The organism is Fodinicurvata sediminis DSM 21159 (assembly GCF_000420625.1).
Taxonomy (GTDB): domain Bacteria; phylum Pseudomonadota; class Alphaproteobacteria; order Kiloniellales; family DSM-21159; genus Fodinicurvata; species Fodinicurvata sediminis.
This window is the reverse complement of sequence record NZ_ATVH01000014.1, coordinates 1-448,726: the sequence shown is the minus strand read 5'-3', so window position 1 is coordinate 448,726 and position 448,726 is coordinate 1. Positions and strand designations below refer to the sequence as shown.

Below are 448,726 nucleotides of genomic sequence, written 5' to 3'. Positions count from 1 at the left end.
GGGTGGTGCGGATGTGATGCTTCTGGCTTCTGAAGAGAGATGCATTCGGCGGAGGTTGGTGGTAATGTACGAGGGTAACGAGGCGAATATGGCCTACTTTCTTTCGCCCAAGACAAAGCCCAGATAACGATGATGACCCGGTTTGATGCAAATACTGTGATCTCGGCATTCACCGAACAGCAGGTAGAGCGCCTGACGGGGATTAGTGTACATCGTCTTCGCCGTTGGGACCGGACGGGCTTCTTCCGTCCCGGATATGGTGCCGAGAATCGCAGGGCGCCTTACAGCCGCATCTATTCATTTGTTGATGTGGCTGCCCTACGTGTCCTGAGCATGCTGATCACCCAACACAACGTCCCGGTTCGTCACCTTCGGCAAGTTTCGGAAAGACTTGGCAAGCTCGATAATGCGGAATGGACGCGGGTTCAGCTCTATGTGATGAACCGCAAGGTCATATTCGATGACCCCGATCAGGGCCAGCAGCGTGAAGTGGTTAGTGGGCAATACATGCTACCTATTCCCCTGGCGCAGGTTGTGTCCGATACCCGCCGCGACGTGCAGCAGCTGTCGAAGCGCAGCGCGGAGCAGACAGGCAAGATCGAACGGAACCGCTACGTCTCTCACAATGCTCCGACCATAGCGGGTACACGCATTCCCGTTGCAGCAATCAAGGCTTTTGACGAGGACGGCTACTCGGTCAAGCAGATCAAGGCTGAGTTTCCTGGCCTGACCGAAGCGGATATCCGGGCCGCAATCGGTTACTCGGAAGATGCTGCAGCCGCGTGAGCGGGAGCAAGGAAACGCTCCGGTTCTTTCTGGACGAGGGTGTTCCGGATTCGGTCGGCAAGGCCCTTGCCCAAGCCGGTCACACCGTCATCTACTTGCGCGATGCGATCGCAACCGGATCTCCTGATCAGCTTGTTTGTGCCGTGGCGGAAGCGAACGAGGCCATACTTGTGGCCCATGATGGTGATATGAGACAGCTGGCAAAACGCCATGGCGTTAGCGCCAAGCGATATAAGCGCCTGAGTTTGATCAAGCTGTCGTGCCGAGAAACACAGTCGGCAAAACGAATAGAGGGCGCCCTGTCTCTGATTGAGCATGAATGGCATCACAGCAGGGGAGCTAAGGACCGGCGCATCTTTATTGAGATCGGCAAGGAATCCATTAGCACGAAGCGCTAATCAGTCGCCCGGAAAAGGCACCAAGCTCCGCTCCGGCGGGGCTTCTTGCGGTGGTAACATGGTGGTGACACGAAAAGACGACCCGCTTCCAGTCTCTGCCGCTGTTTTGATTTACCTAATATTTTTAGGAGGTTCTTGGTGGAGCCGAGGGGAGTCGAACCCCTGACCTCAGCAGTGCGATTGCTGCGCTCTCCCAACTGAGCTACGGCCCCACACAAGCCGCCGCACGCCTGCATTTGCCGGTGCGTGCAGCGTCGGGAGCGCGGATAATGGTCACGGGCGCGGAGGCTGTCAAGCCTCTGCGTGGCGGCGCCTCAATGGGCCTTCGTGTCCGGGCTGACTCCTTGAAAGACAAGGGAGAAATCCTTGCGGGACCGGCCTGACTATGGCTATAGGTGGGCCGCACCCACAGCCAAGGGGGAGTCCCGGCCGCATGCATGCGCTTTTTTCCATTCTGGACCTGGTCATCAACATCTACATCTGGATCCTGATCGGCTCGGCGGTGCTGAGTTGGCTGGTGGCCTTCAACGTGGTCAACACCAGCAACCGCGTCGTCTACATGATCGGGGATTTCCTCTATCGTGCCACGGAACCGGCGCTGGCGCCGATCCGGCGGATCCTGCCCAACCTGGGCGGCATCGATATTTCGCCGATGATCCTGATTCTGCTGCTGATCTTCCTGCGCAACCTGCTGTTCTACGATATCTATCCCGCCCTGAGCTGAGGGCCGGCCCAGATCATCGGCGGTGCCAGTTCATCGGCAGTGTCGGTGGTGGCGCCGAATGCGACGTTTCCGGGTTGGCTGTCCAGTGCGGGGGCAGGGAAAGTGCCCCGGCACGCTTAGAACGCCTCAGGAATAAGGAAGAGAGCATGACGGACGCCAGCATCATCGACGGGAAAGCCTTCGCCGCCCGCCTGCGTGAACGCGTGGGCGCGGAAACGGCCCGCCTGAAGGACGCGGCCGACCTGACGCCCGGCCTGGCGGTGGTCCTGGTGGGCGAGGACCCGGCCAGCCAGGTCTATGTCCGCAACAAGGGCAAGCAGACCGTCGAGGCCGGCATGGAGTCCTTCGAGCACCGCCTGTCCGCGGAGACCAGCCAGGAGGAGCTGCTGGCGCTGGTGGAGGCCCTGAATGCCGATCCCCGGGTTCACGGCATCCTGGTGCAGCTGCCCCTGCCGGATCAGATCGATTCGGCAGCGGTGCTGGATGCCATCGACCCGGCCAAGGACGTGGATGGCTTCCACGTCATCAATGCCGGACGGCTGGCGACGGGACAGGACGCGCTGGTGCCCTGCACGCCGCTTGGCTGCCTGATGCTGCTGCGCCATCACCTGGGCGATCTTTCGGGTCAGAAGGCCGTGGTGGTGGGTCGCTCCAATATCGTCGGCAAACCCATGGCGCAGCTGCTGCTGGGCGACAGCTGCACGGTCACGATCGCGCATTCACGCACGCGCGACCTGCCGGCCGAATGCCGCAATGCCGATATCCTGGTCGCCGCAGTGGGGCGGCCGAAGATGGTCAAGGGCGACTGGATCAAGCCTGGGGCCACGGTGATCGACGTGGGCATCAACCGCATCGAGGGCGCGGAAGGCAAGACCCCGCTGGTCGGCGACGTGGACTTCGACGAGGCGGTGAAGGTGGCCGGCGCCATCACGCCGGTGCCGGGTGGCATCGGGCCGATGACCATTGCCTGCCTGCTGGCCAACACGCTGACTGCGGCCTGCCGCGCCAAGGGCCTGCCGGATCCCGATCTGAAGCTGTGATCCTTCGAATCTCGGAAAACACCCTGCTCTCGGTTCCGGGCTGCAGTTTCCGTTCGAGGAGGCCGGGCAGCGTCATACGTCCTGGCCGGCGGGCCTTGAAGGCGCGTTAGGGAGAGACTTCCGGCGCCAGGGTCAGGGCAGGTGCGTCGGGAAGTGCCTCCAAAAGGGCCAGCCGTTCCCGGTCCGTGTCCGCTCCGCTCACCTCATGCGTCCAGACACGGAACAGTTTCATGTGGTGAGGGCCGAAGGACGTCACCATGGCCCCATCGGCTGCGTCCTGGCCGCGTACCATCAGGACGCGCCCGATCCGCGGAGTGTTGTGACGGGCGTCGAAGGTGAACCAGCGCCCTTCCAGGAAGACTTCGAACCAGGCAGAGAAATCGCCGGCGCCACTGGGGGGCGCCTCGATATCGCCCAGATAGCCGCTGGCATAGCGGGCGGGGATGTTCATGGCCCGGCAGAGCGCGATTGCGAGATGCGCGAAGTCCCGGCAGACGCCAGTGGCCTCGCGCATGACATCCACGGCGGTCTTTGTCGGGCGCCCGAAGTGATAGCCGAAGGTAATGTGGTTGTGCACCCAGTTGCAGATGGCCTGGACCCGGGCCCAGCCAGGCTGCGTCTGCCCGAACAAGGCCCAGGCGCGTTCGGTCAGTTCATCGGACTCGCAGTAGCGGCTGGCACTCAGATAGCCGAGAACTTCGGAGGGCAGGTCCTGTATGCTGTGTTGCCGGGCGTTCCAGTCGAAAACATCCGGCAGGCCGGAGTTCTCGACGATGCAGTCCGACCAGAGCTTCAGCGGTCCGGGGGGTGCGGTGAGGCGGGTTCGGCGGTTGCCATAGCCGTCGATGTACTCCTGAAGGGACAGGTCGCGGTCGCTGCGCACACGGTCGTCGCCGATCACGCGGCCGTCGTAGTCGGGGTGTGGCGAAAGCGCCAGGATAAGCGGCGTTTCGCTTTTGCACTCAAGGACGAGTTCGTATCCGATGCGGATAAACATGATGACTTTCTATGGCTGGTGACTGGTTTCCGCCGGACGCGGCATTTATGCTGGCCCAGCAAAAGCGTTGTGCAGGTTGCCGGGCTGCAGGTGCGGCGCAGGCATCCAGCGCAGTCATCCTTTGGAGGAACCGCTTGCTTCACCAGACAACTCGGAAGTTCGGCTGGCAATGACCACGCTGCGCATCAATCACCGTACCACATATACCTATGACGGACCCGTGACCTTTGGGGCCCATTACCTGAGAATCCGTCCGCGTGATGGTCATGACATGCGGATTCTGGATTCCTCCCTCAGTGTGACGCCTACGGCCGAGGTCCATTGGGCGTTCGATACCTTCGGAAATTCGGTGGCGCGGCTGACGTTTCATGAGAAGGCGGACAGGCTGGTCATCGCGAGCGACCTGTTACTGCGCCGTTACGGTCTGGACGATCCGGAAGCGCGGATAGAGCGCTACGCCGGTCCCTGGCCCTTTACCTACGAACCCGAGGAGGCCTTCGATCTGTCGCCTCTGCTCCATATTCACAGCCCCCAGGACCAGCCCGTGCTCAAGAGGTGGCTGGCCGAGAAACTGCCCGAACGGCTGGAGGGAAGTTTTCAGGTGCTGGACCTGCTCAGCAGCAGGATCCACGAAAGCTTCACCTATCGCAGGCGGGAGGAAAGCGGTGTGCAGTCGCCTGCGGAAACCCTGGCGATTGGCAGCGGGACCTGCCGGGACTTTGCCTACTTCTTCATGGAGGCGGCCCGTTCTTTGGGGTTCGCGGCACGCTTCGTCACGGGCTATCTCTATGACCCGGCCGAGGCGGAAGAGCAGAACAGCGCCAGCCTGAGTGGCGGAGGTGCGACCCATGCCTGGGCGGATATCTTCGTTCCGGGGGCGGGATGGATCGAGTTCGATCCGACCAACCAGATCATAGCCGGACGCAATCTGGTGCGTGTGGCGAGCACCCGGACACCGGAACAGGCCATGCCGGTCAGCGGCAGCTATCATGATGGAGGCTCCAGCTTCCTCTCCATGGAGGTGGAGGTCTCCGTGGTGCGCTCAGAGGAAGAATAGGCCTTCAGCTGCTGAGTCTCGCCTATGCACCCTGGTTCTCGCCGACGCGCCCTGGGTTCCGAGCCGGGGCCCGATCCGGCTTACTCCATCACGATCTTCGGGGCAGCTTTCTGTGTGCCTTGGAACAGCTTGTCGCGCACCTTGCCGGCGATCTCGGCAAAGGCCTTCGAATGCGGGCTGTCAGGGTTCGAGATCGTGATCGGCCGTCCGCTGTCCGAGGTTTCGCGGATGTCGATGTTGAGCGGAATCTCGCCCAGGAAATCACAGCCCAGGCGCTCGGCCTCGGTCTTGGCGCCGCCGTGGCCGAAGACATGGGATTCATGCCCGCAGTTGGGGCAGACGAACAGGCTCATGTTCTCGATGATGCCAAGCACCGGCACGTCCACCTTGCGGAACATGTTGAGGCCCTTGCGCGCATCCAGCAGCGCGATGTCCTGGGGGGTGGAGACGATGACCGCGCCCGACAGCGGGACCTGCTGGGCCATGGTCAGCTGGGCGTCGCCCGTGCCCGGCGGCATGTCCACCACCAGCACGTCCAGATCGCCCCATTCCACGTCGCGCAGCATCTGCTGCAGGGCCGACTGCACCATGGGGCCGCGCCAGATCATCGGTGCATCCTCGGCCACAAGGAAACCCATGGACATGCAGGAAATGCCATAGTTCTGCATGGGTTTCAGGATCTTGCCGTCCTCGCTCTGCGGCCGGCCCGTGATGCCCAGCATGCGCGGCTGCGAGGGGCCGTAGATGTCGGCATCCAGGATGCCGCACTTCAGGCCCAGTAGGCTGAGCGACAGCACCAGGTTGGTGGCCACGGTGGATTTTCCGACACCGCCCTTGCCGCTGGCCACGGCAATGATGTGCTTCACGCCGGGTGCCAGTTGGCGGGCCTGCTGTCCGCCCTGCTGTCCTGCCGCCTGTTGTTGCGGCGCGCCCTGTCCCTGGCCGGCGGAGGACTGTCCGCCCTCGCCCTGTCCGGCGCCGCGGTGGGCGGTCAGAATGGCGCTTACGGAAAGCACGCCCTTCACCTTCTCGGCCGCCTGTTCGGCTTCCTGGCGCAGGGGTTCCAGTTCGGGACCCCGGGCCGGGTCCACCTCGATGGAGAAGCCGACATTTCCGTCCTTCACGACCAGGCCGCTGATCATGCCACGTTGGACGATGCTTTCTCCGCTGTCGGGATCACGTACCTGTTCCAGGGCTTCGAGAATGTCGTTTTCGCTGGGTCCGCTCATACTGGTCTTTTCCTGTGGCCTGATGGCATGTAGATGGATTTTTCGCCGCAGTAACAAGTTGCGGCTTTCTAACAGTGTATCGCGTGATATATGGTCCGCACGTCCGTTCTTACACAAGGGCGGACCGCATGAATGTAGAGGGAGTGAATGCATATGCCTTGGCAATCGTCCGGCGGTAGCGGTGGCCCTTGGGGCGGCAGCGGCGGCAGTGGCGGCGGCGGCTCATGGGGGCGCGGCGGATCTGGCGGCGGCAACAATTCCGGTGGCGGTGGCGGGCAGCGTCCTCCCGATTTCGAGGATATGATCCGCAAGGGTCAGGAGCGCCTGAAGGGCCTGATGCCGGGTGGATTCGGCGGCGGCAAGATGATTGTCCTGCTTGTAATTGCCGTGATTGTCATCTGGTTGCTGTCCGGCCTGTACCGCGTCCAACCGAACGAGGAAGGCGTGGTCCTGGTCTTCGGGCGTTATACGGAGACGACCGAACCGGGCCTGCACTGGAACTGGCCGGCACCCATCGGCGAGGTGGAAACGCCCTCCGTGGAGAGCATCAACGCCATCGAGATTGGGTTCCGCACGTCAGGAACGTCCGGAGTGGCGCAGGATGATGTTGCCCAGGAAAGCCTGATGCTGACCGGGGACCAGAACATCATCGATATCGATTTCAACGTGCTTTGGCGCGTTTCCGATGCGCGCAACTTTCTCTTCAACATTCGCGAGCCTTTCGAGACGGTGAAGACCGCGGCCGAGAGTGCCATGCGCGATATCATCGGCCAGACCGAGATCCAGCGCGCCCTGACAGAGTCCCGTGGCGATATCGAGGGGCAGACACGTGAACTGCTGCAGTCCATCCTGGACAGCTATGGTTCGGGCATTTTGATCACGCAGATCCAGTTGCAGCAGGTTCAGCCTCCCGAGCCGGTGGCCGATTCCTTCAACGACGTGCAGCGTGCGCTTCAGGACCGGGACCGCTTGCGCAACCAGGCGGAAGCCTATCGCAACGACATCCTGCCGCGGGCCCGCGGTGAGGCGCAGCAGATCATTCAGGAGGCCAACGCCTATCGCGAGAGTGTCGTTGCCGAGGCTGAAGGTGAGGCCAATCGCTTCCTGAGTGTCTACGAGGCCTATGCGGAATCGCCGGAAACGACACGCCAGCGCCTATATCTGGAGACGTTGGAGGAAGTCTACGGCAGCACCCAGAAGATCCTTCTCGATTCCGAAGGGTCCCAGGGCATCGTGCCCTATCTGCCACTTAACGAGTTGAATCGCCGAACGCTGAGCGACAGCCCGCCGGTCCGAACCGACACGCCGTTGCGTTCAACCGGTAGCCAGTCCAACCAGTCCGGCCAGTAAGCGAAGGGAGAGAAGTCATCATGTCACCGCGCTTTCTGCTGCCGCTTGGCATCCTGATCATCATTGCAGGCGTTGCCCTGTTCAGTTCGGCCTATATCGTTCGGGAAACCGACCAGGCGCTCGTCCTGCAGTTCGGTGAACGCAAGGCCCTCAACACGGAACCAGGGCTCTATTTCAAGATCCCCTTTATCCAGAACGTGATCTTCTACGAAAAACGCGTTCTCAACCTGGATCCGCCGACCGAGCGTGTCCTGCTGGCCGATCAGAAGCCCTTGCTGGTGGATTCCTATGCAAGGTTTCGAATTGCCGATGCTTTGCAGTTCTATCAGGCCGTACGCTCGGAACAGGTCGGTGAGGATCGCTTGAGTGTGATCGTGAACTCGGCCATGCGTGCCGTTCTGGGTAACGAAACCCTGGCCAGCATCCTGTCCGAGGAGCGCACACGGATCATGACCCTGATCCAGGAGCAGGTGAATCAGGAAGCTGACAGCCTGGGCATGGAGATCGTCGATGTGCGAATCCGGCGATCCGACCTGCCGGACGAAACCAGTCAGGCGGTCTACAACCGCATGATCTCCGAACGTGAACGTGAAGCGGCGGAGTTCCGCGCTCAAGGTGAGGAGCAGGCCCAGCGCATTCGGGCCACGGCCGATCGTGAGGCCACTGTTATCCGGGCCGAGGCGACCCGGGAGAGCGAAATCCTGCGTGGTCAGGGTGACGCACAGCGGACACGTATCCTCTCTGAAGCCTATGGCCAGGACCGGGCCTTCTTCACCTTCTATCGCTCCATGCAGGCCTATCGTGAAGGCTTGAGCGGCGACAACTCCACACTGGTGCTTTCGCCCGACAACGAGTTCCTGCGCTACTTCAACCAGTCGCTGCAGGACGGCGAGTCGGCACCGGAACCCCAGGACGCCCAGTAATACGGGACGCCCGGTTATGTGGATATTGCGAGTACAGACGGGCGCCGTGAATGGCGCCCGTCGGCTCTCGTGACATGACGGGGGGCGACCTTCTGGTCGGGCTGGGCCTGGTCTTCGTGATCGAGGGCCTTGTATTGGCCCTCTTCCCGAATCTGCCCGAGCGGATACTGGAGCAGATACGTGACCTGCCGCCGGAGGCCCTGCGCTATTCCGGACTGTTCTCTGCCCTCCTGGGGATATTCCTGATCTGGCTTGCGATCTGAGCGTCCGGGCGCGGGATAAAAATTCTTGGGCAGCGGGCTTTCCCCGTACAGTTCCCTGAGGCTAGACTGACTGCGACATGCTTTCCGGTGTGTTGTCTGCCCCTGAAATGCCAAGCGGAACGGAAATATCAGATGTTCGACCTTATCAAGGCCAGCGCCCAGCAGAACTCAAGCAAAGCAGCTATAGCACCAGGCCGGCCGGGCCTTGCGGTGCTGCAGGCCGGAGTGCTGCTGATTATCGGCGTTCTCCTGACCGTGCCCGCCCAGGCACGCTCGGCACCCGATAGTTTCGCCGACCTGGCCGATGAGCTGCTGCCGACGGTGGTCAATATCTCGACCAGTCAGGTGATCGAGGATGACGGCCGCCTCGACAATTTCGAGGAGCTGTTCCGCGAATTCTTCGAAAGACGCGGCAACGGCGGCGAAAGCCCCGATTTCCCGCGTCAGCGCCGGACATCTTCACTGGGGTCAGGCTTCATTATCGATTCCAGCGGTTATATCGTCACCAACAACCATGTGGTTGCCGAGGCCGACGAGATCACCGTGCGCCTGTTCGACAACACCGCGCTCGAGGCGGAAATCGTGGGCACGGACGACAAGACCGACCTGGCCCTGCTGAAGGTGGAGACGGATCGCGACCTGCCGGCAGCCAAATGGGGGGACAGCGATTCCGCGCGTGTCGGTGAGTGGATCCTGGCCATCGGCAACCCCTATGGTCTTGGCGGCTCGGTAACCGCGGGCATCATTTCCGCCCGCCAGCGCGACATCAATGCCGGCCCCTACGATGATTTCCTGCAGACCGATGCCTCGATCAATCGCGGCAATTCGGGTGGTCCGACATTCGACATGGACGGCCGCGTGATCGGCGTGAACACGGCCATCTTTTCCCCCTCCGGCGGCTCCGTCGGCATCGGCTTCGCCATTCCTTCCGCAATGGCGCGCAATGTCATCGATTCCCTGAAAGAGCATGGCGAGGTTCGTCGCGGCTGGCTGGGTGTGCAGATCCAGACGGTGACCGAGGAACTGGCCGAGGGCCTGCGGCTTGACGAAGCAAGAGGCGCGCTGGTGGCTTCTCTTTTCGAGGGCGGCCCGGCTGAACGGGGCGGCATCCAGCAGGGGGACGTGATCCTGGAATTCGATGGCCGTGAGGTCGCGACGATGCGTGAACTGCCGCGCATGGTGGCGGAAACTCGGGTCGGCAGAGATGTCGACGTGGTCGTCTGGCGTCGGGGCGAGGAGCGTACGCTGAGCGTCACCCTGGGCGAGATGGATGACGAAGCCCTGTCCGGTCCGAATTCGGAGGATACGCGTGACCCGCAGCCGGAACCGGAGAGTGGGTCTTTGGATGACCTGGGACTCGAGCTGGGGAGCCTGTCGGAGGAACGCCGGAACGAGTTCGGCCTTGCCAGGGATGTCGAAGGAGTCCTGGTGACGGAACTTGATCCCCTGGGCCTGGCCGCGGAGGCGGGCCTGCAGTTGGGAGACGTCATCGCCGAGGTGGACCAGGAGCCGGTCTCGCGCCCTTCCGAGATCGAGGAGCATGTCGCGGCGGCGCGGCAGGAAGGCTATCGCGTGATCACGCTGCTGATCCTGCGGGGCAACGATTACCTCTGGGTGGCCTTGCCACTGGGTGAGGAGTAACCAGGACCAGGAGCCTGTCCTGCTTGCGTCTTCAGTCCGGCTGTATCTCGGAAGCCTGGTAGCCCTGAAGATAGAGCAGGCCTGTCAGGTCGGCATGATCCAGGCAGGTGTCCATGGCTTCACGCAGCAGAGGCTTGGCGCGCCAGGCGACTCCCAGGCCTGCTGCCGACAGCATTGCCAGGTCATTGGCGCCGTCCCCCACGGCAACTGCGTCCTTGGTGGAGAGGCCCCGTTGCTGCGTGAACTCCTCAAGACTGGCCAGCTTCGCCTCGCGGCCAAGGATGGGGGGCAGGACTTCGCCACTCAGCCGTCCCTCGCGTATCTCGAGACGATTGGCGCGCACCTGGTCAAAGCCGCAGGTCTGGGCGATGGGATCGGCGAAGAAGGTGAAACCGCCCGAAACCAAGGCACAAAAGGCACCCTGGGCCTTCATGCTGGCAACCAAGCTGCGGGCCCCCGAGTTCAGGGTCATGGCCTGCACGGCCTCTTCGAGTACCTCCTGCCTCAGTCCTGCCAGCTTGCGCACACGCTCGCGCAGGGCGCTTTCGAAATCGAGCTCTCCCTGCATGGCGCGTGCGGTGACCGCCGCGATTTCGTCGCGCAGTCCCAGGCTGTCGGCCAGTTCGTCCAGCATCTCTTCGACGATGATGGTGGACTCCATGTCGGCGATCAGCAGCTTCTTGCGGCGGCGCTCGGTCGGGAGCACGGCAATGTCGAACGGCTGTCCGGCGAAGTCCTTACGCAATGCTGCAAGAGCATCCGCTGGGGCCGCATCATGGAAAGGAACCTCCACGGCGATGCCGTCGGCAAGCCAGTTGGGGCTTTCTGTTCTGGCGCCAAGCCGGGCGAGACCTTGACAGGCTGCTTCGCTATCCTGTTCACGCAAGGGCGTTCCGGCCGGATCGGCCAGCAAGATGGATATCCAAGTCATGAGTCAGGACCCTATAGACAGAGCGCCCGTCCGTCACAAGGGCCTTGTTGAGCAGGAGCGCGATCCCTCGGTGAAGGCTGACCTGCCGCCAGCGGTGGTCGTGGCCGGTCCCACGGCCAGTGGCAAGTCGGGCCTGGCCCTGAGACTGGCCGAAGCCTTCAAGGGGACGGTGATCAATGCCGATTCCCTGCAGGTCTATCGGGATATTCCCCTGCTCTCGGCCCAACCCGGAAAAGAAGAGCAAGAACGTGTGCCGCACCGCCTCTATGGTTTTGCGGACGCTGACGCACGCTTCACGGCGGCGCACTGGGCCGCGTTGGCCGAGCAGGAAATGCAGGCGGCGGAGCTGGAAGGACGCCTGCCCATCCTGACGGGCGGGACCGGGCTTTACCTGAAGGCCCTGGAAGAAGGCCTGGCAACGGCACCGGCCGTCGCCCCGGAAACACGGGATTCGGCCCGCCGGCGCCTGGAGGATCTGGGGCGGGAGGCCTTTGTCGAAGAAGTCAGGGAACTGGATCCGGAGACGGCGCGGCGCCTGCACCCAAACGATACCCAGCGCCTGCTTCGTGCCTGGGAAGTGGCACGGGAAACCGGTCGTTCCTTATCCGCCTGGCAGCGAGAAACATCACTGGCGCCTGCGCCCTGGCGCTTTTTCTGGCTGGTGCTGCTGCCGCCGCGCGCGGAACTGGGCCCTGTCTGTGACCAGCGTTTCCTTGAAATGGTGGATGCCGGCGCGCTTGAGGAAGTTCGCCGGTTGATAGCACTGGAGCCGCCAGAGGATGCCACGATCCGCAAGGCAGTGGGTGTCCGGGAACTGGCTGCCCATCTGGATGGCGCGTTGTCCCTGGAGGCCGCGATACAGGCGGCGCAACAGGCCACACGCCGCTATGCCAAGCGCCAGACGACCTGGTTGAGGACTCAGGTTCTCAGACATAAACAGAATGTTCATTTGGAACAGACGAAATTTTCTGAAAGCGCAGAGGGAAGAATCTTTCCAATTATTCGTCAGTTTGTGTTGACCCCCCACGGCTGAGGGTCTAGCTTGCCGAGAGTCGGCGGCGCAGGGGTGCGGCGAGGTCCGGATGGATCGTTTGCGCGCATTCCCGAGAAATGCGCAGCCGGCTTGGTTTTTCGGAGCCGAAATGTTTTTCTCGGCAGAAGGGTGTTGCTAGCTGCGCACGCCGATGGGCGGTTGGCGCAACGCACAACCCGAACGCAGGATGAATGGAAGTGACGACATGAGTACGGAAAGCGCACAGGATACCGAACTGCAGAGTGGCGCCAGATTGCTGATCCAGGCCCTGATCGAGCAGGAGGTCGATGTCGTATTCGGCTATCCCGGTGGTGCCGTCCTGCCCATTTATGACGCGCTTTTCCAGCAGAACAGCATTCGTCATATTCTGGTGCGCCATGAACAGGCGGCCGTGCATGCAGCCGAGGGCTATGCCCGTTCGACGGGCAAGGTAGGCTGCGTCCTGGTGACCTCAGGTCCTGGGGCGACCAATGCCGTGACCGGCCTGACGGACGCCCTGATGGACTCCATTCCCGTGGTCTGCCTGACCGGCCAGGTGCCCACGCACCTGATCGGCAACGATGCTTTCCAGGAAGCCGACACCACGGGCATCACACGGCCCTGTACCAAGCACAATTACCTGGTCAAGGACGTGAACGACCTGGCCCGGCAGGTGCATGAAGGCTTCTATGTTGCGCGCAGCGGCCGGCCCGGCCCGGTCGTGATCGATCTGCCCAAGGACGTTCTGCAAACGGACGGCCGCTATACCCAGCGGGGCGAGGTCAAGCATCGCAGCTATCGCCCGCAGGTGAAGAGCGAGCCCGGGCGCATCCGCGAGGCCGTGAAACTGATTTCCGAGGCGCGCCGCCCGATCGTCTACTATGGCGGCGGGGTCATCAATTCGGGCGAAAAGGCCACGGAGGAGCTGCGCAAGTTCGTCAAGACCACGGGCATGCCGTGTACGAGTACCCTGATGGGATTGGGCGCCTATCCCGGCAGCGATCCCCAATTCCTGGGCATGCTGGGCATGCACGGGACCTACGAGGCCAACCTGGCCATGTACAACTGCGACGTCATGATCAACCTGGGGGCCCGCTTCGATGATCGCGTGACCGGCAAGCTGTCGGAATTCTCGCCCAATTCCCAGAAGATCCACGTGGACATCGATCCCAGTTCCATCAACAAGTCGGTGATGGTGGACCTGCCGATCATCGGCGATGTGGGGGAAGCGCTGGAGGCCATGAACAAGGCCTGGAGCGAGAAGGGCAACAGCCTGGACCAGGACAGCCTGAAGGCCTGGTGGAACCAGATCGAGGAATGGCGTGCGCGCCACTGTCTGGCCTATCGCCAGGATGGTGAGGAGATCAAGCCGCAGCATGCCATCAAGCGGCTGTACGACTTGACCAGCGACAAGGATGTCTACTTCAGCACCGAGGTTGGCCAGCATCAGATGTGGGCCGCCCAGTACATCAAGTTCGAGGCGCCCAATCGCTGGATGACCTCGGGCGGTCTGGGCACCATGGGTTACGGCCTGCCGGCGGCAATGGGTGTGCAGGTCGCGCACCCGGAGTCCCTGGTGATCGATGTGGCGGGCGAAGCCTCGATCCTGATGAACATCCAGGAGATGTCGACGCTGATTCAGCACAAGTTGCCGGTCAAGGTCTTCATCGTGAACAACCAGTGGATGGGCATGGTCCGGCAGTGGCAGGAGTTGCTGCATGGCGGGCGCTACTCGGAAAGCTACACCGACTCCCTGCCGGATTTCGTCAAATTGGCGGAGGCTTTCGGGGCGACCGGTATCCGCTGCACCAAGGCCTCGGAACTGGACGACGCCATTCGCCGCATGGTCGAAACGCCGGGGCCGGTGATTCTGGATTGTTGCGTGACCCAGAACGAGAACTGCTTCCCGATGATTCCCTCTGGCGCGGCGCATTACGAAATGCTCATGGGACCCGATGACCGGGCAGCCAAGCCGATTTCGGAAGAAGGCATGGTGCTGGTCTGAGCCGACATTTCCGGCTGGCAGCAGACGCAAGCAAGAAACAATAAAAGACGGTTTGAAATGGCATATGGTCCCAACCCGCAAGTCGGGGAAGAAATCGCGACGCACACCATTGCTGTGCTGGTGGACAACGAACCGGGTGTGCTCGCCCGCGTCATCGGCCTGTTCTCGGGCCGTGGCTACAACATCGAATCCCTGACGGTGACCGAGGTCGATTCCTCGGAGCATCTCTCGCGCATCACCATTGTCACCAGTGGAACGCAGATGATCCTGGAGCAGATCAAGGCCCAGTTGGGTCGTCTGGTCCCGGTCCACCGGGTGAGCGACCTGACGCGCGAGGGCCCGCATGTGCCGCGCGAGCTGGCGCTTGTGAAGGTGGTGGGAACCGGCGAGAAGCGGGTCGAGGCCTTGCGTATCGCTGACGTCTTTCGAGCCCGGGTGGTGGATTCCAGCCATGACCACTTCATCTTCGAGATCTCAGGCGACAGCGGCAAGTTGAACGCCTTTACCGAATTGATGGGGCCGCTGGGCCTGTCCGATATCAGTCGCACGGGGGTGGTGGCCATCGCGCGCGGCGCAGAAGGCCTGTAATAGAGGGAGCCTGTAGGCGAGGGCCTATGTAAGTGCGGTCCTGTGTCGTTGCGGCTGTCGATGCGGGCGGCTAGAAGGAGCGTTGCGTTTCATGACCGTGCTTTCGGGGGCGGTCCGATCACGGGAGAGCCCAGCCTCAGTGGGCAGAGTGCAGGCCGGTGCACGCGCCAGAGGCTCTTCAAACCATCATCGAGACCGGTGACCGTCCCGGTCGATGTCCGGCTGAACCCGGGCAGGTCACCAGAGAGGGAGAAAGCCAATCATGCGCGTTTACTACGATCGCGACGCCGATGTGAACCTGATCAAGGGCAAGAAGGTCCTGATCGTGGGCTATGGCAGCCAGGGCCATGCCCATGCCATGAACCTGCGGGACAGCGGCGTGAAGGAGGTCCGCATCGGCCTGCGTGCCGGGTCGCGCTCCGCCCCCAAGGCGGAAGCCGCCGACTTCACCGTCATGACTCCGGCCGAAGGTGCCGCCTGGGCCGATGTGGTCATGATCCTGACACCGGACGAACTGCAGGCCGATCTCTACAACGACGAACTGCACGAGAACTTGAAGGAAGGCGCAGCCATTGCCTTCGCCCATGGACTGAACGTTCACTTCAAGCTGATCGAGCCGCGTGCCGATCTGGACGTCTTCATGGTGGCGCCCAAGGGCCCTGGCCATACCGTGCGCAGCGAATACGCCCGTGGTGGCGGCGTGCCCTGCCTTCTGGCCGTCGAGCAGAACTCCAGTGGCAACGCACACGAAATCGGCCTGTCCTATGCCGCGGCCATTGGCGGCGGGCGCGCCGGCGTGATCGAGACCTCCTTCCGCGAGGAATGCGAAACCGACCTGTTCGGTGAACAGGTGGTGCTCTGTGGCGGGCTTTCGGCCCTGATCACCGCGGGTTTCGAAACCCTGGTCGAGGCCGGTTATGCGCCGGAGATGGCCTATTTCGAATGCCTGCACGAGGTGAAGCTGATCGTCGACCTGATGTACGAGGGCGGACTGGCCAATATGCGCTATTCCATCTCGAACACGGCCGAATACGGCGACTATGCCTCGGGTCCGCGCATCATTAACGAAGAGACCCGGGCCGAGATGCGTGAAGTGCTGGAGGATATCCAGTCCGGCGCTTTCACCCGCGACTGGGTGCTGGAGTGCAAGGCGGGGCAGCCCAGCTTCAAGGCGACTCGTCGCCGGCATGCCGAGCATCAGATCGAGGAGGTCGGCGCCAAGCTGCGCGAAATGATGCCCTGGATCTCGGCCAACAAGCTGGTGGACAAGGAAAAGAACTGAAGCTGTCCTGCACAGTGATCGTTTGGGAAAAGCCGGGGCCTGCCCCGGCTTTTCTATTTCCTTCGCCTATTCGACGCCGTCGCGCAGTTCCAGAAGGCGCACCGTCAGGTCATAAAGCCGCAGGCCGTCTGAAATCCGGCTGTCGCTCATTTCAACATGCATCAGGCCCTCGGTCAGGGTGACCTCGGCCCTGCCATCAGGCAGGGCCTCGGCCAGGCGCAGGCTTTCGCTGTAGGGAATGACCGGATCGTCGCGCCCGTGCAGCAGCAGGATTGGGAAGTCGAGTGCGTCAAGGAAGCGTCCTGCCAGGTTCAGGGCGGCAAGTTCGCGCCGCAGTTCCTCGGGAAGCGATGCTATGTGCGCCGTCACCTCGTCCGGGTCATCGTTCTCCAGCAGCGCCAGAACGGCCCGGCCCTCCGGGCCGAGCCTGGAGCGCAATGCGGATATACTGGCAGAGGGGTCAGAAAGCTTGGTTGCTGCCAGTCTGCGCAGTGTTGAAGCATCATCGGTATTGTCCAGGCGTTCCGCATTGGCCTGCAGGAACATCCAGCGCGCCTTGGGGTGGGGCTGACCTTCCTGCCAATCCTGGTTATCCGGTCTGCGAAAGGCGCCGGTGGTGAAGTAGCGCACCACGTTCTCGGTATCGTAATAGCCGCCGATGGCCAGCATGAAGTCCGGCCTGTCTTGTGGCGCTGCCTGGCTGGCCGCGATCAGGGCCGGTCCCGCTGCATAGGAAATGGCCACCAGGCCCAAGGGGCGCGTTTCTGTTTCGGCCGATCCTGAAAGATGCTCAAGAAGCGCGCCCAGGGCGTCTGCGTCCTCTGCCGAGACCTTCAGTTCACGCAGGTTGGTCAACTCGGGCACGATCACCCTGAATTGCGCCTGGGCCAGCAACTCGGCGAATTCCACCAGCCTCGGGTCGTTTCGGCCCTGGGGCGTGACACCGGGCACCAGCAGGAGGTTTGCACGCTCCTGGCCGTCCGTGCGCGTGTAGACATCAACCTCGAAAGTTCCCTGGCTGCTGTCCAGCCGTCCCGACTCCCGGCTGATGGCAGGGGTGTCGTCACGCTGGCTTCCGGAGAAGCTGTCCAGCAGTGCAAGTGCCTCGCCGCCACGCTGGGAGCAAGACGGCAGCAGGACCAGGGCCAGAAGAATAGCCGGGAGCAAGACCCCCCGGTGGCGGTGGAAAGGCGGCAGTGGACTCATGGTCCAGACAGCCTGTCAGGCGAATGTGGCAGAGGGAAGAAGGCGCTTCAGAATTGCGTGATGACCTTGATGCCACGGCCGTCGAATTCATCCATCGACATCAGGGCGGTCGGCGCTTCATCCAGGCTGATTCGCTTTTCGATCAGCTTCTCCGGTGCAAGGCGTCCGCGGCGGATCATTTCCAGCATGATGTCATAGCGGAAGGCCTGCATGCCATGGCTGCCCAGGACTTCCAGTTCGTGGGCTACGATGCGGTCCATGGGTACCGATGGATGCTTCTGATCGCCAAGCGTCAGTCCCACCTGGACATGCCGGCCCCGTCGCCGCAGGCAGGAAATAGAGTTGAACAGTGTTGCGGGGTGACCAAGCGCATCGAGGGAGAGGTGCGCGCCGCCTGCCGTCACCTCCCGGATCGCCTCCGGCACATCCGTGCTGCGGGCAGCGTTGATCGAGGCAACGGCGCCCAGTTCTTCGGCAAGGCGCAGCTTGTCCTCGCTGACATCCACGGCGACGACACTGGCCCCCAGGGCAGAGGCGATCATGACAGCGGACAGGCCGACGCCGCCGCAGGCGTGGACGGCGATCCACTCGCCAGGCTGGGCCCGGCCCTGGTCGACAATGGCGCGAAAGGCGGTGGCAAAGCGGCAGCCCAGGCTGGCGGCCACTTCGAAGCTCATTTCCTGGGGCAGGGGGATGAGGTTGGTGTCGGCATAGTCGATGGCCACGTATTCCGCGAAGGACCCCCAGGCCGTGAAGCCGGGCTGGAACTGGTTTTCGCAAACCTGGTGGTTGCCCGAATGGCATTCGCCGCAGCTGCCGCAACCGCCCACGAAGGGCAGGGTCACGCGTTCCCCGCCACGCCAGCGGGTGACGCGTTCGCCCACGGCGGCCACCGTTCCAGCCAGCTCATGTCCCGGCACATGAGGCAGTCGGACATCCGGGTCGTGTCCCATCCAGCCATGCCAGTCGCTGCGGCAGAGGCCGGTGGCTTCGACCTTGATGACGACACCATCCAGTGCAGGGGCGGGGTCTGGCACAGTCTGCACCTGGGGTGGTTGTGCGAAGTCTTCAAAAAGGACGGCTCTCATGAGGGCTCCCTGCTGATGATGGCGATCTGGCCGGAAATCTATCCTGTCCTGCCGGCAGGCTCCAGCCGCGTGTACAGATTCCCTGTTGTCGCGCAGGCGAATCAGCGTTATGTATATGAACCAGAGCTTTAGGTTAGAGACTGGAACATGTCCGAAGAGCTGCGCACAGAGAATGAACTGCCGAAGTCCGCATCCGCGGATATCGCGGCTGCGCGCGCAATCGATCTGACCGATCTCCGCCTATCCGGCGGCGCTCTCCTCCTTCTCCTTATCAGCCCCTGAACGCCACAGCCGTGAGAACGGCAAGCGGGCAGGGGATAGTCTGACAAATGAAACTTCCGAGGCTAGGGCGCGCAATTTCCGCCAGCCAAGGATTCCAAGGAGAGGGAAATATCCATGAGTTCCGTACAGATCGACGAAAAAGACACCAACCGCGTTATCATCTTCGACACCACTCTGCGTGATGGCGAGCAGTCGCCAGGCTGCTCCATGAACCTGGAGGAAAAGCTGGCCGTCGCCAGCGCGTTGGAGGAAATGGGCGTCGATGTTATCGAAGCCGGTTTCCCGATCGCCTCCATCGGAGACTTCGAAGCAGTCAATGCCATCTCGAAGCAGGTCCGCAATTCCACGATTGCCGGCCTGGCCCGCGCCACGCCCAAGGATATCGATCGCGCCTGGGAAGCCCTGAAGCCGGCCGCGAGCCCGCGGATCCACACCTTCCTGTCCACCAGCCCGTTGCACATGAAGTACAAGCTGCAGATGGAGCCGGAGGACGTCTACAATGCCGTCGTCGAGAGTGTCGGCTATGCCCGCAATCTCTGCGACAATGTGGAATGGTCTCCCGAGGATGGAACGCGCACGGAGCATGACTTCCTGGCGCGTTGTGTCGAGGGTGCCATCAAGGCAGGGGCACGTACCATCAACATCCCCGATACCGTTGGTTATACTGTTCCCGAGGAATTTGCGGAGATGATCCGCATGTTGATGAATCGTGTTCCGAACATCGACCAGGCCGTGCTGTCGGTGCATTGTCACAATGACCTGGGCCTGGCCGTGTCCAATTCGCTGGCGGCCGTGCAGGCCGGGGCGCGGCAGATCGAGTGCACCGTAAATGGCATTGGCGAGCGTGCGGGCAACTGCGCCATGGAAGAGGTCGTCATGGCCTTGCGCACCCGCAATGACGTGATGCCCTATTCCACCGGCATCGACACCACCAAGATCACCAAGGCCTCGCGGCTGGTTTCCACGATCACCGGCTTCTCGGTCCAGCCGAACAAGGCCATCGTCGGGGCCAATGCCTTCGCGCACGAATCCGGCATTCATCAGGACGGCATGCTGAAGAATGCCCAAACCTATGAGATCATGACGCCGGAATCCGTGGGGCTGAACCGCTCCACGCTGGTGATGGGCAAGCACTCCGGCAAGCATGCCTTCAAGTCGAAACTGGCCGAATTGGGCATCGAGTTGGAGGAAAATCAGTTGAAGGACGCCTTCGTGCGCTTCAAGGATCTGGCCGACCACAAGAAGGAAATCTTCGACGAGGATATCATTGCGCTGGTCGATGATGCCGTGGTGCGCCACAACGACCATATCCGTTTCGTCTCGCTGGGCATCCAGTGCGGCACCGAGGGCCCTCAGACAGCGGAGCTGGAGGTCGAGATCGGCGGCGAGAAGCAGAAGGCAAAGGCCGAGGGCAATGGGCCGGTCGATGCGACTTTCGCCGCGATCCGTGAACTGATCCCGCATGAAGCCCAGTTGCAGCTCTATCAGGTTCATGCCGTGACCGGAGGCACCGACGCCCAGGCCGAGGTGACCGTGCGCCTGGAAGAGAACGGCAAGACCGTCAATGGCCAGGGTGCGGACTACGACACCCTGGTGGCCTCGGCCCGTGCCTACATCAATGCACTGAACAAGATGATGGTGAAACGGGAGAAAACGGAACCCACGGCTATGACGGCCTGATCGGCGGTGGTGACAACAATGAGACGGAAGGCGGCCTCCTGCCGGGAGGCCGCCATTTTTTGCACTGCTCCAGGCCTCTCTATTTGCCCATTGCAAAAGCTTTCCTTGAAATCGCGTGGGCGGAACGTTATTCGCTAAGGCGACGTTAACGTTCTTGCGGCATAAGGGTGCCTGTCACACTGCCGCGTCTGTTCAGTCTCGAGGGGACCTCACAAGCCTATGATGTCGCGCATTCTCGGCTTCATGTCTGCCGACATGGCCATTGACCTCGGTACAGCCAATACACTGGTCTACGTCAAGGGCCGCGGCATCGTCCTGAATGAGCCATCCGTTGTTGCCATCGCGGAAATCCGCGGCAAGAAGCAGGTGCTGGCCGTCGGTGACGAAGCCAAGCTGATGCTGGGCCGTACACCTGGTAACATCCAGGCAATCCGCCCGCTTCGTGATGGCGTGATCGCCGATTTCGAAGTGGCGGAGGAAATGATCAAGCATTTCATCCGCAAGGTGCACAATCGGCGATCCTTCACGAGCCCGCAGATTATTGTTTGCGTGCCGTCCGGCTCCACGGCCGTCGAACGCCGTGCCATTCAGGAATCGGCGGAAGCTGCTGGTGCGCGGCGGGTTTTCCTGATCGAGGAGCCCATGGCCGCTGCCATCGGTGCCGGCCTGCCCGTGACAGAGCCCACGGGCTCTATGGTGGTTGATATTGGTGGCGGAACCACTGAGGTGGCCGTGCTGTCGCTGGGCGGGATCGTCTATTCACGCTCCGTGCGTGTCGGAGGCGACAAGATGGACGAAGCCATCATCGCCTTCATCCGTCGCAATCATAATCTGCTTGTGGGCGAGGGCTCGGCCGAACGTATCAAGAAAGAGATCGGCTCGGCCTGTCCGCCCGAGGATGGTGATGGCGGGACGCTGGAGATCAAGGGCCGTGACCTGATGAACGGCGTGCCCAAGGAACTGGTCATCTCAGAGCGCCAAGTGGCGGAGGCCCTGGCCGAGCCGGTGGGGGCCATTGTCGAGGCCGTGAAAGTCGCTCTGGAAGGCACTGCGCCGGAGCTGGCCGCCGATATTGTCGACAAGGGCATTGTCCTGACCGGTGGCGGCTCGATGCTGGGCAACCTGGACTATGTGCTGCGCGTGGCGACGGGGCTGCCGGTGTCTCTCGGCGACGATCCCTTGTCCTGTGTGGCCTTGGGCACCGGGCGTTGTCTGGAGGAGATGAAGACGCTGAAGAACGTCCTCATCACCATGTATTAACGGTCTGCGTTGTTCGGAGTCGCAGGACTCTCGGCGTCGACAATCAGATGTAGCTTTCAATTTGTTTCGTAATCTCTTACGATTCCGGAATACGGGTTAATCCGTAAGGATGGATATGCCATCCACAGGAGGAGGGTCTTGAAGCACAGGACCGGAACAATGTCTCGCATCGCCACGCCTCTCAAGGCTTGGGCGCAGCGTTTCAGTTTCCTCCTGATCATAGGCATGACCTTCGCACTGATGGTCATGGGCAGTACGGACAATCGGCTCGTCGAAACACTGAGGGCCCAGGTGGTGGACATCACCACGCCCGTACTGGAGACCCTGGCCAAACCGGTGAATACAGTCGAGCAACTCGTGACCAACGTCCGCGAAATCGCGGAGTTGCGCCAGATCAATTCTGACCTGCGGGCCGAGAACGAACGCCTGATGGCCTGGCATCATAGAGCCCAGCAGCTGGAAGCCGAGAACGCGGCCCTGCGCAATCTTCTCAATCTGGTGCCCGAACCCGGTACGCGCTTCATCACAGCGCGTGTTGTCGGGGACAGTGGCGGGGCTTTTGTGCGGAGTGTCCTGATCGCGGCAGGCGAAGAGGCCGGTGTCAGCCGGGGACAGGCGGCTCTGGCCGGGCAGGGGCTCGTGGGCAGTGTGGTCGAGGTTGCCGAGAATTCGGCACGAATTCTGCTGCTGACCGACCTGAACAGCCGCATCCCTGTCGCAGTCGGGCCGGGCCGCAAGAGGGCGGTCCTGGCAGGAGACAACTCGCCCGAACCTGCATTGCGCTATGTGGCTCCCGATGAAGAGGTGCATGTCGGCGAACCCATCATGACCTCTGGGGATGGTGGTGTTTTTCCCTCCGGTCTTCCTGTCGGCGTGATCTCGCAGGTGGACGAAACCGGTGCCCGCGTGCGTCTCTACTCTGATTGGCGCGACCCCGAATTCCTGCGTTTGGTGGATTACGAGTTGCCTGGCCTGATTGCGCCGCTGGTCGAAAGTCAGGACCAGGCGGCAGTCAACTGAAACCATGAAACAGACGGGCTTCTGGTATCGCCTCGACAGCGCAGCCCGGGCGATCATTCCTTTCGTGCTGACGTTGCTGTTGGTATTGCTCAGCCTGTTGCCATTCAACACACCGGACTATGCTCCGGTCGTGCCGTCCCTGGCGATGCCCGCAGTCTATTACTGGGCCGTGTTCCGGCCAGATCTGCTGCCCCTCTGGGCCACTTTTCTGATCGGGCTGGTGCAGGATCTCCTGACCGGCGTGCCGCTGGGCACCGGTATCATGATGCTGCTGGTCGTTCATCTGGCCGTCATGGGCCAGAGACGAATATTCACCAACTCCACCTTTCCGATGCTTTGGGTGATCTTCGCGCTCTTTTCCGCGATAGCCTATACTCTGGGGTGGGGGCTGGCTGCCCTGTTGATGCCGATGATGCCATCAGGGGACCCCGTAATGCTGCAGTATGCCCTGACCGTGGCTTCCTATCCCTGCCTGGCCTGGCTGCTGGCACGGGCGCAGCAGCTGTTCTTGAATTGAGTGCATGTTGCTTTACAAGTTTAAGACAGGCATGACAGGCGTCAGGCAATGAGCAGAGCTCGCACCGAGGAACAGAATCGGCAGAAGTCCTTCACGCGCCGCGCCCTGCTTCTGGGCAGCGCGAAGGCCGCCCTGTTGTCTGTTCTGGGCGCACGCCTCTATTACCTGCAAGTGGTCGATGCCGAGCGCTATCGCCTGTTGGCCGAGGACAACCGCATTTCCATGCGCCTCAGCGCACCACGACGGGGACGGATCGTTGACCGCAACGGAATCCCGCTGGCCGTCAACCGGCAGAACTATCAGGTTCATATGGTTGCCGAGCAGGCACAGGACGTGGACCGGACCCTGGACGCGCTGACCCATATCATTCACCTGGATAGGGAAGATCGTGCCCGCGTGAAGCGGGATATTGCCGCGCGCCGCTCCTTCGTTCCGGTGCAGGTGAAGGACAACCTGACCTGGGATCAGGTCAGCCGGATCGCCGTCAACTCGGTGGAGCTGCCGGGTGTCTTTGTGGAAGCCGGGCAGAGTCGCCACTACCCTTACGGACCGACCCTGGCGCATATCGTCGGTTATGTCGGCGCGGTCAGCGAACAGGACCTGACAGGCGATCCCGTTCTGGAACTGCCGGGTTTTCGGATCGGCAAGAATGGCGTCGAGAAGGTTCATGACGAGGAGCTGCGCGGCCGGGCCGGCAACACCCAGGTGGAGGTCAACGCCGTCGGTCGTGTGATGCAGCAGATTTCGCGCGTCGAGGGGCAACCCGGTCACGATGTTGAGCTGACGCTGGACATGGGACTTCAGAACTATGCGCACCAGCGCCTGATCGGCGAGCGCAGTGCCAGCGCAGTCGTGATGGATGCCATTACAGGGGATGTATTGTCCCTCGTTTCGGTGCCCAGTTACGATCCTTCTGCCTTCACGCGCGGGCTGTCTTCCTCGGAATGGCGCAGCCTGATAGAGGACCCCCTCTCGCCCTTGAGCAACAAGGCGATATCCGGTCAATACGCACCAGGCTCGACCTTCAAGATGGTGGTGAGTCTGGCGGCCATGGAGCATCACATAGGGCCTCAGGAGGAGGTTTACTGTCCCGGCTATATGGATCTGGGCAATCACCGTTTCCATTGCTGGCGGCGTGGCGGTCACGGGCGAATGCATATGCGCGATGCGCTCAAGCAGTCCTGTGACGTATATTTCTACGATATTGCCAAGCGTCTGGGGATCGATGCCATTGCTTCCATGGCGCGGCGCATGGGTTTTGGCCAGACCGTGGGCATTGACCTGCCGAGCGAGCGAACAGGCTTGATGCCGACGGAAGACTGGAAGCTGGCCAACATCGGAGAGCGCTGGCAAGGCGGCGAAACCCTGATCCAGGCCATTGGCCAGGGCTACATGCTGGCAACGCCGCTGCAATTGGCCGTGATGACGGCGCGCCTGGTCAATGGCGGAAAGGCCATTCGTCCACATGTCACGCGCCGCATCGTGGGCGTCGAGAACATCACCGAGGAGGTCAAGGAGGAATCGCCGGACCTTGGGCTCATGCCCCTGCAGGTGAAGTCGATCCTGGATGCCATGGATGCTGTCTGTAACGAGCGGCGCGGTACGGCCTACTCGGCTCGTATCCACCTGCCGGGCTGGGAAATGGGGGGGAAGACCGGAACCTCCCAGGTGCGTCGCATCACGGCCTCCGAGCGTGCAGCTGGCATCGTGCGCAACGAGGACCTGCCCTGGCGCCGGCGGGATCACGCCCTCTTCGTCGGATACGCACCCGTCCACAATCCACGCTATGTCTGTTCCGTGGTGGTCGAGCACGGTGGCGGTGGCGGCTCCGTCGCCGCACCCATCGCACGTGACCTGCTGATCGAGACGCAGCGGCGCGATCCCATGGATGCCATGCCGCCTTCGCCCTTGGCCGGTCTGAAGGAATAGCAGAATGACGGGATACAATCTCAGCTTCCGGCGTACGCCGTCCATGTCTCTGTTGCAGAAACTGCTTCAGGTCAACTGGGCCGTGGTCTTGCTGATCTGTGCGCTGGCCGGCGTCGGTGCCGGGATGCTCTATTCGGCAGCAAATGCTAGCATGGAGCCTTGGGCTGAGCGTCATCTCATCCGTTTCGCCGTCCTGTTCGTTCTTCTGATCGCCATTGCCCTGACCGACATTCGCATCTGGTTCAGGTTCGCCTATCCGGCCTATTTCATTACGCTGATTCTTCTGGTCGCCGTGGAATTCAAGGGCACCGTTGGCATGGGGGCCCAGCGCTGGATCGACCTGGGCGTGATCCAGTTGCAGCCTTCCGAGGTCATGAAGGTGACGCTGGTCCTGGCGCTGGCCCGCTACTTCCACAGCCTCTCCCTGGAGGATGTGCGCCGTCCACTCTATCTGCTGTTTCCGCTGTTCCTGGTGCTGGCACCGGCCGGCTTGGTCCTGAAACAGCCGGACCTGGGCACGGCCACCATGCTGGTGCTGGCTGGTGGGGCGCTTTTCCTGCTGGCGGGGGTGCGCTTGTGGAAGTTCCTGCTGGTTGCTGTGGCGACTGGTGCAATCCTGCCGGTGGCATGGAATTCCCTGCACCAGTACCAGAAGAACCGGGTCCTTACCTTTCTGGATCCCTCAAGTGATCCTTTGGGGGCCGGTTATCACATCACGCAGTCGAAGATTGCGCTGGGTTCGGGAGGTGTTTTCGGGCGTGGTTTCCTGGAGGGCACACAGAGCCATCTGAATTTCCTGCCCGAGAAGCAGACTGACTTCATCTTCACCATGCTGGCCGAGGAATTCGGCATGGTGGGTGCCATGGGTCTGATCGGCCTGTATCTCCTGGTGTTCCTCTACGGATTTGCCGTGGCTCTGACCAGCAGTAACCATTTCGGACGCCTGTTGGCCCTGGGACTGACCGTCAACCTGTTCTTCTATGTCTTCATCAACATGGCGATGGTGATGGGTCTGCTGCCTGTGGTCGGCATCCCGCTGCCCCTGGTGTCCTATGGCGGAACGGCAATGTTGACCGCCATGACTTCCTTTGGCCTGATCCTCTGTGTACGCGTACACAAGGACATCAGTATTCCGCGCCGCGGGCTTCAGGGGGAAGTTGTCTAGCCGCCTTTGCCCTGTTTTCAGGTGGACTGTACCAGGGACGGTGGTAAGAAGGCGGTGACGGGCGGCGCATCACCCTTGAATCGTTCCATTTCCACAAGACAGCTCTGCGCACTGCTGCCCTGGGCAAGCCCAGAGGTTCCGCAATCCCGGGTGAGGACATTGGGGTTTCCGTGTTTTTCCAGGCTGCCTGCTTCACCTGGCTGCTCCGGATCATACCATGCTCCTGTGGGCAGGCAGATGACGCCGGGGCGAATCTCGGGTGTGAGCCTGGCGCCGGCCAGGCAGGCGCCGCGATCGTTGAACAGCCTGACCAGGTCACCATCGTCAATTCCGCGGGTGCTGGCATCCTCTGGATTGATCAGCACGGCTTCGCGCCCCTGTATCTTGCAGGCGCGGCTGTGTGACCCCGCATCCAGTTGGCTGTGAAGCCGTGTTCCCGGCTGATGGGTCAGCAGATGCAGCGGGAAGCGTTCCGCGCGCGCGGCGCCCAGCCACTCCGCTCCGGGCATCCAGGCGGGATGCGCCGGACAATCGTCCAGCTGGAAGTCATCTATGCGCTGTGACCAGATCTCTATGCGGCCCGAAGGTGTGGGCAGGGGGTTGGCATCGGGATCCCTGCGGAAGTCCTCGAACAGGATGCGGCGGACACGGCCGGCCTGTTCGTTGCCGAACTGAAGGTGGCCCCGCTCGCGCAAGGTATCGTAGCTGGGTATCTGGTTGGATTGCGTGCGAAAGGTCTCGTAGATCTTTTCCAGCCATGCAGCTTCGTCGCGGCCTTCGCTGAATGTGTCCAAGAATCCCAATCGCTCGGCCAGGCCACAAAAGATGTCGTAATCGTTCCGCGCCGCATTGCGAGGGCTCAGGACCTGTTCCATGACCACCAGGAAGTCGTCCGCCGACGATCCACTCAGGTCGTTACGCTCGAGTGGTGTTGTCGCCGGCAGTACAATGTCCGCATGGCGGGCGGTCGCGGTCCAGAAAGGCTCATTGACGATGACCGTGTCGGGTTTCTGCCATGCTTCCGCCAGGCGGTTGAGATCCTGATGGTGATGGAAGGGATTGCCTCCAGCCCAGTAGATCAGGCGAATGTCCGGATACGCGCGGGTCTGTCCATTGTAGCTGTAGGACTTGCCCGGGTTTTCCAGCATGTCCGCAATGCGGGCTACGGGAATGAAGCTGTCCACGGGGTTGGGCAAGGGGGGCAGGGTCGGCTGCTTGTGCCGTGCCGCGCCGTTTCCCACGGATCCAACCGCGCCGTATCCCAGGGCGAAACCGCCGCCCGGCAAGCCGATCTGGCCCAGCATGGCGGCCAGGACGATCACCATCCAGAAGGTCTGCTCACCGTGCTCGGCCCGTTGCAGGCTCCAGCTGACGTTCAGCATGGTGCGCGAGGTGGCCATCTCGCGGGCAAGCTGGCGCAGATCGTTTGCGGCCAGCCCGCTGATCTCGGCCGCCCAATCGGCGTCCTTGGGCTGCCCGTCCCGTTCACCTTTCAAGTAGGCAAGGAAGGGCACGGTGCCGACGCAATAGCGCTCCAGAAATGCCGGATCATGGAGGTTTTCCGTGACCAGTGTGTGGGCCAGTCCCAGCATGATGGCCGTATCGCTGTTGGGCCGCGGCGCCAGCCACTGTGCCTCGAGCCTATGGTCCAGATCCTGCGCGATGGGCGAAATGTTGACGAAACGGCAGCCATTGCGCCGGGCTTGGTTCAGCAATGCACCTGTGCGGTGTTGTCCCTGTCCGCCATTCTGGACCTGGGCGTTCTTCAAGGGGATGCCGCCAAAGCAGACCATCAGGTCCGTTTCCTCGGCCACGACGTTCAGCGAGGTGGAGGCAAGCTGCACATCCCCATAGCGATATCCGACAACGTGCGGAACGATCACTTCGGCGGCAGCCAGAGAATAGCTGTTGACCGAGCGGCTGTAGCCACCAAAGGCAGACATGAAGCGATGGACCTGACTTTGCGCATGATGAAAGCGACCGGCCGAGGCCCAGCCATAAGAGCCCGCGTAGATGGCCTGGTTGCCGTGTTCCAGGCGCACCCGGGTCAATTCGCCGGCAGCAAGGTCGAGCGCCCTGTCCCAATCGATCTCCACGAAGCTTTCGGCCCCGCGGCGCCCCTGTCCGGGGCCGCCTTCCAGCCAGCCCTTGCGGACAGCGGGGCGCCGCACGCGGGTCGGTCCATCGACGGCATCGAGGGACTGCCCGATGGGAGAGGGGTCTGGGTCGAGGGGCCAGGGATGAACCGAGACTATGCTGTCCGCCTGCGTCTCGATGTCGTAGACACCCCAGTGAGTGGCCGTGCGCCTTGTCTTCTTGTCCGTCATGCCGCTTTCGGTTCCGAAAAATTGGGATTCCTGAGATGAGGGAACCCTTAAAGACCTGTAATTGTCTTAAAAAGAGCACTGTTCCAAGACAGCTTATGTCCACAGGATGCAGCCCGCAACGCATCTGCAGACAAGTCGGCTGCAAACAAACTTCCCATGCTTTCAAGATTGCCCTGCCTGTTTCGGTTTCTCATGCCATTTTTCATATTCGCAATACCCGCCAAGGCCGCTGAGGTCCACTTGGACAATGGCGATCGCATCAGCGGCGAGGTGATCGCGATAGAGGACGACATACTGGTATTGGAAACCGGCTATTCCGGCAGAGTGAGGATCGATACAACCCGGATCGAACGTCTGAGTGACACGGATGAGAACGTTGCCCGGAATTGGGGCCGGCATTGGGAGAAGGAGCACCCGAGCGCGCCCTTACATTCAAGCAAGGATGCAAGTGAAGAGAAGCCGGCTGGCAGAACCGAAAAGCAGGAAGAAGCGGAGTCTCCCTGGAGCGGGACGCTGGAGATCGGCTTTGCCGCAGTGGAGGCAGCGAACACGCGCCAGGAGTATCTCGTGGACGTGGAGAATTCCTGGGCCGTGGATGACGATCGCCTGGACCTGAACGCGGAGCTGCGCCACGAACGTGCCAAGGGAGATACGCTTGTGGACAAGCAGCATATTGGAACAGCCTATAATCGCTACCTGAGCGAACGTTTCTTTATCGCGCCGGGCATTCGGTACCGACGGGACTCCGTTGCGGATCTGGAGCGCCGTATCACAACTGTCATGCAGGCCGGCTATGACGTTTTCGACAGTGAACGGCAGAGCCTGAGCTTTCAGGCGGGTCCCGGATATCTCCGCGAGCGGATCGAGGGCGATGGTGTGTACGAGGACTTCCTTGCAACCTGGGGCGTTGACTATGATCGGCGCTTGTCCAACCTGATCGAAGGCGTGTCCTTTTTCCATGAGCAGAGCGGCGCTACGGGTGTCTATGGAGACACGGGGCGTTTGCTGTTCGATATGGAAACAGGTTTGCGCTACAAGATTTTCGGCGACCTTTACCTGGCCGGGATTATGGAACTCGAGTTGGACAGCGCGCCGCGCGGAAGGGCAGATCAGTTCGAACGCACGCTGAGACTCCGTTTGGGCTATAAGTGGTAAAGTAGGCGTGCAGGTTGCATTTGAGCCCACTCGATCCCTTTCTGACGGATTGCAAAGAACGGTCGTGCCCTGTAATTCAGCAGGATAGGAGCGGCTTCTAGTGAGCCAATGGCAGGATAAGCGGGACAGGATAACAGGACGCATGATCTCAATAGACTGGCGCAAGAGTGCCCTTCTGGGCTTTTTTATTCTGAGTGCGACGCTTCTCGGAGTGAGTCCCGGATTGGCGGACGACGAAGAGAAGGAGGACTGGTACAAGGTCCGCCTGTTCGGCTATGTGGAGCCGATTGTCCTGGTGGAGGGCAATATTCAAATGCAGGCGCGGCTGGATACCGGAGCTGAAACGACTTCTTTGCACGCCACGGATATCGAGACTTTCGAAAAGGATGATGAAGAGTGGGTGCGCTTCACCACGGAGGGCGACGACGGCAAGAACGCCGAGTACGAACGAGAGGTTCTGCACACAGTGAAGATTGTCGGAGAGGAGAACTCGCGTCCGGTCATCATGATGGACGTTTGTCTGGGGAACCTGCAGAAAACTGTGGAAGTCAATCTGAACGATCGCTCCGAGCTGACGTATTCGGCCCTGATCGGGCGTAACTTCATGCAGCCGGGTATCCTCGTGAATGGCAGCGAGAAGAATACAAGCACCCCTGACTGTGACCTTGCGGTGCCCGAGTGAGACGCCTGCATCTCTATTTCCTGGTCTTCCTTCTGGTCATTACAGGGCTGGGGATCTTTGCCTGGAAGTCCCAGGTCCTCGACTTCCCGATCCTGCCTTCACAGCGTGCCGAATCCTGGCGTTTCGAGATCCGGGCCGACCTCGAGCTAGATGGTGAGCCAGCCATCTTCTCGACCTATGTGCCGCAAACCCAGGGGCGTTTTGGGATCACCGACGAGACCTATCTGTCCAGCGGTTTCGGACTGACACGGACCACGGACAATCTGGGGAATGAACTTGCGGTGTGGTCGGTGCGCGACCGCTCAGGTCCCGCAACCTTGATCTATCAGGCCGATATCTACCGCTTCTCCACAGCGATGAGCAGCGAAAATCCGGAAGATCTGAACGCTGTTCTGGAGATTGGGCGGGAGGAAATTGATGCGACCGAGCGCGTCGCCCTGGAACAGTTCGTGGACAGCCTGGAACAAGGCTCGGCCGATACGGAAACCTTTCTCGCGCAGCTAATCAGTCGCTTGAATGCAGAGGATCCCCAGGATTACGAAGTGCTTCTGCTTGGCAACAATGGCCCCTCGCTGTTGCGCAAGTCCGAGGTCGCCCAGAGGGCACTGCGCATGTACAACATCCCCGCACGCGCCGTGCACGGTGTGGAGCTGGGGGATATCGATCGTGAAGCGGAACTCTATCACTGGGTCGAGATCCTGATGGATGGTGAATGGCGCGAGTATTCACTGGAAGGACCCGACACGCCTCTACCTGAAAACCTTTTGCCTCTTTGGCGGGGCGTGACGCCCCAGATGCAGTTGAGTGGTGCCGAGCTCAGCAACCTGACTCTCTCCTTTGCAGAGCAGTCACGTCCGCGCATTTCGCTTGCCAACCTGAACACGGAACTGGAAGACAGCTTCGTTGGAAAACTGACCTTCTACCAGTTGCCTGTGGACACCCAGGCCGTTTATCGCCTGCTAATGCTGGTTCCACTTGGGGCTCTGGTGATCGTCATCCTGCGCCAGGTGGTGGGACTCAAGACATTCGGCACCTTCATGCCGGTGCTGATCGCTCTGGCCTTCCGGGAAACCCAGCTGGTTACAGGACTGCTCATGTTCTCCGGTCTGGTGGCCGTCGGCCTGTTCTTCCGGTTTTACTTCGAACGCCTGAAACTGCTGTTCGTGCCCAGGCTGTCAGCGGTGCTGACCGTGGTGATCCTGATCATGGCGGTGGCCAGTACGGCACTGGAAACCGTGCGGTTGGGCATGGGGCTGTCCATTGCCCTCTTCCCCATTGTCATCCTGGCGATGACCATCGAGCGCATGTCCATTGTCTGGGAGGAGTACGGGCCCTTCGAAAGCATCAAGGAGGGCTTGGGAAGCGGTCTGGCCGCTGTCATCGCCTACTTCGTCATGAACATCTGGGAGGTTGAACATCTGCTGTTCACATTCCCTGAACTTCTGCTGGTGATTCTTGCCCTGATGCTGCTGTTCGGGCGTTACACAGGCTATCGGCTGATCGAGCTTTACCGTTTTCGAAGCCTGATGAAGCGGAAGTCGTCATGATCGGGCTGGCTCGCCGCATGAAGAAGGCTGGCTTGCTGGGCATCAATGCCCGCAATGCTTCCTATCAGATGCTGCTGAACGACCGGCGGCGTTATCCGCTGGTCGACGACAAGGTAAAGACCAAGAGGCTGGCGGAAGAGGCCGGTTTGGCGGTTCCCGAACTCTATGCGCTGGTGGCGGCACACTGGCAGGTGAAGCGGTTCGAGCAGTTGCTTGAAGGCCGCGAGCGGTTTGTCATCAAGCCGGCCCAGGGTTCCCAGGGCAATGGCATAATGGTGATCGATTCCCGGATGCACCACGGCTGGCGCAAGGCCGATGGCACCATGATCACTGATGAGGATCTGCATTATCACCTGGTGAACATCCTTAGCGGAATGTACAGCTTGGCCGGCCAACCGGATGAGGCCATGGTGGAGTATCGGGTGGATTTCGATTCCGTTTTCGACCAGGTGACCTATCAAGGTGTGCCGGACCTGCGCGTCATTGTCTATCGCGGAGTCCCCGCCATGGGGATGTTGCGGCTGCCGACCCGGGCTTCCGACGGCAAGGCAAACCTCCACAAGGGGGGTGTGGGGGTCGGAATCGACCTGACCACCGGCATGACCTGTGGGGGTATGCTCTTTGACAATCCCATCACCCTGCATCCTGATACGGGTCATGCATTGGAGGGGCTCCAGGTTCCCGGCTGGCAGAATATACTGCGTCTCTCGGCGCGCTGTGCAGACCTGACCGGGTTCGGATACTTGGGAGTCGACGTGGTCCTGGACCGCAAGCGGGGACCTCTGATTCTCGAACTCAATGCACGGCCAGGACTGGCAATCCAGATCGCCAATCGAACAGGGCTGGAACTTCCCTTTGCACGGATCGATGCAATGGATCCGGAGGCATGCAGCCTGGAAGATCGCCTGGACATGGCGCGTCAGTTGCAACCCGAAGCGGCTGCGGAGGGCGGATCAGCCTGAGCTCTCGGTGACGATCCGGCTCATTGGAATGTCGAAATCCTGGGGATGGATGGTGTCCAGCTGACCAAGACTGTACCCGATCCCGATCGCGAGCGGCTTGCGCTTGTACTGAGCCAGCGTCCTGTCGTAGTAGCCCCCTCCGTATCCCAGCCTATACCCTTCGTCGTCGTGGCCTACCAGGGGTACCAGCAGGATATCCGGCGAAACCGGATTGCGCTCGGCCGGAATGGGAATGTCCCAGACCCCGCGTCCAAGAGGAGCGCCTGGCTGCCAGCTCCAGAATTCCAATGGTTCGGCTTTCTCTACCACTACAGGAAGGGCCAGGCTTGTGCCGCTGGCCTGGAGCTCTTCCAGCAGGGGGTGAACATTGAATTCACCGCGGAAAGGCCAGTATGCACCCACACAATGGCCAGAGACATCGCCCAGGAGGTCCTTCAGCTGACGATGGATCCGCGCCCCGTATTGCCGCCGTGTCTCACGGTCCAGGGCACTGCGTGCCTCCAAAAGTTCACGGCGTTTACCCTTGCGCCAGGCCTTGAGTTCCTTGTCCTCCATGGAAGGGATCCTTTCGTTCCGACGTTCCTGTTTTGATTGCCAAAGGGTGAGGGCTGCAAACATGGACCACATGCCCGCGAACGCCAGGGACGGCAGGGCAAGCGACAAAATAATACATTAAAGTACTGTTAAAATAATAATTGTCCAGTCATCTCTTGCAGGAAAGATGCGAACATGCCATTTGTCAAACATCCGCAATTCACAACGGCCTGATACAGGCCAGGAGGAAAGCCATGACCCTTCGTCTCGGCGATACAGCGCCCGATTTCACACAGGACTCCACCGAAGGTCCTATCTCGTTCCATGAGTGGGCTGGTGACAGCTGGGTGGTGCTCTTCTCTCACCCCAAGGATTTCACGCCGGTCTGCACAACCGAACTGGGTTATACTGCCAAGCTCGTTCCGGAGTTCGCCAAACGCAACGTCAAGGTGATTGGTCTCAGCGTCGATCCGCTGGACGACCACAAGGCCTGGGCCGGTGACATCCAGGAAACCCAGGGACAAGCCCTGAACTTCCCGCTGCTGGCCGATGCGGACCGCAAGGTGTCAGATCTCTATGACATGATTCATCCGAACGCCAACGACACTCTGACGGTGCGTTCGGTCTTCATCATCGACCCCAACAAGAAGATCCGCCTGACGCTGACCTATCCGGCCTCGACCGGGCGGAACTTCGACGAGATTCTGCGCACGATCGATTCACTGCAGCTGACCGATGGCTACAAGGTCGCCACGCCGGTCAACTGGAAGCATGGCGAGGACGTGATCATCGTTCCGGCGCTCAGCAATGAAGAGGCTGAAAAGCTCTTCCCGCAGGGCTGGGACGAGCAGAAGCCATATCTGCGCGTCACCAAGCAGCCAAACGCCTGAGGTTTGCCGGATTTTTTCCAGGAAAATGCGGGGTCACCTGTCTTAGGCGGCCCCGTTTTTCTTGTGTGACAGGCCCTTACCGGACCCGGTTATTGCTGGGAGGGCGTCAGGAAGGGGCTGGCGGGCCAGTGGGCGTCCCAGTCTTCCCAGGCAAGTGTGGCGCGGGCGCGGCGGCTGTCCTCGGCCATCTGTTCCTTGAGGGCATCCAGGCTGTCGAAGGTCATCTCGCCGCGCAGGTAGTCGATGAGCGCCACGCGCATGTTGCGGCCATAGAGGTCACCCTCGAAGTCGAACAGGAAGACTTCCAGTAGCGGCTCCTGGTAGTTGAACATGGGGCTGAGCCCCAGGTTGGCCACTCCCGGTCGCCAGTGCGGCGTTTCCTGGCCTTCCAGAGTGGCGCGCACGGCATAGACACCGTAGGCCGGGCGCAACATCTCCTTCTTCAATGCGATATTGGCCGTTGGAAAGCCAAGCGTGCGCCCGCGGCGTGCGCCTGGCTGAACACGTCCCTCAATCTCCCAGTAGCGGCCCAGCAACAGGGCGGCACGTGTTGGGCTGCCTTCACGCAGGTATTCGCGCACCAGGCTTGAGGAGAAGACTTCCTGTGGCTTGTCCTGTCCCGTCTTTCCAGGCGCGCCGGCCAGGGTCATGCCAGTCACTCCAAAGCCGTGAGTCCGGCCTTCGCGTTCCAGAAGAGCCAGGTCGCCCCCGCGGCCTTTGCCAAAGCGGAAATTCTCACCAACGAGCACATGACGCGCCTGCAGGCCGCCCGCCAGGACATCGGCAACAAACTCTTCGGCGGTCAGGGATGCGAAGGCCTTGTTGAAGCGCTGAACCACCAGGATATCCACGCCTAGCGCGGAAATCAGCTGTGCCTTCACGCGGAAGGGTGTCAGCAGGAAGGGAGGCTGGTCAGGCTGGAAGTAGCTGCGCGGATGCGGCTCGAAGGTCAGAACCGCCAGCGGTGCACCGAATTCTTCGGCCAGGCGCCGGCCCTTGGCGATCAGGGCCTGATGTCCGCGATGAATGCCGTCGAAGTTGCCGATCACGACCACGGCGCCGCGTGCCTGCTCCGGAGCTGATTTGTAGTGGCGTACGATCAGCATGGGATGGCCAAGCCTTCCACTATCAGTCCGAGTCGGGCTGGAAATGGCCGTATTGGCCATGCAGATAGATCAGGGGTTCGGCATTTCCGGCCCAATGCAGACGTCGGACTTCACCTACGATGATGATGTGATCTCCTCCCTCGTGGACGGCATGGCGTGTACATTCGAACACCGCAAGGCTGCCCGGCAGCAGCGGACAACCACTGTCGCGACCTGTCCGGTAGGTGACGCCGGCCCAGCGATCGGCCAATGGTTTGGCAAAGCGCTGTGACAGTGCGGCCTGCTCCCGGCTCAACAGATTGATGGCAAAATGTTCGGCCTGTTGAAAGACGGGCAGACTCATCGCGCGCAGGGCAAGGCTGAAAAGGACCAGGGGCGGTTCCAGGGAAACGGAGTTGAAGGAATTGACGGTCAGCCCGATGGGCGCCCCTTCCTCTGTGGTCGTGGTGACGATGCAGACACCTGTGGCATAGCTGCCCAATGCAGCCCGCAGGCCAGAAACATTCGTTCCGGCAGCGGCGTGCTCCAGGACATTGCCCTGTGCCTCATCCTTCCATGCGCTTTTCTCCGAGTGGTGTTCGTCCCTGGTTGTGATGGTTCGCTCTCCGTTCCTTGGTAACCCTGAATTTTTCATGACCGGGGCTGATATTGACGATGCCAGCCGCAATGGCAACCGCAAGCGCAAACTTTGTACAGGGATTTCAGCCGTTCGCGGGGGCTTTGGCCGTTCAGGGCAGGGGGCTTCGGGTATCATTTCCAGGACAGGGGTTGCATTGATAAGCATATAAAGATATCTTTATGTCCATCTTCGAAAGGGAGTTTCGTTTGAGATGGACGAGCTGCTGCAAGGTCTGAGAGCGGTGGCGGAGCCAACAAGGCTGCGCATACTGGCGCTTTGTGCGCAGGCTGAGCTGACCGTCAGTGATCTGGTTGAGATCCTGGGGCAAAGCCAGCCGCGGGTCTCGCGTCATCTCAAGCTGCTGGTCGAGGCGCGGCTTCTACAGCGCCATCAGGAAGGCAGCTGGGCCTATTACCGTCTTGCGGAAGGCCATGGGAACGGGGCGCTTGCGCGTCTGGTTGCCGATCTGCTGCCCGAAAGCGATCCGCAGCATGGCCGGGACCTCCTGCGCCTTCAGTCGGTTCAGGAAAGCTGGGCGACCAAGGCGGCCGCTTACTTCCGCCGCAATGCGACCAATTGGTCGCGGTTGCGGGCCTTGCATGCCGATCCGGCTGAGGTGGATGCCGTCCTAAAGAGCGTCTTCGAGAAAGAGCCCGTGGGCGAGCTTCTCGATATCGCGACGGGAACTGGCCATGTCCTGAAGCTTTTGGGGCCGCATGTGAAGAATGCTATCGGGGTCGACCTGTCGCGGGACATGTTGACCGTGGCCCGTGCGGAATTGTTCCGTAGCGGCCTGCGCAATTGTCAGGTCCGTCAGGCCGACATGTTGCAGCTGCCTTTCGAGGACGGGCGTTTCGATGCGGTGACGCTGCACATGGCACTTCACTATGCCGGCCAGCCGGCGGGTGCCGTGGCCGAAACCGCCCGAGTTCTGCGCCCTGGAGGGCGTCTGGTCGTTGTCGACTTTACGCCGCACAATCGCCACGAATTGCGCGAGGAGCATGCGCATCGCTGGCTTGGCTTCGGCGACATGACCATCGAAGGGCTGTTTGCGGAAAATGGCCTGGTCGTCGAATCGCCCATCCGCCTGCGTGGCGGCGAGATAACAGTTTCCGTCTGGCTGGGCCGCCGCCCGGCCAATGATGTCCCTGCCAAGCAGGCAAACGATTCAATAACGAACGGTCAGGAGGCCGTCAGTTCATGACTCTTAAAGTTTCCTTCGAGATCTTCCCGCCTCGTACCGAAAAGTCCGAGGCTTCACTCTATGAAGCGCTGGACCAGTTGGCTCCGCTTGAACCCGAGTTTGTCTCCATGACTTACGGGGCTGGCGGCAGCAGCCGGGATGTGAACAATCGCATTCTCAAAGAGCTGGGCAAGCGCAAGGACTTCGAGACCGCTGCCCACCTGACCTGCGTGGGGCAGTCGAAGGCCGAGATAGACGAGCTCATAGACACCTGGACGGGCTATGGCATCAAGCGCTTTGTCGCGCTGCGTGGTGACATGCCTGAGCCGGGGCAGCCCTACAAGCCGCACCCCGAGGGCTATGAAAATACGGCCGACCTCGTCGAAGTCCTCGCCAAGCGTGGCGCCAAGGACATTTCGGTGGGCTGCTATCCCGAGGTTCACCCGGATTCGCCTTCACAGGAGGCCGATATCGAGCACCTGAAAAGGAAGATCGATGCCGGTGCAACACGCGCGGTCAGTCAGTTCTTCTTCGATGTCGAAGCCTTCCTGAGGTTCCGCGACAAGGCGGAAAAGGCTGGGATCAAGGTTCCGTTGGTTCCAGGCGTCCTGCCTGTCCACGATTATCACAAGATGGTGCGCTTCGCGAATATGTGCGGCGCCATCGTGCCGGACTGGCTGGGGCCGCGTTTCGAGGGATTGGATGACGATCCGGAAACCCGCGGCCAGGTCGGCGCCATCATCGCGGCCGAGCTCTGCAGTGCCCTGCAGGCTGAAGGGGTGGATCGCTTCCACTTCTACACCCTGAACCGTGCACCGCTGACCCATGCGGTTTGCCGGCAACTGGGCATCCAGCCGCGCCTGGAGGAGGAGGCCGCCTGAAATGCGCTGTCTACATGACGCCCTAGACAGACGGGTGCTGCTGACCGATGGCTCCTTGAGCCGCCGGTTGCGTCAGCAGGACCTGGATGTGGAACGGGATCTCTGGGGCGCGGAAAGCTGCCTGGAAATCCTGAACCTGACACGTGCCGGAATGGTGCGTGACCTGCACGAGGCCTATCTGCGTGCCGGGGCGGATGTACTGCGCACCCATACCTTGGCGGCTTCACCGCTTTCGCTGGAGGCGGCCGGCTTGGCCGATCATGCTTTCTACCTGAACCATGCGGCAGCACAGCTGGCATGCGAGTCCGTCGATGCCGTGCCCGGCCGTGGTCGCCGTCGTTTTGTTCTTGGGTTGGTTCGCGACCAGGGCTGGGATACGACGCCGAAGGAAATCGAACAGGCCGTGGCCCTGCAGGTCGAAGGTTTGTTGTCCGGGGGTGTCGATGGCATCGCCCTGGATATCACGCCGGGCATCGGACGCGGGCCAATTTTCCTGAATGGTGCGGCCAGGGCGCGGCAGGCTGTCGGCGCCAGGGCACCCATATTCCTGCAGGGCGGCGTTGACGGGACAGGCTTTTCCGATCACGCTCGCGCGCAGGCTGATGGCGTTATTGTCTATCGCCCAGGCGCGCCCTCCCGAGGCCGCTGGCTGCAGCGAGCCATACGGGAAGAAGGCATCAATCTGCTGGGCGGCGGAGATACTCCCGAGGATACGGAAGAGTTGGACCGCCTGCTGCGCCTGGAAGCGGAAGACAACCTACGCCCCTTGAATGCTGACCTGCGCGCCCGTCTGGGCGCCATTGAGGAAAGCGAACCCCCGTCAAGCCTGATACGGCCGGATCCCATCCTGGCCGAATTGCATTGACTGAGTAACTCCCGAAAGGAGCTGAGTTTAGATGACTACCGGACGTGCGGCCCGAGTGGCCGCTCTGAAGAAAATTTCACATGAACGGATCCTTGTTCTGGATGGGGCCATGGGCACCACAATCCAGGACCAGAAGCTCGAGGATGCGGACTTTATCGGCACCCGCTTTGCAAACCATTCCAAGGATCTGAAGGGCAACAACGATATCCTCAGCCTGACCCGGCCCGAGCTGATCAAGGAGATCTACCTGGGTTATCTGGAGGCAGGTGCGGATATCATCGAGACCAATACTTTCAATGCGAATCCCATAAGTCAGATTGAGTACGACATGTCGGATCTGGCCTATGAGATGAACGCGGAAAGTGCCCGCTTGGCGCGTGAGGCTGCCGACGAGATGACCAAAAAGACACCGGAGAAGCCACGTTTCGTGGCTGGTGTTCTGGGACCAACCTCGCGCACAGCCTCGATTTCACCAGACGTGAACGATCCGGGCGCACGCAACGTCACTTATGACGAGTTGCGTGAGGCCTATTACGAATCCGCCAAGGCCCTGGTCGAAGGCGATGTCGACCTGATTATGGTGGAGACGATCTTCGATACGCTGAATGCGCGTGCGGCCCTCTATGCCGTTGACGAGCTGCTGGAGGATCTGGGCGAGGATGTTCCGATCATGATTTCCGGCACCATCACGGACATGTCGGGGCGTACGCTCTCCGGCCAGACGCCTGAGGCCTTCTGGCACTCGGTGCGCCATGTCCGTCCTTTCAGTGTCGGCCTGAACTGTGCGCTTGGACCGGGTGAGCTGCGTGCGCACATTGCCGAGCTGTCTCGAGTGGCCGATACGCGGATCAGTTCGCACCCCAATGCCGGCCTGCCGAACCAGTTCGGCGAGTACGAGATGACCCCGGAAGAGATGGCCGAGCATATCTCGTCCTGGGCCGATAACGGGTTGCTGAATATCGTCGGCGGCTGCTGCGGCACCCGCTACGAACACATCGAGGCCATTGCCAAGGCCGTTGAGGGCAAGAAGCCCCGCGAGTTTCCGGAATTCGAGCCGTTGATGCGGCTTTCCGGCCTCGAACCCTTTACCCTTCCAAGATAAGGAGGCTGTAAGCGATGACTGAAACAGCCCGTTTCGTAAACATCGGCGAGCGCACCAACGTTGCCGGCTCTGCCAAATTCAAGCGCCTGATTTCCGAAGGCGATTTCGACACGGCCCTGGATGTGGCCCGTGAGCAGGTGGAAAATGGAGCCCAGATCCTGGACGTCAACATGGACGATGCCATGCTGGATGCCGAGGCCTGCATGGTGAAGTTCCTGAACCTGATCGCCTCCGAGCCCGACATCAGCCGTATTCCGATCATGATCGACTCCTCCAAGTGGTCGGTTATCGAGGCTGGCCTGAAATGCGTCCAGGGCAAGCCGGTGGTGAATTCCATCAGTCTCAAGGAGGGTGAGGAACAGTTCCTCGAGCAGGCCCGGAAGCTGAAGCGCTACGGTGCCGCCGTGGTGGTCATGGCTTTCGACAGCAAGGGGCAGGCAGATACCGAGGACCGCAAGTTCGAGATCTGCGAACGTTCCTACAAGATCCTGACCGAACAGATCGGCTATCCGCCCGAAGACATCATCTTCGACCCCAACATCTTCGCGATCGGTACCGGCATCGAGGAGCACGACAACTATGCGGTCGACTTCATCAATGCCACGCGCCGCATTCGCGAGAACCTGCCGCATGCACACATTTCGGGCGGTGTCTCCAACGTCTCCTTCTCGTTCCGTGGCAACGACGCGGTGCGTGAGGCCATGCACTCGGCTTTCCTGTATCACGCCATCAGGGCCGGCATGGACATGGGCATCGTCAACCCGGCGCAGATCACGGTCTACGAGGACATTCCCGAGGAACTGCGCGAAGCCGTCGAGGACGTGATCCTGAACCGCCGCGAGGATGCCACGGAACGTCTTCTGGAGATCAGCGAGAAGTTCAAGAAAGGTGGCAGTCAGAAGAAGGAGGCCGACCTGTCCTGGCGCGAGAGCTCGGTGGGCGATCGCCTGACCCATGCCCTGGTACACGGCATCGCCGACTGGGTCGAGGAAGATACCGAAGAAGCCCGCCAGCAGTTCGACAAACCACTCGAGGTGATCGAGGGGCCGCTGATGGACGGCATGAACGTCGTCGGTGACCTGTTCGGTGAGGGCAAGATGTTCCTGCCGCAGGTGGTCAAGAGTGCCCGCGTCATGAAGAAGGCCGTGGCCTATCTGCTGCCCTATATCGAGGCAGAGAAGGGAGGCCAGCAGGAGGCCAAGGGCAAGATCCTGATGGCCACCGTGAAGGGCGACGTGCATGACATCGGCAAAAACATCGTCGGTGTGGTCCTGCAGTGCAACAACTACGAGGTGATCGACCTGGGCGTGATGGTTCCCAGCGCGAAGATCCTGGAGACGGCCAAGCAGGAGAATGTTGACATAATCGGGCTGTCCGGCCTGATCACGCCGAGCCTGGAGGAAATGAGCTATATCGCGGCCGAGATGGAGCGTCAGGACTTCGATGTACCGCTTCTGATCGGTGGGGCCACCACCAGCCGGGTTCACACCGCGGTCAAGATCAACCCGCATTATAACGGGCCTGTGGTTCACGTTCTCGATGCCTCACGCGCCGTTGGCGTGGCCAGCAAGCTGATGTCCAAGACCTTGAAGGACGACTATGTCGCCGAGATCGAGGAGGAGTACAAGCAGGTCGCCGAAAAGCACGAGAAGAAGGGTGCCGGGCGCAAGCAGGTGGCCATCGAGGACGCTCGCGCCAACAAGCTGCAGCTCGACTGGCAGAACTATACGCCGCCACGTCCGGGCCAGCTTGGGCTCATGACCTTCGAGAACTATGACCTGGAGGAGTTGAGCCAGTACATCGACTGGACGCCTTTCTTCGCCACCTGGGAGCTCTCCGGCCGCTATCCAGCCATCCTGGAGGACGAGAAGGTGGGCGAAACGGCCCGCAACCTCTTCAAGGATGCCCAGGAAATGCTGAAGCGGATCATTGATGAGAAGTGGTTCAGTCCGCGTGCTGTCATCGGTTTCTGGGCGGCCAACTCGGTGGGCGATGACATCGAGCTCTACACCGAAGAGAACCGCGACGAGGTCCTGTCCTACATCCATACCCTGCGCCAGCAAATGGACCGCAGCGGCAAGAACAGGCCTCACCTGGCCCTGGCCGACTACATTGCGCCCAAGGAGAGCGGTGTGGAGGACTACATCGGTGGCTTTGCGGTTACGGCCGGCAAGGAAGTGGAGCAGATTTCCACCGAGCTGAAGAAGAAGAATGACGACTACAACGCCATTCTGGTTCAGGCGCTTGGCGATCGTTTCGCGGAAGCCTTTGCAGAGCGCATGCATCAGCGCGTGCGGAAGGAGTTCTGGGGCTTTGTCCGGGACGAGGACCTGAAGAACGAGGATCTGATTGCCGAGAAGTATCGCGGCATTCGTCCGGCGCCCGGCTATCCGGCCTGTCCGGACCACACCGAGAAGCCGGAGCTCTTCAATCTTCTGCAGGCCACCGAGCGGACCGGGATCGAACTGACCGAAGGCTGCGCCATGACACCGGCCTCCTCGGTCAGCGGATACTACTTCTCGCATCCCGAAGCGGCCTATTTCGGTGTATCGAAGATCGAGGAGGATCAGGTCAGGGACTACGCCAGGCGCAAGGGCATGTCCCTTGAGGACGCCGAGCGCTGGCTGGCACCGAACCTGGCCTATGATCCACTTCAGCGGAAGAAAAAAGAGGCGGCCTGAACCGCCCCTTCCTTCCGACTCCCTCGGAAAACCTTATGCGCCGTTCTTGCGTTCTTCAATGGCTGCGAGAACGGCGCGTTTTTCGTCCGCCGTCAGGATGGGCCAGTCACGAATCTCGTCTATCGTCCGATGACAGCCGATGCACTGCCGGTTCGAGCTGTCCATCTGGCAGATGGCAATGCAGGGCGAGGGAACGCTCGTGTCGAGCACCCCACCGCGTCTTTCCTCTCGCCGCTGGCGTCGCTGTGCCCGGCTTTCACCGGACAACGGGCCGGCTGCTCTATCTTCTGCTGACATCAATGGAGGGTCCTTCAGGCTGTGTCCTGGTCACCGCGCTGGGACCCACGGTCCAGGCGATAGGCCAGGGAAGCTTCCAGGAAATCATCCAGGTCACCATCCAGTACGCCTTGGGCATTGCCCTTCTCGACGCCGGTGCGCAGATCCTTGATCATCTGGTAGGGCTGCAGGACATAGGATCGGATCTGGTGACCCCAGCCAATCTCTGTCTTCACCGCTGACTCTGCTTCGGCGGCTTCCTCGCGCTTGCGGAGCTCGTGTTCGTACAGCCGGGCACGCAGCATGCTCATGGCCGTGGCCCTGTTCTTGTGCTGCGAGCGGTCGTTCTGACACTGCACCACGATGCCCGTGGGAATGTGCGTCATGCGCACGGCAGAGTCCGTCTTGTTGACGTGCTGGCCGCCGGCACCGGACGCACGGTAGGTATCCACCCGCAGGTCCTTGTCAAGGACCTCGATTTCGATGCTGTCATCGATCACGGGATAGACCCAGACAGAGGCGAAAGAGGTATGCCTGCGCGCCTGGCTGTCGAAGGGTGAGATGCGCACCAGGCGGTGCACACCCGTTTCGGTCTTCAGCCAGCCAAAGGCATTGTGACCACGGATGACCATGGTTGCGGACTTGAGCCCGGCTTCTTCGCCTTCGCTTTCCTCGACCCACTCGACCTTGTAGCCCTTGGCTTCGGCCCAGCGGGTGTACATGCGCACCAGAATCTGTGCCCAATCCTGGGCCTCGGTTCCGCCGGCACCGGCGTTCACCTCCAGATAGCAGTCGTTGGCATCGGCTTCGCCGGACAGAAGGCTTTCGACTTCCTTCTTCGCCACCTCGGCCTTGATCTGATCCAACTGATCATGCGCTTCCTGCAAGCTGTCCTCGTCCTCTTCGGACTCGCCCAGTTCGTAGAGGGTCAAGGCATCCTCCAACCTTTGCTCAAGGTTGCGATAGGCCGTGATCTTGTCCTCCAGATTACTGCGCTCGCGCATCAGCTTCTGGGCAGAGTCGGGATCTGCCCATAGCTGGGGATCCTCGGCCAGGGCGTTCAGCTCCTCCAGGCGTTTGAGTGCGTTATCCCAGTCAAAGATGCCTCCTCAGCAGGGTCAACGACTGACGAATCTCGTCGACCACTGCTTGCGTTTCAGCGCGCATGTGCGGGTACTCCCAAAATCTGTTGCGTGTGACTCGCTTGAATCGGCTAGCCTTATAACCGACCTGCCCAGGGCTAGTACAGCCCACCGGTGCTGCCATTGGAGGACGAGGACGAATCGCCGCCACTTACCGAGGAACCGCCAGTCGGTTCCTCGGCCAGTATGCTTCCGTCCGTGGTGATGCGCCGCCGATCCTCAGGGCCGGTGCCTTCCTGGAACGCTTCCCAGATCACCTGACCGCCCTGGCCACGGGCCGCTTCCCCGGTTTCGTGGATGACGCGGACCAGGCGAATGTCCTCGGGAATGCGGAAGGGTATCGGCGGTTCATCCTCCAGGGCATCCATCATGAAATCCCGGAAGATGGGGGCGGCAACCCGGCCACCGGCTTCGCCGCTGCCGAGACTGCGGGGCTGGTCGAAACCGACATAGACGCCCACGGCAAGGTCGGGCGAGAAGCCGACGAACCAAGCGTCCTTGTAATCATTTGTCGTACCGGTTTTTCCTGCAAGCGGTTTGCCTACCTGGGCCACGGTCGTTGCCGTGCCGCGCTGGACCACGCCCTCCAGCATGGAGACGACCTGATATGCACTGCCCGGGCTCACAATCTGTTCGCGGTCATCAGGCAGGCGTGGCGGGGCCTGGCCGTTCCATTCTACGTTCCGGCAAGCCTCGCAGGAGCGGTCGTCGTTCCGGAACAGTGTCTGGCCCAGGCGTCCCTGGACGCGGTCGATGAAGGTGGGTGTGATCTCCTTGCCGCCATTGACGAGCTTGGCATAGGCGGCCGTCAATCGCAGGGCTGTGGTCTCGCCTGCGCCAAGCGCAAGGGACAGGGTTGGCATCACGTCATGCTCGAAGACGCCGAAGCGCTCCGCCGTGTTGGCCACCTTCTCGATACCGACTGTCTGAGCCAGCCGCACGGTCATCAGATTGCGAGACTTCTCGATGCCAATGCGCATGGGCGTCGGTCCATAGAAGCGGTTCGTGTAGTTGCTGGGACGCCATTTGCCGAGCCCGGGGCCCTGGTCTGCCACGAAGGGTGCATCCAGGATTATTGTAGAAGGAGTGAAGCCATTGTTCAGCGCCGTCAGGTAGACGAAGGGCTTGAAGGAGGAGCCCGGTTGCCGCATGGCTTGGGTGGCACGATTGAATTCGCTTTGCGCGAAGGAGAATCCGCCCTGCATGGCAAGCACACGGCCGGTGTGGGGGTTCAAAGCTACCAGCGCTCCATTGACGGCTGGAATCTGGCGCAGGCCATAGTCCTGGACCGACGATTCTTCTTGAGCTTCTGCATTGTCCGCGGCGCTTTCTCCATCAGTTTGCTCGGCTTCCAGCGCTTCGACCAGGATAACGTCCCCAACTTCCAGAACATCGGACGGTGTTGAAGGCTGGGCGCCTACAGCCTGGTTTTCCAGTGCGGGGCGCGCCCAGGTGAGTTCCGACATCGGGATGCGGCCACGCGAGCCGTCCGTCAGGCCGATGCGCGCCTCGGATTCGTCGAGTTCCAGGACGGCGGCCATGTTCCAGGGTTCGGCAGACGGAGGAATGGGCAGTTCGTTCAGACTTTGGGCCCAGCCCTGCTCGCCGAATTCGATCTGACCCAGCGCCCCGCGCCAGCCGTGACGACGATCATAGGAAATCAGACCGTCGCGTAGGGTTTTACGTGCGATCTCCTGCAATTCCGGGTCCAGCGAGGTTCGCACGGACATGCCGCCGTTATAGACCTGATCGTCCCCGAACTGCTTGACCAGTTTACGGCGCACTTCTTCGGAAAAGAAGTCGGCGCGGGTAACCTCGGTTGCGTCGCGGCTGTGGATTTCCAGGTCGGCGGCGCGTGCGGTTTCAGCCTGTTCCTCTGTGATGACCTCGTCTTCCAGCATGCGCCCGAGCACCCAGTTGCGGCGCGCGATGGCCGCTTCCTTCTTGCGAATGGGGTGATAGTTGCTGGGGGCCTTTGGCAAGGCAGCCAGGTAAGCCACTTCATCCAGGGTGAGTTCATCCATGGATTTGTTGAAGTAATTGATCGCCGCCGATGCCACGCCATAGGAACCCATGCCCAGGTAAATCTCGTTCAGGTAAAGCTCGAGAATACGATCCTTGGGAAGGGCGCGTTCCATGCGGATCGACAGGATGGCTTCACGGATCTTGCGTTCGAGACTGACTTCATTGCTCAGAAGGAAGTTCTTCGCCACCTGCTGGGTAATGGTCGAGGCGCCTACGGGGCGCTGGTTGGTGCCCAGGTTCCGCAGATTGGTGATGGCGGCGCGGACAATGGACAGTACGTCAATGCCGGGGTGGCTATAGAAGTTCTGATCCTCGGCTGCGATGAAAGCCTGCTTCATCATGTCCGGCATCGCTTCCATTGGCACAAAGATGCGGTTCTCGATGGCAAGTTCGTCCAGCAGGCGTCCATCCCCGGCATGAACCCGAGTGACAGTCGGTGGCTGATAATCGGCCAGCTGCTCGTAATCCGGCAGGTCCTTGCCGTAATGATGAAACAGGTAGAGCCCGGCACCGGCGGCCACGACAAGGCCAAGCACGAGCGCACCGAAAAGTATGGAGAGAAGTCTTATGAACATACCGACCGTTCAGTTCACTTGCTGGGAAGGACCCTTCGAGGGGCGCCGTAGGCGTTCCACATCCGAGAGATCCCATTCACTTTCAGGATTATGGCATATCCGCGACAGTGTTGCATCGAATCATGAGATGGGCAGGTGACAGGTTTTTCAAATCACACAGGCTGTTCAAGCAATGCACAGGGGTGCTGCGGCCTCCGTGCGGAATGACCAGCGGATAGATTGGTGCTTCAGTTGCGGTTGTAGGCCTGCTGGACATCGAAGTGCCGGTCTATGGCCTGGAACAGGCCGTCGATCAGTCTCTTCCTGTGCGCGGCGGATTGCAGTTGCTGTTCTTCGGCGGGATGCGACATGTACCCGATCTCGAAGAGGACGGAGGGTACCGAAGTCGACTTGAGCACGGCAAAACCCGCGAAGCGATGGGTGTTGCGCAGCAAGTCCACACGCTTTCCCAACTCCTTAACGGTGACATTGGCAAAGCTCTTCGAGCTGTTCATGGCATCACGCCGCGCAAGGCTGATCAGGATCTGCGAGACGTCAGGGTTTTCGTTCGAGAGGTCGACTCCCGCAATCACGTCGGAGCGGTTTTCCTTGGCCGCAAGGGCGGCCGCTTCGGCATCTGAGGCGTTTTCGGACAGGGTGTAGACAGATGCTCCCTTCACCCGGCTTGAGGGGTTGGTGTTGGCGTGCAGCGAGATGAACAGGTCGCCGTTGTGTTTTTCTGCGATGTCCACGCGGCCGCGCAAGGGGATGAAGCGGTCATCGTCGCGGGTCATAACCACGTTGTAACGCCCGGATCCTTTCAGTTTATCCCGCAGGGCACGCGCGTAGGTCAGGACAAGGTCCTTTTCGCGTGTTCCGGAAACGCCGATGGCACCTGGGTCGACACCTCCATGTCCGGCATCCACGACAATGGTTGGCCGCCGGTTCCGGGCCGGCTTTTGCGGAGGCGATGGCATGGCAAGCGACGCTTGCCTGAGGGCATCGTCCGAGCGGTGGACCTTGCGTTGCGCGCGTTTACGAAAGACGGCCGGTTCGATCTCCGCCATGTCGACGACCAGGCGGTGCTGGCGTCCGTCACGCGGGGGAAGGGTCAGAATCTCTGCAACTTCCGCAGGCCGGGACAGGTCCAGAACCACACGACTCGTACCCGGCGTGAAGAGGCCATAGCGAAGGGCCGAAACAAGGCCTGCGGCCTGGGGAGTCGTTTCCTTCCGGTCGGGCCAATCCAGTTCAGGCAGGTCGATGACCAGTCTGTAGGGATCGTCGATGGTGAATATCCGGTACTGGGGGCGTTCACTGAGTTCCAGAACGAAGCGTGTCTTGTCCGGATGAATGCCGATTCGCGCGTCTTCGACAAGAGGCTTGGCGATCGCACTGCCGGCCAGAACCAGACTCGCAAGGAAAGCGAGAAACAGGAGAATTGGCGCCCTGACCGCGCTCGTTCTGTATGTGCGGTTGAAGATCATTGCCTATCTTCCTGAATAACCTTGCTTATCAAGGATAGCTTTCTGCTGGATACAGTGCAATGAAAATAGAAAGTTTTGACAGCTTTGTTGCGCAAAAGCATTGCCGTGACGCTTTTGCACTAATAGGGTAGGAGTTGCCTGAATGTTCGATGCAGGCAGAGCTTCTTCGAACATCTTCCGTGAAGCGGCCCGAAAGCAGGCGCGGCATTTCGATAAGGCGCCGCCAAGGTTCGCCGTTCATAGCGGCAGGTTTAGCAGGATTCGTCCAGGACGGCTCGCAACCCGATGATGGGTTGCCGCCCTTTCAACCGGGAAGTCGGTTACATGCAGAATCGCAGTCATAATTCAGCGCATGGCATGACCGGCAGGAGAGATAGTCTCACCTGGTGGAAATCGCAGTACCATTTCTGGAGCCGTTCGAAATGAAGTCTTACATTCAACTTATTTCCGCGTTGCCGGCAGCGCCACCCCTGATGGGCAAGGCCGCCGCCGGGCGCGAACTGGAGTCACGCTTTTATGGCACAACGCATGCTAATCGATGCCACCCGCCAGGGAGAAACCCGGGTGGTGGTGGTCAATGGCAATCGGGTTGAAGAATTTGACTACGAGACAGCCACCAAACACCAACTCAAGGGCAATATCTATCTTGCCAAGGTAACACGGGTTGAGCCTTCCCTTCAGGCCGCCTTTGTCGAGTATGGCGGAAACCGCCACGGCTTCCTGCCCTTCAGCGAAATCCATCCCGACTATTACCGCATCCCCATCGCCGATCGCGAAAAGCTCCTGGCCGAGGAAGCGGAGCAGCGCGCCCAAGAATCCCAGGGTGACGGGAATGGCGAGGACCAGGAGGACAGAAGCTCGCGTCAGTCCAGTCAGGCCAATGGCCGTGACGATGAGGATGACGAGCCGGGCGGCGACAGTTCCGTCGAGGAAGTTGCCACCGAGAACTCCGTGGACACAGTCGGCGGGGACGAGGACGATGAGGTCGAACGCCGCCGCATCCAGCTGCTGCGCCGCTACAAGATCCAGGAAGTCATCAAGCGCCGCCAGGTGATGCTGGTCCAGGTCACCAAGGAAGAACGTGGCAACAAGGGTGCCGCTCTGACAACTTACCTGTCCCTGGCCGGACGCTACTGCGTGCTTATGCCCAATACCGCCAAGGGCGGGGGGATCAGCCGCAAGATCAGCAATGCCGCCGATCGCAAGCGTCTGAAATCCGTGGTCTCGGAACTGGATATCCCGGACGGGATGGCCGTCATCGTGCGCACGGCCGGCAGCCAGCGCAATAAGACAGAAATTCGCCGTGACTACGAATACCTGCTGCGGTTGTGGGATGATATACGCAACAAGACATTGTCCTCCACGGCGCCCAGCCTGATCCACGAGGAAGCGAATCTGATCAAGCGGGCGATCCGGGATGTCTATACGCGGGACATGGAGAAGATCCTCGTGGAGGGCGAGGAAGGCTACAAGGCCGCCAAGTCCTTCATGAAGATGCTGATGCCCAGTCATGCGCGTCGGGTTGTTCAGCACACTGACCCTACCGCCCCGCTGTTCCACCGTCATCAGGTGGAAGAACAGCTTGAGGCCATGTACAGCCATACGGTCCAGCTCAAGTCCGGCGGGTCGATCGTTATCAATCCCACTGAAGCGCTGGTTTCGATCGACGTGAACTCCGGGCGCTCCACGCGGGAACGGCATATCGAGGAGACAGCGCTCAAGACCAACCTGGAGGCTGCCGATGAGGTGGCGCGCCAGTTGCGTCTTCGCGACCTGGCCGGACTGGTGGTGATCGATTTCATCGACATGGAGGATGGCAAGCATAACCGCGAGGTGGAGCGACGCCTGAAGGAGGCCATGCGCAATGACCGCGCACGGATCCAGTTGGGACGAATCAGTCCTTTTGGCCTTCTGGAGCTCTCGCGACAGCGCCTTCGCCCCAGCCTGTTCGAAACGGTGAACATCGCCTGTCCGGTCTGTCGAGGAACAGGGCACCTGCGTTCGCCTGACGCAGTCAGTTCCACGCTGTTGCGGGCCGTGACCGACGAGGCTGTGCGGCGAGGCGGCGGCAAGGTGGAAGTGCGCCTGCCGGTCGACGTCATGATGATGCTGTTCAATGACAAGCGCGAAGACCTGCGGCGTATCGAAGAACGCTTCGATCTTCAGGTGGTCGTGCAGCCGGACAGCGAGCTTGGTCCCCAGGACTTTTCCCTGCAGCGACTGAACTATGACTCCTCTGCTCCTCCCGGGGAAGCTGCACAGGTTGTGGAGCAGTCCGAAGCAGAAAATGAAGAGACGGAGTCTGCTTCCGAAGACGAGGACCGCGGCAAGCAATCCGATGAAGAGAGCGGCCGCCGCCGCCGTGGCCGTCGCGGAGGCCGCCGTCGCCGTCGTGGGGACGGCGAAGGCGAGGAGACGGAAACCCAGAGCAGCGACGACTCCGAGGACAAGGAGGAGGAAACAGTCACTGCTGAAGCCCGAGGGGGTGAGGACGCTCGAGGGGGTGAGGACGAGGAAACCGAAGAGCAGAAGAGTCGCCGTCGCCGCCGTGGTCGTCGAGGTGGCCGTCGACGCCGCGGCCGTCGAGATGGTGAGGACAACCAGCAGGCGGACTCTCGGGACGGCGAAGGCGCATCTGCCGATAGCGAAAGTGATGATGAAGCGGCACCGCAGCAGCCGTCCGATGAGCCGACTGCCGAAGCGACTGCCGATGCGAGCCCAGAATCCTCGGTAGACGGTTCGCAAAGTGACGAACAGGCTGCGGAAGGTGCTGAAGAAAAGCCGAAGCCCAGGCGCCGTACACGGCGCAGCCGGAAGCCGCAAGCCGAGGCTGCAGCGGCTGAATCGGGCGCTGGAGACAGTACCTCATCTGCCGCTGATGCAGAGGTCGCCACGCCTGCTGATGAAGACACACAGCAGGAAGAGGCCGCACCGGCCAAACCACGTCGAAGCCGTCGCCGGAAAGCTGCGGATGCCACCGAAGAGGCTTCTGCCGAAGGCGAGACAGCTGAGGAAGCTCCGAAAAAGCGTACGCGGCGCAGCCGCAAGAAAAGCGAGCCTGCAGTGGAGGCTGCTGAAGATTCGGCTGTGCCGGCTGCGCCAGCAGAGCAAGCAGAAGGTGAAGCGCAGGATAGCGAAGCTGGCGAGAAGCCGGTGAAGAAACCAGCCCCTCGGCGCAGGACTGCGACACGCAAGTCCACGGCCAAGAAAGTCGAGGAGGAGGCACCCCGCTCTGAGGAAGCCTCAGTGGACGAGTCTGGGACGGACTCCAACGCGGCCGCCTCGAGCAATGGCCAGACTCAGCCTGATACGCAGCAGTCCAGCCAGGAGGCTCAACCGGAAGAGACTTCGAGCGGAAATGGTCATGCTCAGGAAAGCGCTGAGCCTGAGCAAGCCTCCGAAAAACCGGAGGAGGCCGAGCAGCCTCAGCCCAAGAAGCGCCCACGCAAGCGTGGCTGGTGGAATCGCCTCTTGGAGTGATCATGCCGTTACGCTGACGAAAAAGCCCCGGTCGAAGGTCCCGACCGGGGCTTTTTTATGAAAATCTGCAGCCGTGAAACGGCAGTCTGGAAGACCGGAACTGTCTGGCGGTTGCCTTGCGGCCCCTCAATCGTTCGTACGGGCCTTGTCGACCTCGCTTTGTGTCATCCGCTGCGGACTGGGGATGCCGATCAGGTTGTAGCCGCAATCCACATAGTGGATCTCTCCGGTGACGCCGTCAGCCAGATCGGACATCAGGTAGAGGCCAGCGCCGCCAACCTCCTCCAGTTCGACGGAACGATTGAGAGGGGCCTGATCCCGGCTCCAGCCATAGGTGAAGCGCGCATTGGCGATGGCCGAGCCCGCCAGGGTGCGCATCGGTCCGGCCGAAATGGCATTCACGCGGATGTTGTTGGGTCCGAGATCGGTTGCCAAGTAGCGCACACTGGCTTCCAGGGCCGCCTTGGCCACGCCCATAACGTTGTAGTTCGGCGTGACGCGGGTGGCGCCCAGGTAGGTCAGGGTCAGCAATGCCCCGCCAGAGGTCATCATGGCCTGAGCTTCACGCGCGACCTCGGTAAAGGAATAGCAGGAAATCGCCATGGTCTTGGCGAAATTGTCCCGGCTCGTGTCCAGGTAGCGCCCCTTCAGTTCGTCCTTGTCGGAATAGGCGACAGCATGCAGCACGAAGTCCAGGCTGTCCCAGTGCTTGCGAAGCTCAGCAAAGGTATTGGCCACGCCGTCGCTGTCGTCCACGTCGCAAGGCAACAGGATATAGCTTCCCAGTGACTGGGCGAGCGGCTTCACGCGCTTCCCAAAGGCTTCTCCCTGGTAGGTAAAGGCCAGTTCGGCCCCGGCATTGGCAACCTCTCTGGCGATTCCCCAGGCGATCGAATGGTCGTTTGCAACCCCCATTACGAGGCCACGCTTGCCGCTCATCAAGCCCATGTTCATCCAGCCCTTTCTTGTCGTGTTGCAGAGATTGCCGGCGCGCTAGTCCCGAAGGCGCCGCATGGCCAGGGTGCAATTGGTGCCTCCGAAACCGAAGGAATTGGAGAGAACGCAGTTCAATTCGCCGTCCTCGCTCTTGTTCTGAACGATTGGAATGCCTTCGGCCTCCGGATCGGGGTCATCGATGTTGATGGAGGGTGCCAGGAAGCCCTCGTCCATCATCAGCAGCGAATAGATGGCTTCCGTGACGCCAGCTGCGCCTTGAGCGTGCCCGGTCATGGATTTGGTCGAGCTGATGCGGGGCAGGTCGTTGCCAAAAACCTGGCGAATGGACTGTAGCTCCGTACCATCACCAACCGGTGTCGAGGTGCCGTGGGTGTTGATATAGTCAACCCTTTGCCCCTCCAGCGTCTCCAGGGCTTGCCGCATGCACCGCACGGCGCCTTCGCCGGAAGGCGCGACCATGTCGTCCCCGTCCGAGGAGGCACCATAGCCGGCAATTTCGGCATAGATTTTCGCGCCCCGTGCCCTGGCGTGTTCCAGTTCTTCAAGGATCAGCACGCCGCCACCGCCCGAGATGATGAAGCCGTCGCGACCGGTATCATAGGGGCGAGAGGCCTTGTCGGGCGTGTCATTGTAGTGTGAGGACATGGCGCCCATGGCATCGAAGAGCATGGAAAGACTCCAGTGCAGTTCTTCGCCGCCGCCGGCAAACATGACGTCCTGCTTGCCCCACTGGATCATTTCCGCGGCATTGCCGATGCAGTGCGCCGATGTGGAGCATGCTGAAGAGATAGAATAGCTGATGCCCTTGATCTTGAACGAGGTCGAGAGATTGGCCGAGTTCGTCGAGGACATGCAGCGCGGAACCATGTAGGGGCCGATTCGCTTGATCCCCTTGCTTCGCGCGATGTCCGCGGCTTCGACCTGGTTCGAGGTCGAGGGGCCGCCTGAGCCCATGATCAGGCCGGTCCGCTCGTGGCTGACCTCTTTCTCCTCAAGGCCGGCATCGGCAATCGCCTGCTGCATGGCGATGTAGTTGAAAGCCGCACCGTCGCCCATGAAGCGGCGCAGGCGGCGGTCGATGTGATCTTCCAGGTTGATATCGATGGAGCCCTTGACCTGGCTGCGGAAACCCATTTCCGCATAGTCTTCCGCCTTCACGATACCGGAACGTCCCGCACGCAGGGAGTCGACCACTTCATCGCGGTTATTCCCGATGCTCGAGACGATTCCAAGTCCGGTCACGACAACGCGTCGCATGATATCATTCCTTAGTTGGCTGAATGGTGAGATCCGGGCAGTTTGCCACCCTGTACCTCCCGGGAGAAGAGGACAAGGCGCCGCAAGAGCTTGCCGCGTTCCTCGCTATCCCGGCGTCCGTCATTACCCCTGGGACACGCTTTCGGCCTGGAAAAGCCCAACGCGTAGATCCTTTGCCTCGTAAATGGGATTGTCGTCCGCCAGAACGGTGCCGTCGGCAATGCCCATGACGAGCTTGCGCAGGATCACACGCTTGAGGTTGAGCTTGTAGGTAACCTTCTTGATATCGGGCAGCACCTGGCCGGTGAACTTGACTTCGCCCACACCGAGTGCGCGGCCCTTGCCGGGTGCTCCCGTACGGCCCAGGAAAAATCCGACCAATTGCCAAAGCGCGTCCAGTCCCAGACATCCGGGCATGACGGGATCGCCTTCAAAATGGCAGTCGAAGAACCAGAGATCCGGCCTGACATCCAGTTCGGCAATGATCTCGCCCTTGCCATGCTCGCCGCCTTCTTCGCTGATATGCGAAATGCGGTCGAACATCAGCATGGGCGGTAGAGGCAACTGCGCATTGCCGGGGCCAAATAGCTTCCCGTGCCCACAGGCCAGAAGGTCTTCAAAACTATAGCTGTTCTTCTTTTCAGTCACAGGCTCACCTTAGGGAACTTGATGGGGATTGAAAAGCGGTGTTCCGGTATCTTTCTGTGCCGATATTCCGGGAGAGGGAATACCCGACTCAAGCGCTTACGGAAAGCCTCATTGACAGCCTGACATTCGAAATTGCCCATGGTCAACTTCGACTTCTTCCAATTAGCCGGTTAAGCGTTTGAAAAATACCTTTCATATTCCGCTTATTGCGTTATATTACGGGCATGACAACACAGCGACCCTATAGCGGATTGATTGATCGCCTGAAGGAGGCCGGCTTGCGGCCCACGCGGCAGCGGTTGGCCTTGGGCAAGCTTCTGTTCGAGACCGACGGGCAGCCTGTCGAAAGGCATGTGACGGCGGAGCAGCTGCATGCCGAGGCCATGGCCCAGGGTGTCCGTGTTTCGCTGGCAACCATCTACAACACGCTGAACCAGTTCACCGAAGCTGGGCTGCTGCGCGAGGTTGTCGTCGAGCCAGGTCGTTCCTATTTCGATACGAACATAGGCGATCATCACCACTTCTTCTTTGAGGAGAGTGGGAAGCTCGTGGACATTCCGGGCGAGGAGGTCCAGTTGAGTTCGGTGCCGACACCTCCCGAGGGCGCCAAGGTCCAGCGCGTGGATGTCATCATACGCGTTTCCGACGACTAGGTACGCCGGTAGCGAGCTCGATCCAGCAGCTTGCTGAAGCTGGGCCTTGTTCGGTTCTTTCCTTATCTCAGGCATTCCCAAAAATTTTAGAACCTGTCTAAAAATCTTGACAGGTTATTTTTTTTGTTCATAGGATTGGGCACAGAAGCCTGATGCTAGGCATAGGTAAAAAGTCCAGAAAGATTTGGGGAGAGATCAAGATGTCTTTGAAAGGTACGAAGACCGAGCAGAACCTGAAAGATGCCTTCGCCGGCGAGAGCATGGCCAATCGCCGTTACCTCTATTTTGCACAGAAAGCCGACGTCGAGGGCTTCAACGACGTGGCTTCTGTCTTCCGTTCCACGGCCGAGGGTGAAACCGGTCACGCGCATGGTCACCTTGGGTTCCTGGAAGAGGTCGGTGATCCGGCAACCGGTGAGCCGATCGGCGAGACCGAGCTGAACCTGAAGGCGGCTGTTGCTGGTGAAACCCATGAGTACACCGACATGTACCCCGGCATGGCGCGCAGCGCCCGGGAAGAGGGTTTCGACGAGATTGCCGACTGGTTCGAAACGCTGGCCAAGGCCGAGCGTTCCCATGCCGGTCGCTTTCAGAAAGCTCTGGAAACCATGAGCTGAGCAGGCTCGATCAAACGGGGCCCTGGCGAGCAGGGCCCCGTTTTTCGTTCGAGCTGACCTGCACTGGCTTGCGGCGCATGGCGGGATCGGCCGCCGTGCCGCGTGGGCTTGATGCTTCGCTGTTCCGCACAAGCCATTTCCGGAGTGAGATATGCGTGAAGGCAGTCTGGACGCCCCGGTGCGTCATCCCCTCGATTGGAATGACCCGGACTTCTATGACTGGGACAAGATTCACGAAGAAATGGAGCGCGTCTTCGACATTTGTCACGGCTGTCGACGCTGCTTCAATCTTTGCGATTCCTTCCCCAGGCTTTTCGACCTGATCGACGACGCCCCGAGCATGGAGTTGGATACCGTTGACAAGGCCGATTACAAGCAGGTCGTCGATGCCTGTACCCTGTGCGACATGTGCTTCATGGTCAGCTGTCCCTATGTCCCGCCACATGAGTTCGATGTCGATTTTCCTCACCTCATGCTGCGGTATCGGGCGGCCGAGATACACCATGGCAAGAAGGAAGGGCTGGCCGGTGAACTGACGAAGACGGATCGCAACGGCAAGCTGGGCACCGCATTCTCGGGACTGGCGAACTGGGCCAGCGATACCAAGAACGGCCTGACCAGACCGGTCCTGGAGTCCCTGGCCGGGGTAGATCGCAACGCGGCCCTGCCGAAATACTCTTCCAAGACGCTGGAGGCCGAGGCCAGCAACGACAGCCTGTCTGCTAATGACAAGGCCCCGGCGCATGGACGCAAGGCGGTAATCTACGCCACCTGTTTTGCAAACTACAACGAGACCTCCATTGGCCAGGCCGCGCGCCGGGTGCTGGCGCACAACGGTGTCGAAACCGAAGTGGCCTATCCCCAGTGCTGCGGCATGCCGCAGTTCGAGAAGGGCGAAATCGAGACCGTTGCCGAAGGCGCCAAGAAGGTCGCTGAGGAACTGTTGCCTTGGGTCGACAAGGGGCATGACATCATTGCACTGACTCCATCCTGTGCCTTGATGATGAAGTTCGAATGGCCGCTGATCCTGCCGGACAACGAGGATATCGCGCGCTTGGCCCGGGCCACCTATGACGTGACCGAGTACATTGTGGATATCGCGGGCAAGGAAGGCCTGGCTGAAGGGCTTGAACCCCTGGATGGCAGTGTGGCCCTTCATATTGCCTGTCATGCCCGCGCCCAGAACATGGGTAACAAGGCGCGTGAAATGCTGAAGCTGATCCCCGATGCCCAGATCAAGCAGCTGCCGCGTTGTTCCGGGCATGGTGGTTCATGGGGTGTGATGAAGGGCAATTTCGAAACGGCCCTGAAGATCGGTAAACCCGTGGCCAGGGACGTCTACAAGAACGCGCCCAAATATGTGGCCTCTGAATGCCCTCTGGCGGGAACCCATATCCTTCAGGGCATGGAGCGGATCGATGCCCAGACCAAGGAAGATGAGCGCAAACCCGTTCCCGAGATGTCCTATCACCCGATTGAACTCTTTGCTCAGGCTTATGGATTCAAGGCCTGAGCCGCCCTGTCCCCTGTTCAGGTAAACCGAAAGGAGCCCTGAGAAAATGTCCGCTCCGAAGAAAGAGATCACACGCGACGATATCTGGCCGTTGGAGAAATACGAGGCCGAACGCAAGCGTCTGCGCAGCGAACTCGTCAATCGCAAGAAACATCGTCGCTGCGATGTGGGGCCGGTCTGTACCTTCTATTTCGAGAACTACGACACCATGTGGTCGCAGATCCAGGAAATGCTCTATATCGAAAAGGGCGGCGAAGAGCAGATTGCAGATGAACTGAGCGCCTACAATCCCTTGATTCCCAAGGGGCGTGAACTTGTGGCGACCGTCATGTTCGAAATCGACGATCCGGTGCGCCGTGCGGCCTTCCTGTCCAAGCTGGGCGGTGTTGAGGAAACAGCATTCTTCGAGATCAACGGGGACCGCGTCCAGGGACAACCCGAGGAGGACGTGGACCGCACGACCGCTGACGGCAAGGCCTCGTCGGTGCAGTTCATACATTTCTCCTTCACCGATGCCCAGGTTGCGGCTTTCCGTGAAGAAGGCGCCAAGGTGATGCTTGGATTTACCCACGAAGCCTATGCCCACATCACGGTGCTGCCCGAACAGACGCGGGCCGCATTGGCAGCAGACTTTGACTGAGGCTGTCGGCTTCGCCTGATTTGCACAGAAAGAAAAGCACGGGAATGGAAAGCCTGGACGGCGGCCCTGCATTTCCTGGAGGGAATGCCTGAGGGCCGTCAGTCCAGTTCTTCGTTCTCGTAGGCGCCAAAAAAGGCAGTGCGCGGCAGCCAGCCTTCCAGCCCGGAAAAGGCGGCACGACACCAAGTGTCTTCACAGCTCTCCAGATTGCCCAAGGCACCGGGCTCCAGTTCTGCCACGGCTTCCGCGGTGTTCGAGGGGTGCTCATACAGCAGTATGCGGCGTTCGTCCTCGGCCCCTGGCAGGATGCGCAGAGTGCGCTTGCCGCTCAACATGGATTGGTGAACCCAGCCGACTGTCCCCTCCCAGTCGCGAATGCGCCGCCAGGTGGTGAATTCGTCGATGATTTCCACAGGCAGGCCACGGCGACGATAAACCCACTTTATGGGATAGCGTATTCCCGGCCCCTTGCGTAGGTTGATCTCGTTGGATTGAAGGGAGACGAAACGCGGGATGGGCAGGCCAGTGCGCCCTGGACGTTCCACTTCGCTGCGCTCGTTCGTCGTGCCAGTAGCTTCGCCTTCCTGGGCCCGTGGGGCGCCAAGTGCGACAAGAAGCATGAAAAATGCAGCCAGAATGAAGACAGGGATTGTGCGCACGATGGAACAGACCGAAGATTTCGTTCAATCTAGCTAGGCGGGTTCATCGATTCAGGTCAAGTCCCGCAGGCTGGACAAACGGCGTAGGCCCCTGCTAAACGCGCGTAATCGCCTGTCGAGTGGAGGCGTGTCGGGCGGAAAGTCATAAACCAGGCAACGGACGCAATTCCATGAACAAACCCAAGGTCATTGTCACCCGGCGGCTTCCGGACCTGATCGAAACCCGCATGATGGAGCTTTTCGATTGCCAGTTGAACCTGGATGACACCCCCATGGGACAGGCCGAGCTGATCGAGGCTGTGCGCAAGGCCGATGTCCTGGTTCCCACCGTGACGGATCGTATTGACTCCGCTGTTCTCAGCCAGGCGGGCGAACAACTGCAGCTTATCGCTTCGTTTGGCACTGGCGTCGATCACATCGACCTGAAGACGGCCAGGGCACGCGGCATTACCGTGACCAACACGCCAGGTGTCCTGACCGAGGACACCGCCGACATGACCATGGCGCTGATCCTTGCCGTCGCGCGCCGCCTTACGGAAGGCGAGCGCCTGGCCCGCTCGGGCGACTGGACGGGCTGGAGCCCCACCTCGATGCTGGGCCACCGCATCTGGGGCAAGCGCTTGGGCATCATCGGCATGGGCCGGATCGGACAGGCGCTGGCCCGCCGGGCCAAGGGTTTCGGCCTTTCGGTCCACTATCACAATCGGCGCCGGTTGCATGAGGATATCGAGAAGCCGCTGGAGGCAACCTATTGGGAAAGCCTGGACCAGATGCTGGCCCGAATGGACATCGTTTCGGTGAATTGTCCGCATACGCCGGCCACCTATCACCTCCTCTCCGCGCGCCGGCTGAAATTGATGCGGCCGGATTCGATCCTGGTCAATACGAGCCGCGGCGAGGTGATCGACGAAAACGCCTTGGTGCGCATGCTCGGATCGGGTGACCTGTCCGGGGCCGGCCTGGATGTCTTCGAGCATGAGCCGGCCATCAATCCCAAGCTTTTGAAGCTTTCCAATGTCGTGACCCTGCCGCACATGGGCTCGGCCACCATCGAAGGCCGTCATGCCATGGGCGAAAAGGTCATCATCAACATCAAGACCTTTGTCGATGGCCATACACCGCCGGATCGGGTGCTGGAGGCGATGTTCTAGGCTCTGTCCGAAAAAAAAGCGCGGCAACACGCACTTTGGCCCTTGCCGAAACGGAAGCGCGAAGCAGTTCTCTTACGAGGCCCCGATGAAGGAGGCCCGGCAAGACAATCCTCGCAGTATTTTCCAGACACTTTCCATGAAATCGAATATAGAAACTCCCTCACAGCCCTGTGAGTTGACTCTGCTGCTGTACGTTAGCAGCGCGAACAACCTGATGGGTGAAGATCATCTCGTCGACATTCTCCGCACCAGCCGCCGCAACAATCGAAAGCGGGGCATTACGGGGATGCTTCTCTATGTCGAAGGCAACTTCATGCAGGTTCTTGAAGGACCGAAGGCTGAGGTCTCGGCCCTGAAGAAAACGATCGGAAATGACACGCGGCACCACGGCATGACGGAAATCCTGAATCTGCCCGCTGAGAAGCGGCTGTTCGACAACTGGTCGATGGGGTTCAGGAGGCTGGATCGCGAAAACCTGGAGGAAACAGGTGTGACGAGATTTCTTCAGGGAAATCAGCCTGTTCATGCTCAAGATCCGACCGCTTTGCGCATTCTAAAGACCTTCCGCGAAAGCATGCGCTGAATTGCCTAGGTGCGCTCAGTCGCCGCGCCGGGCCCGCGGATGCGCCTGGTCGTAGACCCGGCGCAGGCCTGCGGCGTCCACTGCCGTGTAGCGTTGGGTCGTCGAGAGGGAAGCGTGGCCCAGCAGTTCCTGGATGGTGCGCAGGTCGCCGCCATCGGCCAGCAGGTGGGTGGCAAAGGAGTGACGCAGCGCATGGGGCGTTGCCTTCTCGGGCAGGCCCAGGAGTCCACGCAGCTGCTGCATGCGTCCCTGAATCACCCTGGCGGACAGAGGGCCGCCGCGCACGCCGCGAAACAGCGGTCGGTCCGGCGGCAGGTCATGTGGAGAGCTGTTCATGTAGTCCCGGATGGCTTCCCTGATCACGGGCAGCAGTGGCAGTTGGCGTTGCTTGTTGCCCTTGCCGGTGACCACAAGGCCTTCCTGGCCTGCGTCCGGCAGGTCTGCCGGGGTCAGGGACAATGCCTCGCTGATGCGCAGGCCAGCCCCGTAGAGAAGAAGCAGAACGGCCGTGTCGCGCTTGCCGATCCAGGGGCGTTCGTCGAGTTCGTGAACGGCCTCCATCGCGCTGCGGGCATCCTGTTCGTCGAGTGCCTTGGGTACCTGAAGGGCCAGGCGTGGGCTGCGCAGGGCGGTGATCGCGGGGTTGTCGAAATGTCCGTTTCGGGCCGCCCAACGATAGAAGTTGCGCAGTGTGGACAGCGCCCGGGCAGATGAGCTTTTCTGAAGACCGTCCAGCGTGCGCTTCGTCATCCAGGCTCGAAAATCTGCCGTGTTCAACCCGGCCAGAAGCTTGGTATCCGGCAGCTGTCCGTGATGGGCCCCCAGAAAGGACAGGAACGCGCCCAGATCGCGGTTATAGGCCTGGAGGGTATGAGTGGACATGCGCTTCTCATGGGCCAGCCAGCGCTGCCAGCTCTCGATGAGGTGCAGCAGGTCGCTGTTGGCCTGAAGGCCGGGGACTATTCCGGTATTTCCAGCCATCCGCGTATCAGTCGTTCAAGGCAGAGGCCCAGGAACTGCAGCAGTTCGGTGCCCTGACTGCTGGAGAAGTGATCCGGATCGCGGCTGCCCAGGGCCAGCAGGGCGGGGGGTGTGCTGGCGGATATCGACAGCCTGAGAAGCGCGTCGGACTGGACCAGCTCGCTTGCCGGGCCGAAGAGAGCGGGGTCCCCCGGCTGGTGGTCGCGCAGGACCACCCGGGCGGAGGGCCCGAACAGTGCATTGACGCTGTCGGCGGGCAAGCACTGGATGCGGCCGATGTGCATCTGAGGGACCTTGCCGGTCTCGTTCTCGACACAGAGGCTGGTGGCATCCAGGTCCAACAGCACCATCACCTCGTTGGAAATGGTTTCGATCAGGTGCTCGAAGGACTGTGCCGAGAGCAGGGTGACCACGGCTTCGTGGATCTTGTGCTGCGAGTGAAGATTGCCGCGCAGCGTTGTGACCATCTCGTCGCGCGTACGCCGCAATTCCTCGTTTTCCTGACGCAAGCGCAAGACCATGGCCTGCTGCATGTCGATCACACTGCGCCCGGCGTCCTTCAGGCCAGGCGTGGGCGGAGGGTCCAGGGAATCGAGAATATCCGGATGGCGGGCCAGGAAGTCCGGATGCCGGCGCAGCCAGGCCGCCACCATATCGGCATTGATCGCCGTGCGCGCCACGGCTTCGGAGCCGACGGGCTCCTGCGCCTTGGTTGGTTCCTGCGCGGCGTCTTGCCGTTTGCGTGTCATCTCACTTGCCCAGAATGCTCTGGCCCGTCTTGGCCCAGTCGGCCAGGAAGGCATCGAGCCCCTTGTCGGTCAGCGGATGCTTGAACAGCGAACGCAGAACCGCTGGAGGCAGGGTGGCCACGTCGGCGCCCAGTCGGGCCGACTCGACCACATGCATCGGTGAGCGCACGGAGGCGACCAGGACCTCGGTCTGAAGGTCCGGATAGTTGGCATAGATCTCGACGATCTGGCCGATCAGCTCCATGCCGTCTGTTCCGATGTCGTCCAGCCGCCCCACGAAGGGTGAGATGTAGCTTGCGCCGGCCTTGGCGGCCAACAGGGCCTGGACTGGAGAGAAACAGAGCGTGACGTTGACCTTGGTGCCCTCGTCGGACAGCGCCTTGCAGGTTTTCAGTCCATCAGGAGTCAGCGGGACCTTCACGCAGACATTGTCCGCCAGCTTGGCCAGGTGACGCCCTTCGGCCAGCATGGTTTCGTGGTCGGTCGCGGTGACTTCGGCGGAGACAGGCCCCGGTACGACAGCGCAAATCTGTTTGATGACCTCAAGAAAATCGCCGCCGTTCTTGGCGATCAGCGATGGATTCGTGGTAACGCCGTCGACAAGACCGGTCGCCGCAAGGTCGCGGATCTCGTCCAGATCGGCGGTATCGATGAAAAACTTCATGGTATGCTGTACTCCGGGTTTGCCTTTAGCCTTGCGGGGGGTGATAGAACCTCATGTCTTCTGCGTCCAGCCCTGATCCGGTGCCGCTCTTTCGGGCGACTGCCGGCCAGTGGGGCAGCCACAAGGCCCCTGTTCCTTGGAGTTCAGTCTAGCCCATGCTTTCCTCGCCTGCCAGCCTGAGTACGGATGCGCCGGTCATTGCCGGCGGGACGGTGGTGGCCGTCCTGCTGCCCCTGCCGCTGGATCAACCCTACAGCTATCTGTTGCCTGACGGGCTGTCCGCCCAGCCGGGGGCCATTGTCGAGGTGCCACTGGGCCAACGCCGCTTGCCGGGCGTCATCTGGCAGGAACAGGACCAGGCCGCCGTTTCACGGGACCGGCTGAAGTGCGTGCTGCGCGTTCATGACGTCCCCCCCATGCCATCCGTCCAGCGCCGATTCATTTCCTGGGTGTCCGGCTATACCCTGGCGCCGCTGGGGAATGTCCTGCGCATGGCGCTGTCGGTTCCGGCCGCCCTGGATCCGCCAGCCCCGCAACAGGTCCTGCAGCGCAGTGATCGCCCCCTACCGGATGACCTGCGACTGACCCCGGCCCGCCAAAGGGTTCTGGAGCTGGCAGGTCAGGGCTTCGCACATCCGCCCGGTGTGCTGGCCCGCGAGGCGGGGGTCAGTGCGTCCGTCGTAAAGGGCCTGGAACAGGCCGGACTGCTGCAGGCTGTGTCCAGGCGCCCGCGGCGCAGCTTCGCCCTGCCCGATGGGGCACGTCCCGGCCCCGTCCTGTCCGAGGGGCAGGCCGGCGTGGCCGAGGCGCTTTGCGAGCGTGTGGGGGAGGCTGTCTTTTCGGTAACGCTGCTGGATGGCGTGACCGGCTCGGGCAAGACCGAGGTCTATTTCGAGGCGGTGGCCCGGGCCCTGGCCCAGGGCCGGCAGGTCCTGGTCCTGCAGCCCGAGATCGCCCTCTCCTCGCAGTGGATCGAGCGCTTCGAGCGTCGCTTCGGCGTACAGCCGGCCCAGTGGCACAGCGATCTGACTCCGGCCCAGCGCCGTACGACCTGGCGAGCCGTGGCCGAGGGCGAGGCGCGCGTGCTTGTGGGCGCGCGCTCGGCGCTGTTCCTGCCGTTCCAGGATCTGGGTCTGGTGGTGGTCGACGAAGAGCATGACCCGGCCTACAAGCAGGAGGACGGCGTGATCTACCAGGCCCGGGACATGGCCGTGGTGCGGGGGCAGTTGGGCCAGTTCCCGGTCATTCTGGCCTCGGCCACGCCGTCCCTGGAGAGCGTCCTCAATGTCCAGGCCGGCAAGTATCAGCTGGCGGAACTGCCGGCGCGCCATGGCGGGGCCAGCCTGCCCGAGGTTTCTGTCCTGGACCTGCGCAAGGACCGTCCGGAACGCCTGCCCAGCGGCGGGCAGAGCTGGCTGGCGCCAAGCCTGCGCAAGGCCATTACCGAAACGCTGGAGCAGGGCGAGCAGGCCCTGCTGTTCCTCAATCGGCGCGGCTACGCCCCGCTGACGCTCTGTCGCACCTGTGGCCACCGGATCGAGTGCCCAGACTGCACAGCCTGGCTGGTGGAGCACCGCAAGTGGGGACAGCTGCAATGCCATCACTGCGGCTACCGGGCAGCGTTGCCCAGAACCTGCCCGTCCTGTGACGAAACCGACAGTCTGGTGGCCTGCGGGCCTGGTGTGGAGCGCCTGGACGAGGAAGTCCGCCTGCTGTTTCCCGATGCCCGCCACCTTCTGCTGTCCAGCGATACCCTGCCGGGACCGGCTGCCGCCCAGGACCTGATGCGGCAGATCCAGCAGCGTGACGTGAACCTGATCGTGGGCACCCAGATCGTCGCCAAGGGGCATCACTTTCCCTGGCTGACCCTGGTGGGCGTGGTCGATGCCGACCTGGGCCTGGGCGGGGGCGACCTGCGCGCCGGGGAACGCACCTATCAGCTGTTGCAACAGGTCTCGGGCCGCGCCGGCCGGGCCGAGCGCCCCGGGCGGGTCCTGCTGCAAAGTTACATTCCCGAACACCCCGTTTTACAGGCGCTGCAATCCGGCGACCGGGATGCCTTCCTGGCGCACGAGGCCGACACCCGGGAGCGCGGCTTCCTGCCGCCCTTCTCGCGCATGGCGGCGCTTGTCATCTCCGCGCCATCTGCCGAGCAGGCCGATGCGGCCAGCCGGGCCATGGCCAAAGCCGCACCCCAGGCCGAGGGTCTCGAGGTGCTGGGACCGGCCCCGGCGCCCCTGGCCGTCCTGCGCGGGCGGCATCGCCGGCGCTTCCTGGTCAAGGCCCGGCGTGACCTGGCGCTCCAGCGCTGTCTGGCGGACTGGCGTAACAGGGTCCGCTTGCCGGGGGCGGTGCGCCTGGCCATCGATGTGGATCCCTACAGTTTTCTTTGAGCGCATTGTGACAGGCTCCAGAGATGCGAATCATGATGCACGGCGCGGCAATGCTGTTATTTTGGCCGGGCTTGATTTCAGAGGTGATACAGCCATGGACGACCCGAGTAGGTGTTCCTGCAGGGTAAAGCCGAGAGACAGATCCGGGGCCGGGCCGTTGTCCGGCCGGAACATTGGTTGCTGGCAGAGCAGGCGATGAGGGGCAGGTGATCTGACAGCCGCCTCCCTTCGCGGCGCTCGGCAGCGCGCACACGGGGAGGCGGAAGAATGAGTGAAGACCTGCGTACGGACAGCCCCGTCGAGCTTCTTCTTCGGGATGATCCGGAAACCCTACGGGAATTCCTGGAGACCGCCCATCCTGTTGATGTGGCGTCGTTCCTCGAGGAGGTTTCGGCAAGTACGGCGCGCGAACATCTGCTGTCCCTTCCTCTGGAGCGCCGCACGGAAGTCTTCGGATACCTGACGCCCGGGACCCAGGTCTCCCTGGCGCACCTGCTTGACCGGCGGCATCTGGCTCGGATCGTGACCGAGATGGACGCAGACGACCGGGCCGATCTGTTCAACCGGCTGTCCCCCGAACAACAGGAAGCCTTGCTGCCGGGCCTGGCCCAGGCCGAGCGCGAGGATATCCGCCGTCTGGCCGCGCATGCCGAGGGTACGGCGGGGGCCATCATGACCTCGGATTACGTTGCCCTGCGCCCCGATCTTTCCGTTCGCGAGGCGCTGGATGTCCTGCGCAAGGAGGCCCCTGACAAGGAAACCATCTATCGTGCCTATGTGGTTGACGAACAGCGCTGCCTGCTCGGCTCGGTGCGTTTGCAGGAACTGATACTCGCACGCCCTGAAACCCGGGTTTCCGATGTGATGGAACAGGAAACCCTGGAAGTCGGCGTTGATGACGAGCAGGAGGATGTGGCCCGCAAGATTGCGCGCTATGACGTGATTGCCCTGCCGGTTGTGGATGATACTGGTCGGCTGGTCGGCATTGTCACGCACGACGATGCCCTGGATGCTCTGCAGGAAGAGGCCACCGAGGACTTCCACAGGATCGGCACGGTCGGCAAGCTGACGGAGAGTGTGCGCTCGGCCTCCGTGGGCATGCTCTACCAGAAGCGCATCTTCTGGTTGGCACTTCTGGTCTTCGGTAACCTCTTCTCCGGCGCCGGGATCGCCTATTTCGAGGATACCATTGCAAGCCATGTGGCCCTGGTGTTCTTCCTGCCCTTGCTGATCGGAAGCAGCGGCAACGCCGGATCCCAGGCGGCCACACTGATGGTCCGGGCGATTGCCACGGGCGATGTGGTGATGCGGGACTGGGGGCGCATGTTGGGGCGCGAGTTGATCGTGGCCCTCGCCTTGGGACTGACCATGGCGATTGCCGTTTCGGCCATCGGCTTTATGCGCGGTGGGATGGAAATCGCGATCGTGGTGTCCTTGACCATGGTTCTGGTGGTTCTGATGGGCAGCCTGGTCGGCATGTCACTGCCCTTCCTGCTGGACCGCATGAAGCTGGATCCGGCAACGGCCAGCGCGCCGCTGGTCACCACCATTGCCGATGCCGTCGGCGTCGTCATCTATTTCACCGTGGCGACAATGGTGCTGTTCTAACCTGCGCGCTGGGATCCTGTTCGGCTCCTCGACGGGTACGGGATCAAGAGGACGTCACAGGCGGCCTGACGCAACAGGCTGCGCGCAATGCTGCCCAGCAGGGCCTCCTTGAGCGCAGCCTGTCGCCGCAGACCGACAGCGATCAGGTCGACCCGTCCGTTGCGTGACAGGCTGATCAGCAGCTCTTCGGTGTCTCCCTGCAGGATTTTTAGCCCGGGTCTCCGGCCTTCCGGGGCGGGCAGGTCCCTTATGATGGCTTTCAGTCGGCTGCGTGCATTCTGCAGTCGAATGCGTTGATAGTCCTGAAGCTCTGCCTTGCTGGTTCCGCTCCGGATCAGGGTCTGTTCGAATACGAGGGGCAGGTTGTCCGCATGGACGACCCGGTGCTGGGCCTTTGGACAGATATCCATGCTGCTTTGCAGGATGACCAGCGAAGCCGGGGAGAGGTCCACGGCCGTGATGACACCCTGATAGGGCGCACCTGGCCGCTTTGTGAGCAGTACGGGCTGTTTTGCGTGGCGAGCCACATGATCCGTCGTGGAGCCCAGGAAACGCGCCTTGCTCCAGCCTTGTTCATTGAGCCCTACAACGATGAGGTCCGCTGAAATTTTGTGACTCACTGACAGGATCTGTTCCGCAGCGCGACCGTGGCGGACAAGGTGCGAGACGTCGGGTATTCCCTGTCTCCAGGACTGGGACAGTGACTTCAGGGCCTGCAGGCTGTCCTGTTCCAGTTGATCCTGGATGTCTTGCCGTTCTTCAGGAGGCATTGCATTAAAAAAGGGCGGCATTTCCTCGGGCTGGACATGCAGGATGCACAACGAGGCCCGGTGTGCGCGAGCCATCTGACAGGCACGCTGCAGACTGCATTCGGCCATCACGGACGGCTGGACGGCGACCAGGATCTGTTTCAGTGCTGCCGTGCTCTTCATGCTGTAGGCTTAACCGAGCCATGTGGCCTTCGCCAATGGCTTCGGCGCGGCTGGCCTGACGCCGCGGGGAGCAATGCCGATTGTGCGGATGCCCTTTATTCGTCACAGACCGGGGGCTCAGGTCTCTTGTTGAATAACCGAGGCGCGGGCCCATGTCCCTTGACCGTGGAATTCGAAACAGAAAGGAATCAATAATGACTCTTTCATCAGTTGCCAAGACACCGCTTCTCTTGGTGCTTCTTGCCTTTGGTGCCACTGCAGCGCTTTCTGCCTGCAATACCGTTGAGGGAATGGGGCAGGATACACAGGCTGTTGGCGAGGCCACCAGTGACACCGCCCGCGATGTCGAGGAAGATATGGAAGACTGAGTGCTTCGACAGCACTCTTCCGCCAAAGAGCGGCTGGGGCATTCACAGACGAAAGGCTGCCATCCTGTCGGATGACAGCCTTTCGTCATTCCGGTCCCGTTCCGGCCTATAGGGCAGATAAAGTCAGTTCACCTGGAACAGGAAATAGATGATGCCGATGTTGTCGGCATAGTCCGGGTGGCCCGGCAGATAGGGCTGTGAATCGGTGATCTTCACCTTCTTCCACAGGCCCTTGTCCTCCAGTTCCCGGGTCAGGGTAAGGAAGTCCTGCTCGGCCACCAGGTCATCGCGATGGGTGAACAGCAGATAGCCGCCGGGGCGCGTAACGCGGCAGAATTCCGTCAACAGACCCCTCATGTCCTTGATGTAGGTCAGGACCCCGATGGAGATGGTTGCGTCATAGAGATCGCTTTCCAGGGGCAGGGGATGCTTGTCCAGGTCGATGACCTGGACCGCGTTGTAGATTTCGCGTTTCCTGGCCAGTTCGACGGATTCGGGTGACAGGTCGCTGCCGTCGATGCGCCCGGTGTAACCGGCGTCGCGCAAGGCAAGTCCGCTGAGGCCGGTGCCGCAGCCAGCATCGAATATCGTTGCTTCGGTCGAGATCAGTGGCTTCAGCATCGCCGCCGCCTGCTTCGGCGCCTGGTAGTCCCAGGACTGCAGGGTTTCATCGTAGGACTCCGCCCACTGGTCGTAGTAGGCGCGCAGGTCCTCGCGGTCCATCTTGCGGATATCCTTCAGCCAGGAATGGTCTTCGTTTTCAGACACGGGTCTGATGTCTCCCTTGTTGTTCCTGAGTGCCGGGTTTTTCCCATGCTGTGGCCAGCCTTGCAAGGAAGGGGGCTGCATGACAGCCATTCAGAGGCCTTCACTGCCCTGTTGTGGCAGGCGGTCTGCCAAGGGAATTGCCTGCTCGGCGATCCAGTCGGCAACCTGGCGGGCCGGCCGGCTGGACAGGTTGTGCAGGACCAGGCCATAGCCCCGCCCGGAGCGTGTGAAGGCCTGGCCACAGGTCACCAACCGGCCTTCCTGCAGCAAGGGGTCCACCAGTCCACGCCAGCCCAGCGCGATACCCTTGCCCTCCAGGGCGGCCTGCTGCAGCAGGGGGTAGTTGTTGTAATAGAGCCGGACGTCGGCTTCGAAATCCTCGATTCCCTGCGCCTGAAACCACAGCGGCCAGTCGCACCAGCGCGACTCCTGTTCGTCCAGATGAAGCAGGGGCAATTCGCGCAAGCGTTCAGGCGCGAGCAGGTCATCCGGAACCAGGCCGTGACGCGTGGCAAAGGCGGGCGAACAGACCGGCTGGGCGGCTTCATGGAAAAGGAAGCGCAATGCGGAACCGCTGCGCTCGTGCCGTCCAAAGCGCACCTCCATGTCGGGGCGACGCTGCGGATTCACGCGCGGGTCATCCTCGGCACGAATGATGAAGTCTCGTTCTGGAAAGGCGACTTCCATCGATGGAAGCAAGGGCTCAAGCCACAAGTGTGCAAATCCGAAGGGTGCGGAAATGACAATGGGGGGTCTGGCCTGCCGTCCCGGCTTCATGTCCTCACTGGCCCCGGCAATGCTGTGCAGGGCCTGGGCAACCGTTTCGCAATAGCGTTGCGCCTGTGGCGTCGGCTTCAGTAGGCGCCCACTGCGCTGGAACAGGGGGCTACCCAGGTGCGTTTCCAGACTACGCAAGCGCTGGGATACGGCCGGTTGGCTGGTTCCCAGTTCCCTTGCAGCGGCGGTGATCGTGCCGCAACGGACCACCGCCTCGAAGGCGATGAGCGCATTCATGGGCGGAAGGCGGCGTGCCAGTGAATCCATAAGTCCACCTTATGAATTTCCTCAGCTCTTTCCAGCTTTTTTTCCCGGTTCCTGCGGCTCACCTTCTCTCCACGACAGGCACGCCAAGTGTCCTGCAAGACAAGTTGGAACGAGGAATTTCATGAGATCACCCATGAGCTTTGATGTGGTGGACAACCAGCCTTTCGTGACCCTGGGGCGCGAGCGCTCTCCGTTGCCGGCGCTGTGGCTGCGTGAGCGCAGCCAGGATGCCAGCCTCTGCGATCCGGTCACGGGCCAGCGCCTGTTCAATCCCCACGAGCTGCCCGAGGATCTGGCCGTCGTAACTGCCCGTTTGCAGGACGGGGCATTGCAGGTGACCTACAGCGACGGCTTTGATGACAGCTATGCCCTGGAAAACCTCCAGGATGCCATCGACCAGGACAGCGGCCTGCCCAGGGCGACGACCTGGGGCGCTGTTGATGCAGCCGGCAAGATCTTTGACTGGCAGAAGATAAAAGACGACAGCCTGGAAACCTTGGCCTGTGTCGAGGCCTTCCTGGCCCGTGGGTTCGTGATCCTGGAAAACACGCCGACGGACCGGGAATCCATCCTGAGCGTGGCGGAGCACTTCGGGCAAGTGCGACACACCAACTTCGGGCGCTACTTCGAGGTCTATTCCCGGCCGGGTTCGAATGACCTGGCCTATCGGCCTGTGCCTCTGGCGCCCCACACGGACAATCCCTATCGCAATCCGGTCCCGGGTATCCAGATCCTGCATTGCCTGGCGAACGAGACCACGGGCGGTCATTCGACCCTGGTGGATGGCTTCCGTGTGTGCGAGCAATTGCAGGATGAGGATCCCGAAGGCTTCCAGCTGTTGAAGGAAATCGAGGTGGCATTTCGCTTCAGCGATGGCCAGGCTCATCTGATCGACCGTCATCCCATGATCGAGACAGATCACCTGGGCCGCACGACCGGGATCCATTACAGCCCGCGCCTGGATGAAACGCCGTTGCTGGATCCGACTGTCCTGCGATCGTTTCATCGGGCGCGGCGCCGCCTGGGCATTCTCTTGTCCGATCCCGAGAACGAATTCCGTTTCCTGTTGGAGCAGGGGCAGTTGATGATGTTCGACAACAACCGGGTCCTTCATGGGCGCACCGCCTATGACCCCAACGAGGGACTGCGTCATCTCCAGGGCTGTTACATCGACCGGGACGGTCCGGAAAGTCTCTACCGCGTGCTGTCCACGCGGGACGAATCCGAAGCCGGTGTGCGGGAGGTGGCGTGATGGACCAGGTCAGCTTTACCCGTATGAGCGACGGTACGCGCGCGGATTATCACTTCCTGGACCGTTTGGAACAGGATCACGCAGCCGGGGTGGCCGACCGCATCCTGGCGGCGCTGGCCGGGCTGGAACATTCGCTGGAAGGTTACCAGGTCACGCGCCTGGAACACTCGCTTCAAACGGCGACACGGGCAGAGGCCGATGGGGCCGACAGCGAGATGGTCGTGGCTGCCCTGGTTCACGACCTGGGCGACGACTTGGCTCCGCACAATCACTCGCAGTTTGCCGCCGCCATCCTGCGGCCCTATGTGCGCCAGGAGGTGACCTGGGTGCTGGAGATGCACGGCTTGTTCCAGATGCAGTTCTACGCCGATCGGCTGGGCCTGCCCACGGATCGGCATCTGGCTTTTGCAGACCATCCCTATTTCGAAAGCTGCCAGCGATTCTGCCGTGACTGGGACCAGGAATCCTTCGACCCGCACTATCCCACGAAGCCGCTCTCCCACTTTGCGCCCGTGCTGCGCGAGATCTTTGCGCGGCCGCCCTTCGATCCGGCGATTCTGAAGGAACAAAATAGCTGACGCGACTGTCATATAAGTGGCTTGAAAGAATCTTGCGGAAGTTCATGATCCATCTGTTGCTGTCCCAGCGACCGACGGAGTGATTTCCGCTTCGCCCGTATCGAGTCCAGGAAGGGATGCGTTCAGGATGAACTTTGCGCCGTTTGCGACACGGGATTTCAATGCCCAGCTGAAGCGCAGCCTGGGCAAGACTTATCTGGGTGCTGCGTCGATCGGTGAAGTGATGGCAACAGCCGAGGGCATCCGCGACGCCTCTGTCGACAGCTGGCACCGTGCCTGGCGCAGGCTGGCCAAAAGTCTGGAGACCCGCGCCCTGAGTGCGCGGGCGTCCGGACAGCAGGAAACGGCCCGCCTGCTGTTCCTGCGCGCTGGCGAGGCCTGGCGGCAATCCAGCTTCTATTACCGCACCGATCTGGACTGTGCCGAACTGCAGGAGTCCTGGCCCAGGGTGGCGGACTGTTTCCAGAACTACATGGATCTAAGCCCTTGGTCCGGCCAGGCCATGCAGCTTCCTTTCGAAGTTGGAACACTTCACGCCTATCTGGCGCTTCCGGTAAATGACGGGAGTCCCTGCCGAACCCTGCTGCTGCCCTCGGGCTATGATTCCTGCCTCGAGGAGATGCTGGTCATGGTGGGGCTGCCGGCCCTGGCGCGTGGCTATGCCGTACTGGCCGTGGATGGCCCGGGGCAGGGCAAGACTCTCTATGACCCCGAAACCCGCGCCTTCATGCGCCCCGATTTCGAAACGGTCCTTAAGGCCGTGATCGACCAGGCCCTGCAGGACCCTCGTCTGGACCCCGCAGGCCTGGTGTCCGTGGGTGTGAGCTTCGGTGGCTATCTGGTGCCGCGCGCCGCCGCCGGGGAAAGCCGCTTGGCTGCCCTGGTGGCCGATCCAGGACAGTACGACATCGGTTCGGCCATGTTTGCACGCCTGCCACCCAAGATGATCGAACGCCTGGACGAAGACAGCCAGGAGGCACACGATATCTTCGAAAGCCTTGCCCAGGGCGGGGAAGGTGCCTTTCTGTTCCGGCCGCGCATGGCGGCTCACGGCGTGAAGACGGTTCAGGACTACTGCCGTCATCTGGTTGCCTTTCACAACCGGGAGGCCGCCCCGCGAATCACCTGCCCCAGCCTGATCTGCGACAACGAGCAGGACACCATCTCGACCGGGCAAGGGCAATTGCTGGTCAATGCCATGACGGCGGCGGAGGTGACCTTCCAGCGTTTCACAAAGGTCGAAGGCGCCGGCGGCCATTGCGAAGGCATGGGTCGCGAACTATTCGACGAACGGGTTTTTTCCTGGCTGGACACTGTGCTTGAAGAAGGTCGCCCTGACTCAACCAGACCACACAGGGAAATGGTATAGCCACTGACCCGACCGGGGACCATAAGGCTTTACGTGCAGTTTTTCAGGTCCTTGCACAGGCAAGAAAGCAAAGCTTCATTCGCGAAGCAGCGTGAAGGGAGGGCGACGAGGGCCGAAGATTATGGTTTTCCGGTTCGCCAGAACGAAAAAACAGCCAGCCGAGTCGTCGCCCTGCCGCATCCCTCAGGGCCGGGCCGATCTCAGAATATCAGGGAGGCGAAAGCTCCGAGCGCGATAAAGGAGACAGCCATGAAGAGGACACCCAGCGCCGCCAGTTCACCCGGGGTGTTGATTCGGGTGACATCGGTAACTGCTTCCTGACCGGACTCCAGGTTGAGGGTCTTGTCGATGACTGGCGGGTCCTGGGGCTGGACCTGTGGTGTGTTGTCCATGGTTCGTTCTCCATCCATGCCTTGTACTCGGCCTCGCACGGATGCTGCGCCGCGTTGAAACGGTGTTCGGCCGCCAAGCATGGCGGCTGAGCGAAAACTAAGGGAAAAATCGTTAAGACATCGTATCTTCAGATGGGGAATAAAGCGCCGGAATACAGCTTTCGCAAAGCCGAAAGTCAGGCCAGAATCCACCCCGGATGGAATTCTTGAATCTGTGGCCGGATAGCCACAGATCTCACAATCCCGAGAAGGTCAACTCGGCATGCGTTGATACTGCGGAAGGCCATCGGCAATCGTCAGCCACGGCTGCTTTTCGCTGATCCAGGTATGCGCTTCCGGCTTGAAGACCTCGGGGGTGTCCAGCGAGCCCACGGTAATGCCGATCCAGTCCGACGAAATCCGATGCGAGAACACGGAGGTTCCGCACTCCGGACAGTAGCCGCGCAGCAGGTCGGCAGAGGAGTGGTGGGTTTTGTGCGGTCCGTCCAGATAAACCTGGTCGGCCGGGTACAGGATCCGCGCGTTGAAGGCCGCACCGACGGCTTTCTGGCACTGACGGCAATGACAGATCCTCGCGTTCAATGGCGTGCCCGTCGCGCGGTAGCGCAGACTGCCGCACAGGCACCCTCCGGTAATCTCGTTCGTCATGTGTGGTTCCTCCGTGCGGGCTGTTTAGGGAGTCGGGGGTATAAAAACTGTTTCCGTCGATTTGAATACAAAGCTGTTTGCAGGAAACATCTATAAGGGGAAATGTAAAATTGAATGCAATCTTGTTTGATTGTAAACCTCGTCCTGAATGGCTGCTTCCTTAGGGCAATGGTGGGTTCTTCATTTCAGATGTCTGTAAACCAGAGTTCACAATCTGTTTGACGGCAGGCTTTCTGTGAATCATAGTTCACAGACCTTCGAGGTCCATCAGACGGAATTCTTCCGCAAGTGGCTTGCCGGGCTGAAGGATAAACACGCCAAGGTCCGAGTTTTGACACGCTTGGAGCGGGTCCAGCGTGGCCTTTTGGGGGATGCCAATTTCTTCGAGGGTATTGGTGAATTGCGCATTCCCTATGGCCCAGGCTATCGCCTCTATTTTGTCCAGCGTGGCGAAACCGTCATCTTCCTGTTGAACGGTGGGGACAAGTCCTCGCAAAGAAGGGATATCGAGAAGGCGAAGGACATTGCGCGGAGGCTATGACCATGACACTCAAGACGACTCCCTTCGATGCTGCGGATTACCTCAAGGATAAAGAGGATGTGGCTGCCTATCTGGAAGTGGCCTTCGAAGAGGGGGATCTGCAAGACATTGCCCTTGCTCTTGGCACTGTCGCCCGGGCGCGCGGCATGTCCGAGGTCGCCCGACAGGCGGGCGTGACCCGCGAGGGGCTCTACAAGGCCTTCAGCGAGACCGGGGACCCCAAGCTCAGCACATTGCTGGGTACGCTGCAGGCTCTCGGCCTGAAGCTGTCCGTCAAGCCTGTCGACGAGAACGAGGATGCGGCGCCCTGATCCTCACGAACCGTCGTCGCTGTAGTCGCGGCCCGGGCGGGTCTTGTAGACGGGGAAGTAGAGGCCGAAGCTGAGCGCCGCACCGCGCAGGGCGAGTGCGGTGGTGAAGGCCAGCGCGATGTCCAGCCAGCCGGGTGAGCCCAGCAGGTCGAGGACCACGAAGACCGTGGCGCCGGCGGCGGCCGCGGTGGCATAGATTTCGCGCCGCAGGATCAGTGGAATCTCATTGCAGAGTACGTCGCGGGTCAGGCCCCCGAAGGTAGCGGTGACGGTGCCCAGGATGACGGCCGAGACCGGCGGTGCTCCGGCGGCTAGGGCGATAGCCGCGCCGGTGATGCAGAACATGGCCACGCCCAGGGCGTCGGCCCAGAGTAGCGTGCGAAAGCGCGATTCCACCAGGTGGGCGGTGAAATACACGATCACGGCGATGGCCACACAGGTCAGCGGATAGGCCGGATCGTTGATCCAGAAGACCGGCTGGATGCCCAGCAGAAGGTCCCGCAGCGTGCCGCCGCCGATGCCGGTGACCGTGGCCACTAGGGCAAAGCCGAAGATATCCATCTGTTTGCGCGAGGCCGTCAGTGCGCCCGAGGCGGCGAAGACCGCCACACCCAGAAGATCAAGCCAGTAGAGCGCTTCCTGCATGGTCTTGTCCTTCCGGTTGGTTGCGGCGGACGCGGATCGTGACTCCGGCGCCTAGACGGAGTCCTGTGCCAGTGCGTCGCGGATCAGCTGGCGGCTGTTCTCCAGTCCATAGAGCGCGAAGAACGAGCCGAGACGTGGCCCCTGCTGCTGGCCCAGCAGGATCTCGTAGCAGGCCTTGAACCAGGCGCGCAGCGGCTCGAAAGCATGTTCCTTGCCGACGGCATAGACCTCGTTCTGGATGGTCTCGCCTTCGGCGTCGGCGGGCAGCTGCTCCAGGCGCTGCAGCAGATCCTCCAGCGCCTTGCGCTCCTCGGCATCCGGTGCGCGGTACTGCTTGGTGGGCTGTACGAAGTCGCGGTAATAGGCGATGGCATAGCGCACCAGCCGGTCGAGCAGCGGGTCGTTTTCGGACGTGGCCTTCGGCGCATAGCGCGAGATGAAGCCCCAGATCACCGTCGGATCGTCGCTGTTGCAGGTGCCCACAAGGTTCAGCAGCAGGCTGAAGCTCAGATGCGCGCGCTCGCGCGGCGGCTGGCCGTTGTGGATGTGCCAGACGGGATTCTCCAGCTGGCGCTCAGGCTCCTCCGTCTCGAACTTGGATAGGTGCGAGAGATATTCGTCCACCGCCTTGGGAATGATGTCGAAATAGAGCCGCTTGGCCGTGCGTGGCTTCTGGAACATATAGAGTGCCAGGCTTTCCTGCGGGGCATAGGTCAGCCACTCGTCGATGGTCAGTCCGTTGCCCTTGGATTTGGAGATCTTCTGGGCGTTCTCGTCCAGGAACAGCTCGTAGCTGAAACCCTCGGGCGGGCGATGGCCCAGGATCTTGCAGATGCGGCTGGCCAGCTTCACGGACTCGATCAGATCCTTGCCCGACATCTCGTAGTCGACGCCCAGCGCATACCAGCGCATGCCCCAGTCGGGCTTCCACTGCAGCTTGCAAAGACCGCCGGTCACCGGCTGCTCGACCTTCCGGCCGTCCGTGTCCTCGAAGACAATGGTACCGGCCTCGGCGTCGTGTTCCAGGATGGGCACCTGCAGGACTTCGCCGGTGCTGGGCGAGATGGGCAGGAAGGGGCTGTAGGTCTTCTGCCGCTCTGCGCCCAGGGTGGGCAGCATGACCTTCATGATCTCGTCGTAGTGGCGCAGCACGTTCAACAGTGCGGCGTCGAAGCCGCCGGAGCTGTACCAGTCGGTCGAGGATTGGAACTCGTACTCGAAATCGAAGGAGTCCAGGAAACGCCGCAGGCGCGCGTTGTTGTGATGGCCGAAGCTTTCATATTCCCCGAAGGGATCGGGAATGCGGGTCAGCGGCTTGCCCAGATGCTCGCGCAGCATCTCGGCGTTGGGCACGTTGTCCGGCACCTTGCGCAGGCCGTCCATGTCGTCGGAAAAGCAGAACAGCTTGGTGGGGATGTCGCTCATGCGTTGGAAGGCGCGGCGCACCATGGTGGTGCGCGCCACCTCGCCGAAGGTGCCGATATGCGGCAGGCCCGAGGGGCCATAGCCGGTCTCGAAGAGGACGTAGCCCTTCTCCGGCGGTTTGCCGTCCAGGCGGTCCAGTATCTTCCGTGCTTCCTCGAAGGGCCAGGCCTTGCCCGCAAGAGCCAGATCGCGTTCGCTCGCCATCGCTTGTCCGCCGTTGTGCTGATAAAATCCGTCAATGGGCGGGGAAACTAGGCGCGGGCCCGCAATCCGTCAACGTACGCGGCTGCAGGGCTCCCCTGTCCCTAGCTGGGAGCTTTGAGCCATGCGTCCAAGTTCATTGGCGTAGACAAAAAAAGGCCACCCTGACGGAGACTCCGGGTTTCGCCAGGGTGGTAGGACAGGGGGATAGGATACTTTGCAGGCAGGGCTGTCGCTAGTGCGGCAGCCCTGCCGGTGCAAGCCTTATACCTGAGCGCGGATCTTGTCCTCGCAATTGTCCTGTATATCGTCGGCGAGAGAGGTCGCCGCATCGTCGGCAAGGACGGGCATGTTCCGTTTGATCAATGCGTCGCGCTGGTCATTGGAAAAGCCCTCAAGGTCTGCAATGTCGTTGTTATCTGCCTTCCAGCTTTCGATGCTATTGGTGGCGCAGACCGTTGCATAGGCATTGGTGCGGGCGCTATAGACCTCCTCGGCCATGGTGCCGGAAGTGACAACCCATCCCGCACTGAACTCTATGACGACTGCCGCAAGCACTCCGATAGCCCCTCCAACAAGATAGGGTTTCGCCTGTCCCCAAATTTCCCCTGTATTCATCTTCTGTCTCCTTCTTCAAAAAGCTGAGTTTTTTAGTTTCTTGCCGAAAGCAAGGACGGTGGGCAGGAGACAAAGGAAATAAGCCAATTCTGTGTCATCTGGGTGATGATTCTATCACAATACAGCAATTAAAAGACGTTTTATTACAATTGCTCGATTATAAAGAGATGGCGCGAGCACGCATTACTGAACCGGCCAACCTTGTCCCGCTCGTATCGTCTCTGGTGTCATGCAGGGGCGTCGTTATACTCCAGCGCCATGACAGCCAGCGATCCCGAGTCCGGCCTTTTTCCCGAAGGCAGCCCGCGCATCGATCTGCCCGACCAGCCGCCGCCAGTCCTGCTGGCAGGGGTCACGCGTGTGCTCTGGCTGACCTCGGACGGCGAGGTGGACTGGCTGTCGCCCCAGGAGGCGGCGCGCCGCGTCAAGGACGAGGCGCCGCTGGTCTGCCATGCCCGGGCCGCGGGACGCCGCCTGGGCCTGGATGCCGGCTTTCGTGCCTATGACGTGCTGGAACTCTATGCCTTCACGCGGCCGGCCAGCTTCTGCGCGCCGACGCCGCGCGGCATGGCGCAGGCGCTGGGCCTGCCGCAGCCTGAGACCCTTGAGGATCAGGCCGTCACCCTGCACCGCTGCGCCGATCTGCTGCTGCGCGAACTGGAGGCCCTGTCGCGTGAGGACGCTTCGGCGGCGGGCATCGCCTATACCATGGCGCGGGCCGGCTGGCTGTGGGGCCCCTGGGTGATGCAGGCGCTGGGCCTGCATGACGGCAGCGGCACGCCGCCGCGCCTGGGCCAGGGCTATCGCGTCTGGGAGAAGCTGGGCGAATGGAGCGATCACGCACCGGAGCCCCAGCCGTCGAGCGCGCCGGTGGAGGCCACCGAGGCGCGGGCCCGCCTGGCCGAACTGCTGGGTGAGGAGTCCGAGGAGCGTCCGCAGCAGGCGGACTATGCCTCGGCGGTCTCGACAGCCTTCCAGCCGCGCGCCGACGAGAACGCCCCCAACCTGGTGCTGGCCGAGGCCGGCACTGGTGTGGGCAAGACCCTGGGCTATATCGCCCCGGCCAGCCTCTGGTCCGAGAAGAACGAGGCCCCGGTCTGGCTGTCCACCTTCACGCGCAACCTTCAGCATCAATTGGACGGCGAACTGGACCGCCTCTATCCCCAGGCCGCCGAGAAGCGCCAGCGCGTGGTGGTGCGCAAGGGGCGCGAGAACTACCTCTGCCTGCTGAACTACGCCGAGCGGGTGCCTTCGGTGAACGGTGCGCAGGCCTCGGACCAGGCCATCGCGCTGGGCCTGGTGGCGCGCTGGGCGGCGCGCACGCGCAGCGGCGACATGGTGGGCGGCGACTTTCCCGGCTGGCTGGTCGACCTGTTGGGCCGGGCGCGCACCCTGGGTCTGGCCGACCGCCGCGGCGAATGCATCCATTCGGCCTGCGAGTTCTATCGCAAGTGCTATATCGAGAAGTCGATCCGTCGCGCACGTCGGGCGAACCTGGTGGTGGCCAATCATGCCCTGGTGCTGATCCAGGCGGCCATGGGCGGGGCCGAGGACGGGCAGCTGCCCCTGCGCTATGTCTTCGACGAGGGCCATCACCTCTTCGACGCCGCCGATGCCGCCTTCTCGGCCCACCTGAGCGGGCAGGAGGGACTGGAGCTGCGCCGCTGGCTGCTGGGCGCCGAAAACCGGCGGGGCGGTTCGGCCAGCCGCCTGCGCGGCCTGAAGCGGCGCCTGGAGGAACTGGTGGCCCAGGACGAACAGCTGTCCGATGCCGTCCATGCCATCGTGCGTGCGGCCGTGATCCTGCCGGGCGAGGGCTGGCATGCCCGCCTGAACGATGGACAGCCCCGGGGGCCCTGCGAGGCCTTCCTGCTGCAGGTGCGCCGCCAGGTCCATGCCCGCGCGCCGCGCGCCGCCGAGGGTTACAGCCTGGAATCCGAGGTGCATCCGGCCAACGACGAGCTGCTGACGGCCACTGCCGAACTGGATCGGGCCCTGGAGAAGCTGCTGGCGCCACTGGAGGACCTGAAGCGGCAGTTGGCCCGGCGCCTGGATGCCGAGGCAGCCCAGCTGGACAGCGATACCCGCCGGCGCATCGAGGCGGCCCAGCGTTCCCTGGAACGCCGTGCCATCGTCCAGGTGACGGCCTGGCGTTCCATGCTGTCCGCCCTGGCCGAGGAAACGCCCGAGCAATACGTGGACTGGCTGGCGGTGGACCGTATCGAGGGCCGCGATATCGATGTCGGCCTGCACCGCCACTGGGTGGACCCCACCATCCCCCTGGCACAGACGGTTTTCGAGCCGGCGCACGGTGCGCTGGTCACCTCGGCCACCTTGACCGACCGACCCGGAGAGGGCGAAGGCGACTGGCAGGCGGCCGAGGCGCGGACCGGAGCGGCGCATCTGCTGTCCGCCCCGACACGCGCCCGGGTGCCTTCGCCATTCGACTATGCCGAGCAGACCCGCGTTTTCATCATCACGGACCTGGCGCGCGACAATCCGGACCAGATCGCAGCCGCCGTGCGCGAGCTGTTCCTCGCCTCGGGCGGCGGGGCATTGGGCCTGTTCACCGCCATCAACCGGCTGAAGGCCGTGCACGGGCGCATCGTGCGGCCGCTGGAGGAGGCCGGACTGGAACTGCTGGCCCAGCACCTGGACGGCGTGGATGTCTCGACCCTGATCGAGATGTTCCGGGCCGAGCCGGACTCCTGTCTGCTGGGGACCGATGCCGTGCGCGACGGGGTGGACGTGCCGGGCCGGGCCCTGCGCCTGATCGCCTTCGACCGGGTGCCCTGGCCGCGGCCGGACCTGCGCCACAAGGCCCGGAAGGCGCATTTCGGCAAGCGCCAGTACGACGAGATGCTGACCCGCCTGCGCCTGCGCCAGGCCTTCGGGCGACTGGTACGCCGCGCCGATGACCGGGGCGTCTTCGTGCTGCTGGATTCCCGCATGCCCTCGCGCCTCTATGGCGCCTTCCCCGAGGGCGTCGAGCCCAGGCGGGTGGGCCTGGCCGAGGCCCTGGCGGAGACGCGGGCGTTCCTGGCCCGCTGACTACTGCACGCCCAGCAGGACGAACAGTGCCGAGAGGGTCAGGACCGACAGCACGGTGGAGACCAGGATCACAGAGGTGGCGCGCTGGACATAGACGCCGTACTGCTGGGCCAGGACGAACATCAGCGCACCCGTGGGCAGGGCCGCCTGGATGATCGCGGCCTTGGCGTCCACGCCCTGCATGCCCAGGACCGAATAGGCCAGCCAGGCCGTGACCAGGGGGGCGACCAGCAGTTTCAGCGAGGAGATCCAGACAACCTCGCGCATGCCCTCGGTCAGCGACTTGCCCACCATGAACAGGCCGATGGCAAACAGCGCGGCCGGGGCGGCGGCATTGCCGGTCAGCTCCATAAAGGTGGCGACCGGCTGGGGCAGGGGCAGGCCGCTCCAGGAATAGAGGATGCCGGCCAGAGCCGAGAGAATCAGCGGGTTCTTTGCCAGGCCCAGGCTGACATTGCGGGCGATGACGCGCGGCGCGCTGCCCTGGTGGCGGTCGGTTTCCAGCAGGATGACGCCGATGCCGATGACCACCACCGCGGTGATGACCGTGGTGATGACGGCCGCCAGCACACCCTGTTGCCCGAAGGCAATCTGCAGCAGCGGCACGCCCATGTAGCCGGTGTTGGAGAAGATGGCCGTCAGGCCGTGCATCGAGACCTCGCCGAAGCGCCCGCGGAAGAAGACCAGGGCCACGGCGATGGAGAAGAGGAAGGTGACCAGCAACCCGCCGCCGAACGACAGGATCAGGGGCCAGTTGAAGATCCGCGCCAGCGGCACGTCGGCCATGGAGCCGAAGAACAGCGCCGGCAGGGCCACGTAGTAGACGAAGCCGTTCAGCGCACGGCCAGAGTCCTCGCCCAGAATCCGTGCACGGCCCACCAGGTAACCGGCCAGCATGATTCCGAAGACGGGCAGGACGACGTTGAGAATGGCATTCATGACGGCGCGCACTTTCGTGTCTTGCAGCCGATTTGTCGAGGCTTGAAGCGGGGGGTGCGCCCGGGTTGTGCCGGCGGTACCAAGCTGTTTCGAGGCACCCCTGCGGGATGCACCTCAACATGAGGGGTGCTCTAAATTGTTGATAATAAATAATAAAACCCCTCACGCTGAGGTGGCCCCGTAGGGGCCCTCGAAGCGTCTCGGCACCGGCAGGGGACAGAAGCGCCCGCCCTACTTGTAGGTGGACAGCAGCAGGCTGGTCTCGGTGTGGGCGATGCCTTCCACCAGGCGCAGGCGGTTTAGGGCCTTGTCGAAGGCCTCCAGGTCGCTGCTGTGGAGTTCGGCGACGATGTCCCAGCGGCCGTTGGTGGTGTGCAGGGTGGCGATCTCGGGGAAGCCGCGCAGGGTCTTGAGAACGCGCTCTGCGGCCTTGCCCTGAACCTCGATCATGGTGATGGCCCGCACCGGGGCGGGTTCGGCCTCGGGCTTCAGGCGCACGGTGAAGCCCAGCAGCAGCGCGTCGCGTTTCAGGCGCTCGATGCGGTTCTGCACGGTGCTGCGCGAAACGCCCAGCTCGGCCGCCAGGCTGGAGGCCGGCAGGCGGGCGTCGCTGCGCAGCAGGGCGATCAAGCGTCGGTCGGTGTCGTCGAGGGAAGCGGTCATTACCAATCTGCCAGAAAAATATATCATATCGCCAATTATGCTGACGAAAATGGCACTTCACGCCCTTTATGCCAACTGCTTTCGAGACCAGACTTCCGGGATAGACGCGTTTTCCCCGGAGGCCGTGAATGAGACCTGTGCCCACCTTCCTGATGACCGATCCGACCCATTACGAGGTCAGCTATGCCATCAATCCCTGGATGAAGCCTGAACTCTGGTCGGCCGCCGCGGCAGAGCGGCATGGCCAGGCCGTGAGGTGCTGGAGCGCCCTGCGCAAGGCCCTGGAACAGGCAGGCGCCAAGGTCGAGGTGGTGCCGGGCCAGACCGGCCTGCCGGACATGCTGTTCCCCGCAAACGCTGCCGTGGTCCTGGACGGCCGCGCGCTTCTGGCGCGTTTCCTTCATCCGGAACGCCAGGGGGAGGAGCCGCATTTCCAGGCCCATTTCGAGCAGCTCAGGGACCAGGGCCGGCTGCGTGAGGTGGCCCTGCTGCCCGAGGGCATTTTCCACGAGGGTGCCGGTGACTGCATCTGGGATCCCCTGCGCCGGCACTTCTGGGTCGGCTGGGGCCAGCGCTCGTCTTATGAGTCCGCCGCCGCCCTCGAAGCGCATTTCGGCTTTCCTGTGGTGCCGCTGGAGCTGGTCTCGCCGCGCTATTATCACCTGGATGTCTGTTTCTATCCCTTGCCGGGCGGCGAGGTGGTCTTCCATCCCGGCGCGCTCTCTGATGCTTCGGTAGCGGAGATCCGTCGCCGCGTGCCCGCGGATCTGCGTATAGAGGCCACACGGGAGGAAGCCGATTTGCTGTGCCTCAACGCCGTCAACCTGGGCCGTGACATCATCATGGCCAAGGGCACGGCGCGTCTGAAAGGGGAACTCGAAGCGCGCGGCTATCGCTGCACCGAGCTGGACCTCGATCCCTTTATCCTGTCGGGCGGGGCCGCCTATTGCATGACCCTGCGTCTGGACCGCAGCAGCGTGCACGCGGCGCCAGATGCTGCGCCCCCTGTCCACAGCCTCAGTGAAGCCTGACCCCGCAAGGAGAAACATCATGTCTGCCGCAAGCGAAGAAAGCCGCATCTACAGGGCGCCGGCCGATTACATCGAGGTGGAATCGGCCCTAGGCGCCCATAACTACAAGCCCCTGGACGTGGTCCTGTCACGCGGCGAGGGCGTCTGGGTCTGGGACACCGAGGGCAGGCGCTACCTGGATTGCCTGGCGGCCTATTCCGCGGTGAACCAGGGCCATTGCCATCCGCGCATCCGCGAGGCCCTGGTCGAACAGTCGGCCAGGCTGACCCTGACCTCGCGCGCTTTCCGCAACGACCAATTGGCGCTGTTCTACGAAGAGGTCTGCGAGCTGACCGGTTCGCACAAGGTCCTGCCCATGAACAGCGGGGCCGAGGCCGTGGAGAGCGCGGTCAAGGCGGTGCGCAAGTGGGGCTACGAGGTGCGCGGCGTGCCGAAGGACCAGGCCGAGATCATCGTCTGCTGCAACAACTTCCACGGCCGCACCCTGGGCATCGTCGGCTTCAGCACCGATCCCGACGCGCGCCGCGGCTTCGGACCCTTCGCGCCGGGCTTCAAGGTGGTGCCCTTCGGTGACACCCAGGCGCTGGAGGCGGCCTTTACCCCCAACACCGTGGCCGTGCTGGCCGAGCCGATCCAGGGCGAGGCCGGCGTGATCATCCCGCCGGCTGGCTACCTGACGCGCATGCGCCAGCTCTGCACGCAGCACGGTGCGACTTTGATCCTCGACGAGATCCAGACCGGCCTGGGGCGCACCGGCAAGCTGCTGGCCGAGGCGCACGAAGGCATCGAGGCGGACGTGACCCTGATCGGCAAGGCGCTGTCAGGCGGCTTCTACCCCGTCTCGGCCGTGCTCTCCAATTCCGAGGTCCTGGGCGTCCTGCAACCCGGCGAGCACGGCAGCACCTTCGGCGGCAACCCGCTGGCCTGTGCCGTGGCACGCATGGCCCTGCGCGTGCTGGTGGACGAAGGCATGATCGACAATGCCGCCGAACTGGGCCCCTACTTCGAAAACAGCCTGCGCCAGGCCCTGGGTGACCGCGTGGCCGAAGTGCGCGGGCGCGGTCTGATGATTGCGGTCCAGCTTCATGCCGACGCCGGTGGGGCGCGGCGCTATTGCGAGGCGCTGAAGGACCGCGGACTGCTGTGCAAGGAAACCCACGTGGACACCATCCGCCTGGCGCCGCCCTTGGTGATCACCCGTGAAGAGATCGACTGGGCCGTGGAGCAGATCGCCACGGTTCTGTGATCGCGTCCAGCGGCAGCGCGCCTCCTCAGAAGCGGATCGACAGCTCCAGGCGCCCGGTATGCTCCTGGGCGTTCGCCGAGAGCTGGCCGTCGTAGTCGAGCGAGAGCGTGGTGGTCTCCGACAGCTCCAGGTCCAGGCCGGTCTCCAGGAGGGCAGCATCGCGGTCGATGGGGGCGCCGGAGATCGAGAAGCTTTCGCCGCCGGCAAAGCGCTGCTCCACCGTGGGTGTGACGTCCCCGAAGGCATGGCGCCAGCCAAGCCCGCCGCGCAGGGTGAGGCTGCGCTCGTCCTCGAGCGCGAAGGAAGTCTCGCCGCGCAGCCCCAGCGTGGAGTAGTAGGTGTTGCGCGTGCTGCTTTCCCGGATGAGCGCAGCCGATCCGCCGCTTTCCTCGTAGCCTTCCGTGTCCTGGCGCAGATAGGAGAGACCGGCATAGGGCTCCAGGGCCCCGGCCTCGCTTTCCATGCGGTAACCGAGTTCCGAGAAGAGCTGATAGCTCTGGGCGGAATAGTCGGCGCTCAGGTTCTGGGTATCGCCAGGCAGGTTCACCCGGCGCTGGGCCTCGGTCTCGTGCCAGGTGAAGCCGGCGCCCAGGTTGAGGCCCAGGACACCGGGGCCGCCCACATCGAAGCTGCGCCCGCCATAGACGCCGGCGTGGTAGCTGTCCACGTCGCTGCCGGCCCCGGCGCGGTCGCTGTCGATGTCCGAGCGGCTGTAGCCGGCAAAGCCGCCCAGGGTCCAGCCGTCCAGGTTGGTGTCCAGGCCCATCAGGAAGCCGCCCGTGAGATACTCGTTGCCGGGGGCATTGTCGTCGCCATCGTTCTTGCCCCAGGTCCCGAAGGCCCGGCCCCAGGCACGGCTGTTCAGCGCCTGCTGCGTGCCGGCCTCGGTTTCCCGGTTGCCGCCCCGGGAAGACGTGCTGCCCAGCGTGGCGTACTGGTTGTCGCGCAGACTGGCCCCACCGGGGGAACGGGACAGCTGCGTGCCGCCGAAGACCCGGCCGCGGCTGTGGGCGCGCACGAAGGACCCGATCATCTGTGTCATCTGGCTCATGGCCGTCTGGCTGGAGGCATGGCTGTCGCCCGAGAGCTGCGCCAGGATTTCCTGGAGCTTCTGCGGATCGCCGACGTAGGTGACGATGGCATCATAGAGCGGATTGCCGGGCCCCAGGCTCTCGATGGCTGCGCCTGTGCCCTGTTGGTTGCGGCTCTGGCCGGTTTCGCTGAAGCTGATGTCGTTACGGGTCAGCTCCAGGGCGACTGACTTGCCGCTATAGGACAGCTCCGTGTCCAGGAAGGTGTATTCGGACTCGACCTCGTTGAAGTTTCCCTCAAGTTGATCTGCCGTCAGGATGGTGTAGCTGCTCTTGGGATCATATTCTCCCTTCAGACCGACGTGCTGCACCGTGCCGTCCAGATGGGCCGTGCCGTTAACCTGGACATGGTCGCTGTCGCTGCCGGTGGGGTCGACCTCCACCTCAAAGATCGAGCCCTCTTCGAAGGTCAAGTCGCCGTCGATGGTCAATTCCCCGATGGAATTGCCCGGCGCGAGGGTGGCTTCATTGGTGATTTCTGTGGTCCCCACTTGGCCAGAACCGCCAAGTATGGCGCCGTCTGCCACGGTAAGCGTGCCGCCGAGCTCAGAGGGGTCCTTTGTCGTACCAACGCTCAGCCGGCCGTCGGCCACCGTGGTGGTGCCGGTAAAACCGGATCCATCGCCTATATAAAGCAAGGCGCCATCCCCCTGCTTGCGGAACTGGCCATCACCCGTGAGCTTTCCGGCATACTGGGCGTTGCTGGTCTGATCGAGAATGAAGGTGCCATCCGTGCCGATGACCGTATCCCCTTCAAAGCGCTCGGCTGCACTGCGCAGCTTTCCAATGTCAATCGTCCAATCCAGTGTCGAGGTGCCGGCCAACGTCAGTGTGCCGAAGCCAAACTTGCGCATGGTGCCAGTGCCACCGATATCGCCAGCAAAAGTCCCGTCCCGCGACTGATAAAAAGCAACCTCACCATCGTTGGTAATATCGCCGCTCATGGAGGTCGTATCGCCGATCAGTCCCCCCTCCTCGACGATCGTGTTGCCGTACCCTCCAGTGCCGGCGAGGTGGAGCGTTCCGGCCCCCTGTTTGACGAGATCGCCTGAACCCTCGACATCGCCGCTCACACCGAGCGTGGTCTCCTCGGCCACCTCGAACGTACCGGTGCCGTCCAGCGTCATGGTGCGCGCAGTTCCTATGGTTGCCGTGGTCGCCAGGGTGCCGCCCTTGAAGGTGAGCTCAACGTCGGGATCGCCGAGCTGGGCGTCCGAATTGACCGACAGCGTGCCGTCGATCAGTGTCCAGGGCGTGGCCGCCACTGTCGTGCCCGTCAGGGTCCAGGTACTGCTGCCGGTTTTCTCGAAGTTCGTGAAGCCCTGGAACTGTTCGCCGATGCCGATGGAACCGGTATCGAAACTGCTGTCGGCATAGCCACCGAGAGCAAGTTTCGTGATATTATTGCCATTTGCGACAACGTTGCCTGCAAAGTTATAGCCATCGCGCAGCTCCAAGGTGGAGTCCTTGCCCTGGATCTGGATCGCGTTGGCCCATTTGCTTTCGTCGCCCGACAGACCGCCCGAGATCGTGCCCGCATTGACGACATGGGCGCCATCGCTTGTCACGACCAACCCGACGCCGCCAGCTCCGTCAATGCCGCTAATGCCACCAGTGCCGCCTGCGCCTCCGTTTCCGCCCGTGATGTTTCCGCTGTTGCCGAGACTGTCGCCGGAGAAGGAAAGGCCGGCACCGCCAGAGCCGCCATTGCCGCCAGGAACGCCAGTACCTCCATCGCCCCCAGCGCCCCCAGCGCCCCCTATGATGTTTCTGTAGTTGTCGAGACTGTTGCCGGAGAAGGAAAGACCAACACCCCCTGAGCCGCCATCGCCGCTACGGGCGCCACTGCCGCCGGCCCCTCCGTTTCCGCCGGTAATGTTCCCGCTGTTATCTAAACTATTGCCGGAGAAGGAAAGGCCGACGCCACCAGAGCCGCCATCGCCGCCAGAGCCGTCATCGCTGGCAGAGCTGCCATCGCCGCCATCGCCGCCATCGCCGCCATCGCCGCCCTCAATGGTCTGGCCCGAGTCTGTAGCAGCCTCTCCCCCATCGCTCACAAGCGCACCAAAGCCGCCGGCGCCTCCACCCCCGCCGCCACCGCCGAAATAAGGGGCGGTGCTAGTGTCGGGCCCGCCCTTTACACCATCATCTCCATTATAACCGTTGCTATCCCCGGACGGTAGGCCGGCTCCATCGGAGCCATGATGTCCACCGTCACCGCCGGCCCCTCCATCGCCGTCAATGCCCGATCCGCTGCCGCCATCACCGCCCTCACCGCCACCGGGACCACCGCCGCCGCCACCGCCGCCACCGCGAATATCAGCATCACCGCCGGGGTCCCCGTTCGAGTCATCGAGCGTTCCGCCCATGCCGCCCGCCCCGGCTGAGCCTCCACCACCATCACCGCCTGTGCCGCCGGCGGCCAGGGCGTGCCCGGGCAGGAAGCTTGCCGTCGGCGTCAGCAGCGGCAGTGCGAGCGTCACAAGTACAAGGGCGCTTCCCGAGAACAGGCTCCGCCGCCGGGCCGGTATCGCAGTTCCGCCCACGTTACCCGGGGTGCCCCTTGGCGTTGGAGGGGAACCGGCCGCGGCACTGCGGAGAAGGACTGGCGTGCAGCGCCCCTTTGTGATGATGCCAGCGCAGCCTGCCTCTGCCGGGCGGGTCGCCTTGCGGTGCCATACGATAGTGTTTCCCATATCTGAAGTGCCCCCGTTCTGTGCCTCTTGGCTTGTCGCGTCGTGTTTCCCGCCTTTTGCGAGCCGGCTGTTCAAGGCACAACAGGAATTCTGCGAATCGACATTTATATTCGACGAAACGACAGATTCGGGCTTGGGAAGCGGCCATGTCTTGCCTCCTGGCCGTGTCGGAAATCAATGCGCAGAAGCCGCGATCAGACGCCCAGGCGGTGCCGCAGCTCGCGGCGGTAGGGGCGCGAGACGCTCCAGGGCTGGTCGAGGCCGCGAACGACAAGTTGCCAGCGCTGGCCGTTTGATCCGGCATGGCGGTCGAACTGCTGGACGTGGACCAGGTTGACGAGGCCGGAGCGGTGGATGCGCAGGAAGTGCTCGGGCGGCAGCAGGCCCTGCCAGACGCTGAGCGGGCGGGTGTCCAGGAAGGCGTCCCCGTTGTGCAAGTGGACCCGCGTGTAGTCGCGTGCAGCACGCAGACCGCTGACCTCCAGCAGGGTGACGCCACGCACCCGGCCATGCATGCGCAGATAGACCATGGGGGCAAGCTTGTGGTGTTTCTGAATCGCAGGGAGGGGCGGGCCTTCCGATGGCCGCTGTCCATAGCGGGCCTGGGCAATCAGCTGTGCCGTTTGAGCCAGGGCGCCGGCGACCTGGGGCCCCCAGCGGGTGGGCTGCCGGGTGCTGTCGAAGCCGATGCAGGCCCTGAGGCGGCCTTCGTAGAAGACCGGAACGTTGAGCGTGCTCTTCACCTGCTGCCGGATCAGTTCGGCGCGCAGCTCCCGCACGACGGCGGGGAGGTCCTGCACGGAGTTGATCATGACGGCCTGGCCGGCGACCAGATGGCCATGCAGCCAGGCAATCATGGAGACGGGGATGGATTGCAGGTCCTCGACATGGGAGGAGACGTTCCGGCGGCACCATTCATGGGTGTTGCGGAACAGCAGGCCGCTGTCGTCGTACTCGAGCATCCAGCCGCGATCGGCGCCGACGTCCTCGGCACTCTGCTGGAGTATCCTGCCGATGGCCGTGTCGACCCTGTCGGACAGCAGGGCCAGGGCGCCAGAGAAGACCCAGTCATGGGCAAGCGCGGGGGGCGGGTCCGCTGCTGCGGCGCTGTCCCAGGGAAAGAGTTCAAAGGCGGGTTGACTGGAGGGCACGGGACAGGAGGTGAATGGTGGCTGTGAACGGCGCTCACGCAATCCTAGCGCAGATTGCCTTCAGAGAGAATGCTGAAAGCCCAGGGCAGGTCGGCGTAGGTCCTAGCGGAAGCTGCGCGGGCGCGCGACGGGCCGTTCTGGCTGGGCCCGCGCCTTCTGACGGGCCACCTGGTTCTCGCGATAGAGCAGGTAGATGCCGCTGGCGATCACGATGCCCGCACCCAGCCAGACATGGGCACCGGGGAACTCGCGCCACAGCAGCCAGCCGAGGATCAGGCCCCAGAGCAGGGCCGAGTACTCGAAGGGCGCGACCAGCGAGGCCTGGGCGTTGCGATAGGCGACCGTGATGAAATAGATGGCCGCGCCGCCCAGGATGCCCATTTCCAGCAGCAGCAGCCAGTCGAACAGGCTGGGCATGCGCCAGTCGAAGGGCAGGAAGATGCCCGAGACGATAACGGCCACAAAGGTGCCGTAGACCATGATGGCGGCGTTGCTGTCGGTGCGGCTGAGCTTGCGGCCGATCACCATGATGAAGGCATAGCTGAGCGCCGCCGTGGCGGGCAGCAGCGAGGCCCACTTGAAGACCTCGGTGCCCGGGCGGATGATGATGAGCGCGCCCAGCAGGCCGATCAGGACCGCCGTCCAGCGCCGCGGGCCGACCCGCTCGCCCAGGATGGGCACCGACAGCGCGGCCACGAAGAGCGGCGCCAGGAAGGCGATGGAGACGGCCTCGGCCAGCTGCATGAAACGCAGGCCATAGAAGAAGCTGTAGATCGCCACCAGGATGAAGAGGCCGCGCAGAAGGTGCAGCTTCAGGCGTTTCGTGCGCAGGGCCGGCAGGCCGCCGCCGAACCAGACGATGAAGGCCACGGGGATCAGCGAGAAGAAGTTGCGGAAGAAGACGATCTGGCTGATGGCATAGCCTTCGCCCAGCCACTTGGCGGTGGCGTCCATGACGGTCAGGCAGGCCATGCCGGTCAGCATGGCCGAGATACCGATCAACAGCCGGTTCTCGCCTGCATCTCCGCTGTCGCTGCTGTCCTGGCTCACAGAAAGCCCTCCGTTATCCGTTTCACCGCCCCGGCGTAGCCCCCGCCGAACAGGGCCGTGTGCACCAAGAGGGGATAGAGGTTGTAGAGCTCGCGGCGTTCCTCGAAAAAGCCAGGCTCCAGGGGCTGCAGCTCCTGGTAGCGCTGGAAGAAGCCTTCGCCGAGGCTGCCGAAAAGCGTGGAAAAGGCAAGGTCCATCTCGCGGTCGCCGTAGTAGATCGCCGGGTCGATGAAGCCGGAGATACGGTCCCCGCTGGCCAGGATGTTGCCGCCCCAGAGGTCGCCATGCAGCAGAGAGGGTTTTACGCCCGCCGGAATCAGATCGGGCAGGCGCACGGCCAGGCGATCGATCTGGTGGCGGGTGCCGGCGGGCAGGCGGCCTCGGTCCTTTGCCAGATCGGCCATGTAGAGCAGGCGATGATCGCGGAAGAAGGTGATCCAGTCCGTTTCCTGCGGATTGGGCTGATGCAGCGGACCGATGAGGCTGTCGCGTTCCAGGCCGAAGTCGGGAGCCGTGATGGCGTGCAGTTTGGCGATCAGGTCGGCGGCGTGGCGCTCTGCAGCTGTACTCAATCCACCACCATCCGGCAGCCAGCTCATCAGCAGCAGTTCGCTCTCACAGTGGTGGACTTCCGGCACGGGAAGCGTGCTGTTCTGGGCCAGGTAGCGCAGCATCCAGCCTTCCAGCTCCAGGTCACCGCCGCGGCCGCCGTCGCGTTTGGCCACCAGTTTCTCGCCGTCCTCGAATTCCAGCAGGCTGACCTGGGCGATGCAGCCGCCGCCGAGCGGGCGTTCGTGATGGGGTCTGTCCAGCAGATCAATCATGGCGCGAAGCTTGAAGCCGGGCAGGCCATGCTGTCCAGACCTTTCCCGGCGCTCCTTCACTCTGCTTTCGCTTCAGCTGCGCCTTGGCACTCCATCCTGCTGCAGTTGGTCCAGCATTGCCTCGCAGCCAGCTTCGATCAGGTCCAGAACTTCGTTGAAGCCGCCCAGCGCCCCGTAATAGGGGTCGGGTATATCCTGCCCCGCGTGCGATCCGCCCTGGAAGTCCCGGAACAGATGGATTTCGGCTGTGGCCTGGGGCGGGCAGAGCCGCTCGAGCTGCCGCAGGTGACCACGGTCCATGGCAATGACCCAGTCGAAACGTTCGAAATCCTCGATTGCGATCCGCCGCGCCGTTTGGTCGTCCAAGCTGTATCCGCGTTGAGCGGCCTTGTCGCGTGCCCGCGGATCCGGACTTTCGCCCACATGGTAGCCGTGGGTTCCGGCCGAATCGACAAGGACATGATCGAGGCCGCGTTTGCCGAGTTTCTGTCTCAGGACGCCCTCGGCGGTGGGCGAGCGGCAGATGTTGCCGGTGCACACGAAGAGGATACGCATGATTGACCTTTCCTTCGGCTGAGACCATCCAGGGGGTGTGGTGAGTGCTTCGCTTCGGCTATAGTCCCTATCATCATGAAGCTGAACCCCGAAGGAAAAATCGTTATCCTGACCGGTGCGGGCGTGTCTCGTGAATCCGGTCTCAACACATTCCGTGACGCCGACGGAATCTGGGCACAGGTGCGGATCGAGGATGTGGCCACACCCGAAGCCTTCGCCCGGGACCCGGAAGGCGTTCAGGCCTTCTACAATGCGCGGCGCCAGGGGCTGCGTGCTGCGGAGATACAGCCGAACGCCGCCCATCTTGCGCTTGCCGAACTGGAAAGTGACTGGCCCGGCGAAGTGCTGCTGGTCACGCAGAACATCGACGACCTGCACGAGCGGGCCGGCAGCCGGAACCTGATTCACATGCACGGCGAACTTTTCAAGGCGCGCTGCGAGGACTGCGGCAGCATTCATGAATGGCGTGGCGACCTGGAGGTCACCAGCCCCTGTCCGGCCTGTGGCGACAGTGGCAATTTGCGCCCGCATGTGGTCTGGTTCGGCGAAATGCCCTTCGAGATGGACCGCATTGCAGCCGAACTTGAAAGCTGCGACCTCTTCCTCTCGGTCGGCACCTCGGGCAGCGTCTATCCGGCCGCCGGCTTCGTCCAGGAGGTCCGCATGGCCGGCCGCGGGCATACCGTGGAGCTGAACCTTGAGCCGAGCGAGGGCCGGGACCTGTTTCACGAGCACCATCACGGCCCGGCTTCGGAAGTCGTGCCGGACTATGTGCACAGCCTGCTGGAGGGTGTGGGACGCCGATGAAGCAGCCTGACCGCCTGGGGGACGCGCTGGAACAGGCACGGGCTTGCCGGCTTTGTGCAGATCAGCTTCCCCTGGGCCCCCGACCCGTGGTCCAGGCCAGCACGACGGCGTCCTTGCTGATCGTGGGGCAGGCGCCGGGCACGAAGGTTCACGAAAGCGGACTGCCTTTCAACGACGCTTCCGGCGATCGCCTACGAGACTGGCTGCAGGTGGATCGCGACACCTTCTATGACGCAGAACGGATCGCCATCATGCCCATGGGCCTGTGCTATCCGGGGCGCGATCCGCGTGGGGGTGATCGTCCGCCCATGAAGATCTGTGCCCCCACCTGGCATCCTTTGCTGCGCCCGCTGATGACTTCCGTTGCCTTGACTCTGCTGGTCGGCAGCTATGCCCAGGCCTGGTATCTGGCCGAACGACGTGCCCGCAGCCTGACCGAGACGGTCCGGAACTGGCGCGGTTACCTGCCTGAGTTCCTGCCGCTGCCGCATCCCAGCTGGCGCAATACCGCCTGGCTGAAGCGCAATACCTGGTTTGCGGAAGAGCTTCTGCCGGACCTGCGCGCCCGGGTCCGGCGCTTGCTGGCAATGAGCTAGAAAGGCGGACAGAGGTGGAAAGCTGGGTCACGGATCTTCTGGGCTTTGTGCAAGCCAACCAGCAGTGGGTCGTCCCTGTCCTGTTCGTGATGGCTTTCGGCGAATCCCTTGCCGTGGTCGGCGTTCTACTGCCTTTCACGGCCCTGATCATGGCCTGCGGTGGCCTGATCGGCGCGGGCGCCCTGGATCTCTGGCCGGTGCTGCTCAGCAGCATTCCCGGCGCAATACTGGGTGACAGCGTGTCCTATTGGCTTGGCCGCTGGCTGGGTCTGCGCCTTCTGCATATTCCGCTGTTCAAACGACATCGCCGCATGCTGGCCCGCGGCCGCCTGTTCTTCCGGCATTATGGCATGGCCTCGATCTTCCTCGGCCGCTTCATCGGGCCGCTGCGCGCGAGCGTGCCACTTATGGCCGGAACTTTGCGCATGCCGCAGCCGCGTTTCCAGTTGGCTAATGTGGCCTCGGCGATTCTGTGGGTGCCAGTCCTGCTGGCCCCCGGATTCCTGGCGGCCAAGGGCGCTGTCTGGGCCAGGGCCGATCCGGAGCGCTGGGATCTGGTGGCCTCACTCCTGGTGCTGGCGGTTCTGGTGCTGGTTGCCTGGTATCTACTGCGCTGCTGGCTGAAGGCACGAACCTAGCCGAAAGCAGGTCTCGACTTTGTGGCTGCGGACGGGTTTCCTTATCAGATCATGACACCACATCTCGCCCCGGAAGACCGTCACGACTGGAATGGACCATGACCATGCTTGAGCAATGGTCGATGGTGGGACTGCTGACGGGCTTTGCACTGGCAGCACTGGTGGTGTTGTTCAGCGGCCTGCGCATCACGGCCCTGGCGGACACACTGGCTGACCGAACCGGACTGGGCGAGGCTATCTCGGGTGCCGTTCTGCTGGGCGCCGCGACCTCCTTCAGCGGCACGATCGTATCGATCACGGGTGCGCTCGATGGCCATGCGTCGCTGGCGTATTCCAACAGCATCGGCGGGATCGCCGCGCAAACGGCCTTTCTCGCCATCGCCGACCTGACCTATCGCAAGGCCAATCTGGAACATGCCGCGGCCGAGTTGGCGAATATCTTCCAGGCGGTGGTGCTGATCGTGCTGCTGACCCTGCCGCTGATCGCGCTCAGCCTGAAGGAGGTCACCGTCTTCGCGGTGCACCCTCTGTCCCTGTTGATCCCCGTTGTCTATGTCAGTGCGCTGGTCGCCACGCGTTCGCTGAAAGAGGCGCCCATGTGGAAGCCGGTCTCGACACGACACACCCGCGAGGACACGCCCGAGCGCGAGGACCCCGCCACGCGCCGGAAAAGCAATCTGCGCCTCTTTGCCAGCTTTGCCCTGCTGATGATCCTCATGGGGCTGGGCGGCTGGGTGATTGCCAAGACCGCCGCCGAGGTCACGGACCGCCTTTCACTTTCCCAGTCCCTGGTGGGCGCCCTGGCCACGGCGGTGGTGACCTCGCTGCCGGAACTCGTCACGACCATCGCCGCGGTGCGCCGGGGCGCGCTGCAGCTGGCCGTGGGCGGGATCGTCGGCGGCAACATCTTCGACACGCTCTTCCTGACGGCTGCGGATGTCTCCTACCGGGAGGGGTCGCTCTATCATGCCACGGGCATGGCGGACCAGTTCTGGACCGTCACCGCCATCCTGATGACGGGGGTGCTGCTGGGTGGGCTGATCCTGCGACAGAGAAGTGGGCCGGGACGCATTGGCGTGGAGAGCCTGGCTCTGCTGCTCATCTATGTGGTCGCGATCGGCCTTCAGGCCACGAACAGCTCGGGGTGACGGGTCGGGCCGCCTGGCCGAAACAAAGAACTCTGCTCCGGCCAGGTCTTGTCTGCCGCGCGCTGGACAAATCTCAGCCGCGGTAGGGATCCAGGTTGGTCTTGGCGAAGGGTTCAAGCTGGTTGCAGCGTTCGGTGAGGGCTGCCAGCTTCGGGAAGCGCTTGCCGCCGTCCAGCAGGTCGGCGGCACGTACGGTGGCGAAGTCATAGGCGCAGACGGTGGTGATGTCTGCCTGGGTCATGCGATCGCCGTGAAGCCAGTCACGCGTACCCAGTGCGTCCTCAAGGAAAGCAAAGCCATCGACGACCTGGGAGCCGAGGCGGTCCCCCCAGTCCTTCCAGCGCTTGTCCTCGGGGCGCAGCCCCGTTTCATAGAAATAGGCCACGGCCTTTTCCATGGTGCCCATGGCATAGGCGGTCAGACGCAGAACGTCGCGCCGCTCGTCTCCGCTGCCCGGCACCAAAGCCTTGTCCGGGCCAACCTGCTGGTCGATCCAGTCCAGGATGGCCCAGCTGTCCACCAGGCAGGTCCCGTCGTCGAGTTGCAGGGCCGGAACGCGGCCCAGGCGATTGTATTGCTGGACCTTGTCCATCTCCTGGGCGGCATTGAGCTCCAGTGCCTCGTAGGACATGCCGGCGTGGATCAGCGAGATGGCGCAGCGGCGGGTGAAGGGGGACAGGTTGCGTCCGGCCAGAATCATGATGGTCCTCTCATCGTTTCTCTATTTTATGCTGAGCGCAGACTAGCGGAGCGGAGAGGACTGTCAAAGCCCAATGGAGTTGTGAATCAGGTCGCCGGGCGCAGGCGGTAGAGGGCGTGCAGGGCCGCTGTCAGCAGCAGCAGCGCGCCAGCCTGGTGCGCGGCGCCCAGCCCCACAGGAACCACTGCAAGCAGGGTGACCACCCCCAGCACGAACTGCCCCAATGCAGCCAGGACCAGAAGCATCATCGCGCACCGGCTTGCGGCTGAAAGGGGAAGGCGCAGGGACCACAGAAAGAGCCCCAGGGTGGCCAGTAGAGTCAGACTGGCCAACAGGCGATGATTGAACTGCACCGCGGCAATGTTCTCGAACAGGTTCAGGAGCCAGGGCGAGAGCTGGCCATAACCCTCCGGGACGAGGCGCCCGTCCATCAGAGGGAAGCTGTTGTAGGTCAGCCCGGCATTCAGCCCGGCGACGAAGGCTCCGGAGAAAAGCGTGAGTGTCAGGAGCAGTATCAGGGCAAGCAGGCTGCGCCGCAAATGGTGGAGCACGCCCCGATGACTGGCTTCCCCGGCATTTGGCCAGGCAAGCCGGAAAACGAGCCAGAGAGTGTAGCCATAGATGAAGATGGCCAGGAACAGGTGCAGGGCCAGGCGGTACTGGCTGACCGAAACCCGGTCGGCAAAACCGCTGGCCACCATGTACCAGCCCATCAAGCCCTGCAGCGCGCCCAGCCCAAGCAGGATCAGAAGGTGCGGCTTCAGCCAGGACGGCAAGCGGCCGCGCCACCAGAACCAGGCCAGCGGCAAGGCAAAGACCAGTCCGATGGTCCGGCCCCAGAGGCGGTGGATGTACTCCCACCAGAAGATGGTCTTGAACTCGGCCAGCGACATGCCGGCGTTGATCTGCTGGTACTGCGGGATCGTCTTGTAGAGTGCGAAGAGCCGCTGCCATTCGGCATCGGACAAGGGGGGCAGGGTCCCGGTGAGTGGTGCCCATTCCATGATGGACAGGCCGGACTCCGTCAGACGCGTGATGGCCCCGATCACGGCCATGGCAAAGACCATGAAGGCAGTGACCAGCAGCCAGGCAATCACGGCGCGCCGATGCTCGGGACTCGTGATGGGTATGCCGTCGTTTCGTGTCTTGCCGTAGGAAAGCTGGTTGGCCATGCCTGCTGCCGTGTTGCCTGTAGAGTGGCAGAGAATAGGCCGAGCCCCGCCTTGCGCCAAGACGCTGGGGCGCGACGCTTTGCCGCCGCGCCCGAGAGCCACGAAAAGTCAGTGAAGCGTCAGTTCGCAGTCGGTGTTCATCCAGTCGCTTGCGGAGATGATCTTCTGGTTGGCGACCTTCACGGAATGCAGCTTGCCCTCAAGGTTGCTGGACCAGAAATTCAGGAAGCGGCGCAATTCGGGAAACTTCGGTGCCAGGTCGTACTCCTGCCAGACAAAGGTCTGCAGAAGGCCGGGATGGTCCGGCATGTGATAGAGAATTTCCGCCGTGGTCAGGCGGTAATCGCGAAGCTGAAGCGCGACGGCGTTCATGGCACTCAAGACCTCCGTTCAACTTGGAATCGAGGAAGATTCTGAGTGAGAACTTACAGCGTGCGCAACAAAAAAATGAATTCAGTCAATAAGTTAGCAGCAATCCCCTGTGACTGCTGCCAGAATCAGACCTGACGGAACCGCGCAGCAGCCCCCCGTTCGATGGCGGCTGCTTCCAGTCGCGGGACATCCAGACGGTGGCGCAGCAGTTCCAGCAGGCGCAACTCTTCCTGTGTGGCCGTACCATCGGCCGCGACAACATCACAGGCCAAAGCATAGGCTGTCTCGCACAGGGGTTCGGACAGGGATTGGCGGATCTTCTCGATGGCAAGTTCCAGCCCTTCCTCGTCCCGCAGCATTTCGGCGCATGAACGTGCCGTGCTGGACAGCTGATTGAGGTCGTAGTCGCGGAAAGCGGGCAGGAACTTGATGATTTCGCTCATCATCTCGACTTCCTCGTCGTTCATCTCCTGATCCGCTGCGGATGCCAGGACCATGGCATAGATGAGAGCGCTGTGGTGATCGAGCATGCGACCTGCCTTTCAAGGGTCTTTGAGAAAGCCAAGACTTGGGCCGCCGGAACCGGGAGGTCAAGGTTCCAGATAGGCTGCCCGCAATCTGTCACCGCAGCAGCGTTCAGGCATAGACCGGTTCGAGGGGATAGCTCACTTCCTCGGTGTAAAGCGGCCCCGACTGGGAGAGGAAGCTCGAGAACAGCACGAAGTCCTCGACCCGGAAGGGGCCGATCTTCAGCAGTGCGTTGCGGGACATGAACTGCTGCAGTTTGGGGCCGTTTTCGATTCGCCCGCGCGCCAGGGTGACGTGCGGCTTGAATTTCCGCCGTTCAGGCGGAAGGCCGGCGCGGATGATCGCCTGTTCCACCTTGGCCTGCAGCCGGTTGAGCGGCTCGTTGGCTTCGACTCCGGCCCAGAGCGAGGTGATGCGCGGACCGTCGGTGAAGACGTCCACACCGGACAGGGTCAACTCGAATCCCTTGCCGTTGAGCCCCAGCAGCATGTCGTCGATATCGCGGGCCTGGGCGTTGTCCACTTCGCCGATGAAACGCAGGGTCAGGTGCATGTTCTCTGGAGGAATCCAGCGTGCGCCCGGGACGCCGCTGCAGATTTCGGAAAGCTCTTCGCGAACCTCCTCGGGCAAGGCGAGGGCTGTAAAAAGTCTCATGACCTTCCTCCTGCACCGGCTTGCAACCCTGCCAGCATAGCCCGTAGCAGGGCTGGGCTGGCAAGGGTCTTTATGCAGATCAGGCAGGACCGGACCGGCGCGATCCGCAAGAGTCGTCAATCAGGGGCAGGGGTAGGTGTGCTCGGCGTGGATCTGCTCGATGGACTCCAGCAGCTCCTCGGGCAGGGTGGTCTGTTCGCCCTGGAACGCCAGCTTCAGGTGCTCCATGCGTGTTGCTCCGACAATGGAGGCGGTCACGAAGGCCCGGCTGAAGACATAAGCATGCGCCATGACCGCCGGATCGAGATCCCAGGCACGGGCCAACGCCACATACTTTGCCACCGCGGCATCGGCCTGGGGATTCATGTAGCGCGAATTCTGCGGGAACAGGGTCAGGCGCGCGCCCTCGGGCCGCCGGCCGCCCTGGTACTTCCCGGTCAGAACACCGGCGGCGACGGGGGCATAGGCCAGCAGGCCGCAGTCCTCGCGCAGGGCGACCTCTGCCAGGCCTGTCTCGAAGCTGCGGTTGAGCAGGCTGTAGGGATTCTGGACGGAGGCCACACGCGGGCCCTTGCCGGCTTCGGCCAGCTTCAGGAAGGTCATGGTGCCCCAGGCCGTCTCGTTTGACAGGCCGATATGACGGATCTTGCCGGCCTGCACCTGTTCGTCGAGGGCTTCCAGAGTCTCCTCGATGGGCACGGTCTCCTCGTCGGCCACCGCGTGAAAGCCCAGTTTGCCAAAGCGGTCGGTTGTGCGTTCGGGCCAGTGCAGCTGATAGAGGTCGATGTAGTCGGTCTGCAGACGCTTCAGGCTGTCATCCACGGCCTGACGGATATTCTGGCGGTTGAGCCGGGGCTCTCCATCGCGGATGTAGGGAAAATTGGAACTGCGTCCCACGGCCTTGGTGGCCAGGACCAGCTTGTCGCGGCCGCCGCGGGCGGCCAGCCAGTCGCCGATGATTTCCTCGGTTCGGCCGTAGGTCTCGGCGCGTGTGGCGATGGGGTACATTTCGGCCGTGTCGAAGAAGTTGACGCCGTTCGCCACGGCGTAATCCATCTGTTCGAAGGCCTCCTCGGGACTGTTCTGCTCGCCCCAGGTCATGGTTCCCAGGCAGAGCGCGCTCACGTTCAGGCCGGTCCGGCCGAGCGGGCGGTATTGCATATTGATCTCCGTTCTGTTGCGGATTGCTTGTGTTGTAACGGCCTCTTTCTGAAGAGAGACAGGCCGGAACGCAAGTCAGGCCGAGTAAGTCGGGGCGGTCAGGAAGCGCTTTCGTCCTGGTTTGCTGAAGAGCCGCGTGTTTCCTCGATCAGTTCCTCGACCTTGGGCAGGATGTTCTCGACGATCACGGAGACTCCCTCGGCATTGGGATGAATGCCGTCGTCCTGGTTGAGGTCGCGTTCGGCGGCCACGTCTTTCAGGAAAAAGGGATAGAAGAGCACATCATGCTTCTCGGCCAGGCGCGGGAAGACGGCGTCGAATTCCTCGGTATAGTTCGGTCCCATGTTCCGGGGGGCCATCATCCCGGCCAACAGGATGGGCAGGTCTTCCTGCCGGAAACGGTCAATCAGTTCGGAAAGGTTCTCCTCCATGGCGTCGGGCTCGAGGCCGCGCAGGGCATCGTTAGCTCCCAGCACAAGGATCACCGCGTCTGGGTTGTCGGCCAGCGCCCAGTCGACGCGCGACAGACCGGCGCGCGAGGTGTCGCCGGAATTTCCGGCGTTCAGGACATCTGCCTGATAGCCTTTCTCCTGGAGGGCCGTTTCCAGTTGGTCGGGAAAAGTCTCTCCATCGCTCAGGCCATAGCCGTGGACCAGGGAATCGCCATAGGCCATGAGTTTCAGCCTGTCCTCGGCCAGGGCCGGCATGGCAAACAGGACTGCAATGCTGAGGAAGGCCGTCAAGAAAGTCGTCTTTGTCATGAGATTCCAGAAACTGTGCGCATGCACGCCAATGATTGAATTGCTGTCGATTGAACAGGGGCCATAATTCTGACATCCACAGAGTTAAGCTGCAGGATGGCGCAATCAAGGCACGTCTACGTTGATCCGCTTGCAGGCCAGCCTATATCGAGAGTGGCAGCAAGCTGTTTCCAGCCTTCGGCTGCGCCCGCCATCTCTTTATCTTCCAGGAGCCAGACTTGCCCCGAAACGGTGATGAAACCCCCGCAGACACTGCAATGATCGATCTGAAGGATCTGCACCTTACATACCGTGGTACGGCGACGGAGGTGCATGTCCTGCGCGGAATTACCCTGTCCATCGCGCGCGGCGAGACCGTTTCGCTGGTGGGGCCGTCCGGCTCGGGAAAGACCTCGCTATTGATGGTCTCGGCCGGCCTGGAACGGGCTACGGGAGGTCAGATAGAGGTTGCGGGCCAGGATATCGGCCAGTTGGACGAGGATGGGCTGGCAGAGTTTCGACGGGACCGGATCGGTATCGTCTTCCAGGATTTCCATTTGATTCCCACAATGACCGCGCGTGAAAACGTGGCCATCCCCCTGGAGTTTGCCGGCCGCAACGACGCTTTCGAGCGTGCGGCCGAGGTCCTGGCCGATGTCGGGTTGAGCCACAGGCTCGACCACTACCCCGGCCAACTCTCGGGTGGCGAACAGCAGCGGGTGGCACTGGCCCGTGCCTTTGCCACATCGCCGGACCTGCTTCTGGCCGATGAACCGACCGGCAACCTTGACGGCGAAACGGGCGGCAAGGTGATCGACCTGCTGTTCTCACTGCAGCGAACACACAATACGACCCTGCTGCTGATCACCCATGATCCGGCCCTGGCCGAGCGGTGTGCGCGGCGCATCCGGATTGCCGATGGCGAGATTGTGTCGGACCAGTTGCTGGACGGTCAGTCCGAGCAGGGCAGCAAGATGGCCTCGCGCGCATGACAGCCAATGGCACTTCCAACAGAGCGTCGTCGCTGGCCCTGGCGGCCCGCATGGCCCGGCGCGAGATGCGTGGCGGCCTGAAAGGCTTCCGGATCTTCCTTGCTTGCCTGTTTCTGGGCGTGGCCGCGATTGCTGGCGTCCAGTCGCTTTCCGAAGCCCTGATGACGGGCCTGGAACGCAACGGGCGCAGCCTGATGGGAGGTGAGGTGGAACTGCGCCTGATCCATCGCGCCGCCACCGAGGAAGAGGCGGACTGGCTGCGCGAGAACAGCGCGCGTTTTTCCCATGCCACGGAAATGCGGGCCATGGTCCGCAATGCCGAGAATCCCGACCAGCGTCGACTTACCGAACTCAAGGGTGTCGATTCGGCCTATCCTCTCTATGGAGAACTGCAGACGGAGCCGGCTGGCGCGCCCGAAAGGCTGCTTGCCGCCGAGGATGGCTTGCAGGGAGCGTTGGTGGACCAGGGTGTGCTCGATCGCCTGGAGCTCGAGACCGGTGACGAGATCGCGCTTGGGGAAGGCCGCTTCCAGATTCGCGGGGTGATCACGCGGGAACCCGACAGGACCACACGCGCCTTTACGCTCGGTCCACGTGTCATGGTTTCCCAGGAGGGTCTGGAAGAAAGCGGACTGGCCCAGCCCGGCAGCCTGATCTATCACCACTATCGCCTGGACCTGCCGGAAGGCGAGAATCTGGACAGCTGGAAGGCGCGCCTGAACGCGCAATTTCCCGATGCCGGCTGGCGTATAAGTGACCTCAGGAATGCCGCGCCGGGCCTGGACCGTTTCGTCAATCAGATCACCATCTTCATGACCCTGGTGGGGCTCACCTCCCTGCTGGTCGGAGGGGTCGGCATTGCCAATGCGGTGCGCAGCTTCCTGCAGAGCCGGCGTTCGACCATTGCCACGATGAAATGCCTGGGCGCACCGGCACGCCTGGTCTTCACGACCTACCTGCTGCAGATCCTGACCCTGGCTTTGGCTGGTATTGCGGGCGGCCTGCTGATCGGTGCGATGACGCCGCTGGTCTTCGGTCCCCTGCTGGCCGAGCGGCTGAACTATCCCATAGCAGTGGGCCTCTATCCCTATCCCCTGTTGTTGGCGACGGTCTTCGGTGTCTTGACCACCCTGGTCTTCTCGCTCTGGCCCTTGTCGCAGGCACAGCAGATTCCTGCAGCGGCCCTGTTTCGCGGCCTGGTCTCGCAGGCCCGTGCGCGTCCCTCGCCCCGCGTGGCCCTGACGATCCTGCTGCTGGGGGCGGGTCTGGTGGCGGTGGCTGTGGTCGGGACGGACGGAGGCCGTGTGGCTCTGGGCTTCGTGGGCGGTGCCATTGCAGCATTGCTGGCCTTCCGCATCACAGCGGCCGGCCTGGCCTATGCCGCCCGCAAGCTGCCGCGCATTCGCCGGCCCGGCCTGCGGCTTGCCGTGGCCAATCTGTACCGTCCCGGCGCCGCGACGGGCAGTGTGATCACTTCGCTTGGCCTGGGGTTGACGGTACTGGTGGCCATTGCGTTGATCGAGGGCAACCTGAAGCGCCAAGTGTTGGAGGACATGCCCGAAGAGGCGCCTGGCTTCTATTTCATCGATATCCAGCCGGACCAGATCGACAGTTTCGTTCAGGACGTGCGGAACTTCGAGGGGGTCGAGGAGGTCAATCATGTGCCGATGCTGCGCGGGCGCATTGCCGAGGTGAACGGCCTGTCGCCCGAGGAGATGGAGATACCCGAGGACATACGCTGGGTGTTCCGCGGCGACCGCGGCCTGACCTGGTCGGCCGAGCCACCGGAGAACACCCGTCTGACGGAAGGGGATTGGTGGCCTGCCGATTATGACGGCACCCCCCTGGTCTCGCTGGACAACGAGGTCGGACAGGCTCTGGACCTCGGTCCGGGCGACGAGATGACGATCAATGTGCTGGGTCGGAACATAGAGGTCGAGATCGCCAACCTGCGCGAGGTCGACTGGTCGGACCTGACCATCAACTTCGTCATGGTCTTCTCGCCGGGCATGTTGGAGGCCGCGCCGCAGTCCCAGATCGCGACGGTGCGCCTGGATCCGGATCAGGAGTTGGCCCTGGAGCGTATGGTCACCGACCGCTATCCGAACGTCTCGCCCATACGTGTGAAGGAAGCCCTGGGCAGTGTGGCCGAGATCCTGCGCAATGCGGCCGCGGCCGTCACGGCCACCGGCTCGGTGACGCTGCTGGCCGGTCTGCTGGTGCTGGCCGGAGCGGTGGCTGCCGGACAGCATCGACGAATCTATGATTCCGTTGTCCTGAAGGTCCTGGGCGCAACGCGCCGGGATGTGGCGCGCGCCTATCTGATGGAATTCAGCCTGCTTGGCGTCAGTGCGGCCCTGGTGGCGGTCGTTTTCGGAACGCTGGGCGCCTGGGCTGTCCTGGTCTTCGTGATGAAGGCGGAGTTCCACTTCCTGCCGCTGCAGGCCGTCGTGACCGTGCTGGCAGCGGTGGCCGTGACCCTGATCTTTGGCTTTGCCGGCACCTGGCGTGCCCTGTCGCAGAAGGCGGGACCCCTGTTGCGCAACGATTGAGCAGCTCCACCTCACTTGCCTCTTGAGGCAGCTCTGACGGCATGCTAAATATCGTCAATCGACGATATGCGATTGTGAGCTTTCCATGACGGTCCTGATCCGCTTTCAGCAAGCCTCCAGCTCGGATACGGACGAGGAGGTGGCGAGCCTCGCCAAGGCATTGGCCCATCCGGTGCGCATCCGCATCGTGCGGCTGCTGCTGGACAAGCAATCCTGCATCGGTGGCGATATTGTCGCCGAGGTCGGGCTGGCACAGTCCACGGTTTCCGAGCACCTGCGTATCCTGAAAAGCGCCGGCGTGATTGTCGGGGAGATCGAACGCCCCCGGGTTTGCTATTCCCTGGACCCAAGCCGCCTGTTGCCTCTGGCCAGCCTGCTGGAGCGGATCTTCGAGCAGGACAGCCGGGGTGAACTGGCTGGTCCGGATTGTTACCACCCACCGGAAGCCTGACATTCGCTTCACCAAGATACTCACGGACAAGCCAGGAAAGCCATTTTCATGTCGCGATTCGAACGATACCTCTCTCTTTGGGTTGCGCTCTGCATCGTGACCGGAATTGTTCTGGGCAGCCTTCTGCCGGGGGTTTTCGGCTTCCTGGCCGGCCTCGAGTATGGTTCCGTCAACTTCCTGGTGGCCATCCTGATCTGGTTCATGGTCTATCCCATGATGGTGGCTGTGGATTTTTCCAGCCTGAAGCGGGTCCATGAGCGGCCGAAGGGCCTGATCATCACGCTCGCAGTCAACTGGCTGATCAAGCCCTTCACCATGGCGGCGCTTGGCGTCCTGTTCTTCGAGTATCTCTTTTCGGGGCTGATCGACCCGGCCAATTCCGGGCAGTATATTGCGGGCTTGATCCTGCTGGGGGCAGCGCCCTGTACGGCCATGGTCTTCGTCTGGTCCCAACTGACGCGCGGCGATCCCAACTACACCCTGGTCCAGGTTTCGCTGAACGACGTGATCATGGTCTTTGCCTTTGCGCCGATCGTGGCCCTGCTGCTGGGTGTGACCGACCTGTCCGTACCCTGGGAAACGCTGCTGCTGTCGGTGCTGCTCTATGTCGTCATTCCCCTGATCGCCGGTGCGCTGACCCGGCGGAAGCTGACGCAAAGGGCAGGCGACGGCCCCCAGGGCGAAGCCGAAGTGACGCAATTCACCAGCCGTGTGAAACCCCTGTCAGTGCTGGGACTGCTGGCAACCGTTGTGCTGCTGTTTGGTTTCCAGGGGCCGGTCATCCTCGACCAGCCGCTGCTGATCGCCTTGATTGCTGTGCCTCTGCTGATCCAATCCTATGGGATCTTCGCCTTGGCTTATACGGCTGCTTGGCTGTGGCGCGTGCCCTTCAACGTGGCGGCCCCCTGCGCCCTGATCGGGACCTCGAATTTCTTCGAGCTGGCCGTGGCCGTGGCCATTGGCCTGTTCGGGCTCAATTCGGGTGCAGCGCTGGTGACCGTGGTCGGTGTGCTGGTCGAGGTGCCGGTGATGCTTTCGTTGGTGGCCTTTGCCAATCGCACACGCGGCTGGTTTCCCCAGGATGAAACCGGCGCTCCGGCCCCGGGGGAGCAGCCAGCCAGCCTTCATGCCAGCAAGGCAGATACCCTGAAATAGCTGGGCAGGGGGCGCTAGTCGCGGATTGCGCTCATATTGCAGCAGTACGTCCGTTGGTTCTGTGGCGTGCCTCCTGGTCTGGTCGCGGCCTGTCTCCTCTTGTTCTCCGTCGAGCCAGGAATTCCGAGACGCTGGGCATCGCTGGGTGTATCCAGACTCGATCCGTAGTCATTGTCTTCAGTCGGCAGAATTGAGCCCCGGCTCTGATTTCTGAAACTTGAGGCTATCTAACGGCCTTATGACAATTATTGGCTCTGGGTTATGGAAGGTTCAAAGATTGATTGCAATAAAGCGATGCAACAATGCATGCTGGCAGCATCGTGTAACCTTAGTGCAAGAATAGCTGCCCAGTTTGCTTTTGGCTGGGCTGGATCGGGCCAAGGAACGAGAGGACCGTATCGTCGCGCGAAGAAGATAGTACGCGGCGGATAAAGCAGATTTCAGGCCTGAAGCATAACCAAGAACAGGGGAATGCTGAAATGGACGAACTCGCTAAACGTCTCGGTCTGCGCACCGAGCCAACCATCTTCTTCACATCTGCCGCTGCCATGATCGTCTTCCTGTTGGCCCTGGTCATCATGCCGGAGTCCATTCGGGACGCTTTCACAGCAGGCCGCGAGTGGATTGTCACCAACCTGGGCTGGTTTTTCATCTTCGGGGTGAATGTCTGGCTGTTCTTCCTGCTGTGGGTGGCGATCAGCCGCTACGGCAACATACGTCTGGGTGGAGAGGACGCCAGGCCGGCGTACGGGAACCTGTCCTGGTTCACGATGCTTTTCGCCGGTGGCATCGGCACCGTCCTGATGTTCTGGGGTGTGGCCGAGCCGGTCTTCCACTTCTCCAACCCACCCCAGCCCGATGTGGAGCCGCATTCCGTGGACGCCGCAAGGGACGCCATAGGCTTCTCGCTCTATCATCTGGGGCTGCATACCTGGACCATATTCACGCTGCCGGGCCTGGCTTTCGCCTACTTCATCTACCGCTATAACCTGCCGGTTCGGGTGAGTTCCGTGTTCTATCCCCTGCTGCACGACAGGATCTATGGCCCCATCGGCAAGACCATCGATGTCTTTGCCGTCCTGGGCACCCTGTTCGGTGTTGCCGTGTCGATCGGACTTGGGACGTCCCAGATCAATGCCGGGCTGACGGAACTGATTGGTGTGTCCGACAGTGTGACGACCAAGGTCATCATCATCGCCGTCCTGACCATCGTTGCCGTCAGTTCGATCGTCGCCGGGCTCGACAGCGGCGTGAAACTGCTGTCGAACATCAACATTGGCATGGCAACGGGGCTCATGCTTTTCGTGCTCGTGGCCGGTTCGACGGTGTTCCTGCTGAGGGGGGTCGTGGAGACGCTGGGGATCTACATCTCCAACATTGTGCCCATGGCCTTCTGGAACGATACGCTCGCCCAGTACACGCAGGAGGATGGTCGCTGGGGCTGGCAGGGCAGTTGGACCGTCTTCTACTGGACCTGGACCGTCACCTGGTCGCCCTTCATCGGCATCTTCGTCGCCCGCATCTCCAAGGGACGCCAGATCCGGGAATTCGTCCTGGGCGTGCTCTTTGCGCCCTCGCTCTTTACCCTGGTCTGGTTTGCGATCTTCGGCTGGTCGGCCATGGAGATCGATGGTATCGGCTCGACAGCCCGTGAAGCCATGGGCGATCAGGCCGGACAGCTATCGGCGGCCGTTGCCGAAAGCGTGCCACTGGCCATGTTCGCCTTCTTCGAGCATTTCCCGGCGACAACCCTGATCCAGGGCCTGGCCATCGTCATCGTGGCCATTTTCTTCGCCACCTCTTCGGATTCGGCCTCCCTGGTCGTCGATATGCTCTGTACCGGGGATGCCGATTCTGGACCGGTGCGCCAGCGGGTGTTCTGGGGTGTGGCCGAAGGCGCGGTCGCAGCGATGCTGATCGTGCTGGCGGGTTCGGTCGGACTGGAGGCCTTGCAGCAGGTCATTACGGTCATCGGCCTTCCCATCTTCGTGTTGGTCTTCGCCATGATCTTTGCCCTGGCGCGCGGGCTGATGAGCGAGGATGTATCGCATGTGAAAGTCGGCGCACCCCCGGACGTCGAAAAGCTGTAGCGGGGCTTCGTGTGTCGAGAACACCCTTGCGGGTGATCTCGACACACCCCGACCGCTCTGTTTGCATGGCCGGATAACCAGCGAAACCGGGAAAGGAGGCAAGGCCATGAACGAACCAACGCGCGCGGCGCCGGTGGCCTTCAGAGCCCAGGAGGCCGAGAAGCGCAGCAAACCCTCCAACTATCCCGAACCCTTCTTCAGTCGCATGGCGAAGCGTGAAAAGCGGCCACTGGGCACGCGTTTCGGGCTGAGCAGTTTCGGTGTGAACCTCACCCGACTGGCACCTGGTGGGGAATCGGCCCTGCTGCACCGTCACAGCCGACAGGACGAGTTCGTCTATATCCTGGAAGGCGCGCCGACGCTGATTACCGAGGAGGCGGAGGTCCCATTGTCGCCAGGCATGTGTGCGGGTTTTCCCGCTGGCGGTCAGGCTCATCACCTGGTCAATCGTACGGACCAGGATGCCGTCTTCCTGGAGGTTGGGGATCGCAGCAGCGGTGACGCGGTCAGCTATCCCCAGGACGACCTGCAGGCGGTCCTTGGGACGGACGGGGCCTGGCAATTCACGCACAAGGATGGCCAGCCCTATTGAGCCCTGGGCTTGTCCCCAGCCGTGTCGTTCAGTGTGAGAAGTAGTGCATGCCCCCGTCCACGGGTATGACCGCCCCGGTAATGTACCAGGCCAGCGGTGAGGCCAGGAAGGCCGTCATGTAACCCATGTCCTCAGGCTCGCCAAAGGTGCCGGCCGGTATGTTGCGAGCGATGAACTCCTGGCGGCTTTCCTCGGTGGGGTGCAGCCGGTCCCGGATCTGGGCGCTGTTGATGCGCCCGGGCGCCACGCAGTTCACGGTCACGCCTTTGGCGGCCACATCGCAGGACAATCCCTTGGCCCAGACATGCAGCGCCGCCTTGGCGGCACTTGCCGCATTCAGGCTGCGCGGTTCCATGGTACCGCTGATATTGATGATGCGTCCCCATTGCCGCTTGCGCATGTCGGGCAGCAGGGCCTGTGTCAGTCGGCGGGCGGACGAGAAGTTCAACTCGAAGGCTTCCTCCCAGAAGGTGTCGTCGGCCTGCGTGTCGGTGGGCCGCGAGCTGCCGGCGGTGTTCACCAGGATATCTATGCCGTCCAGGGCGTTCTTCGCCTTTTCGGCTAGGTCTTTCACGGCCTGTGCTTCGGTGATGTCTGCCGTGACAAGGGTCGGTTTCTCCTGCCCGGCGGACACGATCTCCTGGGCCACGCCTTCCAGACGATCCCGATTGGTGGCGGTCATGACGAGGTGCGCGCCCTCTTGGGCCAGAACCTTGGCGATTCCCGCACCAATACCGGAGCTTGCACCTGTAACCAGGGCACGTTTGCCGTTCAATCTCAGATCCATCTCGAGTCCATCCCGTTTTCTTGCTTTGGTGCAGGAAACTATCCCGCCCATGAAGGGTCTTGTCACGGCACACCTGTTTGCGACCCCGCACCTTTGCGAAGCAGGATAGGAGAGGTTGCGAATCCGATCGTTCGAGGACAGCAACAACCTGCGCATCGGCTTTCGCTTCTGAGCGGTTGGGGGTTGAAGTCATATTTTCCCGGCAGAGGCGGGGAATTATGATGAAATTGGGGCAAGTTTGCGCGATCCCTGCACTTTTTGCAGGGCTTACGCTTCCGGATTCGATTGATTTGCATGAAAGAATGCCTCATATCTATTGCAGTCGAACACAGCATTTCGAAAGAGAGGAGTGAGATGGCCCTCGGTCCAGATCGCAATTATATGACCGGCGCGCAGAGCCGGGCGCAAACGGCGGAACAGATTGATGCCGGCCTGCGCCAGTACATGCTGCGCGTCTACAACTACATGTCACTGGGGATCGCCTTCACGGGCGCGATCGCGATGATCGTCGCCATGAACCCGGCCCTGGTTCAGGCCGTGGCATCCTCGTTCTGGCTGTTCTTCATCGGCATCTTGGGTCTCGGCTTCTTTGCGCCGAAGATCATGATGTCCAAGTCCATCGGGGCGGCCCAGGCCTGTTTCTGGGTTTATGCCGCGCTCTGGGGTGCCTTGCTGGGCCCGATGATGGCGGCCTATGCAGCCATTGACCCGATGATGATCGCGCGCGCCTTCTTCATCACGGCCGGTGCCTTCGCGGGGCTAAGCCTCTATGGCTATACCACGAAGCGCAATCTCGGCCCGATCGGCGCGTTCCTGGCGATGGCCACCATCGGCCTGCTGATCGCCCTGCTGGCCAATGCCTTCTTCTTCCAGAGCGGCATGTTCCAGCTTGGCCTGTCGGTCCTGGTGGTCCTGGTCTTCGCCGGCCTGACCGCCTACGAAACCCAGATGATCAAGAACATGTACCAGGAGAACGATGGTGCCGACATCACCATGCGCAAGGCCATTTTCGGAGCCTTCATGCTCTATGGCTCCTTCGTGACCCTGTTCATCTACATCCTCAGCATTCTGGGGATCATGCGCGAATAGCCGCATGGGAACAGCATGAGACGAAAAGGCCCGGATGTTCGCATCCGGGCCTTTTTCGTGAAGCCCTCTTTGCAGACTGATTGAGCTGGGGGTGGCGCTGCAGAGCCGTTAGTCGATCACTTGTGCTTGTGTAGCGGGACCGCGCCTTCGGCAGCAGGCTGTTGCGAGGGCTCGGTACTCTCTTCCTCGGCCAGCGCCACCTTGGCTTCCAGGCGCTTGAAGGACCTGTAAGACAGCGGAATGCTGGCGAGATAGACGACGCTGCCCAGCGTTATGGTCCACCAGGGACGCTCGGCCAGACCGGCGGTGATCAGTCCGACCGCAGCCAGCAGCGGCAGGACGTAGCGGTTGGGGATGCGTTGGCTGCGTACGGCGAAGGTCGGGATGCGCGTGACCATAAGGATACCGATCAGGGCCATCCAGCCGGATACGAACAGCGGATCTCCCGCCAGGTCGTTGCCGATCTCGCGGCTGATCACGAGCGGCAGCAGCACCACTATGGCGCCAGCCGGCGAGGGGATACCGGTGAAGTAGTTGTAGGCATAGCTGGGTTTGTCCTGGTCCGTGTTGTAGCGGGCGAGGCGCAGGGCGACGCAGACAACATAGAACAGGGCCACGACCCAGGCCGCACTGCCCGGACCGTCCAGGGACCAGAAATAGAGGATCATGGCCGGCGCCACGCCGAAGGCGATGACGTCCGACAGGGAGTCCAGTTCGGCGCCGAAATCGCTGGTGGCCCGCAGCAGGCGGGCCATGCGGCCGTCCAGGCCGTCCAGGATGGCGGCCACCAGGATGGCGACGATGGCGGCGTTCCAGCTTCCCTCGTAGGCGAAGCGCACGGCCGTCAGGCCCGAGGAGAGCGCCGCCACGGTCAGGGCATTGGGGACAAGCCGTCCCAGCGATGCGCTCTGGGGGCGGCGCTGTTTGCGGCGGTTCCTGCGGCGATTCAGCATCAAGTACTCTCTCCGGAACGCCCTTCCCGGGCTTCCTGGCTGTAGCTTTCGGGCATCAGGTCGGCCAGGACGCTTTCGCCGGCGATCATGCGCTGTCCCGGACTGACCAGAGGGCCCACGCCCTCGGGCAGGTAGACATCCAGGCGGCTGCCGAAACGGATCATGCCGAAGCGTTCACCCTGGTTCAGGCTATGCCCTTCGCGCAGGTCGCACAAGATGCGCCGTGCGACCAGTCCGGCAATCTGAACCACGACAATGTCGCGTCCGTCCGGCAGTTCGATGCACAGCGCATTGCGTTCGTTCTCGTCACTGGCCTTGTCCAGCGACGCATTGAGGAAACGCCCCTTGTGATAGGCCAGGTGGCGCAGGCGGCCGCTGACAGGATTGCGGTTCACATGCACGTCGAAGACATTCATGAAGATGCTGATGCGTGTGCGCGCTGCCTCGCCCAGACCCAGTTCCGGCGGCGGAGCCGCCTGGACATGGGGCAGCACGATGCCGTCGGCGGGCGAGATCACCAGTCCTGCGCGCTGGGGTGTCACACGTGGCGGGTCACGGAAGAAATAGATGCACCAGGCGGTCAGTAGCCCCCCGGGGATCAGCAGCGGGGCCCACAGCAGTCCCAGCAGCAGGGTGGCGGCGGCAAAACCGGCTATGAAGGGATAGCCCGCCGAATGGATGGGCACCAGGACCGGTTTCAGGATGTCGCGGGGGGATGTCACGTCAGCCCTCTCGATCTGTTGGGCGGTTCATTCAATGGCTCAATCAATCAGCAGGGCCGCCAGCGCCAGCAGCAGCGCCAGGCTGCCAATTGGCAGGGCCCAACCCATGCGGCGGCGGCCGGCCATGCGTTCCGCCGTGTCGCTGTGCAGGCGCAGGCCGTTGTCCGACAGGTCGTGGAGCGTCCGCTCCATGGACAGCAGCGTGTCGGGCAGGCGTTCCAGTGCACCGGCCACGGCCTCGCCGGAATGCTTCAGACGGGCTTTCACCCCGCGGTTTTCCTGCATCCAGCGCACGATCAGCGGTTCGGCCAAGAGCCAGATGTTCAGGGCCGGGTCCAGCCGGCGGCTGACACCCTCGGCCATCAGCATGTTCTTCTGCAGCAGGACCAGCTGTGGCTGGACCGACAGGTTGAAGGTCTCGGTCAGCTTGAAGAGTTGGCCCAGCAGGCGGGCGAAGGAGATGCGGTTGAGCGGACGTCCGAAGATCGGCTCGCAGACGGCGCGCAGGGCCTGGGCGTAGGTGTCCACCGCCTGGTCGGAGGGCAGGTAGCCGGCTTCCATCTGCACCTCGGCCAGGCGTCGGTAATCGCGTGCCAGCGTGGCCAGCAGCATGTCGGCCAGGAAATAGCGGGTCCTGCGGTCCAGGCGTCCCATGATGCCGAAGTCCACCGCGGCAATGGTGCCGCGTTCGGTGACGAACATGTTGCCCGGATGCTGGTCGCCGTGGAAGAAGCCGTCGCGGAAGACCTGGTTGAAAAAGATGGCCGAGGCCTTGCGCAGGACTTCGGTCAGGTCGTGTCCCGCTTCGATCAGGGCCTGCCGGTCGTCCAGCCGGATACCGGTCAGACGAGTCTGGGTCAGTACGCGCTGGGCCGTGCGTTCCCAGTCTATCTCCGGAACCTCGTAGTCGGGATCGTCGGCGAAGTTGTCGGCCAGTTCCGACGCCGCGGCGGCCTCCATGCGGAAGTCCATCTCCAGGCGCACGGTGTTCTCGAACAGCTCCACCACCGCCACGGGGCGGAAGCGCCTGAGTGCCGGCTGGCTGCGCTCGATCATGCGGGCGATCAGGTAGAACAGCCGCAAGTCGCGATCGAAGGCACGCTCGATACCAGGGCGCAGGATCTTCACGGCCACCTCGCGCGCCGCGACTTCAGGTGCCTGTGTCTCCGCCTCGTCGAAGCTGTAAGCCTCGCTTTGCGCGGCGGAGATCTCCTCGTCGCTGGGCCGCGTGGTTGCGAAGTGGACCTGTGCGATCGAGGCGGCGGACACCGGGGTGCGATTGAACTCCTCGAACAGCTCTTCCAGTGGCTGGCCAAGTTCGCTTTCGATCAGGCGGCGCGCCTCCTCGAACGAGAAGGGAGGCAGGCGATCCTGGAGCTCGGCCAGGTCGCCGGCCACGTCCTCACCCACCAGGTCGGCGCGGGTGGCCAGGAACTGCCCCAGTTTGATGAAGCTGGGGCCCAGCTCGCCCAGTGCTCGGGTCAGCTTCTGGCCGTTCCGTCCCTCGGCCTCGCGCCGGCTGAAGCGCCTCAGGGGTTTGATGAGGGCTGGGTAGAGTCCCATGGCATCCGCCACGGCCAGCGCGTCATGGCGCATCAGGACCCGCAGGATATGCAGGAGCCGGAAAGGGAAGGACAGCAACGTGCGCATGAAACCCTTTGTCCTTACAGGCGCCAGGCTGAATGCAGGGCGGCGATCCCGCCCGAGAGGTTGCGGTAGCGAACCTGCTCCAGGCCGTTGGCCGCAATGCGCTGGACCAGATCCTCCTGGGCGGGGAAGCGGCGTATGGACTCCACCAGGTACTGGTAGGAGTCGCGATCTCCCGCCACCATTCCCCCAAGCGCCGGCAGCAGCCGGAAGGAGTAGAGGTCGTAGAGCCGGTCCAGCAGCGGCAGCACCACATGGCTGAACTCCAGGCAGAGGAAGCGCCCGCCGGGTTTCAGCACGCGCCGTGCTTCGGCCAGGGCCTTGTCCATGCGGGTGACATTCCTCAGACCGAAGGCGATGGTATAGGCATCCACGGAGCGGTCCGCCAGGGGTAGGGTCTCGGCATTGCCGCAGATCCAGTCGAGGCCGTGCAGGCGCCCCTGGTCGATGGCGCGGTCGCGGCCCACCGACAGCATGTCCCAGGTCAGGTCACAGACGTGGACCGTGCCCGCTTCGCCGATGCGATCCTGGACCCGGAAGGCGATATCCCCCGTGCCGCCGGCCACATCCAGGACCTGCCAGCCTGGCCGCGGGCGCAACCAGTCGACCATGGCCGCCTTCCACAGACGATGGATGCCCCCCGACATAAGGTCGTTCATCAGGTCGTAGTTGTCGGCCACGTTGCGGAAGACCCCATGAACCAGGGGTGTCTTCTCGCTTTCGCTGACGCTGCGGAACCCGAAATGGGTCTGGTTCGCAGACGGTGTTTCGGAGGATCTTGATGACATGCTGCGGAACATAGCCTTTGTGGTCCTTTTAGGCTACGGTGAGAATTGAACTTTCTGTACATGCAATCCGAGGATCGATGCCCGAGCTTCCCGAGGTGGAAACGGTTCGTCGGGGCCTGCTGAACGCATTGGAAGGCCATCGTCTCGTGCGAGTCATCCAGCGCCGGCCGGACCTGCGTTTTCCGTTTCCCGAGAATTTCGCCGCGCGCCTTGAGGGCCGTACTGTCGAACGGCTGGAGCGGCGCGCCAAGTACCTTCTGGCCCATACCGACGGGGACGAGGTTTTGCTGTGCCATCTGGGCATGTCGGGGCGCATGACCCTGGTCGCCGATCTTGATCTGCCCTTTGCGCCGCACGACCACGTGATCCTCGAGACCGAGACCGGCCTGCAGCTGCGTTTCAACGATGCCCGGCGCTTCGGGATCATGGACCTGGTGCCGGCGGGGGCGCTGGAATCCCATCGGCTGCTGGCCGGCCTGGGGCCTGAGCCGCTGGGTAACAGTTTCAATGGTCCGGCCCTGGCGGCCGCCTTGAAGGGGCGGCGCACACCCATCAAGGCGGCCCTGCTGGACCAGAAGGTGGTGGCCGGCCTGGGCAACATCTATGTCTCCGAGGCCCTCTATGAGGCCGGCATATCGCCCCGTCGCCAGGCCTACAGCGTCCAGGGCCAGCGTGCCGAACGCCTGGCCCGGGCGGTGCGTGCTGTGCTGGAACGGGCCATCCTGGCCGGCGGCAGTTCGCTGCGTGACTATGTCCAGGCCAGTGGCGAGCTGGGTTACTTCCAGCACCAGTGGGGCGTCTATGGCCGGGACGGACAGGCCTGCCGTAAGTGCGCGGAAAGCGGGCAGGGCGCACTTGTCCGCCGGATCGTGCAAGCGGGGCGCTCGACTTTCTACTGTCCGCGGCATCAGCGCTAGACCCATGCTTCGTGCCTTGACAGGAGCGGGCCGTATGGCCTCAATCCCGCAACGCAACATGAAGCCACACTCTTTCAAGCAAGGGAGATAGGCATGCCCGCCTCCGCAACCACGTACGAGAACATCCAGGTCGAAACCGATGGTGCCGTGGGCATCATCCGCCTGAACCGGCCCAAGGCCTACAACGCCCTGAATTCCGCCATGGTCGAGGAGGTGGGCCGGGCACTCCTGGCCTTCGAGGCGGATGACAGCGTGGGCTGCATGATCCTGACCGGCTCCGAGAAGGCCTTCGCCGCCGGCGCCGACATCAAGGAGATGGCGGAGAAGTCCTTTGCCGATGTGCAGCGCGAGGATTTCATCACCGACGACTGGGAAGTCATCACCCGTTGCCGCAAGCCGGTGATCGCGGCCGTGGCCGGTTTCGCGCTGGGCGGCGGCTGCGAGTTCGCCCTGATGTGCGACATGATCATTGCCGCCGACACGGCCCAGTTCGGCCAGCCGGAAGTGCAGATCGGCGTGATTCCCGGTGCCGGCGGCACCCAGCGTCTGACCCGCTCGGTGGGCAAGTCCCTGGCCATGTACATGTGTCTGACGGGCGACAAGATCGATGCGCAGACCGCGCTGCAGGCCGGTCTGGTGGCAAAGGTCGTGCCGGCCGATGACCTGATGGAGGAAACCCTGAAGGTGGCGCGGAAGATCGCCGGCCTGTCCCAGCCTGTCGTGGCCACCGCCAAGGAGGCCGTCAATGTCGCCTATGAAACCACCCTCAGCGAGGGGGTGCGTTTCGAGCGCCGGGCTTTCCACAGCACCTTCGCCCTGGAGGATCGCAGCGAGGGCATGGATGCCTTCACCGAGAAACGCAAGCCGGACTGGAAGAACCGGTAAAGCGGCGCAGTAGTCTGGGAATTTCGTCAGGCTTTTTCTCGCCTTGACGCTCACTGGAGAGGCGTCTATAACCGCGACCTCTCAAGGCACACTCTAGCAGAGACGGGTCCATTCATGGCCAATCACAAGTCCGCTCTCAAGCGGATCCGCAGAAATACACGCCGCGCCCAGATCAACGGGGACCGCATGAGCCGCATCCGCACCTACATCAAGCGTGTGGAAACGGCGATTCATAGCGGTGACAAGCAGGCTGCCGCAGATGCCTTCAAGCAGGCGCAGCCCGAGATTCATCGGGGCGTGACCAAGGGCGTCATTCACCGCAACGCGGCGGCGCGCAAGATTTCCCGCCTGTCTTCGCGTATCAAGCGGATCGACTAAAGCCGCACGGCTGCGCCCTTCGGGGCGCCCTGCAGGAAAAGAGGTGCCCGCAATCTTGCGGGCACTTTTTTGCATGCCTGCTATTCGTGTGTCGCAGGACTGGCTCTTGCGACTGCTGATGGTGCAGATCATACCCAAAATTTTTTTCGCGACTCGGTTACAGGATTCTTTCGGGAATATGACAGCCTTGTCCCCTGCTCCTGAGAGATCGTCTCAGCCGATGGAGAATGTTCTGCAAACGGTCTCGTTGCCTCCCTTCACGTCCATCTGTAGAGTGTCCAATCCATTCACGGGGCACTCAGTAAAGACGGTGCTCCAGAAACTAAATATCAATGTCATGGTAATGAAACTTGGGAGTTCTTTTTGAATCCTAAGTATTGACTTTGATTTTGTTAAGTAAAGTATATCAAAGCCAAACCATCTATGCGCAAGCTGTCCAGGTAGGGGGCGGGAAAGATTTTCGTCAGGTGCCGTAGTAGCGTGTTTGGAGCCTGGTTTTTAAGTTTTGGGGGCGACTGGTCGAAATGACAGTTACGTGGCCGCAGGGAGAAACGAGGTGCAGATGAGCGCAGGTCTGGAGGCGAAGCAGGGGACCCAACGGCTTCAGGAGGAAGCCGTTACAGGCGAAACCGGGCTTGCAGCTGACGATTATTCCGAACAGTGGGCACGCGTGCGCGGGCGCCTTCGGTCCGATGTGGGTGAGGCGGCTTTCAAGAGCTGGTTGAAGCCCCTGACGCTGGTCAGCCTCAAGGACGGCGTGGTGCGCATGTCCGTGCCTTCGCGCTTCATGCGCGATTGGGTCAACAGCAACTATGCCGACCGCCTGCGCGGCCTGTGGATGGAGGAATTCGCCCAGGTTCGTCATGTGGAGATCGTGGTCCAGCCGCCGGCCCGGCCCGAAGCGCCGGAAAAGGCACCGCGTCCTGCGAGCGAGAGTGAAGAGACCTCTTCAGGCGCCAATGGCGCAGGTTCGGATTCGGCGGTGGCCGAGTCCGCAGCGGGGTCCGCCAATGCGGGCGCACAGTCTTCCGAGACTACCCTGCATTCTTCGACCGACGACGAGGCCGAGCGCTGCCGTGACATCTCGGCGCCGCTGGACCCGCGCTTTACCTTCGACAACTTCGTGGTCGGCAAGCCGAACGAACTGGCCTATGCCGCCGCCCAGCGCGTGGCCGAGGCCGATGGCGTGCCCTTCAACCCGCTGTTCCTCTATGGCGGCGTCGGCCTGGGCAAGACCCACCTGATGCATGCGATTGCCTGGCATATCCGCACACGCGCCCCGTCGAAACGCGTGATCTACCTGTCGGCCGAGAAGTTCATGTACCAGTTCGTGCGCGCCCTGCGCACCAAGGACACCATGGCCTTCAAGGAGCAGTTCCGCTCTGTGGACGTGCTGATGATCGACGACGTCCAGTTCATCGGCGGGCGCGAGGCCACGCAGGAGGAATTCTTCCACACCTTCAACACCCTGGTGGACAACAACCGCCAGCTGATCATCTCGGCCGACAAATCGCCGTCGGACCTGGAGGGTGTCGAGGAGCGCATGCGCTCGCGCCTGGGCTGGGGCCTGGTGGCCGACATCCACCCCACCACCTACGAACTGCGCCTGGGCATTCTGCAATCCAAGGCCGAGCAGTTGAACGCGCCCATTCCGCCAAAGGTCCTGGAGTTCCTGGCGCACAAGATCTCGTCCAACGTACGCGAGCTGGAAGGCGCCCTGAACCGCATTGCCGCCCATGCCACCCTGGTGGGGCGGCCGGTCACGCTGGAAACCACCCAGGAACTGCTGCAGGACCTGCTGCGTGCCAGCGATCGGAGGGTCACCATCGAGGAAATCCAGAAGCGCGTGGCCGAGCATTACAATGTGCGCGTGTCCGACATGTCGTCGGCCCGCCGCGCCCGGGCCGTGGCCCGGCCGCGCCAGGTGGCCATGTACCTGGCAAAGCAGATGACGGCCCGTTCGCTGCCCGAGATCGGGCGCAAGTTCGGCGGGCGCGACCACACCACCGTCATGCATGCCGTGCGCAAGGTCGAGGAGCTGAAGGCCACGGACAACGGCTTTGCCGAGGACGTGGACATGCTGCGCCGCATGCTGGAAGGCTGACGGCCCGCACAGGCCACGCCCTCTTTTAAAACCACGTCCTTTGTTTCAGCGCACCAGCCCCAGGCGTTCGTGCCAGGCGGCCAGGCTTTCCTCGGGATAGCCTTCGAAGCACTTGTCATTCTCCCGCACGTCGGGTTCGACCCAGGAGGCCTTGCTGTCGAGCAGCAGGTGCACGCGCTCCGGCGGCACCGGCAGTTCCGTATCGATGGCCGAGGCAAAGGGATGAACCAGTTCCGGCCACTGCGGGTCGTAGACCCAGAGCGTGCTGGCGCAGGTGCCGCAGAAGTGGCGCTCGCCCGGGCTTTCTTGCCCATCGATGCGGGCATGGTAGATGCGTTTGTGCGCGCTGCCCTGGACCTGCAGCGTCTCGGCTAGAGCCCCGATGTTGATGGTATAGCCACCGCCTCCAGCCGTCTTGCGGCAGATCGAGCAATAGCAGCGCTGGTAGGGATAGGGGTGTGGCGACTCCACCTGGAAGGTGACGGAACCGCAGTGACAGGAGCCTTCGAGGTGCATGCTGTTTCTCCCGTTTTGCATGATCTGTTTCACCCTGGACTTGGGAGCGTGCCAAGCAGGGTGCCAATGAACAATAAGACAGGGAAATTCCTTACGGAATCGGTCATCTGTGTTATAGTGCGACCGCATGAGAAGGGGGTCTTTGCACCCTTTTCAGAGATTCTTAACGCAAACGGGCGCCGAGCCAGGTCCTTCCCGGGTGCTTTGTCCGTATTTCCAATGGTTTAGTCATTCAGAGACGCTATGAAGCTGACAATTGAACGCGCAGCCCTCCTTCGCTCGCTGGCCCACGTGCAGTCTGTCGTCGAGCGGCGGAACACCATACCGATCCTCTCCAACGTCCTGATGGAAGCACAGGAGGGCCGCCTGGGCCTGACGGCCACGGACATGGATCTGACCATCGTCGAGCACACGGCCGCCAGCATAGAGGAAGCCGGCGCCACCACGGTCTCGGCCCACACGCTCTATGACATTGTGCGCAAGCTGCCCGACGGTAGCGAGGTCGAGTTGAGCGTGGCCGGCGACGGTGGGCAATTGCGCCTGCGTGCCGGGCGCTCCAACTTCACGTTGTCGACCCTGCCGCGCGAGGACTTTCCGGCCGTCGGACCGACGGACCTGCCCAACGTCTTCACGCTCCAGGGCGGCGAGGCCAAGAGCCTGATCGACCGCACGCGCTTTGCCATCTCCACCGAAGAGACGCGCTATTACCTGAACGGTATCTATGTCCATGCCGCCAGCAGCGGCGACCTTCAGGTCCTGCGCGCCGTGGCCACTGACGGCCATCGTTTGGCCCGCTTCGAGATGCCGCTGCCCGAAGGGGCCTCCGGCATGCCGGGCGTGATCGTGCCGCGCAAGACGGTGAACGAGCTGCGCAAGCTGATTGACGAAGTCGACGACGGTATCGAGGTTGCGCTGTCGGATACCCGCGTGCGCTTCACCTTCGGCAATACCACGCTGACCTCGAAGCTGATTGACGGGACCTTCCCGGATTACGAGCGCGTGATCCCCAGCGGCAATGACAAGACCATGTCGGTGGACTGCAAGGTCTTCGCCTCGGCCGTGGACCGCGTGTCCACCATCTCCACGGAGAAGAGTCGCGCGGTGAAGATGTCCCTGGGGGACGGTTCACTGACGCTGTCGGCCACCAGTCCCGAGGCCGGCAGTGCCGAGGAGGAAGTGGTCATCCAGTATGACGGCCCGCCCATCGAGATCGGCTTCAACTCCAAGTATCTGCTGGACATCGCCCACCAGATCGAGGGCGAGGGCGCCGAGTTCATGCTCGCCGATTCCTCCTCTCCGACGATCGTGCGGGATGTGGCCGACACCAGCGCGCTCTACGTGCTGATGCCGATGCGGGTCTGAGGCATGACACCGGTTCCAGCTATGGCCCCGGTTCTGGCCCCGGTTCTGGCCCCGGTTCTGGCTATGGCGGCGGCGCAACAGCGTCCGTAACGGCTCTTGGATAATGGGAAACCCGGCAATTCACAGTCAGAGCGAACGGCCCGAACGGACAGGCCCCCAACGGACAGGCCCCGGGCAGACAGGCACTGGGCAGACAGGGCAGGGGGCGGCAGGCAGCCAGGCGCTCTGGCTGGAGCGCCTGACGGTTATCGGCTTTCGCAATTTCGCGCAGAGCGAGTTGCGCTGTGATGCGCGTCCTGTGGTCCTGCTGGGAGCAAACGGCAGTGGCAAGACCAACCTGCTGGAAGCCATCTCTCTGCTGGCCCCCGGGCGTGGTCTGCGCCGGGCCCGTCTGGGCGACCTGACGCGCCGGCAGCCGGGCAACAGTCCCGCGCATGACGGGGCCTGGGCCGTGTCGGCGCGGGTCAACACACCGCAGGGGCCACGCGATCTGGGTACCGGGCTGGACCCGGCGAACGAAACGGGACGCGAGCGCCGGTTGCTGAAGCTGGACGGCGAATTCGTCTCCAGCCAGCAGGCGCTGGGCGAGGTCGTCTCGGCCGTCTGGGTGGCGCCGCACATGGACCGGATCTTCCAGGAGTCGCCTTCTTCGCGGCGGCGTTTCCTGGATCGCCTGGTCTATGGGTTCGACCCGGCCCATGCCGGCCGGATCGCGGCCTATGAACATGCCATGCGCGAGCGCGCCCGTCTGCTGCGCGCGCAGCAGGGCGATCCGAACTGGCTTGGCGGGCTGGAGCGCACCATGGCGGAGAAGGCCGTGGCCATTGCCGCGGCGCGCCGTTCGCTGGTCTCGCGGTTGGCGGCGGCCTGCAAGGAAACACACGGGGCCTTTCCGGCCGTGGGCCTGGCGTTGGTGGGCGACGCCGAGAGCTGGATGGATGAATCGCCGGCCGTTCAGGTCGAGGAACGCCTGCTGCAGCGCCTGGCGGACTGCCGCGCGCAGGATGCCGAGACCGGTGGGGCCGCTTGCGGGGCCCATCGAAGTGACTTGGCGGCCAGCGACCTGGAGCGTGACATGCCGGCGGCTTTCTGCTCGACGGGCGAACAGAAGGCGCTTCTGCTCTCGCTGGTCATGGCCCACACGCGGCTGCTGGCGCTGGAACGCGGCGCCGGGCCGTTGCTGCTGCTGGACGAGGTGGCGGCACACCTGGATGCGGGTCTGCGCGCGGCCTTGTACGACAGCATCCTGGACCTGGGGGTCCAGGCCTGGATGAGCGGCACGGACAGTGCCCTCTTTTCGGCACTGGGCCAGGAGGCCCAGCGCTTTCATCTGCGCGAGGGTCTCGTGTTGCGCGAGGCATGAGTCGCGGAGTTATTTCATCAGAGGCAAAGAAGACTTGATCATGGCCACATCCGATGTGAACGAAACCCCCGAGGCCGCCGATCCCAATGGCGATCCCGCCGCCGATCCGAATGGCGACTACGGCGCAGAATCCATCAAGGTTCTGCGCGGACTGGAAGCCGTGCGCAAGCGGCCGGGGATGTACATCGGCGATACCGATGACGGCTCCGGCCTGCATCACATGGTCTACGAGGTGGTGGACAACGCCATCGACGAGGCCCTGGCCGGCTATTGCGACCTGGTGCTGGTGCAGCTGAATGGTGACGGCTCGGTGACGGTCAACGACAACGGCCGTGGCGTGCCGGTGGACATCCACGCCGAGGAAGGCATTTCGGCGGCCGAGGTCATCATGACCCAGCTGCATGCCGGCGGGAAGTTCGACCAGAACTCCTACAAGGTCTCCGGCGGCCTGCACGGTGTCGGCGTTTCGGTGGTGAACGCGCTCAGCGAATGGCTGGAGCTGCGCATCTGGCGCGACGACAAGGAACACTACGTGCGCTTCGAGCACGGCGAGACGGTGGAGCCGCTGACGGTCGTCGGGCCGGCCAACGGCAAGCGCGGAACCCAGATCGACTTCCTGCCCTCGACCCAGACCTTCACCCAGACGGAATACGACTTCGGCGCCCTGGAGCATCGCCTGCGCGAGCTGGCCTTCCTGAACTCGGGTGTGCACATCAAGCTGGTGGACAAGCGCCACCCCGAACCGGTCGAGGTGGACCTGCACTATGACGGCGGGGTCGAGGCCTTTGTCCACTACCTGGACCGCAATCGGCATTCCCTGCTGGAAAAGCCGATCCACATGAGCGTGGAGCGCGAGGCGATCACCGTCGAGCTGGCGATGCAGTGGAACGACAGCTATCACGAAACCACTCTGTGCTTCACCAACAACATCCCCCAGCGTGACGGCGGCACCCACATGGCCGGCCTGCGCGCCGGCTTGACCCGCCAGATCAATGCCTATGCCAACGAGTCGGGCATACTGAAGAAGGAGAAGGTCAGCCTGACCGGCGACGACGCGCGCGAGGGGCTGACCTGCGTGCTGTCGGTGAAGGTGCCCGACCCCAAGTTCTCCAGCCAGACCAAGGACAAGCTGGTCTCGTCCGAAGTGCGTCCGGTGGTCGAGTCCGTGGTCAACGACAAGCTACAGCAGTTCTTCGAGGAGCATCCCAACGAGGCCAAGAAGATCGTCACCAAGGTGGTCGAGGCCGCCTCCGCCCGCGAGGCGGCGCGCAAGGCGCGCGAGCTGACGCGGCGCAAGGGCGTGCTGGACGTGGCCTCGCTGCCCGGCAAGCTGGCCGACTGCCAGGAGCGGGACCCCACCAAGTCCGAACTGTTCATCGTCGAGGGCGATTCCGCCGGTGGTTCGGCCAAGCAGGGCCGCGACCGCAAATTCCAGGCGATCCTGCCCCTGCGCGGCAAGATCCTGAACGTGGAGCGCGCACGCTTCGACAAGATGCTGGGCAGCCAGGAGATCGGCACCCTGATCACAGCCCTGGGCACCGGCATCGGGCCGGAGGAGTTCAACCTGGACAAGCTGCGCTATCACAAGATCGTCATCATGACTGACGCCGACGTGGACGGCAGCCATATCCGAACGCTGTTGCTGACCTTCTTCTTCCGCCAGATGCGCGAACTGGTGGACGGAGGTCACCTCTATATCGCCCAGCCGCCACTCTTTCGCGCCAAGCGCGGGGAGTCCATGACCTACCTGAAGGGCGACCGCGAGATGGAGGAGTACCTGATCCAGAACGCTCTCAATCATACGGCTCTGGTCCTGGCCGACGGCACACAGCTGGCCAGCGAGGACCTGGCTCGCCTGGTGCGCCGCGCGGTCAAGGCGCGTCACCAGATCGAGACCATGGTCTACAAGGTGGGCTCCTATGAAGTGATCGAGCAGGCGGCTATTGCCGGTGCACTCGACCCCGAGATCCTGGACGACGAGGACAAGGCCAACGAGATCGCCGCCACCGTCGCCGAGCGCCTGGACACCCTGGCGCCCGAACACGAGCGCGGCTGGACCGGCGAGAGCGACCGCTTCGGCGGCCTGGTCTTCACCCGTGTGCTGCGCGGCGTGCCGGAAAAGCGCCACCTGGACGCGACCCTGGTGGCCTCCAGCGAAGGGCGGCAGCTGAAGGGCATGCGCGAGGAGCTGTGGGAGGTCTACAAGACCCCCGGCGTGCTGACCGGCAAGGACCAGGAGCAGAAGGTCTATGGCCCGGTTTCCCTGGCCGACGCCGTTCTGGCCTGGGGCAAGAAGGGCGTTTCCGTGGCCCGCTACAAGGGCCTGGGCGAGATGAACCCGAACCAGCTTTGGGAAACCACGCTGGACCCCGAGGTGCGCTCGCTGCTGAAGGTGAAGGTGGCGCACGCCGAGGATGCCGGCCTGATCTTCGAGACGCTGATGGGGGACGAGGTGGAGCCGCGCCGCGACTTCATCCAGACCAATGCCCTGCAGGTCGCCAACCTGGACATCTGAGGCCGCACGGGCTCGGATCGAAGTACGCAAGGGCACAGCCGGACAGCGGATTGCCACGAAGTTGCCTTAAGGCCTTTCTGGCCTTGCCCGGGAATCTGTCTTAAAGAGGATTCATGACGAAACGCGGGACCTCTTCCGAATCGGGCAGGGAAGTGAAGGGCGAGCGCCGGTCGCAGGCGCAGCGCGGCGGCAAGAGTGCCGGTGCGCGCAAGGCGGCGCCGAAGTCCGGCAGCTCCCGGTCCACAGGGGCCAAGGCGGGCGCCAAACAAACCACCCAGGGCGGTGGCCGTGGTACGGGCGGTCGCGGTACGGGCGGCCGACAGGGGGGCGGAGGCCGGCGCGGCAATGGTGGTCGGCGCGGTGGTGGACGCACGGCTGCAGCTTCCGGAAAGCGTCTGGGTTGGCTGAAGCTGGCCGCGACAGCCGTGGGGGTCGCGGCTGTCTGGGGCATCCTGATCCTGGGCGGAATCCTGCTTTATTACGCCTATGACCTGCCTGATGTCAGCCGCATTGCCGATACCGGTCGTCGGCCCAGTGTGCAGGTGGTGGATGTCACCGACCGGCCCCTGGCGGCCTTCGGCGAGGTCTATGGCGAGCCGTTGAGCGTCGCGCAGATGCCGCCGCACTTGCCCCGGGCTGTCCTGGCGATCGAGGACCGCCGCTTCTATGACCACTTTGGCCTGGACCCATTGGGACTTATGCGGGCGGCATATATCAACCTGGTGGAATGGGGCGTCGTCCAGGGCGGTTCCACCATCACCCAGCAGCTGGCCAAGAATGTCTTCCTGTCCCACGAGCGCACCTTCAAGCGCAAGGTGCAGGAATTGCTGCTGTCCTTCTGGCTGGAGCGGCGCCTGTCCAAGGATCAGATCCTGGCGCTCTACATGAACCGGGTCTACTTCGGCGCCGGCACCTATGGCGTGGACGCCGCGGCCCAGCGCTATTTCGACAAGTCGGCGCGCGAGGTCTCGCTGTATGAAGCAGCGATGATCGCCGGCCTGCTGCGCGCGCCGTCGCGTTACAATCCCACCAACAATCCCGAGTTGGCCCACGAGCGCACGGCCCAGGTGCTCAATGCCATGGTGGACGCCGGTTACATCGACCGGGCCACGGCCGATCAGGCGCTGGGGGACGGCAGCTCCGCCGCGCCGGACCTGCGCAAGACCGGACGTTATTTCGCCAGTTGGGCGGCCTCGCAGATCGGCGAGATCGTCGGACCGCTCAGCCAGGACGTGAAGATCTCCACCACGCTGGATCCGGAAATCCAGACCATCGCCGAAGAGGAGGTCGAACGCCTGTTGAAGGCCGAGGGGGAAGACAAGGGCGCGACCCAGGCGGCGGTGGTGGTGTTGTCCCATGACGGTGCGATCCGCGCCATGGTGGGCGGGCGCTCCTGGGACAGCAGCGAGTTCAACCGTGCCGTCCAGGCCCGGCGGCAGCCCGGCTCGGCCTTCAAGCCCTTCGTCTACCTGGCTGCCTTCGAGGATGGCCTGGCGCCGGACAGCCGTGTTCAGGACGCACCAGTGCGCGTGTCGCTGCCCAGCGGCCCCTGGACACCGGGCAACTATGGCGATCGCTATTATGGGGATGTGACACTGCGCGAGGCTTTTGCCCGCTCGCTCAATTCCGTGGCGGTCCAGTTGATCATGGAGGTCGGGGCCGAGTCGGTGGTGGACGCGGCCGAACGCCTGGGCGTCAATTCCAAGCTGAAGCCCAATCCCAGCCTGGCCCTGGGCACTTCCGAGGTCAGCCTGCTGGACATGACGGCGGCCTATGTGCCCTTTGCCAACGGCGGGCGCGGGATCTGGCCCTATGGCGTGCGCAAGGTGACGGGCCGGGGCGGCGCCCTGCTTTATCAGCGCTCGGGCGAGGGGCCGGGGCAGGTGATTGCCGGGCCGGTCCAGGCCGCCATGGTGGATATCTTCCAGGCCTCGGTGGGCTGGGGCACCTCAAAGGGCGCCGATCCGGGACGCCCGGCTGGCGGCAAGACCGGCACCACACAGGATTCGCGCGATGCCTGGTTCGTGGGCTTCACGGCCGAACTGGTGGTCGGTGTCTGGGTCGGCAACGACGACAACACCGTGATGAAAGGGGTGACCGGAGGCGGCCTGCCGGCGCGTCTGTGGAACGCCATCGTCACCCGCTCCCTTGAGGGGGAACCGCCGCGTCCGCTGAAGCGCGCCGCGGAGCCCGTGGTGGCACGCAGCCAGCCCGATCCCGCCCCGGCAAGCAACGCCGGTAGCGATGCGGCCGAGGCCGTGGGCGGCTTCCTGGACAACCTGATCGGCCGTCTGACCGGCAGCACCCCCAGCAGCAATTCCGACCGGGTGCGCGAACGCGACCAGGAACGCTGGGAACAGAACATGCGTCGCTGACGCCAGCCGTTCCCGGCCGCTCTGCCGATTGGCGTTTATCGCTTGATGAGCGGGGGGACGGCCTGCATGTCCGTGTCCCAGGGGAACAGGATCCAGGTGTCCTGGCTGACCTCGGTGATGAAGCTGTCCACCAGCGGCCGGCCCTCGGGCTTGGCATAGATGCTGGCGAAATGCGCCTTGGGCAGGCGGTCACGCACCGCGCGTGCGGTTTTCCCGGTGTCCACCAGGTCGTCTATGATCAGCCAGCCGGCGCCGTCGCCCTGGACATCCTTCAGGACCTTCAGTTCGCCCTGGACCGTCTCGTCATAGCTGGCGATGCAGATCGTGTCGATCAGGCGGATCTCAAGCTCGCGGGCGACGATGGCCGCCGGCACCATGCCGCCGCGGGTGATGGCGACGATGCCCTCGTAGGGGCCGTTGGCCATCAGGCGCCAGGCCAGCGCCCGAGCATCGCGGTGCAGTTCCCACCAGGAAACGGGAAAGGTCTTGGCTGGAATGTCACTGGGGCTCACGCCGTACTCTCCTTGCTTGGCCGCGTTTGAGGCAGGGGCTTATGTCAAGTCGTCCGCCAAGGCAAGGGCCGGCTGTCCAGGGGTGGTTCCGGGCAGGGGCGTTCTAACGCGCCCGTCAGGCCAGCGCGCGCACGTCAAGAGGGTGCCGTCAGCGCACGTAGACGTGCACTTCCCCGTTGCTGACCAGTGGCGAGCTGGTGGCCGAAAGGGACAGGCGCGCGGCCGGCAGGCCCATGGAGGCCAGCGAGCGCATGACGCGTTCACCGTCACGCCGGGTGCGGTTGGTGGCCAGCGCGCTTTCGCCTTCGCTGTTGCCCTGGGGCGCCACGGCCAGCACGTCGAAGCCGGCGTTGGGCCGGCGCTCCAGCACCTGGTTCACGGCGTTGTAGAGTTGAGGCTCGTAGCGTGTGTTCTCGTTCTGGAAGGTAATGATGGCCAGCGGCCGCTCCTGGCCCAGGCGGCTGGATGCACCGCCGGGGGGCGGCGCCGAGGCCTGGCCGTAGATGCGGTTCGACAGGCTGACGCCGGTGGATTGGCCGTTTTCGATGGCCACCGACAGGGCGTTCAGGTTGGACCGCTCGGTCGAGAGATAGGCGGTCTGGCGCTGGATGTCCTCGGTCAGCTCGCTGTCCAGGCGGTCCACCAGGACGGCGGTCTGGTTGGCCGCATCCTCCAGCACCGTCAGGTGGGCGTGGTCTTCGTCCACGGCGCCGGACAGCCCGAAGGTGGAGCGGATGGAGTCCAGCAGGTAGCCGGTCTGGCTAGCGGTGGAGGACACCTCGCTGGACAGGGAATTCATCTGCTGGATGCTCTGGTCCACCTGGGCCAGTTCGCTCTGGGCCTGGTTCCATTGCGAGACCAGGCGCGGATTGCCGGGGGTGGTGCCCACCTGCAGCTTCGCGTTGATGTCGCTTTTCAGCGCATGATAGCTCTGTGCCGATTCGCGCGATTGCTGCCGCTGCGCCTGCAGGGTTTCGTTCTCGCTGCGCAGCTGGTCCTGGATATCGACCAGGTCCTCGCGCAGCGACTGAACGCGCCCGCCCACGTCGGTGCCCGTGGATTGGAAGGACGGCACGCCCTCGGGCTCGAACGTCCCGGTTCCCAGAATCAGGGGGCTCTGGACGCTGCCCCCGCCGGTTTGTGATCCAGGATCGCCGCCTGGCGTCGTGCATCCGGCGATCAGGAACAGCGCGCTGACGGCGCCGATAATGCGACCTTGGAAAAAAGACATGTTTTAATTCAACCCCGAACCCCTGGCATTTTGTTGCCGTCCGTCGCACACGACTGCCTGCCTTCATGCGACCCTAGACAGTGCGGGTGGACGCGCGGACGCCTCCCCGAAAGGTGCGCTGATGGTACTTTAAGGAATCAAGCGGAACAAGACTGATTTCCCCTTTTGAATCCGTGTGCTGCAGGAAAGCGGCCGGCTGTGGCCCTCCGGCGTCACCGACCCCTGGGTTGTGGGGTGCAGGGCAGGGCTGCAAAAAATCTTCAATAAGCGGCTTGTCCGCCCCCCGTCCTTTTGTTAGACACGCGCATCCCGACGACGACAGGCCCGCACGCGGTCGGTCGGGTCTGTCCCCCAGATATCACGCGGACAGCAAGCGCCCGTAGCTCAACTGGATAGAGCACCTGACTACGGATCAGGAGGTTGGGAGTTCGAATCTTCCCGGGCGCGCCATTTTCTTCAGAAAAATCAGTGGATTGAAGGCAGGGACTACCAGTCGATGAACTGGACTGTTTTTGTGTCCCCACCCCTGTGTCTCCATAAGATACTGTTCCGGGTTCACACGCTTGGTGGAGACCGTCGCATGTTCGTGAGAGCTGTGCATCCCGGGATCGTCCTCAAGAATGAGCTGGAGGAACTCGGCCTCACTCCAATGGAGTTTGCGCGCCAGATTGACGTGCCGCCAAGCCACGTTTCCCAGATAATCGCTGGCAAGCATGCGGTTACCAGCGACGCTGCCCTGCGTTTCGGGCAGTGGTTCGGCGATGATCCGCAGTTCTTTCGGGAGCCAATCTAGATGCAATTCGATGATATTCAGCATTCAATCCTATGGCCTACCCCCATTTCGATATGTTTGACCCGATTTAGAGTAGGTTGCGTGTGGTTGCATGCTTAAGGGTTGCAAATCACTTTACGCGTGTGGAAACTAGAGGTGGTACTCACAAAGGAGTTCAGGCGCACTATGCTGCCTTCTCGGATTTTGGTAAAATACGCAACGGATTTGCATTGTCGCGCCCAAATTAAATACAAAAATATAATGTAGAAGTAAAATGGATATTTAGGTGTAATTTGTCTGAAGAATACGCGAAGGTTAATTATCTCCTTAACCGGATATTCTTTTCGGGAAATTTTTCCAGTCGGGCGGTATTCCTTTCCCTAAACAATCGTATGAGGCACGAACTAGCCGAAGCGTTGGGTAAGGACGAGGATGCAGTTGAAAGCTATATTTGTCACACTGTTGGTCGTAAGTTGCAGACGACCGGTGATCCTTATCAGGCAATAATACAACAAGCTAAGAGTTGGTGGCACTCATCTAGCTCAGAGCCCCCTCCTTTCACTGCCGTCCTTTTTTGCCTTTCGCATGCTGCTGCCCATATGGCTGCCGAAGGCCAGTATGCCGCAAACAATTATTATGTACGCCTTGCTCAATTGACTGGAATTGAACGGGGGCGTTTATCTTTTCACGGTAAATCCACGGAAATATTGTGGAGTTACCTAAATAGTTGGCTTATTAAAAATAACTTCGATTTTGGTCGACCGACTGCTCAAGCGATTAATTCTTGGAAATACGTAGGAAAAGCTCTTTCACAAGTTGTTGTGCGTGCGGGTGATAGGGAATTATTCCATGATATGTTCGAGCGGTATGGGTTTTCTGGAACTGAGGAAATCTCAACGGAGGAAATTCGTTACTATCTTGAGCATTGGATGCGAACTAGTTACGCCAATGCCCGGTTGAAGGCTGCGTGGCGAAGAAAGGAACTCCAAGGGCGGGTTTGTGAAGCTGCAATCGCTGAATTGTCTGCCTGGGGGCAAAATGAGAATAGCACTGGTAGCATGCCAACTGATGGTTCGAGAAAGGTCAAACTTTGTTTGGCGGCCCAATTTATCCCCCGCTTTCCTAATGAAGTATTAGATATCCAGTTGGGTAGGCCGGGCGAACTTAATGAGCCCTTGGGGCCACTAAAAGTAGAAGGGAATTCGCAGTACTTCAATTTGTCTAACGATCATTATGGGACATTCTCGACCATAAATCCTAGACCTCTGGGTACAGATGGGAGGATGCTAACACATGGCTTTATTTTCTCAGGCAACAGAGGGGAGTTATTGGAATGGCATCCCCGGCTTGTCATTCCTTTTGCTGAGAGTACGAGAGGACACTACTGGATTGAGGTCTCCCGAGTAGTGCTTGGCCGGCCCCACCTAATTCTTGTGCGTGATATTAAGAGCATGACGAAAAAGGTGGAACAGTATCTCAATGAGGCGGCCCTCGAGATGCCGAGTGTTGCGACTTCCGATGAGTTGCAAGGTGTGCCGACAGGTTGGGTTCTCTATAAGGGTGCCGTTTTTGGGGAAGCACAGTATTCGCCGTCCAAGGACCTGGCGTGTCTCGCCCCACTAGGGGGCGAAGGTACAATGATTGTTAATGGCCACTTGCGTCTTAGTTATGGAATTTTTCATTCAAGTTCAAGGGTGGACATTAGTTTGATTGCTTCGGAAGGACCTACTGAAATAGAGGCATTTTCATTAGAAGGCGCTACCAGAGATGCCTTAATATCTATGGCTAGTAATAATGGAGGGAATTGCGAGCTTACCCTTCCAGCGAATTCAAATGAACCTGGGAGTGTTATTGGCTTTAAAGGGTATAGAAATGGTAAGCTTGTTGCTAGCCAGGAAATACTTTTCCGCGACTCAAGTACTCCTCGCCCTCTCAATCGTTATAGTGATGAACTAGTTTTCTATAATACAATATTAAGCGCAACTAATTCAGAAATAACGAAAAATATTGTAATAATAATCGGCACAATAGTTCATGGCGAATTGCCTCTTCATCAACCGCCAACTACCCTAGAGGAAGGACATCACCTTCCGGAGGGATATTCTGAAACCGGTCAAGCTGCTGAACTTCAAGGTTCTATAGATTTGTATAGTGACAGGGAAACCTGCGTCTCAAGAGGTTACCATTATTGGATTTGCGAACCGCCTAAACCTGGCTTGCCCAAGAAAGCTCCCTTAAAGCAAGAGTGCAAGGATTGCAATCAATCGCTTATAGTTGTTGATCGAGGAAAACGTTCAGCACAATCGAAAGCGGCAGCTAGGGAGGCTCCGCGCTACAGGCCTAAGGCACAGCAGGAATTACAGCCAATTGACCATGACCTGTTACTGGATGCTTTGTGCTTCTTAGGATGTGGGTCATGGGGTGCATTCGAGGCTCTCCTCCCGGAAGGAGGGTATACACCATGGAGGGCGCGCTCATTGGCGCAAGACCTTTTCCTTCTTGGCTTTCTCGATTTGGAGCTAAGGCATGGAACAAACTATGTAAGACGTTGGTCTGTTCCCCCGCTAGCGATCAACTTTATCGATCAGGAAAGAGCTTTCCTGTCAGGATTCCGCAACGCCCAACTAACCGAGGTTATTAGGGGAGCCGTGAAAGAAATAGGGGGCACTCTCAACAAAACAAGAATGGCAGGTAGACCGTCAATGGTTGTTCTTGAGGGTGTTAGATTCGAAGAAGCAACAAAGGTTTTGAGCGATATCCAAGACCCCCTAGGGCGAAATCTATCGATTGTCGATTATCCTGGCTATTCGATTGCTACCGCATGTCTGGCTCTTGGGGGACTTTCGGAGTGCCTTTCACCAGTCTCTATCGGTCACGCAAACAGTTTAGAAGCTTTCAATCCAAAATCCGGGCGCTGGAACACGGTAAAGGATGCACAGTCATCTGGTGCATATCGTTGGAATGATGGGGTTCAGAATTACGCTTATTTGTCTCCGGATGGGAAGATGTGGCGCGGGCCGTATCAGGTCGTCAAGTTGTTAGCTGCAAAGCGGGAGAATATTCGTCTGCACGCTTATGACCGATCGAGTTACAAGGTAAAAGCGACATTGGGGTGTGATGTTCCAGGGCTTTTGGGACGTGCCCTAGTAGCATGTTCCGGCACATTGCCGGAGGCTCGCAATGGCGTGTTAATGTATGAAAATGTTGCCCCATTAGTTGCGGGACAAGTTATGGAAATCCTGTACGGGAAGGCCGGTGATACGCATGTCGCAAGCAAATCCAATTAGTGTATATGAATATATCAGCGAAGGTTACAGGCGCTACTATGACAGCGCCTTCTGGATGCGTGATCCAGCCATCATGGCTGAACGCCGTGAAATCTTGAACTCCCCTGGTGTTATGGCTCAAGAGCCATTGCTTGAGGCCGTGCCTCAGTATCCATCGACTGACTCCCTTGAGGAAGTTTGTAGGGACATTGGCTTAAGCGAGTTTGTAGTTAGCAATCTTGCCAAGGTCGTTTTCGGAGCCGAGGAAGGAATTAAACTCCGCCAGCATCAAGCGCAGGCATTAAAGGCAAGCATTGGCGATAAAGTGTACCAGAATGCTGTGGTCACATCTGGTACCGGTTCAGGAAAAACTGAAAGTTTCTTGCTTCCTCTATTAGCTACGCTCCTACAAGAACGCAGCGGCGGAGTTGGTAGCGGTGAGTTAAACCGTTGGTGGGAAGAAGAATTCAGCTCAAAAGACAAAGAGTGGTACCACTCTAGAGTCCATATGGAAGATACAGTGCCTCCTGCTGTTAGGGCAATGATCCTCTATCCAACAAACGCTCTAGTGGAAGATCAGGTATCGCGCCTCCGTCAAGCTGCTTCAAGGGCGGTGAGTATTTTTGGAAAGCCGCTTTTCTATTTCGGAAGATACACAGGTGCCACTATCGGTTCGACTTACGTACCTCCCCTTACATTGTCTGCCAAGGATCGCAAAAGAATAAATGATGTTGGTTACGAAGTTAAAAAAATAGCAAATGAAGTGGCAGACGTTTGGCGGACCATGGGGGCAGAAGGGAAGGACACCAAAGATATTCTTGAAATTTGCAGCCAATTCCAAGACCCGGAAATTGGTGAGATGCTGACACGCTGGGATATGATTGCCGCGCCACCAGATATTTTAATTACAAATACAAGTATGATGAATATCATGCTTATGCGTGATGTAGAATCTCCGATATTTGAGAAGACACGTGCTTGGCTTGAGTCTGACAGATCTAATACATTCTCAATAGTTGTTGATGAGCTGCACAGTTATCGCGGTACGCAAGGTTCAGAAGTTGCTCTCGTCGTTCGCAATTTGCTCGACCGCTTAGGCTTGGAACCGAGCTCACCCCAACTGCGTTGTATTGCGACTAGTGCGTCTTTGGATGGGGAAGCAGGGCGAGAGTATCTTGAGCAGTTTTTTGGTGTTCCAAAAGAAACGTTTGCCATATTTACAGGGGCACCTAGAGAATTCGACGTTTCCCTACCCATAGATTCTAATGTGATCACCAAACATAAGGACGCATTATTAAATGGAGGGGACGATACAATAAATACGGTGTTATCAGAAATTTCAAACCATTATTCTCCACGGGAGGCTTTGGCGGTAGCTTGTAATATTGCAGGAAAGACCGAGGTCCTTGATCCTACAAATGGCAAGAATTTTGAAATTATAAGGCCTTCCAACCTTGGCTGCCTGAGCCGTATTTTGTTTGGCAGTGAAGATTCCCATACGACTAGGGGCCTTCTTGAAGCATTTTTGCTTGCTGTAAAATACGAGTCCAAGGGGACTTGGGAGCAGCCTAAGCCTACATTCCGATCCCATATGTTTCTTAGGCAGGTCCAAGGTATCTGGGCTTGTTCGAATCCTGATTGTTCAGGGTTAGAAGAGCAGTACCGCTCTTCTAACCGAAAAATTGGCCGGCTTTTCAAGGCCCCAGCAACCAAATGTGAGTGCGGTGGCCAAGTCCTTGAGTTGCTTTATTGTTATGACTGTGGTGAAGCTTTCATGGGGGGGTTTGTGGTCCCGGAAAGTGAGGGGATGCCTTCAGGAAGCATATTTCTAGAAGCAACAAAATCTGGGGAAGGTAGTAGTAAGGTTAGTCAGGTATTCGAACGGACACAAGATGAGTTCCGTTGGTACTGGCCGGGAGGGCAATTACCAGCAGGAACGAGTTCGTGGTCAAGGGAGGCGCCATCCGGAAAGAGGGTGACGATGCACTTCCAGAAGGGCCATTTCGATCCTTTTTCTGGCGCTTTGGCCCCTGGAGATGAAGGGGGTGTGGTCTTCTGTGTTTCTGGTGACCTGCGCGGCTCCGAGAAAGTGGCTGCTTTGCCCGAGATTTGCCCTTGTTGCGAGGGTACTAGGAAATTCTTCAATGATAGGGAAAAGAAAGCTTTCTTCAGTGGCTCTGTACAGACGCCTATTAGAGGGTTGCGCACAGGCCTTAACGTGACGACACAGCTTGTTGCTGACCGTGTCATGCATGCAGCAAGCGATACAGGCGCTGCCGAGAAAATGATTGCCTTCACCGATAGCAGGGATGATGCGGCAGACCTCGCGGCAGGACTTGAGCTCCATCATTTCCGCGATCTCATCCGCCAGCTAATATATATTGGGATTGCTCAGAAGAATATTCCTTCTAGTGCCGAGCTTGAGATGTACGCTGATGTTGATCCGGAAATGGACGCGTCTTTCCGCGAACTCTATGAAGCGGCAGAGAAAAAGACCCCCGGGATATTTAATGCAGTGAAGTTGAATAAGCTCAACGCTGCAAAACGAGCCGATAAGGAACTAATCGCTCAACATGATCAGTCCATTGCAAGCAACGCAATAGGCTGGCCTTCATTACTTGTTAACATGCGGGATGAACTGCTGCGCCTCGGACAGAATCCCGCTGGCACAGAGGCAAGCTATGCCCAAGGTGATGACGGCACGCCATGGTGGCGGTACTTCATGCCTCCAGTGGAAGGGGAATGGATCCCGCTCACCGATGATGTTGCAAGGGAAGAACGTCGGAGGCTTATGGCCCGCTTTGCCGTCCATGTTGCGAATTCGCTCTTCGACAGAGCAGGGCGCGACATGGAGTCAATGGGGATAGCGACAGTCGAGGCGGAGGAAACCCATGGCTCAAGGCTTGGCTTAGGTGACGCAACAGCCAATGGTATCGTTGCGAATATCATTCGCATACTCGGGCATAGCCGCTATCTCATGGGATGGGGGCACTCTCGGACCACCACATCCGTACCAGCGGCGGTCAAGAAGTACATTGAAAAAGTCGCCCCTCTGGTGAACCGGGAAAGTGCAGAGCTAGCACGTACACTAGGTGACTATCTCATCGAGCGGAACATTATTACAGAAAATTGGTTCCTGAAAATCGACAACCATTCAAGCCTGCCGCTTCACATTGTTCCAGCCGGCCAGAGGGATCTATACCGCTGTGACGGTTGTTCCAGGCTCACAATGGTACTTCCAGTTAACGTATGCACAACACCACATTGTCGTAGTAATAGTTTTTCTCGTGCTGGCAATGCTGGCGAAGACTACTATAACTGGGTATCTCGCGAACCTGCCCATAGGCTTTCTGTGGCAGAACTGACAGGGCAAACAAAGCCGATCTCTGAGCAAAGGCGTCGCCAGAGGTTGTTTAAAGCGACCGCATACCTGGAAGGCGAGAATGAACTTACTCATGGATTGGACGCGCTTTCCGTCACAACCACAATGGAAGTGGGAGTCGATATTGGTTCGTTGAAGCTCGTTATGATGGCAAACATGCCACCCCAGCGCTTTAACTACCAACAAAGGGTTGGCCGTGCTGGCCGCGCAGGACAAGCATTTTCCTACGGGGTAACAATTTCACGTGGCGCGGCCCACGATGATTACTATTTCAACAATCCCGAGCGAATGACGGGAGATGTGCCACCTCAGCCCCAACTTGATTTATCAAGACCTGAAATTATACAAAGAGTTATATCTGCTGAGTGTTTAAGACGTGCATTTGCCCATCTGGATTATGGTCCTGAAAGAAACGAAGAAAGTATCCATGGTGTGTTCGGACGTGTCGAGCAATGGAAGGGAGTATTTCGTGATGGGGTTGTTAACTGGCTTTCTTCATCTGATGAAGTTGAGCATGTTGTTAACCGTCTCGCTGCCTACACCAAACTGAACGGGGAAAAAGAAAGCCTTACCAATTACGTAAGAGAAGAGCTTCCCAAACGTATCGACTCCATCGTTGAAGACGGTCGTTTCATACAGGGTGAATTAAGTCACCGGCTTGCGGTTGGAGGGATATTGCCGATGTTCGGTTTTCCGACACAAGTGCGGAGCCTTTTTCAAGATGAGCGTCGCAATAGTGTGGAGGAGGCTATTGTAAGTGACCGCCCCCTTGACCATGCAGTTTGGGCATTTGCGCCAGGCTCAGAAATTCCAAAAGATAAGCGCCTGCATACTGCTTGTGGTTTTGTGTTTAAGCGGGACACCTACAGGGGTGTTGATAATGAGCCTGAACCATTGGGAAAGCCCATGCTCTATAGCCGATGTACGAATCCCGGCTGCTCGACCATAACGCATGGTGGGGATACTACTTGCTCGATTTGTAGGGAACCATCACAACCTTTCCCGCTTTACCAGCCCAGAGGATTCCTCTCGTCCAGCAAGCCACGGGATTATGATGGTCAAAGGCAGCGTGGACCTGCACTTCCCCCGCCCGTACGAGCGTTCCAACAGGAGTATGGAGGTGAGAGCTGCGGCCCTATGAAGCTTGCCTTAGGAGTTGGGCCAGTCGCTATAGTTAATGATAATGGGGGAAGTTTATATGAGTTCTTCCAAGAAAGTCATGATCGTGTTTCGGTTCGTGACCCGAGGTTTTATCGAGATTCAGGGCCTTGGAATAACGCCCCAGCTGCTACACCCTTCGATAAAGGAGCTATAGGTGCTGTTTTTACGACCGATGTGCTGAGTTTTCATATATCAGGCGCCGAAGAAATAGGTAAGCAAGGCGTGCTTGACGTAATCGGCCAACCCTCGGCCCGGCCTGCAATCGCCTCATTTGCCGAGTTCCTGAAGCTTTCATTGGCTACGGCGTTGGATGTTGATCCAGGCGAATTCAGAGTTGGCCGGCAATTTTTCGCTGTAGGAGATTGCAAAACGGAACAAGTTTTCGTCGCGGATGCGTTGGAGAACGGTGCAGGTTATGCTCGCTGGGCTGCACATCCAAAGAATATGAGATCAGCGATAGAGAAGTTTTACGCCTCTGTTGCTCCAAAATGGCAAGACCCTGCACATGCAAAGGATTGTGATCGGTCGTGTCCTGATTGTTTACGAAATTACGGGAATAGGTTTAGCCATGGAATGCTTGATTGGCGGTTGTCCTTGGACATGGCTGATATCGTTCTTGGAAACCCCCTTGATGAATCACGCTGGTTGGACGGAGCGGAAGATTCATCTGTGAGGGCATTCTTGGATTTTTGCCAAAATGCGGGAATGAATGTTTCGCTCCACTACTTCGCTGAGCTTCCGGCACTTATTTCTGGGAATAGGGCTCTAATCTTGGGGCACCCCCTTTGGCATACTGGACCTGGTTTTCTCCAAGAGCGCCAGTTAGAAGCGCGCGATGAGCTGCGACTTGATCAAGGGATAGAGGCAGAGTTTGCGGATGTAAGGGAATTCTCATCGCGAACTGCTGCGTATTTCTTGAGATTACGCTCATGATTGAAATATTGGGTCCCGAGGGAACGGCAGAATTTGAGTCTGCATTAACAGTAAAAGATGCGCTTGTTGGCATCTGGCCTGAAATCGATACTACCTCGACTGATGAGGATCATATTAAGATTGCTGCTGCAGTTAAGCTTTCTGGTCATAAAGTTAGCGACTTAGATGTTGTGGTAGTGGGGTGCTTCCGGAAGCCACGCTATATAGTTCCAACTAGGACGGTTTATGATGCTGAAGGTAATCGAATATTAGGAGCCAAGATCAGAGTCCGCTCGTTCATTGCTTCTATCGAAGTAAAAGATCATCCTGCCGAGGACATAATGATCGAAGCAGGGGGCGTTTCAGTCCGGTATGGCGCTATGTGGAAGAGTGCAACCGAACAAAATGAAGCCCAAAGATATTCACTCTTAGAGCATCTTCGTGATGTAACAGCTGCAAATCCGTGGATATACCGTTGCCTACTGTTGAGGGGGATCGACCAACTGCCGAAAACGCGTGGGCGCATCCAGCCTGCAGCAGGGGCTGTGCCGGCCCATTTTGATGCTACGAGCCTTTTGGTAGCGATGGCTTCTGTCAATGGTATTCGCAAATCAGGGAAAGAATATGTAATTAGTTCGGCCGATGAAGGCGTTATGGATCTCGTACTGAATGATGGGCTCTTCCAACCCCTGATGCCATCACGCCTTGATCGTAAGCGAATGGATAGACTAGCGGCACGTCCAACAGAAGCGAAGAAACTAGGACAACTTCTTGGTGAGCATCGAGTCCATTTGCGGGGGCATGGAGGAACCGGCAAAACCATCTTGCTTTTGCAATCAGCCTATGAGGCATTCTTACAACAAGGAAAGAGATGCTTAGTCCTTACTTATAATACTGCGCTAGCTGCTGATATTCAGCGGACATTGGCCCTTATGACTATTCCCGGTGAAGGTGATGGAGGCGGAATCCGTATCCGGACAGTGATGTCCTTTATGTATGCTTGGCTCAAGAGGCTTGGTGTGATGGAGGAAGGTGAACTGGAACAAGCTGACTACGAGGAGCAATGTCGCGAAGCTCTTAGGTTCCTAAGGGAAGAGGCAATAAGTTCTTCTGATATTGTAGATGCCAAGGCATCTGACTTTCTACAATTTGATTATGACGCCATCCTGATAGACGAAGCTCAAGACTGGCCGCAGGCAGAAGCTGACCTGCTATGTCATCTGTATGGTGGCAGTTCAATATCCCTTGCAGATGGAATTGAGCAATTGGTTCGTGGCGCGCCAACCAATTGGAAATCCTCCGTGTCTGGACAACCAAAGTTAGGACATCGTTATCTCGAGACAGGCCTACGGATGAAATCTAACCTATGCTCTTTTGCCAACATCGTCGCTGAGGAAGCAGGCCTCCAGTGGCGTATTTCGACGAACCGTGATGCTGTTGGCGGGCGTATAATGATCATTATGGGCGATTACAGGGACAAAACGAAGTTACAAAGATCGATATTATCTTCATCTCTTGAGGCCGGGAATATGCCCATTGACCTTCTTCACTGCGTACCGCCCTCGGGGGTTATTGAAGCGAGAGAAGGTCGATACAGTAGGCTTGCGGAATCTTTTAATGCAAGTGGTTGGAATGTTTGGGATGGGGTTGATGTGAGTACAAGGCGTCAATTCCCTCGCTCAGCAGAGGCGATGCGGATTGTGCAGTACGAATCCTGCCGAGGGCTTGAGGGATGGGCAGTTGTGTTGGATGGACTTGATGAATTCTGGGAATTAAAGAAATCTGGAGGCAAGAAGCTGGCAACACAGCAAGAGCTAGTTTCCTCGGATCTTGACTCTTATGCAGAAATCCTCGCTTGGAGAGCTTGCATGATCCCTCTTACAAGGCCAATTGATACATTGGTTATTACACTGAGAGAAAGCTCAAGCACCTTAGCTAAAAGCTTGTTGTCTCTTTCAGCTACGCACTCAGATATGGTTGAAGTTTTAAATTAATAAGAAAGAAGTGCAGGTCTATGCTTCTTAAATATAATATGCAAAAAAATATTATATAGTCCATTAAATTATTTCATTGTAATACAATCCATCTTCTGTATTTGAAAATACATAAGAATCATTTATACTATATGCAGAAGATAAAGCTTTCATTATTGACTGACCTATAGCTTTACCAAGTAAGGGGGGAACTGCATTTCCAACCTGAGTATACTGTGGTACGTCGTCTCTTCGGCTTTTCCCTCCTGTGGTTACTTTTGCCCGGAATTCAAAAGAGTCAGGGAATGATTGGAAACGTGCTAGTTCTCTTACTGTCATGGTTCTGGGTTCGGATGGATGTATATAATCATCTGGCAAGCTGAGAACAGTGTGGCTTGGCGCATCCCATCTTAGTGGTCTCTGGCTATGCTTCTTTGTTGCTAATTCAAATATTAAATCAATTAATTCTTCTTTACCTTTAGCAATTAAAGTTCCATCAGGGGAAATAAGTGGATACTGGGCATTAGATATTTTATTATTGATACGTATAAGTCTATCTGATTTTGAAATCGTATCATTAAGTGGAGTTGTAATAACATCAAGCGGTATTCTATATTTGGATAATACTTGGTATAGTCTAAAACGTTTTTTTACCTTATAAGAATGATCTCTAATTTCATGATTCCTGATCCCTTTTGTGTGTGTTTTATAAAATTCCTCTCCGGGAACATCGACTATTTGATTACGCATTGTAATCGCGTATTCAGGTAAGCAATTACTCGCGAGTTCGTACGCTCCTCCCTGTAGGTCATAGATAGCATCCCGAACGGTAAGGCATGGTTCGTCGGGGGTAGCAGGAAGCGGGGCAAGTGTTGGATGTGCAGGGAAAGCTAACGGGAGTTCTCTACCAATAATAGCACCAGATTGCCATGTTTCTGGAGAAAAACGGGCATTTGCGCGTTTGGCGACATCCTGGCGCAATGCAACAAGCATGATTCTTGGTCGATACTGAGGAACGCCATAATGCATAGCGTTTAAGAGCATGGGTTGGACTATATAACCAAATCCGGTCTTATTGAGAGCAGCAACGAGTTGGTTAAATGTCGCTTCTAACCCGTACTTTTTGAAGCCATGCTGCATGCCCGCTACATTCTCAATTAGCACTGCTTTCGGATTCACGGCAGAGACAAAATCAAGGAATTGCCAGACTAGTTTGTTCCTGACGTCTTGAGGGTCGCGACGTCCTGCAGTTGAAAATCCTTGGCAAGGGGGGCCGCCAGCAACAAGGTCAATATCTTCCCCTCTCAATGAATTCATTAGTTCTTTGCAGGATAAAACTTCTTCAAGAGTACGAACGATAAGCCCTTTATTTGCTTGTTCTAAAATAGATGTTTCAGATGAAGAGAATTTTTCCCAAGTAAAAGTATTATTAATACGTTCTATATGATTATGAAAAAAGGTCTCTGCTGCCATATATGATTTTTCGACAGCCAGCATTTGTTTAAATCCAGAGCTTCTTAGACCGAGGGATAACCCTCCACAACCAGCAAACAGGTCAATATATTTGTATTTTTGACTCACCCCCTGCCTCCTAATTAAATTTTTATATATTTATTTATTTTTTTATAAACTATCTCTGTATTTTTTGTTTCGCACTCCCAAATAATTAATACATTCCATCCCTTATCTTTAAGATTTTCAAATTTTTCTTTGTCTCGTTCTTTGTTTCGCTGAAGCTTTTGGGTCCAATATTCAGTATTTGATGTGGGCATCCTGTCATCGTGACAGCCATCGTGTTGATGCCAAAAACAACCGTGAACGAATATTGCTAATTGGTATTTTGGAAGAACAATGTCGGGTCTTCCTGGGAGATCTTTTCGGTGAAGGCGAAATCTATAACCAGAACTATGAATTATACGTCTAACTAATATTTCAGGCTTAGTGTTTTCTTGCTTGACCCCGCGCATAATTTTGCTGCGCTTTTCTTTGGATACAAAATCCATAAAAAATCCCACTATATTTAGAAGCGTCCTATTCACTTCAGGTTAGTGTTTGGCCCGAAAAGAGTTAAGCTATTTTCAGTCCCTTGTGATTACCCAGTTATGTCAAGCAACTGATGGAGCCGCAAGAAGTGGACTGAAAACACCCGCGCGAAGTATGACCGCAGAGACGTGCAGTATGCAAGTGACGTCACCGATGCCGCATGGGAACTGATCGCCCGAAGCTGCCAGACCTGCGGGCGCTTGGGCGACCGCGTGTAGCCTGCCCTAAGTGAGGTGGTCACCATGAGCTTCTACATACTACGTGGGGGCTGCCTGCGGTGGCCGCCGCCGCGGGATCACCGGTGCAGCACTGTTTCTACGTTTGGCACGATGATAGGATCTGGCAAACCATCAATCATCTTCTAGTCATAGCTGTTCGGGAGGCCGAGAGCCGCAACGCCTGCCCGAGCGTCGGGATCATCGATAGTCAGTCGGTCAAGCTCACCGAAATCGGCAGCATTCGTGGCTTCGACACCGGCAAGAAGTTGAAGAAGTGCCGTAACGTCATATCTTGAACGGTACCGGCGACATGCTGGTCTCCGGTATCGTCCACAGTGCCGCTATCCAGAACCGGGTCGGCGCGCCCGACCTGCTCGCTGGCGCGCACGCCGCCTATTCCTTGACTGCGCCATCTGTTCGCCGATGCCGTCTATGGCGGGGCGAAGCTCAGGGGCGTGCTCGAGCGCCTGAGGCGGTGGATCCTCAAGATCTTACGTCGCAGTGATAGCGCCTCCGGCTTCGAGGTCTTGCTCCGGCGCTGGGTGGTCGAGCGGACCTTGGCTTGACTCAATCGCAATCGTCGCCTCGCCAGAGATTTCGAGAACGCTATCGCCCATGCCGAAACCTGACACTATCTCGCCAGCGTCCAGCTCCTTGTCAGGTGGCTCGCAAGAGCCTGAACTCATGCAAAACATTTCGGGGCAGCCACAAAGGTACTAATTTATAGTACGAATACTAATGAGGAGAGCCAAGAATTTTTGTTATTAAGCCATGCGGGATCAATCTGCTATGGCCGGGCACACCACTAAAATGGGTTCCGTGAAACCAAGGCGGTTCATTTTCCACCTTCTTCTTTAGTGTACCATTATCAAGTAAAATATATATGTGGTTGGTGCATTTCTAACCTTAATTCTGCATTAGGAAAAAGATACAACGAAAGTAAGACCCAACACAACAGGATTACACACAAGCTGTGAGGCTAGTTAGACTCCCAAGTCTCCTAATATCTTCTTCATCACCTTTCCCAACCAACGCCACCGCCATCCCCGCACGTCGCGCCCCCAGGCCATCGGTCGCCGGGTTGTCCCCGATCGCGAGTATGTCCCTGGCGGGCAGCTGCAGGCGGTCCAGGGCGATGCGGTAGAGCAGGGGCTCGGGCTTGCCGATCACCTGGCAGGTCAGCTTGGGCTGGCAGGCGCGCAGGGCGGCCAGCAGGGCGCCGGTCTCGGCCACCGGCAGGCCGTCGGCGCCCGGGTGCGTGCGGTCGGGATTGGTGACGATCAGTTGCGCGCCCTGGGCGAGCTGGCGGATGATCCGGTTGAGGTCGTCATAGGTGAAGCCGGGGTCGCGGGTGAGCACCACGTGGCTGGGGCGGTCGTCGGTCAGGTGCAGGCCGCGTGCCTGGGCATAGCGGTGCAGGGCCGGGGTGCCGTAGAGCGCCACGGCGGCACCGGGCGCGGTCTCGGCCAGGTGGTCCAGGCTGGCGGTGCCGGCCAGGAGGATGCGCTCGGGCGGGATGGCCAGGTCCAGGGCGCGCAGGCGTTCGCTGAGCGTTTCGGGCGTGTCGGTGGAATTGTTGCTGAAGAGATGCAGGCGTTCGCCGGCGTAGTCGACGAAGGCCCGGGCGCCGGGCAGGACGGTCTGTCCGGAGACCAGGCAGCCGTCCAGGTCGCAGAGGAAGGCGCGGTAGCGGTCGAGGTCGATCCGCGCGCCCAGCCTCTGCTCGGGGCCCAGCCTCTGCTCGTGGTGAGGGATATCGGCTTCTCTCACGGATTTCTCGCTCACTGGGCGGCGAGCTCTTCCGGCGCGCGCGCCGCCACGGCTGTCGGATCCTGGAGCGAATAGAGCGGCCCCTCATAGAGGAACGAGCGCTGGTGCACGAGGATTTGGCCGTTCTGGACCCTGACCAGGGCATAGTCGGGCGCCTCGTGGGTGCCGGGGATGTGGTCCGCGCGGTCCAGGTCGAAGGCCACCTGGTGGTTCAGCGAACGCAGGACCTGGAAGGGAATGCCCTGCCAGGTGCCCGAGATGGGCCGGTGCAGGTGACCCATGAAGAGGTGGTCGGGCTTGCGTCCCACGTCTGCGAACACCGCCTGCTGTTCGGGCCCGTTCACCAGCTTGATGCGATCCATGTGCGGCATGCCGCTGTCGAAGGGCGGATGGTGCTGGAACAGCAGGACGGGCCGGTCGGTGGGCGCACTGCGCAGGGCCTGGGCCAGGAAGTCGCGGCGCCGTTCGCAGAGCACGCCGTGGCCGCCCCGGGTTTCCTCGTCCAAAGTGTCCAGCGTGATGACGGTTGCCGCCGGATAGCTGCGCACCAGCTGCAGGAAGCCATCGCGGTCGCGCGGGGCTTCGGGGAAGGCCTCGATGAAGTCGGGCCGGCTGTCGTGATTGCCCAGCAGCAGCAGGACCGGCACCTGCAGGCCCGCCAGCGTTTCGGAGAGGCTGCGATAGGCAGCGGGTTCGCCGAGATGGGCCAGGTCGCCGGTGATGATGACGAAGTCCAGGTCCGGATGGTCCCGGTTGATGCAGTCGATGGCCGCCTGCAGCCGGGCCTGCGGGTCGAGGCCATAGAGGCGCCCGCCCGGCGGGACGAAATGGGTGTCGGTCAGGATCAGGAAGGTGAGAGCGAGAGCCTGGGTCATGGAAGCACTCCTTTAAGGGCATTGCGTGCCCGGAGGGAAGGAGGCGGGGGCGTCCGCCTGGACGCACCCCCGCCGGGTGTTGGATGGATGGATCAGGAGTCTTCCGGCTCGGGAAGCAGCTCGTTCACTTCGTCCACCATCTGCTGCTGCAGGGCCTTCATGTCCTCGGCGTCGCCGACCAGGATGGATTCCATGCGGTCCTCGATGGTCTGGGTGATGGCCAGGCCGTTGTCGCCCGGATAGGCGAACCACTCGGACAGCAGGGGCAGCTGCTTGACCGCCGTTTCCTTGTTCGGATTCTCCTCGTAGAAGTCCACCAGGATCTCTTCGTTGGCGGCCTTGTTGGGCGGAATGTAGCCCGTGGTGCGTGCCACGGCGGCCGCACCCTGGCCGGAGGTGATGAACTTCACGAAGGTCCAGGCGGCCTGGAGCACTTCGGGATCCTCGCTGTCGGAGACGAGCATCGCCGCGTTGCCGCCGGCCGGCAGGGCTTCCGGCGGGCCGTCGATGCCCTGGAAGGGGGCGGTGCGGAAGGTCCAGTCGCCGGTCTTGTTGCTGTCCACGAAGCCGACGGAGGAGGTGGAGGTGAAGTACATGCCGATCTGCCCGGACGAGAAGGACTTGCGGGCATCGGCATTGGAATAGTTCTTCATCTCGCAGCCGTCGAAGATGCTCTTCATGGTCTCGAGGCTCTTCAGGCCGGCCTCGTTGTCGAAGTTGAAGCGGCCGTCCTCGATGGTGGGCTCGCCCTGGCTCCACAGCAGCGACTGCAGGAACCAGTTGCCGGTGATGTTCCAGTACCAGAAGATCGCCTCGTGATCGGTGTTGGCGTTGATCTTCTGGCAGACCTCGACGATGCCGTCCCAGGTCTCGGGTATCTCTTCGACGCCGGCTTCCTTCAGGATGTCCATGTTGTAGTAGCCGATGGGCGTGGAGACCGCGAAGGGCAGGCCGTAGACCTCGCCGTCGAAGGTGGAGAGATCCAGCATGGCTTCGTGATAGCCATCCTTCTGGAAATCCGATTCCTCTTCGATGAAGGGCTCCAGTGACCTGGCGATGCCACGGTCCACCAGGATGGCCTGGCGGTTCAGGCCCTGCAGGGTGACGTCCGGCAGGTCGCCGGAGACGGCCTCGCGCAGGACGGTGTTGGTGCCGTCCTCGTACGCCTCGTAGGTGGTGCGGAAGTTGACCGTGATGTCGGGATGCTCTTCGTTAAAGGCCTCCATGATTTCTTCGAAGGTAGGATCGAAGAGCGAGGAGTAGGCATAGGCGACATCGATCTCGGTCGCCTGGGCGGGAGCCGAAATGCACAGGGCAAGTGCGGCCGTGGACAGTAAGCGTTTCATGGTTCTATCCTTCTTTCCTCAGTGCTGGGCGGGGCGGTTCTCTCGAAGCGTCTGCCGCCCCGTCCGGTGTGTGCCCCTGATGCGGGGCGTGGGGGTCCGGTCCGCCCGGCGGGGCGGCCCGGACCCTGTTCTGCTGTTGCTATTTCATGCCGCTGAGCGTGATTCCCTCGATGAAGCGGCGCTGGGCCAGCAGGAAGGCGACGATCAGCGGGGTGACGATGATCGTGGCCGTGGCCATCATCGGGCCATAGGCGTGGTCGGCCATTTCGCCCTTGAACTCGCGCAGGCCCAGCGGCGGGGTGAAGAGTTCCTGGCTGCTGGTGATGACGATTCGTGGCCAGAAGTAGTCGTTCCAGTGGGCCACCACCGAGAAGATGGCGAAGGCTAGCAGGGCCGGGATGGCGGCCGGCAGCATGACGCGCCAGACGATGGCAAACTCGCTCATGCCGTCCATGCGCGCGGCGTCGATCAGGTCGTCGGGCACCGTCATGAAGAACTGGCGCATCAGGAAGATGCCGAAGGCCGAGATGGTCCAGGGTATGATGAGTGCGGCGTAGCTGTTGGTCAGGCCCGCCTTGGCCAGCCCGATGTAGAGCGGCAGTGCGATGGCATGGACGGGGATCAGCAGGCAGACAATGACCGCACCGAAGATCAGGTTGCGCCCCCGGAACCTGAGCTTGGCCAGCGCATAGGCGCAGGGCAGGGCAACGATCACCTGGATGACGAAGATCGAGACGGTGACGATGACGCCGTTCAGCAGGTAGCGCAGCAGCGGCGCCTCCTCGAAGGCCTGGGTGTAGTTGTGGACGAAGGGCCGCTGCCGGCAGTCCGCTTCCGCGTTGCCCCGGCGCACGCAGGCCTCGTCGACCATCAGTTCCTGCTGGCCGAGGAAGCCGCCCCGGTTGGTCTCGATCTCGTGCGGCGCCTTCAGGGATGTGGAGACCATCAGGTAGAAGGGCAACAGGACCACCACGGCGCCCAGAATCAGGACGACGTGCTTGAGGGTCTCGCCGGTGGAGAAGCGATGGATGGTCATGAGTAGTGCACCTTGCGTTCGACGAGGTGGCGCTGGATGAGGGTCATCAGCAGGACGAAGCCCAGGAAGACCATGGTGACGGCCGCGCCGATGCCGATCAGGTTCTGCTGGATGGCCTTTTCGTAGATGGCGTACATCATGACGTAGGTGCTCTTCGCGGGGCCGCCGCTGGTCAGCGCCTCGACCTGGTCGAAGACCTGGAACGAGCGGATCGAGGTGATGGTGACCAAGAAGACCGTGGTCGGCCCCAGCTTGGGCCAGGTCACGAGGCGGAAGCGCTCCCACCCCGACTTGGCGCCGTCCATCTCGGCGGCGTGGTAGAGTTCGCGCGGGATGCCGGTCAGCCCGGCCAGGTAGAGCACCATGTTGAAGCCGAAGGCTTGCCAGATGCCGATGAAGCAGAGTGTCCAGATGGCGTAGTCGCGGTCGCCCAGCCACAGCGGGAAGCCGTCGGCGCAGCCCTGGCCGTACCAGCTGGCGGCCGGGTCCAGGCCGAGCCAGGCGCCGGTCAGCAGACCGCGCAGCCAGCCGATATCGCACCCGGAGGCCAGGGTTGCGTTGATGATGCCGAGTGTGGGGTGCAGGGCAAATTCCCAGACGATGGCCATGGCCAGCAGGGCCGCCATGACCGGCAGGAAATAGATGGTCTTGTAGACATCGCCGCCGACGCGCAGCGACGAGATCAGCAGCGCGGCGCCGAGCCCCAGCCCCACCGAGGCCGGGACCACCACGAAGACATAGGTCAGCGTGGCCACGAACATAGAGCGGTAGGCCGAGCGCGAGAGCAGGTGCTCGTAGTTCTGTACCCCGACCCAGTCGAAGCCGGAGCGGCCCAGACTGTAGTCGGTAAAGGACAGCGTAGCCGCCAACAGGATGGGCACGATCAGGATCAGCAGCATCAGGACGATGGCCGGCAGGGTGAAGAGAACCCCGGTGCGCGCGCGGCTGGCTTCCGGCGTGTCGCTGCGGGCAGCCGGTCCCGCAAGCCGGGAGATCATGGAATGGGGCTTCAGGATGGCTTCAGACATGGGCGGCCCGCCTTTCCGCGCCCAGGTCGGGTTCGATCCCGGCAGGACGGTCCAACTGGCGCGTTTCCACGGCCTTGCCCTCGGCGTCGAAGGCCAGGGCGCGATCCCGGCGGAAACCCAGATGCACGGATTGGCCCACGGCCAGCTCGGGCAGCAGGGTTGCATCTGCGCGCAGGGTCGTCGGTGCATCGCAGCCCTGCAGGCGCAGCTGGACATAAAGTTCCGGGCCAAGGTTCTCCAGATGCAGGATCTCGCCCGTGAAGTCCGCCGGCGCGGGGGAGAGGTGGAGGCTTTCCGGGCGAACCCCGAGCTGGCTGGCCTGGACTTCGGCTCCGCGCACCGCCAGGCGTGTGGCCGCGCCCAGGCAGGAGATGCTGCCGTCCGCTGTGGTTTCGCAGGGCAGGATGTTGATCTTGGGCGAGCCGATGAACTCAGCCACGCGGATGTCGGCCGGGCGCTCGTAGACCTCGCTGGGGGCGCCGACCTGCAGCAGCTCGCCGTCCAGCATGACGGCGATGCGGTCGGACATGGTCATGGCCTCGACCTGGTCGTGGGTGACATAGATGAAGGTGGCGCCGAGCCAGCGGTGCAGCTGGGCGATCTCGGCGCGCATGTGCACGCGAAGCTTGGCGTCCAGGTTGGACAGCGGCTCGTCCAGCAGGAAGGCCGCCGGTTCGCGCACCAGGGCGCGGCCCACGGCGACGCGCTGGCGCTGGCCGCCCGAAAGCTGCCCGGGCTTGCGGCCCAGCAGGTGGGTGATGTCCAGCATCTCGGCGGCGCGCGCGACCTGTTCGCGGATGGCGCGGCGGTGCCCTTTCGCGCCGGGCATGAAGGAACCGACAACGGGCAGGCGCTGCAGGCCGTTCAGCTGGCGCATGTTCAGCGGTACGGCGATGTTCTCGCCGGCGCTGAGGTGTGGATAGAGCGCATAGGACTGGAAGACCATGGAGAGGTTGCGATCGGCTGCGCGCATCCCGTCCACGCGGCGGTCGCCGATCTCGATCCGGCCGCTGTCCTGGCTTTCCAACCCGGCGATGATGCGCAGCAGGGTGGACTTGCCGCAGCCCGAGGGGCCGACGAGCGAGATGAATTCTCCGTCGGCGATGTCCAGACCCACACCGGTCAGGACCTGCGTATCGCCGAAGGATTTTCGAATATCCTTGAGGTGCACTCGCGCCATGGCGTTCACGATCTCCTTGAAGTTTCGGGGACCCTAAAGCTCAGGCTTGACAGCTCTATTACAGATATAGGTAAAACCTTCAGGCAGAGGTGCCTTTCACTTCACCCGCCGGGATTGCATCCATCATGGCCCTGACATCCGCGCGCATCCGCGCCCTGAATGCCGTTTACGAGACCGGCAGTTTCTCCGCCGCCGCCAAGCGGCTGGAAATCTCGCAGCCTTCGGTGGCCCAGCTGGTGCGTGATCTGGAACGGGATTTTTCGGTGCAGCTGTTCGACCGGCGGGGCAACGGCCTGAACCCCACGGCCCTGTGCCAGCGGCTGTATGCCGTGACCGCCAGCATGCAGGAGCGCGAGAGCGAGGCGACCCGCATCCTGATGCAGCACCGCGAACTGAAGGAGGGGCAGCTGCGCATCGGCCTGGGCAACTCGATGCCGGGCATGACCTATATCGGTGCCTTCCAGCGGGCCTATCCGGGGGTGCAGGTGCAGGTCGAGATGGGCAGCTGGAGTCGCATCCTGAACGCCGTGGTGGACCAGCGCGTGGACGTGGCCATCCTGCCGGACGTGCCCGACGACGGGCGCTTCCGCCGCCAGGTCTGCCTGAACCAGGGAGTCGTGGCCCTGGTGCATCCCAACCACGCGCTGGCGCGTCGCCAGGCGGTGTCCTGCCGCGAGCTGGCCAACCACCACCTGATCTTCCGCAGCGCCGGCTCGTCCACCCAGCGCGTGGTGGACAAGGCCTTCCGCAGTGTCGATCTGGCGCCGCGGCCGACCATGATCCTGGACACACGCGACGGCGTCTTCGAGGCCGTGGCCAACAACCTGGGCATCGGCTTCATGTGGGAGCAGGGCTCCAGCCGCCAGGACCAGATCCGCAAGCTGAACGTCCTGGAAATGGCCGACAAGCGCCCGGAATACGTCTTCGCCCTGCAGAACAGGTCCAGCGTGATGGTCAACCTGTTCTTCGACGTGCTGAAAATCAGTTGAACCCTGGGTGTGCTGTTTGCCGCACCCTATCCCTACAATTGTCACGAAATCCGCTCGGCTGTGGCCCCCGGAGCCTATTGTTCGCGTTCCCTGAGGTCCCATGTGCCACAGGGACTCGTAAGGAGCGGCCGTTCCGCCAGCTGACGGGGTAGGACTCGGCCGCCCCTGAAGACAGATTCGGAGACGAAGCAATGGCACAGTCTCGCAACGACAGCGGCGCGCAAGAGGCCGCTCTCTATCGCATGGTCATGGAGGATCATGTCTGTCCCTTCGGCCTGAAGGCCAAGGACCTGCTGGAGCGCGCAGGCTATTCCGTCGCGGACCACTGGCTCACCACGCGCGAAGAGACGGACGCCTTCCAGGACAAGCATGACGTGGAGACCACGCCCCAGGTCTTCATCGGCGGCGCGCGTGTCGGCGGCTATGACGAACTGCGCGTGCACCTGGGAAAGGACAGCGCAGAGGAAGCGGAAGACGAGACCAGCTATAAGCCGATCATCGCGCTGTTCTCGCTGGGCCTGCTGATGGCGCTGGCCGTCAGTCATGTGGCCCTGGACACCCTCGTTTCGCTGCGCACGCTGGAGCTTTTCATCGCCATCTCCATGTGCCTGCTGGGCCTGCAGAAACTGCAGGACGTGGAGGGCTTCAGCACGATGTTCCTGAACTACGACCTGCTGGCCCAGCGCCAGGTGCGCTACGCCTATTTCTATCCCTTTGCCGAGACCGCAGCCGGCGTCCTGATGATCGCCGGCGTCCTCATCTGGATCGCGGCGCCGCTGGCGCTGTTCATCGGGGCCGTGGGCGCCGCCTCGGTCTTCAAGGCGGTCTATATCGACAAGCGCGAACTCAAATGCGCCTGTGTCGGCGGCAGCAGCAAGGTGCCGCTGGGCTTCATCTCGCTGACCGAGAACCTGATGATGGTCCTGATGGCGCTCTGGATGCCGCTGCGGATGTTCGTGCTGGGGTGAGGCGCGTGCGCTCTGTCAGGTGCCCTGCTTTCCCTCCGCCAGGATCATCTCGGCGGCCTTCTCGGCGATCATCATGGTGGGCGAATTGGTGTTGCCCGAAGTGATGGTCGGCATGGCCGAGGCGTCGACGACGCGCAGACCGCGGACGCCGCGCACCTTCAGCTCCGCGTCGAGGACCGCCGTGGGGTCGCTGTCGGGGCCCATCTTCACGGTGCCCACGGGATGGAAGATGGTGGTGCCGATGTCGCCGGCCGCTTTGGCGAGCTCTTCGTCCGAGGTCAGGTTCGGGCCCGGCTTGATCTCCTGCGGTTGGAACTTGGCCAGGGGCGGGGCCGCCGCCAGTTGCCGGGCCAGGCGCAGGGCCTTCACCGCCACCTGCCGATCCTGTTCGGTGGACAGGTAGTTCGGGCGGATGACCGGCTTGTCCCGAGGGTCGGCGGAGCCGGCATGTATGGACCCGCGGCTGGTCGGGTTCAGGTTGCACACACTGGCCGTGAAGGCTGGAAAGCGGTGCAGGGCGTCACCGAACTTGTCCAGGGACAGGGGCTGGATGTGGAACTCCAGGTCCGGTGTCTCCCGCTCCGGTGACGAGCGGGTGAAGATGCCCAGCTGCGAGGGCGCCATGGTCAGTGGTCCGCGCCGGCGCAGCAGGTAATCCAGGCCCATCAGCGCGCGCTTCCAGGGGCGGTGGTAGTCTTCGTTCAGGGTGCGCACCCCCGTCACGCGGAAGACAGGACGAAGCTGCAGGTGATCCTGCAGGTTCTCGCCCACGCCCGGGGCCGCCTGGACGGTCTCGATGCCCAGCTGGGCCAGGTGCTTGGGATGGCCGATGCCCGAGAGTTCGAGCAGCTGCGGTGAGCAGACGGAGCCGGCAGAGAGCAGCACCTCGCCCGTGGCCTGGGCGGTCCAGCGCTTGCCGCCGCGCAAGAAGGTCACGCCCGTGGCCCGGCGCTCGGCGTCGATCTCGATGCGCTCGACCTGGGCCTCGGTGGCGAGTTGCAGGTTGGGGCGCTTGAGGACGGGTTTCAGGAAGCCACGGGCCGCGCTCCAGCGACGGCCACGCTTCTGGTTGACCTGAAAATAGCTGCTGCCCTCGTTGTTGCCGCTGTTGAAATCCTCGACCCTGGGGATGCCGAGTGTTTCGGCGGCGTCCTGCACGCGGTCCAGGATCTGCCAGCGCATGCGCGGATAGTCCACATGCCACTCGCCGCCCGCGCGGTGGTGGTCGTTCATCGGCCGAACGTGGTCCTCCATCTTCAGGAAAGAGGGCAGGACATCGTCCCAGCCCCAACCGGGCAGGCCCTGCTGACGCCAGCCGTCATAGTCCTGGGCCTGGCCGCGCATGTAGATCATGGCGTTGATGGCCGAACAGCCGCCGATCACCTTGCCGCGCGGGTAAGCCAGGCTGCGCCCGTTGAGCCCGGGGTCCTCCTGGGTGCGGAACATCCAGTCGGCGCGCGGGTTGCCGATGGCGAAGAGGTAGCCCACGGGGATGTGGAACCAGATCCAGTCGTCCTGGCCGCCGGCCTCCAGCAGCAGCACGCGCTTGTCCGGGTCGGCCGAGAGCCGGTTGGCCAGCACGCAGCCGGCCGAGCCGGCGCCGATGATGATGTAGTCGAAGTTGCCGTAGCTTTCGGACTCCTGCTCCACGGCGCTTCCCTCCCGATCTTGTTCGCCTTGTTATGCCTGGTGCCAGGGCGCTGACCGGGGCAGCCTATCACAGCTTCGGGTTGGGGAAATCCATCACGCCATATCCGCAGCCGGCCGGGTGCTCGCATCACCAAATGGGCATCTCCTTTCGGAGACTCGCGTGAGGCGTGTTGCTGGCGTACACTGTATCTTGGGGGAACAGGATGTTCCTCAACCTGGAAGGATCCCCGCCTGCGTGCGGGACTTCCATGCAGGAGCAGTTGTTGATGGGCATAGCAACAGAGCTCTACACGGTCAGAAGCGCACGCGTGCGGCACGTTCACGATTACTGGAACGAGCTGCGCGGGGCGCGTTTTGCGCCCACCCGAGCCGAGATCGACCCTGCGGATCTACGCGACCTGCTGCCCTCGATCCTGATGGTGGATATCGAGCCCGAGCCCTTTCGTGTGCGCTATCGCCTGGTTGGAACCCAGGTGGCCGAGGTCAGCGGCTTCGATTTCACCGGCCGCTATCTGGACGAATTGGGGTTCGTGTCGCTGGAAGGTGAGTTCCAGAGGACCTACCAGCGGGTTTGGCGGGAGCAGGTGCCGGTCTATACGCGGCCCCTCTGGCCCTTCGATTCCGAGTTGCAGACACGCTACGACCTGGGGGTCTTTCCCCTTTCCGATGACGGGCGAACGGTGACGCGAGCCCTGGCCATCGAGGGCTACGAGGAGATCGAGAAGAAACCAAGCATCCAGCAGCGCAACTTCGATTGGCAGCGGCGCCGCACGATCCTCTGATCCCCATCTGCTGTGCGAGCAGCCACGCGGTCGGTCGCTTTGGGTTGGTGGCGCCCTCACAACCTGGGAGGCGAGAAGGATGTTCAAGGACCGTGAAGAGGCGGGCGCACGCCTGGCCGAGGCCTTGCAGGACCTGCAGGGACAAGACGTGGTGGTGCTGGCTCTGCCGCGCGGTGGAGTGCCCGTGGCGGCCGTCATTGCCGAGGCGTTGCAGGCGCCCCTGGGTGTGATGATGGTACGCAAGATCGGCGTACCGGGTCAGCCGGAACTGGCCGTCGCCGCTCTGGTGGATGCCGGGGAGCAAGAGGTCGGAACGTCGTCAGGAAACGAGACTGCTGACCTGCAACTGCTGCGCAACGAGGCGCTGATCCGCCAGCTGGGGATCCCTGAAACACATATCGAGGCGGAAGCCCGGCGCGCGGGTCAGGAGATTGCACGGCGGCGAAGTCTTTACGGCGGCCAGGGCTGGAGCGGCAGCCTGGAAGGACACCAGGTGATCCTGGTGGACGACGGCGTGGCGACCGGCCTGACGGCCATGGCTGCTTTGCAGGCCCTGGGCGCGCGGAAGCCGGCTGGATTGGTGATGGCTGTACCTGTGGCTGCGCCGGATGTGGCTGCCGAGCTGGCACGGCTGGTGGATCGATCGGTAATCCTGGAACAGCCGCAGGACCTGGGTGCGGTCAGCCTGTGGTACCGGCGCTTCGACCAGGTCGATGACGAGACGGTGCGCCGTCTGCTGCAGGACGCCGCCCAGCGCCTGCGTGGTGACAGGGACCCAGGCTGATACGGAAAGCGGGCAGGTCTTAACCTGCGTCAATGCAGCCTTCCGCAGCTCTCCTCTATAACCGCATCAAATGCTGAAGCACGGGCATATGGAAAACACCGTTCGTCGGTTGACTGACCTGTCTCATCAACAGCACCCACCACTCCAACCCAGAGAGGAGACGCCGGGATGAAAAGCCGGACGGATACCGCCTTTTCCTTTCCACCCTATCCCCGAATGCCGGAGCCGCGCGCGTCGGACCTGTCGGACGATGCAACGGTTCCGCAGTTTCGCCAGGCACGTGACCTGATGGAAGCCGGCCTGCCCGATGCGGAAATTGCCGCGCGCCTGGACATTGCCCAGGCGCGGATTTCCGCACTGAGACGTTATTATGGCCTGCACCGCAATTGAAGGATGGACAGGCCGAACCGACACAGACAGCAAGGGATGACAGTCAGATGAAGAAGGACAGCAAGACAGCCGGGAGCGAGACGGAGAATCCCGCCGAGGCGATGGCCGCCATGAACGGCCAGATGACGGAGGCCATGATGAGCGCGACCGACACCTGCCTGAAGAACATGGCCGTTTGGCAGAGAGAAGTGGCCGATTTTACGGCCCGGCGCATGAAGACGAACAGCAAGCTGCTTCGCTCTCTGCCGAGTTGTGCAAACTGGGACGATGTCGTGTCTCTGCAGCAGGGTTGGATGAGAACGGCGGGCGAAGATTACATCGACGAAACCGGGCGGCTTCTGAGCCTGAGCCAGCGCATGATGGACGGCCTTCAAGCTGCGCCTGGCCAGGCTGTGTCCGATACGGGCCAGACGCGCGGCAGCAAGGCTGAAGATCCGGGCAGCAAGACGGCAGGGTAGCCGGACAGGTGGCGCTGGCAGTGCAGTGCCGGACGGCCGGAGGCTGCAGGTTCGCCTACGGCCGTCGCTGCCGTCAGGTCCGCCGGACCAACCAGCGCCGGCCCGCCTTCTCGACCTCCAGGATGACCATCAGCCCAATGCCGCAGGCCATCACCAACAGGCCGTCCTGAAAACGAACGGGCCGGGTGTCGAAGATCACCTGCATGAAGGGGGCATAGGTAAACAGAAGCTGCAGCAGGAAGATGCCGGCCACCGACAGCAGGACCGCGGGCGTTCCCATCAGACCTTTCAGACTGAAGGAGGTGCGGTGCAAGTAGCGGATGGAGAAGAGGTAGAAGATCTCCATCACCACCAGGGTGTTGATGGCAAGGGTGCGTGCTTCCTCGACGGCTGCGCCGCGCTGCATGGCCAATTCGAATATGCCGTAGATTCCCAGCAGGAACAGCAGTGACACGAACAGCACGCGCCAGGCCAGAAAGCCCGACAGGATGGGTTCGGACGCCGGGCGTGGCGGGCGTTTCATGACATCGGGTTCGGTTGGCTCGAAGGCCAACGCCAGGGCCAGCCCGATCGAGCTGACCATGTTGACCCAGAGAATCTGAAGCGGCGTGACCGGCATGGTGGCGCCGGTCAGGATTGCGATCACGATGCCCAGGGATTCCCCGCCATTCACCGGCAACAGAAAGGCGATCGCCTTCTTCAGGTTGTCGTAGACGGTCCGGCCCTCGCGCACGGCATGGGCGATGGAGGCGAAGTTGTCGTCGGCCAGGACCATGGCGGCGGCCTCGCGGGCGGCCTCGGTGCCCTTCTTTCCCATGGCGATGCCGACGTCGGCGCGCTTCAGGGCCGGCGCATCGTTGGCGCCGTCGCCGGTCATGGCAACGATGCGGCCCTGGGCCTGCAACGCCTCGACCAGGCGCAGCTTGTTCTCGGGCGTCGTGCGGGCAAAGACGTCGCTTTCTTCCAGGACCTGCTCAAGCTCCTCTTCCGGCAACTGGTCAAGGTCCCGCCCGGTCACGACCTTCCGGGTATTGGGCAGGCCGAACTGTTCGGCGATCGCCCGTGCGGTGGCCGGATGGTCGCCGGTGATCATCTTGACGCTGATGCCCGCTTCGCGACACTCGGACACGGCCTTCAGGGCTTCGTCGCGCGGCGGATCGATCAGGCCAGCCAGGCCAAGGAAGACCAGGCCCTGTTCCAGATCGCCTTCATCCAGGCTGTCGGTGCCGGTGCTTGGGTTCATGCGGGCCAGCGCGATGACACGTTGGCCGGCCGTGGCCATTTCGTGCGCCCTGTCATGCCACGCCGCTGGGTCGAAGGTTTTCTCTTGTTCTTCCTGCAGCTGGCTGCGGCACATCTCCAGGATGCGTTCGGGCGCGCCTTTCACATAGACCACCGGCTGGCCGTTGTCGGCCCCGTGCAGGGTTGCCATGTAACGCCGGCCCGAATCGAAGGGGATGTAGTCCAGGCGCGGATGGCGGCTGCGTTCCTGCCCATAGTCCAGGCCCGCCTTGGCTGCGGCCACGAGCAGGGCGCCTTCCATGGGGTCGCCGCCGACGTTCCAGCCCTCGTCCGCTTCGTGCAGGTCGGAATCGCTGCACAGCAGGCCGGCGCGCAGGGCTTCCAGGCTGGCGCCGTGATCCGTGGCCTGCACTTCCTGGCCATTGTGATGGAAAGCTCCATCCGGTTCATAACCCGTGCCCGAGATCTCCAGACAGTGGTCCGCCGTTTCCAGCGTGCGCAGGGTCATCTCGTTGCAGGTCAGCGTGCCGGTCTTGTCCGAGCAGATGACGGAAAGTGCGCCCAGGGTCTCGACGGCGGGCAGGTGCCGGATAATGGCATTGCGCCGGGCCATGCGCTGAACGCCGATGGCCAGGGTCACGGTCAGGACTGTAGGCAGGCCTTCGGGAATAGCGGCCACGGTCAGGCTGACCACCGAGATGAAGATGGTGGCCAGCTCGTAGTCCCGGACCAGGAAGCCGAAGGCAAAGACCAGCGCCGAAAGCGAGAGGATCAGGAAGGTTAGCAGGTGAGCAAAATGCGCCATCTGCCGCAGCAGCGGTGTTGTCAGGCTCTGCACTTCGGACAGCATGCGTCCGATGCGCCCGATCTCGCTACGCGCCCCCGTCGCGACGACGACCCCGGTGGCCTGGCCAGTGGTGATCAGCGTGCTGGCGTAGCCCATGGAGCTTCGCTCGGCCAGGGGGCAGTCGGCATCCACGGCTGCGGTTTCCTTGGCAACGGGTGCGGACTCCCCGGTCAGGGCGGCTTCCTGCACCTGCAGGTTCTTCACGTCCAGCAGGCGCAGGTCGGCGGGAATGCGCTCACCGGTTTCCAGAAGGACGATATCACCGGGCACCAGTTCCTCCGCCGCCAGGTTGCGGCGCTGGCCACCGCGGATGACGGCGGCCTTCGGCGCCAGCATGGCGCTGATCGCGCGCAGGGCCTTTTCGGCCTTGTTTTCCTGCAGGAAGCCGATGATGACGTTCAGAAGGACCACCGCCAGGATGACCTGGGTATCCAGCCAGTGTTCCATCAGCGCGGTAATGCCGGCGGCGGCCAGCAGGACATAGATCAGGGTGTTGTTGAACTGGCGCAGCAGGCGTTGGAGCGGGGTGACGCCCGGCTGATTCTCCAACCGATTGGGACCGTGCTTCTCCAGGCGTTCCGCTGCCTCCTGTGGGGGTAGCCCTTGCCTGTCACTATGGAGTTCCTGCAGCACCGTTTGGGCCGGCATCTGGTGCCAGGGGGGGGCAGTTGACTCCGTCGCCCCTGCTGAATGGTTTTTATCCGCCACGCATCAATCCCTTCGGCTGGTGGCTGCAGTGTACAGGCTATGGAACCGGTTGTGGGGGATCACTTTGTCACGGTTCACGCCTGGAGGTGAGCCGTTACCTCGAAAGTCTAATTGAAAAGCAGTGTCCGGCGAACGATCTGTAAACCAATCTGGAGGTCTCGAACATACTTCCATGCTTCGCGGCGTCCATCTGGAGTGGCATCATGACCGTTGTTACCTGGCAAGCCGGATGTTCTTCTTGCCACCTTCGTGACTTCGGACTCTGCCAGGCCGTTCAAGGGCCGCAGGAGATTGCCTGTCTCCAGTCCGTGCGGCAGCCGGCCCGTTTCCATCCATCCGGGCGGACTGTTTTCCTCCAGGGCAGTCGAGGCATCCCTCTCTACAATGTCCTGAGTGGCTGGCTGTTTTCCTATCAACTTCTGCCCGATGGGCGCCGACAGATCCTGCAATTTCTTCTGCCGGGCGATATAGCCGGTCTGGAATGTGAAGACAGCATGGGGATGACCCATGGGCTTGAAACCCTGTGTGAATCTGTTCTTTGCACCATTCCACGCGAGGGCTTTCGGCATCTGATCGACAGCTGTCCTGCCGTGGCGGAGCATGCACGAAAGATATTGGCGCGTGATATGATCCTGCTGTTCGAGCATATGGCAACCCTTGGCCGTCGTACAGCACGTGAACGCGTTGCCTGCCTGCTGCTTGAACTTGTGGTGCGCAGTGGCCGTTCCACATGCCTGACCAACGGGATGAGTCTGCGTATGCCACTGACACAGCCGATCCTGGCAGATGCCCTGGGCCTGACGGCCATACACGTGAACCGGGTCTTGCGCGAACTTCGCGAGCAGAGGGTTATGGAGCTGGCGCACAAGCAGCTAACAATCCTGGATACGGAAAAGTTGACGCGCCTGGCGGGATTGCCCGATGGGATGATGGATCTCTGGACGGGTCAGTCCACAGCCAGTGGCGTGTCACGGACGTCATCGCAAGCGGCTGTGCAAATGCGCAGGCTCTGATCGTGCGTGGCCCGTATTCCGGCCTCTTCCTTAACCTGGAGCAACGAAGCGGCCCGATGGAACGACTATCATGCGGTGTCCATGAAGATTTGGACTGAACCAGAACAGAGGATATGCATGATGTCGATTGGAAGCCTGAGACCTCATCGTCGTTTCGGTGCCGGCCGCGGTGGGCGCCAGGAGCGTGGTTTCGAGCCGCCCGCCTTCTGGCGTGACATGGAACGAATGTTCGAGGATTTCCTGCCTGGAAGCTATTTTTCCGCTTCCGAAGGCGAGTCTTCCCAGCCGCAGGCGCACCTGCCGGCCATGGATGTGCGGGAGGAGGACAATCGCTACGAGATCCTGGCGGATATGCCGGGTGTGAATGCCAAGGACCTGGAGATTTCGCTGAGCAACGGCATGCTTCACATCGTCGGACGGCCGGAAGCGAAGGAGAAGAAGGAAGAGAAGAACGGACAGGTCCTCAGGGTCGAGCGTAGCCAGGGCTGGTTCGAGCGCAGTTTCACGCTGCCCCCCGAAGTGGACGCCGAGAAGATCAAGGCGGACCTGAAGGACGGGGTGCTGCACCTGTCCCTGCCCAAGAGCGAGAAAGCCCGCAAGGAAGCGCGCAAAATCCCCATCAACGCATCCTGATACAGTTGGATTATCATGTCGGACAAGCTCTGGATCGTCGTGGCCGATGGCGCTTCGGCGCGGATTATGCGGCCGCGCCTGCGTGGCGAAGGTTTTGTCGTTCTCCATCGCATGAGCGGGCAGCGGGCACGAAAGCATTCCGCGGAACTTGGAGATCGACGGCCGGGACGCAGCTACGAGAGCGCCTCGGTTCTGCGCCATGCCGTGGAGCCGCGTTCGGATCCGCAGCAGAAGGAAAAGGAACGCTTCGTAAGCCGCCTGGCCGACAGGCTGAACCGAGCAGCAAAGGACAAGGCCTTCGAGGCCCTGACCCTGGTTGCCCCTTCGGGCGTCTCACGGCACCTGCAGGATCAATTCGAAAGCAGCTGTCGCGCGCGTCTGAAGGAGGTGCGGGAGAAAGACCTGGTCTGGGTACCGGACAGCGAACTCTTTCGCCATCTGAACGATCTCAAGGGGTTGCCTCGCAAGAAGCGCCTGGCGCGTCGCCACAGTCCAGGCCAAGCGGTGGAGAGCCTGTAAGCGGGAACTCCCGACAGGCAGGAACCCGCATGTTACTGCAGGCTTTCGAAGAAGGCCTGCAGGTCCTCTTCCTGTTGGCTGTCGAAGAAGAAAGGCGGCAGGCTGGCATGCACCGGCCCGGCGCCCGCCTGGACCGTGGTGAGGTAATCCAGACTCATGCGGCTGTTGCGTGCCATTTCCTCGGCGCTGATCGGCGCATCCTGGGGACGCCCCCAGCTGTCCTCGATCTCATGACAGGAGCCGCAGCGTTGCCGGAAGAGTTCCCGTCCTCGTTCGCCATCACCGTAGACCGATTGGGTCTGTGCCCTGGCCACAGGTGTGTCGACCTGGACCAGCAGGCCGGCACTTACAAAAACAGCAGCCAGGAAGGCGCCGAAAAAGAGGCTATGACGGAACATTGTCTTGCATCCTGTAACCTGCCGTTTCTGCCATTGCGGCACTTTCGGCATGATTCGATCATGATGCACGGCTGTCGTGCCTGTCGAGGGCGCGGAAGAAGTAACCCGGAGGCAGTGGCCCGCTATACCGGTTGGATCAGTGTTTCGGCCAGCAGCTCCTGGAAGATCCGCTGCAGGTCGTTTTCCAGGCGGGACGGCTCGACATCTGGGAAGGCGGTCCGAAAGGTCTCCTGGGCCTCGTCCAGGCTCGTTGGAACGGCCAGCAGGCCCCAGAGACTGGCGCCGATGGGGTTCAGCCGGTGGATCGTGCCCGTGGCGCTATGGCTGAGGAACAGATCACCGTCCAGGCGTTGAGCCTTGACGCCCGCCGCCTGGACATGGGGGTGACCACGCGGGATATCGGGCAGGTGGCCGTCCGGGTCGTCTTTCCGTTCCACCCTGCCGTCCGTAAAGCCTGAGGCGCCGATATTGCCCGTAGACGGCCAGGAAGCGGGGGCGCCCCGGGCGATCTGGCCACTGGCGGCGAGCGCCTGATCCTGACTGAAATGGGCCTGCAGGCAGGCGCTGGCTGCCTCGAGGTTTGCATAGCGGAGATTGTAGGTTGGCAGGCTTTCCGCCAGCTTGCGGCAGCGTTCCAGAACCTCGTCGGTCGAGGCTTCCCGGGCCAGGTACTGGGCCGCCAGGTGGTGCAGGCCCTCGCTTTCCGGAAGTCTTTCCAGATGGCATCCGCCTTCATCCCGGCGGTCGAGCAGTACGATGGCCGCAAGCGGCGCCTGTTCCCCGTAGCGTGCCAGGTTCGACAGTTCGGGCGAGAGGTAGATGTAGTCATCATCGCGTGCACCGCCGTTGCGCATAATGAAGCTCTTCATTTCGCCGCTGATCCCTTCAGGCAGGGGCAGGCGCAGGCGAGGTGCGAAGCCATAGGCCATGCCCTGGTCCTGGGCGTCGAGGGCGATCAGGTCATCCCCGTAGACGCGGACTCCATCCAGCAGTAGCTGTGCCGACAGGGTGCTCTTGCCGGCACGCTGTTCGGCCGGGAAGAGCACCAGGCCCTGTCCGAAGCAGGCGGAGGCTCCATGCAGGCCGAGCAGGCCGGCGTTGTCGACGAGATGGCTTTCGATCAGGTCGACAGCCAGGGAGCAGACCGCGCCCACAAGGGTGTCGGAGAACCAGGGGGTCGCGCGCCAGGACACACCGATGCCGTAGGCGTCATCCAGCTTGTGGATGACCACGGCCGGTTCGTGATCGGTTTCTGGTTGTTCCCGGAACTGCCAGCTCGGGGCTATTTCCCGCAGGGCCAGTGGAATCTCGGGGCAGTCCACGAAAACCACAGGCCGCTGCATGCCATGGAACAGCACTGTCTGCCTGGGCATGCCTTGCTATCCCCTGCCTGGAGGCGTGTCGTCTATATGCTCAGGCCTTGGCTCAGCTGCTGCCGAGCCTGATCCAGACTTCCCAGGGCAGGCGCTCGCGATAGCGGCGGCCATGGGCGTAGCTGCCACGACTGCGGCGGCTGCGGCGATCGCGGGTATAATAGTGTCGGCTGCCGCGGCTGCGATAGCTTCCGCGGCTATAGCGTGAACGGCTGCCGGGTGATGCTTGGGCTGAACTGAGGGTCAGCAGGCTGGGAGCCATGTAGGCAGCGCCGGCTGTCAGCCCCAGCTTTGCGAGCATTTTGCGGCGGCCCTGGTCCGGATTGTCCGTCCCGTCCGTCATTGTCTCTCCCCTTTCTTCTGCCGTTGTTTACATACGACTATGTATTTTTCTCTTCACGGAGCAAGAGCCCGGCGCTGTCAGACTGTCGCTGACACGGATAGGACACAGACTGTGGTCTTCCGGGGGCAAAGCCACTTTCGGGGCGGCAAGAAAAACGCCCGCCCCGAAAATCGAGGCGGGCGAGGGATCAGCAGAGAATGAGAAAGGGTGGGTCCGGACCGGGATGGTTCTGTGCTGCGGTTCAGGCTGCCTTGCGGCGGCTTTCACACGGCTCCAGTTCGCGGCCAAGGAAACGGGCAAGTTCATCCATGCCGGACAGGCCGGCCTTTTCCTCGGCGCGGGCGTTGTAGTTTGTGTTGGTGTTGACGTCGTAGGTGAATATCTCGCCCGCTTCGTTGCGAATGAACTCGATGCCGGAGACCTCGATCCCGTTGGCGGCGATGAAGGCGGCATAGCGCTCCAGGATCGGATCGTGAAAACCCTCGATGATCTGGAACTTCTCTTGGGAAGAGCCGCTGTCGGCTTCGCCTGCAGGGCAGAAGCCGAACGCCTGACTGTCATCATCCTCTGCCGGGATCTCGCAGACATCGGCCGGGCAGAGGTCGAAACCCTTGCTGGTGTCCACGCGGACAGCATAGAAGAACTTCCCACCGATCAATTCACAGCGTGTGATCGCCGGCTCGGCGGCACGGATGTACTGCTGGACCAGCCATGTGCCGTCCAGCGGAGCTTCGGTGGCCGGGTTGTCCAGGATGGCAGCCAGTTCGTCCAGCGAATTGACCAGCTGTACGCCTGCGCCGGTGCCACCGCGGTTGGGCTTCAGGATAAAAGGCGTCTCGCCCAGCCGGCGCGCCGCCTGCAGCGTGGCCTCGCGGCCAACGGCACCCAGGGTGCGCGGGGTACGGATTCCGGCCGCTTCGAGCGCAGCGTACTGGGCCAGCTTGCTGACCTCCAGGTTGAGGGCGCGACTGTTGTTGATTACACGGCGGCCGTGAGCTTCCAGCCAAGGCAGGACGCTGGCCGTGAACTCCGGTGCGAAGCGGTTGCCACGCGTGTGAGCCGAAGCGCTCATGCGGCTGTAGAAGATGCCTTCGGGGGGCGTGCCGGTGGGGTCGAAGCCCTCGGCAGCAAAGCGATCCTCGGCCATGTGCCAGGAGGCGTAAGGCAGATTGCGCGCTTCCAGCGCGGCAATCAGGGGATCGGTCCAGGCATCGTTTTCATGGATCACGTGGATCTTTGACATTTCACTGTTCCATAGTGTGATTACAGGAATAGAATTCCATTCCACGTGAAAATAGAGAAGGCCGGTGCCTGTTTCAAGGAAATAACAATCTTTCGGGAGGAATTTATCGAGAAGGAAGCATATATAACATTGTGGATGTGTTAATTATAACAGGTGTCCTGTTGGGCCCCTCCTTGTAAGCAGGTGTCTTACTGCAGGATGATCTCACCGCGATCGGCGCGGCTGTCTCCCGCCGACAGCAGGTTGATCGCCAGGCTGATATGCTGCTTCGGTACGCCGCGCTCCAGCATTTCCTGACGCAGCGCTTCGGCACGCTCCAGAGCCAGCTCCTTGGCAACCTTCTCACCGCCGGATTCGGGGGAACGTTCCGGGGCATGGGCGGTTATGGACAGCCACTGTCCCGTCTGAAGCGCCAGGGCGGCGAAGGCGTCCAGGCGACTTGCGGTGTCACCGGGAATCTCGGCTTCCCGGCTCTCGAACATGACGGCAAGGCGCACGGGCCGAGGGTTGTCCATCTCGTTGGGGCTGGAGCAGCGCTCATCGAAATCCGGATTCGCGCAATAGCCCCTCAGGTCGACTGGGGTTTCGGACAAGGCCTGGCTGGACAGCAGGAAAAGGGGTAAGAACGCGCAAACAACGGCTAGATTTCGCAGCTTCATGGAAAGGCCTATCTCTTTTCTTATGCCTGTTCGATATTGTGTGATCGGGACAGTCGCCTATTTTGATCGGGTCTGTAAAGGAGAAGCACAGCAATGGACTCTGGGCGCGAAAACGAACCACTCAGGCTTGATACGCGCGGATTGAAATGCCCGCTTCCGGTCCTGAGGGCCCGCAAGGCCATCAAGGATGTGCCGGAAGGCGGCCTGTTGCGCGTGGAATCCACGGACCCGGACTCCCTGCAGGACTTCCGTGCCTACTGCGAAAGTACCGGGCACGAACTGGTCGAGCAGCAGGAAGAGGATGAACTGTTCATCCACCTGATCCGCAAGTCCGCCTGAAGCATTCCATCAATTCATCCGGAAAGGGACAGCACACATGCCCATCGTCAACATGACCCTGATCAAGGGCCGCACCCAGGAAGACCTCGAGAAGATGTACGTCGAGGTCACCGATGCCATCCACCGCACCCTCGGCGCGCCCAAGGAGAACATCCGCATCTGCGTCAATGAGATCGAACCCCAGCACTTCGCGATCGCCGGCAAGCCCAAGACGGGGCCATCGTCGTGAATCGGAGGGTCTGGGAAGCGGATGGTCTGGTCGGCACTGGATAAAATCCCAGTGATTTTTTAACTTCCCTTTTACCTTGTTAGGCACTCCTGTAGTCAGGATTCAAAATCAGAACTCGGCAATTCCTGTGACGCGCCGAGGGAAAGGCTACAGGGGAGCCGCAGCACCGATGAATTTTGTCCAGGGACTTTTCGCCACGACAGTGGTCCTGCTGTCCGTCGGCCAGAGTGCTGCAGCCTATGAAAGCCGCATCGTGAGAGACTCGGACGGCCGTGCGGTTTTCGAAGTGCGCATCTTCGATGACGGCGACGGCGTCTTCCTGGAAGACGATGATGACATTTCCGAAGCTTCCTGGAATTTGACCGATAGCCCGAAGGACGACATTGTCGACCAGAAGGACGAGGTAATCGCGGCCATTAAGCAGTGGGCCGAGATCCTCGATCCGCTGCCCGGACGCCTGCCGGCCGTCATAAACGTAGGCACCTATGACGGCGAGATGAACGCCTTCGGCGACAGTCCGCTGACCGAAGCGGGGGAGGGCCGCCTGCTCACCCGGCTTCAGAGAGTGCTGCAGGGCCGAAATCCGGGCGACAATGATTTCAGCTATGACGGTGTCATGGCCTTTGGCAGTGAAGATGGTACTGGCGATGCTTTTCCCATCCGGCCCGATGGCCCGTCGCCCTTGCCGACTGGTGCCGATGGCTTCCAGCTCTATGGCGTCGTGTTCCATGAGCTGGCGCACGCCCTGGGCGTCATGACCGCGGCCGAGGGCGGCGAAGTCGATGACGGCGTGGAGATCGGAGAGGTGGCTTACTTCCTGGATGAGGGCCTGACCCTTTGGGAAGCGGGCTTGCGCGACAGCAACGGAAATCCGGCGCGTCCTGGGCAGTTCGTCAGATGCGATCTGGATGATTGTTACCAGGGCGGGGAATGGGAGGATGAGGATGCGACCGACCCCTTTGACCTGACCGACGACACCGAACGCGGACGTGACATGGGCTATGTGACGGGCCCGCACATCCGGGAGGTCATGGATGGAAGCCTGCCGGGCGTGCCCGTGCGCCTTGGGGGTCCCTTCAGCAATATCGATGACAACTACATGAGTCACTCCGAGCTCGAACGCAGCCTGATGAGTCACCAGCAATACCGCAACTACAACACCTTCATGGAGGCGGAACTGGCGGCCCTGCAGGACATGGGCTACGAGATTGACCGGCGGAACTTCTTCGGCCGCTCGATTTACGGGTCCGGCCTGGATATCGTGAACCGGAACGGCTATTTCCGGCGCAACGCCAGCGGCACGGCCTACCTGCCCGGACAATACAATCGGGCCACCATGGGACTGGGCCTGCATATCTATGGCAGCAACAACAGGGTGGTGCAGGTGGCCGACCTGCTGACACGCGGGGCCGGCGCCGCCGGTGTGCGGGTGGATGGCGAAGGCAACCGCTTGGTGATCGACTCTGGTACGCGGGTGCATGCCCTCGGCACGAACGGTCGGGGCGTCATGTTCGCCTATGGCAAGGGCCATGAACTGATCCAGCGCGGCGAGGTGGAAGGCCGGGATATTGGCGTCAGTTTTGACTTTGGCGGCAACATGATGGGCGACGACCTCGAAAAGCATGGGTCCTACATCTTCCGTCAAGGCGAGATCAGTTATGATGTAGATGAAGAGCTTTTCCCGGACGAGCTGAAAGGCCCTCTGGTTGAAAGCTATGACCTGACGGGCCGGGTGGCTGGTAAGCGGGCAGCAATCTACATCTCCGACACCGCACTGGTGAAGCAGATCAATGTCATGCGCGGCGCACGTATCCAGGGAGATATTCTCTCGGAGTATGACGAGGCCGACGGTGATGATAACCAACGCCTGACAGTGCTGACCTTTGGCAGGGCCCCCGACAGTCGAGGACAGTCTACCAGTAATGCAGATCCGGATTTCGTCTTTCGGCATGATGGCAATATCCAGGGACAGACCAACCTATCCCTGTCCTTCGAGGGCGGTTATACCTCACTCAACGGCGATCACGAGGTTTATGAGGTCGAGATTGCCGAGGGGGCGAGCCTGGGCGGCAACAGCACCTACAGCCTGCCTAATGATGGCGAATTCCGGAACGCCGGTCTGCTGGCGCCGGGCAATTCCATCGGCATCATCACCATAGAGGGAAACTATGTCCAAACTTCGAGCGGAACCCTAAGACTGGAGTTCAATTCCGCAGGTGAGTCCGACCAGTTGGATGTGACCGGCACGGGCAAACTGGACGGTCAGCTGGTCCTTTCAGCAGCGCCGGATTGGTACGCGTCCGATTGGCAGGCGAATTTTGAGTTTGATGATTTTGTAAAGGTGGGTTCAGTTGAAGAGAATAGTCTGACTGCATCTGCTGAAATCCACTCTCCGACTCTCAGCCTGAGCTTTGATGATACGAGTGGTAAGTTCGATATCAGAATGAGCCGGACGGCCAATGCCTACAGCCAGCATGCTGCCAGCCGGAACGCCCGCCAGGTGGGGCGGGCGCTCGATAACCTCTCCGGCCGGGCCGGCTCGGACCTGCAACCACTCTACCAGGCGCTGGATTTTTCGGCGGCCGACGGCAGTGAGGTGGGGCGGGCCCTGACGCAGCTTTCGCCCGAGGCCTACAGCGCCATGGTGGCTACCTCCCTGGACCGGGAGCAGCGGCTGAGCGACATGGTGGCCGCACAGCCCCTGTCGCTGTCGGCCGCGACCCTGGATAACGGCGCCGTCCAGGGCTTTGCCGTGCCAATGGGCGGCGGCCTCTGGCAGGATGCGGAGGGGGGCGCTGTGGGCCACAGCACGGCGCGCTATGGCGTGCTGTTCGGGGCCCAGCGGCGCGCCCTGGCCGATCCGGACTGGACCTGGGGCGTGCATGGGGCCTTTGTCGGCCAGTCCGTCAGCGTAAAGGCGCCGCAAAGGGCTTCGGGTGACACCAAGACCTTCAGCCTGGGGCTGCAGGCCCACTACCAGCCGGATGAGCGGGCCGGGCCCTACTTTCATGGCCAGCTGCGTGCCGGCCTGGAGTCCGGCCGGTTGGAGCGCCGGATACGGGTGAACGGCTATAGCACCACCAACCGCGGGGACTGGTTGGGCTTTGCCGGTGGTGCGACGGCGGGTGGCGGATATCTCTGGCGCCTGAACGAAACAATGAGTGCCGGACCGGTGGGCTCCCTGAACTACACCCGCCTGTCGCGTCCGGGGCTGCGGGAGGATGGCAAGGACGCCACGCGCCTGGACCTCTCGGCGTTGCACCATGATTCCCTGCGCTCCAGTCTGGGGCTGCGGACCAGCCTGGAGCATGAGCTGGAGGAAGGCGGCCTGTTGAAGGGCAGCCTGCAGGCCACCTGGGATCGGGAGCTGCTGGACACCGAGGCCGTTCAGGAGGCCGCTTTCGATGGCTATGGCGCAGCAGACTTCGACAGCCGCAATGGGGTCACCGACCGCAATGCCCTGAACCTGCGGGCCAGCCTGGAGTACGAGGCCGATGACAGCATGGTGGTCGGCGCGCATCTTTCCAGCCAGTTTCTGCGCGACGGCCATCGCTCGTTGGCCGGCGAATTTTCGCTGCGCTGGATGTTCTGAAGGCGGCCTGTCGCCTATTTCCCGCCGGCCGTGCCATCCCGGCGGGGGTCGGCGCCGCCGGAAAGTCCGTCGCGGGAAAGGACAATGGTCTGCAGGCCCGAGGTGTGAGCGCTGACCTCCACCTCATGACCGAGTCCTTCCAGCTTCTGCTGCCAGTTCTCGGCCTGTGTGTTCGCTTCCAGCCAGGTGGTGCCGTTCATGTTGCTGACGTGCGCCAGGCGGGTGATCTGCTGGGCATCCAGTTCCCAGTCCACAAAGCCCATGATGGCCTGGGCCACATAGGGAATGATGCGCACGCCGCCGGGCGAGCCCACGGCAAGAACCGGGTTTTCTTCCCCATCGAAGACGATGGTCGGCGCCATGGAACTGCGCGGACGCTTGCCGGGCTGGACGCGATTGGCTACGCGGCGTCCCGTCTCGTCCTCCGCTTCAAAGGAGAAGTCCGTCAGTTCGTTGTTCAGCAGGAAGCCGCCGGTCATCAGCTGGGAGCCGAAGGCGGACTCGATGGTGGTGGTCATGGACGCGACATTGCCCTCGGCATCCACGATGGAGATGTGGCTGGTCCCGGGCAGCTCGCGGCTGCCGTCGCGGCCAGGACGCGGCCCTTCATGCCAGGGCGGGTTGCCGGGCTGCGCCGGGGTGTCCATGGCCTTGTCCTGCGAAATCAACTGGGCACGGGCCGTCAGGTAGGCGGGGTCGAGCAGGCCGCGCACCGGAACGTCCACGTAGTCGCTGTCGGCGATGTAGCGGTTGCGGTCGGCAAAGGCCAGCTTGCCGGCCTCGGCAAAGAGGTGCCAGGGCCGGGCCGAAGCGGGGTCCATGCCGGCCAGGTTGAAATGCTCCAGAAGCCCCAGGATCTGTCCAACGGTGAGTGCACCGGACGAGGGCGGGCCCATGCCGCAGACACGGTAGGTGCGGTAGGGGTGACAGACCGGCGGGCGTTCCTTGACTTCGTAGTCCGCAAGGTCCTGCTGGCTCAGCAGGCCGGGGGTGTCGGGCACAGACTGCACGGTCCGGACGATCTCCTCGGCGATGGGACCTGTATAGAAGGCCTTGGCGCTCTCGCGTGCCAGAGCCGAAAGGGTTTCAGCCAGCTGGGGGTTGTCACGTATCTGGCCTTCCTTCAGGGCCGTGCCGCCCGGAAAGAAATAATCACGGGCCGCCGGATAGCTGCGCAGGCGCGCTGCCGTGTCGGCTTCCAGCATGCCCGCCAGGCGCGGGCCCACGGCGAAGCCCTCCCGGGCCTGGTCGATGGCCGGTGCGAAGAGGTCGGCCCAGGGCAGGCGGCCCCAACGCTCGTGCGCAGCCTGCATCAGGGCAGGAATGCCGGGTGTGCCCACGGAGCGGCCGCCGACGACGGCCTCCCAGAACGGCAAGGGCTGTCCTCGCTCGTCAAGAAACAGCGTGCCGTCGGCGGCGGACGGTGCGGTTTCGCGGCCCTCCAGCGTCGTGAGCTCTTCCGTTTCGTTATCGTAATAGACCAGGAAGGCACCGCCGCCCAGGCCCGAGGACTGGGGCTCCACCAGACCCAGCATCATCTGGGTCGCCACCAGGGCATCCAGGGCTGAGCCCCCGTCCTCCAGCATGGCAACACCCGCCTCAACGGCGCGCGGGTCGGCGGCACTGACCATGTAGCTGTCGGTCCGGACCAGCTGTTTGACGCTTTCCCCGGTGGCCACCTCGGGTGCGGGGCGGTCCTGGGCGAGGGCGGGTGCGCCCAGCAGCAGGCCCGCCAGCAGGGGAAGAGCAAGGAGAACGGAGGGTTTCATGAGGAGGCCCTTCGTGGATTACGGTTTCAGGCTGTGCGGCTCATTCATGGATTCCAGCCAGAGCAGCAGGGCGGCATGGTCCAGTTTGGCTGTTTCGGGTTTGGCGGCCAGTTCGGCGAAGCCCTCTCTTGCGCATTCGGTGAAGGGCAGTCTGAGCCCGGCTTCGCGGGCGGCCTGCAGGATGTTGTCCAGATCCTTCAACTGGATGGCCACCGTGCCGCCCGGCTGGAAGTCGTGCTTCAGCATGCGTTCGCCATGGACCTGAAGGATGCGGCTGTCGGCAAAGCCGCCGGCAATGGCCTCGCGCGCGGCCGCCGGGTCGCCGCCGCCTGCCTTGACCAGAAGCAGGGCTTCCGAAACGGCGCCGATGGTGATGCCGACGATCGCCTGGTTGGCCAGCTTGGTGAGCTGACCACAGCCCACCGGGCCCACATGCCTGCCACGCCCCATGGCCGAGAACAGAGGTTCCGCCTGGGCCATGTCCGCGGCTTCGCCGCCCACCATGATGGCCAGTGTCCCGGCCTCGGCGCCGCCCTGGCCGCCGCTGACCGGCGCGTCGAGATATCGTTGCCCGGCCACCTGCAGCTTTGCCGCATGGTCGCGCGCCAGGGACGGCGGGATGGAAGACATGTCGATGAACAGGGTATCGGCAGGAGCGTGTTGGCCAAGTTCGCGCCCCAACAGGATCTCGGTGACCACAGGGCCGTTTTCCAGGATGGCAATGACGGCATCAGCCTTGCGGACGGCCTCTTCGGCGCTGTCGGCGATCGTTGCGCCCTGGCTGGCCAGGGGTTCGGCCTTCTCTTTCGTGCGGTTCCAGGCCGTGACCTCGAAGCCGGCCTCCAGCAGGTGCTGTGCCATTGGAAAGCCCATGATGCCGGTGCCCAGGAACGTGACCTTGCGTATGTCCTTCATGTTGTTCTGCCCTGATTTCTAGTCGGTCGTGTTGTGATTGTCCTCCATAGCACAGGACTACAGACAGAACGACTCATCGCGGAGGCAGTAAGCTGCTGTGATGGGTTGGGCAAACCCTTGTTTTTGCAGGGCCGCATAGGCAGGTTAGGCAGGCAGCAGGGCAATCCGGTCCGCCGGTTCGCGTGTGTTTGGCGCTGATGAAAGCGACAGGCACCCGACGAGCGGACCAGAAGTTCCGTTCTGTTTCGAAGCATTCGGTCCCGACCACAGGAAGCTATCGCATGACACCCAAGGAAATCGCGCGACTGACCAACTACCTGCGCCAGTCCTTCAACAACAATCGCATTACCATCCTGCCTCCCAGCAAGGAGGGGCACCCCATCGAAATGCGGATTGGAGAGGAGTTCATCGGCGTCGTCCATCGCGACGTGGACGAGGGCGAGGTCTCCTATTCCATCCAGATCATGGTCCTGGAGGAAGACCTTCCGGCCGAGGTTTGATGCGCCTTCTTTGCGGCGGCTTGCCGCTGTTTCGACGGGGCGACAGAAGACGAATGGCTGACCTGCTGCGGGAAGGCTTGTCGCTTCCGGCCGCCTCGTGTTTTATCGCGTTTGCGAGCGGTCAAGGGCTGTAGGAAGAGGGCAGGGTTACATGAGCATATGGGGGAAAATCGTGGGCGGAGCGGCCGGCTTCGCCTTTGGTGGGCCGATTGGTGCGCTCCTGGGCGGTCTTGCCGGCCATGCCGTGGATGTCATGAACCAAAGCACCCAGCTCGAGTCTCCGGACCAGGAGGGCCAGGAAGGGCTGCACGGCGACCGCACGAAGAACATTGCCTTCACCATCGGTGTCATCGTCCTGGGCGCCAAGATGGCCAAGTCCGACGGCAAGGTGACCAAGGACGAGGTTTCGGCCTTCAAGGAGGTCTTCCATATCCCGCCCGAGGAAATGAAGAACGTCGGGCGCGTCTTCGACCAGGCCAAGCGGGACGCACGCGGCTACGAGCCCTATGCGCGCCAACTGGGCAAGCTGTTCGCCCGTGAACCGCAGATCCTTGAAGAGCTGCTCAATGGCCTGTTCCACATTGCCCGAGCAGACGGCGATGTGACGCCCGAGGAACTGGATTTCCTGAATGGCGTTGCACGCGAATTCGGCCTGTCGGACAACGACTGGCAACGCATCAAGGCAAGCAATTACGGCCCGGACGCAGCCGACCCCTACAGCATCCTGGGGATTTCGCGTGAGTCCAGCAACGAGGACATCAAGAAGGCCTATCGCCAGCTGGTGCGCGACAACCATCCGGACAAGCTGGTGGCCCAGGGCATGCCGGAAGAGTTCGTCAATGTTGCCAACGACAAGCTGGCGCGCATCAACGAAGCCTACGACAAGATCAGCCGGCAGAGAGGTCTGCGCTGAAGCATGGCTGCGCCTCCCGTACTGACGCTCCAGGAGTCCCGCCTGAGTTATGGCGGCACACCGCTCTTCGAGGGACTCGACCTGACCCTGTCACCAGGGGAGCGGGCCTGCCTCGTTGGCCGCAATGGCAGTGGCAAGTCCACGCTGCTGAAGGTCCTGGCCGGCCTGGTGGAGCCGGACAGCGGCGCGCGCGTGGTCCAGAGCGGTCTGCGCCTGTCCTATCTGCCCCAGGACCCGGATCTTCCGGCCGAACAGATGGTGTCGGATTACATTGCCGAGGGCCTTCCACCGGACGAGGCTGATGTGGGTCGCTACCGGGTCGATGCGATGCTGGATCTCCTGAGTCTGGATGGAGCTGCCAGCCTGGGTTCGCTCTCCGGCGGAGAGTCCCGGCGTGCGGCGCTGGCCCGCATGCTGGTGTCGGAGCCGGATGTCATGCTTCTGGACGAACCGACCAACCATCTGGACCTTCCGACGATCGAGTGGCTGGAGGGAGAGCTTGCCCGCTTTCGCGGCGCTTTCATCGTGATCAGCCATGACCGCGCCTTCCTGGAAAAGGTCTCCAATGCCACCTTCTGGCTGGATCGCGGCCAGGTCCGGCAACTGAACAAGGGCTTTGCCGCCTTCGATGGCTGGGCCGAAGAGGTGGCGCGTGCCGAGGAGCAGGAGCTCTATCGCCTGCGCAAGACCATTGAGCGTGAGGAACACTGGTTGCAGCGGGGTGTGACAGCTCGGCGCAAGCGCAATGTGGGCCGCCTGAAGCGCCTGCAGGAATTGCGCCAGAGCCGCGCAGAAATGATGAAGAACCAGCCCGGCCAGCTGTCCATGGCCGCTGCAGAGGCCGGTACCAGCGGCAAGATCGTCATCGAGGCGGAGAACATATCCAAGAGCTTCGCGCGCCCGGACAGCGAGCAGGTCACCGTGGTCGATGGCTTTTCCACGCGCATACGCCGTGGCGACAGAGTGGGCATCGTTGGACGCAACGGAGCCGGCAAGACCACGCTGATCCGGTTGCTGCTGGGGCGCATGGAACCCGATCAAGGCAGCGTGAAGCTGGGCACGAACCTGGAGATTCAGATCTTTGATCAGCGTCGTGAAAGCCTGGACCCAGAATCCACCCTGTGGGACACGCTGTGCCCCCTGGGGGGCGATTCCGTGATGGTGGGTGGCCGTCAGCGGCATGTGGTTGCCTATCTGCGGGACTTCCTGTTCGACGAACGCCAGGTCAAGCAGCCGGTCAGTTCGCTCAGCGGCGGCGAGAAGAATCGCCTGCTCCTGGCGCGGCTGTTCGCGCAGCCCTCGAACCTGCTGGTGCTGGACGAACCCACGAACGACCTGGATATGGACACACTGGACCTGTTGGTCGAGGTGCTGGACGACTACGAGGGTACGCTTCTGCTGGTCAGCCACGACCGCGACTTCCTGGACCGCCTGACCAGCAGCGTGATCCTGATGGATGGTCGTGGAGGTGCCCAGGAATATCCCGGGGGCTACAGCGATGCCGTGCGCCAGGCTGGCGGTCTGCCCGATGCCAGGACAGGCAAGGACAAGGCGGCCCGCAAGGCGTCTCAGGGTGGGAAGGCCCAGGCTGCCCAGGGCAAGCCCAAGGCCTCAGCGCCGAAGCTGAGCTACAAGGAACAACGCGAGCTGGACAAGCTGCCGGAGCAGATCGCAAAGCTGGAGACGGAGGTCGCAGAGCTGGAAGCTCACCTTGCCGATCCCGACTATTACAGCCGCGATCCGGAGGGTTTTCAGGCAACCACGGACAAGCTGGAGCACCGGCGCAGCAACCTGGAAAAGCAGGAGGAACGCTGGTTGGAGCTGGAAGACAAGCGCGAGCGATTGAAGCAGGGAGGGGATAGCTGAATGCCGCTGCCAATGCCGCCGCGCGACCTTTTCCTCTTCATGATGATCGTGCTGACCTGGGGCTTGAACTTCGTGGCCGTAAAGCTGGGCACGGACCAGTTTCCGCCAATCTTCATGACCTTCCTGCGCTTCATTATCGTCTCGCTGGTCCTGGTGCCCTTCGTGCCCCGGCCCAAGGGAAACTGGCTGAAGCTGCTGGCCCTGTCCTTTACCATGGGAACCCTGCACTTCTCGCTGGTCTTTACCGGGATTTCCGGTGTGGATGCCAGTACGGCGGCCATCGCCGTGCAGATGCAGGTGCCCTTCGCGGCCATACTGGCCTCGATCTTCTTCAAGGATCGCCTGGGCTGGCGGCGGATCCTGGGCATGGTCATCGCTTTTTGCGGAGTTGCGGTCATGGCGGGCGAGCCCAGGCTGGGCGACCAGTACGGTTCGCTCGCACTTGTGCTGGGGGCGGCCATGGCCTTTGCGGTCTCGAGTGTGCAGATGAAGAAGACCCAGGGGATCAGCGGCTGGACCATCACGGCCTGGATCTCCCTGTTGGCCCTGCCTCAGTTGCTGATCGTCACCTGGGTCCTGGAAGATGGACAGATGGCCTCGTTGCAATCCGCGGATCTGACGGGCTGGGGAGCACTGCTGTTCACGGCACTGGGGTCCACCTTGATCGGGCACGGCCTCTGGGCGCGCATGGTCACGCGCTATGACATCAACCAGGCGGCCCCCTTCACCCTGATGGTGCCGGTGGTCGGGGCGGCATCGGGAATCGTATTCCTGCACGAACCCCTGACAATTCCGTTCCTGATTGGCGGTATCCTGACGCTGGCCGGCGTCGGCATCATCATCTTGCGGCGTCCCGGGCTGGGGGCGCCGGTGCGCGAGCGACTGTAATGGTCCTGATCCACGAACATCCTTCCCCCAATCATGACGAGCGCCGGAAGACCGGGGCGCCGGACATGCTGGTCATGCACTACACGGGCATGGAAAGCGGCGCGGCGGCCATGGCGCGCCTGTGTGATCCGGCGGCTCGGGTCAGCGCGCATTATCTGGTCGAGGAGGACGGGCGGGTCCTGCGCCTGGTGCCAGAGCATCGCCGTGCCTGGCATGCAGGCCTTTCGCATTGGGCCGGGGAAGACAACCTGAACGATGCAAGTCTCGGCATCGAGATCGTCAATCCGGGTCATGAATTCGGCTATCGTCCCTTTCCGGCCGTTCAGATGCAGGCGGTGATCGAGCTGTCCGTGGTTCTGCGCAATCGCCATGGGATTCCCCGCCAGCGTGTGGTGGGGCATTCGGATATTGCGCCCCTGCGCAAGGAGGATCCGGGCGAGCTTTTCGACTGGCCGGGGCTGGCCCGCTACGGGGTGGGGCTGTGGAGCGATGAAGGGCCCATCCAGGACAGTCCGAATGAAGAGACGGCTCGTCAGGCGCTGGCAACGATCGGGTATGGCTATCTGGACGAGGATTTCGAGCGGGTACTGCTGGCTTTTCAGAGGCGGTTCCTGCCGGATCATCTGACGGGCCACCTGGATCCCCGTACGTCCGGGCGGCTCTCTGCCATTGCGGCGCTTTACGAGAAGGCAGCCGGTCGGGCAGAGGGTGATTGATTCCTCACTTTCCACCGCTTAAGTCTGCTGCGTCAGGCGGTCGGATAGCCGCCTTCGGACCTTGCGTCCGGGGGAGGAAAGTCCGGGCTCCACGGAAATGCGGTGCCGGGTAACGCCCGGCGGGGGTAACCCCAGGGAAAGTGCCACAGAAAGCAAACCGCCCCGCCATATCAGCGCGGGGCAAGGGTGAAAGGGTGCGGTAAGAGCGCACCGCGCCCCCGGCAACGGGGGCGGCATGGTAAACCCCACCGGGAGCAAGACCGAGTAGGAACGGCAGGTCCCACGAGGACCAGGCGGATTTTCGCGCCGCCGTTCGGGTAGGTCGCGCGAGGCGTCCGGCAACGGGCGTCCCAGATGAATGGCTATCCAGCATCGCCTTGCGGTGCGGACAGAACCCGGCTTACAGGCCGCCTGACCTTACTCATTTACTTCCCGGACGAAATTTTCCCTGTATTCGAGCCAGGCGTGGCCGGGGCTTCCGCTTACTCTTCTAGAAAGAGAACATAAAGAGAACAAATCTTCGCCAAATTTTATTTCTAGCTTGAGTGCGGAGTGCAAGAACAGCTTTCCGGAATGCTCCCAAAGTAGAAATCATTGCTGCCAAAAGCCCCAATATCCGGGGCTTTATCCCATGCGGAATACTTGAGTTCCCATTGACGCCCATGAATTCCCATGCTATCCCATGATATCCCACTAACTGGGCCCGTGTCCCCTGACTATCCCAAGGGAATGAATGGCGGGCGGGCCGTGGTGGACCCGGGCAGGGGGTGCCTGCTGAACGACTTGGACCGCTTGGGGGAAGCCGCAGCGGTGTTCGGGAGACAGGGGTGCAAGCGCAAACACCGTTTCTCGGTACCTTCCGGAACAGGGTCGACCGCAAAGGGCGCGTGTCGGTTCCGGCCCCCTTTCGCCAGGTTCTGGCCGGCGAAAGCTTCCAGGGCGTTGTCTGTTTTCTGTCCCACAAGGTGGAGGCCATTGAAGGCTGCGGTATGGGGTTCATGAGCGAATTGAGTGAGAGCGTCGCCGACATGGACCTGTTCTCTGACAATCACCAGGACCTGGCATCCAGCCTGTTTGCCGATGCGCATCCGTTGGCCTGGGACAGCGGGGGGCGCATCCAGTTGCCGCCGGAGTTGATGGAGGTGGCCGGCATCACGGAAGAGGCTGCCTTTGTCGGCATGGGCAAGACCTTCCGCATCTGGGAGCCGCAAGCCTTCTCTTCCTATCAGGGCGAGCGTCGTGCCCAGGCCCGTCAGAAGGGCCTGTCCCTGCCTCTTCGCCGCGCGAAGGAGGAGTGAACCATGCAGACCAGTGCAGCATATACGACCGGCGGGCATATGCCGGTGATGCTTGCCGAGGTCATGGAGGTGCTCCAGCCGCGCGACGGTGCGATCTATCTCGATGGAACCTTCGGACGTGGCGGTTATGCTCGAGCTATCCTGCAGGCCGCCGATTGTCGCGTCGTGGGACTGGATCGTGATCCGGCGGCCATTCAGGAGGGCGAGCGGCTGTGCGCCGAGTTTCCCGGGCGCCTGCAGTTGATCGAGGGATGCTTCGGCGATATGGATCGACTGCTTCCCGAAGCGCCTGTGGATGGGGTCGCTCTGGACCTGGGTGTGTCATCCCCGCAGTTGGACGAAGCCGGACGCGGCTTCTCCTTCCGTGCCGACGGCCCGCTGGACATGCGCATGGGCGGCGATGGGCCCACTGCCGCCGATGTCGTCAACGAATCTTCCGAAGCAGAGCTGTCCGATATCATATGGCGCCTGGGCGAAGAGCGGCGTGCCAGGGCTGTTGCGCGCGCCATCGTGGCTGCGCGCAAGGAGGCGCCTGTCAAAACGACATTCCGTCTGGCTCAGATTGTGCGCTCGGTGGTCAAGCCTTCCGCAGATGGCATAGATCCGGCAACGCGGACGTTTCAGGCCCTTCGACTGCACGTGAACGACGAACTGGGCGAGCTGGAGCGCGGACTGAGCGCAGCCGAGCGCATTCTGGCCCCGGGTGGCCGCCTGGCGGTGGTGTCTTTCCATTCGCTGGAAGATCGCATCGTCAAACGTTTCCTGCGTGCACACAGCGATGCCGCGCCCCAGGGCTCGCGCCATGCGCCGGCAAAGCCCCGGCCTGAACCCAGCTTTTCGCTCCTTTCACGCAACGCAATCCGTCCGACGCGGGACGAGACGGCACGCAATCCCAGGTCGCGCTCGGCGCGCCTGCGTGCGGCAGAACGCACCCAGGCTCCGGCTCTGGAGGTGCAGTCATGAATCGTCTCTTTTTCGCTTTCATGATGCTGGCCGCCGTGGTGGCGATGGCTGCCCTGTTCCAGGTCAAGCACGAGGTCCAGCAGAAGGAACAAAGGCTGAAAGCGTTGAACGAGCAGATTCTGCGCGATCAGGAGACCATACATATCCTGAAGGCCGAATGGAGCTATCTGAACGATCCCAAGCGCCTTGCGCGCCTGGCGGAACGGCACCTTGACCTCCAGCCCATGGAGACGGCCCAGGTCAGCCAGGTTGCTTACCTGCCGCCGCGTCCCGAGGACTTTGGGTATTCGCAATCGGACAAGGCCGGTCAAAAGCCCTATCCGCGAAGCCGGCCCAGCAGTCCGGAAGATTGGTCGCCGGAGCCCTTGCCGCGGCTTCCGAACAAGCTGCTGCAGCAGGCGGCCGGCCAGGACGGGACGGCAGAGCAGAATGAACCAGACACAGCCTCCGCGCAGGTGCGTGCTGCGTCTGCCTCGGAGCAGACGCGGAACAAGCCGGATCCGAAACCTTCCGTGTCCGGACCGGTCAATCCCGTAACCGGCCGTTCCCTGCCGACCGCAGATGCGGCCGCGAAGCCGACCTTCGTTTCGATGGAGGCTTCGCAATGACCCGCAAGCGCAATGAGCCTGCAAACTTTCGCCCGCTCTCTCCATGCGGCCTGGATGTCGGGCAGCCGAAAACCTGGGTTGTCGAACTGGAAGGCGCGCGCAAGGCAGCCCTGGAAACCGGCCGCACACGCCTGATCGTGTCGGCCCTGGTCTTTGCCATGGCCTTCGTCATGATAGGTTTGCGTCTGGTCGACCTGACCCTGCTGCAAAGCGACGCCTCTGCACAGATTGCCACGGTCGCGCCCGCGAATACCGAATGGCGCAGCGGACGGGCTGATATCGTGGATCGCAACGGAACCGTGCTGGCAACGACACTGCCGACCAATGCCGTCTATGCCAATCCGCGGCAGATCCGCAATCCTGACGAGGTGGCCGGGCGCCTGGCTTCTGTCCTGAAGGGTATTGATGAAGAGCGCCTGAAGGGCGGGCTGGCTTCCGATCGCAGTTTCACCTGGGTGGGGCGCTGCCTGAGCCCGCGGGAAACCGATGCCGTCAACGACCTGGGTATTCCCGGTGTCTATCTGCAGCACGATGAATGCCGCTATTACCCGCACGATGATCTGTTCAGTCACGTGGTTGGCTACAGCGATATCGATGGCCAGGGCATCGCCGGCATGGAAAAGACCTTTGAGGAGAGGCTTCGGGGTGGGACAGCGCCTCTGGAGCTCTCTCTCGACATGCGTCTCCAGCACATAATGGCCGAAGAGTTGCAGGCCGCGATGACGGAATACTCCGGTATCGGGGCAAGCGGCCTCATCATGGATGTGGACACGGGCGAGATCCTGGCGATGGTTTCCCTGCCCACCTTCGATCCGGATCATCCCGGTGCGGCCAGCGATGAAGCGCGCTTCAATCGGGCAACCCTGGGCGTTTACGAAGTGGGGTCCGTTTTCAAGATCTTTAGCGCTGCGGCAGCTCTGGACGCCGGAGCCGTCAGGCTGGATGACGGATACGACGTTTCCAAGCCGATCCGGGTTGCCGGCTATACCATCAACGACTTCAAGCCGAAGGACGGCTGGATGTCGATTCCCGAGATCTTCCTGCATTCCAGTAATATCGGCACCGTTCACATGGCCATGGAGGCCGGTACCAAGGCCATCCAGAACTACTTCGGGAAATTTGGCCTTCTCAAGCGGGGTCCCGTGGAACTTCCCGAGAATGGCAGCCCGCTTGTTCCGGCCAAGTGGCGTGAAATCAATACCATGACGATATCCTACGGCCATGGCCTGGCGGTAACCCCGGTCCAGGTCGTGCGGGCCTTGTCTGCCATGGTGAACGGCGGCGAGTTGCTGTCGCCCACGCTGGTGAAGCGCAAGCCCGGCGAACGTCCCGTTGGCGAGCAGGTGATCTCCGAACAGACCTCGGAACAGATGCGCTGGTTGATGCGCCTGGTGGTGGCCGAGGGCACCGGACGCAATGCCGAGGCGCCGGGCTATATGGTGGGTGGCAAGACAGGTACGGCTGACAAGCTGAAGGCGTCCGGCGGATACGATCGCAACAATCGAATCGCGTCCTTTGCCGGGGCCTTCCCCATGGACGATCCGCAGTACGCGATCTTCGCCATGGTCGATGAGCCTAAGCCAACCGAAAATAGCTATGGCTACGCCACCGCGGGCTGGGTCGTGGCGCCGGCCATCAAGAAAATCGTGCAGCGAATGGGGCCTGTGGTGGGCCTGGAGCCGCGCGCTCTGCCAAGCGAGGTGGGGCCGGATCCCCTCTTCGTGCCCGTTCACCTGAAAGGGCGCAGCGTTGCATCTCAATGAACTATTCGATGAGGAGGTCCTGCGGGGCATGAATCCAGAGACGGTGAACAGGGAGATCAGGGGGCTGACGGCGGATAGCCGGCGTGTCGAGCCTGGCTGGTTGTTTGCCGCAATTCCGGGCGGCCATCACGATGGCCGTGCCTATATTTCGGAAGCCCTGCAGAAAGGGGCCGCAGCGGTTCTGGCACCCACCGACACGGATCGCAGCCTCCTGCCATCAGGGATGCCGTTGATCCTGGATGACAACCCCAGGCGTCGTCTGGCCTTGACGGCGGCCGCGTTCTATCGCCACCAGCCACGCTTCATTGCCGCCGTGACCGGGACAAACGGCAAGACATCCGTTGTCACCTTCGTGCGCCAGATGTGGGAGAACCTGGGACAGAAGGCTGCAAGCCTCGGGACACTGGGCCTGATTCCACCGCGCCCCCAGGCGCCTGCTGCACTGACCACGCCCGATCCCGTGGATCTGATGCGCTGCCTGGCGGATCTGGCCGAGAACGGTTTCGACCACCTGGCCCTGGAAGCTTCCAGCCATGGACTGGACCAGTATCGCCTGGATGGCGTGCGCATCTCGGCGGCCGCCTTCACGAACCTCAGTCGCGATCATCTGGACTACCACGCCTCGATGGAGGCCTATCTGGATGCCAAGGCGCGACTGTTCGCGGAACTCCTGCCCGAGGGCGGGACTGCCGTACTCAATGCCGATATTCCCGAATTCGAGGCTCTCCGCTCGAAAACCGTGGCAAGGGGACTGTCCTCCCTTAACTACGGGCGCGGTGGGCGCGATCTCAGGCTGTTGGAAATGTCGCCGGGGGGCGACGGCCTGACCCTTGACCTGGAAGTGTTTGGACACCGCCATCGCCTTGCCCTTGAAGTGGCGGGTACCTTCCAGGCCATGAACGCGCTCGCCGCGCTCGGCCTTGTTCTGGCCGAAGGCGTGGATCCTCAGGATGCCGTTGGAGCTTTGAGAAAGATCCGGGCTGTCCCGGGGCGGATCGAAGCCGTGGGTGAAACGCCGGCGGGGGGTAAGGTTTTTGTCGACTACGCCCACACCTCCGGGGCCTTGGAGACCGTCCTGCGGGCTCTGCGCCCGCATGCTGCAGGCGGGCTTCATGTCGTGTTCGGCTGCGGTGGTGACCGTGATCGCGGCAAGCGCCCCCTGATGGGGCAGGTCTGTGCCCAGTTGGCAGATGAGGTCATTGTCACGGACGACAATCCGCGTACGGAGGATCCTGCGGCCATTAGAGCCGAAATCCTGGCTGCTGCCCCAAATGCACATGAAATCGGCAATCGCCGTCAGGCAATCTTCGAAGCTGTTGCCGCCTTGAAGGCCGGCGATGTCCTGGTCATCGCCGGGAAGGGGCACGAGTCCGGACAGATTGTCGGTGATCAGGTTCTGCCCTTCGATGACCGGGACGTGGCCCGTGCTGCGATTCGTCATATGGTCGAGGGAGGTCGTTGATGGCGAGCCTCTGGACTGCCGAAGCGGTGCGGGATGCGGTCAATGGTCAGGGCGAAGGTGATTGGAGTGCCAGCGGTGTATCGATCGATACACGCTCGCTTGAACCCGGCGACCTCTTCGTTGCCCTGAGCGGTCCGAACTTCGATGCGCATGACTTCGTGGCAGAAGCCTTTTCCAGAGGGGCTGCGGCAGCGATTGTCAGTCGCCCATTGCCTGCTGAAGGTCCTCTGGTCGTTGTCGATGACACGCTCCAGGCGCTGACAGCCCTGGGTGCAGCAGGACGTGCGCGCGCTTCGGCCAAAATTGTCGCTGTCACGGGGTCCTCGGGGAAGACCAGCACCAAGGAAATGCTGATCGCGGCCCTGTCCGCCCAAGGCAAGACTCACGGCAGCGCGGCCAGTCACAACAATCATTGGGGTGTTCCCCTGTCCCTCGCGCGCCTTCCGCAGGATGCAGCCTATGGCGTGTTTGAAGTGGGAATGAACCACAGTGGTGAGATCCGGCCGTTGTCCAGGCTGATACGCCCGCAGGTGGCGGTGATCACGAACATTGGCATGGCGCACCTGGAGCATCTCGGCTCGCAGGACGCCATCGCAGCGGCCAAGGCAGAGATTTTCGAGGGCCTTGGGACGGACGGCACTGCAGTTCTTCCCAGGGACAGCGAGTATTGGGATTTCTTGACGAAAGCAGCCAGGAAGGCGGGCGTGGAGACGATACGATCCTTCGGTACGGACGAAGCGGCGGACCTGCGTCTGCTGGACTGGGCGGCCAGCGAGCGTGGCGGCGAGGTTCATGTTGCCCTGGAAGGGCGCGAGATGACCTATCACCTGGGTCTGCCCGGACGGCATCAGGCCATGAACAGCCTGGCTGTCCTGAGTGCTGCCCAGGCGCTGGGGGCTGAAATAGATCTTGCCGCGCGCGCTTTCGACCAGCTCCAGGCCATGCCTGGGCGTGGCGCGAGGCAGGAAGTCCGGATGCCGGAAGGCGGCAGCTTCACGCTGCTGGACGAATGCTACAATGCCAACCCCCTGTCCATGGCCGCGGCTCTGGGAGTCCTGGGCGCCACGCAGCCGGCCACCGGTGGCCGCCGGATTGCCGTCCTGGGTGACATGCTGGAACTGGGAAGTGACAGCCAGCGCTTTCACGAAGAGCTGGCCGAGAACGTCACAGCCAATTCCATCGATCTGGTTTTCCTGGCGGGCCCCATGATGTCGCATCTGGCGCACCGGCTCCCCGAAGGCAAGCTGGCCTGCAATGCCGAGACCTCGGCAGATCTGCCTGGACCGCTTCTGCAAGAACTGCGTCCGGGGGACGTTGTCCTGGTCAAGGGCTCGCTGGGCAGCCGCATGCGCGTGATCGTCGAGGCCCTGACCGCGTCCGAGGCTGATGAAGCAAAACAGGCGAACGGGGGCTGACACCATGCTTTACAATCTTCTGGCCCCGCTTGCCGATGAATTCACGCTCTTCAATCTTTTTCGTTACCTGACCTTTCGCACAGGCGGCGCACTGCTGACGGCCCTGTTCATCGCCTTTGTCCTTGGACCCAGCGTTATTCGCTGGTTGAAGGCACGCCAGCGCGACGGACAGCCGATCCGCGAGGATGGCCCCGAAGGTCACCTGCTGACCAAGAAGGGCACGCCGACCATGGGTGGTGTGCTGATCCTTCTGGCGCTCAGCATCTCGACCCTGCTCTGGGCCGATCTCAGCAACCTGTATATCTGGGTCGTCCTCTTCGTAACCGTGGCCTTCGGTCTGATCGGTTTTGCCGACGACTACCTGAAACTCACACGCCGCAATCACCAAGGCCTGCCGGGGCGTTACAAGCTGCTGGGTCAATTTGCCGTGGCTTTCGTGGCAGCCGTGGCGATCATGATGATCGCACGACCTGAACTCGAGACCCATCTGGCCATTCCTTTCGTGAAGGGCGTGCTGCTGGACCTGGGGCTGTTCTTCATCATACTCGGCATGCTGGTCATGGTCGGGGCCTCGAATGCCGTGAACCTGACAGATGGCCTGGATGGCCTGGCGATCGTGCCGGTGATGATCGCGGCCTCCTGCTTTGCTTTCATCGCCTACCTGGTCGGTAACACGGTTTATGCTGACTACCTGCAGATCCAGTACGTTCAGGGCACGGGCGAACTTGCGGTCTTCTGTGGCGCGCTGGTTGGCGGAGGCCTGGGCTTTCTCTGGTATAACGCACCGCCTGCCATGGTCTTCATGGGCGATACCGGGTCTCTGTCCTGTGGCGGCGCCCTGGGCGGTGTGGCCGTCATCACCAAGCACGAACTGGTCCTGGCCATCATTGGCGGCCTCTTCGTACTGGAGACGGTTTCGGTCATCGTGCAGGTGCTGTCCTACAAGCTGACGGGACACCGCGTCTTCCGCATGGCGCCGCTGCACCATCACTTCGAGAAGAAGGGCTGGGCCGAGCCCACCATCGTTATCCGTTTCTGGATCATCGCCGTTATCCTGGCGTTGATCGGCCTGTCATCGCTGAAGCTGAGGTGAGGGCAGGATGATCGAACTCCCATTCATGGAAGGCTGCACGGTGGCGGTTCTGGGACTTGGCAAGTCCGGGCGGACGGCTGCGCGTGCCCTCATGGCCAGTGGGGCGGATGTCTGGGCGTGGGATGACAACGAAGACGCACGCAACCGGGCTGTCGAAGCGGATATACCCCTGGTGGACCTGATGCAGGCCGACTGGAACCAACCCGTCTCTCTGATACTCAGTCCCGGGATACCCTATCATCATCCAGCGCCGCATCCGGTGGTCGCAAAGGCCCAGGCCGCTGGTGTCGAGGTTGTCGGGGACATCGAACTGCTTGGGCGCATCCAGCCGGATGCCAAGTATATCGGCGTGACCGGGACCAACGGCAAGTCGACCACGACGGCCCTGATCGGGCATGTGCTGAACATGGCCCGGCGGCTGGTCTACACCGGCGGGAACCTGGGCATGCCGGCACTGGAATTCGATCCAGTCGATCGCGAAGGGTTCTACGTGCTGGAAATGTCCAGCTATCAGCTGGACCTGACGCTATCCATCACCTTCGACGTGGCTGTGCTGTTGAACATCAGCCCGGACCATCTGGACCGCCATGGTGGGCTGGAGGGCTATATTGCCGCGAAGAAACAGATCTTCCACCGCCAGACCAGCAACCGCACCGCGGTTGTCGGCGTGGATGACCCCATCTGCCGGAAGATCTTCGACGAACTCATGGCAACCGGGAACCAGCGCGTGATACCGGTTTCCGGCAAGGGGCCCGTTGCCGGTGGCGTCTATGCGAGCGACGGTTTCCTGGTCGACGACAGCGAAGGCAAGCAGGTCCCGATCCTGCCCTTGAATGAGTTGGAGCACCTGCCGGGGGAACACAACTGGCAGAATGCCGCCGCGGCCTACGCCGCTTGCCAGGCGGCGGGTGTGGACCCGGCCGTGATCATGGCCTGCATGCGCAGCTTTGCCGGTTTGCCGCACCGCCAGGAATTGGTGGCCGAGATTGATGCGGTGCGCTTCATCAACGATTCAAAGGCCACCAATGCGGAAGCGGCCGGCCGGGCTCTGTCATGCTATGAACGGATCTACTGGATTGCCGGAGGGCGCGCCAAGGAAGGCGGACTTGAAGGTCTGGAAACCTGGTATCCGCGTATCGTCAAGGCCTTCCTGATTGGCGAGGCGGCTGAGGGTTTCGCCAAGGCGCTTGAAGGGAAGCTGTCCTTCGAGAAAAGCGGCACCCTGGAAACGGCGGTCGATCATGCAGCCCAGGCCGCGGCCGGAGACGATGGGGCGGGGGCGGTCGTCCTGTTGTCTCCCGCCTGCGCCTCCTTCGATCAGTTCGACAATTTCGAATCGCGCGGAGACGCCTTCCGCGCGTTGGTCAAGTCCCTGAAGGACACCAAGGCGACGGCCGGGCAGGTGTCATCATGAGCCTGACCTTCAACCGCACGGATACCTCCCTGCTTGGCCGCTGGTGGTGGACGGTCGATCGCTGGACACTGATCGCACTGCTGCTGCTCATGGGGATCGGCTGTGTCCTGATCATAACGGCCTCGCCGTCGGTGGCCAATCGCATCGGGATGGAAACCTTTGGTCTGGTGAAACGCCAGTTGGTCTGGCTGCCGCTGGCGCTTGCCGTGCTTTTCGTTGCCTCGCTCGCCACGCCGCGCTGGGTCAGGCGGCTATCGGTCATTGCCCTGGCGGGCAGTATCCTGCTTCTGATCCTCACTCTTGTGGTCGGCACCGAGATCAAGGGAGCCACGCGTTGGCTCAGCTTCGGTGGACTGTCAATCCAACCGGCGGAGTTCGCCAAGCCCTTCTTCGCCGTGACGCTGGCCTGGATTCTGGCCACCGGCAAGCAGGAAGACTTCCCGGGCATGATGGTGGCCACGGGCCTCTGGCTTCTGGTGTCGAGCCTGTTGGCCCTACAACCCGATGTGGGCCAGACAGCGATCATCACGGGTATCTTCCTGGTACAGCTGTTCCTGGCCGGTCTGCCGATGTTCTGGGTGGCTGGCCTGGGCGTGATGGTGATCTCGGCCTTCCTTGGGGCCTATTTCACCATGCCGCACGTGACCGAGCGGGTGAATGCCTTCCTGGATCCGGAAGCGGGCGATCGCTACCAGATCGGCCGCTCGCTTGAGGCCTTCATGAACGGTGGTCTTTGGGGACGCGGCCCGGGCGAGGGAACCATCAAGCAGTACCTGCCGGACGCCCACGCCGATTTCATCTTCGCCGTTGCGGGTGAGGAGTTGGGACTTTTCGCCTGCCTGATCATCGTCAGCCTGTTTGCCTTCATCGTGCTGCGCGGATTTGCGCGCCTGCTGCACGAGGAAAGCCTGTTCGTCCTGCTGGCGGCCACCGGACTGCTGGTGCAGTTCGGCTTCCAGGCGCTGATCAACATGGGATCGACCCTGCATCTGATGCCCACCAAGGGCATGACGCTGCCTTTCATCTCTTATGGTGGATCGTCACTGGTGGCTCTGGCCCTGGGCATGGGAATGCTTCTGGCCCTGACGCGCCGGCGTGCCGGTGCGGAAAGCGAGGAGCCATGAGCATGCACAAGCAAGGCAAGCTCGTGGTCCTGGCCGCCGGCGGAACCGGCGGGCACATGTTCCCGGCCCGTGCCCTGGCAGAGGAATTGCTGCAGCGCGATTGCCGCGTGGCCCTGGTCACCGACAGCCGGGGAGGCGGGTTTGGCGACTCCCTGCCGCAAGTCGAGACGCATTTCATATCGGCAACCGCCATCCTGGGCGGCGGCCTTTTGCACAAGGCACGGGGCGCCTTGAACCTTGCCCTGGGGTACCTGCAGGCACGGCGTTTACTGCGGCGCCTGAAACCTTCCGCGGCGGTTGGGTTCGGAGGCTATGCCTCGGTCCCGACCATGCTGGCCGCCTCCGCCGTGGGCAGCCGTGTTGTCCTGCACGAGCAGAACCAGGTTGTGGGACGGGCAAACCGCATGCTGGCCCGTCGGGCCGATGCCATTGCCAGTTCCTTTCCGCAGCCTTCCGGGTTGGATCCGAATGCCGAAAATCGTGTGGTCCTGACCGGCAATCCCGTGCGCGCGGATATCGCCGCTGTCGGTGAGCAGGGCTATCGTCTGCCCGCTGAGAAAACGCCCTTCGTTTTGCTGGTCACAGGCGGCAGCCAGGGTGCGCAAGCCTTCAACGAACTGATTCCGGCAGCCGTGGCGCAGTTGCCCCAGGCCTTGCGCGAACAGCTGGAAGTCGTCCAGCAGGTGCGCGGCGATGCGCTGGAAAGCGTTGCCAGTCACTACAAGGAATGCGGGGTGAACTGCACTGTCCAGACCTTCTTCCAGGACATGCCCCAGCGCCTGGCCGCAGCGCACCTGGTTGTCTGTCGCGCTGGCGCTTCGACGGTCACCGAACTGGCGGCCGCCGGTCGGCCGGCCATATACGTGCCCTATCCCTTTGCCGCCGACGATCACCAGACGGGCAATGCGCAGGCCATGGCCGAGGCCGGGGGAGGTTGGCTCATGCCACAGCGTACGCTGACGGCCGAGAACCTGGCGGAGAAACTGAAAGGCCTGATGGAGACTCCCAACTTGCTGGAAGAAGCGGCCCATCGGGCCCGTGATGCTGCCGTCATGGGGGCTGCGGCCCGTTTGGCGGACCTAGTGTGCGACCAACAGGGTGATCAAGACAGGGGGGAAGCCGCATGAGTGCCTTGCCCCTGGATATAGGCGTCCTGCATTTCGTGGGTATCGGTGGAATCGGTATGAGCGGCATAGCCGAAATCCTGTACAACCTTGGCTATCAGGTGCAGGGCAGTGACATTGCCGAGAGCCCGAATGTGCGTCGATTGCGCGAACTGGGCATTCCCGTTCATATCGGCCATGCCGAGGAGAATGTCGACAAGGCGCAGGTGGTTGTCATTTCCTCTGCGGTGAAGTCCGACAATCCCGAGGTTCAGGCTGCCCGCAGCCGGGCGCTGCCGGTCGTCCGCCGTGCCGAGATGCTGGGCGAACTGATGCGGTTGAAGTCCTCCATTGCCGTGGCCGGAACGCACGGGAAAACAACGACCACATCGATGGTGGCCGCCCTCCTGGATGCCGCCGGGCTGGATCCTACAGTGGTGAACGGCGGGATAATCAATGCCTATGGCACCAACGCGCGCCTGGGACAGGGTGACTGGATCGCTGTCGAGGCCGACGAGAGCGACGGGACCTTCGTGAAGCTGCCGGCAACCATCGCGCTGGTGACCAACATCGACCCCGAGCACATGGAGCATTATGGATCGGTCGAGAATCTGCACCGCGCCTTCGAAAGTTTTGTCGAAAACATCCCCTTCTATGGTTTTGCGGTCTGCTGTGTCGATCACCCCGCTGTGCAGTCGCTGATCGCGCGGATCGAGGATCGGCGGGTCGTGACCTATGGTTTCAGCACACAGGCCGACGTGCGCGGAGAAAACCTGCGCCTGTCTCCGAAGGGGTCGTATTTCGATGTGGTGATCGTGGCCCGGGACGGCCAAGAGACGCATCGCATAGCCGATCTGTTCCTGCCCATGATGGGTCAGCACAACGTGCAGAATGCTTTGGCCGTTGTGGCCCTGGCGGTGCAGATGGGAATCGCCGAGGAGCAGCTGCGCAGTGGCTTGTCCGATTTCGGCGGTGTGAAGCGCCGTTTCACCCGCACGGGGGAAGCCGGGGGCATCACGGTCATCGACGACTATGCCCATCACCCCGTTGAGATCAGCGCTGTCCTAAAGGCTGCGCGTCAGGCAACCCATGGCAAGGTCATCGCGGTCATGCAGCCGCATCGCTACAGCCGGCTGAAGGATCTGTTCGAGGATTTCTGCACCTGCTTCAACGAAGCCGACCATGTGGTCGTGGCTGATGTCTACGCGGCCGGCGAAGCTCCATTGGAAGGCGCGGATCGGGATGCACTCGTTGAGGGGCTGCGTGCGCATGGTCATCGGCATGTCACCGCCTTGCCCGGTCAGGAGGTCTTGGCACAGACCCTCAAGGACATCGCCGCGCCTGGTGATCTGGTGGTTTGCATGGGAGCCGGCAGCATCACGAACTGGGCGCAGAGCCTGCCCCAGGAACTGGCCCATGAACTGGAGGAGGCACGATGAGCGAAGCCGCCTTCTCCAACAATCTCCTGCCCCGCCTGCCCGAGGTTCGGGGGCGCTACAGTGAGAATGCCAAGTTGGCCAATGTCACCTGGTTCCGTGTGGGCGGTCCCGCCGAGGTTCTGTTCAAGCCGGCCGATCGTGACGACCTGATCCACTTCCTTCAGGAAAAGCCGGCCGATGTGCCGGTCACGCTGCTGGGCGTCGGCTCGAATCTGCTGGTGCGCGACGGTGGCCTGCCGGGTGTCGTCATCCGTCTGGGGCGGCTTTTTGCAACCATCGAAGCTGAAGACGATCGCCTTGTTTGCGGTGCCGGCGCATTGGACGTGAACATTGCCGAGATGGCCCGGCGCGAGGGCTTGAGTGGCCTGGAGTTCCTCTGTGGCATACCCGGAACACTGGGCGGCGCCCTGCGCATGAATGCCGGCGCCTATCAGAGCGAACTCAAGGATGTCCTGATCGGCGCCGAGGCCCTGACAGCCGAGGGGGAGGTCAAGGCCCTGGACCCCGAGAGCATGGGGCTGTCATATCGCCACGCTGCGGTGCCTGAGGACTGGATCTTCACGGGTGCCGTGCTGCAGGGGCAGGCCGGCGATGCCCTGGAGATCGAGCGCCGAATGGAGGAAATCCGTACGGCACGCGGGGACAGTCAACCGGTGCGCAGCCGTACGGGAGGCAGCACCTTCAAGAATCCGCCGGGCGAGAAGGCCTGGCAGTTGATCGAGCGGGCAGGCTGCCGTGGCTTGACTGTGGGCGGGGCCCAGGTCTCGGAGCAGCACTGCAACTTCCTGATTAACACCGGAACGGCCACGGCCGCGGACCTGGAGAACCTGGGCGAAGAGGTCCGCCGACGTGTGCAAGAGACCACTGGAATCCTGCTGGAATGGGAAATCCGGCGACTTGGCTTGCCAGAGGGGGAGAGCTCATGACGGCGATGAAGATTCTCGTTCTCTATGGCGGCCCCTCGGTCGAGCGGGATGTTTCACTGGTCAGCGGCCAGGCCTGTGCCGATGCCTTGCGCGGCCTGGGTCACGAGGTCGAATTGTTCGACTTCACGGGGGATGTGCCGGCCCTGGTCCAGACCCTGGAGAAACGGCCGTCTGTGGTCTTCAATGCCCTGCACGGACGCTATGGCGAGGATGGCTCTGTACAGGGGCTGCTGGATCTGATGCAGCTTCCCTACACGCATTCGGGACGCCTCGCCTCGGCGCTTGCCATGGACAAGGCGGTTGCCAAGAAAGTCCTGGAATCAGCCGGCCTGCGCTGTCCGGGCGGCTCGGTGATGGCACGGGAAACCGTCCTTGCCGGCGATCCGCTGCCACGTCCCTATGTGGTCAAGCCGGTTTGTGAGGGCTCTTCCATGGGCGTGGTCATCGTCCAGCCGGGCGCCAATGATCTGCCCTTTACCCATGCAGACTGGCCGTTTGGCGAAGAGGTCCTGGTCGAGCCCTATATCCAGGGACGCGAACTCACCGTATCGGTCATGGTGGACCATGCGCTGGCGGTCACTGAGCTGCGGCCCCGACAGGGTTTCTACGACTACACGGCAAAGTATACGGAAGGCAAAACCGAGCACATCCTGCCGGCGCCTGTTTCGAGCCACGTGTACGAGGCCGCCATGGCGCAGGCCGTGGCCGCGCACAAGGCCCTTGGGTGCCGGGGCGTGAGCCGGGCCGATTTCCGCTACGACGATCAGCAGGAAAACGAGACGGATACAGGTCTCTATCTGCTCGAGGTCAACACCCAGCCCGGAATGACGCCGCTGAGCCTGGTTCCGGAACAGGCAGCGCATCTGGGTATTCCCTTCAACGAACTCGTCCAGTGGATGGTGGAGCAGGCATCATGCGACTGAAACGCGGTGCAGAGAAAAAGCGCAAGGAAAGCAAGCGGCGCGCACCGGCCGGTCGGCGGCTGCACGAGCGTCTGCCGCTGAATGGATTTCGCCGATATCTGCCGCGCCTGATCCTGATCGCAGTCCTGGGCGCCGTGGCCGGTTGGCTGTGGCAGTCCGGAAGCCTGCAGCGTACCGCTGAATGGTCGGTTGCCAGCTATTACGCCACCACGGCGGAGTGGGGCCTGGCCGTCAACGAGGTCATGGTCGAAGGGCGCAAGAAGACGGAGCGCAAACTCGTGCTCGAGCAGTTGGAGGTTCGTCGTGGCACTCCGATCCTGGCCTTCAATCCACAGGATGCCCGCCGTCGGCTGGAGGAACTGCCCTGGGTTGAACGCGCCGAGGTCGAACGCCGACTGCCGGATCACATCTTCATCCGTCTGCACGAGCGAGAAGCCATGGCCCTCTGGCAAAAGGAGCGCAAGCTGCAGCTTATCGACAGTCGCGGTGAGGTGATTTCCGGTGTGCGCGCCAAGGGCTACAGCCATTTGCCTCTGGTTGTGGGGCCGGGGGCGGCCAAACACGCCACGGAGATGCTTGGGATTTTGCAGGGAGAACCGGAATTGGCGGCGCAGGTCGAGGCTCTGGTGCGCGTTTCTGAGCGCCGCTGGAACGTGAAACTGGAAAACGGTGTGGAAATACAGCTTCCCGAAACGGATGCCGCGGAAGCCTGGCGCCAGTTGGCACGGGTGGAGCAAGAGCAGGGCCTGTTCAACCGGGATGTCGAGATCGTGGACCTGCGCCTGCCGGACCGATTGATCATTCGCACACTGAGTGGCCAGAGACCGCCTGGACCTCAGCAGGCCAAGGGGACCGATACATGAAGAAGGGGCTGAAGCGCAATCGGCACGGCATCCTGGCTGCCCTGGATGTGGGCAGCAGCAAGATCTGTTGTCTGATCGCCCGGATCGAGGAGGGGCGTGGCGACAAGCCGCGTGGGCTCAAGGTCATCGGGATCGGGCAGCAGGTCAGTCGTGGGGTGAAGGCCGGTGCCGTCGTGGACATGGAAGCGGCCGAGGCTGCAATCCTGAATGCCGTCCATGCAGCCGAACAGATGGCGGGGGAGACCATCGAGCAGGTGGTGGTCAACCTCTCCGGTGGGTACCCGGCCTCGCGCTCCATCGGTGTCGAGGTCTCTATCGACGGCCACGAAGTCGGTGACATGGACTTGCGCCGTGCCCTGGAGCAGGGACACCAGCTGGAGGGTGTACTGGGACAACCCGAAAAGGGCCGCCAGCTCATCCATTCCATTCCCGTGGGCTACACCATCGATGGCAGCCGCGGAATCCGTGACCCGCGCGGCATGTACGGCGAGCGGCTGGGCGTGAACATGCACATCGTCACGGCGGCCAGCGGCCCGGTGCGCAACCTGGCCACCTGCGTTCAGCGCTGTCACCTGGAGCTCGGCAACTTCGTCGTCTCACCCTTTGCATCCGGGCTTTCCAGCCTGGTCGAGGACGAGCGAGAGCTGGGCGTGACCCTGATCGACCTGGGGGCCGGCACAACCTCCATCGCTGTTTTCCTTGAGGGCAACGTCATTCACACGGATGTCGTCCCCGTCGGCGGCCAGCACGTGACCAGCGATATCGCACGCGGCCTGTCCACCAGCCTCAGCCATGCCGAGCGTCTGAAGACGCTGTACGGGCATGCCATCGCCACCTCCGCCGACGAGCAGGAGATGATCGATGTGCCGCAGGTGGGCGAGGAAGACGACAATCATGTGCAACAGGTGCAGCGCTCGTTGCTGGTCGGAATCATGCAGCCGCGCCTTGAAGAAACCTTCGAACTTGTGCGCTCACGGCTGGAGGCCAGCGGGTTTGACAAACTGGGTGGCCGCCGCGTGGTGCTGACAGGTGGTGCCGCGCAGCTGCCCGGCATGGGTGACCTGGCGGCGCTGATCCTGGACAAGCAGGTGCGCGTTGGCCGCCCCATCCATCTGAGCGGCCTTGCGGAATCCACAAGCGGCCCAGCCTACACGACGGCTGCGGGCCTGCTGAACTATGCGCTGGAAGCCGAAATGGCGCCGCGCCCCGATATCAAACCCCAGTCCCCCGAGGCAAACGGCCTGATCGGCCGGGTCGGGAACTGGCTGAAGGAGCACTTCTGATGCGGAACCGGACATCAGCAATGGGATCCGTATCAAAGTCGCCACCGGCAGGTGCGGCCGGTGACTATCAACCTGCTAGATCGAGAAAATGCGGAGGCAGACATGAGTCTTAATCTAAGCGTTCCGGAAACCCAAGAGGTTCTCCGTCCGCGGATCACCGTCATAGGTGTCGGCGGAGCTGGCGGCAACGCCGTCAACAACATGATTCGTTCCAATCTGGAAGGCGTCGAGTTCGTGATCGCGAACACCGACTCCCAGGCCATGCAGCAGTCGCTCTGCGAAGAGCGCATTCAGCTTGGCCGCAACATCACCAGTGGCCTGGGCGCAGGCTCGCGCCCCGATGTAGGTCGCGCTGCGGCCGAGGAGGCCCTGGAAGAGGTGCTGACACACCTTGACGGGGCCAACATGGTCTTCATCACCGCTGGCATGGGCGGTGGAACCGGGACCGGTGCGGCTCCGGTCATTGCCCGCGCGGCGCGTGAGGCCGGACTTCTGACGGTCGGTGTGGTGACCAAGCCCTTCCAGTTCGAGGGCATCCACCGCATGCGCATGGCCGAGCAGGGCATCCAGGAATTGTCCCAGTACGTGGATACCCTGATCATCATTCCGAACCAGAATCTTTTCCGCATCGCCACGGAAAAGACCACCTTCGCCGACGCCTTCAAGATGGCCGACGATGTGCTCTATTCCGGCGTGCGCGGGGTAACCGACCTGATGGTCATGCCAGGCCTGATCAACCTGGACTTCGCCGATATCCGTGCTGTCATGACCGAGATGGGCAAGGCGATGATGGGAACCGGCGAAGCCGAAGGCGACAACCGGGCCATTGCCGCAGCCGAGGCCGCCATCTCGAATCCGCTGCTGGACGATGTGTCCATGTGCGGGGCCCGCGGTGTTCTGATCAACATCACCGGCGGCGAGGACATGACCCTCTTCGAAGCCGACGAGGCCGCCAACCGTATCCGGGACGAGGTCGATCCCGAGGCCAATATCATCTTCGGTTCGACCTTTGATGAAAGCCTGAACGGGCGCATGCGGGTCTCGGTGGTTTCCACCGGCATCGAGATGGAAGCGGCCACGCAGCCGCGTCCGGGCAACCTCAGCCTGGTTTCCGGCCAGGGCAAGCCGGCCGGTGAGACGGCGGCACGCAGCAGTGCGGCCCAGGGTGGACCTGCGGCTTCTGCACGGCCGGCTGCTGCTGGTGTGGCAACGGCTGCTGCCACTGCGACGGCAACTGCCATGGCTCATGACGAACTGGCCGATCAGGAAGCACAGTTGCAGGCTTCGGCTGCGACCGAGATGCAGCAGGAAGACTGGCAAGCTGCGCCGGAAGCCGAATCCGAGTCCCAGGAGGACGAACTTCTGCTGTCCCGTGAACAAGCCGTTGCGGATGAAGCGCACGGAGTTGCATCCGGAGACGAGCAGGTTGCGGCTGCCCGTGTTGAGGAGGACATGGCTCCTTCTGCCGAGGACAGCTTCAGCATGCCGGAGCCGATGCGTCCACGTACACGGCGGCTGCCCGAGGCTGCACCCGGACAACAGGCCGGTGCCTACGAGGCGGCCGAAATGGCGAATGCCAGCAAGCAGGGAAGCCCTGGCGTGCAGGGTCGCACCACAGGCGACGAGCAGGGCGAACCGCCCATGCGCAACAGGGCCTACAGCCTGCTTGACCGCATTACTGGCGGTGGCAAGGGCCGCAAGAGCCGCGGCGAGGAGGAAAACCAAAGCCGTGGCAATGCTCCAGCCCAGCCACGTGTCGAGCCGTCATTGGAACGTGGTCCCTCGCGTCCAGCTGCAGAGGACAATACGGCCCAGCAGCCCACCTTCAGTGGCATGGAGCCCAAGGAGCATGCCTCTTCTTCCAGCAAGGAAGATGAGGAACTCCTGGATATACCGGCGTTTCTGCGCCGTCAGGCCAACTGAGGCCTAGCCAGATCTGTCTCCGCACCCGCCCGCTGTCCTGCCGGACAGCGGGCAGCGGGGGACAATCTACTGGTTCAGGTGGATTATTTGGCGCGGCCCGCTTGAGGTGTAACGGGCTTAATCCTATAGTCTGGCGTCCAATTTCGCTGGAGGCCGATCCGGGTATGAAGCGCCGCGACACAAAATCACTCAAAACCACCCTCGTGCTGCCCTTCGTGGCAGCGTCTGTCTTGCTAGTGGCAGCCTGCTCGTCCTCCTCGGACGAAGAGACGTACGTCGAGCGTCCAGCAGAAGATTTCTACAACATGGGGCTGAACGCCCTGTCCGATAACAACTACGATGCCGCCGTCACCAATTTCGATGAAGTCGAACGACAGCATCCCTATTCCACCTGGGCGCCGCGGGCGCAGCTCATGGCTGCCTATGCGCATTATCGGGCTCAGGATTACGATGATGCCATCCTGGCGCTGGATCGCTTCATCCAGCTCAATCCCGGTCATCCCAACATCGACTATGCCTATTACATGAAGGCGATCTGCTATTACGAGCAGATCTCCGATGTAGAGCGCGATCAGAGCATGACGCGGCAGGCGATGGAGTCGCTGGATACCGTGATCAATCGCTTCCCCGATTCGGCCTATGCCAGGGACGCGGAATTGAAGCGGGACCTGGCTGTGGATCACCTGGCCGGCAAACACATGTCCATCGGTCGCTATTATCTGCGTCGTGGCGAGTATCTGGCCGCGATCAATCGCTTCCAGACCGTGGTCCGAGACTACCAGACCACCTCGCATGTGCCCGAGGCAATGCACCGTCTTGTGGAATCCTATCTGGCCCTGGGTGTCTATGACGAGGCCCAGTCCACCGCAGCGGTGCTGGGCTACAACTATCCGGGCAGTGAATGGTACATCGATTCCTATGCCCTGCTGACCGGAGAGGATCTCCGTCCAGAGCGTCGTGAAGGCTCCTGGATCTCGGGTGTATGGGACTCCGTGTTCTGACGGGCCATGCTCGTTGGTCTTTCAATCCGCAATGTGGTCCTGATCGACCGTCTGGACCTTGTGTTTGAAGAGGGGCTGAGTGTCCTGACCGGTGAGACGGGGGCAGGCAAGTCCATCCTGCTCGATGCGCTGGGCCTGAGTCTGGGCATGCGGGCCGAGTCCGGCCTGGTGCGCCAGGGCAGCGACCAGGCATCGGTGACCGCCAGTTTCGAGATTTCCGGAGAGCATCCTGTCGTTGCCTTGCTGGCGGAACAGGACATGCCCCTGGAGGAGGACACCCTCGTCCTCCGCCGGACGGTCAATCAGGAGGGGCGCAGCCGGGCTTATATCAACGACCAGCCGATTTCCGTTTCGCTACTGCGTTCTGTTGGCGAAGTGATGGTGGAAATCGAAGGCCAATTTGCCCAGCACGGCTTGATGGACGCGGCCACACATCGGGGCCTCCTGGATTCCTATGGAAACCTGGAAAGCCGGGCGCGCCAGGTGTCCGGGTTGTGGCGCCAGTGGCAAGATCTACGCCGGGAGCTGGAGCAGGCGCGCGAAAGCCTGGAGCAGGCCCGGCGCGACGAGGATTTCCTGAGGCATGCGCTGGAAGAGCTCGATGTTCTGGATCCGCAACCCGGAGAGGACGAGAAACTCGGCGAGCAGCGGCAGTTCCTGATGAACGCAGGCAAGCTTTTGGAAGCCCTGAATGGTGCAGCGGCCGAGCTGGAAGGCGAGGGCGGCGGGGCTGAACGCGCATTGGCCAATGCCCAGCGCCAATTGGAGAAGGTGGCCGACAAGGCCGATGGACGTCTGGACAAGGTTCTCGCTGCCCTGGAGCGTGCAGCGGCTGAGCTGGCCGATGCCGAAGCGGAGCTGAGCTCGGCCACGGCCGACCTGGAACTTGAGCCTGAACGGCTCGAGGAGATCGAGTCGCGCTACTTCGCGCTGAAGGACATGGCGCGCAAGCATGGCTGCCAACCGGATGACTTGCCGGACCTGCGGGCGCGCTTTGCCGAGCAGCTGGCCGGAATAGATGGTGGCAACGAACGCCTCGCCGCACTGGACCAGCAGGTGCGCGAGGCCCAGAAAGCCTATCGCGAGGCTGCCACCGCGTTGATGGAACAGAGGGCAGAGGCTGCAAAGGGCCTCTCCGAAGCCGTCAATCGCGAGCTGCCGCCGCTGCGCCTGGAAAAGGCGCAGTTCGTCTGCCAGGTAACGGAACTGCCTGAGGATTCCTGGGGTGCGCAGGGTATGGAGCGCATACAGTTCGAAGTATCGACCAATCCCGGCGCCAAGCCGGGGCCCCTGAACAAGATCGCGTCCGGCGGTGAACTGGCGCGCTTCCTGCTGGCACTCAAGGTGGTGTTGGCGCAGGCTTCAGCGGTCGAAACCCTGATCTTCGATGAGGTCGACAGCGGTGTGGGCGGAGCCACGGCCGATGCCATTGGGGAACGTCTGGCCAGGCTTGCCGAGAGCCGGCAGTTGCTTGTGATCACGCACAGCCCGCAGGTCGCAGCTCGCGGACGCCACCACTTGCGTGTCAGCAAGGAGGGTGATGACAGCAGTGTGCTGACACGCGTCAGCCATCTGGATATGGAAAGTAGGAGAGAAGAGGTGGCGCGTATGCTGTCGGGCGCCCAGGTCACGCAGGAAGCCCGGGCCGCCGCACAGCGACTGATGGGGGAGTGATGGGCGCGGAAAGCAAGGACATTGATGATCTGACGCGCGAGGAAGCCACACGCGAACTTGAGCGCCTGGCGGCGGAGATCGCACGTCATGACCGGCTCTATTACCAGCAGGACGAACCGGAGATAGATGACGCCAGCTATGATGCCCTGCGTCAGCGCAACTCGGACATCGAGGCGCGTTTTCCCGACCTGGTTCGCGAGGATAGCCCTTCCGTTCATGTGGGGGCGGCTCCGGCTTCGGGGTTTGGCAAGATTCGCCACAGTGTGCCGATGCTGTCGCTTGGCAATGTGTTCGAGGAACAGGAGTTGCGGGATTTCGTGGCGCGGGTGCGGCGCTTCCTGGGGCTTGACGAGACTGCGCAGGTGGATTTCGTGGCCGAACCCAAGATCGATGGCCTGTCCATTACCTTACGCTACGAAAAGGGGCAGTTCGTACAGGGAGCGACCCGGGGCGACGGGCGCGAGGGTGAGGACGTTACGGCGAACCTGAGGACGTTGAAGGATATTCCCCGCAAGCTGGCGGCCCCTGTTCCGGATGTGATCGAGGTGCGCGGTGAGGTCTACATGACCAAGTCGGCCTTTGCCGCTTTGAACCAGCGGCAGGAGGAAAAGGGCGGAAAGCTCTTCGCGAATCCGCGCAACGCCGCTGCCGGTTCATTGCGGCAGCTTGATACGAAGATTACAGCCGAGCGTCCCCTGAGGTTCTTTGCCTATTCCTGGGGCGAGTTGAGCGAGGACATCGCCGAGACCCACTGGGCGTTCCTGGAAAGACTGAAGGGCTGGGCTTTCCCGGTGAATCCCCTGGCGCGCCTCTGTTCGAACGCGGACGACCTGATGGACCTTTACCATGAGGTGGAAACCCAGCGTGCGGAACTGGACTATGACATCGATGGGGTCGTCTACAAGGTCAACCGCATCGATCTGCAGCAGCGACTGGGCTATGTAAGCCGGGCACCGCGCTGGGCGGTGGCGCACAAGTTTCCGGCCGAGAAGGCGCAAACGCTTCTCAAGCGGATCGATATTCAGGTGGGCCGAACCGGCGCCCTGACGCCCGTTGCCGTCCTGGAACCGGTGAATGTGGGCGGTGTACTTGTTTCGCGCGCGACCCTGCACAACGAGGATGAAATTCGGCGGAAGGACCTGCGGGTGGGCGATACCGTCGTGCTGCAGCGCGCGGGCGACGTCATTCCGCAGATCCTGGAGTACATACCCGAGAAGCGTCCCGAGGACAGTGAGCCCTATCACTTTCCGGATAATTGCCCGGAGTGCGGAAGCCAGGCGATCCGGGAACTCGATGAAGCGGTTCGTCGCTGTACGGGAGGATTGATCTGTCCCGCCCAGGCCGTGGAACGCCTGCGCCATTTCGTCAGTCGCGATGCCTTCGACATCGAAGGCTTGGGCGAAAAGCAGGTCCGTTTCTTCTGGGAGAAGGGCTGGGTGAAAACACCGGGCGACATCTTCCGGCTGCAACGCGACCATGGAACGGACAGCCTGGAAGCCCTGAGCCGACAGCCCGGATGGGGGCGGCAGTCCGCGGAGAACCTCTTCGAGGCGATCGAGGCGCGGCGGCGGATCGAATTGGACCGGTTCCTGTTCGCCTTAGGAATTCGCCGGATTGGTCAGACCACGGCTCGTTTGCTGGCGCGCAGTTACGGCAGCTGGAAGGCCCTGCAGCAATCGATGGAAACGGCACAGGACCGCGAATCTTCCGCCTATACCGAGCTGCTGGCCATAGACGGCATCGGTGAAGCCGTGGCCGAGGATCTGATCGGTTTCTTTGGTGAAGTCCACAACCGCGAGCTGCTGGAAGACCTGCTGTCAGAGGTCGAGGTCGAAACCTACGAAGCCCCGGAAGGCGTGAATTCGGAACTGGCGGGCAAGACGCTGGTTTTCACGGGAACGCTGGAAAGCATGACCCGCAGTGAAGCCAAGGCACGTGCCGAGGCTCTGGGGGCCAAGGTGGCGGGCTCCGTTTCCTCGAAGACGGATTATGTGGTGGCTGGAGCCGATGCCGGCTCGAAAGCCCGCAAGGCCAAGGATCTGGGGGTCGAGCTGCTCAGTGAAGAGGATTGGCGCCGCCTGGGCGGCCTGGACTGAGCATCGACCAAGGCTGGGGAGATCACAGGCGGGAGAAGCTCGCTTCTGCCGTCCAACCCATCATCTGCAACTGTGATACCTGCGCACGGACTCGCTCCATGATCAAGCAAGGAGACCTTGGGCAATGAGCTCCGCACCGGCGTCTCATTTTGAGGCATTCACGCCAATTGATTGGGCGCTTCTGGCGGCCGTCGCCTTGATGTGGGGCGGGTCCTTTCTCATGATCGACCTGGGACTTGATGCCTTCCATCCCGCCACGGTGGCGTGGCTGCGCCTTACGTTCGGCTGCGCCACACTGGCTTGTTTTCCATCCGCGCGCCGGGCGGTGGCTGCGGTTGAGTGGCGAGGGATCGCCCTACTGGGGTTGGTGTGGATGGCTGGTCCGTTCCTTTTGTTCACGATCGCACAACAATGGATCGCTTCGTCGATGGCGGGGATGATCAATGGTGCAGCACCCCTCTTCACGGCGGCGATCGGCGCGCTATGGTATCGGCGTGTGCCGCGAAGCTGGCAGTTGGCCGGGCTGGTGATCGGCTTTGTGGGAGTCCTGGCCATCTATGGCCCAGCACTTGATGGCGCCAGGGCGAGTGCCTTGGGTGCCGCGCTCATCGTTCTGGCAACCTTCTTTTATGGGATCGCCTTCAACATGACGGCGCAGCTGCAGCAGCGTTCCGGCAGTCTGCCGGTGATTCTGCGTGCCGAGCTTGTGGCAGCGGCAACACTGACACCCTATGGGCTCTATGGCCTTACGCTGTCGCGTTTCGAATGGTCGAGCGCAGTGGCCGTTTTCACGCTTGGTGCGCTCTGTACCGGCTTCGCCTTCGCCGCCTTTACCACACTGGTCGGACGTGTCGGTGCGGCCCGGGGATCGGTGGCGGTCTATTTCATTCCGGTCGTAGCAGTGCTTCTCGGCGTCACCTTTCGCGGTGAGGTGGTGGCTGCAGTCTCTATTGTCGGGATGGTGCTGGTTTTGCTGGGCGCATGGCTCACCAGCCGGCGCCAGAGTCCGGTCAAGAGTGCAGACTGAGCGATACAGACAGGGGCTGCGGTGTAAAAGTGAGCCTGTAGGTGCCGAAGCGTCAGCTGCCGGCGCTTGTCCTGGCTTGACCAGTATTGCGCCGACAGTGTCAGGCCATGAAAAGGCAACCAGAACCCACCGCAATTCAGTTCATGGAATGTCAGTTGCTGTGCTGGCCTAACCTGAAATCTTGCGTGCACCATAGGCCGTCAAGGCAATCGCGAGGCCCGAGAACAGCAGATTGATCCCGACAAAGAGGCCAAGAATCCAAAGTCCGCTACCGGGCAAGCCGCTGACTATCAGCAGGCCCAGGACAATGTCGAGGATCGCACTGAAGAAAATCCAGCCCCAGCTGCCGGTGATCGTCCGGCGATAGTGTGGCACGGAGATCAGCTTGGCGATGCCAATGGCCAGAAGGTAGGCGGCCAGTATCATTGTTAGGGTCATGGCTCCAGCCACAGGGTCCCAAAGCAGGGCGATGCCGGCCAGAAGGAAGATGATCGCGCCCAGAAGGTTCCACCAAAATCCTGGACTTTCTATGCCACTGCGGATTACGGAGACCAGACCGATCAGGCCGCTGCCAAGCAACAACCAGCCAATCATGAGTTCAATTGCAATCGTGGCAAGCCCGGGCGCAACGATGGCAAACGCGCCCAAAAGGATCAGGACAATGCCGTAGATCATGAACCAGGTGCTGTACTTGCGCAGTTTCTCTGTATCCATGGAAAAACCGGCCGGCATGATTATTCCTCCGTATAAGGTGTGAACCCTATATCCTTACGCCAAATTCGTGCGCCTGTCGCGCAGGGATGATCAGATTAGCCGTGTATGGTCTTTATGTCTAAAGCTGCGATTCCACGGGCAAAAAGCCAAGAACGGCCGCCGTTATCCGCCGCCAGATACTGGCTTCGGGGGGGCGCTGCCATGTCTCGACAGTGTCCTGTCGTTTGTCCGTCCAGATGATCTCATCCTCTGTCAGGGTCAGGTAATAGCTGTTCTGGGAATCACACTGCTCGGCAAAGATGTCCTGTACGTCTTCGGCCAGACCTCCATGGCGAAAAAGTACACCCATTTCTGTGTTGAGGGAGACCGACCGCGGGTCGAAATTGAAGGATCCAATGAAACCCGCTTCGCCATCGGCCGTAAAGGCTTTGGTGTGCAGGCGTGCACTGCGGGAGCCGAACAGCGAAATATTGCGCCCGCCCAGCTTGGGGCGCAGTTCATACAGCTTGATCCCGGCTTCCAGCATGGCCTTGCGATAATTGGAATAAGCTCCATAGACAGCTGCGACATCTGTGGCGGCAAGGGAGTTCGTCAGGATAGAGATTTCCACACCTTCCTGGGCCATGCGAGTCAGTCGCTTCAGCCCAGCTTCGCCGGGAATGAAATAGGGCGAGGTGATCTGGAGTTCGCGTTCTGCTGCATCCATCATCGGAAGGATTGCTCGGGACAGCCAGCTTTCATGCCCTCTTCCCGCCGCCTTCTCGGGCGGGTCGGACACCACCGAGACCTCTTGCGACCAATAGAGCCTCTGTCGTCTCGAGAGCATTCGCTCGGCGTTACGTTCCTGGCTGATGCGCTTGAGATAGGGCCGTGCCAATGTGCTCTCGGAAAGTTCATCAAGCTGCGTTCTCAAGTTGTCCAGCGCCCTGGCGGGTGCTGAAGCCAGCGAGGCGATCGGGAGCACCTGTGCGCTGTTCCAGAAACTGTCGAATATGGCTTCTGTTTGCTGGACACCCTGTCCAATCATCAGGAGGTCCATGTCGCGGAAATTGATCCCATCCGAGGCATCGAAATAGGCATCGCCTATATTGCGCCCACCGACAATCGCGAGCCGCCCATCGGCAATCCATGCCTTGTTGTGCATGCGGCGCGTGGTGCTGAAGATTCGCAGCAGCATCTCGAGGCCACGATGAAACGCATTGGTGCGCGCACGACTGGGGTTGAACAGGCGAATCTCGATGTTGGGGTGGCTGTCCATTGCCAGGTAGTTCGCATCATCCCCCCGGGTGTTGATGTCATCGATCAACAGCCGTACGCGTACGTTTCGGTCTGCCGCGGCCAGGATTTCGCGGGCCAGCAGTCCTCCTGTCAGGTCGTCGCGCCAGTAGTAATACTGCATGTCAAGGCTGCGACCGGCCGCCTTTGCCGCATGGACGCGCGCGGCAAAGGCCTGCAGGTTTCCTGGCATCAGCATCAGTCCTGACTGAGCCGGATGGTCTTGCAATCTGGGGGCTATGTTGCGGTCGAGTTCGGTTTCTTCCTCCTGCGCGGGCAGGGCGTGTGAGGCCATACCACGGGAGCGTTCGGCGAAGCGGCCGTAGGAATAGACGGCCAGCGTCGAGGCCGCGAGGAAGACCAGGACAAGGCCGGCAAGAAACATCAGGATGTCCAAGGGTATGAAGAGAAAGTCCATCTGCCGGAAATTGCCTTTAGGTGGTCCTGCGCCCTATCACTGATCGAATCGCCTGTTTGTCCTACTTTATGGTATCAAGGTCTTGCAATGACCATATTCGGGATAGGGGAAGCCTCGGGCCAGCATGCAGGACCAAGAAATCAGTCAACCCGGACAGAAGAGACGATGGTGAAGTCGCATACCGTGCGCCGTGTCAGGGATTCGGCCATGGACAGTTTCAGGAACATGACGCCGGAGGTTGCCTCGAATCTGCTTTCGAAGCGGCGCAGCTATGAAGCGGGGGAAAGTGCGTTCCGCAATGACGGTCCTTTGATCGCTTCCTACAACATTCACAAGTGTGTGGGTCAGGATGGCCAGTTTGATCCTGACCGCATCATCGAAGTCATTCGCGAGATCGACCCGGATGTCATTGCCCTGCAGGAGGTCGATCAGCGCTTTGGCAAGCGCAATGGCCTGCTGGACCCCGATAGACTGGAAAGGCGAACAGGGCTTGTCCCCGTTGTTTCATCCCTGTCGGGGCATAGCCTGGGCTGGCACGGCAATGTCGTACTGGCGCGCAAGGGCGTGCCGGCAACAGCCCGCAGGCTGTTGCTGCCCGGTGTCGAACCGCGCGGCGGACTGGTGGTTGATCTTGAGCTTGCCACGGGACCGTTGCGCGTCATTGCTGCGCATCTGGGGTTGCTGCGGCGCTGCCGGGCACTGCAGGCCAGAATGCTCATGGAAGCTGCAGAACCGGAGGATGACCGGCCTGTCGTCCTGATGGGGGATCTGAACGAATGGCGTCTGGGGCCGCGTTCGGCACTTCGGGAACTGGAGCCGCGGTTCGGGCCTCTCGAAGCCGTTGTGCCCAGTTTTCCGGCCAGTTATCCGCTCTGGGCCCTGGACCGCGTACTGGCCAGTCCGAAGTCCTTGATTGCCAGCCTGGAGGTGCATGACACAGACTTGGCGCGACAGGCGTCCGACCATTTGCCTCTCAAAGCCAGGATCTTGCCGTCCGATTGTCTTGAAGCGGAATCGGAAGAGGAGTCGCTGACCTCGGTTGCTTGACGCCGGCTGATCGGATGGCGGAGTTGACCGTAAGCGTCAGGCCACGCGGCTCGGAGGCTTGATGTCGTTATCGAAGACGGCACCCTCACGCTGCCATCCCCGTGTAACCGCGCCTGTCAATTCCACTTCGCAGAGGATTGCATCGCGTAGATCCGTTCCGATCAGGCGCGCGTGATAATTCTCCAGCACACCCATGTCATTGTGGGGTGCGGGCGCATCCATGATGCGGGCGGCCGTCAAGTCGGCCCCACGCAGGACAGCATGGCTCATGTTCGCGCCGGCCAGGTAGGCGTGACGCAGGGAGGCGGCCGTCATGTCGGCACCGCTCAGATCCGTAAGCACCAGCATGGCGTGATTGAGTACGATACCCTGAAGGTTGGAACCTCTCAGGATGGCGCCACTGAGGTTGATTCCGCTCAGGTCGCAGCGGGAGAGATCCACTCCTTCAAGCAACGCCCGTTCCCCACGCTTGCCGCCGCTGTCGACCCAGCGTCCATGGGCCTGTATGGCGGTGATCATGGCGGCCAGGTCGCTCGAGATGCGCCGAGCTACCGTGACCTGCTTTCTCTGTTGGCAGGTCAGGCGAGCCCCCTCAAGCGATGTGCCGATCATGAGGCTACCTTCGAGGACGGCTTCGGAAAAATCTGCATTCTGAACCTGCGCGCCGCTCAGGTCGCTGCGACGCAACTGGGCCTTCCTGAGATTGGCGTTGCAGAGATTGGCATTGCGAAGGTTGCAATCGCTGAGTTCGCTGCCCTCAAGATTGGCCTGTTGCAGATTGGCGGCCGCAAGGTTGCTCTTGCTCAGAATGGCGCCGGCAAGCTGCGCATTCTCAAGGTTGGCACGCACCAGGTTTGATTGGCGCATGTCCGTTCGCGTTTGCGCGGATGAGGAGGTTGCGTTCCGGCATTCGAGGGGCTGCAGGTTTGCGGCGTTCAGATTGCTGCCTGTCAGCCGGCTTCCCGTGAGGTTGGCGCCACAGAGGCGGGCACCGTTCAGGCGGGCAGCGGTCAGGTCGGCATTCGAAAGATTGCTGCTGGAAAGATCGGCATTGGTCAGATCACATCCGTTCAGCCGCGCGCCCTTCAGGTTCGCACCAACTAGCAGGGCATGACTGAGGCGGCTGCCGCCAAGGTCCAGCCCTGAAAGGTCCAAAGAGCTAAGGTCGGCCCGCTTGCCGCCGGGATGACCGGTCAGCCAGCGCTCATGGCTGGAACAGACCCTGATCAATTCCACAGCGGACAGCGGCCTACCTGGCGCTGCTGACATTGTCATCTCCGAGTTTGCTTCACTCATGCGGCTACCTGCACAACATCGCCATTCTTCCTCACGGAGTATTACCGCCCCGTTAAAGTTAGAATTGCATCTATCCGTGGCGGAAATGGGACGCAGAAAAGGGTGTACGGAGGCTATTCCGTGGTAGTGGCAGTTCTGTGCTTTCAGCCTAAATCCGGCTATTGCTTGACGCCGGCGCGCCCTGCGGGGCAGTCTCACTATCGTCACGGCCTTGCCGGCCCATGCCGCCTCAGTCCACAGCCCAGTTTCCTGATGTTCACTTCGCGCATAACACCGCTTTCCGAACGGGATGACCGCTTCCAGGAGATTCGCCGAGAGCGGGTGTCTGAAAGAGTGGCCCAGGAGCTGACCCGGCTGATCGCCAACGGCAAGCTGGCTCCGGGCGAGCGCCTGCCTGGTGAGCGGCAACTGGCCGACATGCTGGGTGTCAGCCGTGTTTCGGTGCGCGCTGCCTTGCAGCAGTTGAAGGCACGCGGGTTCCTGTCTGCCGTGCAGGGTGGCGGGACGCGTGTCGTCGGCATGGCGGAAGAACTGGATTCAGGCCTAATCAGCCTGCTGCGGGCCGACCAGCGCAACCTGAACGACCTGGCCGAGATGCGCGCAAACCTGGAAGTCTGGGCGGCCCGTCGCGCGGCTCGAAACGCCAGTGAGAACCAGATTCAGGAGATCGAGGAAGCCTATCGCAGCATGGCCGATGCCGCACGCGCGCCACGCCACAAGGCGGAGGACGATCTTCGGTTTCATCTGGCCATTGCGCGGGCCAGCGGCAGTGCCGTTTATCTGCACCTCATGTCGGTGCTTGGGGATACACTGGAGAAGATGTTCTCCTTTCATCGATATGCGCTCTATGCGACGCCAGAGGATGACGCGCGGTTTCTCGATCATCACCGACGTATTGCCGAGGCGATACGCGCAAAGGATGAAGATGCGGCTGCCGGGGCCATGGCCGAACACCTGGACAGCATTCTCAGGCGCTACCGCCAGGCCTCGGATGATAATGAAGCGGATGGTCGAGCGGCACTGGGCCAATAGGTCTGTTGGGACGGAAGCCGGAGGGCGTATGTGTTTTTCACAGGTGAGTGGCGGACAAGACAATGACCTTTCGTGAAAACCGAAGCTTTCTCCAGTCCTTGTTCCAGACTGCCGTATCCGCCGCCGATCCCTTGCAGGTTCTGCCCCCCGCGCTTCCCGAGCGGCCAAGCAGCGGCCGTTGCGTCGTGGTTGGTGCCGGCAAGGCCGCAGCCTCCATGGCACAGGCCCTCGAGAACGCATGGGGCGAGGACCTGGAAGGCATCGTGATCACCCGTTATGATCATGGCGCCCTCTGCCGTTCCATAGAAGTTGTCGAGGCGGCCCATCCGGTTCCAGACGAAATCGGACAGCAGGCCGCCCGGCGAATCCTGGATCTGGCGGAAAGTCTCGAGAAAGGCGATACGCTGGTATGCCTGATATCCGGTGGGGGGTCGGCCCTGCTGTCCCTGCCGGCCAATGGGATCAGCCTTGAGGACAAGCGTTCGGTCAACAAGGCGCTGCTGCGTTGCGGCGCGGACATTGCGGAGATCAACTGCGTTCGCAAGCATCTGTCGGCCATCAAGGGCGGGCGTCTTGCGGCGGCCGCCGCGCCGGCGCGTGTCCTGACCTTCGCGATTTCGGATGTGCCGGGGGATGATCCTGGTGTCATCGCCTCCGGGCCGACCGTTGCCGATTCGAGTACTTATGATGAAGCGCTCGCGATCCTGAAGAAATACGGCATCGAGATCCCACAGGCCGTGCGTGAACGCTTCGAGGGTGCAGGGGAGGAAACGCCCAAGCCGGGGGATCCCAAGCTCGATGCCACAAGTTTTCACATGATCTCAAGGCCGCAGGATGTCCTGGAAGCTGCAGCAGTTCAGGCGCGGGAGGCTGGGATAACACCGCTTATCCTTGGCAATGCGCTCGAGGGCGAGGCACGTGAGCTGGGGCGCGTGATGGCCGGCATTGCGCGACAGGTGCAGGAGCATGGCCAGCCTGCTGCGCCGCCCTGCGTACTGCTGTCGGGGGGCGAGACCACCGTGACCGTTCGAGGTCAGGGACGTGGAGGAAGAAATCTGGAGTTCCTGCTGTCCATGATGATCGACCTGCAGGGACAACCTGGGATCCTGGCTCTGGCCTGCGATACGGATGGGCTGGACGGCACGGAAGACAATGCCGGAGCCCTGTTCGACCCGGACAGTTTGCGGCGTGCGAAGCAAGCGGGTTTGACACCCGGCCAGTTGTTGGAAGACAACGATGCCTATTGGTGCTTCGCGACTCTGGATGATTTGATCATGACCGGGCCGACACTTACCAATGTGAATGATTTCAGGGCGGTCCTGATTCTTCCGGAAGGGAAGGCGAGAGAATGAGACGAGCACGCAATGCCAAGATCGTTGCCACATTGGGGCCGGCCAGCTCGGAGCCGGATGTCATACGCAAGCTGTTCGATGCAGGCGCTGACGTTTTCCGCCTGAATTTCAGCCATGGTGATCCCGAGGATCATCGGGCGCGCTATCAGACTCTTCGCAACCTGGAAAAGGACAGCGGGCGGCCGGTTGCCATCCTGCAGGACCTTCAAGGCCCAAAGCTGCGTGTGGGCCGCTTCCAGGAAGGCGAGGTCCGCCTGGAGCGTGGGCAATCCTTTCGCCTCGACCTGGACAAGTCTCCGGGGGATGGAAAGCGTGTAAACCTGCCGCATCCGGAGATCTTCAAGGCTCTGGAAGATGAGGCCATCATACTTCTGGACGATGGCAAGCTGCGCCTGAAGGTCAAGAAGACCGGCAAGGAATATGCAGAAACCGAAGTCGTGACCGGGGGCATTCTGAGTGAGCGCAAGGGTGTGAATGTACCTGGGGTCGTGATGCCCATATCGCCTTTGACGGAGAAGGATCGCGCGGACCTGGATTTCGGCATGGAACTGGGCGTGGACTGGGTCGCCCTGTCCTTCGTGCAGCGCCCCGAGGACGTGGCCGAACTGCGCCGTCTGGTACAGGGCCGGGCAGCATTGATGTCCAAGATCGAGAAACCGGCCGCCCTCGAATGCCTGAACGAGCTTGTCGAGCTGTCCGACGGTATCATGGTGGCGCGTGGTGACCTGGGCGTGGAGCTGGCACCGGAGGATGTGCCGGGGCGTCAGAAGGAAATCATCCGGGCCTGCCGCCTGGCCGGCAAGCCTGTGGTGGTAGCGACTCAGATGCTGGATTCCATGGTCGACTCGCCGGCGCCGACACGCGCCGAAGCCTCCGACGTGGCCACGGCCATCTATGACGGGTCGGATGCCGTGATGTTGTCGGCGGAATCCGCAGCGGGGCACTATCCGGTGGAGTCCGTGGAGATGATGGATCGCATCATCAAGCACACCGAACAGCATTCCACTTACCGCCCCATCATCGAAGCGCTGCATCCGGAAACGGAGCCCAATGCCGCGGACGCCATTTCCTCAGCTGCGGCACAGGTGGCCCAGACCATTTCGGCCGCAGCCATCGTGACCTATACGACCAGCGGTTCCACGGCTCTGCGTGCGGCGCGGCGACGGCCAACGGCCCCTTTACTGCTGCTGACTTCGCGCAGTGAGACGGCACGGCGGCTGGTCATGCTCTGGGGTGCCCACTCCGTGCATACGGCGGATGTCCGGAACTTCCAGGAAATGGTGAAGAAGGCAACCCGCATGGCCGTGCAGGAGGGCTTCGCCAAACAGGGCGACAAGCTGGTGGTGACAGCCGGGGTGCCCTTTGGAACGCCGGGCGCCACCAATGTTCTGCGCATCGCCTGGGTGGATTAGCTGAAGATCACGTGACGGCGGGGCGATTGCGTTGCCGGCGTGCGTGATAACTTTCTCCGCTGTAGATCACCAGGCCGCACCAGATCAGTCCAAAGGTGATCAGGTGGGTGTCCGTAAAAACCTCTCCGAACAGGAAGACGGCCAGCAGGAACTGCACGCTGGGTGCGATGTATTGCATGAAGCCGACGGTGGACAGTCGAACCCGACGGGCGGCGCTTGTGAACCATAACAGTGGCAGGGCCGTCACGGGGCCGGCCAGGATTAGCAGGATGTCCGTCGTCAGGTTGCTGTTCAGGAAGTGCCCGATGCCTTCCCAATCCAGGTAGAGGAGGAAACCCAGGGCTATGGGCGATATCAGAAGGGTTTCCAGGAACAGTCCTTCGAAGGACTCCAGCGGCGCCTTCTTCCGAACCAGGCCATAGAATCCGAAGGAAAAGGCCAGGGACAGGGATATCCACGGTAGACCTTCGACCTCTACGGCCATGACCCCGATCCCGATAAAGGCCAGCACCACACTGATCCAGCGCCAGGGACTGAGCTTCTCGCCCAGGAAGATCATGCCCAGAAAAACCGTGACCAGAGGATTGATGAAGTAACCCAGGCTGGTTTCGAGCACGCGGCCCGCGTTCACGCCGTAGATGAAGGTCGTCCAGTTGATCGTAATCAGGATTGTCGATGCGGCCAGCAGCAGCAGTGTGCGCCGATCGTGCAGGGCTGAGAGAATGCGTGGCCAGCTGCGGACAAGCGTGACCAGGAATGCCAACAGCAGGACGCACCAGACCACGCGATGGGCCATGACCTCGAAGGTTCCCACATGGGCCACGGCCTTGAAATAGATCGGACCCAGCCCCCAGAAGGAAAAAGCGGCCAGGCCGTAGAGGACCCCCACGGTCGCCTGTTTACGCTCGTCCTGCATGGACTAGCCCCCTGCTTTCCCGGCAGCCAGGCGGGCGACGGGGCGATCGGCGATGGGCCAGTGCAGGGCTGCTGCGAAAAGGCCCAGCAGGATCGATATGATCCAGACGGCGTCATAGCCGCCTGTGTAGTCGACACTGAGCCCGCCCAGCCAGGCACCGAAGAAGGCGCCAACCTGGTGGCTGAACATGACGATTCCGAACAGGGTCGCCATGTAACGGGGCCCGAAGATCTGGCCCACGAGACCGCTGGTCAGCGGTACGGTTGACAGCCATAGCAGGCCGAAGCCGGCTGAGAAGGCCCAGACCACCGGTTCCGTCTTGGGTGCGATCATGAAGAGGCCGATGATCAGGCTGCGTGCAAGATAGATGCCGGAAAGCAGGTATTTCTTGCGGAAGCGTCCGCCCAGCGTGCCCGCCCCCATACTGCCGATGATGTTGAAGAAGCCGATGATGCCCAATGCCGTGGCCCCTGTGAAGGCCGGCAGGTTGCAGGAGACGATATAGCCAGGCAGATGCGTGGCGATGAAGGCCACGTGAAAGCCGCAGACAAAGAAGCCGGCAGTCAGAAGCAGGAAACCGTTATGCTTTGAGGCTTCCGTGATGGCTGCGGACAGGCTTTGCGAATCGATGCCGATCTGCTGTTCCGGTCGGCCCGCGAGGGCTGCCGCGGAAAACACCATGATGAAGGCCAGGGCAGCCATCAGCAGAAAGGTCATGCTGCCGCCAAAGCTGTTGATCGATGTCTGGGTTGCGGGAAGCAGCAGGAACTGTCCGGCCGAGCCTCCGGCGGAGGCAATACCCAGCCAGGTACTGCGTTTTTCCTCCGGCGCGACACGCGCCACGGCAGCCAGTACCAGGGGAAAGCCGGTTGCGGCAACGGCCAGCCCGACAAGGAGGCCGCCGCCCAGGTGGACCATGAGAGGCGAATCCGCAAAGGCCAGCATGACCAGCCCCGCGCTGTACAGAAGTCCTCCGCCCACCAGGCAGCGGCCTGTGCCGTAGCGATCGGCGAGCATCCCGACAAAGGGAGTTGCCGCGCCCCAAAGCAGGTTCTGCAGGGCTATGGATAGCGAGATGCCCGAAACCGATGTTCCGGTGGACAGATGCAGAGGTTCTATGAACAGCCCGAAGGTTTGGCGCAGGCCCATACTGAGACTCAGGATCACGGCGGCCGCTATCAGGGCTATCAGAGGATCCCGCCACCAGGCCTGTCGCATTTTGCCGTCCTTGTTTGATCGTTAGAATACGAGCTTTTCTCAATGTTGCAGAGAGTATCCGATCCATGGCTTTTGGCCAGAAGTCACGCATTCATGGCTGCCATGCAGAACGCAAAAAAGGAACGGCGGCCGAAGCCGCCGTTCCTTTTTCAAATGCCGGGAATTCCTGAAACAGGGTCAGGCTGCCTGAGCATCTTCCACCGGCTGGTTTGCTGCCGGCTTCATGGGACGGTGCCATTCCGTGCGAAGCTTCTCGCCGACAACACGCTTGCCGGAGTTTGCAGCGCTCTGTGACTGCGCGCTCGTGCGGCGTGCTTTGCGCTCATGCATGATGCGGTCCAGAGCCTTGTCCAGGTTGTCATGCGGGTTGATGCCAATGTCGTACAGCATGCGGTCATCCAGTTCCGCAATGCGACGGCGCGTCTCGCGACGCAGCCGGGCCTTGGACAGCTTCTCCCGCAGTTGGGTCAGGTAACCCTTGGCCTCCGCGCCCGTAGCCTGGACGCCGGTCTGGCTCAATTCGCGTGCCACGCTGTCGATCTCGGAACGGGTCATGCCGATGTCCGCAAGGCTGCGGTCACTCAGATGGCTCAATTCGCGGTAGGTGCGCGCATAGAGTGCCTGCCGTGCTGCATAGGCGCCCAGCTGCTTCAGGCGAAGCATGCGGCTTACTCCGCGTGCGGCCTTTCCAAGCATGTCAGCGGTTGCCTGGGCACGCAGGCGGTGGGCCTGCTCGACAACCTGCTGAACGTTCATCGGCTGGGCGAGAATTTTCGCTCTGTTCAGTTCTGCCAGTTCAACTTCCGTTAGCCGTGTCATTTCTCTCGACCTTTTCATATTTTGCATTGCAACATTTCTGGGCGTGGGTCTCATGATTGGCCCGAAACGCTGTGTTCATCGCCCTTACAGGTAGAGAGATATGCCTCTTGACATTGACTTAACAGCAGACTTTTTGCACCGCAGCAATGCTTGGCGGACATGCCTTGCTTCCCGAGCATGACAGCCTGTGCACAACGCATGGCAGAGCCCGTGTAACTACGGTATCGCCTGCGCTTGGAGCTGGATCGCAGGATAGCGATTTAATCGGACGGCATCTTGTTCTAGCCTTGGCCCATGACAGATCACAGCAAGCAGAAATCCCGCCTGGCCGCCTTGAGAGCGGAGCTTCGCCTCAGGGGCCTCGACGGCTTCGTTGTTCCCCGCTCCGACGAGTTCCAGGGCGAGTATGTCCCGGCTTCAGCGGAGCGTCTGGCCTGGCTGACCGGCTTCACGGGCTCGGCCGGCTTCGCCATCGTGCTTTCCGAGACAGCCGCGGTCTTTGTCGATGGACGCTATACGCTTCAGGTGCGCAACGAGTGCGACCCTGACATCTGGAGCTATCGCCATGTGATCGAGTCGCCACGCCAAGCCTGGCTTGTAGAACATTTGCCAGAAGGCGGACAGCTTGGCTACGACCCCTTTCTCCACAGCCAGAGAGAAGTGGAGGCGCTCAAGTCGGAGTGTGAGCGTCTGGGCGCCTATGCGGTGGCGTGTCCCGACAATCCCTTGGACAGCATCTGGGAGGACAGGCCGGAGCCCCCGTCTGGCCAGGTGGAGAGCCATCCCCTGCGCTTTGCCGGAGAAAGCGTCGAGAGCAAACGTCAGGCAATGGCAGATGAGTTGAGCGCGAATCAGGAGGATGCCGTTGTCCTGACGCGCAGCGATTCCATTGCATGGCTTTTGAACATCCGCGGGTCAGATGTTCCGCACTGCCCTCTGGCACTGTCCTTCGCCATTCTGAATGCCGACGGAACGGTTGACTGGTTCATCGAACCCCGCCGCGTTCCGGACGCTGTCGCAGAGAGTCTTGGCCCTGCGGTGCGCCTGCATCCTGCCAACGAGTTTGCCGGGGCGTTGGGTGCCTTGGGTGGCAAAACCGTTCGCCTTGAACCGGAAAGTGCGGTGGCCTGGATATTCGATCGCCTCCGCGGGGCCGAGGCCGAGATACGGACCGGGCAGGATCCTTGTCAGTTGCCCAAAGCCGCCAAGAACGAGACCGAGGTGGCCGGCACGCGTGCCGCACACCTGAGGGACGGAGCCGCCTTGTGCCGCTTCCTGGCGTGGCTCGATGAAGCCGCGGCCGAAGGGGATGTAAGCGAGATGGAGGCATCTCGCCGCCTGCTGGAGCTTCGGCGTAGCGGTGAGCATTTTCGCGACACCTCCTTCGAAACAATATCGGGCTCGGGTCCGAATGGCGCGATCGTGCACTACCGGGTCACGGAAGACTCCGACCGTCACCTTCAGCAAGGTGAGCTCTATCTGGTCGATTCCGGGGGGCAGTACATGGACGGGACAACGGACGTAACGCGTACCGTCGCCATCGGAACGCCAACTGCGGAAATGATCCACAACTACACCCGGGTCCTGAAGGGGCATATCGCCCTGGCCACGGCCCGTTTTCCCGTGGGCACCGCTGGGGGACAGCTGGATGTCCTGGCTCGCCGGCCGCTGTGGGAGGCGGGGCTGGACTATGATCATGGCACCGGACATGGCGTTGGCAGCTACCTGAATGTCCACGAAGGCCCTCAGCGCATAGCCAAGCGGCCGGACAGTGTTGCCTTGCAGCCGGGCATGATCCTGTCCAATGAGCCCGGTTACTACAAGACAGGGGCCTACGGCATCCGAATCGAGAACCTCGTGGTGGTGCGGCCGGTCACGCAGGAGGGCGAGCGACCCATGCTGGAGTTCGAGACCCTGACTTTGGCGCCCCTGGATCGCCGGTTGATTGAGACCGGACTTCTGACGCGCGAAGAACGGGACTGGGTGGATGACTACCATGCCCGGGTGTTGCAGGAGATTGCACCCCAGGTCGATGCCGCAACGCGCTCCTGGCTGGAAGCCGCGACCCAGCCTCTGGGGTGATGTTCAGCGCCCCAGGCTGGCCAGCAGTTCGCGCCATTCGCGGGGCGACAGGCCACTGGTTTCCTGGGTCACCTCTTCGCCGTCCAGCATACGTCGCAGGATCTCGAGGCCCTGCTTCGAGATGTGCGTTCCACCCATGACGTAGTCGGAGAAAGCTTCATAGGCCAAGGGGGTCCAGCGTTTCACTGTCTCCAGCATGACCTCGGCGTAGGCGCGAATCTCGTACTGGGCGTGCGGATCGGCGCGCAGGGACAGGAAGTGCAGCAGGTTGTGCAGGTCCACCTTCCAGTACCATTGCGTATAGAAGTTGACGGGCAGATTCATGCGTGCCAGTTCCCGCGCCAGGCCCTGGCGATTCGCATCCAGGACTTCGCCTTCCTCGGTTTCGTTCAGGATCTTCTCGTAATCGGCATAGGCCCTGCGGGAGTCTTCCTTGAGGATATCCAAAACCTCGGCGGCTTCCGCGCCTTCCAGGACATCGCCGCGCCCCTGGCGATTGCTGCGGGATTGCGCCGCCAGATGGTCCGGAGCGGGAATATAGAATTCCTTGTCCATCACCGAATAGCGTCCCGAGTACTCGTTCACATTCGCGGTGCGGTGGCGAATCCACTGGCGGGCCACGAAGATCGGCAGCTTGATGTGGTATTTGATCTCGCACATCTCGAAAGGCGTGGTGTGGCGGTGGCGCATGAGATAGCGGATCAGGCCACGATCTTCGCTGACCTTTCGCGTGCCCCGTCCGTAGGAGACGCGGGCGGCCTGCACGATGGCGGCATCGTCGCCCATGTAGTCGATGACCCGTACGAAACCGTGATCAAGGACGGGCAGGGGCTGGAAGAGAATTTCCTCCAAGTCTTCGGAAACGCTGCGTCGGGTTTCGCTCTTGCGGGCGCGCGCCTCGTCGATGGCGCGGCTTTGCTCCTCGTCCAGCAGGTGGGCGGCCTGCGGCGCCGATTGTGGTTTCTCGGGCATGGGCTGATTAAGTCTCTGGGGTCATTGGAGTGAAATGGAGTCCCCTATAGGGGGACGCTGCAATCATAACGCAGTCATCCGGAAAATCCCATGCCGAGTTCGCCAGGCGATTTCCAGGGAAAACCCATAAGGTGGCCTTTTGTTGAGCGGCCAAAAGGCCTATATAGGAGATACCGGGCAACCGGTTATGGCGCTAAACGGTCATATAGAATAAGCGCAGTGGACCCGGGGGCAGTACCCGGCGCCTCCACCAATTCAGCCGCCCTGCTGCAAATGCGCGGGCGGCCTCATGGGGGCGAAACAGGATCGACACGCGTGGTAAAAATATGGTCGGCGCCCGGCATGGTACCGCCGTTATCGGGCCGTTAGAATAGTTGCCAACGACAACTATGCTGAGGCTCGCCTCGCCGCGTAAGCGGTCGGGTGAACCGATTTAAAGTCCTGGGCAATCAGCCGCTCAGGCGGGGTTTGGGGCGCACCTGGCAACAGAAGCGCCCCGCTTATCATGTGCCTGCACAGCCAAGCTCCGCAGGAATGACGACAACAACGACCAGGGGAGGTCGCTCGGCCCATGAGCGATGAAATCTTGCGCTACGATCTGATGGTGGAGAATGCCCTGCGCGGCGTGGTACGCGCTGCGCTACAGGAGGCGGCCACCGAAGGACTGCCGGGCGAGCATCATTTCTACATTACCTTTCAGACCGAACATGAAGGCGTGCATATACCTGACCGCCTGAAGGAACGCTATCCGGAAGAGATGACCATCGTGCTTCAGCACCGTTTCTGGGATCTGGAAGTGGGTGAGGAAGGTTTTTCCGTGACCCTGACTTTCAATGAAATCCCGGAGAACCTGGTCGTACCCTATGAGGCCGTGACGGCCTTCGCCGACCCAAGCGTGCGCTTCGGCCTGCAATTCGGGAACTCCATCGAAACCGATGAGGAAATCGACCTAAACAATCCGCTGGATGAAGACATGCCCGAGGCGCCAGCCCAGGATGGCAGCGGAGAGGCCGAACAGGCGGAAGACCTGAATGAAACGGCCGGCGAGAAGGTTGTCACACTGGATCAGTTCCGCAAGAAGAACTGAAGCCTCATAAGGCAGTCATTACCAGACAAGCAAATGCAGTGAAGGCTGTTAACCGCGCCTGCGGAGTTGGGCGTCCTGCGTCGGGTTCCAGCGGCGCTGGCGTTTGGTCTGCTCCCGTTCATTGTTCTGACCGGGGGCCGTCTTGCGCGAGGATTGACGCATGGCACCGACGAATTCCTTCATCCGGCGCTTGAGCTCCTTGCGTTCTTCCTCGGACATCTGTGCAACCGTCTTGCCCGAGAGATCTCTTTGCCGGATATCGTCCTGCATGATGCCGACTCCACCATGGTCGCTGCTGATGCAAGAAGACTGTAACAGCAAAGTTAACGACGGGTGAAGAGCCGATCAGATTTTATTCCGCCTCAGCGTTTCGCGACTCACGCGTGCGGTAGAATTCAATTCCGGCCGCACCGGCATTCCAGTAGATGTCAGCTTTGCGAAGCTGCACGCGGCAGGCTTCCACACGTGGATCCCGGAAGCAGAAGTCGGCAAGTTCTTCGGCCAGCGTTTCCAGAAGGTCCGTGTGCGGGCGCTCCTGCCAGGTCATCAGGTATTCGTAGAGGCGATTGTAATCCAGGACGTCGTTGATGGAGTTGCCCTGCTGTCGGTTCTGGTGCATGAAGCATTCCACATCCACCAGGACCCGCTGGCGCTTGTCCGGATGGCGTTCCCACTCGGCGATCCCGACCTTCAGATTCAAGAGCACGTCCTGCAGGAACATGCGGGTATAGCTGTTCTGGTCGGCATCGAAGGCCATGGCTGCGCTCTCGCTTCTGTCCTGACGGCTCTGCTTCTTCGGAGTCATGACGTGCTGTGTGGTGCGTCACTGTCCAGCGGGTGCTCCTGATAGCGTTCCCCACCGTCGACAAAAAGAGTCTCGCCCGTCACCACGGGCGAGTCGAGCAGATAGACGAGCGCACGCACTATGTCGTCCGGTCCCGGTCCCGTGCCCAGGAGGGTCTTGCGCTGCGCTGCTCTGAACTGCGCCTCGCTCTGGCCATTGCTGGGCAGGGTCAGGCCGGGTGCGATGGCGTTGACGCGAACACGGGGCGCAAGGCTGCGGGCCAGCATGGCGGTCATGTCCGCCAGGCCGCATTTGCTGAGCGTATAGGTGAAGAACATTCCCGTGGGGGCTGCCACCCGCTGGTCCAGCATGTTGACGATGCACCCCTGGCTGTCCTGGGGCAATTGCTTGACCAGGGCCTGGACGAGAAGCGCCGGGGCGCGCAGGTTGATGGCCAGCTGCTGCTCCCATTGCTCGACCGTGAAGTCCTGCAGGCTGTCTTCCAGGTAGAGCGCCGCATTGTTGATCAGCCCCTGAACAGGGCCCAGGGCGCTTCGCGCCTGTTCCATGATTTGGACAGGCGCCGACTCCTCCGAAAGATTTGCGGATATCACCACGGCCTTGCGTCCCAGCCTGCGACAGTCCTCAGCCAGGGTCTCGGTGTTCTGGACCGAGTGATTGCAGTGCAGGGCCAGGTCATATCCCTGTTCCGCCATGGCCATGGCCATGGCGTGGCCCAAACGCTGCCCGGCGCCGGTGATCACTGCGTTCTTCATGCGCTGCCTGCCTTCAGTTCCAGGATCCTGGCGTTGTCGGTCATATCGAGGAACTCCTCAAGTGTTCGACAGCGTCCTTCGGCAAGATAGCGTTGAAAAACGCGGTTACTGTCCAGGTTGGCCTGGAATTCCTGTCTGGCGACCTGCCGAATCGCAGGTGCTAGGGGAAACTGGTCCTGTTCGAGGCGATGCAGGATATCCCTGTAGCCGCGCTCTGCACGTTCCGCGGTGTCACCCGAATGGGTCAATGAGCCTCTTGTCTTGTGATAGAGATACAGGCCCTCCGGATGCAGGTGGAATGTGGGCGCGCGTGTCAGTAGTTCCAGGTTGAACAGAACATCGGAGCAAAAGGCCACGTCGCTCCAGCCATCGCCGGCCAGATCGCGGTGAAAGACCGGGAAGAAGGGAATCCGTGGGGACAGGATATCCCGGGCAGTAAGGACAAAGGCGCTGGAGGTTTGGGGAAAGGGCTGCTTGTACAGCCGTCCCTGTTCGTCATGCACAGCCGTATTGTCGACAACAGCACCATGTCGACGGGCCAAGGGCAGAAGCTTTTCCAGGCGCGTTGGCGCGAAAGCGTCATCGGCATCTAGGCAAGCCAGGAATTCGCCGCGCGCCGCGCGCAGGGCTGCATTACGCGCAGGGCCATCACCACTGCCGCAGCCGCCGGTGTACAGCTGTCGAATCCGGTTGTCAGGACCCGGACTCTGGGCCAGGTAATCGACGCCGTCATCCGAGGCAATGATGGCTTCCCAGTCCGTGAAAGTCTGTCGGCGCAGGCTGTCGAGGGCGCGCGGGAGCGTGGTTTCCGCACGGTAAGCTGGCAGGAGGATGCTGAGAACGGGAGACAAGCAGGACCCCATGGACGCGATATGGCTGTTGCTGGTTATATACGCCGCGCGCCGTTTCTGGCCAGTGGGGGGCTTCATGGTTCAGCGGGCGGCGCAGGCGTCCTGCCGATCTGCCCCTGAAGCATGAAGGATGAGCCATGGATCCGACCCTGTTGCTGGTTTCCGCCATTGCAGCCGCCATCTATGTCATCACGCCCGGCCCGGCCGTGCTGGCCCTGCTGAGCATCGGTGCTGCCCGGGGGCGGCCGGCTGGAGCAGCTTTCCTGGTCGGTCATCTGGCCGGTGATGTACTCTGGGCTTCCTTGGCCCTGCTGGCCATCATCGGGGCACGGACAATCGACCCGCGCTTTTTCGATCTGCTCGGGCTGGTTTGCGGCCTGTATCTTTTCTATCTGGGTGTGCGGGCCGTCCTGGCACGACGCTCCGAGGATGGTTCCGTCGATACGGGACCTGTGCGGCCTTTGCGCAAGGGCCTGATCCTCGGCATCACGAATCCAAAGGGATATCCTGTTGCCGTGGCCATGTTCACCGCCCTTCTGGCCGATCACAGCGGCAGCCTCAGTTGGCAGGGTGCTCCAGTCCTTTTGTTGGCCGCGCTGGTGGGGTTCCTGTTGGCCGACCTCTTTCTCATCTGGTTGACGGGGCTGGGACTGATGCGCCGCTTCTATCGCCGGCATGAAGTCTGGATCGTGCGTGCAACCGGCCTGCTGTTCATCGCCTTCTCGTTCCAGGCCTTTGCGGCATCGCTGCCCGGGCTCCTGGGGCGGCGGGGGTAGTTGCCAGCTCCCCTGATCCATGGTCTCTATGCCCAGGTGCCGTCGAAGACCCACGAAAATCACCTTGAGAGTTCAAGATGCAGCCTGTGATTGGCCAGATTATAGGCCTGATAGCCTTGGGGTTATGTATTGCCGCCTTTGCGAACAAGCGCGACGACAGGCTGCTATTCATTCTTATCCTCGCGAATGTTGCCTTCGCGGCGCAGTTCTTCCTGCTCGGCGGCTGGGTAGCCGGAGCGATCACCTGCCTTATCGTGCTCAGAATTCTGCTGGTGCGACGGTTCAAGAAGAATTGGTTCGTGATGGCGACCATGCTGGTGGCCACAGGACTTGCTGCCTTCCTGACATGGCAGGGCCCGCTGGATAGCGTCCCTCTGCTGGCCGGGCTGGTCGGAACCTATGCGATGTTTATGCTGGATGGCATTCCGATGCGTCTGCTGCTGTTCGTCGCAGCGGCCTGCTGGATGCTGGCGAATTACTTGACTGGATCGGTGGGCGCCATTGTTGCAGAAGGTCTGATCCTGATAACCAACGCGGTCACGATCTATCGGCTCCACCTGGATGCGATCAGGAATCCGGCCAGTCCGGAAAGCGCAAGTCGCTGACCGCAGGGCATGGGGTGGGTGGCGGAGCTCTTACTCCGGCACATAGCGCGGATAGGTGGTCTTGCTGGCGCGCGCGAATTCCGGGTCTATTTCGGTCGTCACGAAAGGCCGTTCACGGCTGGTCCTGGCCAGGACAGTTCCTTCCGGATCGATGATCCATCCCAGGCCGCCACAGTTCGCCCGGTCGCCCGGCGGGCACCAGAGATTGGAGGACAGGCAGTAGGCGCCGGAGCAGACAGCTGCAGCCTGGCCGCCGGCCAGCCACTTCTCTGTCGATCCATGTGGGGTGACCCGGGGCACGCACAGCAGGTCCGCCCGTGATGCCGCGTAGTGGCGGGCCCATTCGAAGAACCACATCTCGGTGCAGATCTGGACGCCGATCCGCATTCCAAGCGCACGGGCCAGATCAAACTGCTTGGGGCCGCGATCGTACCAGTGGTGTTCCCAATAGCCTTCTTCGTCTGGCAGGTAGTACTTCTCGCGGACTCCAGCCGCTGCATCCATTTCCCGAGTCCAGATATAGGCTTCGTTCCTGCGGCTTCCCTGAGCATTAACGATGGGTCTTGTTCCCAGAGCGGCCCTGGCGTTCAGCCAGGAAAGCCGGAATATGTGATATTGATGGGCTTCGATGGACGCCATCCATCTGTCCGCAGAGGGAGTCTTGTCGGCCGCAAGCCAGGGGCTGAAGCAGAGTTCCGGCAGAAGCAGGAAATCACTTTGTTCGTTTTTAATATGCGCTGCCAGCTGCGCCAGGTCATCTTCGAGATGGCCATCTCTCGGATCCAGTTCACAAACCGTGATTTTCATAGTGTCAAGGGTTCCCCGGGACTGAGCGAAAAGCATCGCTTCGTTATAAGCATACAGGCATATTCAGGTGCCTGCTCTCGTCAGTGAGAAGGGTTGGCAGGAAGGTTCAATATTCTTCAGGCAGCGGACTGGTGATTCGTGTTATGCGCAATTCGCTCGACGGTTTCCGGTTCCCTTTCAATAATCTGAAAAAGCAGTCGAGCCGCCGGATCAGGCTTCCTGCGACCCTGTTCCCAATTGTTCATTGTTGAGGCAGGAATGCCGAAACGCTTTTCAAAGACCTTCGTGGATGAGGCCAACTTCCTTCTTATCGCCCGAATCCGAGTTGCCGGCATCGGGTCTATGTTAACCGTTTCCAGGGCAAGATCGCCACGCTTCCAGGCGATCGCTTCTTCAAGGCCTTCAATGATACCGCTGCCGATATCCGTCTTGTCCGTCATTCTCAAAGCTCCTTCATCAACCTGAAGATCTGACGTCTTTGCTCGGGCGATATATCTCCCTGATCTGACTTTGCATAGGCATGGAGCATCAGGATTACATCGTCTGCCATCAACACGTAGTATATTGCCTGCCACCGCCACTCTTGCCTTTGTTGCCAAGGCGGAACCGGATTTTCCGAACACCCTGAAGACCGGGAATTATGCTTCCAGCTTCCGGGTTCTCTGCAAGATGGTGTTCGAGAGTTTCTATATCTTCAGCTTTCGCTCTCAGTCTCTTGAGTGCTTTTCTATAGGACTGAGTACGAACGAGCTTCATTCAATGACGATACGCCATTGGCGCATTTCCTGCAAGTCAGTTGAGCTCGCACGGAGCTTGAGAAACCAAGTGCCTGCAATCAATCGGTCTGCAGGTACCAGTCGTATTCTTGGGGCGAGATCAGCCATTCGAACTCGTCGTACTCGGCCTCCTTGCATTCCGCATAGAGTGCCGGATAGTCGGCACCCAGGTAGTCGGGCAGGATCTTGGAGCGGCGCATCTTCTCGATGGCGCGCCGGGGACGCATGGGCAGGACCGTGTCGAACTTGTCGCTGGCATTGCCCTGGTGCGGCTGGCCCGGATCGATTTCGTTGACGATGCCGTGATGCATGCCGGCCAGCATGCTGGCCAGCGCCAGGTAGGGGTTGGCGTCCGCGCCGGCCACGCGGTGCTCGATCCGGCGGGTGTGAGGCGCGCCCATGGGAATACGCAGGGCCACGGAACGGTTCTCGAACCCCCAGCTGCGGCTTACCGGCACGAAGATGTTGGGGGCGAAGCGGCGGAAGGAGTTCACGTTGGGCGCCAGGAAGGCCATGGACTGAGGCAGGAGATCAAGCAGACCCCCTATGGCATGACGCAAGGTGGGGCTGGCCAATTCTTGGCAGCCATCCAGGACGTTTCGCCCATTCCGGTCGATCAGACTGACGTGCATGTGCATGCCCGAGCCGGCCTGGTCCGGATAGGGCTTGGCCATGAAGGTGGCCTTGTGACCGTGACGGCGGGCCACGCCCTTCACCGCCCGCTTGAACAGCACGCAGTCGTCGGCCGCCTTCAGCGCATTGTCCACGTGGCGCAGGTTGATCTCGAACTGACCGGGGGCGTACTCGGCCGAGATGGCGCCGGTCGGTATGTTCTGGATTTCGCAGGCCCGGCTGATGTCGCGTAGCAGGCCGGAGAAGCCGTCCACCTGCTCCATGCCATAGACCTGGGTTCCGGATTCCCTGAGCCCCGTCAGGGGCGAGATCGGCGGTTGCGGAGCATTGCCCTCCAGCCGTTCGCGATCCAGAAGGTAGAATTCCAGCTCGAAGGCGACCACAGGGGTCAGCTCCAGCTCGCGGATCCGTTCCAGGACACGCGCCAGGATGTTGCGCGGCTCGAAATAGAGCGGCTCTTCCTTGGCGTTGTGAAAGGTGAGCAGCAGCTGTGCCAGCGGTGTGTCCGACCAGGGCACCGGCACCAGGGAGCCGGGCAGGGGATGGGCGGTACAGTCCGGGTCCCCGTCGCTGAAGCCCTTGCCGCCGGGATCGTGACTGTGGCCCATGGTGTCCAGCATGAAGACGGAGGCCGGAAAGGCCACGCCGTCCTGCATGATCTTGTCCAGGTCCTCGATGGGATAGCGCTTGCCCCGTATCACGCCGGAAAGGTCGGCGAGCAGGACGTCAAAGGCTTCCGTGTCGGGATGGCGCTCCAGGAAAGCGGCGCTTTCGGGAGACTGGGCGGAACTGTCGGGCATGAAGTGATCGCTTGGCTGTGAAACCTGCGGTTATCTTCGCCCGACAGCCCCGCAAGAGGCAATGCCTGACTGTTCAGGAGCCGCTTACTGCGTGATCTCGGCGATGGCGTCGATCTCCACCGCTGCATCCAGGGGCAAGGCACCGGCCGAAACGGCGGCGCGGCAGTGGGTGCCTGCCTCGGCAAAGACCTCGGCCATCAGGTCGGAGGCGCCGTTGATCACCTTCGGCTGGTCCTTGTAGCCGGGTACCGAGTTGACGAAACCGCCCAGGCGAACAATGCGCTTCACGCGGTCCAGGTCGCCATCACATGCAGCCTTCAGCTGTGCGATGATGTTGACGGCGCACAGGCGTGCCGCGGCCTGTCCCTCCTCGAGAGAGACCGACTCCCCAAGCCGGCCCTCGTACTGCAGCTTTCCTTCCTTCAGGGGCAACTGGCCGGAAACGAAAACCAGATTCCCGGTGGTAACAAAGCCAACGTAATTGGCCACCGGTGCTGCCGGTGTGGCGATCTCGATACCGAGGTCCGTCAGGCGTGCGTCGACTGTTCCGACCATTGTCCTATTCTCCTTGGGTGGTGTGGGTCTGTGTGAATGGCGCGCAGGCTAGAAAGAAATGACCCAGGCGGCAAGCGCCCTGACGACCGAACGCGGGGCTTTTGTCCTGTGGGACGGCACGCCTGTCACCACAGGCAGGGCGTTGGGAAAGCCTATTGGTCTTCCACCGGATCTTTCGGTTCGACCTGTGCCGATTCCCCGGCCTCATCCAGGCAATCCTCGACCCAGACATCATAGACCGGATGTTCCAGCGCGGAGACGGCGGGGGAGGAGGCGAACATCCAGCCGCTGAAGACTTCCTGGCGCGGTGCCGTGACGGGGACCTCGTCGATTTCCAGGAAGGCAACCGATTCCGGCTCTTCCTCGGGACGCGTCTTGCGGCAGGTGCGCGCCGTGATTTCCAGAGAACCGAAGGTGACGGTTTCATCCACCGGGGCCTCGAATCTCGAGATACGTGCCGTGACCTTGTTCAGACCCTGCAGCTGGGCAATGGGGTAGGGTTCGCCCAAGGGTTCGCTGTCCTGCTGTTCCTGCGATGCCGCACTTGCCGGCAACAGGAGGGCAAGACAGCCTGCCATCCAGATTTCACGAGAGATAAGGCTTGAGAGTCTTGTCATGGCGGTTGCTAGAGCGCGCCGCTGCTGAAGGGATTATCGTCAGAATCACCGTTGCTTCCGCCGTCGGTGCCAGCGCCGGAATCGCTGCCGCCGCCTGCACCGCCAAAGACGAAGCGGCCGATGAGGTCCATCAGGTTCATGGCGCCCTGGGTATACTCGATGCGTCCGCCGGGCTGGATGTTGTCCTCGGCACCACCGGGCGAGAGCGAAATGTAGTTGCTGCCCATCAGGCCATCGCCCGTGATCTTGGCCGAAGTGTCGGCGGGCAGTTCGACACCGTCGTTTATGGACAGCGTGACCCGCGCCAGGAAGGTGTCTTCGTCAAGCTCGCGGTGCACCACCTTTCCGACGGGCACGCCGCTCATGCGGACTTCCGAACCGGTGTTGAGCCCGCTCGCGTTGTCGAAGTCGGCCACGACGCTGTAGCCGGACGACGAACCAGGGAAGTCACTGGCGTTGAAGGCGAAGATCAGGAATGCGGCTGCGATCAGGATGACCACGCCGCCCATGACGGTCTCTATGATATTTCTGCGCATGCTGCCTGCCCCTGCAAATCAGACCGTGGACCTGGCGCCGATCACTCCGGCGTCCAGGGCTCGTAGTCGGCCGTGGTGTGCGGGCGGTGGCCGCCGCGCAGCGTGTGTCCGGGCGGGCGATAGGCCAGTTCGCTGCCGCTCTGGTTCTGCTGGTGGTCCTTCATCCAGGGGCGGCGCGGAATGCCTTCCTTGGGCGGGATTTCATCGCTGGTATGATGCAGCCAGGCATGCCACTCCGGGGGGACACGGCTGGCCTCATCCTCACCGGCGTAGATCACCCAACGCCGTTCATGGCGCAGGGAATCGCGGTGAACCTTGCCACCCTTGTGATAACGGTAATAGCGATTGCCCGCGCTATCGCGGCCAACCTCCTCACCGTGACGCCAGGTGAAAAAACGCATGGCCATTCCAGTCATTGATGAAATCCGATATCCGTTGCCAGTGCTTCTGCATGCGGTTACACCGCGCGTGTGGCGGAATATAGGCGTTGCGTTACCCTCGCGTCCAGACCTGCATTGACGGCACAGCCCTTTGGCTTGTTCCGGACGGGCACTTCGCGGCATCTTGGACTGGAATTAGGAAAGGAGTGGCATGCCGGATTTTTGGCGAGACTCGGGCTACCACCTTCTGGAACAGACACCGGAGGGGCGCCTGAAAGTAACTGACGACTTCCTGCGCGCCTATCTGGTTCGCCCTGAAATGCGCCCGCCCGAAGAAGCCTGCAAGGCCGAGCGGCACTTACACGCGGACCTGCTGGAAAGCCCTCGCATGACGATTTCGGACCAGCGCCTGGAGACCTTGGCCGACCCGGACGCCGTCGACAACTACAAGGTCTGGGATGCCTATCGCGCGCGCCTTCTGGATGCCGAGACCCTGGAAGAGGTCTACATGGGCCTCTTCGTGCCCGAAGAGGGGGTGACGAACGACAGGGCGGCCAACGATTCGGGGGTCTTGCCGGTGCCGCCGATCTTCATCGATCACCTGTCGCACATCATCATGCGTCACATATTGGGCGAGGCGGCTGACCCTCTGGCGGCACGGGCGGGCGAATTGTTCTTTCGCGAGCAGAAGGTGACCCTGCGCGAGGGACAGATCCTGCTGGCCGATTCCGACACCGTCGAAATGTACGCAACCCAGGAGAACAGCATTTCGCTGGGCAACCTTCTGGCTCAATCGGAAGGACGGGCCCGCTCCCTGGAGCTGGATGTCCTCTCCCGCGAGAATGCCGACATCTATTGGGAGCGCGATACGCGCTATGACACAGTTCTGCGCATCGACTTCGGCAGCCCCGGGCTGGATGCCTTCTGCCGCGCCCTGGAGAAGTGGGTCACCCATTTCCTCGACATAGAGGTGAGAGTCCAGCCGATCCCGGAGATCAAGGACGATGCCTGGGTTTGGTACGTCGGGCTGGATGCCGAGGCGACGGCGCTGCTCAATACGCTCTATCGGGGCCAGGAGGCGAGTGAAGACCAGATGTATCGCCTGCTGGGCCTGTTCCGTTCCGAGTTCGCGGATAGCAGCGTCGTGCTGCCGCAGGTGGCAGGACGTCCCCTATACATGGCGCTCTGCATGGACGAGGCCGGCGGCCTGCGTTTCAAGCCGCAAAACCTGCTTTGTAACCTGCCGCTGTCAGCGCGCGCATGAGCAGTTCATCCGGCGGAGAGAGGACGGCCACGCTCTGGGCCGGGCGAAGTGCCGCCCTGGTGTCGGCATTGTGGCTGGGCTGCACGACGACGTTGGCCTGGCTGGTCTATGACGCCGGCGGCGCGCCTATGACCCTGGTGGTCCTGCGCTTCTTCTTTGCCATTGGCTTCTTTGCATTGATGCTGCGCTTCAGCAGTGACGGCTTCCGATTGCCGCGGCAGGATTTCGGACGGCTCCTGGTGACGGGGCTGGCGATTTCCGGCATGACGCTGGGGTACATGTCCTCCGTAGCCTATATTCCCGTCAGTCTGGCCGCCCTGATCTTCTTCACCTTTCCCTTGATGATCGCGGCCCTGACACCCTGGGTGGACCGTTTGCCCATCGGTCCTGGGCAGATCTTCGTCTTCGTTCTGGCGTTCACCGGTCTGGCCATGACCCTGGGGCCCGACCTGGGCAACCTGGATTGGCGCGGTGTGGCCTGGGCATTGTTCGCGGCCGTCTCCATCACCTGCCTGCTGTTCCAGTCACGCACCCTGATGACACGGCATGATCCCTACCTGGTGCTCATGATTGCCAACCTGGTGGGGCTGATTGTCTGCGGCGGCTGGCTGGTGACGTTCGGCCAGGTCCAGTTGCCGGCCGGGACCCTGGGATTCGCGGCCTTCATTCTGGTCGGGATCTGCTACATCCTGGGCGTGACCTTCCAGTTCCTGGCGGTGCGCAAGGCTGGGCCGGCGGATTCGGCGCTTTTCATGAATCTGGAGCCCGTGGTGTCGGTCGTCCTGGCGCTGGTAGTGCTGGGGGAAAAGCTGTCCTGGCCGCAGCTCGGCGGCATCGGGCTGGTACTCGCAGCGCTGGTATTGAGCAGTCTTTCACGACGCAGGATGTCCCGCTCGGTGCAGGATTGAGTCGCCTATCCTGTCAAGGCAAAAGGGTGATGTTGTTTCGTCATAATTCTGGTGACGACAACACCATTCTGTGTTTCAATTTTCTTCTGTCACAATATCTGGTGTCGAGGCTGCGCAATGGCGCAGGCCAGTGGGACTCGGCACGATGCGAAGGGGGATTTGAAGCATGCGCGTTGCTCGGCATTTTACCGAGGAGGGGAAGGGTGTCTACGAGAGCCTTCCATTCCGTCAGACCAGCAGTGAGATTCGCAATCCGGACGGCTCCACGGTTTTCCAGGCCAATGACATCGAGGTGCCGGCCGATTGGAGCCAGGTGGCCTGTGATATCCTGGCCCAGAAGTATTTCCGCAAGAAGGGCGTGCCGCTTCGTCTGAAGCAGGTCGAGGAAGCCGATGTGCCTGAATTCCTCTGGCGCAGCGAGCCGGATGACGAGGCCATGTCGGATATTGATCCGCAGGATCGCTTTGTCGGCGAGACGCGTGCCCAGCAAGTCTTCGATCGCCTGGCCGGCACCTGGACCTACTGGGGCTGGAAGGGCGGTTACTTCGATACCGAAACTGATGCCCGCGCCTTCTTCGACGAACTGCGCTACATGCTGGCCACCCAGCGCGTGGCGCCGAACTCGCCGCAGTGGTTCAACACCGGACTGCACTGGGCCTATGGGATCGACGGTCCCGGTCAGGGCCACTATTTCTGCGACTATCGCACCGGAGAACTGAAGCGTTCCGAGAGCGCCTACGAGCATCCTCAGCCGCATGCCTGCTTCATCCAGTCGGTGGATGACGATCTGGTGAACGAGAACGGGATCATGGACCTCTGGGTGCGCGAGGCACGCCTGTTCAAGTATGGCTCCGGCACCGGAACCAACTTCTCGCGCATTCGCGGTTCCAACGAGCCGCTCTCGGGGGGCGGCAAGTCCTCGGGCCTGATGTCCTTCCTGAAGATCGGCGACCGCGCGGCCGGGGCCATCAAGTCCGGCGGTACGACACGTCGTGCGGCCAAGATGGTGACCGTCGACCTGGATCATCCCGACGTGCAGGAATACATCAACTGGAAGGTCACCGAGGAGCAGAAGGTGGCTGCCCTGGTCACGGGCTCGAAGCTCTGCAATGAACACCTGAACGAGGTCATCCAGGCTTGCCACTCCATGGAGGGCGAGGACCGTCTGGACCCGAAGAAGAACCCGGCGCTGAAGGCTGCCATAAAGGCGGCGCGTAAGGTCAACATTCCCGAGAACTATGTCCAGCGCGTCATCCAGTTTGCCGGGCAGGGCTACAAGGGCATCGACTTCCGTGTCTATGACACCGATTGGGATTCCGAGGCCTATCTGTCCGTCAGCGGCCAGAACTCGAACAATTCGCTGCGCATTCCCAACGAGTTCATCGATGCGGTCCTGAACGATGGCGAGTGGCAGCTGCGCAGCCGCGCCGACGGCAAGGTGACCGAAACCCTGGCAGCGCGTGACCTCTGGGAGCAGATTGCGCATGCAGCCTGGGCTTCGGCCGATCCCGGCGTCCAGTACGACAGCACCATCAACGAATGGCATACCTGTCCGGAATCCGGGCCCATCAACGCCTCGAACCCCTGTTCGGAGTACATGTTCCTGGATGACACGGCCTGCAACCTGGCCTCGCTCAACCTGATGAATTTCCGCTTCGAGGACGGGCGTTTCGATGCCGAGTCCTATCGCCATGCCGTGCGTCTCTGGACCATGGTGCTGGAAGTCTCGGTGATGATGGCGCAGTACCCCTCGGCCCAGATCGCACAGTTGTCCTACGAATACCGCACGCTTGGTCTGGGGTATGCCAACCTGGGTGGGCTGCTGATGTCCATGGGCCTGTCCTATGACTCCGAGGGTGGCCGTGCCATGGCCGGGGCGCTCAGTGCGATCATGACCGGTGTCTCCTATGCCACCTCGGCCGAGATGGCGCGCGAGTTGGGCCCCTTCTCAGGCTATGCCAAGAACCGTGAGGCCATGCTGCGGGTGATCCGCAACCATCGCCGGGCGGCCCACGGAGAGAATGAGGGCTATGAGAACCTGAAGGTCACTCCGGTACCGCTGGACAAGGCGCGCTGTCCCGACCCGGCACTGGCCGCGGCGGCCGGCGAGGCCTGGGACGAGGCCTTGAAGCTGGGCGAGGAGCATGGCTATCGCAACGCACAGACCACGGTGATCGCGCCCACGGGCACGATTGGCCTGGTCATGGATTGCGATACCACGGGCATCGAGCCGGACTTCGCACTGGTTAAGTTCAAGAAGCTGGCCGGCGGCGGCTATTTCAAGATCATCAACCGCACGGTTCCGGCGGCCCTGGCACACCTGGGTTACAGCGAGGCCCAGATCGAGGAGATGATTTCCTATGCCGTGGGCCATGGCACCCTGCACGGCGCACCGGGCGTCAATCCCGAAAGCCTGAAAGCCAAGGGCTTTACGCAGGCGGCCCTGGAAGCACTGGAAGGCTCGCTTGGCAGTGCCTTCGACATCAAGTTTGCCTTCAACAAGTGGACGCTGGGTGCCGAATTCTGCCGCGAGGTCCTGGGCTTCACCGACGCGCAGCTTGATGACCTGGGTTTCGACATGCTGTCGGCGCTGGGCTTCACCCGACAGGAAGTCGAGGCGGCGAACACCTATGTCTGTGGTGCCATGACCCTGGAAGGGGCGCCGCACCTGAAGGACGAGCACCTACCGGTCTTCGATTGCGCCAATCCCTGCGGCCGCATTGGGAAGCGTTCCCTTTCCGTGGAAAGTCACATTCGCATGATGGCGTCGGCACAGCCGTTCATTTCGGGCGCCATATCGAAGACCATCAACATGCAGAACAGCGCCACGGTGGAGGACTGCAAGGACGCCTACATGCTGTCCTGGCGTCTGGGGCTGAAGGCCAATGCGCTCTATCGGGACGGCTCCAAGCTGTCACAGCCCCTGTCCAGTTCACTGCTGTCGGGAGACGAGCATGAGGACGAAGAGGAACTGCAGGACCGGGTCGTGGACTCCGGACAGCCCGATCGTGCCTCTCTGGTGGCGGAGCGTGTGGTGGAGCGCATCGTCGAACGCGTGATCCAGCGCGAGCGCCTGCCCCAGCGGCGCAAGGGCTATACCCAGAAGGCCGTGATTGGCGGTCACAAGGTCTACCTGCGCACCGGTGAGTACGAGGACGGCAAGATCGGCGAGATCTTCATCGACATGCACAAGGAGGGCGCCGCCTTCCGCAGCCTAATGAACAACTTCGCCATCGCGATCTCCATCGGCCTGCAGTACGGCGTGCCCCTGGAGGAGTATGTCGATGCCTTCACCTTCACGCGCTTCGAGCCCTCGGGCATGGTGGAAGGCAACGATGCCATCAAGATGTCCACTTCGGTCCTGGACTACATCTTCCGCGAGTTGGCGATCAGTTACCTGGGCCGCAACGACCTGGCGCATGTGGTGCCGGATGACACCCTGCCCGATGCAACCGGGCGCGGGGAAAGCGAAGGCCAGCTCAACGAGGGCGCCATGCAGGAACAGGCCGCCGAAGCTGTGCGCCAGACGGTCGAGCGGGTGGCCTCGCGCGGCTATGTCCGCAACCGCCTGACGGTCTTCTCCGGCGGTGCCGGGGGCGCATCGGCTGCGGCCATGGACATGGAGGCCGTGGCCGAACAGGACACGCAAGCGGCACCGCAGGCCTTCAGCGGAGGGCCAGGTGGCGGCGGCACCAGTGGCAGCAGTTCGCTGGGCCGCGATCCCCAGGTGGCGTCCACTGTCACGCGTGAGATCGACAGCCGCATCGAGCAGAGCCGCATGGCACGTATGAAGGGCTATGAAGGCGATCCCTGCGGGGAATGCGGAAACTTCACGCTGGTGCGCAATGGCACCTGCATGAAGTGCGATACCTGTGGGGGCACCAGCGGCTGTTCCTGACAGCCCTGGCTGCGGGCTTCGCCAGTTTCGGGCGGCCAACAAGCAAGGCGGCTGGGAGTTTTCTCAGCCGCTTTCGCTTTTCAGCTCGTCCAGCAGCGCGGGTAGTTCCTCGGTATCCAAGCGCTCGCAAAGTTCGGCATTGTCCTTGAGTGCGCGCGAGAGCAAGGCCTTGTAGTGTTCACGCGGAATCTCGATGCCGCCGAACTGACGCAAGTGCGGGGTTGTGAACTGGGTGTCCAGAAGACTGTAGCCGCTTTTCCGCATACGCAGGACAAGATGGATCAGGGCCACCTTGCTGGCATCGTTGCGACGGCTGAACATGGACTCGCCGAAGAAGACCGTTCCCAGGGAAACACCATAGAGGCCGCCGACCAGGACCTCCTGTCCGTCTTCGTCGTCTTGCCAGCATTCCACCGAGTGGGCCATGCCCATGCGATTCAGTTCGGTATAGAGCTGCTTGATGGTGTCATTGATCCAGGTTTCGGGCCGATCATCAGCCGGTTCCGCACAGGCCTCGATCACCTGGGGAAAAGCCTGGTTGCAGGTCACTCGGAATTCCTGCCTCAGGATGCGCCGGCGAAGCTTGCGGGGAACATGCACGCCGTCGAGCGGCAGGATGCCGCGCATTTCGGGATCGATCCAGTGCAACTCCTGCGCGGACCTGTTCTCGGCCATGGGAAATATGCCGAGTGCATAGGCCCTCAGAAGCATGTCGGCCGTCAGCTGCATGAGGAAATTCTATGCCTGCCTGCGCTGTTTTGCCAGTCTCCCGTAGGCATCGGGCTGTGGCAAAGCCGGTTCAACCGCGCTCGCCCATCCAGTGCTCTAGCCAGTGGATGTCGTAGTCGCCATTTATGAAATCGGGATCGTTTACCAGCTCGCGGTGCAGCGGCAACGTGGTTTCGATGCCTTCGATCACCATCTCCTCGAGGGCACGCCGCAGGCGCATCAGACACTCGTTACGTGTCTGGCCGTGCACGATCAGCTTGGCGATCAGGCTGTCATAATGCGGTGGAACCTTGTATCCGCCGAAGATGGCCGAGTCCACACGGACCCCCAGTCCGCCAGGGGGATGGTACTCCTTGATGAGTCCCGGCGAAGGCGCAAAGGTCCTGGGGTGCTCGGCATTGATACGGCATTCCACGGCGTGACCGGAAAAGGTGATGTCTTCCTGCGCGAAGGGCAGGGTGTGCCCGGCGGCCACGCGAATCTGTTCACGTACCAGGTCGATGCCGGTGATCGCCTCCGATATGGGGTGCTCCACCTGTAGGCGCGTATTCATCTCGATGAAGAAGAACTCACCATCCTCATAGAGGAATTCCAGTGTGCCGGCCGAATGGTAGCCCATCTTCAGGATGGCCTGCCGGGCGGTTTCGCCGATGCGATGCCGCTCTTCGGCATTCAGGGCAGGTGAGAGCGCTTCTTCGAGCACTTTCTGGTGCCGGCGCTGAAGCGAGCAGTCCCGTTCGCCCATGTGCACGGCGCCACCCTTGCCGTCGGCCAGGATCTGAACCTCGATATGGCGTGGTTTCTGCAGGTATTTCTCCAGATAAACCTCGTCGTTGCCGAAGGCCGATTTGGCCTCGTTTCGGGCCATACGGTAGGCGTTTTCCAGTTCGCTTTCGTCCTTTGCCACCTTCATGCCGCGGCCACCACCACCGGCCGCTGCCTTGATCAGCACTGGATAGCCGGCGTCCTCGGCTATGGCCCTGGCTTCCTCGAAGGAGGTGACAGCCCCTTCCGAACCCGGAACGACAGGAAGTCCCAGTTCCTTGGCCGCCACCTTGGCCTGAACCTTGTCCCCCATCATGGCGATGTGTTCGGACGAGGGGCCGATGAAGGAAAGACCGTGTTCCTCGACCATTTCGGCAAAGCGTGCATTTTCCGACAGGAAGCCGACGCCGGGATGAATAGCGTCCGCACCGGTCAGCGTGGCACTGGACAAAATGGCCGGGATATTCAGGTAGCTCTTGTTGGACGGTGGCGGTCCAATGCAGACGCTTTCGTCGGCCAGGCGCACGTGCATGGCGTCGGCATCAGCCGTGGAATGCACGGCCACCGTGGAGATTCCCATCTCGTGGCAGGCGCGATGAATGCGAAGGGCGATTTCTCCGCGATTGGCTATCAGGACCTTTTCGAACACTTTATTCTGTCCTGTCCACTTACTCGATCACGATCATGGGCTCGTCGAACTCGACGGGCTGGCCGTCATCGACCAGGATCTGCCGGACCACTCCGGCAACAGGGGCAGGCAGCGTGTTCATGACCTTCATCGCCTCGACGATCAGCAGGGTCTGCCCCTCGGAAACCTTGTCGCCGACCTTAACATAGGGAGCGGCTCCAGGCTCCGGTGCCAGATAGACGGTCCCGACCATGGGAGAGGCCACGACATGTCCGCTTTCCTGAGCGCTCTCGGCCTCGCTGGCAGCCGGTGCCGCAAGTGGGGCGCCGGCAGAGGCGGCGGGTGCTGCGGGCGCCGAGGCGACAACGGTCTGGTTCCTGGCCACGCGGATGCGCGCTTCGCCGGACTCCACCTCGATCTCGCTCAAGCCTGTATCTTCCAGGATGCCCGCTAGCTTGCGTACGGCATCTTCGTCGAACGGAAATTTCCCCGTCATTCCTGACTTAACCTTTCAGTTTCTGTGCGAGTGCCTGCAAGGCAAGGCGATAGCCCTCGACCCCCAGTCCGCAGATTACCCCTTCGGCCACCGCGCTGACATAAGAGTGATGGCGGAAGCTTTCGCGCTTATGAATATTCGACAGGTGAACCTCAATCAATGGCAAGCCGACGGCCGCGATGGCGTCTCGCAAGGCAACCGAAGTGTGGCTGTAGCCCGCTGGATTGAGGACCAGCCCCTGGGCGGAATCGCGTGCCTGTTGGATCCAGCCGACCAACTCGCCTTCGTGGTTGGATTGGTTACAACTGACCTCAAGCCCCAGCTTCTCACCTGCGGTGCGGCAAAAGCTTTCCAGCTCGGACAGCGTCATCTTCCCGTAAACATCGGGTTCGCGCGTGCCAAGAAGGTTCAGATTGGGACCGTTCAGGACCAGGATGTGCGGCAGGCTTGCCAAGAACTCCTCCACCCGGAAATCAGAGCGCGCAAGCGTTATCACGACCGCGCGGGCAGGGCAACTCTGTCGCAGTGCTGTCGCTGTTGATCCTGTTTCAGTCTCAGTCGTTCTGTTCTTCGAGCAGGGCTTCCAGGCGATCGGGTGGCAGGGCCCCGGGAATGACGGCCGAGGGGGTGACGAAGGTTGGCGTGGAGTTGATGCTTAGGTTCTCGGCCAGCCTGTAGTTGTTCCGCAGTTCCTCGTCGATGCGAGAGCTGCCCATGTCCGTGCGCAGGCGCTCGGTGTCCAGTCCCGCCTCGGCCGCTATATCCATGATTGCACTCTCGTCCAATTGGCCACGGTGAGACATCAAGGCCCAGTGCAGTTCTTCATAGCGATCCTGTGCGCGTGCCGCCAGGGCGGCGCGTGCGGCCTTCATCGATGCTTCGCCCAGGATCGGGAATTCCATCATGACCAGGCGAACTTCGTCGTTGCGCTCCAGCAGCTGTTGAAGCCCCGGGGAGGCCTGCTTGCAGTAGCCGCATTGGTAGTCGAAGAACTCCACCAGTGTCAGTTTGCCATCGGGATTTCCCAGAACCGGTGCAGTCTCCGATTCGAAGAGCGCGGCACTGTGTTCCTGCACGGCCTGACGGCGTGCCTGGCTGGCTTCTTCCTGCTGGCGTGTTTCCAGGACTTCAAGGGCCCGAAGGATGATCTCCGGGTTTTCCATGATGTAGTTTTCGACCACGCGCTCCATGGCAGAACGTTCCGAATCGGAAAGCGGGGCTGACTGGTCCTGGGCCACAGCTGGATGACCCGAGGCAAGGAACAGGGCGCTGCACAGCGCAAGAGCGGCTCTGGAAATGGCACTTCTCCCTTTTGGCAGAATCGATGTTTTCAGTTTTGCCGGTCGGCCTCGCGGGCGGCCGCCTCGGACAGGTCGTTGGCACGCAGCCATGCGGGGGTGTTGTTGTCCAGGAGTTTCTTGGCGCGTTCCGCCTGGCCCACGGCCTCGTTCCAGGAACCGCGTGCGTAGTTCATCTCGGCGAGAGCCAGGGCCGCGCGCCCCTTGTCACCCAGTCGGCCGTGGGCAATGGCCGTCAGGCGCCAGGCCGTGGGGTTGTCTCCCTCCTGTGTGCGGACCTTTGCAAGATTGCTCAATGCGGCCTCGTCAAGCTCCCGACGGTCAAGCTGGATCTGCACCTGTGCCAGATTCAGGCGAATCAGCGGCTCCTCGGGCTGCAATTCAGTGGCCGTCTGGTAATCCGTCAAGGCTTCCTGAAGGCGTCCGTTCTCCATCAGCATCTGTCCGCGCATCTCGTGGAAGAAGGCGTCGTCCGGATGGGAGTCGATAAGCTCGCCCATGCCAGTCAGGGCACTTTCAAGCCGGCCATTGCGGTAATCGGAGATGGCACGAGCGTAGCGTGCGGCCAGGGAAGTGTCCTCTTCCGGATAGCGGCGCTGGACCCGCTGTTCGGATTCGAGGAAGCCTGAGAGCTTGGCACGCATGCGTGCGTGCATCCGGGCCAACTCGGACTCTATCTCATTGGCTTCGGGAGGATGTTCGCGCGCCGCCTGTTCGAGCGCGCGTACGCGATCCCGGGTCAGGGGGTGTGTGCGCATATAGGGTTCCTGGCTGCTGCTCAGCAGTGCTTCCTGGTCCTCCATGATCCGCATGAAGTCCAGCAGGCCTTGTGGGCTGTACCCTGCGCTCCGCATGTAGCGGATCGCGGACTGGTCGGCGGAATTCTCCTGTCCACGCGTATAGGAGAGCAGCCCGCGCAGGGCCATGTCCTGTCCAATGATGGTACCGGCAGCGACGGCATCGCTGTCGCCCGTGGCCAGGCCGGCCCCCAGGCCCAGCAGGGCACCGGCAATGGCCTTCAGCATGGCGTTTTCCATCTGATCGCCGCGTGAAAAGGTATGGCCGGCGGCGATGTGCCCGGTTTCATGGGCGATGACGCCCATCAGCTGTGTGGGGTCTTCCGTGCTCAGCATCAGCCCGGTGTTCAGGAACATCTTGCCACCGGGAATCACGAAGGCGTTCAGGCTGTCATCCTCGATCAGGAAGATTTCCAGGTTGTTGGGATTCAATCCTGCGGCTTGAAAGAGTGGCGTTGCGAAGGTGCGCACGCTATGCTCGATCTCCGCGTCGCGAATAAGCGTGACGCCCTGCGCCCACGCCGTCGATGACGCCCAGACCAACAATCCCAGGAGCAAGGCAAAGATCTTGATGAAACGCATCCGCTTGAACCGGACCACCCTTAATTCCTCGGACAAATCTAGTAATCCTTCGGGCAAGTCTAGTGAGGCTGTTCCCTCAACTCAACGCAAGTTGCGTGGCGGAATTGTGGCGCTTTGCCTCATGACGCTTTCGGCTTGCGGTTCCGTGCAGCAGCCGGGCGAAAGCGAAGCCGTCGAAGGCTTTGCCGGATTGGTTGCCGCCGACGAGCCTCAGGCCGCTGTCGTGGGGCGCAACGTTCTGGCCGAGAATGGCAGCGCGGCGGACGCCGCCGTCGCCATGGGGTTCACCATGGGTGTAACCATGCCGTCACGGGCCAACCCCGGAGGGGGCGGCGTTTGTGTCTCCTACCTGGCGAGCCAGCGCGAAGGCGTCTCGATCACCTTCCTGCCTCAGTCCGCCGAAGGCCGTACGCCGGCACCGGCAATGGACCGTGGCCTCGCGCTGCTGCATGCCCTGCATGGTGCCAGAAACTGGGAAGAGCTGCTGGTGCCGGTGGAGAATCTGGCTCGGCGCGGTGTGCCCGTCAGCCGCGCTTTTGCCCGTGACCTCAACGAGGCTGCCGATGAAATTCCGGAGGATTCGCGTCTTGGGCAGATGCTGCGGCGCCAGGATGGCGCCCTGTTGCGCGAAGGCGACAAACTGGTTCAGCCCGGCTTGGCCGGACTGCTTGGCAACCTGCGCCGGCAAGGTGTGGGGTATTCCGCGGGGAGCACCCTGGCCAGGCTGATCGAGGACGCAGCAAATCGTGCTCAACTCGACCTGACTGCGGAAGATGTGCGCAGTGTACGACCGCAAAGACAGGAACCGCAGGAAATCGAGGTCGATAACGACAAGCTTTTCCTGCCAGCCGGTCCCTTTAACGAACGACCGCTACGTCAGCGCATGGTCCGGGCCCTTGCTGGAGGGGGAGCGGACGCAACGGCTTATCGTGGGCAATCCGTGCCCAGCGCCGGACTTGTGGTGGCCGACCGTTTCGGCAGTGCCGTTGCCTGTGAGTTCTCCATGGGCGGACTGTTTGGCGAGCAGGTGCTGCTGGAAGACAGTGGCATCATTGCCTCCAAGTCCGTGCAGGGCCCGGCCCTGGATTCCCTGACAACCGCCGTGGTGGGCAACGAGAACATCCCGCGTTCGCGCCTTGCTATAGCTGCGGGTGGTGGCGACTCGGCCGGTGCGGCCGGGCATGTCATGAGTGCCGTTCTGGATCGAGGCGAGGGGTTGGACGCAGCCCTGTCGGGCCTTCCCGGGGAAGCACGACGCAGCCTGATCAATGCCATTCACTGCCCGACCGGAGCCACGGGGTCCGGCTCCGGCAGTTGCAGTGTCGCGCGCGATGGGCACAGCGACGGCTTGTCCTTCCTGGTTCGCTGAGCCGGCCTGCCCGTCAGTGCGGAGGTGATGAATTCACCTTCGTGCGGCGGCTGAGTGGCGGAAGACGACAGAGAGATTGTTGGCCGGCATCTCAACGGTTTTTTCCAACCGGAAGCCACGGTCCTGTGCTTCTTCGCAGACTGTCTCCAGGTTGCGCACGCCCCATTCGGGATTGCGCTGCTGAAGCTGGGCATCGAAGGCCGCGTTGCTCTCACTTGTGTGCTTTCCTGCACGTTGGTAGGGGCCGTAAAGGTAGAGCGGTGCCTCTTCCGGCAGCAGATCTGCGGCCCCCTCCAGCAGTCCCAGACAGGCCTTCCAGGGCGCGATGTGGATCATGTTGATGCAGACAATGGCATGAAGTTCGGTTTCCTGGAGCAGGCTGGCCGGCCACTGCGGATCGCTGGCATCGAGCGCAACCGGCGGCAGGCAGTTGGATAGGCCAGATTCTTGCAGGTGATCCGTGATACTGGATCGGGCCTCCGCGGAAGGATCGCTGGGAAGCCACGTCAATTGGGGGAAATGGCGTGCAAAATGGGTTACGTGTTCACCGCTGCCGCTGGCAACCTCCAGAACGGTGCCGCTTTCCGGCAGGATGCCTTCCAAGACCTGGGCGATGGGGGTGCGATTTCGCAGTGCGGCCGGACTGTGTTGCTTGTTCATGGAAGCTCAATTTCCTCATTATGGTCGGGTAAATTAGATCTTTAAACGTATGACAATTGTTGTTTTTGCAAGGATAGGACTTGAGTGAACCGTCTGTTTGTTTAGAAAGAGGCCGGAAAGCCCACTCGGCTGTTTAGTTGCAGTGGAAGAGAGACCATATAGACGGATACCAGTTTAGCAGTCCGGCCCCAGGCCGGGACAGGAGAGAAGAAGCATGACCTACGTGGTGACCGAAGCCTGCATCAAGTGCAAGTACATGGATTGTGTGGAGGTCTGTCCTGTTGATTGCTTCTATGAGGGCGAGAACATGCTGGTCATCCATCCCGACGAATGCATTGACTGCGGCGTCTGCGAGCCGGAATGCCCGCCCGAAGCCATTCTGCCAGACAGCGATCCGGAAGCCGACAAGTGGCTGGAACTGAACAAGGACTTCAGTGAACAGTGGCCGAATATCATTGCCAAGGGTGAGGCGCCGGCCGATGCCGACTCGCACTTGGGCGAGGAGAAGAAGTACGAGAAGTACTTCACTCCAAATCCTGGTCAGGGTGACTGACCTTCGGCTCTAATCCGTCAGGAAAGAGGCCATCTGCAACGTGCCAATTGCCGCATGACCTAAGGTCATGTTGCAGGTGCGTTGTATTTTGCCGCAGATTGTCGTATATTTGTAAAAGATGGTGGCCGGCGGACCGGCCATGCCATGCTTTTTTGCAAACAGCAGAGCCTTTGATCCTGCATCTCGCTAACAGATAAGAGTAACGGCGGCAAGTGCGTGTTCACACGCCCGTGCCGCATCCTTGCCTGTTTTGCGTCGGGCCGGACATCCGCAGGCATTCGGGTGGCTGCTGCATGCCCCTTCCGCAGAGGCGGTTATACGGAGACTGAATCGAGAGATGGCGAAGAAACTGGAGTTTTCGGCGGGTGATTTCGTGGTTTATCCAACACATGGTGTTGGGCGGATTCTTGAGATAGAGCAGCAGGACATTTCGGGCTTCAAGGTCGAACTGATCGTGATCAAGTTCGAGCATGACCGCATGATCCTGCGCGTTCCTGTGGAAAAGGCCCACAAGTCCGGTTTGCGCAAGCTGTCTTCCAAGAAGATCATGGAGTCGGCCCTGACGACACTGAAGGGACGTAGCCGTGCCAAGCGTACCATGTGGAGCCGGCGCGCCCAGGAATACGAGGCCAAGATCAATTCCGGCGACCCTGTGTCGATTGCCGAAGTGGTGCGCGACCTGCACCGTGCCGATGATCAGCCCGAGCAGTCCTACAGTGAACGTCAGATGTACCAGGCGGCCCTGGATCGTCTGGCTCGCGAGTTTGCCGCGCTGGAACAGATTGACGAGTCCGCGGCCGCGGAGAGGCTTGAGAGCATGTTGAAGGCAGCGTGAAGCCGGTCTTCCCTTCCTTCCCTGCTGATCTCATCGCCATGCCTGTCCTGGCTGCCACCAGCTGATGACTTGACGGGGCTCTCTGTGCAGTTGACGTCTATGCTGGTACGCTTGCGGCGGAGACGGAGTCGCAGAAGCGCAACCAGGGGCAGATGACGGCGGCAATATGAGCAGTGGGCAGATTTTCGGGGAACTTGTCGATACGCGTCGCGTCTGGGCCGTTGCGTCCATTCATGGTGAGGCGGAGCGCCTGATTGCTCTGCATGAAAAGCTCTGGCCCCGCGCGGAAGCAGGCGACCGCCTGGTTTACCTGGGAAACATGCTGGGACGTGGAGCGGCCTCCGGTGAAACCCTGGACGAGTTGCTGGGATTCCGCACCGCCTTTATGACGCTTGAGGCCGACACCAATGAACAGGTGGTCTTCCTGCGCGGTAGCCAGGAGGAGATGTGGCAGAAGTTGCTGCAACTGCAATTCGCAACAGACCCGCGCATGGTTCTGGAATGGATGCTGCAACAGGGGGTTGGCGCAACGCTTGAGGCCTATGGCATGGACCCTGAAGAAGCTCGCCGTGCCGCGGGCAGCGGAACTGTCGGCCTGACACGCTGGACACAAACCCTGCGTGCACGCATCCAGGCGCGGCCTGGACATTACGAGTTCATGGGTTCCATACGTCGTGCCGCCTATACCGACGATCACGGTCTGTTGTTCGTACACAGCGGTTTCGATCCTTCGCGCCCGCTGGAAACGCAGCGGGACAGTTTCTGGTGGAGCAGCAATAGTTTCACCTCACTGGATGGACCCTACAGCAGCTACAAGCGCGTGGTGCGCGGTTTCGAGAAAAACCACCCCGGTGTGCTGGTCGAGGACTATACCGCGACGCTGGATGCTGGCTGTGGTTTTGGCGGCTCGCTGGTGGCCGCCTGTTTCCTGCCAGACGGACAGGTGGTCGACGCGCTGGAAGCCTGAATAGTCCGCCGTCTTGACGGCTGGTTTTTGGCTTTTTCATGCGCCGGTGATCCATTCACCGCTTAGAAGCGTAAAGCATTTCAATGAATATTTACGCTTTGATAGGTGAAGGAAGCACAGATGGCACACTACGAAGACAGTCAAACCCAGCGTGCCGGCGCCCGTTTCATTAGACGTAGCATGTCCGAACCGCTCTTGAGCCGTGAGCACGAGTTCGAACTGGCCAGTGCCTGGCGGGACCGTCAGGACGAAGCTGCGCTCCACGAACTGATCCGCAGCTACATGCGCCTGGTGATTTCCAGTGCCATGCGCTTTCGTCATTATGGCCTGCCTGTCAGCGACCTGGTCCAGGAAGGATCCGTCGGCCTGATGCAGGCCGCGGCACGTTTCGAGCCGGACCGGGAGGTACGCTTTTCAACCTATGCAACCTGGTGGATCCGCTCTGCCATTCAGGACTTCATCCTGCGCAATTGGTCGATCGTGCGCACAGGAACCACGGCTTCCCAGAAATCCCTGTTCTTCAACCTGCGCCGCCTGCGTGCACAGATCGAAGAGAACAGTGGCGCGGGCCTGGACGATGAAGGTCGCGGCAAGATTGCCCGCGACCTGAAGGTGGCCTTGAGTGACGTGGAATCCATGGAAATTCGCCTGTCCGGTTCGGATCAGTCCCTCAATGCCTCCCTGAACGAGGAAGAAGAAGCTGAATGGCAGGATTTTCTGGCCGATGAGCGCGCCGGACCCGAAGACAGCACCATGCAGTCCTTTGATATCCAGCAGCGTTCGCGCTGGCTGAAGGATGCGCTTGAGTGCCTGGACACGCGCGAGCGCCAGATCATCGAGGCACGGCGTCTGGCCGAGGACGAGGATGTGGTGACCCTGGAAACCCTGGGACACCGGCTCGGAGTCAGCAAGGAACGGGTGCGCCAGTTGGAGAATCGTGCGCTTGGCAAGTTGCGGTCGGCTGTCATGCAGCATGGTGCCCGGCCCAACGACCTGATGCTTGAAGCCTGAAGACTTCTAGAGTCGCAGCCTGCCCGGGCTCAGGAAGCGTGAAAGCAGGCTGGCCCCGAACGCGAGCAGCAGCGCCAGTGACGCGATCAGGAACAGCAATCCGAAGTCTCCGTCACTGCGCGCGAACAGCCAGGAAAATCCGTATCCGCTGACGGCTTGACCCAGGGCGAAGGTGACCGTGGCCAGGCTCCAAGCCTGGCCATGCGCCAGAGGGTCAGCGATATGCGCGCGTGTCTGTCCAAGAACCAGGGTGACACTGCCGGTTATGGCGGCGCCACCCAGCAGGCTGGAGAGGACAAGAAGCGGAATGGCGTGGTTCATGGAGAGCAGGCCAATCGTCACGATGTTGATCAGCACCAGGGTGCGAAGCGCCGTACCGAAGCCGACATGGTCGGCAAGCCGCCCCGAGGCCAGCGGTCCCAGCAGGGCGCCCAGGCCAAGGATGGCCCAGTAAACTCCTCCAAGGAACACGCCCTGTCCGAGTCCCCGGGCCACGAAATCCGCCAGGAAAACCATGTGGGGGACAAGGCCGATCGCGGTCAGTCCATAGCTGGCATAAATGGCCAGCATGTCGCTGCGCCAGGCAGCGGCATGACCCTGATGGGACAACGGTGCGACCGAGTCCTGACTCCTGTGCCTGCCGCTATCGCGAGGCCACCACCACCAGACGAGCAGGCTGGCACAGAGTGACAACAGCGCCAGTCCTAGCCAAGCCACGACGAGTCCGCGGGACAGGAGCAAGGGAACCAGCGTGCCCGAGAGCACGATGCCGAGGCCTACGCCGGTGAAGATTGCCCCCGAGGCAAGGCCTCGAAGGTTTTGTGGGCTGTGCGCCAGGGCCGAGGGGGCGGCAATGACCATCAAGGCTCCGCCCGTCAGACCGGACAGCAGGCGCCAGAGGAAATACCAGCCAAAGGAAATGGGCAGTGCACTGGCGGCAAAGGCGGCGGTGGCCACCAGCATGAGGAGGCGCAAGGCTGTGGCCGGCGTGCAGTAGCGTGTCAGGCGTTGACCGCAGAGTGCGCCCAGCAGGTAACCGGCCAGATTGGCCGCCCCAAGATAGGCGGCCTGGCCCGGCTCGAACCAGCCAGCTTCGATGATGGCCGGAAGCAGGGGGGTATAGGCGAAGCGCGACAGGCCGATTCCGACCAGAACGGCCAGGAAAGCCGCTGCGATCACCTTCAGTGCAGCTGTGTCCAGAGTCTGTCCCCGGCGCAGGCTGGACATGAAATCTCCATCCCTGGGCTTACCGCCCCCCGGTAAGCACGCTTCAAGAAGGTGATTTCACTCCTGGATCCCGTTTGGCGCAATCGCTGTGGCTGTCCGCAACGGACATGGCAGCCATGCCCTCGCTCTCATGCGCCGAACCGAAAGCATGTCTATCCCTCCACCACGATCTTGACCCTGTCGCCGGCTCGCAGCCGGTCATTGGGCCCCAGGCCGTTCAGAACGCGGAAACGGGCCTCGCGGTATCGGTCGAAAGGCATCCTGTTGGCGATGTCGGTGACGCTCTCTCCTTGCCGAACCTGATGGATGCGCAGGCGATAGGGGCGCAGCGAATTGGCTTCGCTCTGGCTGAGGCGCCGGAAGCTGTAAGTGGTTTCACGCAAGCCTTGCGAGAGCTGGCTGGTCGCTTGTGGCGGTGTGACGAACATGAAGCGATAGATCTGGTTGCCGCTTTCCCGAATGGCCACCAAGCGCAGGTCGCGAGGGCCCTGGTTGGTGTTCGCGCGGGTTACGGCCGTGGCGGCTTCCATGCCGTTGATGTCCAGGGTTTCCACCTGTTCCAGGCGAATGCCCTGGGCCCATTGCCGGGTCAGGTAATCCTGCATGGAGCCACCCGTCTGTTGCCGGTCTCCATCGAATATGATGCCCGCTCCGTTCGGCCCGCTGGCCACCACCTTGTCGCTGCTGTTCCGAAGGTGGAATCCTTCGGGCACGGTAAAGGTGATGCGCATCTGGGGATGCGAGAAGCGATTCCCGCGGATGAAGCCTTCGCTTGGGCTGTCGCCATAGAGCATGCCGTCGATCTTCGAGAGGTAGAGATCACGCTCCAGCATGGGGTCTCGCGGTGCGCTGACGCCTGCCTGGGCTGCGGCCTGCTGTACGCGATCCGCAGTGCGTGGATGGCTCTGCATGATATCGAAGTCGTCGGCCGCACCGCCGCGGCCAGCCATCTCGGCATTAAGGCGACTGTTCTGCTGTAGCGAATTGAGGAAGGCGCTGGAAGCCCGGGTATCATAACCGGCTCGCGCCAGGTAGCGGATGCCCAGGGTGTCCGCCTCGAACTCCTGTTCGCGACTGTAGCTTTGGATCATGGCCGCAGAGACCGGGGCCGCCGCCTGAGCCGCTTCACCCCCCAGCAGGACGGCCAGTCCAAGCTGCGCCGCCCCGGCAAGAACGGACGAACCCTGGCGTGCGGCGGCATGGCGGGCCGTGACGTGACCGATTTCGTGGCCGATGACACTGGCCAGTTCGGCTTCGTTGTTGGCAAGCGCGACCAGGCCGCGCGTGACATAGACATAGCCGCCGGGCAGGGCGAAGGCGTTGACATCCGGACTGTCGATCACGGTGAAGGTGAAATCCAGATTGGGCATTTCCGAGGTGCGGGCCAGCAGGTTGCCGATCGAGCTGACATACTCGTTTAGTTCCGGATCGTCATAGACGCCGCCAAACTGCTCCTTGGCTTCCTGATGCATTTCGCGGCCGACTTCGCGCTCACGCTCCTGGGTCATGCCGCCGGTGAAGATCTGTTCTCCCGTGGCCGGGGCGGTCTCGCAGCCCGCCATCAAGGGCAGTGCCATGGCCATGGCCAGGCCGGCAAGCCATTTCCGCGGCTGCTTCAGGCAAGTTCTGTCACTCATTCCAGTACCTCGATCTGTTCGGGATAACTCAGCTCGATCATGGGCCCATTGTAGGAAACAAGCCAGCCCCGCACGCGAAGCCGGCGTCCCTGGAGCCTGTCCAGCGGTCCGCTTGTCTCTTCGAACTCTGCGAGTCTCTCAGGATTGAGGTAGATCGTGAAGTCCTCGCGCCAATCCGCACCGAAATTGATATAGCCGCGTCCACGGATTGCCGCCGTGTCCTGAACTTGTCCTTCAATCAGGCGCCAGCGGCCGATGGCTTCATTGGCGCGATGAGGAGATAGGGGTTGCAATTCTGCAAGACGCCACAGACCGCGCTTCGCAAGCCGGGCCTGGTTCTCCAGGGCCAGCAGGTCTGTCTGCATAGTGCGACGAGCTGGGCCTCCGTGGACGATGGCTAGTCCTTCGCGGACAAGATGGCCCTGGAGCCAGAGTTCCGGGGTACCAGCCTGGAAGACCTGGGCAAGGCGTCGACCGTGCCGGTCATGGGTAATTTCTGTGGAAATCAAGTTAAGGGACTTGCCCTTCGTTGCCCTGCTGAGAAAGGCCAGTGCTTCCTCCTGCAAGGCTGTCATCTCCGCTCCAGGTTCAAGTACTGTCTGCGGCGGTAACACCCCGGCCAGAAGCACGCTGTCACCGGAGGCAAGTTCGAGCGTGAAGTCGCTTTGCATCTTTGTTCTGGTCTCAGCAAGGGCCTCCCATGTTCCGGCTTGCAAGGTGGTGGTTGCCAGTAACAGGAGGACCAGGAAGCTGTAGAAGACGTATGGAAAGACCATTTCGTATCCGTGAATGCGTGTAAGCGACTTCATTGTACAACCTTTGCCCCGATCATATGTAGGGATTTCCTGAGCGTGGTCTGTCGCCCGCGATATACAGCCGGAAATTCATGATTTGGGAAGATATCAGGCTGTGCCCGTTCAATTGATTTAAGGGATTGAAAGTTTTGAGAAAAACGGTCCGGCGTTCGCTGTCCACCGTAGCGAATCTCAAGCAAGCACACTGGCATTCCGCATTTCACAAAGACTACTACGGTGATGGCCGGAGCGGTCTGAGCGGAAAGGCCAGCGCGGCACACAGGAGGGCTGCCCTGAAGGCTGTAGTTCCAATTGCACATGGCAGCACGATCCTGGATATGGGCTGTGCCGAGGGCCTTATGTTGCCGCCGTTTCTGGAAAGCGGGGCTAGTGCGATCCATGGCGTGGATCACAGTGCCAAGAGGATTGCCTCGGCGCGAGAACTGGTGAGAAGCAATCGTGTGCGTTTTGATGCAGTGGAATTGAATGATCCGACTTGTCTCGACGATGAAAAAATTTTCGAGTCAGTCTATGACGTTGTGCTCTGCTTGGGGGTCTACCAGCACCTGGATGAAGAAATACGGCGACTTGTTCTCTACAAGGCGCTGCAAAGGACGGGATACTATTTCGTCTTTCGGGCCCCTAAAGCAGCTGCTTCTGAAGTTTTTCCATTGATCGAGCGGGCTGGCTTTCAGCTTGACTCGATCGTCAAGAGCCCTGGGGTCAAGAAGCTCTATATCTATCGTCGCTGCAGGACCGATAATGTGCAGCCCATTCCAGAGGAGTGGCTTCTGGGACCTGCCGAGGAACGGTCTCATCCTCCCATGGGGCCTGAGGTTTTTGTCGAGGGTCCGGAGCCCGGGGAAGACGAAATGCCGGGCATCGCACTGCACGGATGGCAGCGTGTTGGGGTTGGCGCGGCTGCGGCAACGATAGCCCTGGTCACGGGGGTGACCGTCGTTCGTATCGGGATTCCGGATCATAACGGAACGTTTTTGGCCAAGCAGGCCCAGGCCGCAGAGCACTGGGACATGCATGTCGTCGATTCCGCGGCAAACGGAGCTGATTCGCTGGACGTGGCGGACCTGGACAGTGATGGGGACCAGGATCTTGTGGCTGGATGGCAGCAGTCCGGACTTGTTCGTCTTTACGAGAATCTTGGTGCGGGTGACGGGACTCAGACCTGGAAGAAAATCGATATCGCGGAAGGGCTGGTCTATATGGGCCTTGAGGATGTTTCCTTTGCGGACTTAGACAGAGACGGGAGCAAGGAGAGTATCCTGACGGCCGTGGGCATTCCGGGTATGCAGGTAACCCTGCATTTCCTCGAGCAAGGACAGAATCCTTTCGAAGCAGGCTCCTGGACTTCGGAAAGACTGACGGGTTTTTTCTCTGGCGACTACAATACGGTTCTAAATGTTCCAGGCCGCCAACGTGGAACTTCCATGGTCTTTGTAGGCCATGAGGATGGGATTTGGACGGCAGAGATTTCTTGGCCACCGGCCATTTCCGTTCGCGAGGAGAGTCATTGGTCGCAACCTGTACCTGGCGGCTCGGTTCGAGATATCAAACTTCATGACATGGACAGTGATGGAGAGGAGGATCTTCTCCTGACCCAACAGGGACACCTTGGCTGGTTGGAGAATCCCGACGAGGCAAGTGATGGCGCCTGGGCGTTTCGGGGAATGGACCGCAGGGTATCGATCTTCACTCTCTGTGATATTGACGGTGATGGCACAAGCGGCGTGTTTGCGGTGAACGAAGCCGCCAACAGCTTTTCCGGAGCGGCGGTTCAGTATCACGAACAGGGCAATGGTGGTGCGGAGAACCGGCGCTCCATGACTCCTGTACGAGAGTGGAAAACACCAATCCTTCCGGTTGCACCTAAACTGCTGATCTGTGGTGATCTGAATGGCCACGGCGTTGGAGAGATTGTGGCCGGCAGCTCGCAGGCTCTTTCATTAACGGAGCATGATGCCAGCACCTTTCAGCACTGGTCACGAACGGCCATCACGGCAGACCTGGCGGATGGGGATTACAGGGAATTGCGCTCTGTGGACATGGATGCAGATGGCGACAAGGATGTCCTCGCTGCCGAGGAGGGAGCGAGCCTTCTGCAGCGTGGACTGGGTGTTGTCTGGTTTGAGAATCCCGCACTTTCCTAAGACTGAGCCAGATGCGCGCAACAAGAAACGAAACTTCGGTTCCGTTATAAGCATGGCTGACGCTGTTCAAGGCCTTAAGCTGCGTTATAAGTTGCCCGTGTGCCGGTTGGCTCCTGGCGGCCGGATTTTTTGAACAGTCAACGAAGCGGTGAGCATGTCGGAACTGGATTTCTTTCCCCCCGTAGAGCCCTATGACAGCGGCTACCTGAAGGTCAGCGACTTGCACGAGATCTATTGGGAGCAATCGGGCAATCCCGACGGCCAGCCCGTAATCTTCCTGCACGGCGGGCCGGGGGCCGGGGCCTCAGCGACGCATCGCCGCTTCTTTGATCCCGCGCACTACCGTATCGTCATCTTCGACCAGCGCGGAGCCGGTCGCTCACGCCCGTTGGGCGAGGTGGAGGAGAACACCACCGCCCACCTGATCGCGGATATGGAGCGCCTGCGCGAAATGCTGAAGATCGAGACCTGGCAGGTCTTCGGCGGCTCCTGGGGTTCGACACTGGCGTTGGCCTATGCCGAGACCCACCCCGAGCGTGTGCGGGCCCTTGTGCTGCGCGGCATCTTCATGTGCCGCGAGAGCGAGGTGAACTGGTTCCTCTATGGCCTGCGCGCCTTCTTCCCCGACGTTTGGGACAAGCTGGTCTCGCCTCTGGATGACGCGGAGCGCAAGGACATCTTGGGCGCCTATCACAAGCGCCTGATGCATCCCGATCCGGCGGTGCACATGCCGGCGGCGCGTGCCTGGAGCACCTACGAGGGCAGTTGTTCCACTCTGTTGCCCAGTCCGGAAACCGTTTCGGCCTTCGGCCAGGACACCATGGCGCTGGGCCTGGCGCGCATGGAGGCGCACTATTTCCTCAATGGCGTTTTCCTGCCGCCCAACTCCCTGCTGGACAATGTGGGCCGCATCCAGGACATCCCCGGCACCATCGTCCAGGGGCGCTATGACTGCATTTGCCCGCCCGTCACCGCCTTCGAGTTGCGTGACGCCTGGCCAAAGGCGGAGTTCGTGCTGGTGCCCGACGCCGGTCACTCGGCCATGGAACCGGGGATCCGCCGGGCCCTGGTCGCAGCGACGGAGAAGTACAAGGCGCTGGCCTGAGAGGGGAAGCGGACAGCTATAACAGCGGACTTGGGCAAGCCCCTTGGCGCTGCTATAAAACCTTCGCGTGGCCCCGTAGCTCAGCCGGATAGAGCACAGGATTCCTAATCCTGGGGTCGCAGGTTCGAATCCTGCCGGGGTCACCATTTTCAGAGGGTCCGTTCCGGACAGATGGTTTACATTTGATACCGGAGAGATGGTTTACAGTTTCTCCGGGGCGAATGGATTGGGACCGGGTTCGACACGGTCCGTCTCCTTGTCGAAGAATCCTAGATCATAGTGCATGAAGCTGACCAGCCAGATTTGATCGTCGACCTCGCGGATGCCGAGGGTTTGCCCGGCGAAGACGGTGCTGAGATTGATCTTGCGTTTTCCGACACAGATGCGCCCGCAGCGGGTTACTCTCACAATGCGATCATGGAAGGGATAGTCCGGCTCGCGCGGCGGCTCGTAGACGCGCGGTGAGGGTGTATAGATTTCCCCTGGATAAGCGCCTGATAGGGCCTGGTGGGGCCGCTCGTTATTGTAAACCTCGATGAAGCGCTCGACTAGGTTACGATAGAGGTAGATGAAGCCAGAGAAGGCAAAGGCCTCTTTCCGATTCTTGCGGGCCGGAATGTTGGCCCAAGCGTACCCTTCCCCGACAAGCTGACGAATCTCCATGCCATCATGGGCCTTGCCGTCATGCGCCTGTCCTGCTGTCAGCTTCAGGGCGATAGGCCCCCTCGGCATCCACCAGTGCGTGTCGGGACTGAACAGCTAGTTAGTGTTGCAATCCCGTCTCCTTCAACACGCTTTGGCCCTATCGCAAAGATTCACATATCCGATTGTTCGAGGTGCTCTTTCGTGAAACATTCAGTGGCAGAGTATAACCTGATTGCTGCCAAATGCTCATTGCGGAGTTCTTAAAATTACATACTATCTCCAGTGAATTCAGGTCAGTTTATTTGCATTCCGAATAGGCGACGATATCTCGATGAATACCCATAGCACGCACCACGATCTTATCATTAAAGACGTCCGTATCTTCGACGGCACGGGGGGTGAGGAACGTCACGGGGACGTGGCCGTTAAAGGGGATCGGATCTCCGCAATAGGATCGCTCGAACGAAGCTCCGCTAATGCCGTGATCGAAGGTGGTGGGTTGGCGCTCGCCCCTGGGTTCATAGACGTTCACACGCACGATGATGCGCAAGTTTTGTCTCAAAACCCGATGGCGTCAAAAATTACTCAGGGCGTGACAACCGTTATTGTTGGTAATTGCGGCATCAGCCTTGCTCCACTCCAACCGGATGGGCCTGTACCTCCCCCCCTAAATGTTATCGGCGACGAAAGCATCTATCAGTATCCGAGGTTTTCTGACTATATCGCGTCCCTGCAAAATGCACCCCCAGCGGTAAACGTAGCCCCTCTGGTAGGGCATTCGACATTACGTGTGGGGGCAATGGATTCCCTAGATCGACCTGCCACAGACAAAGAGCTAGATGAAATGGGTGCTTCCCTTCAGGAAGCGCTGGATGCGGGTGCTATCGGTCTGAGCACTGGACTTTATTATCCTCCTGCTCGCCACGCACCGGCAACTGAGGTCCTCCATCTTCTAAAGTTGATGGCAGGTACGGGGGGCATTTACACGACCCACATGCGAAATGAGGATGATCATGTCGAGGAATCGCTGCGTGAATCTTTTGAGACGGCTGCCTCTGCTGGTGTCCCACTCGTTGTGTCCCATCACAAATGCATGGGCCATAAAAACCATGGTTTAAGTACCCGAACGCTCAAAATGTTCGACGAAGTTCGGCGGCATCAAACGGTTGGCCTGGATGCATATCCCTACATCGCGGGTTCGAGTTCACTGTTGCCGGAAATGGTCGAGCAATCTACTCGCGTTCTGGTGACCTGGTCCCAACCATATCCAGAATTCAATGGATGGGACCTGGAACGTATCGCTGAAGTGTTGAATTGCACGATTGATGAGGCAATCGAGCGTCTGATTCCCGCCGGTGCGATATATTTTTGTATGTCGGAAGACGATGTCCGACGCATCATCACGTATCCATCTACGATGATCGGCTCAGACGGCATTCCGTACGGTGCGCATCCTCATCCTCGCCTCTGGGGCACCTTTCCTCGCGTACTGGGATCCTACGCACGTGATTTGGAATTGATGCCCTTGGAAACAGCGGTTCACAAGATGACTGGATTAGCAGCCAGTACGTTCGGTTTGAATGATCGAGGACTCATAGTCGAAGGCGCATTTGCTGATATAGTGCTATTCGACGCGGAACGGGTCGCTGACACCGCGACGTACGAGGAGCCTATCAGTCCCGCTATTGGGATAGAGCTGGTTCTTGTCAACGGTTCGATCGCACTCGATCACGGATCAATGTCGGAGACGCGCGCGGGTCATGTTGTTCTCCGAGAGAAATGATTGCTAAACAGCAATCGACTAGTCTCAATTACCCATCGGGCAGGCGGTATTCTTGGATCGCTGATGGCATCACCACAAAATGACTATCCACACCTAACTGATCCAGGCACCTGCTGTGACGCCTTTGTCGATAACAAGCTGAATTAAATAGCTTATTTAACAGATCAATTGACCGCTACAGTTATACTTTATGTAACACTGTGAGCAAGCCTGAGGGTGCCACGGAGCCCCCCGTTTGCCCACAGGGCGGGCGCGTGTCAAAGCGGTTCATGCTGCCTGTTCGCTTGTCCCTATTGGCTTCTGGCCGGTTCGCAGGCCGCCTAGCGACGGATGTGCTAGGAAGTATTGACGGGTGTGGAGCAACATCGGCGCTGGTCACCGGACCAAAAGCAGGAGGTCCTGACTTCGGTTTGGGTTTACCGGGCCAAGATTACGGATGTTGCACGGCGCTACGACATTACACCCTAGCATAACTACTAGTGGCGCTGCGACTTGCGTCACAAGGACCTTCTTGTGGATGGTACGCGCAGTCCTGGTAGTCGATATGTTTCCGCAGTTCCTGGCTGAACAGACCTAGATGTCGGAGCAGGTCGATGTTGTTGATATCGGCATCGCAACTATATCGCCTGCGCTTTGCTAGCGCTATGCTCGAGGCAGTGGTGCGCCACATGATCCGCCGGGCAGTGGCGGCATGATCGGCCCGGGCAATGGCATGCACGGATAGTGTCCCGATTGGTTGGTATAGGTTCGGCTGAGCCGCAATTCCATGGGATATCGTCATCATTGAGTTTGCGTATCTAATTCCCAGAAAAGGCTGAACTCAGAAGACCTGGAAACTACAGCTCTCAGGGTCAGTAGATACGCAAGCAAACAATATGCACCGGAATTTGCATACAAACGGTATGCGCAAATAACTATTGCGCATAAAAATAATGCCTGTACAGTTTGCATATACGGATGCAACGCAAATGCGGAAGGCTCCTTATGGCGACAATCGAAGCTTCTCATGCTGTGCCTCAGACAACGACTGAGCTAAGTGCTATCGTAGAAGGGGTTCGCCGAGGTGATGACCGCAGGATTGGCCGCCGAGCCCTGGGTGCTCTGGTCTCAATGCTTGAGCACCCGCATCGTGCTGCAGTTCAGAATATTTCCCAAATCGCAAAAGAGACCAACGTGGATCCCTCGACCCTGACACGGTTGGGGCAGCGCTTGGGTTTCAGCGGCTTCACTGAGTTGCAGGAAGTCTTTCGCAGGCACGTTGCTGAGCGAGGACTTTTCTACAGCAGCCAGACACAAGGCCTAATAGAGAAGAACCACTCAGGTGCCCCCAACGGCCTTCAGGATCTTGCGAATGAGGAAGTCGGTAGGCTTCTGGAGACGGTTGCAGGGCTCGATGAAGATGAGGTCAGGCGTGCCGCAGAACTGATCTGCAAGGCAGAAGTGGTTTATGTGATGGGGCTGAGGGCAACCCATGCAGTTGCATACTTCTTCACTTCATTTGCGAGCTTTTTGCGTCCCAGAGTTTTCATGCTTGGAACTTCAGGGAATGCGATCGCTGAAGAGATGGCGCAGGTAACGGAAAAAGACGTCTTCGTTCCTGTCTCTTTCAGGCCCTACACCCAGATCACAGTGGACGCTTGCACAGCGATGATGAAGAGGGACATCCCTATTGTCGCTCTGACCGATCTATCCTCTCCGATCGCTGGAGAGGGACCGTCGCATGTCACCCTCAGGGCTAGAAGTCCCTTCTACTTCAGTTCTGCTGCTTCGAACTTCTTTGTGGCGCAGATTTTGCTGTCTGCGGTTGCGCAGCAGCTTGGCGAAGCTGCAATCGGCCACATGGGAAATGTCGAAGTCTTACTTAGGGAGCTGTCTATCGAAACCGAATAATAATGAGCTGGGAAAAATAACCGGCCAATAACTGCTTAAACAAGGGAGCACATGGATGACTGGGATACATTATTCAAAAGTGATCAATAAAGATCGCAGGACTTTCCTGAAAGGCGCTAGCGGACTTGCTGGAGCTGCATTCCTATCAAGCCTGGGATGGTCGGTGACAAGAGCAGAGGCCGCAGAAGGAGTTTTGCGCGTCGTTCCGCAGGCTGACTTGCGTACTCTAGACCCTGTTTTTACGACAGCACAGATCACAGCCAATCACGCGCACATGATCTATGACATGCTGTTTGCAATGAACGATGAGCTGGAGCCACAGCCTCAGATGATTGGAGATTACTCAATCAGTGACGATGGATTGACTTACCAATTCACGCTGAGAGAGGGGCTGAAGTTTCACGACGGAACTGATGTCACTGCGAGTGACTGCGTTGCATCAATCAAGCGTTGGTCTCAAACGAGAACTGAAGGCGGCTTGATGATGGATCGTGCTGATTCTCTCGAGGCCGATGATGAGAAAAGCTTCACACTCCAGCTCTCTGAGCCATTCGGTATGGTCCTTTTAGCATTGGCCAATCCAGTTCTTCCCTGCGTTATAATGCGCGAGGAAGATGCTCAGAAAGCTGCCAGTGAACAGGTTGAAACGACGGTTGGCTCCGGGCCTTTCATCTTTGTGGATGATGAATGGGATCCGGGTCACAAGGTCGTTTATCGCCGCAACCCTGACTATGTCCCAAGAGAGGAGCCTGCCAATGGATTGGCAGGAGGCAAAGTCGTAAATGTCGAGCGGGTTGAATGGCTCTACATCCCCGACCCTGGAACGGCAGTACAAGCCCTTCAGGCAGGCGAGGTGGATATGTTGGAATTCCCTTCGCACGACATGCTGCCACAGCTGGACGGCGATCCGAATATTGCCGTTAAGGTTATAGATCCTGTTGGTTACCAAGGGATGCTGCGGATGAATACCCTGATTCATCCATTTGATCATCCCAAAGCCCGCCAAGCGCTGCTTCATCTGGTTCAAACACAACAGCAGGATTACTTATCCGCGATGATTGGTGTGCCAGACTATGAGCGTGTCTGCCTTTCACCATTCATATGCGGGTCTCCAAGTGAATCAGAAGCAGGTCTCGAGCAATTCGAGGGTGGTGAAGATCCATTCGAGGTGGCCCGTAAGCTCTTCGAAGAAGCAGGCTACGATGGTCGTCCCGTTGTGTTCATGGACCCGACTGACCAGAACCTGATGCACCTCATGAGCCTTGTGGCTGCAGATCATCTGCGGCGTGCAGGTGTAGAGGTGGAGCTACAAGCTCAGGATTGGAGTACACTTACGTCACGCCGCCCCATTAAGGAAGGCCCGGAAGAGGACCGGGGCGGTTGGCACATATTCCCTACGTGGTGGCCGGGTTTCACGATGCAGAACCCGATCACCAATGTTCCGCTGGATACGAGTTGTGATGGAGACAACTGGTATGGATGGCCCTGCGACGAAGAACTCGAAGAGTTGCGGGTTACCTATGCCAATGCTCAAGGCGTCGAAGAACGCCAGACAATCATGGATGAACTGCAGACTCGTTTCTTTGAGTCTGTCCCTTATGTCCACGTGGGACAGTTCTTCCGACCAGTGGCCTTCGTGGAAAATCGAATAAGTGGTGTTGTTGGGCAACAAAGCCCAGCCTTCTGGAATATCGAAAAATCCTGATGATTTGAGTGCGGGTATCTACGGATAACCCGCACTCTTTTTTTGCATTAAAAACAAATACTAAAAGGGACTAGGGATTAAATGTCACCTGATCCAAAGCCGAACACAGATTTGGCATCAGCTCTTGACGATGCTGCTTCGCGTTACCTTTCAAAGAATCCCCTTAGCTTTGAGCAACACAACCTGGCTCGCCAATCGATGCCGGGCGGTAATACGCGGACAGTTCTTTTTTGCGAGCCCTTCCCAATCACTGTCGCCGAGGGAGACGGGGCTTATATCCGTACCTTGGATGGACGTGAGTATGTTGATTTTCTGGGGGAATATACGGCCGGTTTGTATGGCCATTCCGAACCGATCATAATCGATGCGGCGAAACAGGCCCTTGATGGGGGCATCGTTCTGGGGGGGCACACAAAGATAGAGCAACAGCTTGCCGAATTGCTCTGTGATCGCTTCCCCTCTCTCGAGAGCGTACGTTTTACCAACTCAGGGACAGAAGCCAACCTCATGGCCATGTCGCTGAGCCGCGCGGCCACCGGTCGAAAGAAGATCCTTGTATTTAATGGAAGCTACCATGGCGGCGTTTTTGTTTTCGCCGGTGGTGGAAGCCCGATCAATGCGCCATTCGATTTTCTCTTGGGATCATATAACGACCTCGAGAGTACGCTAGAGCTAATTAGAGAGAATGCTTCCGATCTTGCAGCAATAGTGGTGGAGCCCATGATGGGCGCAGGAGGCTGCATTCCGGCCAAGGCGGATTTTCTGCAAGGCCTGCGGGATGCTGCTACGGACACGGGTGCGTTGCTCATCTTTGATGAAGTTATGACATCACGCTTGGCACCGGGTGGTCTGCAGGAACTTCTGGGAATCACTCCAGACCTGACAGCTCTGGGCAAATACATTGGGGGAGGCTTTAGCTTCGGGGCCTTCGGCGGCAAGTCCGAATTGATGGAACTTTTTAACCCGCATAAGCCGGGTTCATTTCCTCATGCGGGCACTTTCAACAACAACATACTAACGATGTCTGCGGGATATACCGGTATGAGTCGTGTCTTCACTCCTGAAGCCTCACGTGAGCTCAATCAACGGGGGGAAACCCTGCGCCAACGACTGAATGAGATTTGTAAAGCTGCTGGGGTCCCAATGCAGTTCACTGGTCGAGGCTCCATGATGACCGTGCATATGACAGAGGGCGAAATTCATACGCCCATGGATGCAGCTCGTGGGAACAGCGATCTGCGTGAACTTTTCTTCCTGGATCTTATAGACGCAGGTGTGTGGTTGGCCCGACGTGGAATGATCAACGTCTCGCTGCCCATGAGGGATGCTGAGTTCGATAAGTTGTGCGCCGCAGTCGAAGAGTTTGTCTCAGTACGGAAGCCCCTGCTTCTGAAACATTGAGTTTCTGAAAAGGAGAGAGTCATGAAAGCTGGCCTGATACAGATGTCCCTCAAGGGAGAGACAGACCTTTCGCCGGACATTCTACGAGAGCATATGCTCGATGCTCATGAGAAGCTGATCGATCAGGCGGGTGCCCAAGGTGTCCAAGTCCTGTGTATGCAGGAGATTTTCAATCAGCCCTACTTCTGTGCTGTAACTGACGACAAGTGGTTTGCTGCGGCCGAAGAAGTTCCAGATGGCCCCACGGTTCAGCGAATTTCATCCCTGGCCCGTAAGCACAGTATGGTTATCGTCGCGCCTATCTATGAAATAGACGACGGAAAATACTACAATACTGCAGCGGTTATAGATGCCGACGGAAAGTACCTGGGAAAATATAGAAAGAACCATATTCCCAATCTTCCCGTGGGGAAGGAAACCTACTATTTTGAGCCGAGTGATATGGGATATCCGGTGTTTGATACCCGGTATTGCAAGCTTGGCGTCTATATCTGCTATGACCGTCATTTCCCGGAAGGGTGGCGCGCACTGGCACTGAATGGCGCGGAGTACGTGGTCAACCCAAGTGCGACGCCAGCAGATCTGAGCCGATACCTCTGGCAAATTGAGCAGCCTGCAGCCGCTGTCGCCAATGGTTTCTTCATCGGAGCAATCAATAGAGTGGGCAGGGAAGCGCCATGGAATATCGGCGACTTCTACGGATCCAGCTACTTTGTAAGTCCAAAGGGACAAATCATAGCCCAAGCGAGTGATGATAAGGATGAACTCGTTGTTGCTGATCTGGATCTGGAGGAAGTCAAGGAAGTGCGCTCGAAATGGAAATTCTTCGAGGCCCGACAGCCAACAACCTACGCTGAGCTTACAAAATAATAATCAGTTTTAAGCTCGCGAAACGAATAAAATGTACAGTGGAGGCAAGAGATGAATCGGGAAGACCTGAAAGGGAAAATTCAAACAGTTACTGGCTTGATTGAGCCGGAGGCTCTGGGCCAAACGCTCATGCATGAACACGTTTTGTGTGACATTCGCTCTCCAGCAAAGCGGGAGATCGAAGCCAACGATCCCGAGATCACTCTCCAGAACTACCACGACATCGCTTACGGCAGAGTCGAGCACATAACCAAATACCGATTGGATATGATCGAGGTGGCCAAAGAGGAGATGCGCCAACTCAATAAAGTTGGTGGTCAAGCCGTTGTGGAGCTGACCTGCGGTGGATTACGCCCTGATCCAGAAGGTCTGGTTGAAGTCGCCAAAGACAGTGATGTCGATATTATCATGGGCTGCGGCCATTACGTTGAAGAATACCAAGACCCCGAGAACTTCAATCGAAGCGTGGACGATTTTGCTCAAGAGATGGTTGGTCAAGTTTTCGGTGGTGCCTGGGGAACCGAGATACGGGCAGGCTTAATTGGTGAGATCGGTTGTCAGTCTCCTTGGACGGACCTGGAGAAAACAGTGATGCGCGGGGCTCTCATCGCGCAGGAAGAAACCGGTGCGGCATTAAACGTCCATCCTGGGCGTGATCAAGACCAGCCACAGGAAGTGGCGGATTTCGTCAAAGAGCATGGTGGTGATGTTTCGCGCCTGGTTATCAGCCATATCGATCGCACGATCTTTGATGAGGAACGCCTACTTCGTTTGGCGGATACTGGTTGTATCATCGAGTTCGACCTTTTCGGTCTCGAGCACACCTACTATCCGCTGGCAGATATCGATATGCCGAATGATGGTGCTAGGTTGAAGTTCATCCGGACTTTGATCGAACACGGTCACATGGATCAAATTGTGATCTCGCAGGATATTTGCTATCGCACAAGGCTCTCTCAGTTCGGTGGCCACGGTTACGCCCACATTTTCAAAAATGTTCTGCCGTTGATGCGAGAGCGCAATTTTACCGAAAATGAGATCGAGGCCATTCTTGTCCGGACTCCTCGCAGAATTCTGACGATACAATAAGACTCTGAAATCTGCAGAGAGGAGCGACTCGTGTTCTCCTACATAGTTCAGCGACTGCTAGCTACCATTCCTGTTATGGGCGTCGTCGCCCTGGTGGTGTTCTCCCTTCTTTATTTTAGTCCTGGAGATCCCGCGACAATCATTGCCGGTGATATGGCCAGTGAAGAGGATGTGCGCGAGATCCGTGAGAACATGGGCTTGGACCAGCCATATTTCGTTCGCTTCGGCACCTGGATTGGTGGGGTTTTGCAGGGTGACTTGGGAACGTCGATTTTCACCAATCGACCGGTTGCAGATCTCATACTGCAGCGATTGGAGCCGACCGTTGCCCTGACCGTCTCAACGATGATTGTCGCTGTCGCCCTTGCGGTACCTTTGGGGGTGATCGCCGCTTGGAAGGCTGGCACGGCTATCGATCGGATTGTGATGGGGTTTGCGGTTCTGGGATTCTCAGTTCCAGTCTTTGTTATCGCATATACCCTTATTCTGATTTTCTCGGTATGGCTAGAAGTCCTGCCGGTTCAAGGATATGTCAGCATTTCCGAAGGATTCTTACCCTTCATCCGGCATTTAATCCTACCCAGTCTCGCGCTTGGCGCCGTGTTTGCCGCTTTGATAGCGAGAATAACAAGAGCGAGCATGCTTGAGGTCCTGAGCCAGGATTATGTCAGGACAGCAAAATCCAAGGGGCTTAACCAGAAAGAGGTCTTGCTGCGCCATGCGCTGAAGAATGCGGCAGTTCCCATTGTTACAATAATTGGGATCGGAGTTGCTCTGCTGATAGGTGGTGTCGTCATCACAGAGACGGTGTTTGCCATTCCTGGATTGGGCCGACTAACCGTGGATGCGATTCTGCGTAGGGATTATCCAATCATTCAGGGAGTTATCCTGCTGTTTTCATTTGTATATGTATTCATCAACCTCCTAGTGGATGTCAGCTACTGCTTCTTCGACCCAAGGATTAGGTACTGATATGGCAATCACAACTCTTAATCCTCCTCGGGTTGCACGAAGTCGGCTTACTGGTCGACTGGTTGCGCAGACAAAGCGTCACCCCACAGTAGCTTTGGGCTCATCACTCTTGCTTTTAATGGTAGCCATGGCCCTTTTTGCCCCGCTACTGCAGTCACACGATCCACAAGCAATTTCTCCTATTGATCGGCTTCAAGGCCCATCGGGTGAATTTATCTTTGGCACCGATATGCTGGGTAGGGATCTCTATAGCCGTGTTGTTCACGGCTCAAAGATATCCCTGCTCGTCGGTGTTGGGGTTGCTGCTATTAGTATCAGCGTCGGTTTGGCCATAGGTTTATTGACAGGTTTTCTTCGTTGGTTTGACGCCATTGTAATGCGGATCATGGACGGACTGATGTCCATTCCACCTGTGTTGCTCGCCATCGCCTTAATGGCACTGGCTGGCGCTAGTATTCAGAACGTGATTATGGCGATTGCCATTGCTGAAATACCAAGAGTGGTCCGTCTGGTTCGAAGCCTAGTCCTCAGTTTACGAGAAGAACCATATGTCGAAGCAGCCGTGTCCAGTGGCACGCCCCTTCTACGTATTCTGATACGACATATACTTCCGAACACACTTGCTCCGTTGCTTGTGCAGGGAACCTACATCTTTGCATCTGCCATGATCCTGGAAGCTATCCTCTCCTTTATCGGTGCAGGTACACCTCCGGAAATCCCGAGTTGGGGAAATATTATGGCTGAGGGGCGGACCTATTTTCAGTCCGCACCCTTCATAATTCTCTTTCCTGGTTTCTTTCTATCGCTCGCTGTTCTGGCCGTGAATCTCCTGGGAGATGGTCTGCGCGACGCTCTTGATCCGCGATTAGCACGGCGACTGTGAGGAGAGTATGGTGGCAACAATCGAAAGCGCCGAAGAAGATGCGGAAGGACAGCAGGGGCACGATGAGTCCGCTCTGCTGGAAGTCGAAGGCCTGTCTACATACTTTTTTACCCGCGATGGTGTGGTGCGTGCCGTAGATGATGTTTCGTTCTCTGTTGCGGCCGGGGAAACTGTAGCAGTTGTTGGTGAAAGCGGTTGTGGGAAGAGCGTCACCTCCCTTTCAATCATGGGGCTTCTACAAACGCCTCCGGCAAGGATCGTCTCCGGACATATCAAGCTTCAAGGACGTGATCTCCTGACGTTGCCTGAATCGGAGATGCGCAAAGTCCGCGGCAATGAGATCTCCATGATCTTCCAGGAACCAATGACCTCGTTGAATCCGGTACTGACGATCGGTCGCCAGATAGGTGAGACATTGGTTCTGCATGAAGGATTGAGTGAGAAAGAGGCAGAGAGCCGAGCTGTTGAATTGCTGCGCCTCGTGAACATTCCGGAAGCCGAGCGCCGGGTGCGTGAATACCCACATCAGCTTTCAGGCGGCATGCGTCAGCGCGTGATGATCGCCATGGCGTTGGCGTGCCAACCCAAGCTCCTTGTGGCCGATGAACCGACCACTGCTCTGGACGTGACAATCCAAGCGCAGATTCTCGAACTCATGAGTGACCTCAAGCAGAAAACCGGAAGCGCGATCATTTTTATTACGCATGACCTGGGTGTTGTGGCGGAAATGGCCGAAAGAGTCGTCGTCATGTACGCCGGAAAAAAAGTGGAGGAAGCGCCTGTAGTAGACCTCTTTGAACGCCCTCGGCATCCCTATACAGCTGGCTTGCTTGATTCGGTACTTAAGCTTGGCAGCTCCTCCGGAGAGAGAGGGAAAAGACGGCTGAATGAGATACCTGGAACAGTTCCTTCCCTGAAAGATGAGATTGTCGGGTGCCCCTTTGCCCCGCGTTGTTCCTACGCTACGGACTACTGCCGAACCGATGCTCCTGTCTTGGAGGAAAAGGCACCTGAGCATTTTGCCGCTTGCTTCCATTCCGATCAGCTAGCTGAGCAGGAAAACTGAGAATGACTATCGGAAGAGTAGCTCCAGACACGGAAACCCCTCTGCTGGAAGTGGAAAACCTGAAGAAGCACTTTCCTATCCGGAAGGGCTTGTTTTCCCGGGTAGTTGGCCAAGTCTATGCCGTAGATGGCATTTCCTTCTCCGTCGCTCCCAATGAAACACTGGGTATTGTCGGCGAAAGTGGTTGTGGGAAGTCAACAGCGGGCAAGGCGATCCTGAACCTCATCAAACCCACTGATGGAGAGGTGAAGCTTGAGGGCAAACGAATAGATAATTTAAGCGGCGCTAAGATGCGGTCCGTGCGAAAGCAGCTTCAAGTCGTATTCCAGGACCCATACTCTTCCCTGAATCCACGTCTCCGGGTCGGAGAGATTGTGGGTGAGCCGATACTCAATTTTGATAGCCGCAATCGACATGCGCGAGAAGAGCGCGTTATCGAATTGCTGGAAAGAGTTGGACTGCCCGCTGATGCCGCCAAGAAGTATCCCTATGAATTTTCGGGCGGGCAGCGTCAGCGAATTGGTATTGCGAGGGCGCTCGCGTTGGATCCCAAGATGATTGTGTGTGATGAGCCAGTTTCTGCCTTAGATGTCTCAGTCCAGGCACAGGTCGTAAACCTTCTAATGGATCTTCAACAAGATTTGAAACTCTCGTACTTGTTCGTTGCCCACGATCTGGCGGTGGTTGAGCACATCAGTCATCGTGTTGCCGTGATGTACCTGGGCAAGATTGTCGAGCTTTCTGACAAGCACTCACTGTTCAGTGGCCCGCTCCATCCGTATACAGAAGCGCTTCTTTCCGCGGTTCCACAACCGTCACCGCGACGAAAGCCAGATAGAATTGTTCTCAAAGGAGATGTGCCGAGTCCGATCAACCCTCCGAAAGGGTGTCGGTTTCATACCCGCTGCCCTTACGCTTTTGATCGATGTTACGTTGAGGAGCCACCACTACGTGAAGTTCAGCCAGGGCGACACGTGGCCTGCCATCTTCATGATGATGACAAGCCAATTAAAGACTTTTCGTAAATTTTTTAGGCAAAAGTGGATTTGAGGAGGCTTTTCTTTGATCCAAAGTTTTAGTGATATCAGTCTTTAATATGGACTCTGATTGAGAGAATTTCTATGACCGTTAATTGCCTATATTTATTTTTATAAATGTTTGTCTTTTATAGTAAAAGATTTATGATTTATAAATCAATAGCGCGCATTTTGGGCTCTATATTATTTAGTGTATACGCTATTGGGGTTCATCTGAATACCACCTCAGCTCAGATATAATCGCGATATGCCCTAAAGTTTCCGTCGCCCCTGAGCATTCGGGCGGCGTTCCACAGGCACCTTTTCGGTTGTGGAGGTGGTAGTTCTTTCCGCAGGACCTTGAAGTGAGAGTCCTTTGGCGCCGAAAGGCGTTCTTGCGGCCAGAAAGGAGTGCAGCCCCATGTCTCCGACCACCCCAGCCACCCACAAGGATCACACCCATCCGAACGTGCCGGCCGTCGACCAGTCGGACCGGATGGTCCCCTACAACCTGCGCCAGTCCGGCCCGACGCCGGTGCAGATGCTGATCTCGACCCGGGTGCGCAAGTCGCCTTTCTGGCACCTGTCCATCGAGGCCGGCGCCTGGCGGGCCACGGTCTATAACCGCATGTACCATCCGCGCGGCTATGTACGCCCCGAGGATGGCGGCGCCATGGCCGAGTACGATGCCCTGGTCAATCGCGTGACGCTGTGGAACGTGGCCGTGGAGCGCCAGATTCGCGTGAAGGGCCCCGATGCCGAGGCCTTCGTGAACTTTGTCATCACCCGGGATGCCACCAAAATCCAGCCCCTGCATGGCAAGTACTGCATCCTGTGCAACGAGAAGGGCGGCATCCTGAACGACCCTGTGTTGCTGCGCCTGGCGGAGGACGAGTTCTGGTTCTCCATCTCGGATTCCGACCTTTTGCTCTGGTTGCAGGGCGTGAATGTCAGCCGCCGCTGGGACGTGGATATCGCCGAGATCGACGTGTCGCCGCTGCAGGTGCAGGGGCCGCTCTCCGAAGAACTTATGACCGAGCTGTTCGGCAGCAGCGTGGGCCAACTGCCCTACTACGGCCTGATGGAGACGGAACTGGCCGGTTGCCCCGTCGTGGTCAGCCAGACCGGTTTCACGGGCGAGAAGGGCTATGAGATCTATGTCCGCAATGCCACGGAAGCGGCCGAGGCCGTCTGGTATGCCATTCGCGGGGCCGGCGCCAGCTATGGCCTGCGTGTGATCGCACCCGCGCACCATCGCCGCATTGCCGCCGGCATCCTGTCCTGGGGCCAGGACATGGACGCCGAGACCTCGCCCTTTCAGGTCAACCTGGCCTATCAGGTGCCGCGCAAGAAGACGGCCGACTACATTGGCAAGAAGGAATTGGAACGTCAGCGCGCAGAGATCGATGCGGGGCGCTACCCCTTCCCCTTGAAAATGGTCGGCATGAAGCTGGGCGGTCACCCCATTACCGACTACGCCCCGGATTTCTGGCTGATCCAGAACAGCAAGGGCGAACGTGTGGGCTATGTCACCTCGCCCTGGTGGTCGCCCGAGCTTGAAACCAACATTGCGCTGGGTTTCGTGCCCTGGGAGCTGAGCGAGTTGGGCACGGCGTTGAAGGTGGAACTGCCCGAAGCCTATACGGAAGTTTCAGGCCAGCCGGTGGAGGCCGAGGTAACCGAGGTGCCCTTCCGCCCCTCCAAGAACCCTAGCGCGCGGGAGCGGGCCAAGGCCGAGGGGCGAGATTCGGCTTACTGACACAACGATACGCTCAGTCTTCGAAAACCATCAGCTGCGCGCGATCGTCAGGGGTTTAACTTGCCCCCAATCCCGGAACCCGGCGCTGAGGCAGGCGTGGTGGGCGCGCAGGTTGCGCACGTCGGGATCGATGGCGACGGCGCGGTGCGCCGGCTGACCTGCGACAAGCGCAGTCACTGACCGAGCATCAGCAGGTCCGAGCACCGGACAGACCGGAATGCATAGGCGTCACTGTCATCGCGGTTGCGCATTCGGCTTTCCTGCATGATGACTCCAGAATAGCAGGTTCCTGGACAAGCAGAAGGCGTAAGGCATGAGCCACCTGAAGGTGACGGGGCGTATTTCGATTCCCGAAACGGAGCTGGAGGAAAGTTTCATCCAGGCGTCCGGTCCCGGCGGGCAGAACGTGAACAAGGTGGCCACGGCCGTGCAGATGCGCTTCGACGTGGCCCATTCGCCAAGCCTGCCCGAAGAGGTGCGTGAGCGTTTGATGGCGCAACTTGGCCCACGCCTGACCAACAACGGTGAGCTGGTGATCGATGCCCGGCGCTTTCGCAGCCGCGAGCGCAATCGCGAGGATGCACGCGAACGCCTGGCGGCCTTGATCCGCAAGGCCACGCAGCGGCCTGTGCCCCGGCGTCCCACGAAACCCACGAAGGCCAGCAAGCGCCGTCGCCTGGAGGCCAAGAAGGCGCGCGGCACGATCAAGCGTGCGCGCGCAAAGCCAGCGGAGGATTGAATGCCGCGCGGGCAAGAGTCCCGCGTTTAGAGTCTCGGGCGCCGATTTGCCATGGCCGGGCCTTTTACCTATGGTCGCGCCCTCATTGGCAAAACCAGAGAGGACAGAAGAAGCTCATGAGCGAGAACAATCCGCTGCTGCGCCGCGTATACGCCCTGGACGGCGACAAGGAGGAAACCCGCCGCGTCTATGCCGAATGGGCCGAACAGTACGACCGCGACACCCTTGACGGGATGGGCTATGTGGCGCCCGGCCTGGTCGCCAGGGACGCGAAGGTTCTGGACGCGGGCTGCGGCACCGGTCTGGCCGGTGTGGAGCTGAAGAAGCTGGGGTTCACCAATATCGACGGCAACGACCTGTCGCGCGAGATGCTCGAAGTGGCCGGCGAAAAGAACGCTTACGGCCAGTTGTCCGAGGCGGACCTGACCGTGCCGCTGGAGATTGCCGACGACAGCTACGACGCCGTGATCTCGGTAGGTGTCTTCACAAGCGGCCACGTCAAGCCGAAGGCCCTGGACGAGTTGGCGCGCGTGACCCGCAAGGGCGGGCAGATCGTCGTGACGGTGCACGAGAAGGTCTGGGAGGCTGACGGCTATCCGGACTATCTGGAAGACATGGAGATGCGCGGCCTGGTCAACATCCAGGCGGTGAAGGAAGCGCCTTATCACCGCAACGAAGGCTACCGCTGCCAGATCTGCATTCTGGAGGTGCTCTGAGGCAAGAGGTCTGGCGCTCAGTCGCCGGTATCTTGCTCACCCTCAGGCCGGCCAGAGGCAACCACGCCGTCCTGCTCGAGGGCGGCGATTTCTGTTTCGCTGAAACCGCCTTCGCGCAGAACCGCTTCGGTGTCGGCGCCCAGTTCGGGTGCGGGCCGGCGCACCTGGCAGGGGGTGCGATTCAGCTTCACCGGGAAGCCCAGCATGCGGATAGGGCCATAGCCCGGCTGCTCCACATCGATGACCATTTTCTGGGCCTGCACCTGCGGGTCGGAGAAGGCTTCGGCCAGGTTCAGGACCCGCCCACAGGGCACGCCGGCCTTGTTGAGGCGCTCGATCCAGACGTCCTGGCGCTCCTTCGAGATCTCCGCGTCCAGCAGGGCCTGCAGTTCGTTGCGGCGGCCAAAGCGTTTCTCGTTGCTGTCGTAGTGTGGATCCTCCATCAGGTGGCCCACGCCGACGGCATCAAGGAAGCGCTTCAGGATGGTGTCGTTGGAAGGGGCAACCGCGATCTCGCCGTCCGACGTCTTGAACAGGCCGTAGGGAGCGACCAGCGGGTGGTTGTTGCCGGTGCGCTCCGGCAGGTTGCCGGTCGCCAGGAATTCCGAGGCCAGATAGGCCATCATGCTGATGGCGCCGTTCACCATCGAGGAGTCCACATGCTGGCCCTCGCCGTTCAGATCGCGGGCGCGCAGCGCGCTGACGATCCCGAAGGCGCAGTAGAGGCCGGCCACAAGGTCGGTGATCGGCTGGGCGGTGCGCATGGGATCCTCGCCTTCCGCGCCGTTCACGCTCATCAGGCCGCTCATGGCCTGGGCGATGAAGTCGAAGGCCGGGCGGTCCACATAGGGCCCCGTGCTGCCAAAGCCGTTGATGTTGGCGGTGACGAGCCGTGGGTTGAGGTCCTTCAGCCGGGCCTCGTCGAAACCCATGCGGGCAAGGACGCCGGGGCGGAAGTTGTCGACCATGACATCGGCCTCCCGGATCAGGCGGGCCAGCACTTCCTTGCCCGCGTCGCTGTAGAGATCGAGCACGATCGATTTCTTGTTGCGATTGAAGGCCGCGAAATACCAGGAGAAGCCGTTTGGCATGGCCCCCTGTTCGCGCACGGGATCGCCCTTGGGCGGCTCGACCTTGATAACTTCTGCCCCCATGTCGCCCAGCATCATGCTGCAAAAAGGCCCCGAGAGGACACGCGTCAGATCCAGCACACGAATGCCCTCGAGTGGTGCCTTCGCGGTGGGCGAAGCCTCTTCACCCATTGGCCCGTGCGTCGGCTGTCGCGACGCTGCCCATGTCATGCAGTTCAAGTCTTGGACCGGCCTTCATAACCTGGCCCGGCAGGCTGCGACCGATCATCTCCTCGGTTCGCCTGGAGACCGCAATCAGGCGTTCCAGGTCGATGCCGGTCTCAACACCGCTCTCGTGCAGCATGTAGACCAGGTCCTCGGTGCAGATGTTGCCCGTGGCCTTGGGCGCAAAGGGGCAGCCGCCCAGTCCGCCGATGCTGGCTTCGAAGCGGGTGATGCCTTCCAGAAGGCCTGTATAGACACAGGCAAGACCGACGCCGCGTGTATTGTGGAAGTGCAGGGCAACGTCCGCTTCCGGCACGTCGCGCTTCAGGGCCTGGCAGCGCTCGCGCACGATGGGTGGCGTCGCCATGCCGGTGGTGTCGCCCAAGGAGATCTTGGTGATGCCCATGTCGCGGTAGGCCCGGGCGACATCGGCCACATCCTCCACCGCAACGTTGCCCTCGAAGGGACAGCCGAAGGCGGTGGCAATGGCGCCGTAGACCTGGACGCCTGCCGGTTCGGCGATTCGGCAGATTTCCCGGAAGCCTTCCAGGGAGGTCTCGCGCGTCCGGTTGACGTTCTTGAGGTTGTGGCTTTCCGAGGCCGACATGAAGACCACCATGGCGTCGACACCGGCCTCGACGGCCCGTTCGGCTCCCTTGGCGTTGGGCACCAGGGCCGTCAGCACGGCGCCCTTGCTGCGGTCGATACCGGCCAGGACTTCGGCCGCGTCTTTCATTTGCGGCACGGCACGTGGTGAGACGAAGGAGGTGACTTCAAGGTGACGTATGCCGGCGTCGATCAGGCCGTTGACCAGCTCGATCTTCTGTTCGGTGCTGATCCAGGCCCCTTCCGACTGCAGGCCGTCACGTGGGCCCACATCGACGACAACGACCTTGTCGGGAAAACCGGGGATCGCAGCGCTGTCAGATGATACCACCATGAGCTTTTCGCAACTGTTGCCTTGGTCCACCAAAGCGGTATACCATTTGTTCTGGAGGGTCAATGAAGGAAGCCGTACAGCAGTTTGCGCAGCAGCCCGGGCAGGAGGATGAAACCTCGTCTGCGCCGAACCTTGGCCGGCTTGCGCATTCCCGCATTCGTGCTGACATCCTGTCGCTGGGACTGGCGCCCGGCGAGGTCGTGTCCGAGCGCGGACTGCAGGGTGTCTACGGCATCTCACGCACACCGATCCGTGAAGCACTGGCCGCCTTGATTCGCGAGGGACTGGTGGTGCGTACCGCGCGCGGCTATGCCGTGGCCCCTTTCGACCTGCGCGAGCTGCGCGAGATCTTCGAATATCGCGAGATCGTCGAGGACGCCGCTGTCAGGTTGGCTTGCCGGAATGCCATGGCGCAGGAACTGGATGAGCTGCAGAGAAGGGTCGATTGCGGCCTTGAGCCTTTCACCCCCGACGGCTGGTTCGAGGCCGGATTGGATGTGCATGTTCGGATCGCCGAGTTGTCGCGCAACCGTTTCCTGTGCCAGGCCGTGCGCGATAGCGTGAACCGCACGCTGCGTCCACGCTGGCTGCTCGCCTCATCCGAAGAAGCGCGCGCCGTGTCCCATCGCGAGCACAGCGAGATTGTCGCTTTGATTCGAAAACAAGACGAGGAAGGCGCCGCAAGAGCGATACGCCTGCACGGACGCGACGTCCGCGATCGCATACTGTCTGCAATCAGCGACTCGCGCCGGATATTCGGGGCTCGGGCCTTCACGGACCCGAGGCCTGCAGCAGACTGACCCCGCGGCATGGGGCAGGGGTCAAAGGCCGGGAAACCGGATATGGCCCGAAAGAACCCGGTCATCAGGCCGGGTGAATAACAGGAAGCTTGGGAGGATAATGATGACAGCTATATCAAGAGTGCTTGGTACCGCAGTGGTCTTTGCATCGCTGGGCGCTTTCCAGGCGCAGGCAGCGGAATGCATTGCACCTGCGGATCCCGGCGGCGGCTGGGACTTCACCTGCCGGACGGTCGGCAAGCTGCTGCACGATCTGGACCTGGTGGATGAGCCGGTTCAGGTCACCAACATGCCCGGCGGCGTCGGTGCCACGGCCTATGCCAACGTGATGTCGAAGCGGGCCGATGACGAGTCCCTGCTGGTGGCCACCTCGACCGTGGGCGTTACCCAGATCGCCCAGGACAAGTATCCCGCCGGCACGGATGTGATGCGCTGGATCGCCATGCTGGGAACCGACGTCGGTGTTCTGGTCGTGCCAGATGACTCCGAGTTTGAGGACCTGAACGATCTGGTCGAAGCCCTGAAGGAAGATCCCGGTTCGGTCCCGACCGCAGGGTCTTCGGGAGCCGGCGGCTGGGATCATATCCGCTTGCTGATGCTTGCCGATGAGGCCGGCATCTCGGCCGAGGATTACAAGCAGATCCGTTGGGTCCAGTTCGATGGTGGCAGCCCTGCCGTCACCCAGATGCTGGGGGGACAGGTGGACCTGGTTTCCACGGACCTTGGGGAGATCGCCGGTTTCGTGGAATCCGGGGACATCCGCATTCTGGCAGCACTGTCGGACGATCCGATCCCGGCCTTTCCCGATGCCCCGACGGCAATCGAGCAGGGCTATGACGTGACCGGGTACAATTGGCGCGGCTTCTATACCGGTGGCGAGGTTTCCGACGAAGCCTACAACAGTTGGGTGGAGCGGCTGTCGGACCTCTATGAAACAGACGAGTGGGAAGAGGCCGCGACAAGCAGCGGTCTGGTTCCCGTCTGGCGTGGCGGTGAAGAGTTCGAGGCCTATGTCAACGAACAGGCCGACCAGATGAACCAGATCTCGCGGGAGATCGGGGTTATCGAATGACAGACCGCATCGTTGGCCTGGTTATCCTGGCCTCTGCGATCTGGTACGGAGTGACCGCAGGCACCTATGAGGCAAGTTTCGGCGATCCTCTGGGGCCTGCGGCCTTTCCTGTCATGCTGTCCGTGCCCGTGGCGGTGCTGAGCCTGTTCCTGCTGATCCGGCCGGATGCCAATCCGGACTGGGCGCGCGGTGCCGCACTGCTGCGCCAGGTGGCCGCCATCTGCATCCTGGTGAGCTATGCCCTGTTGCTCGAGCGGCTGGGCTTCCTGTTCGTGACCTTTCTGGCGGTTGCCCTGCTGGGGCGCCTGCTTGGCAGTCAATGGGGCAAGTCCGCAGTTTCGGGTGCAGTGATCAGCCTGGTGCTCTTCGTGGCCTTTGACCAGGTGCTGGGCCTGCCACTTCCCGCCTTGCCTGAATTCATGAGCTGATACATGGAAACCCTGAACCTGTTGGCTGACGGTTTTGCCGTGGCGTTGACGCCGACCAACCTGATGCTGGCCGTGCTCGGCTGTTTCCTGGGCACTCTGATCGGCTCGCTGCCGGGTCTTGGGCCGGTAAATGGCGTGGCCATCCTGATTCCCGTCGCCTTTTCCCTGGAACTGGATCCCACCTCGGCCCTGATCCTGTTGTCCTGCATCTACTACGGCTGCATGTACGGCGGGCGCATCTCCAGCATTCTGCTGAACATTCCCGGAGACGAGCCGGCGATCATGACCACGCTGGACGGCTATCCCATGGCCAAGGCAGGCAAGGCGTCCGAAGCGCTTGCAATCTCCGCCGTTGCCTCCTTCATCGGGGCCACCTTCGCGACCATCGGCCTGACGCTCTTTGCGCCCATGCTGGCCAGTGTGGCCATCCATTTCGGTCCCAGCGATTATTTCGCCCTCTATGTCATGGCTTTTGCCACGATCGGAGGCATTACCGGCGCCAATCCCTTCAAGACTTTGATCGCCGCCTTCCTGGGGCTGATGATCGCCGCGGTGGGCCTGGATCCGGGCACGGGCGTGGCGCGCTTCACCTTCGACTCCTTCCATCTCTATGACGGTTTCGATCCCATCGTCGCCATCGTCGGGTTGTTCGCCATCAGTGAGGTGCTGATGTACCTGGAGAAGATGGACCAGCTGCAGGGCAAGATGGTGCCGCTGGGCCGTGCAATCCCGAAGCTGAAGGACATCCTCTCCGGCGGCTGGGCATATATCCGAGGCTCCGTGATCGGCTTTGTATCGGGCGTTCTGCCAGGGGCGGGGGCGTCGCTGGGCGCCTTCCTGTCCTATATCGCCGAGCAGCGCTGGAGCGACAAGGACGGCTCGTTCGGCAAGGGCAATCCCAAGGGTGTGGCAGCCCCCGAGGCGGGGAACAATTCGGCCTCGGGCGGTGCGCTCATTCCAATGCTGACACTTGGCGTGCCGGGCAGTGGGACGACGGCGGTGATGCTGGCGCTGCTGATCTCGCTCAACATCCAGCCAGGTCCCCTGCTGTTCGAGCGTCAGCCGGACATCGTCTGGGGCCTGATCGCGGCACTCTATATCGCCAACTTCGTGCTGCTGCTGCTGAATGTGCCGCTGATCAGCTTCTTCACGCGGGCACTCAGCATGCCGCAGTGGATCCTGATGCCTTTCGTGGTGATGGTCAGTTTCATGGGCGTCTATTCCATCAGCCACTCGACCTTCGACCTGCTGGTCATGGTGGGCTTCGGTTTGTTCGGCTATATCCTGCGCAAGGTTGGGGTATCGCTGGTGCCGATCATCCTGGGTTTGCTGCTGGGTGCGGAGATGGAGAACAACCTGAGGCGTGCCTTGTCCATATCCGACGGCAATTTCGGCATCCTCTTCCAGAGTCCCATTGCCCTGGCGCTTTATGCCATCACGGCGACCATGCTGTGCCTTTCGTTCTATCTAGCTTTCCGCAAGCGCCGGCGGGCCGGGGAAAAATCCGTCTAGATTCCCCAAACGAACAGCAGGGCCACCCCGATCGCCAGGGCAAAGGGGCGCAGCCAGGCCCGGCCTGGCACTCCGATCGCGCCATAACTGCAGAAGACCAAGGCGACACCCACCTTCATGGTGGCGGCAAGCGCCGTTAGGGGATCGGTTCCCAGTGCCAGGAGGCCGGGATTGAAAATGAATCCCAGGGGCACGAGGAAAAGGCCGAGCCCCAGCAGCATGGCCTTGCCGGCAACCGGCAGCCAGGGGGTCTCCGCGATGCCCGCTGCAATGAAAACGTTGCCGCAGACCGGGGGCGTGATGGTGCAGAGCAGGGCATACCAGAAGACGAAGAGATGGGCATAGAGCTCGGGCACGCCGGCCTCGACCAGCGCCGGCCCAGCCACCGCGACGCAGATGATATAGGCCGCCGTGGTCGGCAGTTCCATGCCCAGGATCAGGCTGGCCAGTGCGGTCAGCAGCAGGACCGCCCAGAGCTTGCCGTCGGAAACCGACAGGATCATCGAAGTCAGTTTCACGCCCAGGCCGGTCATGTTGAAGACGCCGACGATGATGCCTGCGCAGATGATAATGGCCGCAATGACGGCGACCTGCTTGGCCGCATTGACCAGGGCAATTTCCGTGCGTTTCAGCCAGCCCTTGATCGACAGGCTGCCATCTTCGTTGAAGAATAGAAGCACCCAGGCGGCGCAAGCGGCAAAGACGGCGGCGAACGAGATGGTGTAATCGGTGAAGGCCAGCGCCCCGATCAAAATGCCAAAGGGGACCAGGAAGAAGGGCACGGTCTGCGCCACGCGCAGCCAGCCGGGCATCATCTCGCGGGGCAGGGCCTTCAGGTCGTAACGCAGCGCGAAGATGTGAACACCGGCCCAGGCGGCGACGAAGAACAGGAAAGCCGGGAGGGTTGCCGCCACCATGATGTCCGTGTAGGGCGTGCGCAGCAGTTCGGCCATGACGAAGATGCCGGCTCCCATGACCGGCGGCATGATCTGTCCGCCCGTGGAGGCGACGGCTTCGACGGCACCGGCCAGTTGGGGCGGGTAACCGCGCTTCTTCATGGCGGGGATCGTCACCATGCCGGTGGAGGCGGTGTTCGCGGCCGCGACGCCGGAGATCGTGCCGTAAAGCGCCGAGGAGACGACCGCCACCTTGGCCGCGCCGGCGCGCAGGCGTCCGGCAATCTGGGTCGAGAAGGCCATGAAACCAGCTCCGGCCTGTCCGGCCGAGATGAAGGCGCCAAGAATGATGAAAAGGGAAATCGTGCTGACGGAAATGCCTGTCAGGGAGCCCCAGAGTCCCCCTTCCGTGATGGTCAGGGTGCCCAGGAAATAATCGGTCGGCATGCCGGCATGCCCGAACTTTCCGGGAATGTATTCGCCGAAATAGCCGTAGAGCAGGACAATGGTGGCTACGGCTGGCAGGACAGCCTTGATGGCGCGGCGTGCCATTTCCAGCACCGTGATCAGCAGGGCCAGGGCCATGGCAATCTGCCAGCCTCCTTCCAGTGCACCGTACTGCCGCACAAGTACCTCACGGTCCAGCATGATCCAGATGCAGCCTGCGAGGCCGACGGCGCCTATGACAAAACCGCTCCAGCGGGCGAAGGGGGTCTTGGCAACACCGGCGCCGAGGAAAAAGATCCAGGTTGCCGCCAGAGCCATGTGCATCGGGCGCGATATCAGGTTGGGCACCAGCCCGGAAAAGGCGATGTAGAGATGGAATCCAACGGTCAGGAAGGCAAAGCCCAAAAGGATCCAGCGCCAGTTGCCGCTGGCAAGCTGACCCTCCGGCGTCTTCTCTGCTTGTGACTCTTGATCCGGCACGGGCAATTCTCGGCTGAAGGACGTAACAGGGAGGAATAATCGAAACGGCAGAATGCCGAACGCGACCCGGCCCCGCAGCGCGGTGAAAGCTGCAGGGCCGGACGGTTCAACAGTTCCGGGAAAGGCTTAGCGCATGGACTCGGGAATCTCGATCCCGGCCTCTTCGTAATAGCGCAAGGCTCCCGGATGAATGGGGGTACCCATCTGGGCCACCAGGTCAGGCGTCACGCCTTCCCACCAGGGGTTTTCCCCGACCAGAGCGTCCCGCTGCTCCCAGAAGGACTTCACGATCTGATAGGCGGTGTCGTCGTCCATGTCCGTGGTGCCGAAGGCGCCGACCGGTACGGCAACGGTGTTCACCGGCTCGTCCTGGCCGTCATAGGTGCCGGCCGCAATGGTGATCGGTCCGGACAGCGGATCTTCGGCAAAGATCTTCTCGCGCTGTTCGTCCGTGAAACTGAGGATATTCACGTCGGTTGTCGTGGCCAGTTCCACAAGACCCGGAACCGGATGCGACGAGCAGGTGGCATAGCCGTCGACGCGGCCGTTGCGCAATGCGTCCGGGGCATTGTTCAGTTCGACATTGGAATACTCGACGTCCTCGCCCAGGCCCAACAGTCCGAGTACGGCCTTGGTCCGTCCTTCGCAGAAGGTTCCGGTGCCGCCCGGGATGAAGTTCGTTCCGGCCAGGTCCTCGACATTCTCGATGCCGCTGTCCTCGCTGACCACGAAGTGGATCGTGATGAAAGGGACGGCGAAGAGGGTGCGAATGCGGTCATAGCCTTCCTCGCCCTCGAAATCGCCCTCACCGGCGCGGGCCGTGTCCAGAAGGCTGGGTGGTGTGGTGAAGAGGAAGGCGCCGGGCCGCCGGGCGGCTTCCTTGACGTTCTGAACCGAACCCTGGCTTTCCTCGACGGTGGGCTGGATCTGGCCGTCCGTTGCGTTCTCGAGCATTTCAGCCAGTTGCACCATCATCACGTAATAGGATGAGGTCGAAGATGCCGACTTCAGGGTCAGACGTGTCTGGGCCTCTGCGCCGACGGAGGCGAGGCCGACGGAAGCCCCGAATGCCAGGGCAAGGGCCGTGGTCTTGAGTGCGGAAAGTCTCATTGGAACCGTTTCCTTGTTTTCTGTGTAGTTCGACCGCACCGTGAAATCCGTGCAGCCTGTCAATATTGGACCTTTTCCTTGCGGAAAAGTGCTTGGAGATTAACCTAGGCAGGGCTTGTTGAAAAAGGCGTTTCTGCCACCTGTCCAGCCATTCAGGAAGGCTTCGGCATGAAAGCGGAAAGCGGCTGTTTCTGGTGCCCTTCGCCATCGAAATTGCCCGCGTCCAACCAGCTTTCCAGGGCCTGGCGTATGGTGGGCCACTCCTGATCGGTGATGGCGTACCAGGCTGTGTCCCGGTTGCGCCCCTTGTAGACCACGGCCTGACGGAAGATGCCCTCGAATGTGAAACCCAAGCGCTCGGCCGCCTTGCGCGAGGCGGCATTCAGGCTGTCGCACTTCCACTCGTAACGCCGATACCCCAGTTCGTCGAAGGCCCGACGCATCATCAGGTACATGGCTTCGGTGGCGGCGGCCGTCTTCTGAAGGCGCGGGGCAAGGCTGATATTGCCCACCTCGATTACGCCCATATCGGGGACCATGCGCATGTAACTGGCCACCCCAAGCGCCTGGCCGGACGCAAGGTCGAGGATGGCTTGAAAGAAAGGATCCTCGGATTGCTGACAAATCGACAGCCAGCGATCGAACGCCTCGCGATCGGCAAAGGGGCCCGAGGCCATGTAGGTCCAGGTACGGCCATCGTCATCTTCCGCAAAGGCCGCGAAGAGGTCGTCGCCGTGGCGTGCAGCCTCCAGGGGCTCCACACGGCTGAAGCGGCCCTCCATGGCGCTTTGTGGCGGGCGCGGGCGGGGAGTCCAGTTTTCCACCGGTACGCCAACGGGCTGGCCCAGTTCGTTGTGTCGTGGGGGATCGCTTCTGTCGTTCATCTGACTTCCTGATGGTGCTTGTGATGCCGGGAATCTGCGACGGCAGTTCCGTTCAGGAAAGGGCCATTTTACCGGTAGAGGCAGGAGCAACTGCCGCGGCAGAAATCGACTCAGCTCCTATGCCATGCCGTACAGCATCCAGTATGGCCTCACTTGAGGGACGGACCTGTTTGGTCTGTGCCCGGCGTTTGGAGTGTGCCTGGCAGGAGCGCAAGAATGTTTCAAGCTTGACCGCCGCGGCTGGCTCTGCTTATCATCCCAGCATGACTTATACGGTTTTCACAGGGATTCAGCGAATTATTCGCCCGGCGCCGATACGGTAGCCGGGACATGCCCTGATCGCTGAAATTTCTGTAAACCGGAGTATCTCCAATGACATCCGCTGTTGCCGCTTCCCGTGGTATGGAAGCTTCCACCTCTGAAGGCCTCGTGGCGCATTCAGAGCCTCAGCCCGTATTCTGTTTTTCCGTTCTGGCGGAAGCCGATCCCGGGCTGATGCCGCGTGTGCTCGAACTCTTTGCCAAGCGCAGCCTCGTTCCCTTGCGCTGGCACAGCGACCGGATCGGTCCCGACAAGACTGAGCTTGCAATGGATTTTCAGGTGGGTGGGATGACACCGCATCTGGCCGACTATATCGCGCGATGCCTGCGTCAGGTGCATGGTGTGCGTACGGTCCTGACCTCGGAGAAGAACAGCTGAGGTGGTCCGCAGGCCGGCTCAAGACACAACGGGTGTCAGCTTGCGTACAATCAGGTCCTGTGGTTTCGCGTCAATCCGTTGCAAAATGCCGGCTGGCGGCGTTGAGTCCATGCGCTCATCGGTAAGCAGATCCACCATGGAGAAGGTCAGCGCAAAGTCTGCCTTTTCCTCATTGCTTCTAAGCGGCAGCACCAACCTGTGAAACGGCAGAAACTCGCGTCCGGGCATGGCCAGGCGTCCGGAATAGAAACTGGGCAGCTGTCGCTTGAGGCAGCGATCCAGGATCGTCGTTCTGCTTTTCAGGTGGTGCGCGGGCAGGATGTCGTCTAGGTACTGTCCTGTCGTTTCCATGGCAAGGGCTTCGACAATGGCTGTTCCCGACAGGCGGCAGAGATAGCGCCCATCCGCCTGACGCGCATGGATCTGGATGAAGGGCAGCAGGGCCGGAATATCCAGTGGGTCGATCTCGGCCTTTCGCGGAATGGACTCTCCACGCTTGCCGCACCAGTAATCCAGAAGCTGCGTGAAGTGCGGATGGGGCAGATGAGCCCGGAAGCTCCTGCTCTTGCCTTCGGAAAGGCTGTTTTCGTCATCCCCTATGCTGGCGGTATAGCACAGCATCCGGTCCCTGGCGGTTTGCCAGTGAAGGTTCCGGAAAGGCCACATCAGCGTCATTTGATCGCCCTCTGAAATCTCAAATGCGAGATAAATACTAATATGCCATATTCAGGATATCCAGTATTTAATTATATCAGGTCGCTATGACACTTTCTTGTCATGTCATATGCAAGATAGCCAATAGGATCAAGCTTGCCGACGCACGGGGTTTTCCGGGGGTCATGAGACTGCAAAGCCCAGGCGGCGGCGTAATTCCTCTGAAGTTTCGCCAGCCTGACGCAAGCTTTCCAAGGAAAGGCTGTCGTGCCGCTTGGCCAGGCGCTGGCCTTGCGAATCAGTCAAAAGCCTGTGGTGGAGCCATTCCGGTATGGGCAGGTCGAGCAATGCCTGCAGCAGTCTGTGCAGATGACTTGCCATGAACAGGTCCTCACCCCGGGTAACCAACGTGATCCCCTGGCGTGCATCGTCCACCACCACGGAGAGATGATAGCTGGTGGATATGTCCTTGCGCGCCAATACCACATCGCCCAGCAGTTCTGGACGCGCAATCTGTTTGCCGGCGTGCCGGTCCATCCAGGTCAGCCCGGCCATGCGTTTCAGCGCTTCGCTCATATCCAGGCGCCAGGCATAGGAGAAGCCTTCTTCCATGCGCTCGTGACGTTCCTGCCGAGTGAGGTGGCGGCAGGTTCCGGGATAGAGCGGACCTTCCGGCCCATGCGGGGCCCGCTCGCTGCGTGCCACCTCGTCAGAAATCTCGCGCCGTGTACAGAAACAGGGGTAGAGCAGGTCTGCCTCACGCAGCTTGTCCAGTGCCCATCGGTGATCGTCGATATGAGCGCTCTGTCGTTCCACAGGGCTGCTCCAGGACAATCCCAGCCAGGCCAGGTCCTCGAGTATGGCAGTTTCATACTCTAAGCGGCAGCGGCTGCGGTCGATATCCTCCATGCGTATCAGGAAGCGTCCATTGGGGCCGGCCTGTTCCGCAGCAAAAAGCGCTGCGTAGGCATGGCCAAGGTGCAAGCGGCCCGTTGGCGAGGGGGCGAAACGTGTAACTTCGGACATGAGGGCGGACATAGCCTCTGCAAGGGTATAGAGTCCAGCCGCATGACAGACTTGAAGATTGAGGATGATTCCTCGCTGGCCCTGGCCTTGCAGCGCCTGGCCGAGAGGGATGCGGACGTGGCCCGTGGCCTGGAGGAAGCGGGCTGCCCGCCCCTGCGCTATCGCCCGCCCGGGTTTGCCACCTTGCTGCGGATTATTGTGGCGCAACAGGTTTCCCTGGCCGCAGCCGCTTCCATATGGAGGCGCCTGGAAGAGGCGTGCCAACCGCTTGAGCCCACCCGGCTGCTGGCCATGGAGGATGACGAACTGCGTGCGGTTGGACTGTCCCGCCAGAAGCAGGGCTATGTCCGGTCCCTAGGGCTTTTGATGAACCAGGGCGAGCTTGACCTGGAGCGGCTGGACGAGCTTGGGGACGAGGAAGCCGTGGCGCACATAACGCGGGTCAAGGGACTTGGACGTTGGTCGGCCGAGGTCTACCTGCTGTTTTCCCATGGCAGGCCCGACGTTTGGCCGGCCGATGACGTCGGCCTCATGATCGGAATGGAACGCTTGAAACAACTGCCTGAAAGACCGACGGTGCAGCAGATGCGGACGCTGGCCGATGACTGGCGTCCCTATCGTGCCGCAGGGGCCCGGTTGTTATGGCATTACCGCCAGTTCGACGGCCAGGCAACGGGCCGTTCCGACGGCCTGCCCTGACAGGTCCGTGCGGCAGCACCCCTGTCGCGACAGCTTACACGAACCCCGGAGTACTCTCGATGTCTTCAGTTACCCCCCTTGATGGTCCGCGCAGTGATCCCGCCAATGGCGGCTCGGCCGAGAAACTCGTTATCCTGCTGCACGGGCTGGGGGCCGATGGAAACGATCTGATCGCGCTGGCACCGCTGTTCGGTCAGATCCTGCCCGAGGCAGCCTTCGTAGCGCCAAATGCCCCCGAGACCTGCGACATGGCGCCGAACGGTTACCAATGGTTCAGCCTGCAGGAACGCGAACCCCAATCCTTGCACCAGGGTGCAGAGGCCGCGCGCACCTCGCTCGATGCCTTCATCGATCAGGAGCTGGAAAAACACGGCCTGGAAGAGAAGGATCTGGTGGTTGTCGGCTTCAGCCAAGGAACGATGATGGCGCTCTATACCTGCTTGCGTCGCCCCAATGCCTGCGCCGGGATCATCGGTTTCTCGGGCCTGTTGATCGACAACGGACGCATGGAGGAAGAGACCAAGAGTCGTCCGCCCGTGATGCTGATTCACGGCGAAGAGGATCCTGTGGTGCCCTTCGAGTGCATGGCGGCTGCTGAAAAGACGCTGACTGCCTGCGGCGTCCCGGTGCAGACCCATGCGCGGCCGGAACTGGAGCATGGGATCGATCAGGACGGCCTGGTCATGGCGGCCGGTTTTCTGCAGGTTGTCTATGACAAGAATCCTGACGATATCGCCCAGGATCAGCAGGAGGGCTGACGCGCCCTACTGCGCGGCCCGATTCTAGATATGACAGATCTATGAAGTTTTGGACGAGAAAAGCCACAATATCTTGTGGCTTTTCTCAAATCCCGCTATGTAGGAACATGACATTCGGGACAAGGTCCCGGTCGACTGTGTCTGAACAGGCGGGAGTGGGAGCGTGGCTTCGGCCCAAGGTTACCCATCGTTGGTGTTGAATGCGGACTTTCGTCCGCTGAGTTACTTTCCGCTGTCAATCTGGTCCTGGCAGGACAGCATCAAGGCTGTGTTTCTGGACCGCGTGAATGTTCTCTCGGAGTACGAGCATCAGGTTTCCTCGCCCTCTTGCAGCATGCGCCTGCCCAGCGTCATTGCGCTGAAGGAATACGTGCATCTGGATCGGCGGCCGGCCTTCACGCGCTTCAATGTTTTCCTGCGCGATCGTTTCGAGTGCCAGTACTGTGGCGACCGTCTTCCCGCGGAAGACCTGACGTTCGATCATGTTACGCCACGTTCGCGCGGCGGGCGCACGACCTGGCACAACGTCGTGACGGCCTGCCAGAGCTGTAACCTGATCAAGGGCAATCGCATGCCGCTGGATTGCGGTATGGTGCCGCTGAACGAACCCGAGCCGCCGACCACGCGCACTTTACAGCAGCATGGCCGTGCCTTTCCCCCCAACTTCCTGCACGAAAGCTGGAACGACTTTCTCTACTGGGACAGCGAACTGGAAGCCTGAGCCTCGGGCCGCTCAGAAGCGCTTGCTGAGCCAGATCGCCAGGCGGGATCCGGTCTTGATGGCAGCGCTCAGGGCCTCATAGCCAGGTGTCTGCTCGGCCTCGTGTTCTAGCCCGATGTCCCGGTGCTCCAGTTCCTCGGCGCGGAACTTCTCTATGGTCTGGCGCAGGTCCTGTTCCTGCGGTTCATCGGCCAGATCCTCGGACTGCTCGGCATAGTGCTGGTCTATGACCTCTTCGACAGCCACTGTGCAGGCCATGGCAGCCTTTTCGCCCATCATGGCTGTGGCGGCGCCCAGGGCATAGCCGGCCATGTGCCAAACCGGCTGCAGAAGGGTTGGGCGCACGCGGCGTTCGGGAAGCATCCGTTCGAAGGTCTGCAGATGCTCGGCTTCCTGTTCCCACATGTGGCGGATCACCGGTGCACTGGGAGATTGCGACAGCACAGCCAGTTGGCCCTCGTAGATGCGGCGTGCCCCGTACTCCCCGGCGTGATTGACGCGCAGCATGCTTTCCAGTCGCTGCCGGCGCGTCGGGTCGCCGGGCAAGGGGGCGCGACGGCGTGGTTTGCTTCCGGATTCGCTCATGACGCTTTCCTCTTCAAAAGGCGCGGACCGATCAGGGCAACGCCGGCCAGTCCCAGCGACAGCAGGAAATTGTATCCTGCCATCGAGATGCCGAACAGGGACCAGGCCACTTCGTCACAGCGCACGACCGGGGTGGCCAGCAGGGCATCCCGGATTTCCTCCGTGCTCCTGGCCGAATCCAGGGCCGCGGTCGTGCAGCCGGTTGGACCCTGCCACCAATCCTGTTCGATACCGACATGATAACCGGCCAGGCCCGCACCCGCCAACAGAGCGAGACCGGCCAGCAGCAGCATGGGCCGTCCGACACGTTTCGGCACGGCCAGCGCTGCAACGGCCAGGACGAGTGCGGCCAGATGGGCATAGCGCTGGTCATGGCAGAGTGAGCAGGGCAGATAGCCGAAGCCGTACTGGAAGGTCAGGGCGGCGCCCAGGGCCAGCGCGCTGCCCAGCGCCACGATCAGGGCCGGCGGGCGTGCGTTTCTGAGGAGCGGGTGACTGGACATGGTTTAGAAAAGGGCCTTTGATGACTATTCAGAAGAGGTGGCGTACAGCCACGAAGCCGCCGAACAACAGGATGAAGAAAAGTGCGGCCAGCTGGGGCAGGTACTTCTCCACGAACCTGCGGATCGGAGGGCCAAAGTACCAGAGCAGGGCGGCCAGCAGGAAGAACCGCGCCCCGCGAGAAACGACCGAGGCTGCCATGAAGACCATTGGATCCAGGCCGGTGACACCGCTTGCAATGGTGATGACCTTGTAGGGGAAGGGCGTGAAGCCGGCACCCGCGACGATCCAGGCACCCCATTCGTTGTAGGCGGCTGCGAAATCCGCAAAGCTATCTAGATAGCCATAGAACGCCAGAATCGGTTCGCCCAGGCTTTCGAACAGCAGCGCGCCTATGGCATAGCCGGCAATCCCGCCCAGGACCGAGCCTATCGTTGCCACGGCGGCCACGGCCCAGGCGCGGCTGCGACAAGCCAGTATCATGGGCAGAATCAGGACGTCCGGCGGAATGGGAAAGACCGAGGCCTCGATGAAGGCGACGAAGAACAGGACGACCATTGCATCCCGGCGCGCGGATAGGCGCAAGGTCCAGTCGTAAAGTTGTCGCAGCGGCTTCAAGGGCAGGAATCCGGATGAGTGAGGCGGAGGTCATATGGCCCACTTCCTCTATCAGCCGCTTTGCCGGCCTGCAACAACACAGCCGGCAAGGGCAGCGAAAGGGCCTTGTCGGTTGAGTGCGCTGCCTGGTTGCGTGATAGTGCAGATCCTTCTGACCAGAAGTAACGGATTGCCTGATGCCGCATCGCCGAGAAGCCGTGCTCTTTGTCAACGAGGCCTTCTATCTGGCCTTCAACAATCGCGACCTGATGGCGATGGCAGACCTGTGGTCAAGCCAGTATCCGGTGACCTGTATTCACCCGGGTTGGGACCAGTTGCGCGGCCGGCATGACGTGCTGGCCAGTTGGGAAGCGATCCTGGAAGGCGGCAAGTCACCGGACGTGACTTGCTGCAAGGCGGATGTCCAGTTCTACGGCAACCTGGCGGTCGTGATCTGCTACGAGGTCATCGAAGACATGGTGCTGGTGGCCGCCAATATCTTCGTCGAGGAAGATGAGGGCTGGAAGATCGTCCAGCATCAGGCGAGTCCCTGCCAGAACCCACCGGATGATCTTCAGGAGTCGCATCGTGAAGAGGAGCCCACCCTGCAATAGCCGGTGATGGCTCCTGGTGCTTCGGTTCAGCGACGCGCCAAATCCTCCAAGGTGCGGTCCAGACTGACGCGCAAACCGTCCACGAGCTCGTCGATCTGGGAGGTCTCGATGGTCAGGGGCGGGCTGAAGACCATGGCATCGCGTACGGCCCTGAGGATGATATTGCGGGCAAAGCAATGGTCGCGGCAGATCTGGCCTGCGGTGCCCTTGTCATCCCAGCGGCTTCGTGCCTGCTTGTCTCGGACAAGCTCCACGGCCGCGATCAGGCCTTCGCTGCGCACTTCACCGACGAGCGGGTGATCCACCAGTTCGTTCAGGCGTCCCCTAAGGTGTGGTCCGGTTTCTTCTCGCGTACGCCGAACCAGGTCTTCGTTTTCCAGCAGGGCTAAATTGGTCAGGGCAACGGCGCAGGAAACAGGGTGACCCGAATAGGTATAACCATGGGCGAATTCTCCCCCTTCCTCTCGCAGTTTTGAGGCGATGCGTTCATTGACCATCACGGCCGATAGCGGCAGATAGCCCGAGGTGATGCCCTTGGCAAGCGTCATCATGTCGGGCGTAATGCCATAGCGCTGACTGCCGAACATCTCACCCGTGCGCCCGAAGCCGCAGATCACCTCGTCGGCGACCAGCAGTATGTCGTACTTGTTGCAGATGCGCTGGACTTCGGGCCAATAGCTGTCGGGCGGGATTAGGACGCCGCCGGCCCCCATGATCGGCTCGCCGATGAAGGCGGCCACGGTTTCGGGGCCCAGTTCCAGGATCTTCTCCTCTATGGCCTGAGCGGCCTGCAGGCCGAACTCTTCTGGGGAGAGTTCACCCCCGAAATCGTACCAGTAGGGCGGAACGACGTGATGAAAGCCTTCCAGGGGCAGGCCGTAGATCTGCTGCATCGGTTTCATGCCCCCCAGGGAGGCCGAGGCCATGGTGCTGCCGTGATAGGCATGGGTGCGACTGATGAAGTTGCGTTTGCCCGGCTTGCCGGCCTTGTTCCAGTAGAAGCGCACCATGCGCACCACAGTGTCATTGGATTCCGAGCCTGAGGACCCGTAGAAAGCATAATTGAGATCGCCGGGAGCCAGTTCGGCCAGCTTCTCGGCCAACTCCACTGTGGGCGGAGTCGTCGTCTTGAAGAAGCTGTTGTAGTAGGGCAGTTCCAGCATCTGTTCATAGGCGCTGCGGGCCAGTTCTTCGCGGCCATAGCCCAGGTTGACGCACCAGAGACCAGCCATGCCGTCCAGGATTTTCTGCCCTTCGGAATCGTACAGGTGCGCGCCTTCAGCGCGCACGATTATGCGGCTGCCGCCCTCCTCGGACTTCAAAGTCTTGTAGTCGGAAAAGGGATTCAGGTGATGCCTGATATCCAGGTCACGCCAGCGCGCGGTCGAGTTTCGGTTGATGTTTTCGTTCAAGAGTCCGGTCCTTCTGTGAATGGGCAGGAAAGGAAAACCGGAGGCTCAAGGATTGTAATCGATCCGGGCGCAGAGAATCAGCAGTTCCGAAAGACGGGTGGGCAGGCTGGTGCAGGCAATCATCCGGGTCATCCTGACAAGAAAGACTCGGCGAGTATGCCTCTGTCGTGGCTGGGACGTAAAGGGTGCCTGCCTCAGTGGGACGTCCCGGTGTTACGCCGCGCGGGCCTGGGGTTCTTCGGACAGCAGGCGGACCATCAGGTCTCGTGAGATGTTGCCGCCAGACAGAACGACCCCCACTTTCTTGCCCGCAAGCTGGTCGCGTTCCTGCAGGGCGGCCGCCAGGGCAGCGGCGCCGGCACCCTCCGCCAGGTTGTGTGTATCGGTATAATAGGCGCGGATGGCGTCGGCGATTTCGTCTTCTGCAAGACTGACCATGTGATCGGCCCCGGCAAGGACGATATCCAGCGCCTCCTGCATTGGCTGGCGACAGGCCATGCCATCGGCGATGGTCTCGGCCTCATCCGTGGATACGACCTCGCCGGCCTCATAGGACAGTGCGTAGGCCGGCGCGCCCTTGGTCACGACACCGACTATCTTCGTTGAAAGTCCGAGCAGGTCGCGTGCGCGGATCATGCCGCAAAGTCCGGACCCCATGCCGATGGGGGCATAGACCACATCCAGGTTCGGATGGGCCGTGAAGAATTCCTTCGCATAGGTGGCGACACCCGCGACCAGATGCGGATGGAAGGCCGGTACACTTTCCAGGCCTTCCCTCCTGGACAAATCGGCAGCTGCGGCGCGCGCTTCGTCGAAGTCCTTGCCGGCTTCAATCAATTTCGCGCCGAGCGCACGCATGGCGGAGTTCTTTTCCGAACAATTGCCCTCCGGCACGACAATGGTGACGGGCACGCCGTGTTGCTTGCCGGCAAAGGCCAGGCTCTGCCCGTGGTTGCCACGGGTGGCACTGACAATGCCCTTCAGTGGCTCGCCGGACTCGCAGCGGTTCTTCATGTAGACAAGGCCACCGCGAATCTTGAAGGCGCCGACAGGCGTGTGATTCTCGTGCTTGACCCAGAGTTCCGTGCCCAGGCGCGCGGAAAGCTGCGGCCAGGTGATTTGCGGGGTGGGCTGCATGGCGTCCTGGACGATTGCATGGGCTTTGTCGAGGTCGGCCGCGGAAAACATCTGGGGTTCCCTTTATGTGGCTGTTGATCTTGACCGACAGGGTGCGGGGGTTAATTGTATGGGTCAACATTTATATTGTATGGGTAACAATGTGGACGCCATCGCTTGAGGGGCGCAACAGCGTCAAATACCTGGCCATTGTCGAGGCGTTGGGAGATGCCGTGAGCCAGGGTGATCTGCGCCCTGGAGACCGACTTCCGCCCCAGCGCGAGCTGGCCTGGAAGCTGGGAGTCAATCTCAGCACGGTCACCCAGGCCTATCGCGAGGCCGCGCGAAGACACCTGGTCGGCGGAGAGGTCGGTCGCGGAACCTATGTCCTGCCGGAAAGCCGCGAGGCAACGCTGTTCAGTCTGAAGGAACCGCGTAGCCAGGACAGCCTGGACCTCTCAACCAATGTTCCAGCCCACCAACCTGGCAATCGTGACTTGGAGGATACGCTGCAGGCCTTGATTGCCGAGGGTAAGTTGGAAGCCGCCCAAGGCTATCACGAGCCACGCCTGCTGGAACGTGCAGGAGTGGCGGGATCCCAGTGGCTGGCGCAGCGCGGATTACAGGTTTCGCCGGCTTCGGTGGTCCCCTGTGCCGGCGCCCAGCAGGCTTTGGCCGCAGCCCTGCAATCCATCTGCAGGCCGGGGGATTCCGTCCTGGTCGAGGAATTGACCTTTCCCGGCATGAAGGCTGTGGCCAAGCAGCTTCATCTGAGGCTGGTGCCCGTGCCCATGGATGCGGAGGGCTGTCAGCCCGAGGCGTTGGCCCGTGCGGCAGAGACCAGTGATGCGCGTGTCGTGGTTCTGGTGCCTCTACTGCAGAACCCCACTGGGGCCCTGGCCGGTCCCGAGCGCTGTCGCAAGCTGGCCGAAGTGATACGCCAGCATGGCCTGACGCTGGTCGAGGACGATGTCTATGGTGCCCTGACGGACCTGCCGCCACTGTCGTGCCACCTGCCGGAGCAGGCCCTGCTGGTCAGCAGCCTGTCCAAGGCGGCCGTCCCGGGTGTGCGCTTCGGGATGATCGCGGGACCGTCGAACCTGATCGCGCCGCTCAGGGAGGAAACGCACGCGACCACCTGGCTGTTGTCACCCCTGGCCCTGGAGCTGGCGTGCCTGTGGATCGAGGATGGGACCGTTTATCGGCGCCTGGATTGGCAAAAGGGGGAAATGCTGGCGCGCTGGAAGCTGGCGCGGCGGATCCTGCCCGTTCCGCCAGATGCACCCCCGGCACCGCATCTTTGGGTGCCGGTGACGGAGGATGCCGAAGCGGTGGCGGAACGTTGCCGACGGCAGCGCGTCGAGGTGGTGGCTTCGCGCACCTTTGCCGTGCGCCGCGACGTTCCCCAAGGATTGCGGCTCAGCCTGACCACGCCGGCCACAAGGGCCGACCTGCAGCAGGCACTGGCGCGGGTGGCAGAAGTCTTGTCGTCCTTGTCTGTGATCGGTCAGACGTTCTGAAGCAGGTGTTCACGCTCCCAGGAGGAAATCACCTGCTGGTAGGCGTCCAGTTCGGCGTCCTTGACCGCTGAAACCGCGGCGACGAATTGATCGCCCAGCACGTTCTTCAGCCCACGGTGCGAGGAGAAGCGACTGAGTGCATCGTAGAGGGTGCGCGGCAGGGTATGTGCCAGGCGGTAGGCGCTGCCCTCGATCGGTGCACGAGGCATCAGCTTTTCCTCGATGCCCAGATAGCCGCAGGCCAGAGAACCGGCCAGCGCCAGGTAAGGGTTGGCATCCGCCCCGGGTACACGGTTTTCGACACGGCGATCCTGGACACCGGAGTGGGGCACGCGCAGGCCGACCGTGCGGTTGTCATAGCCCCAGTGCGTGTTGATGGGGGCGTCCGTGTCCGGCATCAGCCGGCGGTAGGAGTTCACATAGGGCGCGAAGATCGGCATTGTCGCCGGCAGATAGCGCTGCAGGCCGGCGATGTACTGATGGAAGAGGCGGCTGTCCTGACCGTTCTGGTTGGCGAAGGCGTTACGCCCGGTCTTCTTGCTGACCAGGCTTTGATGGACATGCATCGAGCTGCCGGGCTCGCCTTGCATCGGCTTGGACATGAAAGTGGCATACACCTTGTGACGCAGACCGGCCTCGCGCACCGTGCGCTTGAACAGGAAGGCCTGGTCGGCCTGCAGCAGCGCTTCCCCGTGGTTGAAGTTCATCTCCATCTGGGCGGCCCCGGCCTCGTGGGTCAGGGTATCGATATCGATTCGCTGGGCGTCGCAGAAGTCGTAGACCTCCTCGAACATGGGGTCGAACTCGTTGACGGCATCGACGCCATAGGACTGCCGCGAGGTTTCGCGGCGGCCCGAGCGCCCGATCGGTGGTTGCAGCGGGTAGTCGGGGTCGTCATTGCGGTCGACCAGGTAGAATTCCAGTTCCACCGCCACCTGGGGCAGGTATTTTTTCGCCTCGAACAGCTTCAGGACCCGTTTCAGGACATGTCGGGCGGCAAAGGGGACCGGCGTGTGATCGAAGTAGTAAGGGTCGCAGATGATCTGGGCTGTCGGCTCTTCGTACCAGGGGACCAGCCGCATGGTCTCCTCGTCCGGCACCAGATAGACATCCGAAGTGGCCGGGTTGGTGACGCCGTCGTTGTCTGGGTAGCTGCCCGTCACGGTCTGGACGAAGATCGACTCCGGTACGCGCAGCCCGTTGCTGCGCATGCCCTTGATGAACTTGCTGGCGGGCAGAATCTTGCCGCGGGCGATGCCGGCCATGTCGGGCACGAGGCATTCGACTTCCTCGATGTTATGCTCCTGCAGGAAGTCTTCTATGAAGGACATGATGGAATCTCTGTTGGTTCGGGTGAAGAGGCGGGCCTGATCCAGCGGAGGGCTGAGGATACAGGTTTCGAATAAATCGCCATGATTGTCTTTTTGTTCGTTTGAGCCCAAAAAGTACCTTATGAAACACGAGGATGCCATCGATTCCTATTATCGTGCCAGCGTGAGCGACGGCCCCGTGCGGCCTGCGCTGGCTGAGTCCCTTCAGGCCGATGTCTGCGTCATTGGTGCCGGCTACAGCGGCCTGAGCACGGCCATTGAACTGGCCGAGCGCGGCCTGGATGTCGTGGTGCTGGAGGCACAGACCGTCGGATGGGGCGCCAGTGGCCGCAATGGGGGACAGGTCTGTTCCGGCTTTTCCTCGGGCACCGGCAAGATCGAGCGCGCGCTGGGGCGCGAGGATGCGCGCCTGCTGTTCGACATGGCCGAGGAATCCAAGGAAATCATTCGCCACCGTGTCGAGACACACCAGATCGCCTGCGACCTGAAATGGGGGTATTACCTGGCGGCAGAACGGCCCCGCGAACTGCGCGAGGTCGAGGCCTGGCAGGAGGACTGGGCCCGGAATTATGATTACGACAAGCTTCAGGTGGTACGTGGGGCGGAGGCGTCACGCCAACACGTGGACAGCCCACGCTATATTGGCGGCTTGCAGGATGACGGGGCCGGGCACCTGCACCCCCTGGCCTATTGCCAGGGCCTGGCCCGGGCGGCCGAGCAGGCAGGGGTGCGAATTTTCGAGCACTCACGGGTCAGCGCGATCGAGCGTGGCGCCAAGCCCGTCACCAAGACAGAGGCCGGAGCGCAGGTGCAGGCCAGCTTCCTGGTGGTGGCCTGTAACGCGCATCTTGGAAAGCTGGTGCCCGAATTGGCGCGAACCATCATGCCGGTCGGCACCTACATGGCGGCGACTCATCCCCTGGGAGAACGCGCGGCAGCGCTGATCCCCCAGGATGAGGCCATTGCTGACCTGAAGTTCGTGCTCAACTATTTTCGCCTGTCCTCGGACCGCAGGCTTCTGTTCGGAGGACGGGTCAGCTATTCCACACTGATGCCGCCCAACCTGTCGCGGGCGATGCGCCGTTCGATGCTGAGTGTTTTCCCCCAGCTAGAGGACGTATCATTCGAGTATGTCTGGGGGGGATATGTTGCGATCACCATGGACCGCGCTCCGCATCTCGGCCGCCTGGACGAAACCCTCTACTTCACGCAGGGCTATTCCGGCCAGGGTGTCAGTCTGAGTGCCATTGCCGGGCGGGTTCTGGCCGAGGCAATTGCTGGACAGGCCGGCCGTTTCGACGTCTTCGCGCGCCTGCCGCACCAGCCTTTCCCGGGCGGGACCTACCTGCGCACGCCAACCCTGGCCCTGGCCATGATGTGGTATCGCCTGCGCGATCTGATGCCATAGACAACAGGGCATGAATGAAAAGGGCCCGATCCGTTATTCCTGTCGGGCCCTTTTCTCAAAGTACGAAAAGCAGCTCAGATACCGATGGCTTCCTGAGGGCGGACGGAATCCTTGCCGTGCGCTTCGGCAACGGCGGCATAGGTGATCTTGCCGTGCGCCACGTTCAGCCCCTCCATGAGGTGCTCGTTCTCGGCCAGGGCCCGCTTCCAGCCCTTGTTGGCCAAGGCCAGCGTGAAGGGCAGGGTGGCGTTGTTCAGGGCCTGGGTCGATGTGCGTGCCACGGCGCCTGGCATGTTGGCCACGCAGTAGTGCACCACGTCGTCCACGATGAAGGTGGGATTGTCATGGGTCGTGGCCTTCGAGGTCTCGAAACAACCGCCCTGGTCAATGGCGACATCAACCAGGACAGTCCCGGCCTCCATCCGCGAGATCATGTCGCGCGTAACCAGCTTGGGTGCAGCCGCTCCGGGTATCAGGACACAGCCGATCACCAGGTCGGCCTCAAGGCAATGCGCCTCGATGGAGTCGACGGTGGAATAGAGTGTGTTGAGCTTGGAATCGAAAATGGTGTCCAGCTCGTTCAGGCGTTCCAGGGACTTGTCGATCACGGTGACATCCGCGCTCATGCCCATGGCCATGCGGGCTGCGTTCATGCCGGAGACACCGCCGCCCAGGATGACCACCTTGGCGGGATTGACGCCCGGAACGCCGCCAAGCAGGACGCCCTTGCCCTGCTGTTCCTTCTCTAGACAGTGGGCGCCGACCTGAACGGACATGCGCCCGGCCACCTCGCTCATCGGGGCAAGCAGGGGCAGGCGGCCATGGCGATCGGTGACGGTTTCATAGGCAATGGCGATACAGCCGGAATCGATCAGGCCCTGGGTCTGGGTCAAGTCGGGTGCGAGATGAAGGAAGGTGAAAAGGATCTGGTCTTCGCGCAGCATCTTGCATTCCTGCGGTTGCGGCTCCTTCACCTTCACGATCATCTCGGATTTTTCGAAGACTTCGGCGGCCGAGCCGGCAATTCCGGCCCCGGCATCGCTGTAGATCTTGTCGGAAAAGCCGATGCCGTCACCGGCACCTGTCTCGACCAGGACCTGATGGCCGTTGTGAACCAGTTCGCGGACAGAGGTCGGTGTCAGACCGACACGGAATTCCTTGGTTTTGATCTCCTTGGGGACACCAACCAGCATTGCCATTTACTCCCTTGTTCTTGACTGTCCAGTTGCTTGAAAAAGAATGTCCCGGCCAAACGGCCGGGACAAAACTGCATGAGGGTCTGCCTCAGTCCAGGTTTTCCAGGACCTCCTGCAGGATCGTGTACATCTGATCGATCTGCGGCTTATCGACGATCAGCGGAGGTGACAGGGCAATGATATCGCCGGTCACGCGGATCAGCAGGCCCTTGTCAAAGCAGCGCTTGAAGGCCTCGTAGCCACGCGCACCGGGCGCACCGGGACGTGCTTCAAGTTCAATGCCGGCAATGAGGCCCAAGTTTCGCAAGTCGATGACATGGCGCGTGTCCTTCAGGGAGTGCACCGCCTCTTCCCAGTAGGGGGCGAGTTCGGCGGCCCTGTCGAAAAGGCCTTCCTCGTTATAGACGTCCAGCGTCGCCAGGCCGGCTGCGGCGGCAACCGGGTGGCCGGAATAGGTGTAGCCATGGAAGAGCTCGATCGTGTTTCCGCTTTCGTCGGCCCAGTCCATGAAGGCGTCGTAGATGCCCTTGCGGCAAATCACGCCCCCCATGGGAATGACACCGTTGGTCAGCCCCTTGGCGCAGGTGATGATGTCGGGCTGGACACCGAAGTATTCCGTGGCAAACGGCTTGCCAAGGCGGCCGAAGCCGGTGATCACCTCGTCGAAGATCAACAGGATGCCGTGCTTGTCGCAAATCTTGCGCAGTCGCTGCAGGTAGTCCTGCGGCGGGATCAGCACACCGGTCGAACCAGCGACCGGCTCGACGATCACCGCTGCAATGGTGCTGGCGTCGTGAAGCTGGACCATGCGCTCCAGCTCGTCGGCCAGATGCGCGCCCCAGGCCGGCTGGCCGCGTGAAAAGGCGTTGTGCTCCAGGTTGTGCGTATGCGGCAGGTGGTCGACACCATTCATGAGCGGGCCGAAGAACATGCGGTTCTTCACGATGCCACCCACGGAGATGCCGCCGAAGCCGGTGCCGTGATAACCACGCTCGCGCCCGATCAAGCGGGTGCGGGCCGCATCACCGCGCACGCGGTGATAGGCCAGTGCAATCTTCAGAGCGGAGTCTACGGCCTCGGAGCCGGAATTGCAGAAGAAGACATGCTCGTAATCGCCCGGCAGCATCGCACGTATGCGTGATGCCAGCTCGAATGGAAGCGGATGACTGACCTGGAAGGAGGGGGCATAATCCAGATGAGCCACGGTCTGCTGGACCGCCTCGACGATCTTCTCGCGCCCATGTCCGGCATTGCAGCACCATAAGCCAGCCGTGCCGTCCAGGATCTGGCGTCCATCCACGCTGGTATAATGCATGTCCTTGGCCGAGGTCACCAGCATGGGGTCCTTCTTGAACTGCCGGTTCCAGGTGAACGGCATCCAGTAGGATTCCAGACTGTTCGGTGTGGCGTCCGCATTGACGCTCAGGGCTGTGCCGTCCATGACGATCCTCCATGTTCGCAAACTGAATTGCCGGCACGATAGCATGATAAGGAAAATTGACAAAATATCTTTCGTGCTTGGTTTATCTCGTCAATAATCACGAGAACGTTAAATATACTTGACACAATAAAGTGAGATCCACCATGGACGGCCTGGAAGACGATGATCCCGGTGTGGGGCAACGCCTCAGGAATCTCAGGCAGATGCATGATCTCTCTCAGCGAGAACTGGCCAAGCGGGCCGGTGTATCGAATGCGGTCATCTCGCTGATCGAACAGAACAAGAGCAGCCCTTCGGTCGGCATGCTGAAAAGGGTGCTGGCCGGTTTTCCCATAAGTCTGGCTGATTTCTTCAGCCTGGGACAAACCCCGCGCAGCCGCATTTTCTATCGGGCCGAGGAACTCTTTGAGATTGCCGGGGGCGACATAAGCTATCGTCAGGTGGGCCGGGACCTGCGCGGGCGTGCCATGCAGGTGCTGCACGAACGCTACGCACCCGGTGCCGATACCGGAGAGGCCCTGTTGCGTCATGACGCCGAGGAGGCCGGCGTCGTCATACGCGGTGCGCTCGATGTTACGGTCGGTGACCAGAGACAGCTATTGAAGGAAGGGGAGGCCTTCTATTTCGACAGCCGCGTTCCGCACCGTTTCCGCAACCTGGGTGACGAGACCTGCGAGGTGATCACGGCCTGCACGCCCCCCAGCTTCTGACCCTTGCAAGGGGCCAGGTTCTCCTTGGCCTTACACAGGCGATGTGCGCGCAAGCAGCTCGTAGAGCGCGACGGCGGCGGCATTCGACACGTTCAGATCCTGCAGGGCGCCCGGTGCGGGCAGGCGGACCAGCAAGTCGCAGCGTTCCCGCGTCAGGCGGCGCAGGCCAGGTCCCTCCGCGCCCAGGCAGAGCACCAGCTTCTCTGGCAACTCCGCCTCGGGCAGGGTGGCGGGGGCTTCCGATGCCAGGCCGAAGACCCAGAACCCGGCTTCCTTCAAGCGGTCCAGACTGCGTGCCAGATTGATCACCTGGATATAGGGAACGCTCTCGAGCCCTCCACTGGCTGACTTGGCCAGTGTTCCTGTTTCGGCTGGCGCATGGCGTTCCGTATTCAGGACGGCCGCTCCACCGAACACGGCTGCCGAACGCAGGATGGCACCCACATTGTGGGGATCGCTGACCTGGTCCAGGGCCACAATGACCTGCCGGCCCGGTGGCAGCGGCTCGAGTATGTCCTCAAGATCCTTTGCTGGAAGCGGGTCGGCATGCACTGCAATACCCTGGTGTACGGCGCCGGGAGGCAGCCGCTCACTCATCTCGTCTCGGTCCACGCTGCGCGACTCGGGCAGGGACAGGTCATGCCGATCATACAGTGCATTGAGTGCAGTCTGCTGGCCGGCATCGGGCGTCCCCGCCAGCAGCAACTGCCGGCAACGCCTCTTCGGATTGCCCAGAGCGGCCAGGCAGGCATGCCAACCATACAGCCACAGACCGCTTTCCCGCTGCGGTTTGCGCTGGCTGCGAGGGGTTTTGTCACGTCCTGCCGGGGACTGGGCGGCGTTGGCATTCCGCCTGTTCCCGTCCGCGGCAGGACCTGTCGAGAGTTTCTTGCGTTTGCGGCTCATGGTGCTTACTATCAGCCTCAACATAAGGCATGACGCAAGGTTCTTCATCCATCCTGCTTTTCGGCGGGGCGGACAGGGATTTTTCGTCATGTTTACGGTTGACAGGCGGTCTATAAATCAACATAGATCACGGCTCTATCGTGTGCCCGGTGATCCTTTGGAGGAGTGCCCGAGTGGTTAAAGGGGACGGACTGTAAATCCGTTGGCTTCGCCTACGTTGGTTCAAATCCAACCTCCTCCACCATTTCTGGGCCGGAGCACTCGAATAGGAAAGTGGCGGTCGTTCAGTGTGCGGGTGTAGCTCAATGGTAGAGCCCCAGCCTTCCAAGCTGGTGGTGTGGGTTCGATTCCCATCACCCGCTCCAGTTCGCTCCGCGTTGTTCCCGGGTCAGGCGCTGCCTGCCGAATCAGTCGTTGGGCCCTTTGCGGCCTGTACAGGAAGCAAGAAAGTCGGATAGCAGAAAGTCTGGATTAAGATGGCGAAGGCGAAATACGAGCGGACGAAGCCGCACTGCAACATTGGGACGGTTGGTCACGTTGACCATGGTAAGACGACGCTGACGGCGGCGATCACGAAGGTGATGGCGGAGTCTGGCACGGGTCAGGTTATGGCGTATGACGCCATTGACAAGGCGCCTGAGGAGAAGGCGCGCGGGATCACGATTTCGACGGCGCACGTTGAGTACGAGACGGCGAACCGTCACTATGCGCACGTGGATTGCCCGGGTCACGCGGACTATGTGAAGAACATGATCACGGGTGCGGCGCAGATGGACGGGGCCATATTGGTTGTGTCCGCCGCGGACGGGCCGATGCCGCAGACACGCGAGCACATTCTTCTGGCGCGCCAGGTTGGTGTTCCGGCCTTGGTGGTTTACCTGAACAAGTGTGACCAGGTTGACGACGAGGAGCTTCTTGAGCTTGTTGAGCTTGAGGTACGCGAGCTTCTGTCGAGCTACGACTTCCCGGGTGACGACATTCCGATCATCAAGGGGTCTGCGCTGGCGGCGATCGAGGACACGGACCAGAAGCTGGGCCATGATTCGATCATCGAGCTGATGCAGGCGATTGACGACTACATTCCGACACCGGAGCGTCCGAAGGACCAGCCGTTCCTGATGCCGATCGAGGACGTGTTCTCGATTTCGGGTCGCGGGACTGTTGTGACGGGGCGTGTTGAGCGCGGTGTCGTGAAGGTTGGCGAGGAAGTCGAGATTGTCGGTCTGCATGACACGCGGAAGACGACGGTGACCGGTGTCGAGATGTTCCGCAAGCTTCTGGACCAGGGCGAGGCCGGTGACAACATCGGTGCGTTGCTGCGCGGTGTTGGTCGTGATGATGTTGAGCGCGGTCAGGTTCTGGCGAAGCCGGGCACGATCACGCCGCACAGGAAGTTCAAGGCGGAGGCGTACATTCTGAACAAGGACGAGGGTGGCCGTCACACGCCGTTCTTCACGAACTATCGTCCGCAGTTCTATTTCCGTACGACGGACGTGACGGGTGTTGTCACGCTTCCGGAGGGCACGGAGATGGTGATGCCGGGCGACAACGTCTCGATGGACGTGGAGCTGATTGCACCGATTGCCATGGACGAGGGCCTGCGCTTCGCCATTCGCGAAGGCGGGCGTACCGTCGGCGCCGGCGTCGTCGCTTCCATCGTCGATTGAATCAGGTTTTTTGTGTGTACCGGCCGGCCCGTTGCCTAGACATCGGGCCGGCCTCTTTGGACGAGCGCTAAACAATGGATCATCAAAATATCCGTATTCGCCTGAAGGCGTTCGATCACCGGGTCCTGGACCAGTCGACCGGGGAGATCGTGAACACGGCCAAGAGGACGGGCGCGCAGGTGCGCGGACCGATTCCGCTGCCGACCCGAATAGAGCGTTTCACGGTGTTGCGCTCGCCGCACATCGACAAGAAGAGCCGCGAGCAGTTCGAAATGCGGACGCACAAGCGGCTATTGGACATTGTTGACCCGACCCCGCAGACAGTCGATGCGCTGATGAAGCTCGATCTGGCCGCTGGTGTCGACGTCGAGATCAAACTGAAGGGATGATCCGATGCGCACGGGTATTATTGCGCAGAAACTGGGCATGACCCGGATTTTCCGGGAAGACGGAACGCATGTTCCGGTGACCGTTCTGCAGATGGAAGATTGCCAGGTTGTGGCCGTCCGTACCAAGGACAAGGATGGATATACGGCCCTCCAGCTGGGTGCTGGGAAGGCAAAACCGAATCGTGTGTCCAAGCCTGAGCGCGAGCGTTTCGCCAAGGCCAAGGTAACACCGAAGAAGAAGTTGGCCGAATTCCACGTGTCCGAGGATGCTGTCCTGGATGTGGGAACCGAGTTGTCTGCCGGGCATTTCGTGGCCGGCCAGAAGGTCGATGTTGTCGGTACCAGCATCGGCAAGGGCTTTGCCGGTGCGATGAAGCGGCATGGATTTGCCGGGCTGCGTGCCAGCCACGGTGTCTCCGCGGCGCACCGCAGTCACGGTTCCACCGGCCAGATGCAGGATCCGGGCAAGGTCTTCAAGGGCAAGAAGATGGCCGGACAGATGGGAAATCGCCGCGTGACGACCCAGAATCTGGAAGTGGTGGCAACCGACGAGGCCCGCGGCCTGGTCATGGTTCGCGGCGCGGTTCCGGGCGCAGATGGCGGCTGGCTTTTGGTCTCGGATGCGACCAAGGCGACCCTGCCTGAAGGCATTCCCTTCCCGGCCGGCCTTAAGCAGGCTGCCGATGCAAAGGCGAATGGAGGAGCAGAAGCAGCACCCGCCGAGGAGGCACCGGCCACTGAAACGGAAGCGCCTGTTGAGGCAGACATTGCCTCTGAAGGCAATGCAGAGCAGAAGGAGCAGTGACCATGAAGATGAAGGTCACGACTCTCGACAACAAAGAGAACGGCGAAATCGAGCTGAGCGATAGCGTCTTCGGGGTTCCTGTACGCCGTGACGTGCTCGCACGTGCCGTGAATTGGCAGTTGGCCCAACGTCGTGCCGGAACGCACAAGACGCTGACACGCGGTGAAGTCGCCGGTCGCGCCCAGAAGGCCTATCGCCAGAAGGGCACGGGGCGTGCCCGTCGCGGTGACATGAAGACCAATATTATGCGGGGTGGTGGAACCGTTCATGGTCCTTCTCCGCGTGACCATGGTCATGATCTCTCGCGAAAGTTCCGCCAATTGGCCCTGAAGACAGCTCTTTCTGCAAAAGCTGCCGATGGAAAGCTTTCTGTGCTGGACAGCGCCAAGCTGGACAGTCATAAGACTGCTGAGCTAGCCAAGCGCTTTGAAGGCCTTGGCTGGTCCAACACTCTCATCATCGACGGTGCGGAAATCGACGAGATGTTCGCGCGCGCTTCGCGCAACATCCCGATGATCGACGTTCTGCCACAGCAGGGCGCCAATGTTCACGATATCCTGCGCCGCGACAGGCTGGTTCTGACCCGCACAGCGGTTGAAGCGCTGGAGGCGCGACTGAAATGAGCAAGGGACGTGCCCGCACGACAGCAGCTGTGAAGCTGTCCGGCGAACGGATGCACGAAGTCATCCGCAAGCCGGTGATCACCGAGAAGGCCACCCTGGCCGGGGAATACAACCAGGTCACCTTTCAGGTGGCGCTCGATGCCACGAAACCGGAAATCCGGACGGCGGTCGAGACCCTGTTCAAGGTGAAGGTCAAGGCGGTCAATACTCTGCGTCAGCAGGGAAAGACCAAGCGTTTCCGGGGGCGTCCCGGACAGCGTTCCGATTACAAGAAAGCGATGGTCACGCTTGAGGAAGGTCATTCCATCGACGTGACCACGGGGATCTGATCCATGGCGTTGAAGACATATAATCCCGTCACGCCGGGGCGCCGCCAGCTGGTGCAGGTCAACCGGTCCGGCCTCTGGAAGGGTGAGCCCGTCAAGAAGCTGACCGAAGGACTTAGCAAGTCCGGTGGACGCAACAACCTGGGGCGCATCACCTCTCGTCGCATCGGTGGTGGACACAAGCGTACCTATCGCGTGATCGACTTCAAGCGGCGCAAGTTCGATGTGCCGGCGAAGGTCGAGCGTTTGGAGTATGACCCCAATCGCACCGCGTTCATTGCGTTGTTGACCTACGAAGATGGTGAGCAGGCCTATATCATTGCGCCTCAGCGCCTGAGTGAGGGCGATCAGGTCATCGCATCCGACAAGGCAGACGTGAAGCCTGGCAATGCTATGCCGCTGCGCTCCGTGCCGATCGGTACGATCATTCACAACGTCGAGCTGAAACCCGGTAAGGGTGCTCAGCTTGCGCGTTCTGCCGGAACCTATGTCCAGTTGGTTGGGCGCGATGCGGGCTATGCTCTGTTGCGCCTGGCATCCGGAGAGGTTCGCATGGTCCGATCGGACTGTATGGCAAGTGTCGGTGCGGTTTCGAACCCGGACCAGACTAACACCAACCTGGGCAAGGCCGGGCGTAAGCGCTGGATCGGCAAGCGTCCGTCGGTTCGCGGTGTTGCCATGAACCCCATCGACCACCCGCATGGTGGCGGTGAGGGCCGGACCTCCGGGGGGCGCCATCCAGTGACGCCCTGGGGTAAGCCCACAAAGGGTCACAAGACCCGGCACAACAAGACGACCGACGGCCTGATCGTGCGCCGCCGGAAAACGCGGAAGAAGAAGTAAGGAGCCGATAGAATGGCGCGTTCAGTCTGGAAAGGCCCCTTCGTTGACGGCTACCTGCTCAAGAAAGCCGAGACGGTACGTAATTCGGGCCGCAATGAAATTATCAAGACCTGGTCGCGACGCTCGACCATCATGCCGCAATTCGTTGGCCTGACCTTCGGCGTCCACAACGGTCACAAGTTCCTGCCGGTTCTAGTGAACGAGAATATGATCGGTCACAAGTTCGGTGAGTTTGCTCCGACCCGCACCTTCTATGGGCATGCGGCGGACAAGAAGGCGAAGAGAGGTTAAGGGCGATGGGTAAGCTCAAGAGCGAACGCAGCCTGTCCGATAACGAGGCCCTGGCCAGCGCCAGCCTGCTGCGGACCAGTCCGCGCAAGTTAAATCTGGTGGCCGGGATGATCCGCGGGAAATCGGCGGAGCGTGCGCTGTCGGACCTGACTTTTAGCAAGCGTCGCATTTCCCAGGAGGTCAAGAAGGTCCTTCAGGCTGCGATCGCCAATGCGGAAAACAACCATCATCTGGATGTTGACCGCCTGTATGTGGCGGAGGCCTCGGTTGGCAAGGCCTTCATGATGAAACGATTCCGTCCGCGCGCACGTGGTCGTGCGGGCAAACTCTTGAAGCCCTGGAGCCGCTTGCGCGTTGTTGTGCGTGAGCGCGAGGAGAGCGCCTGATATGGGTCAGAAAGTAAATCCGATCGGCCTTCGGGTCGGCATCAACCGTACTTGGGATTCCCGTTGGTTCGCCGGGAAGGAATACGGCAGTTACCTCCACGAGGATTTGAAGCTGCGCGAATTTCTCTACAATCGCCTGCGTCAGGCGGGTGTGGCCCGCGTGATCATCGAGCGTCCGGCCAAGCGTGCACGCATCACGATTCATACGGCCCGCCCCGGCGTCGTTATCGGTAAGAAGGGTGCGGATATCGAGAAGCTGCGCCAGGAATTGCAGAAGATGACGGGTGGCGAGGTCAGCCTGAACATCGTCGAGATCCGCAAGCCGGAGCTGGATGCCAAGCTGGTGGCCGACAATATCGCGCAGCAGCTCGAGCGCCGTGTCGCGTTCCGCCGTGCGATGAAGCGGGCAGTGCAGAACGCCATGCGTCTTGGCGCCCAGGGCATTCGGATCAATTGCGCAGGCCGTTTGGGCGGGGCCGAAATCGCACGTACCGAGTGGTACCGCGAAGGCCGTGTGCCATTGCACACCCTGCGTGCCGACATTGACTACGGCGAAGGCCGCGCAAACACGACCTATGGCACCTGCGGTGTAAAGGTCTGGATTTTCAAGGGTGAAATTCTGGCTCACGACCCCATGGCGCAGGAAAAGCGCCTGAGTGAGAGCCAGAGTGCAGCCCCCGCCCGCCAGTAAGGCGGCCGGTCAAGAGTTAGGGAACGGGAAAGATGCTGTCTCCAAAGCGGACGAAGTATCGCAAGCAGTTCAAAGGGCGCATCCACGGGATGGCCAAGGGTGGAACCGAGTTGAACTTCGGGACGTATGGCCTGAAGGCGACGACTCCGGGACGCGTGTCGGCCCGTCAGATCGAGGCTGCGCGCCGCGCCATCACCCGCCACATGCGTCGTGTCGGTAAGCTCTGGATCCGTGTTTTCCCGGATGTCCCGGTGTCGTCCAAGCCAGCCGAAGTGCGCATGGGGTCCGGCAAGGGGTCACCCGAATGGTGGGCGGCACGCGTGAAGCCCGGCCGTGTGATGTTCGAACTCGAAGGGGTCAACAAGGAAATGGCGCGTGAAGCTTTCCGCTTGGCCTCGACGAAACTGCCGGTGCAGACGCGTTTCGTGACGCGCATCGGTGAGGAGGATTAAGCGATGAAAGCGGAAGATATTCGGGCCAAGAGCCAGGATGAGCTGAAGGAGCAGCTGGTTACGCTGCGCAAGGAAGCTTTCAACCTGCGCTTCCAGCAGGCCAGCGGCCAGCTCGAGAACACCGCGCGGGTGCGGCAGGTGCGCCGTGACATCGCTCGAATCAAGACCGTCTTGCGCGACCGCCAGGCCGCGCAGGCCGCTCAGTAGGAGTTTGTGATCCATGCCGCGTCGTGTGCTGCAAGGCGTCGTCGTCAGTACCAAAACGGACAAGACGGTGACGGTCCTGGTTGAAAGGCGGGTGATGCACCCGCTGTACAAGAAGTTTATCAAGTCGTCCAAGCGGTACCGTGCTCACGACGAGCAGAACCGCTGTCAGGAAGGCGAGCGCGTTCGTATTGTCGAATGCCGACCGATGTCGAAGTCAAAACGCTGGGCCGTCGTAGATGACGGCGCAGGCGCAACCCAGAGCTAGGAGTTGACGTCATGATTCAGATGCAGAGCAATCTCGATGTGGCCGACAACTCCGGTGCGCGCCGCGTCATGTGTGTCAAGGTGCTGGGCGGTTCAAAGCGCAAGTCCGCGGGTGTTGGCGATGTCATCGTGGTGTCCGTCAAGGAGGCCATTCCCCGCGGTCGCGTCAAGAAGGGCGACGTCGTTCGTGCCGTGATTGTGCGGACTGCGAACGATATCCGCCGTCCCGATGGTTCGGTGATCCGTTTCGACAACAATGCGGCGGTCCTGCTCAACAAGCAGAATGAGCCCATCGGAACGCGCATCTTCGGCCCGGTCACACGTGAACTTCGTGCCAAGAAGTTCATGAAGATCGTATCTCTTGCGCCAGAGGTGTTGTGATGGCGAACAAGATGAAAATCCGCAAGGGCGACAAGGTCGTTGTCACCACGGGCAAGAGCAAGAAGCACGTTGGCGAAGTCCTGCGTGTCATGCCCAAGGAAGAGCGCCTGATCGTCCAGGGTGCCAATGTCGTGAAACGGCATGAACGTCAGTCGGCGCAGAGCCAGGGCGGGATCGTCGAGAAAGAGGCACCCATTCACATTTCCAACGTGGCGTTGCTGGATCCGCGCGATGATCGCGCGACCCGCGTCGGATGGAAAACGGTCGAAGGGGGGCGCAAACTCCGTGTTGCGCGCCGCTCCGGCGAAACAATCGATAGCTAAGTAAAGGCGAGTGCGATGACAGCCCGCTTGAAAGAGCACTACTCGAAAGTCGTCAAGCCGCAGCTCAAGGAAGAGTTCGGCTACAAGAACGACATGGAAATTCCACGCCTGGATAAGATCGTGATCAACATGGGCGTTGGCGAAGCCGTGGCGGACAGCAAGAAACTGAAGACCGCGATGGAGGAGCTTGCCCGGATCTCCGGTCAAAGGCCGGTCAGTACCAAGGCGAAGAAGTCGGTTGCCGGCTTCAAGGTTCGCGAGGGAATGGACATCGGCTGCAAGGTCACGCTGCGTGCGGATCGTATGTACGAATTCCTGGATCGCCTGGTGACCATTGCCCTGCCGCGTGTGCGTGATTTCCGCGGGCTGAACGGCAAGAGCTTTGATGGCCATGGAAACTATGCCATGGGCCTGAAGGAACAGATCGTTTTTCCGGAGATCGACTATGATGCTGTCGATGAAATTCGGGGAATGGACATCATCATTTGCACCACGGCCAAGACGAATGCCGAAGCGCATGCTCTGCTGAAGCACTTCGACATGCCGTTCCGAAACTGAACGGCGGAAGGATAAGGACCTATGGCAAAGAAAAGTGCTGTTGAACGTAACAAGAACCGTGCTCGTCAGGCACGCCGCTATGCCGCCAAGCGCGCTGCGCTCAAGGCTATCGTGCATGACAGCAAAAGCGCACCCGAGGAACGCTTCCAGGCGTCCCTGAAGCTGGCGGAGTTGCCCCGCAATTCCGCCAAGGTGCGCATCCGCAACCGCTGCGAGGTTAGCGGGCGTCCGCGCGCGTATTACCGCAAGCTGCGTGTTTCGCGTATCGCGCTGCGTGATCTGGCCAATAATGGACAGATCCCGGGCATGGTGAAGTCGAGCTGGTAGGAGGAACGACGCTATGGCGATGAGCGATCCCTTAGGGGATTTGCTGTCCCGCATTCGCAACGGGCAGCGCTCCAACAAGTCTGTAATCTCGGCGCCGGCCTCCAAGCTGCGAGCCAATGTCCTTGAGGTTCTCAAGCGCGAGGGTTACATCCGTGAGTACCGCAGTTCGGTGGACGATGAAGGTTTCAACGTCCTTGAGATCGAGCTGAAGTATTTTGAAGGTGAGCCGGTTATCCGCGAGATATCGCGTATTTCCAGGCCGGGCCGCCGGGTCTATTCGAAGATCCGTGAACTGCCCCGCTACTACAACGGTCTGGGTATCGCGATTCTCTCGACCCCGCGTGGGGTGATGTCGGATCACGAAGCTCGTGCCGCGAATGTTGGCGGCGAGCTGCTTTGCCGCGTGTTCTAAGGAGTCCTGTTTCATGTCGCGTGTAGGCAAGAATGCGGTGAGCGTACCGAGCGGTGTCGATCTGAAGATCGAAGGCCGGACCGTCACTGCGAAGGGCAAACTGGGTGAGCTGTCTTACGAAACCACCGAGGAAGTCGAGCTGGTTCACGAAGACGATAAGGTCACGGTGAAGCCCGCCAACGACACCAAAAAGGCGCGCGCGCTTTGGGGCACGACACGCGCCCGGATCCAGAACCTGGTCCAGGGTGTTTCGGAAGGCTTCACCAAGTCGCTCGAGATCACCGGCGTCGGTTACCGTGCTGCGGTGCAGGGAAGCAATCTCAACCTGCAGCTCGGTTACAGCCACGACATCAACTTTCCGATTCCGGAAGGGCTGAAGGTGGTATGTGAGCGTCCGACGGCCGTCGCCGTCAGTGGAGCCGACAAGCAGTTGGTCGGTCAGTTTGCTTCGGAGATACGCAGGGCGCGTGGTCCTGAGCCCTACAAGGGCAAGGGTGTGCGCTATGCGGATGAAACGATCCTGCGCAAGGAAGGCAAGAAGAAGTAATGGTGAACGCGAAGCAAAAGCTGGTTAAGCGCTCGCAGCGTGTGCGTGCGAGCCTGCGGCGCAAGTCGAGCGACCGCCCGCGTCTGTCGGTGTTTCGCTCGAGCAAGCATATCTATGCCCAGGTGATCGATGACAAGGCCGGCCGCACTCTGGCTGCTGCCTCGACCATCGACAAGGACCTGCAAGGCAAGCTCAAGACCGGTTCCGATACCTCTGCTGCAAGCGAGGTTGGCAAGCTGGTGGCCGAGCGCGCAAAGAAGGCCGGCGTCGAAAACGTGGTTTTCGATCGCAGTGGGTATCTCTATCACGGCCGCGTCAAGGCGCTGGCCGATGCCGCCCGTGAGGGCGGTCTGTCGTTCTAAGTCAGGGAATAGTGTAGCAATGGCACGTCCGCAGAAAGATGACCGCAGCGCCCGTGGAGAGCGCGAGGATACGGAGATTGTCGACAAGTTGGTCGGCATCAACCGCGTCGCCAAGGTGGTGAAGGGCGGTCGGCGCTTCGGCTTTGCCGCGCTTGTCGTGGTGGGGGACCAGCGTGGTCGCGTCGGTTTTGGCCACGGCAAGGCGCGTGAAGTTCCCGAGGCAATCCGCAAGGCGACAGAATCGGCCAAGCGTGGGATGAAGCGCATACCGCTGCGCGAGGGTCGTACACTGCACCATGACATCGAGGGGAACTTCGGTGCTGGCCACGTGATCCTTCGCGCCGCGCCGGCGGGTACCGGCATCATTGCCGGTGGTCCGATGCGTGCCGTTTTCGAATGCCTGGGTATCCAGGATATCGTGGCGAAATCGGCAGGTACGCAGAACCCCTACAACATGATCCGTGCGACCTTCGATGGACTGCAGCGCATCAATAGCCCCCGCATGGTGGCCCAGCGTCGCGGCAAGAAGGTTAGTGAGGTTATTGGCAAGCGCGAAGACACAGCCGCTTCAGCGCCCGCTCAGGAGTAACCCCTTATGGCAGCCAAGACGACAACCAAGAAGACGGCGAAGAAAGCCACAGGGCGCGTTGTGGTCCAGCAGACGCGCAGTGCTATCGGCCGCACAGAGGACCAGCACGCAACCTTGCGTGGGCTGGGACTTGGCCGGGTCAACCGTAAGCGCGAGCTGGAGGATACTCCGGCAGTGCGTGGGATGATCGGCAAGGTGCGCCACCTGGTGCGCGTGGTCGAGTAACAGACAATCTGGGTGCGACCGTGCCCAGTAGCAGTTTCCGTCAAGAGGTCGGCGCCACTGCGCCGGGAAGTTAAGGAACGTAGAGATGAAGCTGAACGAACTGAGCGACAATCCGGGCGCGCGCCACGCACGCAAGCGCGTCGGTCGTGGAATGGGCTCGGGTCTGGGCAAGACATCCGGCAAGGGCCATAAGGGTCAAAAGGCGCGCAGTGGCGTTTCCATCAAGGGCTTCGAGGGTGGCCAGATGCCGCTCTATCGCCGCTTGCCGAAGCGCGGTTTCAAGAACCTTTTTGCACGTGATTACGTGGAGGTGACCCTTGGGCGCCTGCAGGCCGCCGTCGACGCCAAGCGTCTTGATCCCAAGAAGACGGTGGATGTCGAAGCCATGCGCGCAGCCGGTCTGTTCAAGAAGCCGGGCCGGGACGGCGTCCGCTTGCTGGGCAATGGTGAATTGACAGCGAAGCTGGACCTCAAGGTCGCGGGCGCAACCAAGTCAGCTGCCGCCGCCGTCGAAAAGGCGGGTGGCACCTTGACGGTTGATGCACCCGCTGAGAAGACCGAAAAGCAGGATCAGGACTGAGATCGGATCCGCGCAGACAGGATAGAAGGCACTCATGGCTTCAGCTGCCGAACAACTTGCCGCAAACGTCAATTTCGGCGCCTTTGCAAAGGCAACAGAGCTCAAGAAGCGCATCTGGTTCACGCTGGGTGCGCTGATTGTCTATCGACTGGGTACCTATATTCCTGTTCCGGGTATCGATCCGGCCATTCTGGCAGACATCTTCGAGCAGCAGGCCGGTGGGATCATCGGTGTCTTCGACATGTTCTCCGGTGGGTCCCTGGGGCGCATGACCATCTTTGCGCTCAGCATCATGCCGTACATCTCGGCCTCGATTATCGTGCAGTTGATGACAGCTGTTTCCCCGACGCTTTCCCAGTTGAAGAAGGAAGGTGAGTCCGGACGCAAGAAGATCAACCAGTATACGCGCTATTTCACCGTCGTCCTGGCGGCCTTCCAGGCCTATGGTATGGCGGTAGGTCTGGAGACGATGAACGTCGGTTCCGGATCCGCGGTTATCGATCCTGGCATGGTCTTCCGCATCAGCACCGTGATTACCCTGACCGGGGGCACCATCTTCCTGATGTGGTTGGGTGAGCAGATCACGCAGCGCGGCGTCGGGAACGGAATTTCGCTGATAATTTTCTCGGGCATTGTCGCAAATCTGCCCGGGGCGATCGCGCAATTGCTGGAACTGGGCCGCACCGGGGCAATGTCCACGGCCTTTATCCTGTTCCTGATCGTCATGGCCGTTGCGGTCATCACCTTCATCGTCTTCATGGAGCGTGCCCAGCGCCGCCTGCTGGTCCAGTATCCGAAGCGCCAGGTCGGCAACCGCATGTTTGGCGGTGAGACTTCGCATCTGCCGCTGAAGCTGAATCCCTCGGGTGTCATTCCGGCGATCTTCGCGTCATCACTGCTGCTGATGCCGATGACTGTGGCCGGTTTCTCTGGTGGTGGCGGTGCGGCTGGTCCGGCCTGGCTGGACTGGATCACGACGAACATTTCTCACGGTCAGCCGCTCTATATGGTCCTCTATGCCGGACTGATCATTTTCTTTGCCTTCTTCTACACCGCTATTGTCTTCAATCCGGAGGACACGGCAGATAACCTGAAGAAGAACGGCGGCTTCATTCCGGGCATCCGTCCGGGCAAGAACACCGCACGCTACATCGACTATGTGACGACCAGGCTGGTGACCGTTGGCTCGATCTATGTGGCCCTGGTCTGCCTGTTGCCCGAAGTCCTGATTTCCCAGTATGCCGTGCCGTTCTATTTCGGTGGCACCAGTCTGCTGATCGTGGTTTCGGTCACCATGGATACAGTGGCCCAGATCCATGCTCACTTGTTGGCGCACCAGTATGAGGGACTCATCAAGAAATCGAAATTAAAGGGCAGGCGGGGATGAACATTATTCTTCTCGGTCCTCCGGGGGCTGGAAAGGGAACACAGGCGCAATTGCTGACGGAGCGTCACGGAATTGCACACCTTTCGACAGGGGACATGCTGCGCAGTGCGGTCGCTTCAGGTAGCGATCTGGGACAGCGCGCAAAGAAGATCATGGATGATGGGCAGCTGATGCCCGACGAGTTGATGATCAAGATGATCTCCGAGCGCATCGAGCAACCGGATTGTGCCAAGGGGTTCATCCTGGATGGTTTCCCGCGCACCGTTCCGCAGGCCGAGGCATTGGACACCCTCCTGGAAGGCAAGGGCTTGCCGCTGGGTGCGGTCATCGAGATCAAGGTGAACGAAGAGGAACTGGTCAGTCGGATCGAAACCCGGATCAATGAATCCGAGCAGGCTCGTTCCGATGACACGGTAGATACCCTTAGGCGCCGGCTGGAAGTCTATCGCGAGCAGACAGCTCCGATACTTCCCTACTACCGGGACAAGGGCATACTGAAGACGGTCGACGGCATGAAGCCGATCGATGAAGTGACGGAGCAGATCGAGGGTATCCTGAAGGCTGCATAAAAGGGTCTGCAGGAGTAAAGGCAAGACTTGACCCGGCGGAGGCCGTTCCTATAATCGCGGCTTCCTGGCGCGGGTGCGACCGGGCTGTTTTAGCCTGTTCGATTTGTCCTGTTGTTGGTTTGAACTTGATACAGGTTTTAAGGAGACTGCGGCGTGGCACGTATCGCTGGCGTCAATATTCCTACAGGCAAGCGCGTCCCCATTGCGCTTACCTACATTCACGGGATCGGCCCTGCCAAGGCTAAGGAGATCTGTGAGAAGGTGTCCGTGCCCGAGAGCCGGCGCGTTCATGAAATGACCGACGACGAAGTCGTGCGGGTGCGTGAGACCATTGACCGGGAATACCTGGTCGAAGGTGATCTGCGCCGTGAGGTCGCGATGAACATCAAGCGTTTGATGGACCTGGGCTGCTATCGCGGTCTGCGTCATCGCAAGAACCTGCCGCTCCGCGGTCAGCGTACGCATACAAACGCGCGGACCCGCAAGGGTCCTGCGAAGCCGATTGCCGGCAAAAAGAAAGCGACGAGATAAGGGCGCACAGATATTATGGCCAAACAGCAAACTTCCCGCCTGCGCCGCCGCGAAAAGAAGAACATCACTTCCGGCATTGCGCATGTGAACGCTTCCTTCAACAACACCGTGATCAGCATCACGGATGTCCAGGGCAATGCAATTGCCTGGTCCACGGCCGGCGCACAGGGGTTCAAGGGCTCTCGCAAGTCCACGCCCTATGCCGCCCAGATTGCCGCAGAGAATGCAGGGCGCAAGGCTCAGGAGCACGGTATGCGCACCCTGGAGGTGAACGTAAAGGGACCGGGCTCGGGTCGCGAATCAGCACTGCGGGCGCTGCAGTCCGTGGGCTTCCAGATCACGGCCATTCGCGACGTCACGCCGATCCCGCACAACGGCTGCCGTCCGCGCAAGCGCCGCCGCGTCTGACACTGCTATCTGCGCTTCCTTCAACGGATGGCCGTCGACGGTGTATCGAGCCGCTGTCGACTGCGAGATAGAGGGAAAGCGTTTGAGACACCGCCAGTTCGCGAGAGCTGGTGGGTGTGTTTCAAGAACCCTGCTCGACTCAAGAGGCATATAGATGCTGGAAAAGAATTGGACCGACCTGATCAAGCCGAACAAGCTGGATGTCCAGCCCGGGAGTTCGGCTGAACGTACTGCCAAGATCGTTGCGGAGCCGTTGGAACGTGGCTTTGGGCTGACGTTGGGCAACGCCTTGCGGCGTGTCCTTCTGTCCTCCCTTCAGGGAGCTGCTGTCACCGCGATTCAGATCGATGGCGTTCTGCACGAATTCTCGTCCATTCCGGGCGTTCGCGAAGACGTGACGGACATCGTCCTCAACGTTAAGGCCATGGCACTGCGGATGCATGCCGAGGGCCCGAAGCGCATGCGTCTGCGTGCGGAAGGCCCAGGGGAAGTGACCGCCGGACAGATTGAAGCCGGCGCAGATATCGAGATCATGAATCCCGACCTGGTCATCTGCACCCTGGATGACGGCGCACGTTTCGACATGGAGCTGACCGTCGAGCAGGGTAAGGGCTATGTTCCCGGATCCCAGAACCGTCCTGAGGATGCCCCGATCGGACTGATCCCGGTGGATTCCATCTTCTCCCCCGTGCGCCGGGCGGCCTACAAGGTCGAGAACACGCGTGTTGGTCAGGTCACGGACTATGACAAGCTGACCATGGAAGTTGATACGAATGGCGCGCTGTCGCCTGAAGATTCCGTGGCTTATGCCGCGCGTATTCTCCAGGATCAGTTGCAGCTCTTCATCAACTTCGATGAGCCGCAGGCTCATGACGCGAAAGAAGATGAGGGCGAGCCGCCGTTCAATCGGAACCTGCTCCGCAAGGTGGATGAGCTGGAGCTCTCTGTCCGTTCAGCCAATTGCCTGAAGAATGACAACATCGTCTACATCGGTGATCTGGTTCAGAAATCTGAAGGCGAGATGTTGCGCACACCCAACTTTGGTCGCAAGTCGCTGAACGAGATCAAGGAAGTGCTCGCCCAGATGGGTCTGCATCTCGGGATGGAGATTCCGAACTGGCCGCCAGAGAACATCGAGGAGCTTTCCAAGCGCCTTGAAGAGCCGTACTGACTCGGCTGAGTAATTTTTACAGGGCCGTTCGGGCCCGCCCCATTGTTCCGGATACAGGGCAGTGGGCAGTGCTATCGATCTCGTGCGCGAGATCCGGATGATCAGGAGGAATGGCAATGCGTCACGGTATGGCCCAGCGCAAGCTGAACAGGAAAACACAGCATCGCAAGGCGATGTTCTCCAACATGGCGACCTCGCTCATCAAGCATGAGCAGATCGTTACCACGCTTCCCAAGGCGAAGGAGCTCCGTCGTATTGCGGATCGCCTGATCACTCTGGGCAAGCGCAACAATCTGCATGCGCGTCGCCAGGCAGCGATCACCGTGCGTGACAACAAGCAGCTTCAGAAGCTGTTCGGAGAGCTGGCCGAGCGCTACCAGAGCCGCAATGGCGGCTACACACGCGTGCTCAAGGCGGGTTTCCGTTATGGCGACATGGCACCGCTTGCGGTCATCGAGCTGGTTGATCGGAATCCCGATGCCAAGGGCCAGGATTCAGGCCCGACGCAGTTTGCCGACGAGGATGAGGACGAAGAAGACAGCTGAGCTGTCCCAGTTATCTGATGAAAATCCCCGCTGGAATGCTTTCCTGCGGGGATTTTTTTGCCTGGATTTTACTGTGAACGAAATCAAGGGAGTGGAAGATGGCAGATACTTCTAGGATCGCACCAACACTGGCACAGACGATCTGGCCTGCATCAGGCGGGGGGGTTTCCCTGCCGCGCGCGTTGGTGCTCATGTTGGCCGGTACTCTGGTCCTGGCTATTTCCGCCAAGGTTCAGGTGCCTTTCTGGCCGGTCCCGGTCACGATGCAGAGTCTTGCTGTCCTTGTAATAGGCATGAGTTTTGGACTGCGCCTGGGAGCCGCGACACTGGCGCTCTATCTGGCCGAGGGTGCTGTCGGGCTCCCGGTCTTCGCATCAGGCGCAGGACTGGCCTATCTCGCGGGTCCCACGGCCGGGTATCTCATCGGTTTCGTGGCGGCGGCCGCTGTCGTTGGCTGGCTGGCCGAACGGGGCTGGGACCGGAATATCTGGCTCAGCATGATGGCCATGACTCTGGGCACAGTTATCCTGATGGGCAGCGGTGTTGCCTGGCTTGCCACGCTTATCGGATTTCATCAGGCACTTGCCAGTGGGTTCACGCCCTTCATCGCAGGCGGCATCCTGAAGATCGTCCTGGGTGCACTGATGCTGCCGTCCGTCTGGAAGCTGATCGAACGTCGCTGAGTACAGCTTCTGAAAAGTGAAGAGGCGGCTCGAAAACTTTGGAGCCGCCCCTTTACCTAATCCTTCATCAAGCGCGAAACCCTTGGGGGCAGGGCAAAGGCGCCCTTGTGAATGTCAGGCGTATAGTAACTGGTTTGCAGAGCCTGATCGGAATAGCGTTCCCGCAGGATCTCCACGGGCGTATTTCGATGCTCCGGAGCATTGCTGGCCCAGCCGAAGGCCATGGGACCGCCGCTGTAGGTTGGCACGGTGGCCAGATAGAAGGTCATATCCTCGAACAGCTTAGAGAGGATGCGGTGGCCATTCGTCAATTCGTCACTTTGAAGATAGGGCACGCCATTCTGCGTGATCAGGATGCCGCCCGGATTCAGGCAACGCCGGCAGTTGCGATAGAACGCTTCCGAGAAGAGCACCGCGCTCGGCCCGACAGGGTCGCTTGAATCCACGATGATCACGTCGAATCGCCTGTCCGTCTGTTCCACGAAGGCATAGCCGTCTCCGACGATGACTTCTGCCCTGGGATGATCGAAGGCCCCGTCGGATAGCTCTGGCAGGTATTCCTTCGACAGCTCGATGACATGGCTGTCGATCTCGACCATCGTGGCCTTGTCCAGGGGGTGTTTCACGGCTTCACGCAGTGTTCCGCCGTCACCGCCGCCTATGATCAGGATATTGCGCGCATTGCCATGGGCGAGCAGGGGGACATGTACCAGCATCTCGTGATAGATGTGGTTGTCCCCCGTGGTCGTCTGAATAATGCCGTCGAGGGCCAGAACCTTGCCAAAAGCCGCATTCTCGAAGATCACCAGGTCCTGGTGCTCCGTTTTCTCTCTGTAGAGTTCATGCGCTATGGTGAAGAACTGGCCGTAATCCTGGTGCAGGGCCTCTTGATAGACCTGCTTCATGGGATCACTCCTCCCTCATCCGATCACGCCGCGACGGTGCTCGCCAACCTCGATGGATCCCGGCTTGAAAGAGCTTTCCAGCACGCTGATTGCCTTGCTTGGCTCGGCATCTCCGCACATGAAGATGTCGATGGCGGCATAGCCGCACTCTGGCCAAGTGTGAATCGAGATGTGGCTTTCCGCCAGCACCGCAACGCCTGAGACGCCTCCATTGGGAGTGAAGTAATGGAGGTCGATGTTCAGCAGCGTTGCACCGGCCGCTTCCGTGGCCTGACGCAGGCTTTCCTCCACATGACCCAGCTCGTCCAGGCGGCTGGCATCCCACAGGTCAATGATCAGATGGGTCCCCGCAAAGCGTTGGCCATCCTTTTCGATGAAATGGTCCAATCGGTTCGCATCAAACAGCGAATCAATGCGCGAGCCGTCGGCATGGTAATCGTTTGCCACGCCGGTATGCGGAATTTCCTGTTCGGTTTCGGGGTCTGGGGTCCGCAGATCCAAGTCCATCACCGATTCGGAAAGGGCAGTCAGTGTCTTCAAGGCAAGTCCCCTTCGTAACAGCAGATGAACCCAGCCAGCGCTTGCGCTTTCGGGTGAGAGGCAGGGACATGGGCTATTATGACTTTGAGTTCAAGAGTTTTTTGAAGCTTGCGCCTGATGAATGCGTTTTTGTCTGTGCAACTCGTGAATCAGGCGGATGAAGGGCTTGGCAGCAAAGAGAATGCTGCCGATCAGGAACAGCCAAGTGCCGTCATAAAGCAGGCTTTGATAGAAGAAGAATATGCTGCCGACGACAAAACAGATCCCGCAGCCCATGTCGGCCGTCAGATGGATCCAGAAATAGTACTGACGCAGTTCTTCCAACTGGGCGTCCAGCTCGCGCTGAAACCCGTTCAGCCGTTCGGTCATGGCGTGCCCCCTTTCTTACAGTGTGGTGCTTTTCTCAGTCTGTCACGCCCCTTGCACGGCTTGCAGGATGGTCGCGGATTCGGTCACCACGACGCCCTTGTCCTCCATCTCCCAAAGGGCGGCTTCCTTGGAGCCGTTGAGGTCGATGGCAGCCGTGGCGTCCTTGACCAGGACAACCTCGAAACCTTCGCGGCGTGCGTCCAGGGCGGAGTAGTAAACACAGAAATCAAGCGCCAGACCGGCCAGGAACAGCCGGGTGATACCGCGCTCGTTCAGGTAACCGGTCAATCCCGTGGCCGTTTCCCCGTCGTTCTCGTAGAAGGCGGAATAGGAATCGATCGCCTTTCGGAAGCCTTTGCGGATGATGAACTGGCAGGCGTCCAGTTGGAAGTCTTCATGAAAGGCTGCGCCGCGGCTTCCCTGCACACAGTGATCGGGCCAAAGGATCTGGGTGCCATAAGGCATCTCGGTCGTCTCGAAGGGGGCCTTCCCCTCGTGCTGGCTGGCGAAGGAACCATGTCCGGCCGGGTGCCAGTCCTGGGTCGTCCCCACGTTGGCAAAGGCCGGGATCAGGCGATTGATGACGGGGACCACACGATCGCCCTCAGAGACTTCGAGGGCCCCGCCCGGGCAGAAGTCATACTGCAAATCAACGGCCAGAAGCAGGTCCCTGTTCGGATCCGGTGTGATGTCGTTCATGGGCACTCCCGCTTTTCCATCCGTGCGTGACTTGTCAGCCATCGTTGCGCATGATCCGGGCAAACAACAGCTATCAGTACAGAGATAACCATGAAATCCAACGAACTGAAGACCGGTGGTGAAATCCTTGTCAATTGCTTGCGCCTGCATGGCGGCAAGCATGTCTTCTGTGTCCCTGGCGAAAGCTATCTGGCGGTACTGGACGCCCTGCATGACGCGCCGGACATGAAGGTGACGGTTTGCCGTCAGGAAGGCGGGGCTGCCATGATGGCGGACGCCTATGGCAAGCTGACCGGTGAGCCGGGCCTCTGTTTCGTGACACGCGGACCTGGTGCGGCCAATGCGACGGCCGGCCTGCACATCGCCCAGCAGGATTCCACGCCAATGATCCTGTTCATCGGACAGGTTGCCCGCGGCGACATGGAACGCGAAGCCTTCCAGGAAATCGATTATCGCCGCATGTATGGCGAGATGGCCAAGTGGGTCGCGCAGATCGATGACGCAGCGCGCATCCCCGAGTTCATCAGCCGGGCCTATTACACGGCCACCAGTGGACGTCCAGGCCCTGTAGTCCTGGCCCTTCCAGAGGATATGCTTTGTGACACGGTGCGGCAACTCGACAGCGCCCCCTACCAGAAGGTCGAGGCGCACCCGGGTGACTGCGAGATGCAACGCTTGCAGGGCTTGTTGAATGAGGCCGAGCGCCCACTGGTTCTCGTGGGCGATGGCAAGGACCCGCAGACACGAGCCGATCTGGAAAGCTTTGTCGAAACCTGGGATCTGCCCGTGGGCGCGGTCTTCCGGCGTCAGGACTGTTTTGACAACATGCACGACAATTATGTCGGTGACGTCGGCATCGGGATCAATCCGGCCCTGGCGGCGCGGGTACGTGAAGCGGACCTTCTGCTAGTAATGGGTGCGCGCCTTGGCGAAATGACCACCAGTGGGTACAGCCTGGTGGGCATTCCGCAGCCTCAGCAGAAGCTGGTCCACATCTATCCCGGGGCCGAGGAACTGGGACGTGTCTACCAGCCGGAACTGGCCATACTTTCGTCGATACAGTCGGCTGCACGGGCTTTGGCCGCGTTGAAGCCAGCCAGCACGCCAAAATGGCGGGAGCAGACCCGGCAGGCGCGGCAGGAATACCTGGCCTGGTCCGAGCCGCCACAGGTGCAGGGATCGCTCCAGATGGGCGAGATCATGGACTGGCTGCGCACACGTCTGCCAAGAGAAACTGTGGTCTGCAATGGTGCGGGGAACTATGCCGGCTGGGTTCATCGTTTCCACCGCTACAGCGGCTGCTATACGCAACTTGCCCCGACATCGGGCTCCATGGGCTATGGAACGCCGGCGGCAGTGGCTGCCAAGCGGGCCTTCCCGGAACGTCCCGTGGTCGCCTTTGCGGGGGATGGCTGTTTCATGATGCATGGGCAGGAGCTGGCCACGGCCATGCAGTACGACCTGCCGATCATCGTGATCGTGGTGAACAACGGCATGTACGGAACCATCCGGATGCATCAGGAGCGCGAGTATCCGGGGCGCGTCAGTGCAACGGACTTGAAGAATCCCGCGTTTGCCGAACTGGCCAGGGCTTACGGCGCGCATGGTGAGTTGGTGGAACAGACCGAAGCCTTCGCGCCTGCATTCGAGCGTGCATGGACAGCAGGTCGACCGGCTCTGATAGAGTTGCGCCTGGATCCGGAGGTCATCAATCCCGCAAAGACCTTGAGTGAAATACGTACGGAAGCCCTGGAACGCATGAAAGCCGGCGCCTGAGCGTGAACCTGAAGGAGGTGGGTATGTTGCATTTTCCCGAATTTTCCGCGGCAGGCGATTCCGCGCCTTCACGACGCAGATTCCTGGGTGGCGTGGTCCGCCATCTGCCTGTTGCCCTGGGCGGCGTTTTCCTGGCCGGTTGTACGCGTACGATCGGAACGGCAGGGTCCATCGAAGAAGACGCAGGCGCTCCTTCCGAGGCCTGCGTTTCCGGGCTTGAGGGCTTGCAGCTTCGGGCCGTAGAGGAGGGACAGCCTGTGACCCAGGACTATCGCAAGGATCGTCTTACCCTTGTCCTGGACGAACAGGGACGTATCAGCCGCTCCTATATAGGGTGAACGGTTCTCGTATCAGCGACCAACCGCCCGTGTCAGTTGGCTTTGGCGAAAGCCTTGACCAGCTTCACGATCTGAGAGCGTACGTTCTCGTCTTCGATGGAGCTGACGGCACGTGCCAGTTCCAGGGTCTGACGGTCCAGGGGAGGCTCGTTTGAGCTCACACCCTCGTCCTCAAGGCCCTCGAAGAAGTAACTGACCGGCGTTTCGAGCGCGCTGCTGATGTCCCAGAGGCGGCTGCCGCTGATGCGGTTTGCGCCACTTTCATACTTCTGGACCTGCTGAAAGCTGACTCCCAGCTTTTCCGCGAGCTCGCTCTGGCTGAGCCCCAGAGCAACGCGACGTTCGCGTAGGCGATGGCCGATGTGAATGTCGGTTTTGTGATACATCTTCCTGTGAGCCTTTCCTGTTATGCGAAGGTGACCCTTCCGGTCCCTCCGTTCTGCTTGATAGCCTTGTCGATACTACGCGCCCGCGGCGCGCGGCGTCTAGATTGACAATGCAACCATCGGGCCAAAAACCCCTGTGCACTCCTTTTTTCCCGTAAACCCGTCTCGCTATGCAGCTTCACGCCTTTTCTCTCGCTTAAGGCGATTGTTCAGAAGGGCGCACAGCAACCGACCCCAAGCACCTTCGTGGAGCCTTTGCAAAGAACGTCCTATATTGCATTGCAAAATGCAATATAGGTGATGGGTTCCCCTGTTCATGAGGTTACAATCCCTGAGCTTTGCTCTATGGTTGGCACCAGTTGGTCATGACCGACATGACCGCAAGCGCGATGATGTTTCATGAGCAGGCAGGGGAGCGACAGGTGTCTCAGAGGCTGATTTCCTTGCAAGGGCTTCGCAAGACCTTTGGCAAGAAGACGGTGCTGGATCATATCGACCTGGATATTGCGGCGCAGCGGGCAACTGTCCTGATCGGCCCATCCTCTTCCGGTAAATCGGTTCTCGTAAAATGCATGCTGGGCCTGATGGAAGCGGATTTTGGCGAGGTCTTGATGGAGGGAGAGTCCCTGAGCCGCCTCTCCCGTGAGGAAACCGAACGCCTGCACGACAGGATCGGTGTCGTCTTCCAGCAGAATGCCTTGTTTGACAGTCTTCCCGTCTGGGAGAACGTGGCCTTTCGCCTGCTTAGCCGTGGACGCGTTTCGCGCACGCAGGCGCGTGAGATCGCCCAGGAAAAGCTGGGTTTGTTCGGCTTGAAACCCTGGGTGGGCGATCGCTATCCCGCAGAACTTTCCGGAGGCATGCAGAAAAGAGCGGGCCTGGCGCGCGCGTTCGCCATGGATCCGGATATTCTGATCCTGGATGCGCCGACGGATGGCCTGGATCCCATCATGACCCGGCACACCAATCTTCTTATCCGCCGGGTCGTTCAACAACACAAGGTGACCGTACTCAGTATCACCACCGACATGCCGTCGGCCTTGGAATTTTACGATGATCTCGCCATGCTGTATGACGGCCGTATTATATGGAAGGGGACAACCGCCGCTGCGCAGGAGGCACCGGATCCACGCCTGAGCCAGCTTCTGGAAGGGCGTTCGGATGGTCCCATCAGTATGGCGGTTCGTGCCTGAGCGACAATCAAGAGCGATAACAAGCGATCAAATCGATGAATCTGGACTTATACCGGGAGGCAGAAGATGACAGTGAACAGGTTTGCAGCAGCAGTTTTTTCGGGGGTTCTGACCGCAGGCTTGGCCGTCTCGGCCGTCGCTCAGGATGAAACGGATGACGCGCCCAAGGATCAGGGTGTCACCCTGGAGCTCAACAAGCTGGAGCAGGTGGACGAGACCTGCCGGGCTTACATGCTGTTCGAGAACGACAGTGACAGCGACTTCGATCAGTTTCGGCTGGACCTTGTGCTTTTCGATGCCGAAGGGGTGATCAGCCGGCGCATTGCCATTGAAGCGGCTCCCCTGGAAGCAGGTCGTTCGACCGTGAAGTTCTTCGATTTCACGGAGCAGCAGTGCGATAGCATCGACCGCATACTGGTGAACGGGGTCTCTCCCTGTGCCGATGCGTCGGGTGAGCGCGAGGATTGCAACGACATGCTGAACCTGGTCAGTCGCGCGGACGTGGAATTCTATCAGTAAGTCGTTGACTTCCCTTGGGCAGGCTTCCTAAGCTTCGCCTGCGATCATCGGGAAAGGGAACGCGGTGCGGCCAGTGGTTGGCCAAGACCGCGGCTGCCCCCGCAACTGTAAACGGTGAGCGCGGCGCAAGGGAAAAACAGGCCACTGATCTGGCGATCGGGAAGGCCCACAGCGCCGGGCTTTGACCCGTAAGCCAGGAAACCTGCCCGGGGATCCACTCTTGAACACCGGGCGGGGTGTACCGGTGGCGTCTAAGTTCAGCCTGATCGCCTTGCTGTACCGCGTCGCCTCTCCCGCCAACACCTAACGGGAGAAGCTGAAGGCATGGCTGCCTTGCCCCACACCACCCCGCACCTCCCCGCCTTGACGCTGGTTCTGGGCGGCGCGCGTTCGGGCAAGAGCCGCTACGCCGAGGCGCTGTTCGAGGGGCAGCCCGGAACTTGCTGCTATGTGGCCACGGCGCAGGCCTTCGATGCTGAAATGGAAGCGCGTATCGCTGCGCATCGCGCGCGCCGCGATTCCCGATGGCACACGCAAGAGGCGCCGATCAACCTGGAAACGGCCCTGTCTTCGGCGGCCGCGTTGAAGCAGCCGATCCTGGTGGATTGCCTGACCCTGTGGGTCAGCAACCTGATGCTGGCCGAGATGGATATAGATGCGCAGGTTCGAAAGCTGCTCGATAGCCTGGCACAGCTTGACGTCCCCCTGGTCATGGTTTCCAACGAAGTGGGCCTTGGCATCGTGCCCGAAAATGCACTGGCGCGTGCCTTTCGCGACCATGCCGGACATCTGAATCAACAACTGGCTGCCGCCGCCGACCACGTGGTCTTCCTGGCCGCCGGCTTGCCGCTTACCCTAAAAAACCCCGGAAGGTGACACTCTATGAAAGACCTAGCGAAAATACCTGCCACCGTGATCACGGGCTTCCTCGGTTCCGGGAAGACGACCCTTATCCGTTCCTTGCTGGAGAATGCCGGTGGACGCCGCCTGGCCCTGGTCATCAACGAGTTCGGTGACGTGGGCGTGGACGGGGAAATCCTGAAGGGGTGCGGTGTTGAGGGCTGCAGTGAGGATGACGTGCTGGAACTGGCCAATGGCTGCATCTGCTGCACGGTGGCCGATGACTTCCTGCCAACCATCCAGAAGCTGATCGATCGTCCCGATCCCCCCGATCACATCATCATCGAGACCTCGGGTCTGGCCTTGCCCAAACCGCTGGTCAAGGCTTTCGGCTGGCCGGACGTGCGCAACCGCGTAACAGTTGATGGCGTCGTCACCGTGGTGGATGGGCCCGCCGTCGAAGCAGGCATTTTCACCACTGCCCCCGAAGCTGTGCAGGCCCAGCGCCAGGCCGATCCCGCCCTGGATCATGAAAGCCCGCTGGAGGAGCTGTTCGAAGAGCAGCTCGGTTCAGCCGACCTGGTCGTGATCAACAAGCGCGACCTGCTGGACGAAGACGGCTACCGCAAGGTTCAGGAAATTACGCACGGCTATCTGCGCACGGGCGTTCCAACCGTTGCCGCGACCCAGGGGCAACTCGACCCGCGCGTTCTGCTGGGCCTGGGCGCCGGGGCCGAGGACGATCTGGACAGCCGTCCCTCGCACCATGACGGCGATGACGATCACGACCACGACGATTTCGAATCCTTCGTGGTGGAACTGGAGGAATGCGGATCGCCCCAGGTTCTGCTCGACCTGCTGACTCCGCTTTCGGCTCGCTTCGGCGTGTTGAGAGTGAAGGGCTTTGCGGCTGTGGCCGGAAAGGACATGCGCCTCGTTGTTCAGGGCGTGGGGCCGCGCTTCCAGCATTACTATGACCGGGACTGGCGAGAGGGTGAGCGCCGTTGCACCCGCCTGGTCGTCATCGGTGAAAAGGGCCTGGACGAAACGGCCATACGCGAAGCCCTGACTCGCGCACCGGCTGCGGCCTAATCCGGGACGGGCAGGACCCTAAGCATGCATCTTCTCGCCGCACAGCCAGGCCGTGTCTCCGATGGCAGCGAAGCTGTGGACCTGGGCCAGACACCGGGTGACATAGTCTTTCTTTCGGCCGCTGATACCGAATTGGCCAGCCTGTCCTCGGCCTGGGCGGACCTGGGGGAGGGTGAGCTGACTCTGCGTCTGGCAAACCTGATGCAGCTCAGCCATCCCATGTCCGTGGACCTCTATATGGAGCAGGTCCTCGAACAGGCGCGCCTGGTGGTGGTGCGTGTGCTGGGCGGACGCGGTTACTGGTCCTATGGGGTCGAGCAGCTCGAAGCCCTGGCGCGCGAGCGTGGGGTTCCCGTGGCCTTCCTGCCCGGTGACGACAAACCGGATCCGGACCTGGCGTCCAGCAGCAGCCTGGAGGAAAGCGCCCGCAATCGGCTGTGGCAGTATTGCATTCACGGGGGTCCGGAGAACGCACGCAACCTTCTGGCCTATGCCTGCAGCCTGCTGGGCCGGGACCGCGACTGGCGGGAGCCGGCCCCCCTGCTACGTGCGGGGCCCTATTGGCCTGGACTGGAGCAGCCGGATCTCTCGCAGCTGCGCGAACGCTGGAGAGAGGGTGCGCCGGTGGCGGCAATCGTTTTCTATCGTGCGCTGCTGCAGGCCGGCAACCTGGCCCCTGTGGACGCACTGGTCGAGAAGCTGCAATCCGAGGGCATCAACCCCCTGCCCATTTATTGCACCAGCCTGAAGGAGGAGGTCTCGGCCAGTACCCTGCAGGCCTTGCTGGAGGAAGCCGGTACTGGCCTTGTCCTGAATGCCACGGGGTTTGCTGTCTCCAGCCCTTCGGCCGAGCGGAGCGCAACCCCCTTCGATAGCATCGACGCGCCCGTCCTTCAGGTGGTTTTCGCCGGTTCCGATCGGGAAAGTTGGGAAGCCGGCAGCCATGGACTGAGTGCGCGCGACATTGCCATGAATGTGGCTCTGCCCGAGGTGGATGGCCGCTTGCTGACGCGGGCGATTTCCTTCAAGGGGGAAGCGCTTTACGATCCGGCAACCCAGACATCGGTGGTGCGCTACGAGCCAGTGGCCGACCGTGTTGCTTTCGTTGCGGGCCTGGCGGGCCGCTGGTTGAAGCTCAGGGACAAGCCCATGGCGGAGCGCCGCATCGCGCTGGTGCTGGCCAATTATCCCAATCGGGATGGGCGCATGGGCAATGGTGTCGGCCTGGACACACCCGCCGGGACCATCACCCTGCTGCAGGCCATGGCAGCGGCCGGCTACGATGTCCGGGACCTGCCTGGCGACGGCGATGCACTGGTCGCCTATATGGCCGAAGGGCCGACCAATGCCGGTCTGGAGGGACGCGAGATCCGCGAGACCTTGCCGCGGCCGGACTACGAGTTCTTCTTCGGCAGCCTGCCCCAGGCTTTGCAGGAGGCCGTGCTCGAACGCTGGGGCCCACCCGAGGCGGATCCCTTCTATCTGCACGGCGAGCTGGACTGCGGCGCCTTCGCCTTGCCGGCCTTCCGTTTGGGCAAGGTGCTGGTGGGCCTGCAGCCGGCGCGCGGCTACAACATCGATCCCGAGCGCAGCTATCACGATCCCGACCTTGTCCCGCCGCACGCCTACCTGGCCTTCTATGCCTGGCTGCAGCTTGAGGCTGACGCCGTGGTGCACATGGGCAAGCACGGGAACCTGGAATGGCTGCCGGGCAAGGCGCTGGCGCTGTCCGAGGGGTGTTTCCCCGAGGCGGCCCTGGGGCCCATGCCGCACATCTATCCCTTCATCGTGAACGATCCGGGTGAGGGCACACAGGCCAAGCGCCGGGCCCAGGCGGTCATCATCGACCACCTGACGCCACCGCTGACCCGGGCTGAGACCTACGGGCCTTTGAAGGACCTGGAACTTCTGGTGGACGAGTACTACGAGGCGGCCGGTGTGGACCCGCGCCGCATCAAGGTGCTGCGCCAGGATATCCTGGACGTTACCCGCCGCCTGGGTCTGGACAGCGACTGCGGCATTTCCGAGAACGACGACGAGGACCAGGCGCTGGCCAAGCTGGACAATCATCTCTGCGAACTGAAGGAGATGCAGATCCGCGACGGGCTGCACATATTCGGCCAGTCGCCCGATGGCGATCAATTGACGGACCTGCTGGTGGCGCTGGTACGCATCCCGCGCGGCAAAGGTGAGGGCGGAGATGCCTCGCTGCTGCGTGCGCTGGTAGCGGATCTGGAGCTAGACTTCGATCCCTTGGACTGCGACTTCGCGACAGCCTGGCAGGGGCCGTATCCCGACGTGCTGCAGGAAGAAGGGCGCTGGCGCACTGCGGGCGACACGGTGGAACGCCTGGAAGGTCTTGCCCGAGCGCTGGTGGCAGGGGTGCGGACAGCACCCGAGAGCTGGCCGCGGACCCGAGACGTGCTGGACCGTCTGGAACAGGCCATCCGACCCGCTGTCGAGGCCTGCGGGGCGGCCGAGATCAAAGGAATCCTGAAGGCGCTGGACGGGGGCTTCGTCCTGCCAGGTCCTTCGGGTGCGCCGACACGCGGGCGACCGGATGTTCTGCCCACGGGGCGCAACTTCTATTCCGTGGACAGCCGCGTGGTGCCGACGCCGGCTGCCTGGACACTGGGCTGGAAATCAGCCACGCGCCTGCTGGAGCGGCACAGGCAGGAACATGGCGGCTGGCCGAAGACACTGGCGCTGTCGGCCTGGGGCACGGCGAACATGCGCACCGGCGGCGATGACATTGCCCAGGCGCTAGCCCTGCTGGGCGTGCAGCCGACCTGGGAGACGGCCTCCCGGCGCGTGACCGGCTTCGAGATCCTGCCGCTATCGGTGCTGGACCGGCCGCGGGTGGACGTGACCCTGCGCATTTCGGGCTTCTTCCGGGATGCCTTCCCCAACCAGATCGATCTGTTCGATTCCGCCGTGCGGGCCGTGGCCGAACTGGACGAGCCCGAGGCCAAGAATCCGCTTGCCGCACGCGTGAAAGCCGATGCCGAGGCGCTGGTGGGGCAGGGCATCGAGGAAGCGGTGGCACGGCAACGGGCCGGCTATCGCGTTTTCGGCTCCAAGCCCGGCGCTTATGGAGCCGGATTGCAGGCGCTGATCGACGAGAAGGGCTGGGACAGCGGGGACGACCTGGCGCGTGCCTATGTGGCCTGGGGCGGCTATGCCTATGGCCAGGGCGCGGAAGGGGCCGCCGAGCACGATCTGTTCGAGGAGCGTCTGGGGGCCGTCGAAGCCGTGGTGCACAACCAGGACAACCGCGAGCACGACCTGCTGGACTCGGATGACTACTACCAGTTCGAGGGTGGGCTGTCCGTGTCCATCGAATCGCTGTCGGGCAAGGCGCCCACGGTCTATCATAACGACCATTCGCGCCCGGAGCGGCCTGTCATCCGCACCCTGCAGGAAGAGATCGGCCGCGTTGTCCGGGCCCGAGTGGTCAATCCCAAGTGGATTGCGGGGGTCATGCGCCATGGCTACAAGGGCGCCTTCGAGATGGCGGCCACCGTGGACTACCTCTTTGCCTTTGCGGCGACGACCCATGCCGTGCGCGATCATCACTTCGATGCGGTGTTCGATGCCTATCTGGACAATGCCGAGGTCCTGGACTTCCTGGAAAGCCACAATCCGGAGGCGCTGAAGGAAATGGCGGAGCGCATGAACGAGGCGCTGGAGCGCGGGCTCTGGAAACCCAGGGCCAATACGGCCTATGCTCGCCTGAACGAGATTACCGGGAAGGGAATGTGACCCATGAAGACCGAGGGAATGACCGAAGAGGAAATCAACGCGCGGCACGCCGAGAAGATGGCCAAGAAGAAGGCCGCGCGGGAGAAGATCCTGGCCACCAAGACCATCGAGAAAGGCCTGCTGATGGTCCATACGGGAAAGGGCAAGGGCAAGTCCACGGCGGCCTTCGGCCTGGTCATGCGGGCCATGGGCAATGGCTTCAAGGTTGGTGTCGTCCAGTTCGTGAAGGGCAAGTGGGAAACCGGCGAGCGCCAGATCCTGGAGCACTTTCCAGAGCAGGTGACCATCAAGACCATGGGCCAGGGCTTTACTTGGGACACCCAGGATCGTCAGCGCGACATTGACGCCGCCCGATCCGCCTGGGAGCAGGCCAAGGAGATGATTCGCGACACCAATTACCGCATGATCTTGCTGGACGAACTGAACATAGTGCTGCGCTACGACTACCTGCCCATCGACGAGGTGGTGACCTTCCTGCAGGAGGAGAAGCCGAAGGACACCCACGTGCTGATCACCGGCCGCAACGCCAAAGACGAGTTGATCGAGATCGCCGACCTGGTGACCGAGATGACCATGGTGAAGCACCCCTTCCGCGATGGCGTGAAGGCCCAGGCCGGCATCGAGTTCTGAAGCAGCTGTCTCAGGATTTGCCATGACAGCGTCCCTGATGTTCCAGGGCACCGGGTCCGACGTGGGCAAATCGGTGCTGGTTGCCGGACTCTGCCGCCTGTTTGCCCGCAGGGGCCTGTCCGTGCGGCCTTTCAAGCCGCAGAACATGTCCAACAATGCTGCCGTGACCGCTGACGGCGGAGAGATCGGACGTGCCCAGGCCCTGCAGGCGCGCGCCTGCGGCGTGGCGCCAGCCATAGACATGAATCCCGTCCTGCTGAAGCCCGAAAGCGATCTGGGGGCGCAGGTGATCGTGCAGGGGCAGCGCTGGGCTACCCTGAAAGCACGGGATTATTCCGCGCGCAAGCCCGAGTTGCTGCAGGCGGTCCTGGAGAGCTATCACAGGCTGGGCGAGGAAGCCGATCTGGTCCTGGTGGAGGGTGCTGGCAGTCCGGCCGAGGTCAATCTGAGGGCCGGGGACATTGCCAACATGGGCTTCGCCGAGGCCGCCGACTGCCCTGTCATCCTGATTGGGGATATCGACCGTGGCGGCGTGATCGCCAGCCTGGTGGGAACCCATGCTGTCATACGCAAAGAGGAACGGGCGCGCATTCGTGGGTTTCTGATCAACAAGTTTCGGGGGGATACCAGCCTGTTCAACGATGGAATGGACTTGATCGCCCAGCAAACCGGATGGCCGGCTTTGGGGGTGGTACCCTTCCTGCCACAGGCGGGCTATCTGCCGGCCGAGGATGCAGTCTCGTTATCACAGAGTTCTTCAGGCGACGCCGAGCGGCGCATTCACATCGTGGTCCCCCGTTTCTCGCGCATTGCCAATTTTGACGATTTCGATCCTCTGGCACAGGAACCGGATGTCCTGCTGGAGTTTGTGGAGCCGGGTCGTGCCTTGCCCGGGACGGCCGACCTCGTGATTCTGCCGGGATCGAAATCCACTCTGGGCGACCTTGCTTTCTTCCGGGAGCAGGGCTGGGATATCGACCTGCGGGCCCATTTGCGCCGTGGAGGCTGGGTGCTGGGCATCTGTGGCGGTTACCAGATGCTGGGACGCCGCCTGCATGATCCGGATGCATTGGAAAGCGGTGGTGGCTCCCATGAGGGGCTGGGCCTTCTGGAGGTCGAGACGACCATGAAGCCGGACAAGACGCTGGTGGAAATGCGCGGCCGTCATCTGCTCAGCGGGCTGCCGGTTCTGGGATACGAAATGCACTTGGGCCATACAGAAGGTCCAGGTACACAAGCACCCTTCCTGCAACTCGAGCCCGCGCGCTCCGATGGTGCCGTTTCGGCGGATGGCCGGGTTATGGGCTGCTATCTGCACGGTCTCTTCCAGGCCGATGACTTCCGCAGTGCCTACCTGGGCAGCCTGTGCCAGCGCGCGAACTCCGGGCTTGCCTATGAAATCCAGGTGGACAACGCGCTGGACGCCCTGGCCGATCACCTGGAGGTCCATGTCGATGCCGATCGCCTGCTCGAGATCGCGACATCAGCTGACGTCGGGTGATCAGAAGAGCATTTCGCCGGCGGCAATCAGGGCAAGCAGCAGGAGCAGAATGACAAAGCTGCGCCAGCAGAGGGCAACAGCCCTTCGGATATCTTGCGGGTTCGCTGCCTGCCGCCCCTTTTCGTTCATCCAGGCATCCTCGACCTGCTGGGCGCCATAGCTGCGCGGTCCGGCGAGTGCCAGGCCAAGGCTTGCCCCCATGGCCGCTTCCGGCCAGCCGGCATTGGGCGAGCGATGCTTCGGAGCATCCTGCCATATGCTGCGGAAAATCCTGTGCCAGCCTGACGGGGCACTCGCCAGCAGGATCAACAGGGCGCTGAGACGCGATGCCGGCAGGTTGGCCAGGTCGTCCAGTCGGGCGGTTGCCCAGCCGAAGTCTGCATGGCGCTCATTGCGATGGCCCACCATGGAATCGGCGGTGTTGAGCACCTTGTAGGCCAGCAATCCGGGCAGGCCGGCCAGCAGGTACCAGAAAGCCGGCGCAATGACCCCGTCCGAAAAGTTCTCGGCCAGGGATTCGATGGCCGCACGGCAGACCCCTGATTCATCGAGTTTTTCGGGATCTCGACCGACGATCATTCCCACGGCGCGCCGGGCGCCCGACAGGCCATTGTCATGAAATCCCCGAGCAACGCTCAGAACATGCTGACAGAGGCTGCGCTGGGCCAGGAGGACGGCGACGAGGAGCGTTTCGGGAACCCAGCCGAAGGGCAGCATCTTGAAGAGAAATGCCAGGGCCATCCCGCAGACGATGGCGCCGGCAAGCAGTAGAAGGATGACCAGGATCCCCAGGCGACGCCGTGTGCCCTCGGCCGCGTCCTCCAGGTTGAACTCTCGATCGAAATGGCTGATCAAGCGTCCGATCAGTGTGATCGGGTGAGGCAGGTGGCGCCAGAGCCAGTCCGGGTCGCCGATCAGGGCGTCCAGGACCAGGGCCACCAAGAGGACCAGCGCGGCCTCAGCCATGCGCGAGGGCCTGGGTCAGGCGTTGCAGGGCGGAAGTGTCGGGGGGCAGACCAAAGCGTAGCCAGCGCGGCGCTTCAGGAAAACTGCGCACCAGGATGCCCCGGGCCGCAAGGCTTTCGGCAATCTCGCTTGCAGAATCATGGGCACAGAGCCGAAAAAGCGATGTGCCGCCCAGAATATCCAAACCGGCTTTCTGGAGTACTGCATCCAGCTGCCCGGATTGTTTCTGCAGTGCTTGACGCGTTTCTTCACTCCATTGCTGATCTGCAAGGGCGGTTCTGCCGATGCTCATGGCAGGTCCGGCCACGGCCCAGGGACCCATGGCATCCGTCAACCTGGCCTGGAGGGCAGGGGGGCCCAGAGCGAAGCCGAGCCGGAGCCCGGCAAGGCCAAAGAACTTTCCGAAGGAGCGTAGAATGCACAGCCCAGGGTGATCGGCATCCGGCGCGAGGCTGCATTCCGGGATCACATCCGCAAAAGCCTCGTCCACGACCAGAATACCGCCCCGCTCGGCAAGCCGGTCTGCCCAGTCCAGCAGGGTTTCGCGTGGAAGAATCCGTCCGTCCGGATTGTTGGGGCGGGTCACGACACGGACTTGCGTGTCCTCGGCCAAAGAGTCTTCTGGCTGGCGGATTGTGACCCTGTGGCCGGCAAGCGACCAGCAGCGTTGGTGCTCACCGTAGGTGAAGCCTGTAATTTCCACCTCTGTCGGGGCAAACAGACGCGGGAGCAGTTGGATCAGAAGCTGGGTCCCCGGGGCGGCCGTGATGCCAGCTTCCGGAGCAAGGCCATAGGTATGACGTGCCGCCTGAAGCAGTTCATCACGGGCTCGTCGCCCAGGCAGGCGCTGCCAGTCGTTGTCGGCAATGCTGGGGATGGGATAGGGCCAGGGATTGATTCCCGTGGAGAGGTCAATCCAGCTGTCGCCTGCCTCGGGATGGCGCAGGCGGGCAGTGTCGAGATCACCGCCATGGACCAGTTCTGTTCGTGTTTCCGACATACCGTGTGCCGTCAGGTGCTTTCCTGTCCGTCTGCGTCCGCGTCCTGCGTCTCTTCATCACCGGCCTCTTCGCTTTCGGCCTGGCGGAAGGCTTCCGCTTCGGCTTCCTCGGCCTCCTGCTGTTCTGCCTCCTGGAGCACTTCCAGCCATTCGACTCCGGCCACAAAGCCATAGGCCACGGCCACTGCAGCGGTTTCGGACCCTGTGCCGGTGGCATAGACGATCCGGGCGTTGGCTGTGCCAGGTTCGGCCTCGATGCACCATTCGGGCTGTTCGCCATCCACCTCGACCAGACGCAGCCGGAAAGGGCGGTCATTCATGGCGCACCAGAGATTGAACTCCTCCGTCTCGAGGACTGTGGCGGCCTGGGTCAATTCCCGCCTGGGGTCCTTGCGGATACGCGAGCGAAAGAAGGATAGGGGTCCAGATGTCATTGGTTCAGCCTGTAGGCGCCCACAAGCATTTTCTCGACGCGTCCCTTGGGTGTGAAGAATGGAAGAACCAGACGTTCCCAGCTCTGTTCCTCTCCGTAGAACAGGGCCGTGTAGATGCGTGAGGTGGGCAGGCGTTCCTGCTGGACCTGCCGGTATTCGGCTTCCAGCAGACGCCGTTGCTCCTCGGGCAGGGATTCCAGAGACTGGCCAACCCTGTCTCCATCGAAAATCTCGGCATAGTTAGGGTTATAATAGCCGTAGACGAAGCGGCCGTCTGCGGTGATGCGTATGACAACCAGATGGTCGAGCCAGGGACGCAGGTCGCGCGGATCCAGGTCGGCCGCCATGGGAAAGGTGCCCTCTCCACAGAGTTTTACCCATTCCCTGTAGAGGGATTTCAGTTGCGGATGGCGCAGGCTAAGGCCCGAGTCCTGATTGGTCATAATAGCCCCCAAGATATGACCCCCTAGGTGAATCACAAAAAAGGGGCAAAGGCCAAGTGACTTTCGCTCATGGCAGCCATTTTGCAACAGTTGAAAGGCGGAAAGGGGATAGCGTCGTGGGGTAAGAGTTAACAGAGGCTTTACCACTTGCCATTAGGTTGAAGGTCTTGCGATTTTACTCATTTCAGGAGTGGTTTGCGACTTGTGCAAGCGTGCGACAGAAGGGAATGGTCGATGACCAGAAGAATCCCTATCAGCATGCGGCTGAAGGCTTGGTGGCAGGGGTATGACCTGCGCCTGAAGGAACGCCCTGTCGAAGTACCTGACGAGGAGCCACCTGCCCACAACATTACCTACGAACGTGAGAAGATGCCGTGGGAAACCGCGCGCATCGAGTTGGCCCAGGCTCTTTGGGGCTCCGGAATGATTTCACCCGGCGATCCTGAATTTGTCCAGGACATGGTGAAACCTCTGGGGCTCAACAACGAGATGAGTGTTCTCGACATGGGCGCGGGACTTGGCGGCTGTGCACGGGTCATGGCGGAGTCCTTTGGCGCCTGGGTAACGGCGCTGGAGGAGGATGTCGCGCTTGCCGAAGCAGGAGCCGCTCTTTCGGAAGCCGCCGGTATGGGGCGTCGGGCGCCTGTTACGCAGGCAAACCTGTCGGAAGCCGAGCTGAAGCAGCGCGGATACGATGCGATTTTCTCGAAGGACGCCTTTTTCCGCATTATCGACAAACAGCACCTGCTGGATCACCTGGTCAAAGCGTTGAAACCACGTGGTCAGGTGTTGTTTACTGATTACGTCGTGGACAGCCCGGAATCCCTGGATGGAGATTTAAGCGAATGGCTGCAGAGGGAGCCGATGGCACCGCACCCCTGGACGGCAGCGGAATACCAAAAGAACCTGGTGTCCCGGAACATCGAGATACGTGTCCAGGAGGATATCACCCATCGGTTCGTCCAGATGATTCGTTCGGCATGGGCCGAATATCTGGACCACACCCATAACCAGCGTCCCGAAGAGGAACTGGCCAAAGTGATGATGTCCGAAGCCGAACTCTGGACCGGGCGGGCCGCGGCCATGGAAAGCGGACACCTGCGCGTCTATCGTTTCCACGGCATTTTTCATGGTGGAAAGCAGATACGGCAATAGTAAGAACTGGACTAATGGGCTTCGCCCCATGGTGTGATGGCCAGGCCCGTTTCTTGAGAAGTTAGGTCATTGTGAGATAGTATTCACCTCGAGATAGGAAAACTGTAAAAACTCAAAAGTGAGTCTTGCTCGTATGAGTGGAGTTTCTCTCGAAGATTTTCTGGGCTGGCGTCTTCACGATGAGCGATTCGACACAGAGCTTTGGAAATTTGAATATGATTGTAACAGATATCTGAAGAACACGACAGAAGATCATCTTGCAGATCGATACATTGCTATTTGCCGCAATATTCGGTACCTCGTTTGCCCTCTTCGCGATTCAGTGCCAATCAAAGCTCATTTTCTTAGTACTTGGTGGTGGCTTCGAAAGTTCGTACACCTAAACTACGAATATCAGCTACGAGGGAGTGCACCTCCTTCATCGGATAAAACTGAAGTCCCCGATACCCCTAGCGTACAACCAGTAAGCATCCCACGACATCCAAATGCCAGCGATTTTGTGGTTCGATACAGCGAAGAACGGTTTTTGTCTGACTTTGTCATGAACGGTACGGTGCGTATTGCCCCAGCATCCTCTTATCGTGGAGAACACTTAAATGAAGATCGCCGCGATGATGAGTTAAACAAACATCGTTTTCTGCGAGGGGATCTAACACGCATTACTAAGCAAGATGGTTCAACAATACGAGTAATCGGTGATGTGCAGCGCACCACATCATATAGTGTGAATTATTATACGCTTTGTTGTTCCACAGAGCATGACAGCCGTTTGTATCCGGCTTTCCCAAACAGTAGCGGAGAGCCTGCCAATGCCTTCGTTGTGATATGGGACATCGATGCATTTGCACGAAGGCTGGAAATCGCTGCAGCCCAACACCTCAAGGGATGGTACTTTCACTACATCCCTGTCCGTTATTTTGACCCCTATGAATGGACACCTAAGGAGGATATTGATCCAGGGACAAGCAAGGACTTTCGATACGCTTTTCAGCGTGAATATAGATTCCTATGGTTTCCGCTCCATGGCGGCGTAGCCAAAGAGCCAATATTCTTAAACCTTGGGAGTCTTACTGACATAGCAGGACTTTACCGACATGATGGTAAATTCATTGGTGGCAAAAAAACCTAGCCGGCTCTTTCGGAAAATCTCTTGCTGAGCCAACAGATCAATGACTTGCCGCCTATAATCAGATTTGTAACCGATATAAAGATATTACCTATGGCCAATGGTTTTTACCCTCCTGATGTGATGGCTAAGCCTGTTTCCTTGAGCAATTCAACAAGGCCATCGGCCGCCGCACGACTGATGGCATAGGCCGTATCCCCCCATTCACCGTCCAGGCTGCCGGCCGGGATCTGGTTGTCCTGGGTCAGGGTACCGATTTCCGAGAAGTCGCGCGCGGACAGGAGAGTCCAGATGATCTGCACGCGTTGCCGCCCTTCACGCGGCGCCCCCACTTCGACATCTACTTCCAGAAGGAAATCTTGGATTTCCGGCACACGCCGCACCGGAACACCGGCATCCCGAAGAACCTGCATCATGGCGATCTCCAGGCTCTCGCGGCCATCGCCGGGCGCTTCCTCGATGGGCAGGACGACGACCTCGCCGCTGCGCTGTTCGTTCCGCTGCGGGGTGGGATCGGCTGGGTCTTCGTGCGTTGTTGCCGCCATGCTTTGTTCCGGCTGACCTTCCGGGGAAGGCTCCGATTCATTCGCTGTGTCGGCGAGTTCGTCAGGTGCCAGTGCCGGCGGACGATAGGTGAGGCCAAGGTTGTCGGCGATTTCGGAGACCAACTCGTCACTCAGTGAGGTCAGAAGATCCCTGTCGCCCCCAGGCCAGGCATCCTTGCGAATCGAACGCTCCTGAACAGGATTCAGCAAAAGATCGCCGTCCATGGAAAAGAGCTTCCAGGAAAGCTTCAGCCTGCCCCCGTCCGCACCATCTGCTTGAAGGCTGCTCTCGGCTAGAAGTCGGGCAAAACCTGGTCGTGGGGAGGCAGACCGCCGGGCGGAGAGTCCGTTCGCACGCAGCCCCTCGACGATCCTCTGCTCGAACTCGGCCTTCTGTTGGCCCGGAAGGCTGTTGGGCGCTCGGACGTGGATCGTGTTGCGCTCCCGCGCCAGGCGAAGGTCAAAGGCTTGCTGGTCTGCCTGGCTGAAAGGGCGGGGCAGTTCTCCACAGCCACCGAGTAGGAGAAGCAGCAGTATCAGAGGTCCGGCAAGACGCATTACATCATCACGCAGGTTGCCAGTAGCCCCAGCATCATGAAGCAGACAAAGAGGATGAGATGCGGCACGGAGGCTGTCCTATTTGACGATCAGCTCGAGGGGCGCCTTGGACAGGCTTTCCGAGCCCGATTTTCCGACCAGGGAGGATCGCCCCAACGTCATGGCAAGTCCCTTGTCACTGTTGAAGATGATGATGTGGACGAAGAAGGCCATGCCGGGCTCTATGACAACCGGATTGCCGTGATAGAGCATAGGCCAGTCCATCCAGTTTGGCGCAAAGGTGGTGCCCATGGAATAACCGCAGGCATTCATCCGATGTGCGCTCAGGCCGGCCTGATCTAGGGTGCGGGCGTGGGCATCGAAAGCCATGCCGACAGTGTTGCCGGGTGCAAGGGCTTCTTCCACGGCCAGAAGAGCATCGCGCGCGGCCTCGAACATCTCCTTCTGTTCCGGCGGACAGGTGCCAAGGGGAACAGTGCGCATCATGGCAGCGTGATAGTGGCGATAGGTGCCGGCCCACTCGAGCGTCAATTGGTCCTGAGCATCCAGATACCGGCGACCACTGTGATAGCGGCAAAGCAGGGCCTGGGGGCCGGAGCCGATGATGAACTCGTTTGCCGGATCGTCGCCGCCACCGCGGAAGATGCAGGCATGCATGTCGGCCAGAATGTCTCCCTCGTAGGCACCGGGGCCTGTCCGTTCCAGGGCCGCGTCCCCGGCGGCATCGGCCAGTGCGGCCGCCTTACGCAGGTATTCGATTTCGGTGGGGCTTTTCACGACCCGCAGGCGGCTGACCAACCAGGAGGCATCTTCCAACTGGCAGAATTCGCCGAGTGCGGCTTCCAGCCGTTTGCAGTTGTAGCCTGTCAGGCCGTAGGCTTCGTATTCCACGCCCAGGCGACAGCCATCGAGGCCTTGCTCGCGAAGCAGGCTGCGCAGTTCTTCGGCGGGGTTGGTGCCGGGATCATCCACCCATATGCGTATGTCCTCGACGGTCGAGGTCTGTTGCGCCTGGCGCAGGTCAGGCGCCCGGGTCAACAGGGCGGTGCTGCCGTCAGCCTTCAGCACAAGGCATTGAAAATAGACATAGCCGAAGGTGTCGTACCCCGTCAGGTAGTACATGGATTCCTGCCGGAAGACCAGCAGGCCATCCAGGCCTTCGCGTGTCATCGCTGCACAGCAGCGCTGACGCCGCTCTTCGAACTCGGATTCGCTGAAATGTAAGGGCACGCTTTCTTCTCCCCGTTATGAACCAGGCCTCACTCGGCAAGACAGATGGCTGAAAGGCTGCGTCCGTAGTCCGTCTCCCCGCGATGGGTGGCACGGCGATAGCTGAAGAATTGATCCGGTTCGCTGCAGGTGTCCTGAGGCAGGACGTCCACGTCACGAACCCCGCTGGCGTGCAGCCTTGCCTGGGCAAAGGCCTTGAGGTCGAAATGCGGCCGTTCTGCCGGACCGGTTGTGAAAAAGTGATCATGGGCCGGATCCTGTTCCAGGAAGTGGTCGCGGAATTCCGGCCCGACTTCATAGGACTCGACAGCTATGGCGGGGCCTGTGGCCGCCGTAATCCGGTCCAACCGAGCGCCCAGATCCTGCATCGCCTGCAGGGTTGCTTCCAGTATGCCTGTCAATGCGCCTTTCCAACCTGCATGTGCAGCCCCGATTACGCCTGCTTGGCCGTCGGCCAGCAGGACAGGAAGGCAATCGGCTGTCAGAATGCCGATGGCCAGTCCGGGCCGGTCCGTGACCAGGGCATCGGCGCGCTGCGGACCATCCGGTCCCCAGGGGTGCTTTACCCGGGCCACTTCCGTCGAATGGAATTGATAACAGGTCAGAAGGCACTCCGAGATGATGCCCAATTGCTCTGCAGCCAGTCGCCTGTTCTCGGCAACGGCTTCGGGATTGTCCTGGCTGCCCAGGCCGCAGTTGAGCGATGCGTAGATGCCTTCGCTCACGCCGCCTTGTCGCGTGAAGAAGCCATGCTTCACTTCGGCCCGCTCGGTCAGGACAGGAGACGTCAGTTTCATCCAGTGGCCCTTCCCTCGGTGCTGTCAGCCTCGGTTACCGGAAAACCGGCGGGTGTCGGTGCGTGGGGGTGCGTTACGCCCATGACACGGAAGAGTGTACCCATCTGCTCGGGAGCTGTCAGGCGCTGCAGCGCAGCGGCCAGGACCGCGCGCTGGTCCGGAGTTGCAGCTTCGCCCAGAAGGCTGGCGCGAGTCTCGATGCCCAGGGACTTGAGGAATGGGCCTTGCCCAATGGGGCCGTGGGGCCTTGCGCCGGCGGATTCTGCAGTCCTTTTCAAAGCGCCGAAATCGACATGGGCCGTCAGGTCGGCTTCGCCCGGATCCGTGAGAACGGGATGGTAATTGTGCTGCTTCACGGCCTGCAAGCTGTCGCCTGCAGCCGTGCGGTCATGACCGTAATCGATCCAGAGGGCCGCGCCTCCATACCGGCAGACATGCCGTGCCATGATATCCGCATAGCTTCGTGCCGCCGGGCAAACCTCCACAACTTCGCCCGGGCTGCAATCGGGAAAATCCTGGCACAGGGAGTCCGGCAGCGGCCCTGACAGGCCGAACGCCAGGCTCTGGCCGTCATCCTCCAGGCCTACCAGGCGTTCATGCCATCCGGTTTCGCTGCGCTGATACTGATGAACCGGCAAGGCATCGAAGAATTCATTGGCCAGGAAGAAAGCCGGGCGGCGCGGGAGGTACTCGAGACCTTCGTGCCAGGTTGGTTGCGTCTGCGCCGCCAGATTTTCCTGCTGTAAGCGGCGCAAGACCGGGCTGGTTTCGACCAGATGCACCTCCAGGGCCTGCCCGAATTCAGGCAGAGTCCGGGCGGCACGCAGAACATCGGACATCAGGGTGCCGCGCCCTGGCCCCAGTTCCACCAAGGCGCAGGCTTGGGGGCTTCCCTGGGCCTGCCAGGTGTCAGCGCACCACAATCCGATAAGTTCGCCGAACATCTGGCTTATCTCGGGCGCTGTGATGAAGTCGCCGGCGTGACCGAATGGATCCTGCTTTTGATAGTAGCCGTGCTCTGGATGCGAAAGCGCCTCGCTCATGTAGTCGGCAACCGTGATCGGGCCTTGCGCGCGTATGCGCCGAACGAGGCTATCCCAGAGCGCATTGCTCATGAGGCACGGTCTCCTGCGCAGTTGCGTCGTGCCCAGACCACAAGGGCCAAGCCGGCGAGAAGCATGGGAAGTGATAGCAACTGTCCCATGGTGAGGCCGCCGGTCAGATAGCCCAGGTGGGCATCAGGAGCCCTGAAGAATTCGCCAATGAAACGCGCCAGGCCATAGCCGGCAAGGAAGCTGCCAGAAAGCAGGCCCCGGCATTTCAAGGCTCCGAAACGCATCAGGATGAAAAGCAGAAGAAACAGCAACAGGCCTTCGAGGCCAGCCTGATAAAGCTGGCTGGGGTGGCGTGGCTCCGGTCCTCCGCCGGGAAAGACCATCGCCCAGGGAACGTCACTTGGTCGGCCGAAGAGCTCGCCGTTTATGAAATTGGCGATGCGTCCGAGGAACAATCCAATCGGCGCCGCGCAAGCAACGATGTCCGTCAGGGACATGAAGGCCACGCCACGTTTGCGCTCGAACAGAATGATGGCAACAATCACGCCAATCAACCCGCCGTGAAAGGCCATGCCGCCCTGCCAGAGGTAGAGGATTTCCTGGGGATGGTGAACATAATAGCCTGGCTGATAGAAGAGCACATATCCCAGTCGGCCCCCCAGGATCACGCCAAGCGTTGCCCACAGCAGGAAGTCGTCGATGGCTTCGCGTGTCAGGCCAGCCGGGGAAACGGTGACCAGGTAACGGCAATAGAACCAGGCGCCGAGCAGGCCAACGATATAGGAAAGCGCATACCAGCGAATGGCAAGCGGGCCGATCTCCAGGGCCACGGGGTCGAATTGCGGGAAGGTAAGTGCGCCCCAGAGTAGAAGATCCTGCATTGCGGTCCGTCGATCCTTATTCAGCAAGCGGTTATGCCGTTTGTTATAGGCGGCGCCATGACGCAAGAAAAGGGCAGTGGCAAGATCGCGCGCCTGCGTTACCCTGAGCCTGTCACGGGAGCAAGAAGGAGTGCGGTTGATGCAATCCCAGAATCGACTGTTCGATGACCTGGCACGGGTGTTCGGCGGCGCTGCAGGTGTCGCCAGCGATGTTCGTGCCGAGGCCGAGGGGCGGCTGCGCGCCCACCTGGAAAAGATGCTGGCCGGCATGGATCTGGTGACGCGCGAGGAATATGAAGTTGTCGAGGCCATGGCGGCAAAGGCCCGTGCGGAACAGGAAGACCTGGCCGAACGCGTGGCTGCTTTGGAAACGAGGTTGGCCAAACTCGAAAAGCCGTCTTCAGCCAGCAAGACCGGCAAGAAGACGTCGACTCGCTCAGCGTCAGGCAAGAGCGCCTCAGCTACGTCCGGTGCTGCCGCATCGACAAGCAGGAGCAGGACCGGGGCGAAGAAAGACTCAAGTTGAGCGCTATCCTGTGTTGCGTCCCTTCAGGGAATTTGGCACGCTATATCTGGTGGGGTGATCCCTCGGGTTGACGACATCTAGGGCTACCCCCGGCAAGGCCCTGAAATACCTGATCGCTTCCGGATCAGCGTCTGGGCGCAAAGTGGAGGCACTCCATGAGTCTGCTTGTCGAACCGTCCCGTATTTCCGCCAATCCACTCGATCTGTTCGAGGAGCTGGTTGCTGCCAATGACTGGATTCATGACCGCTCCAGCGACTCGGAACTGATCGTCCAGGTGGCTGGACAGTGGTGTGACTACAATGTCTGCGCACTCTGGCAGGCAGATGTCGGCGCCATGTATCTCTCGTGTCATATCGAGGCGCGTGTGGCCGCGACCCGGCGCAGTGCCGTGTTCGAATTGCTGGCCGCTGCAAACGAACGTCTCTGGTTGGGCCATTTCGATTATGGCCCTGACGATGGCGCGATCCTGTTCCGCCATACCATTCCCTTGCGTGGCACGAGCGGCATATCGGTCGAGCAGCTTGAAGACCTGCTCGACACGGCGTTGCTTGAATGCGAACGTCTCTATCCTGCACTGCAGATGGTGGTGTGGGGCGGCCGCCCGGTTGATGAGGCCCTGACGGCCGCCATGATGGACACGATTGGAGAGGCATAAGACAAGATGAAGGTTACGGGTCCGCTGCTGCTGATCGGCTGTGGCAAGATGGGAGGTGCGTTGCTGTCAGGCTGGCTGGAGCGCGGTGTCGACGCGAAGGATGTCTATATCGTTGATCCCAATCCTGCCGCCCTGGAGCCCTTTGGCTCCGCCTCCCTCAATCATGTGGGGGCAGTTTCCGAGTTGCCTGCGGATTTAAGACCGGCGCTGGTCATGCTGGCGGTCAAGCCGCAGCAGATGGACGAGGCCCTGCCACAGCTGCGCGGCCTTGTGAATCCGGATACGGTCTTCCTGTCCATAGCGGCTGGCAAGACCATCGACTATTTCGAGAGCCATCTAGGCGATGAAGCGGCTATCGTGCGTGCCATGCCCAACACTCCGGCGGCTGTCGGACGCGGGGTCAGTGTCTTGGTGGCCAATGCAGCCGTTGGCAAGACGCAACGCCAGTTCTGCCAGGAACTCATGTCGGCTGTGGGGGTGGCCGACTGGGTCGAGGACGAGGATCAGATGAATGCCGTGACCGCCGTTTCAGGGGGTGGTCCAGCCTATGTCTTCTACATGATCGAGTGCCTCGCCAAGGCGGGAGAAGAGGCCGGGCTGCCCAAGGAGGTCGCCGAACGCATAGCCCGTGCAACAGTGACGGGCGCCGGCGAACTTGTGCACCAGTCTTCGGAAACCCCGGCACAGCTGCGCAAGAATGTCAGTAGTCCCGGGGGGACGACTGTCGAGGCGCTTGCCGTACTTATGGCCGAAGACGGTCTGGAGCCCTTGATGGTGAAGGCCATTGCCGAGGCCACGCGGCGCAGCCGCGAGCTTGCGTCGTAATGTCCATCCTGGCGCGGGCGGCTGGCCGCGTTCAACAAGCGCTGGCGGCACATGGACTGGACTGTGACATACGCAGCTTTCCAGAAGGTACGCGTACGGCTCAGGAGGCGGCGAGCGCGATCGGCTGCAGCGTTGCCCAGATTGCCAAATCCCTGATCTTCCGATTGCCCGAGCGGGATGAGGCGCTGCTGGTCGTGGCCAGTGGCGTCAATCGTGTCGATGAGGGCAAGCTGGAACAGTTGTTGGGGCAAGCGGTGGCAAAGGCCGATGCAGCCTTCGTGCGCGAGAAGACCGGATACGCCATTGGAGGCGTCCCGCCGGTTGGGCATAGCCAGCAGCCAAGAATCCTTCTGGATCAGGATCTGAAGCTTCATTCGGAGATCTGGGCGGCTGCAGGCACGCCGAACGCCGTTTTTCGCCTTACGCCTGCTGAATTGGCCAAAGTGACCGAAACGGACTACAGCGACATTCGCCGCGATTGACTTGGATTCCGGCCTTGTTGTGCCTACCTGTTGGGGAGAACAAGGAGGCGTGACGCTATGGCGACCCGTAAACAGGATCCCAATCGAAAGATCATCGACGCCACCCTCAAGCTGGCAGCACAACGCGACTGGCTGGATATAAGCCTGTCCGAGATCGCCAGCGAGGCCGGCGTGACGTTGGCAGCGATTCACGAACGTTTCGGCAACAAGCAGGCCATCCTCTCGGCCTATGCGCGTGAAGTCGATGCAGCCGTCCTGGCGGACAGCGCTGCCATAGACATGGATGGCTCTGCCAGGGACCGGCTCTTCGATGTGATAATGCGCCGCTTCGACGAGTTGTCCCGTCACAAGGCGGCAATCGGCAATATCCTCGATTCCTATCGTTGTCAGCCGGTAAGCGCGCTTTGTTCATTGCCAGGTTTGGGGCGTTCCATGGCCTGGATGTTGGAAGCGGCAGGACTGTCGGCCGGTGGCTGGCGCGGGGTGGTACGTGTGAAGGGGCTTTCGGCAATCTATCTCTCGGTTCTGAGGGTCTGGTTGAAGGATGGAAGCGAAGACATGGCCAAGACCATGGCCGCCCTGGATCAAGCCCTGGCACGAGCGGATAACTTCCTGGGGCGTCTGCGCAGCCGACGCCGGACCCGGACCACACAGGATCAGCCTGCAGGCCAGGAAGGCAGCGCAGGAGCCCCCGGTTGACAGTTATGTTGCGGTGCACAATATTCATTATTGTGCGGCGCAGCATAACTTGTTACCATGCGCGATAGAATGTCACCCACGGCTTGAGGAGAACGATCATGGCCAAGTCAGACAAGACCTACAGCAATCCCTTTCTGGATACCGATTTCCAGAAGATGATGGACTTTTCCCGCATGGCCGAGAATTGGCAGGTGCCCGGGTTTGATCCCCAGCAGGTTCTGGAAGCTCAGCGCAAGAACATCGAGGCCATCACCAATGCCAACCGTGTGGCCTATGAGGGCGCTCAGGCCATGGCCCAGCGCCAGGCCGAAATCTTCCAGACCACCATGGAAGAAGCCAGCAAGGTCATGAACGAAATGGCCGCTTCAGGCGCGCCAGAAGATCGCATGGCGAAACAGGCCGAACTCTGCCGCCAGGCGTTCGAGAAGGCCATTGCCAACATGCGTGAGCTGGCCGAGATGGGCGCCAAGTCCAACAGCGAAGCGCAGGACCTGATCAACAAGCGTGTTTCGGAAAGCATCGAGGAAGTGCGTGGCACGATCCAGAAGATGTCTGACGAGGTAAAGACACAGCGCGGCGAACAGAAATAACGGCCTGCATCTGCCTGTCTGGGGTGTCTTTATGCCCGGGGCGAGGCCTGCTAGGTTCCAGCCGTCTCAGGCCAGTGGTGAATGAAGAGAACCCGGGTGCCATCATGCACCCGGGGCCCTGCTGGTCTGTTTTTCGGTAAACTGGCAGGGGCCCGACAGATGGCAGACAAAAAAGTAGACGACATCACCTTCGACGACTTTCTAAAGGTCGATATACGCGCCGGAACGGTGGTGCGTTGCGAACCTTATCCCGAGGCACGTCGACCCGCCTACAAGCTGTGGGTGGATTTCGGTCCAGAGGTCGGTGAGAAGAAGACGTCCGCCCAGATAACCGAGCATTACACACCCAAAGACCTGGTGGGACGCCAGGTGATGGGCGTGGTGAATTTCCCGCCCAAGCAGATTGGCAAGTTTGTTTCGGAGGTCCTGGTTCTGGGGTTTGCCGATGAAGACGGAGCCGTTGTCCTGGCTGAACCCAACCAGAAGGTTCCCAACGGCTCGCGCATGCACTGAGCCGCAGGTTACCAGCTAAAATGCTTTGGCGCCGGGCGCTTTAGCCCGGCAGCCAGATGTTGGCACGCAGCCCACCGCCGGGTGCGCCCTCAAGTTTCAGGTCACCGCCCTGGCTGCGGATCATGTCTCGAGCGATCGTCAACCCCAGGCCCGTGCCTCCGGTTTCCGGGTTGCGCGAACTGTCGAGCCTGTAGAAGGGGCGGAAGACATCCTCGCGCTTCTCCGCAGGAATTCCGGGGCCGTCATCATCAATCAGGATCTGAACGCCCTTGCGATACCACTGGCCGGTGATCGAGATGTTCCCTCCATAGCGGCGGGCATTGCTGATCAGATTGGCCAGGCAGCGACGCAACGCCTCCTTGCGGGCAACGGTCGGCATCGAGTGTTCAATGTGCAGGTCCACCTGTGCCCCGTCTCGACGTGCCTCGTCGACCACCTGACGCAGGATTTCACTGATGTCGCATTCCTGCGGGTTCTCACTGCCTTCTCCACGCGCGAACGCCAGATAGCCCTCGATCATGCGCTCCATCTGCTGGATGTCCGCACGCATGCTTTCCGTGGCGGCATCATCCCCCAGCATGGCGAGTTCCAGTTTCATGCGGGTCAGCGGTGTGCGCAGGTCGTGACTGACGCCGGCCAGCATGTCCGTGCGCTGCTGGATTTGGCGCTTGATGCGATCCTGCATCTGCAGGAAGGCCGTGCCGGCCAGGCGCACCTCCGTTGCGCCCTCGGGACGGAAGCCGGTGACATCGACTCCGCGTCCAAAGTTGTCTGCCGCCTTTGCCAGGCGCCGTATGGGGCGAACCTCGTGGCGCATGAAGAGGGTTGCCGCGACGGAAAGCACCAGAGAGCTTCCAAACATCCAAAGCAGGAAAATATAGATCGTCGAGCTGAAAAGCCGGCGGCGCGGGACCAGGACCTGAAGGACAGAGTCGCCGAGATCCACCTGGATCTCCACGTAATGTTTCAGGCTTTGGCTATCGACCACATAGGGATGCCAGAGCTGTTCGCGCAGGGCATGGGTCAGCCGGCTGTCCAGGAGAGAGGGCCAGAATTTGTTTTCCACCTCTTTCAGTTCCTGATCCGGCAGCAGACGCATGTTGAGCCACATGTGTGCGTCCGCCAAGGCAAACATCTGGACGTTGGTCATGGTGCGCGATTCGCGTTCCAGAACGTCGATGACCGAGGCGATTTCACCGGCGACGGCCTGGCTGAGGCGCCGGGTGATGGACTGATAATGCCGATCATAGAACGCCCAGGTCGATATGCCCTGCAACAGGATCAGGGGCATGATGATGATCAGCAGCGAACGCGCCAGGAGACTGCGCGGGATCAGCCGCTTCAGCTTGAAGCGCGTGCGCCGGCGGCCTGCCTGTCCGCCCCCCAGGGCGCGAGGGCGGCGTATGCTCTTGGGGTCGTCGCTCATGCTATCCGGCGGTCCGGAGTGCTCGTGGCCGGAAGGCGTTCCATGAGACTTCCTTTCTGCACGGTGCGCTGGGTCAATCTGGCATCAGAACGTAGCCCGTTCCGCGGACGGTTTGAAGGTAACGCGGCGTCTTCTTGTCGGGCTCGATCTTGCGGCGCAGTCGGGTCATCTGGACATCGATGCTGCGCTGGTTGCCGATTTCCGGACTGGCCTGAGCCAAGCGGTCGCGGCTGACCGGAATGCCCGGCGTTTCGGCCAGGGCTTTCAGCAGGCAGCTTTCCGCCGACGTCAGGTGAATATAGGCCTCTCCGCGGCGCAGTTCGGATCGCGCCAGGTCGAAGGAGAAACCGCCGAAGAATATCTTGTCGCCACCACTGTCGGTCTGGGCCTGGCCGGCGCGCCGCATGATTGCATTGATGCGCAGGATCAATTCTCGCGGCTCGAAGGGCTTGGAAAGGTAGTCGTCAGCCCCGGATTCCAGACCCGTGATACGACTTTCGACTTCCTCCATGGCGGTCAGCATCAGTATGGGGATCTGGCGTTCCTGCTGGCGCAGCCAACGGGTCAGGTCGTATCCGCTTTCCCCCGGCATCATGACATCCAGCACGATCAGATCAAAGTCCAGTCCCGAAAGCTTGCCACGGGCCTCTTCGGCATCCGCCGCGGTGCTGACACGCAGATCCTGGTCACTCAGGTAGCGATGGAGGAGTTCGCGTAACCGCTTGTCATCATCGACGACGAGGATATGAGCCTGATTGTCATGCATTGTCATGAATTCAAGAGATGCTGTCAGTGTTCGCCCGGAAGGCGCTGGGAATCACGGTCGGCCAGAAAGCGTTTCCGGTCTTCCTCGTTGATCAGACCGAGCAGGACCGTTCGGAAGCCGACGACGGACTCCGCGCCCGCTGCACGATAGGCGTGCGCGAAGCGCGCCAGCTGCGCTTCGCTCAGTTGCTGTTCGAGGTTGCGTCCCTTTTCGGTCAGGCGAAGCAAACGCTGGCGCCGATCGTGGTGCCCCGGCTTCTGCTCGATGAAACCCTCCTCCACCAGTTGGCTGAGAACGCGGGAGAGACTCTGCTTCGTGATCTTGAGGATGCGCAGCAGTTCGCTGACCGGCAGGTCGGGGTTGCGACCGACGAAATAGATGACGCGGTGATGGGCCCTGCCAAAATTGTACTTGGCCAGGATCCGGTCGGGTTCGGCCGTTGAATCGCGATAGGCGAAGAACAGAAGCTCTATGGCCTGGCGCAGTTCTTCCTCGCGCAGGAAAAGGGGATTGATTGCGGTTTTTACGTCAGTCATATTGACTTAATTGGCTAAAGTTGTTACCTGTTCAAGGTCATTGGTGACATAATCTAACAAAATCTATGTGTAGCAGGAAATTCCTTGGTCCGCTGCGCTTGACTTCATCGGCGGAACATCCTGTAACAGAGTCTGTACGTGTTTCACCCCCGCCAAGAGGGGAGCCCATGTTTGCTTGTCTTTTATAGGGCCTAAGGACCCCAGTTTTCCATGCTTCCTTTCGACGATCGTGACGGTCTTATCTGGTACGACGGCGCGCTGGTGCCCTGGCGCGACGCCAATCTACACGTTCTGACGCATGGCCTGCACTATGCAAGCTGTATCTTCGAAGGCGAAAGGGCCTATGGTGGCCAGATCTTCAAGGCGACGGAACACCATCAGCGTCTGCACAAGTCCGCCGAGATCATGGGCTTCGAAATTCCCTACAGCGTCGCGGAGATCGACGCGGCTGCAGCTGAGGTTCTGGAGGCCAACGGCATCTCGGATGGGTATATCCGTCCGGTCGCCTGGCGCGGCAGCGAGATGATGGGCGTGGCGGCTCAGAAAACGCGCATCCACCTGGCGATAGCAGCCTGGGAGTGGCCGACCTACTTTTCGCCGGAAGCGCGCCTTGAAGGTATCCGCATGACCGAAGGCAAGTACCGGCGCCCGGATCCGCGTACAGCCCCCGTGCATTCCAAGGCCGCCGGTCTTTACATGATCTGCACGCTGTCCAAGCACGAAGCCGAGCAGCAGGGTTTCAACGATGCCCTGATGCTGGACTGGCGCGGGCAGGTGGCCGAAGCCACAGGAGCGAATATCTTCCTGGTCCAGGACGGCAAGCTGCACACGCCGACACCGGATTGTTTCCTGAACGGCATAACGCGTCAGACCGTCATCGATCTGGCGCGGCAGCGTGGCTACGAGGTGATCGAACGCGCGATCATGCCGGAAGAATTTGCCAAGACCCAGGAGGTCTTCATCTGCGGCACCGCTGTGGAAGTGACTCCGGTCAAGGAAATCGACAACTACAGCTTCACGCCCGGGGAAATTACGTTGAACCTGATGAAGGACTACGATGCCCTGGTCAATCGGACCCACGGAATGGCGGCTCAGACCTCCACCAGTGCAGCCTGAGCAGGCTCACATCGAGCAGAAAATCCATGCGGCGGATCCTTCCGGGATCCGCCGCTTCCTGTTTCAGCGGTTCCAGCGTTCGCTGGCCTCATCATCGCTTTCACGGGCTTCCACCCAGAGCTCCTGGCCTTCGCGTGTCCGCTCTGCCTTCCAGAAGGGGGCTTTGGTCTTCAGCCAATCGATCAGGAAATGGCAGGAGTCGAAAGTCGCCTGGCGATGGGCGCTGGCGGTGGCCACCATCACGATGCGGTCACCGGCCTCGAGAGGGCCAACTCTGTGAATGATGAGACTGGCATTCAGGGGCCAGCGTTCGTGGGCTTCGGCCTCGATGCGTTCCAGCATCTTTTCCGTCATGCCGGGGTAATGTTCCAGGGTCATCCCTGTGACGGGCTGATCCCCGGCCATGTCGCGTACCAATCCGATGAACGAGGTCACTCCGCCAATGGCGGTTTGCCCGCCTGTCAGCTTCTCGAGTTCACTCCCCGGATCGAAATCCTCTTCCTGGATCCGTACCGTCATGGATGCTAGCCCCCGGTGACGGGCGGGAAAAGCGCCACCTCATCGCCCTCGGTCAGGGGCGTGTCGGGACGAGCATATTCCTGGTTCACGGCAACGCGAATACGCCGGCGGTCCCCCAGCGCCTCGGCGTAGGCAGGGCCCTGGCCATGCAGCCACTCCAGCAGACTGGCGACGTCAACCACCTCTTTCGGAGGTGTGACCTCTTCGCTGTCGGCCCCGATCTTGTTCTTCAGCCAGGCAAAATATAGCAGTTTCACGCCGAGATCCCTTGTGCCGTTCAACCGTGGAAGAGCGCACTGTAAGGTGTATAGAACAGCGTGGTCCCGGGTTCCAGATTGGTCAAGTCTTCCGGCAGTTCAGCCAGGCCGTCGGTTTCGGCAAGCGAACTGAGGATTCCGGCACCATCGCGCGCGAACTTCTCGGCCATGGGAAAGCCGTTCTGGTCATGGGTTATGTGTACGCGCAGCCACTCCCGCCTGTCCTTCTTCTTGCGATGGGAGAAATTGGCCGTGACAGGAAACTGCGGCGGGCGCTGGGGGGGTCCCCCCATGAGCTGCAGGATCAGGGGGCGCGCCAGCTGCAGGAAAGTCACCACAACCGCTGCCGGGTTTCCGGGCAGGCCGATCACGGGCACACGTGCGATCTGCCCAAGGGCCACCGGCCGGCCTGGCTTGATGGCAAGGCGCCAGAAATGCAGTTGGCCGCCTGCCTGCTCGACAGCCTGCTTCACGTGATCCTCTTCGCCGCCGGAAACACCGCCCGAGGTCACGATCAGATCGTGCTGTGCAGCTGTGCTTTCCAGGGATTTCGCCAGCGATGTACGTTCATCCTTCAGGATTCCCAGATCCGTCACCACACAGCCAAGGCTCTGCAGCAGGCCGGCCAGGACCTGCCGGTTCGAATCATAGATCTGTCCTTGCGCAAGCGTCTCGCCGGGCTCGCAAAGTTCGTCGCCCGTCGAAAGCAGGCCAACACGCAAGGGGCGGGAAACCACAAGTTCGTTTTGTCCTATGGCAGCGGCCTGGCCCAGATCGACGGCGCTCAGCCTGCGCCCGGCCGGCAGAACTGTCGTGCCTGTCCTGATGTCCTCTCCGCTCAGGCGGCGGTTGGCACCTGGCTTGATGCCGGGGCGGACTTCAACCCAGCCATTCTCTTCCTTGCAGTCCTCCTGCATCATGACGGTATCGGCGCCCGGTGGCATGGGAGCGCCGGTAAAGATGCGCACCGCTGTGCCGGGCTGGACCTCCTGCTGCCAGGGGTGCCCAGCCGCGGCGCGCCCGGCCAGTCGCAAACGGGTGTCCTGACTTGAGTCCAGGTCCTGATGACGCAGGGCATAACCGTCGACGGCCGAGTTGTCGCCTGGCGGTACGTCCAGGGGAGAAACAAGGTCCTGGCGAAGGATGCGTCCCAGGGTCTGCTGCAGCGGCAAGGATTCGGTTTCGGTGACCGTTGCCAGGCGCTGGGTGAGCAACTCAAGCGCGCTGTCGAAGCGCATGAGCGGCCCGCCGTGTGCAAAGCAGTCGTCACTCAGCTGGGCCATGAAGGCTTTCCCGTTTCAACTTGTTCTCCAGGCCGCAGTGGCGCTCGATGAAGTCCGCTATCGCCGGAATATCATTGAGGTCGAGGCGCTGGGGACCTACGTGCAGCCCTTCCGAGTCGATCACTTTGTCGGTCAGCAGGGCAACGATGTCGGGATCTTCAGCGGCCAGCATGGGCTTGCCGAGGTCGGGGCGGTAAACTTCCAGCTTGTCGTGGGGCTCACGCTTGAAACCCTCGACGATTACCAGATCGACCGGTGAGAGCCGGGCCAGCAGAGAATCAAGCGTGGCCTCGGGTTCATCGCGCAGTTCATGCATCAAGGCCCAGCGCTGGCTCGAGGAGATCAGCACTTCGCTGGCGCCTGACTGGCGATGGACCCAGGAGTCCTTGCCCGGCTTGTCCACATCGAACTTGTGATGGGCATGCTTGATCGTGGACACCCTGTGGCCACGCTTCGTCAATTCGGGCAGAAGCTTCGAAAGCAGCGTTGTCTTGCCACTGCCGCTCCAGCCCGCCAGTCCGATTAGCTTCTTCTCACACGACATCCTGTCCGTCTTGCCTCAATGCGCTTTCATGTGAGCGATTCCTCGCATGAGGTAATCATATCCCGTGATCAGGGTCAGCGCAGCCGCAATCCACAGCAAGAGGTCGCCTACCACAGGGAGCATCAGCAGGGGCGGTCCGGCCGGGCCCAATACCAGGACACCCAGTGCCGTCATCTGGACCATGGTCTTCCACTTGGCCAGCCGGCTGACCGGCATGGGCACACGCAGCTCGGCCAGGTATTCGCGCAGGCCCGAGACCAGGATCTCACGGCAGAGGATGATGATTGCGGCCAGAAGAGACAAATCGCTGATGTCGCCAAGTGCCACCAGCATGATGATGATCGATGCAATCAGCAGCTTGTCGGCAATGGGATCCAGGAATCGTCCGAGCGGTGAGACCTCGCCCATGGAACGGGCCAGCTTGCCGTCCAGCCAGTCGGTCACGCAGGCCAGGATGTACAGCAGCAGCGCAGCCCAGCGCGTACCTGGCTCGTTCACATAGAGCAGGATGATGAGAGCGGGAATGGCCAGGATTCGTCCCAGGGTCAGGAGATTGGGCAGGCTGGTCAGCATGAAGTCTCCGCTCTGCTTGGGAACCGGGGCGCTGCGTGGCGTTCCTCTGCCTTAATACGCAAAATGACGGCTGTGGTCATGCATGAAAATGCTCATGGATCTTTCGGGCAACGGCATGACTGATTCCTTCCACGGCTTCAAGATCGGTCAGGGCTGCCTGTTCCACTGCTCTGGCCGAGCCGAAGTGGAGCAGCAGGGCCTTCTTGCGTTTGGCCCCGATCCCCGGAATATCATCCAGGCTTGAGGTCAGGCGGCTCTTGCTTCTGCCGGCACGGTGGGTGCCGATGGCGAAGCGATGAGCTTCGTCGCGCAGGCGCTGGATATAATGCAGCAGCGGTGTATCCGGCGTCAGCAGGAAAGGTGCGCGGCCCGGTAGGAAAATACGTTCCCGTCCTGCATCCCGGTCGGGCCCCTTTGCCACACCCGCCACGGGCATATCCTCGATGCCCAGTTCGGCGAAGACCTCTTCGGCCACGCCCAATTGACCGCGCCCTCCATCTAGAAGGACCAGATCCGGCCACTGTCCGCCCTCGCGGTCGGGGTCTTCCTTGATGGCGCGGGAAAAGCGCCGTGTCAGGACTTCGCGCATCATGGCGTAGTCGTCGCCGACGCTGTCCTTGTCCTTCAGCGTGCGAATGGAGAACTTTCGATAGGCGTTCTTGCGAAAGCCTTCGGGGCCCGCCACGATCATCACGCCATAGGGATTGCTGCCCTGGATATGGCTGTTGTCATAGACCTCGATGCGTTCGGGCGGGGCATCGAGATCGAGCAGCCGCGCCAGTTCTTCCATGCGCAGGCTCTGGGCGGTGATGTCGGCCTGGCGGCGTGACAGGGCCTCGCGGGCATTCAAAAGGGCGGTGTCCACCAGCTTGCGCTTTTCCCCGCGTTGCGGCACCTGCATGCGAATGCGGTGGTTTGCGCGCAACTCGAGCGCTTCCAGCAGAAGATCCTTCTCCGAGGGCTCGTGGCTCAGGAGGACCAGAGCGGGCACAGGCTTGTTGTCATAGAACTGGGCCAGGAACGCGCCCAGCACCTCTGTCGGGTCCAGGTTGCTGTCGTGGCCCGGAAAATAGGAGCGATTGCCGTAATTGCGTCCCGCCCGGAAGAAGAAGACCTGCAGGCAGCTTTGGCCGCCTTCCTGGTGCAGGGCTATGACATCGGCATCATTTACGCCTTCCACATTCACATCCTGGTTGGACTGGATGTGAGCCAGGGCGCGAATCCTGTCGCGGTAGCGGGCCGCCGTCTCGAAATCCAGATTCTCCGAGGCCTGCTGCATGAGCTGGGCAAATTCACCCTGGATGGCGCTGTCCTTGCCGGAGAGGAAGTCCTGGGCCGCCTGGACCAGCTGTGCGTAGTCCTCCTGGCTGATACGGCCGACACAGGGGGCCGAGCAGCGCTTGATCTGATACAGCAGGCAGGGGCGTGTCCGATTGGCAAAGACGTGGTCGGAGCAGGAGCGCAGCAGGAAGGCCTTTTCCAGTGCGGTCAGAGTGCGATTGACGGCGCCTGCTGACGCAAAGGGTCCATAATAGTTGCCTTCGCGTTCATGGGCACCGCGATGCTTGGTCAGGCGCGGGTAATCGTGATCGCTGCCAAGATAGATATAGGGGAAGGACTTGTCGTCGCGCAGCAGCACATTGTAACGCGGCATGAAGCGCTTGATCAGGTTGCTTTCCAGCAGCAGGGCCTCGACCTCGCTGTTGGTGCGCACGATCTCCAGTCCGCAGGTTTCGGCGATCATGCGCTGCAGGCGCCGCGGCTGCTTAGCAATCTGGGTGTAGTTGTAGACCCGCTTGCGCAGATTCTTTGCCTTGCCCACATAGAGCACATCATTGCGTCGGTTGAGCATGCGATAGACACCGGGACTTTCCGGCAGCGTCTTCACGGCCTTTTCCAGCACTGCGACGCCTTGGGTCAGGGAGGCTTCACCTTCGGCTTGGGCCTGACCTTCGAATGACATGCCCGCTTCGGCCAGCCCCGGAGTCGCTCCAGTAATACCCAGTGATTCGGAGGCGTCGTCATGGAACTGCGGTGCACGCTTCCCACCGGCCGAGGGGTCCTTGATACGTCGGTTGCCTTTTGCCTTTGCCATGAATGGTCGGATCCGGGTTCCAGAATGCCTTTCGGTCCGTTCTAATTGGGACCGACGGTTGGAGTCCTGCAAGCCTTCACAGGCCCGATTTTTTGGAATCGGGCGGAATCTCGGGGCTTGCGGGCGCTATCCACGAAATCTGTGGATAACTCTGTGGTTATCTTCGTCTTGTCAAAGCTGAGGCCCAAGAGAATCAAGACTTTCTATAGATTGCCTATTTTTTAGTCACAATATTAACTTATTGATTTTAAAAATTATTTCCTTTGTCAATCTTCATGAAACTGTCACTTAGGAAGAATATTAAGCTCAAACGGGATACCGCCTGGTTTCCTTGGGCGATGTGCAAAACTTTCGGTGAGTCAAGCGACAAAGTCAGTTCACTTGCCCCCAACCGAGGTGCTGTCCGCCATCGAGTGCGATCATCTGCCCGGTTACCGAACCGGCACCCAGCAGGAAAGCCAGCGTGTTCCTCACTTCGTCCATGTCGGGGCCCCGACGCAGGGGGACTTTTCGGACCTGGGCATCGAATTGCGCCTGGGTCTGGTTGGGGCTGGGAAGGGTCGGTCCAGGGCCGATCGCGTTGACCCGAATTCGTGGCGCCAAGGACAGGGCCAGGGTTCGGGTCAGGGTCCAGAGGCCGCTCTTGCTGAGTGTGTAGCTGATGAAGTGGGGAGTCAGGTTCCAGACTCGCTGGTCCAGCAGATTGATGACCAGACCGCCGCTGTCATTGGGCAGGTTGCGGGCCATGGCCTGGGTCAGGATGAAGGGTGCTCTCAGATTGGGCTCCATGTGGAGGTCCCAGCTGTCTCGAGTCGTGTCGTCCCATTCATCGCGCACGAAGGTAGCCGCATTGTTGACCAGCACCCCGAGAGGTCCGAGTTCACGATCCACGTCCTCGACCAGTTGAACTGTTTCCTCTTCCAGGGACAGGTCAGCCTGGAACAGAATGGCCTCTCCACCGTTGCGGCGGATGTCCTCGGCGGTTCTCTCGGTGGCTTGACGGGAGCTGTTGTAGTGCAGGCCAACGCGATATCCACGGGCGGCCAATTCCAGAGCCATGGCCTGTCCGAGTCGCTGGCCTGCACCTGTCACCAGAGCATTTTTCGGATAACTGTCTTGGTGCCTTTCGGCGCCACTCATGGACTCAGTCCTCCTGTGCTTCAGGGATGAAGTCCAGGGCGGCGGAGTTGATGCAGTAGCGTAACCCGGTGGGCTCGGGACCATCTGGGAAAACATGCCCCTGATGGGCGCCGCAGTTCGTGCAGTGCGCTTCGGTACGGCTCATCCAGAGTTTGCGGTCCTCCTTGGTGCCGACAGCGTCATCGCTGATCGGTTGCCAGAACGACGGCCAGCCTGTTCCGCTCTCGAACTTGTGCTGCGAGGAAAACAGCGGTGTTCCACAGACAATGCAGGTGTAAGTTCCTAGACGCTTCTCGTTGTAGAGTGCGCCCGTGAAGGGGCGTTCCGTTCCCTCGTTCTGGGTGACTTCCCGCTGTTCGGGGGTCAGATGGGAAAGGTCGAATTGGTCGCTCTGCTTTTCGGCTGTCATGTCATATCATCCTTGCTGAAAGGTGCATTTGACTCCGGATATTGGGGCTGAAGAGGGCAACTTCCAACGCCAAAGAAAAGGCCGGCATGTTGCCATGCCGGCCCGTAGCTTCTTTTCAGGTTGGCAACCCGCTTAGAAGTCCATGTCACCCATTCCAGCTCCGGCGCCCGCCGCAGCCTTCTTGGAGTCAGGCTTCTCGGCCACCATGGCCTCGGTCATGATCAGCAGGCCAGCGATGGAGGCTGCGTCCTGCAGGGCCGTGCGTACGACCTTGGTCGGGTCGATGATGCCGGCCTTCACCATGTCGGTGTACTCGCCCTTGTAAGCATCGAAACCGTAGTTGTAGTCCTTCGATTCGGCGAGCTTGCCAGCGACAACAGCCCCATCCAGACCGGCATTCTGTGCGATCTGGCGAACCGGTGCCTGAAGGGCGCGACGAATGATGTCGATGCCGACCTTCTGGTCGTTGTTGAGGGGCTTCACCTTGTCCAATGCGGACAGCGAGTGCAGAAGGGCGACACCACCACCCGGCAGGATGCCTTCCTCGACGGCTGCGCGCGTGGCGTGCAGGGCGTCGTCAACGCGGTCCTTCTTCTCCTTCACCTCGGTTTCAGTGGAGCCGCCGACGCGGATCACGGCAACGCCGCCGGCCAGCTTCGCCAGGCGTTCCTGCAGCTTCTCACGATCGTAGTCCGAGGAGGTCTCCTCGATCTGCGCCTTGATCTGATTGACGCGGGCTTCGATCTGCTTCTTCTTGCCCGCACCATCGACGATGGTGGTCTCGTCCTTGGTGATGGTCACCTTCTTGGCACGACCCAGCATATCCAGGGTCACGTTCTCAAGCTTGATGCCCAGATCTTCCGAGACAACCTGGCCGTCGCTCAGGACGGCGATGTCCTCGAGCATGGCCTTGCGGCGATCGCCGAAGCCCGGTGCCTTGACGGCCGCGACCTTCAGGCCGCCGCGCAGCTTGTTGACCACCAGAGTGGCCAGGGCTTCGCCCTCGACGTCCTCGGCAATGATCAGCAGGGGCTTGCCGGACTGAACGATCGATTCGAGGACCGGCAGCAGGGCTTGCAGGTTGGACAGTTTCTTCTCGAAGATCAGTAGATAGGGATCCTCAAGCTCGACACGCATCTTTTCGCCATCGGTGACGAAATAGGGCGAGAGATAGCCGCGATCGAACTGCATGCCCTCGACGACCTCGAGCTCGGTCTCGAGCGACTTGGCTTCCTCGACCGTGATGACGCCTTCGTTCCCGACTTTCTGCATGGCCTTGGCCAGCATCTCGCCGATTTCCTTGTCGCCGTTGGCCGAGATGGTGCCAACCTGTGCGATCTCGGAGTTCTGGCTGATGTCGCGTGCGCGCTTGCGCAGGTCGGCGACCACGGCATCAACGGCCAGGTCGACGCCGCGCTTCAGGTCCATGGGGTTCAGACCCGCGGCCACGGCCTTGCCGCCTTCACGCACGATGGATTGTGCCAGAACGGTGGCCGTGGTGGTGCCGTCACCGGCCATGTCGTTGGTCTTGGTGGCAACCTCGCGCACCATCTGTGCGCCCATGTTCTCGAACTTGTCGGAAAGCTCGATTTCCTTGGCGACCGTCACACCGTCCTTGGTGATGCGCGGTGCGCCGAAGGACTTGTCCAGGACCACGTTGCGGCCCTTGGGGCCGAGCGTCACCTTGACCGCATCGGCCAGGATGTCGACACCGCGCAGCAGGCGCTGGCGTGCATCCTGTGAAAATTTGACTTCCTTGGCAGACATGTCTTGTCGTCCTTCGTGTTAAGCGGCCTTCTTCGAGGCTTTTTTGCCCTCGAGGATGCCCATGATGTCGGATTCCTTCATGATCAGCAGGTCTTCACCGTCGATCTTGACTTCGGTGCCGGACCATTTGCCGAAAATGATTCGATCGCCTTCCTTTAGATCCAGGGCGACGAGGTCGCCCTTGTCATTGCGCGCACCGGGTCCGACGGCGACGACTTCGCCCTGCATCGGCTTTTCCTTGGCCGTATCCGGAATGATAATGCCGCCGGCGGTACGCTCGTTTTCCTCGATGCGCCGAACCACCACGCGGTCATGAAGCGGTCTGAACTTCATAGATCGTCCTCCCAATAGAGACTGACGTGTTTAAGAGAAGAGTTGCTAGCACTCCCATTCGGCGAGTGCTAAGGCGAACTGTATGTACGACCGTCCTGAAACTTTTTCAAGTGGCTTCAGGCGAAAAAGAATACAGCACAGTCAGGAAGTTATTGGACTGCAGCCTGCTTCTTCTGTTCGCGGTAGAAAACGTAGAGTCCGCTGGCAATCAGGATGGCTGCCCCCAGCACGGTAAAGCCGTCGGGCAGGTCACCGAACAGCAGGAAGCCATAGAAAGTGGCCCAGAGCATGTTCGAATAGTTGAAGGGGGCGACCACGGCCGCAGCTGCGGCCTGGTAGGCCTTGATGATGCAGAAGTGACTGGCGCCTCCAATGGCACCGATGGAGATAAGGCCGACCCATCCCCAAAGGTCGGGCGTGGTCCAGAAGAAGGGCACCACGAAGAACATCACGATCATTCCCACCAGGGCGCTGTAGGTCAGCGTGGTCATGGGCGCTTCGCTTTGACTCAGTTGCCGTGTGTTGATGTGGTAGAGGCCATTGGTGCAGGCAGCGGCCAGGACATAGAGCGTGGCCGGATCGAAGATATCGCTGCCCGGACGGATGATGATCAGGGCCCCGGCAAAGCCCAGGAAAACACCGGTCCAGCGACGAATGCCAACGGGCTCGCCCAACAGCGGCATGGACAGGGCCGTCACGATCAGGGGAACCGCCAGCATGACCGCGGCCGCTTCGGCCAGAGGAATATGGGAAATTCCCAGGAAGAAGAGACTGGTGGTCACAAGCAACATCAGCGAGCGGAACAACTGCAAGGGCAGACGCCGCGTGTACAGCAGGGCCGGCAGACGCAGGTTCAGCAGTGCCACCATGATCAGGACGTGGAAGGTGTAACGTGCCCAGACGATCTGGGCCACGTCGTAGCTCTGTGACAGGGTCTTGGCGATGGCGTCCATGCTGACGAACAGGAAGACCGCGAACAGCATCCAGAAGATGCCCCTGCGGTTGGCTGCCGCGATGGACAGCGCGTTGACAGATTGCAGTTGCGTTGACATGGAGCCCCCGAAGGCGAATGGATTGTTCTATCGTCTTCCCGTCCTGGATTTGTAGCCCTGTTTCGACAGACGGGGTAAGTGCCAATCCTGCAGGGGTGGACTGCATGAGGGACAGGGCAGGCGGGAATAGCCGTCACTACATAGGAATGAACCTACAGATAAAGGGGCATCTGTCGTGGAAACAGAAGACAGGGAAAGCTTGCAGGAAGAGGTGGTTGCCTTCCTGAAGGCACCGGAAAACCACGAGGGTGCCTCGGAAGCCGTCCGGCATGTCACGACCCATGTGGCACATGTCTTCCTGACCGAAAATCGCGCCTGGAAGATGAAGCGGGCGGTGGCTTACTCCTTCTTGGACTTCACCGACCTGGAGGCCCGCGAAGAGGTTTGCCGGCGCGAGGTCGAGCTCAATCGCCGGACAGCGCCGGACATCTACCTGGGTGTGCATTCGATAAACCGCAGCGAAGATGGCGGCTTGGAGATCGACGGAAACGGCTCCCCTGTAGAGTGGGTCATCGAGATGCGCCGTTTCGATGAAGACCTTATGTTCGACCATCTGATCGAGCAGGACCGCTTGACCCGGGAGCATGTCGTCGAGTTGGTCGACCGGGTCTATGAGTTGCATGAGCAGGCCGAGCGCTTGTCCGAACCTTACGGTGGGGCCGAGGGCCTGGGCAATGTGATCGAGGAGAATGCTCAGGACATGCAGGCCCTGTCCGAAACCTTCAGTCCTGAGGCCGTGGCGGATCTGACGACGCGCAGCCGTGAGAGCCTGGGACATGTTGCGGACCTGTTGGACCGGCGTCGTGCGGACGGCTGGGTACGGCAATGCCATGGAGATCTGCACCTGGGGAACGTGGTGCTCTGGCAAGGACACGCGACCCCCTTCGACTGCATCGAGTTCAGTCAGCGCATTGCCGGCATCGATGTCGTCTATGACCTGGCTTACCTGCTGATGGACCTGGTCAACCGGGGGCGCCCTGACTTGGCCAACCTGGCAATGAACCGTTACTTCGGCCGTATGGGGCAGCCGCAGGCTCTGCAAGCCCTGCCCCTGATGCTGAGCGTGCGGGCGGCCATTCGTGCAAAGGTGACGGCTGCAGCAGTTGAAGGCCAGGACGAGCCTGAAGAAGCTGAGAAGCTGGCAGCTGCCGCCCAGGGATTCTTTGCGTTGGCCCTGGACTTCCTGCGTCCCGACAACAGACCCAGGCTGATCGCAGTGGGCGGCTTCTCGGGCACCGGAAAATCGACGCTGGCCGCCCGGCTGGCGCCGGATCTGGGGCGCGTCCCCGGAGCCCTGCAATTGCGCAGCGACGTGATCCGCAAACGCTTGAATGACGTGGCCCCGGAAACGAAGCTGCCTGCAGAGGCCTACAGCCCCAGCATGAACGAACAGGTCTATGACACCCTGTTTTCCGAAGCGGAGACAGCACTGCAGGCAGGCCACAGCGTGATCGCGGATGCGGTCTGGGCCAGGCCGGAGGAGCGCAACCGCCTGCAGGCCCTGGCCGATGCCGCCGGCGCGACCTTCCAGGGGGTCTGGTTGGAAGCCCCCCGTGAAACGCTGGAGGCCAGGGTCCGGGCCCGGCGCAACGACAGCTCGGATGCGGATGTTTCCGTCTTGGAGAAGCAATTGACATACGATCCAGGCAACATCGACTGGCTGCGACTGTCTGCTGGCGAGGGGGCCGATGCTGTCCTGGCGGTGGCCCGCGACCAACTGGATATTCCGGACGGTGGCGCCTGAGCCGCTCTTCGCGTCGTCACGCCATGGCAAGGGGCTTTTCCTGTCGGGCGCAAAGCTTATGCTGTCGGTTTCTCGCCCGGCCCGCCTTTCTCAACAGCACGGCAAATTCCCATGGAGCCCCTGACAGCCGATACACTTGTCCTCTATATCGCCGGGTTCTGCGGATTGCTCCTGGCCGGCTTCGTCAAGGGCGTGATCGGCATGGGCCTGCCGTTGGTGGCCTTACCCGTGCTGGCCTACATGATGCCCGTGCCGGAAGCTATTACGGTTCTCTCGCTGCCGGTGATATTGAGCAACCTGGTCCAGGCCTTTCAGGGGGGCTATTTCCTGGGTGTCATCAAGCGTTTCTGGCCGGTCATGCTGGCCCTGGTCGTGGGCGTGCTGCTGGGCGTGCAGCTCCTGATCTCTCTGGATCCCCAACTGCTCTACCTGCTGCTGGGCATTGCCATAACCGGCATGGCGTTGCTGACCCTGTCCAGTCCGCGCTTCACTCTGAAGCCTTCCCAGGAGCGGCCGGTGGGTCTCGCGGTCTGTTTCGGGGCCGGGGTACTGGGGGGCGTTTCCAATCTGCCCGGCCCGCCTCTTGCGCTCTATCTTGTTGCCCTGCGGTTGGAGAAGACCTTCTTCATCAGCGCGATATCGATCTTCTTCCTGATCAATTCCTTTCCGCTCTATACCGCGCTAGCGCTGCACGGCATCCTGGGTTGGTACGAGCTTCTGCTGTCTGCCTTCGCAGTGCTTCCGGTCTTCGGTGGTGTCTTCCTGGGGCAGTGGGTGCGCAGGTTCGTCTCGCAGGCACGCTTCCAGACCGTGGTGCTGCTGGTTCTGGTGGTCATCGGCTTGTCTTTCGTCTGGCGTGCCTATAGCGGCTAGTCCACCACGTGGAAACGGGATTTCTCCAAGCGTTCCAGCTGGCGTTTCAATAGCCAGGGATAGAGGAACAGGCCGGCAAAGAAGCCACCAGCATGGGCTTCCCAGGCGATGGAGGGCGATTGGGAGCCACCCACGCCGCCCAGCATGGCATAGGCGATGTTGATGGCCATCATCACCGCCGTGAAGACTGCCAGCTTGCGCCAGCGCGTCGGCCTGTCCTCCCAGGGGCGTGCCACGCCGATATGCCCGAAGGCGCCCAGCAGGCCGAAGACGCCTCCCGAAGCTCCTACAGCAATGGCGGTTACGCCCCAGTTCAACACCACGAAGAGGATGCCCCCGGCAATCGCGCTGCCCAGGAAGAGCAGAAGGAAATCCCGGCCGTTCAGCGTTCTCTGTACCAGAGTACCGATGGTGGCGATCCAGAAACCGTTGAACAGAAGATGCAGCAGTCCCTCGTGGATGAAGACAGAGGTGACCAGGCTGTAGAGTCGCTCCCAGATGAACTGGCCATTCACGAAAAGATAGAGCGCAAACCAGACGATGAACTGATAATCAAGGTTTGCCGGCAGGACAGCGCGCAGCAGGCTGACTCCGCCCATGACCAGCAGCAGGATCATGATGGTGCGCGGCATGTTCAGGGCCGGCTGACTTGGCGGCGGAGGAGGTGAAGAATTGTTCTGCGCGGGGTCTGCGGGCATGCCTTACCTGATATTATAGCCTCTGGGTCAATGCGACCCTTCGCATGTAGAGTGAAACAGGGTTGGAGTCCACGATCTCAACCGGGTCTTTTGATGTTGCACTGCAAAACTTTCCTTGACGTGACCAGGGCTCGATGTTCCTTGTGACGCCATTTGGAATTCCAAGCGATCAATCGCGGAGTAGAAGATGGACATCAACAAAATTCCCGTCGGCGAGAACCCGCCGGAAGACTGCAACGTTCTGATCGAGGTTCCGATCGGAAGCTCGCCGGTGAAGTACGAGTTGGACAAGGACTCCGGGGCGCTTTTCGTGGATCGCTTCCTGCACACAGCGATGCACTATCCCTGCAACTACGGCTTCATTCCGCACACCCTGTCGGACGACGGCGATCCCATCGATGTGATGATCGTCTCGCGTCGGCAGATCCTGCCAGGCGCCGTCGTGTCGGCCCGTCCCATCGGCGTGCTCATCATGGAGGATGAAAAGGGCGAGGACGAAAAGATCCTGGCCGTGCCTTCCGACCGGCTGCATCCCTATTACAGTGATGTTCATACCTACACCGAGCTGCCGGACATTCTGCTGGACCAGATCACGCACTTCTTCGAGCACTACAAGGATCTGGAGAAGGAGAAATGGGTGAAGGTGAAGCGCTGGGGCGATGATGCCGAGGCCCGCAAGATGATCGAAGAGGCAATGAAGCGCGCCAACGAAACCTCGTCCGCGGCCTGACGGAAAAAGCAGTTCAGACGAAGGCCCGGTGCGCTCCGAATAGAGGCGCACCGGGCCTTTCACGTTTCGGGCCATACAGTTGCGGGCAGATTCTACTGGAAGGCGACTTCCGTGATGCTGCGCAGCTTGCGGGAATGCAGGCGTTCGCGTTCCTGGCTCTGCAGACTTTCCAGGGCCTTCAGGCCGATCTCCAGGTGCTGGTCCACGCGCTGGCGATAGAATTCCCCGGCCATGCCGGCCAGCTTGATCTCTCCGTGCAGGGGCTTGTCGGAAACACAGAGCAGCGTGCCGTAGGGAACCCGGCAGCGAAAGCCGTTGGCTGCAATGGCGGCGGATTCCATATCCAGAGCAATGGCGCGCGACTGCGACAGCCGGCGCATGACGGCCTTGTGTTCGCTCAGCTCCCAATTGCGATTGTCCACGCTGGCCACGGTTCCAGTACGCATCACTTTCTTCAGGTCATAGTCTGACAGGCCGGTCACTTCGGCCACGGCTTTCTCGAGCGCAACCTGCACTTCCGCCAAGGCCGGAACCGGAACCCAGGTCGGCAGGTCCTCGTCCAGCACATGATCCTCACGCACATAGCCGTGCGCCAGAACATAATCCCCCAGCTTCTGGGTGTTCCTGAGCCCCGCGCAGTGACCCAGCATCAGCCAGGCATGGGGGCGCAGGACGGCCACGTGATCCGTCATTGTCCGCGCGTTGGAAGGGCCGGCGCCGATGTTGATGATCGTGATCCCGGAATTGTTGGTGCCGACCAGGTGGTAGGCCGGCATCTGAGGCATGCGTTCGGGCGGCTGTCCCGTGGTCTCGACCCGACCGCCCTCCTTGCGCTGGGTTACCACGTTGCCCGGCTCGACAAAGGCCAGGCAGCCGGGGTCGCCGCGCTCGACCCGCTCACGCCCGATGCGCACGAAGGAATCGAGATAGAACTGATAGTTGGTGAAGATCACGAAATTCTGGAACCAGGTGGGGCTGGTGCCGGTGTAGTGGAGCAAGCGATGCAGCGAATAGTCGATCCGGCCCGCCCGAAACAGGGCCAGGGGCTGGGGCGCATTGTCATCGGTTTCCAGTGTTCCATTGATTATGGAGTCATCCATGCCTGCCAGGTTCGGAACGTCGAACAGGTCCCGCAAAGGCTGCGTTATGGCGTCCGGATCCTGCTGCAGGGGGCCGGTTTCCAGGTTGATGTCCCGTTTGAAGGCGAAGTGTACCGGGATCGGCTCGTCGGACTCGCCGATCTGAACCTCGACCTCGTGGTTTTCCATCAGCAAGGCAATCTGTTCATGCAGATAGTTCCCGAAAACATCGGGCCGGGTCACAGTCGTCTCGTGGATACCGGGTCGTGAAACGAAACCATAGGCATAGCGGGAATCGACCAACGCATGGGAGGTGGTGGCCACCCGCACGAAAGGGTAGGTGGCGCGGCTGGCTTGCAGCTGTGTATCGCCGCTCAGGTAGGCTTTGAAACATTCCCGCAGGAAGGCTGTGTTGCGTTCATAAATCTCGCGGATGCGATTTGCCGCAGCCTCGGCATCCGTGAAGGATTCGGTCGGTATGGCGGGTGGGGTTGCAACGTCCGGCATGATACCCTTCACATCGATTGCTTGATAGCTGCTTCAAGCCTTGTGTCTTGATAGGGGCACAGTCTATCGGCTCGCCGGTTACGCGCAATACTGTATAGCCTGCGCCCTTGGCTTGCTCACGTGGTCCCGGCGACCTCAAAGGTTGTGAACCAGTATGTTCGCGCTAGCCTTGTGAAAAGGGCTGGTATAACTTGGTCTGCAAGAAAAAGGTCGCTTGGCAGGCAGCCGGTGCGACCGGGCAACCGGAGGCAATCAGGAGCAGGCAGGGCTCTCGCTGCCTCGGGTAGTGGGGCAGCGGGAATGGCACGAGCGAGCGCAAGAGGCGACAGGCACGCGCGGAAGGCGGGACTTCGCATCCCGTTGCGCGTGAATATCATCCTGCTATTTCTTTTCCTCTTTGCGCTTCTGGGCCTGGTGCTGGGGACGGTTGCAAGCCGCAGCAGCCAGCAGCTTGTGGACGAAACGGTTTCCACTTCATTTCACAAAAGCGCAGCGCTTGCGCTGCTGAAATTGCACCAGTTGCAGGACACGGCCCGCTCGGCCGCCGATTCGCTTGCATCGAACCCAATAATCGAAACCCGGGATGAGCAGGAGCGCGGCCAGCAGTTTCATGCCCTGGCAACAGTGCTGCGGGCTGTACCCGGCGTTTCTGCCGCCTATGTGGGGTGGCCTGATGGCGATTTCCTGTTGCTGCGTCCCGTTGGACGCCACGAGGAACAGCTTGATGCGCCCGACGAGGCCGAATGGCTGGCACAATGGGCAGACAGAGATGGCGCGCGCTTCGAATTCCTGGATCGCGCGCTGGACATAATCAAAGTTCGCAACAAGGTGGACTACGACTTCGATCCGCGTCAGCGCCCCTGGTACAATGAAGCACGGCAGAGCGACAAAACCATCGTCACCATGCCCTATGTCTTTTTCACGACCCGGGAGCCCGGCATAACAGCGGCACGGCGCGCCCAATCGGGTGCAGTGGCGGGTGTTGACTTATCCCTGTGGGAACTGTCGGACAGTCTGTTGACGGGGCGCAATGCCCCCACAACCGAGGCTGCCATCCTGGATCCGCAGGGCAGTGTCCTGGCCTATAGCGATATCGAACGCCTACGGAACGTGGTGCGCAGCGGGACCAGCAAGGATATGAGTACACTCGAAGCCCTGCCTAAGGCAGAAAGGGTTGGTGCTCCGATCCTGACCGCCCTGTCAGAGCGAAGCCAGGGGCTACAGGAAGACTTTACCGGAACTCTTACGGTGGAGGAGCAGGATTGGCTGGCCACACTGGTGCCCCTGAACGGACGCGGAACCACCTTCGTGATGGCAGCGCCCATGCAGGAGCTGGCTGCCGGATCGCGACAACTGCGCGCGCGCCTGCTGCAGACTTTCGGTGTCGTCATGCTGTTGGTGATCCCTGTTGTCTGGTTGGCAGGCAAGGCCCTGGCACGGCCTGTCGAGCGTCTGGCCAGTGATGTTGGCCGCATCGCCGATCTCGATTTCTCTGCACCTGCGCGGCGCAGGACCAGCGTCAAGGAGATGGAGGAGCTCAACGAATCCATCGAACACCTGCGTCTGACACTGCGCGAGCGCATGACCGAATTGCGATGCCTCTATGACGTGATGGAATTGACGTCGAACCGTTCCCGGCCGTCGACAGAGATTTGCCGGGACATCGCGCAGGTGCTTGAAAACAGCTTGATCCAACTGCACACACCGGCTGTACGTATCGAGGTAGAGGGGGAAGATTGTCCCTCTCGCAATTGGTCCAGGCCTGCGGCCAGCTACATGGCTGCCATACAGGGTGTTTACGGTCAGATCGGCATCATCGAGGCTGGTCCGCGCGATGCCGAAGAGGCGCGGGGACGGGGCGAAGCTGTCCTGTTGAAAGAAGAACGCGATCTGATTGATGGCGTGGCGGATCACGTGGGCCGTATGTTGCGCAGCCGGCAGATGGCGGAGGAACTGATCCAGTCAGAACGCCTGCGGGCCCTGGGACAACTAACGGGTGGAGTGGCGCATGACTTCAACAACTTGCTTACCATAGTCCTTGGCAATACCGAGGTTCTGGGGAATCGCCTGGAGGATCCCTATCTGCGTGAGTTGGCGGAGACGGCGGCCAACGCAGCCGAGCGCGGATCCGAGTTGACCCGGCGCATGCTGGCCTTTGCCGGTCGGCAAACCCTGGAACCAAGACTGGTGAATCCCAACGATCTCGTGGTTGGGCTCGATGCGCTTTTCCAGCGCACGCTCCGTGAGGATATCCAGATCACCACCCATTTTTCCGAAGACGTCTGGATGACTTACGTGGATCCGGTGTTGCTGGAGGTGGCCTTGCTGAACCTGGTCATCAACGCGCGTGATGCGATGACTGCCGGAGGTCATGTCCGTATCGAGACCTCGAACGTCGCCTTCGGCGCCGAAACGGCTGACTCCCTGCAAATAGCTGTCGGCGACTATGTCATGATTGCCGTCGCCGACGATGGATCGGGCATGTCGCCCGAGGTCGAGGCGCGTGCCTTCGAGCCCTTCTTCACCACCAAGGACATCGGGCAGGGGAGTGGTTTGGGCTTAAGCATGATTTATGGTTTCGTGCGCCAGTCGCAAGGCCATGTTCATATCGATTCCCGGCCGGGTAAAGGCACCACGATCCGTATGTACCTGCCGCGCTCGACAGAGGCAGCACTGCATGCTTCGGTGCCGTCCTCGAACCCGCGAAGTCAGTTGAGCGCACGCGGCAAGCTGTTGGTGGTGGAGGATGACGAACTGGTCCGTAGCTATGCTGAGAGCCAACTGGAAAGCCTGGGCCACGAAGTTGTTGCGGTGCGCGATGCCGCGGCGGCGCTGGCGGCGCTGGAAGCAGCACCGGATTTCGACCTGCTGTTCACTGACATCGTCATACCCGGCAGCATGGATGGGCGGCAGCTGGCACAAAAGGCACAGGAACACGTGCCTGGCCTGAAGGTCCTGTTCACCTCGGGTTACACTGAGGAGAGAATTGCTGAGGATGAAAAAGACCTGCCAGACGGGTTCGGGGTCCTGCACAAGCCTTATCGCCGCTCTGACCTTGCAGATAAGATCGGGCAGTTGCTGTCAGGGGGGAGCTGATTTCCCAGCTGCGTGTCGTCATGGCCGGCTTGTCCGGCTTTGGCACGTGTACGATGTCCCCGCTGGGCAATGGACAAATCTGAATTGTCTGACATAGTGAGATTGTGTTTCACATTCATGACAGTTGCCTGTCGGCTGCGCCCGGCAGGTTACCCGTCTCTCCGTTGGAATAGTGTTGATCGCCTCTGACGATGTCGGAAGATTTTTGGCTCATAAATCTTTTGGGAAGCGTTGCCCTTCTGCTTTGGGCAACGAAGATGGTGTCCCATTATGTCCGCGAGGCTTTCGGAGCGGATTTCCGCCGCTATCTTTCACGCGCCACCCAGAACCGCTGGCTTGCCTGCGTGACGGGCACCGGTGTTGCAGCCGCGCTGCAAAGCTCAACAGCCACGGCGCTTCTTCTCGTGACCTTCCTGCAGCAGGGATTGGTGATGCTGGCCCCAGCTCTGGCCATCATGCTGGGCGCCGACATAGGCACCACCGTCGTGGTCCAGATCCTGTCCTTCGACATCTCTTTTTTGGCGCCCGGACTGCTGATCACCGGCTTCCTGGCCTTTTCGGCAGGGCAGTTCGCTTGGTTGCGCAACCTGGGGCGGATCATCCTGGCGCTCGGCCTGATCGTTCTTTCGCTCAACATGATCGTCGAGGCGACCGAGCCCATGCGCGAGAGCGAACTGGTCAAGACGGTCCTGGACAGCTTGTCCGGCCAGCCGGTTCTGGCCCTTGTGATAGCGGCGCTGCTGACCTGGCTGTCACATTCCAGTGCCGCCATCGTTCTGCTGATCATGTCGATGTCCGGTGTCTTTCCGGGAACCCTGGGCCTGGCGCTGGTACTGGGCGCCAATGTGGGTTCGGGCCTGGTGATGATCGGCCTGACCGCACAAGGGGATGCCACGACCAAGCGCCTGCCCATAGGCAATCTTCTGTTCCGCTTGAGCGGCGCCTTGATTGTATTGCCGTTTCTGGAGCCCATATCGGCCGGGCTCGGAATGCTGGAGGACAATCCAGCACGTGAGCTGGCCAACTTCCACACGCTGTTCAACATAGCGTTGGCGCTGGCCTTCGTGCCGCTTATCGGGCCCATGGCACGCTTTCTGGAAAAGGCGGTGCCGGAAGAGAAATCACTCAGCGAGGAGCGTGTCGAACCGAGGTTTCTGGATGAGTCGGTGATCGACCAGCCTTCGATGGCGCTGGCTTGTGCCACGCGCGAAATGATGCGCATGGCGGACCTAGTGGAAACCATGCTGCGGCAGACCATGGATGCCTTCAAGGCGAACGAGCAGGAATCCATCAATACGATCAGTCGGCGTGACAACGACATTGACCGGCTGCACGAAGCCATCAAGCTCTACGTCGCCAAGGTCATGCGCAATCAGTTGTCGGAAGACGAGATGAAGCGTTGTTTCGACATCATGGCGATGACGACGGACCTGGAGCATATTGGGGACGTCATCGACAAGAATCTGCTGCGCACGGCCAGCAAACGCCTGCGCAACCGTCTGCAGTTCTCCCAGGAAGGCTGGCAGGAGATCAAGGAGTTCCATGGCCTGGTGGTTGCCCAGATGCAGTTGGCCATGACGGTCTTTTTCAGCCGCGATATCGAGATGGCGCGCCAGTTAGTGCGCGAGAAGGACAAGATTCGCGATTGGGAGCAGGACGCCTCGGAACGTCACATGGAGCGTCTGCGCCACGGCCAGATGGAGAGCATTGAGACCAGTGCCTTGCACCTCGATATCCTGCGCGACTTCAAGCGCATCACCGCGCACCTGACGTCCTTTGCGCACCCCATTCTGAAAAGCCACGGTGAGTTGCTCGATTCGCGCCTCAGGGCCTTCGAGCAGAAGGAGGCCCAGGCGCATTCGGAATCAGGCCCGGCGCAGCAGACCGCCGAGACCGAGGCTGAGCAGAAAGAGAAGCAGCGCACAGACGACGATGCTGGGTCCTGAGGGCGTGTCATAGATCAGGGAGCCCCAAAGCCCTCCGGCCACTGAGAGGATACCGGCAACAGCTGCCATGACTGCCATCTGTTCCGGCGTGGTGGCAAAGCGGCGGGCGGTAGCGGCCGGAATGATCAGGAGCGAAGTAATCAGCAAGACGCCGACAATCTTCATGGCTGCAGCAATGGTGACGGCCATGGTGAGCATCAGGAGCAAACGCAGCGGCAGGACCCGAACGCCTTCGGCGCGCGCCAGGTCTTCATGCAGGGTGGCGAACAGCAGCTGGCGCCAGAAGAAAATCAGCAAGGCAAGGACCAGGGTGGCGCCAGAGTAGATCCAGGCCAGATCGGTGGTGGAAACCGCCAGTATGTCACCGAAGAGATAGCCCATCAGGTCGATGCGCAGGCGGTCCAGGAAGGCGATGGCCACCAGGCCCAGAGCCAGACCCGAATGCGCCAGGATACCCAGCAGGGTGTCGGTGGGCAGGCGTTTCTGCTGTTGCAGGCCGACGACCAGGATGGCCATGGCGATACAACTGGCCATGACTCCCAACTGCAAGTCGATTCCCAGCAGGAAACCGAGTGCGATGCCCAGCAGGGCGGTGTGCGATAGGCTGTCGCCGAAATAGGCCATGCGTCGCCAGACCACGAAACAGCCAAGGGGACCGGCAACCAGAGCAACACCCGCGCCGGCCAGGAAGGCGCGGACGAGAAAATCATCAAGCATGATGGCTCTCCTGCTTCTCAGGCTGCTTGGTGCTGGTGCCATCTTCCTGGATCGGTGCTCCGTCCAGGTCGTGTTGATGATCGTGGTGATGGTGATAAATGGCCAGTGCCTGGGCCGCGCGTGGACCGAACAAGGACAGGTATTCGGGGTGCTGACTGACGGTCTCGGGTTCCCCGGAACAGCAGATGTGCCGGTTCAGGCAGATGACCCGATCCGTGGCGGCCATGACCAGGTGCAGGTCATGCGAGACCAGCAGCACGCCACAGCCGCGTTCGCGCCGCACTCGGTCGATCATTTGGTAGAGCTCGGTCTGTCCGACGAAATCGATGGCCTGCGCCGGCTCGTCCAGCACAAGCAGGTCGGGATCGCGCAGCAGCGTGCGCGCAAGCAGTACACGCTGGAACTCGCCACCCGAGAGGCTGTGCAACTGGGCATCAGCCAAATGACCGATGCCCAGTTCGTTCAGTGCGTCCAGGCGTTTTCGGCGTGGTTGACGATCCGGCAGGGACAGGAAGTGCAGAACCGACAGGGGCAGGGTCGGCCCGACAGACATGCGCTGGGGAACATAGCCGAGGCGCAGACCGGAACGTCGGTGAACCTTCCCGCTGTCAGGCTTCTGCAGACCCAGGATAATGCGCAGCAGACTGGTCTTGCCGGCGCCGTTCGGCCCGATGACCGTAACGATCTCACCGGGCGCTATGCCCAGGTCTATGGATTCCAGGATCTGACGGCCGCCCAGAGCCAGGCCGAGGCCGGAAGTCTCGACCAGCAGGGAAGGATTGTCGGTCATGGGAATCGTCTCAGTCCGTTCGGCAGTTTGCGCAGAGACCGCGCAACTCCACGATCTTCTGCTGTACGCGAAAGCCCTGTTCCTCGGCACTGCGTTGCAGGGCCTTGGAGATGCTGTTGTCCTGGGCTTCAAGTGTTGTTCCGCAGTCGTCGCAGATGAAGAACTGTCCATTGTGACTGCGATCCGGCAGGGGACAGCCAACGAAGGCATTCAGGCTTTCGATACGGTGTATGAAGCCCTGGTCACGCAGAAAATCAAGCGCTCTGTAAACCGTTGGCGGGTCGACCCGCCCACGTTCGGCACGCAGCATTTCGAGCAGGTCATAGGCGCCGTAAGCGCGATGGCTGGTCCAGATCAGTTCCAGGATACGGCGGCGCATCTCGGTCAGCTTGAGACCGCGCTCGGAACAGACGGCTTGGACGCGGTCGAGCGCTTCGTTCAGGCAGCGGTCATGATCGTGATCGTTAGACGGCATGGCATGGAATCCTTGTCACGGGCGAGAAATAGGACAAAAGAGCAGGCTTGTCGAGATAAATATGTTATAATATAACACTTCTGGAATCGCGCTGCCGCCGTCCAGACTGGGCAGCGGCATCTTCCTCGAACACCGGAATGAACCAGCCCAATGAAAAGTCTCAAACACAGCCTGCTCGGTGGCGTCCTGACGAGCGTCGTCCTGTTCTCGAGCCCTCTGTCTGCCCAGGATGCACCCCAGGTGGTGGCCTCGATTCAGCCGGTCCATAGCCTGGTTTCCCAGGTAATGGAGGGCGTGGGTGCGCCTGACCTGCTGGTCGAGGGGGGCGGTTCGCCCCACAGCTACAGCCTGCGTCCCTCCCAGGCACGGGCCCTGGAGCAGGCCGATGTCGTCTTCTGGGTGGGGGAATCGCTCGAGTCCTTCCTGCCGCAATCCCTCGAATCCCTGAGCAGCGATGCCCGGGTCGTCCCTCTGTCGCAGAGCGTAGGGATCCATCTTCTGGAAAACCGCAGTGAGGGAACCTGGGATCACCACGACCACGGCCATGACGACGCTCATCATACGAGCGGTAATGACCACGGCCATCATGATCATGACGAGACGCATGCTCACCATGAGGACACCCATCATGAAGACGGGCGCCATGAGGATGACCAGTACGACGATGGGCACCACGACCATGACGAGGGCGGGCATTCCCACGGCGGGGGATATGCCGACGGTGAAGAACATGCACACGGGCACTATGACATGCACATCTGGCTGTCGCCGGACAATGCAGCTGCCATGCTGACGGCCATTCGGGATGCCCTGATCGCGGTCGATCCGGCGCATAGCGAGGCCTATCACGCAAACACGGACGCAGCCCTGAAGGATCTGGACGAGTTGGAGGTTGAACTCAAGGAGCAGCTGAGTGGTGTTGCCGACCGTCCGTACATCGTCTTCCACGATGCGTATCGCTATTTCGAGGAGGCCTTTGGTCTGAATGCCGTCGGCTCGGTGACCTTGAGCCCCGAGCGCCAGCCAGGCGCGGGCCGCATGGCAGAGCTGAGGGAGAAGGTGGAGCAGCTGGAAGCGGTCTGCGTATTCAGCGAGCCGCAGTTCGAGCCGCGTCTGGTTTCCAGCCTGATCGAAGGCACTGAGGTGCGCACAGCGGAGCTGGACCCGCTGGGCGCTGTCCTTGATCCAGGGCCATCTGCCTACTATCAACTGATGCGCAACCTGGGACAGCAGATTGCCGGATGCCTGGCAGAGTCCGGGTGATCTGGTTCCAGTCTAGTTTTCTGCCTCTTTTACAGCTGTTCCTTTTCGCACTATATTGGAGTGGAGGAACAGAAAAGGCAGCAGGTAAACCGTCATGACCCTTGTCAGAAGCTTCTTGATGCGCGCCGCCCGCCGCGCTGCCTCGGACCCTCGCGTGCGGGCCAAGGCCAAGGACGTCTATCAGAGTCAGGTGCAGCCGAAGATGGTGGAAACCAGCCAGACGCTGCGCAAGGACTGGGAAGAGCAGGCCTCCCAGACCCGGCCTTCGGATAATCCTATGCGCTTTGCCGGTCGCATGACCGGGCGTGTAAAGAAGCGTTTGCAGGGAAAAGACTGACGTTCTGTGCAGAGGCTGATCTCCTTGAAAGACTGAAGCGATCCAGACGGCAACCGGCTGCGTAAAGAGCGGTCGGAAAGCGGGTCGATCCTGACCGCGCTGGACGAGGCCGGCTTGCCAAAACGGTGAACGGCCTGCGATCCACCCGAGATGGGAAAGAATTCGCCGTGTCTGGATGTAGATTGAAGCAGGCCACCGCTGGTGCACGCCGTTGGGGCGGTCTGGCCTTGATGCTGACCCTGGTCGTGGCTCCTGTGTTCGCCGCGATTCCCGAGGAGAACACTCTGGACTTTCAGGTCCGGCGCGATGGCAATGACATCGGCACCCACAGCCTGCGATTCGAGGAGCATGGCGAAGAACTGCATGTCTTCGTCGAGATCGAACTGGAGGTCAACCTGGCCTTCATTCCCGTTTACAGCTACAGCCACCGAAACCACGAAGTCTGGCAGGATGGCAAGCTGGTCTCATTGTCCAGCGAAACCGATGATGACGGCACGCAGTATCAGGTGGAAGTCCAGGCTACGGATGATGGCCTGCAGGTAAACTCCAGCGAGGAAGGGGAATTCACTGCACCGGCAGACATGCTGACAACCAGTTACTGGAACCCCGATGCCATGGAGCGCGAACGCCTTCTGGATACACAGTTCGGGCGCATTGTCGAGTTGCAGGTGGACGAACAGGGCCGTGAAAACCTGGACACGCAAGAAGGATCGGTCGAGGCCACCCGCTATAGTGTCACCGGCGATCTGAACCTGGATATCTGGTATGACCGGGAAGGGCGCTGGAGCGGACTGGAGTTCGAGGCGCGCGGCAAACCGGTGCGCTATCTGCGTACGCCTCTCTCCTCGGCCGGCGTCGATGGCCGCTCGGGCACCTGATTGATCATCTCGATGGACCGTTGCCTGCGCCTGATTCTGGGGGATCAGCTCTCACCTCATATCTCCAGCCTCCAGGATGCACAACCTCAGCACGACCTGGTCCTGATGGCGGAAGTGAAGGCCGAGGCCAACTATGTTCGCCATCACCAGAAGAAGATTGCCCTGGTTTTCTCGGCCATGCGCCATTTTGCCGAACGCCTGGAGAGCGAAGGTCACAAGCTGATATATCGCCGCTACGATGAGCCGCCAGTCCATGCGAATCTCTTGGAAGCGGTACGAACCGCGGTTGCGCAGTTGCGTATTTCCCGCTTGGTGGTAACCGAGCCTTCGGAATGGCGATTGCGCGCAGAGATGGAGGATTGGGAGGCGGAACTCGGCATTCCGGTTGAAATCCGCGAAGACCAGCGGTTCATCTGTTCCCATTATCGTTTTGCCCGCTGGGCCCGAGGACGCAAGTCCCTGCGCATGGAGCACTTCTATCGAGAAATGCGCCGGGAAACGGGGCTGTTGATGGAAGGGGACCGGCCGGCGGGTGGCAAGTGGAATTACGACCGGGAGAACCGCAAGGCCCTTCCGCAAAACATCGCGTTGCCAAAGGTCCCGAGTTTTGAGTCGGATGGGATCACGCGCGAAGTCCTGCAACTCGTTGGGCGAGAGTTCGACAGGCATTTCGGGATGCTTGAGCCTTTTGACCTGGCGGTCACGGCGGATCAGGCCGACATAGCCCTTACGTACTTTCTGGATCACGGCTTGCCGTCCTTCGGCGATTACCAGGACGCCATGAAGCAGAATGCGCCGGTCCTGTTCCATGCCATGATCTCGGCCTACATAAACATCGGCCTCCTGGATCCGCTGGAGGTTTGCCGCCGGGCGGAAGAAGCCTGGCAAGCGGGACGGGTGCCCCTGAATGCCGTCGAGGGTTTCATCCGGCAGATCCTGGGATGGCGCGAGTACGTGCGCGGCCTCTATTGGCAGGAGATGCCAGGCTATGCAGAGTTGAATGCCTTGGCGGCCAAGCGGCCGCTGCCGGCCTTCTACTGGACGGGCGAGACCGAGATGAACTGTCTGCACCAGGTGGTCGGCGAGACTCGTGCCAATGCCTATGCACATCATATCCAGCGCCTGATGGTGGCAGGGAACTTTGCCCTGCTGGCCGGACTGGATCCCAGGGCGGTAAATGCCTGGTACATGGTGGTCTATGCCGATGCCTACGAATGGGTGGAACTGCCCAACACCCATGGCATGGCCTTGCATGCCGATGGCGGCCTTATGGCCAGCAAGCCCTATGCCGCCAGCGGCAAGTATATCGATCGCATGTCGGACTATTGCCGGCACTGCAGATACGACGTGAAACAGGCGACGGGCGACGACGCCTGCCCCTTCAATTACCTTTATTGGGATTTCATCGCGCGGCATGAACAACGCTTCCACAGCAATCCCCGCATGGCGATGCCGTTGAGCGCGCTGAACCGCATGAAGCGGCAGAAGCTGACGGACATGCAGAGCCAAGCCCGGATGTTCCTGGATAGCCTGGATTATGCCGAAGAAGGAGAGTGGACATGAGCGAAGCTGCGAAATGCGCCTGGATCACTGGCGCCAGCAGCGGGCTGGGCCGGGAACTGGCGCTGCAGATGGCGCGCGATGGCTGGAGCGTTGCCGTCTCGGCCCGCTCTGCCGAGAAACTGGACAGTCTGGTGAGCGAGGCCGCGGGCGCCCGGGGTGGGGTTGTCGCCTATCCCTTGGACGTGACCGACGCGGAGGCCGTGAACCGAACGGTGGCGCGGATCGAGAGCGAACTTGGGCCTGTCGACCAGGCGGTCCTTAATGCCGGCACGCATCAGCCGACCCCTGCGAACGAATTCAAGGCTTCGGATTTCCGCAAGCTTGTGGATCTGAACCTGATGGGCACCATCCACTGCCTGGAGGTTCTGATCGAACGTTTCCGTGCGCGTCGGGCCGGGCGCATAGCCGTGGTGGCCTCGGTGGCCGGATATACCGGTCTGCCCCAGGCCTCGGCCTATGGCATGACCAAGGCCGGGTTGATCAATCTCTGCGAGGCCCTGCGTGTGGAACTGAAGCCGGACAACATCACGGTGCAGGTGGTCAATCCGGGCTTCGTGCGCACGCCGCTTACCGACCGGAACGATTTCCCCATGCCCTTCCTGATGGACGTCGAGGATGCCGCATGCGCGCTTTACAAGGGGCTGTCGCGGAACAGCTTCGAGATCACCTTTCCGCGACGCTTCACCTATATGGTGAAGCTGTTGCGCATCCTGCCGTATCCCCTGAAGCTGGCCGTCACGGCCCGCATGCTGCGTCGTCCGGAAGCTGAGACATCATGAACACTGAAGATCGCTTGGCGGCGGCCCGGCGCTATGCCGCCTACTTCGAGGCACTCTCGCCCGAGACGCTGCCCGACCTGGACCGGTACGTAACGAAGGAGGTTCATTTCCGCGACCCCTTCAACGACTTCATCGGACGGCCGCTTATGGAGCGGGCCTTCCGGCACATGTTCGACCTGCTGGACGACGTGCGTTTCGAGGTGCATGACCTGGCCTGCAGCGACAGGGCGGCCTACCTGCGCTGGAGCATGATCTACCGGCGCAAACAGGGTTCCGAGCAGTGCATCGAGGGTATGAGCGAGATCCTCCTGGCCGACGATGGGCGTGTGCAGATGCATATCGATCACTGGGACGCCGCCGGACAGCTCTATGAACGCCTGCCTGTCCTTGGCGGGCTGCTGCGCCTGGTGCGCCGGCGGCTTCAGGTGGACTGATCTCCGGAAGCCTGAGGCTGATCCCTCTGCTTATCCAAAAATGAGCCTGGGCAGGAACAGGACGACACCGGGCAGGAAGATCAGGAGAAGCGTGACAAGCGAGACCGCCAGGAAGAGCGGGATCGACTCCCGGGTGTATTCTGCCACGGGACATTTCATGATGGAGCAGACCGCATACATTGCTGCTCCGACAGGTGGCGTGAAATTGCCGATGGTTGCAGCCAAGATGAACACGATCCCGAAATGCACCGGGTTGCCGCCAAGCTGCTCGATCAACGGCAGGAAGATCGGAGTGAGCATGATGATCAACACGGTGGCGTCGATAAAGAAGCCGACAACAAGCACCGAAAGCGCTACCAGGATCATGACGCCGTAGAGATTCTCCGTCAGCCCGGTGATCACACCCGAGACCGCCAGGGGCACCTGGTCCATCACGATGCCGTAGCTGAAGATCGCCGAGAGTGCGATCAGGAACATGATGGAGCCGACATCGGCGAGTGTTGCGTCCAACCCCTCGAGGAAATCCTTCGCCTTCATTTTCCGGTAGACCAGAATGCCGATGAACAGCGCATAGAGGACGGCAAAGGCACCGATCTCCGAGGGCGTGAATACGCCCATGCGCAATCCCAGCAGGAGGAAGACCGGAAAGAGGATCGCCCAGATGCTGGCGATGGCGGCACGACCGATCTCTGGCGCGCTGGCCGCTTTCTTCCGTTCCGGCTGATAGCCGCGGCGGCCGGCCGTAATCCGGATGGCGAGACCCAGCGCCAGCCACAACAGGAAGGCCGGCAGGAAACCGGCGGCGAACAGCCGGCCGATCGAGACCTGGCCGATCGTGCCATAGAGGATCATGCCGATTCCGGGCGGGATGATCGGGGTCAGGACGGCGCCATAGGACAGCACGCCACCGGCAAAGCCGCGGCTGAAGCCGCGTTCCACCATGCCGCTGCCGAGCATGCGCGCCTGCATGGCTGCATCGCCGATGGCCGATCCCGAAACGCCTCCCATCAGTGCGGAAAGCGCAACCGAAACCTGGGCCAGGCCGCCTTTGAGGTGTCCCGTCATGACCGAAGCCAGATCAAGCAGGCGGTCGGTGATTCCCGACCGGTTCATCAGGTTGCCCGCCATGATGAACAGCGGAATGGCAAGCAAAGCGAAATTCTGGGTCTGCGAGACCGTGACCTGCACCGGAATGGTAAAGGGCAGTTCCGGGTTCTGAATGAAATAGAGCGCACCGGAAATGCCGATGGCAAAGACGATGGGCATGCCCAGAAGCAGGAAGACGACAAAGGCGACGGCGACAATCAGCATTGTTATCTCCCTCGCAGTCGCTGGTCGCCGGGCAGCAGTTCGTCCTCACGCAGGGAACGCGCAATCTTCAGCAGGGTCGTGAGCAGAAGCAGCAACCCTCCCACCACGATGCTTGCGGTCACCCAGGAATAGCTGACGCCGGGAATGCCCTGGAAGCTGCGCGCCCGACTGACCCAGGACAGCCAGGCGCCAGCAAAGATCACATAGACCAGGAAACCGGCGATGACGACATGGTTCAGGTAATGTATCGCTCGTGACAGGCGCGGGGGCAGCCGGCTTGACAGGAAATCGATCGAGATCAGTGTATCCCGCCGCCAGGCAATGTCGGCACAAAGGAAGCAGCCCCAGGCAAAGGAGCAGGTGGCCAGGTCGATTGTCCAGTTGAGCGGATGGCCAAGCATGCGGGCGACACCGCCCAGAAAGATCATGGCCACCATGATGAGCAGGAAAGTTCCGGCGAGGATCGCCTCGATGCGCAGCATCCAGTCATAGATGGTTCGCATGCCAGTCCTCCTCGCCGGAACTCAGGTTCTTGTTGCCAGGCGCGATCAGTCTGAAAGCTCGCTCTGGACCTTGTCGCGGGCCTCGATCAGATCGAGCTCTTCATAGGCCTGGTTGCCGGCTTCGCGGAAGGCTTCCATGTCGACATCCTCGACAATGGTCATGCCGCGATCGATGACCTCGGCCTTGGCCTCCTCGACGGCTTGCTTCACCACCTTTGAGGTTTCCTGACCGGCTGTGCGGCATTCTTCGACCAGGGCGGTCTGGTAGTCCTCCGGCAGGTCATTGAACCACTGGGAGCTGACCACCTGGAAGTTCACCAGCAGGATATGCCCCGTTTCGTTGGCATGGCTGAGAACCTCGTTCAGGTCGGCCGCGGTGATGTTGGGATAGACCAGCTCGGCCCCGTCCACGGCGCGCTGCTGCAGGCCGGGATAGATGTCCGTGAAGTTCATGGCCGTCGGTTCCGCACCCAGGGCCCGGATCGATTCCTGCCAGATCGGTGCCGGGGGCGTACGGACGCGCAGCCCGTCGAGATCCTCAGGCGTCTTGATCGGCTCGTTGGTAAAGAAGTGCCGGAAACCTTGCACCCAGTCGAAGCAGACGACCTTCAGACCGTGCTCGTCAGCGAGCTCCTGCTGCCACTCCTGCATGGTGGGCGAGTCGGCAAGTGCGAAAGCCTGTTCCATCGAGTCCAGGAAGTAGGGCCCGTTGACCACGGCAATTCCCGGTACGTAGTTGCCAAGGCGCGCGGCATCGGTGTTCTGGCCGATGTTTGCCCCTTGGCGGATCTGCTCGATGATATCCTCTTCCACTCCCAACTGAGCACTATGGAAGACCTCGATTGTCAGGCCGCCGTCTGTGCGTTCCTCGACCCGTTCGGCCCAGTCCAGGAACCCTTCGTGGAAGGGCTCGCTTGGCCCCAGTACGTGATTGAAGCGCAGGGTGTATTCGTCCTGTGCCTGGGCGGCCGAAAACGTCATGGTGACCGCCGCGGCGGCGCAGAGCGTCGATAGACCTTTGAAAAGCGTTTTCATCTCCATTTCCTCCTTTTCTGTCCTCTCTTCTTGTTATCTGGCGACAGTGCCGGTTGAACCGGGGTGGTTCAGGCTTCCGCCGCCACCTCTTGCGGCATCGCAATGCCGAAATTCTCGGATAGGCGCATGAAGGCCGCCTTCGTTGCCGGGTCGAGCGGAACGCCGTTCCTGGCCCGGCGGTCGACTTCCTGCCATTCGCGATCCCCGGGTGCCATGACCCGGGCCCCATTGCGTGCGGGAGAGGCGCGCAGCTGCTCCAGATATCGGGCCATCCCCGCCTCGAAGGTTGCCTGGTCGACGAAGGCGTCCGGCTTGATCGCCAGGACGAAGGCGCCGAGGCCGCGCGGTGTGGAAAAATCGGGACCGGCCATGGGGGCAATGTCGAAGCTGAGCTGCATGCCCGTCAGGACGGCGCTGAAGATCTCCACCAGGCCCGCAAGGCCGGCGCCCTTGAAGCCGAAACTGCCGCCGAGCGGAGCCAGCATGCTGGCGTTCTCTGCGTCCTGGGTGTCCTGGCCCTCGGCATCGGAGGCCGTGCCCTGCGGCAGGTCCTGGCCTAGGCTCTTGAACAGCTGGATGCGATTGTAGGTGATGGCACTGGTGGCCATGTCGAGCAGCCAGGGTGAGCCACCGTTGGCCGGGACGGCGCAGGCCAGGGGGTTGGTGCCGTGAAAGGGTTGGGCCCCGTCGTGCAGCCGCACGAAACTGTCGGAGTTGCACATGGCAATCCCGATCATGCCCGCCTTCGCGGCGGCGAAGGCATAGGCGCCGGCCGGGCCGAAATGAGAGCTGTTGCGGATGGCGACGGCCCCGATCCCGTTGGTGCCGGCCAGGCGTATTGCATGATCCATCCCGCTATAGGCGGCATAGGCTCCATGTGCGTTATCCGCGTCCAGTGTCGCCACTGCGCCCATTTCGTTTGTGAGGCGCAGGTCCGGCCGGACGTTGACGCGCCCGCCGGTCAGGGCCGTAACGTAATGGTCGAGCAGTCTCACCCCGTGGCTGTCGACCCCCAGCCGGGTGCCATGCATCATGGCCCGGGCCGCTGCATCCACCGTTTCCTTGTCGGCGCCGGCGGCAGTCAGAACATCGCGACAGAAGCGCTCAAGGTCTCCCGCCAAGACGCGCCCAACCACCTCGCCCAGAGTATCGTCGATCCCCGTCACAGCGTCTGTCCTCCATCGACGACCATCACGGTGCCGGTGGTGAAGGCGGACTCGTCACTGGCCAGATAGAGGGCTGCAGCCGCCATCTCCTCCACCGTGCCAAGCCGCCCCATGGGCTGCCGGTCGGTAAAGGCCTTCCGTGTCGCCTCCGGATCATCGGTGGCGGATATCCGGGATTCCAGCGAGGGCGAGTGTGTCGTGCCGGGGCAGAGCGCGTTCACGCGCACGCCGTCACGAATCACGTCGCGGGCCACCGCCTTCGTCAGGCCGATGACCGCCGCCTTGCTGGCGCCATAGGCGGCGCGGCGCGCGACACCTGTCACCGACGAGGCCACCGAGGAAACATTGATGATCGAGCCTCCGCCGCGCGCGATCATGGCCGGTAGGGCGGCGCGAATGGCCCGAAAGCAAGAGGTGGCATTCTGGTCCAGGCTGTTTGCCCAGTCTTCCTCGGAACAGTCCAGGATCGTGCCGTCATGCACCCAGCCGGCGCAGTTGACCAGAATGTCGACGGGCCCTGCGTCCTCCAGGGCCTTTGCAATCTGCTGGCTGTCCGTGACATCCAGCCCGACCGGCGTGATGGCCGGTGAAATCTGGGGCAGGTCAGCCATCTTTTCGTGTGTGCGGCTTGCCGCAATGACCTGGGCACCCTCTTCGGCAAAGGCCAGGGCGATGGCCCGGCCGATGCCCTGGCCGGCACCGGTGACGAAGGCGCACTTGTTCTTGAGACGATCCGTCATGACGTTTCCCTGTTGCCACATGTTTTTTGTGTACACTATACATTTGTAGACAGGCGACGCAATGGGTAAGATCAACCTGAAAGGGGGCAGACGATGCGCTTCGATCCCAATTCATTTTCTCTATCGGGCCGCAATGCCGTGGTTATCGGTGGGGCCGGTGCCATTGGCCTGGCCATCGCACAAGCGTTCCAGGCCTCCGGGGCCAGGGTGATCCTGGCGGGCCGCAGCCGCGAAAAGCTTGAACGCGCGGTGAATGAGTTGAGCCATGAGGGCGCCTCAGCCCACAGCTATCCGGTGGATGCGCGGGCACCGGATGACCTGAAGGCGCTGGCCGACCAAATCGAGGTCGATCACGGCCCGGTAGACATCCTGGTCAACTGCCAGGGGACGACTGCGATCAAGCCGGCCCTGGAGCTGAGCGAAGAGGAATACGACACGATTCTCGACACCAACCTGAAGAGCGTCTTCTTCGCCTGCACCGCCTTTGGCAAGCATATGGTCCAGCGCGGTGCGGGCCGGATCATCAACATCACCTCGCTGGCGTCTCACACCGGCTGGGCCAACGCGGTTGCCTATTCCGCCAGCAAATGGGGCGTGGCCGGCGTGACCCAGACCCTGGCCGCCGAGTGGGGCGAGCAGGGCGTGCGCGTGAACGCCATCGCACCGGGATTCTTCCTGACGGAGTTGAACCGTGATCGCATGAGCGAGACGCGCAAGGCCGAAGCACGCTCGCGCAATGCCATGAAACGCATGGGCGAAGTGGACGAACTGGCCGGGGCCGCCGTGTACCTGGCCTCGGATGCGTCCGGCTTCGTCAGCGGAGCGACGTTGCGTGTCGATGGAGGCTATCTTTCTTCCGGCATTTGACGCCGTCCGTGCTGTCGGCAAGATTGGCTGGGACGAACGGAGAACGACAGCATGACCAGCGAAGACACTCCGGCAGGTGCAGCCTTGCATGGGGAGGCCCCGCGTTCGGGGACGGCCCCACGCCTGTACGAACGTGCCGCCGAACTTCTGGTCGCCCAGATGCGCGATGGCACGATAGTCGCCGACAGTTTCCTGACCGAGCTTGCGGTGGCCGAGCGTTTCGGGATCAGCCGCGCGCCTGCAAGGCGGGCCCTGGCCACGCTGGAAGACACGGGGTTCTTGCGCCGGGAGAAGGGGCGCGGATACCGCGTGCTGCCCCTTTCTGCTGAAGACAGCGCTCCTGGAGACGAGGCCACCCCTGCGCCGCAGGACACACGCCTGCAATCCATGCCCAGTTGGGAAAGGATTTATGGCGAGGTCGAGGACGAGATCATCGCGCGCATCTCCTTTGCCGGGTGGCGGGTTAACGAGGCCAAGCTGGCGCAATACTATGCCGTCAGCCGCACCGTGGCCCGGGATGTCCTGGCCCGCCTTCAGCAACGCGGCCTAGTGCGCAAGGACGAACGCTCGCGCTGGGTGGCACCGGCGCTGACGCCCGAACACATTTCCGAACTGTACGAACTGCGGGCGATCCTGGAACCGGTGGCCTTGGCCAAGGCGGCGCCCAATGCCTCGGCGGCCATAATCGGGGCGATGAAAGGGAACCTCGAACAGGCGGCCGCGCGGAACGAACAGGACGGCGCGGTGCTCGACCAGCTTGAGGAAGACCTGCACGTCAAGTTCCTCTCACTCTGCGGGAACCAGGCCCTGATGCAGGCAATCACGCAACCGCAGTCGCTTCTGGTCGCCCATCGCTTCCTTTATCGCTGGACGCCGCGGCTGTTCGCGGCCGAGCCATTCCTGCCCGAGCATCTCGAGGTGGTGGGCCATCTGGAGCGCAACGAGATCAACGCTGCGGCAGAGTCGCTGAGGCGGCATCTCCAGGTCTCCCAGGAACGGGCCGTCGCCCGCGTGGAGGCCATTCGCCGAACCTTCAGCGCCGAGGACCTGCCGTATCTGGAGAGGCTGTAGGGTCGTTGATTGAGCCAACAGGAGATGCTGATCGCGCCCGCGATTCGGTTTCTGCGGGGACTTCTATGGTTTGCAGCTCTGCTGATCGTTCTGGCACACAGGCACGGCCAGCGATGAACGAGGTCGGGAAGACGGGAATGGCTCACGAGCCGAAGAACGCAAAGGCAAGTGCCGTGCGGTTTGTCGAATTGCGTGACGCGGATCTGCCCCAGGCATGTCTGCTGTCTGCCGCCGAGGGTTGGCCGCATCGCGAGGAGGACTGGCGCTTCATGCTGCAGCTGGGAGAAGGTCTGGCGGCCTTCGATGGCGGGCAGCTGATCGGCACGGCCATGGCCTGGCCGTTCGGCGAAGCCGTCTCGACGGTGGGAATGGTGCTGGTGCATTCGCAGCATCGGGGCAGCGGTCTGGGCAAGGCCCTGTTCATGCGTCTGATGGCACGGATCCACGCGCCGACCATTTTGTTACACGCCACTGACCAGGCTGTATCACTCTATCGCGCCTTCGACTTCAAGCCCGTGGGGCAGGTGCGGCAATGCCAGGGCGAAGCGCCGCAGCAGGGCTTTGCCCGGTCCGAGGACATTTGCGCTGTGCGCATTTTGGAGCCGTCCGCCCTGGAGGATATCGTGGAGCTCGACGCCCGGGCCACCGGTGCGGACCGGCGCGACCTGCTGTCCGGGATCTCCCGAATGGGCTGCTTTTACGGCCTGCACGGCGAGAACGGATTGCGCGGCTATGCCGTCAGTCGGCCGTTCGGACGCGGCGTCCAGGTCGGACCCGTCGTGGCCGACAGTGACGCCGGCGCCGTTGCGCTGGCCGCCGCTTGCCTGTCAGAGGCGCCCGGTGGCTGTCATGTGCGCTTCGACGTGCCGGCCGAGAGCCCTTTGGCCGACTGGGTGCAGGCCCAGGGTTTGCCGGCCGTGGGCCTGGTCACCCGCATGCAGCGCGGCCCCGATCCCCTTGACGGCCGCGAGGGCGCCCTGCAGGTGCATGGCCTCGCCAGTCAGGCCCTGGGGTGAGGACAGTTCGTCAGGCGACCCGTCACCCATCCAGCAGGATCGAGACGGTCGTGGCGACCAGCAGCAGAGCTACCGTGACGTTGAAGACCCGGGCATAGAGCGGCTGGAAGAGGAAGTGTCTGAGGACCATGCCGCCGGCCGCCCAGACTGAGACGCAGGGCACCGAGACCAGCACCATCACCAGTGCGGCGATCACGATGTTCAGCCGGAAGTCGGCGGCCGGCACGTAGGCCGCCACGGCGCTGGTGGTGATCGCCCAGGCCTTGGGATTGATCCACTGGAACACAGCACTGCCCAGGAAGCCCAGCGGCGGGCGTTCGTCGCCGTCGCTGCGCAGCGGCCCGCTGCGCGCGATCTTCCAGGCCAGCCACAGCAGGTAGGCCGCGCCGGCCACGCGCAGTAGGTCGTGGAGCAGCGGAAAGGCCTCGAAGGCGGCGCCCAGCCCCAGGCCGATCATGACGAGTTGCACGGCAACGCCCACCGCGATGCCGACGACCAGGGGCATGGAGCGCCAGAACCCCACCTTGACGCCCGCAGCCAGTGCCATCGCGTTGTTGGGGCCGGGGGTGCCGGTCATCACGATGCAAAAGACGATATAGGGCAGGAGCACGGTCAGGTCAGTCATGCCCGCAAGAATAGTGGGAGGCTCATTGCATATGGTTGCTTTTTCACGAAGAAAGAGAGAAAGTTTGCAATGAATGACGAATATAGACGAGATTGACGAGCGAATATTGCAGGAGTTGAGGCGCGACGCGCGCCAGCCCAACGTGCGGCTGGCCGAACGGGTCGGCCTGTCGTCCTCGGCCTGCCTCCGCCGCGTCCAGGAGCTGGAGCGGGCCGGGGTGATCCAGGGCTATCGCGCCGTCATCGACCGCTCCCAGGTCGGCGCCGGCTTCCTCGCCTATATCGCCGTCGGCCTGTCGGCGCACTCCAAGGCCAGCCAGGAGGCCTTTGAACGCGCCGTCGCTCATGCGCCCGAGGTGGTGGAGTGCCACAACATCACCGGCACTGTGGAATACCTGCTGCGCATCGAGGTGGCCGACATCAAGGCCTACAAGCGCTTCCACACCGAAGTCCTGGGCGCCCTGCCGCAGGTTACCTCGATGACCAGCTACGTCGTGCTGGACTCCTCGAAGGACGAGCGGGGGTGATTGTGGTGCTAGTAAGTCTACCCAAAACGGACCAGTTATTTTTATCGAGCTATATCCAGTTTTTCCCGAATATATTTTTGTGCTGGGCCTAGGGGAATAAATTGAATTAGCCATTCCATTCCTTCACGGAAAATGGGGTCTAATTTTTTTAAGTTTCCAGAATTATCTACTTCTATGAGTTTCTCCCAGTAGAGACCCAGATAGCTGTTTTGAATCGGGCCAATTAAAGGTGCAAGTGTGGGGGGTGCCTGTTTAGTTCTATCGCTGACTTCTCTATCAAACTCGAAATTCCAAGAATGCAGAATATCAGCCCGTGTATCTCCAAAGTGGAAGACTTCTTTATCCAGATCATTAATTTCCCCTCGGGGTAAAAATGTAGGATCTTCGATCAAAACATAGCGATAAGTTGAGCCATATTTGTGCTCAATATCTTGTGAAATTTGGAAATCTTCTCCAATAAACCAATCTAGGCCAATGGTGAGTCGACGCAAATTCCAACATATTTGATCAAGCTTAAATAGATCATCAGGATTCCTCCACCAGTTCAGTAAACCATATCGCGTGTTAGGGTCCCCCATAGACATAACGTTCGAAATAAAATGCGATACATCTTCATTTCTCCATTTATCTTGGTTAAGCATTTTTGGCTTTTCAAATAATTTAAACGCTAGCTCCCCTGTGACGCTACAATGAGCGCTGTACAGATTTGATAAATTATGACCAATTTTCTTAACAGAATAATTATTAAGTATTAATGACGCTTTTAAATACTTCTCAATTGCTTGTGATGCTTGCCAGAAATACTCTGGGTAAAATCCATTGCATAGCATCCACCTCGCAAGAATGTAATTTTGATCAGCCGGAGTGATAAAAAACTTGTTCGAAGTAACGGATTTAAAGTGATTCAAGCTATTTAATTGCATATTGAATCTACTCTTAACGATTTACCTTAATTGTCGAATATACCATAAAAACAGTATTTTAGTAGTGTGCTGATTAAATTCCCTTCCTCCGCCGGTAATGCCGCTCCGCCTTCGCCCGGTTCCCGCAGATGGCCATGGAGCACCAGCGGCGGGGTTTGCCGCGTGAGCGGTCGATGTAGAGCCAGGAGCAGCGCTCGCAGCTGCGGATGCGGGTGACCTCTTCGCCGGTGAGCAGGTCCTGGGCGGCGAGTGCCGCGCGCAGGCAGGGGGTGTCGGGGCCGGCGCCCTTGATCGGCACCAGCCATTGCAGGCGTTGACCGTCGGGCCAGAGGATCGCCTTGCCGTGGGCCTTGCGCAGTGTGTCCTGCACGGCCTTCCAGGGGGCGGGCTCGGGCACGCGCTGTTCGACCATGCCGGTCAGTATTGTATAGAGGCTGTCGCGAAAGCGCCGCAGACGCGTGAGTGCGGTGCGCTGTTGCGTCTCGGAACTCCTTGCCAGTTCCGTGGCTTCTCCGGCCGTGATCAGACCTGTCGCCTGGGCCCAGGCTAAGGCGACATCATACTCAGCCAGGCGATCCAACTCGCGTTTCTTGGTGGGACCGCCGCGCGTGTTCACCAGATCCAGGCAGGGGTGACCGCCGACCAGGCTGTCCGCTCTCCAGGGTTCGAAACTCTCCGCCATGCTGTTGTTATTCCCGTAAAAAACCGTGCCTCTTGAGAAATAGGTTGCAGATGAATTATAACCTATATAATATAAATTAACAGTTAGAAAATTGATTGGGAGCGGAATTATGGACAGATGGGATCTGCCTCTGACCTTCACGTTCGACGGTCAGGAGGTTCGCTACGGCATTCTGGGAGACGAGGGAGCGCCGCCGCTGGTGCTGCTGCACGGCACGCCCTTCTCCTCCTACGAATGGCATCGCATCGCGCCCCTGCTGGCGCAGCGCCATCGGGTGTATTTCCACGACATGCCGGGCTATGGCCACTCGTCCATGGAGGCCGGCCAGGACGTCTCGTTGGGCAGGCAGAACCGGGTGCTTGCCGCGCTGCTGGACCACTGGGGCGTGGACCGGCCCCATGTGGTGGCACACGACTTCGGCGGCGCGACGGCTCTGCGGGCCTGGCTGCTGGACGGCTGCCGTTATCGCTCGCTGACGCTCATCGATCCCGTGGCGGTACGACCCTGGGGCTCACCGCTGGTGCAGCACGTGAAAGACCACGAGGCCGCCTTCGCCGGCATGCCGGCCTATATGCACCAGGCCATCCTGCCGCCCTATATCCGCTCGGCCATGCATCGCGCGGTGGCGGACGAGACGCTGGAGGGCTATATCGCCCCATGGCTGGGGCCGGTCGGCCAGGCGGCCTTCTATCGCCAGATCGCCCAGATGGACCTGGCCTATACCGACGCGGTCCAGGACCGCTATGGCGAGATCGACTGCCCGGTCCAGATCCTCTGGGGCGAGGAGGACCAGTGGGTGCCCGTCGAGCGCGGCCGCGAGCTGGCCGCCTTGATGCCCCAAGCTCGCTTCATCGCCATACCCGACTGTGGCCACCTGATGCAGGAGGACGCGCCCGAGGCCATTATCGATGCGCTCAACGGCTTCCTGTAGGATTTGAGGGTCAGAGCAGATAGTCCTGGTTCACTGCCTTCCGTCTCTTGCCCCACAGGGGGCAGGAGGGGATCATGGCTGTCCGTTGAATGCCTCGAGCCAGGCTCGTCGCTGACCATAAGGAGATGAACGGATGATCAGACTTCTCGGCCGCCAGACCTCAGGGAACGTCCAGAAGGTCATATTCCTGTTGGAGGAACTGGGTATCGAATACGAACGCGAGGATTATGGCGGTGAGTTCGGCAAGCTCCAGACCCCGGAGTATCTTGCGCTGAATCCCAATGCGAAGGTGCCGACCCTGATCGATGGCAAGACCGTCATCTGGGAATCCAACACCATCCTTCGCTATCTGGCAGCGACCCATAATCCGGAGTTGAACGGCAGTTCGCCCGCCCAGGCGGCAGAGGTGGAACGCTGGATGGACTGGCTGCTGGCCTCCGTCAATCCGCATTACATGGCGGCTTTCCAGGAAAGCAAGAAACCGGAGCAAGAGCGCAACAGCGCTGCATTCGCCTCGGCTGTCAGCCAGATCGACGGCCTGCTGGTCCTTGCCGAGGCCCATATGGAAGGCAAGAATTACTTCGCGCTCAACCGGCTGACGCTGGCCGACATGGCGCTTGGCCCGATCCTGAAACGTTGTCTGGAGTTCCCGGGAGAGCGCAAACCTGTCCCCAATCTTGAGAGATGGGTAGACACACTGAAGCAGCGGGATGCCTTCCAGGTGATGCTCGGCAACAAGGCCAGTGTCCTGGACAAAAAGCGCTGAGCAGAACCTACTCGGCGGCGGAGCGCTGAGTGTCGTCGTTTGCCGCCCCGCCGTCCGGTTTCTTGAAGAAGATGGTGGCCTGGCCCAACTCGATGCCCAGCTTGCTGACCCGGGCGCGATTGATGATGACGTCGTCGTCCATCAGGTACATCCAGTCATCGAAGTTGACGTTCCAGGTCCGCCCGCCGATCTCCAGCGCCAGGGTGTAGCGCAGGTTGAGCGCATTGCCGTAAACCTCGGCGACGCCGATGCCCTGTACGTCGTCGGCGGTGCCTTCCCAGCGGTGATCGTCGATCTTCTCCAGACGCCAGACGCGCCGGTCGGTCTCGCCATCGGCGTAGCGGAAGCGTTCGTCCAGGACCAGGGTCTCGCCGTCCCAACTGCCCTCCACGTCCACCACGAACTCCCGGCGCAGGTTGCCGAAGCGGTCCTCGAAGATGCCCCAGGCGCGGGTTTCGCCAAGGAAGTACTCCTCGAGCACCAGGCGTGGCTCCTTGTTCTCAAAGTCTTCCGGTTTCATGCTGTTGCATCCCGTCAAGAGGAAGGTGATGGCCAGAAGGCCGGCGAAGGCTTTCAGAAGGTGTCCGAGGCGGAAAAACCTGGGGGTCATGAGGCGGTCCTAGCTTGTCTGTGCCTGCCGCTCGATCAGTCTGCGGAGGCGCAGTTGTTCCGCGGCGGTGATCTGGAAGCGGGCAATGAGGGCGATGGCTGGTATCTTGAAGGCGATGGGCACCAGGGCGTAGAGCCCGGCCAAGGCGAAGCGGGCCAGGGCATCCTGACTGGCGGCCTGGTCCCGGAACCCGGCCAGGTCGAGCAGCGGAAAGGCCAGGCCCACGGCCAATGCCAGAGCCAGCTTGGTCACCATACCCCAGAGCGCGAAGTAGAGGCCGGCCCGCCGCTCGCCGGTCTGCAGCGTGTCCTGGTCCACAACGTCCGCCTGCATGGAGGCGGGCAGCACCAGGTCGGCGCCCAGACTGACGCCGGTCAGCACGCAGATGGCGAAGAACCACCAGACGTCGCCCGGTCCCAGCAGCGGCACGCTGGCGAAGACCAGGCAGGCCCAGATCATGGCCCCGGCCCAGACGCGGTGCTTGCCGAAGCGATAGGACAGCCACAGCCAGGCGGGCACGGCGGCGATGCCGCAGAAAAAATAGGTGAACAGCAGGATCCCAACCCAGGGATCCTGGGGCAGTTGCAGGTAGCGGGTCACGAAGAGCACGAACAGCGTGGCCGGCAGGCCGTTGGCAATGCCGTTCAGCAGGTAGGCTGCAATCAGGCGCCGGAAGGGTGCGTTGTCGCGCAGGGCCTGCAGGCCCTGGCGCCAGGTCAAAGCGGACCGCCAACGGACAGCGGCGTCGGGCACAAAGACCAGGCAGGCCAGGATGGCCAGCGGCAGGGTAACGAACAGCCCGAGCGCGATCAGCTTCAGGCTTTCTTCCGCCGTGCTGCCGAACAGGGCCGGCAATCCGGCGGCCAGCAGAGTGCCGACCACCACGAAGACCTCGCGTGCCGAGGAGATGCGGCTGCGTTCGTTGTAGTCCGGTGACAGTTCTGCCCCCCAGGCCTGATAGGGCAGGGTGATCAGCGTGCCGGCCAGATAGATCGCCAGTGTCCAGACCAGCAAATGCCCCCAGCCCACAGCGGGATCCGGCACCAGCAGCTGCCAGGCGGCCAGCAGCAGCAACGGCGTACCCAGCAGCAGCCAGGGCTTGCGCCGCCCGAAGCGGCCGGGTGTGCGATCGGACAGCAGGCCGATCAGCGGGTCGGTCACCACGTCCCACAGCCGTGCGATCAGCAGGACCGCGCCCACAGCCGTCAGGCCCAGTCCCAGATCCTGAGCGTAATAGGCCGGCAGATGGATGAAGAGTGGAAACTGAAGGGCCGCAAGCGGCAGGCCCGGCAGGCCATAGGCCGCCAGCACCCTGGCGGACAGTCGCCTGTTCCCGTGAGAGCTGGACATGTATTTGGTCAGCTATGGGCCAGGGAGACATGGCGCACGTCGATCCGTCCGGTGCGGAAACCCGCCTCGCAATAGGAGAGGTAGTAGTTCCACATACGGCGGAAGCGCTCGTCGAAACTGGCATGATCGAGGCGTGGCCAGGCGGCCTCGAAGCGTGCGCGCCAGATGGCCAGGGTGCGGGCATAGTCCTGGCCGAAGCCACGGTCCGAAGTGCAGACAAGACCGCCCTGGCGGATGTGAGTCTGCAGCACCTCGGGCGAAGGCAGCATGCCGCCCGGAAAGATGTAGCGCTGGATGAAGTCGGCCCCGCGGCGATAGCGCTCGAACTGGCGGTTTGAGATGGTGATGACCTGCAGGGCGGCCCGCCCCTTGGGTTTCAGGCAGGCGCGCAGGCGCTCGAAGAACAGCGGCCAGTACTGCTCGCCCACGGCCTCGAACATTTCGATGGAGACGATGCGGTCGAAACGCTCGTTCACATCGCGGTAATCCTGGTGGCGGATTTCGACCAGATGGTCCAGGCCGGCCTGCCGGATGCGTGCGCGGGCGTAGGCGTACTGCTCGTCGGAAATGGTGATGGCGGTGACCCGGGCATTGTAGCTGCGGGCGATATACTCGGCGAAGCCGCCCCAGCCACAGCCGATCTCAAGCACATTGTCACCCGGCTGGATCCCGGCATATTCGGCCATGCGTCGGTACTTGGCGACCTGCGCTTCGGCCAAGGACTGGCCCGGACCTTCGAACAGGGCGGCCGAGTAGGTCATGCTGTTGTCCAGCCAGGCGGCGTAGAAGTCGTTGCCCAGGTCGTAGTGATAGGCAATGTTGCGCTTCGAGCCGCTTTGGCTGTTGGGCCGAAGTCGGTGGAGCGTACGCTGGAGGGCGCGATAGAACAGGTTGCCGCGCAGCTTCTCGGCCCAGTGCTCACTGTTCAGTGCCGCCAGGTAGAGGAAGGCCGGCAGGTCGGGCGTGTCACAGTCCCCGGCCATGTAGGCCTCGGCAAAGCCGTTCGAGCCACCGGCCAGGAAGCGCCTGAGAAAACGGGCATTGTGCACCAGCAACTCGGCATGCGGTCCGCGGCTTTCGCCGTGGAAGTGGTGGCGGCTACCATCGGGAAGCGTCAGCGTCAGCTGCCCATAACGCAGGCGTTCACCCAGCAGGACAAGCGGGCGATAAAGCGCGGGAACGGGACGCGGCTTCTGCAGCCAGGCTGTTTGCGTTCTGCCGAAACCGTCACTCATTCGAAGTTCTCCCATCGGGGGTCTGTGGAATCAGGCTGACCGGATCTGCCGGCGGTTGAGGCCGGTGGTGGAAGGCCGCACCCTTCATCCAGAGGCGCAGGGCCTGCCAGTGAATGGCGCCGATGACCTTCAGGGTCAGCAGGGGATAGGTGAAAAAGGCTTGCAGCAGCTTGCGGTCCGAGAGGACCTGCCGCCGGGCGCTCTGGGCGGCGATCAGCTGTTCGCCCTCAGGCACCGACTGGCGGATCACGATGGACAGCCGCGCGTCGGGCAGAGGCAGGCGGAACCGATAACGGGCCTGCATGGGAATGAAGGGCGAGACGTGGAAGGCCTTGTCGCAAGACTGTTGCAGGGCTTCGCCTGGCGCCGGTGAACGCTCTACGGGAATCAGGTAGCCGTGCTTGTCGCCGAAGGTGTTGCGCACCTCGTAGAGTACGGCGCGCAGGCTTCCGTCACGATGATGGCAGAACCAGAGGGTCAGCGGATTGAAGACATAGCCCAGGATGCGCGGGAAACAGAGCAGGCGTACCGCACCGCCTTCAAGGTCGATTCCCGCATTGGCAAGGCGGGCCTCGATCCAGGGACGCAGCGCGCCGCCGTCTCGCGGACCGTGATCGCGGTCGTGGAAGCTGAAGAGGTTGAAGCGGTTGTGCGAGAAGAGCCGCAGCCGGCGGTCAAGTCGCGGCAGCTCGTCCAGGTCCACCCAGAGTTGGAAGATGCGATAGACGAAGCGGTGGCCAAAGGGCCTGAGCCGCTTGTGCATCACCTGTCCGAAATAAAGCGCGGAAGCAAACGACATGATGGGGCCTACTCCGCGGCCATGGGATAGGGCTCGGGCGAGGCATGCTCAAGCGCGGGTGAGTGGGCGGCCACCTGCTGGGCCCAGGGGGCCGGGCAGCCAAGCCCGGCGGCCACGGCCAATCCGGCCTGGAGGCCGTCCTCGTGAAAGCCATATCCGCAGTAACTGCCGCAGAACCAGACACGGTCGCGTCCCTGGATGGAGGACAGGTCCTGCTGGGCGGTGATGGCGGCGGCATCGAACAGGGGGTGGCTGTAGTTGTATTCACCGATCACCAGCCGGGGGTCCGGCTCTGTGGCAGGGTTGAGCGAGACCAGGACCGGCTGGCGGCTTTGCAGGTTCTGCAGGCGATTCATCCAGTAAGTGACGCTGACGGCCTTGTCCCAGTCTGTTTCACCACTGGAAATATAGTTCCAGCTGGCCCAGGCCCTGCGGTTACGGGGCATCAGGCGGGTATCCTGGTGCAGGACAGCGCGATTCTTCTCGTAGCGGAAGGCATTGAGCAACACGCCTTCCAGGGGACTGGCCTGGTGGCCCAGGATGCGACGTGCCTGATCGGCATGGCAGGCCAGCACGACCTGATCAAAGCAGGCCTGTTCTCCGTTGGTGAGGGTCAGGCGCAGCTCGCGGTTGGTGCGTTCCAGACCCTGGACTACTGTGCCTGTGCGCACTTGGCCGCTTATGGCTGCGGCCATGCGTTCCACGTAGCTGCGGCTGCCACCGCTTACGGTGCGCCACTGGGGCCGGTCCTTGAGTTTCAACAGGCCGTGGTTGCGGAAGAACTGCAGAAAGCTGACTGCCGGAAAGTCCTGGATTTCGTCGAAGGATGAGGACCAGATGGCGGCTGCCATGGGCAGCAGATGATCCTGTCGAAAGGCCTGGCTGTAGCCCTCGCGGTCCAGATAGCCGGTGATGGTAAGCGCCGGATCCGGTTCTTCCAGGAACTTTTCGGCCTCGCGGTAGAAGCGCAGGATCTCGCGCGTCATGCGCCAGAGGCGCGGGCGCAGCAGGTTGCGCCTTTGCGCGACCAGCCCGGGCAGGCTGCCGGCATATTCGAAGCGCCCGCCGTCGGCCGACACGGCAAAGGACATGTCGCTTGATTCGGTGGGAACCTCAAGATGGTCGAACAGGGCCACCAGATTGGGATAGTTTTGTTCGTTGTAGACGATGAAGCCGGTGTCCACGTCGATGCTGCGGCCATCCTCCTGGAAGGAAACGGTGTTGCTGTGTCCGCCCAGACGGTCTTCCGCCTCGAACAACGTGACCTCGTGCTGGCGAGACAGCAGCCAGGCTGTGGACAGTCCCGTTATCCCGGCGCCTACAATGGCTATGCGCATCATTGATCCTTCTTGATCTGCTGGAAGGCCTCCAGGGCCGCCCGGCGGGCTTGGGCGTGGTCCACCAGGGGGCGGGGGTAGTTCCCCCCGAAGACCACGCCGGCCTGCCGGCGCACCTCTTCGGATGCATGCCAAGGCCTGTGTATGTAGGGATCGGGCAGTGCCGCGATCTCTGGTAACCATCTACGCAGATAATCGCCGTTTGGATCGAATTTTTCTGACTGGGTGACGGGATTGAAGATGCGGAAGAAGGGGGCGGCATCCGCGCCGCTGCCGGCGATCCACTGCCAGCCGGCGGCATTGTTCGCCAGATCGGCATCCACCAGCGTATCCCAGAACCAGGCCTCTCCTTCCTTCCAGTGCAGGCGCAGGTCCTTCACCAGGAACGAGCCGACGATCATGCGCAGGCGGTTGTGCATCCAGCCCGTGTGCCAGAGTTCCCGCATGCCGGCATCCACGATGGGATAGCCGGTCTGTCCGGCCTGCCAGGCCTTCAGGTGTTCCTGGGAGGTGGACCAGGGGAAGGCATCGAAGGCGCGGCGCCAATTCTGTTCGGGCAAGTCGGGCCAGTGGTAGAGCAGGTGGTGACAGAACTCGCGCCAGCCCACTTCGCTGAGGAACTTCCAGCCGGCTGTGCCAAGATTCTCCTGTTCCATGCGGTGCTGTGCGGCATGCCAGACCTGGCGCGGGCCGATCTCGCCCCAATGCAGATAAGGCGACAGGCGCGAGGTGCCCGCCCGGGCCGGATAGTCCCTGTAGGTGCCGTAGTCGGCCAGTTCACGGTCCAGGAAATTCGCGAGCCGTGCCTGGGCACCGGCTTCGCCTGGTTGCCAGGTCTCGCGCAGGCCGCCGGCCCAGTCCGGCTGGGCGGGGCGCAGCCTCCAGTCCTCGAGAGACTCCGAGACCAGGCCGTTTACCGGCGAAATCCGCTCTGGTGCTGGTTCGGGCCGGGCAATTGGCCGGTCACGTACCGCTTTCCAGAAGGGCGTATAGATCTTGAAGGGCGTGCCGCTGCCGGTGGTGACGCTCCAGGGCTCGAAGAGCAGGGCGGCATTGAAGCTGTTCACTTCGATGCCCTGGTCCCGAAGCTGCTGTTTGATCTCTGCGTCACGCGAAATGCGCCAGGGCTCATAGCAGCGGTTCCAGTGAACCGCTCTTGCTCCGCTGGCCTGAATGATTTCGGACAGGACCTGTTGGGCGGGTCCGCGGCGCAGGATCAGTTTGCTACCGCGGGCGCGCAGATCGTGGGTCAGGGCAGCCAGGGCGGAATGAAGCCACCAGCGGCTGGCCCCTCCAGGTGCGCGCGCGCCGGCATCGGCATCCTCCAGGATGAACAGCGGCACGACAGGCGCGTTCTGATCGACAGCCTTCAGGAGGGCCGGGTTGTCGGCAAGCCTCAGGTCCTGGCGGAACCAGACGATGATGGGCGCAATATCACTCATGCGGGAACTTTTTGCTCTTTCAAACTGTCTGGAATGGTACGACGGCAGATGACGACTGGATCAGCCAACCGGTCGCGCTGGAGGCTGGTTGTTTCACGATGCTGCCTGTTTCATAATTCTGCCACATTTTAGTCAAGTTCCGACTTCCCATGCCCCTATGAGCAAGGACGACAGATGAAGTACCTGACCCAAAGTTTCCTGGCCGCTTTCCTATCGCTTGCCCTTCTCATGCCGGCCCATGCCCGGGCGGCCGACATCATCGACACGGCCCTGACCGACGGTCGCTTTCGCACCTTCATCACCGCCGCCCAGACCGTGGGGCTGGTGGTGGTCCTGAAGAGCAACGGGCCCTTCACCGTATTGGCCCCGACCGACGACGCCTTCCGGCGTCTGCCCACAGAGCGGGTAGAGGCGTTGCTGGATCCCGAAAACAAGGAGGAGACCTTCGCCCTGCTGTCCCGGCACATCATCAAGGGCGAAGTGGATATGGACCAGGGGTCTCAGGAGGTCGAAACCATGGAGGGTGCGCGCCTGACGCTTGAAAACGGCGACAGTCCCCGGGTCGAGAACGCGGAGATCGACACCGAGGTCAACGCCGACAACGGCAGCATCCGGCCCGTGAACCGCGTGCTGGGGGAAGAAGAGGGCGAGTGATCAGGTCTGGGTTTCGGAAGCCTGGTCCCTGTGACCGTGTTCTGTCTTGCAGAGGCGATGATCTGACAGAACCTCGATGACGCGGCAATCCTCGACCTTGCCGCCTGCGCATTGAAGCAGCATGCGCTGCAGTTCCGTCTGCAGGCTCTTCAGGCGCTCCAGGCGCTGTTCCACAGTTTCCAGGTGCTCGCGCGCGATACTGTCGGCTTCCTCGCAGGGCATGTCGGGACGTTCGCTGAGGCTCAGCAGGCTGCGGATCTGGTCCAGGGTGAAACCCAGTTCTCGCGCGTGACGCAGGAACCGCAGGCGGTTCTGGTGCGCTTCGCTGTAGCGCCGCTGGTTGCCGGTCGTACGTCCGGCGGGCGGCAGCAGGCCGATTGACTCGTAGTAACGGATGGTCTGGACCTTCACGCCGCTGTCGCGGGCGAGGTCACCAATGGAAAGCACGTCCGACATGGTTTGCCTTCTCCGGAAAAATATCCCTTGAACCTACAGTGACTGTAGCTCCTATCTTGTGAATCATTCGCAGATTATCAAGACGACACCTTGGCCCGCAGCGACCGGCAGGGTGCAGGAGATGCTGTTTTGGCGGGTTGCCACCACTGTGCAACGGAATTTGACGGGAACTCGACGGCTTTCCGGCGTGTTCTCTGGATCGTGTTGGTCTTGAATGGCCTGATGTTCGCCGTCGAGATCGTCGCTGGCGTTGCTGCCGGCTCGCTGGCCTTGATGGCCGATGCGGGCGATTTCCTGGGTGACACGCTGACATACGCTATCAGCCTGGCTGTGATTGGCAGCGCTCTGCGCGTGCGTGCAGGAGCGGCCCTGTTCAAGGCCTTCACCCTGGCAGCGCTGGGACTTTTCATCCTGGGCGGTGCGCTCTATCGCGTCTTCTACCTTGGGGCGCCGGATGCCATGACGATGGGGGCCGTCGGGATGATCGCCCTGTTGGTGAATGTCTTCTGTGCGGTCCTGCTGTTCCGCTTTCGCGAAGGGGATGCCAATGTGCGTTCGGTCTGGCTGTGCAGTCGCAACGATGCCATCGGCAACCTGGCCGTGCTTGTGGCCGCCAGTGGGGTCTGGGCGAGCGGCAGTGCCTGGCCCGACCTGATTGTCGGTGGCCTGATGGGGGCGATCTTCCTGTCCTCGGCAATCTCGATCCTGCGCCAGGCGCTGGGCGAGTGGCGCCGTGTGGACAGCGCGGATCAGGCCGGGACGCCGAAGGGCTCCAGCATTTCCGAGGAAAAGCCATAGACCTTGCGTCCAGCGATCAGACGCACCCGGAATTCCGGGGCCAGAAGAGTGCGCAGTGCAGGCGCGAAGACGTCCAATCCCCCCGTGTAGGCTCCGAAAGACGGCAGGATCAGCCGGTTGCGGTCGAACACGAAGCAGGGACGGGAAAAGCGCCGGCCCTTCACGCGCACGGCGGCCTTGGGGTGATAGTGCCCGGAGACTTCACCGCCCTCTTCGGATACCTTCTCGGCCTCGTGGCGAAAGACCAGCCTTTCCATCTCGACTTCGCTCGAGATCTCTCCGCCCAGGTCCCGCGGTGGGACCGGGTCGTGGTTGCCGGTGATCCAGATCCAGTCATGGGCGGAGGTGAGGGTTCTTAGCCGGTCCTTCTCGGCGCTGCCCAGGCGTTCGCCTGCTTCGGCATCGTGGAAGGAATCGCCGAGACAGATCACGCGGCGGGGCCGGCGGCAGGCGATCACGTTTTGCAGGCGTGCCAGTGTCTCGCGGCTGTCGTAAGGTGGCAGGAAACTGCCTCGCGCGGCAAAGGACGAGCCCTTCTCCAGATGCAGGTCGGCCACGACCAGGCAGGCCTCGGCCGGCCACCACAGCGCCCCCGAGGGATCGCTGATCAAGTCGGCGCCATTGAAGCGGAAGCTCCCTGACTCTGCGGCTTCGGGAAAGTCGAAGGCTTGCTGCATGGCGCTCAGTCTAGCGCGCCGAAACAGAGTCGGCCAGATTGCAGCAAGGCGTCAGTCCTGCGCTGATACCGCTTCCGCGATCATCTCCTCGGCAGCCTCTTCCAGCAGGGCTTCCTCGGCGCTGCCGGCCACGCGTTCGCGGCCGATTTCCAGCAGGACCGGAACGGCAAGTGGTGAGATGCGTTTCAGGCGGCGATGGACGATACGACCCTGCACCCTCGTCAGCATGGCCGACAGCCGGCCGATATCGGTCAGGCCGCTGGCCGCGTCGGCGCGGGTGGCGCGCAGCAGCACGTGGTCCGGTTCGTACTTGCGCAGCACGTCATAGATCAGATCGGAGTTGAATGTGACCTGCCGGCCCGTCTTCTCCTGCCCCGGGGCGCGGCGGTCGATCAGGCCGGCGATGACGGCCACGTTGCGGAAGGTGCGACGCAGCAGGGAGGATTCGGCCATCCACTCCTCCAGGTCGTCGCCCAGCATGTCCTGGTCGAACAGGGCCGCCGCATCCTCCACCGGCTGCAGGCTCCAGATGGCGATGACGTAGTCGGTGGCGACGAAGCCCAGAGGCTGCCGTCCGGCGCGCTCCATGCGGCGGGTGAGCAGCATGCCCAGAGTCTGGTGCGCGTTGCGCCCCTCGAAGCAGTAGGCCACCGTGAAGGCCTTGCCGCCACGCGGGAAGCTCTCCACCAGCAGGCCATCGCCGGGCGGCAGCAGGGAGCGATGGCGCTGCAGGTCCAGCCAGCCCGAGACAGCTTCTGGCAGGCCCTGCCATCGAGTGGGTGTTTCCAGAAGACCGCGCACCCGCTCGGCCAGATGGGTAGACAGCGGCAGGCGCCCGCCCATGTAGGCCGGCACCTTGGGCTCGCCGCTGCCGCCGCTGGAGACCTCCATGCGGTTCTCGCGCAGGCGCTCGAATTTCAGAAGCTGGCCGGCGAAGACGAAGGTGTCCCCCGGCTGCAGGCCCTGGGCGAAGTATTCCTCCACCTCGCCCAGCACGCGGCCGCGCCCCAATGAAACCTTGAGTGTCGGGGCATCGACGATGACGCCGGCATTCAGGCGATAGCGGCGGATCTGTTGGGTCGAGGCGACACGCCAGCGACCCTGCTTGTCGGTTTTCAGCCGGCGGTACTTCTCGTAGCTGCGCAGGGCGTAGCCGCCGTGAGCGACGAAGGCGAGGACATCGTCGAATTCCTTACGGGCAAGCGCGCGGTAGGGCGCGGCTTGCCGCACTTCGTCGTAGAGCTGGTCGGCCTCGAAGGGGCCGCTGCAGGCCGTGGCCAGGATATGCTGGGCCAGCACGTCCAGTCCCCCCTGGCGGGGCGGGTCGCCATCCAGGGTCTGGGCCTCGATGGCGTCCAGCGCTGCGCGGCATTCCAGCACCTCGAAGCGGTTTCCGGGCACCAGCAGGGCACGGCTGGGGGAATTGAGACGGTGATTGGCGCGGCCCAGGCGCTGCAGCAGGCGGGCGGCACCCTTTGGGGCGCCCACCTGGATGACCAGGTCCACTGCCGCCCAGTCGATGCCCAGGTCAAGGGAGGAGGTGGCGACCACGGCGCGCAGGTCGCCGCGGGCCATGGCGGCTTCGACCTTTCGGCGTTGCTCTACCGCCAGGCTGCCGTGATGCATGGCGATGGGCAGGGCATTGTCGTTGAGGCGCCAGAGTTCCTGGAAGGCCAGCTCGGCCTGGGCGCGGGTGTTCACGAAGACCAGGGTCGTGTTGGCCCGTTGGATTCGCTCGTAGATTTCGGGCATGGCGTGCAGCGCCATGTGCCCGGACCAGGGCAGGCGTTCGCGGGTGGTCAGGATTTCCACCTCGGGGCGCTCGGCCGGCATGCCTTGTACCTGACGGACCATGTCATCCGCCGGATCGCCTGTGGCTGATACCCAGGTGCGCAGGTTGTCCGGGTCGTGAACCGTGGCCGAGAGGCCGGCGCGCCGGGCCTTCGGTGCAAGACTGCCAAGCCGCGCCAGTTCGAGGGACAGCAAGTCGCCGCGTTTGTTGCTTACCAGTTCGTGCAGTTCATCCAGGACGATGCAGCGCAGGTTGCCGAAGATCCCGGGCGCGTCCGGATAGCTCAGCATCAGGGCCAGGGATTCCGGTGTGGTCAGCAAAAGCTGCGGAGGGCGCGATCGCTGGCGCAGCTTCTTGCCTTGGGGCGTGTCGCCGCTGCGGGTTTCCACGGTGATGTCGAGTTTCAGGTCTTCGATGGGGCGATGCAGGTTGCGCTCTATGTCCACAGCCAAAGCCTTTAGGGGGGAGACATAGAGCGTGTGCAAGCCGACCTGCGGAGCCTCGGCAAGTTCGACCAGAGAGGGCAGAAAGCCAGCCAGGGTCTTGCCTCCGCCGGTGGGGGCGATCAACAGGGCGGATTGACCGGCGCGCGCCGCCGCAATCATTTCGAGCTGGTGTGAATGCGCCTTCCAGCCGCGTGCGGCGAACCACGCACGAAAAGCCGGGGGGAGCAACTCGGTCTCATCGAAGGAACTGATATCGTCAGGCACCGTCATGTCCTTCTTCATGGCGCAGACGGACGCTGCGTCAAGTCCATTGGGTGGGCAAGCGCGGAAAAGCGAGCTAGGCTGCGGCACGGAAAACCGAGATAAAGTGAAGAGGGAGGCTCCATGTCCGAAAAGCCCGTATTGCTGATTCCCCGCCGATTGACCGATGCCGTGCATGCGCGCGCCCAGCGTGATTACGAAACCATCCTGAACATGGAGGACAGGGTCTTCTCACGCGATGAACTGATCGCGCGCTGTCAGGACGTGGACGCGGTCCTGCCCTGTCATTCGGAGCATTTCACGGCCGAGGTGATCGCACAGCTGCCGGACCGGCTGAAGGTGATCGCCAATCACTCGGTGGGTGTGGACCACGTGGACCTGAAGGCTGCCCGGGAGAAAGGCATTGTCGTGACCAATACGCCGGATGTGTTGTCCGATGCCACGGCCGAAATCGCCATGCTTTGCATGCTGGGGGCGGCCCGGCGCGGCGCCGAGGGCGACCGCCTGATCCGCCAGGGCAAGTGGGATTTCTGGTCGCCGGCTTTCATGGTGGGCCGCCAGGTGACCGGCAAGCGATTCGGGGTGCTGGGCATGGGCCGGGTCGGGCAGGTCACGGCCGAACGGGCGCGTGGATTCGGCATGGAGGTTCACTATCACAATCGCTCACGCTTGCCCGATCACCTGGAGAAGGGGGCAGTCTTTCATCCGGATCTGGACAGCCTGCTGGCGGTCTCGGACGTGCTGTCGCTGCATTGTCCGGCCACCCCGGAAACCCGGAATATCATCAATGCCGAAACCCTGGAGAAGCTGCCAGACCGGGCGATTCTGGTGAACACGGCCCGCGGCAACCTGGTGGATGAGGAGGCCCTGATCGCGGCACTGAAATCTGGCAAGCTTTTTGCTGCCGGCCTGGATGTCTTCAGGACCGAACCTGGCGGCAATCCGGACATCGCCGCTCAGGAGAACGTCTTCCTGTTGCCGCATATCGGATCGGCCACGGAGGAGACGCGGGATGCCATGGGATTCCGCGCACTGGACAATCTAGACGCGTATTTTGCGGGGCAAAAGCCCGGTGATATAGTGAATTGAGCCCCGCAAAAGCCGTGTTCACGCCCAAAGGCTTTCTGTTATAATAATTAAAATATCAATATCAAATCTATGAAATATATAGATAATATATTTACATATACAATTGTAAAATCAGTGAAATGGCAGGAATGTGTCTGATCCGTCTTTCTAAAAGAACAACTTTATGATTTACTCCTGCCTCAGCAGTCCCGAAGATTGCACAGGAAAAAACGACTCTGAAATATAGAGGTATAAGGGAGGTACTTTAATGACCAAGAAAGTAACCAAGAACAATGTCTCAAGGGAGACGGATGTTGCGTCGACGGAGGCGGCTTCCGCGCCGAAGGATGCGTCACGCCGCTCGTTCCTGAGCAAGGGCGCTCTGGCCGGCGGTGTGGCCGCTGCGTCAGGTTTCGCGGCTCCGGCCGTGCTGGCCCAGAGCCCGATCGTCATGCGCATGCAGACATCCTGGCCCTCCTCGGACATCTGGATGGACTTTGCACAGGAATTCGTCGATCGCGTCCAGGACATGTCCAATGGACGCATTGAGGTCGACCTTCTGCCAGCCGGCGCGGTCGTCGGCGCCTTCCAGGTGATGGATGGTGTGCATGACGGCGTGATCGACTGTGCGCATTCGGTGCCGGTCTACTGGTACGGCAAGCACAAGGCGGCGTCCTTCTTCGGCACCGGTCCGGTGTTCGGCGGCTCGGCCACGACCATGCTGTCCTGGTTCTATCAGGGCGGTGGTGCCGAGTTCTATCGCGAGCTGACCCAGGATATCCTGGGCATGAACGTGATCGGCTTCATGGGCTTCCCGATGTTTGCCCAGCCCTTTGGCTGGTTCAAGGAAGAGGTCAACACCGTCGCGGATATCGAAGGCTTCCGCTATCGCACGGTGGGCCTGGCAGCCGACCTGCTGCAGGAGATGGGCATGTCCGTGGCTCAGCTTCCGGGCGGTGAGATCGTGCCGGCCATGGAGCGCGGCGTGATCGATGCCTTCGAGTTCAACAACCCGTCGTCGGACCTTCGCTTCGGGTCCCCCGACGTGGCCAAGAACTACTACCTGTCGTCCTATCACCAGGCTTCGGAGAGCTTCGAGTTCATCTTCAACAAGGACTTCTACGAAGATCTGGATCCGGACTTGCAGGCGATCCTCAAGCACGCTGTCGAGGCCGCCTCCACGTCCAACACCGCTTCGGCCATGGACAATTACTCTTCCGATCTCCAGAAGATCCAGGAAGAGCACGGTGTTACCGTACACCGCACTTCCGAAGAGATCCTGGCCGCCCAGCTCGAGGCTTGGGATGTCCTGATCGAGCGGCTTGCGGAAGAGGATGACCTCAACAAGCGGATCATGGACAGCCAGCGCGAATGGGTCGAGCGGGTCAGCTACTACGAGCTGATGAATGCGCCCGATTATGCTCTGGCCTATGAGCACTTCTTCCCGGGCAAGCTGGCCCTCTAAGGCCAGCCGATAAAAACAGGTGGAACGACCGGCTCCGGCATTGCAAACCAGCGATGCCGGAGCCGCTTGAATGAAGCGATGAGGGATTCATGCTCTGGTACATTCAGTTTGCTGACAAGCTTTCGGGCTGGTTTGGCAAGGGTTTCGGGTGGCTGATCATCCTGATGACGTTCGGCGTCAGCTACGAAGTCTTTGTTCGCTATCTCCTGAATGCGCCGACCACCTGGTCACTCGACGTTTCCTTCATCATGTACGGCAGCCTTTTCATGGTTGGCGGGGCCTACACCCTGTCCCGTGGGGGGCATGTGCGCGGCGATTTTCTCTATCGCCTCTGGAAGCCGCGGACCCAGGCCGCGGTCGATCTGTTCCTGTACATCTTCTTCTTTTTCCCCGGAATCTTGGCCCTGATGCTTCGTGGCTGGGACTATGCTGAGCGAAGCTGGAGCTACGGTGAGGTCAGCGTGAACAGTCCGGCCGGCGTTCCGATTTATCAGTTCAAGACCGCCATGGCGCTTGCCGCGGCCCTGCTGATCATACAGGGAATCGCACAGGTTTTCCGCTGCATCCTCTGCATGCGCGAAGGCTATTGGCGTCTGCCGGACGAGGATGTGAAGGAGACCGAGGAGATGTTGCTGCACTCCGGCCCGGAACATGAAATGACGGGCTACGACAGTGAAAAGCACAAACTGTGAGCCGGGTGCGCCTGCCAAGGCCGCACCTCTTGTCCAGGACTTTCTTTTGAACGGAGCCGCTTAACGTGACTGATCCCCAAGTCGCCCTGTTGATGCTGGCCATCTTTATCATTCTGGTTTTCCTGGGGTTCCCCATCGCTTTCACGCTGATGGCCCTGGGCATGTTCGTAGGCTATTACGCCTATTTTGAACCGAACCGCATGTGGCGCGATTATCTGCGCCTGGACGAAAATGCCGACTGGTGGTCCTCGGTCACGACCTGGTTCGACGGTCTGCTGAACAGTCGGATCTTCGATCTCTTCGTGAACCAGACCTATACGGTCATGTCGAACGAGGTCCTGACCGCGGTTCCTCTGTTCCTCTTCATGGGGTACATCGTCGAACGGGCGAACATTGTCGATCGTCTGTTTTCGACCCTGAACGTGGCGGCCAAGAGGCTTCCCGGCTCCATGGGCGTGGCGGCGCTCATCACCTGCATGCTGTTTGCCACGGCAACGGGCATCGTGGGCGCTGTGGTTACCCTGATGGGGCTGCTGGCCCTGCCTGCCATGCTGAAGGTGCGCTACAACACCAGCTTCGCCAGCGGCATCATCTGCGCCGGTGGAACTTTGGGTATCCTGATCCCGCCCTCGATCATGCTGATCGTCTATGCGGCGGCCTCGGGGGTCTCCATTGTGCGTCTCTACGCCGGTGCACTCCTTCCGGGGCTGGTACTGGTGGGGCTCTACGTGACCTATGTGATCGGGCGTTCGATCATTCAGCCCAGCGTGGCGCCCAAGCCCACCAAGGAGGAGGTGCCGGATATTCCCTTCGGGAAGCTGCTGTTGATGCTGGTGACCTCGTTCCTACCGCTGGCTGTCTTGATCCTGGCGGTTCTGGGCTCGATTCTCTTCGGTCTGGCCACGCCCACGGAAGCCGCGGCTGTCGGCGCCCTCGGTGGCATGCTGCTGGCCGTGGTCTATCGCGCCATGACCTTCCAGCGGCTGCGTGAATCCGTCTACCTGACGGTTCGTACCACGGCCATGGTCTGCTGGCTGTTTGTCGGCTCCTATGTCTTCTCGTCGGTCTTCTCCTATCTGGGCGGCGAGCAGTTGATCTCGCAGTTCGTCGAGGGACTCGATTTGACGCCGCTGCAGTTCCTGCTGTTGGCACAGTTGATCATCTTCCTTCTGGGCTGGCCGCTGGAATGGTCCGAGATCATCATCATCTTCGTACCGATCTTCCTGCCGCTGCTGCCGATGTTCGGTGTCGATCCGCTGTTCTTCGGCATCTTGGTGGCACTCAACCTGCAGACCAGCTTCCTGACACCGCCCATGGCCATGTCGGCCTATTACCTTAAGGGAATTGCGCCGCCCGAAGTGCAGCTGACGCAGATCTTCAAGGGGGTCTTGCCATTCCTCTTCATGGTCTTTGTCGCCATGGCACTGGTCTATAACTTCGATGGTCTCGTCTTCCATCTGCCGCAGGTGTTCTATGGCCGCTAAGACACAAAACAAAGTGGACCCCAAGCTCGACCTGAGTGCGGTCGAGCTGCGGGACCGAATGGTCAAAGGCGAGCTGAAGGCCGTGGATGTGGCGCAGGGCTTCCTGGACCGGATTGCCGCCCGCGAGGGCGAGGTCCAGGCCTGGGCCTGGCTGGACAGTGACCATGTCCTTGAACAGGCTGCGGCCCTGGACAAGTATCGCGGGACGGGGCGTGCCACCGGCCCATTGCATGGCCTGCCGGTGGCCTTGAAGGACATCATCGACACCCGGCGCATTCCGACCGAGAATGGAACGCCCATCGATGAAGGCCGTGTTCCCACCAAGGATGCCTATGTCGTAGAGCGACTGAAGGCGGCCGGTGCGATCATCATGGGCAAGACGGTGGCCACCGAACTGGCCTATCGCCAGCCCGGCAAGACGCGCAATCCGCACAATCCCAATCATACACCGGGCGGTTCCTCGTCGGGATCCGCGGCGGCGGTCGGCGCCGGCATGGTGCCGCTGGCCATTGGAACACAGACCGATGGTTCGGTTGTTCGTCCTGCAGCCTATTGCGGCGTGGTCGGCTTCAAACCCAGTTTCGGAGCGATTCCGCGTAGCGGTATCCTGGCCCAGTCCCCCAGTCTGGATACAGTTGGAATCTTCGCGCGCACCCTTCAGGATGCCGCCCTGCTCAGTGATTGCCTGTTTGGTCATGACGAGGCGGACAGGGCAACCGATTTGTCCCCTCCGCCGCGCATGCTGAAGATTGCAAAATCGGATCCGCCGGTCACGCCGATGGTCGGTTTCGTGCGTCCGCCCGGATGGGACGAGGCCGATTCCCAGACACAGATGGCGATGAAGGAGTTCACGGATCTTTTGGGGGAGGGCTGCTTCGAAGCTCCCCTGCCAAACGTGTTCAGTGATGCCCCTGCGATTCGTGAGCGGATCAACTTTGCCGAAATGGCGAAGTGCTACTACAGCTATGAACGACGCGGCTGGGATCGGTTGTCGGACAAGCTGCGTGAAGCGATGGACAAGGGAAAGGCTGTGCCCGCGCGAGACTACATCGCTGCCCTGGACTGGCCCGATGTGTTGAATGCAGGATTGGCTGAAGTCTTCGAGCGTTGCGACGTGATCCTGACCCCCTCCACGCCAACGCCGGCACCAGAGGGGCTGGAGTATACGGGCAGTTCCGTGTTCAATGGAATTTGGACGCTCTGTGGCTTGCCGGCCGTCACCATACCGCTTCTGGAAGCGGAGAACGGTCTGCCCATGGGCGTACAGGTGATTGGCCGCAAGGGAGATGACGCCCGCTTGCTGCGTACGGCCCGCTGGCTGGCACTCCAGGTGGCGTCCCCCGAACTTCAGGAGGCTTGAGAATGACGGATCGAATTATGGCCCTGGTGGCGTTCCTGGTTCTTTTGGGCTTCCTTGGTGTCCTCGTGATCGGCGTTCCACACATCGATCTTATCGTGGTGGTCCTGATAACGCTGCTGCTGGCCGGTTGGGACTTCTGGAAGCACTCGGGCAAGCCCGACTCGGAGATGTAAGCGTTCTACGTCGCCCAGGCGGCAGCAATCCGACCGGCCATTGTGGCATTGGACAGCAAAAGGGCTCGGTTGGCGGCCAGGGTTGCCCCGGCGCTCATCTCGTGCAGCCGTGAAAGCAGGAAGGACGTGACGGCCTTGCCGGATATGTTCTCGCGCGCGGCATCCTGAAGTGCATTTTCGATCCAGCCGTCCAGTTGTACTCCGGACAATGCGGCCCCCTCCGGGACCGGTTGGGCGAGCAGCAATCCCTGCGAACTGACCTGCCAATGAGCCCGCAGCAGCTCTGCCGCGTCCTGGGCGCTTCCAACACTGTGGTCCAGCGGAAGGCCGCTGCCGACCGCATAGAAAGCGGGAAATTCCCGGCATCCCAGGCCCACCACCGGCACCGAGAGACTCTCCAGGATTTCCAATGTGCGCGGCAGGTCCAGGATGGACTTGGCGCCCGAGGCCACCACGGCAACCGGACTGCGGGAAAGCTCCATCAGGTCAGCCGAGATGTCGAAGGTCTGGTCGCAGTCGCGATGCGCGCCGCCGATGCCGCCCGTCGCAAAGATCCGGATTTCCGCCAAGGCTGCCAGGCGCGCGGTGGCTGAGACCGTAGTGGCACCGTCCAGTCCCTGCGCCATTGCCGGGCCCAGGTCGCGGCTGCCCAACTTGGCCATGGAGCCACCCTCACGGGCAAAGCCTTCGATCTGATCCGCGCTCATTCCGACGATCGCCTGCCCAGCAATCAAGCCAATGGTGGCCGGTACGGCGCCGGCTTCGCGCACCTGGGCTTCCATTGCCTGCGCGGTTTCCAGGTTGCCCGGCCAGGGAAGGCCATGGGCGATGACGGTGGACTCCAGGGCTACGACGGGACCGCCTTGCCGCAGGGTCTCGGCCACCTGTGGATCCATATCGAGAGGAACGCTCACAGCGGATGCTTCAGTTCCTGATGCAGAGCTTTCACGCGTTCCTCCAACTGGTGAGCCGGATAGGGCTGCATCGCCTGTTTGCCCCAGACCGGACCCGGCCAAGCGGGATCGTCACTGAAGCGGGCTATTACATGGATGTGCAGCTGCGGCGTCATATTTCCCAGGGCGGCCACGTTCACCTTGTCCGGATTGAACAGACGGCTCAGCGCCTGGGAGCAGATCGTGATCTCATCGCACACGCGGTACTGGTCCATGGGGTCCAGGTCGTGGAAGTCCTTCTTGTTCGGTCGCTGTGGGACCAACACCAGCCAGGGCCAGGCCGCATCGTTCATCAGCAGCAGGCGTGAAAGCCTCAGGTCCATCACCTTGATGCCGTCGCGTGCCAGGTCCGGATGCAGTTCGAAGCTCTCGCTCATGTGACGGCTCCTTGCAGTTTTGCGGGTTCGTCAAAAGTTCCAGCATTGCCGTTCAGGCGCAACGAAAAAGCTGCTTAGAACCTGGCCTTCCCTGCAACCCTGTCGTGTGGTTATGCTGCACCAGGATGCAAAGCCGGCTGCAAGACCCCGGGAGGCTGAATGACACTGGATTTCCGCTATCGCCGTCTGGGCTATGTCGCCCTGAACGTCAGCGACCTGCAAACTTCGTCCGAATTCTACCGCGACCTCGTGGGCCTGCAGCCTGCTGGAGAGGCGGGCGAGGGGGAATCGCTGTTCCGCTGCAGCCCACGTCACCACGACCTGATCCTGCACCAGGCTTCGGAACCGGGCCTGCGTCGTATTGGTTGGGAAATGGAAAGCCCCGAGGACCTGGCTCGGGTGCGGCGGCATCTCGAAAGCCTGGAGCTGGCCACCCACGATGTGGGGCGTGAAGAGGCTGCCTGCCTGGGTGTAGAAGACGCCTTCCGCGTGGTCGAGCCGCATACCGGCGCCACCCTTGAATACTTCCATTCCTTCGAACAGGCCACCACGCCGTTCGAGGCCACTATCACCAAGATCGAACGCCTCGGTCATGTGGTACTTGGTGCGGTGGATCATGCACGGGCCGAGCGATTCTTCCTGGAGCAGCTGAATTTCCGCGCCTCGGACCGGATCGAGGAGGCGATCACCTTCATGCGCTGCTTCCCCAATCCCCTGCACCATTCGCTGGGCCTTGCCCATTCCGGACACAACCACTTCCATCACGTGAATTTCATGGTCACCGACGTGGATGATATCGGCAAGGCCTTCTGGCGGATGCAGAAGAACGACGTGCCCATCGTCTTCGGACCGGGCCGGCATCCGCCATCCGAATCCATGTTTCTCTATTTCCTCGATCCGGATGGCATGACGGTCGAGTACAGCTTCGGTATGGAAGAGTTCCCTGAAGTGGATGCGCGTCCGCCGCGCAACCTTCCCTTCGCACCGGAGAACATGGACTATTGGGGTGCCATCCCCGATCCCCGCATGGGACAGGTTGGCGCTATAGAGTCAGCTTTGCCCGAGGATGTGTCCACGTCGTCGGGGTAGCCTTTCCCTCCTTCTCTTTCCCATTTTCGCGCCCCCACATAGCTTGCAGAAAACCTTATCCTCATCTGCGCACGCGGTTGGGTTGGGCAGCGAGATCAAGCCAGGCCCTTGCGGCGTGCGAGAGGTAGGCTCCGCGGCGCCAGACAAGCGCGATATGCCAGTAGAAGTCGGGATCTGCGACGAGCACTGGAGAAACCCGGGGGTGTTGCCGTTCCTCGGCGATCATCCGGGGCAGGAAGCCGATGCCCATGCCTGCGGCAACGAGTTCGACGAGGAACGATATCTGGCTGCTGCGGGCTGCAACCTGCGGGGTGAAGCCCTGTCGCTCGCAGGCCTCGAAGATGATGTGATTGATGGCAAACTCGGTTTCGAACAGCAGGAAGGGTGAGGACTTCAGGTCGGCCAGGGTCACGGAATCTGCTTGCGAGAGCGGGTGCTGCACGGGCAGCAATGCGTCGATGGGCTCCTTGCAGACATGCTGCCATTCGAAATCCTCCGGCACGGGCAACAGCGAGGCGCCGAGGTCGAGCTCCCCGTTGAGCACGAGCTCCTCGAGACGTTTGCTGCCGTGTTCCTGCAGTTGGATCTCGATGCTGGGATAGTAGGCACGGTAGGTCGCGAACAACGGAGCAAAGAGGACGCTGCTGCCTACCGGTGGCAGGCCGAGCCGGAGCACACCGCGTTGCAGCCCCTGCAACTCCGAGAGTTCTTCGACCAGGTCTTCACGCTCCTTCAGGATTGTCATGGCACGCTGATAGACGATCCGGCCGGCGGCGGTGAGGCGAATGCTGCGATACGCGCGGTCGAGCAGGACGAAGCCGAGCTCGTCCTCGAGCTGCTTCACGGCTTTGCTGACCGTGGACTGGGTTGAGAAGATCGTTTTGGCAGCCTGCGAGAAGCTGCCCTGGCGAACGACCTCGACGAAGGCGCGCAGGGTCCGGAGTTCCATTATCATTCCATATCAGAATAATATTTATTCAATCAATTCATTTTACGCATGCTGCGGCGCGACATAGATTCGGGTGAGAGAGGAGCTAATGATGTCGAGAAACAACCCTGTCACTCTTGCCCATATCGTTTTGCATCGAAGCCGCCTGGTGCAGGCCGGCGTGCTTATCGGCTTCTGGCTTGTCGGCGAAGCTTTCGTGCGTGCTGCTGACCTGGGCATTCCCGGTGGTATCGTCGGGTTCCTGATCGTTCTGGGCCTGTTGATGACCCGCCTGGTCAGCCTGCAAAGCGTGAAGCGGGGGGCCGACTTGTTCGTTTCGGAAATGCTTCTGTTCTTCCTGCCGGCCGTTGTGGCGCTTGTCGATCACGGAGAGTTCGTCAGCCTGATGGGACTCAAGGTTCTGCTGGTGATCGTCGCGGGCACATTCGCTGTCATGGTCGTCAGTGCGCTTACAGTAGACCTCTGCTATCGGTGGAGTGTGAGCCATGAGTCGGGACATGCTGGATACAGCTGAGCCGCTAACCATCCTGATCTGGTCGGCCATCACGATCGCGCTCTATGCTCTTTCCAAGCTGCTGTATCGCCGCCGGTCCTACTGGTGGCTATCGCCCCTGATCGTGGCGCCGGTGGGGGTTATCATCCTCCTGCTCGGCATTGGAGTCGATTACCGTGAGTATCTTCAGGGCACCCGCTGGTTGTTCGTTCTGCTTGGGCCGACGATGGTGGCCTTCGCAATTCCCGTCTTCGAACGGCGGCACCTGATTCGCCGGCACTGGGCTGCGCTGGGCCTCGGCGTCGTCCTTGGCAGCGTGACCGCCCTGGCAACTGCCTGGGGTCTCGCCTACATGCTCGGTCTGAGCGACATGCTGCGCACCAGCATGCTGCCGCGTTCCATGAGCATGCCTTTTGCCATGGAGGTTTCTTCGGACATCGGTGGCTTTCCCGAACTGACCGGGATCTTCGTCGTCCTTACCGGCGTGCTGGGTGCAGCTCTGGGGCAACTCATGCTTCACTGGCTGCCGTTGCGCTCAGCACTGGCGCGCGGCGCGCTGCTGGGCATCGGAGCCCACGCGGCTGGCGTGGCCAAAGCCCACGAAGTCGGCAGCGAAGAGGGTTCCGTTGCCGGACTGGTGATGATCCTGGTCGGCATGATCAACGTTATCGGAGGCGGTGTCTTTGCGCTGGGCCTTGTGTGAGGCAGGCTCTCCCGCCTTCGGTCACATCTCAACTCGCCGCGACGGAGAGATAGCGTTCCTGCAGTTCCGGGTCGTCGCGCAGGGCCGCGGCCGGGCCTTCGTGGACCACTTCTCCCTTGGCCAGGATATAGCACCGTTGGGCATGCTTGAGGGCGAAGGCGAGGTTCTGGTCAGTGAAGAGGATCGTCGTGCTTTCCGCGAGACTGGCGAGCAGCCGCCCGATCTGATGGACGATGACCGGAGCCAGACCCTCGCTCGGCTCGTCCAGCAGCAGGAGTTCCGGTTGGCCCACCAGCGCCCGCGCGATCGCCAGCATCTGCTGCTCGCCGCCGGACAGGGTCTTGCCGGGCCGATCCTTGAATTTGGCGATCACCGGAAATTCGTCGAAGACCCGCTCGAGCGACCAGGTTGCTTTTCGCGGGCCTCGGTAGAGCGCGACTTCCAGGTTCTCGGCCACGCTCAGGTCGCCGAAGATCCGGCGGTCCTCCGGCACCAGACAGATGCCCATGCGCGTGATGGCGTGCGCCGGTTTGCGGGTAATGTCCTCGCCGCGGAAGTGGATCGATCCCCGGCTCGGCGGCACGATGCCGACGATGGAAGACAGCGTCGTCGTCTTGCCGGCCCCGTTACGCCCCAGAAGGCACACCGTTTCGCCCTCGTCCACCGACAGGCTGACGCCCGACAGGGCCCGGCTTTCGCCATAGAAGGTGTGGATATCCGTGACCTCGAGCATCATGCGGCCGAGTCCTCCTCCTCATCACCCAGGTAGGCCCTGCGCACCTCGGGGTTCTGGCGAACCTCTTCGGGCGTGCCCGTGGCCAGGAGCTGGCCGCGATGCATGACCAAAACTCGCTCGGCCAGGCCAAAAACCACTTCCATGTCATGTTCTGTAATGAAGAAAGTGTAGGGCCGTTCGGCCCGCAGGTTCCGGATCAACTCAATGACACCCTTCGTCTCCTCTGGCGTAAGCCCGGCCGTCGGTTCGTCCAGCATCACGATCTCGGGTTCGATGGCCAGCACGATGGCAAGCTCCAGGAGCCGCTTGTCGCCATAGGACAGGGTACCCGTTCGCAGGTCGGACATGGCCCCCAGGCCAAGGCGTGCAAGGATTTCGTCCGCCTCGCGACGAAGCGCCTTGTCGCGCCCCAAAATGGTGAACAGCCGCAGGCTCTTGCCTCGGTGGCTGACCAGGGCGACCTGGACGTTCTCGCGTACCGTCAATTCATTGAAGACGTTGGTAATCTGGAACGAGCGCCCGATTCCGGCACGCGCAATCTGATGCGGCGGCTGACCCGCGATATCGCTGCCGTGGAGCAGCACGCGCCCCGAACTCGGTGTCATCCGGCCCGAGACCATGTTGTAGAAGGTCGTCTTGCCGGCCCCGTTGGGGCCGATGAGGGCGACGATCTCGCCTTCGTCGAGCTCGATGGAGACGCCATCGACGGCGGTCAGTCCGCCGAAACGCTTGGTCAGTTTCTCGGTGGTCAGAATGTGAGTGGTCTGCTCAGCCATGGCTCAGCCCCGTTTCGTCAGTCGGTCGAGGGCCGTGCCCAGCAAGCCGCGGCGCAGGTACATCACCATGAGCGCGAGTACGATGCCGAGGAACAGCATCCAGCGCTCGGTGAAACTGGTGATCCAGGTTTCGAGCAGGACGAATATTGCCGAGCCTACGAATGGTCCAAGGAAGGTGGCCGAGCCGCCGAGGATACTCATCAGCACCGGCTCGGCCGACTGCGACCAGTGCAGGGTTTCCGGCGAGGCCACCCGCGTGAAGGGAGCGAAGAGTCCGCCGGCGAGCCCGGAAAAGGCGCCTGAGATCGTGAAACTGTAGAGCCGATAGCGCCGGACAGGTATGCCGGTGAAGGCCACGCGTTCGGGGTTTTCGGCCATCGCCCGGAGGACCAGGCCGAAGGGCGAAATGGTAATGAGATAGAGGCACAGGGCCGCGAGCGTGACGATAACGAGGGTCAGGTGATAATAGACCGCAGGGTTGCCAAGATTGAGCTCGAGGCCGAGACCAAATGAACCCACGGGAAAGCCCGTGATCCCATCCGATCCCCCGGTAAAGCTCCGCCACTGCTGTGCAACGGAAAAGACCATCATTCCGAACGCCAGTGTCAGCATCGTGAAATAGACCTCGGTCAGGCGCACGCAGAAGAAGCCGATCACGAGGGCGAGCAGTCCGCCCCCCGCAAGCGAGGCAATCAGCGCTAGGGCAAGCGGGGTGTCGAAGTGCAGGAGCAGCATCGCCGTCACGTAGGCACCGAAGCCGAAAAAGGCGGCATGGCCCAGGCTGAGCATACCTGTATAGCCGAACACCAGATTGAATCCGGCGGCAAAGAGACCCAGGATCAGGATCTCCGAGGCGACAAAGATATAGAAGTAGGGGGCCCAGGCTGGCAGGAACCATAACGCCACCAGCAGGATTGCGACAAAGCCTGCGGCCAGACCGAAACGCGGGCTCATGAGGTCGACCTCCCCATCAGGCCATGGGGTTTCAGCAAGAGGACCAGCGCCATTCCGAGGAAGGGCATCACGAGGTTGAGATCCGGCAGGTAGCGGGAGCCGAAACCGTTGATCGCGCCTAGCACCAGTGCCCCGAGAAAGGCTCCCGGGAAACTGCCAAGCCCGCCGATCACCACGACGATGAAGGATTCGACGATGATGTTCCCGCCCATGGCCGGACTGATCGCCCGGATCGGTGCGGCAATCGCCCCACCAAATCCCGCGATGCCAGCCCCCAGGGCAAAAACCCCGGTGAACACCAGCGGCACGTCGATGCCCACCAGCCGCGACATCTTCCGGTCGATGGCTGCGGCGCGCATTACCTTGCCGGCCCGCGTGCCCGAGAAGAAGCCCCAAAGGCCGAGGCCGACGATCAGGCCCATGGCGATCACGAACAGACCGTAGATGGGCTGTTGGACCCCGAGCAGCCGCACTGTCCCGCTCAGGCTGACAGGTGGATCGACAACGTGGATCGTGCTGCCCCAGATCCAGCGGACCGTCTCATCGATGATGAGCAGAAGGGCGAAGGTCAGAAGCAGGCTGTCGGTGATCGGCCGGTCGTAAATCCTGTGCAGCATAACCCGCTCGATCACCACGGCGATAGCGGCCACGATGAGTGGCGCGGCGAAGAGCGCGATCCAGAAGCTCACCCCCGTGAGTACAGCCACGGTATAGGTGATATAGGCACCGAGCATGTAGAGAGCGCCATGCGCGAAATTGATGATGTTGAGAACGCCGAAGATGATGTTGAGGCCGATGGCGATGAGGAACAGCAGCATCCCCAGAGCCAGGCTGTTCATGAGTGCGGCGATGAAGCTCTCCACGGGACCTCCAGGCTAACGGCGGCAGGCAGAGGAAAGCCGGCGGTGGTTTTCTGCCACCGCCGGCAGGAGCGGTCTATCCGCCGAGGTTGCAGCCGGTCTCGGAGAGCGGCGGCGTCACGTCCTCGGCAGCAAACGTGCGTTGCGGGTCAAGCATGCGCAGTTCGCTGTCGGGGTCTTCCGCTGTGGTTCCATAGGTGGGAGCGACCAGGGCCTGGTTGTCGCCTTCCCGGAAACGCACTTCGCCCATGGGAGCCTGGTAGCTCATGCCCTTGAGCGCATCGCGGATCGCCACCTTGTCGACCTCGCCCGCCTTCTCGATGGCGGCCTTGTAGGCATAGACCGCGGAATAGGCATTCTGGGCGTTGTAGCTCGGCGGGGTTTCATGACGTTCGCGATAGGCCTCGACGAAGGCCTTGTTCATCTCGTTGTCGTAGGCACCATACCAATAGCGCGTGCCGACTGTGATGCCGGTGGGCATTTGTTCACCGAGAGCACTGAGCACCTCGGTGGCGGCCCCGAGCGACATCAGGACCTCGAAATCCTCGTCGAAGAAGCCGAGATCGTTGGCCTGCCGCGTGAAGTTTACAAGATCGCTGCCCCAGATCGACAGGAACACGCCGTCCGGCTGGGCGGACATCACCGTGTTGATGAAGGGCGTGAAGTCCTCAGTCCCGAAGGCGGGGAAGGAGGGCTCGTCGGAGAAGGTTGCATCCGGGTTGAGTTCGCCCAGATAGCGCTGGAAATACTCCCAGGACTGGTGGCCAAAGGCATAGTCGGGGCCGACGGTGGTCCAGCTGTTCGCCCCGCTCTCCTCGGCCATGATCGCCGCGCCCTTGATGTTCTGCGGGATGTTGACGCTGTTGCGGTAGGTCCACTGATTGCACAGCTTGCCGGTGGCGTCCGGGGTCGCCGCATGGGTTATGATGAAGGGGGTTTCCACCTCGGGCACCACGGGCACCACCCCGGTGGCGACGCCACTGGAATCAAGCCCCATCAGCACGTCCACGCCGTCCTGATAGACAAGCTTGCGCATGGCCTGAATCGCGGTCTGGGCCTCGAGCTGGCTGTCCTCGAAGGTGATCTCGAGCGGGCGATCGAGCACGCCGCCGTCCTCGTTGATCTCGTCGATGGCCAGATTGGCACCGTTCTGGGCGAACTCGCCGTAGGTCGAACCAACGCCTGAAAGGATGTAGATGGCGCCGATTTGAATCGGCTCTTGTGCCGAAGCGGTTGCGCTCAGAGTCATGCCGGCACCGACAAGTGCAGCGCCGAGCGGCTTGGTAATTCGTATGCTCATGTGTGCGTTCCTCCCCAAAAAATTCTTATTTTTCGGTGGTCCACGCTTGTTTTTGGTCTACGTCATGCGCCGACCATCATCAAAACCGTACGTTCTTGTTACAAGGATTGCAAGTTGGGCTTCCGAAGCAGCGAGAGGCAGGTTCGAGGAACGCCGGGTATTTGCCCCCCTGTTCCGGGGCTGTGATCTTGTCCGCAGTGTACAAGCAGGGCAAGGTATCGCTGTAATGACTTTATCAAGCGACCTGAAAGACAGGCTATTTGTCGTAACGGGTGCCTCCAGTGGCCTCGGGGCGCATTTTGCGCAAGTGCTGTCGCAAGCCGGGGCTCGGGTCGCCCTGGTGGCGCGCCGGCGGGAAAAGCTGGAGGCGCTGTCCGACAGTCTTACCAGTCGGTCGGGGGCGGCACCGGTCATTGCGGAAGCGGATATACGCAATGTCTCGGCCATTCGTGCCGCCGTGGCGGATATAGTCGAGCAGGCAGGGGTGCCGGACGGCCTGATCAACAATGCGGGCACAGTGGACACAACCAAGGCGCTGGAGGTGACGGAAGAGCACTGGGACAGCGTGCTGGACACGAACCTCAAGGGCGCCTGGTTCTTCGCGAGTGCGACGGCGGAGAAGATGGTGGAGGCCGGCCGGACCGGGACCGTGGTCAATATCGCCTCCATCACGGGCCTCCGCCCGGCAGGGGCCGTCGGTCCCTATGCCATCTCCAAGGCGGGGCTGGCCCATATGACACGCCAGCTTGCAGTCGAATGGGCGCGCCACGGCATTCGCGTGAACGCCCTGGCGCCCGGGTATATCGAAACGGATCTGAACCGGGAGTTCTTCGCCAGCGAAGCTGGACAGGCATTGATCAAGCGCGTGCCGCAACGCCGGCTCGGTCAGCTTTCGGACCTGGATGCGCCGCTGTTGATGCTCTGCGATGAGGCTTCCGCCTACATGACGGGAGCCGTCATCCCGGTCGACGGCGGCCATGCGGTCAACGCACTTTAGGGGAGAGCGGTTCCATGGATTTTGCACTGCCGGAGGAGGTCGAGACGCTGCGCCAGAAGGTGCAAAGCTTCGTCGAGGCCGAGCTTCTGCCCCTGGAGGCGGATCCGGGAAGCTATGACGCCCACGAAAACATTTCAGAGCCCTTGCTGGCACGCCTGCGCGAGAAGGCGAAGGCCGCCGGGCTCTGGGCGCCGCAGATGCCGGCCAGCCGGGGCGGACTGGGCCTGGACGTGCAGGCCATGGCCGTGTTCTACGAGGCAGCCAATCACTCGATCTTCGGTCCCGTCTGCTTCAACTGTGCAGCGCCCGACGACGGCAACATGATCCTGCTCGAGAAAGTGGCGCGCGACGACCAGAAGAGCCGCTGGCTGCAGCCCATCGTCGATGGCGCAGTACGCTCCTCCTTCGTCATGACCGAACCGGCTCCCGGGAGCGGATCGGATCCCTCGATGATGCAGACCACGGCCGAGCGGCATGGTGACCTTTGGCGCGTCCATGGCCGCAAATGGTTCATCACCGGTGCGGAAGTGGCGACTCATTTCATCCTGGTGGCGCGCACCTCGGAGGACACACGCAAGGGACTGACGGCCTTCCTGTTCCATCGCGACGACCCCAACTGGGAGATCCTGCGCCGAATCCCGATCATGGGACCGGAAGAGCACGGCGGGCACTGCGAACTGGAGTTCGATGGTCTGGAGATTCCCGACGAGAACCGGCTGATGGAGGTGGGCGACGGGCTGAAGGCCACCCAGATCCGCCTGGGCACGGCGCGCCTGACCCATTGCATGCGCTGGCTGGGACTGGCGCAGCGGGCGCTCCAGATCGCGCGCGAGTATGTCGAGGAACGCGAGGCCTTCGGCATGAAGCTGGCGGAACGCGAGTCGGTGCAGATGCAGCTGGGCGAGGCGGCCATGCGCATCGAGGTTGGCCGCCTGCTGACCATGCGGGCCGCCTGGACACTCGACCAGGGGGACAAGGCGCGCAAGCAGATCTCCATGGCCAAGATCGAGGTGGCAGATGCTCTGCACCAAGCGGTCGACACGGCCATACAGCTGAATGGCGCGCGCGGCTATTCCAAGGACACGATCCTGGAATGGATCTATCGCTATGCGCGCCAGGCTCGGCTGGTCGATGGCGCTTCGGAGGTGCACAAGACCGTGCTGAATCGCTTCCTGCGTCAGGAAGGCCAGGAATTCTGGCGCTGGGGGGTCTGAGGAGACGAAGATGAGCCTGGATCAATCCGCCCTATCTCGACTGGAGAGCCATCTCGCGGAGGCGTTCGATGCGCAGCAGGTCCAGGTGACGGCGCAGGAGAAGCTGTCCGGTGGCGCCATTCAGGAGAACTGGGCCGTGGATGTCGCGGTCACCGGCGGACCCCGCGAGGGCACCCATGCCTGGGTGTTACGCACCGACAGCGCGAGCGGCGTGGCGCTCAGCCATTCGCGCCTGGAGGAGTTCGCCCTGCTCAAGGCCGCCTGGAAGGCCGGGGTTTGTGTGCCCGAGCCGATCCATCACAGCACGGATCGCGCGGTTCTGGGCAAGGACTTCTGCCTGATGCGGCGCGTCGGGGGCACGGCCGTGGGACAGAAGTTGGTCAAGGACGATACCCTGGCCAGCGGTGACAAGGAGGGTCTGGCGGAGGCGCTGGGACGCGAGCTGGCGAGGATCCACACGATCACACCCGCGACCCACAGCTTCGACTTTCTCGCCCTGCCGGAAGAAACCCCGGCGCTGAACGAGCTTCGGGCCATGTACGGCTACGTCGATGCCATCGACCGACCCGAGCCCGCCCTGGAATGGGCTTTGCGCTGGCTCAAGCTGCGGCTGCCCGAGAATGAGGAGGTCGTGCTTGCCCACCGGGATTTCCGCACCGGCAACTACATGGTGGACGAAAACGGACTGACGGGCATTCTCGACTGGGAGTTTTCCGGCTGGTCGGACCCGCACGAGGACATAGGCTGGTTCTGCGCCATGTGCTGGCGCTTCGGCAGGCGCGACAGACCGGCGGGCGGTATCGGCAGTCGCGCCGCTTTCTATCATGGCTATTACAACGAGAGCGGGCGCCAAATCGATCCGGCCAAGGTCTATTGGTGGGAGGTCTTCGCCCATCTGCGCTGGGCCGTCATCGCCTTGCAGCAGGCCGGGCGCTATCTGTCCGGTGAGGAAGAAACGCTGAACCTGGGATTGATCGGATTGCGCCTGCCGGAGATCGAGATCGAACTGTTGCAGATGACGGCCCCTGGACTGGACCTTCCCAGTACCCTGAATACGGAGGCGGTGGCATGACTCCGGATCGCCCCGATGTCACCGCACTGCTTGCGACGGCGCGCGCCGCTCTCAAGGACGAGATCCTGCCGGCCCTGCCGGAAGAACGGCGCCTGGACATGCTGATGGTGCTGAGCGTCATGGGGCTGGCGGAGCGGGCCCTGCAGGACAGCACGGACGCGCTGCCGCTGCGCCAGGAGGCGCGCCTGGCGGCGCTGGCGGGGGAGAAGGCGGATGCCGCCGCACTTGCCCGGGCGATACGCGGTGGGGACTGGGACGAGCTCGCGCGGTCCGAGCAGCTTTACAGGGCACTTGTCGAGGACACGCGAGACCGACTGGCACGTGCGAACCCGAAATACCTGGCTGCGCTCGAAAAGGGAAACCAAGGGTGAGTGGAGGGTCAGAGGAGTGGAGAGATGAACGCAAGCTCTGAGAAGCACTCGATCTTCGACCGGGACCTGGACCCCAACGCCGCGAACCACGTTCCGTTGACGCCGCTCACCTATCTTGCCTGGGCGGAACGGGTCTATGGACCACGCACCGCCGTGGTCGATGGCCCCCAGAGTCTCACCTACCGGGAAATGGCATCGCGTTGCCGCCGCCTGGCCTCGGCGCTCAACCGGCGCGGGATCGGCAGGGGCGATACCGTGGCTGTCATGGCGCCCAACAGCCTGGCACTGCTGGAGGCGCACTACGGCGTGCCCATGGCCGGCGCCGTCGTGAATGCGCTGAATGTGCGCCTGGGTGCCCGGGAACTGGCCTTCATCCTGGATCATGGCGAGGCCAGGGTTCTGCTGACGGATCGTGAGCTTTCCCCTGTGATCGTGGAAGCATTGTCCTTGATGGAAGGCCCGCGCCCGCTGGTCGTGGATATCGACCCGCCACATGTGGACAGCGGCGAACGGATCGGCGAGACGGACTACGACAGCCTGCTGGGTGAAGGAGATCCTGCCTTCGACCACTGGCTGCCGGATGACGAGTGGGACGCCATCGCGCTCAATTACACCTCGGGCACCACGGGCAATCCAAAGGGGGTCGTCTATCATCATCGCGGCGCACAGTTGAACGCTGCGGCAAATGTCATGAGTTTCCGGCTCGGTCCCGAGAGCGTCTATCTATGGACCCTGCCCATGTTCCACTGCAACGGCTGGACCTATACCTGGGCCGTGACCTGCGCCGGCGGCACGCACATCTGCATCCGCCGGCCCGATCCGGCCCTGATCTTTCCCGCCATTGCCGAACACCAGGTCACTCACCTCTGTGCCGCGCCGATCGTGCTCAACATGCTGATCCATGCGCCGGACGAGGTGAAACGCGTCTTTGATCACAGGGTCCAGGTGGCGACGGGCGGCGCGGCCCCGCCGAGCAGCGTGATCGCGCGTATGGAGGAGATGGGCTTCGCGCTCACCCATCTCTACGGGCTGACTGAGACCTATGGGCCCTCCATGCTCTGTGCCTGGCAGCCGGGCCTGGATGCGATGCCGCTCGAGGAGCGGGCGGGCTTCGTCGCACGCCAGGGTGTGCCGCATCAGATGATCTCGGACCTGCAGGTCATGGACCCCATGGAGATGATCCCGGTGCCCCCGGACGGCGAGACGGTGGGGGAGTTGATGATCCGCGGGAACACCGTCCACAAGGGCTATCTGAAGAATCCGGCGGCCAGCGCAGAAGCCTTTGGCGATGGCTGGTACCACACGGGTGACCTGGCCGTGGTGCATCCCGACGGCTATGTCCAGATCAAGGACCGTGCCAAGGACGTGATCATCTCGGGCGGCGAGAACATCTCCTCGCTGGAAATCGAGGAAGTGCTCTACAGCCATCCCGAAATCATCGAGGCTGCAGTGGTGGCGGTGCCGCACGAGAAATGGGGCGAGACGCCCCATGCGGTGGTCACGCCGCGGGAGGGCAGCGCCTTGACCGCGGAGGAGGTGATCTCCTGGTGCCGCCAGAATCTTGCGCGTTACAAGTGCCCGAGTTACGTGACCTTTGGCGAACTGCCAAAGACCTCAACCGGCAAGATCCAGAAGTACGTTCTGCGCGAGCAGTTGTGCCGGTAGCGTTCCTGGCTCGCTGGCAGCGCCGAACAGGCTTGCTGCGCTTCCAGACGGTGTAGAGAGGGCTGGTCATGCGCGCCAGGAGAGCCATATCCTGAACCATGTCCGTAAACCGACTTCTGCCCGAAAGCTGGCTCTACGTGACCGACCAGGGGATCTACTGCGCGCCCGGCGATTTTCACATCGATCCGCATCGCGCCGTACCGCGTGCGTTGGTGACTCACGGCCATGCCGACCATGCGCGGCCTGGCCATGACCGGGTCCTGGCCACGGCCGAGACGCTGTCCATCATGCGCAGCCGCTACAAGGACAAGTCAGGTCGTGAACAGCAGGCGCTGGCCTATGGTGAAGGGATCGAGATCGGCGAGGTTCGGGTGCAGCTTGTGCCGGCGGGCCATGTGCTGGGCTCGGCCCAGGCGGTGCTGGAGCACCGGGGCCAGCGCATCGTGGTCTCCGGCGACTACAAGCGGCGGGCGGATCCCACCTGTGCGCCCTTCGAGCCGGTGCCCTGCGACGTCTTCATCACCGAGGCCACCTTTGGCCTGCCGGTCTTCCGACATCCAGAGCCGGAGCGGGAGGTGGACAAGCTGCTCAACTCCCTGCGTCTCTTCCCTGAACGCACGCATGTTGTTGGCGTCTATGCCCTGGGCAAGGCGCAGCGTGTCATCGCACTCCTGCGCCGTGCCGGCTATGATGCGCCGATCTACATCCATGGTGCGCTGCAGGAGCTGTGCGAGCTCTATCGTGCCCACGGGGTTGCACTGGGCGAACTGCGCCCGGCCACCGCCAGCCAGAAGGAGGAGATGGCGGGCGCTCTGGTGCTGGCCCCGCCCTCGGCCATTGCCGACCGCTGGGCCAGGCGGTTGAGCGAGCCGGTGATCGCCATGGCTTCGGGCTGGATGCAGGTGCGCCAGCGGGCCCGCCAGCGTGGCGTGGAGCTGCCGCTGATGATCTCCGACCATGCCGACTGGGACGAACTGACCAGAACCTTCGCCGATGTGGGTGCGCCTGAAATCTGGGTGACCCACGGCAACGAGGAGGCACTGATCCATTTTGCGCAGCAGCAGGGGCTGCCCGCCCGGGCCCTGTCGCTGATCGGCCGTGGCGACGAGGAGCAGGAGGCCGTCTGAAGATCATGGAGCGTTTTGCCTTCCTGCTCGATCGCCTCAGCTTGACTCCCGGGCGCAATGACAAGCTGCGCCTGATGGCGAACTACTTCACGCATGCGCCGGACCCGGATCGCGGTTGGGCACTGGGGGCGATGACCGGCACGCTAGATTTCCGCAGCGCCAAGCCCGCTCAGGTGCGCGCCCTGGCCGAGGCGCGCCACGATCCCGTCCTGTTTCGCTGGTCGCACGACTACGTGGGCGACCTGGCCGAGACCGTCTCGCTGATCTGGCAGGGCCGCGCCGGCGCCAACCGCCCGCCAGAGCTGAACGAGATCGTCGAGCGCCTGCAGGGGGCATCCCGGGCCGAGGTGCCTGCCTTGTTGGAAGGTTGGCTGGATGCGCTGGACGCTACCGGACGTTGGGCACTTCTGAAGTTCATCACCGGCGGCCTGCGCGTCGGTGTTTCCGAACGGCTGGCCAAGACGGCCCTGGCCGAGTTCGGTAACTGCGCCGTGGGCGAGATTGAGGAGGTCTGGCACGGCCTCTCTCCGCCTTATGAAGATCTCTTTGCCTGGCTTGAAGGGCAGGGTGCGCGTCCCGAGCCGGACCGCAGCGCCGCCTTCCGGCCGCTGATGCTGGCCCATCCGCTGGAGGAGCGCGAGGTGGAGAGCCTGGAGCTGGAGAACTTCGCCGTGGAGTGGAAGTGGGACGGCATCCGTGTGCAGCTGGTCGCCTATGACGGCAAGGCCCGGCTGTTCAGCCGCACGGGCGAAGAGATCAGCCACAGCTTCCCCGACGTGCTTGAGGGCGTGGATTTTGAGGGCGTTCTAGACGGCGAGCTGCTGGTGGTGCGCGAGGGCACCGTGGCGCCCTTCAACGACTTGCAGCAGCGCCTGAACCGCAAGTCCGTGACGGCGGCTGGACTGCGCAAGCATCCGGCCCATATCCGCCTCTATGACCTGCTGTACGAGGGTGACGAGGACCTGCGTGATCTTTCCTTCACTGAGCGCCGCCGCCGGCTCGAGGACTGGTATGCCTGTCACTGGCCACCGCGCATGGACCTCTCGCCTCTGGTGAGAGCCGACAACATGGACAGCCTGGCCCGCTTGCGCGCCGAGGCACGCAAGCAAAGCCTGGAGGGCCTGATGCTCAAGCGCCGTGACAGCCGCTATGTCGCCGGTCGGCCGCGCGGCCTCTGGTACAAGTGGAAACGTGACCCGCTGTCGCTGGACGCCGTGCTGATGTATGCCCAGCGCGGGCACGGGAAGCGCAGTTCCTTCTATTCCGACTACACCTTCGGCGCCTGGACCGAGGCAGGCGAGCTTGTGCCCGTGGGCAAGGCCTATTCCGGCTACACGGACGAAGAACTGAAGAAGCTGGACAAGTGGGTGCGCGATCATACCGTGGACCGCTTCGGCCCGGTGCGCGCCGTTGCCCCCAGGTTGGTCTTCGAGGTGGTCTTCGATGCCGTCCAGCCCTCGACCCGCCACAAGTCCGGACTGGCCATGCGCTTCCCGCGCATCAGCCGCATCCGCTGGGACAAGCCTGCCGCGGAGGCGGACCGGCTGGAGACCCTGCAGAAGCTGGTGGAGGGGTAGGAGAGAGTTTGTAACGCTGCCGCGTGCCACGCTCTATACGGAAGTCCAGCCGCTGGCCCCGCCCAGAGTGACCAGGATGCGGCCCAGCCGCGCTGTGTCGCGCAGGTGCAGGCGCGCTTCCAGTCTGTCGCGGCCCGAACGGCGCAACAGGAGGGCCGGTGTTGAGTCATCAATCTCCTGATGCTGCAGGGTGAGGCCTCGGCCGTGATTTCCGGCACGCAGGGCGCCGACAGTGGTGTAGTGCAGCGCGCTTTCTGCACCGTCCTGGATGATGAGTGTGCGCAGGTCCTCCGGGCCAAGTCTGGTGTCGGGAAGGGCCAGGATGAGGTCGCCGGGGGCGCCATCACGGACGAGGGTCAGTAAGGCCTCGTCCCCGCCCTGGCTCTGCAGGCGCACTGAAACCTCTACGGGCACCGACTTGCCGTCCTCGCCTCGAATGGTCGTGCGGATGCGCGAATAGCTCTGTGAGCTGAAGCGAGGCGTGTTTTCGGCTATCTCGACAGTAGCGCTCTGCTGGGAAGGTGCTTGAAGGTCATCGGCCAGCCCAAAACCAGCGAGGTCGCTAACCAGGACAACAAGACTGAAGAGAATGCTGCGCAAAAGCCCCATCATTGCTCATAGCCTCCGCAAACAAATGACGCCTACGCCTTTTATTCAGCCTATTACCGAATCCTCTCGGCTTTCCAGGATGCATAGGGATTAATCCAATGGAGTGGACTAGGCCGCATACTCATTAATGGGATTTCTAAGATGACGAGATAGGATTCGTCTATGTCCTCTGGTGAACAAGAGATAGAGGACAGATAGCCGCTGGCGCTACGAACTGACGGATAATGAATGAGCTGTAACCCATTAGCTGTTGCCCAACAAATCCCGCGGCGTGCGTGATCAATGGCATTCTCTGGCGCTTTCGCACCGGCAGTTCCTGTGCCGATTTCTCCAGAAGAATCAAGTGGTCCAGAGGCATCACAACAAATTATGACCGCAAGCTGGAGAACTATTCCTTTGCACTGAAATTGGCTTCATTCCGAATCTGATTGAAGACTTTTGAGTCTGCGGCCTAGTCGATAAGAAGAAGTTTAGTGTCTACGAGAACAATTGATCGCATAATAATTTATGCAAGCATTTCCTTGAATGCAGATGCTTTGTCGCGAGCAACGTCTTTCATGTAACTGGTCATCAACTTCCCCCTTAACTCAGAAATCTTATTCGGCCCCTTTAAGTCACCCTTGTAGTCGAAGCTATCACCAAGTTCTTTAACCTCGTAGTTCAAGTCCACAATTAGCGTCTTAAGAACCTCAGATACTGCAGCGCAAAATTTATCCACGTTTCCATTTTCAAAAACCTTCCTGGGGCGCTGCATCCAAAAACGAGAAACGTTATCCTCTTGAATTAAATGAAAAACGCAAGACAGAAGAAAAAATCGAGTAAGGCCATATTTTGAGAGCGGCTTATACTCGATATTCTGCATGCTAGCTTCTACCTGCTCCATAATTTTATGTAGTAGAACGATTCTCCAAGCATTGACAGAAGGGCGTGCGAAAATATCTGCATATTTTTCGTCAAATAGCTTATAAACTTGATGGCAAGAATAGGGTTCTTCCAGGTCACTTGCTAGTAAGAGACGACCAGCCTCCTCATTGGTGATGACGATTGCCCCCTCTCGAGATGGCTCGCCGCGTTTTATTTCTAAATCGTAGGCGCCGCCTGCCACAGCTTTCATTTCTTCCTTCAGGCGAATTTGCACCTCGTTATTAGACTTCAAATCTCTTGGCTTAATAGCATTTTGGTTGTTGCTATTAACTGTAATCTTCCTTGCAAGCGCAGAGTCATCAAGTTCTACAACCTTTGCGATTACGCGCAAATCGTCCGATAGATGTGAGGAAGATTTTTTGAAAGTCGAAATGCTTTGAGCGCCGTTTACGACAACGTAATTTTCAATAGTGATTTTCTCATCTTCATACTGTGCATTTTTACATAAAATCGTAACACCGTTATGGTAAAGTGGGAAGTTTTGGTGCTCGTTTTGATCCTTAACACTCGATTGTAGAGACTTATTTACCTTTGTATTACCCAAAGATTGCCGAACATTCTGAGAAAATAGCGTGCCGTCATCTATCCCCGACATTCTGACCAATTCCGACGCCTTGGCTGGAAAAATATAGGTCGTAGCGGAGTCCCCAGTCTGTATCTTCATGGGCTCGACATAACTCGCGTCCATAACAAACTTCTCGTCAACGCCCCCCTCACTCTCAATGTCAATGAATTCGGAACAAATTCTGTTGCGATCGTACGCCCTTATGTTGTCAGCCTGCTCAACGAATTCCTGACCATTCGTGTCAAGAGGTTGATTGGTAACAAAGCTCCCGACTACTTGGTAACCGTTCTCAATTAAGTCAGCAACATGCTCGCGCATAAGGATGTGCTTTAAGTCTTGGTTGCCTCCGCCATTTAGTAACGATTCCACTGCTCCTCGATCCTTAAATTGCGTAAGTGTTCCCGCCAAATCGCGAAATGGAGCATCTCCAACAGTTGCCTCTTTCTGACGAAGCTTGCTTTGGAGAACCACAATTTCTTCTTGGTCGTGGTCAACATAAATACCATCGATACCCCGATCATTTGGGCGATCGCAAATCGAGTCATCGGCAGAAATGCTGTCTAATCGGAAAATATTTTCCAAGAACCAGTTAAGAAAAGAAACAGATTCGCCTCTGCCTTTATCAGCGTAGGAGGCAATTAGGTCGATAAGGTTTTCATATTCGAGATTAGCAGGAACCATATTGAAGCACCCATTGATCATGAACGCCCGCACATTCGCGGCTTCACGCTGAAATATCAAGTTTTGACCATTAGAATGTTCAATTATTCTTGGTTTTTTTCAAGATCAAGAAGTTCAGTGGCATCGTCACGCGCTATTAAAGCAATCCATAGAACTACATGACTGCGCTCAAACTCGCGGTACTGAACATCTGGTTGAATTATTATGAGTCTTCGGTCTAGCGCTGTTTCCTCTGCCATTCCGGATGGATCCAGACCGGAGCGTCCGATGGCGCCAAGGGGGTCTTGCCGCGGATGGCGTCGGCCAGCTTCTCGGCGATCATGATGGTGGGTGCATTCAGGTTGCCGCTGGCGATATCGGGCATGATCGAGGCGTCGACGACGCGCAGGTTCTCCACACCGTGAACCCGCCCCTGGGCGTCGGTCACGGCCATCTCGTCGCTGGCGGGTCCCATGGCGCAGGTGCAGGATGGGTGGTAGGCGCTTTCGCCATGGGCGCGGACGAAAGCATCCAGGTCGGCGTCGCTCTCTGCATCGGGGCCGGGCGTCAGTTCAGCGCCGCGGTAGGGATCGAATGCTGGCTGGGCGAAGATCTCGCGGGTCAAGCGGATGGCCTCGCGCATCTCCTGCCGGTCGTTCTCGGTGGCCATGTAGTTGAAGAGAATGACGGGTGCCTCGCGGGCATCCGGGCTGCGCAGGCGTACATGACCTCGGCTGGTGGGGCGCATCGGGCCGACATGGGCCTGGAAACCATGGCCGCGCACCGGATTGCTGCCATCGTAATTCATGGCAATGGGCAGGAAATGGTACTGCAGGTTCGGGTGCTCGATACCGGCGCGACTGCGGATGAAACCGCCCGCCTCGAAGTGGCTGCTGGCCCCGACACCTCGCTTGAAGAACAGCCATTCCAGGCCGACCCAAGCCTTGTTCAACAACTTTGTTGAACTGTAGAGCGAGACCGGCTGGCTGCAGGCATGCTGGATATAGATTTCCAAGTGGTCCTGCAGGTTCCGCCCCACGCCCGGGCGGTCGGCCACAACGGGAATGTCCAAAGCCGTCAGGTCGTCGGCCGGGCCGATGCCGGAGAGCATGAGCAGCTGTGGCGAGTTGATGGCCCCACCACAGAGCAGGACCTCGCGATCGGCGTGGAACTGCTGTGCCATGCCGCCGAAGGTAACCTCGGCGCCGCTGGCTCGCTGACCCTCGAACAGCAGGCGCAGGGTCAGGGCCGAATGGCGCACGGTCAGGTTCGGGCGATCCAAGATGGGGTAGAGATACCCTTTGGCAGCCGACCAGCGCTCGCCCTCGTGAACCGTCATGTCCATGTGACCGACGCCTTCCTGGCGATGGCCGTTCATGTCAGGGGTGAGTGCATAGCCGGCCTGCTGCCCGGCCGCGACCCAGGCCTGTTCCAGCGGGTTCTCCATGCGTCCGGCCGAGACCTTCAGCGGCCCGTCGCTGCCGCGGTAGTCGTCGGCCCCGTATTCATGGGCCTGGGCGCGCCGGAAGTAGGGCAGGCAGTGGGCATAGTCCCAGCCGTCAAGTCCGTGGCTGCCCCAGCGGTCGTAGTCCCGCGCATGACCACGTACATAGGCCATGCCGTTGATGGAAGAAGAGCCCCCCAGCACGCGCCCGCGCGGGCAGTAGAGCCGGCGGTTGTCCATCCAGGGATCAGGTTCGCTGTGGTAGAACCAGTTGAACTTTCGGTCGGCCAGGGGATAGGCCAGGGCTGCCGGCATGTGGATGAAAAGGGAACGGTCGCGCGGGCCCGCCTCCAGCAGTAGAACGCTGACTTCGGGATCCTCGGTGAGACGATTGGCCAGCACACAGCCGGCCGAGCCGGCCCCGATGATGATGTAGTCGAAGTGTGTGTCAGCTTTCATGCAGGGGCCTTCAGTAGGGGCTTTCCAGTTCACCCAGCTCGACATAGACACTTTTCAACTGGGAATAGTGCTCAATGGCCGCCTTGCCGTTCTCTCGTCCCAGGCCGGACTGCTTGTAGCCGCCAAAGGGCATCTCGATGGGGGTCAGGTTGTAGTTGTTGATCCAGCAAGTGCCGGCCTGCAGGCGAGCGACCACCCGATGGGCACGCGCCAAATCCTGGGTGAAGACGCCGGCGGCCAGGCCATAGGGCGTGGCGTTGGCACGGGCGATCACTTCGTTCTCGTCACGGAAGCTCAGCAACGAGAGCACAGGCCCGAAGATCTCCTCGCGCACCAGGTTCATGTCATCGGCGCAGGCATCGAATATGGCGGGGGTCACGAAACCGCCCCGGTCGAAAGGCGGTTCGGTCAGACGTTGGCCGCCGGTCACCAGCCGTGCACCTTCCTTCTGGCCTGCCTCGATGGCCTGCAGGACCTTGTCGGTATGTTCCTGCGAGATGAGCGCACCGACCTGGGTGTCGGGATCCAGAGGGTCCCCCAGTTTCAGGGCTTCTGTGCGTTCCACCAGGCATTCCAGGAACGCCTCCTTGATGCTTTCGTGGACGAAGACCCGGGTCCCGTTGGAACAGATTTCGCCGCCGCTATAGAAGTTGCCAAGCATGGCGCCGGTCACCGCACGCTCGATATCGGCGTCCTGGAAGACCAGGATGGGCGACTTGCCACCCAGCTCCAGCGTGACCTCCTTCAGGGTTCCGGCGGCGTCGGCCATGACCCGGCGGCCGGTCGCCACTTCGCCGGTCAGCGAAACCTTGGCGATGTCCGGATGGCGTGTCAGCAACTGGCCGGTTTCGGCAAAGCCGTGCACCACATTGAAGACTCCGTTTGGCAGTCCGGCTTCGCTGAGTATTTCCGCCACCTTGATGGCGGTCAGGGGCGTCAGTTCGGCCGGCTTGAAGATCATCGCGTTGCCGCAGGCCAGTGCCGGGGCCGCCTTCCAGCAGGCGATCTGGGTGGGGTAGTTCCAGGCGCCGATGCCGGCACAGATCCCCAGCGGCTCGCGCCGGGTGTAGGCGAAGGACGGACCCAGGTCGATATGCTCGCCTGACAGGCCGGCTGCCAGGGCTCCGAAGTACTCCAGGCAGTCGGCACCGCTGTTGATGTCCTCGACCGAGGTCTCCTGGATGGGGCGGCCGGTGTCCAGTGTCTCCAAGCGCGCCAGCTCGTCGTTGCGTGCACGCAACAGGTCGGCGGCGCGGCGCAGGATACGCCCGCGCTCGGCGCAGGTCATGACCGACCAGGTGGCAAAGCCTGCCTTGGCGGCTTCTACGGCACGCGCGACATCCGCCGCGCCGGCCTGCTGGACATGGGCCAGAAGGTCACCTGTGGCGGGGTTCCGGGTTTCAAAGGTCTGTCCGTCGGCGGCTTTCTGGTGCGCGCCGGCGATATACAGCGTGCAGTCCTGCTGGGCCATCATGCCTCCACCCTTGATGATTGAGAGGTTTATCAGACCCGGCTGCGCCGCCTGGCTCCTCGACGTCCGCTGCCCTCGCCAGGTTTTTCGCCGCGGCTCCCGGCCGAGATGCTGCCCAGCTCACGGGTGATTTCTTCCAGCGAGGGGCTCTTGCCCGGCTCTGTCGTTTCCAGGACATGCCGCATGCTACGCAGATGATCCGGTGTGGTGCCACAGCAGCCGCCGATGATGCGGGCTCCGGCATTGCGCGCCAGGACCGCGTAGCGGGCCATCAACTCTGGCGTGCCATTGTAGCGCACTTCACCATCCACGAAAACCGGGATGCCGCAGTTCGCCTTGGCAACCAGGATGTCCGTGGGGCCGGCGGCGTTGTGCATGTTGACCAGGGCCGCCACCATCTCGGCCGGGCCGGTCCCGCAATTTCCACCAAAGGCGAGAGGCGGGGAGGTCGCCTGGTGGGCCAGCCGGCTCAGGTCCTCGGGCGTCACTCCCATCATGGTGCGTCCGTTGGTGTCGAAAGACAGCGTGCAGACCACGGGCAGGCCGGCCTGCGTTGCCCCCTCGATGGCAGCATTGAGTTCGTCGGGCGAGGACATGGTCTCGATCCAGGCCACATCGGCGCCGCCTTCGGCCAGGCCTTCGCACTGAGCCGTGAAGGCCGCAACGCCATCCTCGTACTTGAGAGGGCCGAGCGGGACGAACAGATCCCCTGTGGGGCCGACCGAGCCGGCACAGACCACCTCGCGCCCGCTGTCCGCGATTTCCGCTTTCAACAGGCGCGCGGCTTCCCGGTTGATCTCGTGAACCTGACCGTCCGCAGCGTGCAGCTTCAGGCGGTTGGCTGTGCCGCCAAAGGAGTTGGTGAGTACGATGTCCGATCCGGCGTCAATGAAAGAGCGGTAGTGCTGCCGGACCTTCTCGGGCTGGTTCAGATTCCAGAGTTCCGGGGAATCACCATGCTGCAGGCCGAGGGCGAAGAGGTTGGTGCCGGTTGCGCCATCGGCCAGCAACCAGGGACGGCGGGACAGCAGGTCTTGCAGCAGGTCGCTCATGAAGGGTGTCTCTCCCGAAAAAGTCAGGATGGGTTTCAGTCTTCCCGGTTTCAGTTTTCCCTGGGTCAGCCTTCTCCGTGAATGGAACAGCCATCAACGATGGTTTCCTCATCGGCCCGGGACTGCAGGAAGCCGGTGTTGCCCTTGGTCCACCAGATCCAGTCCTCGCCGGCATAGCGCGCGCCACTGCCCGATCGCACGGTCTGCATTTCCTCGGAGCGGCCCTCATAGGTCACCAGGGCTTCCTCGCCGTCATAAATGGCCGCGACCATGGCACCGCCGTCACAGATATAGACGATGGGGTCAGTTTCGGGCAGGCCATCCTCGCTTTCCAGTCCAGCAGAGGTCGGTGCTGGAGCGCTGCCCCGTTCCGATCCCGGGATTCCGCTCTGACTGCAGGCGGCCAATGCAATACCGGCAATCAGGAAAAGGGCGGAATGGATTGTTTTCATCATCGAGGCTCCTGCTCACTCAAGGGCTTAAGACCAGGGCGGAGAATAAGGCGTCATCTTCTTGCTGTCCCGGACCTTTTTCATGGTGCGCACGAGGCAAATGAAAAAAAGACCGGCGACTGACAATTCCAGTCGCCGGCGGGAGGCCTTCATGCGGGGAGGACTATGCACGCAGGCGTTCGTTCTCGGGATCCCAGGGTGATTCCGGTACGACCCGTGCCTGAAAGCGATCGCGCAGGATTTCGATTTCCAGTTCGGTTCCGGGCTCGGCAAACTCCGGAGTGACATAGCCGAGGGCCAGACTGCGCTCGACATTGTGCCCATAGACCCCTGAAGTGGCGCGTCCGATCATGTTGCCGTTGCTGTAGATCGGTTCATTGCCGCCCGCATCGGCGATGGGCCGGCCATTACGGGCCTCGGGGAAGACCTCCATTGTGACAAAGCGCCTCGGCAGACCTTCCTGTTGCTGGCGCACCAGGGCCTCGCGGCCGGTGAATTCGCCCTTGTTGAGGCGTACGAAGCGGTCCAGCCCGGCCTCGAAGGCCGTGTATTCGCGGCTGAGGTCCTTTGCCCACATGCGATAGGACTTCTCGATGCGCAGAGCATCCATGGCCCGGATTCCCACAAGGCCAAGCTCGTGCTCCTTTCCGGCCTGCATGATCTCGTCGAAGATATGCCGTTGGTACTCGATGGGATGATGCAATTCCCAGCCCAGTTCGCCGACGAAGTTGACGCGCAGGGTCCGAACGTCGCTGGCCAGGCCGACATTGATGGCCTGTCCGGTCAGCCAGGGGAAGGCGGCATTGGACAGGTCGCTGTCCGTCAGTTGCTGCAGGATGTCCCGGGCGTTGGGGCCGGACAGGACGAAGACGCCGCGGCTGCCTGTGATGTTGTCCAGGCGTACGCTGCCGTCATCGGGCAGGTTCTTGAACAGGAAATCCCAGTCGAAGCGCTCCGCCGAACCCGAGGAGATGAGATAGAAGCGATTCTCCGCCAGCTTGGTAATGGTGAATTCGCTGCGCACGCCGCCGGAATGGGTCAGCGCATGGCTGAGCGACATGCGGCCCACCTTCTTGGGAATGGTGTTGGCCACCAGGCGGTCCAGGTAGGCCTCGGCACCCGGGCCGGAAACCTCGAACTTGGAAAAAGAGGTCAGATCGATCAGTCCGGCCTTCTCACGCATATGCCGGGCCTCGTTGCCCACATGTTCGAAGTAGTTGGTGCGGCGGAAGGACCAGACGTCCTTGCGTTCCACGCCCTCGGGCGCGAACCAGTTGGGGCGCTCCCAGCCATAGCGCTGGCCCCAGACAGCGCCGGCGGCGTCCAGCTTGTCGTGAATCGGGCTCATCTTGGCCGGACGTGCGGCCGGGCGCTCCTCGTCGGGGTAGTGAATGACGAAGACGTGCTCGTAAGCCTCTTCATTCTTCAGCTTCGTGTAGCGCTTGTTGGCATAGGCGCCATAGCGGCGCGGATCCACATCGATCAGCTCGATGGAGGGCTCGCCCTCGATGATCCATTCGGCCAGATAGCGCCCGGCGCCGCCGGCTGCGGTGATGCCGAAGGAGTGACCCTCGTTCAGCCAGACGTTCTTCACGCCCCAGGCCGGGCCGACCAGAGGGTTGCCATCCGGGGTGTAGGAGATGGGGCCGTTGATGATATCCTTGATGCCGACTTCGGTGAAGGCCGGTATGCGTTCCATGGCGGCTTCCACATGGGGCATCAGGCGTTCCAGGTCGCCCGGGAAGAGGTCCTGGCCAAAGGAGTCCGGTACACCATCGACGAAACAGGCCGGCGCCCCCTTCTCGTAGGGACCAAGCAGGAAGCCCTGGCGCTCTTCACGGAAGTAGTAGGCATCATCGGAAGGCCTCAGGACGGGGAGCTCGGGCTTGCCCTCCTTCTGGCGCTGGACGAGGGCCGGGTGGGGCTCGGTCACGATGTACTGATGTTCCACCGGTATGGCGGGCACATCGAGCCCGAAGAGGGCGCCGGTCTGGCGGGCGTAGTTGCCAGTGGCACAGACCACGTGCTCGCAGGTGATGTCCCCCTTGCTCGTGTGAACGATCCACTCGCCGTTCTCTTTCTGCGTCACGCCGGTCACGGGGGTCTGGCGATAGATCTCGGCCCCGCGGTTGCGTGCACCGATGGACAGGGCGGTGGTCAGGTCTGCCGGCGCGATGTGGCCATCGTCGGGGTGGTAGATGGCCCCCACCAGGTCGTCGACCTCGGCCAGAGGCCAAAGCTCCTTCACCTCGCTGGGTGTGATCAGCTCATAGGGCACACCGATGGTATTGGCCGTGCCGCAATACTTTCGGTACTCGTCCATGCGTTCCTGGGTTTCTGCCAGGCGCAGGTTCCCGTTGACGTGGAAGGAAACGTTCTGCCCGGTCTCTTCCTCAAGCGACTTGTAGAGGTCGACCGAGTACTTGTGTATCTGGCCGACGCTGTAGCTCATGTTGAACAGTGGCAGCAGTCCAGCCGCGTGCCAGGTCGAGCCCGCCGTCAGTTCGGTGCGTTCCACCAGGACAACGTCCGACCAACCGAATTTTGCAAGATGATAGAGGGTCGAGACGCCGACAGCCCCGCCGCCGATAACCACCACCCGTGCCTGTGTTTTCATGACCGCTGCCCTTCTCGAAAAGTGCCGTGGGTTCTGCCACCTGTGAGCATCGCAACGGTTGCTTTTTGGTGCCGAACGAATCGCGACACAGGCCTTGTCGATTGCGACATCGGAAAGCCTTGGAAATGCGGCGTTTCTGCGCCTTTCAGGGTCGCAGTTTCGCAAGCTTGGCAAACGGGTGCGTCACCAAATGGAGGCTGTATGACTCGGATCATCAGAAAGCGGGTACAGGGCCATGAGCGACCAGGCGATAGACGAGCAGTCAGAAGCGGCGGATACGGCCCCGGCGGACGCAAGCGGGCGGTCCGGACGCAGGGGGCGCGGCGGGGCGGAAAGCCGCCGTGCCGCACGACGTGGTGCCGGCCAACAGCAATTGCGTTACATCCTTCGCAAGGTGCCCTGCTTCGAGGTCATGAACGAAGAGGCGCTGGCGATCATCGAGCAGAATGCCGACACGGTGCTGGAGGAGATCGGGCTTGAGTTCCGCGGTGATCCAGAAGCACTGCAAATCTGGAAGGATGCGGGCTGCGATGTGCAGGGCGAGCGCGTACACTTTCCCCGCGGGCTTTGCCGGAAAATAATAACCGAGAACGCACCGGCCCGCTTTACACAGCATGCGCGCAATCCAGAACGTTCCGTGGAGATCGGCGGGGATGCCACGGTCTTCGCGCCGGTCTACGGTCCGCCCTTCGTCAGCGACCTGGAGGGGGGACGCCGCTACGGGACCATGGAGGATTTCCGCAACTTCGTGAAACTCGCCTACATGGCGCCGGCGATACATCACTCCGGCGGCACGGTCTGCGAACCGACCGACGTGCCGGTGAACAAGCGCCATCTGGACATGCTCTACAGCCACATGCGTTACTCCGACAAACCCTTCATGGGTTCGGTGACCGCGCCGGAGCGTGCCGAGGATTCCGTGGCCATGGCGAAGCTGCTCTTCGGTGCGGACTTCGTCGAGAACAACACGGTGATGATCAGCCTGATCAACGCCAACTCGCCCATGGTCTGGGATGACACCATGCTGGGTGCGCTGAAGGTCTATGCCCGCAACAACCAGGCGGTTATCTGCACACCCTTCATCCTGGCCGGTGCCATGGCGCCCTGTACCGTGGCCGGGACCATGACCCAGACCCTGGCGGAATCCATGGCCGGCATGGCGCTGGCGCAACTGGTGCGTCCGGGAGCGCCTGTGGTGCTCGGGTCCTTCGCCAGTTCCATGTCCATGCAGTCGGGTGCCCCGACCTTCGGTACGCCCGAACCGGCTCTGGTGTTGTATGGCATGGGGCAGCTGGCCCGTCGGCTGGGCGTGCCCTTCCGTTCCGGAGGCAGTCTATGTGCCTCCAAGCTGCCGGACGCCCAGGCCGCTTATGAATCGGCCAATACGCTGAACGCCACCATGATGGGCGGGGTGAATTTCACCCTGCATGCCGCCGGCTGGCTGGAAGGCGGACTGGTTTCCTCCTATGAGAAATTCATGATGGATATCGACCAGCTCGGCATGCAGCAGGTGCTCGCCGGTGGCGTGGACATGAGCGAGAACGGCCAGGCCATGGATGCCATTCGCGAGGTCGGTCCGGGCAAGCATTACCTTGGCTGTGCCCATACCCAGGCGAACTTCGAGACAGCCTTCTATCGCTCGACCATCGCCGACAACAATTCCTACGAGCAATGGCTGGCGGAAGGAGGCCTGGATGCGACGACGCGCGCCAACAAGCTCTGGAAGTCCTGGCTGGAAAGCTATCAGGAACCCGGCCTGGATCCGACGGTCGATGAGGCACTGCAGGACTTCATCCGCCAGCGCAAGGACTCCATGCCAGATGCTTTTGCCTGACCGGTCATGAACAGCCATCCGCGCCAACTGTCCCGGCGCTTTGCATCCTCACTTGGCGAGGTGGCCTGGGACAGCGAAGGTGATGGGCCCGACCTGCTGCTGGTCCATGGCACGCCGACTTCTTCGGTGATCTGGCGGCCGGTCATAGACCGTCTGAAGACGCGCTTCCGACTGACCTGGCTTGATCTTCCGGGCTATGGAGCTTCACAGAAGTTCTCCGGGCAGGAAGTGCGTCTGCGCGCGTTCGCGCGTGTGGTTAGAGAGTTCTGTCGGGAAGTCGGCCTGACGCGCCCACACCTTGTGGGCCATGATTTTGGGGCCGCGGCCGTTTTGGGCGCGCACCTCGTGGAAGGGCAGGAGGTGGCCAGTCTGGTGGTTGCCGATGGCGTCGTCCTGAACCCCTGGGGCACGGAGTTTTCGTTGCATGTCAGCCGGCACGAATCGGTCTTCGCTGCGGTGCCTGAATATGTGCATCTGGCCCAGTTGCGTGCCCACCTGGCGACGGCGGTAACGCGGCCCCTGGGCAGGGAAACCGAGGCCGGACTGCTGGCGCCCTGGAGTGGCGAGGAGGGGCAGGCGGCCTATTACCGGCAGGTGGCCCAGTACGATCATGCCTACACGCAGCAACTGGAAGAGCTCTACCCCACGCTCGACATCCCGCTACTGATACTCTGGGGTGAAGAGGACTGCTGGGTGAATATCGGCGTGGGCGAGTGCTTGCAGCGGCTCGTTCCCGGAGCCGATCTAAGGCGCTTGCCTGATGCCGGGCACTTCTCGATGCTGGATACGCCGGGCCTGTTCACGCGCGAACTGGAAAGCTGGCTGGAGGCCCAGCAGGAAAGCTGAAGGCCAGGCTTTCATCCCGTCCAGAACCTCTGGTCTTCAAATCCTTGCTTGCCGCCCCATATCCGGAAAGGATTGTGGGAGGCAATCAGTATCATGGAGAAACATTTCCAGGATTTCCTGAACGCCATGGACGGCGTGACCTACCTTGTCGACGGAGCGGGGACGATCCTGGCCGTGGGACAGCCGCAGTGGCGAAACTTTCTCCAAAGAACGGGATTTACCTTCTCGCGAACCGAAGACGTCATAGGCGCCAATATCTTTGAGCTCGTAACGGGAGAGGAGGTCAAGGAAAGTTACAGGCGCATGCACAGGCAGGTCTATGAAGGCCATAAGCCCCTCATATCCTTTCAGTATCGCTGTGACGGGCCCGAGGTGAAGCGGCAAATGCGCCTGTCGCTTTCCTGGGTTCCCCTGGGCGATGGGGAAGGTGGTGTTCTCTATCAGTCGCAGATTCTCTCCGAAGTCGAACGCCCGCCCATCGGCTTGCTGGATCCCGAGCTGATTCTGGGGCCTTTGGCCGAAGAGCGGAATTACCCCATTGTGACCATGTGTTCTTATTGCCAACAGGTTGCCTGGCCGATCGGTGAAACCGACAATGAACGCCGGGAATGGCTCAGCCCGGAAGACTATTATGCGCGCGGCGGGCATTCCGATGTTCGCATCAGTCACGGTATCTGCCCCGGCTGTGTCGCGCACCTCGAGGCGGCCTGAAGGAAAGCAGGCCCCGTTCCGGGGATGGGGAGGGGCCTGCGTCTCCGTATCGCTTTTCCGCTGTTATTCGCTGAGCGGGGCCGCGTGCATGAAGCCCCAGCTGAAGTCGGTCTGCAGGACCTGCAGTTCCGGAGGCTGTGCCGAAGTATGGTACCAGGCCGGATTGGGCACGCCGCTGTTGCTCTGCTGATAGCCGGTGATGTTCAGGCGGTTCTCGAAAACCCCGAGGGGCATCTGCGGCGGCTTGCTGTCCGCCACGCCATCTGTGCCCGCGCGGGCATGGCAGGAGATGCAGGAGGCCGAATTCATGAAGCCGCCTTCGGTTACCGAGTTGCCCAGGTAGGTCTCGCGCCCCATGGAGTCCGTGAAATCCACCTGTGCGCCCTTCAGGCGATAGGAGCGCCAGGCACGGTCGGTGATCTGTGGCTCGTTACCTCCTGGCTCGGTTGCGATGTCCAGGTCCAGGAAGACTTTCTCGAGTTCCGGATTGATAGGACCGCTATCATAGGGCTTGCCGTGATCGAAGACCTGCTGCGGCGTGGCCAGGTCGTCACTGGTCTGATGCGGGGCCGTATAGTTGTCTGCAGCGCCTTCGGGCAGGTCATCGCCCGAGGCATAGCCGTAGGAATCGTTGCAACCGGTGTAATCACAGCGGCCCAGATTATCGACGTGCTCGAAAGTGGCCCAGACCCAATTCGGCGTGTCCTTGGAGCTGACGTGCATGGCGACTAGCCAGTAGGTGCCGGGTTCGATCTTCTGCCCGAAGCGGTCCTCGTCCTTCTTGTCGATGGTCATGGTTACGAAGGGATGGTCACCATCCTTCTCCAGACCGAGTTCGAGCGCCTGTTCCTCCAGCAGCCAGTTGCTCTTCAGCATGACGGACTGCACGGGAAGTTCGATCTTCGCCAGTTTGCCTTCGCCCACGCGATAGGGTGCGTTCTGGATGATGTTGTCGGCGTTGGTCTGGAAGGCTTCGGCCAGGCCCTGTTTGTTGTAGAGATTGTTCTCGAAGATGTAGTCGAACATTGGCTTGTTGCGCTGGACGATCTCGGCCATTTCCTGGCGCGCGACGCGTCCCGGATCGATGTCCGCGCGTGTCGGGTGACTGCTGTGACCGATGGCCTGTGTCATGTTGGTCGAATGGGCCTTTGAGAGAGCGCGTCCCGTGCGGGTCAGGCTTTCGCCTTCCTCCAGGTGATCGCCCGGATAGTAGGGGCAGTGTGCAGCCGGATTGTTGCTGTCATAGCCGGGGTTCTCGGCGCCCGGTGCGCAGCAGTCGGCTGCTGTCTCACCGGCTTCGCACAGGCCATAGGGCTTGCTGGGCCAGACCTGGTCGTCGCTGGCCCAGTTGCGCCAGAAGCGGTCCTGGACCACCTCCGTGAAAAGCTTCCAGGCAGTCATGTCCGGACAGGTCATAGCCGGATTGCTGACGTCAGGTGACACCATGAGTGTTCCCTCGATGACGGACATGGAGCACTGCGGCGCATCCTTGGCCTCGCTCATGAAATACATGGCATAGTCGATCCCGTCCGGTTTGGTCTCGGTCTGGCTGTCCTCACTTGCCGTCTGGTTTTCGTCATCGGCCGCAGCCGGCACAGCGGCAAGCGTGGCCCAAACACCGAATGACAAAGCGCAGGTTATCATCTTCCATTTGTGGTTCATTCCATGCCCCCCGTTTGATTAATGTTCACTGTTGATTGGAGAATGTCGCAAGCACCCCTGTCGTAACTTGTTGGATGAGATTAGCGAATATCCTTGGCGGTGCGAAAGGGGATAGCCGAAAATAATACATATTTGAATAAAACTAAGATGAACGTTTGTGAATCTTAGTTTCACTAAATTTATACAGAAATCACTCTCATTTTACTGTGTTTTTGTTTTCCATTTGTTAATCCCTGTAAGGCAGGATGGTTAACATTCATTTTATCTGCTGAATTGCCTGTGCAATTTTTAAAAGAATAGGATCACTCATATGCGGACTGTCCTGCTGATAGATGATGAGAAGACTATCCTGGAGGCGATGGGATACTCTCTTTCCAAGGCAGGCTACACGGTCTTTTCCGCCGCCAACGGTAAAGAAGGCCTCGCGTTCCTGGACAGCCAGCCTGTAGATGCAGTTGTCACGGATATCATCATGCCGGAAAAGGAAGGTCTTGAAACCATCATCGAGATACGGCGCAAGTGGCCAGACCTTCCCATTGTTGCCATTTCGGGAGGGGGGCGCACCCGGCAGCTCCATTTTCTGGAGATGAGCCGGGATTTCGGTGCGAACGAGATTATGCAGAAGCCCTTCAAGCCCTCTCAGTTGATTGAGTCACTGAACCGTTTGCTCGATGCAGGGCATGATTCGCTGCCCGCCTGAGCAGATTCAAGGAGCACCCTCATGATCCTGTCCTGGATGAGCCGCCTGCTGGGTGAAGAGGAGCAGCCCAAGAAGGTTGTGGTGCGCGAGCGACGCAACAAGGCTGTCCAGAAGGAAAGCATGGATCTCTTCCGTGACCAGTTGCTGGGCATGCTTCATGAGCACAGCTGGGTTCCAGCCGGTCAGATCAACATGCTGAACCTGGAACGTCTCAAGCAACATTTCGGTGCGCGTTGGGATGAGATGGAGGACTCCATTCGTGAAGCGGTGACTCAGCGTATCCGCAGCCACATGGACAAGCAGGACATCTTTGCGGAAGTGGACGAACTGGAATTTGTCGTCGTCTTTGCGCACCTGGACGAACAGGAATCCAAGATCAAGTTGGCGACCATTGCCTCTGAAATCTATCAGTACTTCCTGGGCGAGCCTGCTTTGCAGGATGTGAACATCAGTACGGGTCTGAAGCGCGTGGACGGCAAGATCAAGTTCAAGGCGGTGGACGCGGAGGGCTTGATGAACGAGTTGAGGCAGGCCAAGACGCTGGCACCTGTAGCAACCGCGCCGCGCCCCGAGGTAGCAGAATCGACTGGGGCAAGTCATGAGGACAAGCCCGCCACGATCCGTCCCATGAGTGAAGACCAGCAGCCAGAGGAACACAGTTTGCCCCCGGTCGAATCCGAAGCGGCCGGAGCACGCCCCAAGGTCGTCTACAAGGGACGGGAGCGGGCAATCAGCTATAGCCTTCGGGCCGTGTGGAACGTTCACAAGTGCGTCATTGCCGCCAATCACCTGAACACCCTATGGCAGGCCGAGGATGGCCAATGGCAACGCATTCCTGATGACCTGGGTCCGGACTCCGAGGATGCCCTCTGCCGTATCGATTGCCTGGCTGCGCGACAGGCCGGGGAAGCGCATGCGCAAGCGCAGGAAAAGAACTTCCCGATGTTGCTTGTCCTGCCGATCCATATTCAGAGCCTGGGCAAGCGGCGCAACCGCGACGCATTGGGCCGTTTGCTGAAAACCCACGTGGCGCCCTATGCGCGCCTGACCCTGATCGAACTCTGTGGGGTCACACCCGAGATGCCAGTCCTTCGGATCGGTGAAGTGCAGGATTACCTGCGCTCCACGGCAAAAGGCTTTCTGCTGCGCACAACTTTCAAGACGGACCTGCTCTCGCGTCTGAAAGGTATGGGGTTTCTGGCCGTTGGGCAGGATCTCGATGTCCTTCTGCAAGGCAAGTCCATGGAAGACGCCAGCCTGCTGCAGGTGATGGATGAGTTCGCGCGCAAGGCGGACCAGAACAAGCAGGGCGCCTACCTGTTCGGCGTGCACAAGACCAGTCAGCTCCTGGCTGCGACCGCCGCAGGTTATGATTTTCTGGACCTGGATCGCCTGGATCCACTGGAAAGCATGACGTCGAAACTTCGGCGTTATGACTGGGAATATCTCTATCGGCCAGATGCGGGAAACGCCCAGGCAGCCACCGGGCTGGAGGCCGATGCACCTTCGGAACGGAAGACCCCGTCAGAGCCTTCGACAAACCACTAATCCTATATCTTGCTGCCGACGGCCATGCTGTTCCGATCCCCTTTCTTGAAGGCCGTCCACTGAAGGGTTCCAAAACCGCCTTTGGTTTGGGGATTGAGGCGCTGTTCCAAGCTTATTTCTGCACAATCAATAACTTCAGGCTGCTCGCATCTCGCTTGACGGCCTGCTGCTGAGAGCTCTCAACGGTCTTTCAATTTGATGTATGCCATTTGGCGCACGAACGTGAACAGATACACCGAAAGTGAGATACTTCGGGATACTCCGGCCGCTTGGACTTGCGGGTTGGCGATTTGCTGGGCCATAAAGGTGGGGAAGCGTCGACTGGCCGCATCACAAGGGTTTGGAGCAATGCCAACCTCATACCAGGTGTTTGGTGTTCTTGGCGGATTGGCATTCGCCATCCTTTTTGCGACCGCTTCAGCTGCCGGGCAGGGGGAAGTCCTGCGTTGGCGAATGAACAGCCTTCTTTATCCCAAGCTATTTGGTGAATCCGGAGAACGGTTCGCCGAGACGGTGCGGCGGCTATCGGGTGGCAGTTTTGTCATCGAAGTTCACGACCGGCTTGTGCTTGACCAGGATACATTCGGGGCTTTGGACTCGGGCTTGATCGATGCGGTATGGGGGTCTGCGGGCCATCACCATCGCGAAGATCCGGCATTGACCATCTTTTCAGGCTTTCCCTTTGGCCCGGACCCGGCCGGATTTACCGCCTGGATGCAAATGGGTGGTGGTGCCGAGGCTCTGGAGGCGATCTATGCCCGCCACGGGCTGAAGAGCCTTTATTGCAGTATCCTGCCCTCGGAAGGTGGCGGTTGGTTTCTGGAGCCGATCGAGAGTTCCGCAGATCTGGAAGGACTGCCTATGCGCAGTTTCGGCTACGGCGCCAGGGTGCTGCAGAAGCTGGGTGTTGTCCCTTATGAACTTCCGGCCGAGGAGATTCGTCCAGCACTGGAGACAGGATTGATCCGTGCCGCTGAGTTCTCCCTGCCGTCCATAGACGCGGATCTTGGGATAGCGGAAGTTGCGCAGCACCTCTATTTCCCTGGCTGGCAGCAGCCGGTTACCTCGCTTGAAGTTCTCATGCCTGAGAAGACCTGGACCGAGCTTTCTGATGACCATAAGGCCGTATTGAAGTCAGCTTGCGGCGATACATTGTCGTGGAGTGCTGCCGAGGCCGCAGTGCAGCAGGTTGAGGCACTTGCCGGTTTTCGTGCCAAGGGCGTTGAACTGCATGCCTGGCCGGACGAAGTCCTTCACAAACTCCAGGAGGCTTGGGATGAAGTTATTGCGGAAGAAGTCGCTCGCGATCCCCTGCTTACCAAGGCCTGGAACGACTATCTTCGCTTTCGTGAAGGATACAGGGACTGGCAGGTGCGGGCATACGTTCAGTAACCTGCTCAGCCGGGCACACCAGCAATTCTGAGTCCTTCAAGGAAAAATTCGAGGTCCTCGTCGTTGGCAAGCCCATCGAACGACTCTGCAACGCCTGCAACGGACTGCTTAGGACGGTGTCGCTGTGCTGTGCTGACCACACGGGCCGCTTCTTCGGTTCGGCCAGCATGCGCAAGGCTGGCGGCAAAGAGCCAGCCCGGCCACCATCTCGCCTGCGTGAAGGTCCCCGCGCCATAGAGCGGTCCGAACTGTTCGACGGCTCGGACCGGCTTGCCCGCAAGTAGATAGCTGAGGCCTGCGACCTGCCGATACCAATCGGGAGGGGTTGGCTCTCGGCGAATAGCTTCCTCAATTATCTGCACTGCCTCGTGTGAGCGGCCCGTCAAGGCCAGGGCCTGGGCCAATACAGCAAGATTATTGGGATCTTCCGCATCAATGGTTACTGCCGCCCGCGCGTTCGCCAAGGCATCAATGCGGGAGCGAATCTCCGGGAAGGGTGAAAGTAACCTCATCTCTGCGAGCAGCCGGTGCGAACGGGCGCTTCCGCCGATTGAGACGGCGCGTTCCACCAGTTCAAGTGCTCGCTCCATTTCGCGCCGGCCACCTCCCCAGGCAACGTGCTGAACCTCCAGCCAATAGGTGAGCCCGAGACTCGCGAGTGCATCTGCATGTTCGGGATTTTCTGAGATGACTGATTCGAGCAACCGTCTGGCCTGCTCATTGTTCTCACGCTGCTGCCAGTCCCGTGATTCCAGCAGCGCGTCTACCTGCTGCATGACAGGATCCGCCGCGAAAGACTCCACTTCCGATCTGTTGTGTGGCTGAACCCACAAAACAGTGATTACTACGAAGAAGACCGTGACAAGTCCGCCTGCCGTGACAATCCATTGCTTGGAATGTGCACGCCCAGGCTCCTGCGCACGTACAGGCTGGTCAACAAGCATATACCCTCGTCTAGGCACCGTACGTAGAAGCTTTGCGCCTTCGGGTTCAAGCGCTCTGCGAATATCGCTTACACATTGGGCGAGGGAGTCGTCGGATACGAAAACATCAGGCCAGGTTTCACGAATGAGTTCATCCTTGCTCACGAGCTGGCCGCATCGCTCGCTGAGCAACTCAAGTACGCGGAAAGACTTTGGCCGCAGGAAGCGCTCTGCACCTGTCTCGTCCTGGAGGCAACCATGTGCACGGTTCAGGACGAAACTGCCAAAGCGAATGTTGCGAGGGTCGTCCATACTGAACTCCGAGAGCGGTAAGCCCAAATTATAGCACAATTTCAGCTTTCCTTCAGGGTGTTTTCAATACTTCCCCGCGGCCTCTGTCCGACACTTGGTGATGTCGATCAGAGGAGCAGTCGCCATGCGCGCCGTAATGAAATCCATCGTCTTCGCCCTGTTTGTTGCATCCATAGGCCAGGTAAGTGCTAACGAGCCTCAAGCTCCTCCTTCATTGCTTGATACCATTACGCTATGGCTTGCAGCGAACTTCGAACTCCCATCATCGCCTGAGCCCCCAGCCCTCGTGACCGTGCCAGCCTCAGTACTGGTTGAGATCCGCTATGGTTCGGCAGGATCCGTTTCTCCAGGCGATGTCATGGCCCTTTACGATGACACCAGCCGCACAATCTATCTCACCGAAGGTTGGACCGGCAGCACCCCGGCCCAGCTATCGATACTGGTGCATGAAATGGTCCATCACCTGCAGTCGTCTTCCGACATGCGCTTTGCCTGTCCCGGAGAACGTGAGTTACTTGCCTACCGTGCCCAAGGTGCCTGGCTCGAACTGTTCGGCTTGAATCTCGAGACCGCTTTCGGCATCGATCCCGCAACGCTGCTCGTCGCCACGGTCTGCACGCATTAGAAGAAGCTTTGGACACGCTTGTCGAACTTTGGTGCTGGCGGTAACACTCGGTGCGTAAGCCTTCTTGAATTGCTTCAGGCGCCAAACAGCCGTCTGAATGGGCACCATGCATTTTGAAGTGATTTAAAAGGATTTGTGGCCAGTTGCTGGATAGGTCGACAATGCGACTCCGGTGTAAAAAGTCCCTCTAGTGCCTTCGAAAATTGATGGACTCTCCAGCATGGCAACCTTAGGCATGCTCCTTCGTCCCTTATCTCGAAGAGGTGCCGGGCCGGTTGTCGTTTTTTTCTTCTGATAACGGGCGAAAAAAGCGCCATTGAGTATGATTCTGTTACACAAAGGCGCGTGCAACACGGCTGTAATCTGGCATAGTACGCCCCAACCGCGTGCGGTTGTTCAACGATAGGCTGAATGATCAGAGGGTGTCATGCTGGGCAGCGTGCCGAGAGAGTTTCCGCAGGCCATCGGCTTCATACTCTTGCCGAACTTCTCCATGATCGCCTTTGCCTCGGCTGTCGAGGCGTTGCGCCAGGCCAATCGCCAGAGCGGTCGCGAGCTTTACAGCTGGCCCATCTTCTCGCTTGATGGGCAGCCGGTGGAAGCGTCCAATGGTCTTTCCATCACACCAGAGGGCAACCTTGAGGATGCTTCCAAGGTTCTGACCTTTGCCCTTTGCTCGGGCCTTGAGGTGAAGAAGGTGGCTGACAAGCGCCTGCTGTCCTGGTTGCGGCGTATGGATCGGCAGGGCGCGGATATTGGAGCTATCTGCACAGCCAGTTACATCCTGGCGAAGGCGGGACTTCTGGATGGCTACAGCTGCACCATCCACTGGGAGAACCTGGCCGGTTTCGTCGAGGACTTCCCCGAACTGGATGTCACCAACGAGCTGTTCGAGATCGATCGCCATCGCTTTACCTGTGCCGGCGGAACGGCGGGGCTGGACATGATGCTGAATGTCATCAGCCTGCAGCACGGGCATGAGCTTGCCGCGGCTGTGGCCGAACAGTTCCTGCACGAACGTATCCGCGATCAGAACGATCACCAACGCATGAGCCTGCCGGCGCGACTGGGGGTGCGGCATCCGAAGCTGCTCAGTGTCATTTCGACCATGGAGCGCAATCTCGAAGAGCCGCTGTCGCGGGCCCAGCTGGCACGCGAAGCCGGCCTGTCGACACGACAGCTTGAGCGCCTGTTCCGCAAGTACCTGAGCCGTTCGCCCGCGCGCTATTACCTAGAGCTTCGTCTCAACCGGGCGCGTCTGCTGCTGTTGCAGACCAACCTGTCGGTCATCGACGTGGCGCTGGCCTGCGGCTTTGTCTCGGCCTCGCACTTCTCGAAGTGCTACCGCGATTTCTTTGGCCGTACGCCGCGCAAGGAGCGCGGCCTGCCCCCCGGTCCCGACGGGCTGTAGTCTCAGCTCCAGGTCATCAGGAGGCGCGCCGCCGGCGTCGCCTTGGCGGCTCGCCGTCGGAGGAAGGCAGGGGGGCCAAGGTTTGTGGGGCCGGCAGGTCCACGACCTGTGAGAGGCAGGGGTAGCCCAGGGACTTGTGCGGAATGGCCATGGCCTCAACGAAATGCGCCTGGAACGAAGGTTCCACCGCGGTTTCAACCTTCTCCACCTGTTTGACCACGCGTTCGATTTCGTCGCGTGCCTTCTGGTTCAACAGAGCGATGCGTGCACCGGTCCCCGCAGCATTTCCTGCCGAACTGACCTTGTCCAGGTCGCAGTCTGGGATCATGCCCAGGATCATGGCGTACTTCACGTCAATGTGACTGCCGAAAGCACCGGCCAGTTGGATGCGGTCGACCCGTTCCACACCCAGACGCTCCATCAGCAGGCGAATGCCGGCAAAGAGGGCCGCCTTGGCCAGCTGTATGGCACGAATATCGTTCTGGGTGATGACGATGCGCGGTTCCTCGGGATTGGCAGGTTCGTGAAGCAGGTAACTGAAGGTACGTCCCTCCATGAACACGCGTGTGCTGACGGCGGCCTTGCGGCCGTTCACCGTGCCGTCGGGCAGGATGATCCCTGCCAGGTACATCTCGGCCAGGGCTTCGATGATTCCGGAACCGCAGATGCCTGTGACCCCGATCTTGCGCACCTCTTCCGTGAAACCGGGTTCGTTGGACCAGTGGTCGCAGCCAATCACCTTGAAGCGCGGGGCCAGCGTTTCGGGGTCGATACGTACACGCTCGATGGCGCCGGGCGCTGCGCGCTGGCCGCCTGATATCTGGGCTCCCTCGAAGGCCGGACCGGTCGGCGAAGAGCAGGCCAGCAGGCGCTGTCGGTTCCCCAGTACGATCTCAGCGTTGGTGCCAACATCGACCACCAGGGTTGTCTCGTCTCGCAGGTGTGGCTGTTCGGACAGGATGACCCCCGCCGTGTCCGCGCCGACGTGGCCTGCAATGCAGGGCAGCACATAGACCCGGGCATCGGGTGCCAGGTCGATGCCAAGCTGTTCGGCCCACAGCGTGATGCCCGAGTTGAAGGTTAGCGCGAAAGGGGCGCCGCCCAGCTCGGTCGGGTCGATACCTAGCAGCAGGTGGTGCATGATGGGATTGCCGACGAAGGTGGCGTTGAGGACGTCCTGCGGCGTCAGGCCGACTTCGCTGCAGATCTCCTGGACCAGGCGGTTGATACCCTCGCGCACTGCCTGGGTCATTTCCCCGTCGCCACCCGGGTTCATCATGATGTAGGAAACCCGGCTCATGAGGTCCTCGCCGAAGCGGATCTGCGGGTTCATTATGCCATTCGAGGCCAGAACCTCTCCTGTCGCCAAGTCGCAGAGATGCGCGGCGATAGTGGTGGAGCCGATATCGATGGCCAGACCGTAGGCCTTGTCGCGGAAGCCCGGCCAGATGGTGGTGAGCACCTGGCCGCGATGGACCGCCGCCGTCACCTTCCAGTCGCTGGCGCGCAGGGCCTGCTGCAAGCCTTGCAGGACGCGCAGGTCGGCTGTCAGGTCACTCAGGCCCCATTGGGTTTCCAACGCTTTAAGCAGGCGTTCCAGGTCGCCCGTGGGATTGTGCATGTCGGGTTGCTGGACCTCGACATAGTGCAGCCGTATGGCGGGGTCGAGCTCGATATTGCGCACTTCCGCACGCTTTCGAACGACCTGCTTGTGGACCTGGCTTTCCGCCGGGACATCGATGACCGCATCGGCCATCAGTCGTGCCTGGCAGGACAGGCGCCGACCTTGTTTCATGCCCTTCTTGGCCTGGTAACGGGTCTCGACGGCGCTCCAGTCGGAAACGTGATCCTTGCGGCTTTCGAGCGCGTGCTTGGCGAATTCCCCTTCGCCGATGGTGACCTGGCAGCGTCCACAGAGACCGCGCCCGCCGCAAACCGAGTCGATATCCACGCCCAGGTTACGGGCGCACTTCAGAAGGGGCGTGCCGACAGGGAACCGCCCGCGTTTTCCCGAGGGGGTGAAGACGACCAGGGCATCATCGCGGTTTCCGGGCATGACTATACTGCGTGCGACCGGTTCAGCCGGTCGCCGCCCTCCTGCGTCTGCGTTCACTGCGCGCCTCACGGGCCGAAGCCTCGGCTGAACCTTCTGCTGCCGGTTCGCGGAACTTCTGAATCCAGGCACGGCAATCCCGGTCGGTGCCCAGCAGGACATCTGCGGCCATCACGCCGGCCATTTCTTCGCTGTGCAGGGGGTTCATGATGGCTGAAGTCATGCCGGAGCAAGCCGCCATGGACAGGAAGGCGGCATTGAGCGCGTGCCGGTTGGGCAGGCCGAAGGAGATGTTGGAAGCGCCGCAGGTCGTGTTCACGCCCAATTCCTCTCGCAGGCGCCGGATAATGCTGAAAGCCTGCTGGCCGGCTGTGCGCATGGCGCCGATGGGCATGACGAGCGGATCCACCACCACGTCCTCACGCGGGATACCGTAATCCATGGCATGTTCGACGATTTTCTTCGCCACAGCGAAGCGCACGTCCGGATCCTCGGAGATCCCGGTCTCGTCGTTGGAGATGGCCACTACGGCGGCATCATGCTTCTTCACCAGGGGCAGGACCGCCTCAAGGCGTTCCTCTTCGCCGGTAACGGAATTTACCAGGGCCTTGCCCTGATAGGCCGACAGCCCGGCCTCCAGAGCGGCGACGATGGAGGAGTCTATGCTGAGCGGTACGCCCACGAGGGATTGGACCAGCCTGATCGTGTCGGCGAGGATGGCTGGCTCGTCGGCGAGCGGTATGCCGGCATTCACGTCCAGCATGCGTGCACCGGCCTGGACCTGGGCCAGGGCATCCCGCTCGACGGTGCTGTAATCGCCGGCCGCCATCTCTGCGGCCAGCTTCTTGCGTCCTGTGGGATTGATGCGCTCACCGATGATGCAGAAGGGCTGGTCGAAGCCGATCACAACTTCCCGGCTATGAGAGGAAACGACAGTGCGGGACATGCGCAAAACTCCTGAGTGCTGGCCGCTGTTCAGTCCCATTAGGGGATTCGGGGGTGGAGTCGGGCTCGTGTCCACGCGACGTTCAATGGCGCCTTTGCGCCTGTGGCGCCGCCGTGGCTGAAGGCGTTTCAGTCTATTCGACGCTGCGATTGACCGTGAAGCCGCTGTGGTCCGATTTCAGCTCGAAGTCGCCATCGACCACGGCATGACTCCAGGCCGCCGTTTTGCGCAGCCCGCCCAGGGGATACATATGAGCGCTGTGTATGCCGCAGTTCGGGTCCGTGGCCTTGTAGTGCGCCAGATCCAGCACGAGTTTGTCGGGCGCGTTGACGGACATGAGCTTGGCCACGTTGCGTGCCTGCTTGACGAGGAAGCCCATGGAGGCGCCGATTCCACAGTTCCGGGCGTGATTCAGCAGTGTCTTGAGGGTGGCCAGACCCGGAACGCCGATGCGAATCGGCAGTTGGTTCCCTTCCGCCTGGATGCGGCGGTCCCAGGCGATAATGGGCTCGGCCTGAAAGACGAACTGCGTGATTATATAGAGTTCGGCATCGGTGCGCTCGGCAAAGGCGTTCTTCCATTTCAGCGCCGCCATGATGTCCTCCTCGCGGATGTCCGGGCTGCCCTCGGGGTGGCCGGCCACGCCAATTCGGCGAATGCCGTGACGGTCCAGCAAGCCGCTTTCAAGAAGTTGCATGGAGTTGTCGAAGGGCCCCAGCGGTGTCGGAACGGAGCCGCCCAGCACAACAACTTCATCAATGCCCACCTCATCCTGTAGGCGCGCCAGGTAGTCCTGGAAGGCATCCTGGCTGGGGATCGAGCGTGCGGCCAGATGGGGCAGGGGGGTAAAGCCCTCCCGCTTCAGGCGGGCCGCTGTTTTGATGGTATCGCCAAACTCAGATCCCGGAAGGAAGGTGACCGCTACGGAGGTTCCGGGCCGCAGCATTTCACGATAATCCGCGGTCTTGGCCGAAGCCCCTGGTGTGGTTTCCACAGTGAAACCCTGCATGAAGTCACGTATGGCGCTTTTCAGGCTGTTTTCGCCATCTTGCATCAGGAAGTCCTGCATTACGGAGTCTTGAGTCGTAGGCATTTCAAGTAAGCTCATGGCCCGTATCCTTCAGCCACCGGATCTGCGCGGTGCGCGACCGCCAGTCCACCATTGTCGATCAGCGCCTGCAGGTGCTGTGTATCGTAGTCTCTTTCCAGTTGTGCCGCCGCTGACTGGACGGCTGCTTCCAGGTTGTCTTCACAGGCTTGCGGTTCGCCGCGATGCCAGTGGGCCAGATAGCTGTCGGTGTCGCGCAGGCCGGCCTTCATGGCGGCGCGGTCGATGGCCTTTTCGAAGCGTTCTGACAGTACGACTTTGGCATTCTGCCGCCCCGCCCTGGCCACGACCTGGGCCGGAATGTCCCGCCAGTAGAGAATGGTCAGGCTGGCCATGATATCGGTGCCTTCTGTTGGGCTGCCTTTCCCAGGAAAGCGGCCAGGCCACCCAATCCGCAGTAGCGGTACTCATAGGTCAGCTCCAGACTGTCTGCAGCGGCCTTGGCCTGTCTTTGCAGTTCCGGATCGTGGGTCTGGGCCAAATAGATCAGGCGATTGTAGTTGCCGAAGCAAAGCTGCAGCAGATCGGGGTGGCGGTCGAGGCCCAGGCCCCGCACCACCAGGCGGTCGAAATGGCGCACCAGGTAATTGGTCAGGTAGAAGGTGGCCGGGTCGGCTTCCTGCAGTTCGGCAAAAGTCTCGAGGCCGGCGTAGAAGGCATAGCAATGATCGCCGGCAATGCGCTCCACACCTTCCTCGGCCAGCATGGCATCCAGCAGCCCACCCGTGCCGCAGTCTCCATAGGCGACGAGAATTTCCTCGAAGCCTTCCTGGCGAGCCTTGCGGATTTTCGTGCGCAAGGCTTCGGGGATGCGCTGGGGTGTGTTGTGCCAGATCGCCGGCAGGCAGCGAACTTGCAGATGGGACCATCCGTTCAGGGCGATCGCATCCACGATTTCGCGTGCGAGCGCACCACAGGCCAGGACCAGGGTCTTCCGTTCAGACATGGCAACCTCCCGCGCATGGGGTGTAGCGGTTCAGGCCATTGCCGAGGCAGTGGCCAGGCTGTTGTGGCGGCGTTGCATGAAGTCCTTGGCCGTATCCACGGTAACTGCCGCATCGCGGCAATAGGCATCGGCGCCGATCGCTTCCGCAAAGGCCTCGTTCAAGGGGGCGCCACCAACGAGGACGATGTAGTCGTCACGCAGCCCCTGTTCCTTCATGCCCTCGATTACGACCTTCATGTAGGGCATGGTGGTGGTCAGCAAGGCGGACATGCCCAGAATGTCGGGTTTGTGCTCCTCGAGCGCCTCCAGGTAGTTCTCGATCGGGTTGTTGATGCCAAGGTCGATCACCTCGAAACCCGCGCCTTCCATCATCATGGAGACCAGATTCTTGCCGATGTCGTGGATGTCGCCCTTGACGGTGCCGATCACCATCTTGCCGATCTTCGGGGCCCCGGTTTCGGCCAGCAGCGGGCGCAGGATGGTCATGCCGCCCTTCATGGAGTTGGCGGCCATCAGGACTTCGGGCACAAAAAGGATGCCGTCGCGGAAGTCGATGCCGACGATACGCATGCCTTCGACCAGGGCCTCGGTCAGAATCCGGTAGGGTGACCACCCGCGCTCCAGCAGGATATTCACGCCTTCGGCGACCTCTTCCTTCAGACCGTCATAAAGGTCATCATGCATCTGCTGCACGAGTTCCTCGTCGTTGAGCGAACGCAGATCCAGATCATCCGTATCAGCCATGTCACCACACCCTTGTTTCTGTGGCCCGGTGTTTCGCCCGGTCACCTGTTGCCAAACGAACACAGCGACCTTTGGCTAGCTGTGCTGTTTTGTCACTGCATGGTCTCTTGATTGGCCTTTCCCCAGCTTCGGTCGCCGCGACTCGTCGTGGCTGAAACGCGACAGTCCTGGTGTTCCGCGTCATGCAGGGGGCTTGTCGGGTGTGAAGCCTGTCACTAAATCGCCTTGATCACTTCCATGAAACAGGAACGGAAAGAACGATGAGCGACGGGGCCGACTACAAGGTAAAGGACATCAGCCTGGCGGACTGGGGTCGTCTTGAGCTTGAGATAGCGGAGACGGAGATGCCGGGCCTGATGGCGACGCGCGAGGAGTATGCGGCATCGCAGCCGCTGAAGGGCGCGCGGATTGCCGGTTGTCTTCACATGACGATCCAGACGGGTGTTCTGATCGAGACCCTGACGGCGCTGGGCGCCGAGGTGCGCTGGTCGTCGTGCAACATCTTCTCGACGCAGGACCAGGCGGCGGCGGCGATTGCGGCCTCTGGCGTTCCGGTCTTTGCCTGGAAGGGCATGAGCGAGGAGGAATACGAGTGGTGCATCAAGCAGACCATCGAGGGCCCGAACGGCTGGCGCCCGAACATGGTTCTGGACGACGGCGGCGACCTGACCGAGATGCTGCACCGGCCTGAGTATGTTGAGATCATGGACGATGTGAAGGGCATCTCGGAGGAGACCACCACGGGTGTCTTGCGTCTCTACGAGATGGCCAAGGCGGGCACGCTGAAGTGCCCGGCGATCAACGTGAACGACTCGGTGACCAAGTCGAAGTTTGACAACAAGTACGGCTGCCGCGAGAGCCTTGTGGACGGCATTCGCCGCGCCACCGACGTGATGATGGCGGGCAAGACCGCTGTCGTGGCCGGCTTCGGCGACGTGGGCAAGGGCTCGGCGGAGTCCCTGCGTCATGCCGGGGCGCGCGTGATGGTCACCGAGATCGATCCGATCTGCGCCCTGCAGGCGGCGATGGAAGGCTTCGAGGTGGTGACCATGGAAGAGGCTGCCCCCAAGGCGGACGTCTTCGTCACCGCCACGGGCAACGCCGATGTCATCACGGTGGACCACATGCGGGCCATGAAGGACCGTGCGATTGTCTGCAACATCGGGCACTTCGACAACGAGATCCAGGTCGAGGGGCTGAAGAACCTGAAGTGGCAGTCGATCAAGCCGCAGGTGGACCAGATCGAGTTCCCGGACGGGCACAAGATCATCCTGTTGGCCGAGGGCCGTCTGGTGAACCTGGGCTGCGGCACGGGCCATCCCAGCTTCGTGATGAGCGCATCCTTCACCAACCAGGTGCTGGCCCAGATGGAGCTGTGGAAGAACCACGAGAACTACGAGCGTCAGGTCTATGTGCTGCCCAAGCACCTGGACGAGAAGGTCGCCAAGCTGCATCTCGACAAGATCGGCGCCCACCTCTCCGAGCTCTCCAAGGAACAGGCCGAATACATCGG

The 448,726-nt window shown here is 61.1% G+C and carries 429 protein-coding genes, 5 tRNA genes, 2 other RNA genes, 1 pseudogene and 1 riboswitch; of the genes and pseudogenes, 249 read left to right on the top strand and 188 right to left on the bottom strand.

Annotated elements, in window-relative coordinates:
* The first annotated feature begins 132 nt into the window (after positions 1-132).
* Both G502_RS21440 and G502_RS19595 read left to right on the top strand, forming a co-directional pair.
* A complete protein-coding gene (locus G502_RS21440) occupies positions 133-786 on the top strand; it encodes a DUF433 domain-containing protein (RefSeq protein ID WP_026989317.1) in 654 nt (217 codons plus the stop codon).
* Complete coding sequence (locus G502_RS19595) at positions 783-1,184, top strand: DUF5615 family PIN-like protein (RefSeq protein WP_022728538.1); 402 nt, start codon at positions 783-785, stop codon at positions 1,182-1,184. Before G502_RS21440 ends, G502_RS19595 begins: the two co-directional genes overlap by 4 nt.
* 136 nt (positions 1,185-1,320) lie before the next feature.
* Here the strand turns inward: G502_RS19595 and G502_RS0110010 are convergent.
* Positions 1,321-1,396: transfer RNA gene (locus G502_RS0110010), tRNA-Ala, on the bottom strand.
* Positions 1,397-1,617: 221 nt separating this feature from the next.
* Here G502_RS0110010 and G502_RS0110005 point away from each other — a divergent pair.
* Positions 1,618-1,908, top strand: coding sequence for a YggT family protein (locus tag G502_RS0110005; RefSeq protein ID WP_022728537.1), 291 nt, complete (start codon positions 1,618-1,620; stop codon positions 1,906-1,908).
* A 146-nt stretch (positions 1,909-2,054) separates the two neighbouring features.
* Positions 2,055-2,948 (top strand): bifunctional methylenetetrahydrofolate dehydrogenase/methenyltetrahydrofolate cyclohydrolase FolD, encoded by an 894-nt coding sequence (gene folD / locus G502_RS0110000; RefSeq protein WP_022728536.1) that lies wholly within the window; start codon positions 2,055-2,057, stop codon positions 2,946-2,948.
* 106 nt (positions 2,949-3,054) lie between these two features.
* Here the strand turns inward: folD and G502_RS19590 are convergent, their stop codons facing one another.
* Entirely contained in the window at positions 3,055-3,945 is an 891-nt protein-coding gene (locus G502_RS19590; protein ID WP_022728535.1) for a transglutaminase-like domain-containing protein, read from the bottom strand.
* Positions 3,946-4,114: 169 nt separating this feature from the next.
* Between G502_RS19590 and G502_RS0109990 the strand changes: the two genes are divergently transcribed.
* A complete protein-coding gene (locus tag G502_RS0109990; protein ID WP_022728534.1) occupies positions 4,115-5,002 on the top strand; it encodes a transglutaminase family protein in 888 nt (295 codons plus the stop codon).
* Positions 5,003-5,082: 80 nt separating this feature from the next.
* On the opposite strand, the gene apbC is transcribed toward G502_RS0109990, so the two are convergent.
* Positions 5,083-6,231 carry an iron-sulfur cluster carrier protein ApbC gene (gene apbC / locus G502_RS0109985; protein WP_022728533.1) on the bottom strand — a complete coding sequence of 383 codons (1,149 nt, stop codon included), beginning with the start codon at positions 6,229-6,231 and terminating at the stop codon, positions 5,083-5,085.
* A 153-nt stretch (positions 6,232-6,384) separates the two neighbouring features.
* On the opposite strand from apbC, the gene hflK reads away from it, so the two are divergent.
* The 4 genes from hflK (at position 6,385) to G502_RS0109965 (ending at position 10,408) form a co-directional block, all read left to right on the top strand.
* Positions 6,385-7,581, top strand: a complete 1,197-nt coding sequence (hflK, locus tag G502_RS19585) for an FtsH protease activity modulator HflK (protein ID WP_081649765.1) — start codon at positions 6,385-6,387, stop codon at positions 7,579-7,581.
* Between the two features lie 20 nt (positions 7,582-7,601).
* Positions 7,602-8,504 (top strand): protease modulator HflC, encoded by a 903-nt coding sequence (gene hflC / locus G502_RS0109975; RefSeq protein WP_022728531.1) that lies wholly within the window; start codon positions 7,602-7,604, stop codon positions 8,502-8,504.
* 50 nt (positions 8,505-8,554) lie between these two features.
* A complete protein-coding gene (locus G502_RS0109970) occupies positions 8,555-8,767 on the top strand; it encodes a DUF2065 domain-containing protein (protein ID WP_022728530.1) in 213 nt (70 codons plus the stop codon).
* A 132-nt stretch (positions 8,768-8,899) separates the two neighbouring features.
* Positions 8,900-10,408, top strand: coding sequence for a DegQ family serine endoprotease (locus tag G502_RS0109965; RefSeq protein WP_022728529.1), 1,509 nt, complete (start codon positions 8,900-8,902; stop codon positions 10,406-10,408).
* Between the two features lie 31 nt (positions 10,409-10,439).
* Here G502_RS0109965 and serB read toward each other — a convergent pair whose 3' ends face one another.
* Positions 10,440-11,339, bottom strand: coding sequence for a phosphoserine phosphatase SerB (serB, locus tag G502_RS0109960; RefSeq protein WP_022728528.1), 900 nt, complete (start codon positions 11,337-11,339; stop codon positions 10,440-10,442).
* On the opposite strand from serB, the gene miaA reads away from it, so the two are divergent.
* From miaA to ilvC, 4 genes are all read left to right on the top strand, one after another.
* A complete protein-coding gene (gene miaA, locus G502_RS0109955; RefSeq protein ID WP_022728527.1) occupies positions 11,338-12,372 on the top strand; it encodes a tRNA (adenosine(37)-N6)-dimethylallyltransferase MiaA in 1,035 nt (344 codons plus the stop codon). The two genes, serB and miaA, sit on opposite strands and share 2 nt — an antisense overlap.
* A gap of 205 nt (positions 12,373-12,577) precedes the next feature.
* Positions 12,578-14,356 (top strand): acetolactate synthase 3 large subunit, encoded by a 1,779-nt coding sequence (locus G502_RS0109950; RefSeq protein WP_026989313.1) that lies wholly within the window; start codon positions 12,578-12,580, stop codon positions 14,354-14,356.
* A gap of 57 nt (positions 14,357-14,413) precedes the next feature.
* On the top strand, positions 14,414-14,944 hold the full coding sequence (ilvN, locus tag G502_RS0109945) for an acetolactate synthase small subunit (RefSeq protein WP_022728525.1): 531 nt from the start codon (positions 14,414-14,416) through the stop codon (positions 14,942-14,944).
* 262 nt (positions 14,945-15,206) lie between these two features.
* Positions 15,207-16,226 (top strand): ketol-acid reductoisomerase, encoded by a 1,020-nt coding sequence (ilvC, locus tag G502_RS0109940; protein WP_022728524.1) that lies wholly within the window; start codon positions 15,207-15,209, stop codon positions 16,224-16,226.
* Positions 16,227-16,292: 66 nt separating this feature from the next.
* On the opposite strand, the gene G502_RS19580 is transcribed toward ilvC, so the two are convergent.
* Positions 16,293-17,432, bottom strand: coding sequence for an alpha/beta hydrolase (locus tag G502_RS19580; RefSeq protein WP_022728523.1), 1,140 nt, complete (start codon positions 17,430-17,432; stop codon positions 16,293-16,295).
* Positions 17,433-17,479: 47 nt separating this feature from the next.
* The gene (locus G502_RS0109930; protein ID WP_022728522.1) at positions 17,480-18,520 is read right to left on the bottom strand and encodes a zinc-dependent alcohol dehydrogenase family protein; all 1,041 of its coding nucleotides are present in this window, start codon (positions 18,518-18,520) and stop codon (positions 17,480-17,482) included.
* A gap of 396 nt (positions 18,521-18,916) precedes the next feature.
* On the opposite strand from G502_RS0109930, the gene G502_RS0109915 reads away from it, so the two are divergent.
* From G502_RS0109915 to rodA, 6 genes are all read left to right on the top strand, one after another.
* A complete protein-coding gene (locus G502_RS0109915; protein WP_022728519.1) occupies positions 18,917-20,482 on the top strand; it encodes a 2-isopropylmalate synthase in 1,566 nt (521 codons plus the stop codon).
* A gap of 219 nt (positions 20,483-20,701) precedes the next feature.
* Positions 20,702-21,742 (top strand): rod shape-determining protein, encoded by a 1,041-nt coding sequence (locus G502_RS0109910; RefSeq protein WP_022728518.1) that lies wholly within the window; start codon positions 20,702-20,704, stop codon positions 21,740-21,742.
* A gap of 159 nt (positions 21,743-21,901) precedes the next feature.
* The gene (mreC, locus tag G502_RS0109905) at positions 21,902-22,762 is read left to right on the top strand and encodes a rod shape-determining protein MreC (protein ID WP_022728517.1); all 861 of its coding nucleotides are present in this window, start codon (positions 21,902-21,904) and stop codon (positions 22,760-22,762) included.
* 4 nt (positions 22,763-22,766) lie between these two features.
* Positions 22,767-23,279, top strand: a complete 513-nt coding sequence (mreD, locus tag G502_RS0109900) for a rod shape-determining protein MreD (RefSeq protein WP_022728516.1) — start codon at positions 22,767-22,769, stop codon at positions 23,277-23,279.
* 48 nt (positions 23,280-23,327) lie between these two features.
* Positions 23,328-25,208 carry a penicillin-binding protein 2 gene (gene mrdA, locus G502_RS0109895; RefSeq protein ID WP_022728515.1) on the top strand — a complete coding sequence of 627 codons (1,881 nt, stop codon included), beginning with the start codon at positions 23,328-23,330 and terminating at the stop codon, positions 25,206-25,208.
* A 4-nt stretch (positions 25,209-25,212) separates the two neighbouring features.
* A complete protein-coding gene (gene rodA / locus G502_RS0109890; RefSeq protein WP_022728514.1) occupies positions 25,213-26,373 on the top strand; it encodes a rod shape-determining protein RodA in 1,161 nt (386 codons plus the stop codon).
* Positions 26,374-26,390: 17 nt separating this feature from the next.
* Here the strand turns inward: rodA and G502_RS0109885 are convergent, their stop codons facing one another.
* Positions 26,391-28,700, bottom strand: a complete 2,310-nt coding sequence (locus G502_RS0109885) for a molybdopterin-dependent oxidoreductase (protein WP_022728513.1) — start codon at positions 28,698-28,700, stop codon at positions 26,391-26,393.
* 240 nt (positions 28,701-28,940) lie between these two features.
* On the opposite strand from G502_RS0109885, the gene G502_RS0109880 reads away from it, so the two are divergent.
* The 4 genes from G502_RS0109880 (at position 28,941) to G502_RS19575 (ending at position 33,046) form a co-directional block, all read left to right on the top strand.
* A complete protein-coding gene (locus G502_RS0109880) occupies positions 28,941-29,855 on the top strand; it encodes a DUF481 domain-containing protein (RefSeq protein ID WP_155957831.1) in 915 nt (304 codons plus the stop codon).
* 142 nt (positions 29,856-29,997) lie between these two features.
* On the top strand, positions 29,998-30,537 hold the full coding sequence (locus tag G502_RS0109875) for an ATP-dependent zinc protease family protein (protein WP_022728511.1): 540 nt from the start codon (positions 29,998-30,000) through the stop codon (positions 30,535-30,537).
* Complete coding sequence (locus G502_RS0109870) at positions 30,534-32,084, top strand: UUP1 family membrane protein (protein WP_022728510.1); 1,551 nt, start codon at positions 30,534-30,536, stop codon at positions 32,082-32,084. The genes G502_RS0109875 and G502_RS0109870 overlap by 4 nt, the downstream gene beginning before the upstream one ends.
* Positions 32,081-33,046: an alpha-L-glutamate ligase-like protein gene (locus G502_RS19575; protein WP_022728509.1), complete on the top strand. Its 966-nt coding sequence runs from the start codon at positions 32,081-32,083 to the stop codon at positions 33,044-33,046. Before G502_RS0109870 ends, G502_RS19575 begins: the two co-directional genes overlap by 4 nt.
* Here G502_RS19575 and G502_RS19570 read toward each other — a convergent pair.
* Positions 33,038-33,601, bottom strand: a complete 564-nt coding sequence (locus G502_RS19570; RefSeq protein WP_022728508.1) for a 5-formyltetrahydrofolate cyclo-ligase — start codon at positions 33,599-33,601, stop codon at positions 33,038-33,040. The genes G502_RS19575 and G502_RS19570 overlap by 9 nt on opposite strands.
* 233 nt (positions 33,602-33,834) lie before the next feature.
* Between G502_RS19570 and G502_RS0109855 the strand changes: the two genes are divergently transcribed.
* Complete coding sequence (locus G502_RS0109855; RefSeq protein WP_022728507.1) at positions 33,835-34,470, top strand: peroxiredoxin; 636 nt, start codon at positions 33,835-33,837, stop codon at positions 34,468-34,470.
* A gap of 89 nt (positions 34,471-34,559) precedes the next feature.
* Here the strand turns inward: G502_RS0109855 and G502_RS19565 are convergent, their stop codons facing one another.
* Positions 34,560-35,576, bottom strand: a complete 1,017-nt coding sequence (locus G502_RS19565) for a bifunctional riboflavin kinase/FAD synthetase (RefSeq protein ID WP_022728506.1) — start codon at positions 35,574-35,576, stop codon at positions 34,560-34,562.
* 22 nt (positions 35,577-35,598) lie between these two features.
* On the bottom strand, positions 35,599-36,210 hold the full coding sequence (locus G502_RS0109845; RefSeq protein ID WP_022728505.1) for a flavin reductase family protein: 612 nt from the start codon (positions 36,208-36,210) through the stop codon (positions 35,599-35,601).
* A 196-nt stretch (positions 36,211-36,406) separates the two neighbouring features.
* Here G502_RS0109845 and G502_RS0109840 point away from each other — a divergent pair, with 196 nt between their 5' ends.
* From G502_RS0109840 to metH, 5 genes are read left to right on the top strand one after another with little or no spacing between them, the layout of a single operon-like run.
* The gene (locus tag G502_RS0109840; protein WP_022728504.1) at positions 36,407-37,399 is read left to right on the top strand and encodes an ArsR/SmtB family transcription factor; all 993 of its coding nucleotides are present in this window, start codon (positions 36,407-36,409) and stop codon (positions 37,397-37,399) included.
* Positions 37,396-38,259 (top strand): methylenetetrahydrofolate reductase [NAD(P)H], encoded by an 864-nt coding sequence (gene metF, locus G502_RS0109835; RefSeq protein WP_022728503.1) that lies wholly within the window; start codon positions 37,396-37,398, stop codon positions 38,257-38,259. The genes G502_RS0109840 and metF overlap by 4 nt, the downstream gene beginning before the upstream one ends.
* Position 38,260: 1 nt before the next feature.
* Positions 38,261-39,124 (top strand): homocysteine S-methyltransferase family protein, encoded by an 864-nt coding sequence (locus G502_RS0109830; RefSeq protein ID WP_162140968.1) that lies wholly within the window; start codon positions 38,261-38,263, stop codon positions 39,122-39,124.
* A gap of 31 nt (positions 39,125-39,155) precedes the next feature.
* Positions 39,156-40,226 carry a homocysteine S-methyltransferase family protein gene (locus G502_RS22825; RefSeq protein WP_026989308.1) on the top strand — a complete coding sequence of 357 codons (1,071 nt, stop codon included), beginning with the start codon at positions 39,156-39,158 and terminating at the stop codon, positions 40,224-40,226.
* A 14-nt stretch (positions 40,227-40,240) separates the two neighbouring features.
* A complete protein-coding gene (gene metH / locus G502_RS0109820; RefSeq protein ID WP_026989307.1) occupies positions 40,241-42,907 on the top strand; it encodes a methionine synthase in 2,667 nt (888 codons plus the stop codon).
* A 33-nt stretch (positions 42,908-42,940) separates the two neighbouring features.
* On the opposite strand, the gene G502_RS22025 is transcribed toward metH, so the two are convergent.
* The 4 genes from G502_RS22025 to G502_RS0109800 all read right to left on the bottom strand — a co-directional run bounded on the left by G502_RS22025 (position 42,941) and on the right by G502_RS0109800 (position 48,391).
* Entirely contained in the window at positions 42,941-43,204 is a 264-nt protein-coding gene (locus tag G502_RS22025) for a DUF1289 domain-containing protein (protein WP_081649752.1), read from the bottom strand.
* Positions 43,205-43,218: 14 nt separating this feature from the next.
* A protein-coding gene (gene prfB, locus G502_RS19560; RefSeq protein ID WP_155957829.1) for a peptide chain release factor 2 occupies positions 43,219-44,350 on the bottom strand; the annotation gives its coding sequence in 2 pieces (ribosomal slippage) (positions 43,219-44,280 and positions 44,282-44,350; 1,131 coding nt in all).
* 73 nt (positions 44,351-44,423) lie between these two features.
* Positions 44,424-46,925 carry a penicillin-binding protein 1A gene (locus tag G502_RS19555; protein ID WP_022728499.1) on the bottom strand — a complete coding sequence of 834 codons (2,502 nt, stop codon included), beginning with the start codon at positions 46,923-46,925 and terminating at the stop codon, positions 44,424-44,426.
* Between the two features lie 227 nt (positions 46,926-47,152).
* Positions 47,153-48,391, bottom strand: coding sequence for an N-acetylmuramoyl-L-alanine amidase (locus G502_RS0109800; RefSeq protein WP_022728498.1), 1,239 nt, complete (start codon positions 48,389-48,391; stop codon positions 47,153-47,155).
* 516 nt (positions 48,392-48,907) lie between these two features.
* Here G502_RS0109800 and G502_RS0109795 point away from each other — a divergent pair.
* Positions 48,908-51,871, top strand: coding sequence for an Rne/Rng family ribonuclease (locus G502_RS0109795; RefSeq protein WP_022728497.1), 2,964 nt, complete (start codon positions 48,908-48,910; stop codon positions 51,869-51,871).
* A gap of 126 nt (positions 51,872-51,997) precedes the next feature.
* Here G502_RS0109795 and fabI read toward each other — a convergent pair whose 3' ends face one another.
* The 3 genes from fabI to fabA all read right to left on the bottom strand — a co-directional run bounded on the left by fabI (position 51,998) and on the right by fabA (position 54,733).
* The gene (fabI, locus tag G502_RS0109790) at positions 51,998-52,825 is read right to left on the bottom strand and encodes an enoyl-ACP reductase FabI (protein ID WP_022728496.1); all 828 of its coding nucleotides are present in this window, start codon (positions 52,823-52,825) and stop codon (positions 51,998-52,000) included.
* 39 nt (positions 52,826-52,864) lie between these two features.
* Positions 52,865-54,085 (bottom strand): beta-ketoacyl-ACP synthase I, encoded by a 1,221-nt coding sequence (gene fabB, locus G502_RS0109785; protein WP_022728495.1) that lies wholly within the window; start codon positions 54,083-54,085, stop codon positions 52,865-52,867.
* A 123-nt stretch (positions 54,086-54,208) separates the two neighbouring features.
* Positions 54,209-54,733 carry a 3-hydroxyacyl-[acyl-carrier-protein] dehydratase FabA gene (gene fabA, locus G502_RS0109780; protein WP_022728494.1) on the bottom strand — a complete coding sequence of 175 codons (525 nt, stop codon included), beginning with the start codon at positions 54,731-54,733 and terminating at the stop codon, positions 54,209-54,211.
* 224 nt (positions 54,734-54,957) lie between these two features.
* Here fabA and irrA point away from each other — a divergent pair, with 224 nt between their 5' ends.
* From irrA to G502_RS0109760, 4 genes are all read left to right on the top strand, one after another.
* Positions 54,958-55,386 carry an iron response transcriptional regulator IrrA gene (gene irrA / locus G502_RS0109775; RefSeq protein WP_022728493.1) on the top strand — a complete coding sequence of 143 codons (429 nt, stop codon included), beginning with the start codon at positions 54,958-54,960 and terminating at the stop codon, positions 55,384-55,386.
* 200 nt (positions 55,387-55,586) lie between these two features.
* The gene (locus tag G502_RS0109770; protein ID WP_022728492.1) at positions 55,587-56,003 is read left to right on the top strand and encodes a rubrerythrin family protein; all 417 of its coding nucleotides are present in this window, start codon (positions 55,587-55,589) and stop codon (positions 56,001-56,003) included.
* Between the two features lie 151 nt (positions 56,004-56,154).
* Entirely contained in the window at positions 56,155-57,516 is a 1,362-nt protein-coding gene (locus G502_RS0109765) for a (Fe-S)-binding protein (RefSeq protein WP_022728491.1), read from the top strand.
* Positions 57,517-57,562: 46 nt separating this feature from the next.
* On the top strand, positions 57,563-58,156 hold the full coding sequence (locus tag G502_RS0109760; protein ID WP_022728490.1) for a DUF3501 family protein: 594 nt from the start codon (positions 57,563-57,565) through the stop codon (positions 58,154-58,156).
* Between the two features lie 98 nt (positions 58,157-58,254).
* Here the strand turns inward: G502_RS0109760 and G502_RS0109755 are convergent, their stop codons facing one another.
* Complete coding sequence (locus G502_RS0109755) at positions 58,255-58,776, bottom strand: SH3 domain-containing protein (RefSeq protein WP_081649764.1); 522 nt, start codon at positions 58,774-58,776, stop codon at positions 58,255-58,257.
* 209 nt (positions 58,777-58,985) lie between these two features.
* Between G502_RS0109755 and G502_RS0109750 the strand changes: the two genes are divergently transcribed.
* Complete coding sequence (locus G502_RS0109750; protein ID WP_022728488.1) at positions 58,986-59,966, top strand: 2-hydroxyacid dehydrogenase; 981 nt, start codon at positions 58,986-58,988, stop codon at positions 59,964-59,966.
* Positions 59,967-60,051: 85 nt separating this feature from the next.
* Entirely contained in the window at positions 60,052-60,549 is a 498-nt protein-coding gene (locus tag G502_RS0109745) for a BLUF domain-containing protein (RefSeq protein ID WP_022728487.1), read from the top strand.
* 15 nt (positions 60,550-60,564) lie between these two features.
* Here G502_RS0109745 and G502_RS0109740 read toward each other — a convergent pair whose 3' ends face one another.
* Genes G502_RS0109740 through fsa form a run of 3 tightly spaced genes read right to left on the bottom strand, consistent with a single transcriptional unit; the run spans position 60,565 to position 62,943 of the window.
* Positions 60,565-61,530: a tyrosine recombinase XerC gene (locus tag G502_RS0109740; RefSeq protein ID WP_022728486.1), complete on the bottom strand. Its 966-nt coding sequence runs from the start codon at positions 61,528-61,530 to the stop codon at positions 60,565-60,567.
* Positions 61,509-62,279: a DUF484 family protein gene (locus G502_RS0109735; RefSeq protein WP_022728485.1), complete on the bottom strand. Its 771-nt coding sequence runs from the start codon at positions 62,277-62,279 to the stop codon at positions 61,509-61,511. The genes G502_RS0109740 and G502_RS0109735 overlap by 22 nt, the downstream gene beginning before the upstream one ends.
* Position 62,280: 1 nt before the next feature.
* Entirely contained in the window at positions 62,281-62,943 is a 663-nt protein-coding gene (gene fsa, locus G502_RS0109730; protein WP_022728484.1) for a fructose-6-phosphate aldolase, read from the bottom strand.
* A 155-nt stretch (positions 62,944-63,098) separates the two neighbouring features.
* Between fsa and G502_RS0109725 the strand changes: the two genes are divergently transcribed.
* Positions 63,099-65,336 (top strand): primosomal protein N', encoded by a 2,238-nt coding sequence (locus G502_RS0109725; protein WP_022728483.1) that lies wholly within the window; start codon positions 63,099-63,101, stop codon positions 65,334-65,336.
* Positions 65,337-65,603: 267 nt separating this feature from the next.
* Positions 65,604-66,944, top strand: coding sequence for a magnesium transporter (mgtE, locus tag G502_RS0109720; protein WP_022728482.1), 1,341 nt, complete (start codon positions 65,604-65,606; stop codon positions 66,942-66,944).
* Here mgtE and G502_RS0109715 read toward each other — a convergent pair.
* Positions 66,941-67,876, bottom strand: a complete 936-nt coding sequence (locus G502_RS0109715) for a universal stress protein (RefSeq protein WP_022728481.1) — start codon at positions 67,874-67,876, stop codon at positions 66,941-66,943. The genes mgtE and G502_RS0109715 overlap by 4 nt on opposite strands.
* A 194-nt stretch (positions 67,877-68,070) precedes the next feature.
* Between G502_RS0109715 and G502_RS22020 the strand changes: the two genes are divergently transcribed.
* Positions 68,071-68,244, top strand: coding sequence for an entericidin A/B family lipoprotein (locus G502_RS22020; protein ID WP_022728480.1), 174 nt, complete (start codon positions 68,071-68,073; stop codon positions 68,242-68,244).
* A gap of 123 nt (positions 68,245-68,367) precedes the next feature.
* On the opposite strand, the gene G502_RS19550 is transcribed toward G502_RS22020, so the two are convergent.
* Positions 68,368-69,012, bottom strand: a complete 645-nt coding sequence (locus tag G502_RS19550; protein ID WP_162140967.1) for a class I SAM-dependent DNA methyltransferase — start codon at positions 69,010-69,012, stop codon at positions 68,368-68,370.
* 90 nt (positions 69,013-69,102) lie between these two features.
* Entirely contained in the window at positions 69,103-70,056 is a 954-nt protein-coding gene (locus G502_RS19545; RefSeq protein ID WP_022728478.1) for a LysR family transcriptional regulator, read from the bottom strand.
* A 133-nt stretch (positions 70,057-70,189) separates the two neighbouring features.
* Between G502_RS19545 and G502_RS19540 the strand changes: the two genes are divergently transcribed.
* The 3 genes from G502_RS19540 (at position 70,190) to G502_RS19535 (ending at position 73,255) form a co-directional block, all read left to right on the top strand.
* The gene (locus G502_RS19540) at positions 70,190-71,308 is read left to right on the top strand and encodes a TauD/TfdA family dioxygenase (protein ID WP_022728477.1); all 1,119 of its coding nucleotides are present in this window, start codon (positions 70,190-70,192) and stop codon (positions 71,306-71,308) included.
* Positions 71,308-71,886, top strand: a complete 579-nt coding sequence (locus G502_RS0109690; RefSeq protein ID WP_022728476.1) for an HD domain-containing protein — start codon at positions 71,308-71,310, stop codon at positions 71,884-71,886. Before G502_RS19540 ends, G502_RS0109690 begins: the two co-directional genes overlap by 1 nt.
* Positions 71,887-72,013: 127 nt before the next feature.
* On the top strand, positions 72,014-73,255 hold the full coding sequence (locus G502_RS19535; protein ID WP_022728475.1) for an alpha/beta hydrolase family protein: 1,242 nt from the start codon (positions 72,014-72,016) through the stop codon (positions 73,253-73,255).
* 200 nt (positions 73,256-73,455) lie between these two features.
* Here G502_RS19535 and G502_RS0109680 read toward each other — a convergent pair whose 3' ends face one another.
* Positions 73,456-73,647, bottom strand: coding sequence for a hypothetical protein (locus G502_RS0109680; RefSeq protein WP_155957828.1), 192 nt, complete (start codon positions 73,645-73,647; stop codon positions 73,456-73,458).
* Between the two features lie 252 nt (positions 73,648-73,899).
* Positions 73,900-74,295, bottom strand: a complete 396-nt coding sequence (locus tag G502_RS0109675; RefSeq protein ID WP_022728473.1) for a GFA family protein — start codon at positions 74,293-74,295, stop codon at positions 73,900-73,902.
* Positions 74,296-74,530: 235 nt separating this feature from the next.
* Here G502_RS0109675 and G502_RS0109670 point away from each other — a divergent pair, with 235 nt between their 5' ends.
* The gene (locus G502_RS0109670; protein WP_022728472.1) at positions 74,531-74,836 is read left to right on the top strand and encodes a type II toxin-antitoxin system RelE/ParE family toxin; all 306 of its coding nucleotides are present in this window, start codon (positions 74,531-74,533) and stop codon (positions 74,834-74,836) included.
* 2 nt (positions 74,837-74,838) lie between these two features.
* Positions 74,839-75,147 carry an addiction module antidote protein gene (locus G502_RS0109665; protein WP_026989298.1) on the top strand — a complete coding sequence of 103 codons (309 nt, stop codon included), beginning with the start codon at positions 74,839-74,841 and terminating at the stop codon, positions 75,145-75,147.
* A gap of 3 nt (positions 75,148-75,150) precedes the next feature.
* On the opposite strand, the gene G502_RS0109660 is transcribed toward G502_RS0109665, so the two are convergent.
* From G502_RS0109660 to G502_RS0109650, 3 genes are all read right to left on the bottom strand, one after another.
* Positions 75,151-75,792 carry a trimeric intracellular cation channel family protein gene (locus tag G502_RS0109660; RefSeq protein ID WP_022728470.1) on the bottom strand — a complete coding sequence of 214 codons (642 nt, stop codon included), beginning with the start codon at positions 75,790-75,792 and terminating at the stop codon, positions 75,151-75,153.
* 51 nt (positions 75,793-75,843) lie between these two features.
* Positions 75,844-77,421: a lysine--tRNA ligase gene (locus tag G502_RS0109655; protein ID WP_022728469.1), complete on the bottom strand. Its 1,578-nt coding sequence runs from the start codon at positions 77,419-77,421 to the stop codon at positions 75,844-75,846.
* A gap of 261 nt (positions 77,422-77,682) precedes the next feature.
* Positions 77,683-78,036, bottom strand: coding sequence for a hypothetical protein (locus tag G502_RS0109650; protein ID WP_022728468.1), 354 nt, complete (start codon positions 78,034-78,036; stop codon positions 77,683-77,685).
* A gap of 258 nt (positions 78,037-78,294) precedes the next feature.
* Between G502_RS0109650 and G502_RS0109645 the strand changes: the two genes are divergently transcribed.
* Positions 78,295-81,087: an ATP-dependent DNA helicase gene (locus G502_RS0109645; protein WP_022728467.1), complete on the top strand. Its 2,793-nt coding sequence runs from the start codon at positions 78,295-78,297 to the stop codon at positions 81,085-81,087.
* On the opposite strand, the gene G502_RS0109640 is transcribed toward G502_RS0109645, so the two are convergent.
* On the bottom strand, positions 81,088-82,038 hold the full coding sequence (locus tag G502_RS0109640; protein WP_245560748.1) for an AEC family transporter: 951 nt from the start codon (positions 82,036-82,038) through the stop codon (positions 81,088-81,090). It lies immediately after the preceding gene.
* Positions 82,039-82,257: 219 nt separating this feature from the next.
* A complete protein-coding gene (locus tag G502_RS0109635; protein ID WP_022728465.1) occupies positions 82,258-82,689 on the bottom strand; it encodes an Lrp/AsnC family transcriptional regulator in 432 nt (143 codons plus the stop codon).
* Positions 82,690-82,817: 128 nt separating this feature from the next.
* On the opposite strand from G502_RS0109635, the gene G502_RS0109630 reads away from it, so the two are divergent.
* On the top strand, positions 82,818-83,720 hold the full coding sequence (locus G502_RS0109630; RefSeq protein WP_026989295.1) for a dimethylarginine dimethylaminohydrolase family protein: 903 nt from the start codon (positions 82,818-82,820) through the stop codon (positions 83,718-83,720).
* Between the two features lie 19 nt (positions 83,721-83,739).
* On the top strand, positions 83,740-84,966 hold the full coding sequence (gene rocD / locus G502_RS0109625) for an ornithine--oxo-acid transaminase (RefSeq protein ID WP_022728463.1): 1,227 nt from the start codon (positions 83,740-83,742) through the stop codon (positions 84,964-84,966).
* A gap of 25 nt (positions 84,967-84,991) precedes the next feature.
* On the opposite strand, the gene G502_RS22785 is transcribed toward rocD, so the two are convergent.
* From G502_RS22785 to G502_RS0109600, 5 genes are all read right to left on the bottom strand, one after another.
* A complete protein-coding gene (locus G502_RS22785) occupies positions 84,992-88,540 on the bottom strand; it encodes an autotransporter family protein (RefSeq protein WP_155957827.1) in 3,549 nt (1,182 codons plus the stop codon).
* A gap of 407 nt (positions 88,541-88,947) precedes the next feature.
* Entirely contained in the window at positions 88,948-89,946 is a 999-nt protein-coding gene (locus G502_RS0109615) for a LytTR family transcriptional regulator DNA-binding domain-containing protein (RefSeq protein ID WP_022728460.1), read from the bottom strand.
* Between the two features lie 60 nt (positions 89,947-90,006).
* On the bottom strand, positions 90,007-90,954 hold the full coding sequence (locus G502_RS19520; RefSeq protein WP_022728459.1) for a DMT family transporter: 948 nt from the start codon (positions 90,952-90,954) through the stop codon (positions 90,007-90,009).
* The gene (locus tag G502_RS0109605; RefSeq protein WP_022728458.1) at positions 90,951-91,838 is read right to left on the bottom strand and encodes a fructosamine kinase family protein; all 888 of its coding nucleotides are present in this window, start codon (positions 91,836-91,838) and stop codon (positions 90,951-90,953) included. The genes G502_RS19520 and G502_RS0109605 overlap by 4 nt, the downstream gene beginning before the upstream one ends.
* A 12-nt stretch (positions 91,839-91,850) precedes the next feature.
* Positions 91,851-92,333: a low molecular weight protein-tyrosine-phosphatase gene (locus G502_RS0109600; protein WP_022728457.1), complete on the bottom strand. Its 483-nt coding sequence runs from the start codon at positions 92,331-92,333 to the stop codon at positions 91,851-91,853.
* Between the two features lie 75 nt (positions 92,334-92,408).
* Between G502_RS0109600 and cobB the strand changes: the two genes are divergently transcribed.
* The 4 genes from cobB (at position 92,409) to G502_RS0109580 (ending at position 95,522) form a co-directional block, all read left to right on the top strand.
* Positions 92,409-93,140, top strand: coding sequence for a Sir2 family NAD+-dependent deacetylase (cobB, locus tag G502_RS0109595; RefSeq protein ID WP_022728456.1), 732 nt, complete (start codon positions 92,409-92,411; stop codon positions 93,138-93,140).
* On the top strand, positions 93,137-93,736 hold the full coding sequence (locus tag G502_RS0109590) for a uracil-DNA glycosylase family protein (RefSeq protein WP_022728455.1): 600 nt from the start codon (positions 93,137-93,139) through the stop codon (positions 93,734-93,736). The genes cobB and G502_RS0109590 overlap by 4 nt, the downstream gene beginning before the upstream one ends.
* Before the next feature lie 14 nt (positions 93,737-93,750).
* On the top strand, positions 93,751-94,374 hold the full coding sequence (locus G502_RS0109585) for a DedA family protein (protein WP_022728454.1): 624 nt from the start codon (positions 93,751-93,753) through the stop codon (positions 94,372-94,374).
* 98 nt (positions 94,375-94,472) lie between these two features.
* Entirely contained in the window at positions 94,473-95,522 is a 1,050-nt protein-coding gene (locus G502_RS0109580) for a sodium:calcium antiporter (protein ID WP_022728453.1), read from the top strand.
* A 73-nt stretch (positions 95,523-95,595) separates the two neighbouring features.
* Here the strand turns inward: G502_RS0109580 and G502_RS0109575 are convergent, their stop codons facing one another.
* The 7 genes from G502_RS0109575 to G502_RS19515 form a co-directional block, all read right to left on the bottom strand.
* Entirely contained in the window at positions 95,596-96,222 is a 627-nt protein-coding gene (locus tag G502_RS0109575) for a glutathione S-transferase family protein (protein ID WP_022728452.1), read from the bottom strand.
* An 86-nt stretch (positions 96,223-96,308) separates the two neighbouring features.
* Complete coding sequence (locus G502_RS0109570) at positions 96,309-97,394, bottom strand: COX15/CtaA family protein (protein WP_022728451.1); 1,086 nt, start codon at positions 97,392-97,394, stop codon at positions 96,309-96,311.
* 108 nt (positions 97,395-97,502) lie between these two features.
* Positions 97,503-97,766, bottom strand: coding sequence for an usg protein (locus G502_RS0109565; RefSeq protein WP_022728450.1), 264 nt, complete (start codon positions 97,764-97,766; stop codon positions 97,503-97,505).
* A gap of 125 nt (positions 97,767-97,891) precedes the next feature.
* Positions 97,892-98,296 carry a tellurite resistance TerB family protein gene (locus tag G502_RS0109560; protein WP_022728449.1) on the bottom strand — a complete coding sequence of 135 codons (405 nt, stop codon included), beginning with the start codon at positions 98,294-98,296 and terminating at the stop codon, positions 97,892-97,894.
* A gap of 106 nt (positions 98,297-98,402) precedes the next feature.
* Positions 98,403-98,948 (bottom strand): RNA 2',3'-cyclic phosphodiesterase, encoded by a 546-nt coding sequence (gene thpR / locus G502_RS0109555; RefSeq protein WP_026989288.1) that lies wholly within the window; start codon positions 98,946-98,948, stop codon positions 98,403-98,405.
* A gap of 120 nt (positions 98,949-99,068) precedes the next feature.
* The gene (locus G502_RS0109550; RefSeq protein ID WP_022728447.1) at positions 99,069-100,109 is read right to left on the bottom strand and encodes an NADP(H)-dependent aldo-keto reductase; all 1,041 of its coding nucleotides are present in this window, start codon (positions 100,107-100,109) and stop codon (positions 99,069-99,071) included.
* A 98-nt stretch (positions 100,110-100,207) separates the two neighbouring features.
* Positions 100,208-100,870 carry an arylesterase gene (locus tag G502_RS19515; RefSeq protein ID WP_022728446.1) on the bottom strand — a complete coding sequence of 221 codons (663 nt, stop codon included), beginning with the start codon at positions 100,868-100,870 and terminating at the stop codon, positions 100,208-100,210.
* Between the two features lie 257 nt (positions 100,871-101,127).
* Here G502_RS19515 and G502_RS0109540 point away from each other — a divergent pair, with 257 nt between their 5' ends.
* From G502_RS0109540 to G502_RS0109515, 6 genes are all read left to right on the top strand, one after another.
* Positions 101,128-101,841, top strand: coding sequence for an ABC transporter ATP-binding protein (locus tag G502_RS0109540; protein WP_022728445.1), 714 nt, complete (start codon positions 101,128-101,130; stop codon positions 101,839-101,841).
* On the top strand, positions 101,838-104,393 hold the full coding sequence (locus G502_RS0109535; RefSeq protein WP_022728444.1) for an ABC transporter permease: 2,556 nt from the start codon (positions 101,838-101,840) through the stop codon (positions 104,391-104,393). Before G502_RS0109540 ends, G502_RS0109535 begins: the two co-directional genes overlap by 4 nt.
* Before the next feature lie 172 nt (positions 104,394-104,565).
* A complete protein-coding gene (locus G502_RS19510) occupies positions 104,566-104,844 on the top strand; it encodes an ArsR/SmtB family transcription factor (protein WP_437123811.1) in 279 nt (92 codons plus the stop codon).
* A gap of 48 nt (positions 104,845-104,892) precedes the next feature.
* The gene (gene arsB / locus G502_RS19505) at positions 104,893-105,999 is read left to right on the top strand and encodes an ACR3 family arsenite efflux transporter (protein WP_022728442.1); all 1,107 of its coding nucleotides are present in this window, start codon (positions 104,893-104,895) and stop codon (positions 105,997-105,999) included.
* A 479-nt stretch (positions 106,000-106,478) separates the two neighbouring features.
* A complete protein-coding gene (locus G502_RS0109520) occupies positions 106,479-108,089 on the top strand; it encodes a BCCT family transporter (protein ID WP_022728441.1) in 1,611 nt (536 codons plus the stop codon).
* 106 nt (positions 108,090-108,195) lie between these two features.
* On the top strand, positions 108,196-108,681 hold the full coding sequence (locus tag G502_RS0109515; protein ID WP_022728440.1) for a cupin domain-containing protein: 486 nt from the start codon (positions 108,196-108,198) through the stop codon (positions 108,679-108,681).
* Between the two features lie 28 nt (positions 108,682-108,709).
* On the opposite strand, the gene G502_RS0109510 is transcribed toward G502_RS0109515, so the two are convergent.
* Positions 108,710-109,468, bottom strand: a complete 759-nt coding sequence (locus tag G502_RS0109510; protein WP_022728439.1) for an SDR family NAD(P)-dependent oxidoreductase — start codon at positions 109,466-109,468, stop codon at positions 108,710-108,712.
* Between the two features lie 354 nt (positions 109,469-109,822).
* Between G502_RS0109510 and G502_RS0109505 the strand changes: the two genes are divergently transcribed.
* The gene (locus G502_RS0109505) at positions 109,823-110,557 is read left to right on the top strand and encodes a Bax inhibitor-1/YccA family protein (protein WP_022728438.1); all 735 of its coding nucleotides are present in this window, start codon (positions 109,823-109,825) and stop codon (positions 110,555-110,557) included.
* A gap of 116 nt (positions 110,558-110,673) precedes the next feature.
* Here the strand turns inward: G502_RS0109505 and pssA are convergent, their stop codons facing one another.
* From pssA to ubiE, 4 genes are read right to left on the bottom strand one after another with little or no spacing between them, the layout of a single operon-like run.
* Entirely contained in the window at positions 110,674-111,510 is an 837-nt protein-coding gene (gene pssA / locus G502_RS0109500) for a CDP-diacylglycerol--serine O-phosphatidyltransferase (protein WP_022728437.1), read from the bottom strand.
* The gene (locus G502_RS0109495) at positions 111,510-112,232 is read right to left on the bottom strand and encodes a phosphatidylserine decarboxylase (protein WP_022728436.1); all 723 of its coding nucleotides are present in this window, start codon (positions 112,230-112,232) and stop codon (positions 111,510-111,512) included. The genes pssA and G502_RS0109495 overlap by 1 nt, the downstream gene beginning before the upstream one ends.
* A gap of 39 nt (positions 112,233-112,271) precedes the next feature.
* Positions 112,272-113,882 carry a 2-polyprenylphenol 6-hydroxylase gene (gene ubiB / locus G502_RS0109490; protein ID WP_022728435.1) on the bottom strand — a complete coding sequence of 537 codons (1,611 nt, stop codon included), beginning with the start codon at positions 113,880-113,882 and terminating at the stop codon, positions 112,272-112,274.
* A 14-nt stretch (positions 113,883-113,896) separates the two neighbouring features.
* Positions 113,897-114,667 (bottom strand): bifunctional demethylmenaquinone methyltransferase/2-methoxy-6-polyprenyl-1,4-benzoquinol methylase UbiE, encoded by a 771-nt coding sequence (gene ubiE, locus G502_RS0109485; RefSeq protein ID WP_026989284.1) that lies wholly within the window; start codon positions 114,665-114,667, stop codon positions 113,897-113,899.
* A gap of 77 nt (positions 114,668-114,744) precedes the next feature.
* Here ubiE and mutM point away from each other — a divergent pair, with 77 nt between their 5' ends.
* The 4 genes from mutM to dnaA all read left to right on the top strand — a co-directional run bounded on the left by mutM (position 114,745) and on the right by dnaA (position 118,951).
* On the top strand, positions 114,745-115,584 hold the full coding sequence (gene mutM / locus G502_RS0109480; protein ID WP_022728433.1) for a bifunctional DNA-formamidopyrimidine glycosylase/DNA-(apurinic or apyrimidinic site) lyase: 840 nt from the start codon (positions 114,745-114,747) through the stop codon (positions 115,582-115,584).
* A gap of 93 nt (positions 115,585-115,677) precedes the next feature.
* Complete coding sequence (locus G502_RS0109475; protein WP_022728432.1) at positions 115,678-116,469, top strand: enoyl-CoA hydratase; 792 nt, start codon at positions 115,678-115,680, stop codon at positions 116,467-116,469.
* A gap of 114 nt (positions 116,470-116,583) precedes the next feature.
* A complete protein-coding gene (gene rpsT, locus G502_RS0109470; protein WP_022728431.1) occupies positions 116,584-116,847 on the top strand; it encodes a 30S ribosomal protein S20 in 264 nt (87 codons plus the stop codon).
* A gap of 562 nt (positions 116,848-117,409) precedes the next feature.
* Positions 117,410-118,951 carry a chromosomal replication initiator protein DnaA gene (gene dnaA / locus G502_RS0109460; RefSeq protein ID WP_022728429.1) on the top strand — a complete coding sequence of 514 codons (1,542 nt, stop codon included), beginning with the start codon at positions 117,410-117,412 and terminating at the stop codon, positions 118,949-118,951.
* Between the two features lie 45 nt (positions 118,952-118,996).
* Here dnaA and G502_RS0109455 read toward each other — a convergent pair whose 3' ends face one another.
* The gene (locus G502_RS0109455) at positions 118,997-119,467 is read right to left on the bottom strand and encodes a GFA family protein (RefSeq protein WP_022728428.1); all 471 of its coding nucleotides are present in this window, start codon (positions 119,465-119,467) and stop codon (positions 118,997-118,999) included.
* Positions 119,468-119,710: 243 nt separating this feature from the next.
* On the opposite strand from G502_RS0109455, the gene dnaN reads away from it, so the two are divergent.
* The 4 genes from dnaN (at position 119,711) to G502_RS19500 (ending at position 127,082) form a co-directional block, all read left to right on the top strand.
* Positions 119,711-120,829, top strand: a complete 1,119-nt coding sequence (dnaN, locus tag G502_RS0109450; protein WP_022728427.1) for a DNA polymerase III subunit beta — start codon at positions 119,711-119,713, stop codon at positions 120,827-120,829.
* Positions 120,830-120,932: 103 nt separating this feature from the next.
* On the top strand, positions 120,933-122,192 hold the full coding sequence (gene recF / locus G502_RS0109445) for a DNA replication/repair protein RecF (protein ID WP_022728426.1): 1,260 nt from the start codon (positions 120,933-120,935) through the stop codon (positions 122,190-122,192).
* 40 nt (positions 122,193-122,232) lie between these two features.
* A complete protein-coding gene (gyrB, locus tag G502_RS0109440) occupies positions 122,233-124,707 on the top strand; it encodes a DNA topoisomerase (ATP-hydrolyzing) subunit B (RefSeq protein ID WP_022728425.1) in 2,475 nt (824 codons plus the stop codon).
* A gap of 113 nt (positions 124,708-124,820) precedes the next feature.
* The gene (locus tag G502_RS19500) at positions 124,821-127,082 is read left to right on the top strand and encodes a transglycosylase domain-containing protein (RefSeq protein WP_022728424.1); all 2,262 of its coding nucleotides are present in this window, start codon (positions 124,821-124,823) and stop codon (positions 127,080-127,082) included.
* Between the two features lie 35 nt (positions 127,083-127,117).
* On the opposite strand, the gene gpt is transcribed toward G502_RS19500, so the two are convergent.
* Positions 127,118-127,594 carry a xanthine phosphoribosyltransferase gene (gene gpt / locus G502_RS0109430; protein WP_022728423.1) on the bottom strand — a complete coding sequence of 159 codons (477 nt, stop codon included), beginning with the start codon at positions 127,592-127,594 and terminating at the stop codon, positions 127,118-127,120.
* Between the two features lie 148 nt (positions 127,595-127,742).
* Complete coding sequence (locus G502_RS0109425) at positions 127,743-128,825, bottom strand: hypothetical protein (RefSeq protein ID WP_022728422.1); 1,083 nt, start codon at positions 128,823-128,825, stop codon at positions 127,743-127,745.
* Between the two features lie 373 nt (positions 128,826-129,198).
* Here G502_RS0109425 and G502_RS0109420 point away from each other — a divergent pair.
* The 5 genes from G502_RS0109420 (at position 129,199) to G502_RS0109385 (ending at position 140,312) form a co-directional block, all read left to right on the top strand.
* A tRNA-Arg gene (locus tag G502_RS0109420) sits at positions 129,199-129,275 on the top strand.
* 46 nt (positions 129,276-129,321) lie between these two features.
* Entirely contained in the window at positions 129,322-129,618 is a 297-nt protein-coding gene (locus tag G502_RS22895; protein ID WP_081649748.1) for a HigA family addiction module antitoxin, read from the top strand.
* Between the two features lie 272 nt (positions 129,619-129,890).
* Positions 129,891-132,884, top strand: a complete 2,994-nt coding sequence (locus G502_RS22280; protein ID WP_155957826.1) for a hypothetical protein — start codon at positions 129,891-129,893, stop codon at positions 132,882-132,884.
* Entirely contained in the window at positions 132,862-138,339 is a 5,478-nt protein-coding gene (locus tag G502_RS22005) for a DEAD/DEAH box helicase (protein ID WP_040487942.1), read from the top strand. The genes G502_RS22280 and G502_RS22005 overlap by 23 nt, the downstream gene beginning before the upstream one ends.
* A complete protein-coding gene (locus tag G502_RS0109385; protein WP_026989280.1) occupies positions 138,336-140,312 on the top strand; it encodes a DEAD/DEAH box helicase in 1,977 nt (658 codons plus the stop codon). The genes G502_RS22005 and G502_RS0109385 overlap by 4 nt, the downstream gene beginning before the upstream one ends.
* Before the next feature lie 63 nt (positions 140,313-140,375).
* Here G502_RS0109385 and G502_RS22000 read toward each other — a convergent pair whose 3' ends face one another.
* Both G502_RS22000 and G502_RS21995 read right to left on the bottom strand, forming a co-directional pair.
* Positions 140,376-141,872 (bottom strand): DNA cytosine methyltransferase, encoded by a 1,497-nt coding sequence (locus tag G502_RS22000; protein WP_162140965.1) that lies wholly within the window; start codon positions 141,870-141,872, stop codon positions 140,376-140,378.
* Positions 141,873-141,886: 14 nt separating this feature from the next.
* Positions 141,887-142,294, bottom strand: coding sequence for a very short patch repair endonuclease (locus G502_RS21995; RefSeq protein ID WP_022728415.1), 408 nt, complete (start codon positions 142,292-142,294; stop codon positions 141,887-141,889).
* 168 nt (positions 142,295-142,462) lie between these two features.
* On the opposite strand from G502_RS21995, the pseudogene G502_RS22435 reads away from it, so the two are divergent.
* Positions 142,463-143,181 (top strand): annotated as a pseudogene (locus G502_RS22435) (IS5 family transposase).
* Between the two features lie 331 nt (positions 143,182-143,512).
* Here G502_RS22435 and G502_RS19475 read toward each other — a convergent pair.
* The 6 genes from G502_RS19475 to G502_RS0109340 all read right to left on the bottom strand — a co-directional run bounded on the left by G502_RS19475 (position 143,513) and on the right by G502_RS0109340 (position 149,787).
* On the bottom strand, positions 143,513-144,337 hold the full coding sequence (locus G502_RS19475; RefSeq protein ID WP_022728412.1) for an HAD-IIA family hydrolase: 825 nt from the start codon (positions 144,335-144,337) through the stop codon (positions 143,513-143,515).
* On the bottom strand, positions 144,334-145,197 hold the full coding sequence (locus G502_RS0109360) for a phosphodiesterase (RefSeq protein ID WP_022728411.1): 864 nt from the start codon (positions 145,195-145,197) through the stop codon (positions 144,334-144,336). The genes G502_RS19475 and G502_RS0109360 overlap by 4 nt, the downstream gene beginning before the upstream one ends.
* A gap of 92 nt (positions 145,198-145,289) precedes the next feature.
* Entirely contained in the window at positions 145,290-146,543 is a 1,254-nt protein-coding gene (locus G502_RS0109355; protein WP_022728410.1) for an ABC transporter substrate-binding protein, read from the bottom strand.
* 139 nt (positions 146,544-146,682) lie between these two features.
* Complete coding sequence (locus G502_RS0109350) at positions 146,683-147,579, bottom strand: carbohydrate ABC transporter permease (protein WP_022728409.1); 897 nt, start codon at positions 147,577-147,579, stop codon at positions 146,683-146,685.
* On the bottom strand, positions 147,576-148,607 hold the full coding sequence (locus G502_RS0109345; RefSeq protein ID WP_022728408.1) for a carbohydrate ABC transporter permease: 1,032 nt from the start codon (positions 148,605-148,607) through the stop codon (positions 147,576-147,578). The genes G502_RS0109350 and G502_RS0109345 overlap by 4 nt, the downstream gene beginning before the upstream one ends.
* On the bottom strand, positions 148,600-149,787 hold the full coding sequence (locus tag G502_RS0109340) for an ABC transporter ATP-binding protein (RefSeq protein ID WP_022728407.1): 1,188 nt from the start codon (positions 149,785-149,787) through the stop codon (positions 148,600-148,602). Before G502_RS0109340 ends, G502_RS0109345 begins: the two co-directional genes overlap by 8 nt.
* A 125-nt stretch (positions 149,788-149,912) precedes the next feature.
* Here G502_RS0109340 and G502_RS0109335 point away from each other — a divergent pair, with 125 nt between their 5' ends.
* Both G502_RS0109335 and G502_RS0109330 read left to right on the top strand, forming a co-directional pair.
* On the top strand, positions 149,913-150,776 hold the full coding sequence (locus tag G502_RS0109335; RefSeq protein WP_022728406.1) for a LysR family transcriptional regulator: 864 nt from the start codon (positions 149,913-149,915) through the stop codon (positions 150,774-150,776).
* Between the two features lie 191 nt (positions 150,777-150,967).
* Positions 150,968-151,744, top strand: coding sequence for a glutaredoxin family protein (locus G502_RS0109330; RefSeq protein WP_022728405.1), 777 nt, complete (start codon positions 150,968-150,970; stop codon positions 151,742-151,744).
* 15 nt (positions 151,745-151,759) lie between these two features.
* Here the strand turns inward: G502_RS0109330 and G502_RS0109325 are convergent, their stop codons facing one another.
* Positions 151,760-153,394 carry a GMC family oxidoreductase gene (locus tag G502_RS0109325; protein ID WP_022728404.1) on the bottom strand — a complete coding sequence of 545 codons (1,635 nt, stop codon included), beginning with the start codon at positions 153,392-153,394 and terminating at the stop codon, positions 151,760-151,762.
* A 266-nt stretch (positions 153,395-153,660) separates the two neighbouring features.
* Here G502_RS0109325 and G502_RS21420 point away from each other — a divergent pair, with 266 nt between their 5' ends.
* The 4 genes from G502_RS21420 to G502_RS0109305 all read left to right on the top strand — a co-directional run bounded on the left by G502_RS21420 (position 153,661) and on the right by G502_RS0109305 (position 155,808).
* The gene (locus G502_RS21420) at positions 153,661-154,176 is read left to right on the top strand and encodes a PAS domain-containing protein (protein ID WP_162140964.1); all 516 of its coding nucleotides are present in this window, start codon (positions 153,661-153,663) and stop codon (positions 154,174-154,176) included.
* A 79-nt stretch (positions 154,177-154,255) separates the two neighbouring features.
* On the top strand, positions 154,256-154,960 hold the full coding sequence (locus G502_RS0109315; RefSeq protein WP_022728402.1) for a phosphoribosyltransferase: 705 nt from the start codon (positions 154,256-154,258) through the stop codon (positions 154,958-154,960).
* 168 nt (positions 154,961-155,128) lie between these two features.
* The gene (locus G502_RS0109310; protein ID WP_022728401.1) at positions 155,129-155,350 is read left to right on the top strand and encodes a helix-turn-helix domain-containing protein; all 222 of its coding nucleotides are present in this window, start codon (positions 155,129-155,131) and stop codon (positions 155,348-155,350) included.
* Positions 155,351-155,397: 47 nt separating this feature from the next.
* Complete coding sequence (locus G502_RS0109305; protein ID WP_022728400.1) at positions 155,398-155,808, top strand: phasin family protein; 411 nt, start codon at positions 155,398-155,400, stop codon at positions 155,806-155,808.
* 73 nt (positions 155,809-155,881) lie between these two features.
* Here G502_RS0109305 and G502_RS0109300 read toward each other — a convergent pair whose 3' ends face one another.
* Together G502_RS0109300 and G502_RS22950 are read right to left on the bottom strand one after the other, a co-directional pair.
* Positions 155,882-158,545: a cation-transporting P-type ATPase gene (locus G502_RS0109300; protein WP_022728399.1), complete on the bottom strand. Its 2,664-nt coding sequence runs from the start codon at positions 158,543-158,545 to the stop codon at positions 155,882-155,884.
* A gap of 167 nt (positions 158,546-158,712) precedes the next feature.
* The gene (locus G502_RS22950) at positions 158,713-159,114 is read right to left on the bottom strand and encodes a hypothetical protein (protein WP_022728398.1); all 402 of its coding nucleotides are present in this window, start codon (positions 159,112-159,114) and stop codon (positions 158,713-158,715) included.
* On the opposite strand from G502_RS22950, the gene G502_RS21985 reads away from it, so the two are divergent.
* The 3 genes from G502_RS21985 to G502_RS21415 all read left to right on the top strand — a co-directional run bounded on the left by G502_RS21985 (position 158,995) and on the right by G502_RS21415 (position 160,770).
* Positions 158,995-159,618, top strand: a complete 624-nt coding sequence (locus tag G502_RS21985; RefSeq protein WP_245560751.1) for a Crp/Fnr family transcriptional regulator — start codon at positions 158,995-158,997, stop codon at positions 159,616-159,618. The two genes, G502_RS22950 and G502_RS21985, sit on opposite strands and share 120 nt — an antisense overlap.
* Positions 159,619-159,735: 117 nt before the next feature.
* Positions 159,736-160,251, top strand: coding sequence for an Hsp20/alpha crystallin family protein (locus G502_RS0109285; protein WP_022728396.1), 516 nt, complete (start codon positions 159,736-159,738; stop codon positions 160,249-160,251).
* A 15-nt stretch (positions 160,252-160,266) separates the two neighbouring features.
* Positions 160,267-160,770, top strand: coding sequence for a host attachment protein (locus G502_RS21415; protein WP_022728395.1), 504 nt, complete (start codon positions 160,267-160,269; stop codon positions 160,768-160,770).
* A gap of 32 nt (positions 160,771-160,802) precedes the next feature.
* Here the strand turns inward: G502_RS21415 and G502_RS0109275 are convergent, their stop codons facing one another.
* From G502_RS0109275 to G502_RS0109255, 5 genes are all read right to left on the bottom strand, one after another.
* The gene (locus G502_RS0109275; protein WP_022728394.1) at positions 160,803-161,168 is read right to left on the bottom strand and encodes a c-type cytochrome; all 366 of its coding nucleotides are present in this window, start codon (positions 161,166-161,168) and stop codon (positions 160,803-160,805) included.
* Positions 161,169-161,290: 122 nt separating this feature from the next.
* Complete coding sequence (locus G502_RS21410) at positions 161,291-162,541, bottom strand: PqqD family protein (protein ID WP_022728393.1); 1,251 nt, start codon at positions 162,539-162,541, stop codon at positions 161,291-161,293.
* Between the two features lie 52 nt (positions 162,542-162,593).
* Positions 162,594-162,884, bottom strand: a complete 291-nt coding sequence (locus G502_RS19455; protein WP_022728392.1) for a hypothetical protein — start codon at positions 162,882-162,884, stop codon at positions 162,594-162,596.
* Positions 162,885-163,125: 241 nt separating this feature from the next.
* Positions 163,126-164,127, bottom strand: coding sequence for an ATP-grasp domain-containing protein (locus G502_RS0109260; protein ID WP_022728391.1), 1,002 nt, complete (start codon positions 164,125-164,127; stop codon positions 163,126-163,128).
* Positions 164,128-164,315: 188 nt separating this feature from the next.
* The gene (locus tag G502_RS0109255) at positions 164,316-164,786 is read right to left on the bottom strand and encodes an OmpA family protein (protein ID WP_022728390.1); all 471 of its coding nucleotides are present in this window, start codon (positions 164,784-164,786) and stop codon (positions 164,316-164,318) included.
* 93 nt (positions 164,787-164,879) lie between these two features.
* On the opposite strand from G502_RS0109255, the gene G502_RS0109250 reads away from it, so the two are divergent.
* From G502_RS0109250 to G502_RS0109240, 3 genes are all read left to right on the top strand, one after another.
* Positions 164,880-165,125, top strand: coding sequence for a sulfurtransferase TusA family protein (locus G502_RS0109250; protein WP_022728389.1), 246 nt, complete (start codon positions 164,880-164,882; stop codon positions 165,123-165,125).
* 37 nt (positions 165,126-165,162) lie between these two features.
* A complete protein-coding gene (thmT, locus tag G502_RS0109245) occupies positions 165,163-165,354 on the top strand; it encodes a 2-hydroxymuconate tautomerase (protein ID WP_022728388.1) in 192 nt (63 codons plus the stop codon).
* A gap of 169 nt (positions 165,355-165,523) precedes the next feature.
* Positions 165,524-168,946: an autotransporter outer membrane beta-barrel domain-containing protein gene (locus G502_RS0109240; protein ID WP_022728387.1), complete on the top strand. Its 3,423-nt coding sequence runs from the start codon at positions 165,524-165,526 to the stop codon at positions 168,944-168,946.
* 14 nt (positions 168,947-168,960) lie between these two features.
* On the opposite strand, the gene ggt is transcribed toward G502_RS0109240, so the two are convergent.
* Positions 168,961-170,715, bottom strand: coding sequence for a gamma-glutamyltransferase (ggt, locus tag G502_RS0109235; RefSeq protein WP_022728386.1), 1,755 nt, complete (start codon positions 170,713-170,715; stop codon positions 168,961-168,963).
* Between the two features lie 18 nt (positions 170,716-170,733).
* Complete coding sequence (locus G502_RS0109230) at positions 170,734-171,630, bottom strand: NAD(P)-dependent oxidoreductase (RefSeq protein WP_022728385.1); 897 nt, start codon at positions 171,628-171,630, stop codon at positions 170,734-170,736.
* Between the two features lie 281 nt (positions 171,631-171,911).
* On the opposite strand from G502_RS0109230, the gene G502_RS0109225 reads away from it, so the two are divergent.
* The 26 genes from G502_RS0109225 to G502_RS19430 all read left to right on the top strand — a co-directional run bounded on the left by G502_RS0109225 (position 171,912) and on the right by G502_RS19430 (position 201,911).
* The gene (locus tag G502_RS0109225; protein WP_022728384.1) at positions 171,912-172,130 is read left to right on the top strand and encodes a DUF3126 family protein; all 219 of its coding nucleotides are present in this window, start codon (positions 171,912-171,914) and stop codon (positions 172,128-172,130) included.
* Positions 172,131-172,281: 151 nt separating this feature from the next.
* Complete coding sequence (locus G502_RS0109220) at positions 172,282-173,043, top strand: TerB family tellurite resistance protein (RefSeq protein ID WP_022728383.1); 762 nt, start codon at positions 172,282-172,284, stop codon at positions 173,041-173,043.
* 3 nt (positions 173,044-173,046) lie between these two features.
* Positions 173,047-174,909, top strand: a complete 1,863-nt coding sequence (locus G502_RS0109215; protein ID WP_022728382.1) for an ATP-binding cassette domain-containing protein — start codon at positions 173,047-173,049, stop codon at positions 174,907-174,909.
* Entirely contained in the window at positions 174,910-175,797 is an 888-nt protein-coding gene (locus tag G502_RS0109210; RefSeq protein WP_022728381.1) for a DMT family transporter, read from the top strand.
* Positions 175,797-176,513 carry an N-acetylmuramoyl-L-alanine amidase gene (locus tag G502_RS0109205; protein WP_022728380.1) on the top strand — a complete coding sequence of 239 codons (717 nt, stop codon included), beginning with the start codon at positions 175,797-175,799 and terminating at the stop codon, positions 176,511-176,513. The genes G502_RS0109210 and G502_RS0109205 overlap by 1 nt, the downstream gene beginning before the upstream one ends.
* Before the next feature lie 32 nt (positions 176,514-176,545).
* An RNA gene (rnpB, locus tag G502_RS21475) (RNase P RNA component class A) lies at positions 176,546-176,932 on the top strand.
* Positions 176,933-177,340: 408 nt separating this feature from the next.
* Complete coding sequence (locus G502_RS0109200) at positions 177,341-177,811, top strand: division/cell wall cluster transcriptional repressor MraZ (RefSeq protein WP_022728379.1); 471 nt, start codon at positions 177,341-177,343, stop codon at positions 177,809-177,811.
* A 3-nt stretch (positions 177,812-177,814) separates the two neighbouring features.
* The gene (rsmH, locus tag G502_RS0109195; RefSeq protein ID WP_022728378.1) at positions 177,815-178,774 is read left to right on the top strand and encodes a 16S rRNA (cytosine(1402)-N(4))-methyltransferase RsmH; all 960 of its coding nucleotides are present in this window, start codon (positions 177,815-177,817) and stop codon (positions 178,772-178,774) included.
* Positions 178,771-179,382 (top strand): cell division protein FtsL, encoded by a 612-nt coding sequence (gene ftsL, locus G502_RS21405; RefSeq protein ID WP_022728377.1) that lies wholly within the window; start codon positions 178,771-178,773, stop codon positions 179,380-179,382. The genes rsmH and ftsL overlap by 4 nt, the downstream gene beginning before the upstream one ends.
* Positions 179,379-181,145 (top strand): peptidoglycan D,D-transpeptidase FtsI family protein, encoded by a 1,767-nt coding sequence (locus tag G502_RS19445; RefSeq protein ID WP_022728376.1) that lies wholly within the window; start codon positions 179,379-179,381, stop codon positions 181,143-181,145. The genes ftsL and G502_RS19445 overlap by 4 nt, the downstream gene beginning before the upstream one ends.
* Positions 181,146-181,173: 28 nt before the next feature.
* Positions 181,174-182,607, top strand: a complete 1,434-nt coding sequence (locus tag G502_RS0109180) for a UDP-N-acetylmuramoyl-L-alanyl-D-glutamate--2,6-diaminopimelate ligase (protein WP_040488020.1) — start codon at positions 181,174-181,176, stop codon at positions 182,605-182,607.
* Entirely contained in the window at positions 182,607-184,022 is a 1,416-nt protein-coding gene (locus G502_RS19440) for a UDP-N-acetylmuramoylalanyl-D-glutamyl-2,6-diaminopimelate--D-alanyl-D-alanine ligase (protein ID WP_022728374.1), read from the top strand. The genes G502_RS0109180 and G502_RS19440 overlap by 1 nt, the downstream gene beginning before the upstream one ends.
* Positions 184,023-184,026: 4 nt before the next feature.
* Positions 184,027-185,115, top strand: a complete 1,089-nt coding sequence (gene mraY, locus G502_RS0109170) for a phospho-N-acetylmuramoyl-pentapeptide-transferase (RefSeq protein ID WP_022728373.1) — start codon at positions 184,027-184,029, stop codon at positions 185,113-185,115.
* Positions 185,116-185,122: 7 nt separating this feature from the next.
* On the top strand, positions 185,123-186,529 hold the full coding sequence (gene murD / locus G502_RS0109165; RefSeq protein ID WP_022728372.1) for a UDP-N-acetylmuramoyl-L-alanine--D-glutamate ligase: 1,407 nt from the start codon (positions 185,123-185,125) through the stop codon (positions 186,527-186,529).
* Positions 186,526-187,653 carry a putative lipid II flippase FtsW gene (gene ftsW, locus G502_RS0109160; RefSeq protein WP_022728371.1) on the top strand — a complete coding sequence of 376 codons (1,128 nt, stop codon included), beginning with the start codon at positions 186,526-186,528 and terminating at the stop codon, positions 187,651-187,653. Before murD ends, ftsW begins: the two co-directional genes overlap by 4 nt.
* Positions 187,650-188,780 carry an undecaprenyldiphospho-muramoylpentapeptide beta-N-acetylglucosaminyltransferase gene (gene murG, locus G502_RS0109155; protein WP_022728370.1) on the top strand — a complete coding sequence of 377 codons (1,131 nt, stop codon included), beginning with the start codon at positions 187,650-187,652 and terminating at the stop codon, positions 188,778-188,780. The genes ftsW and murG overlap by 4 nt, the downstream gene beginning before the upstream one ends.
* Positions 188,777-190,195 (top strand): UDP-N-acetylmuramate--L-alanine ligase, encoded by a 1,419-nt coding sequence (gene murC / locus G502_RS0109150; protein ID WP_022728369.1) that lies wholly within the window; start codon positions 188,777-188,779, stop codon positions 190,193-190,195. Before murG ends, murC begins: the two co-directional genes overlap by 4 nt.
* Positions 190,192-191,121 (top strand): UDP-N-acetylmuramate dehydrogenase, encoded by a 930-nt coding sequence (murB, locus tag G502_RS0109145; RefSeq protein WP_022728368.1) that lies wholly within the window; start codon positions 190,192-190,194, stop codon positions 191,119-191,121. Before murC ends, murB begins: the two co-directional genes overlap by 4 nt.
* Entirely contained in the window at positions 191,118-192,044 is a 927-nt protein-coding gene (locus G502_RS0109140) for a D-alanine--D-alanine ligase (RefSeq protein ID WP_022728367.1), read from the top strand. Before murB ends, G502_RS0109140 begins: the two co-directional genes overlap by 4 nt.
* Positions 192,035-192,907, top strand: coding sequence for a cell division protein FtsQ/DivIB (locus G502_RS19435; RefSeq protein ID WP_022728366.1), 873 nt, complete (start codon positions 192,035-192,037; stop codon positions 192,905-192,907). Before G502_RS0109140 ends, G502_RS19435 begins: the two co-directional genes overlap by 10 nt.
* Complete coding sequence (gene ftsA, locus G502_RS0109130) at positions 192,904-194,190, top strand: cell division protein FtsA (RefSeq protein WP_022728365.1); 1,287 nt, start codon at positions 192,904-192,906, stop codon at positions 194,188-194,190. The genes G502_RS19435 and ftsA overlap by 4 nt, the downstream gene beginning before the upstream one ends.
* Positions 194,191-194,292: 102 nt before the next feature.
* Positions 194,293-196,113: a cell division protein FtsZ gene (ftsZ, locus tag G502_RS0109125; RefSeq protein ID WP_022728364.1), complete on the top strand. Its 1,821-nt coding sequence runs from the start codon at positions 194,293-194,295 to the stop codon at positions 196,111-196,113.
* 164 nt (positions 196,114-196,277) lie between these two features.
* Complete coding sequence (locus G502_RS0109120) at positions 196,278-197,114, top strand: outer membrane protein assembly factor BamD (protein WP_022728363.1); 837 nt, start codon at positions 196,278-196,280, stop codon at positions 197,112-197,114.
* A 6-nt stretch (positions 197,115-197,120) separates the two neighbouring features.
* Positions 197,121-198,788 carry a DNA repair protein RecN gene (recN, locus tag G502_RS0109115; RefSeq protein WP_022728362.1) on the top strand — a complete coding sequence of 556 codons (1,668 nt, stop codon included), beginning with the start codon at positions 197,121-197,123 and terminating at the stop codon, positions 198,786-198,788.
* The gene (gene ligA / locus G502_RS0109110; RefSeq protein ID WP_022728361.1) at positions 198,788-200,884 is read left to right on the top strand and encodes an NAD-dependent DNA ligase LigA; all 2,097 of its coding nucleotides are present in this window, start codon (positions 198,788-198,790) and stop codon (positions 200,882-200,884) included. Before recN ends, ligA begins: the two co-directional genes overlap by 1 nt.
* A gap of 124 nt (positions 200,885-201,008) precedes the next feature.
* Entirely contained in the window at positions 201,009-201,911 is a 903-nt protein-coding gene (locus tag G502_RS19430; RefSeq protein ID WP_022728360.1) for a DMT family transporter, read from the top strand.
* A gap of 168 nt (positions 201,912-202,079) precedes the next feature.
* Here the strand turns inward: G502_RS19430 and G502_RS0109100 are convergent, their stop codons facing one another.
* A complete protein-coding gene (locus tag G502_RS0109100; protein ID WP_022728359.1) occupies positions 202,080-202,643 on the bottom strand; it encodes an HdeD family acid-resistance protein in 564 nt (187 codons plus the stop codon).
* Between the two features lie 100 nt (positions 202,644-202,743).
* Positions 202,744-204,318, bottom strand: coding sequence for a phospholipase D family protein (locus G502_RS0109095; RefSeq protein WP_022728358.1), 1,575 nt, complete (start codon positions 204,316-204,318; stop codon positions 202,744-202,746).
* 165 nt (positions 204,319-204,483) lie between these two features.
* Here G502_RS0109095 and G502_RS0109090 point away from each other — a divergent pair, with 165 nt between their 5' ends.
* Positions 204,484-205,365, top strand: a complete 882-nt coding sequence (locus tag G502_RS0109090; RefSeq protein ID WP_022728357.1) for an endonuclease/exonuclease/phosphatase family protein — start codon at positions 204,484-204,486, stop codon at positions 205,363-205,365.
* A 36-nt stretch (positions 205,366-205,401) separates the two neighbouring features.
* Here G502_RS0109090 and G502_RS21400 read toward each other — a convergent pair whose 3' ends face one another.
* Entirely contained in the window at positions 205,402-206,634 is a 1,233-nt protein-coding gene (locus tag G502_RS21400; RefSeq protein WP_162140963.1) for a pentapeptide repeat-containing protein, read from the bottom strand.
* Between the two features lie 348 nt (positions 206,635-206,982).
* Here G502_RS21400 and G502_RS19415 point away from each other — a divergent pair, with 348 nt between their 5' ends.
* From G502_RS19415 to pyk, 3 genes are all read left to right on the top strand, one after another.
* Positions 206,983-207,693 carry a FadR/GntR family transcriptional regulator gene (locus G502_RS19415; protein ID WP_245560746.1) on the top strand — a complete coding sequence of 237 codons (711 nt, stop codon included), beginning with the start codon at positions 206,983-206,985 and terminating at the stop codon, positions 207,691-207,693.
* Between the two features lie 62 nt (positions 207,694-207,755).
* A complete protein-coding gene (locus G502_RS0109075; RefSeq protein WP_022728354.1) occupies positions 207,756-209,045 on the top strand; it encodes a glycerate kinase type-2 family protein in 1,290 nt (429 codons plus the stop codon).
* Positions 209,042-210,457, top strand: a complete 1,416-nt coding sequence (gene pyk, locus G502_RS0109070) for a pyruvate kinase (protein WP_022728353.1) — start codon at positions 209,042-209,044, stop codon at positions 210,455-210,457. The genes G502_RS0109075 and pyk overlap by 4 nt, the downstream gene beginning before the upstream one ends.
* A gap of 7 nt (positions 210,458-210,464) precedes the next feature.
* Here pyk and rarD read toward each other — a convergent pair whose 3' ends face one another.
* The 3 genes from rarD to G502_RS22820 form a co-directional block, all read right to left on the bottom strand.
* Complete coding sequence (gene rarD / locus G502_RS0109065) at positions 210,465-211,373, bottom strand: EamA family transporter RarD (RefSeq protein ID WP_022728352.1); 909 nt, start codon at positions 211,371-211,373, stop codon at positions 210,465-210,467.
* Positions 211,374-211,376: 3 nt separating this feature from the next.
* Entirely contained in the window at positions 211,377-212,591 is a 1,215-nt protein-coding gene (locus G502_RS0109060; RefSeq protein WP_022728351.1) for an MFS transporter, read from the bottom strand.
* Between the two features lie 177 nt (positions 212,592-212,768).
* Positions 212,769-213,410, bottom strand: coding sequence for an RSP_7527 family protein (locus G502_RS22820; RefSeq protein ID WP_022728349.1), 642 nt, complete (start codon positions 213,408-213,410; stop codon positions 212,769-212,771).
* A 294-nt stretch (positions 213,411-213,704) separates the two neighbouring features.
* Here G502_RS22820 and G502_RS0109045 point away from each other — a divergent pair, with 294 nt between their 5' ends.
* Entirely contained in the window at positions 213,705-215,492 is a 1,788-nt protein-coding gene (locus G502_RS0109045) for an aminopeptidase P family protein (RefSeq protein WP_022728348.1), read from the top strand.
* A 3-nt stretch (positions 215,493-215,495) separates the two neighbouring features.
* On the opposite strand, the gene thyX is transcribed toward G502_RS0109045, so the two are convergent.
* Entirely contained in the window at positions 215,496-216,464 is a 969-nt protein-coding gene (gene thyX, locus G502_RS0109040; RefSeq protein WP_022728347.1) for an FAD-dependent thymidylate synthase, read from the bottom strand.
* Positions 216,465-216,597: 133 nt separating this feature from the next.
* Between thyX and ssrA the strand changes: the two genes are divergently transcribed.
* Both ssrA and G502_RS0109035 read left to right on the top strand, forming a co-directional pair.
* Positions 216,598-216,965, top strand: a transfer-messenger RNA (tmRNA) gene (gene ssrA, locus G502_RS21980).
* A 70-nt stretch (positions 216,966-217,035) separates the two neighbouring features.
* Positions 217,036-217,551 (top strand): SspB family protein, encoded by a 516-nt coding sequence (locus G502_RS0109035; RefSeq protein WP_022728346.1) that lies wholly within the window; start codon positions 217,036-217,038, stop codon positions 217,549-217,551.
* Positions 217,552-217,599: 48 nt separating this feature from the next.
* Here G502_RS0109035 and G502_RS22265 read toward each other — a convergent pair whose 3' ends face one another.
* From G502_RS22265 to G502_RS0109015, 4 genes are all read right to left on the bottom strand, one after another.
* Entirely contained in the window at positions 217,600-217,821 is a 222-nt protein-coding gene (locus G502_RS22265; RefSeq protein ID WP_155957825.1) for a hypothetical protein, read from the bottom strand.
* Between the two features lie 82 nt (positions 217,822-217,903).
* Positions 217,904-218,356 (bottom strand): dihydroneopterin aldolase, encoded by a 453-nt coding sequence (locus tag G502_RS0109025; RefSeq protein ID WP_081649742.1) that lies wholly within the window; start codon positions 218,354-218,356, stop codon positions 217,904-217,906.
* Positions 218,353-219,111, bottom strand: a complete 759-nt coding sequence (locus G502_RS19405; RefSeq protein ID WP_022728343.1) for an SDR family oxidoreductase — start codon at positions 219,109-219,111, stop codon at positions 218,353-218,355. The genes G502_RS0109025 and G502_RS19405 overlap by 4 nt, the downstream gene beginning before the upstream one ends.
* A complete protein-coding gene (locus G502_RS0109015; protein ID WP_211217821.1) occupies positions 219,108-219,962 on the bottom strand; it encodes a glycosyltransferase family 2 protein in 855 nt (284 codons plus the stop codon). Before G502_RS0109015 ends, G502_RS19405 begins: the two co-directional genes overlap by 4 nt.
* Before the next feature lie 137 nt (positions 219,963-220,099).
* On the opposite strand from G502_RS0109015, the gene G502_RS0109010 reads away from it, so the two are divergent.
* Complete coding sequence (locus G502_RS0109010) at positions 220,100-220,738, top strand: LysE family translocator (RefSeq protein ID WP_022728341.1); 639 nt, start codon at positions 220,100-220,102, stop codon at positions 220,736-220,738.
* A gap of 77 nt (positions 220,739-220,815) precedes the next feature.
* Positions 220,816-221,343, top strand: coding sequence for a YgjV family protein (locus G502_RS0109005; RefSeq protein WP_026989267.1), 528 nt, complete (start codon positions 220,816-220,818; stop codon positions 221,341-221,343).
* Between the two features lie 30 nt (positions 221,344-221,373).
* Here the strand turns inward: G502_RS0109005 and G502_RS0109000 are convergent, their stop codons facing one another.
* The 7 genes from G502_RS0109000 to G502_RS0108965 all read right to left on the bottom strand — a co-directional run bounded on the left by G502_RS0109000 (position 221,374) and on the right by G502_RS0108965 (position 226,468).
* Entirely contained in the window at positions 221,374-222,150 is a 777-nt protein-coding gene (locus G502_RS0109000; protein ID WP_026989266.1) for a carbon-nitrogen hydrolase family protein, read from the bottom strand.
* 116 nt (positions 222,151-222,266) lie between these two features.
* Positions 222,267-222,590, bottom strand: coding sequence for a helix-turn-helix domain-containing protein (locus tag G502_RS0108995; protein ID WP_022728338.1), 324 nt, complete (start codon positions 222,588-222,590; stop codon positions 222,267-222,269).
* Positions 222,591-222,985: 395 nt separating this feature from the next.
* Positions 222,986-224,359: a glutamine synthetase family protein gene (locus G502_RS0108985; RefSeq protein ID WP_022728336.1), complete on the bottom strand. Its 1,374-nt coding sequence runs from the start codon at positions 224,357-224,359 to the stop codon at positions 222,986-222,988.
* An 84-nt stretch (positions 224,360-224,443) separates the two neighbouring features.
* Entirely contained in the window at positions 224,444-224,914 is a 471-nt protein-coding gene (locus G502_RS0108980) for a RidA family protein (RefSeq protein WP_022728335.1), read from the bottom strand.
* A 152-nt stretch (positions 224,915-225,066) separates the two neighbouring features.
* A complete protein-coding gene (locus tag G502_RS19400) occupies positions 225,067-225,531 on the bottom strand; it encodes a DUF2155 domain-containing protein (protein WP_081649741.1) in 465 nt (154 codons plus the stop codon).
* A gap of 8 nt (positions 225,532-225,539) precedes the next feature.
* On the bottom strand, positions 225,540-226,067 hold the full coding sequence (gene mlaD / locus G502_RS0108970; RefSeq protein ID WP_022728333.1) for an outer membrane lipid asymmetry maintenance protein MlaD: 528 nt from the start codon (positions 226,065-226,067) through the stop codon (positions 225,540-225,542).
* Between the two features lie 41 nt (positions 226,068-226,108).
* Positions 226,109-226,468 (bottom strand): NADH:ubiquinone oxidoreductase subunit NDUFA12, encoded by a 360-nt coding sequence (locus G502_RS0108965; protein WP_245560745.1) that lies wholly within the window; start codon positions 226,466-226,468, stop codon positions 226,109-226,111.
* 190 nt (positions 226,469-226,658) lie between these two features.
* Here G502_RS0108965 and G502_RS0108960 point away from each other — a divergent pair, with 190 nt between their 5' ends.
* The 3 genes from G502_RS0108960 (at position 226,659) to G502_RS0108950 (ending at position 232,517) form a co-directional block, all read left to right on the top strand.
* Positions 226,659-227,711 (top strand): DUF6352 family protein, encoded by a 1,053-nt coding sequence (locus G502_RS0108960; RefSeq protein WP_022728331.1) that lies wholly within the window; start codon positions 226,659-226,661, stop codon positions 227,709-227,711.
* Positions 227,708-228,619 carry a DMT family transporter gene (locus G502_RS0108955; RefSeq protein WP_022728330.1) on the top strand — a complete coding sequence of 304 codons (912 nt, stop codon included), beginning with the start codon at positions 227,708-227,710 and terminating at the stop codon, positions 228,617-228,619. The genes G502_RS0108960 and G502_RS0108955 overlap by 4 nt, the downstream gene beginning before the upstream one ends.
* 166 nt (positions 228,620-228,785) lie before the next feature.
* Positions 228,786-232,517 (top strand): vitamin B12-dependent ribonucleotide reductase, encoded by a 3,732-nt coding sequence (locus G502_RS0108950; RefSeq protein ID WP_022728329.1) that lies wholly within the window; start codon positions 228,786-228,788, stop codon positions 232,515-232,517.
* A 63-nt stretch (positions 232,518-232,580) separates the two neighbouring features.
* Here the strand turns inward: G502_RS0108950 and aat are convergent, their stop codons facing one another.
* The 6 genes from aat to G502_RS0108920 all read right to left on the bottom strand — a co-directional run bounded on the left by aat (position 232,581) and on the right by G502_RS0108920 (position 237,830).
* On the bottom strand, positions 232,581-233,246 hold the full coding sequence (gene aat / locus G502_RS19395) for a leucyl/phenylalanyl-tRNA--protein transferase (protein ID WP_022728328.1): 666 nt from the start codon (positions 233,244-233,246) through the stop codon (positions 232,581-232,583).
* Between the two features lie 70 nt (positions 233,247-233,316).
* Positions 233,317-234,660: an acetyl-CoA carboxylase biotin carboxylase subunit gene (gene accC / locus G502_RS0108940; RefSeq protein WP_022728327.1), complete on the bottom strand. Its 1,344-nt coding sequence runs from the start codon at positions 234,658-234,660 to the stop codon at positions 233,317-233,319.
* Between the two features lie 19 nt (positions 234,661-234,679).
* Positions 234,680-235,135 (bottom strand): acetyl-CoA carboxylase biotin carboxyl carrier protein, encoded by a 456-nt coding sequence (gene accB, locus G502_RS0108935; protein WP_022728326.1) that lies wholly within the window; start codon positions 235,133-235,135, stop codon positions 234,680-234,682.
* A gap of 7 nt (positions 235,136-235,142) precedes the next feature.
* Positions 235,143-235,589 (bottom strand): type II 3-dehydroquinate dehydratase, encoded by a 447-nt coding sequence (aroQ, locus tag G502_RS0108930; protein WP_155957824.1) that lies wholly within the window; start codon positions 235,587-235,589, stop codon positions 235,143-235,145.
* 100 nt (positions 235,590-235,689) lie between these two features.
* Positions 235,690-236,325, bottom strand: coding sequence for a DsbA family protein (locus tag G502_RS0108925; RefSeq protein ID WP_162140971.1), 636 nt, complete (start codon positions 236,323-236,325; stop codon positions 235,690-235,692).
* 140 nt (positions 236,326-236,465) lie between these two features.
* Positions 236,466-237,830 (bottom strand): M48 family metalloprotease, encoded by a 1,365-nt coding sequence (locus G502_RS0108920; RefSeq protein WP_155957823.1) that lies wholly within the window; start codon positions 237,828-237,830, stop codon positions 236,466-236,468.
* 103 nt (positions 237,831-237,933) lie between these two features.
* Here G502_RS0108920 and G502_RS0108915 point away from each other — a divergent pair, with 103 nt between their 5' ends.
* Positions 237,934-239,181, top strand: a complete 1,248-nt coding sequence (locus tag G502_RS0108915) for a gamma-glutamyltransferase (RefSeq protein ID WP_022728322.1) — start codon at positions 237,934-237,936, stop codon at positions 239,179-239,181.
* A gap of 33 nt (positions 239,182-239,214) precedes the next feature.
* Here the strand turns inward: G502_RS0108915 and G502_RS0108910 are convergent, their stop codons facing one another.
* Complete coding sequence (locus G502_RS0108910) at positions 239,215-239,841, bottom strand: DUF938 domain-containing protein (protein WP_022728321.1); 627 nt, start codon at positions 239,839-239,841, stop codon at positions 239,215-239,217.
* Positions 239,842-240,055: 214 nt separating this feature from the next.
* On the opposite strand from G502_RS0108910, the gene fdxA reads away from it, so the two are divergent.
* The 4 genes from fdxA to G502_RS0108885 all read left to right on the top strand — a co-directional run bounded on the left by fdxA (position 240,056) and on the right by G502_RS0108885 (position 243,207).
* Positions 240,056-240,394: a ferredoxin FdxA gene (fdxA, locus tag G502_RS0108905; protein WP_022728320.1), complete on the top strand. Its 339-nt coding sequence runs from the start codon at positions 240,056-240,058 to the stop codon at positions 240,392-240,394.
* A 337-nt stretch (positions 240,395-240,731) separates the two neighbouring features.
* Positions 240,732-241,229, top strand: coding sequence for a CarD family transcriptional regulator (locus G502_RS0108895; RefSeq protein ID WP_022728318.1), 498 nt, complete (start codon positions 240,732-240,734; stop codon positions 241,227-241,229).
* Between the two features lie 166 nt (positions 241,230-241,395).
* Complete coding sequence (locus G502_RS0108890; RefSeq protein ID WP_022728317.1) at positions 241,396-242,196, top strand: hypothetical protein; 801 nt, start codon at positions 241,396-241,398, stop codon at positions 242,194-242,196.
* 120 nt (positions 242,197-242,316) lie between these two features.
* Complete coding sequence (locus G502_RS0108885; RefSeq protein WP_022728316.1) at positions 242,317-243,207, top strand: RNA polymerase factor sigma-32; 891 nt, start codon at positions 242,317-242,319, stop codon at positions 243,205-243,207.
* Positions 243,208-243,213: 6 nt separating this feature from the next.
* On the opposite strand, the gene G502_RS0108880 is transcribed toward G502_RS0108885, so the two are convergent.
* From G502_RS0108880 to G502_RS21395, 3 genes are all read right to left on the bottom strand, one after another.
* Positions 243,214-244,434 carry a YbfB/YjiJ family MFS transporter gene (locus G502_RS0108880; protein WP_022728315.1) on the bottom strand — a complete coding sequence of 407 codons (1,221 nt, stop codon included), beginning with the start codon at positions 244,432-244,434 and terminating at the stop codon, positions 243,214-243,216.
* Positions 244,435-244,586: 152 nt separating this feature from the next.
* Positions 244,587-246,071 carry a M48 family metalloprotease gene (locus G502_RS19390; RefSeq protein WP_022728314.1) on the bottom strand — a complete coding sequence of 495 codons (1,485 nt, stop codon included), beginning with the start codon at positions 246,069-246,071 and terminating at the stop codon, positions 244,587-244,589.
* Positions 246,068-246,880: a thermonuclease family protein gene (locus tag G502_RS21395; protein WP_022728313.1), complete on the bottom strand. Its 813-nt coding sequence runs from the start codon at positions 246,878-246,880 to the stop codon at positions 246,068-246,070. The genes G502_RS19390 and G502_RS21395 overlap by 4 nt, the downstream gene beginning before the upstream one ends.
* Before the next feature lie 134 nt (positions 246,881-247,014).
* Here G502_RS21395 and G502_RS0108865 point away from each other — a divergent pair, with 134 nt between their 5' ends.
* The 3 genes from G502_RS0108865 to G502_RS0108855 all read left to right on the top strand — a co-directional run bounded on the left by G502_RS0108865 (position 247,015) and on the right by G502_RS0108855 (position 250,281).
* Positions 247,015-249,030, top strand: coding sequence for an FG-GAP-like repeat-containing protein (locus G502_RS0108865; RefSeq protein ID WP_155957822.1), 2,016 nt, complete (start codon positions 247,015-247,017; stop codon positions 249,028-249,030).
* A 154-nt stretch (positions 249,031-249,184) separates the two neighbouring features.
* Positions 249,185-250,135 (top strand): prolyl aminopeptidase, encoded by a 951-nt coding sequence (pip, locus tag G502_RS0108860; RefSeq protein WP_022728311.1) that lies wholly within the window; start codon positions 249,185-249,187, stop codon positions 250,133-250,135.
* Positions 250,136-250,204: 69 nt separating this feature from the next.
* Positions 250,205-250,281: transfer RNA gene (locus tag G502_RS0108855), tRNA-Arg, on the top strand.
* A gap of 55 nt (positions 250,282-250,336) precedes the next feature.
* On the opposite strand, the gene G502_RS22935 is transcribed toward G502_RS0108855, so the two are convergent.
* Positions 250,337-250,867, bottom strand: a complete 531-nt coding sequence (locus G502_RS22935) for an integrase core domain-containing protein (protein WP_155957821.1) — start codon at positions 250,865-250,867, stop codon at positions 250,337-250,339.
* Between the two features lie 244 nt (positions 250,868-251,111).
* On the opposite strand from G502_RS22935, the gene G502_RS0108845 reads away from it, so the two are divergent.
* From G502_RS0108845 to G502_RS0108795, 11 genes are all read left to right on the top strand, one after another.
* On the top strand, positions 251,112-252,563 hold the full coding sequence (locus G502_RS0108845) for an N-acyl-D-amino-acid deacylase family protein (RefSeq protein ID WP_022728309.1): 1,452 nt from the start codon (positions 251,112-251,114) through the stop codon (positions 252,561-252,563).
* Positions 252,564-253,547: 984 nt separating this feature from the next.
* A complete protein-coding gene (locus tag G502_RS0108840; protein ID WP_026989262.1) occupies positions 253,548-254,453 on the top strand; it encodes a MurR/RpiR family transcriptional regulator in 906 nt (301 codons plus the stop codon).
* A gap of 55 nt (positions 254,454-254,508) precedes the next feature.
* Positions 254,509-256,158: an ABC transporter substrate-binding protein gene (locus G502_RS0108835; RefSeq protein ID WP_022728307.1), complete on the top strand. Its 1,650-nt coding sequence runs from the start codon at positions 254,509-254,511 to the stop codon at positions 256,156-256,158.
* Positions 256,159-256,239: 81 nt separating this feature from the next.
* Entirely contained in the window at positions 256,240-257,559 is a 1,320-nt protein-coding gene (locus G502_RS0108830) for an aspartate aminotransferase family protein (protein WP_022728306.1), read from the top strand.
* A 21-nt stretch (positions 257,560-257,580) separates the two neighbouring features.
* Positions 257,581-258,429 carry a nitrilase-related carbon-nitrogen hydrolase gene (locus tag G502_RS0108825; RefSeq protein ID WP_022728305.1) on the top strand — a complete coding sequence of 283 codons (849 nt, stop codon included), beginning with the start codon at positions 257,581-257,583 and terminating at the stop codon, positions 258,427-258,429.
* Between the two features lie 51 nt (positions 258,430-258,480).
* Entirely contained in the window at positions 258,481-259,518 is a 1,038-nt protein-coding gene (locus tag G502_RS0108820; protein WP_022728304.1) for a phosphotriesterase family protein, read from the top strand.
* 30 nt (positions 259,519-259,548) lie between these two features.
* Positions 259,549-260,490, top strand: a complete 942-nt coding sequence (locus G502_RS0108815) for an ABC transporter permease (RefSeq protein WP_022728303.1) — start codon at positions 259,549-259,551, stop codon at positions 260,488-260,490.
* Entirely contained in the window at positions 260,450-261,373 is a 924-nt protein-coding gene (locus G502_RS0108810) for an ABC transporter permease (RefSeq protein ID WP_026989259.1), read from the top strand. Before G502_RS0108815 ends, G502_RS0108810 begins: the two co-directional genes overlap by 41 nt.
* Positions 261,374-261,380: 7 nt before the next feature.
* Entirely contained in the window at positions 261,381-262,439 is a 1,059-nt protein-coding gene (locus tag G502_RS0108805; protein ID WP_022728301.1) for an ABC transporter ATP-binding protein, read from the top strand.
* A gap of 2 nt (positions 262,440-262,441) precedes the next feature.
* Positions 262,442-263,464, top strand: a complete 1,023-nt coding sequence (locus G502_RS0108800; RefSeq protein WP_022728300.1) for an ABC transporter ATP-binding protein — start codon at positions 262,442-262,444, stop codon at positions 263,462-263,464.
* Between the two features lie 412 nt (positions 263,465-263,876).
* Complete coding sequence (locus tag G502_RS0108795) at positions 263,877-265,214, top strand: glycine cleavage T C-terminal barrel domain-containing protein (RefSeq protein ID WP_022728299.1); 1,338 nt, start codon at positions 263,877-263,879, stop codon at positions 265,212-265,214.
* A 30-nt stretch (positions 265,215-265,244) separates the two neighbouring features.
* On the opposite strand, the gene G502_RS22890 is transcribed toward G502_RS0108795, so the two are convergent.
* The gene (locus G502_RS22890) at positions 265,245-265,391 is read right to left on the bottom strand and encodes a GNAT family protein (protein WP_162140961.1); all 147 of its coding nucleotides are present in this window, start codon (positions 265,389-265,391) and stop codon (positions 265,245-265,247) included.
* A 136-nt stretch (positions 265,392-265,527) separates the two neighbouring features.
* On the opposite strand from G502_RS22890, the gene arfB reads away from it, so the two are divergent.
* Entirely contained in the window at positions 265,528-265,953 is a 426-nt protein-coding gene (gene arfB, locus G502_RS0108790) for an alternative ribosome rescue aminoacyl-tRNA hydrolase ArfB (protein ID WP_022728298.1), read from the top strand.
* A 116-nt stretch (positions 265,954-266,069) separates the two neighbouring features.
* Positions 266,070-266,669, top strand: coding sequence for a class I SAM-dependent DNA methyltransferase (locus tag G502_RS0108785; RefSeq protein ID WP_022728297.1), 600 nt, complete (start codon positions 266,070-266,072; stop codon positions 266,667-266,669).
* A 17-nt stretch (positions 266,670-266,686) separates the two neighbouring features.
* On the opposite strand, the gene G502_RS19375 is transcribed toward G502_RS0108785, so the two are convergent.
* Together G502_RS19375 and G502_RS0108775 are read right to left on the bottom strand one after the other, a co-directional pair.
* A complete protein-coding gene (locus G502_RS19375; RefSeq protein ID WP_211217820.1) occupies positions 266,687-267,970 on the bottom strand; it encodes a CaiB/BaiF CoA transferase family protein in 1,284 nt (427 codons plus the stop codon).
* Positions 267,924-268,904, bottom strand: a complete 981-nt coding sequence (locus G502_RS0108775; protein ID WP_040487995.1) for a hydroxymethylglutaryl-CoA lyase — start codon at positions 268,902-268,904, stop codon at positions 267,924-267,926. The genes G502_RS19375 and G502_RS0108775 overlap by 47 nt, the downstream gene beginning before the upstream one ends.
* 62 nt (positions 268,905-268,966) lie before the next feature.
* Between G502_RS0108775 and G502_RS0108770 the strand changes: the two genes are divergently transcribed.
* The 4 genes from G502_RS0108770 to G502_RS0108755 all read left to right on the top strand — a co-directional run bounded on the left by G502_RS0108770 (position 268,967) and on the right by G502_RS0108755 (position 272,716).
* Complete coding sequence (locus tag G502_RS0108770; protein WP_022728294.1) at positions 268,967-269,704, top strand: GntR family transcriptional regulator; 738 nt, start codon at positions 268,967-268,969, stop codon at positions 269,702-269,704.
* A 103-nt stretch (positions 269,705-269,807) separates the two neighbouring features.
* On the top strand, positions 269,808-270,776 hold the full coding sequence (locus G502_RS0108765; RefSeq protein WP_026989254.1) for a Bug family tripartite tricarboxylate transporter substrate binding protein: 969 nt from the start codon (positions 269,808-269,810) through the stop codon (positions 270,774-270,776).
* Positions 270,773-271,204 carry a tripartite tricarboxylate transporter TctB family protein gene (locus tag G502_RS0108760; RefSeq protein ID WP_022728292.1) on the top strand — a complete coding sequence of 144 codons (432 nt, stop codon included), beginning with the start codon at positions 270,773-270,775 and terminating at the stop codon, positions 271,202-271,204. Before G502_RS0108765 ends, G502_RS0108760 begins: the two co-directional genes overlap by 4 nt.
* Before the next feature lie 3 nt (positions 271,205-271,207).
* Positions 271,208-272,716, top strand: a complete 1,509-nt coding sequence (locus G502_RS0108755; protein ID WP_022728291.1) for a tripartite tricarboxylate transporter permease — start codon at positions 271,208-271,210, stop codon at positions 272,714-272,716.
* Here the strand turns inward: G502_RS0108755 and G502_RS0108750 are convergent.
* The 3 genes from G502_RS0108750 to G502_RS0108740 all read right to left on the bottom strand — a co-directional run bounded on the left by G502_RS0108750 (position 272,713) and on the right by G502_RS0108740 (position 276,533).
* On the bottom strand, positions 272,713-274,539 hold the full coding sequence (locus G502_RS0108750; RefSeq protein WP_081649761.1) for a TRAP transporter permease: 1,827 nt from the start codon (positions 274,537-274,539) through the stop codon (positions 272,713-272,715). The genes G502_RS0108755 and G502_RS0108750 overlap by 4 nt on opposite strands.
* A gap of 126 nt (positions 274,540-274,665) precedes the next feature.
* Positions 274,666-275,649 (bottom strand): TAXI family TRAP transporter solute-binding subunit, encoded by a 984-nt coding sequence (locus tag G502_RS0108745; protein ID WP_026989252.1) that lies wholly within the window; start codon positions 275,647-275,649, stop codon positions 274,666-274,668.
* 152 nt (positions 275,650-275,801) lie between these two features.
* On the bottom strand, positions 275,802-276,533 hold the full coding sequence (locus G502_RS0108740) for a GNAT family N-acetyltransferase (RefSeq protein WP_022728288.1): 732 nt from the start codon (positions 276,531-276,533) through the stop codon (positions 275,802-275,804).
* A gap of 372 nt (positions 276,534-276,905) precedes the next feature.
* On the opposite strand from G502_RS0108740, the gene G502_RS0108735 reads away from it, so the two are divergent.
* Complete coding sequence (locus G502_RS0108735; protein WP_022728287.1) at positions 276,906-277,232, top strand: ACT-like domain-containing protein; 327 nt, start codon at positions 276,906-276,908, stop codon at positions 277,230-277,232.
* Between the two features lie 18 nt (positions 277,233-277,250).
* Here the strand turns inward: G502_RS0108735 and G502_RS0108730 are convergent, their stop codons facing one another.
* Together G502_RS0108730 and gluQRS are read right to left on the bottom strand one after the other, a co-directional pair.
* A complete protein-coding gene (locus tag G502_RS0108730; protein ID WP_022728286.1) occupies positions 277,251-277,853 on the bottom strand; it encodes a PAS domain-containing protein in 603 nt (200 codons plus the stop codon).
* Positions 277,854-278,069: 216 nt separating this feature from the next.
* Entirely contained in the window at positions 278,070-278,912 is an 843-nt protein-coding gene (gene gluQRS, locus G502_RS0108725) for a tRNA glutamyl-Q(34) synthetase GluQRS (RefSeq protein WP_026989248.1), read from the bottom strand.
* Positions 278,913-278,954: 42 nt separating this feature from the next.
* Here gluQRS and G502_RS0108720 point away from each other — a divergent pair, with 42 nt between their 5' ends.
* The 3 genes from G502_RS0108720 to G502_RS0108710 all read left to right on the top strand — a co-directional run bounded on the left by G502_RS0108720 (position 278,955) and on the right by G502_RS0108710 (position 281,090).
* Positions 278,955-279,611: a DNA-3-methyladenine glycosylase family protein gene (locus G502_RS0108720; RefSeq protein ID WP_022728284.1), complete on the top strand. Its 657-nt coding sequence runs from the start codon at positions 278,955-278,957 to the stop codon at positions 279,609-279,611.
* A 59-nt stretch (positions 279,612-279,670) separates the two neighbouring features.
* Complete coding sequence (locus tag G502_RS19370) at positions 279,671-280,369, top strand: alpha/beta hydrolase (protein ID WP_022728283.1); 699 nt, start codon at positions 279,671-279,673, stop codon at positions 280,367-280,369.
* A 163-nt stretch (positions 280,370-280,532) separates the two neighbouring features.
* Positions 280,533-281,090: an HNH endonuclease gene (locus G502_RS0108710; RefSeq protein ID WP_026989246.1), complete on the top strand. Its 558-nt coding sequence runs from the start codon at positions 280,533-280,535 to the stop codon at positions 281,088-281,090.
* Between the two features lie 12 nt (positions 281,091-281,102).
* Here G502_RS0108710 and G502_RS0108705 read toward each other — a convergent pair whose 3' ends face one another.
* The 3 genes from G502_RS0108705 to G502_RS0108695 are packed head-to-tail and all read right to left on the bottom strand — an operon-like array spanning position 281,103 to position 282,794.
* Positions 281,103-281,675, bottom strand: a complete 573-nt coding sequence (locus G502_RS0108705) for a demethoxyubiquinone hydroxylase family protein (protein ID WP_022728281.1) — start codon at positions 281,673-281,675, stop codon at positions 281,103-281,105.
* Entirely contained in the window at positions 281,672-282,178 is a 507-nt protein-coding gene (locus G502_RS0108700) for a disulfide bond formation protein B (protein WP_022728280.1), read from the bottom strand. Before G502_RS0108700 ends, G502_RS0108705 begins: the two co-directional genes overlap by 4 nt.
* Before the next feature lie 28 nt (positions 282,179-282,206).
* Complete coding sequence (locus G502_RS0108695; protein ID WP_022728279.1) at positions 282,207-282,794, bottom strand: YqaA family protein; 588 nt, start codon at positions 282,792-282,794, stop codon at positions 282,207-282,209.
* A 176-nt stretch (positions 282,795-282,970) separates the two neighbouring features.
* On the opposite strand from G502_RS0108695, the gene G502_RS19365 reads away from it, so the two are divergent.
* Positions 282,971-283,387 carry a nuclear transport factor 2 family protein gene (locus G502_RS19365; protein WP_022728278.1) on the top strand — a complete coding sequence of 139 codons (417 nt, stop codon included), beginning with the start codon at positions 282,971-282,973 and terminating at the stop codon, positions 283,385-283,387.
* A gap of 26 nt (positions 283,388-283,413) precedes the next feature.
* On the opposite strand, the gene G502_RS0108685 is transcribed toward G502_RS19365, so the two are convergent.
* Together G502_RS0108685 and G502_RS0108680 are read right to left on the bottom strand one after the other, a co-directional pair.
* Positions 283,414-284,799, bottom strand: coding sequence for an aspartate aminotransferase family protein (locus G502_RS0108685; protein ID WP_022728277.1), 1,386 nt, complete (start codon positions 284,797-284,799; stop codon positions 283,414-283,416).
* Between the two features lie 213 nt (positions 284,800-285,012).
* A complete protein-coding gene (locus G502_RS0108680) occupies positions 285,013-285,987 on the bottom strand; it encodes a threonine dehydratase (protein WP_022728276.1) in 975 nt (324 codons plus the stop codon).
* Between the two features lie 89 nt (positions 285,988-286,076).
* On the opposite strand from G502_RS0108680, the gene G502_RS0108675 reads away from it, so the two are divergent.
* A complete protein-coding gene (locus G502_RS0108675; protein WP_022728275.1) occupies positions 286,077-287,435 on the top strand; it encodes an aminotransferase-like domain-containing protein in 1,359 nt (452 codons plus the stop codon).
* On the opposite strand, the gene G502_RS0108670 is transcribed toward G502_RS0108675, so the two are convergent.
* Positions 287,423-288,766 carry a glutamine synthetase family protein gene (locus tag G502_RS0108670; protein WP_022728274.1) on the bottom strand — a complete coding sequence of 448 codons (1,344 nt, stop codon included), beginning with the start codon at positions 288,764-288,766 and terminating at the stop codon, positions 287,423-287,425. The two genes, G502_RS0108675 and G502_RS0108670, sit on opposite strands and share 13 nt — an antisense overlap.
* A gap of 121 nt (positions 288,767-288,887) precedes the next feature.
* Between G502_RS0108670 and G502_RS0108665 the strand changes: the two genes are divergently transcribed.
* Positions 288,888-290,174 carry an NAD(P)/FAD-dependent oxidoreductase gene (locus G502_RS0108665; RefSeq protein WP_022728273.1) on the top strand — a complete coding sequence of 429 codons (1,287 nt, stop codon included), beginning with the start codon at positions 288,888-288,890 and terminating at the stop codon, positions 290,172-290,174.
* A gap of 74 nt (positions 290,175-290,248) precedes the next feature.
* Here G502_RS0108665 and ald read toward each other — a convergent pair whose 3' ends face one another.
* On the bottom strand, positions 290,249-291,367 hold the full coding sequence (ald, locus tag G502_RS0108660; RefSeq protein WP_022728272.1) for an alanine dehydrogenase: 1,119 nt from the start codon (positions 291,365-291,367) through the stop codon (positions 290,249-290,251).
* A gap of 91 nt (positions 291,368-291,458) precedes the next feature.
* Positions 291,459-292,811: an omega-aminotransferase AptA gene (aptA, locus tag G502_RS0108655; RefSeq protein WP_022728271.1), complete on the bottom strand. Its 1,353-nt coding sequence runs from the start codon at positions 292,809-292,811 to the stop codon at positions 291,459-291,461.
* Between the two features lie 143 nt (positions 292,812-292,954).
* Between aptA and G502_RS0108650 the strand changes: the two genes are divergently transcribed.
* Positions 292,955-293,521, top strand: coding sequence for a cupin domain-containing protein (locus G502_RS0108650; RefSeq protein ID WP_022728270.1), 567 nt, complete (start codon positions 292,955-292,957; stop codon positions 293,519-293,521).
* A 30-nt stretch (positions 293,522-293,551) separates the two neighbouring features.
* Here G502_RS0108650 and G502_RS0108645 read toward each other — a convergent pair whose 3' ends face one another.
* Positions 293,552-294,427 carry a TrmH family RNA methyltransferase gene (locus tag G502_RS0108645; RefSeq protein WP_026989241.1) on the bottom strand — a complete coding sequence of 292 codons (876 nt, stop codon included), beginning with the start codon at positions 294,425-294,427 and terminating at the stop codon, positions 293,552-293,554.
* A gap of 159 nt (positions 294,428-294,586) precedes the next feature.
* Here G502_RS0108645 and G502_RS0108640 point away from each other — a divergent pair.
* The 31 genes from G502_RS0108640 to G502_RS0108490 all read left to right on the top strand — a co-directional run bounded on the left by G502_RS0108640 (position 294,587) and on the right by G502_RS0108490 (position 310,969).
* Positions 294,587-294,671 (top strand) — tRNA-Tyr (locus tag G502_RS0108640).
* Positions 294,672-294,718: 47 nt separating this feature from the next.
* A tRNA-Gly gene (locus G502_RS0108635) sits at positions 294,719-294,792 on the top strand.
* Between the two features lie 111 nt (positions 294,793-294,903).
* A complete protein-coding gene (gene tuf, locus G502_RS0108630; protein ID WP_022728268.1) occupies positions 294,904-296,094 on the top strand; it encodes an elongation factor Tu in 1,191 nt (396 codons plus the stop codon).
* 74 nt (positions 296,095-296,168) lie between these two features.
* Positions 296,169-296,483, top strand: a complete 315-nt coding sequence (gene rpsJ / locus G502_RS0108625) for a 30S ribosomal protein S10 (protein WP_022728267.1) — start codon at positions 296,169-296,171, stop codon at positions 296,481-296,483.
* Between the two features lie 4 nt (positions 296,484-296,487).
* The gene (gene rplC / locus G502_RS0108620) at positions 296,488-297,288 is read left to right on the top strand and encodes a 50S ribosomal protein L3 (protein WP_022728266.1); all 801 of its coding nucleotides are present in this window, start codon (positions 296,488-296,490) and stop codon (positions 297,286-297,288) included.
* A 2-nt stretch (positions 297,289-297,290) separates the two neighbouring features.
* A complete protein-coding gene (rplD, locus tag G502_RS0108615) occupies positions 297,291-297,911 on the top strand; it encodes a 50S ribosomal protein L4 (RefSeq protein WP_022728265.1) in 621 nt (206 codons plus the stop codon).
* A complete protein-coding gene (locus tag G502_RS0108610; protein ID WP_022728264.1) occupies positions 297,908-298,240 on the top strand; it encodes a 50S ribosomal protein L23 in 333 nt (110 codons plus the stop codon). Before rplD ends, G502_RS0108610 begins: the two co-directional genes overlap by 4 nt.
* Before the next feature lie 3 nt (positions 298,241-298,243).
* Complete coding sequence (gene rplB / locus G502_RS0108605; protein WP_022728263.1) at positions 298,244-299,080, top strand: 50S ribosomal protein L2; 837 nt, start codon at positions 298,244-298,246, stop codon at positions 299,078-299,080.
* Between the two features lie 12 nt (positions 299,081-299,092).
* Positions 299,093-299,371 (top strand): 30S ribosomal protein S19, encoded by a 279-nt coding sequence (rpsS, locus tag G502_RS0108600; protein ID WP_022728262.1) that lies wholly within the window; start codon positions 299,093-299,095, stop codon positions 299,369-299,371.
* Between the two features lie 5 nt (positions 299,372-299,376).
* Positions 299,377-299,757: a 50S ribosomal protein L22 gene (gene rplV / locus G502_RS0108595; RefSeq protein ID WP_022728261.1), complete on the top strand. Its 381-nt coding sequence runs from the start codon at positions 299,377-299,379 to the stop codon at positions 299,755-299,757.
* A 1-nt stretch (position 299,758) separates the two neighbouring features.
* Entirely contained in the window at positions 299,759-300,448 is a 690-nt protein-coding gene (rpsC, locus tag G502_RS0108590) for a 30S ribosomal protein S3 (protein WP_022728260.1), read from the top strand.
* Between the two features lie 32 nt (positions 300,449-300,480).
* Complete coding sequence (gene rplP / locus G502_RS0108585; RefSeq protein ID WP_022728259.1) at positions 300,481-300,900, top strand: 50S ribosomal protein L16; 420 nt, start codon at positions 300,481-300,483, stop codon at positions 300,898-300,900.
* A 3-nt stretch (positions 300,901-300,903) separates the two neighbouring features.
* Positions 300,904-301,107 carry a 50S ribosomal protein L29 gene (gene rpmC / locus G502_RS0108580; RefSeq protein ID WP_022728258.1) on the top strand — a complete coding sequence of 68 codons (204 nt, stop codon included), beginning with the start codon at positions 300,904-300,906 and terminating at the stop codon, positions 301,105-301,107.
* A gap of 13 nt (positions 301,108-301,120) precedes the next feature.
* Entirely contained in the window at positions 301,121-301,372 is a 252-nt protein-coding gene (rpsQ, locus tag G502_RS0108575) for a 30S ribosomal protein S17 (RefSeq protein ID WP_022728257.1), read from the top strand.
* An 11-nt stretch (positions 301,373-301,383) separates the two neighbouring features.
* Positions 301,384-301,752 (top strand): 50S ribosomal protein L14, encoded by a 369-nt coding sequence (rplN, locus tag G502_RS0108570; protein WP_022728256.1) that lies wholly within the window; start codon positions 301,384-301,386, stop codon positions 301,750-301,752.
* Positions 301,752-302,075, top strand: a complete 324-nt coding sequence (rplX, locus tag G502_RS0108565; RefSeq protein WP_022728255.1) for a 50S ribosomal protein L24 — start codon at positions 301,752-301,754, stop codon at positions 302,073-302,075. Before rplN ends, rplX begins: the two co-directional genes overlap by 1 nt.
* Before the next feature lie 15 nt (positions 302,076-302,090).
* Complete coding sequence (gene rplE / locus G502_RS0108560) at positions 302,091-302,633, top strand: 50S ribosomal protein L5 (RefSeq protein ID WP_022728254.1); 543 nt, start codon at positions 302,091-302,093, stop codon at positions 302,631-302,633.
* 21 nt (positions 302,634-302,654) lie between these two features.
* Entirely contained in the window at positions 302,655-302,960 is a 306-nt protein-coding gene (gene rpsN / locus G502_RS0108555; RefSeq protein ID WP_022728253.1) for a 30S ribosomal protein S14, read from the top strand.
* A 13-nt stretch (positions 302,961-302,973) separates the two neighbouring features.
* Positions 302,974-303,372, top strand: a complete 399-nt coding sequence (rpsH, locus tag G502_RS0108550) for a 30S ribosomal protein S8 (protein ID WP_022728252.1) — start codon at positions 302,974-302,976, stop codon at positions 303,370-303,372.
* A gap of 13 nt (positions 303,373-303,385) precedes the next feature.
* Complete coding sequence (gene rplF / locus G502_RS0108545) at positions 303,386-303,919, top strand: 50S ribosomal protein L6 (RefSeq protein ID WP_022728251.1); 534 nt, start codon at positions 303,386-303,388, stop codon at positions 303,917-303,919.
* Positions 303,919-304,281, top strand: a complete 363-nt coding sequence (rplR, locus tag G502_RS0108540; protein WP_022728250.1) for a 50S ribosomal protein L18 — start codon at positions 303,919-303,921, stop codon at positions 304,279-304,281. Before rplF ends, rplR begins: the two co-directional genes overlap by 1 nt.
* 19 nt (positions 304,282-304,300) lie before the next feature.
* Positions 304,301-304,870: a 30S ribosomal protein S5 gene (gene rpsE, locus G502_RS0108535; RefSeq protein WP_022728249.1), complete on the top strand. Its 570-nt coding sequence runs from the start codon at positions 304,301-304,303 to the stop codon at positions 304,868-304,870.
* Between the two features lie 6 nt (positions 304,871-304,876).
* Positions 304,877-305,095 carry a 50S ribosomal protein L30 gene (rpmD, locus tag G502_RS19360; RefSeq protein ID WP_022728248.1) on the top strand — a complete coding sequence of 73 codons (219 nt, stop codon included), beginning with the start codon at positions 304,877-304,879 and terminating at the stop codon, positions 305,093-305,095.
* An 85-nt stretch (positions 305,096-305,180) separates the two neighbouring features.
* On the top strand, positions 305,181-305,675 hold the full coding sequence (gene rplO / locus G502_RS0108525) for a 50S ribosomal protein L15 (RefSeq protein ID WP_022728247.1): 495 nt from the start codon (positions 305,181-305,183) through the stop codon (positions 305,673-305,675).
* 34 nt (positions 305,676-305,709) lie between these two features.
* Positions 305,710-307,062 carry a preprotein translocase subunit SecY gene (gene secY / locus G502_RS0108520; protein WP_022728246.1) on the top strand — a complete coding sequence of 451 codons (1,353 nt, stop codon included), beginning with the start codon at positions 305,710-305,712 and terminating at the stop codon, positions 307,060-307,062.
* Positions 307,059-307,631 (top strand): adenylate kinase, encoded by a 573-nt coding sequence (locus tag G502_RS0108515; protein WP_022728245.1) that lies wholly within the window; start codon positions 307,059-307,061, stop codon positions 307,629-307,631. Before secY ends, G502_RS0108515 begins: the two co-directional genes overlap by 4 nt.
* A gap of 153 nt (positions 307,632-307,784) precedes the next feature.
* Complete coding sequence (rpsM, locus tag G502_RS0108510; RefSeq protein WP_022728244.1) at positions 307,785-308,162, top strand: 30S ribosomal protein S13; 378 nt, start codon at positions 307,785-307,787, stop codon at positions 308,160-308,162.
* A 15-nt stretch (positions 308,163-308,177) separates the two neighbouring features.
* Positions 308,178-308,570 (top strand): 30S ribosomal protein S11, encoded by a 393-nt coding sequence (gene rpsK, locus G502_RS0108505; protein WP_022728243.1) that lies wholly within the window; start codon positions 308,178-308,180, stop codon positions 308,568-308,570.
* 154 nt (positions 308,571-308,724) lie between these two features.
* A complete protein-coding gene (locus G502_RS0108500; RefSeq protein ID WP_022728242.1) occupies positions 308,725-309,741 on the top strand; it encodes a DNA-directed RNA polymerase subunit alpha in 1,017 nt (338 codons plus the stop codon).
* A gap of 116 nt (positions 309,742-309,857) precedes the next feature.
* Entirely contained in the window at positions 309,858-310,286 is a 429-nt protein-coding gene (gene rplQ / locus G502_RS0108495; protein ID WP_022728241.1) for a 50S ribosomal protein L17, read from the top strand.
* A 98-nt stretch (positions 310,287-310,384) separates the two neighbouring features.
* Complete coding sequence (locus G502_RS0108490) at positions 310,385-310,969, top strand: biotin transporter BioY (RefSeq protein ID WP_022728240.1); 585 nt, start codon at positions 310,385-310,387, stop codon at positions 310,967-310,969.
* A gap of 56 nt (positions 310,970-311,025) precedes the next feature.
* Here G502_RS0108490 and speE read toward each other — a convergent pair whose 3' ends face one another.
* The 4 genes from speE to pncA all read right to left on the bottom strand — a co-directional run bounded on the left by speE (position 311,026) and on the right by pncA (position 313,482).
* Complete coding sequence (speE, locus tag G502_RS0108485; RefSeq protein WP_022728239.1) at positions 311,026-311,874, bottom strand: polyamine aminopropyltransferase; 849 nt, start codon at positions 311,872-311,874, stop codon at positions 311,026-311,028.
* A gap of 15 nt (positions 311,875-311,889) precedes the next feature.
* On the bottom strand, positions 311,890-312,414 hold the full coding sequence (speD, locus tag G502_RS0108480) for an adenosylmethionine decarboxylase (RefSeq protein WP_022728238.1): 525 nt from the start codon (positions 312,412-312,414) through the stop codon (positions 311,890-311,892).
* Between the two features lie 90 nt (positions 312,415-312,504).
* Positions 312,505-312,783 carry a YrhK family protein gene (locus G502_RS0108475; protein WP_022728237.1) on the bottom strand — a complete coding sequence of 93 codons (279 nt, stop codon included), beginning with the start codon at positions 312,781-312,783 and terminating at the stop codon, positions 312,505-312,507.
* Positions 312,784-312,825: 42 nt separating this feature from the next.
* A complete protein-coding gene (gene pncA, locus G502_RS19355; protein WP_022728236.1) occupies positions 312,826-313,482 on the bottom strand; it encodes a bifunctional nicotinamidase/pyrazinamidase in 657 nt (218 codons plus the stop codon).
* Positions 313,483-313,572: 90 nt separating this feature from the next.
* On the opposite strand from pncA, the gene G502_RS0108465 reads away from it, so the two are divergent.
* Positions 313,573-315,258: a thiamine pyrophosphate-binding protein gene (locus G502_RS0108465; RefSeq protein WP_022728235.1), complete on the top strand. Its 1,686-nt coding sequence runs from the start codon at positions 313,573-313,575 to the stop codon at positions 315,256-315,258.
* Positions 315,259-315,281: 23 nt separating this feature from the next.
* Positions 315,282-315,596, top strand: coding sequence for an I78 family peptidase inhibitor (locus G502_RS0108460; RefSeq protein ID WP_022728234.1), 315 nt, complete (start codon positions 315,282-315,284; stop codon positions 315,594-315,596).
* Positions 315,597-315,628: 32 nt separating this feature from the next.
* Here G502_RS0108460 and G502_RS0108455 read toward each other — a convergent pair whose 3' ends face one another.
* Positions 315,629-315,982 (bottom strand): helix-turn-helix domain-containing protein, encoded by a 354-nt coding sequence (locus G502_RS0108455; RefSeq protein WP_022728233.1) that lies wholly within the window; start codon positions 315,980-315,982, stop codon positions 315,629-315,631.
* Between the two features lie 422 nt (positions 315,983-316,404).
* Here G502_RS0108455 and G502_RS0108450 point away from each other — a divergent pair, with 422 nt between their 5' ends.
* From G502_RS0108450 to G502_RS0108420, 7 genes are all read left to right on the top strand, one after another.
* Positions 316,405-317,175 carry an ABC transporter ATP-binding protein gene (locus G502_RS0108450; protein ID WP_026989236.1) on the top strand — a complete coding sequence of 257 codons (771 nt, stop codon included), beginning with the start codon at positions 316,405-316,407 and terminating at the stop codon, positions 317,173-317,175.
* 66 nt (positions 317,176-317,241) lie between these two features.
* The gene (locus G502_RS0108445) at positions 317,242-317,694 is read left to right on the top strand and encodes a hypothetical protein (protein WP_022728231.1); all 453 of its coding nucleotides are present in this window, start codon (positions 317,242-317,244) and stop codon (positions 317,692-317,694) included.
* Positions 317,694-317,918, top strand: a riboswitch (cobalamin riboswitch). Its footprint overlaps the gene before it by 1 nt.
* Positions 317,919-318,018: 100 nt before the next feature.
* Positions 318,019-318,570, top strand: coding sequence for a bifunctional adenosylcobinamide kinase/adenosylcobinamide-phosphate guanylyltransferase (gene cobU, locus G502_RS0108440; protein ID WP_022728230.1), 552 nt, complete (start codon positions 318,019-318,021; stop codon positions 318,568-318,570).
* 6 nt (positions 318,571-318,576) lie between these two features.
* Positions 318,577-319,626 carry a cobalamin biosynthesis protein CobW gene (cobW, locus tag G502_RS0108435; RefSeq protein ID WP_022728229.1) on the top strand — a complete coding sequence of 350 codons (1,050 nt, stop codon included), beginning with the start codon at positions 318,577-318,579 and terminating at the stop codon, positions 319,624-319,626.
* A gap of 24 nt (positions 319,627-319,650) precedes the next feature.
* Complete coding sequence (gene cobN / locus G502_RS0108430) at positions 319,651-323,388, top strand: cobaltochelatase subunit CobN (protein WP_022728228.1); 3,738 nt, start codon at positions 319,651-319,653, stop codon at positions 323,386-323,388.
* Between the two features lie 3 nt (positions 323,389-323,391).
* A complete protein-coding gene (gene cobO, locus G502_RS0108425; RefSeq protein ID WP_022728227.1) occupies positions 323,392-324,018 on the top strand; it encodes a cob(I)yrinic acid a,c-diamide adenosyltransferase in 627 nt (208 codons plus the stop codon).
* Between the two features lie 22 nt (positions 324,019-324,040).
* On the top strand, positions 324,041-325,519 hold the full coding sequence (locus G502_RS0108420) for a cobyric acid synthase (protein ID WP_022728226.1): 1,479 nt from the start codon (positions 324,041-324,043) through the stop codon (positions 325,517-325,519).
* Here G502_RS0108420 and cbiB read toward each other — a convergent pair whose 3' ends face one another.
* From cbiB to G502_RS0108400, 4 genes are read right to left on the bottom strand one after another with little or no spacing between them, the layout of a single operon-like run.
* Entirely contained in the window at positions 325,520-326,485 is a 966-nt protein-coding gene (cbiB, locus tag G502_RS0108415) for an adenosylcobinamide-phosphate synthase CbiB (protein ID WP_022728225.1), read from the bottom strand.
* A complete protein-coding gene (gene cobD, locus G502_RS0108410; RefSeq protein ID WP_022728224.1) occupies positions 326,478-327,485 on the bottom strand; it encodes a threonine-phosphate decarboxylase CobD in 1,008 nt (335 codons plus the stop codon). Before cobD ends, cbiB begins: the two co-directional genes overlap by 8 nt.
* An 11-nt stretch (positions 327,486-327,496) precedes the next feature.
* Positions 327,497-327,919, bottom strand: a complete 423-nt coding sequence (locus G502_RS0108405) for a hypothetical protein (RefSeq protein WP_022728223.1) — start codon at positions 327,917-327,919, stop codon at positions 327,497-327,499.
* Positions 327,916-328,362 (bottom strand): PAS domain-containing protein, encoded by a 447-nt coding sequence (locus tag G502_RS0108400; protein WP_022728222.1) that lies wholly within the window; start codon positions 328,360-328,362, stop codon positions 327,916-327,918. Before G502_RS0108400 ends, G502_RS0108405 begins: the two co-directional genes overlap by 4 nt.
* 234 nt (positions 328,363-328,596) lie before the next feature.
* Here G502_RS0108400 and G502_RS19350 point away from each other — a divergent pair, with 234 nt between their 5' ends.
* Both G502_RS19350 and G502_RS22255 read left to right on the top strand, forming a co-directional pair.
* A complete protein-coding gene (locus G502_RS19350) occupies positions 328,597-329,517 on the top strand; it encodes a methyltransferase domain-containing protein (RefSeq protein ID WP_081649735.1) in 921 nt (306 codons plus the stop codon).
* Between the two features lie 133 nt (positions 329,518-329,650).
* Positions 329,651-330,646, top strand: a complete 996-nt coding sequence (locus G502_RS22255) for a hypothetical protein (RefSeq protein WP_155957819.1) — start codon at positions 329,651-329,653, stop codon at positions 330,644-330,646.
* Between the two features lie 104 nt (positions 330,647-330,750).
* Here the strand turns inward: G502_RS22255 and G502_RS0108390 are convergent, their stop codons facing one another.
* The 5 genes from G502_RS0108390 to lgt all read right to left on the bottom strand — a co-directional run bounded on the left by G502_RS0108390 (position 330,751) and on the right by lgt (position 335,709).
* Complete coding sequence (locus G502_RS0108390; protein WP_022728220.1) at positions 330,751-331,746, bottom strand: hypothetical protein; 996 nt, start codon at positions 331,744-331,746, stop codon at positions 330,751-330,753.
* Positions 331,747-331,824: 78 nt separating this feature from the next.
* Positions 331,825-332,976 (bottom strand): M24 family metallopeptidase, encoded by a 1,152-nt coding sequence (locus G502_RS0108385; protein ID WP_022728219.1) that lies wholly within the window; start codon positions 332,974-332,976, stop codon positions 331,825-331,827.
* A 29-nt stretch (positions 332,977-333,005) separates the two neighbouring features.
* The gene (gene pgeF, locus G502_RS0108380) at positions 333,006-333,773 is read right to left on the bottom strand and encodes a peptidoglycan editing factor PgeF (RefSeq protein ID WP_022728218.1); all 768 of its coding nucleotides are present in this window, start codon (positions 333,771-333,773) and stop codon (positions 333,006-333,008) included.
* Complete coding sequence (locus tag G502_RS19345) at positions 333,770-334,888, bottom strand: class I SAM-dependent methyltransferase (protein WP_022728217.1); 1,119 nt, start codon at positions 334,886-334,888, stop codon at positions 333,770-333,772. Before G502_RS19345 ends, pgeF begins: the two co-directional genes overlap by 4 nt.
* Entirely contained in the window at positions 334,885-335,709 is an 825-nt protein-coding gene (gene lgt, locus G502_RS0108370) for a prolipoprotein diacylglyceryl transferase (protein ID WP_022728216.1), read from the bottom strand. Before lgt ends, G502_RS19345 begins: the two co-directional genes overlap by 4 nt.
* Before the next feature lie 139 nt (positions 335,710-335,848).
* Here lgt and G502_RS21970 point away from each other — a divergent pair, with 139 nt between their 5' ends.
* From G502_RS21970 to G502_RS0108335, 7 genes are all read left to right on the top strand, one after another.
* The gene (locus G502_RS21970; protein WP_022728215.1) at positions 335,849-336,235 is read left to right on the top strand and encodes an accessory factor UbiK family protein; all 387 of its coding nucleotides are present in this window, start codon (positions 335,849-335,851) and stop codon (positions 336,233-336,235) included.
* Between the two features lie 155 nt (positions 336,236-336,390).
* Complete coding sequence (locus G502_RS0108360; RefSeq protein WP_022728214.1) at positions 336,391-336,891, top strand: type III secretion system chaperone family protein; 501 nt, start codon at positions 336,391-336,393, stop codon at positions 336,889-336,891.
* A gap of 6 nt (positions 336,892-336,897) precedes the next feature.
* Positions 336,898-337,716, top strand: a complete 819-nt coding sequence (gene proC / locus G502_RS0108355; RefSeq protein ID WP_022728213.1) for a pyrroline-5-carboxylate reductase — start codon at positions 336,898-336,900, stop codon at positions 337,714-337,716.
* Positions 337,716-338,198, top strand: coding sequence for a YbaK/EbsC family protein (locus G502_RS0108350; RefSeq protein WP_022728212.1), 483 nt, complete (start codon positions 337,716-337,718; stop codon positions 338,196-338,198). The genes proC and G502_RS0108350 overlap by 1 nt, the downstream gene beginning before the upstream one ends.
* Before the next feature lie 57 nt (positions 338,199-338,255).
* Positions 338,256-338,897: a TetR/AcrR family transcriptional regulator gene (locus tag G502_RS19335; RefSeq protein ID WP_022728211.1), complete on the top strand. Its 642-nt coding sequence runs from the start codon at positions 338,256-338,258 to the stop codon at positions 338,895-338,897.
* Positions 338,898-338,995: 98 nt separating this feature from the next.
* Positions 338,996-339,487 (top strand): phasin family protein, encoded by a 492-nt coding sequence (locus tag G502_RS19330; protein ID WP_022728210.1) that lies wholly within the window; start codon positions 338,996-338,998, stop codon positions 339,485-339,487.
* Positions 339,488-339,646: 159 nt separating this feature from the next.
* Positions 339,647-340,000, top strand: a complete 354-nt coding sequence (locus G502_RS0108335; RefSeq protein WP_022728209.1) for a tRNA-binding protein — start codon at positions 339,647-339,649, stop codon at positions 339,998-340,000.
* Between the two features lie 40 nt (positions 340,001-340,040).
* Here the strand turns inward: G502_RS0108335 and G502_RS0108330 are convergent, their stop codons facing one another.
* The 3 genes from G502_RS0108330 to G502_RS19325 all read right to left on the bottom strand — a co-directional run bounded on the left by G502_RS0108330 (position 340,041) and on the right by G502_RS19325 (position 342,728).
* Positions 340,041-341,426, bottom strand: coding sequence for a HAMP domain-containing histidine kinase (locus tag G502_RS0108330; protein WP_022728208.1), 1,386 nt, complete (start codon positions 341,424-341,426; stop codon positions 340,041-340,043).
* Between the two features lie 73 nt (positions 341,427-341,499).
* Positions 341,500-342,192: a response regulator gene (locus G502_RS0108325; protein WP_022728207.1), complete on the bottom strand. Its 693-nt coding sequence runs from the start codon at positions 342,190-342,192 to the stop codon at positions 341,500-341,502.
* Positions 342,193-342,215: 23 nt separating this feature from the next.
* Positions 342,216-342,728: a MarR family winged helix-turn-helix transcriptional regulator gene (locus G502_RS19325; protein WP_022728206.1), complete on the bottom strand. Its 513-nt coding sequence runs from the start codon at positions 342,726-342,728 to the stop codon at positions 342,216-342,218.
* Between the two features lie 210 nt (positions 342,729-342,938).
* Here G502_RS19325 and G502_RS0108315 point away from each other — a divergent pair, with 210 nt between their 5' ends.
* Positions 342,939-343,844, top strand: a complete 906-nt coding sequence (locus G502_RS0108315) for a branched-chain amino acid aminotransferase (RefSeq protein ID WP_022728205.1) — start codon at positions 342,939-342,941, stop codon at positions 343,842-343,844.
* Between the two features lie 63 nt (positions 343,845-343,907).
* Here the strand turns inward: G502_RS0108315 and G502_RS0108310 are convergent, their stop codons facing one another.
* The 11 genes from G502_RS0108310 to G502_RS0108260 form a co-directional block, all read right to left on the bottom strand.
* Positions 343,908-344,363 carry a molybdenum cofactor biosynthesis protein MoaE gene (locus G502_RS0108310; protein ID WP_022728204.1) on the bottom strand — a complete coding sequence of 152 codons (456 nt, stop codon included), beginning with the start codon at positions 344,361-344,363 and terminating at the stop codon, positions 343,908-343,910.
* 5 nt (positions 344,364-344,368) lie between these two features.
* On the bottom strand, positions 344,369-344,620 hold the full coding sequence (moaD, locus tag G502_RS0108305; protein WP_022728203.1) for a molybdopterin converting factor subunit 1: 252 nt from the start codon (positions 344,618-344,620) through the stop codon (positions 344,369-344,371).
* A 20-nt stretch (positions 344,621-344,640) separates the two neighbouring features.
* Positions 344,641-345,903 carry a molybdopterin molybdotransferase MoeA gene (locus G502_RS0108300; RefSeq protein WP_022728202.1) on the bottom strand — a complete coding sequence of 421 codons (1,263 nt, stop codon included), beginning with the start codon at positions 345,901-345,903 and terminating at the stop codon, positions 344,641-344,643.
* Positions 345,887-346,447 carry a molybdopterin-guanine dinucleotide biosynthesis protein B gene (gene mobB, locus G502_RS0108295; protein WP_022728201.1) on the bottom strand — a complete coding sequence of 187 codons (561 nt, stop codon included), beginning with the start codon at positions 346,445-346,447 and terminating at the stop codon, positions 345,887-345,889. The genes G502_RS0108300 and mobB overlap by 17 nt, the downstream gene beginning before the upstream one ends.
* 15 nt (positions 346,448-346,462) lie before the next feature.
* On the bottom strand, positions 346,463-347,020 hold the full coding sequence (gene pgsA / locus G502_RS0108290; protein ID WP_022728200.1) for a CDP-diacylglycerol--glycerol-3-phosphate 3-phosphatidyltransferase: 558 nt from the start codon (positions 347,018-347,020) through the stop codon (positions 346,463-346,465).
* 76 nt (positions 347,021-347,096) lie between these two features.
* Positions 347,097-348,983, bottom strand: a complete 1,887-nt coding sequence (uvrC, locus tag G502_RS0108285) for an excinuclease ABC subunit UvrC (RefSeq protein ID WP_040487966.1) — start codon at positions 348,981-348,983, stop codon at positions 347,097-347,099.
* Positions 348,984-349,487: 504 nt separating this feature from the next.
* Complete coding sequence (locus G502_RS0108280; protein WP_022728198.1) at positions 349,488-350,255, bottom strand: SDR family oxidoreductase; 768 nt, start codon at positions 350,253-350,255, stop codon at positions 349,488-349,490.
* Between the two features lie 4 nt (positions 350,256-350,259).
* On the bottom strand, positions 350,260-350,664 hold the full coding sequence (msrB, locus tag G502_RS0108275) for a peptide-methionine (R)-S-oxide reductase MsrB (protein WP_022728197.1): 405 nt from the start codon (positions 350,662-350,664) through the stop codon (positions 350,260-350,262).
* 132 nt (positions 350,665-350,796) lie between these two features.
* Positions 350,797-352,431, bottom strand: coding sequence for a chaperonin GroEL (gene groL, locus G502_RS0108270; RefSeq protein ID WP_022728196.1), 1,635 nt, complete (start codon positions 352,429-352,431; stop codon positions 350,797-350,799).
* A gap of 18 nt (positions 352,432-352,449) precedes the next feature.
* On the bottom strand, positions 352,450-352,764 hold the full coding sequence (gene groES, locus G502_RS0108265) for a co-chaperone GroES (protein ID WP_022728195.1): 315 nt from the start codon (positions 352,762-352,764) through the stop codon (positions 352,450-352,452).
* A gap of 149 nt (positions 352,765-352,913) precedes the next feature.
* Complete coding sequence (locus tag G502_RS0108260) at positions 352,914-353,816, bottom strand: DMT family transporter (RefSeq protein WP_022728194.1); 903 nt, start codon at positions 353,814-353,816, stop codon at positions 352,914-352,916.
* A 175-nt stretch (positions 353,817-353,991) separates the two neighbouring features.
* On the opposite strand from G502_RS0108260, the gene G502_RS0108255 reads away from it, so the two are divergent.
* Together G502_RS0108255 and G502_RS0108250 are read left to right on the top strand one after the other, a co-directional pair.
* The gene (locus G502_RS0108255) at positions 353,992-355,560 is read left to right on the top strand and encodes a bifunctional aminoglycoside phosphotransferase/ATP-binding protein (RefSeq protein ID WP_022728193.1); all 1,569 of its coding nucleotides are present in this window, start codon (positions 353,992-353,994) and stop codon (positions 355,558-355,560) included.
* A 111-nt stretch (positions 355,561-355,671) separates the two neighbouring features.
* On the top strand, positions 355,672-356,433 hold the full coding sequence (locus tag G502_RS0108250; RefSeq protein ID WP_022728192.1) for a sulfite exporter TauE/SafE family protein: 762 nt from the start codon (positions 355,672-355,674) through the stop codon (positions 356,431-356,433).
* Here G502_RS0108250 and G502_RS0108245 read toward each other — a convergent pair.
* A complete protein-coding gene (locus G502_RS0108245) occupies positions 356,430-357,131 on the bottom strand; it encodes a rhomboid family intramembrane serine protease (protein WP_022728191.1) in 702 nt (233 codons plus the stop codon). The two genes, G502_RS0108250 and G502_RS0108245, sit on opposite strands and share 4 nt — an antisense overlap.
* 187 nt (positions 357,132-357,318) lie before the next feature.
* On the opposite strand from G502_RS0108245, the gene ppa reads away from it, so the two are divergent.
* Positions 357,319-357,861, top strand: a complete 543-nt coding sequence (gene ppa / locus G502_RS0108240; protein ID WP_022728190.1) for an inorganic diphosphatase — start codon at positions 357,319-357,321, stop codon at positions 357,859-357,861.
* A 92-nt stretch (positions 357,862-357,953) separates the two neighbouring features.
* Here ppa and G502_RS0108235 read toward each other — a convergent pair whose 3' ends face one another.
* Entirely contained in the window at positions 357,954-359,447 is a 1,494-nt protein-coding gene (locus G502_RS0108235; RefSeq protein WP_026989232.1) for an AMP nucleosidase, read from the bottom strand.
* A 300-nt stretch (positions 359,448-359,747) separates the two neighbouring features.
* Here G502_RS0108235 and G502_RS21390 point away from each other — a divergent pair, with 300 nt between their 5' ends.
* Entirely contained in the window at positions 359,748-362,543 is a 2,796-nt protein-coding gene (locus G502_RS21390; protein ID WP_081649733.1) for an ATP-binding protein, read from the top strand.
* A 191-nt stretch (positions 362,544-362,734) separates the two neighbouring features.
* Positions 362,735-364,489 (top strand): Na/Pi cotransporter family protein, encoded by a 1,755-nt coding sequence (locus G502_RS19315; protein ID WP_022728187.1) that lies wholly within the window; start codon positions 362,735-362,737, stop codon positions 364,487-364,489.
* Here the strand turns inward: G502_RS19315 and znuB are convergent.
* From znuB to G502_RS0108210, 3 genes are read right to left on the bottom strand one after another with little or no spacing between them, the layout of a single operon-like run.
* Positions 364,409-365,206, bottom strand: coding sequence for a zinc ABC transporter permease subunit ZnuB (gene znuB / locus G502_RS0108220; RefSeq protein WP_022728186.1), 798 nt, complete (start codon positions 365,204-365,206; stop codon positions 364,409-364,411). The genes G502_RS19315 and znuB overlap by 81 nt on opposite strands.
* Entirely contained in the window at positions 365,199-365,996 is a 798-nt protein-coding gene (gene znuC / locus G502_RS19310; RefSeq protein WP_022728185.1) for a zinc ABC transporter ATP-binding protein ZnuC, read from the bottom strand. Before znuC ends, znuB begins: the two co-directional genes overlap by 8 nt.
* Positions 365,997-366,006: 10 nt before the next feature.
* Positions 366,007-366,471 carry a Fur family transcriptional regulator gene (locus G502_RS0108210; RefSeq protein ID WP_022728184.1) on the bottom strand — a complete coding sequence of 155 codons (465 nt, stop codon included), beginning with the start codon at positions 366,469-366,471 and terminating at the stop codon, positions 366,007-366,009.
* 150 nt (positions 366,472-366,621) lie between these two features.
* On the opposite strand from G502_RS0108210, the gene G502_RS21965 reads away from it, so the two are divergent.
* The 6 genes from G502_RS21965 (at position 366,622) to G502_RS0108180 (ending at position 371,725) form a co-directional block, all read left to right on the top strand.
* The gene (locus G502_RS21965) at positions 366,622-367,734 is read left to right on the top strand and encodes a zinc ABC transporter substrate-binding protein (protein WP_022728183.1); all 1,113 of its coding nucleotides are present in this window, start codon (positions 366,622-366,624) and stop codon (positions 367,732-367,734) included.
* Positions 367,735-367,828: 94 nt separating this feature from the next.
* Positions 367,829-368,071: a hypothetical protein gene (locus G502_RS0108200; RefSeq protein ID WP_022728182.1), complete on the top strand. Its 243-nt coding sequence runs from the start codon at positions 367,829-367,831 to the stop codon at positions 368,069-368,071.
* Between the two features lie 182 nt (positions 368,072-368,253).
* Positions 368,254-368,949 (top strand): DUF6134 family protein, encoded by a 696-nt coding sequence (locus G502_RS0108195; RefSeq protein WP_022728181.1) that lies wholly within the window; start codon positions 368,254-368,256, stop codon positions 368,947-368,949.
* Entirely contained in the window at positions 368,950-370,512 is a 1,563-nt protein-coding gene (locus G502_RS0108190; protein ID WP_022728180.1) for a cryptochrome/photolyase family protein, read from the top strand. It abuts the gene before it with no gap.
* A complete protein-coding gene (locus G502_RS0108185; RefSeq protein ID WP_022728179.1) occupies positions 370,509-371,291 on the top strand; it encodes an SDR family NAD(P)-dependent oxidoreductase in 783 nt (260 codons plus the stop codon). Before G502_RS0108190 ends, G502_RS0108185 begins: the two co-directional genes overlap by 4 nt.
* Positions 371,288-371,725, top strand: a complete 438-nt coding sequence (locus tag G502_RS0108180; RefSeq protein ID WP_022728178.1) for a nuclear transport factor 2 family protein — start codon at positions 371,288-371,290, stop codon at positions 371,723-371,725. The genes G502_RS0108185 and G502_RS0108180 overlap by 4 nt, the downstream gene beginning before the upstream one ends.
* A 30-nt stretch (positions 371,726-371,755) precedes the next feature.
* Here G502_RS0108180 and G502_RS0108175 read toward each other — a convergent pair whose 3' ends face one another.
* The 5 genes from G502_RS0108175 to G502_RS0108155 all read right to left on the bottom strand — a co-directional run bounded on the left by G502_RS0108175 (position 371,756) and on the right by G502_RS0108155 (position 376,480).
* Positions 371,756-373,036 carry a TRAP transporter large permease gene (locus G502_RS0108175; RefSeq protein WP_022728177.1) on the bottom strand — a complete coding sequence of 427 codons (1,281 nt, stop codon included), beginning with the start codon at positions 373,034-373,036 and terminating at the stop codon, positions 371,756-371,758.
* Positions 373,037-373,038: 2 nt separating this feature from the next.
* On the bottom strand, positions 373,039-373,539 hold the full coding sequence (locus G502_RS0108170; RefSeq protein ID WP_022728176.1) for a TRAP transporter small permease: 501 nt from the start codon (positions 373,537-373,539) through the stop codon (positions 373,039-373,041).
* A gap of 45 nt (positions 373,540-373,584) precedes the next feature.
* The gene (locus G502_RS0108165; protein WP_026989229.1) at positions 373,585-374,574 is read right to left on the bottom strand and encodes a C4-dicarboxylate TRAP transporter substrate-binding protein; all 990 of its coding nucleotides are present in this window, start codon (positions 374,572-374,574) and stop codon (positions 373,585-373,587) included.
* A gap of 68 nt (positions 374,575-374,642) precedes the next feature.
* Positions 374,643-375,740, bottom strand: coding sequence for an Ldh family oxidoreductase (locus G502_RS0108160; protein WP_022728174.1), 1,098 nt, complete (start codon positions 375,738-375,740; stop codon positions 374,643-374,645).
* Entirely contained in the window at positions 375,737-376,480 is a 744-nt protein-coding gene (locus G502_RS0108155) for an SDR family oxidoreductase (protein WP_022728173.1), read from the bottom strand. Before G502_RS0108155 ends, G502_RS0108160 begins: the two co-directional genes overlap by 4 nt.
* Before the next feature lie 93 nt (positions 376,481-376,573).
* Between G502_RS0108155 and G502_RS0108150 the strand changes: the two genes are divergently transcribed.
* The 3 genes from G502_RS0108150 to G502_RS0108140 all read left to right on the top strand — a co-directional run bounded on the left by G502_RS0108150 (position 376,574) and on the right by G502_RS0108140 (position 379,434).
* Positions 376,574-377,347 carry an SDR family NAD(P)-dependent oxidoreductase gene (locus G502_RS0108150; RefSeq protein WP_022728172.1) on the top strand — a complete coding sequence of 258 codons (774 nt, stop codon included), beginning with the start codon at positions 376,574-376,576 and terminating at the stop codon, positions 377,345-377,347.
* Between the two features lie 51 nt (positions 377,348-377,398).
* A complete protein-coding gene (locus G502_RS19305) occupies positions 377,399-378,418 on the top strand; it encodes a GntR family transcriptional regulator (RefSeq protein WP_022728171.1) in 1,020 nt (339 codons plus the stop codon).
* A 137-nt stretch (positions 378,419-378,555) separates the two neighbouring features.
* On the top strand, positions 378,556-379,434 hold the full coding sequence (locus G502_RS0108140) for a GNAT family N-acetyltransferase (RefSeq protein ID WP_162140960.1): 879 nt from the start codon (positions 378,556-378,558) through the stop codon (positions 379,432-379,434).
* A gap of 22 nt (positions 379,435-379,456) precedes the next feature.
* Here the strand turns inward: G502_RS0108140 and G502_RS0108135 are convergent, their stop codons facing one another.
* Positions 379,457-380,059, bottom strand: a complete 603-nt coding sequence (locus G502_RS0108135; RefSeq protein ID WP_022728169.1) for a LysE family translocator — start codon at positions 380,057-380,059, stop codon at positions 379,457-379,459.
* 73 nt (positions 380,060-380,132) lie between these two features.
* Here G502_RS0108135 and G502_RS0108130 point away from each other — a divergent pair, with 73 nt between their 5' ends.
* On the top strand, positions 380,133-380,585 hold the full coding sequence (locus G502_RS0108130) for an Lrp/AsnC family transcriptional regulator (protein ID WP_022728168.1): 453 nt from the start codon (positions 380,133-380,135) through the stop codon (positions 380,583-380,585).
* 41 nt (positions 380,586-380,626) lie between these two features.
* On the opposite strand, the gene G502_RS21960 is transcribed toward G502_RS0108130, so the two are convergent.
* Together G502_RS21960 and G502_RS0108125 are read right to left on the bottom strand one after the other, a co-directional pair.
* Positions 380,627-381,508 (bottom strand): HEPN domain-containing protein, encoded by an 882-nt coding sequence (locus G502_RS21960; protein ID WP_081649731.1) that lies wholly within the window; start codon positions 381,506-381,508, stop codon positions 380,627-380,629.
* Positions 381,509-381,581: 73 nt separating this feature from the next.
* On the bottom strand, positions 381,582-382,190 hold the full coding sequence (locus G502_RS0108125) for a CGNR zinc finger domain-containing protein (protein ID WP_022728167.1): 609 nt from the start codon (positions 382,188-382,190) through the stop codon (positions 381,582-381,584).
* A 109-nt stretch (positions 382,191-382,299) separates the two neighbouring features.
* Between G502_RS0108125 and G502_RS0108120 the strand changes: the two genes are divergently transcribed.
* Entirely contained in the window at positions 382,300-383,121 is an 822-nt protein-coding gene (locus G502_RS0108120; RefSeq protein ID WP_022728166.1) for an alpha/beta fold hydrolase, read from the top strand.
* Between the two features lie 133 nt (positions 383,122-383,254).
* On the top strand, positions 383,255-383,887 hold the full coding sequence (locus G502_RS0108115; RefSeq protein ID WP_022728165.1) for a glutathione S-transferase family protein: 633 nt from the start codon (positions 383,255-383,257) through the stop codon (positions 383,885-383,887).
* A 7-nt stretch (positions 383,888-383,894) separates the two neighbouring features.
* Here G502_RS0108115 and G502_RS19300 read toward each other — a convergent pair whose 3' ends face one another.
* Genes G502_RS19300 through G502_RS0108085 form a run of 6 tightly spaced genes read right to left on the bottom strand, consistent with a single transcriptional unit; the run spans position 383,895 to position 390,660 of the window.
* The gene (locus G502_RS19300; RefSeq protein ID WP_022728164.1) at positions 383,895-384,497 is read right to left on the bottom strand and encodes a DUF3833 domain-containing protein; all 603 of its coding nucleotides are present in this window, start codon (positions 384,495-384,497) and stop codon (positions 383,895-383,897) included.
* 9 nt (positions 384,498-384,506) lie between these two features.
* Complete coding sequence (locus tag G502_RS0108105; RefSeq protein WP_051152112.1) at positions 384,507-385,847, bottom strand: MFS transporter; 1,341 nt, start codon at positions 385,845-385,847, stop codon at positions 384,507-384,509.
* An 8-nt stretch (positions 385,848-385,855) separates the two neighbouring features.
* Entirely contained in the window at positions 385,856-387,082 is a 1,227-nt protein-coding gene (locus tag G502_RS0108100; protein ID WP_022728162.1) for an SAM-dependent methyltransferase, read from the bottom strand.
* Positions 387,075-387,881 carry a DUF1365 domain-containing protein gene (locus tag G502_RS0108095; protein WP_022728161.1) on the bottom strand — a complete coding sequence of 269 codons (807 nt, stop codon included), beginning with the start codon at positions 387,879-387,881 and terminating at the stop codon, positions 387,075-387,077. Before G502_RS0108095 ends, G502_RS0108100 begins: the two co-directional genes overlap by 8 nt.
* Before the next feature lie 8 nt (positions 387,882-387,889).
* A complete protein-coding gene (locus tag G502_RS0108090) occupies positions 387,890-389,221 on the bottom strand; it encodes an NAD(P)/FAD-dependent oxidoreductase (RefSeq protein WP_022728160.1) in 1,332 nt (443 codons plus the stop codon).
* Positions 389,218-390,660 carry a cryptochrome/photolyase family protein gene (locus G502_RS0108085; RefSeq protein WP_022728159.1) on the bottom strand — a complete coding sequence of 481 codons (1,443 nt, stop codon included), beginning with the start codon at positions 390,658-390,660 and terminating at the stop codon, positions 389,218-389,220. The genes G502_RS0108090 and G502_RS0108085 overlap by 4 nt, the downstream gene beginning before the upstream one ends.
* A gap of 174 nt (positions 390,661-390,834) precedes the next feature.
* On the opposite strand from G502_RS0108085, the gene G502_RS0108080 reads away from it, so the two are divergent.
* Complete coding sequence (locus G502_RS0108080) at positions 390,835-391,314, top strand: fasciclin domain-containing protein (RefSeq protein WP_022728158.1); 480 nt, start codon at positions 390,835-390,837, stop codon at positions 391,312-391,314.
* Here G502_RS0108080 and G502_RS19295 read toward each other — a convergent pair whose 3' ends face one another.
* Entirely contained in the window at positions 391,315-391,761 is a 447-nt protein-coding gene (locus G502_RS19295) for a MerR family transcriptional regulator (RefSeq protein ID WP_040487957.1), read from the bottom strand. It lies immediately after the preceding gene.
* 99 nt (positions 391,762-391,860) lie between these two features.
* On the opposite strand from G502_RS19295, the gene G502_RS0108070 reads away from it, so the two are divergent.
* On the top strand, positions 391,861-392,568 hold the full coding sequence (locus G502_RS0108070) for a cation efflux transmembrane domain-containing protein (protein WP_022728156.1): 708 nt from the start codon (positions 391,861-391,863) through the stop codon (positions 392,566-392,568).
* Here G502_RS0108070 and pdeM read toward each other — a convergent pair.
* Positions 392,520-393,245 carry a ligase-associated DNA damage response endonuclease PdeM gene (pdeM, locus tag G502_RS19290; RefSeq protein WP_022728155.1) on the bottom strand — a complete coding sequence of 242 codons (726 nt, stop codon included), beginning with the start codon at positions 393,243-393,245 and terminating at the stop codon, positions 392,520-392,522. The genes G502_RS0108070 and pdeM overlap by 49 nt on opposite strands.
* A gap of 51 nt (positions 393,246-393,296) precedes the next feature.
* On the bottom strand, positions 393,297-395,753 hold the full coding sequence (locus tag G502_RS0108060) for a ligase-associated DNA damage response DEXH box helicase (RefSeq protein WP_022728154.1): 2,457 nt from the start codon (positions 395,751-395,753) through the stop codon (positions 393,297-393,299).
* Positions 395,754-395,867: 114 nt separating this feature from the next.
* Between G502_RS0108060 and G502_RS0108055 the strand changes: the two genes are divergently transcribed.
* From G502_RS0108055 to G502_RS22430, 6 genes are all read left to right on the top strand, one after another.
* Complete coding sequence (locus G502_RS0108055) at positions 395,868-396,833, top strand: 2-hydroxyacid dehydrogenase (protein WP_022728153.1); 966 nt, start codon at positions 395,868-395,870, stop codon at positions 396,831-396,833.
* 247 nt (positions 396,834-397,080) lie between these two features.
* On the top strand, positions 397,081-398,277 hold the full coding sequence (locus G502_RS0108050; RefSeq protein WP_022728152.1) for a TRAP transporter substrate-binding protein: 1,197 nt from the start codon (positions 397,081-397,083) through the stop codon (positions 398,275-398,277).
* An 89-nt stretch (positions 398,278-398,366) separates the two neighbouring features.
* Entirely contained in the window at positions 398,367-398,969 is a 603-nt protein-coding gene (locus G502_RS0108045) for a TRAP transporter small permease subunit (protein WP_022728151.1), read from the top strand.
* A 65-nt stretch (positions 398,970-399,034) separates the two neighbouring features.
* Entirely contained in the window at positions 399,035-400,453 is a 1,419-nt protein-coding gene (locus G502_RS0108040; RefSeq protein ID WP_022728150.1) for a TRAP transporter large permease, read from the top strand.
* 13 nt (positions 400,454-400,466) lie between these two features.
* Entirely contained in the window at positions 400,467-401,813 is a 1,347-nt protein-coding gene (locus G502_RS0108035) for an amidase (protein WP_245560742.1), read from the top strand.
* Between the two features lie 2 nt (positions 401,814-401,815).
* The gene (locus G502_RS22430) at positions 401,816-401,986 is read left to right on the top strand and encodes a hypothetical protein (RefSeq protein ID WP_022728148.1); all 171 of its coding nucleotides are present in this window, start codon (positions 401,816-401,818) and stop codon (positions 401,984-401,986) included.
* A 5-nt stretch (positions 401,987-401,991) separates the two neighbouring features.
* Here the strand turns inward: G502_RS22430 and G502_RS0108025 are convergent, their stop codons facing one another.
* Positions 401,992-402,900: a pseudouridine-5'-phosphate glycosidase gene (locus G502_RS0108025; RefSeq protein ID WP_022728147.1), complete on the bottom strand. Its 909-nt coding sequence runs from the start codon at positions 402,898-402,900 to the stop codon at positions 401,992-401,994.
* Positions 402,897-403,316 carry an HIT domain-containing protein gene (locus tag G502_RS0108020; protein WP_022728146.1) on the bottom strand — a complete coding sequence of 140 codons (420 nt, stop codon included), beginning with the start codon at positions 403,314-403,316 and terminating at the stop codon, positions 402,897-402,899. The genes G502_RS0108025 and G502_RS0108020 overlap by 4 nt, the downstream gene beginning before the upstream one ends.
* Before the next feature lie 159 nt (positions 403,317-403,475).
* Here G502_RS0108020 and G502_RS0108015 point away from each other — a divergent pair, with 159 nt between their 5' ends.
* Positions 403,476-404,405 carry a VOC family protein gene (locus tag G502_RS0108015; protein WP_022728145.1) on the top strand — a complete coding sequence of 310 codons (930 nt, stop codon included), beginning with the start codon at positions 403,476-403,478 and terminating at the stop codon, positions 404,403-404,405.
* Positions 404,406-404,466: 61 nt separating this feature from the next.
* Here G502_RS0108015 and G502_RS0108010 read toward each other — a convergent pair whose 3' ends face one another.
* Positions 404,467-405,354 carry a LysR family transcriptional regulator gene (locus tag G502_RS0108010; RefSeq protein ID WP_022728144.1) on the bottom strand — a complete coding sequence of 296 codons (888 nt, stop codon included), beginning with the start codon at positions 405,352-405,354 and terminating at the stop codon, positions 404,467-404,469.
* Positions 405,355-405,442: 88 nt separating this feature from the next.
* Between G502_RS0108010 and G502_RS0108005 the strand changes: the two genes are divergently transcribed.
* Positions 405,443-405,868 (top strand): CidA/LrgA family protein, encoded by a 426-nt coding sequence (locus G502_RS0108005; protein ID WP_245560741.1) that lies wholly within the window; start codon positions 405,443-405,445, stop codon positions 405,866-405,868.
* Positions 405,852-406,550, top strand: a complete 699-nt coding sequence (locus G502_RS0108000; RefSeq protein WP_022728142.1) for an LrgB family protein — start codon at positions 405,852-405,854, stop codon at positions 406,548-406,550. The genes G502_RS0108005 and G502_RS0108000 overlap by 17 nt, the downstream gene beginning before the upstream one ends.
* Before the next feature lie 28 nt (positions 406,551-406,578).
* Here G502_RS0108000 and G502_RS0107995 read toward each other — a convergent pair whose 3' ends face one another.
* The 5 genes from G502_RS0107995 to G502_RS0107975 form a co-directional block, all read right to left on the bottom strand.
* Positions 406,579-407,286: an ABC transporter ATP-binding protein gene (locus G502_RS0107995; RefSeq protein ID WP_022728141.1), complete on the bottom strand. Its 708-nt coding sequence runs from the start codon at positions 407,284-407,286 to the stop codon at positions 406,579-406,581.
* Positions 407,283-408,062, bottom strand: a complete 780-nt coding sequence (locus G502_RS0107990) for an ABC transporter ATP-binding protein (protein WP_022728140.1) — start codon at positions 408,060-408,062, stop codon at positions 407,283-407,285. The genes G502_RS0107995 and G502_RS0107990 overlap by 4 nt, the downstream gene beginning before the upstream one ends.
* Before the next feature lie 3 nt (positions 408,063-408,065).
* Complete coding sequence (locus tag G502_RS0107985) at positions 408,066-409,016, bottom strand: branched-chain amino acid ABC transporter permease (protein ID WP_022728139.1); 951 nt, start codon at positions 409,014-409,016, stop codon at positions 408,066-408,068.
* Positions 409,013-409,879 carry a branched-chain amino acid ABC transporter permease gene (locus tag G502_RS0107980; RefSeq protein WP_022728138.1) on the bottom strand — a complete coding sequence of 289 codons (867 nt, stop codon included), beginning with the start codon at positions 409,877-409,879 and terminating at the stop codon, positions 409,013-409,015. Before G502_RS0107980 ends, G502_RS0107985 begins: the two co-directional genes overlap by 4 nt.
* A gap of 73 nt (positions 409,880-409,952) precedes the next feature.
* The gene (locus G502_RS0107975; protein ID WP_022728137.1) at positions 409,953-411,176 is read right to left on the bottom strand and encodes an ABC transporter substrate-binding protein; all 1,224 of its coding nucleotides are present in this window, start codon (positions 411,174-411,176) and stop codon (positions 409,953-409,955) included.
* A gap of 226 nt (positions 411,177-411,402) precedes the next feature.
* Here G502_RS0107975 and G502_RS0107970 point away from each other — a divergent pair, with 226 nt between their 5' ends.
* From G502_RS0107970 to G502_RS0107940, 7 genes are all read left to right on the top strand, one after another.
* Positions 411,403-412,173, top strand: a complete 771-nt coding sequence (locus tag G502_RS0107970; protein ID WP_022728136.1) for an SDR family NAD(P)-dependent oxidoreductase — start codon at positions 411,403-411,405, stop codon at positions 412,171-412,173.
* 14 nt (positions 412,174-412,187) lie between these two features.
* Positions 412,188-413,387 carry an acyl-CoA dehydrogenase family protein gene (locus tag G502_RS0107965; protein ID WP_022728135.1) on the top strand — a complete coding sequence of 400 codons (1,200 nt, stop codon included), beginning with the start codon at positions 412,188-412,190 and terminating at the stop codon, positions 413,385-413,387.
* Positions 413,388-413,397: 10 nt separating this feature from the next.
* On the top strand, positions 413,398-414,459 hold the full coding sequence (locus tag G502_RS19285) for a phosphotransferase family protein (RefSeq protein WP_022728134.1): 1,062 nt from the start codon (positions 413,398-413,400) through the stop codon (positions 414,457-414,459).
* Positions 414,456-414,830 (top strand): DUF6285 domain-containing protein, encoded by a 375-nt coding sequence (locus G502_RS0107955; protein ID WP_022728133.1) that lies wholly within the window; start codon positions 414,456-414,458, stop codon positions 414,828-414,830. The genes G502_RS19285 and G502_RS0107955 overlap by 4 nt, the downstream gene beginning before the upstream one ends.
* 24 nt (positions 414,831-414,854) lie before the next feature.
* Positions 414,855-416,495, top strand: coding sequence for an acyl-CoA synthetase (locus tag G502_RS0107950; protein ID WP_022728132.1), 1,641 nt, complete (start codon positions 414,855-414,857; stop codon positions 416,493-416,495).
* A 98-nt stretch (positions 416,496-416,593) separates the two neighbouring features.
* On the top strand, positions 416,594-417,622 hold the full coding sequence (locus G502_RS0107945; protein ID WP_022728131.1) for a ligase-associated DNA damage response exonuclease: 1,029 nt from the start codon (positions 416,594-416,596) through the stop codon (positions 417,620-417,622).
* A 5-nt stretch (positions 417,623-417,627) separates the two neighbouring features.
* Positions 417,628-419,199, top strand: coding sequence for a cisplatin damage response ATP-dependent DNA ligase (locus G502_RS0107940; RefSeq protein ID WP_022728130.1), 1,572 nt, complete (start codon positions 417,628-417,630; stop codon positions 419,197-419,199).
* A gap of 33 nt (positions 419,200-419,232) precedes the next feature.
* On the opposite strand, the gene G502_RS0107935 is transcribed toward G502_RS0107940, so the two are convergent.
* The 7 genes from G502_RS0107935 to G502_RS0107900 all read right to left on the bottom strand — a co-directional run bounded on the left by G502_RS0107935 (position 419,233) and on the right by G502_RS0107900 (position 429,452).
* Positions 419,233-419,811 (bottom strand): hypothetical protein, encoded by a 579-nt coding sequence (locus G502_RS0107935; protein ID WP_022728129.1) that lies wholly within the window; start codon positions 419,809-419,811, stop codon positions 419,233-419,235.
* A 502-nt stretch (positions 419,812-420,313) separates the two neighbouring features.
* A complete protein-coding gene (locus G502_RS0107925) occupies positions 420,314-421,978 on the bottom strand; it encodes an AIPR family protein (RefSeq protein WP_026989217.1) in 1,665 nt (554 codons plus the stop codon).
* Between the two features lie 217 nt (positions 421,979-422,195).
* The gene (betA, locus tag G502_RS0107920) at positions 422,196-423,860 is read right to left on the bottom strand and encodes a choline dehydrogenase (protein ID WP_022728126.1); all 1,665 of its coding nucleotides are present in this window, start codon (positions 423,858-423,860) and stop codon (positions 422,196-422,198) included.
* 10 nt (positions 423,861-423,870) lie between these two features.
* Positions 423,871-425,334, bottom strand: coding sequence for a betaine-aldehyde dehydrogenase (gene betB, locus G502_RS0107915; RefSeq protein WP_022728125.1), 1,464 nt, complete (start codon positions 425,332-425,334; stop codon positions 423,871-423,873).
* 29 nt (positions 425,335-425,363) lie between these two features.
* Entirely contained in the window at positions 425,364-426,383 is a 1,020-nt protein-coding gene (gene bmt / locus G502_RS0107910) for a betaine--homocysteine S-methyltransferase (protein ID WP_022728124.1), read from the bottom strand.
* A 65-nt stretch (positions 426,384-426,448) separates the two neighbouring features.
* Complete coding sequence (locus G502_RS21375; RefSeq protein WP_022728123.1) at positions 426,449-426,838, bottom strand: MliC family protein; 390 nt, start codon at positions 426,836-426,838, stop codon at positions 426,449-426,451.
* 160 nt (positions 426,839-426,998) lie between these two features.
* Positions 426,999-429,452: a GcvT family protein gene (locus G502_RS0107900; RefSeq protein WP_022728122.1), complete on the bottom strand. Its 2,454-nt coding sequence runs from the start codon at positions 429,450-429,452 to the stop codon at positions 426,999-427,001.
* Positions 429,453-429,687: 235 nt separating this feature from the next.
* Here G502_RS0107900 and G502_RS0107895 point away from each other — a divergent pair, with 235 nt between their 5' ends.
* The 3 genes from G502_RS0107895 to G502_RS0107885 all read left to right on the top strand — a co-directional run bounded on the left by G502_RS0107895 (position 429,688) and on the right by G502_RS0107885 (position 432,843).
* Positions 429,688-431,286 (top strand): trimethylamine methyltransferase family protein, encoded by a 1,599-nt coding sequence (locus G502_RS0107895; RefSeq protein ID WP_022728121.1) that lies wholly within the window; start codon positions 429,688-429,690, stop codon positions 431,284-431,286.
* 6 nt (positions 431,287-431,292) lie between these two features.
* Positions 431,293-432,132, top strand: a complete 840-nt coding sequence (locus tag G502_RS19270; RefSeq protein ID WP_022728120.1) for an alpha/beta fold hydrolase — start codon at positions 431,293-431,295, stop codon at positions 432,130-432,132.
* A 93-nt stretch (positions 432,133-432,225) separates the two neighbouring features.
* A complete protein-coding gene (locus tag G502_RS0107885) occupies positions 432,226-432,843 on the top strand; it encodes a hypothetical protein (protein ID WP_022728119.1) in 618 nt (205 codons plus the stop codon).
* A 63-nt stretch (positions 432,844-432,906) separates the two neighbouring features.
* Here the strand turns inward: G502_RS0107885 and G502_RS19265 are convergent, their stop codons facing one another.
* Positions 432,907-434,505: a hypothetical protein gene (locus G502_RS19265; RefSeq protein ID WP_051152111.1), complete on the bottom strand. Its 1,599-nt coding sequence runs from the start codon at positions 434,503-434,505 to the stop codon at positions 432,907-432,909.
* A gap of 310 nt (positions 434,506-434,815) precedes the next feature.
* Here G502_RS19265 and G502_RS0107875 point away from each other — a divergent pair, with 310 nt between their 5' ends.
* The 3 genes from G502_RS0107875 to G502_RS0107860 all read left to right on the top strand — a co-directional run bounded on the left by G502_RS0107875 (position 434,816) and on the right by G502_RS0107860 (position 438,145).
* Entirely contained in the window at positions 434,816-435,205 is a 390-nt protein-coding gene (locus G502_RS0107875) for a response regulator (RefSeq protein ID WP_022728118.1), read from the top strand.
* Positions 435,206-435,226: 21 nt separating this feature from the next.
* A complete protein-coding gene (locus tag G502_RS0107870; RefSeq protein WP_022728117.1) occupies positions 435,227-436,753 on the top strand; it encodes a hypothetical protein in 1,527 nt (508 codons plus the stop codon).
* Between the two features lie 453 nt (positions 436,754-437,206).
* The gene (locus G502_RS0107860) at positions 437,207-438,145 is read left to right on the top strand and encodes a TRAP transporter substrate-binding protein (RefSeq protein WP_211217818.1); all 939 of its coding nucleotides are present in this window, start codon (positions 437,207-437,209) and stop codon (positions 438,143-438,145) included.
* A gap of 5 nt (positions 438,146-438,150) precedes the next feature.
* Here G502_RS0107860 and G502_RS0107855 read toward each other — a convergent pair whose 3' ends face one another.
* Positions 438,151-439,380, bottom strand: a complete 1,230-nt coding sequence (locus tag G502_RS0107855; protein WP_026989216.1) for a winged helix-turn-helix domain-containing protein — start codon at positions 439,378-439,380, stop codon at positions 438,151-438,153.
* A 124-nt stretch (positions 439,381-439,504) separates the two neighbouring features.
* Between G502_RS0107855 and G502_RS0107845 the strand changes: the two genes are divergently transcribed.
* Both G502_RS0107845 and G502_RS0107840 read left to right on the top strand, forming a co-directional pair.
* Positions 439,505-440,005 (top strand): DUF6647 family protein, encoded by a 501-nt coding sequence (locus G502_RS0107845; RefSeq protein ID WP_211217817.1) that lies wholly within the window; start codon positions 439,505-439,507, stop codon positions 440,003-440,005.
* Between the two features lie 427 nt (positions 440,006-440,432).
* Complete coding sequence (locus G502_RS0107840) at positions 440,433-441,416, top strand: GlxA family transcriptional regulator (RefSeq protein ID WP_022728110.1); 984 nt, start codon at positions 440,433-440,435, stop codon at positions 441,414-441,416.
* 16 nt (positions 441,417-441,432) lie between these two features.
* Here the strand turns inward: G502_RS0107840 and G502_RS19260 are convergent, their stop codons facing one another.
* The 6 genes from G502_RS19260 to G502_RS0107810 all read right to left on the bottom strand — a co-directional run bounded on the left by G502_RS19260 (position 441,433) and on the right by G502_RS0107810 (position 447,213).
* Positions 441,433-443,472 (bottom strand): ASKHA domain-containing protein, encoded by a 2,040-nt coding sequence (locus G502_RS19260; RefSeq protein WP_022728109.1) that lies wholly within the window; start codon positions 443,470-443,472, stop codon positions 441,433-441,435.
* Positions 443,473-443,494: 22 nt separating this feature from the next.
* On the bottom strand, positions 443,495-444,415 hold the full coding sequence (locus G502_RS0107830; RefSeq protein WP_022728108.1) for a methyltetrahydrofolate cobalamin methyltransferase: 921 nt from the start codon (positions 444,413-444,415) through the stop codon (positions 443,495-443,497).
* Positions 444,416-444,548: 133 nt separating this feature from the next.
* Complete coding sequence (locus tag G502_RS0107825) at positions 444,549-445,523, bottom strand: methylenetetrahydrofolate reductase (RefSeq protein WP_211217816.1); 975 nt, start codon at positions 445,521-445,523, stop codon at positions 444,549-444,551.
* Positions 445,520-445,858: a virulence factor gene (locus G502_RS19255; protein ID WP_022728106.1), complete on the bottom strand. Its 339-nt coding sequence runs from the start codon at positions 445,856-445,858 to the stop codon at positions 445,520-445,522. Before G502_RS19255 ends, G502_RS0107825 begins: the two co-directional genes overlap by 4 nt.
* Positions 445,846-446,469 carry a DUF1638 domain-containing protein gene (locus G502_RS19250; RefSeq protein ID WP_022728105.1) on the bottom strand — a complete coding sequence of 208 codons (624 nt, stop codon included), beginning with the start codon at positions 446,467-446,469 and terminating at the stop codon, positions 445,846-445,848. The genes G502_RS19255 and G502_RS19250 overlap by 13 nt, the downstream gene beginning before the upstream one ends.
* A 30-nt stretch (positions 446,470-446,499) precedes the next feature.
* A complete protein-coding gene (locus G502_RS0107810; protein ID WP_022728104.1) occupies positions 446,500-447,213 on the bottom strand; it encodes a corrinoid protein in 714 nt (237 codons plus the stop codon).
* 260 nt (positions 447,214-447,473) lie between these two features.
* Between G502_RS0107810 and ahcY the strand changes: the two genes are divergently transcribed.
* Positions 447,474-448,726, top strand: a 1,253-nt coding sequence (gene ahcY, locus G502_RS0107805) for an adenosylhomocysteinase (protein WP_022728103.1), incomplete at its 3' end; no start/stop codon positions are given.

What these genes read in the sequence shown, in the direction of transcription:
- G502_RS0108150 (WP_022728172.1), top strand. Translation starts at nt 376,574, where the DNA reads ATGCGCTTCGATCCCAATTCATTTTCTCTATCGGGCCGCAATGCCGTG.
- G502_RS0108880 (WP_022728315.1), bottom strand. Translation starts at nt 244,434, where the DNA reads ATGTCCAGCCTGCGCCGGGGACAGACTCTGGACACAGCTGCACTGAAG.
- G502_RS0109725 (WP_022728483.1), top strand. Translation starts at nt 63,099, where the DNA reads ATGCTTTCCTCGCCTGCCAGCCTGAGTACGGATGCGCCGGTCATTGCC.
- pssA (WP_022728437.1), bottom strand. Translation starts at nt 111,510, where the DNA reads ATGCTGAATCGCCGCAGGAACCGCCGCAAACAGCGCCGCCCCCAGAGC.
- G502_RS0109755 (WP_081649764.1), bottom strand. Translation starts at nt 58,776, where the DNA reads ATGCTTCTTGTCGCACTTGGCGCCCCACGGGCCCAGGAAGGCGAAGCT.
- G502_RS0108015 (WP_022728145.1), top strand. Translation starts at nt 403,476, where the DNA reads ATGACACTGGATTTCCGCTATCGCCGTCTGGGCTATGTCGCCCTGAAC.
- G502_RS0109760 (WP_022728490.1), top strand. Translation starts at nt 57,563, where the DNA reads ATGTCCGCTCCGAAGAAAGAGATCACACGCGACGATATCTGGCCGTTG.
- G502_RS0108050 (WP_022728152.1), top strand. Translation starts at nt 397,081, where the DNA reads ATGACCAAGAAAGTAACCAAGAACAATGTCTCAAGGGAGACGGATGTT.
- proC (WP_022728213.1), top strand. Translation starts at nt 336,898, where the DNA reads ATGAAGGTTACGGGTCCGCTGCTGCTGATCGGCTGTGGCAAGATGGGA.
- G502_RS0108760 (WP_022728292.1), top strand. Translation starts at nt 270,773, where the DNA reads ATGACAGACCGCATCGTTGGCCTGGTTATCCTGGCCTCTGCGATCTGG.
- ftsA (WP_022728365.1), top strand. Translation starts at nt 192,904, where the DNA reads ATGAAGAAGGGGCTGAAGCGCAATCGGCACGGCATCCTGGCTGCCCTG.
- rpmC (WP_022728258.1), top strand. Translation starts at nt 300,904, where the DNA reads ATGAAAGCGGAAGATATTCGGGCCAAGAGCCAGGATGAGCTGAAGGAG.
- mutM (WP_022728433.1), top strand. Translation starts at nt 114,745, where the DNA reads ATGCCCGAGCTTCCCGAGGTGGAAACGGTTCGTCGGGGCCTGCTGAAC.
- aptA (WP_022728271.1), bottom strand. Translation starts at nt 292,811, where the DNA reads ATGGACGGCACAGCCCTGAGCGTCAATGCGGACGCCACACCGAACAGT.
- betA (WP_022728126.1), bottom strand. Translation starts at nt 423,860, where the DNA reads ATGAAAGCTGACACACACTTCGACTACATCATCATCGGGGCCGGCTCG.
- G502_RS21375 (WP_022728123.1), bottom strand. Translation starts at nt 426,838, where the DNA reads ATGATGAAAACAATCCATTCCGCCCTTTTCCTGATTGCCGGTATTGCA.
- G502_RS0108005 (WP_245560741.1), top strand. Translation starts at nt 405,443, where the DNA reads ATGATGTCGAGAAACAACCCTGTCACTCTTGCCCATATCGTTTTGCAT.
- G502_RS19265 (WP_051152111.1), bottom strand. Translation starts at nt 434,505, where the DNA reads ATGAACCACAAATGGAAGATGATAACCTGCGCTTTGTCATTCGGTGTT.
- gluQRS (WP_026989248.1), bottom strand. Translation starts at nt 278,912, where the DNA reads ATGTCCGAAGTTACACGTTTCGCCCCCTCGCCAACGGGCCGCTTGCAC.
- pyk (WP_022728353.1), top strand. Translation starts at nt 209,042, where the DNA reads ATGAGACGAGCACGCAATGCCAAGATCGTTGCCACATTGGGGCCGGCC.
- G502_RS0109300 (WP_022728399.1), bottom strand. Translation starts at nt 158,545, where the DNA reads ATGCCGGCCCAAACGGTGCTGCAGGAACTCCATAGTGACAGGCAAGGG.
- ppa (WP_022728190.1), top strand. Translation starts at nt 357,319, where the DNA reads ATGGACATCAACAAAATTCCCGTCGGCGAGAACCCGCCGGAAGACTGC.
- G502_RS0108400 (WP_022728222.1), bottom strand. Translation starts at nt 328,362, where the DNA reads ATGACCAATCAGGACTCGGGCCTTAGCCTGCGCCATCCGCAACTGAAA.
- G502_RS0108045 (WP_022728151.1), top strand. Translation starts at nt 398,367, where the DNA reads ATGCTCTGGTACATTCAGTTTGCTGACAAGCTTTCGGGCTGGTTTGGC.
- ftsZ (WP_022728364.1), top strand. Translation starts at nt 194,293, where the DNA reads ATGAGTCTTAATCTAAGCGTTCCGGAAACCCAAGAGGTTCTCCGTCCG.
- ligA (WP_022728361.1), top strand. Translation starts at nt 198,788, where the DNA reads ATGGGCGCGGAAAGCAAGGACATTGATGATCTGACGCGCGAGGAAGCC.
- G502_RS0109915 (WP_022728519.1), top strand. Translation starts at nt 18,917, where the DNA reads ATGAGTTCCGTACAGATCGACGAAAAAGACACCAACCGCGTTATCATC.
- dnaA (WP_022728429.1), top strand. Translation starts at nt 117,410, where the DNA reads ATGAGCGCAGGTCTGGAGGCGAAGCAGGGGACCCAACGGCTTCAGGAG.
- rplQ (WP_022728241.1), top strand. Translation starts at nt 309,858, where the DNA reads ATGCGTCACGGTATGGCCCAGCGCAAGCTGAACAGGAAAACACAGCAT.
- G502_RS0109570 (WP_022728451.1), bottom strand. Translation starts at nt 97,394, where the DNA reads ATGGCCAACCAGCTTTCCTACGGCAAGACACGAAACGACGGCATACCC.
- serB (WP_022728528.1), bottom strand. Translation starts at nt 11,339, where the DNA reads ATGACTTGGATATCCATCTTGCTGGCCGATCCGGCCGGAACGCCCTTG.
- G502_RS0109630 (WP_026989295.1), top strand. Translation starts at nt 82,818, where the DNA reads ATGAGACCTGTGCCCACCTTCCTGATGACCGATCCGACCCATTACGAG.
- G502_RS0107895 (WP_022728121.1), top strand. Translation starts at nt 429,688, where the DNA reads ATGAGCGACCAGGCGATAGACGAGCAGTCAGAAGCGGCGGATACGGCC.
- G502_RS0108800 (WP_022728300.1), top strand. Translation starts at nt 262,442, where the DNA reads ATGACTATCGGAAGAGTAGCTCCAGACACGGAAACCCCTCTGCTGGAA.
- G502_RS19545 (WP_022728478.1), bottom strand. Translation starts at nt 70,056, where the DNA reads ATGGATTCACTGGCACGCCGCCTTCCGCCCATGAATGCGCTCATCGCC.
- G502_RS0108330 (WP_022728208.1), bottom strand. Translation starts at nt 341,426, where the DNA reads ATGAGCGACGACCCCAAGAGCATACGCCGCCCTCGCGCCCTGGGGGGC.
- G502_RS0109800 (WP_022728498.1), bottom strand. Translation starts at nt 48,391, where the DNA reads ATGATCTTCAACCGCACATACAGAACGAGCGCGGTCAGGGCGCCAATT.
- G502_RS0108910 (WP_022728321.1), bottom strand. Translation starts at nt 239,841, where the DNA reads ATGAACAAGCAACACAGTCCGGCCGCACTGCGAAATCGCACCCCCATC.
- G502_RS0108840 (WP_026989262.1), top strand. Translation starts at nt 253,548, where the DNA reads ATGGCGACAATCGAAGCTTCTCATGCTGTGCCTCAGACAACGACTGAG.
- G502_RS0108950 (WP_022728329.1), top strand. Translation starts at nt 228,786, where the DNA reads ATGCGCGTTGCTCGGCATTTTACCGAGGAGGGGAAGGGTGTCTACGAG.
- mgtE (WP_022728482.1), top strand. Translation starts at nt 65,604, where the DNA reads ATGAGTGAAGACCTGCGTACGGACAGCCCCGTCGAGCTTCTTCTTCGG.
- G502_RS0109590 (WP_022728455.1), top strand. Translation starts at nt 93,137, where the DNA reads ATGAAGCAGCCTGACCGCCTGGGGGACGCGCTGGAACAGGCACGGGCT.
- G502_RS0109250 (WP_022728389.1), top strand. Translation starts at nt 164,880, where the DNA reads ATGGACTCTGGGCGCGAAAACGAACCACTCAGGCTTGATACGCGCGGA.
- G502_RS0108115 (WP_022728165.1), top strand. Translation starts at nt 383,255, where the DNA reads ATGATCAGACTTCTCGGCCGCCAGACCTCAGGGAACGTCCAGAAGGTC.
- G502_RS0110005 (WP_022728537.1), top strand. Translation starts at nt 1,618, where the DNA reads ATGCATGCGCTTTTTTCCATTCTGGACCTGGTCATCAACATCTACATC.
- G502_RS0108020 (WP_022728146.1), bottom strand. Translation starts at nt 403,316, where the DNA reads ATGAGCGAGAGCTTCGAACTGCATCCGGACCTGGCACGCGACGGCATC.
- G502_RS0109655 (WP_022728469.1), bottom strand. Translation starts at nt 77,421, where the DNA reads ATGGCGAGCGAACGCGATCTGGCTCTTGCGGGCAAGGCCTGGCCCTTC.
- G502_RS0109770 (WP_022728492.1), top strand. Translation starts at nt 55,587, where the DNA reads ATGTCTTTGAAAGGTACGAAGACCGAGCAGAACCTGAAAGATGCCTTC.
- ilvC (WP_022728524.1), top strand. Translation starts at nt 15,207, where the DNA reads ATGCGCGTTTACTACGATCGCGACGCCGATGTGAACCTGATCAAGGGC.
- G502_RS0109210 (WP_022728381.1), top strand. Translation starts at nt 174,910, where the DNA reads ATGCCGCTGCCAATGCCGCCGCGCGACCTTTTCCTCTTCATGATGATC.
- G502_RS0108475 (WP_022728237.1), bottom strand. Translation starts at nt 312,783, where the DNA reads ATGACCGAACGGCTGAACGGGTTTCAGCGCGAGCTGGACGCCCAGTTG.
- G502_RS0108165 (WP_026989229.1), bottom strand. Translation starts at nt 374,574, where the DNA reads ATGAAAACGCTTTTCAAAGGTCTATCGACGCTCTGCGCCGCCGCGGCG.
- G502_RS0109275 (WP_022728394.1), bottom strand. Translation starts at nt 161,168, where the DNA reads ATGTTCCGTCATAGCCTCTTTTTCGGCGCCTTCCTGGCTGCTGTTTTT.
- G502_RS19260 (WP_022728109.1), bottom strand. Translation starts at nt 443,472, where the DNA reads ATGCCCGGAAACCGCGATGATGCCCTGGTCGTCTTCACCCCCTCGGGA.
- G502_RS0108895 (WP_022728318.1), top strand. Translation starts at nt 240,732, where the DNA reads ATGGCGAAGAAACTGGAGTTTTCGGCGGGTGATTTCGTGGTTTATCCA.
- G502_RS0108335 (WP_022728209.1), top strand. Translation starts at nt 339,647, where the DNA reads ATGGCAGACAAAAAAGTAGACGACATCACCTTCGACGACTTTCTAAAG.
- G502_RS0108805 (WP_022728301.1), top strand. Translation starts at nt 261,381, where the DNA reads ATGGTGGCAACAATCGAAAGCGCCGAAGAAGATGCGGAAGGACAGCAG.
- G502_RS19445 (WP_022728376.1), top strand. Translation starts at nt 179,379, where the DNA reads ATGACCCGCAAGCGCAATGAGCCTGCAAACTTTCGCCCGCTCTCTCCA.
- G502_RS0109660 (WP_022728470.1), bottom strand. Translation starts at nt 75,792, where the DNA reads ATGCAGGAAGCGCTCTACTGGCTTGATCTTCTGGGTGTGGCGGTCTTC.
- G502_RS0109505 (WP_022728438.1), top strand. Translation starts at nt 109,823, where the DNA reads ATGGCCCTCGGTCCAGATCGCAATTATATGACCGGCGCGCAGAGCCGG.
- G502_RS19580 (WP_022728523.1), bottom strand. Translation starts at nt 17,432, where the DNA reads ATGAGTCCACTGCCGCCTTTCCACCGCCACCGGGGGGTCTTGCTCCCG.
- G502_RS0109225 (WP_022728384.1), top strand. Translation starts at nt 171,912, where the DNA reads ATGACACCCAAGGAAATCGCGCGACTGACCAACTACCTGCGCCAGTCC.
- G502_RS0109965 (WP_022728529.1), top strand. Translation starts at nt 8,900, where the DNA reads ATGTTCGACCTTATCAAGGCCAGCGCCCAGCAGAACTCAAGCAAAGCA.
- G502_RS0109350 (WP_022728409.1), bottom strand. Translation starts at nt 147,579, where the DNA reads ATGACCATCCATCGCTTCTCCACCGGCGAGACCCTCAAGCACGTCGTC.
- G502_RS0108985 (WP_022728336.1), bottom strand. Translation starts at nt 224,359, where the DNA reads ATGCCCGACAGTTCCGCCCAGTCTCCCGAAAGCGCCGCTTTCCTGGAG.
- apbC (WP_022728533.1), bottom strand. Translation starts at nt 6,231, where the DNA reads ATGAGCGGACCCAGCGAAAACGACATTCTCGAAGCCCTGGAACAGGTA.
- G502_RS0109830 (WP_162140968.1), top strand. Translation starts at nt 38,261, where the DNA reads ATGCGCTGTCTACATGACGCCCTAGACAGACGGGTGCTGCTGACCGAT.
- G502_RS0108155 (WP_022728173.1), bottom strand. Translation starts at nt 376,480, where the DNA reads ATGACGGATCGTCTCAAGAACAAGTGCGCCTTCGTCACCGGTGCCGGC.
- G502_RS0108135 (WP_022728169.1), bottom strand. Translation starts at nt 380,059, where the DNA reads ATGACTGACCTGACCGTGCTCCTGCCCTATATCGTCTTTTGCATCGTG.
- G502_RS0108885 (WP_022728316.1), top strand. Translation starts at nt 242,317, where the DNA reads ATGGCACACTACGAAGACAGTCAAACCCAGCGTGCCGGCGCCCGTTTC.
- G502_RS0108095 (WP_022728161.1), bottom strand. Translation starts at nt 387,881, where the DNA reads ATGTCGTTTGCTTCCGCGCTTTATTTCGGACAGGTGATGCACAAGCGG.
- mrdA (WP_022728515.1), top strand. Translation starts at nt 23,328, where the DNA reads ATGAGCAGAGCTCGCACCGAGGAACAGAATCGGCAGAAGTCCTTCACG.
- groL (WP_022728196.1), bottom strand. Translation starts at nt 352,431, where the DNA reads ATGTCTGCCAAGGAAGTCAAATTTTCACAGGATGCACGCCAGCGCCTG.
- G502_RS0107855 (WP_026989216.1), bottom strand. Translation starts at nt 439,380, where the DNA reads ATGGACGACCCTCGCAACATTCGCTTTGGCAGTTTCGTCCTGAACCGT.
- G502_RS0109575 (WP_022728452.1), bottom strand. Translation starts at nt 96,222, where the DNA reads ATGATTCTGGCCGGACGCAACCTGTCCCCCTTCACCCGCCGCTGCGCC.
- G502_RS19255 (WP_022728106.1), bottom strand. Translation starts at nt 445,858, where the DNA reads ATGGCCAGCCTGACCATTCTCTACTGGCGGGACATTCCGGCCCAGGTC.
- G502_RS0109475 (WP_022728432.1), top strand. Translation starts at nt 115,678, where the DNA reads ATGCCCGCCTCCGCAACCACGTACGAGAACATCCAGGTCGAAACCGAT.
- G502_RS0109840 (WP_022728504.1), top strand. Translation starts at nt 36,407, where the DNA reads ATGGACGAGCTGCTGCAAGGTCTGAGAGCGGTGGCGGAGCCAACAAGG.
- G502_RS0107875 (WP_022728118.1), top strand. Translation starts at nt 434,816, where the DNA reads ATGCGGACTGTCCTGCTGATAGATGATGAGAAGACTATCCTGGAGGCG.
- G502_RS19315 (WP_022728187.1), top strand. Translation starts at nt 362,735, where the DNA reads ATGTCGGAAGATTTTTGGCTCATAAATCTTTTGGGAAGCGTTGCCCTT.
- G502_RS0107845 (WP_211217817.1), top strand. Translation starts at nt 439,505, where the DNA reads ATGCGCGCCGTAATGAAATCCATCGTCTTCGCCCTGTTTGTTGCATCC.
- G502_RS0109060 (WP_022728351.1), bottom strand. Translation starts at nt 212,591, where the DNA reads ATGCGACAGGCCTGGTGGCGGGATCCTCTGATAGCCCTGATAGCGGCC.
- cobN (WP_022728228.1), top strand. Translation starts at nt 319,651, where the DNA reads ATGCATCTTCTCGCCGCACAGCCAGGCCGTGTCTCCGATGGCAGCGAA.
- msrB (WP_022728197.1), bottom strand. Translation starts at nt 350,664, where the DNA reads ATGACAGCCGAAAAGCAGAGCGACCAATTCGACCTTTCCCATCTGACC.
- G502_RS0108960 (WP_022728331.1), top strand. Translation starts at nt 226,659, where the DNA reads ATGCCGGATTTTTGGCGAGACTCGGGCTACCACCTTCTGGAACAGACA.
- G502_RS19325 (WP_022728206.1), bottom strand. Translation starts at nt 342,728, where the DNA reads ATGACTGACGTAAAAACCGCAATCAATCCCCTTTTCCTGCGCGAGGAA.
- G502_RS22950 (WP_022728398.1), bottom strand. Translation starts at nt 159,114, where the DNA reads ATGGGTCATCCCCATGCTGTCTTCACATTCCAGACCGGCTATATCGCC.
- G502_RS21395 (WP_022728313.1), bottom strand. Translation starts at nt 246,880, where the DNA reads ATGAAGTCGCTTACACGCATTCACGGATACGAAATGGTCTTTCCATAC.
- rplP (WP_022728259.1), top strand. Translation starts at nt 300,481, where the DNA reads ATGCTGTCTCCAAAGCGGACGAAGTATCGCAAGCAGTTCAAAGGGCGC.
- cobW (WP_022728229.1), top strand. Translation starts at nt 318,577, where the DNA reads ATGAAAGACCTAGCGAAAATACCTGCCACCGTGATCACGGGCTTCCTC.
- irrA (WP_022728493.1), top strand. Translation starts at nt 54,958, where the DNA reads ATGACAACACAGCGACCCTATAGCGGATTGATTGATCGCCTGAAGGAG.
- G502_RS0108925 (WP_162140971.1), bottom strand. Translation starts at nt 236,325, where the DNA reads ATGGAGCGCGTGGTCGAAAACTACATCATGGAAAACCCGGAGATCATC.
- accB (WP_022728326.1), bottom strand. Translation starts at nt 235,135, where the DNA reads ATGACGGGGAAATTTCCGTTCGACGAAGATGCCGTACGCAAGCTAGCG.
- G502_RS0108490 (WP_022728240.1), top strand. Translation starts at nt 310,385, where the DNA reads ATGGCAGATACTTCTAGGATCGCACCAACACTGGCACAGACGATCTGG.
- G502_RS0108680 (WP_022728276.1), bottom strand. Translation starts at nt 285,987, where the DNA reads ATGTTTTCCGCGGCCGACCTCGACAAAGCCCATGCAATCGTCCAGGAC.
- G502_RS0109795 (WP_022728497.1), top strand. Translation starts at nt 48,908, where the DNA reads ATGGCACAACGCATGCTAATCGATGCCACCCGCCAGGGAGAAACCCGG.
- G502_RS19405 (WP_022728343.1), bottom strand. Translation starts at nt 219,111, where the DNA reads ATGAAGAACGCAGTGATCACCGGCGCCGGGCAGCGTTTGGGCCACGCC.
- G502_RS0108830 (WP_022728306.1), top strand. Translation starts at nt 256,240, where the DNA reads ATGTCACCTGATCCAAAGCCGAACACAGATTTGGCATCAGCTCTTGAC.
- G502_RS0108650 (WP_022728270.1), top strand. Translation starts at nt 292,955, where the DNA reads ATGGACGGCCTGGAAGACGATGATCCCGGTGTGGGGCAACGCCTCAGG.
- G502_RS0108100 (WP_022728162.1), bottom strand. Translation starts at nt 387,082, where the DNA reads ATGAGTGACGGTTTCGGCAGAACGCAAACAGCCTGGCTGCAGAAGCCG.
- G502_RS0108445 (WP_022728231.1), top strand. Translation starts at nt 317,242, where the DNA reads ATGACAGTGAACAGGTTTGCAGCAGCAGTTTTTTCGGGGGTTCTGACC.
- G502_RS0107965 (WP_022728135.1), top strand. Translation starts at nt 412,188, where the DNA reads ATGGATTTTGCACTGCCGGAGGAGGTCGAGACGCTGCGCCAGAAGGTG.
- G502_RS0109260 (WP_022728391.1), bottom strand. Translation starts at nt 164,127, where the DNA reads ATGTCAAAGATCCACGTGATCCATGAAAACGATGCCTGGACCGATCCC.
- G502_RS0109035 (WP_022728346.1), top strand. Translation starts at nt 217,036, where the DNA reads ATGAGCGATGAAATCTTGCGCTACGATCTGATGGTGGAGAATGCCCTG.
- G502_RS0108700 (WP_022728280.1), bottom strand. Translation starts at nt 282,178, where the DNA reads ATGTCCAGTCACCCGCTCCTCAGAAACGCACGCCCGCCGGCCCTGATC.
- cobD (WP_022728224.1), bottom strand. Translation starts at nt 327,485, where the DNA reads ATGTCGGAAACACGAACAGAACTGGTCCATGGCGGTGATCTCGACACT.
- G502_RS0108140 (WP_162140960.1), top strand. Translation starts at nt 378,556, where the DNA reads ATGGCTCACGAGCCGAAGAACGCAAAGGCAAGTGCCGTGCGGTTTGTC.
- G502_RS0108995 (WP_022728338.1), bottom strand. Translation starts at nt 222,590, where the DNA reads ATGACGGACAAGACGGATATCGGCAGCGGTATCATTGAAGGCCTTGAA.
- G502_RS0107950 (WP_022728132.1), top strand. Translation starts at nt 414,855, where the DNA reads ATGAACGCAAGCTCTGAGAAGCACTCGATCTTCGACCGGGACCTGGAC.
- G502_RS0107925 (WP_026989217.1), bottom strand. Translation starts at nt 421,978, where the DNA reads ATGGTTCCTGCTAATCTCGAATATGAAAACCTTATCGACCTAATTGCC.
- recN (WP_022728362.1), top strand. Translation starts at nt 197,121, where the DNA reads ATGCTCGTTGGTCTTTCAATCCGCAATGTGGTCCTGATCGACCGTCTG.
- rplE (WP_022728254.1), top strand. Translation starts at nt 302,091, where the DNA reads ATGACAGCCCGCTTGAAAGAGCACTACTCGAAAGTCGTCAAGCCGCAG.
- gyrB (WP_022728425.1), top strand. Translation starts at nt 122,233, where the DNA reads ATGGCCACATCCGATGTGAACGAAACCCCCGAGGCCGCCGATCCCAAT.
- dnaN (WP_022728427.1), top strand. Translation starts at nt 119,711, where the DNA reads ATGAAGCTGACAATTGAACGCGCAGCCCTCCTTCGCTCGCTGGCCCAC.
- G502_RS0109045 (WP_022728348.1), top strand. Translation starts at nt 213,705, where the DNA reads ATGACAGATCACAGCAAGCAGAAATCCCGCCTGGCCGCCTTGAGAGCG.
- G502_RS22935 (WP_155957821.1), bottom strand. Translation starts at nt 250,867, where the DNA reads ATGCCGAGGGGGCCTATCGCCCTGAAGCTGACAGCAGGACAGGCGCAT.
- ilvN (WP_022728525.1), top strand. Translation starts at nt 14,414, where the DNA reads ATGGCATATGGTCCCAACCCGCAAGTCGGGGAAGAAATCGCGACGCAC.
- secY (WP_022728246.1), top strand. Translation starts at nt 305,710, where the DNA reads ATGGCTTCAGCTGCCGAACAACTTGCCGCAAACGTCAATTTCGGCGCC.
- murD (WP_022728372.1), top strand. Translation starts at nt 185,123, where the DNA reads ATGATCGAACTCCCATTCATGGAAGGCTGCACGGTGGCGGTTCTGGGA.
- G502_RS0109335 (WP_022728406.1), top strand. Translation starts at nt 149,913, where the DNA reads ATGGCCCTGACATCCGCGCGCATCCGCGCCCTGAATGCCGTTTACGAG.
- rplF (WP_022728251.1), top strand. Translation starts at nt 303,386, where the DNA reads ATGTCGCGTGTAGGCAAGAATGCGGTGAGCGTACCGAGCGGTGTCGAT.
- rplX (WP_022728255.1), top strand. Translation starts at nt 301,752, where the DNA reads ATGGCGAACAAGATGAAAATCCGCAAGGGCGACAAGGTCGTTGTCACC.
- rplN (WP_022728256.1), top strand. Translation starts at nt 301,384, where the DNA reads ATGATTCAGATGCAGAGCAATCTCGATGTGGCCGACAACTCCGGTGCG.
- G502_RS0109100 (WP_022728359.1), bottom strand. Translation starts at nt 202,643, where the DNA reads ATGCCGGCCGGTTTTTCCATGGATACAGAGAAACTGCGCAAGTACAGC.
- G502_RS19500 (WP_022728424.1), top strand. Translation starts at nt 124,821, where the DNA reads ATGACGAAACGCGGGACCTCTTCCGAATCGGGCAGGGAAGTGAAGGGC.
- cobO (WP_022728227.1), top strand. Translation starts at nt 323,392, where the DNA reads ATGAAGACCGAGGGAATGACCGAAGAGGAAATCAACGCGCGGCACGCC.
- lgt (WP_022728216.1), bottom strand. Translation starts at nt 335,709, where the DNA reads ATGCAGGATCTTCTACTCTGGGGCGCACTTACCTTCCCGCAATTCGAC.
- G502_RS0109515 (WP_022728440.1), top strand. Translation starts at nt 108,196, where the DNA reads ATGAACGAACCAACGCGCGCGGCGCCGGTGGCCTTCAGAGCCCAGGAG.
- G502_RS0107940 (WP_022728130.1), top strand. Translation starts at nt 417,628, where the DNA reads ATGGAGCGTTTTGCCTTCCTGCTCGATCGCCTCAGCTTGACTCCCGGG.
- metF (WP_022728503.1), top strand. Translation starts at nt 37,396, where the DNA reads ATGACTCTTAAAGTTTCCTTCGAGATCTTCCCGCCTCGTACCGAAAAG.
- G502_RS0108420 (WP_022728226.1), top strand. Translation starts at nt 324,041, where the DNA reads ATGACAGCGTCCCTGATGTTCCAGGGCACCGGGTCCGACGTGGGCAAA.
- G502_RS0108955 (WP_022728330.1), top strand. Translation starts at nt 227,708, where the DNA reads ATGAGCAGTTCATCCGGCGGAGAGAGGACGGCCACGCTCTGGGCCGGG.
- murC (WP_022728369.1), top strand. Translation starts at nt 188,777, where the DNA reads ATGAGTGCCTTGCCCCTGGATATAGGCGTCCTGCATTTCGTGGGTATC.
- G502_RS0108405 (WP_022728223.1), bottom strand. Translation starts at nt 327,919, where the DNA reads ATGACATCTGGACCCCTATCCTTCTTTCGCTCGCGTATCCGCAAGGAC.
- G502_RS19565 (WP_022728506.1), bottom strand. Translation starts at nt 35,576, where the DNA reads ATGCTGATCGTACGCCACTACAAATCAGCTCCGGAGCAGGCACGCGGC.
- murG (WP_022728370.1), top strand. Translation starts at nt 187,650, where the DNA reads ATGAGCATGCACAAGCAAGGCAAGCTCGTGGTCCTGGCCGCCGGCGGA.
- G502_RS19590 (WP_022728535.1), bottom strand. Translation starts at nt 3,945, where the DNA reads ATGTTTATCCGCATCGGATACGAACTCGTCCTTGAGTGCAAAAGCGAA.
- groES (WP_022728195.1), bottom strand. Translation starts at nt 352,764, where the DNA reads ATGAAGTTCAGACCGCTTCATGACCGCGTGGTGGTTCGGCGCATCGAG.
- G502_RS0108465 (WP_022728235.1), top strand. Translation starts at nt 313,573, where the DNA reads ATGAAATCCAACGAACTGAAGACCGGTGGTGAAATCCTTGTCAATTGC.
- G502_RS0108515 (WP_022728245.1), top strand. Translation starts at nt 307,059, where the DNA reads ATGAACATTATTCTTCTCGGTCCTCCGGGGGCTGGAAAGGGAACACAG.
- G502_RS19335 (WP_022728211.1), top strand. Translation starts at nt 338,256, where the DNA reads ATGGCGACCCGTAAACAGGATCCCAATCGAAAGATCATCGACGCCACC.
- G502_RS0108825 (WP_022728305.1), top strand. Translation starts at nt 257,581, where the DNA reads ATGAAAGCTGGCCTGATACAGATGTCCCTCAAGGGAGAGACAGACCTT.
- G502_RS19330 (WP_022728210.1), top strand. Translation starts at nt 338,996, where the DNA reads ATGGCCAAGTCAGACAAGACCTACAGCAATCCCTTTCTGGATACCGAT.
- G502_RS21415 (WP_022728395.1), top strand. Translation starts at nt 160,267, where the DNA reads ATGTCGGACAAGCTCTGGATCGTCGTGGCCGATGGCGCTTCGGCGCGG.
- G502_RS0107810 (WP_022728104.1), bottom strand. Translation starts at nt 447,213, where the DNA reads ATGGCTGATACGGATGATCTGGATCTGCGTTCGCTCAACGACGAGGAA.
- fsa (WP_022728484.1), bottom strand. Translation starts at nt 62,943, where the DNA reads ATGAAGTTTTTCATCGATACCGCCGATCTGGACGAGATCCGCGACCTT.
- G502_RS21960 (WP_081649731.1), bottom strand. Translation starts at nt 381,508, where the DNA reads ATGCAATTAAATAGCTTGAATCACTTTAAATCCGTTACTTCGAACAAG.
- G502_RS0108965 (WP_245560745.1), bottom strand. Translation starts at nt 226,468, where the DNA reads ATGCGTTTTTTCACCTGGCGTCACGGTGAGGAGGTTGGCCGCGATAGC.
- G502_RS0109005 (WP_026989267.1), top strand. Translation starts at nt 220,816, where the DNA reads ATGCAGCCTGTGATTGGCCAGATTATAGGCCTGATAGCCTTGGGGTTA.
- hflK (WP_081649765.1), top strand. Translation starts at nt 6,385, where the DNA reads ATGCCTTGGCAATCGTCCGGCGGTAGCGGTGGCCCTTGGGGCGGCAGC.
- G502_RS0108010 (WP_022728144.1), bottom strand. Translation starts at nt 405,354, where the DNA reads ATGGAACTCCGGACCCTGCGCGCCTTCGTCGAGGTCGTTCGCCAGGGC.
- G502_RS0107955 (WP_022728133.1), top strand. Translation starts at nt 414,456, where the DNA reads ATGACTCCGGATCGCCCCGATGTCACCGCACTGCTTGCGACGGCGCGC.
- G502_RS0109010 (WP_022728341.1), top strand. Translation starts at nt 220,100, where the DNA reads ATGGATCCGACCCTGTTGCTGGTTTCCGCCATTGCAGCCGCCATCTAT.
- bmt (WP_022728124.1), bottom strand. Translation starts at nt 426,383, where the DNA reads ATGAGCGACCTGCTGCAAGACCTGCTGTCCCGCCGTCCCTGGTTGCTG.
- G502_RS0108455 (WP_022728233.1), bottom strand. Translation starts at nt 315,982, where the DNA reads ATGTATCACAAAACCGACATTCACATCGGCCATCGCCTACGCGAACGT.
- G502_RS0108180 (WP_022728178.1), top strand. Translation starts at nt 371,288, where the DNA reads ATGAACACTGAAGATCGCTTGGCGGCGGCCCGGCGCTATGCCGCCTAC.
- G502_RS0108735 (WP_022728287.1), top strand. Translation starts at nt 276,906, where the DNA reads ATGACATCCGCTGTTGCCGCTTCCCGTGGTATGGAAGCTTCCACCTCT.
- rsmH (WP_022728378.1), top strand. Translation starts at nt 177,815, where the DNA reads ATGCAGACCAGTGCAGCATATACGACCGGCGGGCATATGCCGGTGATG.
- betB (WP_022728125.1), bottom strand. Translation starts at nt 425,334, where the DNA reads ATGATGGCCCAGCAGGACTGCACGCTGTATATCGCCGGCGCGCACCAG.
- G502_RS21440 (WP_026989317.1), top strand. Translation starts at nt 133, where the DNA reads ATGACCCGGTTTGATGCAAATACTGTGATCTCGGCATTCACCGAACAG.
- folD (WP_022728536.1), top strand. Translation starts at nt 2,055, where the DNA reads ATGACGGACGCCAGCATCATCGACGGGAAAGCCTTCGCCGCCCGCCTG.
- G502_RS19435 (WP_022728366.1), top strand. Translation starts at nt 192,035, where the DNA reads ATGCGACTGAAACGCGGTGCAGAGAAAAAGCGCAAGGAAAGCAAGCGG.
- G502_RS19555 (WP_022728499.1), bottom strand. Translation starts at nt 46,925, where the DNA reads ATGTTCATAAGACTTCTCTCCATACTTTTCGGTGCGCTCGTGCTTGGC.
- G502_RS21995 (WP_022728415.1), bottom strand. Translation starts at nt 142,294, where the DNA reads ATGGATTTTGTATCCAAAGAAAAGCGCAGCAAAATTATGCGCGGGGTC.
- G502_RS0108260 (WP_022728194.1), bottom strand. Translation starts at nt 353,816, where the DNA reads ATGTCAACGCAACTGCAATCTGTCAACGCGCTGTCCATCGCGGCAGCC.
- cobU (WP_022728230.1), top strand. Translation starts at nt 318,019, where the DNA reads ATGGCTGCCTTGCCCCACACCACCCCGCACCTCCCCGCCTTGACGCTG.
- G502_RS0109510 (WP_022728439.1), bottom strand. Translation starts at nt 109,468, where the DNA reads ATGGATCTGAGATTGAACGGCAAACGTGCCCTGGTTACAGGTGCAAGC.
- G502_RS0109180 (WP_040488020.1), top strand. Translation starts at nt 181,174, where the DNA reads ATGAATCCAGAGACGGTGAACAGGGAGATCAGGGGGCTGACGGCGGAT.
- G502_RS0108280 (WP_022728198.1), bottom strand. Translation starts at nt 350,255, where the DNA reads ATGAGTGGCGCCGAAAGGCACCAAGACAGTTATCCGAAAAATGCTCTG.
- G502_RS0109000 (WP_026989266.1), bottom strand. Translation starts at nt 222,150, where the DNA reads ATGAAAATCACGGTTTGTGAACTGGATCCGAGAGATGGCCATCTCGAA.
- G502_RS0109535 (WP_022728444.1), top strand. Translation starts at nt 101,838, where the DNA reads ATGACAGCCAATGGCACTTCCAACAGAGCGTCGTCGCTGGCCCTGGCG.
- G502_RS22005 (WP_040487942.1), top strand. Translation starts at nt 132,862, where the DNA reads ATGTCGCAAGCAAATCCAATTAGTGTATATGAATATATCAGCGAAGGT.
- G502_RS0109715 (WP_022728481.1), bottom strand. Translation starts at nt 67,876, where the DNA reads ATGAAGAGCACGGCAGCACTGAAACAGATCCTGGTCGCCGTCCAGCCG.
- rpmD (WP_022728248.1), top strand. Translation starts at nt 304,877, where the DNA reads ATGGCAGCCAAGACGACAACCAAGAAGACGGCGAAGAAAGCCACAGGG.
- G502_RS0108705 (WP_022728281.1), bottom strand. Translation starts at nt 281,675, where the DNA reads ATGAGCGAATCCGGAAGCAAACCACGCCGTCGCGCCCCCTTGCCCGGC.
- G502_RS0109665 (WP_026989298.1), top strand. Translation starts at nt 74,839, where the DNA reads ATGACACTCAAGACGACTCCCTTCGATGCTGCGGATTACCTCAAGGAT.
- G502_RS0108645 (WP_026989241.1), bottom strand. Translation starts at nt 294,427, where the DNA reads ATGAGCCGCAAACGCAAGAAACTCTCGACAGGTCCTGCCGCGGACGGG.
- G502_RS0109930 (WP_022728522.1), bottom strand. Translation starts at nt 18,520, where the DNA reads ATGAGAGCCGTCCTTTTTGAAGACTTCGCACAACCACCCCAGGTGCAG.
- G502_RS0108250 (WP_022728192.1), top strand. Translation starts at nt 355,672, where the DNA reads ATGGAGCCCCTGACAGCCGATACACTTGTCCTCTATATCGCCGGGTTC.
- G502_RS0109845 (WP_022728505.1), bottom strand. Translation starts at nt 36,210, where the DNA reads ATGAAAAATTCAGGGTTACCAAGGAACGGAGAGCGAACCATCACAACC.
- G502_RS21420 (WP_162140964.1), top strand. Translation starts at nt 153,661, where the DNA reads ATGGGCATAGCAACAGAGCTCTACACGGTCAGAAGCGCACGCGTGCGG.
- G502_RS0108105 (WP_051152112.1), bottom strand. Translation starts at nt 385,847, where the DNA reads ATGTCCAGCTCTCACGGGAACAGGCGACTGTCCGCCAGGGTGCTGGCG.
- G502_RS0109385 (WP_026989280.1), top strand. Translation starts at nt 138,336, where the DNA reads ATGATTGAAATATTGGGTCCCGAGGGAACGGCAGAATTTGAGTCTGCA.
- G502_RS21965 (WP_022728183.1), top strand. Translation starts at nt 366,622, where the DNA reads ATGAAAAGTCTCAAACACAGCCTGCTCGGTGGCGTCCTGACGAGCGTC.
- G502_RS0107985 (WP_022728139.1), bottom strand. Translation starts at nt 409,016, where the DNA reads ATGAGCCCGCGTTTCGGTCTGGCCGCAGGCTTTGTCGCAATCCTGCTG.
- G502_RS0109220 (WP_022728383.1), top strand. Translation starts at nt 172,282, where the DNA reads ATGAGCATATGGGGGAAAATCGTGGGCGGAGCGGCCGGCTTCGCCTTT.
- mreD (WP_022728516.1), top strand. Translation starts at nt 22,767, where the DNA reads ATGAAACAGACGGGCTTCTGGTATCGCCTCGACAGCGCAGCCCGGGCG.
- G502_RS0109090 (WP_022728357.1), top strand. Translation starts at nt 204,484, where the DNA reads ATGGTGAAGTCGCATACCGTGCGCCGTGTCAGGGATTCGGCCATGGAC.
- G502_RS0108130 (WP_022728168.1), top strand. Translation starts at nt 380,133, where the DNA reads ATGACGAATATAGACGAGATTGACGAGCGAATATTGCAGGAGTTGAGG.
- rpsJ (WP_022728267.1), top strand. Translation starts at nt 296,169, where the DNA reads ATGGATCATCAAAATATCCGTATTCGCCTGAAGGCGTTCGATCACCGG.
- G502_RS19430 (WP_022728360.1), top strand. Translation starts at nt 201,009, where the DNA reads ATGAGCTCCGCACCGGCGTCTCATTTTGAGGCATTCACGCCAATTGAT.
- G502_RS21400 (WP_162140963.1), bottom strand. Translation starts at nt 206,634, where the DNA reads ATGTCAGCAGCGCCAGGTAGGCCGCTGTCCGCTGTGGAATTGATCAGG.
- znuB (WP_022728186.1), bottom strand. Translation starts at nt 365,206, where the DNA reads ATGCTTGATGATTTTCTCGTCCGCGCCTTCCTGGCCGGCGCGGGTGTT.
- G502_RS0108675 (WP_022728275.1), top strand. Translation starts at nt 286,077, where the DNA reads ATGTGGACGCCATCGCTTGAGGGGCGCAACAGCGTCAAATACCTGGCC.
- mreC (WP_022728517.1), top strand. Translation starts at nt 21,902, where the DNA reads ATGTCTCGCATCGCCACGCCTCTCAAGGCTTGGGCGCAGCGTTTCAGT.
- rpsE (WP_022728249.1), top strand. Translation starts at nt 304,301, where the DNA reads ATGGCACGTCCGCAGAAAGATGACCGCAGCGCCCGTGGAGAGCGCGAG.
- rpsS (WP_022728262.1), top strand. Translation starts at nt 299,093, where the DNA reads ATGGCGCGTTCAGTCTGGAAAGGCCCCTTCGTTGACGGCTACCTGCTC.
- G502_RS0108170 (WP_022728176.1), bottom strand. Translation starts at nt 373,539, where the DNA reads ATGCGAACCATCTATGACTGGATGCTGCGCATCGAGGCGATCCTCGCC.
- G502_RS0109255 (WP_022728390.1), bottom strand. Translation starts at nt 164,786, where the DNA reads ATGAAGCTGCGAAATCTAGCCGTTGTTTGCGCGTTCTTACCCCTTTTC.
- G502_RS0109230 (WP_022728385.1), bottom strand. Translation starts at nt 171,630, where the DNA reads ATGAAGGACATACGCAAGGTCACGTTCCTGGGCACCGGCATCATGGGC.
- G502_RS0108915 (WP_022728322.1), top strand. Translation starts at nt 237,934, where the DNA reads ATGACGCTTTCGGCTTGCGGTTCCGTGCAGCAGCCGGGCGAAAGCGAA.
- G502_RS0109075 (WP_022728354.1), top strand. Translation starts at nt 207,756, where the DNA reads ATGACCTTTCGTGAAAACCGAAGCTTTCTCCAGTCCTTGTTCCAGACT.
- mlaD (WP_022728333.1), bottom strand. Translation starts at nt 226,067, where the DNA reads ATGCGCAGAAATATCATAGAGACCGTCATGGGCGGCGTGGTCATCCTG.
- G502_RS0108610 (WP_022728264.1), top strand. Translation starts at nt 297,908, where the DNA reads ATGAGCAAGGGACGTGCCCGCACGACAGCAGCTGTGAAGCTGTCCGGC.
- G502_RS0109680 (WP_155957828.1), bottom strand. Translation starts at nt 73,647, where the DNA reads ATGGACAACACACCACAGGTCCAGCCCCAGGACCCGCCAGTCATCGAC.
- fabB (WP_022728495.1), bottom strand. Translation starts at nt 54,085, where the DNA reads ATGCGACGCGTTGTCGTGACCGGACTTGGAATCGTCTCGAGCATCGGG.
- G502_RS0108775 (WP_040487995.1), bottom strand. Translation starts at nt 268,904, where the DNA reads ATGGTGGTATCATCTGACAGCGCTGCGATCCCCGGTTTTCCCGACAAG.
- thmT (WP_022728388.1), top strand. Translation starts at nt 165,163, where the DNA reads ATGCCCATCGTCAACATGACCCTGATCAAGGGCCGCACCCAGGAAGAC.
- tuf (WP_022728268.1), top strand. Translation starts at nt 294,904, where the DNA reads ATGGCGAAGGCGAAATACGAGCGGACGAAGCCGCACTGCAACATTGGG.
- rocD (WP_022728463.1), top strand. Translation starts at nt 83,740, where the DNA reads ATGTCTGCCGCAAGCGAAGAAAGCCGCATCTACAGGGCGCCGGCCGAT.
- rpsK (WP_022728243.1), top strand. Translation starts at nt 308,178, where the DNA reads ATGGCCAAACAGCAAACTTCCCGCCTGCGCCGCCGCGAAAAGAAGAAC.
- G502_RS0107970 (WP_022728136.1), top strand. Translation starts at nt 411,403, where the DNA reads ATGACTTTATCAAGCGACCTGAAAGACAGGCTATTTGTCGTAACGGGT.
- rplO (WP_022728247.1), top strand. Translation starts at nt 305,181, where the DNA reads ATGAAGCTGAACGAACTGAGCGACAATCCGGGCGCGCGCCACGCACGC.
- G502_RS0109310 (WP_022728401.1), top strand. Translation starts at nt 155,129, where the DNA reads ATGAAAAGCCGGACGGATACCGCCTTTTCCTTTCCACCCTATCCCCGA.
- G502_RS19350 (WP_081649735.1), top strand. Translation starts at nt 328,597, where the DNA reads ATGACCAGAAGAATCCCTATCAGCATGCGGCTGAAGGCTTGGTGGCAG.
- G502_RS0108315 (WP_022728205.1), top strand. Translation starts at nt 342,939, where the DNA reads ATGCTTCCTTTCGACGATCGTGACGGTCTTATCTGGTACGACGGCGCG.
- G502_RS0109690 (WP_022728476.1), top strand. Translation starts at nt 71,308, where the DNA reads ATGGACCAGGTCAGCTTTACCCGTATGAGCGACGGTACGCGCGCGGAT.
- G502_RS22430 (WP_022728148.1), top strand. Translation starts at nt 401,816, where the DNA reads ATGACGGATCGAATTATGGCCCTGGTGGCGTTCCTGGTTCTTTTGGGC.
- G502_RS0107830 (WP_022728108.1), bottom strand. Translation starts at nt 444,415, where the DNA reads ATGTCCCGCACTGTCGTTTCCTCTCATAGCCGGGAAGTTGTGATCGGC.
- G502_RS19285 (WP_022728134.1), top strand. Translation starts at nt 413,398, where the DNA reads ATGAGCCTGGATCAATCCGCCCTATCTCGACTGGAGAGCCATCTCGCG.
- thyX (WP_022728347.1), bottom strand. Translation starts at nt 216,464, where the DNA reads ATGCCCGAGAAACCACAATCGGCGCCGCAGGCCGCCCACCTGCTGGAC.
- G502_RS0108720 (WP_022728284.1), top strand. Translation starts at nt 278,955, where the DNA reads ATGACAGACTTGAAGATTGAGGATGATTCCTCGCTGGCCCTGGCCTTG.
- G502_RS0108185 (WP_022728179.1), top strand. Translation starts at nt 370,509, where the DNA reads ATGAGCGAAGCTGCGAAATGCGCCTGGATCACTGGCGCCAGCAGCGGG.
- rplV (WP_022728261.1), top strand. Translation starts at nt 299,377, where the DNA reads ATGGGTAAGCTCAAGAGCGAACGCAGCCTGTCCGATAACGAGGCCCTG.
- thpR (WP_026989288.1), bottom strand. Translation starts at nt 98,948, where the DNA reads ATGAGACTTTTTACAGCCCTCGCCTTGCCCGAGGAGGTTCGCGAAGAG.
- G502_RS0109970 (WP_022728530.1), top strand. Translation starts at nt 8,555, where the DNA reads ATGGCGCCCGTCGGCTCTCGTGACATGACGGGGGGCGACCTTCTGGTC.
- G502_RS19540 (WP_022728477.1), top strand. Translation starts at nt 70,190, where the DNA reads ATGAGCTTTGATGTGGTGGACAACCAGCCTTTCGTGACCCTGGGGCGC.
- G502_RS0109095 (WP_022728358.1), bottom strand. Translation starts at nt 204,318, where the DNA reads ATGGACTTTCTCTTCATACCCTTGGACATCCTGATGTTTCTTGCCGGC.
- ald (WP_022728272.1), bottom strand. Translation starts at nt 291,367, where the DNA reads ATGCTGGTTGGTGTCCCCAAGGAGATCAAAACCAAGGAATTCCGTGTC.
- G502_RS0108360 (WP_022728214.1), top strand. Translation starts at nt 336,391, where the DNA reads ATGAGTCTGCTTGTCGAACCGTCCCGTATTTCCGCCAATCCACTCGAT.
- G502_RS0109425 (WP_022728422.1), bottom strand. Translation starts at nt 128,825, where the DNA reads ATGTCTTTTTTCCAAGGTCGCATTATCGGCGCCGTCAGCGCGCTGTTC.
- G502_RS0109540 (WP_022728445.1), top strand. Translation starts at nt 101,128, where the DNA reads ATGATCGATCTGAAGGATCTGCACCTTACATACCGTGGTACGGCGACG.
- ubiE (WP_026989284.1), bottom strand. Translation starts at nt 114,667, where the DNA reads ATGTCATCAAGATCCTCCGAAACACCGTCTGCGAACCAGACCCATTTC.
- G502_RS0108080 (WP_022728158.1), top strand. Translation starts at nt 390,835, where the DNA reads ATGAAGTACCTGACCCAAAGTTTCCTGGCCGCTTTCCTATCGCTTGCC.
- G502_RS0108000 (WP_022728142.1), top strand. Translation starts at nt 405,852, where the DNA reads ATGCTGGATACAGCTGAGCCGCTAACCATCCTGATCTGGTCGGCCATC.
- G502_RS22020 (WP_022728480.1), top strand. Translation starts at nt 68,071, where the DNA reads ATGACTCTTTCATCAGTTGCCAAGACACCGCTTCTCTTGGTGCTTCTT.
- G502_RS19270 (WP_022728120.1), top strand. Translation starts at nt 431,293, where the DNA reads ATGAACAGCCATCCGCGCCAACTGTCCCGGCGCTTTGCATCCTCACTT.
- arfB (WP_022728298.1), top strand. Translation starts at nt 265,528, where the DNA reads ATGAGCCACCTGAAGGTGACGGGGCGTATTTCGATTCCCGAAACGGAG.
- G502_RS0108770 (WP_022728294.1), top strand. Translation starts at nt 268,967, where the DNA reads ATGAAGGAAGCCGTACAGCAGTTTGCGCAGCAGCCCGGGCAGGAGGAT.
- G502_RS0108085 (WP_022728159.1), bottom strand. Translation starts at nt 390,660, where the DNA reads ATGAGTGATATTGCGCCCATCATCGTCTGGTTCCGCCAGGACCTGAGG.
- G502_RS19345 (WP_022728217.1), bottom strand. Translation starts at nt 334,888, where the DNA reads ATGAGCAATGCGCTCTGGGATAGCCTCGTTCGGCGCATACGCGCGCAA.
- ubiB (WP_022728435.1), bottom strand. Translation starts at nt 113,882, where the DNA reads ATGCGCACGTTGCTGTCCTTCCCTTTCCGGCTCCTGCATATCCTGCGG.
- G502_RS0109520 (WP_022728441.1), top strand. Translation starts at nt 106,479, where the DNA reads ATGGACGAACTCGCTAAACGTCTCGGTCTGCGCACCGAGCCAACCATC.
- fabI (WP_022728496.1), bottom strand. Translation starts at nt 52,825, where the DNA reads ATGAACATGGGCTTGATGAGCGGCAAGCGTGGCCTCGTAATGGGGGTT.
- G502_RS0108740 (WP_022728288.1), bottom strand. Translation starts at nt 276,533, where the DNA reads ATGAACGACAGAAGCGATCCCCCACGACACAACGAACTGGGCCAGCCC.
- G502_RS0108795 (WP_022728299.1), top strand. Translation starts at nt 263,877, where the DNA reads ATGTCTCCGACCACCCCAGCCACCCACAAGGATCACACCCATCCGAAC.
- G502_RS0109215 (WP_022728382.1), top strand. Translation starts at nt 173,047, where the DNA reads ATGGCTGCGCCTCCCGTACTGACGCTCCAGGAGTCCCGCCTGAGTTAT.
- G502_RS0108765 (WP_026989254.1), top strand. Translation starts at nt 269,808, where the DNA reads ATGACAGCTATATCAAGAGTGCTTGGTACCGCAGTGGTCTTTGCATCG.
- rplD (WP_022728265.1), top strand. Translation starts at nt 297,291, where the DNA reads ATGAAGATGAAGGTCACGACTCTCGACAACAAAGAGAACGGCGAAATC.
- G502_RS0109580 (WP_022728453.1), top strand. Translation starts at nt 94,473, where the DNA reads ATGACCATGCTTGAGCAATGGTCGATGGTGGGACTGCTGACGGGCTTT.
- G502_RS21970 (WP_022728215.1), top strand. Translation starts at nt 335,849, where the DNA reads ATGCAATCCCAGAATCGACTGTTCGATGACCTGGCACGGGTGTTCGGC.
- G502_RS0109735 (WP_022728485.1), bottom strand. Translation starts at nt 62,279, where the DNA reads ATGACACGCAAACGGCAAGACGCCGCGCAGGAACCAACCAAGGCGCAG.
- G502_RS0109645 (WP_022728467.1), top strand. Translation starts at nt 78,295, where the DNA reads ATGACAGCCAGCGATCCCGAGTCCGGCCTTTTTCCCGAAGGCAGCCCG.
- G502_RS0109120 (WP_022728363.1), top strand. Translation starts at nt 196,278, where the DNA reads ATGAAGCGCCGCGACACAAAATCACTCAAAACCACCCTCGTGCTGCCC.
- G502_RS22895 (WP_081649748.1), top strand. Translation starts at nt 129,322, where the DNA reads ATGAACTGGACTGTTTTTGTGTCCCCACCCCTGTGTCTCCATAAGATA.
- G502_RS0107900 (WP_022728122.1), bottom strand. Translation starts at nt 429,452, where the DNA reads ATGAAAACACAGGCACGGGTGGTGGTTATCGGCGGCGGGGCTGTCGGC.
- pgeF (WP_022728218.1), bottom strand. Translation starts at nt 333,773, where the DNA reads ATGAAACTGACGTCTCCTGTCCTGACCGAGCGGGCCGAAGTGAAGCAT.
- G502_RS0108890 (WP_022728317.1), top strand. Translation starts at nt 241,396, where the DNA reads ATGAGCAGTGGGCAGATTTTCGGGGAACTTGTCGATACGCGTCGCGTC.
- G502_RS0108300 (WP_022728202.1), bottom strand. Translation starts at nt 345,903, where the DNA reads ATGGCCCAGCTGAGTGACGACTGCTTTGCACACGGCGGGCCGCTCATG.
- pdeM (WP_022728155.1), bottom strand. Translation starts at nt 393,245, where the DNA reads ATGCAGCAAGCCTTCGACTTTCCCGAAGCCGCAGAGTCAGGGAGCTTC.
- G502_RS21410 (WP_022728393.1), bottom strand. Translation starts at nt 162,541, where the DNA reads ATGCCCAGGCAGACAGTGCTGTTCCATGGCATGCAGCGGCCTGTGGTT.
- G502_RS0107870 (WP_022728117.1), top strand. Translation starts at nt 435,227, where the DNA reads ATGATCCTGTCCTGGATGAGCCGCCTGCTGGGTGAAGAGGAGCAGCCC.
- G502_RS0108845 (WP_022728309.1), top strand. Translation starts at nt 251,112, where the DNA reads ATGAATACCCATAGCACGCACCACGATCTTATCATTAAAGACGTCCGT.
- speE (WP_022728239.1), bottom strand. Translation starts at nt 311,874, where the DNA reads ATGAAGCAGGTCTATCAAGAGGCCCTGCACCAGGATTACGGCCAGTTC.
- G502_RS19575 (WP_022728509.1), top strand. Translation starts at nt 32,081, where the DNA reads ATGATCGGGCTGGCTCGCCGCATGAAGAAGGCTGGCTTGCTGGGCATC.
- cobB (WP_022728456.1), top strand. Translation starts at nt 92,409, where the DNA reads ATGAAGCTGAACCCCGAAGGAAAAATCGTTATCCTGACCGGTGCGGGC.
- G502_RS19400 (WP_081649741.1), bottom strand. Translation starts at nt 225,531, where the DNA reads ATGACAAGACTCTCAAGCCTTATCTCTCGTGAAATCTGGATGGCAGGC.
- G502_RS0108175 (WP_022728177.1), bottom strand. Translation starts at nt 373,036, where the DNA reads ATGCTGATTGTCGCCGTCGCCTTTGTCGTCTTCCTGCTTCTGGGCATG.
- G502_RS0108310 (WP_022728204.1), bottom strand. Translation starts at nt 344,363, where the DNA reads ATGACGGTACGGATCCAGGAAGAGGATTTCGATCCGGGGAGTGAACTC.
- G502_RS0107860 (WP_211217818.1), top strand. Translation starts at nt 437,207, where the DNA reads ATGAACAGCCTTCTTTATCCCAAGCTATTTGGTGAATCCGGAGAACGG.
- G502_RS0108390 (WP_022728220.1), bottom strand. Translation starts at nt 331,746, where the DNA reads ATGCGTCTTGCCGGACCTCTGATACTGCTGCTTCTCCTACTCGGTGGC.
- arsB (WP_022728442.1), top strand. Translation starts at nt 104,893, where the DNA reads ATGTCGCGATTCGAACGATACCTCTCTCTTTGGGTTGCGCTCTGCATC.
- G502_RS0109305 (WP_022728400.1), top strand. Translation starts at nt 155,398, where the DNA reads ATGAAGAAGGACAGCAAGACAGCCGGGAGCGAGACGGAGAATCCCGCC.
- G502_RS0109455 (WP_022728428.1), bottom strand. Translation starts at nt 119,467, where the DNA reads ATGCACCTCGAAGGCTCCTGTCACTGCGGTTCCGTCACCTTCCAGGTG.
- G502_RS0108730 (WP_022728286.1), bottom strand. Translation starts at nt 277,853, where the DNA reads ATGCTGTGCTATACCGCCAGCATAGGGGATGACGAAAACAGCCTTTCC.
- murB (WP_022728368.1), top strand. Translation starts at nt 190,192, where the DNA reads ATGAGCGAAGCCGCCTTCTCCAACAATCTCCTGCCCCGCCTGCCCGAG.
- G502_RS0108745 (WP_026989252.1), bottom strand. Translation starts at nt 275,649, where the DNA reads ATGAGACTTTCCGCACTCAAGACCACGGCCCTTGCCCTGGCATTCGGG.
- G502_RS0109875 (WP_022728511.1), top strand. Translation starts at nt 29,998, where the DNA reads ATGATCTCAATAGACTGGCGCAAGAGTGCCCTTCTGGGCTTTTTTATT.
- G502_RS0108325 (WP_022728207.1), bottom strand. Translation starts at nt 342,192, where the DNA reads ATGCATGACAATCAGGCTCATATCCTCGTCGTCGATGATGACAAGCGG.
- G502_RS0108670 (WP_022728274.1), bottom strand. Translation starts at nt 288,766, where the DNA reads ATGTCCTTCATAGAAGACTTCCTGCAGGAGCATAACATCGAGGAAGTC.
- G502_RS0107945 (WP_022728131.1), top strand. Translation starts at nt 416,594, where the DNA reads ATGTCCGTAAACCGACTTCTGCCCGAAAGCTGGCTCTACGTGACCGAC.
- rpsH (WP_022728252.1), top strand. Translation starts at nt 302,974, where the DNA reads ATGGCGATGAGCGATCCCTTAGGGGATTTGCTGTCCCGCATTCGCAAC.
- G502_RS0108055 (WP_022728153.1), top strand. Translation starts at nt 395,868, where the DNA reads ATGTCCGAAAAGCCCGTATTGCTGATTCCCCGCCGATTGACCGATGCC.
- G502_RS19375 (WP_211217820.1), bottom strand. Translation starts at nt 267,970, where the DNA reads ATGACATGGGCAGCGTCGCGACAGCCGACGCACGGGCCAATGGGTGAA.
- G502_RS19300 (WP_022728164.1), bottom strand. Translation starts at nt 384,497, where the DNA reads ATGACCCCCAGGTTTTTCCGCCTCGGACACCTTCTGAAAGCCTTCGCC.
- ftsW (WP_022728371.1), top strand. Translation starts at nt 186,526, where the DNA reads ATGAGCCTGACCTTCAACCGCACGGATACCTCCCTGCTTGGCCGCTGG.
- G502_RS0108120 (WP_022728166.1), top strand. Translation starts at nt 382,300, where the DNA reads ATGGACAGATGGGATCTGCCTCTGACCTTCACGTTCGACGGTCAGGAG.
- G502_RS0109745 (WP_022728487.1), top strand. Translation starts at nt 60,052, where the DNA reads ATGAAGGAGGCCCGGCAAGACAATCCTCGCAGTATTTTCCAGACACTT.
- G502_RS0108835 (WP_022728307.1), top strand. Translation starts at nt 254,509, where the DNA reads ATGACTGGGATACATTATTCAAAAGTGATCAATAAAGATCGCAGGACT.
- rodA (WP_022728514.1), top strand. Translation starts at nt 25,213, where the DNA reads ATGACGGGATACAATCTCAGCTTCCGGCGTACGCCGTCCATGTCTCTG.
- G502_RS0108785 (WP_022728297.1), top strand. Translation starts at nt 266,070, where the DNA reads ATGAGCGAGAACAATCCGCTGCTGCGCCGCGTATACGCCCTGGACGGC.
- G502_RS0108210 (WP_022728184.1), bottom strand. Translation starts at nt 366,471, where the DNA reads ATGCCGTCTAACGATCACGATCATGACCGCTGCCTGAACGAAGCGCTC.
- G502_RS19390 (WP_022728314.1), bottom strand. Translation starts at nt 246,071, where the DNA reads ATGAGTGACAGAACTTGCCTGAAGCAGCCGCGGAAATGGCTTGCCGGC.
- G502_RS0108090 (WP_022728160.1), bottom strand. Translation starts at nt 389,221, where the DNA reads ATGATGCGCATAGCCATTGTAGGCGCCGGGATAACGGGACTGTCCACA.
- G502_RS0109560 (WP_022728449.1), bottom strand. Translation starts at nt 98,296, where the DNA reads ATGCTCGATCACCACAGCGCTCTCATCTATGCCATGGTCCTGGCATCC.
- G502_RS19440 (WP_022728374.1), top strand. Translation starts at nt 182,607, where the DNA reads ATGGCGAGCCTCTGGACTGCCGAAGCGGTGCGGGATGCGGTCAATGGT.
- G502_RS0109025 (WP_081649742.1), bottom strand. Translation starts at nt 218,356, where the DNA reads ATGACTCCGAAGAAGCAGAGCCGTCAGGACAGAAGCGAGAGCGCAGCC.
- uvrC (WP_040487966.1), bottom strand. Translation starts at nt 348,983, where the DNA reads ATGTCATTCGAAGGTCAGGCCCAAGCCGAAGGTGAAGCCTCCCTGACC.
- G502_RS0109765 (WP_022728491.1), top strand. Translation starts at nt 56,155, where the DNA reads ATGCGTGAAGGCAGTCTGGACGCCCCGGTGCGTCATCCCCTCGATTGG.
- pip (WP_022728311.1), top strand. Translation starts at nt 249,185, where the DNA reads ATGTCGGAACTGGATTTCTTTCCCCCCGTAGAGCCCTATGACAGCGGC.
- G502_RS0109315 (WP_022728402.1), top strand. Translation starts at nt 154,256, where the DNA reads ATGTTCAAGGACCGTGAAGAGGCGGGCGCACGCCTGGCCGAGGCCTTG.
- mobB (WP_022728201.1), bottom strand. Translation starts at nt 346,447, where the DNA reads ATGTCGTGTGAGAAGAAGCTAATCGGACTGGCGGGCTGGAGCGGCAGT.
- G502_RS0109285 (WP_022728396.1), top strand. Translation starts at nt 159,736, where the DNA reads ATGATGTCGATTGGAAGCCTGAGACCTCATCGTCGTTTCGGTGCCGGC.
- rpsC (WP_022728260.1), top strand. Translation starts at nt 299,759, where the DNA reads ATGGGTCAGAAAGTAAATCCGATCGGCCTTCGGGTCGGCATCAACCGT.
- rplB (WP_022728263.1), top strand. Translation starts at nt 298,244, where the DNA reads ATGGCGTTGAAGACATATAATCCCGTCACGCCGGGGCGCCGCCAGCTG.
- hflC (WP_022728531.1), top strand. Translation starts at nt 7,602, where the DNA reads ATGTCACCGCGCTTTCTGCTGCCGCTTGGCATCCTGATCATCATTGCA.
- G502_RS0108755 (WP_022728291.1), top strand. Translation starts at nt 271,208, where the DNA reads ATGGAAACCCTGAACCTGTTGGCTGACGGTTTTGCCGTGGCGTTGACG.
- G502_RS0109240 (WP_022728387.1), top strand. Translation starts at nt 165,524, where the DNA reads ATGAATTTTGTCCAGGGACTTTTCGCCACGACAGTGGTCCTGCTGTCC.
- G502_RS22820 (WP_022728349.1), bottom strand. Translation starts at nt 213,410, where the DNA reads ATGACACGGCTAACGGAAGTTGAACTGGCAGAACTGAACAGAGCGAAA.
- G502_RS21390 (WP_081649733.1), top strand. Translation starts at nt 359,748, where the DNA reads ATGGCACGAGCGAGCGCAAGAGGCGACAGGCACGCGCGGAAGGCGGGA.
- G502_RS0107975 (WP_022728137.1), bottom strand. Translation starts at nt 411,176, where the DNA reads ATGAGCATACGAATTACCAAGCCGCTCGGCGCTGCACTTGTCGGTGCC.
- G502_RS0109740 (WP_022728486.1), bottom strand. Translation starts at nt 61,530, where the DNA reads ATGGCTGGAAATACCGGAATAGTCCCCGGCCTTCAGGCCAACAGCGAC.
- G502_RS0108460 (WP_022728234.1), top strand. Translation starts at nt 315,282, where the DNA reads ATGTTGCATTTTCCCGAATTTTCCGCGGCAGGCGATTCCGCGCCTTCA.
- G502_RS0108200 (WP_022728182.1), top strand. Translation starts at nt 367,829, where the DNA reads ATGACCCTTGTCAGAAGCTTCTTGATGCGCGCCGCCCGCCGCGCTGCC.
- G502_RS0109990 (WP_022728534.1), top strand. Translation starts at nt 4,115, where the DNA reads ATGACCACGCTGCGCATCAATCACCGTACCACATATACCTATGACGGA.
- rpsQ (WP_022728257.1), top strand. Translation starts at nt 301,121, where the DNA reads ATGCCGCGTCGTGTGCTGCAAGGCGTCGTCGTCAGTACCAAAACGGAC.
- G502_RS19305 (WP_022728171.1), top strand. Translation starts at nt 377,399, where the DNA reads ATGACCAGCGAAGACACTCCGGCAGGTGCAGCCTTGCATGGGGAGGCC.
- G502_RS22025 (WP_081649752.1), bottom strand. Translation starts at nt 43,204, where the DNA reads ATGTCAGCAGAAGATAGAGCAGCCGGCCCGTTGTCCGGTGAAAGCCGG.
- G502_RS22825 (WP_026989308.1), top strand. Translation starts at nt 39,156, where the DNA reads ATGACTACCGGACGTGCGGCCCGAGTGGCCGCTCTGAAGAAAATTTCA.
- aat (WP_022728328.1), bottom strand. Translation starts at nt 233,246, where the DNA reads ATGCAGCTGACGGCCGACATGCTTCTGAGGGCCTATGCACTCGGCATA.
- G502_RS0109855 (WP_022728507.1), top strand. Translation starts at nt 33,835, where the DNA reads ATGACCCTTCGTCTCGGCGATACAGCGCCCGATTTCACACAGGACTCC.
- cbiB (WP_022728225.1), bottom strand. Translation starts at nt 326,485, where the DNA reads ATGGCTGAGGCCGCGCTGGTCCTCTTGGTGGCCCTGGTCCTGGACGCC.
- G502_RS0107825 (WP_211217816.1), bottom strand. Translation starts at nt 445,523, where the DNA reads ATGAGCTTACTTGAAATGCCTACGACTCAAGACTCCGTAATGCAGGAC.
- G502_RS0107885 (WP_022728119.1), top strand. Translation starts at nt 432,226, where the DNA reads ATGGAGAAACATTTCCAGGATTTCCTGAACGCCATGGACGGCGTGACC.
- G502_RS0109330 (WP_022728405.1), top strand. Translation starts at nt 150,968, where the DNA reads ATGGCACAGTCTCGCAACGACAGCGGCGCGCAAGAGGCCGCTCTCTAT.
- G502_RS0107990 (WP_022728140.1), bottom strand. Translation starts at nt 408,062, where the DNA reads ATGGCTGAGCAGACCACTCACATTCTGACCACCGAGAAACTGACCAAG.
- G502_RS19365 (WP_022728278.1), top strand. Translation starts at nt 282,971, where the DNA reads ATGCCGCATCGCCGAGAAGCCGTGCTCTTTGTCAACGAGGCCTTCTAT.
- G502_RS0109565 (WP_022728450.1), bottom strand. Translation starts at nt 97,766, where the DNA reads ATGAACGCCGTCGCGCTTCAGCTTCGCGATTACCGCCTGACCACGGCG.
- G502_RS0108665 (WP_022728273.1), top strand. Translation starts at nt 288,888, where the DNA reads ATGAAACACGAGGATGCCATCGATTCCTATTATCGTGCCAGCGTGAGC.
- G502_RS0109140 (WP_022728367.1), top strand. Translation starts at nt 191,118, where the DNA reads ATGACGGCGATGAAGATTCTCGTTCTCTATGGCGGCCCCTCGGTCGAG.
- G502_RS0109340 (WP_022728407.1), bottom strand. Translation starts at nt 149,787, where the DNA reads ATGGCGCGAGTGCACCTCAAGGATATTCGAAAATCCTTCGGCGATACG.
- G502_RS0109550 (WP_022728447.1), bottom strand. Translation starts at nt 100,109, where the DNA reads ATGCAATACCGCCCGCTCGGCCGGACCGGCCTGAACGTGAGCGCGCTC.
- G502_RS0109885 (WP_022728513.1), bottom strand. Translation starts at nt 28,700, where the DNA reads ATGACGGACAAGAAGACAAGGCGCACGGCCACTCACTGGGGTGTCTAC.
- G502_RS19535 (WP_022728475.1), top strand. Translation starts at nt 72,014, where the DNA reads ATGAACTTTGCGCCGTTTGCGACACGGGATTTCAATGCCCAGCTGAAG.
- G502_RS0108125 (WP_022728167.1), bottom strand. Translation starts at nt 382,190, where the DNA reads ATGGCGGAGAGTTTCGAACCCTGGAGAGCGGACAGCCTGGTCGGCGGT.
- G502_RS19250 (WP_022728105.1), bottom strand. Translation starts at nt 446,469, where the DNA reads ATGTCTGAACGGAAGACCCTGGTCCTGGCCTGTGGTGCGCTCGCACGC.
- rpsN (WP_022728253.1), top strand. Translation starts at nt 302,655, where the DNA reads ATGGCAAAGAAAAGTGCTGTTGAACGTAACAAGAACCGTGCTCGTCAG.
- G502_RS0107995 (WP_022728141.1), bottom strand. Translation starts at nt 407,286, where the DNA reads ATGATGCTCGAGGTCACGGATATCCACACCTTCTATGGCGAAAGCCGG.
- G502_RS19570 (WP_022728508.1), bottom strand. Translation starts at nt 33,601, where the DNA reads ATGGAGGACAAGGAACTCAAGGCCTGGCGCAAGGGTAAACGCCGTGAA.
- pgsA (WP_022728200.1), bottom strand. Translation starts at nt 347,020, where the DNA reads ATGCTGACCAGCCTGCCCAATCTCCTGACCCTGGGACGAATCCTGGCC.
- G502_RS0109675 (WP_022728473.1), bottom strand. Translation starts at nt 74,295, where the DNA reads ATGACGAACGAGATTACCGGAGGGTGCCTGTGCGGCAGTCTGCGCTAC.
- mraY (WP_022728373.1), top strand. Translation starts at nt 184,027, where the DNA reads ATGCTTTACAATCTTCTGGCCCCGCTTGCCGATGAATTCACGCTCTTC.
- G502_RS0107935 (WP_022728129.1), bottom strand. Translation starts at nt 419,811, where the DNA reads ATGATGGGGCTTTTGCGCAGCATTCTCTTCAGTCTTGTTGTCCTGGTT.
- znuC (WP_022728185.1), bottom strand. Translation starts at nt 365,996, where the DNA reads ATGACCGACAATCCTTCCCTGCTGGTCGAGACTTCCGGCCTCGGCCTG.
- G502_RS19455 (WP_022728392.1), bottom strand. Translation starts at nt 162,884, where the DNA reads ATGACGGACGGGACGGACAATCCGGACCAGGGCCGCCGCAAAATGCTC.
- G502_RS0109950 (WP_026989313.1), top strand. Translation starts at nt 12,578, where the DNA reads ATGAGTACGGAAAGCGCACAGGATACCGAACTGCAGAGTGGCGCCAGA.
- G502_RS0109650 (WP_022728468.1), bottom strand. Translation starts at nt 78,036, where the DNA reads ATGAATACAGGGGAAATTTGGGGACAGGCGAAACCCTATCTTGTTGGA.
- G502_RS0109205 (WP_022728380.1), top strand. Translation starts at nt 175,797, where the DNA reads ATGGTCCTGATCCACGAACATCCTTCCCCCAATCATGACGAGCGCCGG.
- rarD (WP_022728352.1), bottom strand. Translation starts at nt 211,373, where the DNA reads ATGCAGGACGAGCGTAAACAGGCGACCGTGGGGGTCCTCTACGGCCTG.
- G502_RS0108820 (WP_022728304.1), top strand. Translation starts at nt 258,481, where the DNA reads ATGAATCGGGAAGACCTGAAAGGGAAAATTCAAACAGTTACTGGCTTG.
- G502_RS22265 (WP_155957825.1), bottom strand. Translation starts at nt 217,821, where the DNA reads ATGCAGGACGATATCCGGCAAAGAGATCTCTCGGGCAAGACGGTTGCA.
- G502_RS0107840 (WP_022728110.1), top strand. Translation starts at nt 440,433, where the DNA reads ATGCTGGGCAGCGTGCCGAGAGAGTTTCCGCAGGCCATCGGCTTCATA.
- G502_RS19370 (WP_022728283.1), top strand. Translation starts at nt 279,671, where the DNA reads ATGTCTTCAGTTACCCCCCTTGATGGTCCGCGCAGTGATCCCGCCAAT.
- G502_RS0108980 (WP_022728335.1), bottom strand. Translation starts at nt 224,914, where the DNA reads ATGGTCGGAACAGTCGACGCACGCCTGACGGACCTCGGTATCGAGATC.
- G502_RS0109910 (WP_022728518.1), top strand. Translation starts at nt 20,702, where the DNA reads ATGATGTCGCGCATTCTCGGCTTCATGTCTGCCGACATGGCCATTGAC.
- G502_RS0109750 (WP_022728488.1), top strand. Translation starts at nt 58,986, where the DNA reads ATGAACAAACCCAAGGTCATTGTCACCCGGCGGCTTCCGGACCTGATC.
- G502_RS0108235 (WP_026989232.1), bottom strand. Translation starts at nt 359,447, where the DNA reads ATGCCGGACGTTGCAACCCCACCCGCCATACCGACCGAATCCTTCACG.
- metH (WP_026989307.1), top strand. Translation starts at nt 40,241, where the DNA reads ATGACTGAAACAGCCCGTTTCGTAAACATCGGCGAGCGCACCAACGTT.
- G502_RS0108245 (WP_022728191.1), bottom strand. Translation starts at nt 357,131, where the DNA reads ATGCCCGCAGACCCCGCGCAGAACAATTCTTCACCTCCTCCGCCGCCA.
- rplR (WP_022728250.1), top strand. Translation starts at nt 303,919, where the DNA reads ATGGTGAACGCGAAGCAAAAGCTGGTTAAGCGCTCGCAGCGTGTGCGT.
- G502_RS19515 (WP_022728446.1), bottom strand. Translation starts at nt 100,870, where the DNA reads ATGACAAAGACGACTTTCTTGACGGCCTTCCTCAGCATTGCAGTCCTG.
- fdxA (WP_022728320.1), top strand. Translation starts at nt 240,056, where the DNA reads ATGACCTACGTGGTGACCGAAGCCTGCATCAAGTGCAAGTACATGGAT.
- recF (WP_022728426.1), top strand. Translation starts at nt 120,933, where the DNA reads ATGGGAAACCCGGCAATTCACAGTCAGAGCGAACGGCCCGAACGGACA.
- G502_RS0108500 (WP_022728242.1), top strand. Translation starts at nt 308,725, where the DNA reads ATGCTGGAAAAGAATTGGACCGACCTGATCAAGCCGAACAAGCTGGAT.
- miaA (WP_022728527.1), top strand. Translation starts at nt 11,338, where the DNA reads ATGAGTCAGGACCCTATAGACAGAGCGCCCGTCCGTCACAAGGGCCTT.
- G502_RS0108810 (WP_026989259.1), top strand. Translation starts at nt 260,450, where the DNA reads ATGTCAGCTACTGCTTCTTCGACCCAAGGATTAGGTACTGATATGGCA.
- rpsT (WP_022728431.1), top strand. Translation starts at nt 116,584, where the DNA reads ATGGCCAATCACAAGTCCGCTCTCAAGCGGATCCGCAGAAATACACGC.
- G502_RS0108350 (WP_022728212.1), top strand. Translation starts at nt 337,716, where the DNA reads ATGTCCATCCTGGCGCGGGCGGCTGGCCGCGTTCAACAAGCGCTGGCG.
- G502_RS0109360 (WP_022728411.1), bottom strand. Translation starts at nt 145,197, where the DNA reads ATGACCCAGGCTCTCGCTCTCACCTTCCTGATCCTGACCGACACCCAT.
- G502_RS0109345 (WP_022728408.1), bottom strand. Translation starts at nt 148,607, where the DNA reads ATGTCTGAAGCCATCCTGAAGCCCCATTCCATGATCTCCCGGCTTGCG.
- rplC (WP_022728266.1), top strand. Translation starts at nt 296,488, where the DNA reads ATGCGCACGGGTATTATTGCGCAGAAACTGGGCATGACCCGGATTTTC.
- G502_RS0108060 (WP_022728154.1), bottom strand. Translation starts at nt 395,753, where the DNA reads ATGACGGTGCCTGACGATATCAGTTCCTTCGATGAGACCGAGTTGCTC.
- pncA (WP_022728236.1), bottom strand. Translation starts at nt 313,482, where the DNA reads ATGAACGACATCACACCGGATCCGAACAGGGACCTGCTTCTGGCCGTT.
- G502_RS0109600 (WP_022728457.1), bottom strand. Translation starts at nt 92,333, where the DNA reads ATGCGTATCCTCTTCGTGTGCACCGGCAACATCTGCCGCTCGCCCACC.
- G502_RS0109635 (WP_022728465.1), bottom strand. Translation starts at nt 82,689, where the DNA reads ATGACCGCTTCCCTCGACGACACCGACCGACGCTTGATCGCCCTGCTG.
- ggt (WP_022728386.1), bottom strand. Translation starts at nt 170,715, where the DNA reads ATGAAACCCTCCGTTCTCCTTGCTCTTCCCCTGCTGGCGGGCCTGCTG.
- G502_RS0109355 (WP_022728410.1), bottom strand. Translation starts at nt 146,543, where the DNA reads ATGAAACGCTTACTGTCCACGGCCGCACTTGCCCTGTGCATTTCGGCT.
- ftsL (WP_022728377.1), top strand. Translation starts at nt 178,771, where the DNA reads ATGAATCGTCTCTTTTTCGCTTTCATGATGCTGGCCGCCGTGGTGGCG.
- G502_RS22255 (WP_155957819.1), top strand. Translation starts at nt 329,651, where the DNA reads ATGAGTGGAGTTTCTCTCGAAGATTTTCTGGGCTGGCGTCTTCACGAT.